At 55.2% G+C, this 450,483-nt stretch carries 406 protein-coding genes, 4 pseudogenes, 2 riboswitches and 1 other annotated feature; of the genes and pseudogenes, 92 read left to right on the top strand and 318 right to left on the bottom strand.

The window, feature by feature from the left end:
- Window positions 1–62: 62 nt before the first annotated feature.
- From KVT34_RS13765 to KVT34_RS13775, 3 genes and pseudogenes are all read right to left on the bottom strand, one after another.
- Window positions 63–437 (bottom strand): annotated as a pseudogene (locus KVT34_RS13765) (manganese catalase family protein); the annotation flags it as partial.
- Between the two features lie 77 nt (window positions 438–514).
- On the bottom strand, window positions 515–781 hold the full coding sequence (locus KVT34_RS13770) for a spore coat protein CotJB (RefSeq protein ID WP_217559319.1): 267 nt from the start codon (window positions 779–781) through the stop codon (window positions 515–517).
- Between the two features lie 38 nt (window positions 782–819).
- Window positions 820–1,005, bottom strand: coding sequence for a spore coat associated protein CotJA (locus KVT34_RS13775; protein ID WP_170318682.1), 186 nt, complete (start codon window positions 1,003–1,005; stop codon window positions 820–822).
- A gap of 224 nt (window positions 1,006–1,229) precedes the next feature.
- On the opposite strand from KVT34_RS13775, the gene KVT34_RS13780 reads away from it, so the two are divergent.
- A complete protein-coding gene (locus KVT34_RS13780; RefSeq protein WP_217559321.1) occupies window positions 1,230–3,815 on the top strand; it encodes a glycoside hydrolase family 84 protein in 2,586 nt (861 codons plus the stop codon).
- Between the two features lie 254 nt (window positions 3,816–4,069).
- Here KVT34_RS13780 and ytvI read toward each other — a convergent pair whose 3' ends face one another.
- The 7 genes from ytvI to KVT34_RS13815 form a co-directional block, all read right to left on the bottom strand.
- A complete protein-coding gene (gene ytvI / locus KVT34_RS13785; protein ID WP_217559323.1) occupies window positions 4,070–5,116 on the bottom strand; it encodes a sporulation integral membrane protein YtvI in 1,047 nt (348 codons plus the stop codon).
- A 17-nt stretch (window positions 5,117–5,133) separates the two neighbouring features.
- Window positions 5,134–6,447 carry a hemolysin family protein gene (locus tag KVT34_RS13790; RefSeq protein ID WP_217559747.1) on the bottom strand — a complete coding sequence of 438 codons (1,314 nt, stop codon included), beginning with the start codon at window positions 6,445–6,447 and terminating at the stop codon, window positions 5,134–5,136.
- Window positions 6,448–6,510: 63 nt separating this feature from the next.
- Entirely contained in the window at window positions 6,511–7,641 is a 1,131-nt protein-coding gene (gene yfkAB, locus KVT34_RS13795) for a radical SAM/CxCxxxxC motif protein YfkAB (RefSeq protein WP_254634859.1), read from the bottom strand.
- 123 nt (window positions 7,642–7,764) lie between these two features.
- Window positions 7,765–10,020 (bottom strand): MMPL family transporter, encoded by a 2,256-nt coding sequence (locus KVT34_RS13800; RefSeq protein WP_254634860.1) that lies wholly within the window; start codon window positions 10,018–10,020, stop codon window positions 7,765–7,767.
- Between the two features lie 221 nt (window positions 10,021–10,241).
- Complete coding sequence (locus KVT34_RS13805; protein ID WP_217559325.1) at window positions 10,242–11,330, bottom strand: HD-GYP domain-containing protein; 1,089 nt, start codon at window positions 11,328–11,330, stop codon at window positions 10,242–10,244.
- Between the two features lie 190 nt (window positions 11,331–11,520).
- Window positions 11,521–12,351, bottom strand: coding sequence for an undecaprenyl-diphosphate phosphatase (locus KVT34_RS13810; RefSeq protein ID WP_217559326.1), 831 nt, complete (start codon window positions 12,349–12,351; stop codon window positions 11,521–11,523).
- Between the two features lie 113 nt (window positions 12,352–12,464).
- Complete coding sequence (locus KVT34_RS13815) at window positions 12,465–13,916, bottom strand: bifunctional metallophosphatase/5'-nucleotidase (protein WP_217559327.1); 1,452 nt, start codon at window positions 13,914–13,916, stop codon at window positions 12,465–12,467.
- A gap of 156 nt (window positions 13,917–14,072) precedes the next feature.
- Here KVT34_RS13815 and KVT34_RS13820 point away from each other — a divergent pair, with 156 nt between their 5' ends.
- The 4 genes from KVT34_RS13820 to KVT34_RS31805 all read left to right on the top strand — a co-directional run bounded on the left by KVT34_RS13820 (window position 14,073) and on the right by KVT34_RS31805 (window position 18,352).
- The gene (locus KVT34_RS13820; RefSeq protein WP_217559328.1) at window positions 14,073–14,837 is read left to right on the top strand and encodes a molybdenum cofactor biosynthesis protein; all 765 of its coding nucleotides are present in this window, start codon (window positions 14,073–14,075) and stop codon (window positions 14,835–14,837) included.
- Window positions 14,838–15,244: 407 nt separating this feature from the next.
- Window positions 15,245–16,273, top strand: coding sequence for a ThiF family adenylyltransferase (locus KVT34_RS13825; protein WP_217559749.1), 1,029 nt, complete (start codon window positions 15,245–15,247; stop codon window positions 16,271–16,273).
- A 262-nt stretch (window positions 16,274–16,535) separates the two neighbouring features.
- The gene (locus tag KVT34_RS13830; RefSeq protein WP_217559329.1) at window positions 16,536–17,594 is read left to right on the top strand and encodes an HD-GYP domain-containing protein; all 1,059 of its coding nucleotides are present in this window, start codon (window positions 16,536–16,538) and stop codon (window positions 17,592–17,594) included.
- 170 nt (window positions 17,595–17,764) lie between these two features.
- Window positions 17,765–18,352, top strand: coding sequence for a DUF308 domain-containing protein (locus KVT34_RS31805; protein WP_254634861.1), 588 nt, complete (start codon window positions 17,765–17,767; stop codon window positions 18,350–18,352).
- A gap of 221 nt (window positions 18,353–18,573) precedes the next feature.
- Here the strand turns inward: KVT34_RS31805 and KVT34_RS13840 are convergent, their stop codons facing one another.
- The 8 genes from KVT34_RS13840 to KVT34_RS13875 all read right to left on the bottom strand — a co-directional run bounded on the left by KVT34_RS13840 (window position 18,574) and on the right by KVT34_RS13875 (window position 26,255).
- Complete coding sequence (locus KVT34_RS13840; RefSeq protein ID WP_217559330.1) at window positions 18,574–18,909, bottom strand: DUF2512 family protein; 336 nt, start codon at window positions 18,907–18,909, stop codon at window positions 18,574–18,576.
- Window positions 18,910–19,397: 488 nt separating this feature from the next.
- A complete protein-coding gene (gene sufB / locus KVT34_RS13845; protein WP_217559331.1) occupies window positions 19,398–20,795 on the bottom strand; it encodes a Fe-S cluster assembly protein SufB in 1,398 nt (465 codons plus the stop codon).
- 28 nt (window positions 20,796–20,823) lie between these two features.
- The gene (gene sufU, locus KVT34_RS13850) at window positions 20,824–21,252 is read right to left on the bottom strand and encodes a Fe-S cluster assembly sulfur transfer protein SufU (protein WP_217559333.1); all 429 of its coding nucleotides are present in this window, start codon (window positions 21,250–21,252) and stop codon (window positions 20,824–20,826) included.
- Window positions 21,239–22,465, bottom strand: a complete 1,227-nt coding sequence (locus KVT34_RS13855; protein ID WP_217559334.1) for a cysteine desulfurase — start codon at window positions 22,463–22,465, stop codon at window positions 21,239–21,241. The genes sufU and KVT34_RS13855 overlap by 14 nt, the downstream gene beginning before the upstream one ends.
- A complete protein-coding gene (gene sufD, locus KVT34_RS13860) occupies window positions 22,462–23,757 on the bottom strand; it encodes a Fe-S cluster assembly protein SufD (RefSeq protein ID WP_217559335.1) in 1,296 nt (431 codons plus the stop codon). Before sufD ends, KVT34_RS13855 begins: the two co-directional genes overlap by 4 nt.
- Before the next feature lie 32 nt (window positions 23,758–23,789).
- The gene (sufC, locus tag KVT34_RS13865) at window positions 23,790–24,626 is read right to left on the bottom strand and encodes a Fe-S cluster assembly ATPase SufC (protein WP_009671509.1); all 837 of its coding nucleotides are present in this window, start codon (window positions 24,624–24,626) and stop codon (window positions 23,790–23,792) included.
- Between the two features lie 341 nt (window positions 24,627–24,967).
- The gene (locus tag KVT34_RS13870; RefSeq protein WP_309244091.1) at window positions 24,968–25,561 is read right to left on the bottom strand and encodes a DUF1802 family protein; all 594 of its coding nucleotides are present in this window, start codon (window positions 25,559–25,561) and stop codon (window positions 24,968–24,970) included.
- Window positions 25,562–25,805: 244 nt separating this feature from the next.
- Window positions 25,806–26,255, bottom strand: a complete 450-nt coding sequence (locus tag KVT34_RS13875) for a Dps family protein (protein ID WP_217559336.1) — start codon at window positions 26,253–26,255, stop codon at window positions 25,806–25,808.
- Window positions 26,256–26,456: 201 nt separating this feature from the next.
- Here KVT34_RS13875 and mtnK point away from each other — a divergent pair, with 201 nt between their 5' ends.
- Together mtnK and mtnA are read left to right on the top strand one after the other, a co-directional pair.
- The gene (mtnK, locus tag KVT34_RS13880; protein ID WP_217559337.1) at window positions 26,457–27,683 is read left to right on the top strand and encodes an S-methyl-5-thioribose kinase; all 1,227 of its coding nucleotides are present in this window, start codon (window positions 26,457–26,459) and stop codon (window positions 27,681–27,683) included.
- Window positions 27,683–28,792, top strand: coding sequence for an S-methyl-5-thioribose-1-phosphate isomerase (mtnA, locus tag KVT34_RS13885; protein ID WP_217559338.1), 1,110 nt, complete (start codon window positions 27,683–27,685; stop codon window positions 28,790–28,792). Before mtnK ends, mtnA begins: the two co-directional genes overlap by 1 nt.
- 250 nt (window positions 28,793–29,042) lie before the next feature.
- Here mtnA and KVT34_RS13890 read toward each other — a convergent pair whose 3' ends face one another.
- Complete coding sequence (locus KVT34_RS13890; protein ID WP_217559339.1) at window positions 29,043–29,744, bottom strand: TetR/AcrR family transcriptional regulator; 702 nt, start codon at window positions 29,742–29,744, stop codon at window positions 29,043–29,045.
- A gap of 160 nt (window positions 29,745–29,904) precedes the next feature.
- On the opposite strand from KVT34_RS13890, the gene KVT34_RS13895 reads away from it, so the two are divergent.
- Complete coding sequence (locus tag KVT34_RS13895; RefSeq protein WP_217559341.1) at window positions 29,905–31,605, top strand: DHA2 family efflux MFS transporter permease subunit; 1,701 nt, start codon at window positions 29,905–29,907, stop codon at window positions 31,603–31,605.
- 80 nt (window positions 31,606–31,685) lie between these two features.
- Here KVT34_RS13895 and KVT34_RS13900 read toward each other — a convergent pair whose 3' ends face one another.
- On the bottom strand, window positions 31,686–32,645 hold the full coding sequence (locus tag KVT34_RS13900; RefSeq protein WP_217559342.1) for an aldo/keto reductase family protein: 960 nt from the start codon (window positions 32,643–32,645) through the stop codon (window positions 31,686–31,688).
- Between the two features lie 196 nt (window positions 32,646–32,841).
- On the opposite strand from KVT34_RS13900, the gene KVT34_RS13905 reads away from it, so the two are divergent.
- Window positions 32,842–33,207: a winged helix-turn-helix transcriptional regulator gene (locus KVT34_RS13905; RefSeq protein ID WP_217559343.1), complete on the top strand. Its 366-nt coding sequence runs from the start codon at window positions 32,842–32,844 to the stop codon at window positions 33,205–33,207.
- A gap of 78 nt (window positions 33,208–33,285) precedes the next feature.
- The gene (locus KVT34_RS13910; RefSeq protein ID WP_217559344.1) at window positions 33,286–33,756 is read left to right on the top strand and encodes an ester cyclase; all 471 of its coding nucleotides are present in this window, start codon (window positions 33,286–33,288) and stop codon (window positions 33,754–33,756) included.
- A gap of 446 nt (window positions 33,757–34,202) precedes the next feature.
- Here KVT34_RS13910 and KVT34_RS13915 read toward each other — a convergent pair whose 3' ends face one another.
- Window positions 34,203–35,198, bottom strand: a complete 996-nt coding sequence (locus tag KVT34_RS13915; RefSeq protein ID WP_217559345.1) for a Gfo/Idh/MocA family protein — start codon at window positions 35,196–35,198, stop codon at window positions 34,203–34,205.
- Between the two features lie 292 nt (window positions 35,199–35,490).
- On the opposite strand from KVT34_RS13915, the gene KVT34_RS13920 reads away from it, so the two are divergent.
- Window positions 35,491–36,111, top strand: coding sequence for a pyridoxamine 5'-phosphate oxidase family protein (locus KVT34_RS13920; RefSeq protein WP_217559346.1), 621 nt, complete (start codon window positions 35,491–35,493; stop codon window positions 36,109–36,111).
- A gap of 467 nt (window positions 36,112–36,578) precedes the next feature.
- On the opposite strand, the gene ptsP is transcribed toward KVT34_RS13920, so the two are convergent.
- The 14 genes from ptsP to KVT34_RS13990 all read right to left on the bottom strand — a co-directional run bounded on the left by ptsP (window position 36,579) and on the right by KVT34_RS13990 (window position 49,747).
- Window positions 36,579–38,336 carry a phosphoenolpyruvate--protein phosphotransferase gene (gene ptsP / locus KVT34_RS13925; protein ID WP_217559347.1) on the bottom strand — a complete coding sequence of 586 codons (1,758 nt, stop codon included), beginning with the start codon at window positions 38,334–38,336 and terminating at the stop codon, window positions 36,579–36,581.
- Window positions 38,336–38,605 (bottom strand): HPr family phosphocarrier protein, encoded by a 270-nt coding sequence (locus KVT34_RS13930; protein WP_217559349.1) that lies wholly within the window; start codon window positions 38,603–38,605, stop codon window positions 38,336–38,338. The genes ptsP and KVT34_RS13930 overlap by 1 nt, the downstream gene beginning before the upstream one ends.
- A 260-nt stretch (window positions 38,606–38,865) precedes the next feature.
- Window positions 38,866–39,600, bottom strand: coding sequence for an SIS domain-containing protein (locus tag KVT34_RS13935; RefSeq protein WP_217559751.1), 735 nt, complete (start codon window positions 39,598–39,600; stop codon window positions 38,866–38,868).
- Between the two features lie 19 nt (window positions 39,601–39,619).
- Window positions 39,620–40,378: a creatininase family protein gene (locus KVT34_RS13940; protein ID WP_217559350.1), complete on the bottom strand. Its 759-nt coding sequence runs from the start codon at window positions 40,376–40,378 to the stop codon at window positions 39,620–39,622.
- Between the two features lie 13 nt (window positions 40,379–40,391).
- Window positions 40,392–41,384, bottom strand: a complete 993-nt coding sequence (locus KVT34_RS13945) for a phosphotriesterase family protein (RefSeq protein WP_217559351.1) — start codon at window positions 41,382–41,384, stop codon at window positions 40,392–40,394.
- A gap of 99 nt (window positions 41,385–41,483) precedes the next feature.
- Window positions 41,484–42,779, bottom strand: coding sequence for a PTS ascorbate transporter subunit IIC (locus KVT34_RS13950; RefSeq protein WP_217559352.1), 1,296 nt, complete (start codon window positions 42,777–42,779; stop codon window positions 41,484–41,486).
- Window positions 42,780–42,799: 20 nt separating this feature from the next.
- Window positions 42,800–43,063, bottom strand: coding sequence for a PTS sugar transporter subunit IIB (locus KVT34_RS13955; protein WP_217559353.1), 264 nt, complete (start codon window positions 43,061–43,063; stop codon window positions 42,800–42,802).
- Entirely contained in the window at window positions 43,060–43,503 is a 444-nt protein-coding gene (locus tag KVT34_RS13960; RefSeq protein ID WP_217559354.1) for a PTS sugar transporter subunit IIA, read from the bottom strand. Before KVT34_RS13960 ends, KVT34_RS13955 begins: the two co-directional genes overlap by 4 nt.
- 26 nt (window positions 43,504–43,529) lie before the next feature.
- Window positions 43,530–45,653 (bottom strand): BglG family transcription antiterminator, encoded by a 2,124-nt coding sequence (locus KVT34_RS13965; protein WP_309244098.1) that lies wholly within the window; start codon window positions 45,651–45,653, stop codon window positions 43,530–43,532.
- 320 nt (window positions 45,654–45,973) lie between these two features.
- Window positions 45,974–46,831 carry an SDR family oxidoreductase gene (locus KVT34_RS13970; protein ID WP_217559356.1) on the bottom strand — a complete coding sequence of 286 codons (858 nt, stop codon included), beginning with the start codon at window positions 46,829–46,831 and terminating at the stop codon, window positions 45,974–45,976.
- A gap of 75 nt (window positions 46,832–46,906) precedes the next feature.
- Window positions 46,907–47,704, bottom strand: coding sequence for an inositol monophosphatase family protein (locus KVT34_RS13975; RefSeq protein WP_217559358.1), 798 nt, complete (start codon window positions 47,702–47,704; stop codon window positions 46,907–46,909).
- Window positions 47,705–47,779: 75 nt separating this feature from the next.
- Complete coding sequence (locus KVT34_RS13980; RefSeq protein WP_217559359.1) at window positions 47,780–48,316, bottom strand: GNAT family N-acetyltransferase; 537 nt, start codon at window positions 48,314–48,316, stop codon at window positions 47,780–47,782.
- 6 nt (window positions 48,317–48,322) lie between these two features.
- The gene (locus KVT34_RS31810; protein WP_254634863.1) at window positions 48,323–48,640 is read right to left on the bottom strand and encodes a hypothetical protein; all 318 of its coding nucleotides are present in this window, start codon (window positions 48,638–48,640) and stop codon (window positions 48,323–48,325) included.
- A gap of 618 nt (window positions 48,641–49,258) precedes the next feature.
- The gene (locus tag KVT34_RS13990) at window positions 49,259–49,747 is read right to left on the bottom strand and encodes a DinB family protein (protein WP_217559361.1); all 489 of its coding nucleotides are present in this window, start codon (window positions 49,745–49,747) and stop codon (window positions 49,259–49,261) included.
- A gap of 255 nt (window positions 49,748–50,002) precedes the next feature.
- Here KVT34_RS13990 and KVT34_RS13995 point away from each other — a divergent pair, with 255 nt between their 5' ends.
- Complete coding sequence (locus tag KVT34_RS13995; RefSeq protein ID WP_217559362.1) at window positions 50,003–50,980, top strand: aldo/keto reductase; 978 nt, start codon at window positions 50,003–50,005, stop codon at window positions 50,978–50,980.
- Between the two features lie 116 nt (window positions 50,981–51,096).
- Here KVT34_RS13995 and KVT34_RS14000 read toward each other — a convergent pair whose 3' ends face one another.
- Both KVT34_RS14000 and KVT34_RS14005 read right to left on the bottom strand, forming a co-directional pair.
- The gene (locus KVT34_RS14000; RefSeq protein WP_217559363.1) at window positions 51,097–51,387 is read right to left on the bottom strand and encodes an HAD family hydrolase; all 291 of its coding nucleotides are present in this window, start codon (window positions 51,385–51,387) and stop codon (window positions 51,097–51,099) included.
- A gap of 26 nt (window positions 51,388–51,413) precedes the next feature.
- Window positions 51,414–51,644 (bottom strand): hypothetical protein, encoded by a 231-nt coding sequence (locus tag KVT34_RS14005; RefSeq protein WP_254634864.1) that lies wholly within the window; start codon window positions 51,642–51,644, stop codon window positions 51,414–51,416.
- Between the two features lie 290 nt (window positions 51,645–51,934).
- Between KVT34_RS14005 and KVT34_RS14010 the strand changes: the two genes are divergently transcribed.
- Entirely contained in the window at window positions 51,935–53,617 is a 1,683-nt protein-coding gene (locus tag KVT34_RS14010; RefSeq protein ID WP_217559364.1) for a fibronectin type III domain-containing protein, read from the top strand.
- A gap of 175 nt (window positions 53,618–53,792) precedes the next feature.
- On the opposite strand, the gene KVT34_RS14015 is transcribed toward KVT34_RS14010, so the two are convergent.
- The 4 genes from KVT34_RS14015 to KVT34_RS14030 form a co-directional block, all read right to left on the bottom strand.
- Window positions 53,793–53,993: a hypothetical protein gene (locus KVT34_RS14015; RefSeq protein WP_217559366.1), complete on the bottom strand. Its 201-nt coding sequence runs from the start codon at window positions 53,991–53,993 to the stop codon at window positions 53,793–53,795.
- A gap of 12 nt (window positions 53,994–54,005) precedes the next feature.
- Entirely contained in the window at window positions 54,006–54,230 is a 225-nt protein-coding gene (locus KVT34_RS14020; protein WP_217559367.1) for an aspartyl-phosphate phosphatase Spo0E family protein, read from the bottom strand.
- 330 nt (window positions 54,231–54,560) lie between these two features.
- A complete protein-coding gene (locus KVT34_RS14025) occupies window positions 54,561–55,922 on the bottom strand; it encodes a helix-turn-helix domain-containing protein (protein ID WP_483311440.1) in 1,362 nt (453 codons plus the stop codon).
- Between the two features lie 238 nt (window positions 55,923–56,160).
- The gene (locus KVT34_RS14030) at window positions 56,161–56,463 is read right to left on the bottom strand and encodes a YunC family protein (RefSeq protein ID WP_217559368.1); all 303 of its coding nucleotides are present in this window, start codon (window positions 56,461–56,463) and stop codon (window positions 56,161–56,163) included.
- Window positions 56,464–56,600: 137 nt separating this feature from the next.
- Here KVT34_RS14030 and KVT34_RS14035 point away from each other — a divergent pair, with 137 nt between their 5' ends.
- Window positions 56,601–57,140, top strand: a complete 540-nt coding sequence (locus KVT34_RS14035; RefSeq protein ID WP_254634865.1) for a hypothetical protein — start codon at window positions 56,601–56,603, stop codon at window positions 57,138–57,140.
- Window positions 57,141–57,484: 344 nt separating this feature from the next.
- On the opposite strand, the gene KVT34_RS14040 is transcribed toward KVT34_RS14035, so the two are convergent.
- From KVT34_RS14040 to KVT34_RS14095, 12 genes and pseudogenes are all read right to left on the bottom strand, one after another.
- Window positions 57,485–59,380 (bottom strand): putative bifunctional diguanylate cyclase/phosphodiesterase, encoded by a 1,896-nt coding sequence (locus tag KVT34_RS14040; RefSeq protein ID WP_217559369.1) that lies wholly within the window; start codon window positions 59,378–59,380, stop codon window positions 57,485–57,487.
- Window positions 59,377–60,867: a PAS domain-containing sensor histidine kinase gene (locus KVT34_RS14045; RefSeq protein WP_217559370.1), complete on the bottom strand. Its 1,491-nt coding sequence runs from the start codon at window positions 60,865–60,867 to the stop codon at window positions 59,377–59,379. The genes KVT34_RS14040 and KVT34_RS14045 overlap by 4 nt, the downstream gene beginning before the upstream one ends.
- Before the next feature lie 216 nt (window positions 60,868–61,083).
- A complete protein-coding gene (locus KVT34_RS14050; RefSeq protein ID WP_217559371.1) occupies window positions 61,084–61,455 on the bottom strand; it encodes a DUF423 domain-containing protein in 372 nt (123 codons plus the stop codon).
- Window positions 61,456–61,573: 118 nt separating this feature from the next.
- Window positions 61,574–61,879, bottom strand: a complete 306-nt coding sequence (locus KVT34_RS14055) for a hypothetical protein (RefSeq protein WP_217559372.1) — start codon at window positions 61,877–61,879, stop codon at window positions 61,574–61,576.
- Between the two features lie 151 nt (window positions 61,880–62,030).
- A complete protein-coding gene (locus KVT34_RS14060) occupies window positions 62,031–63,542 on the bottom strand; it encodes a DHA2 family efflux MFS transporter permease subunit (RefSeq protein WP_254634866.1) in 1,512 nt (503 codons plus the stop codon).
- Window positions 63,535–63,987, bottom strand: a complete 453-nt coding sequence (locus tag KVT34_RS14065) for a MarR family winged helix-turn-helix transcriptional regulator (protein WP_217559374.1) — start codon at window positions 63,985–63,987, stop codon at window positions 63,535–63,537. The genes KVT34_RS14060 and KVT34_RS14065 overlap by 8 nt, the downstream gene beginning before the upstream one ends.
- Before the next feature lie 291 nt (window positions 63,988–64,278).
- Window positions 64,279–65,034, bottom strand: coding sequence for a 2-dehydro-3-deoxy-D-gluconate 5-dehydrogenase KduD (kduD, locus tag KVT34_RS14070; protein ID WP_217559376.1), 756 nt, complete (start codon window positions 65,032–65,034; stop codon window positions 64,279–64,281).
- A gap of 29 nt (window positions 65,035–65,063) precedes the next feature.
- Entirely contained in the window at window positions 65,064–65,813 is a 750-nt protein-coding gene (locus KVT34_RS14075) for a DeoR/GlpR family DNA-binding transcription regulator (protein ID WP_042229150.1), read from the bottom strand.
- 38 nt (window positions 65,814–65,851) lie between these two features.
- Window positions 65,852–66,682, bottom strand: coding sequence for a 5-dehydro-4-deoxy-D-glucuronate isomerase (kduI, locus tag KVT34_RS14080; protein ID WP_217559377.1), 831 nt, complete (start codon window positions 66,680–66,682; stop codon window positions 65,852–65,854).
- Window positions 66,683–67,092: 410 nt separating this feature from the next.
- Entirely contained in the window at window positions 67,093–67,557 is a 465-nt protein-coding gene (locus tag KVT34_RS14085; protein WP_217559378.1) for a phage tail protein, read from the bottom strand.
- Between the two features lie 119 nt (window positions 67,558–67,676).
- Window positions 67,677–68,102 (bottom strand): DoxX family protein, encoded by a 426-nt coding sequence (locus tag KVT34_RS14090; protein WP_217559379.1) that lies wholly within the window; start codon window positions 68,100–68,102, stop codon window positions 67,677–67,679.
- Window positions 68,103–68,437: 335 nt separating this feature from the next.
- Window positions 68,438–70,234: pseudogene (locus tag KVT34_RS14095) on the bottom strand (response regulator).
- Between the two features lie 293 nt (window positions 70,235–70,527).
- Here KVT34_RS14095 and KVT34_RS14100 point away from each other — a divergent pair.
- A complete protein-coding gene (locus KVT34_RS14100; protein ID WP_217559380.1) occupies window positions 70,528–72,675 on the top strand; it encodes a serine hydrolase domain-containing protein in 2,148 nt (715 codons plus the stop codon).
- A gap of 137 nt (window positions 72,676–72,812) precedes the next feature.
- Here the strand turns inward: KVT34_RS14100 and KVT34_RS14105 are convergent, their stop codons facing one another.
- Window positions 72,813–73,418 carry a zinc dependent phospholipase C family protein gene (locus tag KVT34_RS14105; protein WP_217559381.1) on the bottom strand — a complete coding sequence of 202 codons (606 nt, stop codon included), beginning with the start codon at window positions 73,416–73,418 and terminating at the stop codon, window positions 72,813–72,815.
- A gap of 535 nt (window positions 73,419–73,953) precedes the next feature.
- Between KVT34_RS14105 and KVT34_RS14110 the strand changes: the two genes are divergently transcribed.
- On the top strand, window positions 73,954–74,835 hold the full coding sequence (locus tag KVT34_RS14110) for an AraC family transcriptional regulator (RefSeq protein ID WP_217559382.1): 882 nt from the start codon (window positions 73,954–73,956) through the stop codon (window positions 74,833–74,835).
- 98 nt (window positions 74,836–74,933) lie between these two features.
- Here KVT34_RS14110 and KVT34_RS14115 read toward each other — a convergent pair whose 3' ends face one another.
- From KVT34_RS14115 to KVT34_RS14170, 12 genes are all read right to left on the bottom strand, one after another.
- Window positions 74,934–75,560, bottom strand: coding sequence for a hypothetical protein (locus KVT34_RS14115; RefSeq protein ID WP_217559383.1), 627 nt, complete (start codon window positions 75,558–75,560; stop codon window positions 74,934–74,936).
- A gap of 81 nt (window positions 75,561–75,641) precedes the next feature.
- Window positions 75,642–76,013 (bottom strand): YybH family protein, encoded by a 372-nt coding sequence (locus KVT34_RS14120; protein WP_217559385.1) that lies wholly within the window; start codon window positions 76,011–76,013, stop codon window positions 75,642–75,644.
- Between the two features lie 26 nt (window positions 76,014–76,039).
- A complete protein-coding gene (locus KVT34_RS14125; protein WP_217559386.1) occupies window positions 76,040–76,705 on the bottom strand; it encodes an HAD family hydrolase in 666 nt (221 codons plus the stop codon).
- 37 nt (window positions 76,706–76,742) lie between these two features.
- Window positions 76,743–77,162 (bottom strand): hypothetical protein, encoded by a 420-nt coding sequence (locus tag KVT34_RS14130; RefSeq protein WP_217559387.1) that lies wholly within the window; start codon window positions 77,160–77,162, stop codon window positions 76,743–76,745.
- 32 nt (window positions 77,163–77,194) lie between these two features.
- Window positions 77,195–77,374, bottom strand: coding sequence for a DUF6199 family natural product biosynthesis protein (locus KVT34_RS14135; protein WP_217559388.1), 180 nt, complete (start codon window positions 77,372–77,374; stop codon window positions 77,195–77,197).
- Window positions 77,375–77,495: 121 nt separating this feature from the next.
- On the bottom strand, window positions 77,496–79,397 hold the full coding sequence (locus tag KVT34_RS14140) for a lamin tail domain-containing protein (RefSeq protein ID WP_217559389.1): 1,902 nt from the start codon (window positions 79,395–79,397) through the stop codon (window positions 77,496–77,498).
- 216 nt (window positions 79,398–79,613) lie between these two features.
- Window positions 79,614–80,216 (bottom strand): glycerol-3-phosphate responsive antiterminator, encoded by a 603-nt coding sequence (locus tag KVT34_RS14145; protein ID WP_016423882.1) that lies wholly within the window; start codon window positions 80,214–80,216, stop codon window positions 79,614–79,616.
- A 194-nt stretch (window positions 80,217–80,410) separates the two neighbouring features.
- Window positions 80,411–81,202: an HAD-IIA family hydrolase gene (locus KVT34_RS14150; protein WP_217559754.1), complete on the bottom strand. Its 792-nt coding sequence runs from the start codon at window positions 81,200–81,202 to the stop codon at window positions 80,411–80,413.
- Window positions 81,203–81,269: 67 nt separating this feature from the next.
- Entirely contained in the window at window positions 81,270–82,040 is a 771-nt protein-coding gene (locus KVT34_RS14155) for an MBL fold metallo-hydrolase (RefSeq protein WP_217559390.1), read from the bottom strand.
- Between the two features lie 14 nt (window positions 82,041–82,054).
- The gene (locus KVT34_RS14160; protein WP_042229173.1) at window positions 82,055–82,867 is read right to left on the bottom strand and encodes a carbohydrate ABC transporter permease; all 813 of its coding nucleotides are present in this window, start codon (window positions 82,865–82,867) and stop codon (window positions 82,055–82,057) included.
- 20 nt (window positions 82,868–82,887) lie between these two features.
- The gene (locus KVT34_RS14165) at window positions 82,888–83,784 is read right to left on the bottom strand and encodes a carbohydrate ABC transporter permease (protein ID WP_217559391.1); all 897 of its coding nucleotides are present in this window, start codon (window positions 83,782–83,784) and stop codon (window positions 82,888–82,890) included.
- 162 nt (window positions 83,785–83,946) lie between these two features.
- Entirely contained in the window at window positions 83,947–85,260 is a 1,314-nt protein-coding gene (locus KVT34_RS14170; RefSeq protein ID WP_254634867.1) for an ABC transporter substrate-binding protein, read from the bottom strand.
- A gap of 377 nt (window positions 85,261–85,637) precedes the next feature.
- Between KVT34_RS14170 and bluB the strand changes: the two genes are divergently transcribed.
- Window positions 85,638–86,285, top strand: a complete 648-nt coding sequence (bluB, locus tag KVT34_RS14175) for a 5,6-dimethylbenzimidazole synthase (protein ID WP_217559393.1) — start codon at window positions 85,638–85,640, stop codon at window positions 86,283–86,285.
- Window positions 86,286–86,388: 103 nt separating this feature from the next.
- On the opposite strand, the gene KVT34_RS14180 is transcribed toward bluB, so the two are convergent.
- The 15 genes from KVT34_RS14180 to KVT34_RS14250 all read right to left on the bottom strand — a co-directional run bounded on the left by KVT34_RS14180 (window position 86,389) and on the right by KVT34_RS14250 (window position 104,914).
- Entirely contained in the window at window positions 86,389–87,186 is a 798-nt protein-coding gene (locus tag KVT34_RS14180) for an NUDIX hydrolase N-terminal domain-containing protein (protein WP_217559394.1), read from the bottom strand.
- Between the two features lie 14 nt (window positions 87,187–87,200).
- Window positions 87,201–88,202, bottom strand: a complete 1,002-nt coding sequence (locus KVT34_RS14185) for an MBL fold metallo-hydrolase (RefSeq protein WP_217559395.1) — start codon at window positions 88,200–88,202, stop codon at window positions 87,201–87,203.
- A gap of 40 nt (window positions 88,203–88,242) precedes the next feature.
- Complete coding sequence (locus KVT34_RS14190) at window positions 88,243–89,688, bottom strand: CoA-acylating methylmalonate-semialdehyde dehydrogenase (RefSeq protein WP_217559396.1); 1,446 nt, start codon at window positions 89,686–89,688, stop codon at window positions 88,243–88,245.
- A gap of 9 nt (window positions 89,689–89,697) precedes the next feature.
- Window positions 89,698–91,671 (bottom strand): sialidase/neuraminidase family protein, encoded by a 1,974-nt coding sequence (locus tag KVT34_RS14195; RefSeq protein WP_217559397.1) that lies wholly within the window; start codon window positions 91,669–91,671, stop codon window positions 89,698–89,700.
- A 27-nt stretch (window positions 91,672–91,698) separates the two neighbouring features.
- Complete coding sequence (locus KVT34_RS14200) at window positions 91,699–92,700, bottom strand: BtrH N-terminal domain-containing protein (RefSeq protein WP_217559398.1); 1,002 nt, start codon at window positions 92,698–92,700, stop codon at window positions 91,699–91,701.
- Between the two features lie 33 nt (window positions 92,701–92,733).
- On the bottom strand, window positions 92,734–93,747 hold the full coding sequence (locus tag KVT34_RS14205) for a hypothetical protein (RefSeq protein WP_217559399.1): 1,014 nt from the start codon (window positions 93,745–93,747) through the stop codon (window positions 92,734–92,736).
- Between the two features lie 67 nt (window positions 93,748–93,814).
- Window positions 93,815–95,059: an LL-diaminopimelate aminotransferase gene (locus tag KVT34_RS14210; protein WP_217559401.1), complete on the bottom strand. Its 1,245-nt coding sequence runs from the start codon at window positions 95,057–95,059 to the stop codon at window positions 93,815–93,817.
- A 70-nt stretch (window positions 95,060–95,129) separates the two neighbouring features.
- Window positions 95,130–98,018, bottom strand: a complete 2,889-nt coding sequence (locus KVT34_RS14215) for an AMP-binding protein (RefSeq protein ID WP_217559402.1) — start codon at window positions 98,016–98,018, stop codon at window positions 95,130–95,132.
- A gap of 1 nt (window position 98,019) precedes the next feature.
- Window positions 98,020–98,739: a class II aldolase/adducin family protein gene (locus KVT34_RS14220; RefSeq protein ID WP_042229195.1), complete on the bottom strand. Its 720-nt coding sequence runs from the start codon at window positions 98,737–98,739 to the stop codon at window positions 98,020–98,022.
- A 41-nt stretch (window positions 98,740–98,780) separates the two neighbouring features.
- Entirely contained in the window at window positions 98,781–99,041 is a 261-nt protein-coding gene (locus KVT34_RS14225) for an acyl carrier protein (RefSeq protein ID WP_254634868.1), read from the bottom strand.
- Window positions 99,042–99,068: 27 nt separating this feature from the next.
- Entirely contained in the window at window positions 99,069–100,343 is a 1,275-nt protein-coding gene (locus KVT34_RS14230) for a cation:proton antiporter (protein WP_217559403.1), read from the bottom strand.
- Window positions 100,344–100,364: 21 nt separating this feature from the next.
- Window positions 100,365–102,059 carry an NAD(P)/FAD-dependent oxidoreductase gene (locus KVT34_RS14235; RefSeq protein ID WP_217559404.1) on the bottom strand — a complete coding sequence of 565 codons (1,695 nt, stop codon included), beginning with the start codon at window positions 102,057–102,059 and terminating at the stop codon, window positions 100,365–100,367.
- A 44-nt stretch (window positions 102,060–102,103) separates the two neighbouring features.
- Window positions 102,104–102,355: an acyl carrier protein gene (locus KVT34_RS14240; protein WP_217559405.1), complete on the bottom strand. Its 252-nt coding sequence runs from the start codon at window positions 102,353–102,355 to the stop codon at window positions 102,104–102,106.
- Window positions 102,356–102,370: 15 nt separating this feature from the next.
- Entirely contained in the window at window positions 102,371–103,330 is a 960-nt protein-coding gene (locus tag KVT34_RS14245) for a hypothetical protein (RefSeq protein WP_217559406.1), read from the bottom strand.
- A gap of 258 nt (window positions 103,331–103,588) precedes the next feature.
- Window positions 103,589–104,914, bottom strand: coding sequence for an MFS transporter (locus KVT34_RS14250; protein WP_217559407.1), 1,326 nt, complete (start codon window positions 104,912–104,914; stop codon window positions 103,589–103,591).
- Between the two features lie 142 nt (window positions 104,915–105,056).
- On the opposite strand from KVT34_RS14250, the gene KVT34_RS14255 reads away from it, so the two are divergent.
- Both KVT34_RS14255 and KVT34_RS14260 read left to right on the top strand, forming a co-directional pair.
- Window positions 105,057–106,520: an aminotransferase-like domain-containing protein gene (locus KVT34_RS14255; RefSeq protein ID WP_217559409.1), complete on the top strand. Its 1,464-nt coding sequence runs from the start codon at window positions 105,057–105,059 to the stop codon at window positions 106,518–106,520.
- Between the two features lie 99 nt (window positions 106,521–106,619).
- On the top strand, window positions 106,620–107,657 hold the full coding sequence (locus tag KVT34_RS14260; RefSeq protein WP_217559410.1) for a metallophosphoesterase family protein: 1,038 nt from the start codon (window positions 106,620–106,622) through the stop codon (window positions 107,655–107,657).
- Window positions 107,658–108,067: 410 nt separating this feature from the next.
- Here the strand turns inward: KVT34_RS14260 and KVT34_RS14265 are convergent, their stop codons facing one another.
- A complete protein-coding gene (locus KVT34_RS14265) occupies window positions 108,068–108,976 on the bottom strand; it encodes an aldo/keto reductase (protein ID WP_217559411.1) in 909 nt (302 codons plus the stop codon).
- A 120-nt stretch (window positions 108,977–109,096) separates the two neighbouring features.
- Entirely contained in the window at window positions 109,097–109,390 is a 294-nt protein-coding gene (locus KVT34_RS14270) for a Dabb family protein (protein WP_217559412.1), read from the bottom strand.
- Window positions 109,391–109,550: 160 nt separating this feature from the next.
- Between KVT34_RS14270 and KVT34_RS14275 the strand changes: the two genes are divergently transcribed.
- From KVT34_RS14275 to KVT34_RS14310, 8 genes are all read left to right on the top strand, one after another.
- Window positions 109,551–111,296 (top strand): sensor histidine kinase, encoded by a 1,746-nt coding sequence (locus tag KVT34_RS14275; protein ID WP_217559413.1) that lies wholly within the window; start codon window positions 109,551–109,553, stop codon window positions 111,294–111,296.
- Between the two features lie 17 nt (window positions 111,297–111,313).
- A complete protein-coding gene (locus tag KVT34_RS14280; protein WP_217559414.1) occupies window positions 111,314–112,120 on the top strand; it encodes a LytR/AlgR family response regulator transcription factor in 807 nt (268 codons plus the stop codon).
- Between the two features lie 395 nt (window positions 112,121–112,515).
- Window positions 112,516–113,034 (top strand): MauE/DoxX family redox-associated membrane protein, encoded by a 519-nt coding sequence (locus tag KVT34_RS14285; RefSeq protein ID WP_217559415.1) that lies wholly within the window; start codon window positions 112,516–112,518, stop codon window positions 113,032–113,034.
- Window positions 113,035–113,050: 16 nt separating this feature from the next.
- Window positions 113,051–113,620 (top strand): TlpA family protein disulfide reductase, encoded by a 570-nt coding sequence (locus tag KVT34_RS14290; RefSeq protein WP_217559416.1) that lies wholly within the window; start codon window positions 113,051–113,053, stop codon window positions 113,618–113,620.
- 18 nt (window positions 113,621–113,638) lie between these two features.
- Window positions 113,639–115,453 (top strand): ABC transporter ATP-binding protein, encoded by a 1,815-nt coding sequence (locus KVT34_RS14295; RefSeq protein WP_217559418.1) that lies wholly within the window; start codon window positions 113,639–113,641, stop codon window positions 115,451–115,453.
- Between the two features lie 216 nt (window positions 115,454–115,669).
- Window positions 115,670–116,830 (top strand): sporulation protein YhbH, encoded by a 1,161-nt coding sequence (yhbH, locus tag KVT34_RS14300; protein ID WP_217559419.1) that lies wholly within the window; start codon window positions 115,670–115,672, stop codon window positions 116,828–116,830.
- Window positions 116,827–118,263, top strand: coding sequence for a SpoVR family protein (locus tag KVT34_RS14305; RefSeq protein WP_217559420.1), 1,437 nt, complete (start codon window positions 116,827–116,829; stop codon window positions 118,261–118,263). The genes yhbH and KVT34_RS14305 overlap by 4 nt, the downstream gene beginning before the upstream one ends.
- 247 nt (window positions 118,264–118,510) lie before the next feature.
- The gene (locus KVT34_RS14310) at window positions 118,511–119,161 is read left to right on the top strand and encodes a hypothetical protein (protein ID WP_217559421.1); all 651 of its coding nucleotides are present in this window, start codon (window positions 118,511–118,513) and stop codon (window positions 119,159–119,161) included.
- Window positions 119,162–119,336: 175 nt separating this feature from the next.
- Here the strand turns inward: KVT34_RS14310 and KVT34_RS14315 are convergent, their stop codons facing one another.
- The 5 genes from KVT34_RS14315 to KVT34_RS14335 form a co-directional block, all read right to left on the bottom strand.
- Window positions 119,337–120,158, bottom strand: a complete 822-nt coding sequence (locus KVT34_RS14315; protein WP_217559422.1) for an alkaline phosphatase family protein — start codon at window positions 120,156–120,158, stop codon at window positions 119,337–119,339.
- Between the two features lie 53 nt (window positions 120,159–120,211).
- Entirely contained in the window at window positions 120,212–121,273 is a 1,062-nt protein-coding gene (locus tag KVT34_RS14320; protein WP_217559423.1) for a glycoside hydrolase family 18 protein, read from the bottom strand.
- A gap of 15 nt (window positions 121,274–121,288) precedes the next feature.
- Complete coding sequence (locus KVT34_RS14325) at window positions 121,289–124,087, bottom strand: transglutaminase domain-containing protein (protein WP_254634869.1); 2,799 nt, start codon at window positions 124,085–124,087, stop codon at window positions 121,289–121,291.
- 7 nt (window positions 124,088–124,094) lie between these two features.
- Window positions 124,095–125,117: a carbohydrate-binding family 9-like protein gene (locus KVT34_RS14330; protein ID WP_217559424.1), complete on the bottom strand. Its 1,023-nt coding sequence runs from the start codon at window positions 125,115–125,117 to the stop codon at window positions 124,095–124,097.
- 61 nt (window positions 125,118–125,178) lie between these two features.
- Window positions 125,179–126,576, bottom strand: a complete 1,398-nt coding sequence (locus tag KVT34_RS14335) for an alpha-L-fucosidase (protein ID WP_254634870.1) — start codon at window positions 126,574–126,576, stop codon at window positions 125,179–125,181.
- A 155-nt stretch (window positions 126,577–126,731) separates the two neighbouring features.
- Between KVT34_RS14335 and KVT34_RS14340 the strand changes: the two genes are divergently transcribed.
- Complete coding sequence (locus tag KVT34_RS14340) at window positions 126,732–128,987, top strand: helix-turn-helix domain-containing protein (protein WP_217559426.1); 2,256 nt, start codon at window positions 126,732–126,734, stop codon at window positions 128,985–128,987.
- Window positions 128,988–129,406: 419 nt separating this feature from the next.
- Here the strand turns inward: KVT34_RS14340 and KVT34_RS14345 are convergent, their stop codons facing one another.
- The 3 genes from KVT34_RS14345 to KVT34_RS14355 are packed head-to-tail and all read right to left on the bottom strand — an operon-like array spanning window position 129,407 to window position 132,947.
- Window positions 129,407–131,017, bottom strand: a complete 1,611-nt coding sequence (locus KVT34_RS14345; RefSeq protein ID WP_217559428.1) for an extracellular solute-binding protein — start codon at window positions 131,015–131,017, stop codon at window positions 129,407–129,409.
- Window positions 131,018–131,060: 43 nt separating this feature from the next.
- The gene (locus tag KVT34_RS14350; protein ID WP_217559429.1) at window positions 131,061–131,969 is read right to left on the bottom strand and encodes a carbohydrate ABC transporter permease; all 909 of its coding nucleotides are present in this window, start codon (window positions 131,967–131,969) and stop codon (window positions 131,061–131,063) included.
- A gap of 18 nt (window positions 131,970–131,987) precedes the next feature.
- Complete coding sequence (locus tag KVT34_RS14355; RefSeq protein WP_217559430.1) at window positions 131,988–132,947, bottom strand: ABC transporter permease; 960 nt, start codon at window positions 132,945–132,947, stop codon at window positions 131,988–131,990.
- Window positions 132,948–133,291: 344 nt separating this feature from the next.
- On the opposite strand from KVT34_RS14355, the gene KVT34_RS14360 reads away from it, so the two are divergent.
- Complete coding sequence (locus KVT34_RS14360) at window positions 133,292–134,581, top strand: alpha-L-fucosidase (protein ID WP_217559431.1); 1,290 nt, start codon at window positions 133,292–133,294, stop codon at window positions 134,579–134,581.
- A gap of 304 nt (window positions 134,582–134,885) precedes the next feature.
- On the opposite strand, the gene KVT34_RS32395 is transcribed toward KVT34_RS14360, so the two are convergent.
- The 6 genes from KVT34_RS32395 to KVT34_RS14390 form a co-directional block, all read right to left on the bottom strand.
- Window positions 134,886–135,509 carry an HAD-IA family hydrolase gene (locus KVT34_RS32395; protein ID WP_217559432.1) on the bottom strand — a complete coding sequence of 208 codons (624 nt, stop codon included), beginning with the start codon at window positions 135,507–135,509 and terminating at the stop codon, window positions 134,886–134,888.
- 159 nt (window positions 135,510–135,668) lie between these two features.
- On the bottom strand, window positions 135,669–136,943 hold the full coding sequence (locus tag KVT34_RS14370; RefSeq protein ID WP_217559433.1) for a Gfo/Idh/MocA family protein: 1,275 nt from the start codon (window positions 136,941–136,943) through the stop codon (window positions 135,669–135,671).
- 14 nt (window positions 136,944–136,957) lie between these two features.
- Window positions 136,958–138,577 (bottom strand): extracellular solute-binding protein, encoded by a 1,620-nt coding sequence (locus KVT34_RS14375; RefSeq protein ID WP_217559434.1) that lies wholly within the window; start codon window positions 138,575–138,577, stop codon window positions 136,958–136,960.
- Between the two features lie 64 nt (window positions 138,578–138,641).
- Window positions 138,642–139,523: a carbohydrate ABC transporter permease gene (locus KVT34_RS14380; protein WP_042229245.1), complete on the bottom strand. Its 882-nt coding sequence runs from the start codon at window positions 139,521–139,523 to the stop codon at window positions 138,642–138,644.
- 15 nt (window positions 139,524–139,538) lie between these two features.
- The gene (locus tag KVT34_RS14385) at window positions 139,539–140,510 is read right to left on the bottom strand and encodes an ABC transporter permease (RefSeq protein WP_217559435.1); all 972 of its coding nucleotides are present in this window, start codon (window positions 140,508–140,510) and stop codon (window positions 139,539–139,541) included.
- Between the two features lie 354 nt (window positions 140,511–140,864).
- Window positions 140,865–141,893, bottom strand: a complete 1,029-nt coding sequence (locus KVT34_RS14390; protein WP_217559437.1) for a LacI family DNA-binding transcriptional regulator — start codon at window positions 141,891–141,893, stop codon at window positions 140,865–140,867.
- A gap of 184 nt (window positions 141,894–142,077) precedes the next feature.
- On the opposite strand from KVT34_RS14390, the gene KVT34_RS14395 reads away from it, so the two are divergent.
- The 3 genes from KVT34_RS14395 (at window position 142,078) to KVT34_RS14405 (ending at window position 145,103) form a co-directional block, all read left to right on the top strand.
- Complete coding sequence (locus tag KVT34_RS14395; RefSeq protein WP_217559438.1) at window positions 142,078–142,632, top strand: helix-turn-helix domain-containing protein; 555 nt, start codon at window positions 142,078–142,080, stop codon at window positions 142,630–142,632.
- Window positions 142,633–142,859: 227 nt separating this feature from the next.
- Window positions 142,860–143,906 carry an L-threonine 3-dehydrogenase gene (gene tdh, locus KVT34_RS14400; RefSeq protein ID WP_217559439.1) on the top strand — a complete coding sequence of 349 codons (1,047 nt, stop codon included), beginning with the start codon at window positions 142,860–142,862 and terminating at the stop codon, window positions 143,904–143,906.
- An 18-nt stretch (window positions 143,907–143,924) separates the two neighbouring features.
- Window positions 143,925–145,103 carry a glycine C-acetyltransferase gene (locus KVT34_RS14405; RefSeq protein ID WP_217559440.1) on the top strand — a complete coding sequence of 393 codons (1,179 nt, stop codon included), beginning with the start codon at window positions 143,925–143,927 and terminating at the stop codon, window positions 145,101–145,103.
- 171 nt (window positions 145,104–145,274) lie between these two features.
- Here KVT34_RS14405 and KVT34_RS14410 read toward each other — a convergent pair whose 3' ends face one another.
- The 7 genes from KVT34_RS14410 to KVT34_RS14440 form a co-directional block, all read right to left on the bottom strand.
- Window positions 145,275–146,225, bottom strand: a complete 951-nt coding sequence (locus KVT34_RS14410; RefSeq protein WP_217559441.1) for a helix-turn-helix transcriptional regulator — start codon at window positions 146,223–146,225, stop codon at window positions 145,275–145,277.
- A 67-nt stretch (window positions 146,226–146,292) separates the two neighbouring features.
- Window positions 146,293–146,727, bottom strand: a complete 435-nt coding sequence (locus KVT34_RS14415; RefSeq protein WP_254634871.1) for a hypothetical protein — start codon at window positions 146,725–146,727, stop codon at window positions 146,293–146,295.
- 234 nt (window positions 146,728–146,961) lie between these two features.
- Window positions 146,962–148,119: a M20 family metallopeptidase gene (locus tag KVT34_RS14420; protein ID WP_217559442.1), complete on the bottom strand. Its 1,158-nt coding sequence runs from the start codon at window positions 148,117–148,119 to the stop codon at window positions 146,962–146,964.
- 138 nt (window positions 148,120–148,257) lie between these two features.
- On the bottom strand, window positions 148,258–149,061 hold the full coding sequence (locus KVT34_RS14425; protein WP_084706577.1) for an ABC transporter permease: 804 nt from the start codon (window positions 149,059–149,061) through the stop codon (window positions 148,258–148,260).
- Entirely contained in the window at window positions 149,058–149,924 is an 867-nt protein-coding gene (locus tag KVT34_RS14430; RefSeq protein ID WP_217559443.1) for an ABC transporter permease, read from the bottom strand. Before KVT34_RS14430 ends, KVT34_RS14425 begins: the two co-directional genes overlap by 4 nt.
- A gap of 3 nt (window positions 149,925–149,927) precedes the next feature.
- Window positions 149,928–151,022 (bottom strand): ABC transporter ATP-binding protein, encoded by a 1,095-nt coding sequence (locus KVT34_RS14435; RefSeq protein ID WP_217559445.1) that lies wholly within the window; start codon window positions 151,020–151,022, stop codon window positions 149,928–149,930.
- A 22-nt stretch (window positions 151,023–151,044) separates the two neighbouring features.
- A complete protein-coding gene (locus KVT34_RS14440) occupies window positions 151,045–152,154 on the bottom strand; it encodes an ABC transporter substrate-binding protein (protein ID WP_217559446.1) in 1,110 nt (369 codons plus the stop codon).
- 262 nt (window positions 152,155–152,416) lie between these two features.
- On the opposite strand from KVT34_RS14440, the gene KVT34_RS14445 reads away from it, so the two are divergent.
- Complete coding sequence (locus tag KVT34_RS14445; RefSeq protein ID WP_217559447.1) at window positions 152,417–153,169, top strand: IclR family transcriptional regulator; 753 nt, start codon at window positions 152,417–152,419, stop codon at window positions 153,167–153,169.
- A gap of 128 nt (window positions 153,170–153,297) precedes the next feature.
- Here the strand turns inward: KVT34_RS14445 and KVT34_RS14450 are convergent, their stop codons facing one another.
- Together KVT34_RS14450 and KVT34_RS32400 are read right to left on the bottom strand one after the other, a co-directional pair.
- Window positions 153,298–153,498, bottom strand: a complete 201-nt coding sequence (locus tag KVT34_RS14450) for a copper ion binding protein (protein ID WP_042229261.1) — start codon at window positions 153,496–153,498, stop codon at window positions 153,298–153,300.
- A 33-nt stretch (window positions 153,499–153,531) separates the two neighbouring features.
- Window positions 153,532–153,927, bottom strand: coding sequence for a metal-sensitive transcriptional regulator (locus tag KVT34_RS32400; RefSeq protein WP_302695287.1), 396 nt, complete (start codon window positions 153,925–153,927; stop codon window positions 153,532–153,534).
- A 303-nt stretch (window positions 153,928–154,230) separates the two neighbouring features.
- Between KVT34_RS32400 and KVT34_RS14460 the strand changes: the two genes are divergently transcribed.
- The gene (locus tag KVT34_RS14460; protein ID WP_217559448.1) at window positions 154,231–155,223 is read left to right on the top strand and encodes a cation diffusion facilitator family transporter; all 993 of its coding nucleotides are present in this window, start codon (window positions 154,231–154,233) and stop codon (window positions 155,221–155,223) included.
- 117 nt (window positions 155,224–155,340) lie between these two features.
- Here KVT34_RS14460 and KVT34_RS31825 read toward each other — a convergent pair whose 3' ends face one another.
- The gene (locus tag KVT34_RS31825) at window positions 155,341–155,466 is read right to left on the bottom strand and encodes a DUF6254 family protein (RefSeq protein WP_241688812.1); all 126 of its coding nucleotides are present in this window, start codon (window positions 155,464–155,466) and stop codon (window positions 155,341–155,343) included.
- 301 nt (window positions 155,467–155,767) lie between these two features.
- Between KVT34_RS31825 and KVT34_RS14465 the strand changes: the two genes are divergently transcribed.
- From KVT34_RS14465 to KVT34_RS14475, 3 genes are all read left to right on the top strand, one after another.
- On the top strand, window positions 155,768–156,559 hold the full coding sequence (locus KVT34_RS14465; RefSeq protein WP_217559449.1) for a MerR family transcriptional regulator: 792 nt from the start codon (window positions 155,768–155,770) through the stop codon (window positions 156,557–156,559).
- 142 nt (window positions 156,560–156,701) lie between these two features.
- Complete coding sequence (locus KVT34_RS14470; protein WP_309244092.1) at window positions 156,702–157,721, top strand: glycine-rich domain-containing protein; 1,020 nt, start codon at window positions 156,702–156,704, stop codon at window positions 157,719–157,721.
- Window positions 157,722–157,809: 88 nt separating this feature from the next.
- Window positions 157,810–158,544, top strand: coding sequence for a hypothetical protein (locus KVT34_RS14475; RefSeq protein WP_217559451.1), 735 nt, complete (start codon window positions 157,810–157,812; stop codon window positions 158,542–158,544).
- On the opposite strand, the gene KVT34_RS14480 is transcribed toward KVT34_RS14475, so the two are convergent.
- The 3 genes from KVT34_RS14480 to KVT34_RS14490 form a co-directional block, all read right to left on the bottom strand.
- On the bottom strand, window positions 158,534–159,229 hold the full coding sequence (locus KVT34_RS14480) for a lysoplasmalogenase family protein (protein WP_217559452.1): 696 nt from the start codon (window positions 159,227–159,229) through the stop codon (window positions 158,534–158,536). The two genes, KVT34_RS14475 and KVT34_RS14480, sit on opposite strands and share 11 nt — an antisense overlap.
- Window positions 159,230–159,488: 259 nt before the next feature.
- The gene (locus KVT34_RS14485; protein ID WP_217559454.1) at window positions 159,489–160,832 is read right to left on the bottom strand and encodes an MATE family efflux transporter; all 1,344 of its coding nucleotides are present in this window, start codon (window positions 160,830–160,832) and stop codon (window positions 159,489–159,491) included.
- Window positions 160,833–160,835: 3 nt separating this feature from the next.
- Window positions 160,836–161,672, bottom strand: coding sequence for a DUF817 domain-containing protein (locus tag KVT34_RS14490; protein ID WP_217559455.1), 837 nt, complete (start codon window positions 161,670–161,672; stop codon window positions 160,836–160,838).
- A gap of 192 nt (window positions 161,673–161,864) precedes the next feature.
- Between KVT34_RS14490 and KVT34_RS14495 the strand changes: the two genes are divergently transcribed.
- Complete coding sequence (locus KVT34_RS14495) at window positions 161,865–162,938, top strand: LacI family DNA-binding transcriptional regulator (protein WP_217559456.1); 1,074 nt, start codon at window positions 161,865–161,867, stop codon at window positions 162,936–162,938.
- Window positions 162,939–163,184: 246 nt separating this feature from the next.
- On the opposite strand, the gene KVT34_RS14500 is transcribed toward KVT34_RS14495, so the two are convergent.
- The 7 genes and pseudogenes from KVT34_RS14500 to KVT34_RS14525 all read right to left on the bottom strand — a co-directional run bounded on the left by KVT34_RS14500 (window position 163,185) and on the right by KVT34_RS14525 (window position 169,595).
- Window positions 163,185–163,961: a class I SAM-dependent methyltransferase gene (locus tag KVT34_RS14500; RefSeq protein ID WP_217559457.1), complete on the bottom strand. Its 777-nt coding sequence runs from the start codon at window positions 163,959–163,961 to the stop codon at window positions 163,185–163,187.
- A 159-nt stretch (window positions 163,962–164,120) separates the two neighbouring features.
- A complete protein-coding gene (locus tag KVT34_RS14505) occupies window positions 164,121–164,387 on the bottom strand; it encodes a hypothetical protein (protein WP_217559458.1) in 267 nt (88 codons plus the stop codon).
- A gap of 171 nt (window positions 164,388–164,558) precedes the next feature.
- A complete protein-coding gene (locus KVT34_RS14510; protein ID WP_217559459.1) occupies window positions 164,559–164,939 on the bottom strand; it encodes a hypothetical protein in 381 nt (126 codons plus the stop codon).
- A 542-nt stretch (window positions 164,940–165,481) separates the two neighbouring features.
- The gene (locus KVT34_RS14515) at window positions 165,482–165,850 is read right to left on the bottom strand and encodes a VOC family protein (protein ID WP_254634896.1); all 369 of its coding nucleotides are present in this window, start codon (window positions 165,848–165,850) and stop codon (window positions 165,482–165,484) included.
- Between the two features lie 46 nt (window positions 165,851–165,896).
- A pseudogene (locus KVT34_RS32970) lies at window positions 165,897–166,072 on the bottom strand (transposase); the annotation flags it as partial.
- Between the two features lie 32 nt (window positions 166,073–166,104).
- Entirely contained in the window at window positions 166,105–167,493 is a 1,389-nt protein-coding gene (locus tag KVT34_RS14520; protein WP_217559462.1) for an MATE family efflux transporter, read from the bottom strand.
- A gap of 206 nt (window positions 167,494–167,699) precedes the next feature.
- A complete protein-coding gene (locus KVT34_RS14525) occupies window positions 167,700–169,595 on the bottom strand; it encodes a PrkA family serine protein kinase (RefSeq protein WP_217559464.1) in 1,896 nt (631 codons plus the stop codon).
- Window positions 169,596–169,848: 253 nt separating this feature from the next.
- On the opposite strand from KVT34_RS14525, the gene KVT34_RS14530 reads away from it, so the two are divergent.
- A complete protein-coding gene (locus tag KVT34_RS14530; protein WP_217559466.1) occupies window positions 169,849–170,805 on the top strand; it encodes a DUF2161 family putative PD-(D/E)XK-type phosphodiesterase in 957 nt (318 codons plus the stop codon).
- Window positions 170,806–170,840: 35 nt separating this feature from the next.
- On the opposite strand, the gene KVT34_RS14535 is transcribed toward KVT34_RS14530, so the two are convergent.
- From KVT34_RS14535 to KVT34_RS31830, 7 genes are all read right to left on the bottom strand, one after another.
- Complete coding sequence (locus KVT34_RS14535; RefSeq protein ID WP_217559468.1) at window positions 170,841–172,358, bottom strand: WG repeat-containing protein; 1,518 nt, start codon at window positions 172,356–172,358, stop codon at window positions 170,841–170,843.
- Between the two features lie 161 nt (window positions 172,359–172,519).
- A complete protein-coding gene (locus tag KVT34_RS14540; protein ID WP_217559469.1) occupies window positions 172,520–172,672 on the bottom strand; it encodes a hypothetical protein in 153 nt (50 codons plus the stop codon).
- Between the two features lie 403 nt (window positions 172,673–173,075).
- Complete coding sequence (locus KVT34_RS14545) at window positions 173,076–173,234, bottom strand: hypothetical protein (protein WP_217559470.1); 159 nt, start codon at window positions 173,232–173,234, stop codon at window positions 173,076–173,078.
- Window positions 173,235–173,437: 203 nt separating this feature from the next.
- Window positions 173,438–174,082 (bottom strand): hypothetical protein, encoded by a 645-nt coding sequence (locus KVT34_RS14550; protein ID WP_217559471.1) that lies wholly within the window; start codon window positions 174,080–174,082, stop codon window positions 173,438–173,440.
- Window positions 174,083–174,405: 323 nt separating this feature from the next.
- Window positions 174,406–175,401: an NAD(P)/FAD-dependent oxidoreductase gene (locus KVT34_RS14555; RefSeq protein ID WP_217559472.1), complete on the bottom strand. Its 996-nt coding sequence runs from the start codon at window positions 175,399–175,401 to the stop codon at window positions 174,406–174,408.
- A gap of 226 nt (window positions 175,402–175,627) precedes the next feature.
- On the bottom strand, window positions 175,628–176,209 hold the full coding sequence (locus tag KVT34_RS14560) for a TetR/AcrR family transcriptional regulator (protein ID WP_217559473.1): 582 nt from the start codon (window positions 176,207–176,209) through the stop codon (window positions 175,628–175,630).
- A 391-nt stretch (window positions 176,210–176,600) separates the two neighbouring features.
- Entirely contained in the window at window positions 176,601–176,837 is a 237-nt protein-coding gene (locus tag KVT34_RS31830) for a hypothetical protein (protein WP_254634924.1), read from the bottom strand.
- Between KVT34_RS31830 and KVT34_RS14565 the strand changes: the two genes are divergently transcribed.
- Window positions 176,779–177,939 carry an MFS transporter gene (locus KVT34_RS14565; protein WP_254634898.1) on the top strand — a complete coding sequence of 387 codons (1,161 nt, stop codon included), beginning with the start codon at window positions 176,779–176,781 and terminating at the stop codon, window positions 177,937–177,939. The genes KVT34_RS31830 and KVT34_RS14565 overlap by 59 nt on opposite strands.
- Before the next feature lie 162 nt (window positions 177,940–178,101).
- Here the strand turns inward: KVT34_RS14565 and KVT34_RS14570 are convergent, their stop codons facing one another.
- The 3 genes from KVT34_RS14570 to KVT34_RS14580 form a co-directional block, all read right to left on the bottom strand.
- Window positions 178,102–179,403, bottom strand: coding sequence for an ABC transporter substrate-binding protein (locus tag KVT34_RS14570; protein ID WP_217559475.1), 1,302 nt, complete (start codon window positions 179,401–179,403; stop codon window positions 178,102–178,104).
- A 138-nt stretch (window positions 179,404–179,541) separates the two neighbouring features.
- The gene (locus KVT34_RS14575) at window positions 179,542–180,378 is read right to left on the bottom strand and encodes a carbohydrate ABC transporter permease (RefSeq protein ID WP_217559476.1); all 837 of its coding nucleotides are present in this window, start codon (window positions 180,376–180,378) and stop codon (window positions 179,542–179,544) included.
- The gene (locus tag KVT34_RS14580; RefSeq protein WP_217559477.1) at window positions 180,379–181,257 is read right to left on the bottom strand and encodes a carbohydrate ABC transporter permease; all 879 of its coding nucleotides are present in this window, start codon (window positions 181,255–181,257) and stop codon (window positions 180,379–180,381) included.
- Between the two features lie 119 nt (window positions 181,258–181,376).
- On the opposite strand from KVT34_RS14580, the gene KVT34_RS14585 reads away from it, so the two are divergent.
- Together KVT34_RS14585 and KVT34_RS14590 are read left to right on the top strand one after the other, a co-directional pair.
- Window positions 181,377–183,344, top strand: a complete 1,968-nt coding sequence (locus KVT34_RS14585) for a cache domain-containing sensor histidine kinase (protein ID WP_217559478.1) — start codon at window positions 181,377–181,379, stop codon at window positions 183,342–183,344.
- Window positions 183,341–184,972, top strand: coding sequence for a response regulator (locus KVT34_RS14590; protein WP_217559479.1), 1,632 nt, complete (start codon window positions 183,341–183,343; stop codon window positions 184,970–184,972). The genes KVT34_RS14585 and KVT34_RS14590 overlap by 4 nt, the downstream gene beginning before the upstream one ends.
- Before the next feature lie 483 nt (window positions 184,973–185,455).
- Here the strand turns inward: KVT34_RS14590 and KVT34_RS14595 are convergent, their stop codons facing one another.
- The 3 genes from KVT34_RS14595 to KVT34_RS14605 all read right to left on the bottom strand — a co-directional run bounded on the left by KVT34_RS14595 (window position 185,456) and on the right by KVT34_RS14605 (window position 186,800).
- On the bottom strand, window positions 185,456–185,830 hold the full coding sequence (locus KVT34_RS14595) for a DUF3139 domain-containing protein (RefSeq protein WP_217559480.1): 375 nt from the start codon (window positions 185,828–185,830) through the stop codon (window positions 185,456–185,458).
- Between the two features lie 120 nt (window positions 185,831–185,950).
- A complete protein-coding gene (locus KVT34_RS14600) occupies window positions 185,951–186,367 on the bottom strand; it encodes a DUF2500 domain-containing protein (protein ID WP_217559481.1) in 417 nt (138 codons plus the stop codon).
- Between the two features lie 175 nt (window positions 186,368–186,542).
- Window positions 186,543–186,800: an AbrB/MazE/SpoVT family DNA-binding domain-containing protein gene (locus KVT34_RS14605; protein WP_170318711.1), complete on the bottom strand. Its 258-nt coding sequence runs from the start codon at window positions 186,798–186,800 to the stop codon at window positions 186,543–186,545.
- Between the two features lie 677 nt (window positions 186,801–187,477).
- Between KVT34_RS14605 and KVT34_RS14610 the strand changes: the two genes are divergently transcribed.
- Complete coding sequence (locus tag KVT34_RS14610) at window positions 187,478–187,840, top strand: hypothetical protein (RefSeq protein WP_217559482.1); 363 nt, start codon at window positions 187,478–187,480, stop codon at window positions 187,838–187,840.
- 404 nt (window positions 187,841–188,244) lie between these two features.
- Here KVT34_RS14610 and KVT34_RS14615 read toward each other — a convergent pair whose 3' ends face one another.
- The 3 genes from KVT34_RS14615 to trmL form a co-directional block, all read right to left on the bottom strand.
- Window positions 188,245–188,502, bottom strand: coding sequence for a hypothetical protein (locus tag KVT34_RS14615; RefSeq protein ID WP_217559483.1), 258 nt, complete (start codon window positions 188,500–188,502; stop codon window positions 188,245–188,247).
- Between the two features lie 83 nt (window positions 188,503–188,585).
- On the bottom strand, window positions 188,586–189,095 hold the full coding sequence (locus tag KVT34_RS14620; RefSeq protein WP_217559484.1) for a DUF6060 domain-containing protein: 510 nt from the start codon (window positions 189,093–189,095) through the stop codon (window positions 188,586–188,588).
- 495 nt (window positions 189,096–189,590) lie between these two features.
- Window positions 189,591–190,055: a tRNA (uridine(34)/cytosine(34)/5-carboxymethylaminomethyluridine(34)-2'-O)-methyltransferase TrmL gene (gene trmL, locus KVT34_RS14625; protein WP_217559485.1), complete on the bottom strand. Its 465-nt coding sequence runs from the start codon at window positions 190,053–190,055 to the stop codon at window positions 189,591–189,593.
- 141 nt (window positions 190,056–190,196) lie between these two features.
- Here trmL and KVT34_RS14630 point away from each other — a divergent pair, with 141 nt between their 5' ends.
- The gene (locus tag KVT34_RS14630; protein ID WP_217559486.1) at window positions 190,197–190,910 is read left to right on the top strand and encodes a response regulator transcription factor; all 714 of its coding nucleotides are present in this window, start codon (window positions 190,197–190,199) and stop codon (window positions 190,908–190,910) included.
- A 280-nt stretch (window positions 190,911–191,190) separates the two neighbouring features.
- Here KVT34_RS14630 and serC read toward each other — a convergent pair whose 3' ends face one another.
- A complete protein-coding gene (gene serC, locus KVT34_RS14635) occupies window positions 191,191–192,279 on the bottom strand; it encodes a 3-phosphoserine/phosphohydroxythreonine transaminase (protein ID WP_217559488.1) in 1,089 nt (362 codons plus the stop codon).
- A gap of 139 nt (window positions 192,280–192,418) precedes the next feature.
- Between serC and thpR the strand changes: the two genes are divergently transcribed.
- From thpR to KVT34_RS14690, 11 genes are all read left to right on the top strand, one after another.
- Window positions 192,419–192,991: an RNA 2',3'-cyclic phosphodiesterase gene (gene thpR, locus KVT34_RS14640; protein WP_217559490.1), complete on the top strand. Its 573-nt coding sequence runs from the start codon at window positions 192,419–192,421 to the stop codon at window positions 192,989–192,991.
- Window positions 192,992–193,263: 272 nt separating this feature from the next.
- Window positions 193,264–194,361, top strand: a complete 1,098-nt coding sequence (locus KVT34_RS14645) for a nitric oxide synthase oxygenase (RefSeq protein WP_217559492.1) — start codon at window positions 193,264–193,266, stop codon at window positions 194,359–194,361.
- A 377-nt stretch (window positions 194,362–194,738) separates the two neighbouring features.
- Entirely contained in the window at window positions 194,739–195,887 is a 1,149-nt protein-coding gene (locus tag KVT34_RS14650) for a hypothetical protein (RefSeq protein ID WP_254634873.1), read from the top strand.
- A gap of 193 nt (window positions 195,888–196,080) precedes the next feature.
- Window positions 196,081–197,730: a spore germination protein gene (locus KVT34_RS14655; protein WP_217559494.1), complete on the top strand. Its 1,650-nt coding sequence runs from the start codon at window positions 196,081–196,083 to the stop codon at window positions 197,728–197,730.
- Window positions 197,723–198,829 carry a GerAB/ArcD/ProY family transporter gene (locus KVT34_RS14660; RefSeq protein WP_217559496.1) on the top strand — a complete coding sequence of 369 codons (1,107 nt, stop codon included), beginning with the start codon at window positions 197,723–197,725 and terminating at the stop codon, window positions 198,827–198,829. Before KVT34_RS14655 ends, KVT34_RS14660 begins: the two co-directional genes overlap by 8 nt.
- The gene (locus KVT34_RS14665; RefSeq protein WP_217559498.1) at window positions 198,810–200,042 is read left to right on the top strand and encodes a Ger(x)C family spore germination protein; all 1,233 of its coding nucleotides are present in this window, start codon (window positions 198,810–198,812) and stop codon (window positions 200,040–200,042) included. Before KVT34_RS14660 ends, KVT34_RS14665 begins: the two co-directional genes overlap by 20 nt.
- Window positions 200,043–200,072: 30 nt before the next feature.
- Window positions 200,073–200,258 carry a CLC_0170 family protein gene (locus KVT34_RS14670; protein ID WP_217559500.1) on the top strand — a complete coding sequence of 62 codons (186 nt, stop codon included), beginning with the start codon at window positions 200,073–200,075 and terminating at the stop codon, window positions 200,256–200,258.
- 83 nt (window positions 200,259–200,341) lie between these two features.
- Window positions 200,342–201,691 carry a YheC/YheD family endospore coat-associated protein gene (locus KVT34_RS14675; protein WP_217559501.1) on the top strand — a complete coding sequence of 450 codons (1,350 nt, stop codon included), beginning with the start codon at window positions 200,342–200,344 and terminating at the stop codon, window positions 201,689–201,691.
- A gap of 220 nt (window positions 201,692–201,911) precedes the next feature.
- Window positions 201,912–202,436, top strand: coding sequence for a C40 family peptidase (locus KVT34_RS14680; protein ID WP_217559502.1), 525 nt, complete (start codon window positions 201,912–201,914; stop codon window positions 202,434–202,436).
- Between the two features lie 46 nt (window positions 202,437–202,482).
- Window positions 202,483–203,259 (top strand): C40 family peptidase, encoded by a 777-nt coding sequence (locus KVT34_RS14685; protein WP_217559503.1) that lies wholly within the window; start codon window positions 202,483–202,485, stop codon window positions 203,257–203,259.
- A gap of 215 nt (window positions 203,260–203,474) precedes the next feature.
- Complete coding sequence (locus KVT34_RS14690; protein ID WP_217559504.1) at window positions 203,475–204,596, top strand: YheC/YheD family endospore coat-associated protein; 1,122 nt, start codon at window positions 203,475–203,477, stop codon at window positions 204,594–204,596.
- Between the two features lie 147 nt (window positions 204,597–204,743).
- Here KVT34_RS14690 and KVT34_RS14695 read toward each other — a convergent pair whose 3' ends face one another.
- Window positions 204,744–205,550, bottom strand: coding sequence for a YheC/YheD family protein (locus KVT34_RS14695; protein WP_217559505.1), 807 nt, complete (start codon window positions 205,548–205,550; stop codon window positions 204,744–204,746).
- Between the two features lie 226 nt (window positions 205,551–205,776).
- On the opposite strand from KVT34_RS14695, the gene KVT34_RS14700 reads away from it, so the two are divergent.
- Window positions 205,777–205,872, top strand: coding sequence for a YjcZ family sporulation protein (locus KVT34_RS14700; protein WP_217559506.1), 96 nt, complete (start codon window positions 205,777–205,779; stop codon window positions 205,870–205,872).
- Window positions 205,873–205,982: 110 nt separating this feature from the next.
- Here KVT34_RS14700 and KVT34_RS14705 read toward each other — a convergent pair whose 3' ends face one another.
- From KVT34_RS14705 to KVT34_RS14770, 14 genes are all read right to left on the bottom strand, one after another.
- The gene (locus tag KVT34_RS14705; RefSeq protein ID WP_217559508.1) at window positions 205,983–207,212 is read right to left on the bottom strand and encodes a DUF1501 domain-containing protein; all 1,230 of its coding nucleotides are present in this window, start codon (window positions 207,210–207,212) and stop codon (window positions 205,983–205,985) included.
- Between the two features lie 16 nt (window positions 207,213–207,228).
- On the bottom strand, window positions 207,229–208,539 hold the full coding sequence (locus tag KVT34_RS14710; protein WP_217559509.1) for a DUF1800 domain-containing protein: 1,311 nt from the start codon (window positions 208,537–208,539) through the stop codon (window positions 207,229–207,231).
- A gap of 164 nt (window positions 208,540–208,703) precedes the next feature.
- Window positions 208,704–210,128: a type I glutamate--ammonia ligase gene (gene glnA, locus KVT34_RS14715; RefSeq protein WP_217559510.1), complete on the bottom strand. Its 1,425-nt coding sequence runs from the start codon at window positions 210,126–210,128 to the stop codon at window positions 208,704–208,706.
- Window positions 210,129–210,361: 233 nt separating this feature from the next.
- Window positions 210,362–211,405 (bottom strand): 3-deoxy-7-phosphoheptulonate synthase, encoded by a 1,044-nt coding sequence (gene aroF, locus KVT34_RS14720; RefSeq protein ID WP_009676080.1) that lies wholly within the window; start codon window positions 211,403–211,405, stop codon window positions 210,362–210,364.
- Between the two features lie 199 nt (window positions 211,406–211,604).
- Window positions 211,605–212,156, bottom strand: coding sequence for a DUF2062 domain-containing protein (locus KVT34_RS14725; protein ID WP_217559511.1), 552 nt, complete (start codon window positions 212,154–212,156; stop codon window positions 211,605–211,607).
- Window positions 212,157–212,188: 32 nt separating this feature from the next.
- Window positions 212,189–213,142 carry a 4-hydroxy-3-methylbut-2-enyl diphosphate reductase gene (locus KVT34_RS14730; protein WP_217559512.1) on the bottom strand — a complete coding sequence of 318 codons (954 nt, stop codon included), beginning with the start codon at window positions 213,140–213,142 and terminating at the stop codon, window positions 212,189–212,191.
- Between the two features lie 45 nt (window positions 213,143–213,187).
- On the bottom strand, window positions 213,188–214,708 hold the full coding sequence (locus KVT34_RS14735; RefSeq protein WP_042229336.1) for a sensor histidine kinase: 1,521 nt from the start codon (window positions 214,706–214,708) through the stop codon (window positions 213,188–213,190).
- Entirely contained in the window at window positions 214,709–215,398 is a 690-nt protein-coding gene (locus KVT34_RS14740) for a response regulator transcription factor (protein ID WP_217559513.1), read from the bottom strand.
- A 198-nt stretch (window positions 215,399–215,596) separates the two neighbouring features.
- Entirely contained in the window at window positions 215,597–217,207 is a 1,611-nt protein-coding gene (locus tag KVT34_RS14745) for a S1C family serine protease (protein WP_217559514.1), read from the bottom strand.
- 232 nt (window positions 217,208–217,439) lie between these two features.
- Window positions 217,440–217,853 carry a YugN family protein gene (locus KVT34_RS14750; RefSeq protein ID WP_217559515.1) on the bottom strand — a complete coding sequence of 138 codons (414 nt, stop codon included), beginning with the start codon at window positions 217,851–217,853 and terminating at the stop codon, window positions 217,440–217,442.
- Window positions 217,854–217,968: 115 nt separating this feature from the next.
- Window positions 217,969–218,631 carry a response regulator gene (locus KVT34_RS14755; protein ID WP_217559516.1) on the bottom strand — a complete coding sequence of 221 codons (663 nt, stop codon included), beginning with the start codon at window positions 218,629–218,631 and terminating at the stop codon, window positions 217,969–217,971.
- Entirely contained in the window at window positions 218,628–219,665 is a 1,038-nt protein-coding gene (locus KVT34_RS14760) for a HAMP domain-containing sensor histidine kinase (RefSeq protein WP_217559518.1), read from the bottom strand. Before KVT34_RS14760 ends, KVT34_RS14755 begins: the two co-directional genes overlap by 4 nt.
- Window positions 219,666–219,677: 12 nt before the next feature.
- Window positions 219,678–220,718, bottom strand: a complete 1,041-nt coding sequence (gene liaF / locus KVT34_RS14765) for a cell wall-active antibiotics response protein LiaF (RefSeq protein ID WP_217559520.1) — start codon at window positions 220,716–220,718, stop codon at window positions 219,678–219,680.
- Between the two features lie 158 nt (window positions 220,719–220,876).
- Window positions 220,877–221,578, bottom strand: coding sequence for a 3D domain-containing protein (locus KVT34_RS14770; protein WP_217559522.1), 702 nt, complete (start codon window positions 221,576–221,578; stop codon window positions 220,877–220,879).
- 213 nt (window positions 221,579–221,791) lie between these two features.
- On the opposite strand from KVT34_RS14770, the gene KVT34_RS14775 reads away from it, so the two are divergent.
- A complete protein-coding gene (locus KVT34_RS14775) occupies window positions 221,792–223,288 on the top strand; it encodes a mechanosensitive ion channel (RefSeq protein ID WP_217559523.1) in 1,497 nt (498 codons plus the stop codon).
- A gap of 183 nt (window positions 223,289–223,471) precedes the next feature.
- Here the strand turns inward: KVT34_RS14775 and KVT34_RS14780 are convergent, their stop codons facing one another.
- The 4 genes from KVT34_RS14780 to ytxC all read right to left on the bottom strand — a co-directional run bounded on the left by KVT34_RS14780 (window position 223,472) and on the right by ytxC (window position 230,055).
- Window positions 223,472–225,217 (bottom strand): methyl-accepting chemotaxis protein, encoded by a 1,746-nt coding sequence (locus tag KVT34_RS14780; protein WP_217559524.1) that lies wholly within the window; start codon window positions 225,215–225,217, stop codon window positions 223,472–223,474.
- 466 nt (window positions 225,218–225,683) lie between these two features.
- Entirely contained in the window at window positions 225,684–226,544 is an 861-nt protein-coding gene (locus tag KVT34_RS14785) for a VOC family protein (protein ID WP_217559761.1), read from the bottom strand.
- Window positions 226,545–226,782: 238 nt separating this feature from the next.
- Complete coding sequence (gene thrS / locus KVT34_RS14790; protein ID WP_217559525.1) at window positions 226,783–228,717, bottom strand: threonine--tRNA ligase; 1,935 nt, start codon at window positions 228,715–228,717, stop codon at window positions 226,783–226,785.
- Window positions 228,718–229,080: 363 nt separating this feature from the next.
- Window positions 229,081–230,055 (bottom strand): putative sporulation protein YtxC, encoded by a 975-nt coding sequence (ytxC, locus tag KVT34_RS14795; RefSeq protein ID WP_217559526.1) that lies wholly within the window; start codon window positions 230,053–230,055, stop codon window positions 229,081–229,083.
- A gap of 348 nt (window positions 230,056–230,403) precedes the next feature.
- Here ytxC and KVT34_RS14800 point away from each other — a divergent pair, with 348 nt between their 5' ends.
- Together KVT34_RS14800 and KVT34_RS14805 are read left to right on the top strand one after the other, a co-directional pair.
- Entirely contained in the window at window positions 230,404–231,105 is a 702-nt protein-coding gene (locus tag KVT34_RS14800; RefSeq protein ID WP_042229355.1) for a response regulator transcription factor, read from the top strand.
- Window positions 231,095–232,936 (top strand): ATP-binding protein, encoded by a 1,842-nt coding sequence (locus KVT34_RS14805; RefSeq protein ID WP_217559527.1) that lies wholly within the window; start codon window positions 231,095–231,097, stop codon window positions 232,934–232,936. The genes KVT34_RS14800 and KVT34_RS14805 overlap by 11 nt, the downstream gene beginning before the upstream one ends.
- 135 nt (window positions 232,937–233,071) lie before the next feature.
- Here KVT34_RS14805 and mqnC read toward each other — a convergent pair whose 3' ends face one another.
- The 4 genes from mqnC to metA all read right to left on the bottom strand — a co-directional run bounded on the left by mqnC (window position 233,072) and on the right by metA (window position 237,755).
- Window positions 233,072–234,205, bottom strand: a complete 1,134-nt coding sequence (mqnC, locus tag KVT34_RS14810) for a cyclic dehypoxanthinyl futalosine synthase (protein WP_217559528.1) — start codon at window positions 234,203–234,205, stop codon at window positions 233,072–233,074.
- A gap of 243 nt (window positions 234,206–234,448) precedes the next feature.
- A complete protein-coding gene (locus KVT34_RS14815) occupies window positions 234,449–235,606 on the bottom strand; it encodes a trans-sulfuration enzyme family protein (protein WP_217559530.1) in 1,158 nt (385 codons plus the stop codon).
- Window positions 235,603–236,772, bottom strand: coding sequence for an aminotransferase class I/II-fold pyridoxal phosphate-dependent enzyme (locus KVT34_RS14820; RefSeq protein WP_217559531.1), 1,170 nt, complete (start codon window positions 236,770–236,772; stop codon window positions 235,603–235,605). The genes KVT34_RS14815 and KVT34_RS14820 overlap by 4 nt, the downstream gene beginning before the upstream one ends.
- 38 nt (window positions 236,773–236,810) lie before the next feature.
- Window positions 236,811–237,755: a homoserine O-acetyltransferase MetA gene (gene metA, locus KVT34_RS14825; RefSeq protein ID WP_217559532.1), complete on the bottom strand. Its 945-nt coding sequence runs from the start codon at window positions 237,753–237,755 to the stop codon at window positions 236,811–236,813.
- An 85-nt stretch (window positions 237,756–237,840) separates the two neighbouring features.
- Window positions 237,841–237,970: riboswitch (SAM riboswitch) on the bottom strand.
- 514 nt (window positions 237,971–238,484) lie between these two features.
- On the opposite strand from metA, the gene corA reads away from it, so the two are divergent.
- The gene (gene corA, locus KVT34_RS14830; RefSeq protein WP_042229365.1) at window positions 238,485–239,423 is read left to right on the top strand and encodes a magnesium/cobalt transporter CorA; all 939 of its coding nucleotides are present in this window, start codon (window positions 238,485–238,487) and stop codon (window positions 239,421–239,423) included.
- 95 nt (window positions 239,424–239,518) lie between these two features.
- On the opposite strand, the gene KVT34_RS14835 is transcribed toward corA, so the two are convergent.
- The 3 genes from KVT34_RS14835 to KVT34_RS14845 form a co-directional block, all read right to left on the bottom strand.
- Entirely contained in the window at window positions 239,519–241,519 is a 2,001-nt protein-coding gene (locus KVT34_RS14835; protein ID WP_217559533.1) for a peptidoglycan D,D-transpeptidase FtsI family protein, read from the bottom strand.
- Between the two features lie 219 nt (window positions 241,520–241,738).
- Entirely contained in the window at window positions 241,739–242,767 is a 1,029-nt protein-coding gene (locus KVT34_RS14840; RefSeq protein ID WP_217559534.1) for an HRDC domain-containing protein, read from the bottom strand.
- Window positions 242,768–242,950: 183 nt separating this feature from the next.
- Window positions 242,951–243,811, bottom strand: a complete 861-nt coding sequence (locus tag KVT34_RS14845; RefSeq protein WP_217559535.1) for a protein phosphatase 2C domain-containing protein — start codon at window positions 243,809–243,811, stop codon at window positions 242,951–242,953.
- 606 nt (window positions 243,812–244,417) lie between these two features.
- Here KVT34_RS14845 and KVT34_RS14850 point away from each other — a divergent pair.
- Both KVT34_RS14850 and KVT34_RS14855 read left to right on the top strand, forming a co-directional pair.
- The gene (locus KVT34_RS14850) at window positions 244,418–244,711 is read left to right on the top strand and encodes a DUF3055 domain-containing protein (protein WP_042229373.1); all 294 of its coding nucleotides are present in this window, start codon (window positions 244,418–244,420) and stop codon (window positions 244,709–244,711) included.
- 72 nt (window positions 244,712–244,783) lie between these two features.
- Complete coding sequence (locus KVT34_RS14855) at window positions 244,784–245,047, top strand: hypothetical protein (RefSeq protein ID WP_042229375.1); 264 nt, start codon at window positions 244,784–244,786, stop codon at window positions 245,045–245,047.
- 137 nt (window positions 245,048–245,184) lie between these two features.
- On the opposite strand, the gene KVT34_RS14860 is transcribed toward KVT34_RS14855, so the two are convergent.
- The 34 genes from KVT34_RS14860 to KVT34_RS15025 form a co-directional block, all read right to left on the bottom strand.
- A complete protein-coding gene (locus tag KVT34_RS14860; RefSeq protein WP_217559536.1) occupies window positions 245,185–245,574 on the bottom strand; it encodes a DUF350 domain-containing protein in 390 nt (129 codons plus the stop codon).
- Window positions 245,571–246,248: a hypothetical protein gene (locus KVT34_RS14865; RefSeq protein ID WP_217559538.1), complete on the bottom strand. Its 678-nt coding sequence runs from the start codon at window positions 246,246–246,248 to the stop codon at window positions 245,571–245,573. Before KVT34_RS14865 ends, KVT34_RS14860 begins: the two co-directional genes overlap by 4 nt.
- A complete protein-coding gene (locus KVT34_RS14870; RefSeq protein WP_217559540.1) occupies window positions 246,245–247,450 on the bottom strand; it encodes a glutathionylspermidine synthase family protein in 1,206 nt (401 codons plus the stop codon). The genes KVT34_RS14865 and KVT34_RS14870 overlap by 4 nt, the downstream gene beginning before the upstream one ends.
- On the bottom strand, window positions 247,450–248,406 hold the full coding sequence (locus KVT34_RS14875; protein ID WP_217559542.1) for a hypothetical protein: 957 nt from the start codon (window positions 248,404–248,406) through the stop codon (window positions 247,450–247,452). Before KVT34_RS14875 ends, KVT34_RS14870 begins: the two co-directional genes overlap by 1 nt.
- A gap of 25 nt (window positions 248,407–248,431) precedes the next feature.
- A complete protein-coding gene (locus KVT34_RS14880) occupies window positions 248,432–248,650 on the bottom strand; it encodes a hypothetical protein (protein ID WP_042229387.1) in 219 nt (72 codons plus the stop codon).
- A gap of 290 nt (window positions 248,651–248,940) precedes the next feature.
- Window positions 248,941–249,846, bottom strand: a complete 906-nt coding sequence (locus KVT34_RS14885; protein WP_217559544.1) for a 5'-3' exonuclease — start codon at window positions 249,844–249,846, stop codon at window positions 248,941–248,943.
- Window positions 249,847–249,943: 97 nt separating this feature from the next.
- Window positions 249,944–253,222 carry a glycosyltransferase family 39 protein gene (locus KVT34_RS14890; protein ID WP_217559546.1) on the bottom strand — a complete coding sequence of 1,093 codons (3,279 nt, stop codon included), beginning with the start codon at window positions 253,220–253,222 and terminating at the stop codon, window positions 249,944–249,946.
- A 227-nt stretch (window positions 253,223–253,449) separates the two neighbouring features.
- Entirely contained in the window at window positions 253,450–254,622 is a 1,173-nt protein-coding gene (locus KVT34_RS14895; RefSeq protein WP_217559547.1) for a DNA sulfur modification protein DndB, read from the bottom strand.
- On the bottom strand, window positions 254,622–255,758 hold the full coding sequence (locus KVT34_RS14900) for a DNA sulfur modification protein DndB (protein ID WP_042229398.1): 1,137 nt from the start codon (window positions 255,756–255,758) through the stop codon (window positions 254,622–254,624). Before KVT34_RS14900 ends, KVT34_RS14895 begins: the two co-directional genes overlap by 1 nt.
- Before the next feature lie 96 nt (window positions 255,759–255,854).
- Window positions 255,855–257,048: an aminotransferase class I/II-fold pyridoxal phosphate-dependent enzyme gene (locus KVT34_RS14905; RefSeq protein WP_217559548.1), complete on the bottom strand. Its 1,194-nt coding sequence runs from the start codon at window positions 257,046–257,048 to the stop codon at window positions 255,855–255,857.
- 29 nt (window positions 257,049–257,077) lie between these two features.
- A complete protein-coding gene (locus tag KVT34_RS14910) occupies window positions 257,078–258,151 on the bottom strand; it encodes a site-2 protease family protein (RefSeq protein ID WP_217559549.1) in 1,074 nt (357 codons plus the stop codon).
- Between the two features lie 48 nt (window positions 258,152–258,199).
- Window positions 258,200–258,556 (bottom strand): arsenate reductase family protein, encoded by a 357-nt coding sequence (locus KVT34_RS14915; RefSeq protein ID WP_217559550.1) that lies wholly within the window; start codon window positions 258,554–258,556, stop codon window positions 258,200–258,202.
- A gap of 355 nt (window positions 258,557–258,911) precedes the next feature.
- Window positions 258,912–260,054 (bottom strand): RluA family pseudouridine synthase, encoded by a 1,143-nt coding sequence (locus tag KVT34_RS14920; RefSeq protein WP_254634874.1) that lies wholly within the window; start codon window positions 260,052–260,054, stop codon window positions 258,912–258,914.
- Window positions 260,051–260,620: a cob(I)yrinic acid a,c-diamide adenosyltransferase gene (locus tag KVT34_RS14925; RefSeq protein WP_217559551.1), complete on the bottom strand. Its 570-nt coding sequence runs from the start codon at window positions 260,618–260,620 to the stop codon at window positions 260,051–260,053. Before KVT34_RS14925 ends, KVT34_RS14920 begins: the two co-directional genes overlap by 4 nt.
- Before the next feature lie 176 nt (window positions 260,621–260,796).
- Complete coding sequence (locus KVT34_RS14930) at window positions 260,797–262,479, bottom strand: cobyric acid synthase (protein WP_217559764.1); 1,683 nt, start codon at window positions 262,477–262,479, stop codon at window positions 260,797–260,799.
- A gap of 2 nt (window positions 262,480–262,481) precedes the next feature.
- Window positions 262,482–263,597: a threonine-phosphate decarboxylase CobD gene (gene cobD / locus KVT34_RS14935; RefSeq protein WP_217559552.1), complete on the bottom strand. Its 1,116-nt coding sequence runs from the start codon at window positions 263,595–263,597 to the stop codon at window positions 262,482–262,484.
- A gap of 174 nt (window positions 263,598–263,771) precedes the next feature.
- A complete protein-coding gene (cobS, locus tag KVT34_RS14940) occupies window positions 263,772–264,629 on the bottom strand; it encodes an adenosylcobinamide-GDP ribazoletransferase (protein ID WP_217559553.1) in 858 nt (285 codons plus the stop codon).
- Entirely contained in the window at window positions 264,605–265,720 is a 1,116-nt protein-coding gene (gene cbiB / locus KVT34_RS14945) for an adenosylcobinamide-phosphate synthase CbiB (protein WP_217559554.1), read from the bottom strand. The genes cobS and cbiB overlap by 25 nt, the downstream gene beginning before the upstream one ends.
- 9 nt (window positions 265,721–265,729) lie before the next feature.
- Window positions 265,730–266,317, bottom strand: a complete 588-nt coding sequence (gene cobU, locus KVT34_RS14950) for a bifunctional adenosylcobinamide kinase/adenosylcobinamide-phosphate guanylyltransferase (protein WP_217559555.1) — start codon at window positions 266,315–266,317, stop codon at window positions 265,730–265,732.
- On the bottom strand, window positions 266,317–267,366 hold the full coding sequence (gene cobT, locus KVT34_RS14955) for a nicotinate-nucleotide--dimethylbenzimidazole phosphoribosyltransferase (protein ID WP_217559556.1): 1,050 nt from the start codon (window positions 267,364–267,366) through the stop codon (window positions 266,317–266,319). The genes cobU and cobT overlap by 1 nt, the downstream gene beginning before the upstream one ends.
- Before the next feature lie 80 nt (window positions 267,367–267,446).
- Window positions 267,447–268,232, bottom strand: a complete 786-nt coding sequence (locus tag KVT34_RS14960; RefSeq protein WP_217559557.1) for an ABC transporter ATP-binding protein — start codon at window positions 268,230–268,232, stop codon at window positions 267,447–267,449.
- Window positions 268,232–269,269: a FecCD family ABC transporter permease gene (locus tag KVT34_RS14965; protein ID WP_217559558.1), complete on the bottom strand. Its 1,038-nt coding sequence runs from the start codon at window positions 269,267–269,269 to the stop codon at window positions 268,232–268,234. The genes KVT34_RS14960 and KVT34_RS14965 overlap by 1 nt, the downstream gene beginning before the upstream one ends.
- Window positions 269,270–270,277 carry an ABC transporter substrate-binding protein gene (locus KVT34_RS14970; protein ID WP_217559559.1) on the bottom strand — a complete coding sequence of 336 codons (1,008 nt, stop codon included), beginning with the start codon at window positions 270,275–270,277 and terminating at the stop codon, window positions 269,270–269,272.
- Window positions 270,278–270,455: 178 nt separating this feature from the next.
- A riboswitch (cobalamin riboswitch) is annotated at window positions 270,456–270,662 on the bottom strand.
- A 128-nt stretch (window positions 270,663–270,790) separates the two neighbouring features.
- Window positions 270,791–271,366, bottom strand: a complete 576-nt coding sequence (locus KVT34_RS14975; RefSeq protein ID WP_254634875.1) for a hypothetical protein — start codon at window positions 271,364–271,366, stop codon at window positions 270,791–270,793.
- Between the two features lie 54 nt (window positions 271,367–271,420).
- Window positions 271,421–271,681, bottom strand: coding sequence for an aspartyl-phosphate phosphatase Spo0E family protein (locus tag KVT34_RS14980; RefSeq protein WP_009676194.1), 261 nt, complete (start codon window positions 271,679–271,681; stop codon window positions 271,421–271,423).
- 70 nt (window positions 271,682–271,751) lie between these two features.
- The gene (locus tag KVT34_RS14985; RefSeq protein WP_217559563.1) at window positions 271,752–272,948 is read right to left on the bottom strand and encodes an aminotransferase class I/II-fold pyridoxal phosphate-dependent enzyme; all 1,197 of its coding nucleotides are present in this window, start codon (window positions 272,946–272,948) and stop codon (window positions 271,752–271,754) included.
- A 12-nt stretch (window positions 272,949–272,960) separates the two neighbouring features.
- Window positions 272,961–273,452: an Lrp/AsnC family transcriptional regulator gene (locus tag KVT34_RS14990; protein WP_042229418.1), complete on the bottom strand. Its 492-nt coding sequence runs from the start codon at window positions 273,450–273,452 to the stop codon at window positions 272,961–272,963.
- 440 nt (window positions 273,453–273,892) lie between these two features.
- Window positions 273,893–274,201, bottom strand: a complete 309-nt coding sequence (locus KVT34_RS14995; protein WP_009676083.1) for a GNAT family N-acetyltransferase — start codon at window positions 274,199–274,201, stop codon at window positions 273,893–273,895.
- Between the two features lie 544 nt (window positions 274,202–274,745).
- Window positions 274,746–275,672, bottom strand: coding sequence for a cysteine synthase A (cysK, locus tag KVT34_RS15000; RefSeq protein ID WP_217559565.1), 927 nt, complete (start codon window positions 275,670–275,672; stop codon window positions 274,746–274,748).
- Between the two features lie 94 nt (window positions 275,673–275,766).
- On the bottom strand, window positions 275,767–277,098 hold the full coding sequence (locus KVT34_RS15005; RefSeq protein ID WP_217559567.1) for an MFS transporter: 1,332 nt from the start codon (window positions 277,096–277,098) through the stop codon (window positions 275,767–275,769).
- 274 nt (window positions 277,099–277,372) lie between these two features.
- The gene (locus tag KVT34_RS15010; protein WP_217559569.1) at window positions 277,373–277,897 is read right to left on the bottom strand and encodes a hypothetical protein; all 525 of its coding nucleotides are present in this window, start codon (window positions 277,895–277,897) and stop codon (window positions 277,373–277,375) included.
- A 157-nt stretch (window positions 277,898–278,054) separates the two neighbouring features.
- Entirely contained in the window at window positions 278,055–278,474 is a 420-nt protein-coding gene (locus tag KVT34_RS15015; protein WP_009676216.1) for a DUF350 domain-containing protein, read from the bottom strand.
- Window positions 278,475–278,569: 95 nt separating this feature from the next.
- On the bottom strand, window positions 278,570–279,244 hold the full coding sequence (locus KVT34_RS15020) for a PspA/IM30 family protein (RefSeq protein ID WP_217559571.1): 675 nt from the start codon (window positions 279,242–279,244) through the stop codon (window positions 278,570–278,572).
- A 122-nt stretch (window positions 279,245–279,366) separates the two neighbouring features.
- Window positions 279,367–281,727 (bottom strand): endonuclease MutS2, encoded by a 2,361-nt coding sequence (locus KVT34_RS15025; protein WP_369016291.1) that lies wholly within the window; start codon window positions 281,725–281,727, stop codon window positions 279,367–279,369.
- Between the two features lie 273 nt (window positions 281,728–282,000).
- Between KVT34_RS15025 and KVT34_RS15030 the strand changes: the two genes are divergently transcribed.
- A complete protein-coding gene (locus KVT34_RS15030) occupies window positions 282,001–282,366 on the top strand; it encodes a phage holin family protein (RefSeq protein WP_217559573.1) in 366 nt (121 codons plus the stop codon).
- Window positions 282,367–282,534: 168 nt separating this feature from the next.
- Entirely contained in the window at window positions 282,535–282,903 is a 369-nt protein-coding gene (locus tag KVT34_RS15035) for a cupredoxin domain-containing protein (RefSeq protein ID WP_009676126.1), read from the top strand.
- A gap of 204 nt (window positions 282,904–283,107) precedes the next feature.
- Here KVT34_RS15035 and KVT34_RS15040 read toward each other — a convergent pair whose 3' ends face one another.
- From KVT34_RS15040 to KVT34_RS15075, 8 genes are all read right to left on the bottom strand, one after another.
- Window positions 283,108–283,683: a hypothetical protein gene (locus tag KVT34_RS15040; protein WP_217559574.1), complete on the bottom strand. Its 576-nt coding sequence runs from the start codon at window positions 283,681–283,683 to the stop codon at window positions 283,108–283,110.
- 215 nt (window positions 283,684–283,898) lie between these two features.
- On the bottom strand, window positions 283,899–284,447 hold the full coding sequence (locus KVT34_RS15045) for a CvpA family protein (protein ID WP_254634876.1): 549 nt from the start codon (window positions 284,445–284,447) through the stop codon (window positions 283,899–283,901).
- Window positions 284,447–289,669, bottom strand: a complete 5,223-nt coding sequence (locus KVT34_RS15050; RefSeq protein ID WP_217559576.1) for a hypothetical protein — start codon at window positions 289,667–289,669, stop codon at window positions 284,447–284,449. Before KVT34_RS15050 ends, KVT34_RS15045 begins: the two co-directional genes overlap by 1 nt.
- A 179-nt stretch (window positions 289,670–289,848) precedes the next feature.
- On the bottom strand, window positions 289,849–292,299 hold the full coding sequence (gene pheT / locus KVT34_RS15055; protein WP_217559577.1) for a phenylalanine--tRNA ligase subunit beta: 2,451 nt from the start codon (window positions 292,297–292,299) through the stop codon (window positions 289,849–289,851).
- Between the two features lie 25 nt (window positions 292,300–292,324).
- Window positions 292,325–293,359, bottom strand: a complete 1,035-nt coding sequence (gene pheS, locus KVT34_RS15060) for a phenylalanine--tRNA ligase subunit alpha (protein ID WP_042229445.1) — start codon at window positions 293,357–293,359, stop codon at window positions 292,325–292,327.
- A gap of 448 nt (window positions 293,360–293,807) precedes the next feature.
- Entirely contained in the window at window positions 293,808–294,122 is a 315-nt protein-coding gene (locus tag KVT34_RS15065; protein ID WP_302695296.1) for a DMT family transporter, read from the bottom strand.
- Window positions 294,122–294,469 (bottom strand): DMT family transporter, encoded by a 348-nt coding sequence (locus tag KVT34_RS15070; protein ID WP_217559578.1) that lies wholly within the window; start codon window positions 294,467–294,469, stop codon window positions 294,122–294,124. The genes KVT34_RS15065 and KVT34_RS15070 overlap by 1 nt, the downstream gene beginning before the upstream one ends.
- A gap of 43 nt (window positions 294,470–294,512) precedes the next feature.
- Window positions 294,513–295,082: a TetR/AcrR family transcriptional regulator gene (locus tag KVT34_RS15075; RefSeq protein ID WP_217559579.1), complete on the bottom strand. Its 570-nt coding sequence runs from the start codon at window positions 295,080–295,082 to the stop codon at window positions 294,513–294,515.
- Window positions 295,083–295,249: 167 nt separating this feature from the next.
- On the opposite strand from KVT34_RS15075, the gene KVT34_RS15080 reads away from it, so the two are divergent.
- Window positions 295,250–296,191 (top strand): aldo/keto reductase, encoded by a 942-nt coding sequence (locus tag KVT34_RS15080; protein WP_217559580.1) that lies wholly within the window; start codon window positions 295,250–295,252, stop codon window positions 296,189–296,191.
- A 417-nt stretch (window positions 296,192–296,608) separates the two neighbouring features.
- Here KVT34_RS15080 and trpS read toward each other — a convergent pair whose 3' ends face one another.
- The gene (trpS, locus tag KVT34_RS15085; RefSeq protein WP_217559581.1) at window positions 296,609–297,598 is read right to left on the bottom strand and encodes a tryptophan--tRNA ligase; all 990 of its coding nucleotides are present in this window, start codon (window positions 297,596–297,598) and stop codon (window positions 296,609–296,611) included.
- Window positions 297,599–297,787: 189 nt separating this feature from the next.
- Window positions 297,788–298,053, bottom strand: a binding site (T-box leader).
- Between the two features lie 136 nt (window positions 298,054–298,189).
- On the opposite strand from trpS, the gene KVT34_RS15090 reads away from it, so the two are divergent.
- The gene (locus KVT34_RS15090; protein ID WP_217559582.1) at window positions 298,190–298,732 is read left to right on the top strand and encodes a DUF4352 domain-containing protein; all 543 of its coding nucleotides are present in this window, start codon (window positions 298,190–298,192) and stop codon (window positions 298,730–298,732) included.
- Between the two features lie 205 nt (window positions 298,733–298,937).
- On the opposite strand, the gene KVT34_RS15095 is transcribed toward KVT34_RS15090, so the two are convergent.
- From KVT34_RS15095 to KVT34_RS15115, 5 genes are all read right to left on the bottom strand, one after another.
- Complete coding sequence (locus KVT34_RS15095; protein WP_217559583.1) at window positions 298,938–300,896, bottom strand: FAD-dependent oxidoreductase; 1,959 nt, start codon at window positions 300,894–300,896, stop codon at window positions 298,938–298,940.
- A gap of 70 nt (window positions 300,897–300,966) precedes the next feature.
- Window positions 300,967–302,190 carry an ArnT family glycosyltransferase gene (locus tag KVT34_RS15100; protein WP_217559584.1) on the bottom strand — a complete coding sequence of 408 codons (1,224 nt, stop codon included), beginning with the start codon at window positions 302,188–302,190 and terminating at the stop codon, window positions 300,967–300,969.
- Window positions 302,191–302,348: 158 nt separating this feature from the next.
- Complete coding sequence (locus KVT34_RS15105) at window positions 302,349–303,461, bottom strand: sensor histidine kinase (protein WP_217559585.1); 1,113 nt, start codon at window positions 303,459–303,461, stop codon at window positions 302,349–302,351.
- A 35-nt stretch (window positions 303,462–303,496) separates the two neighbouring features.
- Window positions 303,497–304,189 (bottom strand): response regulator transcription factor, encoded by a 693-nt coding sequence (locus KVT34_RS15110; protein ID WP_217559586.1) that lies wholly within the window; start codon window positions 304,187–304,189, stop codon window positions 303,497–303,499.
- A 193-nt stretch (window positions 304,190–304,382) separates the two neighbouring features.
- Complete coding sequence (locus tag KVT34_RS15115) at window positions 304,383–305,363, bottom strand: ABC transporter substrate-binding protein (protein ID WP_217559588.1); 981 nt, start codon at window positions 305,361–305,363, stop codon at window positions 304,383–304,385.
- A gap of 372 nt (window positions 305,364–305,735) precedes the next feature.
- On the opposite strand from KVT34_RS15115, the gene KVT34_RS15120 reads away from it, so the two are divergent.
- From KVT34_RS15120 to KVT34_RS15130, 3 genes are read left to right on the top strand one after another with little or no spacing between them, the layout of a single operon-like run.
- Window positions 305,736–306,530: a lipid II flippase Amj family protein gene (locus KVT34_RS15120; protein WP_217559589.1), complete on the top strand. Its 795-nt coding sequence runs from the start codon at window positions 305,736–305,738 to the stop codon at window positions 306,528–306,530.
- Window positions 306,531–306,534: 4 nt separating this feature from the next.
- Window positions 306,535–306,840: a hypothetical protein gene (locus KVT34_RS15125; protein ID WP_217559590.1), complete on the top strand. Its 306-nt coding sequence runs from the start codon at window positions 306,535–306,537 to the stop codon at window positions 306,838–306,840.
- Window positions 306,837–308,030, top strand: coding sequence for a DUF418 domain-containing protein (locus KVT34_RS15130; protein ID WP_217559591.1), 1,194 nt, complete (start codon window positions 306,837–306,839; stop codon window positions 308,028–308,030). Before KVT34_RS15125 ends, KVT34_RS15130 begins: the two co-directional genes overlap by 4 nt.
- 237 nt (window positions 308,031–308,267) lie before the next feature.
- Here KVT34_RS15130 and KVT34_RS15135 read toward each other — a convergent pair whose 3' ends face one another.
- Window positions 308,268–309,929, bottom strand: a complete 1,662-nt coding sequence (locus KVT34_RS15135) for a copper resistance CopC/CopD family protein (protein WP_217559592.1) — start codon at window positions 309,927–309,929, stop codon at window positions 308,268–308,270.
- Window positions 309,930–309,977: 48 nt separating this feature from the next.
- On the bottom strand, window positions 309,978–310,385 hold the full coding sequence (locus tag KVT34_RS15140) for a DUF2203 domain-containing protein (RefSeq protein ID WP_217559593.1): 408 nt from the start codon (window positions 310,383–310,385) through the stop codon (window positions 309,978–309,980).
- A 231-nt stretch (window positions 310,386–310,616) separates the two neighbouring features.
- On the opposite strand from KVT34_RS15140, the pseudogene KVT34_RS15145 reads away from it, so the two are divergent.
- Window positions 310,617–311,207: pseudogene (locus KVT34_RS15145) on the top strand (PhzF family phenazine biosynthesis protein); the annotation flags it as partial.
- A 121-nt stretch (window positions 311,208–311,328) separates the two neighbouring features.
- Here KVT34_RS15145 and KVT34_RS15150 read toward each other — a convergent pair.
- From KVT34_RS15150 to KVT34_RS15180, 7 genes are all read right to left on the bottom strand, one after another.
- Entirely contained in the window at window positions 311,329–313,062 is a 1,734-nt protein-coding gene (locus KVT34_RS15150; RefSeq protein WP_217559594.1) for a response regulator, read from the bottom strand.
- A 38-nt stretch (window positions 313,063–313,100) separates the two neighbouring features.
- The gene (locus tag KVT34_RS15155; protein WP_053228701.1) at window positions 313,101–313,478 is read right to left on the bottom strand and encodes a response regulator; all 378 of its coding nucleotides are present in this window, start codon (window positions 313,476–313,478) and stop codon (window positions 313,101–313,103) included.
- Window positions 313,479–313,679: 201 nt separating this feature from the next.
- On the bottom strand, window positions 313,680–313,976 hold the full coding sequence (locus tag KVT34_RS15160; RefSeq protein WP_217559595.1) for a CD3324 family protein: 297 nt from the start codon (window positions 313,974–313,976) through the stop codon (window positions 313,680–313,682).
- 699 nt (window positions 313,977–314,675) lie between these two features.
- Window positions 314,676–315,443 (bottom strand): LamB/YcsF family protein, encoded by a 768-nt coding sequence (locus KVT34_RS15165; RefSeq protein WP_217559597.1) that lies wholly within the window; start codon window positions 315,441–315,443, stop codon window positions 314,676–314,678.
- Window positions 315,444–315,446: 3 nt separating this feature from the next.
- Window positions 315,447–316,463: a 5-oxoprolinase subunit C family protein gene (locus tag KVT34_RS15170; protein WP_217559598.1), complete on the bottom strand. Its 1,017-nt coding sequence runs from the start codon at window positions 316,461–316,463 to the stop codon at window positions 315,447–315,449.
- On the bottom strand, window positions 316,460–317,281 hold the full coding sequence (gene pxpB / locus KVT34_RS15175; RefSeq protein WP_217559599.1) for a 5-oxoprolinase subunit PxpB: 822 nt from the start codon (window positions 317,279–317,281) through the stop codon (window positions 316,460–316,462). Before pxpB ends, KVT34_RS15170 begins: the two co-directional genes overlap by 4 nt.
- Before the next feature lie 214 nt (window positions 317,282–317,495).
- The gene (locus KVT34_RS15180) at window positions 317,496–318,110 is read right to left on the bottom strand and encodes a type II toxin-antitoxin system PemK/MazF family toxin (protein WP_254634877.1); all 615 of its coding nucleotides are present in this window, start codon (window positions 318,108–318,110) and stop codon (window positions 317,496–317,498) included.
- A 213-nt stretch (window positions 318,111–318,323) separates the two neighbouring features.
- Here KVT34_RS15180 and KVT34_RS15185 point away from each other — a divergent pair, with 213 nt between their 5' ends.
- Window positions 318,324–318,917 carry a TVP38/TMEM64 family protein gene (locus KVT34_RS15185; protein ID WP_217559600.1) on the top strand — a complete coding sequence of 198 codons (594 nt, stop codon included), beginning with the start codon at window positions 318,324–318,326 and terminating at the stop codon, window positions 318,915–318,917.
- A 284-nt stretch (window positions 318,918–319,201) separates the two neighbouring features.
- On the opposite strand, the gene KVT34_RS15190 is transcribed toward KVT34_RS15185, so the two are convergent.
- Entirely contained in the window at window positions 319,202–320,542 is a 1,341-nt protein-coding gene (locus KVT34_RS15190) for a helix-turn-helix domain-containing protein (RefSeq protein WP_217559601.1), read from the bottom strand.
- Between the two features lie 230 nt (window positions 320,543–320,772).
- On the opposite strand from KVT34_RS15190, the gene KVT34_RS15195 reads away from it, so the two are divergent.
- From KVT34_RS15195 to KVT34_RS15210, 4 genes are all read left to right on the top strand, one after another.
- Complete coding sequence (locus KVT34_RS15195) at window positions 320,773–321,018, top strand: hypothetical protein (RefSeq protein ID WP_217559602.1); 246 nt, start codon at window positions 320,773–320,775, stop codon at window positions 321,016–321,018.
- Between the two features lie 225 nt (window positions 321,019–321,243).
- Window positions 321,244–322,080 carry a sensor histidine kinase gene (locus tag KVT34_RS15200; RefSeq protein ID WP_217559603.1) on the top strand — a complete coding sequence of 279 codons (837 nt, stop codon included), beginning with the start codon at window positions 321,244–321,246 and terminating at the stop codon, window positions 322,078–322,080.
- Window positions 322,043–322,711: a response regulator gene (locus KVT34_RS15205; protein WP_217559604.1), complete on the top strand. Its 669-nt coding sequence runs from the start codon at window positions 322,043–322,045 to the stop codon at window positions 322,709–322,711. The genes KVT34_RS15200 and KVT34_RS15205 overlap by 38 nt, the downstream gene beginning before the upstream one ends.
- Window positions 322,712–322,805: 94 nt before the next feature.
- Window positions 322,806–323,450 (top strand): YcnI family copper-binding membrane protein, encoded by a 645-nt coding sequence (locus KVT34_RS15210; RefSeq protein ID WP_217559606.1) that lies wholly within the window; start codon window positions 322,806–322,808, stop codon window positions 323,448–323,450.
- A 364-nt stretch (window positions 323,451–323,814) separates the two neighbouring features.
- Here the strand turns inward: KVT34_RS15210 and KVT34_RS15215 are convergent, their stop codons facing one another.
- The gene (locus KVT34_RS15215; protein ID WP_217559608.1) at window positions 323,815–324,723 is read right to left on the bottom strand and encodes a Gfo/Idh/MocA family oxidoreductase; all 909 of its coding nucleotides are present in this window, start codon (window positions 324,721–324,723) and stop codon (window positions 323,815–323,817) included.
- Here KVT34_RS15215 and KVT34_RS15220 point away from each other — a divergent pair.
- The gene (locus KVT34_RS15220) at window positions 324,647–324,832 is read left to right on the top strand and encodes a hypothetical protein (RefSeq protein ID WP_217559773.1); all 186 of its coding nucleotides are present in this window, start codon (window positions 324,647–324,649) and stop codon (window positions 324,830–324,832) included. The genes KVT34_RS15215 and KVT34_RS15220 overlap by 77 nt on opposite strands.
- 145 nt (window positions 324,833–324,977) lie before the next feature.
- On the opposite strand, the gene KVT34_RS15225 is transcribed toward KVT34_RS15220, so the two are convergent.
- From KVT34_RS15225 to KVT34_RS15235, 3 genes are all read right to left on the bottom strand, one after another.
- Window positions 324,978–325,463, bottom strand: a complete 486-nt coding sequence (locus tag KVT34_RS15225) for a dihydrofolate reductase (RefSeq protein WP_217559610.1) — start codon at window positions 325,461–325,463, stop codon at window positions 324,978–324,980.
- Window positions 325,464–325,573: 110 nt separating this feature from the next.
- Entirely contained in the window at window positions 325,574–326,368 is a 795-nt protein-coding gene (gene thyA / locus KVT34_RS15230) for a thymidylate synthase (RefSeq protein ID WP_217559612.1), read from the bottom strand.
- Between the two features lie 224 nt (window positions 326,369–326,592).
- A complete protein-coding gene (locus KVT34_RS15235) occupies window positions 326,593–327,450 on the bottom strand; it encodes a sugar phosphate isomerase/epimerase family protein (RefSeq protein ID WP_217559614.1) in 858 nt (285 codons plus the stop codon).
- A gap of 296 nt (window positions 327,451–327,746) precedes the next feature.
- Here KVT34_RS15235 and KVT34_RS15240 point away from each other — a divergent pair, with 296 nt between their 5' ends.
- Window positions 327,747–328,088 (top strand): hypothetical protein, encoded by a 342-nt coding sequence (locus tag KVT34_RS15240; RefSeq protein ID WP_217559616.1) that lies wholly within the window; start codon window positions 327,747–327,749, stop codon window positions 328,086–328,088.
- Between the two features lie 134 nt (window positions 328,089–328,222).
- On the opposite strand, the gene KVT34_RS15245 is transcribed toward KVT34_RS15240, so the two are convergent.
- Complete coding sequence (locus KVT34_RS15245) at window positions 328,223–329,293, bottom strand: hypothetical protein (RefSeq protein WP_217559618.1); 1,071 nt, start codon at window positions 329,291–329,293, stop codon at window positions 328,223–328,225.
- Window positions 329,294–330,113: 820 nt separating this feature from the next.
- Here KVT34_RS15245 and KVT34_RS15250 point away from each other — a divergent pair.
- The gene (locus KVT34_RS15250) at window positions 330,114–330,962 is read left to right on the top strand and encodes a M15 family metallopeptidase (protein ID WP_217559619.1); all 849 of its coding nucleotides are present in this window, start codon (window positions 330,114–330,116) and stop codon (window positions 330,960–330,962) included.
- Between the two features lie 282 nt (window positions 330,963–331,244).
- Here the strand turns inward: KVT34_RS15250 and KVT34_RS15255 are convergent, their stop codons facing one another.
- From KVT34_RS15255 to KVT34_RS15300, 10 genes are all read right to left on the bottom strand, one after another.
- Window positions 331,245–331,997, bottom strand: a complete 753-nt coding sequence (locus KVT34_RS15255) for a LutC/YkgG family protein (RefSeq protein ID WP_217559620.1) — start codon at window positions 331,995–331,997, stop codon at window positions 331,245–331,247.
- A complete protein-coding gene (locus KVT34_RS15260) occupies window positions 331,990–333,501 on the bottom strand; it encodes a LutB/LldF family L-lactate oxidation iron-sulfur protein (protein ID WP_217559621.1) in 1,512 nt (503 codons plus the stop codon). The genes KVT34_RS15255 and KVT34_RS15260 overlap by 8 nt, the downstream gene beginning before the upstream one ends.
- Entirely contained in the window at window positions 333,488–334,231 is a 744-nt protein-coding gene (locus tag KVT34_RS15265) for a (Fe-S)-binding protein (RefSeq protein WP_217559622.1), read from the bottom strand. Before KVT34_RS15265 ends, KVT34_RS15260 begins: the two co-directional genes overlap by 14 nt.
- 133 nt (window positions 334,232–334,364) lie before the next feature.
- Window positions 334,365–335,126 carry a DeoR/GlpR family DNA-binding transcription regulator gene (locus tag KVT34_RS15270; RefSeq protein WP_217559623.1) on the bottom strand — a complete coding sequence of 254 codons (762 nt, stop codon included), beginning with the start codon at window positions 335,124–335,126 and terminating at the stop codon, window positions 334,365–334,367.
- 163 nt (window positions 335,127–335,289) lie between these two features.
- Window positions 335,290–337,359 (bottom strand): bifunctional aldolase/short-chain dehydrogenase, encoded by a 2,070-nt coding sequence (locus tag KVT34_RS15275; protein ID WP_217559624.1) that lies wholly within the window; start codon window positions 337,357–337,359, stop codon window positions 335,290–335,292.
- A gap of 224 nt (window positions 337,360–337,583) precedes the next feature.
- Entirely contained in the window at window positions 337,584–337,916 is a 333-nt protein-coding gene (locus KVT34_RS15280) for a hypothetical protein (RefSeq protein ID WP_217559626.1), read from the bottom strand.
- A gap of 39 nt (window positions 337,917–337,955) precedes the next feature.
- Entirely contained in the window at window positions 337,956–338,804 is an 849-nt protein-coding gene (locus KVT34_RS15285) for an RnfABCDGE type electron transport complex subunit D (RefSeq protein WP_217559628.1), read from the bottom strand.
- A gap of 12 nt (window positions 338,805–338,816) precedes the next feature.
- Window positions 338,817–339,713: a YqaJ viral recombinase family nuclease gene (locus KVT34_RS15290; protein ID WP_217559630.1), complete on the bottom strand. Its 897-nt coding sequence runs from the start codon at window positions 339,711–339,713 to the stop codon at window positions 338,817–338,819.
- Window positions 339,714–339,756: 43 nt separating this feature from the next.
- A complete protein-coding gene (locus KVT34_RS15295; protein WP_217559632.1) occupies window positions 339,757–340,761 on the bottom strand; it encodes a DUF1702 family protein in 1,005 nt (334 codons plus the stop codon).
- Window positions 340,762–340,857: 96 nt separating this feature from the next.
- Window positions 340,858–341,496, bottom strand: coding sequence for a helix-turn-helix transcriptional regulator (locus KVT34_RS15300; protein ID WP_042229947.1), 639 nt, complete (start codon window positions 341,494–341,496; stop codon window positions 340,858–340,860).
- A gap of 390 nt (window positions 341,497–341,886) precedes the next feature.
- Here KVT34_RS15300 and lexA point away from each other — a divergent pair, with 390 nt between their 5' ends.
- Both lexA and KVT34_RS15310 read left to right on the top strand, forming a co-directional pair.
- Window positions 341,887–342,726: a transcriptional repressor LexA gene (gene lexA, locus KVT34_RS15305; protein ID WP_217559634.1), complete on the top strand. Its 840-nt coding sequence runs from the start codon at window positions 341,887–341,889 to the stop codon at window positions 342,724–342,726.
- Between the two features lie 107 nt (window positions 342,727–342,833).
- On the top strand, window positions 342,834–343,034 hold the full coding sequence (locus KVT34_RS15310; RefSeq protein ID WP_042229541.1) for a hypothetical protein: 201 nt from the start codon (window positions 342,834–342,836) through the stop codon (window positions 343,032–343,034).
- Window positions 343,035–343,178: 144 nt separating this feature from the next.
- On the opposite strand, the gene KVT34_RS15315 is transcribed toward KVT34_RS15310, so the two are convergent.
- From KVT34_RS15315 to KVT34_RS15495, 37 genes are all read right to left on the bottom strand, one after another.
- Window positions 343,179–343,967, bottom strand: a complete 789-nt coding sequence (locus KVT34_RS15315) for an RnfABCDGE type electron transport complex subunit D (protein ID WP_217559635.1) — start codon at window positions 343,965–343,967, stop codon at window positions 343,179–343,181.
- On the bottom strand, window positions 343,968–345,698 hold the full coding sequence (locus tag KVT34_RS15320) for a CRTAC1 family protein (RefSeq protein ID WP_217559636.1): 1,731 nt from the start codon (window positions 345,696–345,698) through the stop codon (window positions 343,968–343,970).
- 40 nt (window positions 345,699–345,738) lie between these two features.
- Window positions 345,739–346,002 (bottom strand): acyl carrier protein, encoded by a 264-nt coding sequence (locus KVT34_RS15325; protein WP_217559637.1) that lies wholly within the window; start codon window positions 346,000–346,002, stop codon window positions 345,739–345,741.
- A gap of 14 nt (window positions 346,003–346,016) precedes the next feature.
- Window positions 346,017–346,766 carry an SDR family oxidoreductase gene (locus KVT34_RS15330; RefSeq protein WP_217559638.1) on the bottom strand — a complete coding sequence of 250 codons (750 nt, stop codon included), beginning with the start codon at window positions 346,764–346,766 and terminating at the stop codon, window positions 346,017–346,019.
- A gap of 8 nt (window positions 346,767–346,774) precedes the next feature.
- Complete coding sequence (locus KVT34_RS15335) at window positions 346,775–348,043, bottom strand: beta-ketoacyl synthase N-terminal-like domain-containing protein (protein ID WP_217559640.1); 1,269 nt, start codon at window positions 348,041–348,043, stop codon at window positions 346,775–346,777.
- A gap of 37 nt (window positions 348,044–348,080) precedes the next feature.
- Complete coding sequence (locus tag KVT34_RS15340) at window positions 348,081–348,941, bottom strand: beta-ketoacyl synthase N-terminal-like domain-containing protein (protein ID WP_217559642.1); 861 nt, start codon at window positions 348,939–348,941, stop codon at window positions 348,081–348,083.
- Between the two features lie 13 nt (window positions 348,942–348,954).
- Entirely contained in the window at window positions 348,955–350,202 is a 1,248-nt protein-coding gene (locus tag KVT34_RS15345) for a beta-ketoacyl-[acyl-carrier-protein] synthase family protein (protein ID WP_217559644.1), read from the bottom strand.
- Complete coding sequence (locus KVT34_RS15350) at window positions 350,199–351,050, bottom strand: hypothetical protein (protein ID WP_217559646.1); 852 nt, start codon at window positions 351,048–351,050, stop codon at window positions 350,199–350,201. The genes KVT34_RS15345 and KVT34_RS15350 overlap by 4 nt, the downstream gene beginning before the upstream one ends.
- Before the next feature lie 45 nt (window positions 351,051–351,095).
- Window positions 351,096–351,785 (bottom strand): helix-turn-helix transcriptional regulator, encoded by a 690-nt coding sequence (locus KVT34_RS15355; RefSeq protein ID WP_217559647.1) that lies wholly within the window; start codon window positions 351,783–351,785, stop codon window positions 351,096–351,098.
- Window positions 351,786–351,788: 3 nt separating this feature from the next.
- Window positions 351,789–352,880: a class I SAM-dependent methyltransferase gene (locus KVT34_RS15360; RefSeq protein WP_217559648.1), complete on the bottom strand. Its 1,092-nt coding sequence runs from the start codon at window positions 352,878–352,880 to the stop codon at window positions 351,789–351,791.
- A 17-nt stretch (window positions 352,881–352,897) separates the two neighbouring features.
- Complete coding sequence (locus KVT34_RS15365; protein ID WP_217559649.1) at window positions 352,898–353,260, bottom strand: cupin domain-containing protein; 363 nt, start codon at window positions 353,258–353,260, stop codon at window positions 352,898–352,900.
- A 17-nt stretch (window positions 353,261–353,277) separates the two neighbouring features.
- Window positions 353,278–354,030, bottom strand: coding sequence for a class I SAM-dependent methyltransferase (locus KVT34_RS15370; RefSeq protein ID WP_217559650.1), 753 nt, complete (start codon window positions 354,028–354,030; stop codon window positions 353,278–353,280).
- Window positions 354,031–354,036: 6 nt separating this feature from the next.
- On the bottom strand, window positions 354,037–355,362 hold the full coding sequence (locus tag KVT34_RS15375) for an aminotransferase family protein (RefSeq protein WP_217559651.1): 1,326 nt from the start codon (window positions 355,360–355,362) through the stop codon (window positions 354,037–354,039).
- A 4-nt stretch (window positions 355,363–355,366) separates the two neighbouring features.
- Window positions 355,367–356,809 (bottom strand): class I adenylate-forming enzyme family protein, encoded by a 1,443-nt coding sequence (locus KVT34_RS15380; RefSeq protein ID WP_217559653.1) that lies wholly within the window; start codon window positions 356,807–356,809, stop codon window positions 355,367–355,369.
- A 16-nt stretch (window positions 356,810–356,825) separates the two neighbouring features.
- Window positions 356,826–357,617, bottom strand: coding sequence for a phytanoyl-CoA dioxygenase family protein (locus tag KVT34_RS15385; protein WP_217559655.1), 792 nt, complete (start codon window positions 357,615–357,617; stop codon window positions 356,826–356,828).
- Window positions 357,618–357,714: 97 nt separating this feature from the next.
- Entirely contained in the window at window positions 357,715–357,948 is a 234-nt protein-coding gene (locus KVT34_RS15390; protein ID WP_217559657.1) for a phosphopantetheine-binding protein, read from the bottom strand.
- A gap of 12 nt (window positions 357,949–357,960) precedes the next feature.
- Window positions 357,961–359,127, bottom strand: coding sequence for a glycosyltransferase (locus KVT34_RS15395; RefSeq protein WP_217559659.1), 1,167 nt, complete (start codon window positions 359,125–359,127; stop codon window positions 357,961–357,963).
- A gap of 15 nt (window positions 359,128–359,142) precedes the next feature.
- Window positions 359,143–360,240, bottom strand: a complete 1,098-nt coding sequence (locus tag KVT34_RS15400; protein WP_217559660.1) for an aminopeptidase — start codon at window positions 360,238–360,240, stop codon at window positions 359,143–359,145.
- A gap of 8 nt (window positions 360,241–360,248) precedes the next feature.
- On the bottom strand, window positions 360,249–361,217 hold the full coding sequence (locus KVT34_RS15405) for a hypothetical protein (RefSeq protein WP_217559661.1): 969 nt from the start codon (window positions 361,215–361,217) through the stop codon (window positions 360,249–360,251).
- Between the two features lie 5 nt (window positions 361,218–361,222).
- Window positions 361,223–362,083, bottom strand: a complete 861-nt coding sequence (locus KVT34_RS15410; protein WP_217559662.1) for an alpha/beta fold hydrolase — start codon at window positions 362,081–362,083, stop codon at window positions 361,223–361,225.
- A 9-nt stretch (window positions 362,084–362,092) separates the two neighbouring features.
- Window positions 362,093–362,896: an alpha/beta hydrolase gene (locus tag KVT34_RS15415; RefSeq protein WP_217559663.1), complete on the bottom strand. Its 804-nt coding sequence runs from the start codon at window positions 362,894–362,896 to the stop codon at window positions 362,093–362,095.
- Complete coding sequence (locus KVT34_RS15420) at window positions 362,883–363,302, bottom strand: 3-hydroxyacyl-ACP dehydratase FabZ family protein (RefSeq protein WP_217559664.1); 420 nt, start codon at window positions 363,300–363,302, stop codon at window positions 362,883–362,885. Before KVT34_RS15420 ends, KVT34_RS15415 begins: the two co-directional genes overlap by 14 nt.
- Before the next feature lie 17 nt (window positions 363,303–363,319).
- Window positions 363,320–363,760, bottom strand: coding sequence for a 3-hydroxyacyl-ACP dehydratase FabZ family protein (locus KVT34_RS15425; protein ID WP_217559665.1), 441 nt, complete (start codon window positions 363,758–363,760; stop codon window positions 363,320–363,322).
- Window positions 363,757–364,008: an acyl carrier protein gene (locus tag KVT34_RS15430; protein WP_309244094.1), complete on the bottom strand. Its 252-nt coding sequence runs from the start codon at window positions 364,006–364,008 to the stop codon at window positions 363,757–363,759. Before KVT34_RS15430 ends, KVT34_RS15425 begins: the two co-directional genes overlap by 4 nt.
- A 103-nt stretch (window positions 364,009–364,111) precedes the next feature.
- Window positions 364,112–364,945, bottom strand: coding sequence for a phytanoyl-CoA dioxygenase family protein (locus KVT34_RS15435; protein ID WP_309244095.1), 834 nt, complete (start codon window positions 364,943–364,945; stop codon window positions 364,112–364,114).
- Window positions 364,946–364,959: 14 nt separating this feature from the next.
- Window positions 364,960–365,757: a phytanoyl-CoA dioxygenase family protein gene (locus KVT34_RS15440; RefSeq protein ID WP_217559667.1), complete on the bottom strand. Its 798-nt coding sequence runs from the start codon at window positions 365,755–365,757 to the stop codon at window positions 364,960–364,962.
- Entirely contained in the window at window positions 365,754–366,578 is an 825-nt protein-coding gene (locus KVT34_RS15445; RefSeq protein WP_217559668.1) for a phytanoyl-CoA dioxygenase family protein, read from the bottom strand. Before KVT34_RS15445 ends, KVT34_RS15440 begins: the two co-directional genes overlap by 4 nt.
- Window position 366,579: 1 nt before the next feature.
- Complete coding sequence (locus KVT34_RS15450; RefSeq protein ID WP_217559669.1) at window positions 366,580–367,431, bottom strand: phytanoyl-CoA dioxygenase family protein; 852 nt, start codon at window positions 367,429–367,431, stop codon at window positions 366,580–366,582.
- 21 nt (window positions 367,432–367,452) lie between these two features.
- Window positions 367,453–368,391 carry a PDZ domain-containing protein gene (locus KVT34_RS15455; protein WP_217559670.1) on the bottom strand — a complete coding sequence of 313 codons (939 nt, stop codon included), beginning with the start codon at window positions 368,389–368,391 and terminating at the stop codon, window positions 367,453–367,455.
- Window positions 368,384–369,562, bottom strand: coding sequence for an NAD(P)/FAD-dependent oxidoreductase (locus KVT34_RS15460; protein ID WP_217559671.1), 1,179 nt, complete (start codon window positions 369,560–369,562; stop codon window positions 368,384–368,386). The genes KVT34_RS15455 and KVT34_RS15460 overlap by 8 nt, the downstream gene beginning before the upstream one ends.
- Window positions 369,563–369,639: 77 nt before the next feature.
- Window positions 369,640–370,173, bottom strand: coding sequence for a hypothetical protein (locus KVT34_RS15465; protein ID WP_217559672.1), 534 nt, complete (start codon window positions 370,171–370,173; stop codon window positions 369,640–369,642).
- A 128-nt stretch (window positions 370,174–370,301) separates the two neighbouring features.
- Complete coding sequence (locus KVT34_RS15470; RefSeq protein WP_217559673.1) at window positions 370,302–370,553, bottom strand: acyl carrier protein; 252 nt, start codon at window positions 370,551–370,553, stop codon at window positions 370,302–370,304.
- A gap of 25 nt (window positions 370,554–370,578) precedes the next feature.
- The gene (locus KVT34_RS15475; RefSeq protein WP_217559674.1) at window positions 370,579–371,604 is read right to left on the bottom strand and encodes a hypothetical protein; all 1,026 of its coding nucleotides are present in this window, start codon (window positions 371,602–371,604) and stop codon (window positions 370,579–370,581) included.
- Between the two features lies 1 nt (window position 371,605).
- Window positions 371,606–372,928 carry a class-II aminoacyl-tRNA synthetase family protein gene (locus KVT34_RS15480; RefSeq protein ID WP_309244096.1) on the bottom strand — a complete coding sequence of 441 codons (1,323 nt, stop codon included), beginning with the start codon at window positions 372,926–372,928 and terminating at the stop codon, window positions 371,606–371,608.
- A gap of 8 nt (window positions 372,929–372,936) precedes the next feature.
- Window positions 372,937–373,770, bottom strand: a complete 834-nt coding sequence (locus KVT34_RS15485) for a phytanoyl-CoA dioxygenase family protein (RefSeq protein WP_217559675.1) — start codon at window positions 373,768–373,770, stop codon at window positions 372,937–372,939.
- A 3-nt stretch (window positions 373,771–373,773) separates the two neighbouring features.
- Window positions 373,774–374,565, bottom strand: coding sequence for a phytanoyl-CoA dioxygenase family protein (locus KVT34_RS15490; RefSeq protein ID WP_217559676.1), 792 nt, complete (start codon window positions 374,563–374,565; stop codon window positions 373,774–373,776).
- Between the two features lie 30 nt (window positions 374,566–374,595).
- Window positions 374,596–376,572, bottom strand: a complete 1,977-nt coding sequence (locus tag KVT34_RS15495; protein WP_254634878.1) for a carbamoyltransferase C-terminal domain-containing protein — start codon at window positions 376,570–376,572, stop codon at window positions 374,596–374,598.
- Between the two features lie 177 nt (window positions 376,573–376,749).
- On the opposite strand from KVT34_RS15495, the gene KVT34_RS15500 reads away from it, so the two are divergent.
- Entirely contained in the window at window positions 376,750–377,556 is an 807-nt protein-coding gene (locus tag KVT34_RS15500; RefSeq protein WP_217559677.1) for a phytanoyl-CoA dioxygenase family protein, read from the top strand.
- Between the two features lie 201 nt (window positions 377,557–377,757).
- Here KVT34_RS15500 and KVT34_RS15505 read toward each other — a convergent pair whose 3' ends face one another.
- The 32 genes from KVT34_RS15505 to KVT34_RS15660 form a co-directional block, all read right to left on the bottom strand.
- Window positions 377,758–378,693 (bottom strand): NAD-dependent epimerase/dehydratase family protein, encoded by a 936-nt coding sequence (locus KVT34_RS15505; RefSeq protein ID WP_217559678.1) that lies wholly within the window; start codon window positions 378,691–378,693, stop codon window positions 377,758–377,760.
- Window positions 378,690–379,793, bottom strand: a complete 1,104-nt coding sequence (locus KVT34_RS15510; protein ID WP_217559679.1) for a hypothetical protein — start codon at window positions 379,791–379,793, stop codon at window positions 378,690–378,692. The genes KVT34_RS15505 and KVT34_RS15510 overlap by 4 nt, the downstream gene beginning before the upstream one ends.
- Window positions 379,790–381,514, bottom strand: coding sequence for a carbamoyltransferase C-terminal domain-containing protein (locus KVT34_RS15515; RefSeq protein WP_217559681.1), 1,725 nt, complete (start codon window positions 381,512–381,514; stop codon window positions 379,790–379,792). The genes KVT34_RS15510 and KVT34_RS15515 overlap by 4 nt, the downstream gene beginning before the upstream one ends.
- Window positions 381,515–381,538: 24 nt before the next feature.
- Window positions 381,539–383,476 carry a carbamoyltransferase C-terminal domain-containing protein gene (locus KVT34_RS15520; RefSeq protein ID WP_217559683.1) on the bottom strand — a complete coding sequence of 646 codons (1,938 nt, stop codon included), beginning with the start codon at window positions 383,474–383,476 and terminating at the stop codon, window positions 381,539–381,541.
- Window position 383,477: 1 nt separating this feature from the next.
- Window positions 383,478–384,164: a D-sedoheptulose-7-phosphate isomerase gene (locus tag KVT34_RS15525; protein WP_217559684.1), complete on the bottom strand. Its 687-nt coding sequence runs from the start codon at window positions 384,162–384,164 to the stop codon at window positions 383,478–383,480.
- A complete protein-coding gene (locus tag KVT34_RS15530; protein WP_217559685.1) occupies window positions 384,106–385,827 on the bottom strand; it encodes a carbamoyltransferase family protein in 1,722 nt (573 codons plus the stop codon). The genes KVT34_RS15525 and KVT34_RS15530 overlap by 59 nt, the downstream gene beginning before the upstream one ends.
- A complete protein-coding gene (locus KVT34_RS15535; RefSeq protein ID WP_217559686.1) occupies window positions 385,824–386,309 on the bottom strand; it encodes an adenylyltransferase/cytidyltransferase family protein in 486 nt (161 codons plus the stop codon). Before KVT34_RS15535 ends, KVT34_RS15530 begins: the two co-directional genes overlap by 4 nt.
- Before the next feature lie 15 nt (window positions 386,310–386,324).
- On the bottom strand, window positions 386,325–386,765 hold the full coding sequence (locus KVT34_RS15540) for a hypothetical protein (RefSeq protein ID WP_217559687.1): 441 nt from the start codon (window positions 386,763–386,765) through the stop codon (window positions 386,325–386,327).
- Window positions 386,762–388,258, bottom strand: coding sequence for a glycosyltransferase family 9 protein (locus tag KVT34_RS15545; protein WP_217559688.1), 1,497 nt, complete (start codon window positions 388,256–388,258; stop codon window positions 386,762–386,764). Before KVT34_RS15545 ends, KVT34_RS15540 begins: the two co-directional genes overlap by 4 nt.
- Window positions 388,259–388,270: 12 nt before the next feature.
- A complete protein-coding gene (locus KVT34_RS15550) occupies window positions 388,271–389,272 on the bottom strand; it encodes a bifunctional heptose 7-phosphate kinase/heptose 1-phosphate adenyltransferase (protein WP_217559689.1) in 1,002 nt (333 codons plus the stop codon).
- Window positions 389,273–389,380: 108 nt separating this feature from the next.
- Window positions 389,381–391,153, bottom strand: a complete 1,773-nt coding sequence (locus tag KVT34_RS15555; protein WP_217559691.1) for an ATP-binding cassette domain-containing protein — start codon at window positions 391,151–391,153, stop codon at window positions 389,381–389,383.
- Window positions 391,150–392,922, bottom strand: coding sequence for an ABC transporter ATP-binding protein (locus KVT34_RS15560; RefSeq protein WP_217559693.1), 1,773 nt, complete (start codon window positions 392,920–392,922; stop codon window positions 391,150–391,152). The genes KVT34_RS15555 and KVT34_RS15560 overlap by 4 nt, the downstream gene beginning before the upstream one ends.
- A 40-nt stretch (window positions 392,923–392,962) precedes the next feature.
- Complete coding sequence (locus KVT34_RS15565) at window positions 392,963–394,708, bottom strand: ABC transporter ATP-binding protein (RefSeq protein ID WP_217559695.1); 1,746 nt, start codon at window positions 394,706–394,708, stop codon at window positions 392,963–392,965.
- The gene (locus KVT34_RS15570; protein ID WP_217559696.1) at window positions 394,705–396,453 is read right to left on the bottom strand and encodes an ABC transporter ATP-binding protein; all 1,749 of its coding nucleotides are present in this window, start codon (window positions 396,451–396,453) and stop codon (window positions 394,705–394,707) included. Before KVT34_RS15570 ends, KVT34_RS15565 begins: the two co-directional genes overlap by 4 nt.
- Window positions 396,443–397,306, bottom strand: a complete 864-nt coding sequence (locus KVT34_RS15575) for a sugar phosphate isomerase/epimerase family protein (protein WP_217559697.1) — start codon at window positions 397,304–397,306, stop codon at window positions 396,443–396,445. Before KVT34_RS15575 ends, KVT34_RS15570 begins: the two co-directional genes overlap by 11 nt.
- 196 nt (window positions 397,307–397,502) lie before the next feature.
- Window positions 397,503–397,880, bottom strand: coding sequence for a VOC family protein (locus KVT34_RS15580; RefSeq protein WP_103994478.1), 378 nt, complete (start codon window positions 397,878–397,880; stop codon window positions 397,503–397,505).
- 173 nt (window positions 397,881–398,053) lie between these two features.
- Window positions 398,054–398,431, bottom strand: a complete 378-nt coding sequence (gene acpS, locus KVT34_RS15585) for a holo-ACP synthase (protein WP_217559698.1) — start codon at window positions 398,429–398,431, stop codon at window positions 398,054–398,056.
- Window positions 398,428–399,636 (bottom strand): glycosyltransferase, encoded by a 1,209-nt coding sequence (locus KVT34_RS15590; RefSeq protein ID WP_217559699.1) that lies wholly within the window; start codon window positions 399,634–399,636, stop codon window positions 398,428–398,430. The genes acpS and KVT34_RS15590 overlap by 4 nt, the downstream gene beginning before the upstream one ends.
- Window positions 399,633–400,376 (bottom strand): glycosyltransferase family 2 protein, encoded by a 744-nt coding sequence (locus KVT34_RS15595; RefSeq protein WP_217559700.1) that lies wholly within the window; start codon window positions 400,374–400,376, stop codon window positions 399,633–399,635. The genes KVT34_RS15590 and KVT34_RS15595 overlap by 4 nt, the downstream gene beginning before the upstream one ends.
- On the bottom strand, window positions 400,373–400,720 hold the full coding sequence (locus tag KVT34_RS32405) for a 5' nucleotidase, NT5C type (RefSeq protein WP_103994474.1): 348 nt from the start codon (window positions 400,718–400,720) through the stop codon (window positions 400,373–400,375). Before KVT34_RS32405 ends, KVT34_RS15595 begins: the two co-directional genes overlap by 4 nt.
- A gap of 75 nt (window positions 400,721–400,795) precedes the next feature.
- A complete protein-coding gene (locus tag KVT34_RS15605; protein WP_217559701.1) occupies window positions 400,796–401,830 on the bottom strand; it encodes a BtrH N-terminal domain-containing protein in 1,035 nt (344 codons plus the stop codon).
- 216 nt (window positions 401,831–402,046) lie between these two features.
- Window positions 402,047–402,319, bottom strand: coding sequence for a hypothetical protein (locus tag KVT34_RS15610; RefSeq protein WP_217559702.1), 273 nt, complete (start codon window positions 402,317–402,319; stop codon window positions 402,047–402,049).
- A gap of 101 nt (window positions 402,320–402,420) precedes the next feature.
- A complete protein-coding gene (locus KVT34_RS15615; RefSeq protein WP_217559704.1) occupies window positions 402,421–402,993 on the bottom strand; it encodes a hypothetical protein in 573 nt (190 codons plus the stop codon).
- 83 nt (window positions 402,994–403,076) lie between these two features.
- The gene (locus KVT34_RS15620) at window positions 403,077–403,352 is read right to left on the bottom strand and encodes a hypothetical protein (protein ID WP_217559706.1); all 276 of its coding nucleotides are present in this window, start codon (window positions 403,350–403,352) and stop codon (window positions 403,077–403,079) included.
- Window positions 403,353–403,533: 181 nt separating this feature from the next.
- The gene (locus KVT34_RS15625; protein WP_217559707.1) at window positions 403,534–403,809 is read right to left on the bottom strand and encodes a hypothetical protein; all 276 of its coding nucleotides are present in this window, start codon (window positions 403,807–403,809) and stop codon (window positions 403,534–403,536) included.
- A gap of 183 nt (window positions 403,810–403,992) precedes the next feature.
- Window positions 403,993–404,262, bottom strand: a complete 270-nt coding sequence (locus KVT34_RS15630) for a hypothetical protein (RefSeq protein WP_217559708.1) — start codon at window positions 404,260–404,262, stop codon at window positions 403,993–403,995.
- Between the two features lie 80 nt (window positions 404,263–404,342).
- A complete protein-coding gene (locus KVT34_RS15635; RefSeq protein WP_217559709.1) occupies window positions 404,343–405,284 on the bottom strand; it encodes a hypothetical protein in 942 nt (313 codons plus the stop codon).
- 20 nt (window positions 405,285–405,304) lie between these two features.
- A complete protein-coding gene (locus KVT34_RS32605) occupies window positions 405,305–405,976 on the bottom strand; it encodes a helix-turn-helix transcriptional regulator (RefSeq protein ID WP_309244097.1) in 672 nt (223 codons plus the stop codon).
- Window positions 405,977–406,110: 134 nt separating this feature from the next.
- Window positions 406,111–406,398 carry a hypothetical protein gene (locus tag KVT34_RS15645; protein WP_217559711.1) on the bottom strand — a complete coding sequence of 96 codons (288 nt, stop codon included), beginning with the start codon at window positions 406,396–406,398 and terminating at the stop codon, window positions 406,111–406,113.
- Window positions 406,304–406,555, bottom strand: coding sequence for a hypothetical protein (locus tag KVT34_RS15650; RefSeq protein WP_254634879.1), 252 nt, complete (start codon window positions 406,553–406,555; stop codon window positions 406,304–406,306). Before KVT34_RS15650 ends, KVT34_RS15645 begins: the two co-directional genes overlap by 95 nt.
- 69 nt (window positions 406,556–406,624) lie before the next feature.
- Window positions 406,625–408,199 (bottom strand): M2 family metallopeptidase, encoded by a 1,575-nt coding sequence (locus KVT34_RS15655; RefSeq protein ID WP_254634880.1) that lies wholly within the window; start codon window positions 408,197–408,199, stop codon window positions 406,625–406,627.
- 26 nt (window positions 408,200–408,225) lie between these two features.
- Window positions 408,226–409,125 carry a glycosyltransferase family 2 protein gene (locus KVT34_RS15660; protein ID WP_217559715.1) on the bottom strand — a complete coding sequence of 300 codons (900 nt, stop codon included), beginning with the start codon at window positions 409,123–409,125 and terminating at the stop codon, window positions 408,226–408,228.
- Window positions 409,126–409,312: 187 nt separating this feature from the next.
- Between KVT34_RS15660 and KVT34_RS15665 the strand changes: the two genes are divergently transcribed.
- A complete protein-coding gene (locus tag KVT34_RS15665; RefSeq protein ID WP_217559716.1) occupies window positions 409,313–410,185 on the top strand; it encodes a PDZ domain-containing protein in 873 nt (290 codons plus the stop codon).
- 204 nt (window positions 410,186–410,389) lie between these two features.
- Complete coding sequence (locus KVT34_RS15670) at window positions 410,390–412,651, top strand: AraC family transcriptional regulator (RefSeq protein WP_254634881.1); 2,262 nt, start codon at window positions 410,390–410,392, stop codon at window positions 412,649–412,651.
- Between the two features lie 308 nt (window positions 412,652–412,959).
- Here the strand turns inward: KVT34_RS15670 and KVT34_RS15675 are convergent, their stop codons facing one another.
- The gene (locus tag KVT34_RS15675) at window positions 412,960–413,568 is read right to left on the bottom strand and encodes a GbsR/MarR family transcriptional regulator (protein ID WP_217559717.1); all 609 of its coding nucleotides are present in this window, start codon (window positions 413,566–413,568) and stop codon (window positions 412,960–412,962) included.
- Window positions 413,569–413,821: 253 nt separating this feature from the next.
- On the opposite strand from KVT34_RS15675, the gene KVT34_RS15680 reads away from it, so the two are divergent.
- The 6 genes from KVT34_RS15680 to KVT34_RS15705 all read left to right on the top strand — a co-directional run bounded on the left by KVT34_RS15680 (window position 413,822) and on the right by KVT34_RS15705 (window position 418,947).
- A complete protein-coding gene (locus KVT34_RS15680) occupies window positions 413,822–415,021 on the top strand; it encodes a quaternary amine ABC transporter ATP-binding protein (protein WP_217559718.1) in 1,200 nt (399 codons plus the stop codon).
- Window positions 415,018–415,854 (top strand): ABC transporter permease, encoded by an 837-nt coding sequence (locus KVT34_RS15685; RefSeq protein WP_217559719.1) that lies wholly within the window; start codon window positions 415,018–415,020, stop codon window positions 415,852–415,854. Before KVT34_RS15680 ends, KVT34_RS15685 begins: the two co-directional genes overlap by 4 nt.
- Before the next feature lie 38 nt (window positions 415,855–415,892).
- Window positions 415,893–416,741: a glycine betaine ABC transporter substrate-binding protein gene (locus tag KVT34_RS15690; protein ID WP_254634882.1), complete on the top strand. Its 849-nt coding sequence runs from the start codon at window positions 415,893–415,895 to the stop codon at window positions 416,739–416,741.
- 27 nt (window positions 416,742–416,768) lie between these two features.
- Window positions 416,769–417,203 (top strand): TIR domain-containing protein, encoded by a 435-nt coding sequence (locus tag KVT34_RS15695; protein WP_217559722.1) that lies wholly within the window; start codon window positions 416,769–416,771, stop codon window positions 417,201–417,203.
- Window positions 417,204–417,301: 98 nt separating this feature from the next.
- Complete coding sequence (locus KVT34_RS15700; protein WP_217559724.1) at window positions 417,302–417,796, top strand: sigma-70 family RNA polymerase sigma factor; 495 nt, start codon at window positions 417,302–417,304, stop codon at window positions 417,794–417,796.
- 2 nt (window positions 417,797–417,798) lie between these two features.
- Window positions 417,799–418,947, top strand: coding sequence for an anti-sigma factor (locus KVT34_RS15705; RefSeq protein WP_217559726.1), 1,149 nt, complete (start codon window positions 417,799–417,801; stop codon window positions 418,945–418,947).
- A 172-nt stretch (window positions 418,948–419,119) separates the two neighbouring features.
- On the opposite strand, the gene KVT34_RS15710 is transcribed toward KVT34_RS15705, so the two are convergent.
- The 7 genes from KVT34_RS15710 to KVT34_RS15740 all read right to left on the bottom strand — a co-directional run bounded on the left by KVT34_RS15710 (window position 419,120) and on the right by KVT34_RS15740 (window position 433,388).
- Window positions 419,120–422,017 carry a GAP1-N2 domain-containing protein gene (locus KVT34_RS15710; RefSeq protein ID WP_217559770.1) on the bottom strand — a complete coding sequence of 966 codons (2,898 nt, stop codon included), beginning with the start codon at window positions 422,015–422,017 and terminating at the stop codon, window positions 419,120–419,122.
- Entirely contained in the window at window positions 422,017–423,282 is a 1,266-nt protein-coding gene (locus tag KVT34_RS15715; protein WP_217559728.1) for a TRAFAC clade GTPase domain-containing protein, read from the bottom strand. The genes KVT34_RS15710 and KVT34_RS15715 overlap by 1 nt, the downstream gene beginning before the upstream one ends.
- Window positions 423,283–423,294: 12 nt before the next feature.
- The gene (locus KVT34_RS15720) at window positions 423,295–423,930 is read right to left on the bottom strand and encodes a hypothetical protein (protein WP_217559729.1); all 636 of its coding nucleotides are present in this window, start codon (window positions 423,928–423,930) and stop codon (window positions 423,295–423,297) included.
- Window positions 423,931–424,122: 192 nt separating this feature from the next.
- Window positions 424,123–425,406 carry a vWA domain-containing protein gene (locus tag KVT34_RS15725; RefSeq protein ID WP_217559730.1) on the bottom strand — a complete coding sequence of 428 codons (1,284 nt, stop codon included), beginning with the start codon at window positions 425,404–425,406 and terminating at the stop codon, window positions 424,123–424,125.
- 58 nt (window positions 425,407–425,464) lie between these two features.
- Window positions 425,465–428,026, bottom strand: a complete 2,562-nt coding sequence (locus tag KVT34_RS15730) for a hypothetical protein (protein WP_217559731.1) — start codon at window positions 428,024–428,026, stop codon at window positions 425,465–425,467.
- 152 nt (window positions 428,027–428,178) lie between these two features.
- On the bottom strand, window positions 428,179–431,568 hold the full coding sequence (locus KVT34_RS15735; RefSeq protein ID WP_217559732.1) for a tubulin-like doman-containing protein: 3,390 nt from the start codon (window positions 431,566–431,568) through the stop codon (window positions 428,179–428,181).
- A gap of 62 nt (window positions 431,569–431,630) precedes the next feature.
- A complete protein-coding gene (locus KVT34_RS15740) occupies window positions 431,631–433,388 on the bottom strand; it encodes a vWA domain-containing protein (RefSeq protein WP_217559733.1) in 1,758 nt (585 codons plus the stop codon).
- 211 nt (window positions 433,389–433,599) lie between these two features.
- Between KVT34_RS15740 and KVT34_RS15745 the strand changes: the two genes are divergently transcribed.
- The 3 genes from KVT34_RS15745 to KVT34_RS15755 are packed head-to-tail and all read left to right on the top strand — an operon-like array spanning window position 433,600 to window position 436,471.
- A complete protein-coding gene (locus tag KVT34_RS15745; RefSeq protein ID WP_164977109.1) occupies window positions 433,600–433,746 on the top strand; it encodes a hypothetical protein in 147 nt (48 codons plus the stop codon).
- Entirely contained in the window at window positions 433,743–434,681 is a 939-nt protein-coding gene (locus tag KVT34_RS15750; RefSeq protein ID WP_217559734.1) for a hypothetical protein, read from the top strand. The genes KVT34_RS15745 and KVT34_RS15750 overlap by 4 nt, the downstream gene beginning before the upstream one ends.
- Window positions 434,678–436,471, top strand: a complete 1,794-nt coding sequence (locus tag KVT34_RS15755; RefSeq protein WP_217559735.1) for a hypothetical protein — start codon at window positions 434,678–434,680, stop codon at window positions 436,469–436,471. The genes KVT34_RS15750 and KVT34_RS15755 overlap by 4 nt, the downstream gene beginning before the upstream one ends.
- Before the next feature lie 133 nt (window positions 436,472–436,604).
- Here the strand turns inward: KVT34_RS15755 and KVT34_RS15760 are convergent, their stop codons facing one another.
- The 8 genes from KVT34_RS15760 to KVT34_RS15795 all read right to left on the bottom strand — a co-directional run.
- A complete protein-coding gene (locus tag KVT34_RS15760) occupies window positions 436,605–437,603 on the bottom strand; it encodes an S-layer homology domain-containing protein (protein WP_217559737.1) in 999 nt (332 codons plus the stop codon).
- Between the two features lie 209 nt (window positions 437,604–437,812).
- Complete coding sequence (locus KVT34_RS15765; RefSeq protein WP_217559739.1) at window positions 437,813–439,072, bottom strand: ArnT family glycosyltransferase; 1,260 nt, start codon at window positions 439,070–439,072, stop codon at window positions 437,813–437,815.
- 88 nt (window positions 439,073–439,160) lie between these two features.
- Complete coding sequence (locus KVT34_RS15770) at window positions 439,161–439,856, bottom strand: ABC transporter permease (RefSeq protein ID WP_217559741.1); 696 nt, start codon at window positions 439,854–439,856, stop codon at window positions 439,161–439,163.
- Window positions 439,849–440,772, bottom strand: a complete 924-nt coding sequence (locus tag KVT34_RS15775) for an ABC transporter ATP-binding protein (RefSeq protein WP_217559743.1) — start codon at window positions 440,770–440,772, stop codon at window positions 439,849–439,851. Before KVT34_RS15775 ends, KVT34_RS15770 begins: the two co-directional genes overlap by 8 nt.
- 89 nt (window positions 440,773–440,861) lie before the next feature.
- On the bottom strand, window positions 440,862–441,818 hold the full coding sequence (locus KVT34_RS15780; protein WP_217559744.1) for a sensor histidine kinase: 957 nt from the start codon (window positions 441,816–441,818) through the stop codon (window positions 440,862–440,864).
- The gene (locus KVT34_RS15785) at window positions 441,815–442,537 is read right to left on the bottom strand and encodes a response regulator transcription factor (RefSeq protein ID WP_483311441.1); all 723 of its coding nucleotides are present in this window, start codon (window positions 442,535–442,537) and stop codon (window positions 441,815–441,817) included. The genes KVT34_RS15780 and KVT34_RS15785 overlap by 4 nt, the downstream gene beginning before the upstream one ends.
- 415 nt (window positions 442,538–442,952) lie before the next feature.
- Entirely contained in the window at window positions 442,953–449,063 is a 6,111-nt protein-coding gene (locus tag KVT34_RS15790; RefSeq protein WP_217559745.1) for a phosphodiester glycosidase family protein, read from the bottom strand.
- 426 nt (window positions 449,064–449,489) lie between these two features.
- A partial coding sequence (locus KVT34_RS15795; RefSeq protein WP_217559746.1) for an erythromycin esterase family protein occupies window positions 449,490–450,483 on the bottom strand: 994 nt, incomplete at its 5' end.

Consider the following 450,483-nt stretch of genomic DNA (forward strand, 5'->3'; position numbering starts at 1 on the left):
ACCGTGACTGAAGGTGAATTGGTGAGTATTGTGTGGAAGCCATTTGTTTTGCCTCAATAAATAATAGGATCGCCTTTGGCTTGAATGTAAGCTGCCGTCCACGGTACGCCGGCCGCATTTTGGTAAAACAAAGCCGAATCGTGGTTGACGTAATATTCGCCCAGGCCCGCGGCTTTCAGCTGGTCGGGGGTAGCGTCTTTTGTGAGCTTATAAACCATTGTGGCAATCATCTCAAGGTGAGCGAATTCCTCGGTCCCGATGTCATTTAATACCCCGATCACTTTGTCCGGAATGGTGTACCGCTGGTTCAAGTAACGCAGCGCGGCAGCAAGTTCCCCGTCCGCACCCCCGTACTGCTCGATCAGAAGTTTGGCCATGTGCGGATCGCATTTGCTTACACGAACCGGATACTGCAATTTTTTCTCGTAAATCCACATCGGAATCCCCCGTCTCCTTAAGCACAGCTGTGCTTGTTTTTCCGTCCAGTCCGTTCATACAGTTTCCTCTACACATGTCACACCTGCCAAGGCCAAGGAGCTTCGGCCCATTCCCAAGTCTGCTGCGGCAGCGCATTTTGCCCGTATTGCAGAAGCGGTCCGTACAAACACTCGTATTCCAGCGCGATTTGCCTCCGTTTTTGGGAAAATTCGTTGAACTGCTGCAGAGCATGGACATCTTCGGGATGGGTGTCCAGATACAAGGTCAGTTCGACCAGTACGAAATCGGCCGCCTGCAGGTCGTGCAGAAGCCGGTAATAATTTTCATCCAGTTGTTTATGCATACGGTTGTCGTTCCCCTCTCTTTCGCTTACAGACCGGACTAACACTTGGGTTCGTAGCTGCTGTACAGCTCCGGCCAAAGGGTACCCAGCCTCAAAGCCTCGTAAGGGCTAAACTGCGGCAGGCACATGGGCTGGAACTTGATGAACAGGTTCGGCGGAGTTACATACGTTTTGACGAGCTTCGGCGGGCAGGGATCGAACGGTCCCACGAAAGGATGGTACATGCGAACTTCAGGATTCAATGCGCTTCCTCCTTGTAACCGGTAATGGTGTGGCTCTGCAATACCATATGGCATCCGCCCAGGAGCGGTATGGGCACCCGCCCAGATTTACAAAATAAAAGCGGAATAATCCGCAAGATTGTCATCTCTACCGTCTCTATGAATATCCTATGATAGAAAGAGAGACGATCCGGGGAAGCTTTTTCCCCTTAAAGGAGTGAGATGGCATGACACATCATCTGAAAGCTCCCCTTCTGACCCCGCCTCCGCAGGAGGTGGAATACAGCGGATACACCGTCCCTTTGCATCCAACTGCCGGGATATTGGCAGGCACGGGTACGTCCCCCGAAGCTCTGCTGGAGCTGAGGAGTCTGCTTATCGGAGCCGGCGTCAAGCGCGTCGTTCCGTGCAAGGACTGGCATTCCGCCGCCAAAATGCCTCTGGCCGTCTATATCGGCAAGCTGCCGGCCGATCCCGCCGTACAGCAGGAATTCCGGTGCCGGCGCGGCGGCGACCCCCTCGGAATTCCCGAGGAAGGCTACACCCTTGCGGCGCGGCGCAGCAAACACGGCGGCAGCATGATCGTGCTGGCGGGCGCGGATCATACCGGCACCCTCTATGCCGTCCGCACGCTCAAGCAGCTCATTCATAAAGGCCCGATGACGGCTAACGTGCCGGCAGTCACGATCCGGGACTTCCCCGCGTTCCCCGTAAGGGGCGTTGTGGAGGGGTTCTACGGCGGTCCGTGGTCTCCGGACGACCGGGTCAATCTGATCGCTTTCCTCGGCGATCATAAAATGAACACGTACCTATACGCCCCCAAAGACGATCCGTACCTGCGCGGGCGCTGGCGGGAACCTTACCCGGAGGAAGAGCTCCGCCATATCCGCAGGTATGTGGATGCGGCCGAAAAAGCCGGTGTCCGCTTCGTTTACGCGCTCTCGCCCGGGCTCGATATTTGTTTCTCGTCGAACGAGGAATTTCAAAAGCTGGCTGCCAAAGCGAGCCAGATGTGGACGCTCGGAGTCCGCCATTTCTCTCTGCTTATGGATGATATTTTCCAGAACCCGAATTGCGCGGACGATGTACAGAAGTTCGGCGGGGACGAGAGCCCTGCTGCGGCCGCGCAGGCTTATTTGCTGAACCGGTTCAACCGCGAGTTCGTGCAAGCGCATCCCGGTGCCTCCAGGCTCATTACGGCGCCGACGGAATATTACCAGGACGGCTCCAGTCCGTACCGGAAACGTTTCGCCGAATTGGTAGATCCGGGCATTCTCGTCTGCTGGACGGGGATCGGCATCGCTCCGGCGGTTATCACCTCCGGGGAAGCCGAGCGGATTCACAAGGTGTTCAATCACGATATGCTCTTGTGGGATAACTATCCGGTAACGGATTATGTGCGGGAAAAGCTGTTTCTCGGGCCTCTTGAGGGCCGCGACCCCGATCTGCACAAACACGGCCAATTCGGTTACTTGTCCAATCCGATGGAGCATTTGCAAGCTTCTTTGATCGCGTTGTTCACGGCGGCCGAGTATGCCTGGAAGCCGGAAGCTTACCGGCCTTGGGAATCGTGGGAGAGATCGCTTAAGAAATTCGGAGGCCCCTTGCATAAGGAGCTGCGGATTTTGGCGGAGAACCATTTGTCTTCCGCTGTCCATACCGGTGAATCTCCGAAACTCACAGATCTTTTTGCGGCTTTTTGGGAAGATTTCGAGAAGGGCGCACCGGAGAAAGCCGCCGCTCGTTTGACCGCTTACTTAGGCTCTATGCGCAGAGCAGCCTCACGATTGGCTCAAAAGCACAATCCCGATTTCGTGAGGGAAACGGCGGACTGGCTGAAAAAAATCGGCTTTTACGGAAAAGCCGGAGAATTCGCCGTCTCCCTGCTCCTGGCGATGATGCGGGATAGCGGTGAAGAGGCCGATGCCCGGTACTCCGCCTACGCCGCCGTTCTCACGCAGGATACCGTCGACATCGAGGTGGCGGAACCGAGAACTGGCTCGCGCCGTATCGACGGCGAAAATCGCGAGCGGGGTGAATCCGAGCTAATCCGGTATACACCGGTGTATGGGGCAAGGACCGGGACAAACGAGTGGGGCTACGAGGTGACGGTCGTGAACGGGCGCATCGTCCGGGAAGGCGGCAACAATTCGATCATTCCCGCCGACGGCTATGTACTCAGCCTTCATTCGGGCCAAGACAGAGAATGGCTGAAAAGCATGACGATAGTCGGCGCTAAAGTGGACATCCGTGACGGGCGTGTAACCATTTCAGTCGAAAAAGGAACCTACCCGGTTCCCAACAAAAAAGTTTCGGCCGACGGAGTTATGGAGCCTTTCCTGCAGCGGGTCTCGTCAGCCTACGAGATGTATGTCCGGTGGCGTGAGGACCGCGGGTTCACCGATCCGATCAGCACACTTCCGGCCTGGGAGAGCAACGTGCTTGCGAACATGACCGACGGCAGGGCGGATACGTATTTCTGGAGCGGAAGAGCTCCGCAATCCGGGGATTACGTGGGCGTAAATCTCGGGCAGACGGCACAAGTGCGCCGCATCCGCATCAGCCTGGGCCATCCCGATCCGGCAGCTCCGCAGGCAGGCGACGTTATCCGCAGCGCTTCTCTGGAAGCTTCGCTGAACGGCCTCAGTTGGACGAAGCTTACGGAATTCACGGAGCAGCGGGAGATTGATTTCACTCCCGCCGCCCCCTTCCGCGCTCACTTTGTCCGGCTGAAAAGCAACGCGGTCCAGACCGAGTGGGTCATGGTCCGTGAGTTCGACGTCACGGCGGAACGCGATCAGGCGCCGGACTGATCATAGGTGGTTTCCGTATTTCGTCAAAGCTTCGCCAGGGATGGTTCGGTTGGTTCAGATGGTTCAGATGGTTCAGATGGTTCGGGGGTTCGGATGGTTCGGATGCTTCAGACGGTACGGATACTTCAGAAGGTACGGATGCTTCAGACGCTTCGGATGGTTCGTTGATCTCTACGAACCGTCATCCCCCAAAAAAGCCTGTCGACCGGAGCGCAAGCTCGGGGCGACAGGCTTTTGTACACCAAATAGACCTTCTAATCCAGGTTAATCTTAAATTGCAGCAGTCCGACCTGCCGCATCGTTTGAAAGAGAATGACAAGCAGCGGTCCCAGGAACATGCCGGCCACGCCCATCAGCTCGAAGCCGATGTATAAGGAAACCATGGCCGCAAGCGCGCTAATCCCGACCGAGTTGCTAAGGATTTTCGGCTCGATGACACGGCGGGCCAGCGTGATGACGATAAACAGCAGCATGATCTGCATAGCCATGCCCGGATCGCCAAGCAGCAGCCTGTAAATCGCCCACGGCAGAAAGACAAGTCCCGTTCCGATTACCGGCACGAATTCCATAAACATGACAAGCAGGGCAATCGCAAGCGGATAGTCCGTCCGGATAAACAAAAGGCCAATCAAGGTAAGCACATAAGTGAGCATCGACATCATCACTTGGGCATACATAAATCCGAACAAAGCCTGACGGAGGGAAAGGATCAGTTTTTCGACTTTTTCACGGGAACGGTCATCGAACATATTCAGGAAGGATTGCTTCAATACGGGCAGCGAGTAGGAGAAGAGATAGAGGGAGAATAAGTAGACGATGAACAAAATCAGAAGATTCGGGATGGCCGCGGCCGCTCCCAGAAACGAGTCGGACAAAAGCAGGATAAAACGTTCCAGCGCTTGGGCGGCGGAAGCCAGTCCGTTCTGCAGCCAGACTTGCATTTGGGAGTTATCGCCCGGGAAAAGGGACTCGTACATAAGTCTCGCCTTTGCGGCCGCATCCTCCACATAAATGCCGGTTTCCTCCAGATAAACGGGGATTTTGCCCCAGAAATTCATAAATTCCGTTACGACTTTGACCCCGATCATGGAAAAAAGGCCCAGGGTAAGCAGCGTAAACAGGGTGCTGACAAGAGAAACGGCTGCAAACCTGCGCAGTTTAAGCAGCCGCATTCCCGTTGTCACCACGGGCTCCAGCAGCATTGCGGTCACGATCGCCAGCAGAAACGGCATTCCCACGGTGAAGAGACCGTACAGCAGCAGAAGCCCGAAAGCCAGTATAAGCAGGGTTTTCCACGACACGTGAAAGAATTCCCCCTTTATTCCTCCAGTCCGGCTGCAGGATCTTTGGGCATTTCGCTTTCGTTCTTCGTGATGTTGACACGGGTAATACGAAGCCGGTCCACCTCGGCGACTTCAAACGTGTGTCCGCCGAAGACCACTTTTTTCCCTTTAATCGGGGAGCCTTCAAGCGTCTTGAATACCCAGCCGCCGATCGTGTCGACTTCCTCATCCTCAATTTCGAGATGAAGCAGCACGTTTAAATCTTCAATCAGTGTCCGTCCTTCGACGGAAGTGATATTTCCTTTAACTTCGATGCTCGGTCTCTCATCCTCATCGAATTCGTCATGAAGCTCGCCGACGATTTCCTCCATGATGTCTTCGAGCGCCAGCATCCCCGCCGTTCCGCCGTACTCGTCCACTACGATGGCAAGCTGGGAATGCTTTTTTTGCATAAGCTTGAGCACCTGGCTGATCTCCATGGATTCCGGTACGCTGAGAATCGGCCGCACGAACTGCTGCAGCTCGACCTGAACCGTTGCGTCCGCGGTCAGCAGATCGGTAATGTGGACAAAGCCGATAATCTGGTCCTTGTCCCCCAAGGCTACCGGGTAGCGCGTGTGCTTGGTCTCGTAGATATGCTGCAAAATTTCGTCGTAAGGCTGGTCGATGAACAGGCAGTCCATGTCCGTGCGGGGCAGCATTACCTCGCGGGCGATACGATCGGAGAATTCGAAAATATTATCGAACAGAAGCATTTCGTCGCGGTCGATGTGTCCGCTTTTGGCGCTCTGATTCATCAATATGCGGATTTCTTCCTCCGTATGCGCGGCATCGTGTTCATTGGCCGGCTTGACGCCGAACATTTTAAGAAGCAGCCGTGCCGCTCCGTTGAGAACCCAGATAGCGGGAAGAAAAATTTTATAGAAATACATCAGCGGGGCCGAGGTCCACAAAGAAATCGCATCGGGTTTCTGGATCGCCAGCGATTTGGGCGCAAGTTCCCCCAGCACGATGTGAAGAAACGTCACAATAGAGAAAGATAAAACCAGCGAAATCGTCCCCGACAGGAAAGTCGAATGCCAGTTGAGAACTTGGAAAAGCGGTTCGATAATGAGTTTCGCAATCGCGCTTTCCCCGACCCAACCGAGTCCGAGGGACGCCAGCGTAATCCCGAGCTGGGTGGCGGACAAGTAAGCGTCCAGTTTCTTCGTGACGGCAAAAGCGAATTTCGCTTTCTTGTTCCCTTCATTCACGAGCTGCTGCAGTTTCGATTGACGCACTTTCACGAGCGCGAACTCGGCGGCGACGAAGAACCCGTTGAGCAGTACCAGCAATAAGACCAGTGACATATTCAGAAAAATTTTATCCCATTCAAAACTCCCCAATGGTTCTCAGTCTCCTTTGCTGCTAAATTACGTCAGAATGGCCTGACGCCGTGTGAAATCCTCACCGGAGTAATAAGAATTCGCCACCAGCAGGTTGGGACCGCAGCAGGAAACGGCGGGACAATGGCAATCGACCGTGCGGCTCAGCGGATGGTTCAGCCACCGATCAAAAACGGTCTCCAGCTTATCCTCGTGCAGATTGCCCAAAGCCGGGACGTCGGCAAAATCGGTTACGTAAACGTCGCCAGTAAACATGTTGACGTTGAGACGGTTGCGCCCGTCCGGATCGTTGCGGACCGTCAAGTTCGGTTCGCTGCGCAGCCGGCTCAGCAGCTTCCGGTCTTCCTCTGAGCTGTTGCACGCGTAGAAAGGAAGTGTTCCGAGCAGCATCCACATCTCCGGATTGCGTCCGTCGAGCAGGCGGTGAATCGTATCCCTCAGCTGATCCAAAGTAAGGATCGGCAGATTGGATGCAAAAGAACTCGGATACATGGGATGAACCTCATGCCTCTGGCATCCGATTTCTTCAATGATTTTATGTATAGGAACTATTTTCTCGCTCGTCCGGGTGTTCAGCATGGATTCCGCCGAAATAAACATCCCGCCCTTGCTGAGCGCCACGGAATTATCCAGCATGCGGTCGTACATTTTGGAAGCGGCTTGCATTCCGACAGGCCGTCCCGAACGGACAAAACCTACTTCGTGAAAATCTTCCGCGCACGTGTAATTAAAGGAAATGTGCATCACATCCAGATAAGGGGCAATCCACTCGTACCTTTCCAGCTCCATAGTAAGATTGGAGTTGATTTGCGAACGGACTCCTCTTTCGCGTGCGTACCGCAGCAGAGGGACAATATATTCCTTTACGGTTTTCTCGGAGAACATGGGCTCTCCGCCCGTAATGCTGATCGTTTCCAGGTGCTGGATTTCTTCCAGCCTGCGTAGCGCATGATCCAGGGCAAGCTTCGGCCCTTCTTTCATGACAAGCGTATCGCCCACCGCACAATGCTCGCAGCGCATGTTACACAAATTCGAGACCGTGAATTCCACGCTGGTTAACGTGTGACGGCCGTACTGCTGGAGCGAACGTATCGGATCCCACGGGTCGTAGGAGGGCGAAAGTTTCATTAAAGCCGGGACAGCTGTTCGTTCATTCATTTCTTCTTCACATCCGGTACCTAAATTGGGGTGATTTCCCGATCCCCCTGGAATATACGCCTCTTTGCGCAAACGTATGCCCTCTATTGTACCCGATGCCAATGAAAAATGAAATAATCTCCGTTACAGTAACGGATCGCTTCCCTCCCTCGGTCCGTGGGGACGCAGCCAGCCCGGCGCCCACCAGTTCAGCCTGCCCAGCAGCTTCATCAAAGCCGGAACGAGCAGGAGGCGGACGACAGTCGCATCAATGAGGACAGCGAGCGCAAGTCCCAGGCCGAGTGCCTTCATAATCTCGATATCGGTAAAAATAAACGTGCCGACCACGACGATAAGAATGAAAGCGGCGCTTGTGATAAGCGAGCCGGTTTTCATCATCCCTTCGGCCGTACTGCGCTCGTTGTCTCCGGTCCGGTCGTACTCTTCCGCGATCCGCGAAATGAGAAACACCTCATAGTCCATCGAAATGCCGAATACAACGCAGAAAATAACGATGGGCACAGTAGCGCTCACGTAACCGGTCGAGGTTACCCTCATCAGTTCGGCCAGGAAACCATGCTGAAAAACGAGCACCACGGCTCCGATACTTGCCCCTAGGCTTAATACGTTCATCAAGACCGCTTTAAGCGGGAGAAGCAGCGAGCGGAACGCCAGCAGGAGGACGATAAAAGTCACTCCCAAGACAAACATAATTACCACCGGCAGCTTGTCTTGAATCCGGTCCAGCATATCCAGCCGGTACGCGGGGCCGCCCGTCATATGAACGTCCAGCCCCTGCCGGTCCAGCCCGCGGAGGCTCCGCACCAGAGCGTCGGTCGCCCGGTCGTCGGGGTCGCTTTCCGGGACGACGCGGATCAGCACGCTGTCCTGAGCCTTCCCTGTCTTCCCAGCGCCCGGAGAAGACAGGGAAGGCTCGCTCAGCACCGAAGCCGCCTGCTCGTCGCTGAGGCCCGGGAAGCCGTCCAGCACGCTGCGGACGCCTTTCACTCCCCCGGTTGCCTTCACCGAGGCGATGTAGGCCCTCAGACGGCCGACGGATGCGGCGCCCCACGTGCCCTCCGGGGCCGTGGCAAGGACCTGCAGCGGGTTCAACTCCCGCTCGTCGAACGCCTCCCCGGCCAAGTCACCGGCTTGCCGCGCGCCATACTGCGGCGGCAGGACGTCTCCGCTCGGCGTGCTGAGCTGCATGCCGCGTATGGGCAGCATCATGGCCGTCAGCGCCGCCGTCAGCACGAGGGCCAGAACGACGGGATGGCGCATGACAAAGTAGGCGGTCCGCTCCCAGAAGCGCCGTGTCGTCCCTCTCTCCGACCACGCTTTCGGCAGGACCCGCAAGGAATTCACGTGTCTGCCGAGCATCCCCAGCAGCGCCGGCAGGAGAGTGTTGGCAGCCAGGACCGAGATCGTCACCACGAGAATGCCTCCCAGACAAAGGGAGCGGAAGAACGAAAGATCCACGAACAGCATGCCGCACAACCCGATGAGTACGGCTATTCCCGAGAAGAAGATGCTTCGTCCCGCCATCCTGCAGGTCACCGCAACGGCGTCCGGAATCTCCCTGCCGGCTCTCAGCTCTTCCCGGAACCGGCTGACCATAAACAAAGCGTAGTCGATTCCAACCGCGAGCCCGAGCATCGTCACCATATTCGGTAGGAAGTTGGACAGCGCGACCTGTCGCGCAATAAAGTAGGTAATCCCCAGTGTCGCAGTCAAGCTGGCCACACCGACGATAAGGGGCAGCAGAGCTGCCGTTAATGTGCCGAAAATGATCAGGAGCACGATCAGCGCAATCGGCAGGCCGATCATTTCCGCTTTGGCGATATCGTTCTTGCTCGCTTTCTGCATATCGGCCAGCAGAGCCGGCGCTCCGCCCATGTACACGTTCATCCCCGGAGGCGGAGTCAGACGAGCCTGAATCTCGCCGTATTTTTCCAGTACTTTCTCCACTTCCAGCTTGAGTGCCACGTTAACCGCCTGGATTTCGGCTGCCCGGGCCGATTCTTTTCTAGGGCTTTCGACAAACGCCCACGTATCTACATAAGGCAAGGACTTCAAAGGCTCCAGCGATTTTGCAATGGAAGCCTTGACTTTTTCCGTCGTCAAATCTTTGCCGTCCCCGTCATACACGAGCTGCAGCGAAGAAGGCGGAACGCCCAGCTTCTCCTGCAGCAAGTGAAACCCCTTATCGGATTCACTGCCTTTCGGCGTAAACCCGTCGTCTTTCAGAAGCGCCGGTACTTGACCCGCCAAAATCGCGGCCCCGGCAAATAATACGATCCAGACCGCCAGTACTCGCTTGCGGTACCGGTACATGGCGTATCCCCACTGCATGAATAGTTCCGACTTCGCACTTGGCTGCATACCGTTCATTCCGTTCATTCCGATTCCTCCCGGACCTCTTGCGGCAACCGGAATTCTTCCGTATAAGCGGAATTTCCGTAATCGCTTCTTTTAGTATGGTTCGGGGATTTCCATTTTATATCAGCCTTTGAGAAAGAAACGCAAAAAAAGCCGAACGGAACCCTCCGTCGACTTTCGGCTTACAACGGGCTATTTTAAAAACAGAACGGCACTTTGTCACGCTCTCTTGACAGCATCGCTTACAGGGGATGGACTTCCGTAATCATGATCGTCAATTTTTTGGACAAATCGATCTCATACGGGGAGGCGATCAACTCGCGCGCTTCGTTCTTGATCACACGGACAACGGGCCGCTGGGGAGCGGAAGCATTGAGGTCGACCACGACAGCGATTTCGCCGGTATTGAGCGCTACGGTGACGCCGAGCGGGTAAATGGCCACTTTATCCCGGAACAAGTTTAGCATTTCCTTATCGTACAAGGTGCCCGCTCCGCCCATAATGACTTCCAGCGCCTCGTGGGGAAGCATCGCCTTGCGGTAAACCCTCTGTGTCGTCATCGCATCGTAGGAGTCGACCATCGCGATCCATTTCGCATAGGGATGAATCTCCTCGTCTTTAATGCCTCGCGGGTACCCGCTGCCGTTGATCCGTTCATGATGCTGAAACGCGCAGTGAGCGGAAAGCAAAGGGATGTTCGGCTCATTCTTGAGCATTTGATATCCGTACACCGTATGTTTCTCCATCTCGGACCATTCCGGTTCGGACAGCTTGGAGGGCTTCGACAGAATCTCTTCCGGGATTTGCGTTTTGCCGATATCGTGAAGAAGAGCCCCGAGGCCCAGCGTCATTAATTCATCCCTTTCGTACCCATGGCTCATGCCAAGCATGGTGGTGTATAAACAGACGTTAAGCGAGTGCTGATATAAGTAGTGGTCTTTAATCTGAATATCGCCCAGCATAATCATGGCGTCTTTATGACGGGATAAATCATCGATCACGTGGTCCATCTGCTGCCTGAACGATTTGCCGAAATGTTGGTAATTCGCCAGTGTTCTCCGTCCCGGTTCGTTCATCAGCTTGCGAAAGGTGGAACGGATTTCCGTGAACAGCCTGAGCTTGGTCTCCTCCGAGACCAGATCGTCCGGAACGATATCCTCCGTCAGCGCATCCTGGATATATAAATAATCGATTCCGTATGTTTTCAACCGCTCCAGCAGCGATTGCGTTAATTCGACATTTTCCGCAAGCAATACCGCTCCCTGCTCGTTGTAAATATGTCTGCCCAGTCTCATGCCCGGCTGGCATTGGCTGATGGGTAAAAGCCGCATATTCTCCAAACCCCGCGATCTGTATATTCCTCTCTTTATACCCTTACTGTATAAGATATTTTTGGAAAGAGCAATACAAAAACCGCGTTTTTTCGACGCGGTTCCAGGAGGTTTATTTACATGTTCCATCCAATTTTGTAAAAACTATCTCTCCGGTTGTCCAAACGTATGGGCGAAAACCCGGAAAAGCCTAAGTTAGCCACAGATAAACGATGAAAATAGCGGCCAGTGCAAAGCGGTAGTAAGAGAAATAAGTCAGTTTCATGCGCTGTACGAAACGGATAAACGTCACAATGGCCAGCAGCGCGACAATAAAGGAAACGATAAAGCCCACTGCGAAAAACAGGATGTCGTCCGACGTAAAGTTTTTGTAGCTCTTGAGCAGGGAATATCCGCTGGCGGCAAACATGATCGGAACCGCCATAATGAACGTAAAATCGGCACCCGCTTTACGGGTCACACCGTGAAGCATACCGCCGGCCATCGTCGCTCCGGAGCGCGAAAATCCCGGAATCAGGACGGATAGACACTGGTAGAGGCCGATGGTAAAAGCCTGACGATACGAAATACCGTCCATGTCCTCAACGACCGGCCCTCTTGTCCGGTCCATCTTCTTCTCGGCGATGATCATCAGAATCCCGCCCAGGATCAGGGACACGACTACGGTTTTCGGAGAAAACAAATACGTCTCGATCAAATCGTCGAACAGAAACGCGATCCCCATCGCCGGGACTATTCCCAGCAGAATGTGAAGGACATTTAACCGGGAAGCTCCCGCTTTAACCGCTACCGGCTCCCGGTTGATTCCGAGAATACGCAGGATCCGCTTCCAATACACGATCACGACGGCAAGAATGGCTCCAAGCTGGATCACGATCGTGAACGTCTTCATGAGCGGTTCATCGTCGCTGATTCCAAGCAGAGATTGTGTCAAAATCATGTGTCCGGTTGAGGAAACCGGCAAAAACTCGGTTAATCCTTCCACAATCCCGATAATCGCGGCAATCCATAAACTGAACATGGTCTCTCTCCTAATAATAACAGCTGGGGACCTGTGCCGGGCACGGACAGATCCCCGCAACTATACATTTTACCCGGATGAAAGGGTCAAGACAAGTTAACCTTCGGTAACGGTCAAATGCCTTCCAACTGCCAGCGGGACTCGAAAGCCTCTTGAAAACGCTCGGGATGCTGAAGCTCCTCGCCCAGAATATCCCTCAGCAGCTCGGGAAGCAGGTACTCCACATCCGTTGCTTCGTGCAAGGATAAGTAGCCGACTCCGAACGTAAACATGTCGATCATACCGACCGTATACGACCGCTCCGGGTCCAGCGCTTCGCCGTTCACGAGCACTTCCCGGATTTTGCGCAAAGGCTTCCCTTCCGGATCGTAACGGACGGTCAAGCCGTCCAGGCACAGGATGCCCAGCACTTCTCCCCGGAAGCCGAAACCCCGGATCGGCTTGCTCTGGAATTCCGGCAGGAGGGATTCCTCCAGCGCCTGCAGCAGCCGGCCGCCGGTCAGCTTGACCCGGCACGGGTTGATCGGGCCGGGACAGACGGCCAAGAGGCGTCCGAGCGTGACGGGCCCTCTCGCAAGCCCGCGCAGCAGCTGGCCGGCGTTGACGAGCCCGATCTCCGCGTTCATCCAGCGGCGCAGACCCGACGCGAGCAGGTTGCCAAGCGGAGACTCGCCGTACCAGTCAAGCTCCAGCGGCTCCGCGAGATCCGTTACCGGGATATCGAGGGAGCGCCGGCCCAGCTCCGCATTGCGGGCGAGAATTTCCGCGATCTCCGCGTCGTCCTCGCAGCCGGATACGTCGTGAACGCGGCCCGCAAGCCGCTCGATGCGCCGCTCCCGCACATTGTAGGCGATCTCCACCTCTCCCGCATACTGGCCGTATTTGCCTGCGGCGCAGACCAGCGTGCTGCGGATGTGCAGCGGCGTTTCCAGCAGATGGTGAGTGTGGGCGCCGAGGATGACGTCAATGCCTTCGATTTCCGCCGCCATCCGTTCATCGTAACGGAGTCCGAGGTGGGACAGGACGACCACGATGTCGACCTGCGGCCGCAGCTTCTCCACCCAGTAGGCAGCAGCTTTAACCGGCTCCTGCACATCCCAGCCGAGCAGCTCGTAATAATCCGTAAAAGCCGCCGTCAGCCCGATTAAACCTACGGTGATGTCCCCTTTGCGTACGATATGGTACGGAACCATCCAAGCCGGAACCTTCCCCGTGTCCGCATCAAGAATGTTGCTTCCGATAACGGGAAATTCCGCTTTCGTTTCAAAAAGACTCCGAAGCGCATCCGGAGCGTATGTCAAGCCTTCGTTATTGCCCGGAACCATCGCCTCGTATCCCGTTGCATTCATGATTTCGATATTGGCGGCGCCGCCCGTCCCTTCGGTTTCGAGCCTCATCCGGTCCAGATGATCGCCGATATCCAGCGTCAGGATCTCATCCCCTTCATGGCGGCGCCGGAGCTCTTTGAAGCAGGTCGCAATTTTGGGCATCTGTTCGAAATGACTGTGCAAGTCATTCGTATGAAGAATCACTAACGTCTGGTGCTTCTGCTGCTTTTCGGGCATGATTTCACCTCCGCTGTAAAGCCTGTCTCTATTACGTATGCCATACTTGGCTTCATTATGTAAGAAGCCCGGTTGCCCGGACAGCCTCATTATATCATTTTCGTTTTAGGATATGATATGCTAGTTGAAAACGCAACTTTCAGGAGAGAAGTCCTCATGACGTTCCATATCCGGCTTTTTGCGGGCTTGGCCGATGAGCTCGGCCGCCCTTCCATCGATATCGCGCTGTCCCCGGACGCGTCCGGGCATTCCGCGACGGTTCAGGACCTGCTGAACGAAATTGCCGAGCGGTTCCCTGCCGCAAGGTCTCTTCTGGCCCACTGCTTTCTGGCCAAAAATCACGCGTATGCCGCGCCGCACGAACTTGTCTGCGAGACCGACGAGCTTGCGCTCATTCCTCCCGTCTCGGGCGGAAGCGGCGAAGCGCCGGATGCCGGAGACGAAGCGGCCGAACCCGTACGCTACGTGCTTACGCGGGAACCGATCGAGCCCGCCGAGGTCCTACATAAGGTTACCCATCCCGACTGCGGAGCGACACTCGCGTTTATCGGCACGACCCGCGAGCACACGCACGGAGTGCGCACCGTCCTGCTCGAATACGAAGCCTACGAGCCAATGGCCGTCTCCGTCATGGAAACCATCGGCGCAGAGCTGGAAGCACGCTGGCCCGGATGCCGCTGCGCGATGACGCATCGGCTGGGGCCCGTCGGAATCGGCGAAAGCAGTCTGGTCATCGCCGTCTCCACGCCGCACCGGGCAGACTGTTACGAGGCAAGCCGTTACGCCATCGAACGCGTGAAGCAGATCCTGCCCGTCTGGAAAAAAGAAATCGGCGAAGACGGCTCCGAGTGGAAAGGCTACGTTTCGCCGGAAGGCGCAGCCGGCTGGAATCCGCTGGCCCCGCCCCCCGGCCGGGAATAGTGCAGCGTGCGCAGCCGCGAACGCTTTCGGATCGAAGCATCGAAACGTTAGGCGATGTTAAACGTCAGGAAGAAGAAGCCAGGTACGTCGGCGAGCGTAAGAGACAGCCGCCCGATTCCGTAACCGGAATCCGCTACCGCATAAAGCACACGAGAACACCGGACCCACCGGAATTATTGTCCTAATTGTCATTCCCATTCTATCCGGAAGGAGCAACTCCTATGAGCAGCCCTCATCCTTATCCGCCGCCGGACGATCGGTCGTCCGCGGCTTTCTCCTCTTCCTCCGCAGGGGGGACCGAAGCGGCCGCCGAATCCGCGGCGCAGCCTGAGACGGTCCAAGCCGGAGCAGCGAGCGCAGCGGCGGCTCAGGCCCCGCAGGCACGGGCCGCGGACGGCGCGGCCGAAGTGCCGGCGCGCTACTCCCGGCACGTGCTTTTCAAGCCCGTCGGCGAGAACGGCCAGCGGGCGCTCGGCCACGCGCGGGTCGCCATCGTCGGCCTCGGCGCGCTCGGCACCGTCCTCGCGAACCACATGGTTCGCGCCGGCGTCGGCTTCGTGCGCCTGATCGACCGCGACTTCGTCGAAGAGAGCAATCTGCAAAGGCAGATGCTCTATGACGAAGAAGACGCCCGCCAGGCGCAGCCGAAAGCTTCAGCCGCGGCCGCGAAGCTGCGGCTGGTGAACTCTCTCGTCGGCATCGAAGCACACGTTGCCGACTTGAATCCCTTGAATGCCGAAGAGCTGCTGACCGGGGTTGATCTGATCCTCGACGGAACGGATAACTTTTCCGTCCGGTTTCTGATCAACGACGTCAGCGTTAAGCACGGCATTCCGTGGCTGTACGGCGGCGCCGTCGCTTCGCGCGGCGTTTCGCTGGCGATTCTGCCCGGCGAAACGCCGTGTCTGCGCTGCCTGTTCGGCTCCGCGCCGGCGCACGGCACCGCGGACACGTGCGACACCGCCGGCGTGATCGGCCCGATCATTCATATGGTCGCCTCGTATCAGGCCACAGAGGCGATGAAAATCCTGATCGGGGACAGGCAGCATCTCAACCGCCGCATGCAGCAGTGGGACCTGTGGTACAACCACTACACGTCGGTGGACGTCTCGGGCGCCCGCAAAGCCGACTGCCCGGCCTGCGCGCATCGCTCGTTCGAATATTTGGACGCCGAGATCGACGGGGAAACGATTCAGACGTTGTGCGGGCGGGATTCCGTTCAAATTCATCCCGTCCGTCCGGCCGACTTCTCGCTGGAACAGTGGGAACAGCGCCTTGCTCCGCTCGGCCGCGTAAGCCGCAACAAATTTCTCCTTCGTTTCCGCCCGTCGGATGACATCACACTCGCCGTGTTTCCCGACGGACGGGTGCTCGTACAGGGCGTCACCGACCCTGTCGCCGCCAAAACATTGTACAGCCGTTACATCGGCATGTAATCGGATTATTAGCAAGAGCCTTATTCCTGTAAGGCTCTTTTTGCACTTCCGCTTCGTTTGGCTTCTCGGCGGTCGAGCGATTTGTATCGGGCTTGCACCGGACTTTTTTCCGCTTTTTCCCCGTTCACATTTCTTTATCAATAATTGATCAAATCCGACAAGTATATTCCGATAGTTGGAAAATGTTACATTGCAACTCTCTTTATTCTCCTGCTAATATGAAGGTGATTGAGAAAAACTGGGAAAAGGTGAATGAATTCAGATGAGAATTCATATATCAGATTTGCAAGTGGGGGACCGTCTTACCCGCGATACGTTCAACTCCAACGGATTGAACATTTTATCGGCCGATACGAAAGTGGACGAGTTCGATATTTTAAAACTGAACAAGCACCAGATTGAATATGTGGACATCGAAGAACGACTGCGGCCCGGCCTCGAAGCCCAAACGGAAACGGCCGTTTCCGCGGAGCTTTCGAAGCAGGAGGAATCGTTTCACACCGCAATCGGCGGCATCAAGGATCTCTTCGAAAGCGCGGTCAGGACGGGCAAGCTTTCCGACTCGGTTGTCGAGCAGTATTACACTCCTCTCATTTCCAACGTGCGGGAAGAAAAAGACGTCGTGAATTTGCTGCTGTGCTTGGACAGCCGCGATGACTATACGTACCAGCACAGCGTTCAGGTCGGGCTTATCTCTTATTTTATTTCGACCTGGCTGGGCAAAAGCGAAGAAGAAGCCAAACAGATCGGCAAGGCCGGCTATCTTCACGATATCGGAAAGTGCCGAATCAGCTTCGACATCCTTCAAAAACCCGGCAAGCTTACGAACGAAGAATATGCCGAGATGCAAAAGCACACCGTCTACGGATATGAAATTATCCGGAATTCGATTGGCGACGATCTGTCCGCCTTGGTCGCCCTCCAGCACCACGAGCGGCTCAACGGGAGGGGATATCCGCTGGGCAAAACCGGCGAAGCGATTCATCCCGCGGCCAAAATCGTTGCGGTAGCCGACGTGTACAGCGCCATGATTAACAACCGTTCGTACCAGTCCAAACGGGATCTGCTCTACGTCTTGAAGGAGCTTCACAAAATGAGCTTCGGCGAGCTTGACCCTCAAGCGGTTCATGTGTTTATCGCCAACATGATTCCGAACTTTATCGGCAAAAAAGCCACCTTATCCAACGGAAAGTCCGGCACGATCGTCATGACCTTCCCGAACGATTACTTCCGGCCCCTTATCCAAGTCGATGAGGCCGAAGACACGTTTATCGATCTTACTCAGCGCACCGACCTCGAGATTCAATCCATCACCGTTTAGTAAGCGCTTTAAAAGATACTCCTACAAAAAAGCGGCAGCCGCCTTTTCCCTCCGGGAATTTAGCGGCTGTTTTGTGCTACAATAATGGTATCCAATTGAAATTAACACGGAACTTGGCCGGCAGTGCAGTGTAGCCGGCTTCATTTTTTTATGAAGGAGGCGCGTTTGCAATGGCCGACGAACGGAACAAGAGCACCCATCCAAGCAATGAACAGCCCCTCGTGACGATAAAACGCAAGTCCGATCCGGTCGAGGAGACCGCTTCATTCGGAACGGACAGAGCCGAATCCCGGCGCGGGCCCGAACCGCCCTCTCCCGATTCGGAGGGCGTGCGTTCCCTCGCCCCATCCGCTTCGGAGCTTGAGCCTGTTACATCCCGGACGGCTGAAGAATTCTCCGTGCACCGGGGACACTCGGGGCATCCGGATTCGGGTTCGGATTCGGTTCGCCGCTCCGAAAGCTTTTTCCCTCCTGATGGAATGCCCCCCACGATACGGAAGAAAAGAACCTCCGTCGTCTTGTCGATTGTCTGCGGCATTTTGGCGATCCTCTTAAATCTGCCGGTTGTGACGCTGTCCTTGGGCTTGATCCTGGGAGTTGTCGCATTTGGCGCAGGGCTTGCCGCACGGCGTGCTCACCGGCGTTCCGCGGGATTGGTCCTCTCCCTGTTCTCATTTCTTATCGCGGCCGTCTGGCTCGCCAGCGCCTTGGTGCCCCTGGCTGTCGATCCCACGATAAGAGTGGGACTGCTGCCTTAATCTTTAGGTTGCGAACGAGTGCTGTCTATATTTTTATACCCGTTGTTTTTGAACGAAAAATGCCTATGTGACTTGAACGATAAGCGTGCAAGTTTACCTAGGCATTTTTTAAAATTTAATTATTTCAGCATCAAATTTCCTCAAAGCGGTTGTAATCATGGGGTAGTTTCCGGACGTTTGCTCGATGGTAATTATACACAGGTAAATGCACACCTCAAGTTTTATCTGGCCGGCAGCTCCCGCAGCATCCGGTGATACATGGCCTCGATCAAACCGAGCACAAGGACAATGGTCAACAGCTCGCCCGTGGAAAGCGACCAGTCTGCCACATAAGCCGCCAGCCATAAGAATACGAAAGCCAATGCGGCGTCGCAAATCGTCGCAATCAAATTATTGGAAACCCTCAGGATAAGCTGGTCCCCGATTATAAAAGCCACGAGAGATAACAAAACCGCTGTCAGAAGAGCCGATGCAAAGCTCGCCTCCGTAAAAGTGATCAGCAGAGGGATGACAACAACCCCGTTTAGAATCAATTTAATGATCAGCTTGCCTGCCACTTATGTTATCCTCCTTGTGTTCGATATCCTGGAAGTCCTGAATCCAGTCGATGTAGAACTAGGTTTTGACCGAAACCCTTTTTTTATACAAAAAAACCTTCGCATATGCGAAGACTTCTTAAATATATCTGACCTGGGCAATAAGCAAAACTGGCTTGTATCCTCGAAGAATGCAAAAAACGCGTCCCAAAAGGACACGTTTGGAATCGAATGAATGACTCGCGCAAAGTCGTGTTTTCTCCTCGCCTCTCCTCCGGCCTGGGATTACCGGTTCCCGTCCACTACTTATTTCTCTTCTGCTTTTTCAAAATAAACGATTTCACATCTCATGCCGTCCATCTTCTAGAAGCTGGCGCAATCATAAAAAACGTGTCCGAGCGATTAAGACACATTAGCGTCAAAGTCACTGCAGACACGTTTTTATACATAGCTCAAAAAATTAAAGAGGAGCGTTGTCCCTCTATGAGCGATACCTTGCGGGACAAGGATTAGCCAATAGAACCTTCCATCTCGAACTTGATGAGGCGGTTCATTTCAACCGCGTACTCCATCGGAAGTTCTTTCGTGAACGGCTCGATGAAGCCCATAACGATCATTTGCGTCGCTTCGCCTTCCGACAGTCCGCGGCTCATCAGGTAGAAGAGTTGATCTTCGGATACTTTCGAAACGGTCGCTTCGTGCTCCAACGTGATGTTGTCGTTCATGATTTCGTTGTACGGAATCGTGTCGGACGTGGATTGTTTATCCATAATCAGCGTGTCGCACTTGATGTTGGATTTCGCGCCTGCGGAGTTGCGGCCGAAGGAAGCGAGTCCGCGGTACGTTACTTTACCGCCGTGCTTGGAGATCGACTTCGAAATGATCGTCGAAGTGGTGTCCGGAGCAAGGTGGATCATTTTCGCACCGGCATCCTGATGCTGGCCTTTGCCTGCAACGGCAATGGACAGAACGGAGCCTTTGGCGCCGCGGCCTTTAAGCACGACAGCCGGGTATTTCATCGTCAGCTTGGAGCCGATGTTGCCATCCACCCATTCCATGTTCGCGCCTTCTTCGGCGACGGCACGCTTGGTTACGAGGTTGTAGATGTTCGGCGCCCAGTTCTGGATCGTGGTATAACGGGCACGGGAGTTTTTGCGGCATACGATTTCAACGACCGCGCTGTGAAGCGAGTTCGTGCTGTAAACCGGAGCGGTACAACCTTCTACATAGTGAACGAAGCTGTCCTCGTCCGTGATGATCAGGGTACGCTCGAACTGACCCATATTTTCCGAGTTGATACGGAAATACGCTTGAAGCGGAACTTCGCATTTTACGCCTTTCGGAACGTAAATGAAGCTGCCGCCGGACCATACGGCGCTGTTCAGCGCGGCGAATTTGTTGTCGCTCGGAGGAATAACGGTTCCGAAATATTCACGGAACAGCTCCGGGTATTCACGCAGCGCGCTGTCGGTGTCCATGAAGATCACGCCTTGATCTTCAAGTTCTTTCTGCATGCTGTGGTAGACGACTTCGGACTCGTACTGAGCGGATACGCCGGCAAGGAACTTCTGTTCCGCTTCCGGAATACCGAGCTTGTCGAACGTTTCCTTAATCTCGGTCGGAACCTCTTCCCACGTCTTGCCCTGCTTCTCGGACGGCTTGACGTAGTACTGGATGTCGTTGAAATCGAGATCATCCAGGTTACCGCCCCAACGCGGCATCGGCATGCTGAAAAACTGTTCCAGCGATTTCAGACGGAACTCGAGCATCCACTCGGGCTCGCCTTTCATTCTGGAAATTTCAGTCACGATCTCAGCGTTCAGTCCTTTTCCCGATTGGAAAATAGACTTGTGCTCGTCCCGAAAGCCGTATTTGTACTCTTCCATATCTGGCATTTGCTTAGCCATCGTACCAACCTCCTTTAATTCTTGTTCATTACGATTGCTTCGTTTGTTCGATTCCCTTGCGCAGCGCGTTCCACGGGAGTGTAGCGCATTTGATACGGGCCGGGAACTTGTTCACGCCGGACAAAGCCTCTATATCTTCGTATTCGAATTCAACGTCTTCGCCCTTCATCAGCTTGGAGAAATTCTCTGCCATTTCGAGCGCTTCTTCGAGCGTTTTGCCTTTGACGGCATCCGTCATCATCGAAGCTGAGGACATCGAAATCGAGCATCCCTCGCCCACATACTTAGCGGCTTTGACTTTTCCGTCTTCTACCTGCATCTGCAAAGTGATTCGGTCCCCGCAAGTAGGGTTGTTCAGGTTGATTGAAACCGATTCGTTATCTTCGAACGACCCGCGGTTTCTTGGCGTTTTATAATGATCCATGATGACTCTGCGGTATAAATCATCCAATTGCATGACCGAAATACTCCTTTGTTTTTAGTAAGCCCTGGACGAGTCGGTCGATGTCATCTTCAGTATTGTATAAATAAAAGCTGGCGCGTGCCGTAGCCGATTGTTCCAGCCAGCGCATCAGCGGCTGGCAGCAGTGGTGACCGGCACGAACGGCGATACCTTCGGCATCCAGCACCGTAGCCACGTCGTGCGGATGAACGTCACCGAGGTTAAAGGTGACAAGCCCGACGCGGTTGTTCCTCGGACCGTAAACATTCAGACCTTCAATCTCAAGCATACGCTCCAGCGCATAGGCAGTCAAGCTGGCATCGTGGTCGGCGATGGCGTCAAGGCCGATCTCCTCCAGGAAGTCGATAGCCGCTCCAAGACCGACGGCACCGGCGATGATCGGCGTTCCCCCCTCGAATTTCCAGGGGAGCTCCTTCCATGTGGAATCGTAAAGATCCACATGGTCGATCATTTCGCCGCCGAATTCGATCGGCTCCATCGCTTCAAGCAGCTCCTTCTTCCCATACAATACCCCGATTCCGGTCGGTCCACACATTTTGTGGCCGGAGAAGGCGAAGAAGTCGCAATCCAGATCCTGCACATCCACCTTCAGGTGAGGAGCGCTCTGCGCGCCGTCCACCATCATCTTGGCGCCGTGACGGTGAGCGATCTCGGCGATGGCTTTCACCGGGTTCAGGACGCCCAGGACGTTGGAAAGATGAACGACCGATACGAATTTCGTGCGGTCCGTAATGGTAGTTTCCACATCTTCAAGGGCGATGGAACCGTCCGGTTGAAGCGGGATATATTTAAGCGTAGCGCCGGTCGCCTTCGCGACCTGCTGCCATGGAATGAGATTACTGTGGTGTTCCATCGGCGTGATGACGATTTCGTCGCCTTCCCCGCAGATGGAGCGGGCATACGAGCTGGCAACCAGATTGATCGCCGTCGTCGTGCCGCGCGTAAAGATGATTTCCTGCTCGGAGCGGGCGTTGATAAAACGGACGACCTTCGCGCGCGCTCCTTCGTAAGCGTCTGTGGCACGGGACCCCAGGGTGTGGACGCCTCGGTGTACGTTCGAATTGTCCCATTCGTAATACTTTTTCAGGGCCTCGATGACTTGGACCGGCTTCTGGGAAGTCGCGGAGCTGTCCAGATAAACGAGCGGATGCCCGTTCACTTCCTGATTCAAAATGGGAAACAGTTCGCGTATCTCCGAAGGTTTCATTGCCCCAGCTTCCTCTCTACCATAGTCTGCAGCTGCTCTTCCAGCTTGGCGATCGGAATCTCCGATACGACCGGAGCCAGGAAGCCGTAAATCAGGAGACGAGTGGCTTCCTCACGGGAGATCCCGCGGGACATCATGTAGTAAACCTGGTCCTGGTTTACTTGGCCCACGCTCGCCGCGTGACCGGCTTTTACGTCATCTTCGTCGATCAGAAGGATCGGATTGGCGTCGCCGCGTGCTTTCGGGCTGAGCATGAGCACACGCTCCGTCTGCTGGCCGTTGGCGCCCGTTGCGCCTTTCTCGATCTTCGTGATGCCATTGATGATGGCAGTAGCCTGGTCTCTCATAACGGCACGCGTAATCATGTCGCTGTTGGAGTTCAGACCGAAGTGAACCGCGCGTGTCGTCAGGTTCAGCTTCTGATCGTTCGTTCCCACGCAGATGACTTTCGCATCCGAGTAAGAGCCGTTACCCTTCAGGATCGAAGTCGTGTCGGACATGGAATTGCCCTGGTTCATCTCACCGACGATCCAGTTCACGCGTCCGTCGTTCTCCACAACGGCGCGGCGGTAAGTCAGATCCGTAACGCCTTCCGTAAGGTTGTGAACCGAAGCGAAATGAACGTTCGCGCCAGGTTTCACGAATACTTCGGTTACCCCGTTTTGTACGAGCGAAGCGCCGGTACCGATAGAAGTAAAGTTCTCCACGTAGGTGACGGAGCTGTTCGTGTCCGCTACGATCAGAATGTGCGGCGAGAAGCTCGCTGCCGAATCATCGGACAGGAACAAGGCTTGCAGCGGAATTTCCACGTTTACGTTCTTCGGAACGTAGAGGAATACGCCGCCGCTCCACGTTGCCGCATGCACGGCCGTCAGCAGGTTTTCGCCCGCTTCGACCGCTTTGCCGAGGTATGGACGGACCAGATCGGCGTGTTCGCGAACCGCGGTTTCAAGATCCGTAAAGATAACGCCGCGGCCGGCAAGTTCTTCGGACAGAGCCCGGTATACGGCGCCGGAGTTCCGTTGAACGATGATGTTCGTATCTCCGACGAGTGTTTTAACCTGCTCCGGCAGCTCGCTGACGGAAGCAAGGGCTTGAGGCTCGCGGTACGTACCGAAAGAGCTCAGGTCCCAACGGTCCAATCTCGTTTTTTCCAATTTAGGCAGTTCCAAAGATCCCGCCAGATTTGCCGCCTGCACGCGCAGATCGGTCAACCACTCCGGCTCCTGTCTGGCTTTCGACGCTTGGGCGACGGCTTGGGAATCAACGGGAAGAATGGTTTGTGTCGTCATATCTATTTCCTCCTAATATATAGCCCAGGCCATTAGTTATATTTCGGTGCGGTTGTGTTCATAGGAACTTGGAATTCTTGCTCGTCGTCATTGCCGACTGTTTCGTCGACGATGCCCAGTTCTTCTTTAATCCAGTCGTAGCCGTCTTTCTCCAGACGCTGTGCCAGCTCAGGGCCGCCGGATTTAACGATTCTACCCTGCATCATCACGTGTACGAAGTCAGGTGTTACATAATCCAGCAGGCGCTGGTAGTGGGTAATGATCAGGAAGCCGCGGTCTTCGCTGCGCATAGCGTTCACGCCGGTAGCGACGATGCGAAGGGCGTCGATATCTAGACCGGAGTCGATCTCGTCAAGAATGACGATACGCGGATCGAGCATCAGCATTTGCAGAATCTCGTTGCGCTTCTTCTCTCCGCCCGAGAAACCTTCGTTCAGGTAACGGTGCATGAACTCCGGATTCATTTCGAGTTCTTTCATTTTGCTTTCCATCTGGCGGATAAATTTGATCAGGGAAATTTCGCTGCCTTCTTCACGGCGCGCGTTGATCGCGCTGCGGAGGAAGTCTGCATTCGTTACGCCGGCGATTTCGCTCGGGTACTGCATGGCGAGGAACAGGCCTGCGCGCGCTCTTTCGTCGACGGCCATTTCCAGCACGTCTTCGCCGTCCAGGCTGATGGAGCCTTCGGTCACTTCATATTTAGGGTGGCCCATGATCGTGGAAGCCAGCGTACTTTTACCGGTACCGTTAGGTCCCATGATGGCGTGGATTTCTCCGCCTTTAACTTCTAGGCTTAAGCCTTTCAGGATCTCTTTGCCTTCGATTTGTGCCTTAAGACCCTCTATTGTGAATACGGGTGCGTTTGCCATAGTGAATTAACCCTCCAACTTTTCAATGAATTTCACTTTATAATCATTCTAATATGATTATCAATGATTCTCAATAGCTTCATCATAGTCTATGCCGCCTGCATAAATCAAGAAAGGGCATTTTCCCCGGTCTATCGTCTTTAAACGCCGTCATATGAGCTTTTTCATTGTGCGGCGAATAAAATTATGTAATTGTTCCCAGAACGCCCGGCTTGCCTCAAAAAGAACTCCGACTGAACAGCACCTGTTCATTCCAAGCTAAACTTATCCCGTCCTCGCCGCGGAAGCCTGTATGGGGCTGCGGCAGTCGATGGAAAGCGACACGGCCGGCTGTATCGAAACTAAGCCCCGTTGACCTGCCCACCGTCCGCCAAAGCTTTCTCCACCCTGTCCACCGCGGCCCGGAACTCTTCGTCGCTCAGCACCGGTGTTCTGCGGGCGGACTCCAGCTCCCCTTGAAGCTCGATCCAGGACTTGCAGCCTTCATAGGAAGGATCGACGTCCAGGGTAACCGGCTTGTCCAGCTTATAGACGCGGAGCAGCATGACATGAAGGGGCTGCTTGCGCTTCCATTTCAATCTTTCCTCCGCAAAGGTCTCGGTCCAGATATGAAAAGGCTGCAGCTTCTCCAGCGTCTCCCCGTCGCTTATTTCGATGTCGCGGACCAATTCGGCCCAGGAGGAAATCGTCACCTGCCTGTCGTCCGGATTCCAGCCGTCCAGCGTTTCTTGAAGCCTCGGCTGCGCGGAATCTTTGATGAGATGCGGCTTCTGATGCTCGTAGGTAGGATACAGGTAAAAAGCATCGGAAACGACGCGGAAATCCCGCGTTTCTTCGCGAATGCCTCCTTTGCGCATGATGAGAATCTGCTCGCCCTGCTCCAAGGCCTGTACGGCCGAAGCCCATTCTTTCAACGCCATGTGGGAATGTGTCACTGTTTACACCTCTCTTGCCCGTTATTCGGCTCACTCCCTCCTATTATAGTAGGCGTTTTCCCAAAAAGCCAAACCCGGCCGGCAAAAATCGCTTTAAAACGACGGTAAATTTTTCGCAAAGGCAACCGCAAAAAGCCGGCGCGCCTCGTTAGAGGCCGCCGGCCGGCTCCGTAACCGGTATTTTGCCCGGACCGCAGGGCATGTGACGCGGCTGCGGTCGGCAAGTTCACACCGCCCGCTTTCGTCAGCCGTTCAGGAAAGAACCGAGCATCCAGCGGTGCTTCTCCAGGGACTGCGTAATGCCAAGCAGCATATCGGCGGTTCCTTCGTCACCGGCTTCCTCCGCTTCTTTCATGCCCGTTTTGCATTCGTTTATGATCGTTTCAAAATCGGCCAGCAGGGCGCGCACCATCGCATCCGAATTCTCGCTGCCCGCGGCTTCCCCGATGCCGGACAATTCCAGGCACTCTTTGAGCGTGGCCACGGGCTTGCCTCCGATCGCGAGCAGACGTTCGGCCAGTTCATCGACATAGCCTGCCGCTTCGTTGTACAGCTCTTCGAACTTCACGTGCAGCGTGAAGAATTGATTTCCTTTTACATACCAATGATAATTGTGGAGCTTGACGTAAAGCACGGTCCAGTTGGCTACCTGTTTGTTCAATACTTTGTGGGCGGAACGGATCGCAATCGACATGACGTACCTCCTGATGTGGGATATCTTCCGGTAGTGTAGGCCGAACGAAGTCGTTTTATGTAAGCCGTGTCCAGGGACCGGAGTCCTAAAAATTGTGTTTCATGCAGGGGTGTTTTCCTTTATACTAGTATTTAAGTCGGAATTAACGGACAACCCGGTACAAGCCGCCACTTATTAATTCTTTCTCAGGAGGAACGCCAAATGACTACGACTTACCATGCGCTGACGGAAGCGGAAGCGATTGCATATGCCCAAGGACTGCCGAACATTTTCGCGCCGGACGCGGTGCTGACAAGCCGTGAGATCGGGGACGGCAATCTTAATCTTGTTTTTCACATCTCGGATGAAAAGTCCGGACGCAGCCTGATTCTGAAGCAGGCGCTGCCTTACGCCAAAGTCGTAGGAGAGTCGTGGCCGCTTACGCTGGACCGCGCGCGGATCGAAAGCGAAGCCCTGCAGCTCCAGGGCTCCCTGTGCCCGGACCTCGTTCCTCACGTATTCGCGTATGAGAAGGAACTTGCGCTGACGGTTATGGAAGATTTGAGCGACCACGTCATTATGCGCAAGGGCTTGATCGAGAAAAACAAATACCCGCTCTTCGCAAAACATATCGGCCGGTTTATGGCACGTACGCTGTTTTTCTCGTCGGATCTCGGTATGAACCAGCAGGAGAAAAAATTGCGGGTCGGCCAGTTCATTAATCCGGAGTTGTGCAAAATCACGGAGGATCTTATTTTCGACGATCCTTACCGCGATTCGGAAAATAACAACATCGAAGATCATTTGAAAGATGCCGTTCAGGCTATCTGGCAGGACCGCGAGCTTCATCTGGAAGTGGCCATTCTGCGCAATACGTTCCTGACGCGCGCCGATGCTCTGCTTCACGGCGATCTGCATACGGGCAGTATTTTCATCAAAGAAGATTCCACGAAAGTAATCGACCCCGAATTCGCCTACTACGGGCCGATGGGCTTTGATATCGGCGCGGTTCTGGCCAATCTGCTGCTGAATTACGCAGGCCAGGAAGGCTGGAGCGCGGGCGAGGCCGAGCGTACGTACTACCGGGAGTACCTGCTGGAAACCGCAAAAGAAGTGTGGACGGTATTCGAGCGTGAATTCCGCGCCCTGTGGGACAATGAAACCGTCGATCCGATGTCCGAAACGCCCGCCTATCAGGACTGGTACATGAACCGCGTTCTTCAGGAGACGTTCGGATTCGCCGGATGCAAAATGGTCCGCCGGATCTACGGCCTCTCGCACGTGGCGGACATTGACGGAATCGAAGACGCCGCGGCACGCGAACGGGCGCAGCGGCTTGCGCTTGCGATCGGCACGACCCTGATTAAACGGGGCCGTCAGGCAAGCTCGATCGACGAACTGATTGCGGCAGCCCGCGAGGCTTCCGTCGCTAAGGAGGGAGTACGCTAATGACTGCAAACGAAAACGGAGTACAAAGCGAAGGCCAGCGCGGCTGGGTCCAGTCCGTCCGCTGGAACGGAGAGCGGCTCGATCTTCTCGATCAGCGGCTGCTTCCCGAGGAAATCGTCTACCTGCCGCTGGAAACGCCCCACGAGGTGTGGGAGGCCATCCGCCACCTGAAAGTCCGCGGGGCGCCCGCAATCGGCATCGCGGCGGCCTACGGGGTCTTCCTCGGCATCCGCGACGCGCAGGAAGACGAGTCGATCTCGCGCGAAGCGAACCGGCGCCGCCTGGCGGGAGAAGTCGCCAAGCAGGCGGACTATCTCGCCACCTCGCGCCCGACGGCCGTCAATCTGTTCTGGGCGCTCGACCGGCTCAAGCGGCTGACGCAGAAGCTTGTCGAGATGGACATTTCGCACGGCGAAATGAAGCAGGCGGTTCTCACCGAGGCCATCTCGATCCAGGCCGAGGATGAAGAAACGAACCGCCGTATCGGCGAGTTCGCCCTGGAGCTGTTCAAGGACGGCATGGGCGTCCTCACGCACTGCAACGCCGGCGGGCTCGCGACGGCGAAGTACGGCACTGCGCTGGCGCCGTTCTACCTCGCGCAGGAGAAAGGCGTCTCGCTGAAGGTGTACGCCGACGAGACGCGTCCGGTCCTGCAAGGCGCGCGCCTGACGGCGTTCGAGCTTCAGCAGGCAGGCGTCGACGTGACGCTGATCTGCGACAATATGGCCGGCGCCGTCATGAAGAAGGACTGGGTGCAGGCCGTCATCGTCGGCACCGACCGCGTGGCCGCCAACGGCGATGTGGCCAACAAAATCGGCACGTACAGCGTGGCCGTGCTCGCCAAAGCCCACGGCATCCCGTTCTATGTGGCGTGTCCGATGTCCACGATCGACCTCAGCACGCCGACAGGGGAAGATATTCCGATCGAGGAGCGCGGCGAGGAGGAAATTACGCAGGGCTTCGGCAAGCGTACCGCCCCGCAAGGCGTCAAGGTGTACAATCCGGCGTTCGACGTGACGCCGAACGAATACGTGACGGCGATCATCACGGAAAAAGGGATCGTACGAGAGCCTTTCGCGGAAAATCTCGCCAAATTATTCGAAGAATAATCCACCGGTTGTTCCGGTGAACAAAAAGCCAGCCCGGTATAATTCCGGGCTGGCTTTTCGCGCTGCGTATTGCGTGGCAATGCTTACGGCTGAGATGATTCGGGCTGTTCAGGCCGTTTATGCCGAGCGAGATACCCTGATGTTCATGAGGTTCATGCTGTCCATGATGTCCATGGAACACGGGACGCTTCCTCCAAAGATCAGAGCATTTGCCGCGTTTGATCGCGTGTACTTCTCTTTCGGGTCGGGATTAAGACGGGGAGCTTTCCCCCCGCGATGCTTTTTCGGCTTTAAGCGCCTTCTGGATGATGACGGGCATATCCGGAAGGTCCTTCCAGATATCGAGCGAATCTTTCTCCGCTCCGAGCAGCTTTTCCAAAATTCCACCGATGGCTTGAAGCTTCGTCACCACCTCTTCCACCGTCCAGGCGAAAATACCCGGATCGTAGAGGAAGAACAAACCGACCATAAAAAACTCAACCACTTCCCGGGGATGGCTCGTATGGAAGCTCCCCTCCCCGATCCCCTGCTCGATAATGCCCGTAATGAAAGGCGTGTATGCCTTGACGGATTCCACGAGCATTTTTTGATGAAGAAGCGCGTTGTTCTCATGGTGCATGTAATCCAGATTTTCCAGATTTTCTCCCCGTTTCACGAAATCTTCTTTCATGACCTTGACGATTTTCTCCTGCCCGGACAGCTCCGGGTCTTCCGCAATGGACTCAATAAGCCCCATGTGCTCGTCCAGCATACGCCGGATCATCGCGTCCGCCAGCTCGTCCTTCGACTTAAAATAATAATAAAAGGTCCCTTGGGCGACCCCGACTTGTTTAACGATATCGCTAACCGCCGTGCGTTCGTATCCCTTCACCCGGAACAGCGACTCCGCAGCGGATAAAAGCTCCTGTTTGCGTTCCTCCGGACTTTTCGTTACACGTGCCAACTTCTCCACCGCCTTTATGCCCGCCTGCCCGATTCCGGTTGAAAAATAATCGGAGAGCGAGGCTCTTTCTTTTAAATTTAACTATTGACTGTCAGTCAGTCAATGTTATATAGTTTTTTCATCGACTGATTGACAGTCAGTCAATTATATCTACGGAGGTTTCCCATCCATGCAAAAATCACGCAAGATTCCCGCCATCCTTACTCTTCTGCTCGGTTTTTTTATGGCGATTCTCGACACTAGCATCGTCAATGTCGCGCTTCCCCGGATGAGCGAGTTTTACGGCGCCGACACCGCCGGCATTTCCTGGGTCGTGAACGGCTACAGCCTGTCGTTCGCCGTTTTTCTGCTCGCCGCTTCCCGCCTCGCCGACCAGTTCGGCCGTAAAAAAGCGTTTATGACCGGCTTATTCCTTTTTACCTTGAGTTCCCTTCTGTGCGGCCTGGCCGGCTCAATCACGTCCCTCATCCTTTTCCGTGTTCTGCAAGGGATCGGCGCGGCATTGATCACCCCTCTGGTTGCCCCCTTGCTGCTGGCCCTGTTTCCTCCCGAAAAGAAAGCCGTCATGATGGGCATTACCGGCGCTTTGGCCGGCCTTGCGGCCGCAAGCGGACCCGCCCTGGGCGGCGTGCTCTCGTATCAGCTCGACTGGCAGTGGATTTTCTACATTAATATCCCGATCGGCGCCCTGGCTCTCGTGCTGGCTGCCTCCTCCCTGGCGGAATCTTACGATCCGACGGCTACGCGAAAGCTCGACTGGGGCGGTATGCTGACGGTATCGGCCGCTTCGCTGACCTTGACGCTCGCTTTTATGCAGGCGAACGAGAAAGGCTGGGCTTCTCCTTATATTTTGTCCCTTTTCGCGGCGGCTCTGGTTTCGCTCCTCCTGTTCCTATGGATCGAGTCCCGTGTAAAAGAACCGATGCTTCCGCTGTCTCTTTTCAGGATCAAACGGTTTCCGTCCGGCAATCTCGGCCTGTTCCTGCTCGGCATCGGCATGACTGGCCCGACCTTCATCCTCGCGTTCTTCCTCACGCAGGTAATCGGCATGACGGAGCTGCGCGCGGGACTCATTATAAGCGTCCTTGCCGTCGCTTCCATGATCTGCTCCGTGCTTGCCGCCAAAGGCGCCGCCAAGCTGGGCCCGCGTATATTCTCGGTTACCGGAATGATCCTGCTTGCCCTCGGAACTTACCTGCTGGCGGGACTCACGACCGAGTCCTCGACGATGGATTACATCTGGCGCCTGGTCATAGCCGGAATGGGAACCGGCATGGCGATCGCGAATTTGACGGCAACTACCGTCCTGCTTCCTCCGCCGGAAAAAACGACCATCGCCATGGGCATCGGCACCATGGCCAGAACGATCGGGAGCGCGCTCGGCATCGCCGTTCTCGTTACTCTGCTGTCCCAATCCATGCAGACCGAGATGGCCTCCGCCAAAACAGAGCTGGCGGAACGGATCGCAAGCAGCTCTCTGTCCGGGGAGAGCAAGGCGGGACTCGCCGAAGCACTGCAGCAGCAGGCCGGAAGCCGCAGGGCCGCTTCGGGAAGCGCCTCAGGGGCGATGCAGGGTCTGCTCGACCAATTGGACCGCAAGGAGCGGGAACAGCTTCAAGCCGCGTCCCCCGATGCGGCCGGGCGGGTGAAAGAAACATTCGCCAAAGATAAAGCGGAGCTTCAAGGCCTGCTCCCTCAGCTTCAGGCGACGTTGAATACCCATACGACGGGCGCGTTCGGCCTCGTGTTTAAAATCAGCTGCCTGGCTCTGCTTCTCGGCGCCGTCTGCGCTTTCGTGAACGGACGAAGGGCGGCGGAACCCGCACAGGAAGCGGAACGTGTGGAAAATGCCCTCCGTTCCCCGCAGTAGGCGGACGGCAAAACAAAATCACCGGTTCCAGGAACCGGTGATTTTTTGTGTGTCTGTTCGTTTATGGCGTCCCGAACCGGTTACTTCCCGGCCGCTCCGCTCCCCGAGAGAACCGCCTCGATCCGCTCCAGCACGTCCGCCGCCAGCTTCACGCCTTCGGCCTTCACGTTCTGCTCCACCTGCTCCGGACGGCTCGCGCCTACGAGGGCGCTCGCTACGTTCGGCTGGCGCAGAATCCAGGCAAGGGCGAGCTGTCCCACGGTAAGATCCAGCTCCGCCGCGATGCCTTCGAGCTGATTCACCTTGGCGATGTTCTCCGCCGTAACGGCGCCGCGCATCGTTTCGACTTTGGCGGCGCGGCTGTCCGCCGGAATGTCGTCCGCCGACTTGTATTTGCCGGTCAGGAGCCCCTGCGCCAGCGGCGAGAAAACGACCTGACCGATTCCTTTTTCCTCGCCCAGGGAGATGATATCTTTCTCGATATAGCGGTTGAACATGTTGTAAACCGGCTGGTTGACGACGATTTTATCCAGCAGATATCTTTCGGCCAGACCAAGCGCATCCGCCATTTGAGCCGCCGTCCATTCGCTTACCCCTATGTAAAGCACTTTGCCCTGGGTAACGAGATCGTCGAGGGCGCGGAGCGTTTCCTCCAGCGGCGTCTCGGGATCGTACCGGTGGCAGTAATAAATGTCGACGTAATCGGTTCCCAGTCTTTTCAGGCTGGCATGCGCCTGCTCCATGATATGCTTGCGGGAAAGGCCTCTGTCGTTCGGTCCTTCACCCATCGGCCAGAAAGCTTTCGTCGCCAGCACGTAAGATTCGCGCGGATATTCCTTCAAAGTGTCGCCGACCACCTTCTCGGCTTCCCCCTGCTTGTAAACGTTTGCGGTATCAAAAAAGTTAACGCCCAAATCGTAAGCTTTACGGATCGATTGAACCGCATTGTCACGTTCGACGTAGCCTCCATAAGTAAGCCAGCTTCCGAGGCTAATCTCACTGACCTTCAAGCCCGACCGTCCGAGTCTGCGATAGTGCATGTTCCATAAACCTCCCCAATCTGTTTTCACGAAGCGGACAAGCCGCCTCCCATTGCCATCATAAAATACTTTCTATATGATGAACAGTAGTGATCTTTTTTTGATCATACCCATAAAATTGTAGCTGCTACACTTTTGTTTAGTAAGACTCAGGCCTTGCGGCGGACTTATTCTTTTAAAAGGGGGAAGCGCCTTCATGACAGCCCGATCCGGGAAAACACCGGCGGAACCGGCGGCAAGCAGCTATATTCCGAAGGAGCCCTGCGTCATTGAATGCTCCATTGAAAAAACGCTCGATGTCATCGGCGGAAAATGGGCGTTTCTGGTGATCCGGGAGCTTTTCGACGGAACGAGACGCTTCGGAGAGCTTCAGCGCAGCATTGCTTCGATCAGCCCTACCGCACTGACGAATATTCTCCGCCATCTGGAGAAACAGGGCGTGCTCGAACGGAAAGCCTTTGCGACCGTACCGGTTACGGTGGAATACACGCTGACGCCGAAAGGCCGCGATTTACACAAAATTTTAAAAGAAATGAAGCTCTGGGCCGCAAAATGGACCTGACGGACACAGGGACGAATTATTCGGTCCACGGCAGCTGAGACATAACATGCCGATACATAAGAACGGGGGAAAAGAATCATGACAGCTTTAAGACCGGAAGAAGTGGTCAAACGTTTTTTTGATGAAGTGCGGTCGGGGAAAAAACTGGCGGCCGCTCCCGAACTGATGGCCGGTAAAATATTCGCCCACCAGGTCCAATCGGAGCAAGAAGTGACGGTCGAGCGCACGCCCGAAGTTTATGCGGAGCACGTGCAGGAAATGCTCGATGCCTACGGCCCCTTCACCCTGGAAGTGCAGGAGCTGCTGGGCTCCGGCGACCGAGTGTACGTACGCTGGAAGCAGACGGGAACGCACATCGGCGAAGTCGACGGCTATCCGCCGACCGGCCTGCCCGTTATCGAGCTGGCGAGTGCGGTGTACCGGGTGGAGAACGGCAAAATCGCCGAGTACTGGATCCAGATCGACCGGGCCGGTATCGAACGTCAGCTGAAACGCAATGCGGCGGAAGCAGAGGCGGCAATAGTCACGGCTGACGGTGCGGCGAACTAGCGGGCAGACACCGGAGCTTGCGGGGTCGGGGTATGGAGCGGGGAAGCTGCGGATATCTACGCTTATTGGTTGAAGAGATACGTGATACGTGATACGTGATACGTGATACGTGATACGTGATACGTGATACGTGATACGTGATACGTGATACGTGATACGGCAAATGGTAGATGAATGTCCCGGAAAGTACAAGAAAAGAAGCCGGTTAACCGGCTTCTTTTTCTGTCTTTAAGGGGCGCGATGCCTGAAGAAAATGATCCGACAACGAGATGAATCCGGAAGCCCCGGCTGATTTCTGCCGAGGCCATGCGCAGGCGCTGTCAAAACGTCTCCGTCGGCTGCTGTGCCCCATTTCCGCAACGTACGCAGCATCCCACCGCATGTCGCAACACAAGCTGCTGTCAAGCGTATAATGTGACGTCGCAGGACGGCGGGTTCTCTTTCCTCTACAGCTTAACGGCGCAGCCGCTCGCCGCCGAGGCGTTGGACGCTTCCATCAAGCGGGTGAGGTCCGCAGCCAGAAGCAGGTTCTCCTCCGCCCGGGTGCCGGACTGGATATGCGCCACCCACTGCTCGAAAGCGGAAGGCTTCGCCTGCGGGAGTTCCGTGACCGTCTGCCACTCCTCCCCTTCCTGCACCCGCGTACGAAGCAGGAGCTTGTCGTCGTGCTGGGAGTACAGCAGCGTGCCCTGCGTGCCGTGAATCTCGATCACGAACGGGGAATGGCTGTTCACAAAGCCCGCTTCCACGATGCCCAGAGCGCCGTTCGGATAACGCAGTACGCTCACCGCGTTATCTTCTGCGGAGCGTCCCGTCACGCTGCCGTAATTCGCCGTTAGGCTTTCCGGCATCCCGAGGAACAAGCGGGTCAGGTACATCGGATGGCAGCCCAGATCAATCATGGCGCCTCCCTGCGCAGCGGATTCGTCGAAGAAACGCTCGGGAAGCCAGCCGCCCCCTTCTTCCCGGCTCAATCCGCCGTTATGGGATAGTCTTGTACGGACCAGCGTCAGTTTTCCGAGGACTCCCTGTTCGAGAATGTCCCGAATCGCCAGCGTGTACGGAGCGTTCAATCTCGGCAGCGAAACCGTCATGACCACTCCCGCTTCGCGGACCGCGCCCATAATCTCGTCGCATTCTCTCGTCGTGGCGGCGACGACTTTTTCCGTGAAGATATGCTTGCCCGCTTTAGCCGCCGCCACCATTACGTCCCGGTGAAGATGGGTCGGGGTTGTCACGATAATGCCGTCGATCTCATCGTCGGCAAGCAGTTCAGTCAGGTTTTCGTAAAATGGAATTCCGCGGTTTTCCGCTTCTTTGCGGCCTCTGGCCGGGTCTTCATCCCAGATCGCGGCAACCTGAGTGTCCGGATGCTGGTTGGCGTCTTTCTCGTAATCCAGGGCGTGGACGTGCCAGAAACTGAGCAGAGCGACTTTTAACATAAGAAAATACCTCCATTATGTCTGGTTGGTTTCGGTTAGCCGATGGAGCGAAGCCCCGGTCCGGCGCATGCCTTTTGTATGGGAAGTTGGCATTGAAGAGCAGCGGCTTCATTGTTTTGCACGAATTTGAACGCGCGTACATTAAGCAATGAACCTTCACCCGCCCCTTTTGCCTGTGACCGACAGCAACTGGTCCACTAAAAATAGCGTAAAGTGGCTCTTCAGAAAAGTCAACCGTCCCGCTAAGATGAAAAAAACAGCCGCAAGCAGGCAAATTACAGGGGTGGAGACTTTGAGAAGAAAAGAATTCGGTGTGGAAGACTGGCAGGAAATCGAGCAGTTTATGAGCGAAATGACATTCGGAATTCTGGGAACGATCGGCGAGGACGGGTACCCGAATTTAAAAGCTCTTAATTTTGTATACGCGGACGGCGCGATTTATGCCCACGGAAGCAAAGTCGGCGAAAAAATTTCGGACCTGGGCCGGAATCCTCTCGTCACTTTCTCCATAGCCAAAGAGTATGCGCTCATTCCTTCCTATTTTACGGAGCCCGTGTACGCCTGTCCGGCGACAGCCTTCTTTAAGTCCGTCGTGATAAAAGGCAAGGCTGTCCTCGTGGAAGATTTGGAGGAAAAAGCGAAGGCGTTCGGCGTCTTCATGGAAAAGCTTCAACCCGAGGGAGGCTATGAGCCTTTCTCCCTGGAGAATCCGGGCTACGTCAGCCAAATCCGCGGTGTCGCCGTGATCCGTATCGACGTGGAAGACCTGTCCGCCAAGTTCAAGTTCGGCCAGAACATGAAAGGCGCCAAGCGCGAAGCCGTTGTGAACGGACTCGAAAACCGCGGGAAAGAACTGGACGAGGAAACTGTCCGTCTGATGAAGCTGTATTGTCCGGCGCACCGGGAGGGATAACGGACGGACAAGGGCTCCCCTCCAGGTAAGGAACGCTCCCGTGTCGTCCGTTTGGACAGCGGGCTTACCTGCTGCCCCCGACAGCCACCATGCGACGCCCGCCGCAAAGGGGAGACGCAAGCGCGATGTGTAAGGTAGCAGCCTCCCCCGCTGATCGAACGGCCGTACAGGGCAGGAGGTAGACGCAAACTGCGCCCCCCTTGCCGGAAGGCAGACAAATCCGAACAACCCGGTTCCGCTCTACACGGAACCGGGTTGTTTTGGATTTGCCGACTATCGGAGAGCGCCTGCATCCGAATCGCGATCAAGGGTTTAATTTGACCCCAAAGATGGAACAACCGGGTTCTTCCGAAGTGGGAATCCCCCTTCACGGGTGACACAAGCAAGCGGCCGCTCCCGCACTAAACCTAACATCTGTTTCAATCTTCGCGTCAGCGTAAGTGTTCCGACCACTTCGCCGGCGGGATTTAAACAGATTTAGACTCGCGGAACTCCTCAAGCGCATGACGCACCGCCTGAGGCGTGTCAAGAAGCAGCACCCGCTCCGCAAGCTCGCGGCACTCTTGACGATCCAGCCCGGCCAGCACTTCTTTCAGCGGGCTGAGACGCCCCGCCTCCATGCTCCACTCGTCCAGTCCGAGACCGAGCAGAAGCGGCGCGGCCAACGGATCGCCCGCCATGCCGCCGCACATGCCGGTCCACTTGCCGGCCGAGTGCGAAGCTTCGATCACGGTGCGGATCAGCTGGAGAACGGCCGGATGGAAATAGTCGTACAAGTACGCCACGTGCTCGTTCATCCGGTCCACGGCCAGCGTATACTGGACCAGGTCGTTCGTCCCGATGCTGAAGAAGTCGACTTCCCGGGCAAACTGGCCCGCCATCACGGCCGTGGAAGGAATCTCGACCATGATGCCGACTTCCATGTTCTCGTCGAACGGCACGCCTTCCTGTCTCAGCTCCGCCTGCGCTTCCGCCAGGATTTCTTTGGCCTGCCGCCATTCCTGCAGGCCGGAGATCATCGGGAACATCACCTTCACCTTGCTGAAGGCGCTGGCCCGCAGAACCGCCCGCAGCTGCGTGAGCAGCAGCTCCTTGCGGCTGAGGCCGATCCGTATCGCCCGGTAACCGAGGAAGGGGTTCACTTCCTTCGGCAGCTGCAGATACGGAAGCTCCTTATCCCCGCCGATATCCATCGTGCGGATGATGACGGGGCGGCCCTCCATAAGCTGGGCCGCTTCCAGGTAGGCACGGTACTGTTCTTCCTCCCCCGGCATAGACGGGGAATTCATGAACAGGAACTCCGTGCGGTACAGCCCCACGCCGTCCGCTCCCTGTGCGGCGGCGGCTCCGGCTTCCGCGGCGGTTCCGATGTTCGCCGCGAGCTCCACGCGCGTACCGTCCGCGGTTACCGCGGGACGGGCCGCGTACGCCTCGAGCGACTTGCGGCGCTCGAGATCCTGCCCCATGCGGAGCCGGTACTGCCCCGCTTCGGCTTCTCCCGGCCGGGCGATGCACAGCCCGGCGGCTCCGTCGACGACGAGGGTGTCCCCGTCGTCAATGCCGTCCACGGCATCGCCTGCGCCGACGATGGCGGCGATGCCGAGCGACCGCGCCAGAATGGCGGTGTGGGAGGTCGCCCCGCCCGTGCGGGTGATAAAGCCGACAACCTTGGCCGGGTCGAGCTGCACCGTGTCGGACGGCGTAAGATCGTCGGCCACGAGGATCACCTCGCCGGTGATTCCCTCAAGACCGGCTCTCTCTTCGGGCGACAGGCAGGCCAAGAGGCGGCTTCCGATATCGCGGATATCAGCGGCGCGCTCTTTCATGTAGTCGTTGGTCATCCCTTCGAACCAGGAGGCGACCTGGCTTACGATTTCGGAGACGGCCTGCGGAGACGGCTCCAGCTTTTCCCGGACCCGGGCTTCCATCTTCGGATAGAAAGCCGGATCGTCCAGCAGCTTCCGCTGGCCCGCCAAAATACCGGCCTGCTCTTCACCGACGGTTTCCTTCGCCTTCTCCGTGAGCCGTTCCAATTCGTCCGCGCAGAGGGCTCTGGCTTCTTTAAGCTTAGCAAGCTCAGCCTCGATAACGGCCGGATCAGCCGCAATAGGCTTCCATTCGGCAGACGCTTCGCCCGCATTCCCTTGCGCTGCGCGGTAAACGAATGCCTGCGCGATGCGGATTCCTTCCGAAACGCCGATTCCCTGAATATGCAGCCCCTTCATTAGGCTTCACCGAACTTGCTTTCGACAAGCTGCGCCAGCGCTTCAACGGCTTCCTTCTCTCCGTCGCCGCTGGCTTCAATCGTCACGACAGCTCCCTTTTCAATGCCGAGCGTCATCAGCTCCAGCATGCTTTTGCAATCCGCCGTGCGTCCGTCTTCGGTCTTCAGGTGCACCTCTGCTCCAAACTGGCCGGCTGTTTCAGCAAAAAGCTGAGCCGGACGGACATGAAAACCTTGCGCGTTCTGTATGGTTACTGTTTGTGCGAACATGTCGTTCCTCCTCACCCGTTCACCGCCGGATCAAGACCGCAAATAAAAGGATAGGGATGTATGGTTTCTCCCGACAGCTATCCGCTTATGTTTTGCAAGTCGTCTTTCGGCGATTGTTCCCGGTTAACGTTTTTTGGGGTTGATTGTACAAATTCCGTTCTCTGGTCTGCTTATCTCTCTATTACTCCACACATTTACCGGATCTGAGCCGGATACAACCTTCTGTTTGATTTGCGGTTGTTTTTCTCTGTTAAGTCAGGTTACGCCAGCAGGGCGATCCGCTCTTTGTACGTTTGGATCAGCGCCTGGTTGTGCGCATCGGAACCGTCGATGTTGCCGCTCAGGAACACCGGCGGGTTAAAGCCGTTTTCGATCATGATTTCAATGGACTCGGCAAAAATGGCGTTCAGGATCGCGGCTCCGATCACGGTCGAGCTCGGTGTGAAAGGGACTTGCAAGCCCGGATGATTCAGCACGGCGTCTCCTTTGACCGAGAAGTTGTCGATCACGAGATCCACCGCTTCGGACAGATGCTTGCCGCTGGTATGCCGCGACGGCTGGCTCATGGAATATTCCAGGGAAGTAATCCCGACGGTAACGGCGCCTTTCTCCTTCGCCATCAGGGCGACATCGACCGGAACCGGATTGCGGCCCGAAGTGGACAGGACAAAGACGACTTCACCCTTGCGGATGTCCTGCTCCTTCATGAAATCGACCGCCAGATCGTTCTGTCTCTCCAGCTCCGACGAGCGTACCGCGCCTTCATGCAGCATCAGCTTTTCGACGAAGATCGGACGAATCGGGACAAGCCCGCCTGCCCGGTAGAATACTTCCTCCGTCAAAATGTGCGAATGGCCGCAGCCGAACAAATGAATAATGCCGCCGTCCTGAATGCAGGCCGCCACTTTCTCGGCCGCTTCACGAATCGGTCCGGCCTGTTCGGTCCGGACTTTGTTCAGCAGCTCGCCGATCACATCAAAATACGTATTCATCATCATAGCTCTCACCCCGTTGTCAGTCTGTTGAATCTTGGTGATCTCCGTCTTCCAAAGCCCGCTTGGCCCGCAACAGCATTTCGGCCATCACGTCCAGGCTGCGTTCGATAATCTTCTCGCCCTTCTCCCGGGTAGCCAGCGTGGCGTCGCCGAGAACGGCGGAGGACGTGATTTCCTCCCATGGCGTCGGCGTACAGTCCGCTTCCGCGTTTATGCGGGGAGCGCCGTCTATGGCTTTGCTCATGTCCACGAACTCGCCGGCCAGATAAAGCATGTAGGACGTCTCGATTTCGTCGGCATGCATATAGGTGCCGTGGGCCGCCGAAGACTCCCTGACCTGAGCGGTGATTTCTTTCGTGCCCGGATAAAAGAAATAGAACACTTTCAGCTCAGGCACCCGCTCATAGAGAACCCTAGCGGCTTCCTTAAGCGCGACCGCATTGCCCAAATGGCCGTTGACCATCGTGAAAATACGGAAGCCCTGCTGGTACAGGCTCTCGCCGATATCGGCCAGCAGCCGGATCAGCGCCTCGTTGGAGACGTTGATGCTGCCCGGAAAATTCCGCAGGCTCCACACCTGGCCGTAAGGCAGGACCGGAAGCACGAAGCTGTCCGTGCGGGCCGCCAGTTTGTCCGCCAGCCGTTCGGCAAGCAGATTGTCGGTGCCGAGCGGCAGGTGAGGACCGTGTGCTTCCACGGCTCCGATAGGCAGGATCGCCGCCCGGAATTGTCGGATTTTGTCCTGCACCTCGTACGAGTTTTCGTGCTCGAATTTCATCGTGCGCGCCTCCTTACTTTTTGAATGAGAAGCAGTTGGCCGGGTTGCTTACGAAAAATTTCTCGATCAGCTTCTGCCCGTCGAATCCGTTGCGGTTCGCTTCGTCCACAAAGCGCGGCACCCACTTCGCAATGATGTACTCCAGGCCGAGGCCGTGGTCGTAATGCTTGTAATAGGTTTTGCGGGCGGTATCCCCGCTGATCAGAATCTGATCCTCATAGCCCTTGCTCACGAGATTGAGAATCAGTGCGATCCGCGTGCTTTCGGGGGCGTACTTGATTTTGCCGATGCCGTCAAAGCTCATGTAAGCGCCGGTTGCGGCGATCTGCTCGTGATAGTAAGGGTCCGGGTTGCGGTCCATATGGCCCAGGCTGAGGTACGACAGGTTCACGCCCTCGCTTTTCAGAAGCTCGATTTGCTCCAGCGCCATGGTGCCGACTTCCGTATGGGAATGCACGGGAGCTTTCGTTTCGTGGTGGGCGCGCGCTACCGCACGGAGTGTTTTCTCTTCCAAGGGCGTAATGCGGTTATAACCCGTCCCGAATTTGACCTGGCCCGCTTTGAAAGGAGTTCCTTCAAGGCCCTCTTCCACTTCGCGGATGACGAAATCGGCCAGCTCGTTGATGCTTTTCGCTTCGATCCATTGGGTATAGGTTTCATAATCACCGGTGAGCGGCTTCAGTTCTTCTTTGATTTTGGCATCCCAGAGGAAGCTTTTGTTGAAGCCCGCCGTGCCTACGATCTTAATGCCCGTTTCCAAGGCAATTTCCTGCACCGCCTGGACGTCCCGGCCGTAATCGACCGCCGTCGCATCCACAATCGCGTGTCCGCCGTGCTTTTTAAAATCAAGAACGTCTTGCTTGGATTTCTCTTTATCGTCCAGCAGCAGATCGTCCTCTCCCCGTTCCTGCCAGAAGGCCGGACGGCATACAATATGTTCGTGGGAATACGTAAAGCCCAGATCCTCTTTGGCGATGTCTCCATGTAAGGTACGGATATAGCTCATAACGTGTCTCCTCCACTCTTTTTTTCTGAAAAGAAGACGGCGGAGCTTAGCGCTGTCACCGTCTTGTTGTCTTTGGGCTTTCGGCCCGCACTGCTTTAGTTAAAAGAACAATTTAGCCAGGAAGTTCAAAATCGGACCGATGATGAACATATCGGAATCCGCCGCCCACATGGCCGTATCCGGCACCGTGGAAGAGATAAAGAAGCGGACCATGAGGAATTGTCCCCAGGCTACGATCGTGGCCGTAATGAATCCGCCGATCACTGCCCCGCGGACGCCGCCCGTCGAGTTCCCGAACACGCCGGCCGTAGCCCCGTGGAAGAACAAGACGATCATCGTCGGAACGAAGATGTAGGAAACGGTGTTACCGAGCACGAGCAGCCAGATAATGGCGCCCGCGAAAGCTCCCAGGAAGCCGAGTACGACCGCATTCGGCGCGTACGGATACACAACCGGCGCGTCCAGTGCCGGCTTGGCTCCGGGTACGAGTTTTGTAGCGATCCCGTTGAAGGCCGGAACCAGTTCGCCGACAAACATCCGGACCCCCATCAGAACGATGGCGATACCGCCCGCGAACGTAAACGATTGGATGATCGAATAGATAATGAAGTTCTGATCGCCCGATTTCGCCATCAGTTCGGCGGCGGCAGGCGTTCCTTTCGTCGAAAGGATAATGGCCCCGATCAGGAACAGAATCCCCATGCTGAGCGCTGTAATGACGTTGGAATCACGGAGGAATTCGAAGCCTTTCGGCACTTTGATTTTCTCCGAGTCGTTGTTTTTGTTGCCGAGCAGTTTACCGAACAGGGCTGCCAGCAGGGCAACCGAGGCCGATGTGTGACCGAGGGCGATGTTATCGTTGCCCGTTACTTTGCGCAGGAACGGCTGAACGAGAGCCGGCTGGAATGTCCAGTACAGACCGAGCACGACGGCAATCATCAGCACAAGCTTCCAAATGGCGATACCGCTTGCGGCATGCACGATCACACCCGCGAAGATCGTGGAAGTCCAGAACATCATGTGACCGGTCAGATAAATGAATTTAAACCGGGTAAAACGGGCCAGCGCAACGTTGATCAGGAAGCCGACGAGCATCGCCAGCGTGACGGCGCTTCCGTATTTGCCGTTAAACGCCTCCTGCCCCATAAACGACCCGAGCGAGCCGGCCTCCAGACCGAAGACCTCTTTCCACATCGGCTCGAAGACGTTCAATGCTTTGACGATAACATCGGAACCGGCGCCGATTACAAGGAAACCGATAATAGCTTTAAAGGTACCGCTTACGAGCTGGCTCGTCGATTTCTTCTGGAGCAGAAGGCCGACCAGAACGATGAACCCGAGCAGAATGGCCGGTGTTCCGAAAATATTGGTGGCGATCCAAAAAAGTACGTCCATAAAGACCCCTCCTTAATGGGTTACAGTACTGCTTCCAGTTTTTGTTTAATTTCGTCATTGTCAAAATAGTTATTGACGATCACGATTTTGGCCGCGTGCCCTTGCAGGCTCTGTGCCAATTCATTGCTCGTAATGATGTACTCCGCCGCCGTGCCGGAGGCCGTGGATACGTCGGTATGCTCCACATCGGCGCTTACGCCCATGCCGCTCAGCACGTTCTCCACGTTCATTCTCAGAATCAGGCTGGTTCCTTGTCCAAGACCGCATACGCATAAAATTTTCATTGTTCGTTCCCCCTAATAAGTTGTTGAATAGTATCTACATCGGCTGCCTGCTTGAACGCTTCCACGTTGTCCGGGTTGCTAAGCAACATCGTCAGCTTGCGCAGCATGGCGATATGCTCGGAGCTGGTGGACCCGCCCAGTGCGAATACGAGCTGAACGGGATCGTTGGCCGCGTGGCCGAATACGACCGGTTTCTTCAGTCGAAGCAGCGAGACGGACGCTTCTTTCACTCCGTCTTCCGCACGGGCGTGCGGCAGAGCGATATGCGGCGCCAGAACGAAGTACGGGCCTTTTTCCCGGTAGGAGTCCACCATGGCTTCGGCATAGCGCGCTTCCGCGGCTCCCGCGTCGGCCAGCAGTCCTCCCGCCAGGCGGATCGCTTCTTCCGCCGTCTCGGCTTCGACATCAAGTGCAATTAACGATGGTTCTAAAAATTTCATCTCTCATCTCTCCCAAATCCGGTAGTCTAACTGCGGGGACCTTCTTTTATCTGCTGTAATATCTGTTCTTTGGTCCCGGCGTCCTTCAGCCGGGTCAGGCTGTCTTGTTCTCTGAGCAGGAGCGTCAGCTCCGACAGCGCTTTGAGATGCGATTCTCCGTCGATCGCCGCCAGTACCAGGATCACCTGTACCTGATGGCGTGCTTCTTCGGAGAAGGCTACGGGCTTCGCAAGCCGCAGCAGGCTGATTCCCAGCCGCTTCACTCCGTCCTGCGGCTTGCCGTGCGCGATGGCGATGCCCGGAGCCACGACGATGTAGGGGCCCAGCGCCTCCACCTTGGCGATCATCGCCCCGATGTAGGCCTCTTCGATGCGCCCGTCCTCGAGAAGAGGCAGGGCCGCCTCGCGGATGGCGGAGCGCCAGTCGGCGGCCTCCTTCTCCACCCGGACCATCGGTCCGGTGAGCAGGTCGGCCAGCGACGGCTTGCGTGCTTCGCTCAGCCACGTTTTCCCCACGGACATGTAGCGGTTCAGTTCCTCCGTGAGTCCAGCTTCATCCGTCACCTTCGCGTATTTGCGGACAATGTCGAGCAGAGCCTGAACCGAGCTGGCCTGGGCCCGCGATTTGCGGCCGACGACCGAGTTGATCTGGTTCAGCAGATGCTCCTTGTCCTTGTCGCTCAGGATCGGATTCACGACGAACACGGGGACGGCGCTGTCCGGAAGCGGGACCGTCGAGAAAATAAAATCGACGCTCTCCTCTTCGAAAGCTTCGTAATCCCGCAGCGAGAGAACGGCCGTAATGTCCACCGCCGAAAATAAATGCTCGAGCTGGGACTTCAGCATCCGCGAAGCGGATATGCCGTTGACGCAGACGATGGCGGCCCGGCGCCTCTCTACCGGCTCCGTGTTTTCCCTGCGCAGCCAGCCGCCGAAATGCATGGCGAGGTAACCGATCTCGTTATCGTCGAGCCTGCGTCCGACAAGCTGCTCGAACGGTGCCGCGGAGCGCCGCGTCAGCTCGAACACTTCCCCGTACTTGGAGCGGATGTTGCCGAGGAGCGGGTTATCGAGCCCCAGCCCGTACAGAATCCGGTAATACGCCGGCTTCAGATGAACGAGCAGGTTCTCTTCCATCGCTTCCCGGTTCGGCAGAAACACGCAGGCGTGACGCTGGAAGGCGTCGGTCATTCCCCTGGCCGCCTCGCGGAGCTTGTCGATCACTTCCTCGGAGCCGGTCATCTGCTCCATGCGGTTGACGCGCGCCCCGAGCAGGTGCATCGTAAAATACGCGATTTCCTCGTCCGGTATGGCGGTGTCGAACAAAGAGCCAAGACCCTCCGCTATACGGGCCGCTGCCTCGTATTCCGGCATGTGCGCGAGCACGCTCCGCTCGTCTTCGTCGATCAAGATGAGCTGCTTGTTCTGGATTCGGCGTGTATAGAGCAGGAAGCGTGTGGTCAAGTTAAACACCATCTCGTCCGTTAGTTCCACGCCGAGTGTGCGTTCACTGTCCGCGATGAGCCGGTAGACCCGCTTAAGGTGATCCGGTTTCATCGGAGGGAATAAGTTCAGCACCTGGTCAAAACTGCCGGGGTCTTCGCTCCGGCTGAGCGCCTGCTCCCAGCCCACGCTTCCGAAAATCTGCCCGAAGTAGTACGTGAGAGCCTTCCTCTTGTCGCTCTCTTCCCCCCGTACCCGGTAGCCCTGCTTGCGATCGTAAGTGAGCTTAAGCTTCAGGGCTTCCAGTTCCGGCCGGACGATGTTCAAATCCTTCAGCACGGTTCCCCGGCTGACTTGCAGGAGATCCGTCAAGTGATGGACGAAAAGCGATCCGCCCGCCGGGGATAACAGATGGACGACCAACCAGGCCAGCCGCTCCCGCGGAGACAAGTAGTACTGCTGGACCGGAAGCTGTCCGGCAAGCTCGGGAAGGCCCTTGCGGCTTTCGTCCGGCAAATAGTAGCCGGCCGCCCGGACATATTCGACCGGCGGAAGATCGATCGTTTTCAGCCAGTCGTTGATTTTTTCCATATCGTAATAAACGGTTCGTCTGGAGATGCCGAGCTTCTGCATCAGTTCTTCCAGAGATACATAATCGGCTGCCTGCTGCAGCAGCGTCAAAATCCGGGTACTGCGTTCGTCCAGAATACGGCATCAACTCCTTTGCCGTTTAGTTTGGTTCTTTGTTCGATTTGATTATACCCATGGACAATAAACGAAAGACAGTTCAATTCGTGGAGGCTCCTTTGTGCAAAAATGAATTCTAATCACGAAAGTCCATGAAGACGGTGCCCGGCTTCGGCTTTCGCCCACGCAAAAAAACGGCTCCGGAAGCATCCGCTCCTGGCCGCTTTATCAAGCCGGTTCTATCGAACAGGACCCGCCACCGCTTTACCGCCGCTAACTTGCTTTAACTTGCTTTAACTTGCTTTAACCCGTTTAATCCGATTAATCCGTTTGTGTCCGCATCACTCCGTTTCCGAAGGCTGGAGCCCCACTTCCCCCGCGCTCCAATCCCAGAACTTCGCGGCGAGCTCCTTGTCTTTAGCCCGTGCGGACACCGGCGCAATCTTCTTCCGGTAAAAATATTCGCCCGTGGCGCACGACACGTTACCGCTGACAGCCAGATAAACCGCCGTTTCCGCCCCCTGGGCGGGTGTCAGGAAGAACGGCCGCAGCATAGCGAGCACCGATTTGCCGAAGCCCGTATTCCGGTCCACGCCGATCTGGGTGCCGACGGCTCCCGGGTGCAGGGCGTTCACCGTAACGGCAGTCCCTTTCAACCGGGCGGCGAGCTCCTTGATGAACAAAATGTTCGCCAGCTTGGACTGCGCGTATCCGGTCCAGACCGTGTACCTCTTCGTCAGATGCGGGTCTTCCCAACGGATTTTGCCGATTTTGTGCGCACCGGAGGAGACGACGACGATCCGGCCCTGCTCCGCCCGCTTCAGCGGCCCCAGCAGCAGATTCGTCAGCAGAAAATGGCCCAGATGGTTGACGCCCATCATAACTTCGAATCCGTCGGAAGTAGTCTCTCTCTTGAGCGATACGACGCCGGCATTGTTGATCAGCACGTCCAGATGATCGTAGCGGCTTTTGAAATCCGCGGCAAAAGACCGGATGCTCCGAAGTGAACCGAGGTCGCACTGCATCAGCTCGATCTCTCCGGAGCCGCTGGCCGCGATCGCTTCCCGCAGAGCGCTCTGCCCCCGCTCTTCGCTGCGGCACACCATAATGACCTTCGCCCCCTGCCGGGCCAAGGCAATCGTTGTGGCGAGACCCATGCCGGAGTTGGCCCCGGTTACCATCATGATTTTATGCTCCATCTGCAGCCCGCCTTTCTTTGGTTTTTGGGGAGAATCGTGTACAGCCGGATCGCCGGCTGCTGATGTTTGAAGCGGTCAGCCCATCCCTTCGGCCACCGTTTTCAAAAAATGCTCCTTATGAGCCGGGTGGCAGGCAATGAGATAAGGCTCCGGGCTCATTCCGCTGAACGGCTTGCCTTCATAATCCATAACGAGTCCGCCCGCTTCTTGTACCATCAAAATACCCGAATACAGATCGGTCCCCTCCGAATTGTAGAGAACGATGCCGTCCAGGTCTCCCTTGGCGAGCATGCACCACTGGAGAGTCGGCGCCCACACCCTCATCATCCGCTTGAAACGGACGTCCAGATGATGGCGGAGCTTAACGGCACGCGCCTCGTTCTGGACCTTGTGCCCCTGTATCCAGCCGATCGTGCCGCGCTGAATAGACGGGCACGGTTTGGTCTGAACGCGGATATTGTTGCAGAAGGCCCCCTTGTCCGCCGCGCTGACGAACAGCCTGTCCACCATCGGTTCGTAGATTACGGCCAGCACGGGATTTCCCCGGTGCATGAGCGTGATGGACGTGGCGAAAAGCGGAAGGCCTATCGCGTAATTGTTCGTCCCGTCCAGCGGGTCCACGATCCACATCCAGTCGCTCTGCCTGCCGTTGTGCCCGATCTCCTCGCTGTCCACACAGTGATCGGGAAAGCTTTTCGCGATGTGGGTCAAAATAATTTCCTCCGCGAGGTGATCCACCTCCGTTACCACGTCGCCGAAATCGTCCTTCTCCAAAATGCTGTTGATATTCTCAAACCGGTTCTTCGCTTCTTGCCCGGCTTGCAAAGCGGCTTGGATGGCCACCTTCTTCGCTGCGCGCAGGATGTCTTCCACTGCCTTCTCCCCCTCTACTCTATCTGTCCGCCTATCTGACTAGGCTTGTATGCCGGCATCTGTAGACCGGTGTTTTTACCGGCTGCTTCCGTGCCATTCGCTCTCCAAAATACCCATTTCAATCAAATTCCAGTAGGTGTCTCCCATTCGTTTGGAGTCCCGAATGAGGCCTTCTCTCACGAAGCCTTCCTTCTCGTAGCAGCGGATTGCCGCTTCGTTGAAGTCGAAAACGCCGAGCGTCATTTTATGCAGGCGGAGTTCTTCAAATCCGATCCGGAGCGCCTCGCGGATCATCGCTTGTCCGGTTCCCCGGCCTCGCCGGGCCGTATGGCCCACAAGGACCTTGCCAATCCTTGCTGAGCGGTTATGCCGGTCGATATTTCCGATCGAAAGATGCCCTATCGTCAGGTCGGTCTCCGAATCGATAACCTTATAAACGAGCCGGCCGGATTGTTCGGGATCGTTGGCCCCTTCCAAGTAAGCCTCCAGCTGCGAAGCGGTTAGAGGGTACTTAAACTGGGGCCCCGCCCATTGAAGCAGAAAAGCCTCGTCTCCGCTCCATTCGATAAGCTGGTCGAAATCCTCTTCTCCGAAATACGCAAACCGAATCATTTCAGATCACATTCCTTCCCATCTGATGATGGCTAGATATAAACCGGCGGTCAGAAGAGCGCACGGCACGATAAACATAGGCTGTCTGTTCTCCAGACACGTCAGCAGACCGAAAACAAAGGTAAATATCGCCAGCAGCACACTAAAAGCAAACATGGCCATCATGATCAGAAAGCCCGTCAGTTCATCGCCGAACGGCAGATGCACCGAGACGAGAGCCCCGTATTCCAATCCGACCGTAAGCAGCAGAAACAGGCTGTAATAGCGCCAGGTAAGCAGCCGTCTCCCTCCGTTCACGGGTTCCGTCACCTTTTGACTTCGCATGGCAAGCTCCTCTTCCCATGATTTGTAAGTCGATCCTTCTGTTAGAGTAGCATCCCTGGTCTCATTTGAAAATGCTTTTTGCAAAAGAAAATTTTCGTTAAAAGAAGGTAAACAGAAAAAGTCGTTTGCCGATTTCAGCCGTATTTCCCGGCGAAACGAACGGTTCTTGAACCGCTCCTTAGCGGATCGATACGGCGCGGAGACGCAAAAGAACGCGTGCACGTGATGCACACGTTCTTTGTATTTTGCCCCGGGCATCTCCCGGCGTGCAATGTGGGATCGCATGCAAGGAGCAGCCCCGCGATATAAACGGACGGGCCCTTCTGGTGCCGACCCTCGTGACGACCGGAAATCGGCAGCCTGCGGCTCATGATTCCGTACGTTCTCCACTATGCGGCCAGCCTTATATCCAACCCGGCAGGATACTCGCAGCCTAGCGTGTTTCCGGCTCCTGATCGTTGGCCAGATATCCTCTCCCTTTTTGCGGTTAGCTCCGGTATAAAAAGAAAACACCAAGCGAAATTCACTTGATGTTCTCATATAGTAGCTATGTACGCCGCCTCCGGCAAAACTCTGCAGGTCCCGCTCGGGGCTTGCTCATGGCTAGTTTAGGTTCGATTATTTGCCGATCTGTTCGCGTTCTTCCTTGCTCGGGCCGTAAACGCCCGGCACAACCAAGCCGGCCTGGCGCATAAGGACCGTCATTTGGCCCCGGTGATGAGCCTGGTGCTGAATAACGAAGCGCATGATACCATGAATCGTGGTTTCCTGGCCGAACACCGTAATACTTTGCTTCAGCGACTCGTCCGTCCACTGCTCGCCCGCCGCCTGAAGCAGGTTCGAGCTTGTCTGCTCGTAAACATCGGCGATTTCTTTGGCGGACTCGGGAACTCCCGCGCCTCGCTCAGGTCCCTCGAACTTCAGGCCTGCCGCCGAAAAAAGGCCGTAAATGGCTTGAGACAGATGCCATCCAAGCTCTCCGAGGGAGAAGTGGTCCAACGCGATGCTCTGGTCGAGCGACTCGTCCGTCAACGTATTTAAAATTTTTCCCGTCAACGAAGCCTCTCGCTTCCATTCCTGTTGAAACTCGTTCAGACTTACGAACATACTTGTCAGCCTCCTTAAGGAACTAATTTCTTTACCAGTATAATACAAAAGATCCCCCTTCACCAATGACACCGCTCCGTACGCCGACGTGCTGTGCGAGGCATGAAAGGAAAAGAAAAGAAGAGAAAGGAACCTTCCGGTAAATTCCCCCGATTTTCCTTTCGGTTTTTTTGGCACTCTCCGCCGGATTCGGTATAATGAACAACGTACATACGTCTAGTCTGCCGCATAGCGCCTACAACAGGAGGAATGATGATGAACATACTACCGTTAAAAAAACGCGGCCTGAACGCGAGCCGTCTCGTACTGGGCTGCATGCCTTTCGGCGGAGGCTGGAATTCCGATCCGGTGACCAAAGAAGATGAAACGCAGGCGCAGAAAGCCGTCGAAGCCGCTCTTTCCATCGGAATCTCCATGTTCGACCATGCCGATATCTATACAAGAGGAAAAGCGGAAGAAACCTTCGGCCGCATTCTCAAAAACAAGCCGGGTCTGCGCGAAGAGATGGTGATCCAGTCCAAATGCGGCATCCGCTTCGCCGAGGGGGATGTACCCGGGCGTTACGACTTCTCCAAAGCCTATATCGGCGAAGCCGTCGACGGAATTCTCCGCCGTCTGGGCACCGACTATCTCGACGTCCTCCTGCTGCACAGACCCGATCCGCTGATGGAGCCGGAAGAAGTCGCGGAAGCGTTCGGCCGTCTTAAAGCCGCCGGAAAAGTCCGCTATTTCGGGGTGTCCAACATGAGCGCCGCCCAAATCCGTTTCCTTCAGCATGCGCTGCCCGATCAGCTTGCCGTCAACCAGCTGGAGATGAGTCTGGCTCGCCACGACTGGCTCGACCAGGGAGTTCACGTGAACCAGAAGGCCGGCACTTCGGTGAACTTCTCCGAGGGGCTGCTGGAATACTGCCAGATGGAGAACATCCAGATCCAGGCATGGGGCCCGCTGGCCCAGGGAAAATTCTCCGGCAACCTCGGAGAATCGGAGCCGGAGCACATCCGCAAGACGGCGGAGCTCGTCGGCAAGCTTGCGGATGAGAAAGAGACCACGCGCGAGGCCATCGTACTCGGCTGGCTCATGCGGCATCCGGCGATGATCCAACCGGTGATCGGTACGGCCAACGCGGAGCGCATCGCCGCCTGCAAGGACGCCGAGCGCCAGGCGGAACTCATGACCCGCGAAGAGTGGTATTCGCTTTACGTCAGCGCCAGAGGCAGCTTCCTGCCTTAAGCGCTTCCGCAACCTCCGGTCTGCTTCGGCAGGTCCGGAGGTTTTTTTATGCAAAAAGAAGGGGCTCCAGTTCGGCCAAGCTGACAATACGGTGCAGGGGAGCCTCCTTTAGGCTGTCATCCCAGGGCTGGTTCCTCTGCAGCCAGATCCCCCGGATGCCCGCCCATCAGGTCACCGATGCCGGGTTTTGTCCGCCATTCCAGCTTCTCCAGCAGCTCCCCGAACAAGTCGGGCTTATGTCTGTATCCGTCTTCGTCAGCCTCGATCATCTGCCGGATATAAGCTTTCCTCTCGCTCGGATCGAGATGGCCGAAATAGCTATCCATAAGTTTTCCCGAAAAATCAGCGAAAGTCCGGGTTCGATCCAGCAGCGTATTATCCAGGTCAAACAAAATACCTTTGATCATTCTTTTTCCCCCTGAAAGCTTATTGGTTAAAACATCCCCCGTTTTTTGAGATACGTCTGGAGTCCCTGAAGGATGCCGATCGCCGCGCACACGAGCAAACACACAAGCAGTATGATCCATACAACCTGAGCAGCCTGCCAATCCGAAAGGCCCACGGACCGCACCAAATAAACGCTCATGTAGACCCTAACCAAATAGAACAAACCCGCAAGAAGGAGAAGTTCCGTCATCCGGTAAATGATTTTCCCTCTAGTCATTTTATCCGCCCCCGTCTCTCTCTTCGATAATGCGAATGATACCGGCCTTCATACCGGCACAAACTTCGCTGCTGACCGCCCCTTAATCCGGCCTTTCATGGGAATATTTTACCATCAAACAGACTTTATCGAAATTCCCCCCTGCATGATAGGTTTTTATCCTTATTCGGGACGAGTCGACATGGGATAATAAAAGTGTGATTGAAACCGCTTACACAAAGAGGAGGCCTATCCAACCGCTTACCGGCAGAACCCGCACTTATCTCAATCTAAAAGGAGCGTATCGATTGATGACTTCTTCCACAACTCCCCGAAAAAAAATGAAAATGATTCACCTTGCCCTCGCCTTCACGCTTGGCCTCGGCGTAGTGCCTGCTCTGGCTTCCAGCCAGGCTAATGCGGCCGGTACGGCTGCGGCGGCATGCCAAGACCCCGCTTGGAACTCTACAACCGCCTACACGGCCGGCAAAAGGGTCTCCTACTCCGGCAAGACCTTCGAAGCCAAATGGTGGACGCAGGGAGAACAGCCCAACACGGCGAACACCTGGGGCGCCTGGAAGTATGTGAGCGACTGCGGCTCAACCGGCGGCGGAACGACGGACACGCAGGCGCCATCCGTTCCTTCCGGGCTGAAGGCAACCGCTTCCACGAGCACAAGCGTCTCCCTGTCATGGGTAGCCTCGACGGACAACGTCGGCGTCTCCGGCTATGACGTCTACCAGGGAACGGCTCTTGCCGCCAGCGTCACGGGAACGACAGCCCTCGTCACCGGCCTTACCGCCTCGACGGCCTACAGCTTCACCGTGAAGGCCAAGGACGAGGCCGGCAACGTTTCGGCCGCAAGCGCTCCGGTTAGCGTGACGACACCGGCAGGCGGAACCACGCCTTCCCCGGACCGCAGGTACGTCGCCTACGCCAGTACCTGGAACACCAGCATCTACGATTTGAAGCTGGAGAACATCCCGAATTACATCACGGATATCAACCTGTCTTTCGCCAGACCGGATACGAAGTATGTCAAAGGTTCCTACGCCTTCGATCAGGAAGTTGCGGGCTTTGAGTTTGTCGAGGGCGCTTCTACGGGCCGCGGCCAGCTGAAGTTCACGCCGCAGCAGTCCCAGGATCTGCGCAGCAACATCGCCGCACTGAACGCGCGCGGAACGGATACGTGGCTCTCCGTGGGCGGCTGGTCTTACAGCCAAGGCAGCCAGTGGGGGAATTTCAACGCGCCGCATGTCGTCGACCTGGCGCTGGATCTCGGCGCTTCCGGCGTGGATATCGACTGGGAGTCGAGCGGCAGCAACTGCAACAAAGCCGCAGCCGAATCGTTCAGTTGTTCCAAAGACGCCGAAATCGCAAACATCATCAACAGCCTGTACAACGAAATCAAGGCTCGGGGCGCGAAGCTGAAAATCTCTATCGCCGGCTGGTCCACGGGAGCCTACTACGTGAAAGGCTCGCCGTTCGAAGAAGGCAAAGTCCAGTACGGCTCGCCGTTCGGCGGCACGATGTACCGCGTCGTGAAAGATCACGGCAGCAAAATCGACATGATCAACCTCATGTCCTACGACGGCGGCGTCTATTACGATCCTCGCGAAGGCTACGAATCGTACCGCGCCATCTACGGCGGGACCATCAACATGGGCCTGCAGATTGCGCCCGAAGGCTCCGGCGGTGCCGTGCTGAAGCTGAATGCCGCACCGGGAACCGTCTACGACGCCGAGATGCTGAACGGCCAGAACAACGTCGCCTCCGCTTACTACAATGTGGAGACGCTCGTCAAATACGTCAAAAACAAAGGCAAATCGTTCGACGGCTTCATGCTCTGGCAGTTGTGGAAGCAGCGCGTTCATCTGCCGGCCCCTTCGGACGGCGCCACCGAGAACAGCGCGGGCCAGTATGTGTGCCGCAACCTGCCTCTGGCAGGCGACTGCAGCCAGACCATTCCGACGCTGCCGAAGTTGACTCCGTAAACAAAAGCGGCCTAACGGCACCTTGCAAGAAGCGGTTACCCTTGCGTCTTTCACGCAGCGGTAACCGCTTTTTTCGGAAGACTGCGATCTAACGCAAATAAGCGCTCGAACAAGATCGAAGCGCACACAAAATCTTCTAAGTTATCCGAGCTGCTTTTGAACGGTTTTCTAACCGTTAAAGCCGTCCTCGTTCATTTTTACGATGCTCGTGTTCAGACAGTTCTTCCCGATTCGGGTCAACTTCATCACGTGTTCGCTTGCTTTTTTTACCGTCCAGATGTAACACCATAAACATGGCACTTATGAGCACCCACATCAAAAACATCACAATGAGGAGCTGATCGGAATTGAACAATTGAATGATCGAATTAGGCATAGAGGTATTCTCCTAATTTATGAATTCAGCGGATGCGGTTACGGAAGAAAGGCTTAGATGAATAATACCCGGATACCTTTGCTCCTTGAGCTTACATTTCTCCCGCTGATAGGTATTCAAAACACGGTCTAATTCTTGAGATTTAGTTAGAACCCTGGAATCGGAAAATCCATATTCTCCCGCCAGGCGCATCATTTCTCTACGGATTTCTTCAATATGCTGATGAATTTCGTCCATCCTCATACTCTCCTATAGGTCATATGTAAAACCTGTACTTTACCTCTCTTCTTGTCATATTTTACATCCTTCTGTTAAATTATAGCATTTCGTCCGAATGACATTACTCTTAGACGCCCTCTCCCCCGAATAAAAAAAGACACTCCCGGAAAAACCGGGAATGTCCTTACTGCCGCTATCCTGTTCATTCGGCGGGTTAATTGCCCCAGCCATGCCCCAATTGTACGACCTTATGTACTTGCGTCTGCGGTTGAGCTGAAAATCCCGTACTTGGCGCCAAAACAGCAATTGCCACACTCGACAGCACAAGCAAAACCGATAGTTTTCTTTTCATCCTAATCGCACCTCATTCACTAAATGTTTGAATTCATTCTTTTCTTCAACGCCCGCCAAATGCCTAAATCTTTCAAAAAGCGCCATGCATTGAATAATATTTCTCTCACTATTTATTCTAACAGAAAATTCCAATCCGTGCAGTACAAACTTTATACCTTTTCTACGATTTTGACTCAAATGATAGGCCGCCAAATCGCTCAAAAACTGGGCGTACCGTTCCTTCATAACGGGCTTGTTGTATTCGCCGAATTCAGATTGATAGGTTTGATAGGGAAGATGAGAAGAAAAGCGCTCCAGAATGTCGTCGATCTCATATCCGTACCGGTTGGCTATTTGTACGATTTTGCAGAGTGCCGTGAAAATATCGTCCTTGCGGGACGCGATGCAGTTGATATATTCGGGCAGAACCACCAGGTCTCCCGACATGATGCGGTACAAATAAGTATTCGCTACCGCCCATTCTCTAAACTGTTCGACGATACGCCTCTCTTCATCCGATTGTTCCCGTACCCAGTCCGGTTTCGCGTACAAGGAAACGTAATGCAGCGCCTGATCGAATTGGCCGCGTTCCTCACATACGACCGAACGGATCAGCAGGGCCTGGAGGATATAATAGCAAAGCGGACGTTGGGGCTGCTTGATAGTCTCCCTGCCGGGTTCCGAAGCCGGCTCCAGTCGGTACTGAATCGTCGCAATCCGGTGCAGCTCTTTGGCTAGCGTATCGACTTTCTCCCATTCGTGCAGAGTCCCGAATACATAAGCCAATTGATTAAGCGCATCCAACTGATCCGATACGTCTAACCGGGGCACATAGCTTTCGAATAAGGTCGCCGCCCGTAAATTAGCTTTTAAATCGTCTCCTATGGCAAGGGTAAACAACCGGTACTGACAAAGGGCCAGTCTTTCGGAATGCTGATATTTTTCACTCTCCGCAATGCACTCATACAAAAGCACGGCGGCCTCTTTTCTTCCTTCCGAATGAAATTGTTCGGCCGTCTCAAATAACAAAGGAAGATACGAGAGATTTTCCAGCATCAGCCGTACCACGCGCAGCAGGAGGTCCAGTTTGCCCAGCTCCGCACATCGGTGTATGAGCGGCCCCAATCTGCGCCAATCCGGGTTCGAATGAAAAAAACATTCCTCAATGTACACGTCATAGAAATGGCCTTCGTGAAGCCCCATTCCGGCGGTCATTCGATCGAGCTGCTGCATGGCGATCGGACGGTTCCCGTGCAAAATAATACTTAACGTTCCGGAGTTGATTCCGGATATTTCCGCAAATTGGTTAATCGTCATCTGCCGGCGATCTAGATAGCTCTTCAATTGTGTGCGAATCGAAGTTATTTTAGGCCCCAAACCATCACCACTTTCTGAAAACCACCGAATCCTGCAGGTTTCCCTCTCACAAAATAAATCTATTAGGACATCGGTCAATAAAAGAATTGGAGAGAACGCATTTTCCATTACATGGGAATTATACCTCAAATGATCTTTTGGGACAATTAGATGAAGAATAACGTCACGTTTTTCCGCGTAAAAAAAAGGCGGGCGTCTGCACAGCGGCAGCACCCGCATCCGAGGCTTTCCGATTTTCCTACATCATTTTACGTACGGCGTCACGGCCGGTCATGCCCGCGAAGATCCCTATCTCCTCGGCCGTATGCGTAACGGATTCCAGCGGAGCGTCGAGCAGCTCGCCGATGGTTTTCACACCGGTGGCACGGGCGGCGATAATCTGGCGGTCACTCAGCCGTTCGTTCAGCAGAGCGACGTCAAGTGCTCCGCACATGATATAGCCTTTGTCCGTCGTCACGACAAGCAGCGTCGTTTTGGGCAGCTTTACTTCTATCGCAATGGCCGTATTTCCATCCAGTTCGATGGGTTCCACTTTCATCATGATGACACATCTCCTCGCTTCAAAATCATACGCAGTATATGCCCGGTAAAGAGTTTTGGTTCGCGAAAAACAGGGTGTATCTAAAGACCCATTTCATGCTATAGTAAAAGAACCAGATTTAGCGAGACGGAGGTCTTATGACTACTAACAAGAATCAAACATCCAAACAAGGCCATTTGTTTACCGTTAAAATTTTGATGGAAGAAGAGACGAATGGCCTTGCGCTTCAAAAGCTGCTGCAGGTCTTGAATAACGCTAATTTCAAGGATTTTACGATCGAGCAGGGGATTGAGCTCGGCAAGCTGATCGCATTAAATACGCCTTCCTCCGGCACATCTCCGACCGGTCCTTCTTCACATGCTGCCGGATCGGACGGTACCCCGGCTTCATCCGGGAACCAGGCGGCTTCCGCATCCAAAACCGGCTCGTCCGCGCCTTCCGCTGCATCCGCTTCCAACCAACCCCGGCCTCAGGTCGAGGACCAGCTCCGGAAGATGATCAAGGACAACACCCTGATCCGCCTTTCCGTCGTAAAAGGGGCCGGCATCCGCCTCAATCTTCCCTGCCGGGTTCTGAATTTCGATGAAGAATCGGGCAACGTTACCGTCTATCATGTTGACGAAAAGAAAGTCTATCAATTTAAGCTCAACGAGATTGACAATATGTCCTTGCATTAAAAAAAGGCCCGGCGCATACGCGCTCGGGCCTTTCTTCAATATGGCGGCGAGGTTGACTAGCGTCCAAGCCGTATCGAGCACCTGAACCGCATCCCGGTGCCGTTTTCTCTCAATCGCGAATCTGGCGAGCACCCATCCTCTGAATCTTCCGAACTCTGCTGCTCATTTTGTCTTACGGGCGGCTAATCGCTCTTGCTTATTGTCGTATCCGGCGCACCCGGAACTTTTGTTTTTGCCTTGCCATGCTTCTAAAAACTGAGGCCAAAGCTTTTACCGCTTTAACTTTCGCGGTTTCTTCCGCATGCCTGCGGCCTTATCGACTGATCCGCACCGTCTCGGCCCGCCTAGGCTTCCTTGAGTCTCCCGGCGCTGCAGGTGATCCGGCGCAGCATGGAGCCCATCTTATCCGCCGTCAGAGGCGGGCTGAACCAGTAACCCTGAACCTCGTGGCACTGATTGCGGTGCAGGAAGGAAAGCTGCTCCTCCGTCTCCACGCCCTCGGCGATCACTTTCAAGTTCAAGTGCCGCGTCATGGAAATAATCGTGGCGACGATAGCGGCGTCGCTCGGGTCCTCCATGATGTCCCGGACAAAGGAACGGTCGATTTTCAGCCGGTCGACCGGAAACCTTTTCAAGTACGACAAGGAGCTGTATCCCGTGCCGAAATCGTCGATGCTCACCTGGACACCGAGCTGCTTCAGCTCCAGAAGCGAAGCGATGGCATGCTCCACGTCCATGGTCATGCTCTCGGTAATCTCCAGCTCCAGAAACCGGGGAGCCAGCCCCGTATGCTGCAGCACCTGATCGACTTTTGCCTTCAGATTGTGCTGGAGAAACTGCCGGGAGGACAAGTTCACCGATACCGGAACTTTCGGAAGGCCGGCATCCTGCCAGGCCTGGTTCTGCTGGCACGCCTCGTGCAGCACCCACTCCGAGATCGGCACGATCAGTCCCGATTGCTCCGCAAACGGGATGAAATCACCCGGCGGAATAAAGCCCTTCTGGGGATGGTTCCAGCGGATAAGCGCCTCCATCCCTACGATTTGACCGCTTTCGATCTCGACCTGCGGCTGATAATGCAGCACGAATTCGTTGTTTGTAATGGCCCGTCTCAGGTCGTTTTCCAATTGGAGTTTCTGAAGAGAGACGGATCTCATTTCGGAGTTGAAAATCTGGATGTCGCTTTTTCCGTTCTCCTTGGCCCGGGTGACGGCCATATTCGCATGCTTCATCAGCGTATCCGCATCCTCGCGTTCGCGCGAGAGCAGCGAAATGCCTATGCTTGCCGTAACGTGCAGCTCGTACTGCTCCAGCATGAAAGGCTCCTCGAGCACGGACAGCAGCCTGGAGGCGAGCTGCAGGGCCTGTTCCCGCCCCTGAATGCCCGTGTAGAAGAAGGCGAATTCGTCGCCTTCCGTTCTGGCGATGAAGTCGTTATCCGAGACGCAGCGGGTGAACCGTTCCGCCACCTGAAGCAGCAGCATGTCTCCGTAGTCGTAACCGAAGCAGTCGTTAAACAACTTGAACCCGTCGATGTCCACGTACATGACCGCTACCCGCTGATGGTGGCTTTCCGCCAGATGCAGCGTCTCCGTAAGCTGTTCCTTGAACAGCCGCCGGTTCGGAAGGCCCGTCATATCGTCGTAATAGGCCATATGCCGGAACTGCTCGTCGGCTCTGCGCCGTTCCGTGATATCCTGGAACATAAACAGGAACCGCCGGCTCGCCCCCTCCGTCTCAAGCGGCACGCCCGTAGCCGACAAGTCGATCCGGTATCCGCTCCGGTGGAGCACCGGGATATCGAACAACTGAGGCGTCCCCGTGCGCAGATCTCCATAGCGCTGCTTGAGCGGATCCTTGTGCTCGTCGGACACGTAGGCTCCGAAAGAATTGCCGACCAACTGCTCGTTCGTCGCTCCGAGGAGCCGTTCCATGGTCCGGCTTACCCGGGTTAATTTGCCGTGCTCATCCGTTACGCTGATCGCGTTCGGGCTGTAATCGAATAAAGTGTCCAGCAATCGGGAGGTTTCATCCGCAATTGGCGGATCCGCCGGCTTGTTGTCCAATGCCGGAAGTCCTTCTTGCCCGGAAGCAGCCTGGTTGCCTCGCTTGTTAAGGGTATACAGCGCCCCCGCCAGTACGGCCGAGGCTCCCAGGCAGATCCAGACTGCATAGGCTCTCAGCAGCACACTTCCGATCACGATAACTGCTGCATACCCGCCTAAGAGAACCGGTATCATTTCCGCTTTTCCTCCATTTCGCCGCTTTCTCTGTTTATGGGCAGCCGAACGTAAACGATCGTCCCTTCCCCCATGACGCTTTCAATCCGAAGGGTGCCTTTGTGCTCCTCCACAATTTTGCGGCTGACCATCATGCCCAGTCCGCTGCCCTGGTCTTTGGTCGTATAGAAGGGCACGCCGATCTTGTCGATCAAATCCTGCGGGATTCCGCTTCCCTGATCCGCAATGGCGAAACAAATCCGCTTGTCCGCCTGCTCCTGCAGCCGGATCGTGATAAGCCCTCCGTCCGGCATGGCCTCGATCGCATTTTTCAATAAATTCACGAACAACTGCTTGAGCTGATTCTCGGCCCCCATCATGCCGGACAGGCTGCCGTCCACATTCGTCAAGAATTGGACGTTCTTGAGAATGGCCTGCGCTTCAAGGAGCGCAAGTACATGCCGGATCACAAGCTCCGGGTTTAACCAGGCGAATTCGGACGCTTTGGGCTTGGCTAGCATAAGCAGCTCCGATAGGATGAGATCAATCCGGTTAAGCTCGGACATCATGATTTCGTAGTATTCCTGCTTCCCTTCCGCCCCGGACTGCAGAAACTGGGTAAAACCTTTCAGCGCTGTCAGCGGATTCCGGATTTCATGGGCGACACCCGCCGCAAGCTGCCCCACGGCCGACAGCTTCTCGGACGTTCTCAGCCGCTCTTCCGTTTCCCTGCGCCTCGTTACGTCTTTGGCTATCGCATAAATCCCTTCCACGCGGCTGCCTACCTGAATCGGAAGCGTGTTGACCTCCACGGTGATCCAGCTTCCGTCCTTGCGCGAGACATTGAATTCGCCGGTCCGGGCTCTGCCGCCTTTCGCAGCCTCGAAAAGTTCCGCCGCCGCCACCAGGTCTCCCGGGAAAATGAGGCTCTTGCAGGGATACCCTGCCAATTCGCCCGTCTCATACCCCGTGACCTGCCTCATCGTGGAATTAATGCTGACAATGTGCCCCTTCATATCCACTATGCAGACGATATCCGGATTATACTCAAAAAGGGGCCCAAGCTCCTGACGGCTCCGCTCCAGCTTTTCTTCCATGGCTTTCCGGCCCGTCAAGTCCTGCAGCTGCGCATAATAGACGAAGGAACCGTCCGTACCGGGGAGAAGAGACACGTCCAGCATCGCCCAGACCCAGTGTCCGTCTTTATGCCGGAACCTTTTCTCCATTCGCAGCTTTTTGGTCGCGAACAGTTCCTTCCACCGGCTCATCCAGTCCTCCGTACCGACCGCTGCGCAAACGATATCGTCCTTGTTCATCCCGAGAAGCTCCCGGCGCGTATAGCCCAGCATCCCGCAGAGCACTTCGTTCACTTCAAGAATATCACCCTGCTGATTCACGACCGCCATCCCGATCAAGGCCTCTTTGAACGCATAGGCAAACACGGGAATCATAGCGGGTGCGATAAAGCCCGATTCACTATCCTCATCTGGATTGAATGTCTTATACATCCGGTATTCCTTTCAACCAAAAGGATTTTGGGGTTGTTGGCTTTATACGAGGGGGCATCCTGCAAATCCGCCCTCAATCGACATTAACGTCTTCCGTCAAACACCTGAATCGACAGACAACCGTGCAAATGGTAACAACTTCTACGCACTAGGTAAATTTTCCTGCTATTATTTAAGTCCCTTACAAAAAAGAAAAGAGCCGGTTACATCCGGCTCTTATTTCATTGCGGCAATCGCCAGCATAACCCAGCCTGCCAGGAAGGCAACCCCGCCGAAAGGCGTAATGGCCCCTAACACTTTAATACCGGACAAGCTCAGGACATAGAGACTCCCGGAAAATAAAATAATTCCGATCACGATCGCCCAGCCCGAGGCATTGACCAGGGGTTGGTTCTGTGTCAGACGATCCGCGGCAAGGCCGATCGCGATAAGACCGACCGCATGAATCATATGATACTGCACGCCGGTCTGGTAGACGGCAAGCATATCCGCACTGATTTTCGTTTTCAGCATATGAGCCCCGAAAGCCCCCAGCGCCACCGCCAAAAACATATTGACGCTTCCCAGCATCATGAATAAACGCATCATGTCTCCATTCTCCTTTGTAAGCAAAGTCGTCTCTCCCCATGATAGCCGATTATCCGCGAAGAATCCAATCGGGATACGGTTTCAGCCGCCTTTTCAGCCCTGCCGGGAGCCTCCCGGATTACTCCGTTTCACCCACGTCGTGCTGGCCGATAATAAGCACCTGGGGCTCTAGGTAGGCACGAGTCGTAAAGGGGTGCTGGAGCATGTCCACTTCGATGTCGACCACTTTAAAACGGGCCGTTTCGATGCCCTCTCTCTTGTCGTAAACGACTTCGAATTTCTTGAGGCCGAGCGAATGTGTAACGACCGAAGCGCCCACCGTCAGTGCCGCCCCTTCGATCTCCCCGTGTACAAAGAGCTGCTCCGTCAGAGCTTCGTTGTTCATATCGACGATTTTAACCCATTGGCAAATACTGCATTTCATTGTATAAGTCCCCTCTCTCTGCAAAGCTTGCATGGTTCCAAAATTCGACAACTCCTCGACGGATTCCTTCCTGGAGCATGCTGTTCCGGAGCAAAAAAAATCGTCCGGAAGCAGCCGCGGGGGCTGCGTTCGGGACGACGTTCGCTTCACCTTATTTCGACGAAACCGTGGCGGCTTCGGCGTCTTTGTTTTCGATCACGACACTCTCGTGCTTGATCTCGACGTGAGGCTTCACTTTACGGATAAAGAAGGCCATAACGAGAGCGGCCACCGTCATCCATGTCGCCACGACGAAGGAATGGTTGATGCCGTAGATGGCCGACTGCTGGGCAATCTCCGCCATTTTGACCTTATCGGCGGGGTTGATGCCGCCCGCGGCAACGAGCTCCGCTCCATGGGACTTGGCCGCATTGGTCATAAGGGACACGAGCAGAGCGGTTCCGATGGCGCCGGCCACGTTCCGGAGCGTCTGCGACATGGCCGACCCGTGCGCGTTCAAACGCTGGGGAAGCTGATTCATCCCTGCGGTCTGGATCGGCATCATCAGCATCGACATCCCGAAGCTGCGGATCGTGTAGATCAGAATGAGTGTCGTGTACGTCGTATCCACGGTAAGCTTACTGAATTCGTAAGTCGTCACGGCCGTGATCAAGAGACCGACAACGGAAAGCCAGCGGGCTCCGACTTTATCGAAAATAATACCGGTAATCGGGGACATGATCCCCATCAGGATCGCGCCCGGCAGAAGAAGAAGTCCGGATTCGAACGGCGTAAATCCGCGGATGTTTTGCAGATAGAGCGGGAGAAGAATCATCCCGGAGAACATGGCCATCGTCACAATGACGTTAATGACGGTCGTAAGGGAATACATGTTGAATTTGAACACTCGGAATTCCAGAATCGGCTTCTCGGTCACCAGCTCGCGCCAGATGAACAGGATGAGCGAAACCGCGCCGACCGCCAGACAAGTCACGACAATCGTGCTGTCCCATCCGTCTTTACCCGCGTCACTGAAGCCGTAGAGCAGTCCCCCGAAACCGAGGGTGGAGAGAATAACGCCAAGAACGTCAAGGCGCGGCTTGGAAGTGCGCGTCACGTTTTTAAGCGATACGGCTCCGAAAATCAGGGCAAAAGCGGAAAGCGGGATAATGATGTAGAACAGGGCGCGCCAGCTGTAATGCTCCATGATCCAGCCGGACAGCGTAGGACCGATGGCAGGGGCGAAAATCATGGCGACACCCATCATGCCCATCGCTTTGCCGCGCTCTTCCACAGGGAAGATCGTCAGGAAGACGATCGACATCAGCGGCATCAGCACGCCTGCGCCTGCCGCCTGGACAAGACGGCCGGTCAGCAGCAGCTCGAACCCGGGGGCCAATCCGCTTATGATCGTGCCCAGCGTAAACAAGCCCACCGCGGCGATAAACAGCTTCCGCGTCGTAAAACGTTCGATCAGAAAGGCGCTGATCGGGACGAGAACGCCGCTGACCAGCATATAGCCGTTGGACAGCCACTGGATGGTGTTCTCGCTTACTTTGAGGTCCTTCATCATGCCCGGCAGGGCGACGTTGAGGAAGGTTTGGCTGAGCAGGGCGACGAACGCTCCGATCAGCAGGGAGGCCACAATGGGCCCCCGTTTAAATTGGGGTGCTTCTTTACTCATGGGTTTCTTCATCTCTCACTTTCTGTAAAATCTCTATGATTTGTGTATTGATACGCTCCAGCTGCCGCTGATCCTCTTCGGATACCGAAGCGAGAATATACAAGCGGTCCATGTGGTCCCGTTCGACCAGGTTCCATTGTTCCAGTCCTTGCTCCGTCAGCTTGAGCGTAACGGACCGGCGGTCTGTCTCCGAACGCTCCCGGGAAACGAGGCCCGCTTTGACCAGACGGTCCACAATCCCGCTCGTCGTGCTGGTCCCGAGCAGAATATACTCGCTTAGTTCCCCCAATCCGATAAGCGGATGTTCCTTCAGATTTTTCAGGGTAAGCAGTTGGACCGGCGTCAGGCCGTACAGTTGGGCCGCCTTCATCAAGACTTGGAAAAAAGCCTGATTGACCTCACGGTAGGATTGAAAAATCCGGTGTATGCGCTCCTGTTCCTCCAATACGGATTCCTTCCTTTCTTTACTATTCGCCTCCAAATATTTTGCATACGAAATATTATAGGACTTAAAGAGTTTCTAGTCAATCATATTCCTATAAACTTAATAAGTCTTTTATGCGTCCCTTTTTCCGCCCCTTTTCCGTCCCCATTGATTAAACTTTTTGTCCAACGCAAAAAAGCCCTTGCCGGGTTAAACGAGAAGGATGTTCTCATTGTAACCCGGAAGGGCATGGCTTTATGCAGGGGAGTTCAGCCCTGTTCCGATGAAGCGGAAAAAGCGGGGCGGGACGGATTAGCGGACCATCCAGCCCCCGTCGACGCACAGAATGTGTCCGTTCATGTAATCCGAAGCCCGGGATGCGAGCAGCACCGCCGGTCCGACCAGATCCTCGGACGTGCCCCAGCGTGCCGCCGGAATGCGCTCGAGAATCTGCTTGCTGCGGACCGGATCGTCGCGCAGCGCCTCGGTGTTGTCCGTGCTCATGTAGCCCGGCGCGATGGCGTTGACTTGAATGCCTTTGGAGGCCCATTCGTTCGCCAAAGCTTTGGTCAAGCCGGCAACGGCATGCTTGCTGGACGTGTAGCCGGGCACGTTGATGCCTCCTTGGAACGACAGCATGGAGGCCACATTGATGATCTTGCCGGAACCCTGCGCGATCATATGGCGGCCGGCAAGCTGGCAGAGCGTGAACACGGAGTTCAGGTTCACGTCCAGCACATCCTGCCAGTCCTGGTAGTCATGCTCGGCGGCCGGCGTGCGCCGGATGATGCCCGCGTTGTTGACCAGGATGTCGAGTCCGCCCAGGCCTTCGAGGGCCTGGCCGATAACGCCGGACAGCAGACTGCGGTCGGACACGTCCGCCTGGATAGTAACCGCGCGGCGGCCAAGGCTCTCGATCCGTGCCTTGACGTCGTCCGCCGGCGTCCGGTTCGTCACCAGCGCCACGTCCGCTCCCGCCTCGGCCAGACCGATCGCGATAGCGGCGCCCAGGCCGCGGCCCGCCCCGGTTACGACGGCTTTTTTGCCGGACAAATCAAATAAATTCATTCCGTACACCTTCCTTAGCCTAACGGTTATTAGAGGGGAGCCTGCAAAATGTTGACGGCTTCCCCGTATTTGCTCAGCGTCTCGGAACCGATGCCGCTGTCGGTGATCAAGTAGTCGATCTCGTCAAGCCCGGCAAACGTGATCAAGGCCCCTTTGCCGAACTTCTTGTGGTCGGCGACGCAGTAAATTGTTTTGGCGCATTCCATGTACACGCGCTTGAGCCTTGTCAGCTCCTCCGTGAAAATAGTCAGTCCGTAATCCGGATGAATGCCGGTCGCGGACAGAAACAGCTTGTGTACGTTGAGTTTCTTCACCCAATCCGGATCGGTGCCGACGAGCAGGTTATGATGCCGGTACCCGCCCGGCACGACAAGCCGGATCTGGTCCTTGGCCGTCAGCTCCCGGATTATGAGCAGATCGTTGGTCAGGACCGTGAGCGGCATGTTCTTCACCTTGCGGGCGATCTCCAGCGTCGTACTCCCGGCGTCGAGTGCAATGATATCGTGCGGTTCGATGAACGTCAACGCGTATTCGGCGATGGCGGATTTTTCGCGGACATGCTTGATATTCGGAATCTGCGGCAGCAGGCTCTCTTCGTCGGGCAAAGGGACAGCTCCCCCGTGGGTCCGCTTCAGAAGCCCCTTCTCCTCCAGCTTCTCGAGATCCTCGCGGATCGTCTTTTCCGTGACCTGAAATTTATCGCTAAGCTCGGAAACTTTGACGCTTTTCCGGCCTTCCAGTTCTTCCAGAATGGTACGATGGCGTTCAGCAGCCAGCATGAATAATTCCTCCTTGCCTGTCAAACAGGTTCATGCTTCTACTTTAACTCGTTCATAGGTACCATATCCATATCTTTAAAGGTATAATTTTCACCGGCCATAGCCCAGATGAACGAATAGTTGCTGGTTCCCGCTCCGGAATGGATGGACCAGCTCGGCGAAATGACGCCTTGTTCGTTGGAGACCACGAGGTGACGCGTTTCCGAAGGCTCGCCCATCATATGGAAGACGCGCGCGTCTTCCTTCAAATCGAAGTACAGGTAAGCTTCCATTCTGCGGTCGTGGATATGAGCCGGCATCGTATTCCATACGCTTCCCGTTTTGAGCTGGGTAACGCCCATCATGAGCTGGCAGCTCTGGATGCCGTCGGCATGAATGTACTGGTTCAGAATCCGCTCGTTGGATGTTTCCAGAGAGCCGAGGTGGTTCGGATTCGCTTCCTTGATGGAAATTTTTCTCGACGGGATTTCCTTGTGAGCGAGAGCCGAACAGAAGTAAACGCGGGCCGGATTCGAAGAATCCTTGCTTGCGATCGTCACTTTCTTAATCCCTTTGCCCACGTACAGCGCATCCAGACGGCCCAGTTCGAAGCTCTCTCCGTCCGCCGTAATGACGGCGTCTCCGCCGATGTTCAGGAAGCCAACTTCGCGGCGCTCCAGGAAGTATTCCGTTTTGAGCGTCTCGGCCGCTTCAAGTTCCAGCGTTTCCTTGACGGGAACCGCGCCTCCGATGACCATGCGGTCATAATGGGTGTAAACCATCGAAATGCGCTCTTCCTGAAACAGATTTTCGATCAAAAAGTCGTTTCTCATGCGTTCGGTTGTAAACGTTTTAAAATCAGCAGGGTTGGTCGTGTGACGGATTTCCATATGGGGTAAACCTCCTATAAGGTACGTTTATGTTCATTTAAGTTCGTTTTAAGTGTATCATAACCATTGCGAACATAAAAGTACTTTTTTCACACCGGACCGATAAACCTTTTTTTCATAGATTCGGGCGGCCGCCGCCATCTTTCTATTAATCTCGCATACGATAATCTCAGAAAGGAGGAAAGAGTCCCCAACCCGCACAACGGACCTGCCGGCCCTGCCCCTCCTCTTCCCATATAAAAAGCGGCCGCCCTCCCGAGATGAAGGCGGCCGCTTTTCCTGTGAGCGGACTGGTGAGACAGGCTCAACGTCTCCAATCCGGGGAAAGCGTTCCAAAATGTTTTCGCTCAGCAGCCTGTAAGTCTTGTCGTGTTCGGACAACGATTTCTCCACTTACATGTTGGCTAAGTTTAATAGTCTCCTTTGATTACAAAAAACGATCCCCGAATGGTTCCGGCTAGTTTGGACTTCTGCCTGGCGAACTTAAACTTCTCTTCCAACTCCTGCGGTACCTCCATTCCCTCGGAAAGCTTAAAACCAACGGCCCGCTTCTTAGGGTCATCCACCGTATACATGACATTGAGCGCAAGTCCGTCCTCATAAAAAACGTAGGTAAATTGAATATTTTCCACTTGAAAACGCGACGTTTCCAAAGGCTTGGCCGCAAACTCGATACCACGTTCTTCTTTCAAAATCCGGTTCACATAATCAAGGTTCTCCTGACTTTCGCCGGCGGGTACAACCGTAAATTCATGCTTGTATTTGTTCATAAAATAACGGGCTTCATTGGCACGCAATCCGGCAAGCGCTTCCGCTACTGGTGAGGACTCTAAACCAACCGTGGACACATTTTTAAAATCAACGATATATGACATTTAAATCTCTCCTTTTATCTTTGGGTTTTCAAAAACAAGAGGGTTCCGAATGCGGCCTCTCCAAATTAATAGTTTACTAGTAGGAATCTATGGGTTGCACGAAGGTGCAGCTGATAATTTCACCGCATTTTCCGGCTCCCCGGACGCAGCGCCCACGAAGCGATATTCAGCACGGCATAGAAAAGCGGAAGGATAAGATTAAACCCATAATCCCCATAATCGCCGGCAAACGCATGGGATAAAGCCGCTCCCGTCATTAAGAAGAAAATACCGGCGTAAGCCCATTCTTTAAGCCGGGGAAAACCCGGCATGATGATAGCGATGACTCCGAGTAATTTCCAAGTTCCGAGCATGTACGTGACGTATAAAGGGAACCCGATATTTTTCACTAAGTCCACATTCCCCCCCAATCGCATGAGCTGCCCGATCCCGCTTAACGTAATGGATATCGCGAGCACCAATGTGACGGTCCAATAAGCAATCGTTTTTCCGCGGTGCCGGGTTTCTGCATTGACGATTGTTTCCGCACCTATGATTGTACTCATTTTGTTTCCTCCTCATTGTTTTAAGTGAAACTTATGCTGGTCCAAATCTTGTTAATTGGCTGCCTCCTAATTGGACACCATTTGGTGTCACTTTGAATTATAGGACACCATTCGGTGTCGTGTCAACCCTATTTTTTAACGCCTTATGCAAACTGCCTGCCGGCTATGTGTGTCAACATTTCATGCCATCTGGATCTTTGATTGAATGCAAAAAAGCTCCGGCGCGTTAATGCCGGAGTTTTTTGATCATGAGTCCGTTTTGGCGGGCGTTTGGAGCGCACTTTGCTCATGCCTCGTAGAGACGGAGTAATGGGACGTCTTTTCCCTCCTGCCGCTTATCCCAAAATACTCTCTGTTTGCGCCAAACCTACTGCTTCTTCACGGTTGCCGACGCCGAGCTTCGAGTAGAGAATCGAGCAATAATTGCGGATCGTCCCCTCCGATAAACACATTTTGGCGGCAATCGACTTGTAGCGCAGCCCGTTCGAGAGATGCTGCAAAATCTCCATCTCGCGTTTCGTAAGCCCATACGGATAGTGCATTTGACTGGAACCGTACTTCTCCAACTGCTCACGTTGACGCTTCATTTCTTCGAATAATCGCGTGGCGATCGATTGATCGATCCATGTACCTCCATTATAGATAAGCTTCAAGGCTTCCTTCATCTCACGCGGATGAATCGACTTGAGCATATAGCCCTCTGCCCCGTGCTCCAGTGCAGTCGCTGCCGGTATGGAGTCCTCAAACGTTGTCATGAGCACAACTTTCATGGCGGGCCAGCGGTGCTTGATTTCAATTAAAGCTTCAAGCCCGTTCATGCCCTGCATCCGAATATCCATTAGCACGATATCCGGCTCGGATTGCTCGCAGCACTGTAATGCCGCATGACCGTCTCCGGCCGTGCCGACGACAAGAAAATCGGCGTGCCGGTCAAAAATTTGCTTCAAGCCGTTTGCCACGATCTCCTGGTCGTCGACAATCAGCAGGCGGATCATCCCCTGAACAGGCTCTGTCTGCAGAGGAATGTTACATATAATCACGGTTCCTTGTTCTTTTTGAGAATGAACGGTCAGTGTTCCATGAAGCAGATCAAGCCGTTCCTTGATACCGTTCAAGCCAAATCCGAAGCGGATGTCTTCCGCTCCAACACCGTTATCTTCGATCTGCAACCGGAGCTGCCGACTATCGACATGCAGTTGAACGGATATCGCGCTCGCTTTACCGTGACGAACCGCATTGGTAAGAGACTCCTGCAGACAGCGATATAAACAAAAGTTTATTTTTTACATCAGAAGAGTTTCACTGCCAATTACGCGGAAACTGACCGCCACTCCGGTTGATTTCATAAATTCATCGGATAATTGCCGGAGCGACTCACCTGACGAATGGCTCGGCGAAATAGGAGAAAGCTGGTGCAAATGCTTACGAATATCATCCAAACTGCACTGCGCGACACGGATAAGCGAGTCGATTCTCTCCACCTCCGAATCCGGTACGGACGCTCTCAACGATTCTACACCGATGATCATCGAGGTTAACGTATGGCCGATCGTGTCATGAAGCTCGTGTGACAACCGGCTGCGCTCCTCCATCAGGGTAAGCTCCTCGATCCGTGTAATATGCTGCTCCAGTAATTGTTTCTGCTCTTGAATAATTCGGGCCTGCTTGTTCGACTGAATTAAGACATTAAACGCGAAGCCGATGGCAAAACCAAAGCTGCAGCTAAAAATAAACTCAAACGGGGAGCGATCGGCTATCCAGCCGTTTATGACAGGAAAAATGATTCCAACCGGGATGCCCGCCCACACGTACGTTCTCCGGTTGCTGCCTAAGCCGATAATCATGACGAGCAGTACGAAAGTCCAGAGCAACCCCGGCGCCGCGAAGGCTAAATACAGATGGAAGCAGCCTGCCGTTATGACTTCGGCTCCAAGATACCAGCTTTCTTTTCGATATTGGATGATCAGTGGAAGAAGATAAACTAAAAAGGCAAGGATGACTACAGTCCAGAACGGCATAACGATCAATGACGGGTGGATGAATCCGGCGCTTAAGATAATGACCAGCCAGAATGTACGTATCGCAAAAATGATCCAATCGTACCAGAACCACTTTTTTATGATGGACAACACAGATTATATGCACCTGCTTTTGTTTTTTTGTGGGAAACCATTCCAAGAATAATTCAAATTTATCATGCCTTATGATTTCCCGATTCGTCAAGAAAAGGAAAGTCGGTACGATCGATGCGGCTGCACGAGCCTGTCACATCGAACATCTGACATTTTGTCACATGAAATAGGTGACACGGCTGAATACGATGTCATCAAAAATCGAGCGGTTTTGCTGCTATCCGTTTTTACAACGCTCCGGGTAAGGTGAAAACGAACCAACACACCATTCCAAATAACGGGAGCGATGCGAGATGAAATTATTCACGATTCAAAAAGTAACTTTAGCGGCGATAGTGGCGGGGGCGCTCATATACCCCAGTTATGGGAGTGTCCAAGCGGCGGGTCCAACACCGACCCAGCAAGCTATCGACAAAGCTGCCCATACGGACAATATTCCCGGCGTTATTGTTACCGTAAAAAAGGGCGATGCAAGCTGGTCGTATGCTTCCGGGGAAGCGAATGTCGCGAGAAATCATAAGGTGGATGCCGATTCCGCTTTCCGGATCGGAAGCACAACGAAGACGTTTGTCGCCACGGTTGCCTTGCAGCTTGCCGGCGAGAAGAAAATCAGCCTCGATGATACGGTGGAGAAATGGCTGCCGGGTGTCGTACAGGGCAATGGGTTTGACGGCAATAAAGTGACGATTCGCCAGTTACTGAATCACACGAGCGGAATTCCGGACTACTTGGACGAATCGCTCAAGAATAGTTTACTTGCGAATCCGAATCAAAACTTTACAGCCGAACAACTAATAGCCCGCGCTTTAGCGATGAAGCCGGTAACAGGCTTCCAGTATTCAAACACGAATACGGCCCTCATGGGGCTTATTATCCAGAAGGTCACCGGAGATACATATGCCGAGCAGATCAAGAAACGAATTATTGAGCCGCTTAAGCTTAAAGAAACATTTTTGCCCGGCAGCTCCGCAGATATTCCGAAAAAAAATGCCCGGGGCTACCTGAACACCGGAGACAAATTAGTCGATATTACTTGGCTTAATCCATCGTTCACCAATGCCGCCGGGGAAATGATCTCGACCGGAGAAGATATGACGACGTTTTTCCGTGCATTATTGAGTGGAAAGCTGTTGACGCCGGAGATGCAGAAAGAAATGATGACCACGGTCGATAGCCCGCTTGGAAATTACGGACTTGGCGTGATTGAAACAAAGCTGCCGAATGGCGTCAGCGTATGGGGACATGGCGGCGGTATTCCGGGATTCACTAATTTCGCAGGCGGAACAGCGGACGGCCAACATGTCATCTCGATCAATTTCAATGTGCTGGGCGGTGCGGAAACCTATATAAACGATATTTTGACACCTGAATTCGCGGTAGAAACCAAGCAAGACCTGACGGAGGAAGAGAAGAAAAAAAAGCATCGCGATGAAGTCAAACTTGTCATGGATCAAGTGGTGACCAACAAGAAAATTCCGAGTGTAGCGGCAGGAGGACTAAAAGATGGAGAACGCTGGTCCTACGCCAAAGGGACAGCCAGCTACGAGATCCCCCGCCCGGTTCAGCCCGGCTTTTCATTCCGCATCGGAAGTATCACGAAGACGTTCACCGCTTCGGTTGTTCTGCAGTTGGCCGAAGAGGGGCAATTGAACCTGGATGACTCGGTTGAAAAATGGCTGCCGGGTGTCGTTCAAGGTAACGGATATGACGGCAATAAAATTACGATCCGTCAGTTATTGAATCATACCAGCGGGCTTGCGAGCTACACAGACTTGGATATGCGGGACATCGTTCTGCCTCAAAATCCGTTCCGCTACTACAGCGTCGATGAACTTATAAGCAAGTCACTTGCGAAGCCGCCCGTATTTGCACCGGGAGAGGGCTGGAACTATTCCAATACAAATTCCGTGCTGGCCGGACAAATTATTTTGAAGGTAACGGGGGATACGTATGCGGAGCAGATTCGGAAACGGTTCATCGAACCGCTTGGACTGAAGGGGACATTCGTTACTGAGGCCAATCCCCATATTCCCGGTGACCATGCCAGCGGATACAACATGGACAGATCCGGTCATTTGTATGATATGACAGAAGTGAATCAATCGTGGGCAAATGCAGCCGGAGATATGGTTTCGACAATCGACGATCTGACCACCTTTTTCAGCGCCCTTCTAGGCGGAAAGCTCCTTAATCAGGAGATGATGGATCAGATGCTCACAACAGTAGACAGCCCTATCGGTAAAGTCGGACTGGGCATATATGAAGAAAAAACACCCGACGGGCAATCTTACTGGGGACATGCCGGCGGCACGTTCGGATTTGAGTCGAGAGTCGGCGGGCCTCTGGGCGGGAAGCATATTCTGGTAACGGTTATCAACGCGGTAGGTCCGGAAGTTATCACGGGCAGGGATAAAATATTCAACAAGGAATTCGGGCGTTAATTTAAAACCCGGCATCGTCCCCTTTGTTCGAGGGCGATGCCGGGGTTTTGCCGTAATTGGCCGTTGTTTCATGCAACTGTGACACACTTTCTTCCACAATCACGGCATTGCCATAATTTATGGACTCTCCCATATTTCTAAGTAAGCATAGGTTTTATATTGAATAACCCCAATTCAACTGATGTTTCAATATAACCAATTATCTGACTGAACGTAAATACATTAAGTTTTTCATCCATAATTTCCTTATCGTATTCCATATCGCTTAATACATAAGGAATGAGTTTTTCAACGTCTTTGGACGTAACTTCTTGCAAATCAAAGATGGCTGGGAGATACCTGATGTTTTTCAATTCATCCTTAAAGCCATAGTATTCTAGTAATTGTCCGTTAAGCAATCGGAAATCATTATGGTATAGGCTATGTAGTTCTACATTTGCTTCCATTCTGTTTCTCAACCAAGGAAGATAGAAACCCTTCATCCATATTTCATCCGCAATTAAATGTGTATAATATCCCAATATGTAATGACAATCCGCTTGCGAACTATATTTATGCAGAAATCCTTCATAGTCAACGCTTCTAGAATAGTCTTGATGTTTTCCTATAAAGAAATGAGATTCGTCTTTAGTTGATACGGCATCTGGAGCAATGCTTCCTAGTAAAAATAGTGTTCTATCTTCTATCGAAAGACTTTTTGCAATTTTATAGCCAATAATTAAGTGCATTATCCTTGAACCCATGGTTTCTCTCACCTACAAAAATAAAAGATTTTTGAATTTTCACCGTGTAGTAACCGTAAAGACATGCTTCCGAGTCCGCCGGCTAATCTACGGCTTGTTCCGGACTCATAATCCAACCATAGGACCAATACATTTGTGCCCACCTACCTTGTTGGTTTACCGTGCCTAGCAATGATCATGTCTGAGCTTATAGCTTATCAAACTCCACTTCATATTTATTGAAGAGGGTCTTATACTTATTTTCGAATATGGTCCACCGGTTTTCTGCTCCGTATTTTTCATGTAAAGCCTTCAAAGCTAATATAGTACCCATTAAGCCACACATCTTCAATCGACTTATCAAACAACATCTGTATATGTTCTAATTCTCCTTCTATATATAAAGGTTTTTGCAGCCAAAAACAATCTCCTTTAACATACAGACCTATATATAGGATTTTATTAAAACAATATCGAACATGATATTTCTGTGCAAGAATTGCAAGGTTCCATTTCCCATCGTCCCCTATAATCAAACTTGAAAGGAGAATCCTGAATGGATTGGCTGGACCGCATGAATAGCGCAATGGATTATATCGAAATACACTTGTCTGAAGAAATTGATTACGATCAAATAGCTAGAATCGCTTGTTGTTCTACTTACCATTTCCAGCGGATGTTTTCGTTTATAGCCAGTGTGTCGCTTTCAGAATACATCCGGCGCAGGCGGCTGACCCTTGCCGCATTTGAACTACAACAAAGCGGAGCAAAGGTGATCGACACCGCTTTGAAGTATGGTTACGAATCACCCGAGGCATTTTCCAGAGCGTTCAAAAAAATGCAGGGTGTGATGCCAACATCTGCGCGCGACAAAGGCGTTTCACTTAAGGCCTATCCTAGGTTATCCTTTCATATTTCGATTAGAGGAGATGTGGAAATGAACTACAGAATCGAGGAAAAACAGGCTTTTGAAATGTTCGGCGTTTCGACTGTAATTAATGCCTCTGGAGATCCATTTGAGCAACCGTTTGTTGAAATACCTGCTTTTTGGACCAAGTGTGTTTCCAATGGAACCGTTGATCAAATTCGTGCCGCTGCGGGATTGGGGGAAATTGGACAGGTTCATGCGGTATTGTATAACCACCAAGGCGAGAAATTTTCCTACATGATCGGTTACTTTTCACCCCAAAGTGACTTGCCAGGAGGGTTTGAAAAGCTTCAAATCCCCCCTCAGACTTACGCTATTTTCTCAACCGGTCTCTACCCTGACGGACAGAGCGGTATTCATGAATTGTGGAGACGTATATGGGGGGAATGGTTTCCAAGCTCTAATTACGAATTCGCAAACGGTCCCGAGTTTGAAATGACTTACGATCGGGGTAATGGCATGTACGAAATGGAAGTTTGGATCCCTGTCGTTCAGATGTCTGCATCTTAGAACGATGAGAGCAACATGAGTGGCTACCACTACATGTTGCTCTCTTCATGTGCATTAAAGATGAAAAAACTTGCCGTTACTTATAGTAAGGTTCAGCTTTACGAGTCTATCGGCGAAAGATCATATTTCTCAAAACGAATTCTAAGATTTTCTTCGTGCGGCAACCACTCCGAATCGCTCCATAAAGACATGCTTAAGAATTCCGACAGTTGATCTACGGCTTGTTCCGGACTCGTAATCTTTATGAATTCGTCAAAATCTTCCTTACGGATATCCAACACTTCCCGCAGGCGGTCATCATGAAGGCGCTCCTCTTGGAGCTCATAGTCCTCTCTCGTCCACGGCCCACAGAAGATTCTTTCCGCCCCGATATCCCCATTCTCGAAAATCGACAGCTCGAATATTTCATCATTTATAAACCCGATCGTCACCACCGGCTCCTCGATAAGCCGGGACAACGCTTTGCCGACCTTCTTCACCGTACCCCATACAAAATAATCGTGGAGCACACTGACCCAGTTCTCGTTGCTTTTGCTTACATAAAAGACAAATGTGTTGTCCTGAGCTTCATTCTCCGTCTTTTCAGCATCCGAGACCGCTCGGTTTTGAACGGACGATTTCTTACCCAATACTTCGGGGGAATCTTCGCTAAGCTCTCTTAATGCTTTAAGAGCCTTCTCCAGGTTATTCGTCTTGATATGCAAATTCGCTAAATTTCTTCCCACAGGTCGGCCTCCTCATATTGTATTTCCTACTACGTGTCCTATAAGGTTCGCCTCGAACAAACTCTCTCTCGGTCTCTCCCGTTATTGAACGGCACCGCTGAGATGCTCGTGCACAAGCTTCCACTCACCCGCAGCATCCTTGACGAACACATTCGTTCCGCGCCCGCTGCCCGAAACGAACTTTCCTTCGTGGTAGCCTTCCCAGCAGTACGTGTAGATGCATGCGGCCGACTGCGGCCCTTCCGCAATCCACTGCACGTCACGGACCGAATACACTTCCTCCCGGATAAGGTTCCATGTGTTCTCAAAGTACGCCCGGATCTGATCCGGCGTCGTGCAGCTCTTGTCCGTGAACCAGTAGACCGCCTGCGGGTGAAGAATTTTTCTTACTTCATTGAAGTCGTGCGTGTTCGTAGCGATTATGTAAGCTTCCAATGCGTTTTGGTATGTCATGCTGCATTTGTCCCTTCTTTTTGTTCTTAGCGTTCTATCGTAGCACGCGATTCTCTTACCAGATCCGTCAGATCCCCGGCGCTCTTTAATACACGGTCCGGCTCCGGATCAAACCGTGCAGTTTGAACGGTCTCGAACCAGTGAGCTCCAATCGTCATCAATCCGGCCGATTTTCCGGCTGTAATATCCGCGCTGCTGTCTCCGACGAAGATCGCTTCTTCCTTGGACAACCCAAGCAGCTTCAGCGCCGCAAAAATCCCCTCGGGATCCGGTTTCGGCCGTTCCACCTCATCGCCGGATACAGAGAAGCAGAAATACTTCTCAATGCCCAGTTTGTTCAAGCTTACATCGAGGGATCTTCTACTCTTGCCCGTTATGATGACCATCCGGACCCCTTGTCCGTTTAAATCCTCCAGCATATGGGCAATGTCCCGGGGCATGCTCACTCTTTCATGAAAATGATTTTCATAGAAAACATAGTAATCCACTATGGCCGCTTCCGCTTTGGACACATCGCTCACATTCCGCCGGATGATGTCATCCTCCGTGGGTCCGAATTTGGCCGTGATCTGCTCGTTGGTCAGCGTCTCATTTTCATACGTTTCAAAAACGCAGCGGAAAGCGTCGAAAGAAAGCGGCAGCGTATCCGCCAGCGTGCCGTCGAAATCGAAAAGTACCGCCTGAATCGGCATAGGTGGGTCCTCCTTTTTTATACAACAACAGAGTAGATCACGAATTCAGCATATGCCTGCTGTGCAGCATCAGGTTGGTCAAGCCTCCGAGAAGTGTGCCGAGCACAACGCTCACAAGATTGATCCCCGTCGTAATGAACCAAAGTATTCCGGCTCCCAAGTCACCTTCCGCGGTCGAAAAAAACAGTCTTCCGATGGAAAGAAACAACAAGGAGCCCAGCGGGCTGAGCACAAGAAGAAAAGCCAACGCGGTCCAATATTTCGTCCGGAACCATGCAAGAACCGGAAGCGCGTACAAAATCGTCAGGACAGCTACGGCGAGATCTGGGCTCGCCACTACCGCAGAGTACTTATAGGCACTCACAAAAAGCAGCTCTCCGCCCGCTCCGTGAAGGACACTCAAAAGCAGGGTCAACAAGAGCGTACCGAAAAACGTGCCGTTCCACTTTTTTATCATGGTCTCATCCCTCGTTTAAACGAATTCACAGCTCACAGCAGACTGACTGCACTACCGGCTATTCCGATAAGCAGAAAAATTCCTCCGCCGATCCTTGTGGAGAACAGATACAGATCCGACGGCTCCGTTCCGTCGTTCGATTTCCAGCTTTCCTTGACGGCCCAGACGGCACCCGGCGCGAGCAGCATCAAGAGACCGACCGCAATCAGCACGATATAGATGAAGATAGCGTTCTCACCCTTTCCACCTCATTTCCTTTATCTTACATCCCTTCGCCTTTTCCCGCAAAATAAAAAAACCGCCCGCTTCCCGAGAAGCGGACGGTCCGGCTGTTTACATTTGGTCCCACTGGTTCCAGTTGATTTTGAGAACGCGGTCCATGATGTACGTCGTCGTGTACCGGTATTTGTTCGCGCCGGATTCGAACAGGACGAACAGGTCGCCGCCCACCGGCACGATGCCCTCGGTCATCGGAACGGCGGTCAGCTTGCTGTTCGTAGCCTTGGCGGACTGCCCGTCGAGGAACCAGACGGGCACGCTTGTCCCGCCCACGGTTCCCGAGGCGTGGGCCGGTTCCTGCAGCGGGTTGTTGTAGCGGTACAGCGTGCTGTCATTGCCGCGTCCGTAGGACTGGCTGAGCACGACGGAATTCTGCATAAACGCGATGCCTTGGACTTTCTCCGTGATGGACAGGAGATAGTCCGGCACGGCCGGGGTGCCGGCGCTGCCGTTCCACTTGTCCGAACGGATCGTATCCGTGACCGGATCGAGCCGATATCCCGCGGTCCAGGCGTAGTGCTGCGCGCCGTCGCGGGCCACGAGTTTGTGGCTCGGGTCGGTCGGATAGCTCTTCGCTTCGTAGAACTCGCCTACCCAAAGAACGCCGTCGGCGAATGTATTGAACGCCGCATCCACCGGCACCGGCACGGAGCCGATGAAGGAGACTTCGCCGTTGTTCTGGGCGCCAGTCACATCGCTAAGCCGGAGCTGGTGCAGCGCCCCTTCGGAGGCGATCCACACATGATCCCGGCTGACCGCCACGCCGCCGGCATGCCCGGTGTACGGAGTGCCGTCGCTGTTATACAGTACGATGGATTTGACGTACTGATTCGTCGAAGCGTCCGTGACCGTGAGAGTCGCGGGGCGTCCGTCCTCCAGGTACGCCACGGTGAGCAGCCAGTTGTTGGCCCCGTAATACGCCATTCCCTGCGGAACGAGATCCTGTTTCAGTCCCGGAACGACCGGACCGTCGGAGCTGATGTTCCACAGGCTCTGGTACTTGCTGTCTTTCGGATTGACGGCTCTTTCTTCCTGCGTGATCAACTGGTGGGAAGGTGTGACGGTAACGGACGTTTTGGCCGACTCGTTCTCGGACAGATCCACGGCGCTGATCTGGAACGTATACGGCTTGTTTCCGATCAGGGAGTAAGCCGTGAACTCGCGCTGCGAAGCGGGCACCGTATAGAGCAGCGCTCCGTTCTGGTAGACGTTGTACTGGAACACGTCTGCTTCCGGGTTCGCCGACCACGCCAGCTTCGCGCTGCCGCCGCCCGCCACGGCCGTAACGCCCGCCGGCGCCTGAGGCGCCTGATTGTCCTGCTTCGGACGGGCCGGGGCTTGTCCGGCAAGGAGTCTGCCGGGCGTCGGCGCCTGCAGTCCGGCGATCTTCTGCATTGCCGTACCGCCTGCCGCCGGATAGCGGTAGGTGATCGTCTTGCCTTCGGCCACATCGTCGGCCGTGTACGAAGCCTTGACCGCTTCCGCGCCCGCCGGGTCCAGAATCGTGACGGTCTGCGTTCCGCTGTTTGTCAGACCGCCGACATTTTCAATGATGTGAAGCTTGTTGTCCGGCACGTACTTGCTTGCGTAGGAAAGGGAATAATAGCTGTTGAACGCCTCTTTGCCAAGCGGAGCGATTTCGGCTCTCCGGGTCCAGACCACGCCGGTCTCCCAAGGTCCCAGCTTGTAAGACTGGGAGATTTGAGCATTCCAGCTGCCCGCTTTGAACCGGTAGCCCTGCAGGTCGACCTGTACGGCGCTGTTGTTGTACACCTCGATGTACTCGAAAGCGTCGTAGCTCGCGAAATTGGTCGTATCCGGCACCAATTCCGTAATGAGCAGCTTCGGCACGGCCGCAGCCTGAACGGACTGAGCCGGCGAAACCGGAAGAAACGGAGCCGCCGCCAGGGCCAGAGTCAAGACACCGGCCATCTTGTTGCGTAAACTTTTGCGCATTCTTCATCCTCCTAGGCGTATCGATTATATGAAAAACGGCCGAATAAAAGCGGATCGTGTTTTCAAAGCCATCCACAAGTATTCAACCGTTATTTCCCAAAGGAGCCGCGTACGCTTACTTTCCGCAGAAACGATACAAAACCATCTATAGAAATCCCTTGAATATCCTAACGCATCCGGCGCCGCACATCTAATGAAGAAATTGTTAAGGCGGCTCTAACGGTTTTCATCCTGCCAGCGCCACAATTCCTTGCTGGACGTCGAGATGCCGATAACCCCGCTGCCGAGAGCGGCGTTAAAGTCTTCCAGATCGGTCATCAGACCCCCTGCAATGACCGGTACATCCACTTCGGCCCGGATCCGCTTCATAATCCGCGAGCAGACCATTCCCGGAAGAACCTCGATCGCGTCAGGCTGGGAGCTTTTTGTCATTTTGATGCCGTTATCCAGCGATACCGAGTCGAAAACGAACAGCCGCTGCACGGTAATCAGGCCGTATTTTTTCCCTTCGGCAATAATGTTGTTCTTCGTCGTGACGATCCCGTCGATGCCGATTTTCTCCGCCATATAGGCGACTCCCGCTTTGTCTTTGCCGATTCCTTCGATCAGGTCGAAATGGACAAAGGACAGCTTCCCGGCTTCGCGGATTTTTTCCACAATGCCTTCGATCATAAAAATATCCGATTTCAATATAAAGACGATATTGGAGGAGGTCTGCAAAATGCCCGGCAGCTCCTCCGCATTCATCAGGCTTGTAATCACGGGTTTCTTTTTCAGGCAATAAGCCACTCGCTGCGCACGTTCTGTCGTCTCTTTCATCCTTATCACCTCATCGTTGATTAAACATTCTCCAGGTCTCCGGTCCAATCAAACGTTCAGCACCTTCAGTCCCTTTAGGCAAGCGACATGCCGGTTGCTCCGGCTGCCTCTAAGCTGTATCTCATGTGATCACCGTCATGTGACTCCGAACAGCGGGCTTGGAGCTTCATGCGGTGCGGCCTCCCGGCGGCGGGTTACTGGGAAGAACAGCCCTGCTTCACAATAGCGTGAACGGAAGGCAGCACGTAAGTCGGCTTAAACTCGGCCGATGCGACATCCGCTTCGCTCGTAATGCCCGTGAGGACAAGCGCCGTGCTCATTCCCGCCTCGGCCCCCATCCGGATATCCGTCTCCAGACGGTCTCCGGTCATCAGGCAGTCCTTCGCTTCCACCTGCAAAATTTCGAGCGCGGTCAGCGCCGTCATGACGGAAGGCTTGCCCATAATTATCGTGACCTTCTTGCCGGTCGTGCCTTCGATGGCACCGATCATTCCCCCGCAGTCCGGAACGTCTCCGCCCGGCATCGGGCACGTTCTGTCGGGATGGGTCGCGATCGCCTCGGCCCCGTGCTTGATCGCCTGGTAAGCGAAATCCAGATGGTTGTAATGAAAGTCGCGGTCCCAGGATATGACGACGACACCGGTTTCCTGCGGCGTATCCGCGAAGGAGATGCCGTTTTCCAGAAACTCTTCCTTTAAAATCGGCTCTCCGATGACGTATACCTTTTGGCCCGGATAGTGATTCTGCAAATAACGGATCGTGACCAGCGCGGGATTCAGCATCTGTTCCATGCCTATTTTCACGCCGAATTTATGGAGCTTTTTAACGTAGTTTTCACGGGATTCGATCGTCTTGTTCGTCAAGAACAGAAGTTTCTTCCCTTTGGACTGCAGATGATGGATCGTTTCCACCGCTCCTTCGATCGCATGATCGCCCAAGTAAATCGTTCCGTCCAAATCAAATATATACCCTGCATAATGATCCATCTGTTCACTCCCTTTCATCCACAATAAACCCTCGTATCCTGCCGGATACGGCTGATTCCCGGGCGCATTACCCATTCGAATTTTCACCTGGCAAAAAAATTCTTTCCAGTTCCCGGCCCAAAGATATTTTGGAAGAAACCGGCTCCGACATTTCCTTCAGCAGATCCTCATAAGGCTCGTCGTCCGTTAGGTGCACGAGTATGCCCCGGCCGATTTTGCTCCAGTCGTAGTAGCCGGCAATGTCGCGCAAGGTGCTGTGCATCGCCAGACTTCTCTCCGCCGTCGTCGATTCGTGGATAAGCAGGTCGATCCGGTCCATGTCCCGTATGAGCGGGTTCGGCATCGTGTCCGTCGAATAAACGAATACCGTCCCGCCGCATTCCACCCGGATGCCGACGGCCGCAACGCCGTGCCTGCTCGGAAAAACCGACAGAGCCGTTTCGCCTTCTTTCCATAGAAGCGCAGGCTTCTCCCACTGGAACGCCCGGACCGAAATCTCGAAAGCAATGGGCCATTTCGTCAATTTCATCAGGTCCAGCCAGTTTTGCAACCATTCTTTCTCCGACTCGTCACAGTAAATTTCCAGCGGGTCTTCACGTCCGTCGATCCACATCCCCCAGAGCAGGGAGGGCAGACCGTAAATATGGTCGATATGAACATGTGTAAACATCACCCGCTTGACTTCGTGCGTCGTAAGTCCGAGTGTTTTCAGCTTCCCGAGCGGGTTGCCACCGATGTCAATAAGCGTGCTCCCGGACGCATCGCGCAAAAGCAGATACGTATTGTCTCTATCCCTGCCCGAAGAAGCACACGCCGTTCCCATTAAAATCAGTTCCATGTCTGCGCGTCCCCCTACTTGATGCCGGAGTGCATAAAGCTGTCGACGAATTGTCTCTGGAACACGAAGAACGCGATGAGCAGAGGCAGGATCACCATCAGCGTCGCCGCCGTGACCGTTCCCCATTGGGCGCCGGTTTCAAACGACTGGGCGAAAATCGCGATCCCTACGGTAAGCGGACGGGATTCGACGGAGTTCGTAACGACGAGCGGCCACATGAAATTGCTCCAATGAGTACTCACGGAAATAAGGCCGAACGCGATGTAAGTCGGTTTGGCGGCGGGCAGGTACACGTACCAGAGCGTCTGCCACCATTTGCAGCCGTCCACCCGTGCCGCTTCGTCCAGATCGAGCGGAATCTGCTTGAACGTCTGACGCAGCTGGAACACCCCGAACGAGGAAGCCCAGTACGGCAGCATGATCGCCAGCTTCGTATCGACGAGATTCAGCTCCTTCATGATCGTGTAGTTCGGATAGATCAGAATGTCCGGCGGAATCATGATCTGCGTCAGGAAGATGATGAACAGAATGCCGGAGCCGACAAAATTCAACCGCGCAAACGCATAGGCGGCCAGCGTGATCGTAACGAGCTGAACGGCCAGGATGCCCACAACGATGACGATCGTATTCCAGTAATACTGGAGGAACGGAATCGTTTTCCAAGCGTTGATGTAGTTCACGAAAGTCGGATTTTCGATCGCAAACGGATTGGCTCTTGTAATGATTTCTTCCGAAGGCGTGAAGGAAGTGAACACCGTCCATACCAGAGGGATCAGGAAGGCGATGGCAAGCAGAATAATAACCGTCCGGTTGATGACTTGATGCATAAGGTTGCCTCTCCTTTCTTCTAGTAGTGGATTTTTTTATCGAGATAAGCGTAGTTGAAAATAGATACGGCAAGCAGAATGACGAGCAGGATAACCGTCAGCACGGATGCTTTGCCCATATCCCAGAAGCTGAACGCCGTTTCGTAAATGTGATAGAGCAGCAGATTGCTCGCGTTGTCCGGACCGCCCTTGGTCATAATGTACAGGTGATCCACCAGCTTGAAGGAATTCGTGACCGCGATAATAAAAACGAACGTCGTGGTAGGCATCAGCAGCGGAAACGTGATTTTGCGAAATACTTGAAAAGGGCTCGCGCCTTCCAGCTTGGCGGCTTCATACACTTCCTTGGGCAGACTTTGCAATCCCGCCAGGTAGAAAATCATGAAATACCCGGCTTCCTTCCAGATGACCATAAACATCATGGCGTACATAACCCACTCGGGACTGCCGAGCCAGTTGGGGCTATCGATACCGAATACACCGAGGAATTTGTCCAAAAGCCCGTAATCCGGCGTATAAATGAACAGCCAGACGTTCGCGATGGCAATCATCGGGATAATCGTCGGGTAGAAAAAGGCGGCTCGGAGCAGTCCGTTGCCCTTCAGCTTGTTATTCACCCAGATGGCCATGTAGATGGCGAGAAAAATACTCGTCGGAACCGTGCCGATCGCCAGGAGAAGGTTGTTCTTGATGACTTTGCGGAACACATCATCCTGCAGGACGGATTTATACTGATCGAGCCCGACAAACGTGCTGCTTTCGAAATTGGAGCTGTAGAAGCTGAGATAGATGGACTTGAGCGTCGGGTAGAACGTGAACAAGGCCAGGAAAATTAGAGAAGGCAGAAGGAGCGCATAAGCGAACGCGTTCTCTTTCCAGTTGAATTTATTCTTGATGGTTGCGGTTCGTTGAGCCAATAAAATCACCCGTTTCTTCACATGGAGAGGTTGGTCGAAAATGACAGAAAGCCGCAGATCACATTAAGCGATCCCATAGAGAAAGAAGGATTCCTTAATGCAACTGCGGCTTCTCATCGTCTCTAGCCGAACATGTTTTAAGTTAGTTAAAGTTAGGTAAGGTTATTTAAAATTTTTCAGAATGCCGTCCGCCGCTTCCTGCGATTTCTGCAAAGCTTCTTTCGCCGTCATCTTGCCGAGCAGCGCCGCCTGAATATTGTCGTTAAACAGCTTGGTTACCTGTCCGTTCTGGTACGTCGAAAGCTCGCTGTCCGCGTATTCCAGCTGATCTCTCGCTACTTTGGCCTGCGGGAACGATTCGATGTACTTTTTCAGCTGATCGGTTTCGTAAGCGGCTTTCGTCGTGCCGACATATCCCGTGTCGATCGACCACTGGGCCACGCGCTCCGGCTTCGTCAGGAATTCGATGAATTTGACGGCCGCTTTTTTGCGCTCTTCCGGGATATTTTTGAACACATACAGGTTGCCGCCCCCGGTCGGGGAACCGAATTGTTTGTTGGCCGGCAAGAATGCGACGCCGAAGTTGAATTTCGCATCGGTTTTCACTTTCGTCAGGTTGCCGGTCGTATGGAACATCATGGCCGTTTTGCCGCTGATGAAATCGGAAGGCACCGTCGCCCATTCGATCGCCCCGTTTGGCATGACCTTATCCTTCTGTCCCAGGTCCATATAGAACTGGAGGGCTTCTTCTACGTGCGGCTTGTTGAAAAAGACCTGCTTGCCGTCGCCCGACATAATGTTGTCGCCGGATTGCAATGAGAGCGCTTGCAGCATCCAGTATTGATAGCCGGTGCTCGGGATTTCGATCCCCCACTGCGACACTTTGCCGGATGCGTCCGTTTTGGTCAGCTTGGCCGCAGCCTCCCGGAGTTCGTTCCAGTTTTTCGGCGCTTTTTCCGGGTCCAGCCCCGCTTCCTTGAACATGTCCTTGTTGTAGTAAAGCACGATCGTGCTGCGCTGGAACGGAACGCTCCAAACGGTGTCGCCGGACTTCGTGTTGCCGAGGAACGCTTCATAGAAGTTGCCGAAATAGTCCTTCGAGAACCGCGGAGTGAGATCCTCAATGGCTTTCATCGAAAGCAGCGTGTACAGATCCGTGGACAGAAGAACCGCCATATCCGGGGAGTTGTTGCCCTGAACCGCCGTAGCGACCTTCGTCATCGTATCCTGGTAACTGCCGCCGTAAACCGGTTTGATCTTAATGTTCGGGTTTTCCTTCTCAAAATCTTGGGCAAGCCCATCGATGATTTTCGTTATCGGTCCGCCTACCGCAACCGGGAAGTAAAACTGAAGCTCGACGGGTTTGCCATTGTCTCCGCCGGAACCTTTATTGTCTGTAGACGCCGTACTTCCGCCTCCTCCACAAGCTGAAAGGAGCATGGCAAGCGCGATCATAAGGACCATTAGTTTTTTCAAGAACGTTCCCCCCTGAAATTCGTTAAAGTGTGTAAGTCTGTGCTGGTTTGAGTGAACTTTCATCTCGTTTGAAAACGCATTCATTTCTTCGCGGTATCCTGACGCAATCTCTCCTTTCTATAAATAGGCATAAGAAAAAGAAGCCCCCAGCATAAAAACACCTCCGAAAAGGAGTATGCATGAAGGCTTCTCATTTTCTCTAGCCATCGTTGAATCAGGTATGATATTTGACTCCATATTACACGGAAGCGGTTTCATTGGCAAGAGGTTTTTGTCAAAAAAAATTCATAATAGGAAGGAGATTTACGCCTTTCCTCTTTTTTAACCAAACCGTTCTCACCCAAAAAAGCATATAATGGAAATGGAGGTGAACACACATGTTCAGCAGTGAAGAAAGAGAAGCGCTTTATAAGATTATGTATACCCGGCGGGACGTCCGTACTTTCCGCAGCGATCCGATCCCGGATGAAACCGTTCTCAGGCTGCTGGAAGCCGCTCATCATGCTCCTTCCGTAGGATTTATGCAGCCGTGGAATTTTATCCTGGTGGAGTCGGATGAAATCAAAGAACGACTCGCCTGGGCGGCCGACAAAGAAAGAAGGGCGCTGGCCATTCATTACGAAGGGGAGCGCCAGGATCAATTTCTGAATTTAAAAATCGAGGGCCTGAAGCAGGCGCCGCTGACCGTGTGCATCACCTGCGACCCGACGCGCGGAGGTTCTCACGTGCTGGGACGCAACTCCATCCCGGAGACGGACATGATGTCCGTCGCATGCGCGATCCAGAACCTGTGGCTCGCAGCCTGTGCGGAAGGTCTGGCAGCCGGCTGGGTCAGCTTCTACAAGAAGAACGATATCCGCGATATTTTGGCGATTCCGCCGCATATCGATCCGCTCGCTCTAATCTCCATCGGCTACACGGATCATTATCCCGTCCAGCCGATTCTCGAAACGGCAAAGTGGGAGAAGCGCCGGGCGCTGGATGGCCTGATCTACCGCGAAACGTGGGGACAGCGCGAAAACTGAACAAGGGAGTATTCCGTCCGGAATGCTCCCTTGTTTTTTTGCAGCGGCGCGGTATTCGGTTTTAAGGCACGCGGGTTCTGCAGCTGCAGCACTGGGCCGTGTGTTACCGGACCGTTTCCGCCGCTGTGCGCCCATGTTCATTCCGGCTATGCTCCAGGTAGTCCGCGGCAAAATGAAAGCCGCGCTCGAGCAGCAGAGGAATGACTTTCTCTAACGTGCGGACGGTTTCTTCCCGGTTTCCTCCGCCGTCATGAAGCAGAATCATGCTGCCGGACTCTGTCTTTTCCTCAATGAGACGGACCATGTTGTCCACCCCGGGGAAAGACCAATCATACATTTCGAGTTCCTCGGACCACATCATTATTTCATAGCCCCGAGCCCGGAGCAAATCGATAGTCCCCTGTTTCAGCAAACCGTACGGAGGGCGGAAAAGAACGGGCGCAAAACCGACGGCATCCCGTATGGCTTCATCCGTCAGAGACAGCTCCTCGTTCAACTCTTTCTCATTAAGGAGGACCATGAAAGGATGGGTGTAGGTATGATTGCCGATCGCATGCCCTTCGTCCACTATCCGCTTAACGATGTGCGGGTGCTGCCGTACCCTTTCTCCCATTAGAAAGAACGTACCGGTGACGCCGTATTTCTTTAAAAGATCCAGAATTTGCGGGGTATAAACCGGATCGGGGCCGTCGTCAAACGTTAAATAAATTTTGTTTTCTCCGTTCGGAACGCTGCGAGGGAGATCCTCATGCGGCTCTGTGTAAAGAGAAAGCATCTCTTCCGCCACTCCCTTAATAACCGCGTATCTTTTCAGATCACAGCTGTCCGAGGCATAAGTAAGGCCCGCTTTTGCGCTTACGAAGATATAATGTGCCCAGTCCACTATTTTGTTTGCTTCCAATGCTCCTCATCCTCTCATGGGTTCCGATTAGCATGTACGGGTGCACGTCTGTAATAAAGCCGCCCGTCCGCTCCCGCTTCCGCTGGTTCAATCAAATTCAGGCTCTGCAAATAATTCAGGCAAGCCAGCATTTCAAACAGCTTAAAGCGGAGCTGCTCCGCGTTTACCGGCACAAAGAACACGAGACAGCACAATTCAAAGGCGGTCATCGGCTTGTCCAGGCGGGCCAGTATGTCGTCGATGCGCTGCCGGTACTGGGCCGCAATGTCGGCCGCACGGGCGTTGTACTTGCGGAAAGGAATCATATGCCCGGGATAAGCCTTTCGGACAGGCAGTTCGGCATGCTCCTTCAGCGAGCTGAAATAGGAGCCGAGCGGATTCTCGTCAAATCCGAGCGTGAAATTAAGGTTCGGCAGCATTTTCGGAATCACATGATCCCCGCAAAAAACGAGCTGCTCTTGTTTGTCGTACAGACAGAGATGTCCTTCCGCGTGGCCGGATACCAGCTCGGCTTCGAAGATGGACTTACCGAGCGCAAGTTTATCGCCTGCCCGTATAAATTCCGCATCCGGATGAACATTCACAGACTTCACGTAATGTTTCAGTTCCGGTGCGGTCACTTCCAGCAGATGCCGTGGAGCTCCGTGCCGGGCAAAAAGCTCCAATACCTCTTCATCGTAAACGGAATCCGCCGACCAGATCCGCGAGGCCTGAAGGAAACAGGACTCCGTCATTCGGACCGAGGCTCCCGTCACTTCCTGAAGCCTCGCTGCCAGCCCGTAATGATCCACATGATGATGCGTGATAATAATGGAGGTGATATCGCGCGGAGAAATCCCCAGATGTCTCCAGGCTTGCTGCCACAAGCCGAATGTTTCTTCATCGGGCATTCCCGCATCAAGCAGCGTGTAGCCGTCTTCCCCGCGGATAAGATAAGCGTTCAGCCACTGCAGGACACTGCCGACAGGCAGCTTCACACTGACAATCTCCTCGGTTTCCCGCTTGAGCAGCTCCATTCGTCACACTCCTTTCCATATGCACCGCTTCAGGCTGTACTCAGGCTTTCACCGTCATTACCTTCTTGCGCGTATAAAATTCTAGTCCGTCTTTCCCATTCACATGCAGATCGCCGTAAAAAGAGTTTTTGTAGCCTGAGAAAGGGAAAAGCGCCGTCGGGGCAGGTACACCGATGTTCACTCCCAGCATTCCGGCGTCTATTTCCTCGCGGAACTGGCGGACAGCCGCGAGTTGTCCGGTGTAAATGCAGGCACCGTTGGCAAAAGAAGAACGGTTGGCTATCGCAATCGCCTCTTCCAGACTGTCCGCCTGCATAATGGACAACACGGGCGCGAAAATTTCATCCTGCCAGATCTTCATTGCCGGCGTAACTTCGTCAAAAACAGTCGGGCCGAGGAAATAGCCCGCTCCGGATGCGGCCCCGTCTTTTCTGCCGTCCCGCAGCAGGACGGCGCCTTCCTGTTCGCCGGAACTCAAATAATCCAGGGTCCTGTCTTTGTGGCTTTGGCGGATAAGGGGACCTAGCTCCGTTTCCTTATCTTCGCCGTTGCCGATTTGCAACCGATTCGCCGCGTCAATCAGCTTCTGCTTCAAGCCGTCGCGGTCTCCACCGACCAGTACGACAACGGAACATGCCATGCACCGTTCGCCTGCAGATCCGAAAGCCGACTCGATAATGCTTTTAACCGTGAGCTCCTCATCCGCATCCGGCATAACAATGGAATGGTTCTTGGCTCCTGCCAGCGCCTGGACCCTTTTTCCGTGCTGTGCCGCCGTTTTGTACACATATTCCGCAACCGGCTGCGAGCCGACGAAGGATACGGCTTTGATCTCGGGATGCTCCAGAATGCCGTTTACCACTTCGCGCGCCCCGTGTACGATATTGAACACGCCGTCGGGAAGCCCCGCTTCCGTGAACAGCTCGGCAAGCCGGTTAGCAAGCAGAGGCGTGCGTTCGGACGGCTTCAGAATGAACGTATTGCCGCAGGCAATCGCCATAGGAAACATCCAGCACGGGACCATCATGGGGAAGTTAAACGGTGTGATGCCCCCTACCACCCCAATCGGGTAGCGCAGCATAGTCGTCTCCACACCGGTGCCCACGTCCGGAGTAATCTGTCCCATCATAAGGGACGGAATACCCGCCGCAAATTCGACGCATTCGACACCGCGCTGGACTTCCATATACGCATCTTGCTGAGACTTTCCGTTCTCCCTCGTAATCAGAGCGGCAAGCTCGTCCCAAGCCTCGACGAGAAGCTGCTGGTATTTGAAAAGAATCCTCGCCCTTTTCTGGACCGGTGTGTTTTTCCAAGGCAGAAAGGCGGCCTTCGCCGCTTGAACCGCCTGATCCAGATCCTTGCGGGTTGACAGCGGAACCTGAGCGAGAACCCCGTCGTTCGCCGGATTGTAGACCGTTTCGGTCACGGACGAAGAAGATTCCTGCCAGCTGCCGGATATATAGTTTTTTAATAAAATGCTCACAGAAGCACGTCATCTCCTTTCGGCTTGCACACGATTTGAATAACGCGAACTTTGAAACTTCACATAGCGGATACAGTAGGAGGAGGGAAGGAGCGGCTCGTCCGGAATGCCGAGGTCCCCGCCGTCCAAGGGCGTATCCAGGGAGACACGGAAAGGCCTCTCGCCTACTTTGAACGCGACGGTTCCCGCCTTCGCTGCATGATACTCAAAAAGCTTTCCTGCCGGCGTCCCGTCTACGGAAAGGCTTAAGCGGCCGTTTTCCGGATCGATGGACAGCACGCACTCATACTCGGCGCCCTCTACGTAGGTTTGTAAGAATACGCCGCTTTCTTCTTGCAGGACCGAGATACGTCCGTCCGTACTCCAATGGAGCCCGACGGCCGTTTCGCCCCGTCCATCGGTCAGTTCGATCGTAAGCGGTACCGTTCCGACGGCAAGGGGCCGGATACCGATTGTCACATCCGTTTGATGGCCGGCCCTGAAAGCGAAAGCTTTCTCCACCTTGACGTAGTCATAGGGGTCACGGCTGCTCAAGATCAGGCCGGAATCTCCACTTAAGCGGATCTCCGACCATTTGGGCCGGTAGATGCTCCAGCGGTCGAAATCTTCCAGGCCGGAGCTTGAAAGAGCGGGCATTTCGCAGGGCTGCCCGGCTGCGGATACGGGACCGGATCCACCTTTGTCCGGCACGGGGGCCGCTGCTTTTGCCGTTTCAATGGGAGAACCGGACAAGCCGTACACGCTTCCCCCAAGGGTCGAGGCCCCCGTACCGGTATCGGTATCGATGTCTGCCGTAGGAGCTGCCGCATCTCCATCATCGTGGAAATCCGGCACCAAGGGCACCGGAATGCGGGCTACCCAAATATCCTCCTTGTTCATGCTGTAAGCGACCCAGATTGCGTCCTCTTCCGGTGTGCCGTTTCCGGGCGATATTCCACGGACATAATTCAATCCGTAAAATTTGTAAAAGCCTGTATAGCGGCGCGGGGGAACCTCCCCTCCAATTAACCGGAGCTTGTCGAAGTGAAGCCCGTCCTCGCTTACGGCGGCGGCCAGCGGCCACCGGTACGCGTTGTTAGGGCTGGGATTGTACAGCAGCGCATATTTGCCGTCCGGCGTTTGCTGCCCCCACAGTTTGCTGCCCGCTGTGACCAGACCGTCAATTTCCCCCGTCTCTGTCCAGCTTTCCCCATCGTCCTCGCTTAAGGCATATTTGCCGTTCTTGCCGATACCGGCTACCTTGTTTCCGGGCAGGGGATAGCAGCTCAGCGCTTTGTAACCCGTAAGCGGATAAAAACCATCCTCGCTCTGATCTTCTTCCCACCACTGAATCGTCGCCAGCCTGTCTTGCAGTAACAGCCGGCATGCCTCGACAAACCCCTCATCCGGCGATTCCGTATACATAGGATAACTCGTGTTACCGGCATTCCATCCCGCATGGGCGTTCAGCCGGATGAAATAAATGGGGCCCATGGACCCGTCCGGGTAGATCTCACGAACGACCCGGCCGATTCCGCGGCCGTCATTGGGCATTACGGAAGGAACCGGACAGATGCCGTAGAAGCCCAGCGTCAGCAGTCTTCCGTCGGCTGCCGTGTAAAATCCCATACGCTGATGCATGACGGCAAGGCTGCCTTTCGGCAGGTCGGCTCCGTCCGGACCGCTATATACCCCCTCCGGTATTTCGTAGGAAGGAAACGCAATCATCGGTTCGGTCCATTCCTTGCCGTCAGCCGAGCTTGTGATCATCGTCCGGGCGGGAGGATTATTCTCTTCCACGAGACATGTAATATACTGCAAATAAAACCGCTGCCTCCAGAAAGCCAGCATAGGTGCATTATGAAAGGTCCAGCCGGCTCCCCCTTCCAAATCAGGCTTAAGCCTGCAAGCCCGGACCGCCTGGTAATGCCGGACGCCCGGAACAGGCTGGAGCCTTCCGTGGTGCCGGGAAGCCTCTGTTTGTTCCGTACCGATATATTTCATATCTTAATGCCCTCCTTGGCTGCCTTTCTAAGATTCCTTGGAGAGTGCTGCCGCAGCATCGGTAGTTTCGAGAAGCGCCGCCCAAAAACTTCTCTCCCGTGAAAGAAGCGGTACGGCCAGGGTCAGGAGTTGATCCCGGTTAAATCTTCTTTTGAGCGAAAACTTCGCCTTGATAAATACATTTTTGGCTTTGAACCAGCCTAGTGCCAAATCCTCAAGTTCCTTGTCGAGCGTCTGAAAATCAGCTTCCCGGATACACCCTGCATCCAGTAAATAGCGCAGCATAAGCCGGTTTCCCGTCTGTCTGCTTTCGATAATATTGACGCCGACCAGTCCGTTGGTCATGCTCTCTTCAAACTTGTCCGGTTCCGGCGTTCCCTCCCACAAATGCTCCGTCTGCAGGTTGTCCAGCTCTCCGATCAGCCTTTCCGCATGACGGCTCAAATCGGAAAGCTTGAATTCGTAAGGCGGAATCTGATCCTTGAGCCGGATCAGAGAACAAGGAGGCTCCTGATAGGCCGGATTATTCTCCGTCTGCGAGCTGAGAAAAGCCTCCTGGAGACGTTCGGGCGGAACTTCAAAATCCCGGAAGCCGTTGATATCGTCATCCAGCACCCGGTATACCGAACGCTCCGCATCGTAACCGGTGATCAGGGAGTAGTGGTACCAGTGGTACTGTTTCCAGGCAAGCGAGTTCGGAATCCAGTGAAATAAATCCACGTGAACGACCGGGAGCTGGCCGCTGGCCAGCAGTTCGCCGATTTCTTCCCCGATTGCCTGCGGATTCCGGAAATAGTAAGGCTCCCACTCTCGGATAAAATCATTGAAGACTTCATTCTGATACTTGAGCGGGTGGTCCATCGTTAAATAAGTGAATGAAGGATCAGCTGCGACCTGATACGTGTAATGATTCAGATAAGCAGCCGTCCGGTAGCTGGAATCGTTTGAGACGGCAATGGAATAGACCGTGTTCGACACGCAGTTCATCCAGAAATCGTTAAACGGGCGGAGAGATTGGTTATACGTCAACGCAGCGCGCTCCCTTCTTAATCGAGATGAAATTCAGCCCGGTATCATAGCCAGTCTTTCCAGCCAAAGCTCCAGAACCTGCTTTTCTTTCAGCGCTATCGCATCGAGGCTCTGTATGATCTGTTCGATCAGACGCGCGCTTTGAGTGAGCTCGTATTTGAGCAATTTGTTTCTCAAGTTGAACAATTCCTGTTCCATTTGCCGGTATGCTTCCTGCACGATGTCCAGACCGGAATGTACGGCTATCCCATGCTCCAGCATGTATTGAAGCCGGACTCCCATGACCTTCTTGTGCTCCCAAAGGATATGGAGGTACGCGATATTCGTAACGACAGCACCTTCCCTGTCCAAAATGCACCTCAAAGACTCCGCAGCGCTTTTGTATACGTCGAGTCCGAACACCAGTTGAGAACGCTCGGGGAGTTCAAGACCGGTATGCTTATCCGCCGAGTCTACGTACTGGGTCAGAAGCGGGATCACCTTGTCCAGTTGGAATTCCGGATTGAAATCTTCTTTCGGCTTCAACAGGAAAACATCCGTAACGGGAGAGTGGACGATCCCTTTGGCAATGTCGGCAAAAGGGACGGTCGAAGAAGCGAACAGTCTGCTTTTGTTAAAACCCAGAATCTGAAAAGTTTGCGCCTCCAGATCGTATCCATAGATCAGCGCTTCTTGGATAACGTGTTTTTTACCGTGGAAAGGGTTGTCCGCCACATAATATTTATCTACATAGGCATACACGTATTGATCCCGGTCAATGGCTTCCACCGCCTGCCGGTGAATGTCCGGCTCTTTTCCCGCCGCTTCCGGCACAATCGTCAGCACTTCACTGAAACAGCCGGGCTCGTCCGCGTTATAGAAACGGATTTCCGCGACTTGCTCTTCCCGCGTCCTGGTCAGCGAATAAGCCTGCAGCTGTATAAAATTGTTGAGCATCCAGGGCATATAAGAACCGGCCGGACCGAGTATGCTCAAAGGAAACGCGTAATACATGCGTCCATGGATGGGAGGTATCTCCACAGGCAGCACTTTAGTTCCGGTTTTCACGCGCCTTCACTCCTTCTTCTAATTGAGGGCAGCCTTCTGTCCTGTCCATGCTGCCTCTGCGCCGGGATTACCAGATGTACCGGAGTCCGTGCAGCCTCGATTTCAACTCGTCGATCAATGCTCTCTCTTCCTCTTCGCCATCCGCTTCGAACGTGACGGAGAAACGCACGTAAGCGCCTGCGTCGTCCCATGGCACGGTGGAGATGAGCTTTTCGGTAATGAGATATTGGGAGAAGTCCTCCGCACTGTCAAAACGGGGGCCGTCTTCTATCCCCTTGGGAGCCTGCGCGTACAAATAGAAGGTCGCTTTGGGCTTCTGCACTTTAAAACCGACCGAGCCTAAAGCTTCAGCCAGCAGACCATGACGTCTGGAATATTTGGCGGCGGTAGCCTCCGTAATTTCCGGGTGATTCAGGCAGTAGACGCCTGCCTTTTGGATCGCGAGAAACTGCCCCGAATCGTGATTGTCTTTCGCATAAGAAAAGGCCTTAAGAACAAGCTCGTTCCCGGCTACGAAACCAAGTCTCCAGCCTGTCATGTTAAACGCCTTCGACAAGGACTGGATGGCAACGCCCACGTCTTTGGCCCCCGGGACGGACAGGAACGACAGCGGAGGTTCTCCGTCGAACGTCAAGGCGGCGTAAGCTTCATCGGAGACGACGATAATTTCGTTTTCTTTGGCGAAGCGGACGACTTCTTCATAAAACGCCCGGGTAGCCACGGCACCGGTCGGATTGTTCGGGTAATTCAAATAGAGCAGCTTCGCTCTTTTCTTCACCTCGTCGGACAAGGCATGGAGATCAGGCAGATAGCCGTTCTCCTCCAGCAGCGGCATCTTGACCACTTCACCGCCAAGCCACTGGGTGTGAGTGCCTATAACAGGATAGCCCGGCACCGTCATCAGCGTAATATCTCCCGGATTGATGAAAACGGCCGGAATCTGGGCCAGGGCAGGCTTAGAGCCGATACAGTGATTGATTTCGGTCGCCGGATCAAGCCCCTTTACACCGTAAATCCGCTCCATATAAGCGGCAGCCGCCTCCTTGAATTCGAATGACCCGTTATCCGAGTAGAACCGGTTTTCCCGTTTAGCCGCTTCCCTGGAGAGAACGTTAACGACTTCCTTGTCCGCCATCCAGTCCGGCTCCCCTAATCCCATGTCGATAATAGGAATGCCCGGTTTTTCCTTTAATGCTTGAGCCTTCGCGCGCTTAATTTTCTCGAATTTATAAACCTCGTTTCCTTTGCCGAACTTATCCCCACCGATGCGGTCCGCAAAGGACTTTTGAATGTAATCTTGTAGAACGAGCATGTTTATCCCTCATTTATGTGTTTTATGGAGCGCCGGCGGTGTGTCCCGCCGGCGTATGAGTTTGCTTTGTTTATGACAGTGAATCCGCTAATTCCTTGCGTTTGATTTTGCCGACTCCGCTGCGCGGAATGCTGTCTACCGTAACAAATTTTTGCGGAAGCTTGAACGGAGCCAGATACTGCTGGCAGTGTGCGATAAGATCGTCGATCGTCACACCCGGATCATGTACGACAAAGGCTACCGGATACTCGGTGGTCTTCCGCTCATTCATGACGCCGACAACGGCGACATCCTGAACGCCCGACAGCTTCAGCAGAACATTCTCCACTTCAAGCGGGTCCATCTTCTTGCCGGCGACGTTGATCATGTCCGAGGAACGGCCGTTAATGTGCAAGTGATTGCTTTCGATAAACCCTCTGTCCGTCGTCTGATAATAGCCGTCCGGCGATATGACGAACGGGAAGGAGGCTTTGTAGTAGCCTTTGGCCATCGAAGAGGAACGGACCTGGATAATGCCCGATTCACCGTCCGCAACGGCAAAGCCCTCTTCGTTCACGATCCGGATATCGACGCCGGGAACCGGCGTACCGAGTGAAGCTTCCTTGCTGCCGTTATTGAACGTGCAGGGCCCCGCCTCGACGATTCCGTAATAATCGCAGATTTCCATACCCGTCTTGTCCAGGAACGACTGCTTCACGGCATAGTGCAGTGGAGCGGCAGAGGACAAGCACAAGCGGAGATTGTGTCCCAGTTTGCAATATTTCGAGTTGTTAAGCAAATCATAGACGACAGGGAAGGCGACCAGAATCGAGATGTTCTCCTTCATCACTGTCTCCCAGATCGATTTCGGTGTAATCTGCTTTGCGATAAACAGGCAGGCGCCCGACACGAATACGGCAAGCAGAGAAGTATTAAAGGCGAGCCCGTTATGGAACAGCGCGGTTACCTGCACGTTATCGGCGGAAGTGATCCCCGAAGCCTTCGCCCAGTTCACTCCGGCATTGATCACCGCATCATGGGTAAACATCAGGCATTTGGGCCGGCCTGTCGTTCCCGAAGAGAAGCGGCACGTCGCCACATTCGCGAATTCGTCTTCGTCGAACGAGTCGAAGTTTTCATCCCGCAGCTGAACCTGAATCCCGCCTTCCCCGTCAAGCGTAAGAAGGGAGCCAATGTTGTAATAGGAGCAGAGATTGTCCACCTCATCCTGGGTAAAGGTATGGTCGATCAGCATCGGAATATACCCTTCCAGAAGAAGTCCGTAGTAGGCGAACAAATAGTTCGGGCAGTTCTTCATGGAAATCCCCACGGGATACTGTTTCGGAATCTGCTGCTTGATCCAGGCGCCCGTTTTCTCCACCTGGTTCCAGAACTGGTGATACGTATAGCTTTCATCCGCGTAGCGGATCGCTTCTTTCGGTCCGTATTTCTGCACCGCTTCATACAGCTTGTCGATGATGCGGCCGTTTTGAGCGGACGAATCACCCTTTACCTCTTCGCTGTCTTTCGGTTTGTTGAGATAGTAACGGTCCATTTTAACCTTGAAGGCGGAGTTAACGTCGTCTTTGCCCAGCGTGCCGGAGTATAGCAGGTCCATGTTTTCGCCGAGGTTAAACAATTCCTTCGCTTCTTCGTCGTAATAGCCGCCGATCGCCGAGTAACCCAGCTTCAATTCTCCCGATTTGAGATAAATCATTTGAGCGAGAATTCCCATGTCCACCAGTCTTTGCTGATACGTGTAAAAGTTTTTGTCGTTCACTTGAGACTTATCGATTGCAAAGAAGAACAAGACCGAAGAATCATGGACGAACTCCTGATCGAAGCAAAGCTGTGTGGAACGGGCTCTGAAATCGCCGGCTTTGATCATTTTCAGCTCGCTGCCGTTGAATTCATAGGTGCCCGGAATCATTCCCTCCACGGCATGAACAACGCAGAATATGCGGATTGGCATACCGAGGCTGTTTACAAATTCCAGCAGACGGATGAAATCGTGACGAGGAATTTCAACCGGCAGATAGGAGGAGCTGGAGCGGCGTTCGATGATCAGACGCAGCATCTCATTGTAATCGTTCCACTCCGCCGGGATATGGTGGCGTACCGTCCAGTCTTCGGACGGCTGCTGGTGCTGGAGAGACTGGCGCACCTTTTCCTGGTACAACCGGATCGGTTCCCAGTCGAATGCGGACAGACCGCTGTCGAACGTAGTGATGCAGCGGCTTTGATAGTTTCCGCGATAGGCCTGCTGCACGGCCAGAGGTTTGGTTTCGTGCTGCTTAACGGCGATAATGCCGACCGGTTCCTCGTGGCTGTCCAGATGAAGCAGCGTTTTGATATGCTGATCTTTGCAGGCGGTATACGTGGTAAAATTTACGCCGAGCGAATGGAAGATCGTCTGGAAATTTGCCAGGACATGACCCGCGTCGATGAAACTGAAACGGTAACCGCGATGGGAGTATTTCCAGCAGCTGCGCCAAGGGACGGCCGAAACCATGATGTAATAATCCGCGTCCTGGTCCTGTGGAAGAATCGCCTCATCCAGCAGGAAAAGAGAATCCGCGCAGGCGATTTTATGAAGAGAAGTATTGAGAGGCGAGTAATAATAAATGCCCGGCTCCACTCCGTCCAGCGAACGGACAATCACATACACATCGACCGGATAGCAGCCTCCGGCAGACGGGAACGACCACAGCATTTCGGACTGGTAGCCGTAAAATTTAACCGACGTGACACTGAAAGAGCTGAGCAGCACCTGCTCCAGAATGCTTAATCCCGTCTTGGGCAGCATTTCCTCGTTCGTTTTGTTAAAAACGGACGTTTTTAGGCGGGTATAAGGACCTTCGAAGTTTTTATGTCTTTCCGGACGGGGAGATTTGGAAAATTTGCTTCCCACATATTCCCGGCCTTTTAAATTGTAGAAAATGGACAGTGCATCCTCTTGAGTTAACAGTTGATTGGTCATGTTACACTCCTACCAGATGATTTTTGGAATCGGGATTAAAATGCCGGTCTGCCTTCCTGCACCAGTAGGCCCAGTATTCCCGGATCGCTGTCGCGCCGAAGATGATTTTGCTTTTCATTTTGATCTCATGACCTTCTGTCCACGTGTAGGGAACACCTGTCGATTCGGCGATCAGCTGAAGTTTGCAGGCATTCTCCAGAACGGCCGCCCAGCAGACGGTTTCCGGAATCGTTTTGCCGGCTGCGACTAGTCCGTGGTTTTTGAGCAGCAGCGTGTTGCTTTTGCCCAGGGACTCGGCTACTTGTGCCGCAATATTCGGGTTTGTTACCGTATTTGTAGTGAGCGTAAACCGCTGTGTATTCATAATCGGCGTAGCATCGTGCGTGACCGGACGAAGGTCCAAATCCGTGGCACTGAAGATCATGGAATACGGGGGATGCGAATGGATAATGCAGTTCACGTCCGCCCTTGCTTTGTAGGTTTCTGTGTGAAGCGGCCATTCCGAGGGGATATGCCCCTCTCCCTTCAAACGGTTGCCTTCGGAATCGATAAGGATAAAATCATCCGGCGTCGTTTCTTCCCAGCCCAGGAACCCTTTCCGGATCCAGATATTTCCCGATTCAGGATCACGGTAGGAAATTTGCCCGTTGTTAATGTCGTTATGTCCCTCCAGGTATAAAATTTGAGAGGCATACACCATCTCTTCAATAAACTGGCTCACTGATTTTAGTCCCCTTCCGGTTGAAGAATGATTAAAGAGCGTTATACGGAAACTTTCTGAACTTCCTCCTCAATGAATTCCGCCAGACGGGAAATGGAATTGAGCACTTCCGGACTGATTTCTTCCACTTCGGTTTCGATATCGTAAGCTTCTTCCAGCAGAACGACGATTTTGATCTTCGCCAGGGAATCCAGTCCCAACCGTCCGATGTCGTCGCCCACTCTTTCCAGATCCTCCGGCGTCACATTGCCGTCCGAAGCCTCCATAATAAATTGTTTGATTTTGTCTTGAATATTCATCATTTTCCCACCTTCTTCAGAATGATGTTCCTAGCCCCCGTCCTCCGTACCGTACCGGACTTTGGGAGGGAATACCGGTGCAGCCGCACGAGGCTTGGTTCCCATCGAGAATGAATAAATCGGCATGGCCAGGGCAGTGGTCACAAGCGCCATCAGCACGAGCATCGCGTACAGCTTGGGCGTGATGATTCCGTAAGTCATCCCTATGTTGATGACGACCAGCTCCATCAAACCTCTGGCATTCATCAAGCCGCCGACTGCGGATGCTTCCCTCCAGCTGAATCCGATCTTTCTCATATAAAGCGTGCATCCGCCATACTTGCCGACGATGGAGCAAAACAGCAGGATAAGGAACGGAACCAGCATATCGGCGCTGAAGAGATCCAGCAAATTCGTCTTCATGCCCGAATAGGCGAAATAAAGCGGGAGAAAAAAGACGACGGTAATATCCCTGATTTTGATGTTCATTTCACTGAGGAACACTTCGCTGCGCGGCATGGCCAGTCCCAAAATAAAACAGCCGAAGACGGCATAAATGCCGATGTATTCCGTGACGAAACTCGCGCCCATAGTCATTAACAGCACTAAGGCCAGCCCTCCGTGAGATAAAAAACCTGCTTTCTGAACCTTCGCGCCAAAGCGTTCCATAAGCGGTTTGACGACAAATAGCACAATCAGAACGAACAGCACGGTATACAACAGAGTCGATACTCCCGAAAACATGTTTTTCGCCTGCACCATTACGATGACGACAGCCAAGATGCACCACGAGACGACGTCGTCTATACTTCCCGCCAACAGAGTAAGCGAGGCGAAACGGGACTGAAGCAGCCCCTGCTCCTCCAGGATTCTCGCCAGCATGGGTATCGAGGTAATGGATAAGGCGACGCCCATGTACAGGAAAAATTCGAGCTGGGTAATCTGCTGCTGCGCAAGGGATGCATACAGGAAGAGGGAGATTCCCCCTCCAAGCAGGAAGGGAGGAATGATTCCCGATGAAGCGAGCATACCGGCCTGCCGGAACGATTTCCGGTCGATGCCTTTCATCTCCATCCCTACGAGCAGCATGTACAGGCACAAGCCGAAATTGCTTAAAATATAGATCACATTGCCGACATCCGCATTGAATACCGTTTTACTAATCTCGGGAAAGAAATACATGAAGCAAGTGGGTCCCAGAAGAATCCCCGCCACCATTTCCCCGATTACAGAAGGAAACCTCAGCAGAATCGCCACTCTTCCCATAATCCGCGCGGATGTAAGAATGAGGATCAGAGCGATCATTACATTGAGAAGAAGATGCATGATTTACAGCCCCCCGACAAGTTATACCGTCGCAACGGGAACCTCATTGGAAGCGGGCTCCTTCGTTCCCTTCAGGAAAGATTCGTCGATATCGAAATACAGCTTACGGATCGTTTCCGGCGCCTGCTGCGCGCCCCACATGACGACTTCATAGAGGGAAAGCATATCCATTTTGGAAATAAAGCGTCTGTCCGGGTTCAAAAACTCGTACTGGTCCGGAATGAAGCTCTGCACTTCTTCGTAAAAACCGTAAATCCGCTTGGTCGCTTCCTCCGGGGAAAGACCGTGATCACGGACCGCTTCCACCGTCGAGGCCACCTTTTCGAATAGAGGCTGGAATTCCTCAAAATCCACGCACAAGGAGCCGATGTAAGGAGCTTTCTCGATATCAAGCAAAATTTGCATGTCTCTTTCTTTGTAGAATTTGGAGAGAACTTGAGTCAGACGAAGAGAGGTAAAAGCTTGTCCGAGCGCCCATACGCGGTACCAGGCATTCCAGAGGTTAAAATCACGGAAAGCGGTGTACGAGCAGGAAACGAGGCGATCGTTCGTGTCGTAGGACTGTTGAATGACACGGGAAACCGGTTCGAAGCGCTCTTCGTTGAAGTCGTCTTCTCTTACGGCGTCGATTAACCGCTGGGCGAGCGAGTTGATCGTTTCCGTCGTGATGGCAAGTCCTCTGGAGAACAGCGGGTCGATAAACGCGGAAGCGTGTGCCAGCAGACAGAAACGCTTGCCGATAACCTTGCTTGCGGAATATTGAAGCCGGCCTCCGCTGGAAATCCACTCTCTAACCGGTTTGGCGTTTTCGAATTGTTTTTTGACATCGGGATAGGCTTCGAGGAAGTCGGCAAATTCTTCCTCCGGCTTTTTGGTCGGAACGTTGTCCGGATTGCGGTTCAGGTCGTATTGAAGACCTACGCTGCAAAGAATACTCGTCGATTTCGCGTTGTTGTCGAACGGGATAACCCACAGCCAGCCGCCGTCAAAAATATGATGCAGCGTACCGTTATGAATCCGGTTGGGGAGCTTGTGCTCATCCTTATTTGTAATTTCGTCGAACGGTTTCACACCTACCATGTGGGTGAAAATGGAACGGGATTTCGTTTTCATCCGCGACGGCTCTTCGCGCAGACCGAGACGCTTCGCCAATACGGAGTTGAAGCCGCTGGCGTCCACGATATACTTGGCGCTGAACTCTTCGTTCGCCGTCGTTTTGATGTTTACGCCGTCCTCGTGAATGTCGATATCGGAGATCATCGTCTTCTGCTTCACTTTGGCACCGTATTTAATCGCTACCGCCATCATGTAGGCATCGGTGTCCTGTCTGAACAAGTGGGCCTCGGGCCCGTAAGGGATATTAGGCACCGGCAGCTGCGTGCTTTCTTTCGGATTCTGGGCCTCTCCCTCGCGGTGATAGAAGAAGGAGAAATTGCGTTTTGTCCCCGAATTCGATGTGATATGATTTTGAACGAACGGCAGTGTGCTGCAGTGCATGATTTCGGGCACATCGTAACGCTCGGCCATGATCCGCATCATAAAAGATGTGGCGGGAATCATCGATTCCCCGATAACGAAACGCGGATGAGTGGCCGCATCGATAACGAGTACGCTGAGCTGTTGTCGAGCCAATATGGCGGACAGGATCGTTCCCGCGATTCCCGCCCCGATTACGATAACATCATAGTGTGCTGCCGTTCCTGTTGTGTTTTCCATTAAAATAATGCCCCTTCCCTGTTTAAGGTTGTCCTCTTTGTGGGTTAAGCGTTCGCCTTCTCGGCCACATTCGCGGATACGAAATCCACCATGTTCTGAATCGTTTTGATGTTGTAGAACTCCACGCTTTCTTCGTCAATTTCAAGACCGTAAAATTTAATGATCTCCAGCATCGATTTAATCAAGGTTAATGAGTTCAACCCCATTGTGGTCATATCGTCATTGCTTCCGATTTGGTCGACGGCAATGTCCGCCTGTGTGAGAATTTCTCTGATTTTGTGTTCGATTGGGTTCATAAAATTTGACTCCTCCTATATTTTTTGTGTCAGCAGCTCTTCTTTAAGAGTCTGGATCATTTTAGGCTCGATCTCGTAGAGTTTGCCGCATGCTTCCGTAATTTTGGGAACACTGATTTTCCCTAGGATTTTGTAGTTGGTAATCAGCTTGCGGATTCGATCGGTCAGTTGGATGCTTTCATTTAAAGATTCGCGGATGGAGGTTTCAACATTCATGACATCGAGGAATCGGCTGAACAGCAGCCGGGAGCTGTAAAGGAAGAAAAACGCATTCTGGTACGCCTCCAGTTCTTCTTCTACCTTGGAGATGTCATCACGGTTGGCCTCCAGAAAGTCGATAGTCTGCTGGTAAAGTTTAAAATCGTCGCGGCATTCGTGGACCCAGAGTTCGAATTTCGCTTGGATTTGATCCAGTTCAGGATTGGCCGCCCGTTCGCGGTCGATGTCGAAAATCATGATTTCTTTGACAAATTGTTCTGTGGGGTTATCGTCATAGGCTTTTTCAACCGTTTCATGGGGGTAGTAGTCGAAGAAATCCGGCTGGGAGTGATCTTGAATAAACCATTTCTTTCCGCCTTCGTGGCTGAGCTGGGAAATCATCATGCAGTGGGGTTCATGCTTTTGGAGATAAGTAAAGGTGCGGTGTTTGAAATAGTACCCGTCGATGAAGAAAAACACGATTTTCCCCTCATCCAGCGCTTCAATAATTTTCGGTTCCGCTTCTTGGAACGTTTCGATTCTCTCCTGGCGTAATGTCAGGCCGAAATGATGAATATCGTCAATAACGCGTTTTTTATCGTGGAAAAGCCAGCGGTTGTCCCTTTTTGCGATAAAATGCTCATAAACGTGACTGGTATCTTCCAAAGCGCCGTAAAACATATATTCAACCGGGATACCTTCTGCTTTCCAATAGCTGACGTAATGACTTTCCACACAGTTAAAAAAATCTTCATCATATCTTGGTATTATTTTCATATTTTAATATCAACTCCTTGGTTTTCTATTAATATCCATTTTGCGCTTAAAAAAAAGGGCTGCCTATGCCGACACCTCACTTTCTTCATCTTCTCTGTGTTGTCTCATAGACTATATATCTCCAGTGCACACCGTGAAAAACACCGACGGCACAGAAATATCGAAGCAACTCAAAAGGAAGGAAAACGTCAAGCCGGACTTAGACTGCCAGTCAAGCAGAGGCGGGAGCAGTCTCCCGCCTCTCTTGAAAGTTTCCTATCAGGCGCCGACTTCACCGGTAAGAACAGAAGCTTTCTTGGTCCCGATTCCTTTGCGGTAAAGAACAAAATATCCCGCGGAAGCGATTAAGCTGAAAACGACGTTGACCGCGATCAGGAACTGATAGTCATTCGCAAGGTCGAAATTGAGGCCGCCGGCAATGGCCGCCACAACTCCGCCGAGCTGATGAATGAGCAGGAGAATACCCGTCTGCAGGCCGATTTGTTTCTTCCCTTCATTCAGTGCTTCTCCTGCAACGAGAATACCGCCAGGCACGGCGCCTAGGTATGTCGCTCCGAAAATCAGCGAGAAGAGAATAGGGGAATAATCGAAATGGAAGAACAGGACCGCGAAACCGATGATTCGGAAGAAATATAAGTAAGCAAGTGCTTTGACACGCGGCATGTAATCCAGAAGAAAGGAGAATGTGACTCCTCCCACCAGTTCCAGAAGTCCAAGCAGACTAAGGGACGAGGACATCATCCCATCCGACACGTGGGCCAACTGGTGAATGGCCATCAGGTTCATCTCGACGGTGCCCATGCTGATTCCGCAGGTCAGGAGCGCGAACATAATGACCAGCATAACCGGGCGGGTCAGGTAAACCAGGAAAGCCTTGAAGCCTTCCGACATTTTCTTCAGAGAAAAGACAGGTTCTGCGGGAGCCGGCGGCTGTTCTTCACCGGGTTCCTTATTTGTAGGTGACGATGAGTGCTGCGCGGATGCTGCCGGCGCCTCTTCTTCGGACGCCTCTTTGTTGGAACGGACAATCAATAAAATCAAGGGAATAAACGCGAGCGAGATAATAAACAGCACGGTGTATACCGTTGTCCAGTTCAACCAGCCCTTGTTGCTGACAAGGACGGGAGTAAGCACGGCCAATCCGAGCGAACCCGCGCTGCCAATGATCATTAACGCTTTGGCGCGGTGATGTTTGAACCAGTTTGCGACCAGCACATAGCTGGCCGAAGCCCCTATGCCCGCTATGCCTGTAATTAATCCGAACCCTAGGAAGTAACCGATGGGATTCCGGAAAAGCAGGACGATAGCCAGCGAAAGAAGGTTGGCGATCGCCGAATAAATCATGACTTTCTTGTAGCCGATTTTGTCGATCAGCCAGCCGCCGAGCGGAGCGCTGATTGCGCCGATAAAAATGGCCGTTGACCAGGTGGCGCCCAGAAAGCTTCGTCCAACGCCTAGCGTTTCCGAAATGTCCTTCTGATAATAAGCCATGACGAACCTGCCCAAAGATCCGACAAAACCGAATACCCATAAGAATGCCAGCAGAAACCAGGCATATTTTTTCTCTTTGAACAGCAAACGCATCTAACTCCTTTCACCCTCGTCATGTAGTAGCGAGTAAGTTCAGTATATCGCCTAAATTATGTAGACACACCAGCCAATCCCAGTTTTTTTCCCCATCCAATCCCCTCTTGCGGTATAATAAACGAAACAAGGAGGGTTAGCCATGAATATGCGTTGGAAACCGCGGCCCTATGATCATACCCCTATATTTCGTCAAATTTGTACGTATTTCAAGGAACAGATCTTAAAAGGAGAGCTCTCGCCAGGCACCCGGCTTCCGACCGAAAGAGAGCTTGCGCTCCAATTGTCCGTCAACCGGAGCACCGTGTCGGCCGCATACGAAGAACTCCGGGCCACCGGACTTGTTTATTCGGTACAGGGCAGCGGAACCCGGGTCAGCGAAAGCCTCTGGGAAACGACCGTCCAGACCGCGCCGAATTGGGATCATTATCTGGGACGGCGCTTCTTCAATCCCAACGCGGCGATAACCGACAAGATCAGCGAAGCCGCATCGATACCCGATATCGTAAACATGATCAAAGGGGAACTGTCCCCGGATCTGATGCCGCTCGATCTGCTCGGCGAACTCGCTGCTCAAATCGACTATACGCAGGCCTACAGCTATTTTTCGGATAACCGGGGTGAACCGGCCTTGCGCGCCGCCCTGTCCGATTTTATGAAAACGCGGTCCGGCATCTCCGCTTCTCCCGAAAGCATCCTGGTCACATCAGGAGTAAAACATTCGCTCCAGCTCATTTCCAACACTCTGCTCCAGCCCGGAGACGCAGTCGCTCTAGAAGGACCTTCCTACATCTATGCGATGCAAGTATTCTCATCATCCGGTATCCGCATGTTCCCGCTTCCCGTAGACGAACACGGCCTGATCCCGGACGAACTGCCGCGTCTGGTTCACAAGCACAACATCCGCATGGTTTTTACAAACCCCACCTATCAGAACCCGACAGGAACAACGCTCAGTCCGGCCCGCCGCGCCAAACTCATCGATCTGTGCGAACAGCTCCGGCTCCCGCTCGTGGAAGACGATCCGTACGGCCAGCTTCATCTGTCCGGCTCGCCGCCCGTTCCTCCTTTAAAAGCTTCTCCCGAAGGGGATAAGATCGTCATCTACCTCGGAACGTTGTCCAAAATATCAACACCCGGCATGCGTACCGGCTGGATTGTGGCTCCCCCTCCGGTGATCGCCAAACTCGCCGAGACCAAAAACCGGATGGGTTACAGCTCCAGCCATTCGGGAGAACGGCTCGCGCAGCTCTACATGACCTCCCCATCGTCCGTTCAATCCCTGATCTCCATCCGCGAAGCTTTGACGGCAAGAAGAAACGCCATGCTAAGCGCACTGCAAAGCGAGCTTTATCCGTACGCATCCGTTTTCGGCGGAAACCATAACGCACCGGGGGGATATTACGTCTGGCTCAAGCTCAATCTGCCTTTGGAAGACAAACAATTGGTCGATTTAGCTGTAAAGGAAGGCGTCATGTTGTGGCCCGGAAGCATTTACGGCATGAAAAAAGGATTTTTCAGACTGACATACGCCTCGATCCGGGAACACGAAATCGTCGAAGGAGTCCGCAGAATAAGGCGTGCTTTCGAAAAAGCGGTTCTGTAGCCCGATTTTCCTCGCCCGGGTGTAACCGATTTGCCCGTAATTCGTATGATCAGGGAGACAACGTGCTCCGGCACAACTATCTCCGAACGGAAGTGAGACATGAACAGACGGCAATTTCTCCGCTCCCTTGCGGGGGCTATTGCGGCGGCCTCTCTAGGTGCCGCCGCTTTCTACACTTTTTTTACCCGCGGCGCTTCCAAGGAACTGGGCTCGGGGCTGAAAGCCGCTTCCCCCGGACCATCCGGGACGCCGGCTCCGGTGCCTGCCGGCCCGGGAAAGCTGCTCGCGTCCTTCTGGCTGCTGAGCGACCTGCACGTCACCCCTTACGATTCCGGGACCTCCGATAAGCTGAAGAAAGCGCTGGCCGATCTCGTAAAGCCCGAGCATCCCGGGGATGCGCTAATTTTGGGAGGAGATTTGACCGAGTACGGCTCGGATAACGATTATAAGCGGCTCAAAGACGTGCTCAGCGGCTTCAAGCTGCCTCCTTTATACGCCAACATGGGCAATCACGACTATTACGACATTTGGATCGACGGCAAAGGAAGCTTCGCCACAGAGACGCAGCCCAACGGTAAAACGGATGCGCAGTCGAGGCAGCGGTTTCAGGCTTTTATGAAAACCGAGCGCCCTTACGGCAAGTTTGAAGCCGGCAAAATTCCGGTTTTCCTGCTGTCTCAGGAAGCTTACGTGCAGGAAAAACCGGAGGTTGGCGAAGGTGCGTGGTACTCGGATACCCAACTGGACTGGTTGAAAGCCGAGCTGGCGAAACTGGAGAAACATCTCCCTGTTCTCGTCATGATTCACCAGCCTCTTCCGCAAGAAGGCTCCGACGGAGGCACCCACCGGGTGATCCGGGCCAACGAGCTGCGCGCTATTCTTGCCCCTTATCCCAACGTGTTCGTATTCTCGGGCCACACGCACCGCGATTTTACGGCCAACCATTATACCCGCCACGCCACCTTTCACTGGTTCAGCAACTCCACCGTAGGGCGCAGCCGCTCCAAAGTGTTGTCTCAGGGAATGTACATCCAGGTTTACGAGCATGAGGTTCGCGTACGCGGCCGGGAGTTCAGCAATGCAAGCTGGATCGGTGCGGCGGACTGGACCGTTCCGCTCAAAAAAGAGGCGGACTAAACCCGTTCCGCCGGACATGCCCCGCCGCAGGCGCAAACAGGCCGGAACCGTCGTAAACCCCGGTGTCCGGCTGTTGCTCGGCGTTATTGCGCTCCCCCTCGCACCTGATTCCCAGCCAAACAAAAAGCCGTCCAGGAATGACATTCCCGTTCGGCTGCCGGTGGGTCCCTCTGTGTGCACCAGGGGGATTTTTTATGCAAGGAAATTAAAATGTATTGTGCCCGTTATCGCACTCTTCTCCCGTCGCTTGTAAAAGTAGTGCTGCTTGTAACGGCCGACTAAGGGCTGATTCGGATCGGCGGACAGCCGCCCGGCGGCCAGAAAACCACAGGCTGAAACTTGGACGGCCACGAGCTTTCATCGCTGATGGGCCCAAATAAGCGAATAGAATTCGTTCGGCGGCGCTGTTTCTAACGGTGCTGCGCGTAGCGGGAAGCCTTGGAGATCCGGCGAATCTCCTCCAGTTCTTCCGCGGACAACGAGTCCGCCGTTGCCGCCTCCGCGTTGTGCGCGAGCTGCTCCAAGGAGCTGGCCCCGGGGATGACGGCGGCTACCGCCGGATGCGACAGCGCGTAGCGGATCGCCGTATGGCCGGGGTCCCTGCCCGTTCCGGCCGCCTCAAGCAGCTGTCTGCGTACCTGCGACAGCTCTTCCGGGCTGTAATCGAGATAGCCCTGAGCGGCTTTCTCTTCTCCGCTTGCGGTAAGAATGCCCCGGGCTACCGGACCGCGGGCAATCAGGCTGATGCCCTTGCCCTCCAGCAGGGGCAGCACCTCTTCTTCCGGCCGCCGGTCCAGGATGCTGTACTGGCTCATCACGCTGACGATACCGGAGCGCTTCACATATTCGCGGATAACGTTCGGCCGGATCGAAGAGATCCCGTAATGACGGATGAGCCCTTCCTCCTTGAGTTCCTCGAAAGCCTCGATCGTTTCGTCGATGGGGTCCTCCAGCGTCCCGCCGTGAAGCTGGTACAAATCGATATAATCGGTCCGGAGCCTCTTCAGGCTGTCTTTCACTGCCGATTTGATATAAGCTTTGGACGGGTCCCACGTCCATCCCTCCCGGCCCGGTACTCTGCGGTTGCCCACTTTCGTCGCCAGCACCACTTCGGATCTGCGTCCGCGGATGGCTTTGCCTACCAGCTCCTCATTGCGGCCTTCGTCGTACAGATCGGCCGTATCGAGGAACGTGACGCCCAGATCCAGGGCCCGGCGGACGAGTTCGACCGCCTTTTTCTCCTCCGTCCCGAGAGACATGCAGCCGAGCCCCACTTCACTTATAAACAGATCGGATTGTCCCAGTCGATTTTTTTTCATAAACGGATTCTTCCTTCCTCTGTTCGTATTCGGAACGCCTTCCTATCCTATAAAAGGAAGCCGGTACCCATCCGGCACACGGCTTCGTATGTACGTTTATATCTTCGGTCCGCTCCCCGATCAGATGCGGATGTCAACCACGATGCTGTTCACACGGCCGACTTCGCGGATATAAGCGGCAACCGCCTGATGCTCCGGATGGGGCCCGTAAGCTTCCAGCGCTTCCTGGTTCTCGAAACGGACGGACAGAACCAGCTGATATCCCTGGCTGTTAGGGGAGAAATTCAGCCCCGCCTGCAGGTCAATGACGCCGGACAGGTGGTTCTTCAACGCTTTAAACCGGGCGATAACGTCCTGAAGCTCCTCCTCCGTCGTGGATTCGCCGAATTTTACAAGCACGATATGATCGATCAATGGATTCCCTCTTTTCCAATCGTAATGCTTTCAGTATACCATATCAAACCAGTTTACTTAAAATTAATAATATCTAGTAAGTTTACCATATTTATCAAATATGCTATTATTCGGGTATATTGGTTTTTAATAATTTTACCCCATTTCTGGAGAGGAAATTATGCTTTTCAAGAGGGCTCTTTTACATTTCCGCAAGTCCAGACAGCATGTCAGAAAAAGCTTACTTATCTTTACCGTCTTGGCTGTCCTTATGTCTGCCGCGATCCTTATTTCGCAATTGCTCTCTCAAGAATTTGCATCTCCCGACGAATTCGATTATCTGGACAATGAAAACAAAACGGTACGATCCGCCTACAGGGAAACCGTGCTTGCTTTGGAAATGTATCAGGAAGGTGTCGCTTATTCCTCCAGGATCTTGGGAAATTCCCTGGTAACCGCGGCCCCTACCGCACAGTCTCGTCTGCTCCCTAACGCTAGTCAGATCACCAATTATGATTTAATTGACTTAAGCACCCGTTTGAACGGCATCCATGTGTCACTGATACAAAAAACCGACCGCAGGTTCGTTATCATTAAATCTTCTAATTACGATCTGATAGGAACCGCCTTCGAAGATACGGATACCGAGTACAAGGAACTCGCCTCTATTCTGGATAATAAAACGTATCTAAGCTGGGACGGAAGCCCTTCTGTAAATAACTGGACGAAGCCATTCTATATAACAGGGTCCGGAACGGGAACGAATATCTTTTTTGCAAGATGTTATTATGAAGGTAAAACCGATTACATAGTCATGACATCCGTAAGCGTTTCCTCACCAATGGAATCGAACAAAATCTACGATATCCTGCAAAAATCCCAGGCAAACCACCCTTCTCTCAGGGAAATCGCTTTAATAGACCCCAAATATCTAGAACCGGACCCTATCATAGAAAAGGGAGACAATAAAGTGATAACCCGGGGAGTTCTTTTCGGAACTTATGTAAACCGCGGTGCCCGGGATAAAGAAATGCTGGACTATGTCCGCATACACCGTAAGACAGTTGGATACAACGATCTGGTGCAGGATAAATTGGTTCGCAGAACCTTTGTGCCGATCAACATCCCCTCCGAAAAATATATTTTGGCGCTTGTAACCGATTATCATGTGGCTTTTGAATCAAAGTTCGTTCAAATACTTTTATCCGCTGCCGGTTCTGAACTTGTATGGATCGCATGGCTGTTGGTCAAGCACTTTGTTGGTAAGGCTTACAGATGGTTATCGGCTATTTGGAGGCATACCTCCCAAGATAAAGCCGATGAATTTATTACCCAGGTCCGTGCCCAGTGGCACGACTGGAATCACCATGTCCAGGCTCTCTACTCACTTCTTAAATCCGGGGGAAAAGAAGAGCAGGAAAAATATCTGGACGAATTAATCGGGGATATTTCTTCCACCGGAAACGTTCTGCAAATCAGCCATCCGGCCATTGCCGCCGTTGTCCGGGCCAAATGCGCGCTTGCGCAGCGAAAAGGAATTAACATTCACTGTGAGTTCCATTTGAGCCAGAAAGATTTTTCCGGCATCAAATCTGTCGATCTTGTCCGTATTATCGGAAATCTGCTGGACAATGCAATGGATGAAGTGGAAAACTTACCGGAGGAGGAAAAGTGGATCGAACTAAGCGGGCGCATTCTTCAAAATAGCCTCGAATTTTCCATGACCAATCCCATAAGTTCACAACCTGCTGTAAATCCACGCAAAATGTTTAAAAAGGGCTACACGACTAGAAGCATCGGCTCCGTTAACCGAGGGCTCGGTATGTACATCATTAAACGCATTGTTGAATCTTATCGCGGCACAATCGCGGTTGAAACTAAAACTTATGAAGTTTCTTTTCTTGTCTCCATTCCGTTAGTTCAATAAGGAGGTTACCCGGGGCTGTGGAAATTTTAAAGCGGGATGATTTCACTTTATCCGTAATGATAGCCGAAGACGACGAAGCCACACGCAATTTTCTTGCAGAAGCCGCAAAATCACATAATCTTGACCTCCTCGACGCTGTATCGTCCGGAAGCCGCCTTGTCCGCTCCGCTCTGGAAACTCGGCCCGATTTGATTATTATGGATATCGGCTTGGAAAGAATGGACGGCATTTCCGCTTGTACCCGACTTGTGGAAGCAGGCATTCATCCCTGCATCATATTCGTCACCGGCTCCATTCAACCGGAACATTACGGCAAAAGTTACGAGCTGGAGTCGGTAGATTATGTAACCAAACCGTTCACGAAAGCTCGTTTGGACCGTGCTCTGCAGCGGGCGAAGGATAAAGTACATCTAGAGCGCCTAAGCGCAAGAGAACCTAAAGGCGACAGCCGGCTGGTGTCAGTGCCCCACCGGAACCGCCTTGTTCATTTTGCTGCCTCGGAATTGCTGTACGCCGAGAAAGTATCCCGCCACTGCACAAGGATCGTTCTGACCTGCGGTAAAGTGATCGAATCGGATACGAATCTAAGCCGCTTGGCGGCTCAGTGCCCCGATATCTTCCTGGCACCGCACCGGAGTTATCTCCTCAACGGCTGTCATGTTAAAAAAGTGCTTCCCGATCCCCTGCTTCCCGGTAATTATCTGGTTGAAATGAAAGACTCCGCGGAACCGATTCCTTTGTCGAGAAAAAAGTATCGCGAATTTATCGCGGCTTTTCAGGCGCCTCCTTTTTATCCCGCCATTATTCGTGAGTACAGCGGCTGAAACGCGAAACTGTCTGTATGCGTCCTGAGTCATTAAAGTTTGTAAGCCCCGAAAAAGCTGATCCTGTTTAACGGATCAGCTTTTTTGGTCGTTCGCCGACGCATTTCAGGACGGAAATTCAGCCCTTCGGGCAAATCCAGACCCCTTACGATTCGCAGAGTATATGATTCAATTAACAAAACGAAAGGAGGTGCGCATGATGCCAGGTTGCACACAATGGATCAAAAACGATTGTAGATACGGAAACAATTGCAGTTCTACAAGCAAATGGACTCGTTGGATGATTTATAGATGTGATGATTTTACGGAAGAAGCCCGGAAAGAAGGGGGCTGCTGTTAAACAGCGAAAGGGTGATTCGTCACCCTTTTTTATTCATTTAAGGAGGTTGTTTGAAATGAATGGGATCGCGTGGATTCAAATGTTCCTTGCCCTCATACTTGTCACGTCCGCTTTGCCTAAACTTACCGGACTGACAGCCTTCAAAAAAACATTGAAACGCCTGGGGGTTACTGACAAACTCGTTATGCTTGCTATAGGCATCCCTTTACTTGAACTTGCCGCTGCGGTTCTGATTCTCGTTAGTCCCCTACGATTCGCCGGTGAAGTCGCTATTCTTGCTCTGCTGGGCTGCTTTCTCTGGGCTACCTATAAAGGGATGACCGGTAAAGCCCCGGTAGAATGCTCCTGCTTCGGAAGTCTGACTTCGGAAACGTTCGGGTGGACTACACTGGCACGAATTGCCGTCATGCTGGCGCTGGATCTTATCCTGGTGTTTATACCGGACGCCGCCGGATTGGCAGATGCTTCTCTAGCCGAAACTCTTCTGTACTTCACTTTATCTATAAGTGCGCTTTTGTTTTATATCCTTTATCAAACGATTCAAACCTACTTAAATCTCCTGGTGAAGAAATAGAAAGGGGGCAAACGGGATGAACGAAAGTCTGCTGCTTACAGCGTATTCAATCCTCTGGCTGTTTATTACGCTTTTTGCAATTTTGTACGTAAAGGTTGTGCGCGAGCAAACCAAAAGACTGCGGGGAACAAGACAAGGCCTGCACGGTACCGACAAAGGAATCGAGTATGGGGCTGAATTCCCTCTGGCCGATTTCGCTGCAATTAACCAACTGGAGCTGAATCTAGGAAAAGGACAAGACGGTTATATTGTACTGTTTACTGCAGCGGGCTGCGATGTATGCAAAAACATTTATCCTCATATCGGTACCTATCAGAAGGATAACCCCCAGTTGAAAGTGGTCGTCCTAAATCTTAGTGAAGACAATACCGACCGTGAAGCTTGGGACTTGATTCAGGAGTATGATCTCGAGGTTCCCGTTGCAAAAATTGTGGAAGAAGATGTCTTCCGGCTTTCCACCACTGTGTTCCCGTTCGGGTATGCTCTCGGTCCGGACAAACATGTAATCGCCAAAGGAGTGATCGCTCTCCCTGAAGATCTTGAAGCTCTCACCCTGAATTACGAGACCTACAGGAAAGCCGGCTGACGGAAAGGAGAGAATAACATGCCGAATCCGTCTGAGACGTTTCGCACTATCGGATTGACCGTTAAAACTTTCTTACGGCTGCTGCCCATGATTTGGCGCATTTCTCCGGGCAAATTTACCATGCTGCTCGTCATTCAGCTTCTCCTTGCCGGTATTCCCGTGTATCAGGTAGTGCTAACCCAGAAATTTCTCGATGCCGTCGGACAAGCCTTCCAATTGGGATGGAATCACGGGCAGGACGCCTATCTGATCCTTGCTCTGCAGCTTGGCGTTCTAATTCTAAACGGATACTTGCTCACGGCTCAAACCTACTTGGAAACAGCGATCGGCACCCTTGGAGCCGCATTCTTCCAGGAAAGGGTTGCCGAGAAGGCAATTCGTATTCCACTGATCGAGTTTGAAAATCCCGCCTATCACGACCGGATTCAACGTGCGACCAACGGGATTGAAACGAGGGCAATCCGGGTTTTATTTAATAGCATCAAAATCGCTCTTGGCTTATTTACGGTAACGGCTTACATTGCTCTGCTTTACAAGTTCCACTGGCTTCTAAGCCTCGGACTTCTTCTGTTTATCATCCCCTCTTTATATATCTATATTTGGCAGGGAAAAAGCCGGTTCAAGCAGCTTGTTCAGCAGACGGAGGAAAGCAGGAAAGCGGGTTACTGCCACCATCTTCTGGTTGGCCGGGATTCCGCCAAAGAAATACGTGTATTCGGTATGTTCGGGTCCCTTCTTCATAACTGGCGTACGCTCTACATGCGCCTTGCGAAAGACCGCCTTAAGCTCGAAGGAAAGATTTCTTTTCTCCAGGCTCAGTCCGATGCTCTGCTCTATGTACTGATAAGCGCAGTTACGGGACTGTTGATATGGATCGGCATAAACGGCAAGCTGACCCTGGGTCTTTTCGTGGCCCTCGGCCAGACGGTAACAAACTCTCAATCGAAGCTCCAGAACATTTCCATGTACATTGCTACCATGTATGAGGATGTCCTGCATGTTTTGGATCTGTTCGGCTTTCTGGATCAAGAAGAGGAGGAACAGGAAGACAAGGCACAGATCGGATTTCCTTCCGTTTTGACTCAGGGTATCACTGTGGAGAATTTAACCTTCCGGTATCCCGGGCAAAACCACGACATTCTTAATAAGATTAGCTTTCAAATAAAGGCGGGTGAAAAGATCGCCATTGTCGGAGACAACGGGGCAGGTAAGAGCACTTTGGTGAAGTGCCTGTTGGGTCTGTATAAACCTACATCAGGCGTAATCCGCTATGATGGAATTCCGATTGAGAGTTACGATTACTCCGGCTTCCGTAAACAGGTGACGGCCGTTTTCCAAGATTTCATGCATTATTATTTAAGCTTGCGCGATAATATCACTCTCGGTGATATGGAGCAGAAGCAAAACAACGCCAAAATCAGGACGGCTTTGGATAAATCCGGCTCTACGGATTGGGTGGACGAACTTCCGAGCGGCCTGGATACGGAGCTCGGTCCCGTTTTCTTGGGCGGGAGCGAACTCTCTCTGGGACAGTGGCAGAGAATTGCCGTCGCTCGGGCTTTTTTCCGGGACTTTCAAGTCGTTTTTCTCGACGAGCCTACGGCCTCCCTGGATCCGATGGCCGAAGCGGCCATATTTGACCGTTTCACGGAGCTGACGGAAGGCAAGACGGCCATTTACATTTCCCACCGGTTAGGAAGCTGCCGGAGTGCGGATCGCATTTTTGTGTTAAAAAACGGCTGTCTTATTGAAAGCGGATCTCATAAAGATCTGATCAGTCTGGGAGGCAGCTATGCCGCCATGTTCAAAACTCAGGCAAAATCATACGCCTAAAAGGAGAGGCAAACGCTTCTTCTTTTGTTTCGTTTATTCCGTAATCCAGAGCCGGCAAACACCCTCTTTTCCTCTTGGTTTAATTATTCTCCTCGCTGTGACCCCGTTTCCTCACATTTTATCTCGCTCCCGATCACATATCGTCCCTTCCCGTGAATATACTTACTTAACAACAGGCCAAACTGTGCCCCATATTCCACAAGGAAGGTGCCCATCATGACAGACTCTTCGTTTATCGTCTCCCGAGAGGACTGGTCACTTCACCGCAAAGGCTTCCAGGACCAGACGAGACACCAGGAAAAAGTCCGCGATGCGATCAAACAGAATCTGCCCGACATCGTGTCCGATGAGAGCATCATTCTGTCCAACGGCAAGCAGGTTGTCAAAGTCCCGATCCGCTCTCTCGACGAGTACCGGTTCCGATATAACTACCAGAAAAGCAAGCATGTCGGACAGGGCGACGGCGACAGTCAAGTCGGCGACGTTCTCGGCGTAGACCCCCAGCCTTCCTCCAAAGGAGGCAAGGGCGAAGGAGCCGGCGATAAGCCGGGCGAGGATTATTACGAAGCCGAGGTTTCGTTCGAGGAGCTTCAGACGCTCCTTTTCGAAGAGCTGGAACTGCCGTTCATGCAGCGCAAAGACAAGAAAAATTTCTCGGTGAAGGAAGTGCTTTTCAACGATATCCGCAAGAAAGGCATCATGTCCAACATCGACAAGAAGAAGACGATACTCGAAAATTTAAGGCGCAACGCCACGCAGGGCGATCCCGGCATCCACGGCATTTCGCCGGACGATCTGCGTTTCAAGACGTGGAACGAAGTGGAAAAACCCCATTCCAACGCCCTCATCATCGCTATGATGGATACGTCGGGGTCCATGGGATCGTTCGAAAAGTTTATCGCCCGCAGCTTTTTCTTCTGGATGACGCGTTTCTTAAGAACGAAGTATGAGCATGTCGAAATCGTGTTCATCGCCCATCATACGGAAGCGAGAGAAGTGACGGAGGAGGAGTTTTTTACAAAAGGCGAAAGCGGCGGTACGATCTGTTCTTCCGCATACCAGACCGCGCTGGACATCATCGACTCCCGGTATCCGCCGGAGCAATATAACATTTATCCGTTTCATTTCTCGGACGGCGACAATCTTACCTCGGACAACGAGCGCTGTGTGAAGCTGATCGGACAGCTTATGGAGCGTTCCAACATGTTCGGCTACGGCGAAGTCAACCAGTATAACCGCAGTTCCACGCTCATGTCCGCTTACCGCAATATTCATCATCCGAAATTCATGCATTACATCATCCGTGAAAAATCCGAAGTGTACAAGGCGCTCCGATCCTTCTTCACACCCCGCACCGAGGGAGGCGAACTTATTTGACACCGGACGAAATACGCCAGCTTGAACATGCGATTGCGGAAATTACGGAAGTGGCCGAAGGCTTCGGCCTCGACTTCTATCCGATGCGCTATGAAATATGCCCCGCCGATATCATTTATACGTTCGGGGCTTACGGAATGCCGACCCGCTTTTCGCACTGGAGCTTCGGCAAAACCTTCCACAAGATGAAGACCCAGTACGATTTCGGGCTTAGCAAAATTTACGAGCTGGTCATCAATTCCGATCCCTGCTACGCGTTCCTGCTCGACGGCAACTCGCTGATCCAGAACAAGCTGATCGTGGCGCACGTTCTCGCTCACTGCGATTTTTTCAAAAACAACGCGCGTTTCTCCCGCACCAACCGCAATATGGTGGAAAGCATGTCGGCTACCGCCGAGCGCGTGCGCCAATACGAGATCGAATACGGGGCCCGGCGGGTCGAGGAATTTCTGGACTGCGTGCTGGCCGTGCAGGAGCATGTCGATCCGAGCCTGACGACGCCGGGACGCAGAAAGCCGGAGGAACAGGACGGCAAGGACAGCGACAAGCTCGGCAGGAACGGCAGACCGAAAACCGGCTACGAGGACCTGTGGGATCTGGAGCGGCAGGACCCGGACCCTGAACCCGAGGAAGAAGAAAGCCGGACGGTCCGTTTTCCGCCCAAACCGGAGAAGGACATTCTCCTGTTCATTGAAGAAAACGCCCCCCACCTGGAGGACTGGCAGCGCGATATTATGACCATGATGCGCGACGAAATGCTCTACTTCTGGCCGCAGATGGAGACCAAAATCATGAACGAAGGCTGGGCTTCGTACTGGCATCAGCGCATTCTGCGCGAACTTGATCTGACCGAGGAGGAGACGATCGAGTACTCCAAGCTGAATTCGGGCGTAGTCCAGCCGTCCAGGCATTCGCTTAACCCCTACTACCTCGGGCTCAAAATCTTCGAGGATATCGAGAAGCGCTGGGACAATCCGAATGAGGAAGAACGGGAAAAGTACGGGCGGCGGGACGGCGGAGGCCGTAGCAAACTTTTCGAGGTCCGGGAGTTCGATTCGGACACCTCTTTTATCCGCAATTACATGACCAAAGAGCTGGTCGAAGACCTGGATCTGTATGTGTTCGAGAAAAAAGGGCCGGAATGGAAAATCACCGATAAGACCTGGAAAAACATCCGGGACCAACTGGTATATTCCCGGGTTAACGGCGGCTTTCCTTATCTGGAAGTGTACGACGGAGATTACCAGCGCAACGGAGAGCTGTATCTGCGGCACTCGTACGAAGGCGTCGAGCTCGACCTGAAATACGTGGAAAAAACATTGCCGTACTTGTACCGGCTGTGGGGCAAACCCGTCTACCTGCAAAGCGTAGTGGAAGATAAAGCGGTGCTGTTTTCGTACGACGGAAAGAAAAGTCACCGGAAGTTTATGTAAAAGAGATTGGACGGCGAGGGAACAAGTCGTTTGTCCAATCGATAAAAGCCTGTTTGACCAGCGGCATAAGAGCCTCAGTCAAGCAGGCTTTTTTAGTTTGTTGTCAGTTAATAATGCAGGATAAAGGGGGCCTTAAGGCCCTTTTAAGGGCCTATTAAAAATAGAACTACTCCCCTCCTATTACATAGGTTATCGTGGAGTTAACAATTCCTTGATTTCAAATTTTTTCATAAGGCGGTTATATTTTATGAAGAAATTCACTTCCCTTTTTTTAATTCTAGTGGGAGTTATGGTGATTTTAGCTACTAGCAAACCTTTATATTTAATGTATAAAGAGAAACAAATTCAATCCTATTTGAATACAACTTTTACGTTAAGTCAACAAGATATTAGTGAGAACGTTTTGGATATAAACAACAATACTATAGAAGTTATAAATACACCAAAGGACGACCTTATACGGCTAGAGATCATGTTAAACGGAGGAAAACTTCCTGGATCAGCAGAAGTTTCACCTGCAAAAGACGGAAATTATACCCGCGGGGTTTGGGTGAATGTATTCACTATCCACAAAAATGAGGAGTCCGGCAATAAAAATGATTTGGTTGCAATTGTGCAAACAACAAAGGATCAAGCCAGTTGGAATATATATTATATTGATAATCATAAAAAAATGACTGCAAACCATGTGACGAATGAGAATCGCTCTAACGATCCTTTAGATACTTATTTAATAAAGAATAGCGGTGCCCCTATGATAGAATATTATACTGATATCAACTATGCTTCGGGCAACCCTCTTGCCACAGTTATCCCAATAGCCGTCGCGATTACTGGCGGTATTCTATTATTAATTGGATTGCTTATCTTCACACGTAGCAAAAAAAAGATATGCTAAATATGGAAACTACCCAGCTTATGCCACATAGCCCATGGTAGACTTAAAAACTGCTGTGTTTCAAGCTGTCAATCGGCCTGGCCCCGAGCCAGCCAAACAAAAACCTGCCTGAACCGGTTTATAACCGGAACAGGCAGGTTTTTGTTTGCGGCCCCCAGGCGCGGGAAATTCCCGCCTACTTGCGGAAGCCGGTCACCGGAATGTCCGACATATGGGCGGACACCGGAATATCGAGCAGGGAGCAGATCAAAGGAGCAATCGCCAGTTGGGGCAGATAACTGTCCGTGTACACGCCCGGCGTGAACCGGTCCCCGATCGCCACCAGCCCCACATCCCGCTCCGCGTCGCCCGTCCCGCCGTGATGTCCGTCTTCATTCATGCCGTGGTCGGATGTAACGAGGATCTGGTAGCCCTGCTCCATCCAAACGGGCAGGAGAACGGCAAGCAGTCCGTCCATATGCAGAGCCTGCCCCCGGTACCTGGCGGAATCGGACGTAAATTTGTGGCCCGCATCGTCGATGTTCATCGGATGAACGTACAGAAAGTCCGGGTCGTGCGTCCTGCGCAAATACTCGGCATCCCCGATCAGATGGGAATCCGGGTAAGAGTCCTCATAGTAGAACATGCCATGCTGGATCGGCTTGCTCTCGTCGTGCTGAATGCGGTCGGCCACGAAATCGAACGGAGCCGAATTGTACAGCTCGCTCACCCAGTGATAAGCCGCCGCTGCCGTTCTCAAGCCCTGCTGCCGGGCCAGATGAAACACGCTCGGAAAACGGGACAGCCTGACGACATGGTTGGCCGTAATCCCGTTTATGTAACTGGGCGTCCCTGTCAGGAGCACCTCGTAAAGCGGCCTCGAGAGACTCGGAAGCTCCGATTTCACCTTGTACAAGGCCGCTTGCGACTTTTCGACAAGATGATTCAAATACCCCATGGATGAGAGCATGACGTCGTAGCGCAGTCCGTCCAATACAAGGACAATCGTTTTTGCCATACGTGTACCGCCTTCTTTTATGTGGCTTTATGTGAATTCATGTTGTTTTGATCTTAAAAGGTTTTTGAAGCGCTGTCAATCGGTTTATTCAAACCGCGGTACAGGCTGTCCAGCAGACGGCGGGTTTTATCGCAGCCGTACTCCCAAAACATGATGCCGGCCAAGTTTTTTTCCTCGACATACCGGCACTTATGCTCAAGGGATTCCTCGTCGTCGTAAGTAATAAACGTGCTGCCGTTGAACAGGTAAGGCGCTTTCGCTTCCGCGTCCCAATACCGGACATAGCCGTTTTTATTGATGTAGTCGTTTGCAAGCGTCGTATAATCCGGACCGTATCCGCCCGAACCTCCGGCGATCTGGTGAAGCCCGTTTGCCGCATCCGGCACCTTCTCCCATTGGCGGGAATAAAAAGCGGCGCCGACCACGATTTTATCCCGGGGCACGCCTGCAGCGAGGTACAGGTTAATGGACGTATCCGTGCTGATACGGAACAGATCCCCCGTAGAATTGTAAAGATTCGTATGGTGCCCCGTGAGAACCTGGAAGCCGCCCCGCATGTCGTATGTCATCACCTGAAGAAAATCGAGATACCGGTGCACTTGGTCCATCTCCGTACCGTCCAGATAATATTGGTCGGCCCCCACCGCTATCGTCAGCAGGTAACGGCGTCCGTCCTTGCGCCCCTGTTCGTCTATCGCTTCTCTGATCGTTTGCAGAAGCAGCGTGAAATTCCGTTTGTCCTCGGGGCTAGACTGGATGCCTGCAGTGGAGTAGCAGGGATATTCCCAGTCCAGATCAATCCCGTCGAACGGATGCGCCAGGAGGATATTCACGGCCGACTGCGCCATCCGTCTACGGCCTTCCTCGGTGGAGGCCGCTTCGGAGAATCCGCCCGCTCCCCATCCGCCGACAGACAGGAGCAGAACGAGATCCGGATTGACGGTTTTAAAACGTGTCAGCTCATCCAGACGGGCAAGATGATCAATCCGGATTTCATCTTCCCGGACATGGCCGAAAGCCACATTCAGATGGGTCAGCTTGCCGAGATCTTCCCCGGTTACGTCCGGGAGTCCGGCATCGGCGACATAGCCCGCTACTACATAAGGTTTGCTCATTGCGGTGTTTTCCTCCTAATCGTTCTCACACAAATTTTCGAAAATTTGCAAAGCTTCTCTGGCGGACCCCACTTTGTACCCGGACTGGGTGTAACGGATTTGTCCCTTCCGGTCTACAACGAAAACATGCGGAAAACCGGCATCGGGCAGCGGACGCTTCGCGTTAAATTCATCCAGGGAGACGTAATCTTCATCCCGGACAAAATGAGTTCCCTCAGGCAATTCGCCATAACGGGCGGGATCGAATGAAACCGTTCTCCGGTCGCCGCCTACCACCATTATAACGGCTGCTTCCGCTTTAGCATACAAATTGGAAAGCTCTGTAAGCTCACGGATCAGGTGCTTGGAAGGCTCCCGTTCCGGTTCGATCCAGGCCGCCAGCACGGCACGTCCGCCCGCCAAATCTTCAAGCACGCGGGTTTCTCCGTTGTCCTCCAGGCTGCCGAAAACGGTGCGCCCGTCTACGGCACCGAGCACGGGAACATCGGAAGGAGCCGCGCGGAAGGTTGGCGTCAGCTCCGTCTGCCGGCCGGGAAGAACGGCGAAATGGCGGAAACGGACTCGTACCGTCCCATCCTTAAGCCGCGTCCCGGTCGTCAGCCGGTAGCTGCCGGCTTCCAGTTCCAGCGGCTCCGCGTACAAGTCGCTCTTACCGTGCGGGAACACGATCGTCCGGTAAAGACCGTCCTCAAGCCGGGCCACGGTGAGGTTCTGGAAGTAGGAAGCCTCCGGTGCGGGCGCTGCGGCAGACTCTTCAGACGCCGCGGAGTCTGAATGCCCGCCGGTCGGGCGGAGCAGCAGCGTCCCTCTCTGCGCTTTGCTTTCTTCCTGCCAACCGGCATTGTTCCATTCTCCGTCCAGCCTGAACTGGGGCTTCTGATTATTCGGATGAAGCCGGGCCGGAATGCCGAGGCTGCGGCAGACGGCGACCAGCATAATATCGAGGGAAAGGCGGTCGCCTTTCTTCAGCGCGAAGCTGCCTGCGGCGGAAGCTCGGCCCGGAAGATTCGTCAAATCGTCCCGCACCTCGTATTCGGCGGCAAGGCGGCGCACAAGCCCGGACGGGTCTTTCCGGTATGCGGCAGCCTCCTCTGCCGTGAACGCTTCTTCGAACAGCCGCCGGTACGGTCCGATCATTTCGAAGTGCACCCTCGGGCAAAGAATATACGGGACGAACACGTCCTCCTCCCAGACATTCGCCCATTTCAAGGCGTGCAGGAGATGATCGTCCAAAGTCGGACGGAACGTGTCCAGCATGTCTTTGTCCCTCATGCTTTCCAACAGCCGCAGCGGCCACTCTCCGTTAGCAGGGGTCCGCTCCAGGAGAAAATCGCGGATTTCCCGGCTGTTCCCCCTAGCCTTGCGCAGCACGTTCCACACCCGCTGAGGAGGAAGACCGAGTTCTCCGGCCAGCTTTACCGCGTTCTGTTCACCGAGGAACGTATCCTCGAAGCTTTTACGGACAGCGGCCCCCTCCCGCTCACGTTCCTGATGGAGCCTCAGCATCTCCTCGGTGACCGCGGACAGGGCTTCGCCTTCCCGCTCGGGAGGCGGCACCATGTCGACGTCCAGCGTTCCCGGCGGCTCCTCGGCGTTCCGGATCGTCAGTACCAAGGTGGAGCTGCCCGCAGCCGAGAGCTTCTCTTCTGCCCATAGGCCGTCTTTGACGGCACGGACGAGGAGATCTCCCCATCCCGTCCTGAACGCGGCAAGCCCCTCCGAATCGGTCGCAATGACGGCAATCGGGTACATCTCCGCCATGTTATACAGCTGGAAATGGACCCGCGCGCCCTCAACCGGCCGGCCTTCTTCGTCCTTTACGGCAACGGTCACCGCCCGTACGGGCGCGTACGTTTCCAGCAGGTTGATTTCCGTCAGCCACTCCTTGGCCAGCGTAACGGGTTCCGGTCCCGGGTAGTTGGCGTGAACCCGCGTGTTAACCAGCATGGCCCGCCGGGCGGGGGCGCCGAACCAGCCCCGGTCCAGCACCGGTTCGGGCTCGCAGGCGCCGATATAATGCCACTGTCCGTCGGCCCACGCCTCCACCCAGGCATGATTATCGTCGCAGTGGGCCCAGCGCGGCGTGTAGCACTGTCTGGCGGGAATGCCGATGCTCCGCAGTGCGGATACCGCGAGCGTCGACTCTTCCCCGCAGCGTCCCTGCGCGCTTCGCAGCATGGTCAGCGGCGAGATCGTCCGCAGATCGCTTCCGACGTAGGTGGCTTTCTCGTGACACCAATAGTTGGTCTCCAGGATCGCCTTTTCCATCGGCAAATGCTTGGTCCGCTCCGCCAATTCCTCGTAAAGAATGCCCCGGCAGTCTTCCAGATTTTCGCTGTTCACCCGAAGAGGCAGCACGAAGTGAAGAAACAGATGATCCGGCACCCGCCGGCCCCAAGGCACTTTGGCACGGATTTCAAGTGTCGTGCGGACATGATTCAGAAACAAGGCTCCGTCGTAATCCGCCAAATCGTTTAAAGGCATATACGCGTAAAGGAATTTGAGAGCCCACGTTTCTTCCTCGGTCAGCTTCTGCCGGAACACGCCGAAAAGCTCCTCTTCTTTGGCCCGGGCAAGCTCCCGCTTGATGTCGAATTTCCTCTGCACTTCCGCCAGCGCTTCGGCATCCATAGAAAAAACAGCCAAATCCGGCTGGAGAACCCCGTTCCGGTCAACCTCGGAATCCTCGTTCAAATTCGCTTTCATAAAATCCTTTTCAAGGAGATCGACGCCCGGCTTCTCAGCCCCATTCCGGTTCTTAACCGGCTTATTGTTCCGATTCGGATTTTCATTCGTGTTCGTGTTCGCGTTCATCCGTCTTTCACTCCTTCCACAGTTTTCCGTCCTCGCGGATCACATAGACGGCTTTGCCGTCGGCGGAGGCGGCGCAAATTTGAAAGCTTCTTGCCGTCGTTTCAACCTGCGGAACGATGGTCCATGGCTCACTGCCAAGAAGTTCGCTGACATTTCTTATAAAAACACCCGACCGTTCATAATGATTGCGCTGCCGGTAATACAGCTTCCGCAGCTCCCACTTTACGCGTTCATCGTCCGGCAGCGCGAAGCTCTCCGGCCCGTCCCCGTCCGCAAACACCACATAGCCCCACAGCTCGGGATAATGCATGTTGACGATCCCCATCGGAGACCAGACCCAGTTATCCTCGGGATAAGGGTTGCCGCTTTGAGGATCGATCATTTTCCGGTAGGAGCCGTCCGCCGTCTCCGTCCGCCACTGCACGCGGGAGAAATTCACACGCCAGAATTCCCCTTGGACCGGCGGGCGGTTCTCAGGCGCGCACTCCCGCAGAGCGGACCACGGCATCGCTACCTCCAGCGTCCATTTCCGGTTGTCCGCGTCCGGATTGTTCAGCTCCCCGTCTATGTGGACGGCCGTTTTCAGCCCGCCGATATCCCAGCCGTTGACGGGCGGCCCTCCGTCCCGGTAAGGTTTGACGAGCAGCAGATCCCAGACCGTGTTCAAGGCGTTCATCTCAAATTCGTAATATTCGTGGGTATCGCCGTCGGGATCGATAAAAATCTCAAAATCGTTGTCGTAAAAAATGACGGAATCCCGCTCCGTAAGCGTCGCCCAAATCTGGTCCTCCGTCAGCTCCGCAGCAAAATAGAAATACCCGTCGTCCCAGAGCATTTTGACCCGGGTCCGTTTGGACGGCTGCGGCTTGGCGTCTCCTTCAATATCCGTAAAATCCTCCGTCCATTCGGCTGCTTCCCAGAACGGTTTGTCGATCCGTCCGTCCAGCTCCAGCGGCCCGGACGCCCGCCTGCACAAGTAATGCTTGGGCGCAAAAACAATGCGCGGTTCCGGCACTCCGCTTAACGCCATGCCGATCACCCCTTTCTCTAAATGGATAAAACTGTTCCGGATTGGACCGGGCAGGATCGCCCTACTTCCCGGACAGCCGGAACACGATGGCCTCGGGCGCTTCCTTCTCCCGGACAGACTCCGGCAGGCGGACGGTAACCCCTTTTTCGGTCAGCCGGTAATTCAGCGGCATGTCACTGCCCAGCAGCTCGACCCGGGCAAAGGAATCCCTGAGGGGGATGCACATCTCCGCTTCCATCGGCGGCTGTTCCCGCTCGACCAGACAGAAGGCGTAGACAGTCTCCCCCTTCCGCGTGAAACGCCAGCTTCCTTCGGAATAAGGCTCGCAGATGCGCGTTCCGTAAATGGCTTCGCCGTTTACCTTCAGCCACGCCCCGAGTCCTTTCATCCGCTCCACAGCCGTCTCCGGCAGCCTTCCGTCCGGCTGAGGCCCGACGTTGAGGGCGAGGTTGCCGCCCTTCGCCACGATCTCGACGAGGAGATGGACGAGCTGGCGGACGGTTTTGTACGTGTCCTCGTACCGGAACGAGAACGACGTCCCCATCGTGATGCAGCTCTCCCACGGGACGAGCAGGGGGCGCTCCGGGAGAGTTTGCTCGGGGGTGATCAGGTTTTCGTACGGTCCCCCGACGGTCCGGTCCGCACAGAGCAGCCAAGGCTGCAGCTCGCGTGCCTTTTCCACGGCTTCGCCGAGCCGGATGTCCTGGTTGTTGGCCGCGTTCACCCAGCCCGCGTCCAGCCACAGCACGTCGATGCGCCCGTAGCGGGTCATAAGCTCTTCGATCTGCTCGTGCGTGAACTTCACGAACTGCTCCCACAGCCAAGGGTGTTCCCGCGTGTCGTAGGAGGTTCCCCGAGACGTTCGGCCGCTCCGCTCCATGCCCGGAGCCCAGTAATAGGGCGAGCGCCAGTCCGCCTTCGAGAAGTAGGCGGATATCGCCAGTCCCTTCGCCCGGAAAGCGTCGAACAGCCTGCCGCAAATATCCGCATGCCGGTGGGCATGGAACGGGCAGTCGGGATGCGTCACGCGGTAATCCGTCGTGCGGGTATCCCACATGCAGAAGCCGTCATGGTGCTTCGTCGTAAAGTTCAAGTACTTGAAGCCGCTGTCTGCGGCGAGTCCGGCCCATAGCTCGGGCTGAAAGCGGAGCGGGTTAAACGTGCGGTTCAGCCCGAAGTATTCGCGTTTAAGGTCTTCCGCGCTCACGTCCCAATCGATTCCGTCCCGGGACCAGTCCGCATCCGCGTCGCTTAGCGCCCACGACTCCACGACACCAAGTTGGGAGTACGGTCCCCAGTGCATCATGAGCCCCAGCTTCTGGTCTTGAAACCACTCCAACCGCTCCAGCAGCGCGGGATCGTCCGGTTTAACCCAGTCTTCCTCCCGGCTGTAATTGTGCACGCCTTCCACGACGGCCTGAGCCGCCCCTTCTTGTGTCTCCGCGTTCATCTCACTCATCACGTAACCTCCAAGCAAGCCGATTTTTTTGTAATCCCTTTCATAAATCCTACGAACTGCCCTATGAATCCGCTGTTTTTTTGGTATGATTATGGATATTCCTTTCAAAACATCATGTAGAGGTTAGATCATTCCGAAACAGGAGGGAGCAATAAATGAAATCCGATTACTTTAAATCGAAACTTTTTATGCGATATATTTGGTCGTATTTGTTCATCCTGCTTATTCCGCTGGCGTTCGCGACGATCTTTATTTACCGCAGCGCCGTGAGCAACCTACAGTCCGAAATCGAGCAGTCTCACCTCAACCAGCTCAATCAGACGAAGACCATTATCGACGGCCGGGTCAAAGAATTGATCGAAATCGCGTCCCGGATTTCTTACGACGAACGGCTGACGCTTTACAAGGTCCACGACCCCTATTACAGCCGGGAAGCGATCAGCGCGTTGGACAACTACAAAGCGACCAGCTCCATTATCGGAGATCTGTTCCTGTACTATCACGACGACGATAAAATTTATTCATCCTTCGGCATGTCCGGACTGGATGTGTTTTCGGGCAAATACAGCTTCCACAACTGGACCCAGGACGGGCTGCAGCAGGATTTGAATACGCTTAAATTTCCAAAAATGCGCCCGGCGGACCTCGTCAGCCAGCCCACATCCCTGCAGCAGTCGATTCTCGCTTACCTGGTGCCGATTACGCCCAACAGTCCGGCCCCTCACGGGACCGTGATGTACTTTATTCCGGAGTCTGAACTCACCAGCCTGATCGACTCCATTCTAGGCAGCTACCGCGGGCTGACGTACATTTTTGACAACAACGGGCAGGTTCTGACCAACAACGGAGACGAGGAATCGCTGACGTCCGGCGACCTAGGCGCTTTGTTCAAGCTGCCTCCCGGCATTCACAATCAGACGTTAAACGGGCAGTCCCACTCCGTCGTATCCGTGAAATCCGATAAAAACGGCTGGACTTACGTCACACTGATGCCGAGCGCCCAGTTTTTCAGCAGCGTGCTGCATGTGCGCAGCTTTATTATTCTGCTGGTGTCCATCGTCGTGATCGTCGGCGCCGCCCTGGCGCTGCTGCTTGCCCGGATGCAGTACCTGCCTATCTCGAACCTGGTCCACTTCGCCAGCTCCAAATCAAGAAGCAGCCGGACTTCCGGCAATGAACTCGAGCGAATCCGGATTTCCTTGCAGGAGCACAGCACCCGTGCGGATCTTCAGGAACCTTATGCCCGCAATCACGCTCTGCTCATGCTGCTTAAATACGGGCAGACCAAGAGCCTGTCGGCCGATCTTCTCGAAGCTTTCGATCTCAAATTCGACCATGACCTTCACTTCGCGGTGGTAATCGGTTTTGACAAGCGCTCTCATCTGCACGACAGCAAGGATGACTGGCAGACGATGATTCAGCTTTTTGCCGAGGTCGATTTTCCCGGACTTGCCGCCAGAGCTTACAGCGTGGAGCTTCCCCAGCCGAATCAGCTTGCCCTTGTCGTCGGGTTCGATCCCTCCGGCCAGACGCCGCCTTTCGGTCAGATGCAGCAGATCGCGGAAGGCATCCGGACCCACCTGCTGGAGCTGTTCGACGTCTCGCCGGTCATCGGGGTCGGCACGGCTTATACGAGCCACGCGCATTTGAACCAGTCGTACATCGAAGCGTGTTCCGCGTTTGAATCGAACATTTTGACCGTTCATGGAAGCGTTACCTTTTTCGAAATGCTGTCCAATGCGCCGGAGCGCAGCACCTTCTGGATTCCCGGCAACGTGCTTCTGAAGCTGTCCCAAAGTCTGAAACAGGGCAGCTATGACGTATCGGAGCAAACCCTTCAGGAAGCGCTGAAAAACTTGCCGGCAGCCGGACTGAGCGCCCCCCATCTGCGGCTGATCCATTACGACATCCTGACGACCCTGCTGAAAACCGCGTCCGAGCTCGGTATTCATGGTTTGACGCAGGAGATGCTGTCCAAGCTCAACTTCAATTCATCCGAGGAGTTTGAAGCCATCTGCCTGAACCTAGCCGGACGGATCTGCTCGCAGGTCGAACGGGACCGGACGAAAGAAGAGCATTCCCTCATGGACGGGATCGTCGGATACATTGACAAGCATTTCATGGAGCATACGCTCAGTCTGGAAGTCGTATCCGCCGAATACGGGATCTCGCCTTCTTATCTCAGCCGGACGTTCAAGGAGAAGACCGGCATCAATTTTATCCAGTACATCTGGCAAAAAAGGATGAACGAAGTCATGCATCAGCTAAAAACGACGAACGATCCGCTCAAAGAGATCATCGTCCGCGTCGGGTATCTGGATACTCCCAACTTCATCCGCAAATTCAAAAAGGAAACGGGCTATACGCCGGGTCAGTACCGGACGCTGAACACGTCGGGCGAGCATGCTTAACCCGAACGCACGGCTGGACGGCGGCGCGGTGAACGGCGTCACATGAAGGCGTTCACCCACATGGCGGGTCCGTCGGCCAACCGCTGTACAGGGCCGGAACACGAGGCAGAAGATCCTCGAATGGGGTTCCGCTGCACGTGAGGCCGAATGTCGGGCCCGCGCTCCGGCAGGCGGTATATCCGCACCCCTTAGCCGATGTGGCAGCCTGAAGATGCCCGATGAATACGGCCTCTCCCCGCCGCCTGGCCCGCAGGCCCGCTCCCCGATTAACCGGGGGCGGGCCTGCTTATTGTGGCGCGCAAGGACAGCCGGCGTGAGGCGGCGATTGCCCGTCTGCCGAAGGAAGCGAAGCCCCGTGAAACGCCCGGTGAAGGGCTGCCGCTCCGCATGAAGCGGCTTCCGGGGGCATCAGGCAGGCCCTACTTCTTCCCGCTGCCCTCGTTCCAGCGGTCGTACGCCGCCTGATAGATGCCCGCAATCTTGTCGCTGCCCATTTTCTTCAGTTGACCCGTATAGGCATCCCAGTTCGCCAGCGGTTCCTGGCCGGTTACGAACTTCGCTTCCATCTGCTTGACGTACGTATCCAGATCGGACTTAAGCCGGGTGACTTCCGCCTGCTCTTCTTCCGTCAGGAAGACGCTCGGGAACGGGATTTTGGCGATCGGCGTCAGCTTCTCCTCGTTTTCCTTGTCGATCCATTTATCGAAATCGGTTTTCAACCCTTTGGACAGCTCGCTGCTGGCCGCTCCCGGCACGAGAATGCCGTAATTCGGCGTCAGCGTGCCCCGGTATTCTTCGCGGTCGCCGCCGCCCGGAACGGGCTTCCACTCCTTCACGTGCTTCTCCTTGTCCGTGTATTTCCAAAGCACATCCTCCGGACCTTGGGCGAACAGCGTGCCGCCTTCGTATCCGTACATATAATCGACCCAGCGCATGGCCGCTTCAGGACTCGGGTTGCTCTTCGTGATGGCGAACGTTCCGTTAGAGGAAATGCCCGGGTGTTTGCCGTAAACGGGTGAATCCGGCACTTCGCTCTTGACCGGCTTCATCATCGGGTTGCTCTCGTCCGGCTCCGTGCCCAGCGTGAAGTAAGGGTAGTAATCGCTGAACAGCGCGACGCGGTTGTTTTTGCCTTTCGCTTTCTTCTGTTCGTCGGTTTGGGAGAACGTCTCGTGATCGAGCAGGTTGTCTTTCCACAAGCGGTTCAGGAACGTCAAATACCCTTTGTAGCCTTCCTCCTGAGGGGTATAATGAACCTTGCCCGCTTTGTCGGCATAAATAACCTCGTCGTAGATGCCCCAGAATCCGAGGAAAAACATCCGCAGGTCGTCGAGTTTAACGGAAGTCAGCGGAACCTCGTCTTTCTTGCCGTTGCCGTTCGGGTCCTCGTCCTGCACGCGTTTGAGGTATGCGTAGAGCTCTTCCGTCGTCTCCGGCAGCTTCGTCATGCCCAGAGCCTTCAGGAATTTGCCGTTGTACCACATCGGACCACGGTACCAGACCGCCGATAGGTCAATCGTGCGGAGCGCGTAAATATGACCCGACGGCGTCGTCATGTTTTTGCGGATCTCCGGATGCTCGTCAAGAATTTTCTTCAAGTTCGGCGCATAGTTATCGATCAGGTTTTCCAGGGGAAGGAGCACGCCCTGGCTGCCGTACGTTACCTGCTCCGCCGGCTTGATGTCAGCCCCGAAGAACACGTCCGGCAGACTGTCGCTGGCGAACACGAGGTTTTTCTTCGATTCGAAACTGTCGATCGGCGCGTTCTGGTACTGCATCTTGATGCCGGTCAGTTTCTCCATCTCCTGCATCACCTGCATTTTGTTCCAGTCCTGCACCCCGACATCGGGAGCCATCAGCGTCATCGTCATCGGTTTATCGACAATCGGGAACCCGTCCTTTTTCACATCGGAGGCGTTTTTGCCGGTTCCCGCTTCCCCGGCTTTATCGGCGGAGCCGCAGGCGGACAGACCTGCTATCACAAGCGTAAGACCGAGCATAAGCGAGCCTGACTTCAACACTTTTTTCATAAATAAAATCCTCCCCTTGTATGGTGTATGGTGTATGGCAAGATCAGCCCTTGACGGAACCGATCATGACGCCTTGCACGAAATAGCGCTGCAGAAACGGATAGATCGCAATAATCGGCAGCGTGGACACGATGATGACGGCATATTTGACAAGCGCCGCAATCTCGGCTTTATTGTTGAGCGCGGATGCCGTCGAGGCATCCAGCGAACCGCCCGTCTGGGCCGACATCTCCTGAAGCACGAGAATCTGGCGCAAAATCAACTGAAGCGGATACTTGGATTCTTCATGCAGGTAAATAAGCGCCGAGAAGTAGCTGTTCCAGTTGCCGACTCCGTAAAATAGCGCCATGACAGCCACGATGGGCATCGAAAGCGGCAGGATGATTTTCAGAAACATCCGCATATTCGTGCAGCCGTCGATCTGGGCCGCTTCCTGCAGTTCCTTCGGAATAGAAGTTTGAAAAAACGTCCTCGATACGATGATGTTCCAGATGGACGCCGCAGAAGGCAAAATGATCGCCCACATGCTGTTCATGAGCCCGAGGCCCTTGACGAGCAGGTACGTGGGCACAAGGCCGCCACCGAAAAACATCGTCACCATAAACATGCCCATAAAAAAGTTGCGGCCCACGAAATCTTTGCGGCTGAGCGCATACGCAGCAGGAATCGTCACGAGCAAGTTAACGGCCGTCCCGATTACCGTATACAAAATCGTATTGGCGTACCCCATCCAGATTTTCGTGTTGGCAAAAACGATCTGGTACCCTTCGAACGTAAGCCCTTTCGGGAACAGCCACATCTCGCCCGAGCCGACATACTTCGGATTACTGATCGAAGCGCTCAAAATATAAATCAGGGGATAAGCCACCAGAATCAGAGCAATCGCGACATAGACATACGTGCTGATCAGGAACAGTTTATCCCGCGCCGTATCTTTAACCGTCGAGCTCATCCGGTTCCCTCCTTTCTTTTACCATAAGCTGTTCTCGCTGGTACGGCGGACAATCTGGTTCACGGTCACCAGCAGCACGGCGCTTACAACGGAGTTGAACAATCCGACCGCCGCCGAGAAGCTGTACTGGGCGTTGACCAGGCCCGAACGGTAGACGAAGGTGGAAATGACATCCGACGCCTCCATGTTAAGCGGATTTTGCAGCAGCAGGATTTTCTCGAACCCGACTCCAAAGAGGCTTCCCATATTCAGAATGAGCAAAATGGTCATCGTCGGTACGATCGTCGGGATATTAATGTGCCGGATGCGCTGAAATCTCGAAGCGCCGTCGATGATAGCCGCCTCGTGCAGCTGCGGGTCAACCCCGGACAAAGCCGCCAAGTAAATAATCGTTCCCCAGCCGGCGCTCTGCCACACCCCCGAGAACACATACATCGTTTTGAACCAGTTCGGGTCCGTCAAAACCTGCGGGGCCTCGAAGCCCAGCTTCTCGATCAAATGCACCAGAATTCCCGTGGACGGCGACAGGAACGTAATGATCATGCCGGCCATGACGACAACGGATATAAAATGAGGGGCGTACGTCACGGTCTGCACCATCCGTTTGAAAAATCCGTCCCGCACTTCATTGAAAGCGAGCGCCAGAAGAATCGGAATCGGAAACCCGACGGCAAGATCGTACAAGCTGATGCTCAGTGTGTTCCACAAGAGATCCCAGAAATAATACGACTCGAAAAAATGGACGAAATGATCGAAGCCGACCCAGGGGCTCCCCCATATTCCTTTGGTAGGAATAAAATTTTTGAAGGCGATCAGGATGCCGTACATGGGCCCGTAATGAAAAATAAGAAAGTAAAGAAACGCCGGGGCGATAAACACATACAGTTCCCAGTTTAAAACCATCCGTTTCCAGACCGGCTTCTTCTCTGTGCCCGCTACCGGGCGCCCTGTCGTGCGGATACTTGCTTTTGCCTGCATCGTATCACTCCTTTCCGCTTGATTTTGATAGCGTTTTCAAAAGTGTATCCCCACGGGCGGAAGTCCGTAAATATGTCATTTTCAATCCCTACACCATTCGTGGCGGACTGCTCCGTTAGGGAGTAAATTCGCGTTTTCCGGGATTTGGATAACAAAAAAAACATATTCTTGGCGGGATTCGTCCGCTTCGGACTCTCCTCACGCAAAGATAACCAACCCTCCCCAAACAGGCGGTTGGTTATTCTTGTTCTCCGCAAACGCACGTCAAAAACCACATCAATCCATCGCCTGCGGAATGTGAGATACTGCTTAAGAATCGTTACGTGAAAAGGAGAGGATAACAGATGGTACAGCAATGGTTCGAGGACGCGAAACTGGGAATTTTCATTCATTACGGGATTTATGCGGTTAACGGAATCGCCGAGTCATGGTCTTTCTACAACGGGCGCATTTCGTACGAGGATTATATGAAGCAGCTCGGCGGCTTTACCGCCCGGAACTTTGATGCGGACAAGTGGGCGGATCTGATCGAGAAGTCCGGCGCCAAATATGCCGTCCTCACAACGAAGCATCACGACGGCGTCGCTTTGTGGGATACGCGGGCCAGCGATCTCAACGTGGTCAAAAGCACGCCGGCCGGCAGGGACATCATCCGGGAGTACGCCGATGCGGTAACCCGAAGGGGAATCCGGCTGGGCCTGTACTTCTCCCTGATCGACTGGTCCCATCCCGATTACCCCAGCGTCTACGAGGGCGGCAAAGTTCCCGAGGAGCCCAGCCGGGCCAATCCCTTCTCAAGCCCTGCAGACGGCGTTCAGGACGAAGAGAAATGGCAGCGCTTTCTGACGTTTAACAATGAACAACTGGGGGAGCTCCTGACGAATTACGGGAAAGTGGATCTGCTCTGGTTCGACGGGGACTGGGAGCGCAGCGCCGAGCAGTGGAACCTTCCCGCTTTTAAAAACTATCTGCTCTCCTTCAATCCAGAGATCATGATCAATTCCCGTCTGCAGGGGCACGGGGACTATAAAACCCCCGAACAGGGGCTGCCGATTACGAGACCCGAGGGCCCCTGGGAGTTTTGCACGACGATCAACAGCTCCTGGGGCTACGTTCCGGACGACAATCATTACAAATCTCTGCATCAGATCATCCGGATGTTCTGCGACTGCATCTCCATGGGCGGAAATATGCTGCTCGATATCGGGCCCAAGGAAGACGGCACCGTCGATCCCCGGCAGGAACAGATCTTGCTGGGACTCGGAAGCTGGATCCGGACGCATGAAGAAGCCGTTTACGGAACGCGGGAGGGCATTCTGACCCGTTATTATCTGGGGGGCAGCACGTTGTCCAAAGATAAAAAAACGCTGTATCTGTTCGTGTACGACGATCCGAAAGAATCGGTCTGCCTCAAAGGGCTTTCCAGCAAGATCCGCAAAATTACCGTTCTGCATTCGGGCAAAGAGCTTACGTACGACATCCACGGGGGCGTGCCTTGGTTCCAGATACCCGGAACCACCTGGATTCATCTGACACAGGAAGATACCCACGACTATGTAACCGTGCTGAAAATCGAACTGGAGGACGAGCTGGACATGTACGGCGGTTCCGGGGCCGTGGTTACGCATAACTAGGCCGTCACAGCGGATTAACCCCATCGCGAACGGTAAAAGAAAACGCCCGATCTGCCAATACCGGCAGATCGGGCGTTTTTATTCGGGCGTGCGTATCGAGTTTCGCTTCAAACCCGGTCTTCATCCGCTTCCTTGCGGTCACCGTTTGCGTCGGCGCTTCCGCTGCAACGGCTTCGTGTGCCCCGGCCCCAGCCGTCTCCGCCGATGCGGCGGAAGCATCCGACCGTGCGGATATCGCCGCCTCAGCCCCGGGGCCGGGGCTTTGCCCGGATATGCTTCCCCGCTTCTCCCGGTATGCTCCGCCTTACCGCAAAACAGCCGCGAGCTGTTCCGCCGTACGGCACACATAATCGGGCCCCGCGCCGGCCAGCAGCTCTTCGGAATCGAAGCCCCAAGTGACGGCGGCCGCCTTTACCCCGGCCCTCCGGCATGCTTCGACGTCTCTCAGCTCGTCCCCCACGTAAACAATCCGGTCTGCCGGAAGCGAACGGGCACGGAGCATGCTGCGGATCGCCTTGTCCTTGCCGAACAGATTCGTTGCCGAATGAACGAAATCGAACACATCCAGCCCGTGCAGGTCAAGGAAATGCCGGATATTTTCGGCCGTATTGGAAGACAGGATGCCCATCGTCCGGCCCTCTTCTTTTAGCGCCAGAAGCAGCTCCTTCATGCCGTCTGCCGGCTGCAGGCTTACCGCCGCTTGTTTGTAGTTTCGTTTGGCTTCCAACAGAAGGACGGGCAGTTTAAAAAGCGGCACATGCAGCGCCTTCAGACGATCCGGTACGGACAGACCCGAAAGCCTGCCGATTTCGGCCTCTTCGATTCGCCTGCCCCCGAATTTGACCGCCAGCTCATTAAAAAGCTGCACCGCGACCCCTTTGGAATCCGCAATCGTTCCGTCAAAATCAAAAATGAGAATCGGTTTCACGCCTTCGCACCTGCTTTCACGATTCGGATTTGCCTAGCCGACAGCAAAAAAGCGCCACAGCCGCCGGAGCAGCTATGGCGCTTATGTTCTTTTACCAGCATACACGTCCTTCGCACCGAAACGCAATGCCAAGCGGCCGTAAAACCAGCGAGCCGCGGCTTAACCGCTCAGCCCGCCCGCATTTTGCGCGAGCGTCCGGGCGTATTCCGTCAATTCGATCGGCGCTCCGCCGTTCAGACGGGATTCTTCGGCGGCGAAAGCCATCAGATGGCTGCGGACGGAAGCGGCCGCCGAAGTGAGACTTTCCTGGCCGCTGTAACTCCGCACTTCCTGGAGGAAGCTGCGGACGATGCCGCTGTCCCCGCCTCCGTGTCCGGCCGTCTGGGCGGGAATCGTAATCTCCGTTTTCTGATGCGTCAGGAAATCGTAGACGATGATCGAGTCGCCCTCCGCCCGCAGTTCACCCCGCGTGCCCATGATCTGAATGCGGCGCTCCTGTTCGAACGTAAAGCCGCACATGCTGAACATGGCCGTGGCGCCTCCTTCGAACTCCATGTTCACCACCTGGTGATCGACGACGTTGTTGTCGCTGCGGTACACGCAGCGTCCGTAGTCCGTCTCACGCAGCCCTTTTACGATGCTCTCCTTGGACAGATCGCTCGTGAAGTGCCCGGCCCAGCCTCTGAATTCCCGGCTGAGATAGAAGCGCGTGGCGGAATAAGGACACGTCGGCTCCACCGCGCAGTCCAGGCAGCGGTCCGCGGAGCCTTCGGGCGCGTGCGCCCCGTTGAAGTGCATGAGCGAGCCGAACGAGCTTACCCGGCTGCACGGTTTATCCATCAGCCACGACAGGACGTCCATGTCGTGACAAGATTTGGCCAGGATCATCGGACTGGCTTTGTGCGAGTTGTTCCAGTTTCCCCTCACGAAGCTGTGGGCGATATGCCAGTAGCCCACGTTCTCGTTGAGCTGGATGGATACCACCTCGCCGATTCTCCCCTCCGTGATGGCCGTCTTGACCGCCGTCCAGAACGGCGTGTAGCGCAGCACGTGGCAGATCGTGAGGAGCCGGTCATTGTCCCGGGCGGCCTGCTCCATGTCCAGGCACTCGCGCGGGTCAGGGGACATCGGCTTCTCCAGCAGCACGTGATACTTGGCGGCAAGAGCCCGCATCGTCGGCTCGTAGTGCATCCGGTCTTGGGTGCAGATGACGGCAATATCCGCCATTTTGGGCAGGTTCAGCAGCTCTTCCCACGTATCGTAGCGGCGCTCTGCCGGAATGCCGTGCTTCTCCGCCATTTTCTCCCTGCGCCCGGCATCCGTCTCCGCAACGGCCACGAACTGCAGCTCATGCGGGTAATCCAGGGCATAAGGGGCGTAGCCGCCCGCTCCCCGGGCGCCCGCGCCGATTAGTATTGCGGTCAATTCGCTCATGTTCTCTCTCTCCCTTAACTGCTCTTGGAGTAGCGGTCCAGCGCAGCCTGATAAATTTGCTTGTAGCGGTCCAGTCCCATTTTGTTCAGGGTCGCCACATAGTCGTCCCACTGGGACAAAGGCGCATCTCCGACGATAAATTTGTCTCTCATTTCCGTGACATACGTTTCGATGTCATTGGCCAGCGTCGTCAATTCCTGCTGCTCTTCGGAAGTAAAGTTGAAAGCCGGCCAGATCTGATCGGGCTTCAGCACATGCGGATCGGCTTTCTTCGAATTGGCTACAGAGGTAGGAAGCCCTTCCGCTCCTTTGAAGTACGCCTGCTTGACGAATCCCGGGTAATACCCGCCCGGCCAGATCAGGTATTGGCTGACCGCCTGGTCGAGGCTGAGACCGTCCTTGTTGTTTTTGATGGCGTCCACATAATCGACCGTTCCGTCGCTCTCTTCCTTGTAGGTGTCGTCTTTCCAGCCCATGAAGAACATCTTGATGCCTTCCTCGCCGTAAAAATAGTCCATCCACCGGACCATAGCGGCCGGATTCTTCGCTTTATCGGTCAGAATAAACATCCCGATGTTGCCGAGCGGGGAGCCGATATACGTATAGAGCTGATCGCCGTGCGGTCCTTTCAGTACAGGCAGGCCGGCGTATCCTTTCTGGTTATAGATCGCCGCAGGGTCTACGTTATCCACGATGCCCAGCAGCCCGGCGGTTCCCTTCGCGTCGATTTCCTCGCTTTTCACGGAAGCGATGTCCTGCTCCAGGAGGCCGTCTTTATACAGCTTGTGGATATATTCCAGCATTTCCTTGTAACGCGGATCGGCGGGGATAAACCGGATTTTGTCCGAGCCCGGCTCCGTATCGACATACTGGTTGGCATTGCCGTGGTTGCCTAGTCCATAGGCCCCTCGCAAGTAACCGACAAGTCCCGTAGTCCCGACTCCGCCCCAGGCGATTTCGTCCGGCTTGCCGTTCCCGTTCGGATCTCCCTTCTTAAAGGCCTTCAGCATCGCCGCAAATTCGTCGAGGTTCTCCGGTTCCTTCAGACCCAGCTTAGTCAGCCATTCCGTCTTAACCCAAGGGGTATTGAAGAAAACGGACCGGAATTCCGGGTCGTACAAGGTCGGCAGGCTGTAAATTTTGCCGTCCGGCATGGTGATGCCCTTTTTAATGACCGGGTATTTCTCCATCAGAGCCTTGAGGTTCGGCGCATATTGATCGATATACTCGTTCAGGGGCAGGAAGACTCCCTGCTTGCCGTATTTAAACAAGTCGGATTTCGAGAAAGCGGAGGCGTAAAACAGATCGGGATATCCGCTGCTCGCCATGAGCAGATTTCGTTTTTCTTTCAGGGCGTCCTTCTGGACGGTTTCCCAGTTGATGTGGATGTTGGTTTTCTTCTCGTATTCCTGCCACAGCTTCAATTTGTTCCAGTCGGCATTGGCGAAAAACTTGGCGGCAAAAGCGTTGACCGTGACCGGCTCCTGGACGATCGGGAATCCCGTCGCATTCACGCCTTTCGCTTCCGCGCCTTCCCCGGCGCCCTTCCCGCCGCCGCTGCTGCAGCCGGACAGCACCGCCGTCGTCAGTGCGCAAGCCAACACGAGTTTCATCGTCGCTCTCTTTCTCTTCATCTCGTTAACCTCCCTTGTTTAATCGTAAAGATCGTGACTCGTGAATCGTGTATAGGATGAACGATCAGCCCTTGATGGCGCCGATCATAATTCCTTTGACGAAGTACCGCTGAAGGAACGGATAGAGCAGGAACATCGGGAGATTGGCCAGGACGAGAACGGCGTATTTGATGCCTTCCACCGCCCGCTGCTGCTTGATCGCCGATTCCGTCGACATTTTGACCAGGCTGTCCGTCTGCCCTTGAATCAGAATTTCGCGCAGGACGAGCTGAAGCGGAAACTTGCTTTTGTCGGACAAGTACAGCAGGGCGTTGAAGAACGAGTTCCAGTGCCCGACCGCGTAGAAGAGAATGGTGACGGCGATGATCGGCATGGACAGCGGCAGGACGATCCGCGTCAGAATCTGCATATTGGTGCAGCCGTCGATGGTCGCCGCTTCTTCAAGCTCTCCGGGAATCGTCTGCTGAAAAAAGGTCCGCATGATGATGATGTTCCAGATGGACACGGCGCCGGGCAAAATCATGACCCAGAAAGAGTTCAGCAGGCCAAGATTTTTGATGAGGATGTAGGTCGGAATGAGCCCGCCGCTGAAAAACATCGTGAACACGAACAGGCCCATGAACAGGTTGCGGCCCACGAAATCTTTGCGGGAAAGGGGATATGCCGCCAGAATCGTCATGATTACGTTGAGAAGGGTCCCGGTAGTCGTATACAGGAGCGTATTGCCGAAGCCCCTCATAATTTGGCCGTCCTCGAAAATTTTGGTGTACGAGTCCAGCGTCAGCCCCTTGGGCCAGAGCAGCACTTCCCCGTTCATAATGTATTGGGGTTCGCTGAACGAAGCGCTGAGCACGAATACCAGCGGGTACAGGACGATCAGCAGCACCAGCCCGAGAACCAGGTAAATGACGGTGTTGAACAAGCGGTCTTCACGGGTATTTTCCATCTCTTCTCCCCCTCCCTACCATAGGCTCGATCCGCTGAAGCGTTTGGATATCCAGTTCACGCTGATCAGCAGAATGAAGTTGATTACCGTACTGAATAGGCCGACGGCAGCGGAAAAACTGTAATCCGCGTCGAGAATCCCGCTGCGGTATACGTAGGTATCGATAATGTCGGAACTTTGCATGTTGAGGGTGTTCTGCATAAGGAGTACTTTTTCGAATCCGATGGACATGACGCTCCCCAGATTCAGGATAAGCAGGATGACTATCGTCGGGCGGATGCCGGGAAGGTTAATGTGCCAGATGCGCTGGAGCCGGGTCGCCCCGTCCACGCGCGCCGCCTCGTGAAGCTGATTGTCTACGCCGGCGAGAGCCGCCAAATAAATAATGGAGCTCCACCCCATCGTCTGCCACACATCGGAGAGCACATAGAGCGTTTTGAACCAGGAAGGATCGGCCAGAAAGTTGACGGGCTTGACGCCGAACATCCCGAGAAAGGTGTTGACGAGGCCGTATCTGGGATTCAGGAACATCATCATCATGCCTACAACGACGACCGTGGAAAGAAAATGGGGCGCGTAGGTGACGGTTTGAACAAATTTCTTAAACTTCTGGGATTGGACTTCGTTCATGAGGAGGGCAAGAATAATCGGGATCGGGAATCCGAGCGCCAGTGTGTAAAGACCGAGACCGATCGTATTCGTAATCAGACGCTGAAAAAAGTAACTGTTGAAAAAACGCTGGAAATGGTCAAATCCGACCCAGGCGCTGCCCCAGATTCCCTTGTTCGCCACAAAATCCTTGAAAGCGATTTGCAGGCCGTACATCGGCACATAGTGAAACACGATGTAATAAAGCACCACGGGTGAAATCAGCAGATAAAGCTGCCAATTGCGGAGAATCCGCCTGCCCAGCGTCAGTTTGCGCGGAACCGGACGAGGATGCGCCCCCGTTTCCGGGCCGCCGCGTTCGAGAATAGTTTCAGCCACGTTAATTCTCCTTCCGGGAATGAAATGCGTTCGATTCGTTTTCAGCCCCGCAAAATAACTTTAGGACTGAAAAGAGCTTATCCAAAACTGTTATTATATTTGGATAATTTTTGGAATCATTTTCGGCGGAAATTAGGGTGATTCAACGGTTTTGTGAGACAGGCAGAACGTTATTTCGTTTAGAAAACGCTTACAAGAAACTTGTTGACCCTAATTTACCAAATCACTCTGAGGAATGCAACAACTTTTTGGCTAAAATACATCCAAACTTTTTGGATAAAAAGGCGCAGCTAAAAAAGCCTGACATCGTTCTGTCAGACTCTTGCTTGTGCGCACGCCCTCTTTGCTCCCCGTCTAAGGCCGGATATCGTGAACCGACGATTCCCGGACGATCAGGGAGCACGGCAGCAAAATCCTCGGCGGGATCCGGTAGTCCTCCTCTACGTAGTCGCAGAGGAATTTGGCGGCCAGCTTGCCGATTTCCTGACGCGGCACGTCAATCGAGGTGAGCGGCGGACTCGTATACTGCGAAAACCCGATATTGTCCATGCCGACGAAGGCGATGTCCTCGGGGATGCGGCACTGCTGTTCGAGCGCCGCCCTCATCGCCGGAATCGCCAGCATATCGCTGGCGCAGAACATGGCGGTCGGCCAGTCCGCCCGGGGCAGCTCCTGCAGCATGCCGGTCACGAGCCGGTAGCTCAGGTCCACGTCCCAGTTCGTATTGACGACCCACTCCCGGCGGATCGGCAGGTTGCCCTGGAGCATCGCGAACTGGAATCCGATGAACCGTTCGTCATTCTCCAGCTTTTTGAAAAAAGCGGGACCGCCCACATATCCGATCTTCGTATGGCCCTGATCAAGCAGATGCCCCACCGCCATCCGGGCGGCCGACACCCGGTCGCAGTCCACGATGGGCATTTTTAGGGAATCGTCGTTCAAGCTGACGCCGAGAATGGGAATGCCCTGTTTGTCCAGCAGCTCGTGAAGCTCTTTGTCGTACCAGCCCAGAGCGAGCACTCCCCGTGCCCCCGACTCCGTCAGCATAGCCTGGAAACGTTCCGCGTCGTTCACTTCCTCGAAAGTCCGGACGATGGCGGCGGGCTGCCCCATCTCGGCCATCTTCCCGTGGAACCCTTGGAGCACCTCCGAGAAATACGGATGATTGCCCAGCAGCTTGCCGGGAATGACGCAGGCGATCTGGGTCCGGCTCGCGGCCGCGGCCGGGGTATCGTCCAGCGGATAACCGAGCTTCAAGGCGGCTTCCCTTATTTTCCGTTTCGTTTCTTCGCTCACCGGCCGGCTCGTATCGTTACTGATCGCCCTGGACACGGTGGAGATGGAGACACCGATCACATCCGCAATATCTTTAAGCCTGGTCAAAGACTCTCCGCTCCTTCCTGTTCCTTCTCATCCCTCCCATCTTATCACACACAAGCCTCCGGCAGGCAACCGTTATAGGCAATTGGGCCCGGACGATCAAACTGTCCCGCACGGCGTTTTCCGAAAAGCCCGATGATGGTATGATGGAGGGAAAGCGCAGAACGTTTACTACGGAGGTACACAGATGGATAACATGGTAGAACGGGTGGCGGGCAATCTCAAAAAAATCCGCCGTTCGCGCGGGCTCAGCCTGGATAAACTCGCGGAACTGACGGGCGTCAGCAAAACGATGCTGGCCCAGATCGAACGGGCGGAATCGAATCCCACCATCACGATTTTGTGGAAAATCGCCCACGGCCTGCATATCTCGGTTTCGGCGCTCATCGAGGATGAGAAGCCGTCGGTTACGCTGGTGAAGAAATCCGAGCTGTTTCCGATGTCGTCGGAAGAGGGAAAATATACGGCTTATCCGCTCTTTCCGTACGACGGAAGCTCCCGCTTCGAGATTTATTCCGTGGAGCTGCAGCCCGGCTGCGAATACGAATCCGACCCTCATCACGAGGGAGTGGAGGAATACGTATCGGTCACCCGCGGCACCCTTGAGATGCAGATCGGCGAGCAGGTGATCATCGCGGAAAACGGCGACGCCATCCGGTTTCACGCCGACCAAAGTCATATTTACCGGAACAGCACGGACGAAGTGGTTCATATTCAGAGCGTCATTTTGTACCCGTTCTAGTCCGGTTTACGTTGTAGAGCTCGTACTAGTTCGGTTCCGTGCTAGTCCGGCTCGGTTCTAATCCGATGCTTCCGGTTTTATCCTTTCCCGTAGGAATGTTTTGGGTCCTGCGGGAATTTTTTTATTTACAGGCTAATATAGTTTGGGTTACTATAGCAGCATTCAGGTACTTCATAACGCACATAAGTACTTTATAACGATCATTTCTCAAAAGGAGAATGCTGGTCATGACCCAAACCATGGTTGGACTTGTCAAAGCGCACCGCAGAGCCGGAGCCGTTCTGATGGAGGTGCCCGTCCCCGAATGCGGGCCGGATGAAGTGCTGATCCGGGTGAAAGCGAGCTCGATCTGCGGCACGGATATGCATATTTATCAGTGGGACGACTGGGCCGAACAGCACGTCGTGACCCCCAATGTGTTCGGCCACGAATTTGCGGGTGTCGTGCATGAGGTCGGCTCGCAGGTGAGCCACGTCCGCGTCGGGGATTACGTGTCCGCCGAGGGCCATATCGTCTGCGGGATGTGCAAACAGTGCCGCTCGGGCAACGCCCACGTCTGCCCTCATACGCGGAGCTTCGGCATTACCGCGCCGGGCTGCTTTGCCGACTATGCGGTGACCAAGGCGGTCAACATCATCCCGAACGACAAGTCGCTGCCCTTCGAGCTGGCCTGCCTGCAGGACCCGCTGGGCAATGCGGTCCAATCCGTGCTGTCGGGCGACATCGTGGGCAAGTCCGTCGTCGTCATGGGAGTAGGCCCGATCGGCCTCATGGCCGTCCAGGTAGCGAAGGCCGCGGGCGCAGGCAAAATCATCGCCGTCGACCTTAACGCGTACCGGCTGGATATGGCCCGAAAGCTGGGCGCCGACGCGACGATCCAGTCGTCACCCGCGGTTTCGGCCCCGGAGATGATCCGGGAGATGACAGGCGGTGAAGGAGCCGAAGTCGGCCTCGAAATGTCCGGCAATGCCCGCGCCATCAACGACCTGCTGGAAGCGATGTCACCCGGAGGCCGCGTCTCGCTGCTGGGCATTCCGGCTCATTCCGTGCCGATCGACCTGTCCCGGCATGTGATTTTCAAGGGCCTTCAGGTCCACGGGATAACCGGACGGCGCATGTACAACACCTGGCACCAGATCAAGGGGCTATTGGACCAGAACCGCATCGATCTTCAGCCGCTCGTCCAGCATACGTTTACACTCGACCGGTACGAGGAAGCTTTTGACTTGATGGCTTCGGGCCAATGCGCCAAAGTCGTCTTTACTCATATTTAGAAAACGGAGGATGAACATATGAGCGGATTGGATTATTTGGCGGAAGAACTGGAGCAGCTCAAACGGGAAGGCCGGTACCGGCTGCCCGCCGTATGGGAAAGCGGCTCGGATGTCTGGATGGAACTGAACGGCCGGCGGGTGCTTCAGCTTTCCTCGAACAACTATCTCGGATTTGCCAATCATCCCGACCTCAAGCGGGCCGCCGCGGATGCCGTATACCGATATGGCGCGGGCAGCGGTTCCGTACGGACAATAGCCGGAACGCTGAAGATTCACGACGAGCTGGAACGGGAGCTTGCCGCTTTCAAAGGAACGGAAGCCGCACTCGTCTTTCAGTCGGGTTTTACGACGAACCTCGGCGTGTTCTCCACACTGCTGCAGGACGGCGATGTCGTGATCAGCGACGAGCTTAACCATGCGAGCATTATCGACGGAATCCGCCTGTCCAAAGCGGCGCGCAAAATCTACCGGCACAAGGACATGAACGCGCTGGAAGACGTTCTCCGCGCCAGCGGCCAGTACCGGAAGCGCTTTATCGTGACCGACGGCGTGTTCAGCATGGACGGGGACATCGCGCCCCTGCCGGCCATCGTCGAGCTGGCCGAACGCTACGACGCCATCGTCTGCGTCGACGATGCCCATGCCAGCGGCGTACTCGGCCGCAACGGCAAAGGCTCCACCGACCACTTCAACCTGCACGGACGGGTGCATATCCAGATCGGCACCCTCTCCAAAGCGATCGGCGTGGTCGGTGGTTACGCGGCCGGAAGCCAGGCGCTGAAGGAAGTGCTGATTCACAAGGCAAGGCCGTTTCTGTTCAGCACGTCCCATCCGCCTTCCGTTGCGGCAAGCTGTCTGGAGGCGATCCGCGTTCTCCGCGGCAGCTCGGAGCTGGTGGAACGGATGTGGTCTCATGCCCACGGTTTCCGCAAGGCGCTGATTCAAGCCGGCTTCGATACCGGAGCCAGCGAGACGCCCATTATCCCCATTATTATCGGGGACGCTGCGGCCACCATGCATTTCTCCAGCCGCCTGCTGGAGGAAGGCGTCTTCGCCCAGGGAATCATCTTCCCGACCGTTGCCGCCGACAAAGGCCGTATCCGGCTGATCATTACGGCCGCCCACTCGCAGGACGATTTGGACTTTGCCCTGGAAGCGCTCAAAAAAGTCGGGCGCGAAACCGGTCTTATTTCATAAGCAAAAACCTGCCCCGGCTGTTTGGCAATAGGCCGCGGGGCAGGTTTTTTATGTTAGGGCGGGAGACTCTGGACGAAAATGTCCAGGCGTTGAAGTCTAGTCCGTCCGCCTTATACCATAGCCGGCAGCCATAGCCGGCAACCGTGCGGCACCATACAAGTGCCGCTTCCTTCATTTGTATAGCTCCACCCATTGATGCAGCTGCTGCTTGAGCTTCTCCCGCACGGCCTTAGGCTCCAAAATTTCCGCCGCCGGACCGTACTGCATCACCCAATTGAGAAACTCGCGCTCATTGTTGACCGTCACCTCGAAAATGAGGCTTCCGTCCTTGCGGTCGCGCATACGGGGATGAACGAACAGTTCCTCTTCCTTAACGTACCGCGCAATTTCGGCGTTGAACTTCACCTTGAATGTCATGTTTTTGTCCCCGCGCTCGATGGACCAGGTGTTTTTAAGATACTGACGGATGTTAAAATCCCCTTTTTCAAACGTCTGTCCGGTCACCTCCACCTGCTGAAAACGGCTCATCCTGAACGTGCGGACCTCCCGCTTCAAATGACAGTAGCCGATAAGATAAAAGCGCTGCTCACGCGGAACGAGATAATACGGATCAATGTTCCTCTCCGCCGTTTTGTTGCGGGACATCGTATGATAAACGGTAGAAATGGTTTTCTGGTCCAGAACGGCCCGGATAATCGGTTCCAAAAAATTCGGATGCTCCTGCCGGTAAGCGGGCGCTCCCATCTGGATAATGTCCGTAATATTTTGCACGATGTCGCGGTGGTGGCTCTTTTCCTTCCCGTGAGTGGCCATTACTTTATGATAAGCCTGGTCAAACCCAGGCGGCAGCTCTTCCGTATTGAGGACCGAAGGGAGCATCGAGAAAACGAGCGCCTCCTGCTCGGTAAAGTTCAACGGGTACAAGAAAAACTTCCCCATAAACCGGTACCCGGTCCCCCTGCCGTCGTTGGTGATCGGCGCTATCAGGCTCAATGTAGCGAGATCCCGGTAAACCGTCCGGGGGTTAATTCCGCATTTGCGGGCGATGTCCGAAGCCGAGATTCCGGGATTGGCTTGAATGGCCAGAATAATATGAAACAATCGGATGACTTTGTCCATCATAAGGCTCTTGTATCACTCCATTCCTTTAGGTCTATGTGCCTATAGAAATGAATTCGACACCGGCCCCTTAACTTCCTACACCTTCCATAAAAACAGAAAACCGGAAAAGGTTCCGCGAGGGCAGTCCCTCGTTATCGGACAAGGCCGAAAAATCCGTTTGACCATGCTCCGTTCGCTGCTCCGGCCCTTGCTCCTCACTTTCTTCCAGCCCTTTCACTAGCCCTTGCTCCCGGCCTTCCTTGAGCCCTAACTCCAGCCGTTCCTCCTCTCCCAACTTCTTATCTGTTTCCTTTTCTTTTCGCTTGTCCGCGTCCTTCCTGTCCTTGTCTTCTTCGTCTTTCTCTCCATCTTTCTCCCCGTCTCCCTGTTCGTCTTCCGCTTCCCGCGCCCCCGGTTTCATACCTCCGTTCTTCTTCACGACATTCTCTATGTAGTCCTTTCTCAGCCCTAATTCTTCGCAAATGACACCGACATCCAGCATAAGTTTTCTCCCCGTGTTCATTTCTCCGTGCAGTCTCCTTCCCCAAATCATGATATCAATTCCATTATTTAGGTTATCACTTCGATGCGACACCTGTTTGTCTCGAATGGGTGTTTGCTTTTTTTTACTTTTGCCCGACAAAAATAAACCCGTCCGCCAGAACAAGGTCTGTCGAACGGGTTATATACATATTAAGCCGTGCGGAAAAGGTTGTTTTACTCCCCGGCCTGCGGCAGCCTAACCCCTCACGCCCGCTTACCGTCTCTCCCCCGCCGCGACCGTCTCGATCAGCCGCGCGAGCAGAGCCGTGCGCGGCGCGATTTCGTCCAGCCGCACATACTCGTCCGGCGAGTGCGCGAAATCCCCCCGCGCGCCGAGGCCGTCCAGCGTCGGGACTCCGCACGCGGCGGTGAAGTTCCCGTCGCTGACGCCGCCGGTCGCCGTCTCGCCGAGCTCGAAGCCCAGCTCGTCCGCGGCGATTCTCCGCGCGATGCCGTACAGCCGCGCGATCGCGTCCGTGCGCTCCATCGGCGGGCGCATCATACCGCCCTCGACGCGGAGCCGGGCTCCCGGCAGGTGCGGCCGGATGCCCGCGATCAGCGCGTGCACCCGCTCGGCCTCGGCCGACGTCTTCACGCGCACGTCAATCTCGGCTTCGGCGCGGTCCGCGACCACGTTTGTGCCGATGCCTCCGTGCACGATGCCGACGTTCACCGTCGTGCCGATGCCGTAATCGGTGAGGCCGTGCAGATGCTGGATCTGGTACGCCAGCTCCTCGATGGCCGAGACGCCCTTGGAAGGGTCCACGCCCGCATGGGCGGCGATCCCTTCCACGATGAGCTTGTAGCGGCCGCTTCCTTTGCGGCCGGTTTTGAGCGCGCCCTCCGGCTCCATCGGAGGCTCCAGCACGAAGACCGCCTCGCAGCCCCGGGCGGTCTGCTCGATAAGCCCGCGCGAGCTGGGGCTGGAAATCTCTTCGTCGCTGTTGATCAACAGCACGACGGTAACATCTTCCGCGGGACCGCGTCCCTCGTCACCGAGCAGCTTCAGCGCGAACATCGCCTGAAGCAGCCCCAGCTTCATGTCGTACACGCCGGGTCCCAAGGCTCTGCCGTCGCGGACGCCGTAGGGCCGCCGCGATGCTTCGCCTTCGGGCCATACGGTATCGTAATGGCCCAGCAGCAAAATGCGCCGGCTGCCGGTACCCCACTCGCAAAGCAGCCGGTCGCCCGAGACCTCATGGGGAAGGCGCGTTACCGTTCCCCCGGTCAAACGCCGGAACTGGATCTCGTACCAGTCCGCCATCCGGTCGCAAAGCGCCTTGTTGCGCGAAGGCGAGTCCATATTTACGCTTTCTTCCAAGAGCCGGAGCAGCTCCGGCATATAGTTTTCCACAAGAGTTACGTCTGACATACGAAATAAACCTTTCTTTGCGCAAAATAAACGGGTACATCCGTACGAACGCGCTGCGGAAGAAACGGACGGCATGCAACCCGCATGCCGCCCCTCTTTTTTATGGAGTGAATCCAAACTTGCCTGAATAAAGAAATCTTAATGAGAATGCGAATTCGTGCCGAAGAGCTTATCGAGCCCGTACACCCGCTCCAGAATGTAAATAAACACCAGACTGAGCAGAATGACGACGGACGAAACCGAAGCGACAAGCGGATTGAGCGTTTCCTGCATATAGCTGAAAATCGCCATCGGCAGAGTTGTCGTCTCCGGGGAGACCAGGAACAGGGAAACCGTCACGTTATCGAACGAAGTCAGGAACGAGAAGATCATCCCGGACAAAATCGCCGGACGAAGCAGCGGCAGCGTGATGTCGCGGAAAACCTGAAACGGGCTGGCTCCCAGAATGTAAGCCGCACGCTCTAAGGTGTAATCGTATGCGCTCAGCCCCGTCATCGTCAGCCGGACCACATACGGGATCGAAATGAGCATGTGGGTGATCAGCAGTCCCGTGAAGGTTCCCGCCAGGCCGATCCGGGTGAAGAAGAGCAGCGCAGCCATCCCTATTATAATAGAAGGAACGGTTAGCGGAGACAGCAGCAGCGCATTGACGAAGCCGCTCCCCGGGAACTTGTATTTGTGAATCGCCATGGCGGCCAGCGTGCCGATGATTGTAGATAAAACGGCCGACAAAGCCGCCAGCTCCAAACTGAAAATAAACGACTCGATAAATTCCGGCCGGTCCAAAATTTTCTCATACCATTTCAGCGAAAAACCTTCCGGCGGGAAAGACAAATAGTTGGCCGACGTAAGCGAGGTCGGAATAATGACCAGCAGCGGTGAAATGACGAAAAGCAGCACGATAAACGTAACGATGCCGAGCCACGGGATGCGTCTGATCACGAGAACACCTCCCGGTAGCGCTTCGTTTCCACGATTTTCGTAAATACCGTCACGAGCGCATAGGTGGAAGCCAGCATCAGAAAGGCGAGCGCCGAGCCGAGCGGCCAGTCGAGCGTAGCCATAATTTTCTCGTACGTGATGACCGGCATGACTTTAACCGAGCTTCCGCCCATCAGGGCAGGGGTGACGAAAGCGCTCATGGATAAGCTGAACACCAAGGTCGTCCCGGCAAAAATGCCCGGCAGACTGAGCGGCAGCGTGATGGAGAAAAACGAACGGGCCTTCGAGGCGCCCAGAATTCCCGCCGCTTTGTACAGGGACTGGTCGACGGCATACAAGCTTGTCGCCAGCGCAAGTACCATGTACACGATAAAGGAATCCGTGAGTCCGATAACCACGCCAAGCTCGTTGTACAGAAGCTTAAGCGGCTTGTCGATCAGGCCGAGCTTGATCAGAGAGCTGTTGACCCAGCCTTTGTCGCCCAGAATGACGACCCAGCCGAAGTTGCGGATGACCACGGAGATCAGATGCGGTGAAATGATCAGAAACGTGACGAGTCCGCGCATTTTGCCCGACGCCTTGGACATGAAGAGCGCGACCGGGTATCCGAGAACGAGCGTCAGCAGGACGGTATACAAGCTGAGCTTGATCGTCCGCCACAAGATGCCCGCATAATACGGGTCCTGTACGAAAAGCAGGTAATTGTGCAGCGAGAACTGCTGCTCGGTGTCCTGCAAACTCTGGAGCAGGATGTAGATCATCGGGATGAGAAACGCGCCGAGCAGAACGATCAGACCGGGGGCCAGAAGAAACAGCCCCGTCCAGGACGACAGGCGGCGGAAGCGGGAGGATTTCGCCTGCATGGCCTACTGCTCCTTCCGCGGGAATACGAAGACGTCCTTCGGATTCCACGTCAATCCCACCTGCCGGCCCGCCGTGTAGTCCGCCAGCCCGTCCTGCATCTGCATCCTGACGGTAACGAGCGCGGAGCCGACCTCCACCTCGCATTCCACGAAGGAACCGAGGAAAGCGAGCTGCCGGATCGTTCCCGCGGCCCGTACGGTATCCGCGAGCGCGCCGGACTCCGTCAGGCGGATTTTCTCCGGACGCACGTAGGCGACCACGGATTCCCCTGTCGTAAACGTGCGTCCGTCCGCGGACGCCTCCAGCACGAATCCGGCGTCGGTCTGCACGGCCATCCCGCCGTTAGCCGATCCCCGTACCGTGCCTGGCAGGCGGTTGGATTTGCCGATGAAGGTGTGCACGAATTCGGAGGCGGGACGGTTGTAAATGTCCCAAGGCGTGCCGATTTGTTCGACCTTGCCGTGATCCAGCACGACGATCCGGTCGGACAAATACAGGGCTTCCTCCTGGTCGTGCGTTACGAAAATCGTCGTGACGCCCGTCTCTTTGTGCAGGCGCTTCAGCTCGTCGCGAAGCTCTTCCCGCAGCTTTGCGTCCAGGTTGCTGAGCGGCTCGTCGAGAAGAAGCAGGGACGGCTCGATCACGAGCGCCCGGGCGATCGCGATCCGCTGGCGCTGCCCTCCGGAAAGCTGCTTCGGATAGCGGTCGGCCACATGGGGCAGCTTGACAAGCTCCAGCACCTTCCGCACCTTGTCTTTGATTTCCGCCTTCGGCATTTTGCGCAGCTTGAGCCCGTAGGCCACATTCTCGGCAACCGTCATATGCGGGAACAGCGAATAAGTTTGAAACACCATGCCCAGGTCCCGCTTATTCGAAGGAACGCCGTTCATACGCTTGCCTTTGATCGAAATTTCGCCGCCGTCCGGGTCCAGGAACCCGGCAATCATGTTCAGCGTCGTCGTCTTGCCGCACCCCGAAGGGCCGAGAAAGGAGATGCACTCTCCTTGCTCGATCTTCAGGTCAAAGTTGTCGACGACCACGTTGGAACCGAATGTTTTACGGACGGCATTAAGTTCGACATCTATCTTCTTTTCCAACTGAATCACCTGTTTTCCGAATCTATTTGCCTACCAAAGGTGCGATTTCCTTGTTGAAACGGTCGATCCATCCGGCGGTGCTGCCGCCTACGGTTTCGTAATCGAATTTCACGATTTTGGAGCGGTCGAATTCGATTTTTTTGGATATATCTTCCGGAAGCTTTACGGATGTGGCCGGGTTATAATACAGCTTTGAAGCGTACAAGGTCTGAACTTCGTCCGTTAAAAGGAAGTCGATGAAAAGCTTCGCGGCGTTCGGATGCTTCGCGTTCTTGGTCATCGTGGCCACGTTCGGCACCAGGTTGGCGCCTTCCTTCGGCACGACGAACTTCAGCTCGATCCCCTGGTCCTTCTGCACAATGCTGCGGGCCATCGTCCAGGACGTGTACGCCGCCGATTTGTTCTGCAGGTTCTGCTGGAGCTGCGCGGCGCTTTTCGCAAAGGTCGGCATGTATCCTGCAATCGTTTTCAGTTTTTCAAAGCCGGGATCCATATTTTTCTCCGACCCGCCGTTCGCATAAGCCAGCATGATCAGAGCCGAACGGCCGAAGTTGCTGGAAATCTCGGTCAGGGTCAGGTTGCCTTTCATCTCGGGACGGGCCAGATCGTTCCAGGACTCGGGAATCGGAAGATTTTTTTCTTTCACAATCGCTTCGTTATAGGAGATGCCCATCGGTGTGAAGTTAACGGCGACCCCGCTGTCTTCGGCCACTTTCAGATCGGCGATCACGTTTTTCATGTTCGGGATATCGGCTTCTTTCAACGGTTCGAAAAGACCCTCTTTGCGTCCGATTTCCTGCTCGCCGCCTTCAATGATGGCAACGTCCGTCTGCGGATCGTTTTTAACCGCTTTCGCTTTGGCGACGATTTCGGTCGATACGCCGGATACATACGTCAGTTTGATGTCGGGGTATTTCGCTTTGAAACGTTTGAAAATTTCGTCTTTCATCAGCTCTTCTACCGTAGCTCCGTTACCCGCAACAACAAGTTCTTTCTCCGGCTGCAGCGCTGAAGTCGATGCGCCCGGCGAAGCGGCGGCATCCTTTACCGGCTCTTTTGAAGATCCGCATCCCGCAAGAAGTGATCCGCACAGAGCGGCAACTGAAACCAAGACCCCGATTTTCTTTTTCATGGATGGACATCCCTTCTATTTGGTTTTCTCTGATCGTTCACTATATGTGAACAATGTTTCCTATAAGGAAATCTTAAAGTGATTCTATCACGCTCTTTCCAGCCTAGCAATACATATGTCAGGTTTAAAAAAAGATTATTTTTCCGAAGTGCAGCCCCTCCGAAGCACCTCTAGGAAACCCAAAATAAGTATGCTACAATAGCAATAATTTGCTTGCATGTCGGGATATTCCGACGATATGACCGCCTGGGGGAGTCTGTTCATGGAACATCATTTGTCTTCCGTTAAAAACAGCAGCCGCCTGCTCAAAGAGTTTCTGGACGGTCCGAAAGAGCTCGGAGTCACCGAACTGAGCCGCCGGCTTCAGTTGTCTAAAGGCGCCGTTCATAAGCTGCTCGCTACGCTAGAAAGCGACGGGTTTATTTCGCAAAATCCGAGTACGAAGCAGTACTCGCTCGGTTTTACTCTGCTCGAACTCGGCACGAAAGTGCTTCGTGATCATAATCTCGTCGACTTCGCCAAACCTTACCTGCAGCAGCTTGCCGAGAAAACGAAAGAGCTGGCCTGTCTGTGCGTCGTCGACGGGAAAGACGCCATATATGTAGATAAAATCGATTCCCAGCATCCCATCCGCTTTAATGTGGACGCGTTCCGCCGCTTCCCGCTGTATGCCACCTCCGCGTCCCGCGTGTTGCTGGCTTTCCGGCCGGAGGCGTTTATCGACAGCGTGCTTGCGGACGGAATCCGCACGTATACCCCGCATTCCATGCAGGCGCCCGACGAAATCAAAGAACGGCTCACGGTTATCCGCAGCCGCGGCTACGAGATTTCGACGAATCTGCGCAACGTCGGCGTGACGGGGATGGCGGCTCCGATCCGCGATGCGACGGGCGAGATTGTCGCGTCCGTCAGCCTCATCGGGCCGTCGGACCGGGTCGTTCCGCAGCAGGACGCTTTCCTGCAGCAGGTTCTTCTGACGACGCGCAACATTTCGTTCGGCCTGGGCTACCGGTAGAACAAAAAAAACCACCCGGAATCTAAATTCCGGGTGGTTTTTTGTGCGGGTATTGCCCGCGGAAAGCTCCGCTGCCAGTGAGGCCGGTCAGCCGCGGCACTTCTCGCGGGTTTGCGGCTTGGCCCGCCTTATACGACGTCGTAGCCCTGCTCTTCGATCGCTTCTTTGATCTGCTCGGGCTTTACGGCTCCCGCCTCGTATTCCACTTCGACACGGCCCTCGGCCAGATGTACCTGAGCCTTCGCTCCCAGCTCTCCGACCGCTTTTTCTACCGAATTCACACAATGCTGGCAGGACATGCCCTCCACTTTCAACGTCAGTTTTTCCATTTTCCTTACCCCTTTCTACCGATTAGTTTGGGTTTATTTCATAAGCTTGTTGACGGTAACGAGCAGTTCGTCGATCACATCCGTATCGCCTTCCTGAATCCGCTCGATCACACAGCTTTTCATATGCCCTTCCAGCAGCAGTTTGCCCACGCTGTTCAAGGCGGACTGCACAGCGGCAATCTGGTTGAGCACATCGTCGCAGTACGTGTCTTTCTCGATCATGCCTTTGACGCCGCGGATCTGACCTTCGATCCGGTTGAGCCTGGATACCAAGTTATTCTTCACCTTGTCGCTGTGATGGCTTCTTCTTTCCGTATCTTCGTCGCGCGTATGTGTATGGCAGGAAGTCCCGGCATCCGCCGAAGCAAGCGGAGCGCTGCCCGTTTCGCCCTCAGGTCTGCCGTTATCCTTTTCGGAATGGAGTACCATCTTGTTCAACCTCCCTTATCATCAGCATAACATACCCCATAGGGGTATTTCAACAACCTTTTGACCGAAATTTTTTCCCCGTCATTCATAAAAATTTGGGCTTGTTAAAATCTTCTGGATTGGGTATTATAAAAATATCATATGAACACTTGCTCATATATTTGTTTAAAATCTTTAAAGCAACCCGATACGATCTCATTTTTCCTTACTTACTCAGGTTAAGAAAGCCGAATAAATCGAGAGCGGTTGGGAAGGACATCCTGGTTTTTATCAAACTTGCATCACGCAAAGGAGGAATAGGGTATGAACGACTCAAAAAAACGGAAAGCAGCCGGTGCCGCAGGCGGCCAAATTCATCGGCACGATCACGGGCATTCCCACGATCATTCACATGATCACGAACATGGCGGAATCGGGCACCATCACGGTCCCAGCAGCAAAAAGGGACTGTTTATCGCTTTTCTCATCACAACGGTCATTATGGTGCTGGAATTCGCCGGAGGTCTGCTGACGAACAGTCTGGCCCTGCTGTCGGATTCCGGGCATATGTTGAGCGATGCGGCGTCTCTGCTGCTCAGTCTGGTCGCCATGTGGTTTGCGGCCCGTCCCGCCTCTCCCAGAAGAACGTACGGCTTCTACCGCGTAGAGATTTTAACAGCCATGCTGAACGGCATCACCCTTGTCGTCCTCTCCATCCTGATCATCCGGGAGGCCGTTGAACGCTTCGCGCACCCGCCGGCAATCGCGAGCGGCACGATGACGCTTATCGCCGTCATCGGCCTGGTCGCCAACCTCGTCAGCGCCTGGTTTCTGACCCGGATGGGCGGAGCCAAAGACAACCTCAACGTCAGAAGCGCTTATCTGCACGTGCTTGGGGATGCGCTCGGCTCCGTAGGGGCTATAATCGCCGGTCTTCTGATGCAGGCGTTCCAGTGGTATCAGGCGGACCCGATTATCTCCATCCTGGTCTCGCTGCTCATTCTGCGCAGTGCCTGGGGCGTGCTGAAATCCGCCACGCATATTCTGCTCGAAGGCGTTCCGTCGCGCCTGGACGCCGATGACGTCCGCAGCGCCCTGCTGCGTATTCCCGGCGTCCGCGAGGTCCATGATCTTCACATCTGGACGATCACGTCCGGCATGGATTCTTTTAGCTGTCATCTGCTCATCGACGATGAAGCCGACAGCCAGGAGGTTCTCCAGCAGGCCGTTGCCTGTATGGAGAACGAGTATAAGATCCGGCATGCCACCATCCAGGTAGAAACCCGGCATTTGAAGCATGCTGAGTTCAGTATATGACCAGCATACCGGTCTCTAAATGAAAAGCCCGCGGCATAATGCGCGGGCTTTTCGTTTTCCGCCGGTAGGCCGGATTGCCCGGGAAATGCCACGTAAGCCCGGGCAATCCCATTTCCTCTACTCCTCTATTCCCTGATGAGTTTCGGCGGCAATTTCTTTCAGCGAGCGGATTTTCCCGTGGGGATTCTGTCTTTGCTTGCGGCTTTTGGCCAAGCCTTCCTTCCGGTTTTTCGATTGGGTCATGAAACGACACTCCTTTTCGTGAAGGGGTACGGTTCGTCGACGAGTCGATTCTCCGCTCTGCTCTCCTAGTTTTCGCCCGGGTAAGGCCCTCTATTCGGCCGCTTTACTTTCTCTTCCTTTTTCGGGTCCGCCGCTTATGAACTTCGGTTCCAAGTTTAACGGGCATCCGTCGGCTTCCCTTACTTCTTTTTCCGTCCCCGGCCCCCGGTCCCCCATAAAAAACAACTTGAAGCCCGAACTGGAACGTTTTAGGATATAAGAATAGGAAAAGAACCCTATCGGGAAAGGAAATCCGGATGACATGTATTCCGTCGGCGAACTTGCGCGTAAAGCGAACATTACGGTACGCACCCTGCACCATTACGATCAGATCGGGCTTCTGAAGCCCTCCGGCTCCACGGAAGGCGGCCACCGGCTATACTCCGACGAGGATGTTATGCGGCTGGAACAGATTTCGATTCTCAAAAAAATGGGACTCGGGTTAAAAGCCGTCCATGAAATGCTCGACAGCTACGGAACCGACTGGCTCTCCTGCCTGGAAGATCAGCTTCAAATGGTTCAGCGCGAGAAAGAGAAACTCGAAGAACTGGAAAGCATGCTCCGCGTTACGATCCATTCCGTTCAAATAGAAGGCACCCTGAACTGGAACGCGATGTTCCAATTGATCCGGCTCAGTCAAAAAAATCCCGCGGCCAAACGGCGCTTCATCCGCGAGCATTTCACGGCCGAGGAGCGGAAGCTGCTTCACAAGCTGCCTAATCTGAACAAAGACGACCCTCTCACCGTACGCTGGGCGGAAGAGGTTGCACAGGCAAAGGCCGTCATGCACGAAGATCCGGCTTCTCCGGCCGCGCAGGAAGTCGCTGCACGGATCACGATGCTGGCCCTGGAGGCTTTTGACGGCAATCATATCCTGATGAACAAGTACTGGGAGCTGCACGGCGCGGAAGATAATCCGATGAACCTGTACCCGTTCGAACCCGAACTGCTGGAGTTTCTTAACGCGGCGTTTGAGCACTACGACCGCACTCAGACGGCGCACGAAGCTGCAGTTCCTCCGAAGCCCTCCGTGGGCAAGAATCGCCCGAAGTGAAGAAGCAAGAAACCGTGCGAACGGTCTTGAGCCACGATCCTAACAACTAACGAAGCAACGAACTAACCAGGTATCGGCCTGATGATGGAGGTTTCGCGTGTCTTTTTTTAAACGGTTTTTTAATAGCATGAAATCACAGCCTGTGCAAAAACAGCCAAAAACTCCGCCCGTCCAGTTGTTTTCCTCTTTCGCTCCGTATGGGCTGGGTGTTCTGGAGAACGACAGCCTCAAACCGGTAGAAGCCCGGTTCAATGAGGTTTTCGGCAAATACGCCCAATATTGGGAGCATGTAAAAGCACGCGTACTGAAGGAGAATCCGGATATTTCCGAAACCGAGTATTCATGGATTTTCCTGGAGTTCAAACGCTTTCTGGCACTCAATATTTACTTGAATCAGGTGGGCATGTACAGCACGTCCGTCGATGAAATTTGGCACGAAGCTTTGATGTTCACCCGCGATTATCAGGATTTTTGCCGGGATCTTCTAGGGGAAATGATTCACCATTTGCCGCATGTCGGCGATACGGCGCAGCCGGGCGAGCACGAGCGAGCTCTGTTCGAGCTGGTCTACTCCCTTGTGTTCCGCTTCTACCCTGAAAACGAACAGCTGCTTGGCAAATTCGGACAGCGCAGGCTTCATCCGGAATTCGTCGCGTATGCCCGAGATTTTGACTGGAACCGGATCCGGCAGGATTATTTCAAGCCGAATACGATCGGCATTTATGAAGATGCCGTTCAGGAGCTGGTGCATCACCTTTTCAACGGGATCCAGAATGCCCCGCTGGCCGCAGCAGCCCGAAATTCCGGCAGGATGTCTTCGGCCGGAAGAACGCCGGCCTCTTCGTTTAACGCCAATGACGTCTCCAGCGCCGGTTACGGCGCCCTCAGCGCCCTGCTGTTCTACTCCATCCTGAACGGGAACGACGATCGTGAGGGAGGCGGCGGGAACGGATCCGGCGATTCGGACTGCAGCAGTTCTTCCTGCAGCTCCTCGGACTGCGGCAGCTCGTCGGACAACAATTCGTCCGGCAGCGGTTCTTCTTGCAGCAGTTCGTCATGCAGCGGCTCGTCCGACAGCGGTTCTTCCTGCAGCAGTTCGTCCTGCAGCAGTTCCTCGTGCAGCAGCTCGTCATGCAGTAGTTCGTCGTGCAGCAGCTCCTAACCCGGCCGGACAGTCCGGCTGTTTGCGGCAAACGTTTGTAAGGAGGGCGAATTCAAACGGCACTTTTTTAAAGCGGGAGGTAGGGGAATTGAAAACGATTGAGGACAGTTACGTGGCGTTCCTGGACATTCTCGGCTTTAAAGATCTGGTGGATAAGAACAGTCACCTCGATCTGCAAACTATCTTTTCCAACGACATTATGCACAATATCAACCGGACGAAAAAAATGATGGACGATGTAAACTCCGAGCTCGGCATGCCCAGCGCCATTCAAGTGCTTTCGGTATCCGACAGCATTATTATGTGGACGGAAGGGACCTCGCCCGTCCAGTTCGTGAACATCGTGAACGCGGCTTTCAGCGCCCTGCTGTTTTTTATGCAGCGGGGCGCTCCGCTCAGAGGCGCGATTTCCAAAGGCCCGGTCAGCGTTCACGAATCGGAGAACCAGAAAAACATTTTCGGCAAAGGAATCACAAACGCGTACAACCTGGAAAATATCCAGCAATGGTCCGGAGCCGTTATAGATGAGATTTGTCTGACGAAAGAAATCATCGCAAGCAGCGAGTATGAAATTCTGAGGCGCAAACATATCCTGGTGGAATACCTCGTTCCGTTCAAGACCGGACCGGTCGAATACCGGCATGCCATTAATTGGGCCGGTCTGGACGGCAAAGTTTTTTACGGCGATTACGAAGCCATCGAGAAACAGTTCGCCCGCCACAACAAGAGCATCGACGACTGGTCCGTCAAACAGAAAATCGACCATACCGCCGCTTTTGCGCGGTTCGTGCAGACGCTGCCTAAAGACGGGATCACAGGGTAAACGCGTAAACGATGCACATCTGGGCCGCCACGTAGGTCAGCCATACCCAGTATCCCTGATGCCGGAGAGACCGGCCTCCGATAGCTACGGCCCCGATGATCGTGTCCGAAACGACGAAGAGCAGCCCGCCGACAGCCGTCAACCAGAGCGCCCCGCCTAGGGACCAGGCCATAGCAGCCGCAGCCGACGCCATAGCCCCGATCCACAAGCCGTAGACGAGCGAGCCGGTGTTGAACAGGCGCGGAGCGTCGGGATTGCGGATCAGGAGCAGCCATGCTGCGATCAGCACCAGGCCGTAGAACACGGCGGCGACAGCCAGGCCCGCGTTCATAAGGCCAAGGCCTTCATGGTGCAGGGCTGCCGCAAACGCCGCAATATAGAAGACGTGCGCCACGGCGAACGTCAGCATTCCGCCGATCATCGGATGCCTCCAGGGAATGATCCCGGCCATGGACAAATCGCCGATAAACGACCAGGCCATTCCCCAGAAGATCCACTCTTTGGAGGAGGAAGCCGGATCGTCCCGCCACAAAGCAAAAGCAGCTGCGGTAAGTGTCAGACTGATCAGCATCCGCACCCATAACGGAAGCCGGACCTCCGTGCTTTTACGCCGGGCATCCGACATTCCAAGACCGGTACCGGCGGCAAACAAGATTACTTGAACGGCCCAAAGCCATCCCATCATCGTCTCCCCCTCCTCCCGTGCATACCCATGCACGCCTAAGCTGTTACCTATTCTTACCCCGCGTGTCCCGCGAGCAATCCGGCGCTTTTTAATCCGCGCATAAATGAACGCGTTTCACCCGCCAAACTCCATCGAAAGCCGGCCAAGTCCGCACGTTTATACACGTTATGCGCGTTCCTCGTTTCTTATCCTGCCTTTTCCTTTGTCACGTGGTGCGCATTTCCCCATAAAAAAAGGACGGCCGAATCCGGCCATCCATTCAGCGGCCTTCGGCCTCTTTAATCCGCACCGCAGCCCAGTCCGTCCGGTAGAACCGGTACATGACTGCAAGGCCGAAGGCGGCGATAAACGAATACAGTGAAATCCAGGCGCCCGCCGAACCGAATCCCCACACAAAGGTGAGCAAATACGCGAGCGGCACGAAAAAGACCCAACTGAGCACAAGCGAAGTTCCCAGCAGGAAGGTCGTATCCCCGATTCCCCGCAGACCACCCGCGTAGAAATTCAGGAGACCGTCAAACAATTGCAAAAACGCGGAAATCCGGATGAGGTCGGCGGCAAGCGCGTAAACCTCCGGGTCCTGGGAATACAGCCTCGCGATCGGAACCGCGAAAACGAACTCCACCGCGCCCAGGACCAGCAGGCAGATGCTGCCGAGCACCGCCGTGTCGGTGCCGTACCGGCGGGCCAGGTCGGGCCTGTGCTTGCCGACCTCGCGCCCGACGAGGATCGTCGCCGTGGATGCGAAGGCGAAAGCCGGCATGAAGCCGAGCGCCATCACATTCAGGGCAATCTCGTTGGCGGCCAGCGCCTCCGTCCCCAGGCGGGTCACGAACATCGTGAACACGAACATGGCCAGGCTCATCGCGAATTCCTGCATGCCGAGCTTTCCGCTTTCGCCGGCGATCAGGCGCGCTTCCCTGCGGTCCAGTTTGACCCGGGTGCGGGTCCGATATTTGTCATGGAGCCGGAAAAACACGATGTACACGGAGCCGATACTGCAGATGGCTTCCCCGATCAGAACGGCCAGCCCGGCGCCCGGAAGCCCCAGCTCGGGAAATCCTAGATGCCCGTACGTTAACCCGTAAGTGAACACAATCATCGCCGCATTCCCCAAAATCGTAAGTGCCATAGGAGACCGGGTATCCCCGATTCCCCTCAGAAATCCGAAAAGGACGAAATTCAGCACGGAAAACGCCATCGCATAAAACCGGAGCTCCAGGTATTCCTTCCCTGCGGCGACCAGTTCTTCGGAGCTTCCCATCAGCCGCAGAATCCCTTCGCTTCCGAACCACCCCGCAGCCAGGATGACGGCAATGAGAGCCAGGCAAAGGTAAAGCGCGATGTACGTGCGCTCCACGCCTTTCTTCATATCTCCGGCCCCGAAATTTTGAGCCACAAGATAATTCACCGTGTGACCGATCCCCGAGCAGGCCGCCCAGGCGTTGTACATAATAATGTTGCAGATTCCTACCGCAGCGATGACGAGAGCGCCCATCGGGCCCACCATCATCAAATTAATCGTACCGGTCAGCGTCGCCGCCGCGAACGACACGATCGACGGAACCGCAAGCCGCAAAATCATTCCCCAATTTGTAAACATAGACTACTCCTCCGGCACCGCCGCCGGAACTATCCTCCCGTCAGACTTGTTCTCCGATTGTTTGACCCGCTTAAGCTGCGCGACAATCAGGAAGCTCACGATGACCAGCAGGAACCACGAGCTCATTTTGCCGAAAGAAACGAGCTGCCAGTTTTCCCTCTGGTTCGGATACTGCCAAGCTCCCAGGAAGGTTGCGATATTTTCCGCCAGCCAAATAAAAAAGCCGATAAGAAAAAAAGAAAGGACGAGCGGCATCCGGTACGTTTGCCTGCCGACGGTAAACAGGACCGCAGTCCGGAAAAACAGCACGAACAGCAGAGCGGTGAGCACCCAGCGCAAATCCCAGATATAATGGTGGGTCATAAAGTTCAGATAGATCGCGGCTCCGAGCGGGACTGTAAACCAAGGCGAAGGCCAGCGCGTCAGCTCCACATGCAATCTCCGCCAGGCCTGGCACAAATAACTCGCCACGCTCGCATACATAAATCCGCTGTAAAGCGGAACTCCCCATACTTTCGTCCAAGCTTCCTCCGGATACGACCAGGAGCCCATATTCACCTTATAAATCTCCAGCGCCAGCCCGATCAGATGGAACAGGCAGATCACTTTCACTTCATCCCGGGTTTCAAGCCCCGTCCGGACCATCGCCCACTGGATCAGCAGACAGATGACCAGCATAAGGTCATACATGTGAGGGACGTTTGCCGTTTTCAGAACAGCCAGACTGAGAAAAATAAGAACGGGAAACAGACACGAAAGAGCTTCCAGCCAGCCGAAAAGCAGCAGCTGCCGAATCCCGTGACGTACAGATCGAATGATGGGAAACCCTCCCTTCAGCATATAGAGGTTCCAAGCGTTCCCGCTCGGAATCCATTCCTCTGCTAGTTTAGCACAAGTTTTCCAAGCAGAGAGAAAATAAAGCCGGAAAAAATCCCGCAATTATTTACGCCGCGGGTATTGACAGAACCTTTTTTTGAAGGAAAAATGAGGGGGCAGTGCTGTCAATCCGAACTCATTCAAAGGCGGTGCACGATGAGTAAACACGTCTCCATGCAAAACATTGCCGACCGGCTTGGCATTTCAAAATACACCGTTTCACAAGCGCTTTCAGGCAAAGACGGCGTCAGCGACGAAACGCGGCTGAAAATCATGGAAACCGCCCGGACCATGGGCTACCGCAAAAAAATAAACAAAAGCCCGGCCGCGGCCGGACTTTTCCAGGAGAGGGATGGCAGAAGAAGAGAGCTGGCCTTTTCCTCTTCTTCCTCCGATCCTTATATGCTCGTATGGATACACAGCGCCAAGCAGCAGGACCCGTTCTTCTGGCCGAAGGTCATCGACGGCCTCGCTCAGACGTGCCGCGACCTCCAGGCAGACTACATGCTGATTTCCGTCCCGCCCCACCGGGAAGACGAGCTGGCCGTGCCGGGATTTTTGGACCCGGCACGGTGTATGGGCCACATTCTGCTCGGCACCTTTTCGACGAGGGCGGTCATCTCTCTGCAGCAAACCGGACTGCCGCTCGTGCTTGTGGACCATGAGGAGCCGCTCGTGAACGTGGACTGCGTCGTCAACAGCAACGTCGACGCCGCAGTGGCCGCGTCCAAGCAGCTTTTCCGGGAAGGCTGCGACTCGCTCGTTTTCGTCGGGAGCGACTCCTTCTCCGTCAGCTTCAGGGAACGCGCGCTGGGCTGCCGGATCGCAGCCGAGGAAGCGGCCGAATCGGGCCGTCCCGTCTGCCTGAGCAAGTGGAACGTGCCTTACGCGAGCCCGACGTGGCCCCACGATCTGGCGGTCCGCGTAGGCTCCGTGTCCACGAGCGAGCTGCCGGACGGCTTCATCTGCGCGAACGATCACATCGCGCTGCGGCTGATGGCGCTGCTCAAGCAGCGGGGCTTCGACATCCCCGGACAGTGCCGCGTGATCGGTTTCGACAACATCGAAGCGGCGGCCGCTTCGTCGCCTACGCTCAGCACGGTCGAGCTGAGCAAGGAGCTCCTCGGCATCCGGGCGGTAGAGACGCTCCTGTACCGCAAGCGCCATCCCGGCCGCGCTCACGAGAAGATCGTCCTCGCGCCGGAATTCATCGCGCGGGCGTCGGGCTAGCGCAGGCGGTATGCCGCGAATACAGCGCGATATGCCGCTGGCGCGAGCAGAGCCGCGGCGAACCTTGCGGCGTGAAACCGGCGGGGTCTCACGCCGTGAGCGCGGCCCTGCCGTACGCGGCCCCTGCGCGCCTTACGCCGAGAGCGCGACTCTGCCGCCTGCGGGCCCCTGCGCGGCTCTGCCGTCTGCGGACCCTGCGCGACTCACGCCGCATGCAGTCCCTGCCGCCTGCGTTCCCTGCGCGACTCAGTCCAGCGGCTTCCGGGCCAGCACCCGGATCCGGCAGTAATCGCCGGTCCAAGCGCCGTCCCGGAACAGCGCTGGACGCAGGCGCTCCTCCACGCCCTGCGTGATGCGCTCCTGCGTCGCCGCGTCGATTCCGGCGAGGAAGCTGCCGGCAAAAGCGTGCAGCCAGTGCCGGATGGCCTGCTCTCCTCCCGGCAGCGGCGTCGGCCGGTCAAAGATCTCCGCGAAGCGGACATCGAGCCCGGCCCTCTCCAGCACGCCCGTATATTCCCCGATAGTCGGGAAATACCAAGGGTTCCGCGGCTCGGGGTCGATCCCCGCTTCGCGCACGGCTTCGTGAATCGCCCGCTCGATCCGGGCCACGTTGCCGAAGCCGCCGAATTCGGCCGCGAACCGCCCTCCCGGCCGCAGCGCTTCCGCTACCGTCCGCGCGGCTTCATCGGCCTGCGGGACCCAGTGCAGCGCGGCGTTGGAGAACACCGCGTCGAACGTTCGGCCGCTCCGGTATGTTCTCGCGTCCCCCACCTCAAAAGCAAGCTCGGGATAGTTCTGCCTCGCCTGCTCTATCATGGCCTCCGAGAAATCCACCCCGGTCACCTGCGCGCCGAGAAGGGATATTTCGTGTGCAAGGGTGCCCGTTCCGCACCCCAGATCGAGAACCGACTCTCCCGGAACCGGACTCAGAAGGTCCATCACCCCTTGGCCGAGCCTGGATACAAAATGCATCTGCGTGTCATAATGCCCCGCGTCCCACTTGCCTTGTCTCGCTTCCTTCATTCCGAACGCCTCCCGTTCCCGTCTGTGCGGGTAGTACATTCAGTATGATGAATCAGACTTATAATGTCTAATATATAAAAACTACGTTCATTATAGTTTTTGTCTATAAACAAAGCCGGACAAGCGTATTTCTACGCCTGCGGATTTGTTTTTCTTCTTTTACACATACCGCTCCAAATAAGATAAAACGACCGACACCAAAGCAAACACGAGCGCCGTCAGCGTAATTTTGGAACGAATGAATCCGGCCATCCCTTTGTTCTGCTTTTCGAGCTGTTTTTGCTTGTTGGGGACCTCGATTTGACTCGGGTCATTGTCTTTTCTTCTCATCGTGAAAGCCTGGAAACCGATGCCGCTCACGATTGCCGACACAACGAGCAGAATTAAAGCCAGTAAAAATAAGGTATCCGAAATTGATCTAAGCACAAGCGACCATCCTTATCTCGTTCGATTACGGGTTATTTCCCTATTATACTTCATTTGCCCAATAGAATCTCCCTCTTCCGTCCTTTCCCGCCGTTATCCGTCTGAAAAAAAGGAAGGCCGCCCGCTTCTGCGGACAGCCGTCTGCGGCCTTAAGCCGATATATCCTTTTCGTTATCTTTTATAAGGATACGGATAGTAGGGTGGATAGTTGTAGTGAGGCGGATAGTGCGGGTAGTAGTGCTGCGGGTAATAGTGATGTGGGTAGTAGTGATGATGATGATAAGGATAATAAGGATGGCCGCCGTGGTAACCTCCATGGTATCCGCCATGATAACCCCCGTCATGATAACCGCCATGGTAACCGCCTTGGCCCCCGTGGTAGCCGACCTGACCGCCGTGATAACCCCCGTATTCTCCCTGCTTCCGCGCTTCTTCGTCCGCTTCCGTATTAACGACCCATTCGCTTTGGTTCCATTCCTGCTGCAGACCGTATGTGCCTTGACCGTATATGTCCTGGCCGTACGTGCCCTGACCCTGAGTTTCGAATGTCATAAGCAATCCCTCACCCTCTGTATGTTGTGCCCAAAGGCATTTTGCATCTAACACATCGTATGAACAGATGCCCAGAACGTGAGAAAAGCGCCCAAACTTGGGCGCCTGCCTAGATAAATCCGGATAAACGGATGTCCGCTGTAATATGAAATGTCATTAATGGGCTTTTTGTATGAACGAAATGTCATCTACAGCATCATCAAATGTCAATTTGTATAAATGTTGTATGGTCAAATGTCAAAAACGGTAGGTTGTATCTGTTACTCGGTTAAAGTGGCGAAAATATCCTTGAATTGATCCGCGCAAAGATTCTCAAGTTTCGCAAAGTCGTCAACCCTGTGTTTAAGTCCGAATGTTCAGATTTTACTATTCTGTTTATCGTAAGGTAGGGGTGGGAAGCTAGGATATGTAATAGATGAGAATATCAGTGTAATAAATGCACACCCTATGTAGTTAACGAATATATATTTCCCAATAAAGTAAGAAAGAGACCCGATGTTTCCCATAATTCAACTTTAGTATATCAGATTGATTCCATTTTTCTAATTTTTTGAAGTAATTCTTATATAATAACCGTCAGGATCTACTATTCTAAAGTCAGTCGCCCCCCACGGTCTAACAGTTACTCCGGTTTCTATAGGGTAATTGCTATTTTGTATTTTATTTACATACGTTTTAATGTCATCTACTTCAAAAACTATTTCAACACAAACTCCTTTACGTTCTGACTCTGACCCCGGTTTTAGATAATGGTTGTCATCAAGCAGGGACAAAACACCAAGACCAATGACAGCATCACCATTTCTCATTGAAATGTATTTATCAGACTCTTTTCCCTTCGTAAAGCCCAACACATCAGTATAAAATTTCGCAGAATCATTCAAGTTCTTAACAAACAATTCAATTCTCATGATCAAGTCGTTATACCCCCTATTTCAATAACATAATATTTACCGTCAACAGCCTTAATAATCTGGTGAAAGGTGGTGAGAACACCAGTTCAAGACGATCCTTGTTTTCTTGCAGGAAACTGAAAGTATCTTTGCGTGATGAATTCGAGCATTGTCCGATACCATAACGATCTTCCCGGTTGGATAGGCAGCTAAGACTTGTTCGAGAAATGCCAAGAAGGATTAGCTCGAAAAGGATACGATAGAAGCGGCCGCTACGCTTTTTGAACGCCGCCGGCGAGCATACTTGCTTTTTTCCAATTGCCCCAGAAGTAGTAGGCGACCGAAAGGAGGGAACCCAGCGTAAAGCCAACCGGAAAACTCCACCATACGGCATCCAGACCGTAGGAATCGGCCAGATAATACGAGAGCGGGATGCGCACGCACCAAAGCGCCAGGAACGTGATCAGAAGCGGGAACATAACGGCCCCCGTCGAACGCACGACACCCGAGACCACGAAGGTAATGCCGAAAATGATAAAACTCCAAAGCGTCAGCAGGTTGATCCGCATACCGATTTCGATGGCCTGGCCTTCCGGCAGGAACAGGCTCAGGGCACTGCGGTTGAACAAATAGATCAGGCAGACGAGTACGCCCGTCATCAGGACATTGTACATGACCCCGACGCCGGTTACGCGGTGCACCCGGTCCCACCTGCCCGCGCCCACGTTCTGGGCCGCAAACGACGAAACGGCTCCGCCGATCGCCATAGCCGGCATCTGAATGTAAGAAGACAGCTGGATCGCCGCCCCATAGGCCGCCGTCGCCTCCGATCCGAACCGGTTTACGAGGTTGATCATAGCCAGCGAGCTTGTAGAAACCACGATCATTTGAAGCCCCATGGGAACGCCTTTCTTCACCAGCGATCCGATAATCTCCCCGTCGAAGCGCAGCAGATGCCGGTCTTCGCGCGTAATGCGGAGAAAATATTTTTTCCGATACAGCGACCCTAATATAGCGACGAGGGCGACAAACTGCGAGATGCCCGTAGCCAGTGCGGAACCCGAAATGCCGAGTGCGGGGATCGGACCCCAGCCGAAAATCAGCAGCGGATTCAGCGCGATGTCCAAAATGATGGACAGCACGAGAAACCGGAAGGGCGTTTTGGAATCCCCCGCGCCGCGCAGGATCGTCATAATCATGTTATAGCAGAACATAAACGGCATGCTCATAAAAATAATTCTCAGATAAGCGTTGGCCATGTCCATCGCATCCGCGGGAGTGTGCATCCACTGCAGAATCTGTGGGGATAAAAGCACGCCCAGTATACCCACAACCAGCGAAAGGGTGAAGAAAAACAGGGCGCTCGCTCCTACCACCCGCTTCGCCTGGGCGGTATCGCCCGCTCCGATGCTCTGTCCGATCATAATCGTGGATGCCATTCCTATGCCGAAGATGGAACTGAGCATAAGAAACATCACATTGTTCGCATTGGATGTAGCCGCAAAAGCGCTTTCACCCAAAAATTTACCGACCCAGATGCTGTTAACCGTCCCGTTCAGTGATTGCAGCACATTCCCATACAAGACGGGCAGGGAAAACAGGAGCAATTTTCTCGCAATCGGGCCTTGGGTCAAATCCATTTGTGCTTCGTTTTTCGCCATGGCGGGGTGCTTCCTCCTAATAAAATGAGCCGCGCTTGTATGATTCCCTCTCGGGAACCATACCAACCGCAGCAAACCGATATCCTAATGTTACCATAGCGTAAACCCGGTTAGCGAAGTTCTTGTGCGGACAACAGAAACCGCCTATCTCGTCATTTCACGATTGTTAGGCGGTATTCTTCGGTTATCTTGGTTTAAGAAAAAAATTACCGGTTCAAGAGACTGCCGACATACCGCAGCAGCTCGTTCGCGCAAACCGGGCAGTAGCCGTGCCCGTCAATCAGCTGCCGGGTCACTTCGTTGATTTTCTTTAACTGCCTTTCATCCGGTGTCTTGGTGGAAGTCGTAATTTTGACGATATCCTTCAGATCGGCGAACAGCTTCTTCTCAATCGCTTCGCGCAGCCGTTCATGCGTACTGTAATCGAACTTCTTCCCTTTGCGGGAGTAAGACGAAATCCGGATCTGAATTTCTTCGCGGAACGCCTTCTTCGCATTTTCGGAAATGCCGATCTGCTCCTCGATCGAACGCATGAGACGCTCGTCGGGGTCCATCTCTTCCCCGGTCAGAGGGTCTTTGATTTTGCCCCAGTTGGAGTAAGCTTCGATATTATCGAGATAGTTGTCGAACAGCGTTTTGGCCGACTCGTCGAACGAGTACACGAACGCTTTCTGCACTTCCTTCTTCGCGATATCGTCGTATTCTTTGCGGGCGACCGAAATAAAGTTGAGGTACCGCTCCCGTTCGTCCCGGGTGATGGACGGATGCTGGTCCAGTCCTTCCTTCAGCGCCCGCAGCACATCGAGTCCGTTGATGCACTGAAGATCGTGGCGGATAAGCGCGCTGGAAATCCGGTTGATGACATAGCGGGGATCGATGCCGCTCATTCCTTCTTCCAGATACTCGTTCTGCATTTCTTTCAGGTCCGCATCCTTGTAACCTTCCACGGCTTCGCCGTCGTACATCCGCATTTTTTTCACGAGATCCATGCCCTGTTTCTTCGTTTCCTTAAGCCGGGTCAGAATGGAGAAAATAGCGGCGGCCCGCAGCGCGTGCGGCGCAATATGAATATGCGACATATCGCTCTGTTTGATAAGCTTCGTGTAAATTTTCTCTTCGTCCGTTACCTTCAGATTATAAGGAATCGGCATGACAATCATCCGCGACTGGAGGGCCTCGTTCTTTTTGTTCGCGATAAACGCCTTGTACTCGGATTCGTTCGTATGCGCCACAATCAGCTCATCCGCCGAGATAAGCGCGAAGCGGCCCGCTTTGAAATTGCCCTCCTGCGTCAGAGACAGCAGATTCCAGAGAAATTTCTCGTCGCATTTCAGCATTTCCTGAAACTCCATTAGTCCGCGGTTCGCCTTGTTCAGCTCTCCGTCGAAACGGTAGGCGCGCGGGTCCGATTCGGAGCCGTACTCCGTGATCGTGGAAAAATCGATGCTGCCGGTCAAGTCGGCAATGTCCTGGGACTTCGGATCGGACGGACTGAACGTGCCTATCCCCACCCGGTCGTCCTCGGAGATCAGCACCCGCTCGACCAGCACGTTCTCGATGTTGCCGCCGTATTCGGTTTTCAGCCTGAGCTGGCAGGACGGGCACAAGTTCCCTTCGATGCGGATACCCAGCTCGGCCTCTATTTCCGGCCTCAATTCATTCGGAATGAGGTGAAACGGATCTTCGTGCATCGGGCAGCCTTTAATCGCATAAACGGCTCCCTTGTCTGTTTTGGAAAACTGCTCCAAACCCCTTTTCAGCAGCGTGACGATCGTCGATTTGCCTCCACTTACCGGTCCCATCAGCAGCAAAATCCGTTTGCGGACATCCAGACGCCGTGCGGCGGAGTGAAAATATTCCTCCACCAGTTTTTCGACTGCGCGGTCAAGCCCAAAGATCTCCTTGTCGAAAAAATTGTACCGGGTGTGCCCGTCGTTTTGTTCAATGCCGTGAGAAGCGATCATTTCGTACACACGCGCATGGGCTGTCATCGCCAGACCCGGATTTTGCCGCACGAGCTCGAGATACTCCCGGAGTGTGCCCGACCATGCAAGCTGCTCCTTCTCGGTCCGGTGCTCCGTGATGCGTTTGAAAATATCCATGGGTACCTCCTCTCACTGCCATTGCCTCAAAAGAGCGGATAGCTCGTGATAGTGATTTTAGGGTACTACAATCCTATGCGGTCCAAGGACGATTCTTGCCACTAAATTTGTACAGGAACAAAGGAAAAACAAGCCTTACAACCGGTGGCAGATCGGTGGAAGTCTTTGCCGCGGGTAGCCGACCGGACGTCTTTTTCATGCTATAATCAAGAAACCGGAAAACCGTTTTAGAAGGAAAGGGGCGTATAACACAGTGGCGATTCGGAGCGAAACGGAGCTGTACGGCCCGGTTAAAGCCTACTGGGAGAAGCTCGGCTACGACGTCCGGGGAGAAGTGCGGCACTGCGATCTCGTCGCCGTTCTGGAGGGCGAGCCGCCCGTCGTCGTCGAGCTCAAGCGCAGCTTGACCGTCCCCCTGCTGCTTCAGGGACTCCGGCGGCAGGACGTGACGCACCGCGTCTATATCGCGATCGAGCTTCCCGCCAAAGGACGCGTCCCCCACCGGATGACCTGGGCGGACATCCGCAAGCTGTGCGGACGGCTCGGTCTCGGGCTCATCACGGTGCAGTTTTACAAAACGCGGAAGCCCGCCGTCGAGGTCGTATGCGAGCCGCCGGGCTCCGGCGAAGCCGCTCCCGCGCGGAAGACGCGCAAACGCGCCGCCGAGCGGGTGCTTGGCGAGTTCCGCGAGCGCAGCGCCGACTACAACGTGGGCGGCAGCCGGGGGCTCAAGCTCGTCACGGCTTACCGCGAGAAGGCGCTGCACTGCGCCCTGCTGATTCGCGAGCAGGGGCCGCTCTCTCCCCGCCGCCTGCGCGAGCTTACGGGCAACGCCAAGACGCCGGCCCTGCTCCAGCGCAACGTGTACGGCTGGTTCGTCCGCGTCAGGCGGGGACTGTACGGGCTGACGCGCCCCGGCGAAGAAGCGCTGGACACGTTCGCCCACGTGGCGGCCCGCTTCATGCCTCGCGAGGCGGGGGCGGCCGCTACGGCTGAGCTGCCGGGCGGCGCGTCGGAGCCTGCGGACGCGCGTGACGCACAGGATGTGTCGGAGCCTGCCGACTCGCCGGACTTGCGGGACGCATCGGGTCAGCGGGACATTAACGCTCAGACGGACAAGCGGGATAAGCCGGACGCATCCGGTTTGCAGCAGGCCCCGTCTACGCGGAGAAGGAAATCAGCCAAAGCAAAGAAAGGAGGCTCGACGTGAGCCTCCTTTCTTGTTGAATCTGTTTCTATGTCATCTTACTCAGGCTTGTAGCCGGATTTTGTATCGATCGTTAAAGCGTTTGAGGCAGCATCCCACGAAACGTTAAAATCAAGCGCTTGAGCAAGATCCCGAAGTTTGAAATAATTGTTGCCATCGAGCGTGTAGGCTGTGAAGCGGGCTTCCTCCGAGTTTACAAGCAGCTTTGCCGCAGCCGGGGCCGCCCGCTTGACGGTATGCTGACCGGTTGCGGCAAGTTCTCCCCCCACTTCGGTGTAAGCTTTTGACGTGATGAGGCGAATAACCTTGGCATCTTGATCCCAGCCGACTTCAAACCCTTTGTCCGTCCCGTTCAAAAGCATGGCCAAATCGCGCAGCTTGAAAAAATTGTTCCCGCCGATGTTATAAGCCTCCGGGGAAACTTCCCGCCCGTTTATCGTTACTTTGGACGCGGAAGGCAAAGCGGATTGAGTTTGCGGCTCCTGAGTTTGGACATTCAGCGGATTCGGCATAAAATAAAAACTTCCTTGTCCGCCGTCCGCAACGGTAGCAAGACCACCGCTAAAAGAGGAACCCATCAAATCGTAGCTATAGGGCACAACGGCTTTTCCCGTTTGATCAATGTAGCCTAACATTTCATTTTCATCTTCGTTTTCGATGGACACCAAGGCAAGTCCCTCAGAAAAAACAGTATATACATCAATGAATTGCGGCCGGATGATCATCGTATCCTCTTTATTTACATACCCCCATTTGCCGTCGACTTGAACGGGCGCCAGATCACCTTCTTGGAAGGGACGGGCTTCATCATAGTGTGCTTGGATGACTTCTCTACCCGACAAATCGATGTATCCCCACTTTCCTTCATGTTTGACAGCTGCCAGGCCGCGGCTGTACGGAAAAGCTTCCTCATACTTTGGCTTTTCGATTTCTGCGCCGTTTTGGTCGATAACGCCCCATTTGTCCTTGATCTTAACCATAGCCCTTCCCTCACTAAAAACCGAAGCGGCTTCGTATTGAAACGGAACGACCTCTTTACCCTCTTTATTTATGTACCCGTATTTTTCATTTTTTTTCACGGGAGCAAGCCCGTTATTAAACGGGTTAGTATCCTCATAATCAAACGCAATCACTTCTTTTCCGGTTTTATCCACATACCCCCATTTATCGTCTTTTACTACTTGGGCAAACCCCTCTTCAAATACTCTTCCCACTCCCGTATAAATAGGTGGCACAGCAAACTGTCCGGTTTTATCGACATATCCCCATAATCCGTCGATTCGGACGGGAGCCAGACCATCATGAAATATTCCCGCAGCTTCAAACCGGGCCTTGATCACGATTTTCCCGGATGTATCGATGAATCCGAAGGAATCGGTCTCTTCCCCGGCTTCCATATAAAAGGCCAGTCCTTCCGATAGAACGCCTACCTCTACATATGGCAGATAGTCAGGTTGTGGAACACTCCCGCTGCCTGAAGCCTCGTTTGCATTTGTAACGGCCATCATACTGAAAACTAAGGTAAAAACAAGTATAAAACCGACAAGCTTTCTCATTCGAAAAATTCCCCCATAGACATTTTACAAGCAGAAAATTTTACGACCACTCTAGCAATTGGGTAAAATTTACTATCCCAGCATATACGAATCTACATTTTTTGAACAGAGGGTAATTCATTACATAAAAAAAAGGACCTCTCTCCGAGAAGCCCAATTCCCTATATGTTGATTCCAAGTAGGGTGACAAGCCATAAGCCCACATAAAGCGCAATACCCAATATAACCAGTATCAGCAAAATATTGAGCAGCCGGATCGTCAGGCTCCATGGGTTTTTCTCCCTCTTCAGGTTCAGGTTCGAGCGTTCCGTCACAACATTCACCTCATTTAAATAATCGTATTTATAGAAATATCATTACGTATAATCTGTAGGAAGCTTACTGAATTTGATAGAGCGCACTGCAGCTTCTTCATTAGCCCTCCAATAATTTTCGTCGCCCCCGGCATCATTTCCGGTTGTGTAAATAAAGATCCCTTAACTGTGTCAGAGGACATTTCCCAAGTCGCTTGAGGATTCATGAAAAGCTGCCAGTCGTCCATATGCACTGCTAGTACAGCGATAGTTTTATTTTTTATGTGATTTCATTATTAAAAATAAAACTGCAATTATTGTTATAACGATAATCGTTAAAAATATGATTCCGACTGGCGTTATCAAATACCCCATAAGTAGCACCTTCTCTCGTTGAGGTTACAGAAGCAGCAGCGCAAGCTTTTTACCCCTTTGCATTCATTCCATAAATACCTACAAACCATAAGCCTACAAAAACGACTATGCCCAATATAACCAGTATCAGCAAAATATTGAGCAGCCGGATCGTCAGGCTCCATGGGTTTTTCTCCCTCTTCAGATTCAGATTCGAGCGTTCGGTCACAACATTCACCTCATTAAATTAATTGTATTTATAGAAATATCATACATCTTTTCTAGATATTGCGCACGATGTGTTTTCATATCTCCCCGCATCATTGCCCAGGCACGGCTTCCCGCTTATTTCCCTGCAGCCTGTTCCGCCATCCCGGCTGCAAAAAAGAGCCTTCACCCGGCTTAGAAAACCGGGGAAGACTCTTTTTCGTTTTAACGTTTGAGTGAAGCAATCAACTGGCCGGTGGACACGACCTTGGTGTAATCCGCCGGTGTTCCCGTGTGGGTGTAGCCGTCCGGCCAAAACGTGGTCGAAGAAGGCGGCGTCGAATTCGCGGAGGAAAGCACCGTCCACGCACCCGCGCTGTTTCGGAAGCTGATGCCGCTGCACACCACCTGATTATGGAGCGTATTCCAGTTCGGCAGGGGATTCGGAACCGTCGTAAACGACCGGTCGCAGGCCGCCACTACCAGCCGCGCACTCGTAAGCGAACCGAAAGTGCCCGTCGCGCCCGAAAAAGTTTTCACCACGGTGCCGTTTACCTTAAAGTCCAGCTTGTTCGAACTGTTGACGGACAGCTCGATGGGCACGGTGCTTCCGGCCGCAAGATTGAAGGCCCCGCCGTCGTTGGCGGCTCCCGTGTTCCAGAACCAGTGCCATTTGCCGTTTAGCGCTTCCGTATAGTTCGTGGACAGGCCGCACTCGTAATTCGTATTGGACCCGTAAACGCCCAAATAAAAGTTAATAAAACCGCCGGTCGTTCCGACCGATGCGCTGGAAGGCAGCTGGATATTCGTTTTCAGCCCGTAAACCGCATCGCTTTTGGTCCACCGTAAAATTTTCGCATACTCCGCCATAGATTTGTTCCTCCTCAGGTTCATTCAAAGGTAGGAGCTGATCCCGACGTTTCCCGCAGGACGGTCTGAGCCTTGAAAAAAGGCACGGCCTTGCTCCTTCACTTAATAAGGCGAACAGAGTCCGGCTTTTACAACCTGCTTTTAAAACTTTTTTATCGAAAAAGGAATCGGCAGGATCTTTATGTACGTCAAGTCAGGCCACCTCGCCTCGCGCCACGTCGAGCTCTCACGTAATCTCAGCAGCCTTCCACGCCGCAGCACTAAAAAAAAAGGCGGAGGACCGGTCACCTCTCGACAGGTGCCGTCCTCCGCCTTTCGTGCGGTCAGTTGTTCTTCTTGCGGATCGCTTTGTTCATCCAGATAGCCGCCATGGCACCTTCGCCCATCGCGACGGTGAGCTGCTCCGCATGCACACCGATATCCCCGGCCACATAGACGCCGGGAATGTTCGTTTCCTTGCTGCGCGGATCGGCCAGCAGATGGCCGTTCTCCATCCGTTCCACGCCGAGCTGCGCGGCCAGCCCGGAGTGGACGGCATTGCCGCCGAAGCCGAGGAACCCTCTCTCGGCTTCCAGCGTCTCGCCGCCGGCCAGTTCCACGCCGCCGATCCTGCCGCCATCCTCCAGGATGGCGGCAATCGGACCGGCGACGGTGTCGATGCCGGCGCGCTCCAGCTTCTCCTGCAGGTCCGCGTTAACGGGTCTCCGTTCGTGATTCACGAACGTGAGCTTATCCGTCCGCGGACGCAGGGTCAAAGCCATGCCGGCGCCGGGATTTCCGGCACCCAGCACGAGCGTGCGGCGGCCCGCCACTTCGTGGCCGTCGCAGTCCGGACATACGTACACCGTATGTCCGAGGCATTCCCGCAGCCCCGGCAGCTCCGGGAAGCGGTCCATCACACCGGTAGCCAGCAGCAGCGTGGCACCGGTGTATTCGGTGTCCGGCCCGGCCCCGGACTCATCGGGCAGTCCCCGCCCGCCGGGCTCGTGCGCCGCCAGCGGATGGCGGCCGCCGCGTTCATCCGGCAGGAGCTTCCGCACGCCGACTCGGAAGCCGGTCTCCAGCGAGCCCGCCAGCCGGACGGCCAGCCCTTCGGCGAACGCGACGCCGACCGCCTCGGCCTGGCCCCGGCCCGTGCGCCGCAGCTCTTCGCCGGATATCCCGTCGGGGTAGCCGAGCACGTTATGGTAGCTGGCGCACAGAGTGGAGCGGCCGTATCCCGCGTCGATAACCAAGACGCGATGACCGTAGCGCCCAAGCTGGATGGCCGCCTGCAGGCCTGCAATTCCTCCGCCGACAATAATCGAATCGTATGTCATAAGTCACCTTCTTTTATAATAGAGAGACAAGCGAAACAACGTCAAACCTTCTCTTTACTATACCCTTCGCTTACAAAATGTAATCGGTTCGATTACACTCTTATCGGGTTCAGGTGATCTTTTCCGACGCCGCGACGCCCCCATGCCTAGTGCCAGAGTGCCGTGCGCTACACGCCTTGCACCGAACGCCGCGCTCCCTTGAAACGTCCAGTTTCTTTCCAGCCGGTCAGCGAAGCAAAGTTAGCACCGTCTTTACCGTGTTATCGGCGAACTGCCTGTCCGGACGAGATTTAAGCATGACGGTAAGCCCGATCAGCGAAACCAGCAGAGCCTGGGCTGTTCCTCTTGCTTCCAGCGCCGCATCCAGCTCCCCCGTGCGTATTCCCCGTTCAATCGTTTCCTGAAAAATTACCGATAGGTACAATTGATGTTCCCTAGTAAGAATCTCGAATTTCTCATCGTGGGGTGCCAGCTCCACCATCGTATTAATACTGAAGCATCCCCGGTTCAAGCTTCCCTCATATTCATCCGCTACGATTCCTTCGAACAAAGCCCGGAAAGCGTCTTTTACGGAAGTGCGGCTTTGCAATTTGGCCCGGATACGGGCGGCGTGAGCCTGTGTATAACTTCGCAGAGCGGCCTCGAACAGCTCTTTCTTGCTTCCGAAAGCGGCATACATGCTTGGCCGCTGGATGCCCATTCTGGCCGTCAATTCAGTTAATGAAGCGGCTTCATATCCTTTTTCCCAAAACAACCGCATGGCCGCATCCAAAGCAGCGTCCTCATCGAATTCTCTTTGCCGGACCATAGGAACACCCCTTATTATATCGTTCAGTATGTTATCATTTTAGTTTTCATTCTACTTCTTGTCAATAAATCAATGGCTTCTGTTGGAGGATATCCCCACTGCAAATTTAAAAATACTGGTTCTGTACTCTTTTTTAATTGGTGGCGCTTTTACAAATGTCCCTTGACAGATGTGTCTTTTGCTGGTAATTTAACAATCATTATGTACCATTCGGTATATTATAAATTTTAAAATTCATCCAAAGGAGTGGAAGTAACATGGTTACCCCCTGCAAAATCGGCTCTCGTGCCGGACAAACGAATGGTGCATCCGGTCCGGAAACGGCGTCAGGCGCCGCCGCGGCAGAAGTTTCTGTCCCGATCCCGCCAGAGACTGAGACTCTCGTGCAAGATCAGACATCGGCGCCGGTTTTGGAACCGTCACCGGCAGCAGCCTTGCCTACGGCGTTAATACCTGCACCGGCATCGACCGGGGCATCCATCGGAGCCTTGATCGCGGATTCGCAACCTCGCTCCACATCGCTTTCGGCACCAGCCTCGCTTCCCGTACCGCCTACGGGTCCATCTTCCTTGTCCGCTTCGAAGGCGCTGCTTTTCTCCGCCGCTTGCGGGCTCGCCGTGGCCAACATTTACTACGCGCAGCCACTGCTCGATGCTCTCGCGTCGGAATTCGGAGTAGCTCCCGCTGCCGTGGGCCTTGTCGTTACCGTAACTCAGATTTGTTACGCTCTGGGCCTGCTGCTGCTCGTGCCCCTCGGGGATCTGCTGAACCGGCGGCGGCTGATCACCGTTCAAATGCTGCTCTCGGCCGGCGCTCTCCTGATCGCCGGCACTGCCCCGTCCGCACCGGTACTGCTGGCCGGACTTGCCGCTGTCGGGCTGCTCGCCGTCGTGACTCAAGTGCTTGTCGCTTACGCGTCCACCCTCGCCTCCTCCGATGAACGCGGACGCGTCGTAGGCGTGGTTCAGAGCGGCATCGTGAGCGGCATCCTGCTGGCACGAACCTTCGCCGGCACTCTGACGGACTTGGCCGGCTGGAGATCGGTTTATCTCACCTCGGCGCTGCTGATGTTTGTGACGGGGGCCGCCCTGTACCGGATTTTGCCGAATGTTCCTCACACAAAAACGGAACTCTCTTATCCTCGGCTGCTCCGTTCGGTTTTCGCTTTGTTTATAGAAGAACGACTGCTGCGGATACGCGCCGTCCTGGCTTTCCTGATCTTTACCGTGTTCAGCACCTTGTGGACCGCCCTTGTCCTTCCTCTCAGCGCGCCTCCGCTGTCGCTTTCCCATACGGCTGTCGGCGCATTCGGTCTTGCCGGAGCAGCCGGAGCTTTAGCCGCCGCCAGAGCGGGCAGGCTGGCCGACCGGGGCCTGGGACAGCGAACCACCGGATTGGCGCTGGTTCTGCTGCTGGCGTCCTGGGGCTTTATCGGATTCACGCCCCATTCGCTGGCAGCCGCGGTCATCGGCGTCATCCTGCTCGACCTTGCCGTCCAGGCCGTCCATGTGACGAATCAGAGCCTGATCTTCACCGTACGCCCCGAGGCACGGAGTCGGCTGACCGCCGGGTACATGATCTTTTACTCGCTCGGCAGCGCCACTGGAGCGATTGCATCGACAAGCTTGTACGCCATCGGCGGCTGGAACGGAGTATGCCTTTTCGGCGCTGCCGTCAGCGGGCTGGCCCTTCTCTTCTGGGTTATTACACGAGGGCATGGTCCCGAATAAACAAAAGCGGTTCCTTTACGGATAAGGGACCGCTTTTCCTCCGTTTACCGGTGCTTCCTTCCCTCACTTAGAGCCGCCCCCTGCCATACATCCGGCAAGCTTTCCCACACACACAAAAAAACGCCTGCGATTCACATCGCAAGCGTTTCTTTAACTTTTTTCTTACTGCGCGGTTTTCCCCTTAAGGTTGTCCCACGTTTTCTGGAAGTCGTCCAACATTTGATCTTTCGTTTTCTTCCCGGCTACATAAGCCTGCATCGTGGCTCCGAATTCCTGCATGGCGCCTTCCGGATACTTGGAGGAGTTCCAGCCCAGAACTTTGTTCTCTTTGCTGTACGTCATAATATCCGCGGCCAGGTCTCCGAGATCTTCGGGTTTGGCTTCGATGTTCGTAAAGGCCGGAATGAATTTGAAGTCATGGGTGATAAAAGCTTTGCCCGCATCGGAAGAGACGAGCCAGTTCAAAAATTCTTTGGCTTCGGCTTTAACCTTGGAGTTCTTGTTGATGACCCAGTTGTTCGGAACGCCCACATAAAGCTTGTCCGTTTGAGCCGCGTCATCGTTGATCGGCATCGGCAGAATACCGATGTTCAGATCTTTGTTGATGCCGTCGATCTGAACTTGCGTCCAGTTGCCCTGCTGCATCATAGCGGCCTGGCCGTTCGCGAACATCGTGACCTGCGTGTTGTAGTCGGTCGTCAGCGGATTTTTATTGCTGTATTTCAGGGTTAGATCCACCATTCTGGTCCACTGCTCGAAGACCGGGTTGCCCTTGAATTTCTCGGTTCCGGCGTTCAGGCCGGCGATAAATTTGTTGGAGTCCGGCTGGTTGGCGAACGCGACGTTAAGCGTATGGTTGCCCAGCACCCACCACTCCTGGTACCCGTTTGCGAACGGGGTGATGCCGGCCGCCTGAAGCTTCTTCGAAGCTTCGTCGAGCTGAGTCAGCGTTTTCGGAAGCTCGGTGATGCCGGCTTTCTTGAACAAGTCCTTGTTGTAAATAAAGCCGTAGCCTTCCAATCCCATCGGCTGTCCGTAGATTTTGCCGTCCTTGGTCATCGGTTCTTTCGCAACCGGAACCAGGTCTTTTACCCAGGGCTGATCGGAGAGATCTTCAAGATGCTCCATCCATGTGTTCATTTCCTGGAAGCCGCCGTTGTTGAAAATGTCGGGCGTATCGCCGCCGGCAAACTTGGCTTTGAGCGCCGCGCCGTAATCCGCGCCCCCGCCTACGGTCTGGATGTCCAGCTTCACGCCGGGATGCGTTTTCTCGTATTCGGCTTTGACTTTGTTCAGCGCTTCCGCGATTTCTACTTTAAATTGAAAGATTTTAATCGTTTTCGTTCCGCCTTCGGCCGCATTGCCGCCTTCTGCGGTTTTACCGGAATCTCCGCTTCCGCATCCTGCGAGCACGGTGGACATCGCAAATACGGAAACGAGTGCGAGTGTAGAAAGCTTTTTCATGGTGAAACCTCCCTTTATGGTCTTGCCTCTTTCTGGATGACTTCTTCATTATATAAACCGGAGAGAGCCGTTAACACGTAAGCTGTTGATCTGTTGAGTGGAACAAATTGACCTTACACGTTTTGTCAGATCCGTAAGTCATCCCTTAACCGATCCAGCCGTAATGCCTTCGATAATATAGCGCTGCATGGCAAGGAAGAAAATGATAATCGGCGTAATGCCGAGCACGAGTGCCGGCAGAGCCAAATCCCACTGCTTCATATACTGGCCGAAGAACGAGAACGTGGCCAGCGGAATGGTACGCAGGGACTGATTTTGCAGGACGAGCGACGGCAGCAAATAATCGTTCCACGTCCAGAGGGCGTTGAGAATGATGACGGTTACGAACATCGGCTTAAGCAGCGGCAGCACGATGCGCCAGAACACGCCGTAAGGGGACGTTCCGTCTACGACAGCCGACTCTTCGATCTCCAAAGGAATCGATTTCACGAATCCGTGGAAGAGGAAGATCGCCATCGGCGCCCCGAATCCCAGGTAGCAGATGATCAGGCCCCACAGGCTGTCCATCAAGCCTACGCCGGAGAGAACCTTCACGAGAGGAATCATGATCGACTGGAACGGAATGACCATCGCAGCCACGAACATGCCGAACAGAACTTGATTGATGCGGCTTTTATACCGCACCAGCCGGTAAGCCGCCATGGCGCTGATGAGCGCGATGCCGATGTTGCTGATCACGGTAACGATCAGAGAGTTCCAGAAGACGACCGGGAAATTGGTGATGCTCCAGGCCCGCTTGTAATTTTCGAAGTGAAACGATTCCGGCCAGCTGGCGGCATTGGAAAGCAGGTCGCCGAAGCTTTTCACGGAGTTCACGAGAAGGAAGTAAAACGGGACAAGGAACAGAAGAGCGATGACAAACGTTACGATTTCGGCGATAAACACACGCCCGGAGTAACGGTTTTGTGCTTCCATTTACGCTTCGACCTCCTTGCTTTTCGTGAATCGGACCTGCAGCCACGTGATGACCGCGACGACGATGAAGAACACCAGCGCCTTGGCCGTTCCGAGACCGTACCGGTTGTTCTGGAACGCTTCGCTGTAAATATTCATCGCGACGGATTCCGTCGAACGGAAGGGGCCGCCTTTCGTCAGCGACAAATTGAGATCGAACATTTTGAACGTCCACGAGATGGCGAGGAACAGGCAGACGGTAACGGCCGACATGATAAGCGGAATCATAATGGAGCGCAGAACTTGTCCCTGCGTAGCTCCGTCGATCTGTGCCGCTTCGATCACGTCTTTGGGCACGTTGCTGAAAGCCGCGATGTAAATGACCATCAAATACCCGGCTGTCTGCCAGACGAACACGATGACAATGCCCCAGAAGGCGGTGGTCGAATCGCCGAGCCACGGAAGATTGAAGAAGCCGATTCCCGTCATTTCACCGATAGCGGAGAACCCTTTTACGAAAATAAACTGCCAAATAAATCCGAGAAGAAGTCCGCCGATTACATTCGGCATAAAGAAAACGGTTCTTAGGAAATTCCGGGTTTTAAGCGGTCTCGTCAGCAGATACGCCAGAACGAATCCGACCAGATTGGACAGCACGACGCCCACGAGCGTAAACCGGACGGTAAACCAGAACGCACTCCAGAAATCTTGATCCTGGGTAAAGATTCTTTTAAAATTATCAAAGCCTACCCAACTGACCTCGCCGGATACCCCGTTCCAGTTCGTGAACGAGTAGTACATGCCGAGCAGGAAAGGGATGATAATAATCAAGGTAAAGAAAAGGACCGCAGGTCCGAGAAAAAATAATTGCTGACCCCATTGCGATGAACGCTTATGCATCTGTCTTCCTCCTTTGTCTATGGAAGGTTGTGTATTTAGTATAGGGCGCTCCACCCGCTCCCCACTACCGCACGAGGTGAACCGTTAGGTGGAATATATTGATCTGAGGAGTCTGCCCGATGAACAACAGCAGCATTCGTACACGCCTCATCCTGCTCATGCTGGCCGCAACTGTCATTCCGATCGTCATCTCCATGATCGTCACGTATTTCTACACCACCCGTTCGGTGGGAACGAAGCTGATTCAGGAGAACGCGAACCTGATTTACCAGGGCAAAACAAATGTACAAGCGTACATGGACACGCTTAACCGCAACTCGCTCTCCCTCTATAACGATCCGGCCATCCTGCTGATGCTCCGGCGGAATGTGCAGGATTACACGAACGAAGCCCAGACCTATACCCTGCTGCAAAATATGACTCACTCCGTGGACGGCATTTACCAGATCTATTTGTATATGGCAAAAACCCGCAGGTCTACGCTGCTCATCGGGGATATCCCGAAGCGCGGCTACGATACGGATAATTTCAGCGAGCCTTATACGACCGGCAACCTCTCTTCCGTCGTGGAGCCCACGCATATGAGTTCCATTTACGGCCTGGGTCAGAGTCCACCTTATTATGACCCCCGCCCCGTCATTACATTACACCGGGCCATCTACAACGTCCCGACGACGGAATGGCTGGGGACTTTGTCGATCGATATCAAGCTGGAGGCGATTCAGGACATTGCCGACCAGCTTTTTAACAAGCAGCATGAACGTCTTTACCTGCTCGACCAGTCGGGCATGGTCGTTTATTCAGGAGACGGCTCCCTGATCGGCAAGCCTCTCTCCGACGCCTGGACGGGCCCGGTTCTGGAGTCCAAGGAAACGCGCGGACAACTGGAGATGAACAAGTCGGTTTATTTGTACGAAAAAATGGATACCCCTTACATGAAGTGGACGCTGGTGAAGGAAATCCCGCACAGCTATCTGTATGAAGGGGCGCGGAGCCTGACCCAGATCAATATCATCATCGCGGCGGTTTCCCTGCTGCTCGTCATTGCGGCCACTCTGTTCGTGACGATCCGGATTACCGCTCCGATCAAAAAACTGATCGGGACGATCAACCAGATCCAGGCCGGTAATCTGACGGCCCGCGTAGACGGCGAAGGGCAGGATGAACTCGGCATTCTGGTCCGCCGGTTCCGCACGATGATGGAGACGATCAACAACCTCATTCTGCGGGAGTACAGGCTGAACATCGCCAATAAAACGAATCAGTTGAAGGCGCTGCAAGCCCAGATCAACCCGCATTTCATGAACAATGCGCTGCAGTCCATCGGTACGCTGGCTCTCCAGCATAACGTCCCCCGCATCTACTCGCTGATCAACTCGCTGGCGAAAATGATGCGCTACAGCATGAACACGAACCAGGAAGCGGTCCCGCTCTCCATGGAAATCGGCCATGTGAAAGCGTATCTGGAACTCCAGACGGAGCGGTTCGAGGGCAAATTCCGCACGGACTTCGAACTGGACGAAGCCGCTCTAGGCATCGAGGTTCCGAAGATGATCATTCAGCCCTTGGTCGAAAATTACTTCAAGCACGGCTTCGATCCGAAGCTCGGACCCGGTCATCTGATCATCCGTGCCCGGCTCGAACCCGGCGGCGGGACGGGACCCGGCGAGGATACTCTCAAACCGGATGGAGAAGCGGGGCCAGACGGGGCCGGCGCAGAGAGCGGACCCGCAGCCGCCGTCCCGAGAAACGCGCCGGAATCCCGGCCGGACGAAGATTCCGCAGCAGCGGGCGCGTCGCCCGATTCCGGCGGCTGCGGGACTTCCGCAAGCCCCGTCCTCTTCGTGGAAGTCGAAGACAACGGACGCGGCATCCCGGAAGACAAGCTCACGGAGCTGCAAGCCGGACTTGCCGTTATGCGCGAGGAGACCGGGATAGACGAAGAAGGCGGAATCGGGATCGGCAACGTGAGGACGAGACTGCGCCTTTACTTCGATCCGCAAGCTTCGCTGACACTTGAAAATACGGACCCGCATGGCGTCCGGATTACGATGCGCATTCCGCTCGGGGAGGATACAACAACATGATCGCATTACTCGTAGATGATGAGAAACACGTCCGCAGCGCCCTGCGGATGCTGATCAAATGGGAAGAACACGGCATTTCGCAAATATTCGAGGCGGAAAACGGAGAAGAAGCCATGGAGGTAATCCGGCGGGAAAAGCCCCAGATCATCATTACGGATATGATGATGCCGGTAAAGGGCGGCGTGGAGCTGCTCCAATGGCTGCAGACCGACGACCCTTCCGCCAAATCAATCGTAATCAGCGGCCACGATGATTTTTCTCTCGTCCGCCATACGATTCAATACGGCGGAACCGACTATATCCTGAAACCGATCGATCCGGATCAGGTCAACGAAGCGCTGGCCAAAGCGGTCGCCAGTTGGAACAAGGAAGAGCATGAACGGTCCCGGAGCGTGGAGCGGAACATCGAGATGAACCGCATCAAGCCGGTCTACTGGGACCGGCAGTTGTCCGGGCTGCTCGACGAGCCCGCGCAGAATACGGGCGCCGTCCGGGAATTGCAGGCCGACTGGGGCCTTCCGGCGGGAACGGCCTCGTGCCGCATCGCCATCCTCAGCATGGTCACGATGGAGACGAAGCTGAAGAACAAATTCGGCCGCAACACGGACCTGCTCTTCTTCTCGCTGATCAACATCTGCAACGAGTTTCTGCATCGCCGCAGCCGCGGGGCCGCCTTCCGCTACTGGAGCTCTAACGAAATCTTGCTCCTGGTATGGGATGAGCCGGACAAGGTCCCCGCCCTTCTCGGGGACATCAACGAAGGCATCCTGACCGCCCTGCACAGCCGGCTCGATTTCGGGCTCAGCCGGGCGCACGCCTTCCCCGACGGCCTCCCGGCGGCTTACCGCGAAGCCCGCGACGCGCTGCGCCAGCGCAATCTGCTCAGCCGCGGCGGCTGGATTCACGAGGCTGTCCGGCCCGAAGGCCTCCAGCCCCGGCGGCTGCGCTTCAGCGATTTCGAGGAGGCGATCCGGACGGCGATCCGCAGCGGCAGCGCCGAAGAGATCTCCTCCGCCGTGCAGGCGTGGTTCGACGGCGTGCGGAGCCTAAGCGCCATTACGCTCGAGCAGATCGAGCAGTGGCGCCACGAAGCGGACACCATGCGGGGCCGATGGATCGAAGATTTCTTCCCGGACGGTCCCGAAGAGCTGCTCGCGGAGGTGCGCTCGGAATCCGGGAGCGGGCAGACCATTGTTCCGCTGAACGAACAGGGCACGCTCTCGCTGGCCGACTGGCAGCAGGAGCTGACGCATTCGTTCGTCCAGCTTTCGAAGCAGCTGCTCAAAAGACAGCACCGCGAGAAGAACGTCATCTACGACATTGCGAAATATTTGCAGACGCACTATCACGAGGAAATTTCGCTTCAGGATATCGCCGGCCGTTTTTTCCTCTCCCGTGAATACATTTCGCGCAAGTTCAAACAAGAGTTCGGCACGAATCTGTCCGACTATCTGGGCGCCATTCGCATCGACAAAGCCAAGCTGCTCATGATGAATCCCAACCTGCGGATTTCCCAGGTCAGCGAAATGGTCGGCTATAGCGACGAGAAATATTTCAGCAAAGTGTTCAAAAAAGTGACCGGCTGCTCGCCGAATGAATACCGGAAAGCCAACCAGCCGATCCTGTGAAGGGCTTGTTCACATTTTTGTCATTTTCTTTTGAACGGCGATTGGGTATAATTAGGCTAACGTATGTTTACTTGGAGGTGCGCTTGGATGTCTCATGCTTTCTGGATCATTATTGTAGTGCTGACCATGTTTATCGTGGCCATCTTCACATCTTCGTACAACGAGGATAAAACCAAAGGCCTGTAAGGTTCATCGGTTATGTGGAAGTAAACGAAAGCCCTGGATATGAAATGATCCCCACCTTAGCAAGCAGAATGAATCTTTTGTTCTGTCCGGCTGCGATGGGGATTTTTTTATGGAAACAAAGAGGCACGGGGAAGTTATCGTTCCATGTGCAAGAACGGAGGAAGCGCATGAAGGAAATCATCAGCGAGTCTATGCAAGCTCTTAAAGAGGAAACCGGGTTTTCCGGTACAGCTCTAGCGGGGAACTAAATGCTTAATATTTTCAACGACCGGCTCTTAGTTAAACCTCCCCACTAGTTCATCGAAGTTGTTCCTTAACATTAGGTTCGATGTGCTTATACTCGTAGTTTTGACCAATGAAACGAGTAACACTTAATTGGAATACTTTATCTTCTCCTTCTGAAGGAAGAATGGAGTAATACTTTTTTGACCCATAGTAGTAAGTTACATTCGGTTCATCCGCAAATATAACGACAACTTGATATACAGGCTGAATTGTTATCTTGCTATCCATTTTTTGGATTTGATGTTCTTCGTATCCTTTGGATGTTAGATAACTTCGTACTTCATTTTCTAATTTTTCAGCTCTCAAATTCATAAAGACAATAATAGACCCTATGAATAAAAATAATAAGCTAATTCCTAGTAGAATAGTTCTTTTTATAATCCTCATGATAATCCCCCCAAGTATTGAAATCATTTCCGCTATCGAAAAAGAAATCATCCAGCAAAAAGGGGCTGATAAAACAGCCCCTTTAATTATTCGCTCTTCCCGGAGGGCGATCGCCAAGGCTTACGGATAACTGACCACCCGGTGCCGCGCAAAACCGAGATACCGCGTACCCTGAAAATTCAGCTTTCCCATATCCCCTTCCACAAGCTGGCCGTACTCCGACCCGCTTATCCGGAACTCGATCCGGTCGCCGCTCTCTACCTCGAACGTGACGAAGTAGGACGTGTCCGTGGAATGGCTGTGCATCGATTCGTTCGAAGCCGAATGGTGGTGGGACACTGCCGTACGCTTCGTCGCGACTCGCGCTTCTACCGTCAGTATCGTCTGCTTGTTATTATGGTTCCACTGCAGGATGCTTTTCACGAGGGTAAATGCGATAAACGCCAGAATGGCGATGAAAACGAGCGGAAACAACGCCGACACAAGACCGAACATCCCGGGGCCGTCTCCGAACCCTATACCGTTTATGTTTATCACGGCTCTCTCTCCTCTCTATTCCGCCGAAAGATCTACCCTGATTTTACCATATCCCCTTGCTTTTAGGGGGTGAAAAAAAGGCGGAGCCACGAAAAAACGCCGTCTCCCGAAGGAAACGGCGCTTTTTCGTCTGGTGTGTTCGATCGTCTCGGTAAAAATAGGAAATAAGCCCTAACTAGACTCTCGGTTGTTTCATTGCGTTCATTTCACCCAGACAATTGGAACAGATGTGACGCTCTTTAAATTCGTTAACATGATCCATCTCACCGCAGAACACGCATTTCGGGCGGTATCTCTCTAGGATGATATGGTCCCCTTGTACTAAAATTTCGACCGGATCGCCTTCGTTCATTTGATATCTTTTACGCAGCGACTTAGGTAATACGATACGTCCAAGCTGATCCACTTTACGGACAACTCCAGCTGGTTTCATCATTGTGCCACTCACCTCATTTCACCGAAGTATAATCGGCTTTACAAACTTTACCCAATTTTTATTCGCCAAATTTCTGCTAATTCCTTCTAACTTCGTTATATTCTTTTTATTTGGGGATACAAAACGGAAAAGATTACAAGATTCCAAAGCACCAGAGCAAAAGAACCCTTGTCCTGCACGCAAACGATCCCAAATATGCCTATACGCCTAGAAAATTTTCCCGGAAAAATCGCCCGGACTCTTTACGCGAATATCGCCCTGCTGCTTTAGGCTCATACAATCCCGTAACGAATCCCGGTGCTCTCCGTTTTTCCCGAATCCGAAATGAACCTTCCGGCCTACTTCCGCCTGTAAGGAGACCGCGTTTATCCCGCGGCATCATCCGGTTTTTTATGTATCAAGGTAAGGCATCTGCCCCTTCAAACCATTTGTCAAGGAAAGGGAATCGTTGAAACCAGCGAAATTGGATAAAGCTTAGTTCCTGCCATCTTCCATAAACATAACATACATTACAACTAAATATAACAGACAAGTGTAAAGGAGGAAAAACTAGGGAGGCAATTTTCCGTTCGGCCCGCTCTCTTCAAGTGACGATCAATATCATTCCGGTAGGCTCTGTTAAAGCCTTATTCATAGTATAATCTTACTAAAAAAAGAATGTGAGGCTCTTATTAATGAAGACTGTTGACCAAGAAATCCAAGACTTGTCTATTAAATCTTTGGAGTCGACTTTTAACAAGCTTTCAAATGCTTATAAAAGCATGACAGAAAAAGGTTCAAACACCACCCTCGTCAAAAAAAGGCAAAACGCCGTAAAAATCGGTTTAGAAAGCCTCAAAGGCAGCTGGAATGGGGAAGATTTTTCTTATGACGAAGAAATCATATTGACATCTAAAGAAGTTCTCCAAAGTATCCTTCCATCTGTCGAACAACAGATAGCAAAAGCAAAAGAAGGCAGTTCTCAAAAAACTTTAAATACGCATCGCTTAACTGCGCTTAAACTGGCAATCGAATCCTTGGAGAACCGTCTTATATAAGACGGTTCCTCGACTTTTAACCAAAGAAAAAAACGATCTTCTAACCGAAGCCGTTCAGGTACAAGGAATGCTTTCTATAATCTATGTCAAAAAAGCGTTTGAGTTCAGATCTATTCAGGAGGATCCTGAGAAGAGGGCTGTCTCCTTAGGTTTTTTATCCTGACATGACTTAAATCTGCATATGCGATAAAAGACTATTGTAATTTTTCATCATGATAATTTGTCTATATATTGATCAGATGAGTGTTATTTAGTAAAGTGTTTCTGTTGTTACAATTAGCAACTCCATTGAATAATTCAAGCAAAGTAAAGATGTACTCAAAAATCATCATAGAATACAATTATATAGACTTACTTCAACAAAAAATCCTTTATTATATTTTACCTATAAAGTAGGCATGGATTTATAATTTGGTATCTCCTTGTTTGTTTCTGGATATTAGTAAAAAAATAATTCCCATAACGACTAATATTGCCCCTGTAGATAAAGTATAATTGGTGATATTCCAAATATAGGCTGGCGTCAAACCTATTACAGAGTTAATATCAAGTGCTGCTCTATTACTAACTATCATAAAAATAAGAATTTTTTCTAACCCACCTAATCCTAACAATGTAATTCCAAAACAACATTGAATGCAACCTAATATAAAAGATCTCAATAACTACATCTCCTTTTCTAACAAAACTAATTGAAATTAGTCTACGCCCTAATTTATTAGGACGTAGACCAAGAAATATCATCTTAATATTTTACAACTGAAAAAACGCCATCTGTGAATCCGTTAGGTAACTTTTTGGGAGCGTTAGCAAACTTCATGTCACTTTTACCTAAATAATGATATCCAGTTTGGTCTGAGTATGCATAATGAATATAACCTCTTGTGTAGTTTATCCATGGTGCAAATGTTATATAACCTCGGTCCCCTTGAGGAATTTGATAGGTTGCACCTACTTGCGATTGGGAAGAAGTAGACCAACTAAAACCTGCATTTCCACGAATATAATTTTTATCTCCCGCATCAACGTTTACAGAAAAAGATTCAGTTGTTTGTATAGCATATTGAACTTGTACTTGACAAGCGGCTGGTTGCCATGACGGGCAATCAACTGAAGGGGTCACTTTTTCTGGAGTACCGGTAGCGGCCCAAGACAAATCATTTTCATAGTAATTCATAACTAATATATTTAAGGGGTTAATTGTATTAATAATATTCTTTCTGGATTGATTTAGTTCACTGTTTGAAAAATTCAAGGACGCATCATTTCTTGCTCTTTCGGAGTTTTCTAATATGATTTTATACTCTGTTAAGCTTAACTTTTTTCCATCCGCTGTCCATGCACTTTATTAGCATTGTCATAGAGGGCCTCTTTACCATCTTTTTTGGCAAATGTATATTTTTCGTCTGTTTTCGCTGCAAAGGTTGTATTTACACTAGAACTAAATAACTTACTATCTATTTCCAATCTACCTCAAAAGGTATTTTTTTACAATTATTTTTAACCAAAAAATGTCCGTTCATTTCAATTGTAAGAATCACATTTAGATCAATATTCCAAATCTTATGTACTAACATTATTTTCTTTTTGTTACTCAATTAAATAAAGACTTCATTAAAAATAATAAAGAGAAGCAGATCCCCTTGTATTTTAGGGTTTCTGCTTCTTTCTGGTTAAATCAAATTACTATAATCTGTCGCACATAATGACATATAGTTATAACAAACTAGATAACCCATATCACTTATCCTTACCGGAGTCCCGGAAAATCGTTCTGGCGGAGCGCCTCGAACAGGACGATGGCCGCCGAATTCGACAAGTTCAACGAGCGGACCGCATCCGACATCGGCATTCTCATGGTCTGTCCGGGATGAGCCTTCAAAATTTCAGGCGGGAGCCCTTTCGTCTCTCGGCCGAACACGAAAAAATCTCCGTCGCGGAACTCGAAATCCGTATACCGCTTATCGGTTTTCGTGGTGGCAAAAAAGAACCGGTTTCCGGCATATTTCTCTTTGACCTCTTCAAAAGAATCGTGATATTCGAGTTTGACGGAATGCCAGTAGTCGAGCCCCGCCCGTTTCAGTGTTTTGTCATCCGTTGAAAATCCGAGCGGCCGCACCAGATGCAGGTAAGTCCCCGTCGCTGCGCAGGTCCGAGAAATATTGCCCGTATTCGCGGGAATTTCGGGTTCAACCAATACGATGTGAAAAGCCATGCTGCACGTTCACCTCTTTCCTCAACTAGTATACCACTTTCCGCTCCGCAATTTTAACACTCGTTTTACGTGTTCTTAATATGACCGTGATACATAGGAGCGATAATAGAGCTAATAACCGAACCCAAAGGAGACCGATTCATGAAGAAAAAAGTGCTAGTCGTAGACGACGAACCTTCGATCTCCATGCTCATCGAGTTCAATCTGAAGCTCGTAGGCTTCGAAGTCCAGTGCGTGTATGACGGTGAGGCCGTATTCGACGTCATCGGCCAGTTCCGTCCCGACATTATCGTTCTCGACCTGATGCTGCCCAAAATGGACGGCCTGCAGGTCTGCCGCAAGCTGCGCAGCCAGAACAATCTCGTTCCCATCATTATGCTCACCGCCATGCAGGATTTATCGGATAAAATCGCGGGGCTGGATAACGGTGCCGACGATTATATGACCAAGCCTTTCAGTCCGCAGGAGCTGATTTCCCGCATTCAGGCGATCATCCGGCGCATTCAGACCCTCCCGGCCTCGGGCGAAGAAGCTCCGATCACGATCGGCCAGCTCAGCATCCGTCCCGATCAGCGCGAGGTGACCTGTGCGGGCAAGCCGGTTGATCTGACCCCCAAAGAATTCGAGCTGCTTGTGTTCCTCTGCAAGCACAGAGGCAAAGTATTGAGCCGCCAGCAGTTGCTGCACGGCGTCTGGGACTACCACTTCCTCGGCGATTCCCGGATCGTCGATGTCCACATCTCTCATCTCAGGGATAAAATCGAGGCCAACGCCCGGACACCCGAATATATCATGACCATTCGCAACGTCGGCTACAAATTGACCGAGCCCGCCATTAAAGAGAGTTTTGCCTGAGGACCGCCCGGAATACAGGCATGCACAGAGAGTTTTATAAGAGAGTTTTAAAAAGGTAGGGCGAAATCATTCGCCGTACCTTTTTTTATGGTTATACAGCTTGTGTTCATACTTCGTGGACTGTCCGGGATAGAAGCACGCATGACTTTCGGGCATCCGGGATAGGCCTCAGCCTCCCTCAATGTCCTCATTCACGCAGCAAAAACGGGACCCAGTGAAGGGTCCCGTTTTTCCGATTCGAATAAAAAAGATGCCTGTCCGTGTACCGTATACCGGAGGTTTATCCGTTGCGCTTGCTGAAATCGTTCATAAACTGGGCGAGCGCCTGGCACGACTCGTAAGGAACCGCGTTGTAAGTCGAGGCTCTCAGTCCGCCGACGCTGCGGTGCCCTTTCAGACCGACAAACCCGTTCGCCTGGGACTCCTTGACGAAAAGCTTTTCCAGCTCTTCCGATTGCAGACGGAACGTAATGTTCATTCTGGAACGGCTGTCCGCATCGACACAGCCTTGATAGAAGCCGCCGCTGGCGTCAATGGCGTTGTAAATCAGGTCGGTTTTGTCGCGGTTGATCTTCTCCAGTGCGGCAAGTCCGCCCTGGCGTTTGATCCAGTGCAGCACCAGATTGATCATGTACACCGAATAAGAAGGCGGTGTGTTGTAAAGCGAATCGTTCTTCACGTGGGTGTCATAGCGGAACATGGTCGGAAGGTTCGCATTCGCGCGCTCCAGCATGTCTTCCCGCAAAATAACGACCGTTACGCCCGAAGGTCCGAGGTTCTTCTGAGCGCCCGCGTAAATCAGGCCGAACTTCGAGACGTCGACCGGACGGCTGAGAATATCGCTGGACATATCCGCGATGAGCGGAATGCTGCCGGTGTCCGGGTAGCTTTGAACCTGCGAGCCTTCGATGGTTTCGTTCGACGTGACATGCAGATAAGCCGTCTGATCGGACAGGTTAAGCGCACCGAGGTCCGGCATGCGCATGAACTTCTGATCTTTCGAGCTCGCCGCAATGGCGGTTTCCCCGAAAAGTTTCGCTTCCTTGATCGCTTTGTCCGCCCACGCGCCGCTTTGAACATAGGCCGCGGTTTGTCCGGCTTGCAGAAAATTCATGGGAATCATGGTGAATTGTGTGCTTGCTCCGCCTTGGAGGAAAAGCACTTTGTAGCCGTCCGGAATGCTGAACAATTCTTTAAGCAGGTTTTGCGTTTCGTTGTTCACCGCTTCGTACTCTGCGCTGCGGTGCGAAATTTCCATAATCGACATGCCGATGCCGCGGAAGTCGACAAATTCCTTCTGCGCCTGTTCCAGCACTTCCAGCGGCAGAGCCGCCGGACCGGCGTTAAAATTGTAAGCACGGTTTCCCATTTTTCTCTCCACACCCTCTGCTTCATTTGATTTATCGCTATGATAGCAGTATTCGCCAGTACCAGCAAGAAAAAATTGCATGGATACGGGCCTTTCCGCCAAAATTAAAAGAAGCTTACACAAAAGGAGCAGATTCGACATGACCGACTCGTTAGAACGCCTGTTCATCGCCGTTCCGCTGTCCGGACCCGTTAGAGAGAACCTGAGCGGCTGGACCGGCAGGCTGAGAGAATCGGGAACCCCCTTCCACAAATGGGTTCATCCCGAGGACTTCCATATCACGCTGAAGTTTATAGGCGACACGCCCCGGTCTACCCTGCCCGCTCTCTCCCCTCTGCTCGAACAAGCGGCAGCGGCTCATTCTCCGCTGGAGCTTACCGCCGCGGGAGCGGGAACCTTCGGCCCGAAGGATGCCCCGCGCATCCTCTGGGCCGGTCTGCAGGGCGATCTCGACGCCCTGCACAGGCTCCAGCGTGATGTGGAGGCGGCCTGCTCGTCCCTCGGCTTCGAGCCGGAGGACCGGCCTTACCGGCCCCACATCACGCTCGCCCGCCGCTATACGGGCGGGCGCAAATGGGCGCGTGAACGGCTGGACGCGCCGGGCGAGCCTCCTTCCGCCTCTTGGACGGCGGAAGAGATCGTGGTGTACCGGACCCATATGGGCCGGTCACCGATGTATGAACGCGCAGGAGCGTTTGCTCTGCGCGGGTGAAGGAAGCGCCGCCGAAGACGTTACGGCGGCCTTTTTGCCGCGGCTGAGCGTCCATGCGCTCGACGTCGCGGTCCGGCTCCTTCGCCCGCTTCCCTATGCACAGCATCCCGCTCTCTTCCGTCCCGTTTGAAAAGCGCCGCCGGGAGATATCCCACGGCGGCGCGCGTTCCCAAAACTGTCGATTTTGTGCCTCCGAATTTATGTTACGCTCATTACATAGCAAGGACTAACGGACTACCCCGTGCCGATCCTTGAACCAAGGAGGCATTCGAATGAACTCAACTAACGACATTGCGGACAAAGCCCGCGCCTTCCTCTATACCTGTTACAGCGAATGGGGCCGCAGCGAACAGGAAGCCGAAGAGCGGTGGCTGGACGTTTGCGCCCAAATCGAAGAAACCGGCACTTACGTACATAGGCCCCAAGAACTGGAGTATGGCGCCAAATTAGCTTGGCGCAACAGCAACCGCTGCATCGGCCGTTTGTTCTGGAACACGCTAAGCGTATTTGACGGCCGTCATACCGGCACCTTCGAAGAAATTCGCGACGCTCTGCTTACGCATATTCGTTTTGCCACGAATGACGGAAAAATCCGTCCGGCCATCACCGTTCTCCCTCCCGCCGGGAAGGACGGAAGTTGTCCCGTACGCATCTGGAACCATCAGCTCATCCGTTACGCCGGTTACGAGACGGAGAACGGACCGGTCGGCGATCCGAACTCCATCCCTTTCACGCAGATTTGCCGGGAGCTGGGCTGGGAAGGCGAAGGCACGCACTTCGATTTGCTTCCGCTTGTTATCCAGATCGGCGACGATGCTCCCCGGTGGTTCGAACTTCCACGCGACCTCGTGCTGGAGGTTCCCCTCCGTCATCCCGAGCTGCCGGGTTTCGAGGAATTACAGTTGAAATGGTACGCCGTACCCATTATCGCCGACATGCGGCTGGAAATCGGCGGCATTTCTTATCCCGCCGCCCCTTTTAACGGCTGGTACATGGAAACCGAAATCGGAGCCCGCAATCTGGCTGACGAACAAAGATACAACCTGCTTCCGCGGACGGCCTCCCTCATGGGGCTGGATACCGGTTCGAACGCGACCTTCTGGAAAGACCGCGCATTGATCGAACTGAATGCCGCCGTCTACCATTCCTACCGCAATGCCGGCGTATCCATTGTCGACCATCATACGGCAGCCCAGCAGTTTCAACTGTTCGAGCAGCAGGAAGCCCAGGCGGGAAGGGAAGTAACGGGAGACTGGACGTGGCTCATTCCTCCGGTATCTCCGGCGACCACGCATCTTTTTCACAGCAAGTATGAGAACACCTGGAAAACCCCGAACTTTTATCACCAGGACAAGCCTTACGAGAAATAATCCTAATGAACCGGACGATGCATTTATAACACCGGTCAGACATCAATAAACATCCCGATTTCTTTGAAACCATGCTTCCCGCAACCTATTGAGTCTCTTTACGCAAAAAGCCTGCGCTTCATGCACAGGCTTTTTTTTGCTTGGCTTGGCCTAAGGCATCCATAGCAAGACCATGACAATTTTTGGTAATTCAATGACTTTAACCATTCATTATATTGTAATTGGGAATATTTTCAAACTAAGATACGGATGTATGAAATTCATTCAAAAGGAAGGAGGTTCGTTTAGTCGATTAAAAAACGCTGCCACAGATGACAGGACAAACTATTATCTACATAAGCAAGCCAAATAAACCGACACGGTTAGGAGTGTATAGGATGAGACAACGCTTGATGAACACGGCCAGTCTATTCATGATGATCTGTGCAATTCTATTAGTACCAAGTAACGCCTTTGCCGCTTACACCCTAGGTACGGAAACACCTTTTCCAACTCCATCAGTCAAGGAATCTTATACCTCGGGCGATGTTACTTTTTACAAAACGGGGCATCCCGTATTCGTTTCAAACGCGCCGGAATCCATCTACGATCATCAAGTAAACAAGACGTTATACCGGGACACCGTGAATGGCACGTTTAGATTTTGGTCCTCCCACCGAAATATGACGACCGGAAACATCAAATTTTTTCTGTACGTCAAAAATCCGTCTGCCACGAACTCCGTTAAATTGTACTTAATAAAGGAGGGTTATGGAGATTCCAATGCGGGCGGGGATGTTACGAAAGCGGCTTCTACGGCCACTACGGGCTTTATGAGCAATAATGCCGGCGGAACCTATCTGGCAACTATTGCGCCGGGTCAAGGATACGCTTATGAATACTCCGCGGCGGGAGGAATTTCAAGTCAGAAAGCGATTGTACATATCGCGGATTTCAGAGCAGTGGATGTGACTACGGGCAGCGACGCCGATGTGAAAATTTCAGATCTATCCACAAATACGGGAACGACGAATTTAGCCGCCTACGCCAATACGGCAACCATTGCCTCGACCAACTACAATGCCAAAACAAAGGACGATTATCGGGGTTTGCTGCAATACTCGGGAAGAACTGCGGATATCAATCTTACCTTAACGAGCGCCGCACCTGCCAAATTTATTACGCAAAGCGACGATGGCGGGTATACGAATGAACAAGATATTCTCCTGTCCAGATGGGATGTCGACGGAAACCCGCAAGATCAAGCCCCCGCATCCTTCAACGGTAAAATCAGGGGCGCTTACTGGTGTACGGATTATACGTACCGCATTAACATTACCAATTACAGCGGCCTTCCGAATGTGTATACCTTGTATGGCAGCAGAACCAGCGGCGCGTTTGTCAATTATAAAATCAGTACAGTGACTAATCGCCATGTAGATAAGGGGAATGGCATTGTCATTAACGATACGCCGACTTATACGCTTCATACGATCGTTCAACCTTCCAACAACCTGCCTTTATCCCTGGACTTTGTTGCCCAGTAAATCATAAAGATTAACGAAGAAAAAGCGGAAAATTTCCGCTTTTTTCTTATTTTGTTGAACGGCTTGCCCGCCTCCCTATGAATGAAAGCGGCTGGAATGATCAATATTAAGCCCCATATATAAGTGATTTTTCCTGGTTGAGGAACGAACGTCCGGTTCGGTCCCTTAACCCGCCCAAGAAAGGAGGAGACCGATGATGTGGAATTGGATGAAAAACCGCAAAACCGGCAGCCCCGTGACCGAGCCGCGAATACTGGTGCCGAGCCTTTATATAGAAGATATATTAAGCGGCAAGCAGCTTTCCACGGGAATCGAGGAAAATCTGAAGCTTCTTCAGGATGTTCTTCAGTACAACGATGATTTGACCGTTCGCCGTTTTCAATTGTTCGAAGGGACTTCCGCCGCTCTTGTGTTCTTCTCCTCTTTTGTGGACCAGGAGATGATCCGTTCTTATTTGATTAAGCCCCTTATGACGCATACGGAGCAGGAAGATTTGATTGTCGATGCCGAATCGCTGGCCTCCTACCTGACGGAGAAGGTCATTCAGGTAAGCCGGATCACGGAGGAACAAGCCCTTGATCGGATCATCGACGAATTGACCATGGGAGTAACCGTGCTGCTTGTGGACGGAATCGCGGCGGCCTTCCTTGCGGATACAAGGAAGATCGAAAAACGCTCGATTGAGCAGCCGCAGACCGAGCAGGTAATCCGCGGTCCCCGGGAAGGTTTCATCGAGCATTTACAGACCAATCTCGCCCTGATCCGCTATAGGCTGCAAACCGCTGATTTCCGGGTACATACCATGCACATCGGGCGTGTGACGAAGTCGAAAGTGGCGCTCTGCTACATTCAGGGAATTACCCGTCCGGCACTGGTCCATGAAGCCAAGAAGCGCCTGGCCGCCATCGATACGGATTCCATCCTGGATGCCGGGTATATCGAGCAGTTCATCGAGGATCATCCGCTCTCGCCTTTTCCTCAGATTCAGAATACGGAGCGCCCCGACAAGACCGTCGCCGCGCTTTTGGAAGGCAAGTTCGTCATTATGGTCGACGGGTCCCCCTTTGCGCTTATCGCGCCGACTGTGTTCAGCCAGTTTTACCAGACTGTAGACGATTACACGGAGCGGTTCCTGATCGGCAGTATGATCCGGTTCATCCGGCTGATTGCGCTGCTTTTTTCCCTGGTGTTCCCCTCGCTTTACGTGGCGGTAATTTCCTTTAATCCCGAAGTCATCCCGACGGACTTTGCCGTGGCGGTAGCCGGCTCCAGAGCGGGGGTTCCTTACCCGGCCATGATCGAAGTCCTCCTGATGGAAATCTCTATGGAAGTGCTGCGCGAGGCCACCATCCGCCTGCCCCAGCTTATCGGCGGGGCGCTTTCCATCGTTGGCGTCCTGGTTATCGGCCAGGCGGCCGTATCCGCAGGTTTCTCCAGCCCGATTACGGTCGTCATCATCGCCATGACCACCGTCGGCTCTTTCGCCACGCCGGCTTACAACGCCGCCATCGCTCTGCGGATGCTCCGGTTTCCGCTTGTTGTGCTTGCCGGCTCCTTCGGGCTGTACGGCATCATGTTCGGGATGATTCTGATTACCAATCATCTGCTCAGTATCCGCTCGTTCGGCGTTCCCTATATGACTCCGATCACCCCTTTTAACGCGCAGGAATGGAAAGATACGCTGCTGCGCGGACCGATTTGGTGGATGAGCGACAGGCCGGGGCATCTAAAATCGCTTCGGACTAAAAGGCGCAAGCATACTGACCGGTATTACCGGTCGCCGTCCTATTCCTGGGACAAGGTTCCCGAAGACCCGGACCAAGGGGGTGCGCCGGATGAATGACCAGCGCTTAACGAACTGGCAGGCCATGTGCATACTCATCAGCACAATAGCCGGGGTCGGCGTGCTTCCCCTGCCGAGACTGGCCGTTACCGCAGGCGAATCGGCCGCGCCGCTCGTCACGGTCGGGGGCATCCTGCTGGGCGCCCTGCTTGTCATGCTCTGGTCCTTGCTCGGGATGCGGTTTCCGGATCTGTCTCCCGTAGCTTACAGCAAGCTGATACTCGGCAAATGGGCGTCCGGCGTGCTGTTATTCGTCATCGCGCTGTTCTATCTCGTCGCGACGGCCTTTTCCTTCCGGGAATTCAGCGAAGTAACCGGAACCTTCGTTCTGCGGCGCACACCGCTTGAAGTGATCCTGTTCATGATGCTGCTGCTCGTTGTGATATCCGCGCGCAAGGATATTTACTCGTTTACGCTGATCCACGCTTTCTATACTCCCTTCGTGATAGGTCCCGTCGTGTTTATGATGATACTCTCGTTCAGTGAAGTGGAGCTGCTGAATTTGCGGCCCTTCACGACAAATCCGGACTTCACGTTCTGGGTCGGCTCTCTGGGCATCACCACCCTGTTCCGGAACGTGGTGATCTACACTTTTATCGTACCGCGCATGAGAAACCCGCAGAAAGCGCTCAAGGTCGGGTTAACCGGAACGGCGATTTCCGGAGGACTATATCTGGTGATCGTAATCACTACGGTCGGCGTTTTCGGGACGGAGGAGATCAAACGGCTCGTCTGGCCCACTCTGGAGCTTGGACGGGCGACGATCGTTCCCGGAGAATTTCTGGAGAGAATGGACGCCCTCTTCCTCGTCACATGGATTATTTCGGTCTTTAATTCTCTCCTGAGCGGGTACTACCTGATTCTTCTCATTATAAAAGAAAAATTAGGGCTCAAAGATCACCGTATGCTGGCGACTTTCCTGATGCCGTTTATGTTTCTGGCGGCCATGATGCCGCAGAATGTGATTCAGCTGTACAGGTTGAGTACTCATATTCTCCCGTGGGGACTGATCGCCATGATCATCATTCCGTCTGCTCTGCTGGTGGTAGCGGGCATACGCGGCAAAGGAGGCGTCGCCCATGCACCCGATAAGGGCTAGGCTGCCGCTTCTTCTGCTGACCGTACCGCTGTTGTCTTTACTCCTTGCCGGATGCTGGGATCAGCAGGAAGTCGAAGACCGGGCCCTCATTCTCGGCATGGCCATAGACCGGACGGAAAATCCGGCCAATATGGAGAGCAAAGACCGGGTTAATCATCTGGAGCGCAATCCGATCCCGGCCGACAAAATGATCCGCGTGACCGCTTCTATTGCCGTGCCCGGCCGCATCCCGCTGGGCCCCGGCGAAGGCGGAGGAGGCAGCGGCGGACAAGGCACAACCAAGCCGGTCTGGGTCGTGTCCGTGTACGGTCATACAGTCAACGACGCCTTGAACAACCTGCAGCAGCAGATTGCCGACCCCAAATTTCTGATCCATCTGCGGGTGATAGTCGTCAGCGAAGAAGTTGCCTACGATACCCTTGAACACATCAACGATTATTTCCGCCGCGATTCCGAGGTGCGGAGAAGAACATGGCTCCTTATTTCCAAAGGCGAGGCCGCCCGCTTCCTTAACGTGGCCCCTCCCCTGGAAAGAGTCCCGACGCTCTATGTTCTGGCCATGCTCGATAAATCGGTCCACCTCGGCAAGTTTCCACGGGATTATATCGGGACGTTCTGGAGCACCCAGTCCAAGCAGGGGCAGGAAGGTTATCTTCCTTATGTCGATATACGCCGGAACGAGAACATCCTGATCGGGGGCATGGCGCTTTTCCGCAACAATAAAATGGTTGGAACTTCCGAACCTCTGGAAATCGGAGCCTTTATGGCCGTACAAGCGATGAATCCGGGAGGCTATTCCCCGCTTGTGGATGTGCCCGGAATAGGTCCGGTTATGGCAACGACTACACTAAGAAAATCGAGGCTTGATCTGGAGATGAAGAACGGTTCTCCCCGTTTCAAAGTGATGATCTATCTGGAGCAGGATCTGGAAGAGAAGTACTTTGAAGACAGCGTAATCGACGAAAAGGCCATCTCCAAAATCGAAGAAACGATAAGTAAAGAAGCGAACCAAATCATCCTAAACTTTATCCGGAAAACACAGCGGATGAAATCGGATATCTTCGGCTTCGGGGAGCACATCCGGGCGAAAGAGCACGCCTACTGGTCCGCCCGCATCGGTTCGAAAGAAAAATGGGAAACCCATTATGCCGATCTCCCCGTCGAGGTTCAGACCACGGTCCGTATCAACCGGACCGGCATGCAGTTCAGATAGGAGGCGGTTTTCATCCTAAAAATCAACTTTTTGCATTATCTCGGAGGTTTTTTTGCGGTATCGGGACTGATGCTCCTCTGGATCGACAAGCGGATATATGCCGTAAGCGGCTGGCACAAGGAAAAGACGTTTACGCTGTGGCTGGGGATCGTGCAGTTGGCGCTTGGCCTCCTATCGCTGGCCGTTCATTATTTTCTCCGGTATTCCGTCTGGTAAATCCGCGGCATCGTACAGGCACACCAATCCTCCCCTTCTAATAAAATGCTTGCAGGAGATTCGTTTGGAGAAGGGGATTATATATGGCCAAACAGGTTCCGTCCCGCAAAAGGCGGCAAGCTTCACCACTTCCGGCGGGACTGCTCCGGGTGGATCCGCGATCCTCCGGAAGCAAAACCCCGCCCCCCGGCGGCTCAACGGGACCGGAGGAAGCAATCTCCACCGCCCCGGATACCGCCGAAAGCCAGCTGCACCATTTCGAAGAGACCGGCCGTATCGACGGGTTGACCGAAGATGAACTTCGTGAGGCACAAATCCATGCGAAAACGGGCCTTTCCAACCCGCTGATCGGCGTACTCGTTAAAACGCTTCAACCCTCCTCACCCAACCTGTTTGGAGGAATCACCGCTTTTTGCAAAGAGCTGGACGAAGCGAGCAAGGAGCAGGGAGCCCGCGTGTTTTTCTTCTCCGTTGACGGCATCAAGCCCGGAAGCTCGCGAATAAACGGCTGGCACTATGACTTCGGGAGCTGGAGAAAAGAAACTTTCCCGATGCCTTCCGTGATTTATAACCGGCTCACCTCGCGCGTTCTGGAAAATCGGCCGAAGGTCCAGCAATTTTTCCGGGATGCCAAAGCAAACTACGGCGCCAAAGTGTTTAACGAGAAATATTTGAACAAAACGGAAGTGTTTCAAGCATTAAAAGACGAAGCGGCGTGCAAAAGCTTTCTTCCCGAATCGCATCTCTTCAAAAACTATGCCATGCTGCAGTCTATGTGCAAAAAGTACAACACCGTCTTCCTCAAGCCCGTGCTAGGAAGTCTCGGCAAAGGCATCCTGCGCATCTCTGCGCTGGAAGGAGGGTCATACAGTTGTGAAATCCCTACACTGAACGGCACGAGCCGCAAAGTGTACCCGAGTCTGCTGAATCTGTTCAACGCCCAGGCCGGGAAGCTGAAAACGAGCCGCTACCAGATCCAGCAGGGGCTTCAGCTCGTGCAGGTCGGCGGTCGTCCCGTCGATTTCCGCGCCCTGGTCCAGAAGGACCAGTCGGGAGAATGGGCAATCACGTCCGTCGTTGCCCGGATTGCGGGGGCTAATCACTTCGTCTCCAACCTGGCCCGCGGCGGATCGCTCAGCACGGTGAAGGAAGCGCTCGCCCGCACCTCTCTGCCGGCCGCGGACCACAAGAAGATTTCGGCGCAGATCCGCAAAGCGGCCCTTGCCGTAGCCGAAGGCATTCAGACGAATATTCCCGCTCTGTTCGGCGAGCTCGGGGTCGATCTGGCTGTCGATACCGGTGGGAGGGTGTGGCTGCTGGAAGTCAACTCGAAGCCGTCGAAGAACGACAATACCTCGCTGGACGGGGGCAATAAAATCAGGCCGTCCGTCCGCAGGGTCATCCGCTATTCCAAGTATTTGGCGAATCATTAACGCAAACGCTAGAAAACCCGAGACAAATCGAGCATAATGGAGAGAAAAAAGAATGAAAGGTTTCTCATCCGCCCAGCAGTTCCTTTCTGGCTATTTCTAATAGTTTTCTAATTAAACGGCGCAAACCCAGACGAGGTCTGGGTTTGCGCTTTTTTATCCAATTAACCCCATCTTTGTGTGTGCTATACTGAGACACATCACGAGATGGAGGTACAAGACATTGAAAAAACAACTAGGAAAGAAACTCATCATCGCAAGTCTGAGCGCCGCAATCGCCCTCTCGGGAGGACTTACTGCTCTTCCTCAGCAATCGCACGCCGCCGTTTCTTCTTCCGCCTTTAAATCCAAAGCGGACAAGATTATCAAACTCGGCAACAAATACCTCGGCAGACCTTACAAATTCGGAGCCAAGACAGGCAACACCAGCTCCTTCGACTGCTCTTCTTTCGTTCAATATGTATATCAGCAAAACGGCATTAAACTTGCCCGCGGCGCACGCGATCAGTCCAAAAACGGGACAAAGATCAAACGCAGCGAACTGAAACCCGGAGATCTTGTTTTCTTCTCTACCAGAGCAACAACGAAATACTCCGCCAGCTCCGTTAAACGCATCGGTCACGTCGGGATTTATGCCGGCAATAATAAAGTCCTGCACACTTACGGAGAAGGAGGCGTCAAATACAGCAACATGGGTTCCGGCTGGTGGGACGACCACTACGTGACTGCAGTAAGAGTGATTAAATAACTTGCACCACTTACACAATCTTTTCTACTAGCGGAGGATTCTTTCTATGAAAAAAATAGCCAAGCTTGTGCTGGGACTAAGTCTTCTTGCAGGAAGCAGTCTTAGCGCCGGTGCCGCCTTTGCAGCGACGGCACCCGCAATAACATCATCTACTATTATTACCACAGGCAGTCCATATCTGAAACAACTTCCTTATACCAACCAAGGAAAAATTTATGGCAGCGTGCCTAAAGGCACCAAATTGACTGTGCTTGAAAATACAAACAAGTATTTCGTCAAGGTGAACTATAACGGTCAAACCGGCTATATCTCCACCTTGTTCATTAAGGCGGCCGGCGGCGGAACTTCTACGGCTCCGGCTCCAACTCCGGCTCCTTCTAAACCCGGAACTTCCGGCTCAAGCAGCGCAACCTGGAGCAAGCAGGCGGACGGCATTCTCTCCTTTGCCAAGTCTCTTCAGGGTAAAGTGCAGTACGCTTACGCCAAGAACGATACGAAGAACCTTATCTTCGACTGCTCTTCGTTCACGAAGTATGTGTTTAACAAAGAAGGCGTCCATCTGCCTTGGGGCGCAAGAGCGCAGTACAAGCTCGGCACACCTGTCAGCAAGAGCGAGCTGCGCAAAGGCGATCTCGTCTTCTTCTCCACGACGGCTACAGCGGGCAACAAAGACACCGTCAACAAAATCGGCCACGTGGGCATCTACATCGGCAACAACAAATTCATCCACAACGTGAATCCAAAGGATGACGTCGTCATCGGCGATCTTAACAACACTTGGCAGAAAAATCACTACGTCGCATCGGCCCGCATTCTCAAATAATGCGTTACGGCCTTCAAGACCGGGAGCTCGCCTCCCGGTTTATTTGCGTATGCGAAAGTTCCAATCCCTACTCGTACATTCATTGTATGACAAACGGCTCCGGACCGTTCCCCTGCCAGGGAAGGATAGGCGCCGCGCACCCCGTTTCCAACTCACAAACCGCTCCCGCCGGCCATATGATAATACAGTTTAACAAGAAGGGACTGGGAATCGTAATGGCAAAGCCCGTAATCGGCATCCTCACCTGGCGGGAGGGGCATTCCTTCAAGGAACCCGGCTATTTTCGCTCGCTGGTGAGGGAAGGTCAGAAATTAGGCGCCACCGTATTTATTTTCTCTCACAAAGATGCGTTCCCGGATAAAAAACAGGTCCGCGGCTATGTGCCGGAAGGTAACACCTGGACCAGCCGTATCTTCCCCTGGCCGGACGTCGTGATCGACCGCTGCCGAACGGCCCAGGAAGGCTACAGCGAATTCCGCAAACAAAAGCATTTTGTGTACGCCAATCATACGTTTACGAACAAAATGAGCGCGACCCGGCTTTTTTCGAACGAGGAAGAACTCAAAAAATGGATTCCGGCTACCGCCGATTACAATGCCCAAAACCTCGTCCGCATGTTCAAAAACCACCGGATTCTTTACATCAAACCCGGCAACGGAACCGGCGGCAAAAGCATCGTGAAAATTTCACGGGTGAAGGACGGCTACAGACTGCTCGGGCGGACGAAAGGGTACGCGAAACGCAACGTCCTCTTCCGCAACCTCACCTCGCTCACGAACTGGCTGAACAATTGGGTCCGGCAGGAGAGGATACGCAAAGGCACCTTTATGATCCAGCAGGGACTGGATCTGGAGCTTCTGCCTGGCCACGTGTCCGACATGCGGCTGCTTATCCAGAAAAACGAACAGGGCAAGTGGGAAGTTACCGGTGAAGGCATGCGCATAGGCGGCGTCAACAATCCCACTTCGAACCTGCACGGAGGCGGCCGCGCGTCCTCTACGGAAGCCGTGCTTCACAAATGTTTTACGCCCGAGAAGACACGCGAGATCATCGCCGAGTGCCACAAGCTGGCCCACGGGGTCGTCACCGTCATCGAGAAGCATTTCGGCAGAATGCTGGAATACGGGCTCGATATCGGAATCGATAAGCAAGGCAGCGTATGGCTGATCGAAGTAAATCCGAAGCCGGGGCGCGAACTGTTCAGGAAGATGGGCCGTAAAGATCTGTACCAGCAATCCATCCGCCGGCCGCTGCAGTACGCTATCTATTTGAGCGAACAAGAGCAAAAACAGGAGCAAAAGCAGGAACAGAAGCAGGAGCAGAAGCAGGAAAAATAACCGCCGGCCGCCCCGGTCACGGATCGCAAATCCGACGGGGCGGCATTCCCTCATGAGCGGTCTTCGGCTAAAGCGTAAAAAAGGGGTGCAGGAGATTCTCCTGCACCCTTTTTATACGTTTTTTCCGAGCGCCTCCGGTCCTACTGTCTATACCCGGGTAAGAGGCAGGAATGTAGAGGTGTTGACGAGTTTTCTTCTGCGGACGATGATCCGGTTTGCTTTTTTGTACTTCCATATTTTCCGGTAGATGCTCTTGTCGTCCAGTTTTTTGAAAATAGAAGCGTCCGGCTTGGTGTTCACTTCGAGTATCCAGGGCTTCAGCACACTGTCCAACGCGATATCCACGCCGATCGCCGTTACTTTGGGATAGCCGGTCTCCATATATTGGGCGACTTCAAGACCAAGCCGGTTCAGCTTTGCCACGTAATCCGGCACCTGCTCCTTTTTCATATACTCTTTCAAAAGCTTCGAAATTTCCGTCGGGGTTCCGCCTCGGTGATAATTGGTCACAATCTTATCCGGGTGGGCTACACGGCCGATAATGCCGGTGTTTTCCCAATCGCCCCGCAAATTTTTCTGTACCATGATCCGGATGTCGAAAGGTCTGCCCTTGTTCGTCAGAAGATGAATACCCCTCTGTACGAGATGCTTCGAGTCCCCGAAAAGTTTGGACATCGTGCGGTACAGCTCATCGTATGTTTCGAATTTCTTTTTCGTCTCGTTGATCTGATACCGGTAACCGCCCTTCGGGCTGTATTCCACCTTAAAAATGCCCTTGCCGCCAGTCCCGTTGTTCGGCTTGACGTACACCATCCGGTACCGTTTAAGAAAGTCGTACAGATGATCTTTCGTTGCCTGTGCCGTATCCGGCTGAAACTTTTTCAGCTCCGAGTGCCGATTCAAAAATTGGTTTTTACCCAGTTTGGTATTGGGCAGAACGTTTTGTGAATCCATGGCCAGCCTCCCGTATTCTCCATATGCAAGTTGACGTGTAAACGAAAACCGGCAAGTAAACCGGCGATTTTGTTAGATCTATTCATCTGATTTCTATCATACGGCCGCAGAAGCCAAAACGTGCGGATTTCGGGCCGCCCGCATACTTGGGCACTGCCCACCCATACCCTGCGGTTTCACCGCGCATACGATATCACGTACTCCATTAAGAAGGAGGTCATGCGAAATGTCAGGAGGATACGGCGGCGGTTTTACAAGCACAGGTGCCATTCTGGTTCTCTTCATTCTATTGGTTATCATCAGCAGATCGTTCCTTTACTAATTCAACTCAAGCCTGCTGATGCTTGAACGACAAGAAAGACCGTTCTCCCCCTTGGGAAAACGGTCTTTCTTTCATTAGCTGGGCCTGACAGGCATTATGGAGCAAAGAGTCTAAACGAACGAGAGCTTCTCGTACAAGCGCCCGACCGCGCTGCGGGCGTCTCCGTTCAGCCAGTTCTCCACGACGGTATAATACACCGATCTGAAGTCGAGCTCCGCCTTCAAATCTCCCTTGTCCAGCTTCGTGAGGCTCGGATAGGCCCCGTAAAGCCCGCCGCTCACTCCGCCTCCCAGCAGAAAAACGGGCCCCGCGGTACCATGATCTGTCCCGCCGCTGCCGTTCTCCTTCATTCTCCGGCCGAATTCGGAAAACGCCATGACCATGACCTGATCCTGAAGGCCGTGAGCTTCCAGATCGCGGTAGAACGCGCCGAGCCCTTCGTCCAGCGTGGTCAGCATGGAAGCATGATGCGCCTTCTCGTTGGCATGATCGTCAAACGGACCCAACTGCGTATAGAAGACCCGGGTGCCGGAGCCGGACGCCATAAGCTGCGCGGCAAGCTGCAAGTCCTTGGCGAACGAGGTGTCCGGATAAGGCGCGCCCGCCGTGTAACCCGGCTGCAGAGAGCCGATCGCTTCCACGCTGCGGTAAGCTTCGATCCCGCTGGAGCAGGCTACCCGCAGAGGAGCGGTCTGCTTGTTCAGGTTGTACATATCCAGGAAAGCCTTGTTCAGACGGCCGCGGTCCGGATCGGGAGGCTTGTTGGTAAAGATTTTGTAGGAATCCAGCGCCGACACCACGGGAAGCGAGATGGAATCGTGCCGGAGAGCACGCGTCTCCGTCTTCCCAAGCTGGACGGCCCGGAGCGGATTCGCCGTATCCAGGGACGAAAAAGCGTAGCGCCCCAGCCAGCCGTCGCTGATCCGCTTCTCGGGCTCCCCGGTGTGCCAGATCTCCATGGAACGGAAATGGGAATGGTCGGGCTTCGGGTAGCCGACGCCCTGCACAATCGCGACCTTTCCGCGCTGGTACAGCCCGTGAAGCTGGGCGAGACTAGGGTGCAGGCCAAGCTGACCGTTGATATCCAGCACCTCATGCTGCTGGAGACGAAGGCGCGGCCTCGCGTCGTGGTACGCTCCGATTCCATACGGAATGAGCGTATTGAGGCCGTCGTTGCCGCCGGAAAGCTGGACCACGACAAGAACCCGGTCTTTTGCCCCCGCCGGCGGTCCGAGCTTGAGTATATTTTTACTGTCCGCATATAGCAGGGGGCCTCCGATGCCGATTGCCGCTATCAGCGCCGTTCCCTTGATCAGAAATTCTCTTCTCGTTAAATTCATATCCGTAGTCCTCCGCTCACTTCATCTGCGCTTCCGGGCTGATGAGCAGAAGCTGCAGCAGGCTCCGTTTGCCTCCGGCCGGTTTTTTCGAATTCACGATCGTCTCCGCAGCGTACTGCGTCAGCACATTCATCGTGTTCTTGCCGAGCGGAGCCAGCCCCATGCCGCGTCTCCACCCTTCCACATACGCTTCCGGACCGGTTTCCGTCCCTTGCGGGACCAAAGACTGGAGCTGGTCATCCGTGACGCGTTTGGCTACCTTCTCGGCGAACTGGTAACGTGCGATCAGGCGGCTTGTCGCCAGCCAAGAAGCCCCTCCCTTCCAGCCGGAGACATCCGGCGGCGCGTAAAGATCCATGCCCATAAGCCCCATACTCGCACGGAAAGTCGCCGTTAGAGGGAGCTCCAGGGTCCTCATCGCGCCCGCCACGTACTCCGCCGGATTTTTGATAAGAGACATCCGGTAGGCTTCCTCGTAAAATTCGTCGGAAACAAACAACTCGTACAGCACGTTCCCGATCGTCGGCATCTTCGCAATATTGCCAGCGACACGGTCTATCCAGGCTTCTGACGGGTTTTCCGTCGCAAAGTACTGGAGCAGCTTCGTCGCCAGAAACTTCGGGAGCGCCGCCTGCTTGAAGACGACACGCACCACATCGGCGGAATCGAAATATCCCGCTTCGCCCAGAAAAACCTTATGTCCGGCATCATGCCGCGATTCCTGATACTGGACGATATCGGTTTTCCGGTTGTAGCTCCATCCGGTTAAGGACCTCGCGGCTTCCTTCACGTCCTGTTCGGTGTAATTGCCTATGCCAAGCGTGAACAGCTCCATCATCTCGCGGGCGTAGTTCTCGTTGGGACTTCCCTTCTGATTCGCGTAAGAATCGAGATACAGCATCATGGCCGGGTCTTGGCCGATTTCTTCGGTCAGCTTGCGGAAACTGCCCAGGGCGTGCTGCCGGAACAGGTCGTTCTGCCGCACCATGAGCTTGATGTCGCTCACTTTGTACTGGGACGAAGCAAAATGTCCGTGCCAAAACAGCGTCATTTTCTCCACCAGCGGAGCCGATGACGCGACCATCCGGTACAGCCAGTACGTTTGCTGGTCGCCCATCCCCGTCACAATCAGCGGCTTCTCGTCCGCTTTTACCTCCGAGAATACAAGGGCGGAGGCGGCTCCGTCGGCCAGAGGCTGGCCCGAGGTGAGCCTGCGGACCGTCTCTTCCCGGCCTAACTTCAGACATCTATCCACTTCTCCCGGCGTAGCGGAAAAAGAAGCTCTCCCCAGCAGATGGAGGACTTCCTTTTCGGTCCAGGGTTTCATGCTGCACACCACCTAATTCTTTTACTTCCTACTTACTATACAACCAAAATATGACATGCGATTTAGGAACATGCTAAGAGAATGTTAGGAAAACAAAAACTCCCGAAACATTTGGGAAATGTCCGGGAGTTTTGCCTGCCTGAATGAGGAGGAAAGTGGAGGTATTAGCAGCCGAAGTACAGGGAGTACTCGTGCGGGTGGATACGGATCGCAACATCTTTCGCTTCGCCGCGTTTGATGTCGACATAGTTGTTGATGAAATCTTGCGTGAACACGTCGCCTTCGAGCAGGAATTCGTGATCGGCTTCCAGAGCGTCGAGAGCTTCGTCCAGGGTACCCGGCACGCTGCGGATTTCGGATTTGTCTTCGTCGGACAGCTCGTAGATATTTTTATCCAGCGGACCGTAGCCGAGCGCACGCGGATCGATTTTCTTCTTGATGCCGTCCAGACCGGCCATCAGCATGGCCGCGAAAGCCAGGTAAGGGTTAGCCGTGGAATCCGGCGTACGGAATTCGATGCGGCAGCCTTTCGGCGTTACGGCCGCAACCGGAATACGGACCGCTGCGGAACGGTTTCCTTTGGAGAACACCAGGTTGACCGGAGCTTCGTAACCCGGAACGAGACGTTTGAACGAGTTCGTGGACGGGTTCGTCAGAGCGAGCAGAGCCGGTGCATGGTACAGGATACCGCCGATGTAGTGCAGAGCCATTTCGCTCATGTTGGCGTATCCGTTTTTGTCGTAGAACAGAGGCGTGTCGCCGTCAAAAATGCTTTGATGAACGTGCATACCCGATCCGTTGTCGCCAAAGAGCGGCTTCGGCATGAAGGTTGCGACTTTTCCGTACTGTCTTGCCGTGTTGTGAATGATATATTTGTATTTCATAAGATTGTCGGCCGTTTTGGTCAGCGTATCGAAACGGAAGTTGATTTCCGCTTGACCGGCTGTCGCCACTTCGTGGTGATGACGCTCGATGCGAAGGCCCGATTCTTGAAGCAGACGGCACATTTCGCTGCGGATGTCCTGCTGGGTATCGACCGGCTGAACCGGCACGTAGCCGCCTTTAACGCCGATTTTGAAGCCCAGGTTGCCGCCTTCTTCTTTGCGTCCGGTATTCCATGCGCCTTCTTCGGAATCAACGGAGTAGTAAGAGGTGTTCATGCCGCTTTCGTAACGGACATCGTCGAAAATGAAAAACTCGGACTCGGGGGCAAAGTTTGCCGTCGTGCCTACGCCGGCTGTTTGCAGGAATTCTTCCGCCTTCTGTGCGATGCTGCGCGGATCGCGCTCGTAACGCTCGCCGTCCGGCGTGTGGATGTTACACATGACGATCAGCGTCGGGTGAGCGGTGAAAGGGTCGACATAAACCGACTCCGTATCAGGCATCATGACCATATCCGACTCTTCAATGCCGCGGAAACCATGAATGGAGGAACCGTCAAAAGCAACTCCGTTCTCGAAAGTTTCTTCCTCGACTTCGCAAGCCGGGAGAGAAATGTGGTGCGCCTTACCTAAAAGATCCACAAAACGAAAATCGATCCACTCAATGTTTTTTTCCTTGATAATGTTCAATACGTCCTGAACTGACATGTGTAAACCCTCCTAATTCCGTACATTAACACCGTTTCCCCTGTGTAATGTTCCAGTTTTCATTCGATCTTTTTTCATATTATATAGCGGCCGGAGAAATGTCGTCAATACTCATGTCAGGTATTTTTTTAACGAATGTCAGGTAATGTTACATGAAAAACAAAAAAACCGGATTTCTCCGGTTTTTAAGCTGTTCTGGGGGACTTTCGGGGATTCTCGGACAACCTGTCGAATCAGACAAGTACAGGGGTTTTGGCGGTGTCGAATCTTTTGCCGCAAAGCGGAGCCAGCTTTTCCAGATCTTGAAGAAGCTTGGCGAATTGGTCCGGGAACAGGGACTGAACGCCGTCTCCGGTCATCGAATTGTCCGGGTCCGTATGCATTTCGATGATCAGGCCGTTCGCTCCGGCGGCCACGGACGCCTTCGTCATCGGCTCGACCAGCTCGCGGCGCCCCGTTCCGTGACTCGGATCGGAGATGACCGGCAGATGGCTCAGGCTCTGAAGCACCGGAATCGCCGAAAGGTCGAGCGTGTTGCGGGTGTACGTCTCGAATGTTCGGATTCCGCGTTCGCAGAGCATCACATTCGGATTGCCTCCCGCAAGGATGTACTCCGCCGCATTAAGGAATTCGTCGTACGTCGAGCTGAAGCCGCGCTTGAGCAGCACCGGCGTCTGGATCGAGCCCAGCTTACGCAGCAGGTCGAAGTTCTGCATGTTGCGGGTGCCCACCTGCAGTATATCCGCGTATTCCGCGCAGACATCCACATATTCCGGCGTCATGACCTCCGTAATCGTAAGCAAGCCGTGCTTGCGTCCGGCTTCCGCCATCATGACAAGCCCTTCCACGCCGACGCCCTGGAAGCTGTAAGGGCCCGTGCGCGGCTTGAAAGCGCCGCCCCGGAGCACTTGTCCGCCCGCCGCCTTGACCAGGCGGGCGATTTCGTCGATCTGCTCGGGAGTCTCGACGGCGCACGGGCCGCCCATGACCACGAGCTGATCGCCGCCGATCTCCACATCCTTGATGCGGATCACCGTATCCGCCGGATGGAAGTCGCGGCTTGCCAGCTTGTAGGACTTCGAAATTTTGACCACCTGCTCGACTCCCTTCAGCTGGCGCAGCTGCTCGGCCAATACCGGATCGGCCTGCCCGATAATGCCGATAACCGTACGGTCTTCTCCGTGCGATACGTGCGCTTTTACTTCATGCTTCTCGATGATGTGTACGATTTCCTGAATACGGGCTTCTTCAACCTTATTTGAAAGAATGACGATCATTCCGCTCACGCTCCTGAATGTAGAATAATGGGTTACCTTCGTACTTCAACGCTTGTTTGCTTTTAAGCTTTTTAGCTTCTACGCTTTTATCCATTAAAGTGATTCGCTAAACTAATAATAACAGGCTTGACGATTATCCGTCAAGCCTGCATCTGTCTGTTTATTCTATTAAGCCGCGAGGCCTGTGCATCTGTCCACGTCAATCCGCGTCGCCCGGTAGCCCGGAAGCCATAGCGTGCTGATGTTCCTTGCGCAGTCTGCGCCTGTCCTTGCGCCGGTTGGCATGGAGCCTCAGCAGAAGCATGATCGGGAAGTACATGATCAGGCCGAGAATGCCCCCGACGATCATTCCGCCGACGATCAGCTCCAGGCTTCCTTTCAGGACATTCGCAAGAAAAGCGGGGACGTGGTGAATCAGGTACTCCTTGAAGCCCGGAGGAACGACAAGCGAACCCACCGGTTTGTTAAACAGGATCGCCATCGGCACGTAAATGATTTTACCGAACACGAATCCGATCAGCGCACCCGCAAAATTGCCCCGCAGCAGCCATACGAGGGGAAAAATAAGAAAAAAAGCCAGCCCGACCGTCGGAAGAGTGAACATTTCAACGGCCAGTCCGATGGAAAATCCGGTGGCGACCATCGAAGGCCCGCCCTTGGCGCGAAGCAGCAGAAAATATTTGTATTTAAACCAGCGACCCATCTGTTTAAGATCAAACTTTTTACGGAGTGCCCCTTCACTAACCTGCATGGTGCCTCATCCTATCCTGTAAATTAGGCCGGTTATTCAGCGGCAGCCTTTGTTTTGGCCATCGGAATCAATTTCTTCATATTCACGGTCCGTGTAATGCCCCATGTAGCCGGATCGGCCGGATCGAACTGCTCCAGATAAGCGATCGCTTCCTTCGTAATCGGTGTCGGTGTGGAAGCGCCGGAAGTCACGCCGACCGTACGGACGCCCATCAGCCAGCTCTTGTCGATTTCGGAAACGTCCGAAACCCGGTACGCTTTGACGCCGGAGATCTCTTCAGACACCTGGGCCAGCCGGTTCGAATTGTTGCTTTTGGGATCGCCGACCACGATGACCAGATCCGTCTCCTTCGCCTGCTCCGCAACCGCTTCTTGACGGACCTGCGTCGCCAGACAAATCTCGTTATGGATTTCAGCCGTCGGGAAACTCTCCAGCAGCTTCTTCATAATATGTTTGATGTCCCACTGGCTCATCGTCGTCTGATTGGTGATCAGAATTTTGGAAGAAGCGATATTCAGCTCCTCCGCGTCCGCCAGCGTCTCAATCAGATGGACGTGCTCGGGAGCGATGCCGACGGCGCCTTCCGGCTCGGGATGGCCTTTCTTGCCGATATAAATAATCTCGTATCCTTCCGCCGTTTTCTCGCGGATCAGATCGTGTGTTTTCGTTACATCCGGACAAGTTGCGTCAACAACCGTCAAGCCTTTCTCGCGTGCCTTGCGGCGGACTTCAGGCGAAACGCCGTGTGCCGTAAAAATAACGGTACCGCTCGTTACCTGCTCCAAAATTTCGAGCCGGTTAGGACCGTCCAGCGTGATAACCCCCTCGTCTTCGAAGAAACGGGTTACGTGCGAGTTATGAACAATCATACCGAGTATATAAATCGGCCGCGGCAGATCCAGATTCTTGGCGGTTTGCATTGCAAGCGCCATTGCATCCACCACGCCGTAACAATAGCCCCTTGGGGAAATTTTGACGACTTTCAACGATAGCACCACCTTTTTTGTCGTTCGTACTTTCATTATAGCCGATCAGGACACGGGAAGAAAGACAACGGGCAGCCAAATGATAAAGGTCGAGCCCTCTCCCTGGCGGGTTTTTACTTCAATGGAGCCCTTATGCTCGTCGATAATCCATTTCGCGATCGATAAGCCGAGTCCGGTGCCCGCCGTCCTTCCCCTGGAAACGTCCGCCCGGTAAAACCTGTCGAAAATGTGCGGAACCTCTTCCTTGTCCATCCCGATCCCCGTGTCCGCGATACGCAGGCCGACCTGGTCACCGGAGCGAAGGGCATCCAGCCGGACGCTGCCTTCCTCGGTGTATTTAAAGGCATTTTCGATAAAAATGAACAAAAGTTGCTGGACATAGTCTTTGTTGCCGACTACGACCACATCCGTCAGCGGCTCCAGGTCTCCCACTTCCCACTGCACTTGGCGTGGCAGAAACTGGGCGCGCCGGGCGACTTCTTCGACCAGCGGCCGCAGCTCAAGAGGCTGCCGCTGCATCTCGAAGCCGGCATCCGCCCGCGCCAGCGACAGCATATCGTTGACGAGCCGGCTCATCCGATGGGCTTCTCCGGCGATATCCTGCATCGCCTCGATGGACATCTCCATCTGCTCTTTGTCCTGGCCGCCGGCCTGTCCGCTTGTCAGCGTGCGGCTCCACATCTTCTCGAGCAGCTCCACGTTGCCGCGAATCGTCGTCAGCGGCGTCCTCAGCTCGTGGGAAGCATCCGAGACGAACCGGCGCTGAGCGCGGTAAGCTTCCTCCAGCTCGCTGTATACGAGCTGGAGCCGGCCGAGCATGCCGTTGATCGTGACGGTGAGCCGCCCGATCTCGTCTTCGGGCCCGTCGTACAAGATCCGCTTGTCGAGGTCCGTGCCCTTCTCAATCTGTTGCGTAGCCACGATGACCTGCTCAATCGGCCGCAGAGCCTTCCTCGCGAGGAACCAGCCGAGCGTTCCGGCGATCAGCACCGTCAGCATAGCGAGAATCGCCAGCGTATACTGGAGCAGGTTGAAGAAGTTCTCGTAGTAGTTGATGGTCGCCCCGACCTGAAGCACGCCCCGGGTCAACTTATTCCCGGTTACCGGATCGGTAATGTCAAACCCCCGGCTGACCAGAATAATCGGATACGATTTGTCCATCACCTTCAAGTTCAGCCGCTCGACCACAAGCGAATCTTTGCCCCGCAGCTTCTGCGCCGCATTGTTTGTAATGGGCAGCGTCAGCTCCAGATTTTTAAGAACGGAAGACCGGTCGTGAATAACGGGGCCTTCCGTATCGTTCAAACTGGCAAGCTGCAGGAGCGTGTTTTCCGAAAACATATCCACGTTGTCGAGCTCCAGCTTGATCGGAACCCTTCCCCGGATCGAAGGGGCGGCAAGCGGCTTGATCCGCTCGTACGTCTCCGTCCAAGTGCGGCCCAGTTGTTTTTCCAGATCGTTGTAGATGTAAAAGGAAAGAAATAAATAGAGGCCGAAGCCGAACAGCAGCAGCGTGACCGACAAAATGCCGGAATACCACAGCGTCAGCCGGAGGCGGATAGACATCTAGTTCTCTCCTCTCAGCACATAACCGGCCCCGCGCACGGTTTGAATAATGCGCTTATGGCCGTACTCCTCCGTTTTTTGCCGGAGCAGGGCAATGTACACTTCGAGTACGTTCGATTCCCCGCTGTAATCGTATCCCCATATTTTTTCCATGATGATGTCCCGGGAGAGAACCCGCTTCGGATTCTGCATAAACAGGTGCAGCAGGTCGAATTCCTTCGTCGTAAGCTCGATAAGCTGGCTCTCGCGGAACACCTCGCGCGTATCCATATCCAGCGTGATGTTGTCGTAGTGCAGCCGGTTCGTCGGCTGCTCGGCGCGTTCGCTCCGTCTGCGCAGCAGCACCCGCACGCGGGCCAGCAGCTCTTCCAGCGCGAATGGCTTGATGAGGTAGTCGTCCGCTCCGAGATCAAGCCCCTTCACCCGGTCGGTGACTTCGTCTTTGGCGGTCAGCATGAGAATCGGCACGCTGCTTCCGCTTTCGCGGATTCGCCGGCAGACCTCCCACCCGTCCACGACGGGCATCATCACGTCCAGAATGACCAGGTGGGGCTCCTGCTCCAGCATTTTTTTCAAGCCGTCGTTGCCGTTGTTGGCCGTTACGATCGTATAGCCCTCGAAGGCAAGGCTGCGCCGCAGCATGGACGTAATTTTCTCGTCGTCATCTATAACCAGTATCGTTTCACGCATGAATGATTTCACCCTTCTGTTGATGGATTCAGGCTGCAGACAGCCTCGCGGGATGCTTTTACCCTCTATTGTATCAAATTCGGCGTTGGAGCAAAATCTCGGACACGCTCCGCTCTTAAAGCACGGCTAGCTGCCGAAAAAAAGCAGAGAACGGCATCCCTGCCGTTCTCTGCTCCGCATGGCGCGGCAGTCCGACCGTTATTTCTTCCCGGTCGTATCCGCTGCGTTTTTGTCTCCGACGGTGACGTTAATTTCGACACGTTTGCCGTCACGCATCACGCCGATTTTGGCTTTGTCCCCCACTTTCAGGGCCTGGATCTTGGTCGTCACATCCTGTGAATTCGTCACTTTCTGATCGTTCACGTCGACGATGACGTCATAAGGGCGCATACCTGCCTGGAAGGCCGGGCTCTTGCGCGTAACCTCGGCTACAATCGCGCCTTCGGTGTTCGGCAGCTTCAGCTCGCTGACCCATTCCTTATCCACGTTCTGAAGGCTCACGCCGATATACGGAGCTTTCTCCTTCGGAATCGTCACGTTGTTCTTCAGGTTATCCAGAACGGTCGAGAAGGTGCTTTCCGAAATAGCGAACCCGATCCCCTGCGCCTGCGAGCTTACGGCCGTATTGATCCCGATGACTTCGCCGTTCATGTTGAGCAGCGGGCCGCCGGAGTTGCCGGGGTTAATGGACGCGTCCGTCTGCAGCAGGTGCTTGTAGTTGCGCGTTCCCTGCTCATCCTGAATCGTGATCGGACGCTCCTTGGCGCTGAGCACGCCGACCGTTACCGTATGGTCGAATCCGTACGGGTTGCCGATCGCGACCACCCAGTCTCCTACGTTCAGGCTGTCCGCTTTGCCGATCGGCAGAATCGGGAAGTCCTTGTCGCCTTCGATTTTCATCGCGGCCAAGTCAAGGTCGTAACTGTTGCCCAGAAGCTTGGCGACGAACGGCTTGTCGTAACCCTGAACGGTTACGCGGATTTCATCGGCTCCGTCGATTACGTGCTCATTCGTCAGAATGTAGCCGCTTTTCTCGAAAATAAAGCCGGTTCCGCTGCCCGCCAGTTGAAGGGTGCCGTCGCTTTTGCCCGAACCGTTGTCCTGCTTCCCGGAGTCTCCCTGGTCGCCGAAGAAGAACCGGTAGAAAGGATCGTTCATCTGGCTCTTCTGGGAGCTGCTTTTCGTCTTGACGTAAGATTCGATCTTAACGGTTGCCGGACTTGCCTGGGCGAAAATCTGGGCGATGTTGTCCGGACGGGCCGAGTCCAGCGAAACTTTGCTTGCGCTGCCCGCCGCTACCGTCTGAGAAGAATTAGGCTGCGCGCCCGGCAGGGTCATCGGCTGTTTGCCGGTGAACAGGTTCGTCTTGTCGGCCGCAAACATGAGCGTGCTCACGACGACCGCACCGGCCAGGAAAGCGGCGAATCCGCTGCGAAGAGACGAGCGCTTCTTGGCGGGTCCGCTGCCGTTCCAGCCTCCGCCCTGCTTAGGGGCACCGTCTCCGCTGAAGGAGAAGGGTCTTACCGGCTTCGGAGGCGTCACTTCCACAGGCGCTGAGCCTTCACGGTTCGAGTAGGCGGTCGTATCCGATTCCGGGTTAGGCGTCTCCTCGGTCATGCCCGTCTTGTGGGGGCCGTAAGAATAGTAGTAGGAAGGCTTCTCCTGCGCCGCCGCTTCTTCGCGCCGAGAGTCGTATCCGGGTTCGTAGCCGGCCTCCCGTCTTTCCAGTTCACGCTCGCGGTCGCGGTCGCGGTTCAAATCCGAATCGTTGCTGCGGTCAGGGCCGAATTCTTTTTTATAATCATCCATGGCAAATTCCTCCATTTATAAAAGTTAGGAAAAAGAGTATAAAAAACGAAGGACGGTTGACATGAAGGCTTTTTTTGTAATCCGTGTTGTTCACCGTCTCTGTACTTTTATAATGGACTTCCTTCCTTAAGCAAACCTTAAAATTCAATAAAATGGAGGTAAAAAAGCCGGCTCACCGGCCGGCATCTGTCGATCTGGGTCCTTTTTACTAAAAAGCATGCGGCAGGGACGCCTAGTGCAGCCATTTCCGCTCGACATCCCTCATCAGTTGCTCCGCTTTTCCGATCCACTCGCTTTCGATCTCGGCGTCCGGATCGAGCGGGGTCTGAAACTGGTTCACCAGCGCGGAAACCGTCATCATATGGGCTTCGGGATCGTTGCCTTCATTGTAAACGTGCTTCAGCACGTAAGGCGTCCCGATTTTTACCATCGCATCGGTTTCGTCCGTATCGCCGTCCAGAGTCCCTTCCGTCACTTCAAAAGGGATGCGCAGCCACACTTTGTGCGCCTCATCCAGATAGCGGTCGAACGAGCCGTGATCGTACTCCCAGTTCCCGCCTAATGTAAACTCGAACGTGTGCAAATAGTCCCGGACATTATCAAACGCTTCTACCGTTTCCTGGAGTGAGGAATTCAAAGCTTTCACAAGGCAACCTCCTCTTCATCGCGCCGTTGAAAATGAACCCGCGCAGCAATAGGTTGCGTAATTCTGCCTTCTTTTATGAGCGGCTGGAAAAAGCGGAGCGGCGCGGAGGCCCGCGTCAGGCTCCGGTGCCGGCCCAGCCCTTGCGGTGAGCATAAATAGCCAGCTGGGTGCGGTCGTCCAGTTCGCACTTCATGAGCAAGTTGCTCACGTGTGTCTTCACGGTCTTGATGCTGATATGCAGCGCCTCGGCGATTTCCTTGTTCGATTTGCCGTCGGAAATGAGGGAAAGCACCTCGCGCTCGCGCGCCGTAAGCCCCTCGTCTTCCGTCTGCGACGACCGCTGCCTAAGCCCGCGGGTCAGCGCAAGTGAAACCTCGGGGTTAAGTACCGGCATGCCGGTGGCGGCTCCCTTGACCGCATGAGCGAGCTGCTCCGAGGAGATGGTTTTGAGCACATAAGAGATCGCGCCCGCTTCAACCGCTTGAACGACCTTGTCTTCTTCCAGGAAACTGGTCAGCATGATGACTTTAATAGAAGGAAAACGCTGCGTAATTTCCCGGGTGGCCTCAATTCCGTTCATAACCGGCATGGTCAGATCCATGAGAATCACATCGGGAATGCGTTCAGCGTCCAGCGCTCCGAGCTTGCGCAGCGCTTCTTCCCCGTTCGACGCTTCCTCCACGACGCTAAGTTCCTCATCGAGCATAATATACGTGCGCAGACCGACCCTCACCATATCGTGGTCGTCCACCACCATCACTTTTATTTGTTCTTTCACAGCGAAGCTTCCCCTTTCGGCTCTTTCACAAATTTCGGTATCCGTACACGGACTGTCGTCCCGCTTCCCGATCCGCTGAGGACCTCGGCATCTCCGCCCAGCTTCTGCGCGCGTTCACGCATCGTGGACAAGCCGTGGGAGGCGGACGAGATCGCGCTCCGCTCGAAGCCTTTGCCGTTGTCCGCCAGTTGGAGCACATACTGGCGCCCGGAGTCATGCAGCTGCAGCTCGATTTCCGTAGCGGAAGCATGCTTGACGACGTTGGCCATCCCCTCCTGGATGATCAGGAACAGCTGATGCTCGATCGCCTCGGAGATCGGCTGCTCGGTCTCTACATCCAGGCGGCCCTGAAGCTCATGGGCCCGGCAGTATTCCGGGAACCATTTCTCCAGCGCCTGCTCCAGCGTGCTGCCGTCCAGCTCGATCGGCCGCAGCTGGGAAATGAGCCCCCGCATCTGCTTCTGGGCATGATGCGACATCTGGATCAGCTGCTCCATCAGCTGACCGGCGACGTCGGGATTGTGCCCGATCACCTTCGGCAGTGAAGAAGCCGACATGTGAATCGCGAAGAGCTCCTGGCTGACGGTATCGTGCAGATCCCGGGCCAGCCTCCGGCGCTCCTCGACCACCGCTGTCTCGACGGAGCCGCGCTCCATCACGGAGCGTTCCTCCCCCATTTCCTGCAGCAGCCGCGTCCGCTCTTCAAGCGCCCCCGCCATCTCGTTGAACGATTTGTAGACGGGATGGAAAGAATCGATGGGATCGATCTGTATCCGATCCTTCAAGTTGCCTTTCGCCAGCTGAAGCATGGCGATGTGCAGCACATCCACCTTGCGCTGGAAGGTGCGGGAGGCCACAAAACCGACCGCCTGCCCCAACAGCACGGCAAAAACGGCCAGGCCGAACTTCCACCCGCCGCCTGCCGTGTCCCAAGGCATATAGATTTGCGCAAAGCCCAAGATGCCGAGGGTCAGAAGGCTGGAGGCCAGGAAATACAGCATGAGCTGCCATTTCATGCTCCACAGCTTTATCATGCGTCCAGCCTCCTAACCCATCTTCTTCACGACGATATCTCCGATGAACATCGATACGTGAAGATTGATTTTTTTGGCGCCTTCCTGGTAATAAGGCGTCCGGTAATTCATCGAGCGCATGATTCCGTCCTCGCGCCGCTCCAGCACATTCATATCGCCGACAAAAGAAGATGCGGTTACGCTGATCTCCACATCGAGATCGCTCGGGATGAAAACCTTCACATCACCGATAAATGCCGAGATGTTGATCCGCGTTTCTCCCATCGGGATGCTCGCTTTTGTCAGATCCAGCGAGGTGTCGCCGATAAAGTGCGAGATGTTAAGCGGCGTCAGCTCCCAGTAATCCTGTCCCATATACACATCGCCGATAAAACCGGATTTGTTCTGCGGAGGGGCGTAGGAATTCACATAGTGGTAGTCCGGCCCGGGTTTATAAGAACCTCCCGCCGATGGCGGTGGCGGTGGAGGCGGTGCATAACCGGATCCCCCGTTTGCCTCACCGGCTTCGGGATAACCGCCGTCGTTCTTCCAGTCGGCTTTCCTGGCGCGTCTAGCCTCGCGTCTGGATATTTTCTCCTGCCATTTCCGCGCCTTTTCCTCCCACTTGTCCTCCATTTTACGTTCCCAATCGCTTCCCCAATGCCCATTTCCATGTCCATGCCCATGTCTGTGCTCGTCTCGGCTTCCGCCGTATTCCGAATCGTGACGGCGGGAGCTTTTCCGGCCGAAAATCATTTTGATTCCGAAAATGATCAGGACGACAGGAATGAGAAACTGAAACATTTCTCCAAGAGAGTAAGGAGCCCATCCGAGATTACGGAGCTGGAAAATACCTCCGATCAGGATCAGGATAAGCCCCCAGGCTCCGTCCTGCCTCCCCCTGTTAAAGAGCACGCTCATCAGTCCCGCGTATATCAGAAACAGCGGCCAAAAGGTCGAAATGAGCTCTCCGATGCTCAAGGAGATAAAGCCGAGCTGTTTCAGGAAAAACAGCAGGCCGATCGCAATCAGGAGAAAGCCTCCCGCCAATCTTCCCCACATAGAACCGTTCATGATTTATTCCCCCGTTGAATTTCGTTTTCCTGAATTAAGTGTACCTCTGTCCATCTTTTCTGAAAAGAGACAAAGGGTTGATTCCTTACTCGGTCCCGAGACCGAGAAAAAGCGCCTGCGGAAATCGCAGACGCTTCTTGTGCGGTGTATGTGAATGTTTAGGCTTCCGGTGTATCGACAGGATTGTTTTTGAAAATTTCCTGTACGAGCTGGTTCCAGATCATCTGGGTCACTTTGCCTGTACCTTCTTTGACGACAAAGACATTGACAGTTTTCTTACCCCATTCTTTGTAGATCTGGTCTTTCGTTTCATAATAAAGGTCAATTTTTTTGCCTTTAATGGCCCCGCCCGTATCGGCTACGATTCCGTATCCGTAACCCGGTATATAAAGGACGGTTCCGATCGGGAACACTCTCGGGTCCGCCGCGATCGTCGACAGCGAATGCTCGTCCCGTTTGACCTTAATGCCGGATTTGGTGATGCCGTAATCCGGATGCCCCGGATTTTTGCCCGTGGATTCGATTCCCGAGTAATAGCCGGTCGCTACCACTTCTACCGCCTTGTATTGGGATAGATCCTGACTGGAATCGGGCATCAGCTTATAGCTGACTTTGCGTGACTGGCCGGAAGCGGCTTGAGCGTCGGCGCTTCCATTCTGAGATTGGACCGGCTTCTCGGATGCTTCGGATGTTTGGCGGGATGCTAATCCCGAAATCGCGGGAGCGATTTTTTTCTCGAGTGCCGCTGTATCTGTTAATCCTGTCAGACTTGTTTGATCTTGACCGCACAAGACAAGAGCGATGTTCAACATCATAACCATACTGAACCATTTGGTCGGATTGCTTGAATCAGGCAACATTTGTTCGATACCTCCCCCTACTATAAGAGTTTGTCCAATTTTAAAAGAGTTTAAACATTCTCCAATCTTTGCAAAGTAAGGTTTTCCTTGGAATACGGATTTTATGCACGCTATGATTCCTAGTTTTTTACAGGGTTTAACTTGCGGGCGGCCGGGTAAATAGGGTGGGAAATCAACTCCCATCACAACCTAAAAGGAAAGGCGGATGATCGAATGGACGTAAGGAATTGGGGCGAATGGAACTTTCTCATGATGAACGGAAATTCCATTTGGAGGCTCATTGGGGCCGTTCTTGTTCTGATCATTGGTTTATGGATAGCAGGCGCCGCTTCGAAAGCCGTCTATAAAGGACTTCTAAAAGCGAACGTGGATGCCCGCGGAAGAAAATTTTTCCCTCCGGACAGCTCCGTCAGCCGGATTGTGTCCAAGGTAGTCAAGTATTTCATTATTCTCGTCACCCTTCTCGTCGTGCTTGAACTTCTGAATTTCACGAATGTGCTGAATCCGTTCGTCGGTTTCATCGCCATCATCACTTCTTACATACCTCACCTGCTGGCTGCGGCGCTGCTTGCGGCAGTCGCTCATATTCTCGGCTCTATGCTCAAAAGCGTCGTGTCCGGATTCTTCGGCTCCCATACGATTAAAAGCAAAATGCCGAGTCTGGTGCATTACCGCGAGGTGGCCGGCAACATCGCCTATGCCATCGTGATTCTGCTCTTCGCGCCGAGCATTCTGGCTTCGCTTCAGATTCCGGCCATTTCCGTGCCGATCAGCGCGGTCATCAATATGGTCATCGGCTATCTGCCTCTTCTCGCAGGTGCGATTCTGCTTATCGTACTGGGTCATTATGTGGCCAAGTTCGTGGCCAAACTGGCTTCCACCCTCACGTCCTCGCTGAATCTTCAGCGCTGGATCGGAGCCGGCATGAACGTATCCCAGTTCGTTTACAGCATCGTGTATTTCCTGATTCTGTTCCCGATCGCGGTACAAGCGCTTAACCTGCTGCAAATCGAATCCATCCGGGTTCCGGCTCAAGGCATCCTGAATCTTGTCATGGCCTGGATTCCGAAGATTCTCATCGCGGCGTTCCTGCTCTACATCGGCTACATTCTGGCCAAAATCGTCCGCAATCTCATCATTACGCTGCTTTCGCCGATGGATATCGACAGCAAGCTGAACAGCCTGATGCCGATGTTCCGCCGCAAAGCAGCCGGTGCCGGTGCCGAAATGGGCGTGCCGGGCAGCGTAAATCCGGCCGCATCCGTCTCCGTTCTGCCTATCACGAAATGGATCGCGACTCTGATTGCCGTCTTCGTATTCGGCTTCTTCCTCGTCGAATCGACGAACGTTCTGGATCTGGAATTTATCTCTGCAACATTCGCCGCTCTGATGGTGATGCTGCCTAAATTTATTCTGATCGTCATCATCGTTCTGATCGGCATTATCCTGGCCGGCTTCGCTGAGCGCATGATTCGTCCGGGCAATCCGCTTAAAGGGTTTGTCCAGCCGGTTATCATCGTTCTGGCCGTCGTCATCGGTCTGACGGAAATCGGACTGGGCTCGGTCATTATCACATCCGGTTACATGGTGGTCATGGTCGCTCTCGGCGCCGCCTTTATTATCTCCGTCGGGATCGGCAGCATTCCGGCCGTCAAACGCTTCTGGGATAAGAAACAGGACAGCAAGGACCACGACAACATTTCAATGTAAGGCGTACAGCAAAAAGCACCCTCCGGAATCAATTCCGAAGGGTGCTTTTTTTTGCGGTTGCGGGACGGCCGCCCGGTGTCTCATGATGAGTGTGCGCTGCTGGCTACAGTCCCGCAGATAAGCGGCGGCACAGGCGCGCCCGTGCAAGAGAGCCGGTTTCGCGAACCGCCCCCGACAATCCTGTTACAACTTAAACTGCGTTGTTTTCTCTTGGAGCTCTTCTGCCATACTGGACAGTACATTTGCAGATGACGTAATCTCCTCCATAGAAGCTAACTGCTGCTCCGTCGAGGCCGCAATATTCTGCGTTCCGCCTACCACCTCATTGGTGACGTCCAAAATTCGATTCATCGAGGTTAGAACCTCGGAAACACGAGACGTCATTTCTTCCAGCGCGGTAGAAACAACTTCGATATTCAGCGACACCTCGTCAACCGCATTCCGAATTTCATTAAACGATGATCCCGCTTGGTTCACCAAATTCAGTCCCTCATTAACCTCTTTTGTACCTTGCTCCATAGACTGGACAGCGTTTTGAATTCCATCTTGGATACTCTCCACGTAGGACGTAATCTGTTGGGCCGAGTTAGATGACTGTTCGGCTAACTTTCTCACTTCCCCTGCAACCACAGCAAATCCACGTCCATGTTCTCCGGCGCGGGATGCTTCTATAGAAGCATTTAAGGCTAGCATATTCGTTTGATTCGCGATTGTATTAATCACTTCTACAATTCTTCCTATGTGAAGAGCGTTATCTACTAAGTATTTCATAGACTCAGCGGATTGGTTCACTGTAGAACTGATAGAATTCATCTGTCTGACAACCATAGCAATCGCTTGATTTCCTTCCGTTGCACGGTTTGTCGCGATAATCACCTTATCCATGACCACCCGGGAATTGGATTCGATTTGTCCTACTCTTGTCGATATATCGTTTATAGCACGATTGGTTTGATCAATATTTCCCGCCTGTATTTCCGTTCCGGTCGCCAGCTCTTGGACGATAGCAGCTGTTTGCGTAGACGACTTTGTTGAATCCTCTGCGCTAACCGATAATTGTTCCGAGGAGCTCGCCACTTGTTCGACAGTGACTTGTACTTGCTCCAAGGTACTATGTAACGATTGGACCATCTCATTGAAACTCTCAGATAATTGTCCCAGTTCATCATTTGAGTGGACAACCACTTTTTGTGTAAGGTCACCTTTGCTGATCTTTCCGACGCCACTAATTAATTCTTGGATAGGACGTAGTAACTTTTTCAGACCAAAAATTTGTATGGTAACCCCAACAACCAAAAACAACAGGGAAGCGATCACTAAAGACCAAATCAATTTATACTGTTGTTCTGAAATTACCGATGCATTCACGTCAATCCCAAATACGGCGACAAGTTGCTGCTGTTCATCCAGGACCGGGACTAATACAGTGAGCCATGATCCGATATCATCCTTGTAAATAGGCGGAATGACCGGCGATTTCGTTTGCTTTAATGTTTGGAAGGCCTTAACCATCTCAGGCGGCTGATCAAACAATTCTCCGGGTTTAATTCCCGCTTCTAATAAATGAGTAGGGTTAGATATGACCCTCGTTTTTGCACCGTCCACGACATCCGGCTCGAATATGAACCCTTGCGCTACATTAGCATTTCCTTTTGACAATTCATCCAGTAAGGACACAAGCTTTTTCTGAACGGTTGAATCTAAAGATGGAGTTGCCTTCCCTTTTTTCAAGTCTTCCACTTCAAATCTGTTCTTCCATAATGTCGCGATTCCTTTCGCCTGTTCCTCCAAGCTGCCGGTAAGCGCACGACTCATCACAACGTAACTAATCACTGACATGATCATACACGCTAGAACGATTCCTGAAATAGAAAAAATCAAAGTTTTCGAAAAAAAAGTTAATCCTGTTTTCTTTTTACCTTCCCCCATCGTCTCGGCTCCCTTTCCATGTTGGGTAATGGTCTACTAAACAAAGTGTAGTATTCTAGGATATGACATAAGAATCCTTTATTCGACAATCCTATGCTTCATTGGTTTATTTTTTAGCTTGTAATCACCTATTTTTCCTCTTTATATTGATTTAAAATACTCGCAAATAAAGCCAACCTTCGGGTACAACGGGGCTCCTCTCGCGCCTGTACTCTCCAGCCATTGTGGTTATTCCCCTGCCGCTTTCAGTCCATTAAAACAAAAGACCACACCTGATTTAGTGATAGGTGTGGTCTGCCTCAACGGCTTTAGAAACCTTTTTTAGTTCATGATCCCAATCAAACTGTCGTAAAGCGGCAAATGTTTGGAGCAAAAGGCACGGATATAGGAATAGCCTTATCTGGCCGGTTCAGACCGGTCGGCTGTAGGCTTCGTACCGCGCACAGTGCGCCGCGTGCAGCTCCCGCTAATCCCGTACCGTCAGCAGTACGCCGATTCCCGAAGGATCGGTCACGAGCCATCCGTCTTCCCGGGATACGGCATCCACGCTTCCTTCCCGGAGGCGCGCCAGAATCCGCTCCAGCTCGCCGTTATCGGGAAGCACGACGGTAAACCAGCGGATTCCGGCGGCATTGGCGGGTGCGGGCGGTGCGCCTGCGCCTGCCCACGTGTTCAGCCCGATGTGGTGGTGATAGCCTCCCGCCGCCACGAATAGAGCCGCCGGTCCGAAGCGGAGCGTGATCTCGAAGCCCAGAAGGCCGCAGTAGAACGCCTCCGCCGCCCGCAAATCGGTCACATGGAAATGAACATGACCGATTTGCGTTCCCGCAGGCATTCCGCTCCACGGCTCCTCGCCGGCAAGTTCCAGCAGGCTTTCCCAGTCCACCGGATCGGTCGCCATCACGTAGTGGCCGTTCGCATCCTTCCGCCACATCTCGCGGGGGCGGTCGGCATAAATTTCAATGCCGTTGCCGTCCGGATCGTCGAGATAGAGCGCTTCGCTCACGAGATGATCCCCTTGGCCGACCTCAATTCCGCTGCGGATCAAGCTGCGCAGCGCGAATCCCAGCTCTTTGCGGTCGGGCAGAAGAATCGCAAAGTGATACAGACCGGCATAACCGCGTTTCGGTGCTTTAGCGGCACCGGGCAGCTCTTCCAGAATAACTAGAGGCTTCTTGCCGTCCGCCGTCAGTTCGGCGAAAGCTCCGTCCCGTTTTAGCAGGTTAAGTCCGATCACGTCCTGGTAAAACGGAAGAGACCGGGCGAGGCTGCCGACTTTAATGTGCACATAACCGATTTCAGTCCGGGGGTCGATAACAGGCGTCATTGTCATAAGAGTCACCCTTTCTTTCAAGTTTATTTATGCCGCGCATAGAGCAAGACAAAATATATTTAGTTACTTTTTGTAAGTAATTATAGTTTAATTACTCGGTAATGTCCAATGACAAAAAAACAGGGAGCGCCTCTTATTGAGGTTCCCCCTGTTTTGGCGGTTTTATAGAAGCTGTTTGCAGAAAACCGGCGCTTCGGCCGACTGGCTCCACAGCGCTATAGCTGCCGCCTGCTTATCTGGACTTGTTGGCGATATCCTCTTGAATGAGGCCGACCACATGCGCCAGGCTGTGAACGCCCAGGTCGCCTTCGCCGCGTTTGCGGACGGACAAGGTGCCGGAGTTCATTTCGTTCTCCCCTACAACGAGCATATACGGCGTCTTCTCCAGCTGCGCTTCGCGGATCTTGTAGCCGAGCTTCTCGTTGCGGTTGTCCGCTTCCGCCCGGATTCCGGCCGCAAGCAGCTTCTCCGTCACGTCATTGGCATACGCCTCGTAAGACGGCGATACCGGAATGACTTTGGCTTGTACCGGCATCAGCCAGGTCGGCAGCGCTCCGGCGTAGTTTTCCAGAAGGAATGCCGTCATCCGTTCCATCGTGGAAATAATGCCGCGGTGGATAACGACCGGACGGTGCTTCTGGCCGTCTTCGCCGATGTATTCAAGCTCGAAACGCTCCGGCAGCAGGAAGTCCAGCTGAACGGTAGAGAGCGTTTCTTCTTTCTTCAGCGCCGTGCGGATCTGAACGTCCAGCTTCGGACCGTAGAAAGCCGCTTCCCCTTCCGCTTCGTAGAACGGCAGGTTCATTTCTTCCACAACCTCGCGGAGCATGCGCTGGGACATTTCCCACATCTCGTCGTTCGGGAAATATTTCTCCGTATCCTTCGGGTCCCGGTAGGACAGACGGAAACGGTAATCCTTAATGCCGAAATCCTCGTACACATGACGGATCAGGTTGATAACGCGGGCGAACTCTTCCTTGATCTGATCGGGACGGCAGAAAATATGGGCGTCGTTCAGCGTCATCGCGCGTACGCGGTGCAGGCCGGTCAAGGCGCCGGACATCTCGTAGCGGTGCATCATCCCCAGCTCCGCAATACGGACCGGCAGCTCGCGGTAGCTGCGCATGTCGCTCTTGTACACCATCATGTGATGCGGGCAGTTCATCGGACGAAGAACGAGTTCCTCGTTGTCCATGACCATTTTCGGGAACATGTCCTCGTGGTAGTGATCCCAGTGTCCGCTTGTTTTGTACAGCTCCACGTTAGCCAGTACCGGCGTATAGACGTGCTGATAGCCCAGGCGTTCTTCCAGATCGACAATGTAGCGCTCCATAATGCGGCGTACTTTGGCTCCGGCAGGAAGCCAGATCGGCAGTCCTTGGCCGACTTCTTTGGAGAACGTGAACATTTTGAGCTCGCGGCCCAGCTTGCGGTGGTCGCGCTTTTTCGCTTCTTCAAGCAGATGGAGATGCTCGTCCAATTCCGCTTTCTTAGGGAATGCCGTTCCGTAGATGCGCTGAAGCATCTTGTTCTTGGAATCCCCGCGCCAGTATGCGCCTGCAACGCTCAGCAGCTTGAAGGCCTTGATTTTGCCTGTGGAAGGCAGATGCGGTCCGCGGCAGAGGTCGAAAAACTCGCCCTGATCGTAAATGGTCAGCACGGAGTCTTCCGGCAGGTCGCGGATCAGCTCCAGCTTAAGCGGATCGCCGAGCTCTTCGAAAATCGCGATGGCTTCTTCGCGGCTGACCACACGGCGGACGATCGGCAGGTTCTCCTGAACGATCTTGGCCATTTCTTTCTCGATCTTCGTCAGATCTTCCGGCGTCAGCGGATTTTCGATATCGATATCGTAGTAGAACCCGTCTTCAATGACAGGTCCGATGCCGAGCTTCACGGCACGCTCTCCGTACAGACGCTTGATGGCCTGGGCCATCAAGTGGGCGGTGCTGTGGCGCAGCACTTCGACTCCCTCTTCGGAATCCAGCGTTACGATTTTAAGCTCGGCATCCTCTTCGATCGGAGCGTTCAAATCGACCTGACGGCCGTTCACTACGCCGATCACCGCATTTTTTTTGAGGCCCGTGGAAATGGATTCCGCTACCTGCTCAACCGTTGTACCCGGGGCGTATTCTTTCACGGAACCGTCCGGAAAAGTTAATTTAATCATGATTCGTCAGCTCCTTAGCTCTATAAATTTCAAAAAAAGAGCGCAAAAAAGCACACACATCCCGAAAGGGACGAGTGCGCTCGACTCGTGGTTCCACCCTCATTCGATTCACCGCCTGGATTTATGCGGACGAATCCTCATTCAGCATCCGGTAACGGGAATGACTCGGCCAAGCTTACTTCCGGACCGGACGTCCTGCGTCCGCTCTTGTTCGGTTTCCGCTTTGCGGCTCACGAAGGGGTAAACATACCGTACATCTGCAGGGGATTTCAGCCGGGGCCCCATTCTCTGGCAGCAGTGTTACAAGCGGTTCGTGTCTTCGGTCAAAGCCTTTGATTCCCTCATTATAAGCCTGCCGCGGAATCAGGTCAAGGGGGATGGGGACCCGCTGTCCGAGTTCCCCGCCCGCTTCGTCCGGCATATGCCGCAGTAAGAGCAGATGGTGGCGCGGGACTCGAAAATCTGCATAATCGTGCGGATAACGGGCAGATCCGGTTCCCGCGTGTGAATATAGATTGTCGCCGGCGATACCGAAATCAGCGTCGAGACGATCATATCTTCGAAGCTGATATCCTTCTCGATCATCTCCAGCGTAAAGGACGCTTCCATTTTACTGGTGTCGATCGGCTGCATATGTTCATCCAGAATTGTAAATTCGGCGCCTTCCTTATGTATCAAATGAGCTGCTGCCGTCTTCGTTTCCTGGATATAGACGAAATACTGGAGCAGAGAAATAAATTCCTGATACTGCTGGTCCATTACATATTCGTCGATGGCGTATTCGACGACCTCTTTCAGCTCGTCCATGTATTCCTGCAGCCGGAACGTGATGAAACCCGGCAAGTTTACGGACTGCCCTTCCTGCAGCAGAGCTTTCAAAGGCTCGCTGATCTTGCCCGCCCGGAGCTTCATTCCGTCGATCGGCCCCCAGTCCAAGTAATCGTCCAAGCCGTATTCGCCCGCGGCGCTTCTCCCGTCTTCCTCGCCGTTCAGGAATTGGCGGCAGTAACGGCCGATTTTAGCCGCTTCATCAAGATCTTTATAATGAAAGGTATTCACCAGCAGCTTCCGGATCAGCCTCTCTTCTTCACCCTCCACGATTTGCTCGGCGGCTGCGGCTGCGGCTGCTTCGATAACGGACTCGGACTTCGGCTGATGCTTTTTGCCGCCTATTGTTCCTTCTATCCGCAGCATCGTGTACTGCTCCAACGTGTTACGGACGACCCGGAGCGGGTTTCCTTCCTGATTCAGAGGCGCTAGGCGGCTTTCTATCCGGCTTTGCAGCGCAGAAATATCAAACACGGCGGAATTGTTGAATACAAACTGTACGATAGACATGGGCTCACTCCTTCCTGACGCTGAATTCCTTCTAAAAGTATATGGTCGGCCGGAGGCGGATATACAACCAACTCTTGACATGTCCAAAGACCGTTCAAATCGGAAAAATAAGGCCGATCTTAAACATTCCTTAAGAAATTCAGCGCGGTTTTGTTAAGAACAACCTTCTATAATAATCGCTATGAAAGCTTGTTGATGAAGATGCCGCTCCCCGAATAACGGAATTGCCAATCCCTTCTTCCTGTGCTAACGTCGCAATAGCTTGTTTTATACGAATGGAATAAAGGGAAAGCAGGATCCGGTAACGCGGCGGCATCCGTTTTCCGGCACATAAAGGAGCGCATAGTTATGGGAAAAGAGACCATTCTGGTCGTGGACAATGAAAAAGAGATCGTGGAACTCATCCGTATTTATTTAACCAATGAGGGGTATGAAACGGTTTCGGCCGGGGACGGTCTGGAAGCCTTGGATGTGCTGAAAAGCCGGGAGGTCGATCTGATTATCCTCGACATTATGATGCCCCGTATGGATGGCGTCCAGGCGTGCCTGGAAATCCGCAAGGAGAAAAACATGCCCATCCTGATGCTCTCCGCAAAAAGCGAGGATATGGACAAAATTCTCGGATTAACCGCCGGGGCGGACGATTATTTAACGAAACCGTTTAATCCGCTTGAGCTGATGGCACGGGTGAAATCCCAACTGCGCCGGTATAAAAGATTAAACGCCCCCATGCCATCCGAAACGCTTTCAAACCGTATCGAACTGGACGATCTGATCATTGATACGGCTACGCACGAAGTTCATGTGGAGGGACGGCCGGTCAAACTGACTCCCCGGGAATTTTCAATCCTGGAGCTGTTGGGGCGCAATCGGGGAATCGTGTTCAGCACGGAGCGCATTTATGAGACGGTCTGGAACACCCCGTACTTCGAATCGGACAACACCGTCATGGTGCACATCCGCAAAATCCGGGAAAAAGTGGAGAGCAATCCGAGGCAGCCGAAATACATCAAAACCGTTTGGGGGGTAGGCTACAAAATTGAAACCTAATCGAAGCCGGAGATTCGGGAAGATATGGGGACTGCTGGTGCGCGGCATCGTTCGTCCCGTTATTTTGTGCAAGCAGAATGTGATGCGCAGCCTGCGAATGCAGCTTATTCTGGCGTTCGCTCTATGCATTGGGGTCGCGGCCGCGGCCGGGGGCCTGGTGTCCGAGCTTACTAAATCTTGGCGGACGGCAAGCAGCATCTCGTACATTCAGGACAAAGAGATTACGGCAAACCAGGTTCGCCGCCTTGTGGAACGCCTCGAACAGATTCAAAAGTACGGAGGCGATGTCGACAAGTATCCTGCCGCTAAAGAGGAATCAGCCCTGAAGCACTTGCCAAGCACCGATCAGGAGCTCCAAAACCGGAAGGAGGCCGAAGATACCGGTACCGGTATAGGCTCCGGACCGGATCGGCAGGCGGACTCCGGAAGCTCTGCCTCTTCCACCGCGCCGAAATCGGCTGCCCCGTCTCCAATGCCGGAATCCGCCGTCCCGGATGGAACGGGCACGAACGGCCAAGCGGCTCCGGATCCTGCCGGTCCAGGCGCTGCGGAAGCGGACAGCAAGAAAACGCAGACACCCGGCAAGGCCAGCGAGCAGCCGGCGCCCTCTTTCTTTCCGGTAAATCCGGCGGATATTCAGTCTCTTCTGAACGATGAAGCCGACAGGCCCGGAAGAAAATCGCTCTATATTATCGACGCAGCCGGCAAGGTACAGTACCGAACAAAAGGAAGCGGAGAAAGCCGGTTCGATATCCCGCAGCTGGTCGGCAGCGCCATGGATTCGGAAGACACATTCCGGGAGAGTCACGAAAACCGCGAGTTCACGTTCATGTACCCGCTTCTTCTAAACGGCACACAATCGTATCTCGTAGCCAAGGCGGTTCCCGAAGCTCAGATCTCTTATTACGAGCAGGATACCTCTCTTCCCCTGATCGCCGGAATAGCTACCTTCCTGGGACTCTTCTACTGGATTACCCGGCGGAAAATGCAGCTTATCGAAGAAATGGCGCAGGGACTTGTCCAAATGTCCCAAGGCAATCTCGCTCATCGGGTTCCCGAAAGAAGCCATGACGAGCTCGGTGTACTCGCCGGACATATGAACTCCATGGCTTGCGATCTTCAGCATTCTCTGGAAGAAGAGCGCAAATCTCAGCGGCTGAAAAACGAATTGATCACTAATGTTTCCCACGATCTCCGCACGCCGCTTACGCTTATCATCGGTTACCTCCGGCTTTTGAAGGACAAGGACTACAAAGACGAGGAGCAGGCGGCGAATTATATGCAAATCGCTTACGGGCGCGCGGAAAAACTTAAAATTCTCATTGACGAGCTGTTCGAATTCAGCCGGATGACAAACGAGGGCGTGCCGCTCGCCAAACAATCGGTCTGCGTAAACGACCTGATTTATCAGCTTTCGGAGGAATATATCACAATCGCGGAACAGAACGGTCTCACCCTCCGCCTCGTTCTCCCTCCTATGCGGCTGTTCGTCTCCATGGACCCGGATCAAATGATCCGCGTCTTCGAAAACCTGCTCACGAATGCGGTCAAATACAGCCCCAAACCGAGCACCATCGAGGTCATCGTCCAAGAGGAAGACCGCGACGTCAAAGTGACGGTGATCAACGAAGGGGATCTTTCGGAAACGGCGGAGCTCGATCGCCTGTTTGACCGGTTTTACCGGATGGATGCCGCACGTTCCTCGGATACAGGCGGCTCCGGGCTGGGCCTCGCCATCGCCCGCAGCATCGTCGAAGCTCATGACGGCCGCATTTGGGCGGAGAGCCGCGGCAAATCGATTATGTTCCATGTGAAACTTCGCCGGTATTAATGACCGCCTGTTTCTGAAGGATCGACTTCATGGCTAGGCTCTACGGAAACAAAAAGAAACCCGGAAGACCGTTTGTAGACGGCTTCCGGGTTTCTTTGCTTTTTATGGGAAAAGGGAAATCTATGTCAGATCCGATTAGTTCTGCATAATGAAGTCTTTTTCAACGACCGAATTCTCGTCGTACACGCGGAGAATCTCATACTTCGTATTGCGCTGGGCAGGAATTTTGCCTGCGGCGCGGATCATTTCCAGCGTGGAAGAAATGTTCACTTTATGGGTAGTCCCCGCAGCCGATACGACATTCTCTTCGATCATGGTGCTTCCGAAGTCATTGCAGCCGTAATGCAGCGACTGGCGGCCGATTTCGGGGCCCATCGTTACCCAAGAAGACTGGAAGTTCGGAATATTGTCGAGCATAATGCGGGAAATGGCCAGCATTTTCAGGTATTCTTCCGGTTTCGTCTTCTCCACGCGCAGATTCGTATTGTCCGGTTGTACCGGCCATAAGATGAAGGCCAAGAAGCCCAGCGAATCGTAGCCGTTCTGGATGCACTTATCCTGCGCTTCTCTCACGCGAAGCAGATGCATGGCGCGCTCTTCCATCGTCTCGCCGAAACCGTAAACCATCGTCGCCGATGTGTTCATGCCCAGACGGTGAGCCGTTTCCATGGCATCCATCCAGTCGCGCCAGGAGCCTTTTTTCTTGGAAATTTTCATCCGGATGCGATCGTCCAAAATTTCCGCGCCTCCGCCAGGCAGAGAGTCCAGTCCGGCGTCCCGCAGCTGACGGATCACTTCTTCCAGCGATAGGCCGTTCGACACATCTTTCATCTTCCAAATTTCCGCCGGAGAGAAAGAATGCATCGTAATATCGAAGCGCTGCTTGATCTCGCGCAGCAGATCCGTATAGTAGCTGAACGGCAAATCCGGATTCGTGCCGCCCTGCATCAGAATCTCGGTTCCGCCTACATCTAGCGTCTCCTGGATTTTACGGAAAATATCTTCATTGGTAAGTACGTATCCTTCCGTAGAACCGGGAGCTCTATAGAATGCACAAAATCTGCAATAAACGTCACAAACGTTCGTGTAGTTGATGTTGCGGCCTACTACAAACGTGGTGATCGGTTCAGGATGGTGCTTCAGCATAATTTGGTTAGCGACATGACCCATTTTCTCGATCTGGTCGGATTCGAGCAGTGTGACACACTCCTCCAGCTCAATTCGTCCGCCTGCAAGGGATTTATCCAGAATGCGGTCGATCGGATTCATGGCATTCACTCCTTTCTGACTTCCGCACACGAATTTAGGTATGAATTCGCGGCTCACGATATACTATGTGAAAAAAGTTACATGTATAAAAAAACATTATCACCATTGTAACATAACGCCCCAAATCCGGCTACGGGAAAAATAGGCCTTTCGGGCAAAAGAAAAAGCAAGCGAAACGGCATCCGTTCATGTGAACGGAATTTACCGCTTGCGCTTGCTTCCTACGGGGCCCTGAGAAGCCGCTTATCCCTGCAGATGAGATAAAGCCGCGTCCAGGTCCGATATGATATCGTCGATGTCTTCCAGACCGACGGAATACCGCACGAGCCCGTCCGTAATTCCCCGCTCCAGCCGAACCTCGCGCGACATCGCGGCATGAGACATCATCGCCGGGTAAGACAAGATGCTCTCGACCGCGCCCAGAGAGACGGCAACCAGCGGGATCTTGACCTCGCTCAGGAGCTTCCTCGCGCGCTCGCCCCCGTTCACGTCGAACGAGACGACGGCGCCGTAGCCGCTCGACTGCTTCTCGTGAATCTCGCGGCCCGGATGGCCCGGCAGCCCCGGATAGTACACGGCCTCGACCGCCGGGTGACTGTCCAGCCATTCGGCCAGACGACGGGCGTTCTGCTCGGAGCCTTCCATGCGCACCTTGAGCGTCTTCATGCCGCGCATAAGCAGCCAGCTGTCCTGCGGGCCGAGCACGTTGCCCAGGCCGTTCTGGATCTGCTTCATGCGGCGTCCGAGACTCTCGTTAGCCACCACGGCCAGGCCGGCCAGCACGTCGCTGTGACCGCTCAGGAACTTCGTGGCGCTGTGCAGCACAATGTCGACACCTTGCTCGATCGGACGCTGATGATACGGCGTCATGAACGAGTTGTCGAGCATCGTGAGCAGCCCGTTTTCTTTCGCCCACGCGCAGATGACCGAGATATCGGTAATCTTCAGCGTCGGGTTGGACGGCGTCTCCAGGAAGACCGCCTTCGTGTTCGGCTTCAGCGCCGCTTTGACCTTCTCCGGATCCGTCATATCGACGAACGTCGTTTCGATATTCATCCGGGTCAGAATCGCGGTGAGCAGCCGGTACGTTCCGCCGTACACATCTTCCGTACAAATTACATGGTCGCCGCTCGAAAGCAGGAAGAAAGCCGATGAGATGGCCGCCATCCCCGAAGCGAACGCAAATCCCCGCGCTCCGCCTTCCAGCAGAGCGATATAGTCTTCCAGCGCCTGACGGGTCGGATTGCCCGAACGGGAATAATCGAACTCCGGCGGATTATCCAGCGAGAAATGGTGAAAGGTAGATGCTTGATAGATCGGAACGCTGGAAGCGCCCGTCGTTTTATCGATTTCTCCACCGAAGTGGATAATTTTCGTTCCTAGTTTTTTGTCGGTACTCACGCCTGATTGTCTCCTTCCACCTCAGCCTGTGCTTGTTCCAGCGCCTGCGCCAGGTCGGTAATAAGATCGTCCACATGCTCGATGCCGACCGAAAAACGCAGCAGCCGGTCGTCGACGCCTACTTTTTCCCGGATTTCCAGAGGAATGTCGGCGTGCGTCTGAACGGCCGGGTACGTCATAAGCGACTCCACTCCGCCGAGGCTTTCCGCGAATGCAATAAGCTTAACGTGCCTCAGAATCGGCTCCACTAAACGCGCATCCGCTACCTTAAAGGAGAAAATTCCCGTGTTGCCGGACGACTGCCTGTTCTGGATCGCATAACCCGGATGGGATTCTAGCGCCGGATAGTATACATCGGTTACAAGGGGATGCCACTGCAGATAACGGGCGATCGTCGTCGCGTTATGTTCGTGCCTCTCCATGCGCAGAGCGAGCGTTTTCATCCCTCTCATAAGCAGCCAGCTGTCCTGCGGACCGAGCACGGCGCCGATGGAATTGTGCAGGAACGCCACTTTCTCCGAAAGCTCCTGTCCTTTGGTCACGATCAGACCGGCCAGCACATCGTTGTGGCCGCCCAAATATTTGCTCGCGCTGTGGATGACGATATCCGCGCCAAGCTCGATGGGACGCTGCAGATAAGGTGTGAGCAGCGTGTTGTCAACGATGGAGAGAATCTCTTTGCTCTTGGCCCAGCCGCAGACGAGTTTCAAGTCCGTCACCATCATGAGCGGATTCGTCGGCGTTTCGATCAGAATCGCCTTCGTGTTCGGGCGGTAAGCTTCTTCCAGCGCTTCGACGTCGTTCGTGTCCACATAGGAAGCGCTCACGCCGAAGCGGGACATGATCTGCTCCAGCAGACGGTATGTACCGCCGTAAAGGTCCAGAGACACGATAAGATGGTCTCCCTGGCTGAACAGCGTGAAAACGGTCTGCAGCGCCGCCATGCCCGAAGAACAGGCAAAACCGGCGTCTCCGGATTCCAGATCGGCAATCGCATCCTCCAGCACACTGCGGGTCGGGCTTTTCGTGCGGGCATAATCGAATCCGGTGCTTTCTCCAAGACGCGGATGACGGAACGCGGTTGCCTGGTACACAGGGAAGCTGAGCGCTCCGGTCGTTGGTTCGGAAACCGAACCGATTTGGGCCAATCGACTTTCGATGTTCATGCGTGGAATCTCTCCTTTAAGGTATCATTCGTTCTATATTATAGACAGGCACTAAGCGCGCTGAGTTCACGACCCGCATTAAGATCATACGGCGTTTCCTGGTAAACGTAATAGTTCAGCCAGTTGGAGAACAGGAGATTCGCATGCGCTCTCCACGTGATCATCGGCTTCTTGCTCGGATCATCGTTCGGGTAATAATTTTTCGGGATCTCCACATCCATGCCTTTATTGACGTCGCGGTCGTACTCCCATTTCAGGGTCAGCGGATCATACTCGGAATGCCCCGTTACGAAAATTTGCTTGCCGTCCTTCGTCGCCACGATATAGATGCCGGCTTCTTCCGATTCCGATAAAATCACGAGCCGCTCATCCTTCTCGATGTCTTCACGGCGCACTTCCGTATGTCTCGACTGGGGAACGAAGAAGAACTCGTCGAACCCGCGGAGCAGCTTCACGTTTTCTTCCGTAATCATGTGCGGGAAAACACCGAACACTTTTTTGTCGACCGTGTACTTCGGCACATCGAAATGATGATAAAGTCCGGCCTGGGAAGCCCAACATATATGAAGCGTCGAAGTTACGTTGTCTACGCTCCAGTCCATGATGTTCTTCAGCTCATCCCAGTAATGAACATCCTCGAAATCCATTTGCTCAACGGGTGCCCCGGTAATGATCATTCCGTCGAATCTTTCGTCTTTGATATCTTCAAACGTTTTATAAAACATCTCCAAGTGCTCGAGAGAAGTGTTTTTAGAGGTGTGGGTTTTAGGATGCAGCAGGACAAATTCGACCTGAAGAGCCGTATTGGACAGGAGACGCAGCAGCTGGGTTTCCGTCGTTTCCTTCGTCGGCATCAGATTCAGAATCGCAATCCGCAGAGGGCGGATATCTTGATGGTAAGCAACCGTCTCATCCATCGCAAAAATATTTTCTTGGTTCAGCACTTCTTTAGCCGGAAGATTATCAGGTATTTTAATCGGCATCGGTCATTCCTCCTCGAAAGAAATTAAAACAGGCCTCTCTCAAAAAGTTGAGAAAGGCCTGTTCATCCCTATGCAACATGCTCCTCTCTCATCTCCCAGAAGCCGCTAATCATACGGCTCCCGCAAGAATTAGCACCGTGCATTGCCCCTCGGGGGTTACAATGTCGGTTGCCGGGTATCATCGGGCCAGTCCCTCCACCTACTCTTGATAAGAAAGTTTATTCAGTTATCTCCTATCTTAAAGGTTACCGGGCAAATGTCAAGTGCTTTTTGAAAAGTTGCACATAATAAACTTGCTAAGCAAAAAATGAATGTCTTCCCTAACGTTCGCAGCTTTTGGCGCATGTGTGGCGTCTCATGACGGTTGCCTCCTTGGCGCAGTCCGTATTCCGTATAAACCCTCCAAGCTGTTTGTCCGATCGTTCGCCCGAACCTCATCCCCTTCTCCGGCATAGGATAAAAAATCCCCATACTACGGGGATTAGCAGGAGAAAAGTACCAGAGTTTGATGCTTGAATCGTGGAAAATGTAGGTATATACTAGACAAGTATTCGACACGGAATGATAAAGGGGGGAACATACGGATGGACGGGGACCGACCGAGAAGTAGACGCTTTACCCGGTACGATCAAAATCGAATAGCAGCGAACCGGGGCCGGCACTCCAGCGTCCGTAGTTTCCCTACGGGCCGGAGTGCTGTGCGCCGTTTCGCATAAAGAGGTGAAACGGATGAAAACACGCCTGGTACACAAGGGCGCTTTTACGCTGGTTGATGACATTCACGAAGCGCTGACACCACCCGAATCCGGTTTTTACTGGATCGATGCGGATGTGGACGATCTGGAGCAGCTGCAGCCGCTCTTCCATCTTCACGATCTGGCCGTAGAGGATTGTCTCAGCGAAGAAGAACAGCGGCCCAAAATCGAAATTTACGACACGCACTATTTTATTGTAATCAACAGCATCCGGTTTGATGATGAAGAAATCTTTCTTCGCGCGCTCAATATTTTTCTGGGCAGGCATTTCATCATTACCGTTACGAGACAGAAAATCCAGGAGCTTCGTGCCATCAAACCCTTTCTCTGGGATGAAGAAGTTAACAGCCCGGACCGCTTCCTGTATCATCTGGTTGACCTCGTCGTTGACAACTACGTCATTGTCGGGGACCGGATCGAAGATAAGATCGAGAAGCTTGAAGAAGATATCCTGATGCACACGAAAAAATCCCATTTGAACGAAATCGTCGGACTCCGCGGGGAAATCTTGTGGCTGAAAAAAATGCTTGTGCCGCAGCGTGACGTAGTGGCGACATTAAACCGCAAAGAACTGAAGCTGATCGATAACCAGTTGCAAAAATATTTCGGCGACATTCACGAAAATGCCGTCAAAATCGTCGACACCTTCGATACGCTCCGCGATCTCATGGGCAACTTACGAGAAGCTTATCAGTCCAGCGTAGCGAACCGCGCGAACGAAATCATGCGTATTTTTACCGCACTGACCACAATCTTTATGCCACTGACCTTTATCACCGGTATTTTCGGAATGAACTTCACCGATATTCTCGGACTGCTGACTGTTCCATATGCGGATTTATTCATTTTCGGATTTATGGGTGTACTCGGGCTGTGCATGTTCCTACTCTTCCGTAAAAAAGGGTGGATTTGACTATGCAGAATGACGACGTTGACCTAACAAAGCATCGGCTTCCATTGTTCTTGACCAAGAACGAAATGGAAGCCGATGCTATTTTTGTGCCTTTTTTATTTTTTGGGTGTGCTGAGACCGCCGACATACTGGTCGTAGGCTTCGTAAATCTTGGCCGCGATCGGTGACGCCCCGTAACGGCCGTAACCGCCTTCCGGCACGATAACGGCAACGGCCAGCTTAGGATTTTGAGCGGGCGCGAAAGAAATGAACACCGCGTTATCGACAGTTCCGCCAGAAACCTGCTGCGTCGAAGTACCGGTTTTACGGGCAACGGTATACGGCAGTTTGTCGATGCCTTCCGCTCCGCTTTTCATCCCGTTGATGACCGTATCCCAATAGACTTTGGGAAGATCGACTTGATTCAGAATCTCAGGTTCATAGCCTTTGACGACCTTGCCGTCGGAATCGAGGACCTCTTCCACGAACTGCGGTTTCACCCGCTTACCTCGGCTACCAAGAGTAGCCGCAAATTGGGTAAGCTGAAGTGTGGTATATTTGCCGTTCTGACCCCAGGATGCGAAAACCATCGCTGATTGATAACTGCTCGTTTTTGCGGCCGCATCGATTTCCGACATACCGTCATACTCCCATGGGAGGCCGCTTCCGGTTGTTACTCCAAGTCCAAATTCAGCAAGCTGTTTTTCCCAGGCTTCGCCCGATTTGCGCTGATATTTATTATAAAACGGAATTCCAATTTTAGCAGACATGTATGTGTTCGATGAAACTTCTATCGCTCTTGTCGGGGAAATCATACCTGGATAATGATTATCCGAGTTGCGCACCGTACTGTTATCCTTCCCGTAAACAAAAGGAGCGTTATCATTGTAATAACTTCCCGGGGTGATTAACCCCTCCTTTAAACCGATCAAAATACTGAGCGGCTTAATGGTTGATCCCAAATATAGAATTGAAGAAGGGTGACGCTTCTGCTGGTCATCCGGAAAGTTCGGCGGTGAGTTTCGAATAGTGCCGTTGTTGACGAAATATTTAACTTGCTGATAAATTTTCGCATCCATTCCACCGGTCCACAAATTGGTGTCGTAGTCCGGCATGGAGGCCATAGCGACAACTTTACCCGTATCGACTTCCATCGCTACGGCGTAACCGGAACGGGCGTAAGGGGCTGCAAACCTTGCATAGCCGGATGGAGGGTTATGCAGCCATTTCAGCTGATCCATGATCGCCTGCTGGGCCGCAAGCTGCACGTTGGCATCGATCGTTAGCCGGAGATTCTTCCCCTTCTCCGGTTTTTCCAAGGTCCCGTTGCCGACAATTTTACCGGCCGCGTTGACCGGATAACTCTTTTTGCCCGGCTTTCCGCGCAGTTCATCTTGATACATCATTTCAAGCCCGTCAAAGCCAACCGTTTCCCGAAGCAAATAACCGTCTTCCGCTCTGCTCTTATAAAAATTAAGATTTGCGGTATCATCGTATTTTTTCAGGTAGCCTACAAGCTGGGCGGCGACTCTCCGCTGGTCATAGACTCGGATGCTCTCCTCCACAACCTCTACTCCGTGAAGTTCGTCCCGATGGGAAAGAAGATAAGCAACCTCTTCCTTGTTTAAGTTGGCTTTTATTCTTCTGGGCTCTTTATAAGGCGTTTTAGGTTTGAGTTTTTGTTTGTTGATGTCAAAATCCAGATCCATCGCTTTCATGATATCTTCCGTAGTCATCTTGGGCAGATTCTTGTCGCCAAGCTCACCCAAAATCTTTTCAAGCTTCTTGGCCGTCTCTATGATCGGATCTTGATTTTTGGTACCGCCTTCGACACGGAAATACAGGGATTCCGTGGAATTGGAAGTCGCAATCGGCATACCGTCTCTGCTCAATATATTGCCGCGTATGGGGGGAATGGCGGTATCCGTATTCATCCCATTCGTTTTTGCGACCTGAAGTTCGGGACCTTTAACGAATTGAAGGTAGGAAAGTTTAACGATAAGCACACAAAACAGGGCGAAAGTAGCGAAGAAAAAAATATTGATCCGGAGCGTAAAATGAATGCGTTTGTCCGCTTCTCTTTTGGCGGGGTCCTGCTCGGTATAAGGCGATTTCATAAGCCAGCCCTCTCTCACAATCTATACGTTCAAGTGTAGCAAAACCGCCCTTTATTTACAATTGAACGGAGCCTCCAGACTGGTTACAAAAAGGTTAAGATTTAGGGAGAGGATCGGGGACAGGCAAATCGAAATCGCCTTCTTTCCGTTAATGCAATGAACTTTCCGGATCACGGGTCAAAACTGCCTGTTTATCGCTGTCTGTTTGCCGTGTCGCGGCTACCCGGCTCTTTGCCCGCTATCCCGGTCCCTCGCCGCTTCCTCCTTCATTTTCCGCGTTTTGAATCTCAGGAGCCGCAGCCATTCATAGACGCCGTCTGCCGTCTGGGCATCAGGCAGCTGCTCCCCATACAAGCCCTGGAGGATGGGCTTCAGGTAGCGGTCTCCCATCTCGGCGAACAGACGCTCCGCTTCGGCCAGCTGCTCGGAAGGCACTTTGGCAAGCTCGCTCTCAATGCCTCCAAGCACCTCGTAGCCCTCCCGCTCCAGCTCTTCCAACAAGACAACCAGCTCCCGGGAAGTAAAAGAGAGCTCCGTCCGGATCTGTGCCAGACTGCCGCCGCCTGCCATCGCTTCCAGAAGTCTGCGCTTCCCCGACTGGCGGGCCGCTTCTTTCTGCACCCGGCGTTCCAACTGCCGGTTCATCCAGGCTTCGAACTGCGGACGGTCTGTCGCGCCCGCGACCCAATCCAGCGGAAAATCCGTCTGGCGCTGCTTGTCCCTTGTGATGCGCAGTACATCGCCGCCGTACTTCGAAGCCCGGTTCTGCCCGAAACCCGGAATATGAAGCAATTCCTCCAACGATTGCGGGCAAAAAGCGGCAATCATCTGAAGCATCCGGTTGGATGCCAAAATAAACGGAGAACGGCCTTCTTTGAAGGATTGTTCGCGTCTCCAGGCTCTTAGCTCGTCATAGACGGCTTCATCAGCGTTAAGCTCGCCGTAATATTGAAGCAGCTGCGTCATCTCCGCTTTGGCGGACAATCCCGTCTGCTCTTCCCCGATTCCCCGGAGCAGGGGTTTGTAACCTTCCGCAAGCTTAAGTTGAAGCCCCTTCCTGATGGCATGAACAAGTTCCTCCCATGAGATGCCTTCATACCAGATATCCTGGACCGGCTTGCCGTTGTCGTTCACTTCATTCCACATCGCCTGCCAGATTCCCGTCTTCTCGCCGGCAAAAAATTGAGCCTGCCTGACTTTCCCTTCATCCATTTGTTTCTCCAAAGTCGTCAAATAAATCACGTTCATACTTTTCCTCCTCTATTTTCACGTTGAATAAGGCCCGGGAACGCAAAAAGCACCTCTCCTTGTGCGTAATAAAACGCAGGTAGAGAGGTGCTTCCTCTGTGTACTGAGCTATATTCCATATTCTACCATACACGAACTGATTTTACAAGAGTCTCTCTTTCAACGAACAGTATTGCTATCCGATCAACTTTCTTTGGAAAAGGAAAGTAAAATCCCGGTCTTATCGTCCGAACGTTTGAAACGCTGCACGCTGCGGCATTCTGGATCGTCTTCCTCGAATGCATCCAGCTCGTCCACATAAGCTTCCAGCCCCGCCCCGATTACCGCGCGGACCCACTCCTCCGTGCTGCGCCGGTGCTCTTCCCGCCACGGATAAATCCCGTCCGTGACGAGCAGCAGGTGCGCCAGCCCCGAGCGGGCGATATTCCCGCTCTCCAGGTGCCGGGCCAGCGCGTCATCGCCGTTGATGACGCTGTAGCCGCCGGGCCGGTTGGCGCGCCTGCGGTTCGCCCGCAGCGCTTCCGTCACTTCCGGCGGCTGGACCCTGCGCTCCCACTCGCCGGGATATTCCCGGCGCCAGAGCGCCAGTGCGCGTTCGTCGTGGGGCTCCACGGAGTCCCGCGTCACCGCGCGCACCACGCCGTCTTCGTAGACGGCGTAAACCATGCAGTCGCCTGATTGCACCCAGGCGACGCGATCCTCGTCCACGCGCACGACGGCGTGGACGGCGCCCCACCGGCTGCCGGTGTCTTCGGAGCGCCCCTGCCCCTGCAGGCGCTCCATTTCCCCGTGCAGCCGCGCATTCGCCTCGAGCGTCGTACGCTCGAGATCGGCCTTGCCGGCGCCGGCGAAGCAGGCCGCCACAAGCGTCGACGCGATATGGCCGGCGGTGCGGCCTCGCGCGTCCCGGTACGCCGTCAGGCCCGAGACGCCGTCGATCACGCCGAACAAGCCTTCTTCGGGCGCCAGAAGCAGCGCATCCTCGTTGCACACGCCTTGCCCCTGCCGGATAACACTCTCGACCTTACATTGAAGCTGTGGCATTCCGCTTCTCCCCTTTTTTAAACATGCTTCATGCTGCGTTCGTTCACGGAAGCCTGGACCTTTGTCGGGGTCCCGACTCGTCCCGGGGTCCGTTTCGCCGGTCCGGTGTCCGATGTACAATTGGTTTATAAAGAAGGTCTCTTACGCGACCCATATTTTCATCAGTAAAAGGAGGCAGCCCGCCATGACCAAAACCACACAAGACCACCGCGTTCAGAAAAGCGTACGCATCGTTCTTTCTATCCTTCTTCTGGGCTCCAAATCCGCCCATTTTCCCGAGAAATTATAGAGATGCACCCCAGTTTTAGAGCACTCTGCCATTCATATATAACAACGCGCAACTTCCGGGTACGGGTATATAGCGCGCACCCGCTGCCCGATTTTACGGCCGGCTCGAATCTATCCCGCTTGTTTCGTTCCGTTTTTCGAAAATGTATCGCTTGCCCCTATCATACCGCAAAACGTCCGAACCGGACAAAATTCTTTCCTTCAGACAACATTCAAAAGCGGAATCATCTTTTTTCACCGCTTTCGGAACCGTTCTTGGACGCCGCGCCCCACTTCCTATATAATCGGGAGTATTAACCGGTAAATGGAGTGAACGTGATGTCCGAATTCGATTTTCTATATGACCATACCGAAGATACCTCGACCCGTTTTGTCTGCTTTGTAGGCTCGTCCCTGCACCGCTTCGATCTGGCGGTCACGAATACGAATCGTTTTTACGGCAAAAAAATGATCACCGATCTGCAATCCGGCAAAACCGCCATCATCGGTCCAGACGATTTGAATGAAGAAGGCTATCTCGAACATGTGTATAAAATCTCCGAGGAAGAAGCCGAAGAGCTCCGCTCTTTTCTTTTCCAGATCGTGGGCACTGTCAATTTCACGGATATTTGAGGCCTCCGGGGGAGAAAATGGGAAAAGACCACCGGCAGCGCTTAAACAGGCCGCCCGATCAGGAGGATTCCCATGGGTGATGAATTTTTAAAAGAAGAAAGCCGGGGCGCCGACCTGTCTACCGTCGAGTCCCAGCGGAACGATACGATCCCCGAAGAATTTCCGGAAGGTCCTTACGGCTCGTCCGTTCTAAGCGAATCTCTCGGCAAAAGCACTCCGTGGCGGGATGACCAGCGTCCAACGAACCGGTTCCGCTACGAAAACCGCGAGCTTCATTACGGAATCGAGCGGGATTACCCCGGCGACGACCAGTCGGAAGAGACACCCGGACCTTAAGGGCACTCGCACCTTACGAGGTCCTAGCGCGGTGCGCTTGGTATGACGGTTGTCGATCGTGGTCCGTTCAAAGCAAAAATCCCCGCACCGGCCTCTAAGGCTTCCGGTTGCGGGGATTTTTTTTCCAACGGGTGATCCTAAATAATCAAACTGCTCATGGAGAACGCAACGCCCACATAGATCGCGCACAGCATAATACCTACTGCCACGTTGCCTTCCTTAAGCTGCTCGGACAGTTTAATGCCCGGCGTCAGCAAGTCGAAAACGAAGTAAGTGAGAAGCAGGCAGGCGTAACCGATCGCAAACCACATCGCCATATGAAGGATCGAAGAATTCGTGTAAGCCGCGACGCCCAGAATAATGGCCGTTCCGAAAAATTTCCCGCCCAGGACCAGACCTACCGCCTTATTGCCTTTGCGGAGCTCCTCCATGTCGTTAAACGGCGTAATCCAGTTAAAAATGACCATGCCGATAACCTGTAAAGCCACAATGACGATAAAGCTGACTAAAATATTCAAGGCGATCATTCCGCCCACCCCCTGAACTTGGACATGGCCAAATCATAATTCGAGAAATCGTGCACTTCCTCAAGGACGATTTTCACGCGTTTCTTGTCTTTAATCGCCGTATAGCGCTCATCGGAAATCGGCTGTTTCACTTTATGACCCGATGGCATAGAGACAACGGCGAAGTCCCGGTGTTTATCCCCGTACTGCGTCTTGTAGACGCCGATAAGATCGACCTCGGTTTGAATTTCGGTTTTGAGCTGGCTCATGTCCGTCTTTGCCGCACTTTCGGTTTTAAATGTTTTCAGCGGTGTCCAACCCGAAAGCTTGACATCGTTCTTCCCGTCGTCTCCGGTTTTCATTTCCGCGGTCATAAAACTCAGCACCCAAACCTGATCTCCCGTTGCGAAATTGCCGTCGTTCGGCAGCATATCGTTGTTCGGCAGCAGCGTCATGTCGCCCCCGATGAGATCCCCTACTTTAGCCTGCTCGATTTTATAATCCCACGGAACTACGCTGGATTCGGTTGTAGCCCCGCCGGATGCGGTTGCGCCGCCGCTCGTGTTTTTCTTATCGGAGCATGCCCCGATTAGTCCGAAAACGAGGAGAAGGGCAAGCGCCGAGAAAATGCCGATCATGACCCGGCTCCGCTTCTTGCCTGATCCGTATCTGCTGTTCATCGCAGGTCTGCTCATTTCTGTTCAACTCCTATCGCCACAAAATGACTCGCATTGCCGGTAATCAAACCTCCGGCACGGCCCAGCAGACCGCACGGCTGTCCGTTGATGACAAACATTCCGGTAAGCAGCCGGTATTCACCATGGATGAGTGAGATTTGCGGCAAGTCCGCCCGGGCCTGATACACGTTCGTAAAAAGAGTGCTTGTATCGAAGCCGTCCTCATCCTGGATATCCATTTCGCCCGAAGCGCCGTACATCCGCACGGAGCCTCCTTCGCGGCCGAACATCGACTTGGACACGTAACTGCTTTCCAAAACCGGCTGATTGTAAGTCGGCAGCATATAACGCTCGATGGTCCGGTGCTCTTCCGGCGTAAACAACGGGGCCATCATCTCATGGAGGCCCCAGATAACGGCCTGTAATCCCTTGGATTGCAAAATTATCGCGTGTAGAGGATTAAACAGCCGCAAATGACCGTTCTCAATGGAGTACGCGAGAGCTTCCCCTCCGTCGTCCACACCCATCCACTCTTTCGGATAGAGAGCGAACATGCTTCGGATTTCCCGGTTCTCCCCGTCTTTAAGAATGCCTTCGTCCACCCACAGATCCAGACAATCCACCGGCCGGACTTGGAGTCCGCTGTGACGGATCAGCATATCGATCGTGCCCGAATCTTCCAAGTGTTTGCCGTAATCTATGCATGCGGCAGCCTCCGGCATCTCTTCCGACCAGGCTTGGCGGACGAGATCCGGCATTGCCGTATTGAGACTGTGACCGCCGTACCGGCTGCACATCCATGGAGTGACAACGGATGCCTCCACGTATCCGGTCGGGGTATCGGCATTCAGCTCCAGAAGCTTGATATCCCCTTCCTGAGATATGCTGAAGTCAAACCGCGCATAGCGGCTGAGAAGCCCCTTCGGCCCCGGTTCCAGTCCATCCAGACCGTCCCAAAGCACCTCCGGGATGCTCAGCATGTCGTACAAATCCCGGCGGCCGATAACAAACCGTGCCCCTTTATCGAAAATGTCCCACAAGAGTCTCGAAGCTTGGTTCAGCTCTTCGTAAACGCCGCGGTTCATAAGAACAAGCTGGTCGATCCAGTACTGCTCCTGCTCCAGATCGGCCCATGTAAAACCCATCCGGCCCAGCTCGGCTACATAAGCCTCGCGGTCCTTATGCGGCTGTCCGAGTACCCTGAATGTCCGGCTGTCCATCAGCTTCCGCTGGAAGAGCTGCCCGACGAGCTGAATCCGCCCGACTTGCCGCCGATGCTGCCGGACGACGAGGACGAGGATTTACTCGATGAACCGGAGGATACGGAGCCTGAAGAGCTGGATGTTCCGGATTTCGTGCTTGTGGAGCCGCTGCTCGTCGAACTCTTGCCGGTCGAAGAAGATCCTGTTGTGGACGAGCTCTTGCTCGAATTGTTCCGCGAATTAATCGTCGATTTGCTGTTAAAAGCTCCCGTTGTTTTCGAAGTTTTCGGCTTAACCGTCGAATTCGCCGTTTGTTTGTTCTGAAACTTCGTCGAATCGTACGTCGGCACCGAATAAGGCTTCTTCGTCCGATAATCGTAAGACGGCCGTGAGCTGGACCAGCCGCTCGACGAGTAGGAGCCGCCGCTGTTGAAGATCAGATGATACAGCATCAGGTCGGTCCAGTCGAGTCCGTTGTTGTACACGATCGGAGCGGTTGCTCCGGCTCCCGCCCCCGTACCGCCCGTACCTACGCCCGCGGAAGGAGTCGGTGTCGGGGTCGCTCCCGGTTTATCCAGCTGTTCCGGGAGCGGAATGTTCCAGTCCGCGCTCGGATCGAAATAAGTTTTGACATCCTCGTTGGACCATTCGATGATTTTCGGCTCGGCTGCTTGGCTCTCGGCGTAAACCGCCGGAACCAGCAGCAGGTTGGCCGCCAGCACGACGCCGAGCGACGTGTTCAGCACACGAAGCGGCTTCGGGGTACGCGTCCTGCGGGAGGCACGCGCCTGCGCCGCTTTCTCCGCGTCAACCGCACGTGCGGCAAGCACCGCTTCGGGTGAGCCTGCTTCTGGCGCACCCGCCGCTTCCGCTGCAACCGCTTCCGAAGCATTCTCGCCCGCTGTAGCGTTGAAGTTTGCATTCTCTTCCGTATCGTTAAGCCCGCCTGCGCTGTTGTTCAGATTGTCGTTCATTGCAAGTCCCTCCAATTCTGACTTCTTACTCACTCGCTTGCTTATTAATTGGCAGTACCAGCACTTCCAGTTTCTGATTTTCTACATCGAGCCTACCTTCGATCATTTCGTACTCTTTGCCCCCGACATACAGAAAATTGGCATGCTCCATCATCGCCAACATCGTCGCATTCCAATTACGCTCATCAATCGTCTTCAATTCGCCGTTTTCCAATTTTTCAATAATCAATACGTTAGCTTCCATCGTTTTCATCCTTTCAAAATGCAGTTAGGAAATTATCATGCTATTTCTAACGTTTGAGCGGCGATTTTGTTTCATTTTTTTCCGAAATGCTGTAAACAGCTCACTCCCTAACATACCAAAAACATGAAATGGTGGGAACCCTTTTGCGACATTTTAATAAGAAGAAAGGGCGGATTAACAAGCAAAAAGCGATCCGCCGGCCGCAGCCGAACGAATCGCCTTCCAATTCCAAAAGGGCCGGCAAGCCGGACTGCAGGTGATGTACCGTTACACGTTCCCTTTCATTTCTCTTACAAAAAAGCCGGCTGGCCGACCAGTTTGGCCAATCCCTTGAACTCCAGCTCCTCGAACTTCGTGAGCACCCGTTCGTGATCGATGGCCCAGCAGCACTCCTCCAGCGCACAGGCGACGGGAACCTTGAGGAAAATCGTCGCCAGCTCCCTGGACAGATGCAGCATATCGAGCTGCGCCTCGATCTTCGCCCGGACTCCTTTCGGCAGCTCGGACAGATTCTCGAGAATGCCTTCGATGGTGCCGTACTGCTGAATAAGCTTCAGCGCCGTTTTCTCTCCGATGCCTTTTACGCCCGGATAGTTATCGCTGGTGTCGCCCATCAATCCTTTCAGATCAATGATCTGGGCGGCTGACAGATTCCGCTCCTCCAACAGCAGGTCCGGCGTATAAACGGCGTAGTTGCCGTGGCCTTTTTTCATAATAATGACGCTTACGCTGTCGTCCACGAGCTGAAGCAGATCGTGGTCCCCGGTCAGGATGAACACATCCGCCGAATCTTTGTACGCTTGCGCCAACGTTCCGATGCAGTCGTCCGCTTCATAGCCGCTCATCCCCACATTCGGCACTCCGAAGCTGTCCACCACTTCTTTGACAAGGTCAAATTGGGGAATTAAGTCCTCGGGCGCAGCGGCCCGGTTAGCCTTGTAATCCGTGAACTGCTCGGTACGGAACGTTTTGGCGCCCATGTCCCAGCATACGATGACGTGCGACGGCGAAAAGGTCTGGACGGCGTCCCAGAAATACCGCACGAAGCCGTACACGGCATTCGTCGGCACTCCCGCGCTCGTCCGTTTAATATATCCGGTCACAGCCGATGCGTAGTAAGCCCGGAAAAGCAGCGCCATTCCGTCCACCAGCAGGACTGCAGGTCTGGTTTGTGTCACAAATATCTCTCCCATCATGGGCCGAACCCTGATTCTTCCCCTCTATTATATCACACGGGGGCAAGCCTTCCTTTACAAGAAACGGTTGATAGAGGGGACAATTGTTTCCATGTTTTCAGAAAAAGTTCCAACCCGGCAGCCAGCGCAGCCATCCGGTGTACGAATCATCCACGACCAGACCCGAAAGCAGCGGATAAAAGACCGCGAACAGCACGGCTGCGCCGGCCAGATACACGTAAATCCATCGCTTCAGCTTCGGCCTGGTCTCAATAAGGTGCCGGAGGAAGAAGGTAATCATCAGAATCATAAACGGGACCATGGCAAAATAATGGTAAATAAATGTCAGCCTCGGCACAAGCATCCAGGGCAGGTACTGGGATGCGTACGCAATCAGCAAGAACCGGAGCGGCTTGTTTTTCGTTTTAACGGCGGCCCATAGGGCAAGCAGGACGCAGATAAGCCCCGGCCACCAGACGAGAGGATTGCCGAACGATACGATGCTCGACATACTGCCCGGCGGAACGAACTCCCCTTTGTAGTACCAGATCGGCCTGAGCATCAGAGGCCATTCCCACCAGCTTGAAGAGAACGGATGGGTCGCGACCAACCCGCTGTGATAACTGTACATATGCTGCTGGTACGTGATCACATCGGCAAATCCGTGCCCCGGACCCGGCACCAGCATAAACGGAATATAGGACGCGGCATAAATGGCGGCCGGAATAAGTACATAGAAGACCACGCAGAAAAGCAGCGTGTACACCGTATTCCGCGGAAATTTACGAACGATGCTCCGCCACTTTTCCCGGTCGTCGTCGCTGCTCTCCGAGGTATGAAAACGCTCGAATACGCCCGGAATACGCGGCTGCCCGGTCTCACCGGAAACGGCGGATACGCCTGACCCTGACGCATCGGCCGTTTCCGCCGGTCCTCCCCCGCTCGATACCCTACCCGGCCCCTCCGCCGTGGATGCCTCACGGCTCCACTCGGCAAGACTGCGGCGCGCCTGCCTATACTCGCCGAACCGCTCCCAGAGCGACAGGGCGAGCATCACGGCAAGACCCGCTCCGCCGTAGATCACAATCCACTTGGAGGCGGCGCCGATGCCGAACGTGACGCCCGCAAGCCCGAGCGGAAGCAGCGTTTTGCGAAGCGGTACGTCATAAAAGCTCAGCGTCGTATAGCGGTACATGAAGGCAAACATCAGCATGATAAAAAATACGCCGTACACGTCGATGGTAGAAATCCGCGTCTGGGCAAAGTGCATAAAATCGACGGCGAATAGGAACGTCGCCATTGCCGCATACTCCGTCCGGCCGAACAAACGCTTCGCCATCACGTACATGAGCGGCAGCATCGCGACGCCGAACAGCGTGCCGACAATGCGCCAGCCGAACGGGTTCATTCCGAACAGGGCGATACCCGCCGAGATCAGAATTTTGCCCAGAGGCGGATGCGTGCTCTCATAAGGCTCGATCCGGTGCAGATGCTCGTAAGCCGTCCGGGCGTGATAGATTTCGTCGAAATAAGTCCCGTCTTTATAGCCGGGTGCGGACGGTACAATCGCCTGCTCGTCGAATACTTTCCGGTGTTCCCCGGAATTTTGCGGATCGTCTCCCGGCAGAACGCTGACCGGCAGAGGCGTGTCAGACATTCCGTCGAAGAAGGCCGCCTCATGCAGAGCGAACCCGGTAGCGAGCGGCGTGATCTTCACATACCGGGCATTCCGGTCCGTCTTCACGACGTTCCAGGTAAACACCTTGGTATAATCCGATTTCACGTCGATCGGATCATTCCAGGTGATACCGTCCAAGGAGAATTCATACCGGAATTCGCCTTCTCCGGCGCCGGCAAAATCATGGATGCGCGTCAGTTGCTTCGTCGCGCCGAGATCGGCGACGACCGTATCCGTCTGACTCGCAGGCTTCCAGAACGTCTGGGGCGCGTCGAACGACCCCAGGTTGACCAGCGCGATCACCGCGTAGACTGCGGTGATTCCGCCCATCAGCCAGCCGTCCTTCTTCGTCAGAAGCGGCTGTCTGGCGGCCACGGCTCCGTCCCGGTCCCACACGACGGAACCGCGGTTCATTAAGCCGGCGAAGAGCCCCTTCCCGGCGTCGGCACCGGCTTGAGGCCGGGTATCCGCACCGGCGGATTTGTTTGCCCATGTGCGTGCAGCCTGCCACGCCATCACGAACAGAATCACGTTCAGCAGGGACACCAGCATGAGAACCGGATCGTGTTTGGGGATATGGAACACCCCCTTCGTGCTTTTCCAGAGCACATAGCCCACATTGGCGAAATGCGTCACGGAAAAACCGGCGAACAGCACGAGCAGCCTCCGGTCCTTCGACCGCAAATAAGCGGCCAGCAGCAGGAGCAGCCCGTAGAACAAATACCGTTCGTGCATTTTGGTCATCAGCATAAACGCGCTTGCGGCGAACAAGAAACCCGCGTACAAGCCTGCTCCCTTTCTGCCCATGTTTTTGGCGAAGAAGGCCAGAACGAACAGGAGCGACAGCACAAACAACAGCGTCCCCCAGGCCCCGTAGGTCAAAGAGAAGAGGCGGCCGTCAACAGACTCGAAATTGCCGCCGAGCAGCGCCAGCAAGTTGAAGGCATTCAGCGAAGCGTACGGATATGAAGCCAGCGTGCCGAAATACAGCTTGGGCAGCCAAAGCGGCTCCATCTTCCAGGCGAAAGGCAGGGCCGGCAGCAGAAAGGCGGCCGCTCCGGCGGCTGCGCTGACCGCAAGCTCCCGTCCGAACCCCTTATGCCGGACCCGCCAGAGCAGAGCCAGCAGGAAGAACGGGCCGAACAGCAGGCCCTGCGGTTTAAGCAGAACCGCCAGCCCTAGGTAAACCGCCGCTGCCGGGAACTTTTTGTCCTCCACGCGCAGCAGGGACAGAAGAACGAAAAGCATAAACAGCGAATCCACCTGGCCCCAGGCCGCCGAATTGACCCACACGGCCGGATTCAGCATATACAGCGAAGCCAGCACGGCGGCCTGCCGTACATTTACGGACCGCAGAGCCAGCCGGTACAGAAGAACCGAAGCCAGCAGATCCGCCAGCATTGGAGGTGTTTTCAGCAGGACCAGAGACAGTCCCGTTCCCCATCCGATCCCGAACAGATGATGGGCGGCGCCGATAAGGTACAGGATATACATATACCCCGGCGGGTAATCCAGAAAATAGCCCGGATCGGTATAAAGATTTCCGAATCCGACCGTAAACGCCCGGTCCGCCCACGCCATAAACGTGCGAACATCGGCGTCGTAGCCAAAAACATTCGGAGCCACGAGAAAGCGGATGAGAACGGCTGCCGCCAGCGCCAAAGCGAAAATAGCGTGCCGAACATTCGCCTCCTTGGGCATCGTTTCCCCGATTTGCATGCGTTCACTCCCTTACATCTTTGTAAAATCCAGCGTATTTCTTCCTATTATGGAGGAACGGTCCCTTGGTTGGCAAACACATTTACCTCCGGTGCCTTCGCGCCCCCTGACGACTCCGCACCTCCCCTACCGGTTTCCGTCCGCAAGCACACCAAAAAACCGGATCTCGGAACATCGCCCGCAGGCAGACGTCTTCCGATCCGGTTGTTCGTTTACTCGTTGTCCCTCTAAGCCAGCTCGGCCGATTTCAACCCGTCCGGCTCGATGCCTTCCAGGAAAAAGCTTACGAGCTTGCCGTGCTTGCGCAGAGACTTTTCATGAATAAGATTTAATTTGCCGTTATCCAGCGAGCCGAAAATATAAACCAGCTCTTCATTGCCGTGCGACCAGTCGAAGCCTTCGAGAATCCGCAGGCACGACGTCCATTCCGGATTGTACACTCCGTCACGGAACAGAAACTGGTTCGCATACAGCGCGATGCTTTCCTGCATAACCCGGTTGGCGGAAGTGACCTGGACAAGCCCGGGCTGCTCCGGCATCATCGGCAGAATCGTGTTATAGAACTGGTGCAAAATTTCCACGTACGTGGCCGTTTCCTTGCGGATTTTGCGCTGCAGCTCGTAAGACGACTGCATTTTGCCCGAAAAGAGCATGACCGCCGTCGAATACATCCACGACAGGCACGTGAAATTCCGGTTGAAGGCCGTCAAATTGCTGCGCTTCTCCACGCCAGCCTCTTTCAACAGCATGTTATGGTCGACAACCTGCTGGATCACGAGATTGAGCGGATCGACAGAGTCGAACGAATGCCCGAGCTCCTTGCTCACGAGCTGCACCTTCGAGTTGATGTCCCCGAAAAGCTGCTGCTCTTCCACCTCGTTAAGCCCGATGTAAATTTGTACGGCCAGCTCGCTTTCCATCAGCCCCAGCCGCCGGGCTTCCATCTGCTCCAGCAGTCCGTTTACTTGAGCGATTTCGTCGGCCAGCTCCCGGTTGTCCGTTTCTTTGCGGTGCCGCACTCGCAGGGAAGCCAGTTTGCGCTCGGTGCGCTTCACTTCCTTCTGCATCTGTTCATTGACGAATCCCAGAGCCAGAATCCGGTGCTGTCCGTCGATAATACTTAGCTTGGACCCGTGCCGCAGATACAGCTCCTCGCTCGTGCGGGTAAGCTGGCTCACATCGCGAAGCGATAGCGTGACCGGACCGAAAAAGACCTGATCGAGCTCGCGCTCCTGGAGATAGTTCGAGATTTTACGGCGCTGCATCTTGCTCAGCTTGCGCTGTACAATCGCATCAATCATCGTATAGTTGAGCAGATCCTGCACCTTAAGGGCTACAGTCGCGAGACCGAAACGTTCGCAGAACGGGTGAATCGTCATTCGCAGGCATAATCCATCCATCAGCCGACATCCTCCTTATCGCTGATCAGGAACAGATGCTGCTCCTGGTAGAACGAGCGGATATATTGATAGGCCTTCATAATCCGCGAACGGCGCGGAAGCCGGTCTTTCTCGTCTCCGCTGAAAATGGCGTTCCAGTCGATATGAGGCAGGATTTTCGTGGCGTATTCCAGCGCGTAGCGGTTGAACTTCGCGCTTTTGGTCGCCTCCTCGTGGAAAAAGAGCGCAAGCGCGATTTGAATGTTCTCCGACCAGGCGGGCTCGCCCTTTACCGGCTCCGGCAAATATTTCAGCAGCTGCTGGAAGTAAAAGGAACTGATCGACAGATGATCCGTTACTTCTTCTTCCTCATAATGGTAGCCGTTATTGCGAGCGCCGGACTTCATCCGTCCTTCGAACAGGGCAACCAGAATTTCGATCAGAAGGTGATACGTGAACAGGAATTCCGGCGCTTTTCCCCGCTCGGAAAACATATCGACCGGGATGTGCTGCATCACCGGAGCCTTCTCAACGAGCTGCGAGGCGGTCACGTGGTAGAAACGACGCTGGTCCCGGAGAACGGCCAGATTTCCGCCGATTTTGCGCGGAAGCTTGTTAATGTCCGAGAACAACTGGCGTTCCTGGCGCGCGTCGATGTCCAGATAGATCATCGTCGAAACCGGGAATGCGTACAGACGGCTCAGTTTTTCCGTGATTACTTCCATCCGGTCGTATTCCCTGCGGTCTTTGGCGCGCGCCATCTGGCTTTGAAGCGTTTCCATCAAACGCTGGAAGGCCGCCAGCCTATGCTGTCCGTCGACGACATACAGCTTTTCAATCGGCTGAAGTTGGAACACGTGCTGCTCGGAATCGTAGCTGCCGGCTCCCCTTGCCGAGAAAATAACACCCGGGAAATAAATCGGCTGATGATTATCCAGATACAGCGAAACATAATCCATCAGCTTGCTGAGATTGCGCGGAATGATAGCACGCTGAACTTCCAGATCCACCTCGTAAATAGAAAAAAGCTTGCTAATAGGCAAAGTTGTCGAAAGCGTCGCTTGTCCAAAAGTTTGGCCGAGCACACCCGGAATTTCCACAAGGGAAGAAGGCTTCTGTTGGGACAGCAGCTCGGACAGTGAAAAGATAGAATCCATAATTAACTCCTTTCAACCCTGTTTCGTAGAGGAACCTCTATTACTTTACTCATTCTTGGCAGAATTTCCTTCTTTAAAACGGGTTGTTTGGAAAATTTATGTATTTCTTTCTCTTTCGCTAATCGACTGCCATATTTCGCCGATTCTAGACACGGCTTCCCGAAGGCGTTCTTCCGGCTGGACAAGCGCTATGCGCACATAGCCTTCACCCTCCGCCCCGAAAGCGTCTCCGGGGATCATCGCTACTCCCGCACGCTCTAATATTTCCCGAGAAATATGTCGGGAAGTCCATCCCTGCGGAATTTTCGCCCAGACGAACATCGTCGCTTTAGGCCGCGGGACATGCCAGCCGATCCGGTGCAGGCCGTCCACGAGCACATCCCGTCTCCGTTCGTATACCGCCGAAATGGAGGACGGAAACGACGTCTCCTCCTCCAGTGCTACGACGGCAGCCTGCTGAACAGGCAGGAAAACGCCGTAGTCGATATTGGACTTCAACCGGCGCAGAGCGCCCACCGCTTCCGCATTACCGGCCAGAAAGGCGATCCGGCAGCCGGCCATATTGAAGCTTTTGGACAAGGAATGAAATTCCACCGCCCTCTTCTTCGCACCTTCCAGCTCAAGAATACTCATCGGTTTGTAGCCGTCATACGCAAGCTCCGAATAGGCTAGGTCGTGCACGATCAGAAGGTCGTAACGCTCCGCAAAGGCCAGCGCTTTCTCGTAAAAAGCCCGGTCCGCCGCCTCGGGGATCGGATTGCCGGGATAGCTCAGCAGCAGGAAAGAAGCTTTCTCCGCCGTTTCCGGCGGGATGCTCTCCAGATGCGGAAGAAACCCGTTCGATTCCCTCAACGGCATCAGAACGGGTTGAACGCCGGCCAGAACGAGGCTGGCCGCATAAATAGGATAGCCGGGATCGGGCACGAGCGCCGTATCCCCGGGATCGCACAGGGCCATCGCCAGATGGGCCAATCCGTCCTGCGAGCCCATCAAAGCCAGCACCTCGCGCTGCGGATCGAGCGTGACCCCGAACCGGCGGTGCATCCAGCCCGCGGCCGCCCTGCGGAATTCGGGCGTACCCTCCGAGCCCGGATAGCCGTAGGCCTGAGGGTTTCTCACGGCATCCGCCAGGGCCTCGATCACACGCGGAGAAGGAGGAAGGTCGGGACTGCCGATTCCAAGGTCGATGACATCGACGCCGCGTTCCTCCGCCTCCCTTCTCCACTGGGCGACCTCGGCGAAAATCGCCGATCCCAGACTGTCTAATCTTGTCGAGCCGTATGCTTTCATCCGGAACGTTTCCCCCTATAATCGACTTTTTAATAAGCGGCCGCGGGCAGTACCCGGTGGACCCAATTCATCATGGCCAGCAGATACACGGCGAGCGCGAAATAAGCCGCGCCGAACTTCCAGCGTGAAGCCGTTGGCACCTCGTAATAGGCATCGTTCTCGAACGGCTCCAGTTCGACATCGAAGTGCAGAACCAGGTGCAGGCCGTCTTCACGCGTAACCCGTTCGATTTTAACCACCTGGACACGGTGAACCACAGCCTGCCGGGGCAGGGCGAATTTCGTTTCGAATTCGATCGCGTCCCAGGAGGTATGCACCATTTGCACGCCTGCTTCATCCCCGCTCAGCTCGGAGCAGGTCGTAAAAGCAAGATCGCGCCGGTGATCCTCTCCCGGAATCATATACCCGTGCGCCAGCAAATGGTGGGCCGTCATGTCAAAACGCGGCTGAAAATGCATAATCTGAGGTTTATCGCGGAATTTGACGAATTTTTTGTATAAATCCCAGGCAAACAAAGCCCAAATGATCAGGAACAGGAAGCTTCGCAAGTAAAGGATAACGGCCAGTCCGCCGATCAGGCCGACCAGCCACAGCCAGCGGGTCACAGCGGTCGAGATACGCCCCCCGTCCAGCGGATGGATCGGAAGGAGGTTGAGCAGGTTCAGAAAAAATCCGGTATACGCGATCGAGATCAGCAGATTGGAATCGATGTACACACCCAGGGCAAATGCCGCCGTAGCCCCGATCGTTCCGAGCAGCGGCCCGCCGTAGGCGATATAAGCTTCCGTAACGGCATCCCTCGGATTGCGCTTCATGCTGATCAACGCGCCCAGAAACGGAATGAAAAGAGGCGCCGTGACCGGAAGCCCTTTCTTCTTGGCCGCGAGCACGTGGCCGATTTCATGGATAAAAATCATCGCTACCAGCCCGATAGCGAACGGCAGAGGAGCAATGATCGCATAACTGGCGATCGTAATCGCGATCGAAATGATCGTCGCCCCGAACTTTCCGAACTTTCCGAATTTCAGCAAAAAAGCCCCGATGGCTCCAAGAACCCAGAGCGGATTTTTTTTAGATGATTTGGACGGTTGATTTTCAGGCAATTCAGTCACCCCTTTCCGGAAACGGACAGTTCCTGAGGAACTTCTCCGTTACCCCCACGCCTTCTCGAAGTCGGCTTCCTTAAAACCTACGGTAACCTTGCTACCGTCCGTTACGATCGGCCGCTTGAGCAGTTTGCCGTTGGATGCAAGCAGAGCCAGCTGCTCGTCTTCCGTCATGCTCCCGAGCTTGTCTTTCAGTCCCAGTTCCCTGTATACTTCTCCGCCGGTATTGAAAAACTTTTTGAGCTCCAACCCGCTGTTGCGGACAAGTACGCGGATTTCCTCCGCGGTCGGCGGCTGTTCCATGATCGGAACGGTTACCGGATCAAGCCCTTTGGCGCGCAGCCATTTCAGGGCGCTTCGGCACGTGCTGCATTTGCTGTATTCATAAATCGTTACGGACATAAAAATGACTTCCTTTCATGGGACAATGGTAGTTAACGGTCTGCGGTTCGCGAATCCGAAAAAAACCTCCGCTGCCGATGCGGCGGGGAGGCTGGTTTAAAAAAATCGCGGCCTGCTTGCCGTATGCTCTTATACGCAGGACTGCCGGAAAAGTTCCACCGGGCGGCCCCACAGGCAGACGGCGCATGGTTGGCTGCCGGCAAAGCCGGGGGTGATAAGCGGCTGAGCGCCTGTTTCCGTGCGTCGTAACCGGCAGCCTATTCCTCCCGGCATCCGCTGGGTGCAGGCAAGTTAGGCTGCGGTCCCCGCGGCAGCTTACGGCACCACGCAGCAAAGCCCGCGTGGCGCGGAGAGCCTATTCGCAGGCGTCGAGCACCGCCTGCATGTCCGCCGGCAGCGGAGCGGTGAACTCCACCCGCTCCCGCGTGCCCGGGTGGACGAAGCCCAGCCGGTACGCGTGCAGCGCCTGCCTGGCGAGCTCCGGGCCCGCCGCGTCGTCTGCCGCCGAAGACGGCGCGGCAGCGGGCGCTCCCGGCACTCCGCCGGAGACGTCCGCCGTCGGGGCCTCACCCGCGGCGAAGCCCGCTGCGGACGGACGTGCAAGCCCTCCGGCAGCGCTGTCCGCCTCGTGAGCACCGCGTACGCCTTCTCCGGCGGCACAACCCTCCGCCGCATCGCGCGCCTCCCCGGCAGGGCTACCGTCACTCTTACGGACCGGAACGTCCGCTTCCGGGCCGTACATCTTGTCACCGAGGAGAGGGTGCCCGAGGTGCTTCATATGGACGCGGATTTGATGCGTCCGCCCGGTTTCCAGCATCAGCCGCACAAGGGTGATGCCGTCGTAGCGCCGCACCGTCTCGTAATGCGTGACGGCGCGATAACCGGACGGCGTCACGATGCGGATGTGCGGCTGCTCCGGATCGCGGTCGATCGGAGCGTCGATCGTCCCCCGGTCCTCCGCTACCGTGCCGTGCACAATGGCCAGGTATTCCTTCGTTATGCTGTGAGCGATCATCTGCTCCGAAATCTGCTGGTGCACATACGGATTTTTCGCAATCGCAAGCACGCCCGAGGTTTCCTGGTCCAGCCGGTGAACGGGCCGGAAGCGGACGTTTTCACCCCGCTCTTTCCAGTGATGCACGGCGGCGTTGGCCACCGTATTCAAATAATGCCCGTGGGTCGGATGCACGATCATCCCGGACTCTTTATTGACGATGAGCAGGTGCTCGTCCTCGTACAAAATTTCCAGCGGAAGGTCTTGAGGCAAAATATCCTCCGACTCTTCCTCCTGCATCCGGATCTCGATCACGTCTCCGACGTTCACTTTGATGCTGATATATTCGCGCTTGCCGTTGACGGTAATCCCCTGCTCCGTCAGCTTGAGCCTGGAGAGCAGTTTCCGCGAGAGACCCATCCGGTTCTGCAAAATCGTTTTCAGATAAAAACCCTCCTCGTCGGGAGGGACCACATACCTTAAAGGACTGTAATAATTCATCATTTTTTCCGGCGGAACACCTCGGCGCTGCGGACGTACTCCACGTCCGTCTGACCTTCCCGGAAGTTGGCCGTGCGGGCAATCGTGAAGAAGAGATCCGACAGGCGGTTCAGGTAACGGCGTACCTCCACGTTGATCTCCTGGGTGCGGGCCAGCGTCACGACGCGTCTTTCGGCACGGCGGCATACCGTCCTGCAGATGTGCAGCGCAGCGGAACTCCGGCTTCCCCCCGGCAGAATGAACCGGGTAATATCGGGCGTCTCGGCATCGTATTTATCGATCCACGTCTCCAGATTGTCCACCATCTCCGCCGTCACTTTAAAAGGCCTCAGCTCCTGCTTGAGTAGAGCGAGATCCGACCCGCAGTCAAACAGCTCATGCTGGACCGTAAGCAGATCCTCCAGCAGATCGCCAAACTTCTCCGGGTCCATAAAGCTCATGGCCTGCCCCAGATAACAGTTCAGCTCGTCTACCGTTCCGTATGCTTCCACCCGTTCGTCGTCTTTATCGACACGTCCGCCGATGACACCCGTTTTGCCGGCGTCCCCTGTTCTCGTATAAATTTTCACCTGTATTCCTCCCGCTCACGCCAAGTATCTTTCTTATAATCAGGGTAAAAATCAACATCGCCCGTTCGCTTCATCAGCTCCGAAAGGCTCTTTTTCTTATCATAGCTTCCCCGGACAGGCAGTGCAAATGGATTCGGTCCGATATTCGCTCTCTCCGGAAACTTGTCCGGACGCTTCTACTCAGCGGTTAATCCCGCAATCTCGTACAAAAGATCCATGTCAATATGGTTGCGGACGTGATCCGCGAGCCGGTCGAACGCTTCCTCCCGTTTTTCGCGAAAACGAAGTTCGGCGGAAAGAGGCTCCCAGCCTTTGCTTTGACGAGCCTCGTTCAGCCAGCATCTGCGGAAATCGTCGTTATGAAGAATGCCGTGCAGATACGTTCCCCAGACCCGTCCTTCGAAAGCCGAAGCTCCCTCCGGATGCAAACCGTCCGCCGTACCGGCTTTATCTCCGGCACCCGTCAAGGATGCGCGAAGGCGAAACGGCCGCTCCGACGTTTCGTCCGTCATCCTTGTCACGCCCATATGAATTTCATAGCCGTCGACCGGCAGATCCGGCTTTTGTCGGAAAAGTCCGCATCTGCCTTCGGCACGCACCGTTCTTTTCTCCGGCGTGAATTCGGTCGCCACCGGCAGAAGGCCGAGTCCTTCCCGGTCCCCCCTATAATCGGATTCCGTTCCGAGCGGGTCCGAAAGTGTCTTGCCGAGCATCTGGTAGCCTCCGCATATCCCGGCAACCCTGCCTTCAGAACCCGCGTGACGGACGATTTTGTCGGCCAAGCCGCTTTCCCGCAGGAAAAGAAGGTCGCTCATCGTGTTTTTGCTCCCCGGCACAAGCACGATATCCGGATTCCCCCATTCGGCAGCGCTGCCGACGTAACGCACGGACACATCCGGCTCTTCGTGCAGCGGATCGATATCGGTGAAGTTGGAAATCCGGGGCAGCCGGACGACCGCGATATCGAGCACATCCGGCCGTAGACCGTCCTGTTGTGCGGCCGGAGCCGGTTCAAGTCTTCTTTTGGAATCCAGCGAAGCGGAATCCTCGTCTTCAATCCCCAGCTTCGGATAGTAAGGAACGACGCCGAGAACGGGTTTTCCCGTCCGTTCCTCCAGCCAGTCCAATCCCGGCTTCAACAGGCTGACGTCTCCCCGGAATTTGTTGATGACAAATCCCTTCACTCGCTCCCGCTCCTCCGGCTCCAGAAGCTCCAGCGTCCCGACGATCGACGCAAACACCCCGCCCCGGTCGATATCCGCCACAAGAATTACAGGGGCGTCGGCCCATTTCGCCATCCGCATGTTCACGATATCCCGGTCTTTCAGATTGATCTCCGCCGGACTTCCGGCCCCTTCAAGCACAACGAGGTCAACCGTCCGACGCAGCCGTTCGAGCGCCTCACACACGACTTTCTCCGCCAGAGGCAGGTAAGATTCGCGGTAAGCTCTCGCGTCCATATCCCGATAAGGCTTGCCGTGAACAACGACCTGGGAACGCATATCCTGGGACGGTTTCAGCAGAATCGGGTTCATATCGGTCGTGGCCGGTATGCGGCACGCATCGGCTTGTACGCCCTGTGCCCGCCCGATTTCTTTGCCGTCCGGCGTCACGTAAGAGTTCAGCGACATGTTCTGCGACTTAAACGGCGCCACGCGGTGGCCGTCCTGCACGAAAATGCGGCACAGAGCCGCGGTCAAAATGCTTTTGCCGACATCCGAAGCCGTCCCCTGTACCATAAGAGTCCTGGCCCGCGTTCCGTCCGTCCCTCTCCCTCTGTCCTCCGGTTGATCCGCTTTATGGTCACGGTGAGTCGGGAACGCGCCTTTGTTTCCTTCTGTATGAGTGGAATTCCTCATGTTCATCGGCTGCCCCTTTCAAAGGAAATTTCACCGGCTTGAGCCGCTTTCAGCACATCTGACAATACGGCAAGCATGCGCTCGTTATCGCCGCGGAGTTTGACCGCCGTACGGAAATAACGCGTGCCGAGCCCTTCGAAAAGCGAAGCATCCCGGATGAGAACCCCGCGTCTGCCCATTTCTTCTTGAAGGATGCGGACATTGATTGGGCTCTGCTCCGGAAGCGCGCACAACAAATAGTTGGTGTCGCTCGGCGTTACCTCAAGCCCGAGACCCGCAAGCCTGGCGGCAAGCCAGGGACTCTCCTTCTGCAGCCAGGAGATGGTTTTCGTGTGAAAAGCCTCGTCGTCCAGGACGGCGCATCCGATAAGCTGGGCGAAATAATTGACGCTCCACGGCACCTGCAGGCGGGACATCCGGCCGATGACATCCGGATGAGCGACAATGAAGCCGAGCCGGGCCCCCGGGATCGCGTAAAACTTCGTCATGGAACGGATCACGGCGACATGCCTGGATTCGGCAGCAAGCCGCAGAAGCGTCACGTTTTTTTCATCGGGTACGAAATCTAGAAACGCCTCATCCAGAATGAGCGGATGCCCGCTGCCGGCCAAATCGTTCAGCAGTTCCTGCGGGATGAGCCTCCCCGTCGGATTGTTAGGCTGTCCCAGGAACAGCAGACCCGATCGCTTAAGCGCTTCTTCGGCATCCGCCTTCTGCAGCCGGAAGCAATGTTCCGCACGCAGCGGAATCCCGTGGATACGGCCACCCGTTTTAAGCACCGCATCCTCGTATTCGCTGAAAGAAGGACGCGCAAGCGCCGTCACCTCCGGCTGCAGAACGCGCACGATAAGATCAATCAGTTCGGCAGCTCCGTTGCCCACCAGCACGGATTCCGCGGGAACTCCGTATTTGGCGGCAATTTTTCCTCTAAGCTCCCTGACGGCCGGGTCCGGATACCGGACAATATTTTTCCAGCCTGACCGCAGCACTTCCTCCACCGCATCAGGCGGACCGAACGGATTCATATTCGAACTGAAATCGAGAAATTGTTCCCGGCCGCGCCCGAACTTTTCCTCCGCCGTCCACACATCCCCGCCGTGTCCGTATCGCTCCAGCATAGTGATTCCCCCACTTTTTTGTTATTTCCTGTCCGTTTATATGCAAAAAGGCCGGGAGTCCGGCTAACGAATCCATCCCGCCTCTTTTTGGGTTCCTTTCGGGGAGCCTGCCTGCTCCGCACGCTCCTTTTACCCTTAGGCAAAAAGCCTTTCGAAGGTGTCCGCGCATCTAAACTAGGTCAAATGCAGCACGAAAGCGGCGGCAAGCAGTAGCAAAACTTCCAGCAGCTCATTTAAAGCCCCGTAGGTGTCCCCCGTCAGCCCGCCAAGCTTTTTAGCCATCCAGGCCGCCAAGACTACTCCAAGCGCAAACGTGACCATGAGGAGCATAATTCCCCACAATACAGGCCCCGCCCCTTCCAAAACATGCAAAGAAGGCTTGAGCGGAAGCGTTCCGCCCGAGAGACGGAAAAACGCGACTGCTACGGCGCTCAGAAATAAAGCGATTCCCGCGCCCAGAAGCGCGAAGGGCTTTTTTTCTCCTTCAAAAAAACCGCCCAGACCGCCTCCGCTCCGCGCATACGGCCATAAAGCCACGGCTGCGGCCATGAAGGTCCGGCTCCAGACCGGAACAAGCAGCAAAATCCAGCTCCCGGTGAGAGCGCCGCCCGTCAGCAGCGGCACCATTACGCTCCACTTGAGAAGCATGACCGCGACACATACAATGACGCCCATGGCTCCGACGCGGCTGTCTTTCATAATTTCCAGCATGCGCTCCCTGGAACGGTGGCTGAGCAGCCCGTCGGCCGTATCCATCAGTCCGTCCAGATGCAGCGCTCCCGTCAGCCCTATCCATAGGCACAGAAGAAGCGCGGCAGCGGGCAGAGGGGGAAGCGCCTTCTCCAGCGCCCAGCCGGAGCCGGTAAGGAGGAGGCCCAAGATCATCCCGACCACCGGATAAAAAACGAGGCTCCGCCGCAGAACGGCCGGTGTCCACTCGATCCTTACCGGAAGCGGCAGCCGGGTAAGAAACTGGATGGCCGTGACCAGTCCAAACAGCCAGAGCTTTAACTCAGCAGCCAAATTGCGCATAGAACCCCTCCTGCCAGCCAGCCCGTCGCCCCGTAGAGCAGCCGGACCGTGCCGTCGATGTCTCCGCGGTTCCGCGGCCGCAGCGGCCAGCCCATGCGCGCCCGCTCGCTGACCACGGTTCCGTATGTATTGCGTCCGCCCAGCTCGATGCCGAGCGCGCCCGCAACCGCCGACTCCGGAATCCCGCTGTTCGGGCTTGGATGAAGCCGGGCGAAACGGCCTACCGAGCGGGCCGCCCGGAAAGCGCTCATCCGCGGCTGCGCCGCCGCGGCCAGAATCAACAGGATTCCGGTCAGTCTGGCCGGAATCCAGTTCATCACGTCGTCCCACCGCGCGGAGGCCCAGCCGAAATGCACATACCGGTCGTTCTTGTAGCCGACCATGGAGTCCAGCGTGTTCGCCGCCCGGTACAGCATCGCCAGAGGCGCTCCGCCGATGAGGGCGTAGAACAGCGGCGAAACGACACCATCGACGGTGTTCTCGGCGACCGTTTCCACGACGGCGCGCGTCAGCTCGCCTTCGTCGAGGTTTTTCGTGTCGCGGCCGACGATATAGCCCGTATATTTGCGGGCGGCGGCCCAATCTCCCGCGGCCAAGGGTACAGCTACCAGCCGTGCGGCATCTTTTAAGCCTTTGACGGCTATCGTCGTCGAAATAAACCACGTCGTCACCGCGTAACCCAGCCACGGATGTACCGCCGCGGCTATGGCCGTTACGGCCGTCATGGCGGCAAATGCGGCCAGCATGACGGCTGCGGCCAGGACAATCCCACGCCGCTTCAAGGAGCGCGGTGACAGAACGGCCGCTTGTCCGGCCGTGTCGGGGGACGCTCCGGCCTCTAGGGGCACGCCTTCAGCAGCCTTGGTCTCGGCCCCGGTCTCGGCTCCCGCCTCGGCCTGGGCCCCTCCGGCGCATTCCGGCGCGCTCTTCCGCGGTGCCGGCTCTTTCCTCAGCTTCCGTTCCAGAAAGCTGATCAGACTCCCGATGCGGATCACCGGGTGCGTCGGCCACTTCGGATCGCCGATCACAAGGTCGACGGCAATTGCCGCCAGTATCATCCACAAGATTTCTTTCAGCGAATAAAAAATCATGAGTTCCCTCTATTCAAACCGGTAAGCCCGGCTTTTCAGCTCGACGGGTATCCCGGCGGTCACCAGAAAAACCCGGCCGCAAACTTGTGCCAGCCGCTGGTTCATCCGGCCGGCCAGATCGCGGTACAACCGCCCGAGAGGATATTCGGGCACAATGCCGCTCCCGACTTCGTTGGTAACGAGAACGAGCGGTCCCTCGTAGGCTTCAACCGTCCGGACAAGCTCGTCCACAGCGGCGTTCACTTGTTCAGCCGCATCCGGCGAACACTCCGCCTTCAGGAGACGATTGGAAAGCCACAGCGTCAGACAGTCCACCAGGACGACGCCCCGGCCTCTTTCGCCGCTCCAAGCTTTCAGCGCAGGAGACAGCTCCATCGGCTCTTCCGCCGTAATCCAGGGGAAGCCGGACTGCTCGCGCTGCGTGCGGTGCAGAGCGATCCGCTGCCGCATTTCCTCGTCCCAGATCTGGGCCGTAGCGAGATAAGTCCCGTGTGCGGCAAGCCGCGAAGACAACTGCTCGGCAAACGAGCTTTTGCCGCTTCTGGCGCCGCCCGTCACGAGGACAGCTCCCGCTGTATGTTCTTGCGCCAGATTCATCAGCCCCGCGACACTCCGGCGCTTTCGAAGGAAGCCATCTCGCGCATGATTTTGCCCGCCGCATCCATGAGCGTGAAGCAGAGCGCAGCCCCGGTCCCTTCTCCCAGTCTCATATCCATATGAAGCATGGGGCCGAGCCCGACCGCTTCCAGCATCCGTGCGTGACCCTGCTCGTGAGATTGATGGGAAGCGATCATATACGGCTGGGACTCCGGAGCAAGCCGTGAAGCAACCAGCGCGGCGGCCGAGGAGATGAAACCGTCGATCACGACCGGACAAGAGTTCTTGGCCGCACCGAGGATGACTCCGGTCAGGCCCGCGATTTCGAGGCCGCCGACTTTCGCCAGCACATCGAGCGCGTCTTCCGCATCCGGCTTGTTAACCTCGATTGCTCTGCGGACAACTTCCTGCTTGTGCAGCCAGCGGGCATCGTCGATGCCCGTTCCGCGTCCTACCGCGTCTTCTACGGCTATGCCCCCGAGCACGCTCAGGAGCGCGGAACTGGCCGTGGTGTTGCCGATCCCCATCTCCCCGGTCGCCAGAACCCGCACGCCGCGTCCGGCGAGCCCATCTGCGACTTCAATTCCGGCGCGGATGGCCTGGAGAGCCTCTTCGCGGGTCATCGCGGCTTCGCGGGCCATATTGGCCGTGCCTTTCCGGACTTTGCGGGAGAGGAGGTCCGGGTGTTCCAGATCTGCGTTGACTCCGATATCGACGCATACGACTTCCGCTCCCGCGTGCCGGGCCAGCACATTGACGGCTGCGCCGCCCTGCAGGAAGTTCATCACCATCTGGCGGGTCACTTCCTGCGGAAACGCGCTGACGCCTTCTTCGCAGACGCCGTGGTCGGCCGCCATGACGACGATAGCCTTGCGGCTCATATCGGGCATAATCTCTCCGGTAATCCCCGCGAGCTGTCGTGCCATATCTTCCAGCTTGCCGAGGCTTCCCGGCGGTTTAGTCAGATTATCGAGATGGACGGATGCCGCATCCTTCGCTTCCTGACGGAGCGGACGAATGGCGCCGATTACATCCTGAAGTTCGTTCATGTTTGTTCCTCCTCTGGTGTGTTAGTCGGTATGTCGGTATGTAGGTAAACCGCCCTGCGGGCGGTTCGGATTCACTCTATTCAATCTCCCCGGCGAAGCAGGATTTGAGGAATGCCGTGATCGGGATGCTCCAGGACGATCGGTTCCGTCCCATAGACATCCAGTATCAGCTCGCTTCTCATAATTTCCTCCGGCGTGCCGATAGATATGCCTTCTCCCCCATGAACGACGAGAAGCCGTTCACAGTAGAGGGCGGCCAGGTTCAGGTCGTGAAGGACGGCGACCACCGTCAGCCCTTCTTCCCGCTGCCACTGCCGCACGTAGTCCATCAGCTGCATCTGGTAGCCGATGTCGAGATAAGTCGTAGGCTCGTCGAGCAGCAGCAGGCGGGGCTGCTGTGCCATCACCTTCGCCAGCGCCACGCGCTGTTTCTGCCCTCCGCTCAGGTTCTCGACCGTCCGGTCGGCGAGCGGCTCCAGATCGAGCCGCCGCATAATCCGGTCGATCAGCGCAGCAGCGTCCTCCCGGTCTTCCCCGAGCCAGTTCTGGAAAGGGAACCGGCCCATTTCCACCACCTCACGGACGGTGAAACCGAGCGGAGGCAGTGCATCCTGCTGAAGCACGGCAAGCCAGCGCGCCAGCTCCTTGCGGGCGTAGCCCGCGACTTCCCTCCCCTGGAGAAGAATACGGCCTTCCGTAAGGGGGTCTACGCCTGAGATAAGTCTCAGCAAAGTCGATTTACCGCTCCCGTTAGGCCCGATGACGCCAAAAAATTCGCCGGGCTTCACCTCGAAACGGATATCTTTGAGCACGCGGATTCCACCGAAGCTTTTTCCCGCACCCTGCACTTCGATGATCGGTTCCATCAGCTTCTCCCCCATTTCTTCTGTTTGCGCAGCAGGTAAGCGAAGAACGGCGCGCCCAGAAACGCGGTGATGACGCCGAGCGGAATCTCCGTCGGGCTTAGAAGCGTCCGGGCCAGCGTATCGGCCCAAAGGACGTAGATGGCTCCGCCTACGGCGGAAAGCGGCACGATCAGCCGGTAATCCGGTCCCGCGATCAATCGGATCAGATGAGGCACGATCAGCCCGACAAACCCGATCACGCCGGATACGGAAACGGCCGCAGCCGTCACCAGAGTCGCAGTGATCAGCACGATCAATTTCGTCCGCTCGACATGGATGCCCAGATGGGCGGCCTGACGTTCCCCGAGCGCCAGCAGGTTGAGTGTCCGCGCATAGCTGTAAAGCACAACGAAAGTTACGAGAAAATACGGAAGGAGAACGGTTGTGTACGACCAGCCTTTCATCGCGAGACTGCCCATCAGCCAGAAAATGATTTCATTGACGACCTGTTTGGACATCGACACGAGAAAAGAAACGACGGAGCCGAGAAACGCCTGCATCACGACACCGGAAAGCAGCAGCGTCTCCATACGGATTTTGCCGTCGGTCCGGGCCAGACGCAAGACGATCCAAAGTGAAACGGCTCCTGTGGCAAAACCGACGACCGGTATCGTCCACGTACCGAAAAACATAGTCTGCAGACCGAAGTAAATGACGAAAGCCGCGCCGACGCTCGTTCCGCTGCTTACCCCAAGCGTATACGGGTCCGCAAGCGGATTGCGCAGGACGCCTTGAAAAGCGGCTCCCGCTACCGAAAGGGAGGCCCCGACCAGGATGGCCAGCATCACGCGCGGCAGCCTTACCTTCATAATAATCTGCTCCGAGGATACGGGCCAGTCCGGCGTGATCCGGTCACCGATCCAAGGCAGCTTGCTCCCCAGAATCGAAGCGATCTGACTCACCGGCAGATGGGCCGAGCCCAGCGATAGACTCAGCACAATAGAAAGAAGAAGGAGTAAAACTCCTACTCCTCCCCAAAGTCCCCATTTAGGTTTCATTTATTTCACCAAGTCCGGATAGATGGCTTTAGCCATTTGCAGGAGTCCCTCCGTCAAACGCGGTCCCGGACGGGTCAGCGTATTCTGGTCGAGACCGATCACCTGGTTGTTTTTAACGGCATTGATTTCGTTCCACCCGCTGCGTCCGCGAATGAGTTCTTCAAGACTTTTCTTCGTTTTGTCATCCACTACGCCTTTGGCGAATAAAATAACGTCCGGGTTCTGCTGGATGATTTTTTCCTCGCTGATCTGCTTCCAGCCCGTAATGTCGGAAGCGACGTTGACACCGCCCGCCAGCGTGATCAGCTCATCCATAAATTCACCCTTACCGACTGTCCAGCCCGGGGAGAATTCGATATAGACTTTTTTCTTCTTTTCCGCCGCTACGGTTTTTACAGCATCCGTAACTTTTTGACGGTCTTCTTTCATTTTTGCGACGACTTTTTCCGCCTGTTCCTGATGGTCGGTAATCTGGCCGTAAAGCTGAATATTTTTCATGACGTCGTCAAGCGTCTTCGGCTCCACCTTGAACACGTTGATGCCCATAGCGCGCAGCTTTTCGACCGATTCTTTTTTCATCGAAACGCCTGTGAAAACAATGTCGGCTCCCGACGCGATAACCGATTCCTGGTTAGGCTGCGTAATTCCGCCCATTTTCGGCTTATTTTTCGCTTCCTCCGGGTAATCGTCAAAATCGGACACGCCGACGATATTATCGCCCAGACCGATCGCAAAAAGAGCTTCCGTTTCCGCCGGCGAAACCGATACGATTTTTCCCGGCGCTTTCTCGAACGTAAATTCCTTGCCCGTCGCATCGGTTACTTTCAAAGGATACTGCGTTTTCTTCGCGCTCGATTGCGGAGCGGTGCTTGCCGCCGGAGAGGCCGAACCCGCCGTTCCGTTATCCGCGCTTTGCTTGCCGCAGGCTGCCAGGCCGACGGCCATCGTCAAAACAAGCAGCAGCAGGGCGTATTTAAAACCCCCGGTGGTTTTTCGTTCGTTGTTCATGTTCTCTACTCCCTTGCAGATTTAGTTTGACTTGAGGTTGTCCCACGATGTTCGCGCATGTCAACAAAAAATCCCCCCTATCCGGAGATAGAGGGGATAACTTTCAGAATCACGAGGTGGAACGGCCGTCAATCGGACGTCCTTTCCGGTTTCGCGCGATCCTCTCCTCGAAGGATATTGTGCTGCAAACCGGCAGGCAGGTCTCCTGACTTACGGATGTTTGACCGTCTTGCCTTCCCATCCGCGAGCGGACAGTGGCATCGTAAGACGATCTCCGTATTACAGTGGCGGGACCGTGCCGGATTTGCACCGGCTTCCCTTTTCACCCTGGGCTTTGGCTCCGCTGAGAGACGCCGCTTTCGGGACCTGACGGTAAACGTATGAGGTTGGGCCTTCAAGTTCATCCCCCATTATAGGCCAAGCGGCTGCGGAAAGACAAGGACTTTAGTCATCGCACCACATGCAGTTACCGGCGTCCGCTTTGGAGTCGCGGCGGCGGCAAGGTCGTCCGCTTCACGATTTGGCGGCGATCTTTTTGAGTACCTCGAACGACTGCTCGGGATTGCGGCTGTTCACCGCCATAAAAGCGACGAGCCCCTTGCCTTCCACGCCGTTGTCCTTCATCCACTTGGAATACTGGAGCGGAATGCCGTACAGATGCGTCTCCTTCTTAGGCGCTTCGGGCGGATTCTTTTTCTTGCCGGCAGGTTCAATCGTCGCCTCGAGTACGCCCTCCGGATAGTCTTCCTGCTTGAAATGCTCGTCCAGCGGCAAAAATGCCCCTTCGGCCGCATAAATCTTAAACTGTTCTTCGGGGATGATCAGGATACCGTGATTGCCGTATCCCATTTCGACGATCATCTTTTCGTTGGAAAAAAGCGGGGACGTATTCAAATAGATGGACGGCTTGTCCCCCACAAGCGCTTTCAACGAATTTTCAAGCTTAAAAGCGGCATCGACCGGTATGCCGTCACGGGCCATCATAAAGATGGAAACATCCGCTTTGGGCTGGGCCTTCCCGCACCCGGAAACCAAGACGGTGAATAATAAAAGCAGTACTGCAGCCGGAAACCAGCGTTTCTGTGTCATTGTAATCCCTCCGTTGCCCGATAGCCTATGCAAACGCTGCAAAAAAGCCGGCATTTACCGGCTCTTCTGGACTAGATTCATATATTCGTTAATCTTATGATCAAGAAGCGTACTCATTTCAATTACGGACTCGGAAGTCATAGCCTCACCGGACTGAACCATCTGTTCCAGTCTGTGCCGCATAAACTGAATTTCTTCTTCCAGGTGAAAGAGGGAGGCTAATTTGGCAGGTCGTTTGGATAACCAGCGTTGATCGGAAACGTCATGGCTGTACCAACCCGAGTTGTCGGCCAGACGATATTCTAAATAAGCCATACATATCCCTCCTTTACCCTAAAGATATCAGTTTTTTCCGATTCTGAAAACTATTTTTTGGGACAAGTCTTTACAATTTTTTCACAAAAGACCCAATACGGTCCAAAGCCTCGTTCAGTTGTGAAACGGAAGTCGCATAGGAGCAGCGGACGAAGCCTTCGCCGCCGTTGCCGAACACTTGTCCCGGAACGGCCGCCACCTTCGCTTCGGTCAGGAGCCGCTGAGCGAACTCTTCCGAGCTGAGGCCCGTCGAAGCGATGGAAGGGAACGCGTAGAACGCTCCCTGAGGCTCGTGGCAGTCGAGACCGATCTGCCGGAAGCCTTGAACGACCAGGCGTCTGCGCTGGTTATAGGACTCGATCATCCGGTCCTTCTCCTCCAGCCCGTTGCGGAGCGCCTCAAGAGCGGCGATCTGGCCCATGATCGGAGCACACATGACCGTGTACTGATGGATCTTCAGCATCGCGGAGATCAGGTCCGGATGCCCGCACATGTAGCCGACTCTCCAGCCCGTCATGGCAAAAGCTTTCGCGAAGCCGCTGACGAGAATAGTGCGGTCCCGCATGCCGGGCAGCGACGCGAAGCTCACGTGCTTGCTTCCGTAAGTGAGCTCCGCATAAATTTCATCGGCGATGACGATCAGATCGTTCTCTTCCACGATCCGGGCGATCGGCTCCCAGTCCTCGTACGTCATGATGCCGCCCGTCGGGTTGCTCGGATAGCTCAGAACGAGAACCTTGGATTTCGGCGTCAAACTGGCGCGGAGCGCTTCGGGCTTCAGCTTGAAGCTGTCCTTCGCGAAGGTCTCGATGCCGACCGGAACTCCTCCGCCGATCGTGACGATCGGACTGTAAGCGATGTAGCAGGGCTCCGGAATGAGAATTTCATCGCCCGGCGTAATCAGCGCGCGCAGCGCAAGGTCAATTGCCTCGCTGCCGCCGACCGTTACGACGACTTCATTCGAAGGCTCGTATTTTACGGCAAAATTCGTGTACAAATACTCGGCGATCGCTTCGCGCAGCTCAGGGAGGCCCGCATTCGGCGTATAGTTCGTCCGGCCTCTTTCCAGGGAATACACGCACGCCTCGCGGACATGCCACGGCGTCACGAAATCCGGTTCCCCGACGCCCAGCGAAATAATATCCTTGCTCCCGCTTACCAAATCAAAAAAACGCCGGATGCCCGAAGGAGGAATATCCCGGACCAGCGGTGACAAATAGCCCTGCATGGATTTCGGTTTGCTTCCGATTTCTTCCTGGTTTATCATCGTCATCGTCCTTTATGGTGAGACCAGCATCCGATGATCATCCTCACGGTCATCAAAAATGATCCCATCCTGTTTGTATTTTTTCAGAATAAAATGAGTTTTCGTTGACAATACCCGGTCCAGTGTCGACAGCTTGCTGGAAACGAAAGAAGACACTTCCCGCAGCGTACGGCCCTCGATCTCCACAAGCAGATCGTAAGCTCCGGACATCAGATAGACCGACTTCACTTCTGGATATAAATAAATGCGTTCCGCAATCGCGTCGAATCCGGTTCCCCGTTCAGGCGTGATCTGCACTTCGATCAGCGCGTTCACCTTGTCGCTGTCCACTTTGCTCCAGTTGAGCACGGTGGCGTACTTCACGATGATGTGCTCGTCTTCCATCTGGCGGATGGCCGCCGTCGCCTCATCTTCCGTAATTCCCAGCATGGTCGCGATAAGCGCCGGAGAGCGGCGGGAATCCTCTTTCAGAATATCCAGAATCTTGTGCTTCAAATCGTCCATCGTCAAGCCTCCTACTAAGAATCGTCATGAATAAGGTCCAATGAAATCAAGCATCGGATAGGGAAAATCGTTATCTTCCATATTACACGCAGCCCCCGCCGAATTCAATAAAAAACGGAAGCGCAAAAAAGCCGCAAGCACGCGCTCCTTGCAGCTTCATCTCCCTGCCCCGGCAAGCGGTTCGGCATCGCCCGACGGCGCAAAACCGCAAGGCCGCTCCCCTAGCCTGCCGGGGCTTTCGGTTCCCCGGACTTCTGCCCGGAGGGCCCTTCCCCGTACAGGCATCTCCCTATGCCCGGTTTCCGGGGCAGCCGGACGTGCTTTTACGGATCGGGGCCTGCGACTGCTGCATTCCGCTCTAGCCTACTGTGCGGCTGTAAGCCCACTGCTGCATTCCGCTTTAGCCCACTGTGCGGCTGTAAGCCCACTGCTGCATTCGCTTAGCCTACTGTGCGGCTGTAAGCCGACTGCTTGCCGCGGAGCAGACGCAGCATGGCCGATTCGATCCCTCTTTTGCGGTAGGAAGGCAGAATAAGGACCGAAAGGGATACTTCGTTCTCCCACTCCACGTCTCCGGTACAAAAGGCGATTCCGACCAGTTTCTGATCTTCGTAAGCGGAAATAAAACGGCCGTTACCGATTTGCTTCAAACTTTTGCGATCGACCTTCTGGGAAGTTAATTCTGTATAGGATTGTATAAAGGGGTTCAGGACCCATGGTTTAGGCATCTCACCGGACAATGAAATCATTCTTGCAGGCCACCTTTCTACGAACAAGTGAATCTGTGATAATTATACATGATACTGTATTTTTATTCAACGACTTCCTTTCATATTCCACGCCTTTACAAAAAAATCCTATTTCTCCTCCGGCAGCAATGTCCGGAATATACGCAGGACAAATTACTCCTCCCCTTCCGCTTTCACACGCGCACAGTTATCGGCAGTGGCGGTGTGTCGTCGCCGGATGACGGTAACTTCCTGCCCCAGGCGCCGGAGACGAAACTCTCCGTTCCATATGTATGAACCCCCCACAAAATCGGTGAAGTATTCCGCAGTGAGACATTCCGGGCCGCATAAAAAAAGAGCTTTCCCCGGATTCAGGAAAAGCTCTCTTATTTATAGGGACACCGATTACGCATCGCACCGCACCCTACCCGGCACGCTTTGCATGAAAGCGCCCCGCCCTGACGTTAGCCGTATTCAAGCGTACGTCCACGCTCAGCCCGGCATATGGGAATTCATCCTTCCGCGATGCTGCTGCGTTATGGCCGCATCCGTCGCCTCCGGCGCTTTATTCGCCGAAGATGCCCATGCTGAGGTACCGCTCGCCCGTATCGGGCGCGATGCACAGGACGCGCTTGCCGGGCCCCAGCTTGCGGGCCACCTGGATGGCCGTCCACACGGTCGCGCCCGCGGACGGACCGACGAGAATGCCCTCCTTGACCGCGAGCTCGCGGGTCGTGCGCAGCGCATCCTCGTCCTCTACCCGGACGATCTCGTCGTAGACGTCCGTGTTCAAAATCTTCGGCACGAAGCCCGGCGACGTGCCGACCAGCTTGTGCGGGCCGGGCTCTCCGCCCGACAGCACGGGCGATCCGGCCGGCTCGACGACGTAGATCTCGATGCCGGGGATCCGCTCGCGCAGCACCTCGCCCGTGCCCGTGATCGTCCCGCCGGTGCCGGACGAAGCGACGAACGCGTCGAGCCTGCCGTCCGTCTGCTCGAGAATCTCCAAGGCGGTGGTCACCCGGTGAATGTCCGGGTTCGCCTTGTTCTCGAACTGCTGCGGGATGAAGCTGCCGGGAATGCCGCGCTGAAGCTCCAACGCTTTGGCAATCGCACCCGGCATGCGCTCCGCCGCAGGCGTCAGTACCACATCCGCTCCGTAGGCCTTGAGCAGATTGATCCGCTCCTTGGTCATGTTATCCGGCATGACCAGAATCGCTTTATACCCTTTCGCGGCCGCGTTCATGGCCAGTCCGATGCCGGTGTTGCCGCTCGTCGGCTCGATGATCGTCGCGCCGGGCTTCAGCAGGCCGTCTTTCTCGGCCTGCACTATCAAATTATAGGCCGCGCGGTCTTTTACGCTCCCGCTCGGATTGAAATATTCCAGCTTAACATAGACTTCCGCATGCTCTTCGCTTGTCAGGCGGTTAAGCCGCACGGCAGGCGTGTCTCCAATCAGTTCCGCGATGCTGTTTACCAGTTTCCCGCTCATTTCCGGTCTCCTCCCCGAAGCACGATTGTTCCTCTTTCCAACGCATTGGGTTCCAAACATATACCCACTATTTTTATAGGAATGGACAGCTCTGTCAAGAGTTTTCTGGATGCAGAACTTTCCTCATAAAGAGCCAACTTAGGAATGGCGCGCTTCCGATCACAAGCAGCAGGGTATTAATCACCGGCGCAGAGGTGCTTTGGGATACAACGGCAATAAACAGCAGCGTGCCCAGCATCCGCCCCGCGTTCAGCGCCAGCTCCCTCAGAATGACGAACTCCTCCCGGTGCCTCACGCTTTCCTCGTCTCTTCCGATCAGATCAAATACGGACGACGTCATCGGAATCGTAAACAGCGGCAGGAAAAGGGACGTCCCGATACCGAACGCAAGCAGGGTCATATAATTCACTTTCCAGAAAAACGGGAGTATCGCCGCGATGACCATCAGCACCCCGAGGAGCATCCCTCTGCTTCTGTATTTGGGTTTGAGCACACGGCCGACCAGCCAGAAGCTGACGAAGGAAACGCCCGAAGTCACCAATGCGTAGCTTCCGAGCTTCTGCTCGCTCGTGGTCGCGATATATACCAGCAGCGAAATCATAAACCCGAATACGCCTTCGCGAAAACCTTGAGCCATCAAAGCGGCACAAACCGGCCTCCACGGAGTATCGCCCTGCCGCAAATGACGGAAACCGTACGTCCAGCCGTAGGTGCCTTCGATCTTCCGCTTTTTCAGGAAAAAGCTCACGGCCACGCCGAGAACAAAAATACCCAGCGAGATCGAGAAGATCACCCGGTAACCGCTCGTTCCCGCCATATGAACGATGATGAGTCCGGAAATCCACGGCGCCAGCATGCCGACGCCCGCTCCCAGCAAGCCTGCCCAGCCGTTGAATTTGTCGCGTGTCTCCCTGCTCGTAACCTCAAAGTAGACGATGTTGAACGCCAGCCAGAAAAAACCCGAAGCCATTCCCTGAACCGCACCGAGCAGGAAAATGTAATTTACGCTGGACAGACCCAGCATCAAAACGAGCAGATAAAAAACCGCCGACATGACAACACCCGCACGGAGACAGTTCATTTTGTTATGCTCTTTCACCCACTTGCCCGCCACCCAGAAGGTGAGCGCCATCGCAAGCTGATGCGTGAGCGTAAACCATCCGATCATGGCAAAATCGCTTTTGGCTTTCCATAAATAGATACTGACGAACGTTCCGGATAAGGCGTTAGCGGCCGCAAAAAGCATATTTTCTATAAGCAGCAGGGCGGACTGGGCATCCAGTCTTCCAATGGTAGGTTTCTTCTTCTCCCCGGCGGAAGCCGCGGCATCCGCTTCATTCTCCCAAGACTCCGCCGTCAGCGTTTCCTTTGCCGTTCCGAGCCAGCCTGCCAGCCGGGAGCGACCCCGCTCTTTGTCCTGCTGCATCCTCAAATCCCTTCCTTTCGAAGCCTGATCTTCCTTATCCTGTCCAAAAGAAGGTCTCTTCAAAGAAGCGGCTAAGTTCCGCTTTTTTCCTGTTTTCAGTGGCCGGGACGACTTCGTTTTTGCGTGAACGCCGCAGGCCGCACCTATCCAGTTCAACCCGCGTCATCGCGGCTGACCGTTGTTATGTGACGCCGAACTTCGTCCCGCAAGCCTCACCCTATACAACAAAAACGCTGCCATTCTCGGGACGGCAGCGTTTTTACACGGATCTGTTTTAGTTGTCGGTTTCGGTTTGCTCTTTGGACGGATTCAATACGGCCAGAAGCTTCTCCCGGTCTTCTTCCGCCAAAAAAGTCTCGACCTTGAAACAAGACGGACACACAAATACATTCAATTTGTAGCCGGGATTCAGGAAAGCCTTGCCGACCGTTCCCGGTATGACGGGAGCATAGCCCGTACCCTCGGTAACCTGAGTGCCCCCGTGGAGCATAAGTTCCCGGCAGGCGGAGCATTCCGGTGCTTCCTCTTGGGTATCCAGCACATTCCGGACAGCTTCGGCGTACTCGTTGGTATAGCCATCCTCTTCTTCCCAGTCCAGGAAATCATCCGAACCGGCCGCCGGTACAGCATCTTCATCCGGCTCGTCCGCATCTTCTTCATCCGCTCCGATCCGGATGCTGCGGTAATCGCTCAGTTCGTTATAGCAGTGCGGACATTCTTCTTCCGGTCCGATCTCCGGGTCCCATACGATTTCCGTCTGGCACCACGGGCATACGGTTTTCTGTTCTTCCTCGTTCACGCCAGTTCACCTCCGACAGGTCAATGATTCATCAAATACCAGACGCCCAGCCCCATAAACAGCACGGCCAGAGCAAATAAGATTCCCCATAAATATTTCATCGTTCGCGTTCCTTTCCGCCATCGCCAAGCGGCCGAAGAGCCGGATCAAGGTGCCTTTAAGGCACGCAAGCTCCGACGACATACGAAATGGAGACGGATATCATCAGCGACAGCAGTCCCACCGCGCGATTGTCTTTCTGGATTTCTTCGTCGATTTTAAAATACGGCGTCAAAAATTCAAAAATAAAATAAGCGGCCATCAATAGAAGGAAGCCGTATCCCGCCCAAATGAGAGAGCGGATAAGCGAATCGTTGTTTTCGATAGCAAACCGGAACAGATTGCAGATTCCGAATATTTTACCGCCCGTAGCCATAGCCACAGAAACATTCCCGCGCTTGATCTCTTCCCAGTCGTTATACTTCGTTACAATCTCGAAAATGGTAAGAAATACGATAACGGCCACGACCGCCACAGAGAAGTACGCTAGCGCTCCAAGGTAAGGATTGCTGACCAACTGATTCACCTCTTCGTACAAATGTATGCCTCCTCCGTCGCAAGGAATGGTAAACAAGGGAAGAGACTGAGAATATTCTCAGTCTCCGCGTTAGGCATACCGCCATTATATCATGCTTATTGTTTTTTTTCAGCCAGCTTCGCTTTCATGGCCGCAAGCTCGTCGTCGACTCCGTCGCTCTTGCCGAGCTGGTCGAGTTCGTCGTCCAAGCTCTTGCCTTTGGAGCGGAGCTCGCCGCTCGCTTGCGCTTCGGCTTCAAGCTGAAGCACCTTCTCGGACATACGGTCGAAGCCTTTCGCCGCGTTGTCGGTTCCGAAACCGGACATCGCCTGGTTGATGTGCTTCTGGGCTTTCGCCGCTTCGGCACGGGCGATCAGAAGGTCTTTCTTGTTTTTCATTTTCGAAAATTCGTCTTTCATGTCGGAGAGCTGATTGCGGAGCTGATCCGCATTCGTTTTGGCGATGTCGTACTGGCGCTTCATTTCGTCGAAACGAGTCTGGTGCTCCTTCTTGTCTTCCAGCGCGCGGCGGGCGAGATCTTCATTGCCCTGCTCCAGAGCTTTCATGGCCTGTTCCGTACGCTTGCCTACCATTTCTTCCGCTTCTTCGTACTGCTGCTTGAATTTCTTCTCGATCGCGATCTGCTTGGCTACCGCCACTTCCGCTTCCTGAATGTCCTGCTCCATGTCTCTGAGGAACTGGTTCAGCATTTTTACCGGATCTTCCGCTTTATCGAGTAAATCGTTCATCGAAGCCATCGTCAAGTCTCTAAGTCTTTTAAAAATTCCCATTTGGAATTCCCTCCCGCTTTCGTTTGAATTGTGCTTTTATAACTTTCATACTTTTTCATACGGGGGACCTTCAAGAACGTTTCAACCATTTCCAAATATTTTTTACGGATGTTTCTGTCCGGTTACTTTAGTTCAACCACCGTCACACCGTGGCCGCCCTCGTTATAAGCTCCGATCCGGAAACTTTTGACGTGCTTGTGCCTGCGCAGATAGTCCTGGATGCCCGTCCGCAGCACACCCGTTCCTTTGCCGTGGATGACATATACTTGGGCGAAGTTGTTCAAGAACGATTCGTCCAGGAACCGGTCGAGCTCCATAATGCCTTCTTCCACGTTGGTTCCGCGAAGGTCGACCTCCATGCGGATGTTGTCGTCCCGGGTTCTTTTAACCGTGGCGGCCACCTGCTGGACCGGCTTCTTCTGAGGCGAAGCCTTGATCACTTCGAGGTCGGTCTTGTTCACCTTCATCTTCATAATACCCAACTGCACGGTCACTTCAGACGAATTCACGATTTCCACGACGTGGCCTTTCTGACCGAGGCTCACCACGCGCACCTCGTCGCCCGGCTCGACCTCCGCCTTGCTCCGCTCGGGGCGCTTGGCTCCCGGCTTGCGGAGCTTCGGCTCGGCCTCGTCGAGACGGCGGCGGGCCGCGATCAGCTTGTGATCCTTGATCGCGCCGGCCTCTTCCTTCGCCAGACGCCGCAGGTCGGCGATGATTTCTTCCGCTTCGCGGCGGGCTTTGGCGATCGCGTCCTGCGCTTCGCGCTCGGCTTTAAGCAGCACCTTGTCGCGCTGCTCATCCAGCTTGGCGCGCTCCGCGGATAGCGCCGCCCGCAGCTCTTCGTTCTCGCGCCGGATTTGCTCGGCGCTGTGGCGTTCCGCTTCGGCGGTCAGCCGGTTCTCCTCCAGCGAGGCGATCATCGTCTCGACGCGCTGGTCCTCGTCGCTGACCTGTCCGCGCGCTTTGTCGATAATCGCGCGCGGAAGACCGAGACGCTCCGCGATGGCGAACGCGTTGCTGCGGCCGGGAACCCCGACGAGCAGACGATACGTCGGGCTCAGCGTCTGCACGTCGAACTCCATGCTCGCGTTGATCACGCCGCGGCGCTCGAAGGCGTACGCCTTCAGCTCGCTGTAGTGAGTCGTCGCGATCATGCGGCAGCCCATCCGGTGGATGTTCTCCAGCAACGAGATGGCGAGCGCGGAGCCTTCCGCCGGATCGGTGCCGGCCCCCAGCTCATCGAGGAGCACAAGGCTCTTCGGCGTCATATCGCGGAGGATGCCGATAATATTCGTCATATGGCTGGAGAAGGTGCTGAGGCTCTGTTCGATGCTCTGCTCGTCTCCGATATCGGCGAAGATGCCGTCGAAGACGCACAGCTCGCTGCCTTCCTCCGCCGGGACGAAGAGGCCGGACATCGCCATCAGGCTGAGCAGGCCGACGGTTTTCAGAGACACCGTCTTACCGCCGGTATTCGGTCCCGTCACGATAATCGTCGTGAAGCTCCCGCCGAGTTCCAGATCGATCGGAACGACCTTATCGAGCGGAATCAGCGGATGACGCGCCTTTTTCAGCTTCAGAAAGCCCCGGTCGTTAAGCTTCGGCAGCGTCGCCTTCATTTCACGGGCAAGTCCCGCCTTGGCGAACGTAAAATCTAGTTGCGCGAGCAGTTCGACGTCCGACAGAAGGTCTTCCTCGATTTCGGCAACCCCTGCCGTCAGCATCCGGAGAATTTTCTCCACTTCGGCTTCTTCCTTGAATTTCAGCTCGCGCAGCCGGTTGTTTAGGGTAACGACGGCTTCCGGTTCAATGAAAAGAGTCGCGCCCGACGCGGACTGATCATGAATCATGCCCCCGAACGAAGAACGGTATTCCTGCTTGACGGGGATAACATAACGGTCTCCGCGCATCGTCACCAGCGCGTCCTGCAGCATTTTCTGCACGGACGGGTTGCGGATCATCTGCTCCAGCTTCTCGCGGACCCGCGCTTCGCCGGTCCGCAGCTCGCTGCGCACCCGGGAAAGCTCGCTGCTCGCGCTGTCCATCACCGCCGCGTTGTCGTCGATACAGCTCTTGATCCGGTCCTCGGTCTCCTTGTTGTCGCTCAGCAGTTCGGCCCAGCTCAGCAGCATCGGAACAGGATGCTGTTCATCCATCGTCTCCAGAAACTTGCGGAGCCTCCGGCCCCCGTAGATCGTAGTCGCGATATCGAGCAGCTCGCTCGGATTGAGCATGCCGCCCACTCTGGCACGGTGCACGGCCGCACGGATATCTCGAATTCCCCCGAAAGGCGCCCCGCCTTTAAGACGGTCGACGGCGAAAGCTTCATCCGTCGCCTGCAGGCGCAGCTTCACTTCCTCAAAATCCCCGGAAGGCTTTACCTCCGCCGCTTTTGCCGTTCCCAAGGAGGTGGCCGCGTGGCTGCTCAGTTTATGTGTGATTTTATGAAATTCCATTGTGTTAAACGTTTTGGTATTCAAAGCATTCTCCCTCATCACATCTAGTATGATCTCTTTATTATATCCAATCCGGGACGGCGAAGCTATGGAGAGTTCTTTTATAACCTTCGGTTCATGCGAAAACGCCAAGACGGGCATGCTAATGACGCGCATCCTGCCATGACTGCGGCGGGCGTGCTTTACGTCTTTCGGTCCCCGGACCGCAAAAGCGAGGAACCCGGTTCAAGCGGGGGAATTAAGCGCAAACCGCTGCTTTGCGCCGTTCCGTCAACAAATCAAGGAGGTGCCTTTCCGATGCGATTTCTCGGTCATGTGATCAGATTTATCGTTTCCGCACTGGTTTTGATGGTTGTCAGCTGGATCGTTCCCGGTTTTTCAGTGGGCGGGTTCGTAAGCGCCCTGCTGCTGGCCATCGTCATCGCTGTGCTGGCCTGGATTATCGAAAGCATCTTCGGCAGGCAGATTACGCCGTTCGGACGGGGAATCGTGGGCTTCCTGACAAGCGCGCTTGTCATCTGGCTGTCCCAGTTCATCGTTACGGGCGTACGCGTCTCCATCATCGGTGCGATCCTTGCCGCTCTTGTCGTCGGGATTGTCGATCTGTTTATTCCGGTCTCACCGTTTGACAGAAAAAACAGCCGGCACAAAAGCACGCACTGACCGGCGGGATGCCGCGGCCGGATTCACGCTCTCCGGGGCGGGATCCGGTCTTCTTCATTTTTCACAGCTTATTCGATGATTTGTCATAAAGGGTTCACTTGTTAGCCGCTGACTTCCCCGCCTTCCGGGTGTATGATGAGGGTGTATGAATCAAAGGGAGGGAAATTTATGAAAAAAACAGCGGCACTGCTGATGGCTCTTGTCCTTGTATTCGCTCTGGCTGCCTGCGGCAAAAAAACGGATACGGCGGCAACGGACGCGAACGCGACGGCAAGCCAGGAAATTACGCTTCAAGCGTCCAACTGGAAATTCGACCAGGCTGAATATAAAGTCAAAAAAGGCGAACCGCTTAAAATTAACCTGGACATCAAGGAAGGCGTTCACGGCGTATCGATTCCGGATTTGAAAGTCAGTCTCGACAACAACAGCAAGAGCAAAGTCGTCACTCCGGAGAAAGCCGGCACTTACAACATTCTCTGCAGCATTCCTTGCGGAAGCGGCCACTCCACGATGACAGCCAAGCTCGTTGTAGAATAAGGTTAAACCCGTCGGCAATTTCCGGCGAATTTAAAAAAAGGCTTGCGGTCACGTATCGTCGATACGTCCGCAAGCCTTTTTTGTTCTGCAAAGCAGCCATCCCCGGAGAAGCTTCCAAATTGACCGCCGTCATGCGGGACGGCAGTGCGTGAACGCTTTTCCAGCAAGAGACACACCTGTCGCCGTCTGTTATGCATCTTCGTCCTACGCTCCCGGAGGGTTTTCTCTTCTTCTGCGCAGCAGGGTAAAAATACCGAATGCGGCCAGAGGCGGCAGGATTGACACATAATAGAGCCCGCTTTCGGTCAGAGCGACCGAAGTGAGGCGCCACTCTCTGGCGGCCATATAGCCGAGCGCGAAAGTCAGCATCGTCAGGCTGAGCTGCAGCGGAACGAGCGGCATCCCGATTTTTTTACGGAATTCCCCAAGCCCTTTCAAAGCCCCGAGCCTAAGCAGCAGTCTTACCGGTATGCTCAGCAGCGTCTGGGCGAAAATTAGCAGCAGAGCCAGGCTTAGCAAATCCTCCGACTGCTGGAACCAGATACTGTCGGGCAGGAACGTCCCCGCACTGAGAAGGGCCGCATAGACGCACACGAACATAATCAGCAGCGGCAGCAGGAAAAAGAACGTCACGGCCAAAGCCGTTATGACCGACTGCAGGAGAGCGGCACCCTCCGCTTTTTGTTTTCTACGAATCCATACATAAAACCAACCCAGACATGCTGCAGCCAGGATACAAGCTGTGGTCACAACGCTGCCGGCGGCTAACGTTTGTTCCATACGGTTTCTCCCTCCCTTGCTCCACAATCGCATCGTCGTCGCTCGCCGGGACGGAAGCAGGCTTAGGCGGGAGTGCCGCGTGCATCTGCATAGTCTTGCTTGTACGAGGAGTACCGGTGCAAATTCCAACCTCCGCGCTTCACGCCGACCGGATCGCTGGAGAGCCGATTAAAATGAATAAAAAACCTCCCTTACGGGAGGAGATATCCTTGAACTTACATGCTCCGCTGCCACAATTTCCGGCCCCATTCCATTACGTCATTGAGAATATAAGGAGCAAACCGGGACTCGCCGAGCCTGTCTTGAACATAGTCGGACGGCAGAATCGTCATGATATGAACCGCAACCGCGGCAATCACAAACGCTTCTATCGCTCCGAGCAGCGCCCCCGTCACCCGGTTAACGGTATGCAAACCAGGCAGCCGGGCAATCAGGTTGAGCATTCTCCCTCCGATTCCAAGGGCAAGCTTAACCAGAAAGAACAGCAAGGCGAAAGAGAGGGCATTCGCGATATAACGCTCCAAATTCAGCCCTTTTACCAAAAACTCATATTTATCATAACCGGAAAAAGAAGAAAGGGAAAGCCATTGCAATAAATACGTGGCAACGGGATCGTAAAAACGGACGGCGACGTACAGGGCGATAAACAATCCGGCAATTGAAACCAGCTGGGAGATCAATCCCCGCGCGTAGCCGAGAACAAGTCCTCCGGCGATAAGCACGAGGATAGACCAGTCCAGTACATTCCAAGGAGGAAGAGTCATTATCCTTTCGGTTCTTCCATCACAAGCTGAATCCATTCGTTATACTCCGTTTGAAGCTTCGCATACTCGTCCTGCAGTTTGCGGTGTTCTTCCTGCAGCTCGTCCCATCGCCCGCTCGTCTGTTCATGCAGACGGCTCATTTCTTTGAGGCCCTGCTCCGCCTGAAGATGGGCCTGCTCCAATTCCTCCAGCTGATGCCGGAGCAGTCCGCTCCGTTTTGCTTCCGTTTCCAGTTCTTCGGTAATCCGGGCCACCTCCTGGCGGAGCTGTTCGGTTTCTCCGCGCAGGCCGCCGAGTTCACCAAGGCTGGCGCGCTCCTGATCGGCCTGCTCGTCCATAAGCTGGCGGTACGCGTCCAGCTCTTCCTGCAACGATCGGCGCTCCTGCATGGAGCTCTCCAGCTCCCGGCGGATGGACTGCTCCTGCAGCACCTGCTCGTGAGCCATCTGCTGAGTCGCGGCAACTTCGCGGAGGGCGGCCGTCAGCTCGGCATTCAACGCCTCACCGGACGCTTTCGCCTGGTTCAGCTCCTCGCGCAGCTTCGCTTCTCTTGCGGCCGCTTCGTCCCGGCCGGAAACCGCCGCATGGAGCTGTTCGGCGAGCTCTTCCGCTTTCCGCCGCTCTTCGGCGGACTTGTCGCGCTCGGCCGCCAGCTCGCGTACCGCGGCTTCGCGTGCGGCCTCCAATACGGCGGCCGTTTCCTGCAGCTTAGCCGCCGCCGCGCCCTGGCCTTTCTCCAGATCTTCGAGGAGCGCTTCCGCGTCCTGACGCGCCTGGTTCAGCTCGGCCCGAAGTGTTTCTTCACGCTTAAGGGCTCCCTCCAACTGGGCGGCAAGTTCAGCCGCCGCGAGTCGCTCTTGGGCCGAACGGCCGCGTTCCGACGCAAGTTCCTTGTCGGCCTTCTCGCGGGCGGCGGCCACCTGGGTAAGCATGAGTTCGCCCTGCTTGAGCGTTTCGGTCAGCTCTTCCTTAAGAGAAGCTTCCAGCTTGGCGCGGTCTTCACGGGCGCGCTCCACTTCCAAGCGCGCTTCTTCCAGCGCCTTCTCCGCTTCACGCAGCCGCTCGTCCGCGGTGTTCTGCCCCTGCTCCATGTCTTCCAGCAGCGCCTCGGCATCCCGGCGCGCCTGTTCCAGCTCGGCACGCAGCGCTTCTTCGCGCACCTCGGAGGCTTTCAAGCGGACCGCCATTTCCTCCCGCAAGGAGGCTGCGCGGGCTTCCGCTTCCCGCTCCGCGGCTTTCGCGGCGTTGGCGGCACTCGCGGCTGCTGCCGCTTCCTCTTGTGCGGCGAGCAGAGCTTCCGACACTTTCCGCAGCTCCTCGTCCGCTGCGGTTTTATCCTGCTCGAGATCTTCGAGCAGGGCTTCGGCATCCTGCCGCGCGCCCATCAGCTCCGCACGGAGCGTTTCGACAAGCTTCGCGGCCGATTCGCGCGTCTGCACCGCTTCCTGCCGAGCCGCCTCAAGCGCTTCTGAGGTTTCGCGCAGCTTGGCCTCTAAAGCGGCCTTCTCCATTTCGGCAGCTTCCCGCGCAGCTCTGTCCCGCTCCGCCGCTCCCGCCGTCTCCATCAGCTCCCGTTCGGCACGTTCGCGTTCCGCGGCAAGTTCCCGCCGGCCGGCGGCTTCGGCTTCCCGCTGTGCGGAAGCCAGCTTCTCGGCCGCTTCCCTCTGAGCCTCCTGCAGCTTCTCCGCCGCCACAAGCTCCGCAAACTCGAGCTGTTCGGCGAAATCTCTCCGGGCGGCCGCCAATTCCTCCGCCGCTTCGCTGCGGGAAGCCGCCAGCTCCCCGGCTTCCTGCCGGACAGCCGCAAGCGCCTGCTCCGTCTCGCGAAGTCGCGCTTCCGCGGATTCCTTCTCGCGCTGGAGCTCCAGACGCGCCTCTGACTCCCGTTCGGCCGCTTCCATCGCCTCCAGCTCTGCCAGCTCCGCTCTTTCTCGCTCTTCGGCAAGCTCCCGGCGGAGCGCTTCCTGTGCGGCTTCCGCCTCGCGGCGTGCCGCTTCCAGTCTGTCCGCCGTCTCCTTGCGGGCGGACTCCAGCTCTTCCGCCTTGCGCTCCGCCGCTTGAAGCCTCTCCGCGGCTTCGCTCTCGGCGGCTTCCCGTTCGGCTGCCGCTTCCTTGCGCAGGGCTTCCAGGCGCTCTTCCGCCTCCAGCTCTGCCAGCTCCGCTCTCGCGCGCTCTTCGGCAAGCTCCCGGCGGAGCGCCTCCTGTGCGGCTTCCGCCTCGCGGCGTGCCGCTTCCAGCTTGTCCGCCGTCTCCTTGCGGGCGGCTTCCAGCTCTTCCGCTTTGCGCTCCGCCGCTTGAAGCTTCTCCGCGGCAGCGGTTTCCGCGGCTTTCAGTTCGGCCGCCGCTTCCTTGCGCAGGGCTTCCAGGCGCTCTTCCGCCTCCAACTGAGCCAACTCCAGCTCATCCGCGCTTTCCCGCTTCAAAACTTCCAGCTGCGCCGCAGCGGTTTCCCTCAGCGCTTCCAGCTCGGCCGCTTTACGCTCCGCGGCTTGCAGCGCTTCGGACGCTTCGCGCAGCTTGGCCTCGGCGTCGTCTTTCTCGCGCTGGACCGCAACACGCGCCTCGGTTTCCCGCTCGGCCGCTTCCATCGCTTCCAGCAGCTCCTGCTCGGCCTTTTCGCGCTCGGCCGCCAATTCCTGCCGGAACGCTTCACGCGCGGCCTCGGCTTCATGCTGCGCTTTCGCCAGCTTATCCGCCGCTTCCTTGCGGGCAGCCTCCAGCACCTGCGCTTCGCTCGCAGCAGCTTGCAGTTGGGCGGCGGCTTCGCGCCGCGCTTCCTCCAGCTCCGCTGCCGCCTCCCTTCTCGCGGCGTCGAGCTGTTCTTCGGCTTCCAGTTGAGCCAGCTCCAGTTCTTCCGCTCCTTGGCGTTTCAAAGCTTCAAACCGCTCGGCGGTTTCGCGTTCCAGCGCTTCCAGACGTGCGGCAGCTCCTTGCTTCTCCGCTTCCAGCCCGGACGCTTTCAGCTCCAATGCCTGTATAGCCTCGGAAGCTTCACGCAGCTTGGCTTCGGCGGCCTCTCGGCCCCGCTGGGCCTCCTTGCGCGCCTCGCCTTCCTGTTCCGCCGCTTCCATCGCTTCCAGGAGCTCTTGCTCGGCCTGTTCACGCGCCGATTCCAGCTCCTGCCGGAACGCCTCGCGAGCGGATGCCGCTTCACGCTGCGCTTCTTGGAGCTTGACTTCCGCTTCCTTGCGGGCGGCCTCTATCCTTTCGGCCTCGCGTACGGCCGCCAGAAGCTTGTCTGCCGCTTCGTTCTCGGCTGCCGCCAGCTTCTCCGCAGCTTCCCTTCGTGCGGCCTCCAGCTTTTCCGCGGCTTCCATCTGAGCCAGCTCCAGCTCTTCGGCGCTTTGCCGTTTCAGAGCTTCCAGCTGCGCATCAGCCGCCTTCCGGGCCGTTTCCAGTTCGGCGGCTTCCCTGCGCAAGGCCTCAAGCTGCTCTTCGGCTTCAAGCTGCGCCAGTTCCAACCGCTCGGCCGCTTCTTTCTGCAGAACTTCAAGCTTCTCCGCCGCTTCCAGACGGGCTGCGGCCAAGCTTTCCTCCGCATCCCGCCGAGCCGTTACCAGCGCTTCTTCGGCATTCCGCAGCCTCGTTTCCGCTGCCGCTTTCTCAGTCTCCGCCGCTTCCCGCACCGCTTTGGATTCCAGGCGCGCCGCTTTGAGCGCTTCCGTAGATTCGCGGAGTTCTTCTTCCGCCGAAGCCTTGTTCGCTTCCAGCTCTTCCAGAAGCGCTTCCGCATCTTTACGGGACTTTTCCAGTTCTTCGCGGATTTCTTCCAGTTGATCGGCCGTTTCCCGGAGCTTTTGCTCACGGCTGGCAGCCAATTCTTTACCCTGGGCCAGCTCGCGCTGCATATGCTCCCCGCGCTGTTTCATAAGCGCAAGTTCGGTGCGCTGCGTCTGCTCGCGTTCCCCGGCTTCGCGGAGCTGTTCCTTCAAGCTGTCCGCAGCGGCTTTTTCCCGCTCGGCTTCCTCCAGAAGCGCTTCGGCGTCTTTCTGGGCCTGCTGGAGCTCGCTGCGCAGCATTTCTTCGCGTTCGGCGGCCTGCTGAGCGTCCGCATTCAGCCGCTCTTCTCTTTCACGGCTTTCGTCCGCCTCCAGCTTCGCCAGCTCGAGTTCGTCCTTCAACTGGCGGAGCTGTTCTTCCGTGTGCTTCTGCTCACGCGCCAGCTTTTCCAGCTCGGATGCCGCCTGCTGCCGATTCTCTTCGGCTGCGGCTTTTTCAAGCTCCAGCTCCTCCAGGAGCGCTTCGGCATCCTGCTTCGCCTGATCCGCTTCCTTCCGGACCGCGGCTTCTCTTTGAGCCGCTTCCGCAAGCTCCCGCCGCAATTGCTCCATCTGTCCGCTCTGCTGCTGCTCACGCTGTTTGGACGCCTGCAGATCGCGCTGGACTTGCTCGCTGCGCTGTTTGACCAGCTGAAGCTCGGCCCGCAAGGTCTGTTCCTTCTCTGCGGCTTCCTGGATTTGTAGAAGAGCGGCCGCCGATTCCTCTCTTGCCTGACCGGCCGCCGTTTTTTCCTGTTCCAACTGCTCAAGCAGTGATTCGGCATGGCGCTCCGCCTGCCCGATTTTGCTTTCGAGCGTCTTGATTTGCCCCGCCGCCTGCTCCAGCTCCTTTTTCCACTGATCGGCCTGGCGAGCGTCTTTTTCCATCTGCTGCTTAAGAGACGCCTGTTCCCGCTGGAGTTTCTCCGTGTTTTGTCGGGCCTGCTGAAGCTCGGACTTAAGCTGTTCTTCCCGCTTCGCCCCCTGCTGGGCCTTTTCCTTAGCCGCGTTCAACTCCCGCAGATTCTGTTCCGCCCGCTGTTTCGTCTGCTCCAGGGATGCCGTAAGCTCCTGCTGGCGCTTGGACGCCTTGGCTCCCTGCTCCCGGGCTTCCGCCAGCTCGGCTTTGCGCAGCTGCTCCTCCTGCTGGGCTCTTTCGAGCTGCCCGCGAGCCGTTTCCACGGCGGCGTCGGCCTTGGAAAGCGCCCGCTGCAAATCGTTCAGCCGGCTTTCCGTCTCGCTGAATCTCTGTTCGACTTTGGCTTTCTCATCCGTCAAATTGACGGCCGCGAGCACCGCGATTTTGTAGGTATCGAGCCGCGGATAGCTTTCCGCGATCTGAACCATCTGATCATTGACTTCCGCCGCCACTTTGCGCACGTAGCCGGGGCTGTTATTGGCTTTCAATTTATATTCATTTCCATATATATCAACGATGATTTTCGTTTTTTCTTCCGAATTCATGAGATATCCTCCTTCGGTTTAAACACTCGAAATCCGGCCGCCTGCATGACGGTTCCGGTTGAAGACATCGGCCTTTTCCATTTGTTTCCTTGTTTTATGGAAAAAAGCCGGTCCATCGAAAAAGAATTCGATGCGACCGGCCCTATTTCCTTCCGTAGCCTTGATATTTCAACGAAAGATCACTTGCGGAGCTCGGCTCCGAAAGCCGATTCCAATGCCGCCACGACACGCGCATGCGTTTCTGTGACTTCTTCGTCCTGAAGCGTGCGCTCGGGATGACGATATACCAGCGCCAGAGCGACGCTCTTTTTGCCTTCGCCCAGACGTTCTCCCGTATAAACATCGAAAACGCGGATCGATTCCAGCAGTTCCGACGCCGTTTCCGCCGCCAGACGTTCCAGATCCCCGACCGGCACAGCCGTATCGACAACGAGCGCCATATCGCGCCCTACCGACGGATAGCGGGGAAGTATGCGGTAGTCCACTTCGAAATCGGCATGCTGGAGCAGCGGATCAAGCTCGGCTTCCAGCACGTAGGTGTCTTCAAGGTCCCGTTTCTTCTGAAGCGTCGGGTGCAGCTGCCCCATGTAACCGATGGACCGGCGCTCTCCATCCGGAGTGAGCAGGAACAGTTCCGCCGTGCGTCCCGGGTGGAAGCCTTCCTTCTGTGCGGACCTGAATTCGATCGTTACGCCCAGGTAAGAAATCACCCGTTCCAGCACGCCCTTCAAGTCGTAGAAGTCGGCTTTGCGGGCCTTCTGTCCCCAGTGGGCGCCACTCCAGTTACCGGTCATCGCGATACTCAGCAGACGCTTTTCCTGCGGTTGTGCGGTCAAGGCCGTCTCCTTGGACAGGAATACCGTGCCCGTTTCGAAAATCGCGACATCATCGTTATTCCGGTTGCGGTTATAGCTCACAACCTCAAGCAGATGAGGCACTAGCGACGTCCTCAGGGCGCTGCGGTCTTCGCTCATCGGCATCGCAAGCGGAATCGGCGCGTATTCCGGATAAAGACCCGGATAATCGGCGGCATTTTCCCGCTGTCCCAGCGTGTACGTGATCACTTCGTGCAGACCGCTTCCCGTAAGCAGACGGCGGATAGTCCGGCGCAGGGACTGTTCGCGCGTCAAGGAACCGGGGGTCGTTACGCCGGTCATCAGCGTCGTCGGGATGTTATCGTACCCGTACAGACGCGCAACCTCTTCAATGAGATCAACATCCCGGGTGATATCTCCGCGACGGCCAGGCACGTGAACGATGAGAGAATCTTCTTCGAGCAATCCGTATTCGAGACCGAGACGGTCGAAAATTTCTTTGACCTGCTGCAGCGAAAGTTCCGTGCCGAGGTACGTATTCACACGTTCCAGCTTCAATGGAATCTTGACGCCGGAATAGGCTTGAACGGTCTCCTGCACGATCCCCTGGGCTACCTGGCCTCCGGCGCAAAGCACGAGGAGAGCCGCCGCACGGTCAAGAGCGGGAATGACCGCTTCCGGATTGACTTCTTTCTCGAAACGGAGGCTCGCCTCCGAACGCAGACCGAGCTGACGGGACGTTTTACGGACGGACGGGCCGGCAAACCGAGCCGATTCCAGCAAAATCGAAGTCGTGCCCTCCGTCACTTCGGAGTTGGCTCCGCCCATAACGCCGGCAATCGCGATAGGTTTGAAGGCGTCGGTGATGAGCAGCATGTGCGGCTCCAGCGTACGCTCCACATCGTCGAGCGTCACCAGCTTCTCTCCTTCCGTCGCCAGGCGGACTTCGATTTTACCGCCCGAGACCTGATCCGCGTCAAACGCGTGAAGAGGCTGGCCGTATTCCAGCATCACGTAATTCGTAACGTCTACGATGTTATTGATAGGACGGATGCCCGCCGCCATCAGTCTGTTCTGCAGCCACAGCGGAGACGTGCCGACGCGGACGCCCTCAATGAGACGTGCCGCATAATGCGCGCACTGCTCGGGTGCGGCGATCGAAACGGAAATTTTATCCTCCGCTTTGACGGTGCTGAAATCGACGTTGATGTTGCGTTCTTCTTCCGGCAGCTTCACCGGACGGCCGAGAATGGCGCCGATTTCATAAGCGGTGCCGATCATGCTCAGGCAGTCCGAACGGTTCGGCGTCAGCTCGAGTTCCAGAACACTGTCACTTAGCCCCAGCACGTCCACGATCGGCTTTCCGATTTCGGTATTTTCCGGAAGAACCAGGATTCCTTCCTGAATTTCCTTCGGCAGCAGTTTATCGTTCATGCCCAGCTCTTTGGCGGAGCAGATCATGCCCTGGGATTCAACGCCGCGAAGCTTGGCGCGCTTGATTTTGAAATCTCCGGGAAGTACGGCGCCGATAACGGCAACCGGGACCTTTTGTCCGGCATCCACATTTTTCGCTCCGCAGACGATCTGCAGGTCCTCGCCCGTTCCCACATCGACCGTACACACGTTGAGTTTGTCCGCATCGGGATGTTTCGTCTTCGATTTGACATAGCCGACGACAACGCCCGACACGCCTTTGTTCAGCGATTCGACAATGTCGACTTCGATGCCGCTCCGTGTCATTTTATCTGCAAGGTCTTCAGCCGTGAAGCCCTGTACGTCTACATAATCCGACAGCCATTGATAAGATACTTTCATCGCCTTTTTCCTCCTTCTTTCCCGCTTATAGGTGGACGAACTGCTTCAGGAAGCGCAGATCGTTCGTATAGAAATTACGGATATCCTCAACCCCGTATTTAAGCATCGCTACGCGCTCGGGCCCCATGCCGAAAGCGAATCCGCTGTATTCGTTCGGATCGTATCCGGACATTTCGAGCACCTTCGGGTGAACCATGCCGGAGCCCAAAATTTCGATCCAGCCGGTCTGTTTGCAGGTCCGGCAGCCTTCGCCGCCGCACATCATGCAGGACACGTCGACTTCCGCGCTCGGCTCGGTGAACGGGAAGAAGCTCGGACGCAGGCGGATTTGAGTCTGCGGGCCGTACAGCTCGCGCACGAACTGCAGAAGCGTTCCTTTCAGATCGCTCATGCGGATGTTCTTGTCGATGACAAGCCCCTCGATTTGCGTGAACTGGTGGGAGTGCGTCGCGTCGTCGTCGTCGCGCCGGTACACTTTACCCGGGGAGATGATTTTGACCGGCACGGCTCCTTTGCGGCCTTCCATCGTCCGGACCTGGACAGGGGACGTATGCGTGCGGAGCAGGAGCTCCTCGGTGATGTAGAATGAGTCCTGCATATCCCGCGCCGGGTGATCCTTCGGCAGGTTCAGCGCTTCGAAGTTATAGTAATCGCGCTCCACTTCCGGCCCTTCCACGACGGTGAATCCCATCCCGATAAAAATATCCTCGATCTCTTCGACGATCTTGTTCAGCGGATGAACGGCTCCCTGCACGGACGGACGGCCCGGCAGCGAAACGTCGATCGTTTCGGCGCGGAGGCGGTTTTCCGTCTCCTGACGATCGTACTCTTCCTGCTTTGCCGCGATTACTTCCTCAATCGCACCGCGGACGTCATTGGCCACCTGGCCGATAACCGGGCGCTCTTCCGCGCTTAACGCGCCCATGCCGCGCAAAATTTCAGTCAGCGGCCCTTTTTTGCCCAAATACTTGACTCTGAGATCATTCAGCTCCTGCTGGCTGCCGACAGCGGCCAATTCCTGCAGCGCTTGTACTTTTAACGCTTCCAAACGTTCTCTCATGTGTAATCCCTCCTTTAGATCTGGCAACCCTTGACGGTTTCCGGACAACAAAAAAAGCTTCTCCGCCCGGTAAGGGACGAAAAAGCCGTGGTACCACCCTTGTTAGACCGCCTGCTGCGCAAAATGCCTTCCCGGAAGGTCATCCGCCTCTGACGTGTCTCACTCTTCGAAATAACGGTTCGTAGCCGGTACTCTCTACTGACTGGCCCAGGCCACTGTTCAAGAAACTGCTCGGGAGCGAACTTCGGCAGCCTGGTTCCACGGGGACGCTCTCAATCTCCGGCGTCTCCTCCCTGTCAGGAAGCACTGCGTACTTGTCTCCTTCATTGCATTTGGTATGGAATTGGTTACTGCATTTAACTATGCCACCTATTATATGAAAATCGGCGCAGTGTTGCAAGCCCGTTCATAGCCCGCTTCCCTTGCAAAAAAAAGAACATGCGGCGTTTTACGTAAGAAGCTTAAGTCCCACGGCCGCCGAAATAATCATGGCGATAAACAGAATGCGGCGCCAGTCTTTGGACTCGCCGAACATAAACATGCCCAGCAGTGTGCCCCCGCATGTGCCGATTCCGGTCCACACGGCGTAAGCCGTGCCCATCGGGATGGATTCCATGGCATAGGACAGCAGCGAGAAGCTGAGGCCGAAGCCGAAGAAAAGCAGCGCGTAAGCCCAGATCGTCTTCTTCTGCGCGATTTTGTTCATGGCGAGTACGCCGAAAATTTCCGAACATCCCGCCAATATCAGTGCGGCCCATGCCATCAGGAATTCGCTCCTTTCGCCGGTTCTCCCGGTTCTTTCGTCGTCATTTTAAGCCCGATCACGCCGCCGAGCAGAATCAGGATAAAAACGATCTTCAGCCAGCTGATCGGCTCTCCGAACACGATCGTTTCCGTAAGGACCGTGCCCGCCGTTCCGATCCCCGTAAATACCGCGTACACCGTTCCTACCGGTAGACGGCTTGTCGCCATCAGCAGCACCCAGAAGCTGAGCAGAATCGCGGCTCCGGTCAATATCCAGGTAAACGCGTCATGCGCATGTTTCAGACCCGAAACCCAGCCGATTTCCAGCAATCCCGCCGCCAGTACATAAAACCAATTCCGATTCATAATCGAATCGTGCCTCCTTCTTTCCCCGTATGCTCATGAAGACTCATGAATGGGAGATTCCCCGCCAGTAGACGTCCCATGAAGCCTCCAGCCTTTTATCGTAGCTTTCGGCCGTACCGTACAACAGTTCCACAATGATCCCGTCCATCAAACAAAGAAAAGCCGCCGCAGCTTTATCCGGATCGACGCCGATAGCCGAGCGGTCCTCGGTAAACACGGACGTAAGCAGCTCCTCCATCCGGGACAAGTACGTATAAGAGAGATCTATCGTTTCCCGATACACCGAAGCCGGCGGAAAGTACATCATCCGGATCCAAAACTTCGCCGAACCGTTGTGCTCGTACTTGCCGCGCGTATGGGACAACAGCTTATACAGCTTGCGGTCAAGCGCCTCGCCGCCTGCTTCCAGATGCGAGGTGGCAAATTCCAGCTCGCCGCGCGACGCGTCCTGCAGCACGCTGAGAAACAATTCCTCTTTGCCTTTAAAGTGTGCGTAGATGGAAGGCGTTTTTATCCCAACAGCTTCGGCGATATTCGCCATGGAAGTGCCTTCGTAGCCTTGTGACGCAAACAAATCGAGTGCGGCCGCTTTGATCCGGTCGGGGGTGTTCATGAGCCTCATTCTCCTAACTAACATTAGTTAGGTACAGTATGTCACATTTCCGCTTCGGGATCAAACGGCATTTTGACTTTGTCTTCATTTTCCCGTTAAATGAAAGAGAATATACCGTACGGATTCCGGGTCCACACGGTCAAAAACGCACGCGGGAGGCTGAAACGATGAAATATCGCACACTCGGCAAAACAGGATTAAAAGTGTCCGTAATCGGCGTCGGCACATGGCAGTTCGGCGGCGAATGGGGACAGGACTTTACGCAAGATGAAGTGGACGCTGTCCTGGACAAAGCAAAGGAGCTCGGGATCAACCTCATCGATACGGCGGAATGCTACGGCGATCATTTGTCGGAATCGTTTATCGGCAATTATTTGAGCCGCCGGGGCCGTGAAGACTGGGTCGTGGCGACCAAGTTCGGCCATCATTACCATGACCGGTTTAAACGGGACGAGCGTTTTTCGGCGGAAGATATGATCGGGCAGCTCGACGCCTCTCTGAAAGCGCTGGGAGTCGATTATGTCGACTTGTACCAGTTTCATTCGGGAACGGATTCCGTGTTCGACAACGACGCCCTCTGGACCGCACTGGACAAGCAGAAGCAGGCGGGCAAAATTCTTCACATCGGCACTTCGATCGCGAAGAACGACAACCTGCATCAGGTAGCCGCTTCCACGCAGGTCGGCTCGGAAGCGATCCAAGTCGTGTACAACCGGCTCGACCGCGCTCCCGAAGAGAGCGTGTTCCAGTCGTGCCTGCAGCAGAACCTCGGCGTGCTGGCCCGCGTTCCCCTCGCCAGCGGCTATCTCAGCGGCAAGTACAAGCCGGGCGCCACTTTCGCCGCCACGGATACGCGCCACCGGCACGACCCCGCCGAGACGCAGCGCAAGCTCGAGGAGGTGCAGCGCATCCGCGAACACGAAGTGCCGGAAGCGATGGACATGGCGACGTGGGCCCTCGCGTGGTGCTTGAAGCATGACGCGGTCAGCGCCGTCATTCCGGGCTGCAAAAACGTCGCTCAAGTCGAAAGCAACGCGAAAGCGGCGTCGTATTTGAGCGACAACCACCCGCAAGCATGGACGGAAGAAGCGGAAGCTTCCGGCGCATGATTGCGCACGCGAAAAAGCCTATCCGGTTTTAACGGATAGGCTTTTTTGTGCTGCCGTGCGGCAGGTGCGCTGCCGTGGGCACGGATGCGTTGCGGCTGAGGGGACGGCTTTGCGGCACCGGGGCGCTTAGCACGAGTGCGTCCCGGCCGCCGGCTGCCCTTGCGCCATCGCCGGTGCCCTACGGAGCCTTGCGATACAGCGCGGGCACACCGCCGCATGGCGAAGCAGGGGGAATCCCTGCCCCGCCGCACGAGGCTTGCCCGGCTCCCGCCTAGGCGCATGCGCATCCGGCTCCGCAAGGCCGTGGCCGCTCCGATGTCCGGAGCTCCCGTAGCTCCCGCTGACGCGGAAAAGGTCCGACGACCGGGGCCTGCCCCGTACTAAGGCAGCAAAGCACGGTACTCCCTCACCCGCCCGTCAACGTCCGAAATAATCAATCCCCATCGCCTCCCGCACTTCCCGCATCGTTTCGCGGCCGATGCCACGTGCTCTGGCTGTGCCGGATTGAAGAATTTCGTCCACTTCGGCAGGCTTCGCCTCGTAATAAGCCCTGCGCTCCCTCATCGGTTCCAGCAGGGCGTTCAGCCCTTCCGCCAGCTTCTCCTTGCAGGCTGTGCAGCCTATGCTCCCCCGTTCGCAGCGCTCCCTTATTTCCGGGGCCTCTTCGGCCAGAAACGCTTCATGGTAGGTGAAGACCGGACAAATCCCGGGATGGCCCGGATCGTCTTTGCGGATTCTGGAAGGGTCCGTCTTGGCCTTCTTCAGCTTATCTTTTATCTCTTCCGCAGAGGCATCAAGCTCAATGCCGTTGCCCAGACTCTTGCTCATTTTGCCGTTCCCGTCCAGACCGATCAGGCGCGATGTATCGCCGACCAGCGCCCGGGGCTCCTCGAACACCGGCCGGTAGAGCGAGTTGAATCTGCGGACGATTTTGCGGGTCTGCTCGATATGAGGAATCTGGTCGTCGCCTACCGGGACGAGCGTTGCCTTGCAGAACGTGATGTCCGCCGCCTGGCTGACCGGATAACCGAGGAAGCCGTAGTATAAATCGTCGTACCCCCGCTGCTCCGCCTCGCTTTTGGTCGTCGGGTTATGCCTCAGCGAGCTGACTGTGACGAACATCGAGTAAAACACCGTCAACTCGGCGATTTCCGGTATGAGCGACTGCACGCAGAGCACAGCCTTCTCCGGGTCGATTCCGGCCGCCAAGTAGTCCAGCGCGACAAGCCGCAGATGCTTTCTTACCAGATCCGGGTTCTGAAAATGTGTCGTCAGCGCCTGCACATCCGCCAGCAGCAGAAACGTCTCCATCTGATGCTGCAGCTCCACCCGCTTTTTCAAACTTCCGGCGTAATGGCCGAGGTGCAGTTTCCCGGTGACGCGGTCTCCCGTTAATATCCGTTCCATATTCATTTCTCCTTTGAATGATGCTGGTTTCAACCTCTTTTCGCAAAACTGTCAAACCTCCGCGCGTCCTGCTTTCCAGACGCCACCACCAACCGTCTTCCACGGCCATCACCCCCTTTATGTAAAATAAAATGTTTTCGAAGATTAAGGTCCGGAGCGTAAACCGGACAACAAAAAAACTCCGTCCTTAAAAAGGACGAAGTTTCTCTTCGCGGTACCACCTTTGTTCGTTTGCCTATGACAAACGCGCTCTAACGTACGGAAAGCGGTCCGCTTTCGATACGGGGTCCAAGGATAACGGCCGGACCGGGTGCCGCCGGTTCCTACTGCCCGCAAAAAGGGGTTCGGACCGGCACTCGGAAGCCCATTCGGCGTCTGCCTGACACTGATTCTCACCTGCCATCAGCTCTCTGAAGTCCTGCCTGACGCTTACTCTTCTTCTTCATCGTGACGGATATGCTTTCGGCTTGCTTTTCACCAGTTTATCAGGCTGCGGTGTGGAAGGCAATCGTTCGTGCCGGAATTGTTTACCGGGTTTCGTTTGCGGGTTATAAGACTTAACGAACCATATTCAGATTGGGGGAGAGTCTTTTGAAAATAAAACTCGGGCTGCTTGCCGCCGTTTCGTGTCTGGCCTTGACCGCATGCGGAGATTATAAGGAGCAAGCATCCCCGCTCAAACAGGGCGGCGCCGCAGACCGTTCTTCCGCCGCCAAAGCGCCGCGTTTTGCCGCGTCCCTCGCTCAAGAATACTCCAAAGAAGACACCGTGCAAATCGGCGATGCGAAAATAAAAGTAAGCAAAGTGGAAAAATTTACGGAGCAGGGTCCGGAAACGCCCAACCTGCCGGACGGCGAATTTGTCGTGGTGACGCTGGATATCGAAAATTCGGGGGCCCAAGAGCTCGCGTACAACCCGTACAGCTTTGAAATGGCCAACAGCCGCGGGATGACCAGCGACAAAGTGCTCGCTTCCTTTTCCGGCGAAACCGGCCTGAAATACGGCGAGCTGGCACCGGGAGCCAAAGTTTCGGGTACGCTGGTGTTCGAGCAGCCTAAGGGCGATCCCAAGCTCCAGCTTCTTCACAAAGAAGACACGGGGTCGGACAAGGCCGTTAAAATCAATCTGCAATAAACGGGCGGGATAAGCCCGGACAATGAAAAAGCCCTGTTCCGACGACGGAACAGGGCTTTTCATTTTTTTCATCACCGGCTTCGTTTCTGTAAGCCTGTCCTGAGCAAGCACCTCTTGCGCAGGGGACTTTTAGGACACTCAGGTACAGCTTTTAAACGAACCGGATCTTGCATCGTTTAGTTCCGCATGTATAGTCTGCGGTTTTCTAAAACTTCGCTCCCGCCTGCTTTTCTGCCGCGTCTTTGAGCATCATGTAGACGTCGCCGTCGCTTAACTTCTCTTTATTGGCGATGATGCCAAGGGTCGCTTTGCTGAGCAGCCCGCCGCTTTCCAGCGCGGCCTGCGCCTCCCCGGCTTCCACCTTCAGCCCCGCGGCCAGCGCGATCGTGTAGCTTGCCTGCTGCAGAGTCAGCGTTTTCTTCGCGGGCTCCTCCATTCCTTTCACGGCTGCGGAAGGGTCTCCCGGGAAAGAAGCGAAGTACATCCGTCTTACGCTGTTCATCTGGTTTACCATCCGCTGCGCGTTCGACGGATTATCCAGCTCCTTAAAGCCTACGTTGGCATAAGATCCGTAAGCGATGCCCATAGACACAGCCGCCTTCAGGCCGGGATACGCCTTATGTTTCATAAACGCCGCTTCGTCCAGCTTGTAAGGCTTGAGGTCCATCCCCTGATCGTTCAGCCGCTTCTGCAGCTCTTCGATCAGGGATTTGGATTCCGCCATGGCGCGGAAAGTCGTGCCCTTCTCTCCGGCCAGCTTGGCCGCCGCTCCGGCCGCTTCGCCCTCGGCCATGCCGACGGGAATAACGCGGGCGCTGCCGTGCGCCAGCGTGTCGTAGCTGGCGCTCCGGCCGACGACGAGAAGACCGTCTACGTTCTGCGGCACGATGCTGCGGAACGGAACCGCGTACTTCGTCGGATGAACGACGATCGCGCCATTATCGTTAGGCGACGTTCTTTGGATATCCGCGGGATAAGAGCCGAAGGCAATCCGGTCCCACTGATCGCGGTTTTCCAGCAGATCCACGACGCTGAGCCTGTACAACCCCTTCATGTGACGGGTTTCGCGCACATACAGCTCGGGAGCGATGCTGTCCAGCTCAACGTTCTTGAATTCATCGAACGTCTTCAAATACTTGACGACGTTCGGAATTTCCTTGGCGGCGATCTCCAGCCCTTCCTGCTGGGATTTCGCGTTCAGACCGTCGATATTGAAAATATGCAGCGCATTGATCAGCACCGTGCCGTCAAGCTGTCGGCCGATATTGAGTCCGCGCATCTTCGTCCGTTCTTTATTCAGCGGCACATATCCCGCCATCTCTTTGCCGTAGCCCCAGGCGGACATTTTGTCCAAGCCCGTATCCTTATCATTGTCGCCGTTCAGCCTTTTGGCCACCTTGCTCCACACTTCATCCGTGACATTTTTGAGCCGGAATACGGCCGTAACGGCCATCCGGGCTTTTTTATCCCCGATATCTTCCCGGCCGATCGTAAAAGGCACTCCCGCAGCCGCGGCGAAATCCGCATCCTGCGTCGCGTCGATAACGGTTTTGGTGCCGATGGTCTGTTTCGTCCCATCCTGTTTGGTTACGGTAATGCCGGTTACGGTTTGAGCCGTTCCTTCTTGTTTGAGAACCGGTTCCACACGGTATCCGTCCATCGAGACATCCAAGTTTTTCTCGTCGGTAACGAGTTTGTTGAACGCGTTGGCCGCCGTCGTTACGTCAAAAGAATGACCTTCGATTTTCTCGTACCATTCTTTGAAAATGCCCTGATTGAAATACTCAGGCTCATTGCCGGGCAGAGTCGACACGGTTTTGTCCCAGTTCATGTCGATGCTGTTCAGCCAGCCTTCCGTCATAAGACCGCCCAGAACCGTACGTTTGCGGGGTTCGATCAAAAGGGTCTTCAGCCCGTTGCGGGAAGCGGACACGGCCGCGCTGACGCCTTCGGGATCCGTGCCGACTACAATAACGTCGTAGTTATCTTTCAGCTTGTCGGCCGATACGACTTTGGTCAGCTCCTGTTTGGCCGGAAGCGGCCCACCGACAGCGGCTTTCCATTTAGAAGAATAATAATACCAGCCCCCTCCGGCACCCGCCAGAAGGACTAGAACCAGAACGAGCAATAAACCTTTTTTACCTGTAAAAAAAGAACCGGACATGTTCGCACCTCGTAACTTTCATTTTCATTTTCATTCATTTCAATGTTAATTCGTTGCATGCTTCATTTCGTTATTTAGTCGGGTTCAAAGCGGCAGCTTTCAATGCCCGCCTGCCCTTCCACCACATAACCGCACGCCAGCCCAGGACACAATCCAGAATGATGATCAGAGGCATCATCGTGACGTTGTAGCGGTAATCCGCCACGAAGCCGAGACGGATAAGGCTCATCACAATGACCACGAGAGCCAGCAGCGTGACGGGCTCCCTCCAGCGCCTCAGTGCGGCCAGAACGGCTATCGCGCCGGACAATACGAGCGTGCGGTGAAGCAGGTTCGCGTTGAACGGGATCACCGGATAATACGGCTGATGACCGCCGCCGCGGTAGACGCTCTGGTACACGTACTGCATTTTCCCGATCGTGTACCACTTGATAAACAGCCCCGGTTGGGTCGTGAAACCCGCTTTCAACCGGGCTATGGCCAGCTCCTTTTCGGTTTTGCCCGAGGGGTCTACCAGGCTCTCATCGTTAAACGTATTGTACGGATACGTTCCCGCCCGGAACGGGTTTTCCTGGGTCGCCGTCACGACCCACTGATGCAGCGTGACGGCATTGCGAATCCACCAGGGCGCAAGCAGCAGCACAACGGCCGCGGCGGAGCAGGCAAACAGCCGGAGCGTCCGCTTCCTCGCTTCTTTGTCCCGCAGCCACTGAAGCGCGAAGGCCACGGCAATCAGCGGCAGAAATTCCGGCCGAACCAGCACGGTCAAACCGAGCCAGATTCCGGCGGCGGCAGCCCGTCCGTAAGAAGGCGTTTCGAAAACCCGGATCTGAGCAAGCAGATATCCCAGCAAGAGGAAAATGGCCAGCACCTCGGTCAGAATGGCCCCGTTGGCCCAGACGAACGGCGGATATACGGCCGCGATCAGAAGCGCAATGAGGGCCGGCAGCTCACCGGAAAACCTCCTCGCAATCCGGTAGACGAACCCTAAGGCGGCCAAACTCAGCAGCGCTTGTATATACCGGACCCAGGGAAGCGGGTCGTGCTCCTTATAATCCGCGATCTCATAGACCGCCGCCAAAAAAAGCGGATAACCGGGCGTCACGAGCGCATTCGGGGTCTCGCCGTTGTAGGCGTATACTCCCGTCTCCAGCAGCTGTCTGACCATCTTATCGTAATTCAGCGAGTCATGGGGCATCTCGTGATCGACCGAACGGAGGAAATCGATTCTCACATAGGCCGCCAGCAGCAAAACTACCGCCAATGCGGCCCATACCCGTTTTTTACGGTTCATAATTCTGCTCCTTTCGGCGTTCCCGTGATTTCTAGTATACAAGAGAGAGTTTAAGACCCGGTTTAGGACCGCTTACCGCCCGCTTAAAGCATTCTTAAGAAAACTTAAGAATTTCCCTGCCGATAGAAAAAAAGAAGGCCGCTGACGATCGGCCTTCCTTAGCTGTCTGTTCCGGGTTGTCGTGAAGGCTGCAGAGGCAGCCGCGTTTCGAAAACCGTCTGTTTCCGCTGGCTGCGAGCGCCTATTTTCCCGCCGTGCATCTCGATGATGCTCTTGGCGATAGCGAGTCCCAGACCGGTTCCGCCCGTACTGGACGATCTTGACTTCTCCGCCCGGTAAAACCGTTCGAAGATATACGGCAGATCCGATTCCGGAATAGGCTCTCCGTAATTGACAATCTCCACGACAGCCTCTTGTCCGCTGCGGCTGATTTTGATATCGACAACCTTACCTTCGCTGCCGTAACGGATCGCGTTGGAGATCAGATTCTCGTAGGCCCGGACCAGCTGCCTGCCGTCCGCCATGATATAAAGCGTGTCGTCCTCCGCAGTCACCCGGCACGTCATGCCCGCTTTCGTTAAAATCGGGACGAATTCCTCCGCCAACTGCTTCAGAAAGCCGTAGATGTTCACTTTCTTCATTTCAAGCTCGATGCCTTCGCCAGGCAGCGACGTGTATTCGAACAAGTAGTCGATAAGCTTGTTCAAATTTTTCGTTTTCTCAAAAGCGATGCGCGTATAATACCGGAGTTCGACCTCATCCTTGTACCGGTCCGTCTCAATCAGTTCCAGATAGCCCAAAATCGACGTCAGAGGGGTACGGAGATCGTGCGAAACGCCCGTGATCAGCTCGTTTTTCGTCCGTTCCGCTTTCCTTTCCTCTTCGATGGACTTTTTCAGCTTCCGGGACATCACGTTGATTGTTTGCGCAACCTCGCTCAGCTCATCGGAAGAACGGGCCACGATTTCATAGTCGAGATTGCCTTTCGCGATTTCCTGCACGCCTTGTGTGATCTCTTCCAAATACCCGATAATCTTGCGGCTGAAAATAAAAAAATAAACCAGAAACAGCACGCCCCCGACCACGACCATCACGGGCGTAGAGCCGATGTTGTTGACGACCCAGCGAAGGGGTCCCGAGTAATAGCTGAGGCCGACGATCGATTTCACTATCCGGTAGGCGAGAAGCACGGTTCCCGCAGCGAACACAATGCTGAGAATAAAAATAAAAATAAACTGCCAGCGCACGGTGTGGATAAATTTGTTTTTCAAGTTGCTCACTCCAGTCTTGCCCCTCCGAGCCGAACTTATTCGATGGTGTAGCCGATTCCCCAGACCGTCTTGATCATTTGCGGACGGCTCGGGTCCTTTTCGATTTTTTCGCGGATTTTGCGGATATGAACCATGACGGTATTGTTCGATTCAAAAAAAGGCTCGTCCCATACGGCTTCGTAAATCTGCTCCATGCTCAGCACCTGCCCTCTGTTGCGTGCCAGAACCTGAAGAATCGCAAACTCTCTGGGGGTCAGTCTGACCTCGCTGCCCTCCACATATACTTTATGGGTTCCCAAATTAATGAGCAGGTCTTCGATGAGAATTTCATTCTCGTTTTTGGCGGGATGGCTGTTGAGCTGCCGGTACCTGCGGAGCTGCGATTTGACCCGTGCCAGCATCTCCAGCGGGCTGAACGGCTTGATCACGTAATCGTCCGCCCCTATGCTCAGCCCCGTGATTTTGTCGATCTCCTGGCTTTTGGCCGACAGCATGATGATCGGCATATGCTTTTCTTCCCGTATTTTCATGCACGCTTCGATACCGTCCATTCGGGGCATCATGACGTCCAGAATGATCAGATCGACTTCGTTTTCATTCAAAAGCTCGAGAGCCTCGGCGCCGTCGGATGCTTTCAACAGCTTGTAGCCTTCGTTTTTCAAGTAGATCTCCAGAAGATTGGTGATCTCGGTCTCGTCGTCGACGAGTAGAATCGTTCCCCCGTACATAACTGTACCTCCAACACGGCTAACGGTTTGCTTGGACAACCGCCCGTTTTCTGTCTTTGTCCTTAATGATACCATATCCTATTTTGTGGGATTTCTTAAACTATTTTAAGATAAGCGCCCGTAACATAATAAAAAACCCCGCCCGGAGGACGGAGTTTTCGCTTGGCGCCGCCGAAGCTTCGCCGGTTTATGTTTACTTGATGTCGTAGAACTTGTACAGGTCGTCCAGAAGCAGGTTAGCCGCTCTAACGCCGCCTGCGGTGTTCCAGGTTACGTCGTTCACTTTCTGAGCCTTGCCGTTCTTCACCACGTTCAGGTTCTGCCAGAGCGGATCCTTGGTAATCGCTTCTTCCTGTTTCGTACCGTTGCCGTCGCCCGTTTCATACGTGAAGTAGAACAGACGGTCGGAATCCACTTCCGGCACGCGCTCTTTCGTAATTTCCTCCACGAACGTATCCTTGGCTTTTACAGGCGTACGGGCAATGCCGATCTGTTTGAAAATAATACCGGTAAACGTATCGTCAAGGTAGATGCGGGTTTTGCCGGCCATAAACCGTACGACGGACACTTTCTCTTTGAGCTTGTCGCCCGCTTTGGATTTGAAGTCTTCGATGCGCTTATCGAAATCGGCGATGATTTTCTCGCCGTCCGCTTTTTTGTTTACCGCTTCGGCGTAAAGGCTGAAGTTGTTCTTCCACTCGCCGCGCAGCGTTTCGGAGAATACGGTCGGCGCAATCGCGCTGAGCTGAGCGTAAACTTTCTCCTGACGCATTTTGTTGCCGATGATCAGATCCGGTTTCAGGCTGATGATCGCTTCCATGTTCGGCTGATGCTCGTCGCCCACGACGGTTACGCCTTCCATATCGGCTTTGATATGGTCGTACCATGGGTTTCCGGTGAACGATTTAACCGCACCGACCGGCTTGATGCCCAGAGCCAGCAAGGCTTCCGTTCCTTCATTCGTCAGAATGACGACGCGTTTCGGCGCAGCCGGCACTTCGGTCTCGCCCATGGCATGTTTAACCTTGATCGTTTGTTTCGCTGTATCTCCGGGCGCGGGCGACGCCGCTCCCCCATCCGAAGCCTGGTTGCCTTTGCCGCAGCCTGCCAGAGCAAGCGCCATCGCAAGGACGATCAGACATAATACGTAAGATTTGCGTGCTGCTGATTTCATTCGTTCTATTCTCCCCTGTCCGTTCTTGGTGATAATGATTATCATTCACAAGGAATGATACCTTTTTATAGAGAGGTTGTCAACCTGACATCGCTCGTTTTTCCGCCCTAACGATCCCGTTGACCGTGTAAAATCTTCCTTTGCCAGCCGGGTTCTCTCGCTAATAGGAAAGGTTCCTTGTATAATTCCACTAGAAAGACCGTACGGCAAAATGAACACGGCGGCAATAGCGCGCAAAAATAAACGAACGGTGCGGCAATGCCGCGCGGCATATCGCGCCGTCTTCCCTAGGACCCTTACCAAGGTACGAGTCCTCCAAGAACCGGACCCGGCGGCGCGATTCCATCCCTTCGAAAGGAGAGTCGATTTCTCTTGACCGTGCTCCTCCTCGCCTGTCTGTTCACCCTGATTATTCACGCGGCCGAAACGTCCGCCTACGCCTTCCGGCTCGCCGGAATCCGGACCGCCAAACTGGCAGTCGCCCTTTCGCTGGCGGGAATGATCGTTCTGATTTCCCGGACTTCGAACATGGTGCAGGGCCTGATGATCTCCGGCATTGCCGATAAGGCCGGACAAACGGACCCCCATCTGGCGCTGGCCCCGTTCCGCTTCGTCCTGATGTCGGCATCGGTCGGAACGGCAATCGCGATCGTGCTGTTTCCGACGCTCGTCTCCTTGTCGGCGAGGTTGATCGCCCATTTCGAAGTCACGGGGTCTATTCCGTCCCTGCTAAAGGCTACCGCCAACGTGCACGGCATCAAGCAGGCCAGCAAGCACCTGCGCCCGCCCCGCCTGCAAATGCTCTCCCGCCTGAGGATCGGCGGGGTGCCCAAACGCCTCGTGCTGCTCAATGTCGTCGTCACGGCTATCTACACGGTCGGCGTCCTGGCAGCCCTCTACGCGTCGGCCTACAGCCCGGACAACAAGTCGCAGGCCACCATGTCCTCCGCCCTCATCAACGGCATCGCCACCATTATTATGACGCTGCTGATCGACCCGAAAGTCGGGCTGCTGACGGACCGGGCCATGCACGGCAAAGCCAGCCAGGAGGCCGTAAACAAAATGTTCGGCCTCCTCATGCTGTCCCGTCTCGCCGGAACGATTCTGGCCCAGGCACTGCTCGTCCCCGCCACCTCGTTCATTCTTTGGGCGCTCACGCTGTTCTGAGCGGATGACCGGGCGCGCGGGCGCCGAACTGAAGCCGACTGCCGGAAAGGGACGGCCAGGCAAGCTGTCAGCCGTGTCCGGGAAGCACGGCCGTGTGCGGAGGAACGAACCCGCCCGCCGACCGCGCAACACGGCCGACCGCGAAACCGGGCCGACCGGACCGCAGCGGCTTCCGCTAAGAGCTTCGGGACTTGCCCGTATCGCCTCTCTTCCGTCTGAAGGCCCCCGATTTGCTACCGGGGGCTCTTTCCCGTATGATGAGGAAAAAATCGCCTTTCTGGGCTATGACGGGACGGTGCTACTCCTATGATCGGACCCTCCACAGGGAATGAACGCATCATCGCACTCGATATCATCCGCGGCTTCGCTCTGCTCGGTATTTTCCTGGTCAATATGCCGACCTTCAGCGGAAGCGAATTTGCGGTCTACCACGGCGCGGACAGGTGGCTCCGGCTGCTGTTCGATTTGTTCGTCCAAGGAAAATTTTATCTGATTTTCTCCTTCTTGTTCGGTCTCGGATTTTACATCTTCATGTCGCGAGCCGAACTGAAGGGATACGGGCCCGGTCTGTTCCGCAGGCGCCTAATCGCGCTGCTGCTCATCGGTTTCCTGCATTTGGCGTTCTTCTGGAGAGGAGATATTCTGACTCTATATGCCATCACAGGTTTCCTGCTTCCCGTTTTTTACCGGATGAAAACGGAAACCGTTCGCAAGTGGGGACTCCTCCTCGCACTCAGTTACCTGCTGCTGATTCTCGGCCTGCCCGCCTTGATCGTGGCGCTGGTCGCTTACGCGAAGGGAGGGATCGATCCCTCCCTGGGCGGCCCTTTATACACGGAAGCCGAAGCCGCCGCAAGCCTTCACGCGTTCCGGACGCTCTCCTGGCCCGACTGGCTGGCCTGGCACTGGCGCAGCGAGGTGTGGGACTCGCTGTCCAGCCAGCTTTCCATGCTGCCCGTCGTCCTGGGCATGTTCTTGCTGGGGCTGGCGGCGGGAAGAAGCGGCCTGCTCCATGACGTAAGCGCCCACCGGGAACGGTGGCGTAAGATCCGCAGCCGGGGCCTTGCGCTTAGCCTGCCGCTTTTGGCGGCCATCGCCGCCATTTACGCCATCGGGGCGGAAACCGATCTCAGCCTCGTGACGTTCTTCCTCGTCTACATGAGCGGATTCACGCTGGCGTTTGTCTACATCGCCTGCCTTGCCCTGCTTCTCGAAAATCCGCTCTGGCAGCGGCGGCTCCGGTTTCTCCAGCCTTACGGACGGATGGCGCTGACCAATTATTTGTCGCAGACAGTCCTCTGCGTCGTTCTGTTTCTCGGCTTCCGCTTATACGGTCAAGTCAGCCTGTGGCAGGGCACCCTGCTCTGCCTCGTCATATACCCGCTGCAGATCGCTTTTTCGGCATTCTGGCTAAAAAGATTCCGCTACGGGCCCGTCGAGTGGCTCTGGCGAAAATGGACGTACGGCCGCCTCTCGCCGGGACGCGGGCAAAGCCGGTAAGCAAATCTCCGGAATCGCGCAGGGACCACACTGCTGCTGCGGCTAAATGCTGCGGCCCCCGGTCCAACGGGAGCCAAAGACGGCCGGAGCGTTGCAGACGTCAACGGCGCGCAGCTTTCATCATCCTGCCGATATTCCCGTCCAAATCACGCACTCCGGCCACTCTTCCCGGAATTCCGCGGCCGCACAAAAAAACAGCCCCCTGTGCTTTCAAGCACAAGGGGCTGTTTTCGCTATCTAATAAAGCCGGAATTCTTTCTTGTAAACCGCCTCGTCGTCGTTGGAGTCCATGATCCGGACTTCCAGCGTACACTTGCCGGGAAGTGGCAGGTAAGGCCCCTGGGTGTAATAGGTGTACATGTTGTACCCCTCCAGCCAGTTCTCTTCCTGATTCTCCTGAAGCTCCAGCGGAATCTGGATGGGAGCCAGCGTAGCCTCCTCTTCTTCTTTCGGCTCGTACTGGGCGTTCATCTGAACATGCTTAGGCGGTCCCAACGTATCCAGCACCCAGACCGTCACCTTGAACGTGTTGGTGCCCGGCGCTTTCGGAGACACTTCGGCCGTCATATGCACGGTTTTGCCCATCTCGTGCCAGTTCAGCGGCTCGTTCGGGGGAGCGGGGGACAAGTAAGTCAGGACGCCGACTACCGCAAGGATAATCAGCATAAGGCTGAAATCCACTTTGTAGAGCTTTGCTGTCGCCTTATCCCGCTTGTTCTTCATCGTATAGCGCAAGAAGGCGGCCGTTCCTACGACAAGCACGACGACGCCGACCTTAATGAGCATAAGAATACCCCACTGGGTATAAATAATCATATCCAGGCTGGGCAGGAATAACAGCGTCAGCACGACGCCGCTCACGGTAAGCGCGATAATCGACCCTAGCGCCGCGCCTGAGAAACGACCCAGGAAGGAGGTAAACTCCTCCCTTCTGTTCCGGTACACCGCGGCTGCCGTCGTCAAGCCGCCTACCCAGACAGCCGCCGCCGCCAGATGGATAAAGTCGGCGGCTACGCTCGCCGAGACGGGCGGGAACGTTACCGCATGGCCGGACAGGGCTTTAACCGCCAGCAGCGCGACTGCCCAGGCATAGTCCAACCAGGTGGCTCGTCCGAGCAGTACGAAGCCCGCGAGAGACAAGCCAAGCGATACGAGCCAGGAAATACCGATTCCCGTACCCGTCAGCAGACTGCCGAGCTGGGAAAGTCCTCCGTCGCCGAGGAGAGCCTCCACATGTGTAAGAATAACAAAAAGCAAAGCAACCAAGTAAAACCGCTGCAAATTCAGCGTCCATCTCGCGGAAACTTCCTGCGGCAGCCCCCGGCCGGATTTCGAGCGCCTCCAGAGCAGCCATCCGGTCAGCGCGAGCATCGCCGCGTACCACAGACCGCGCGCGACATACTGGATCAGCCCGTCTACGCCCGAGCTGCCGAGATTATGGTTGTGTCCGGCGGACGCACCGCCCGTACCGCCCGTAACGCCGCTTCCGACAGCGGGCGCCGCTTTGCCGATCGTGAGCGGGTAACTTCCGCCCACCGGGTGACCGTCACCGGAGATGACGTGGTAGGACACCACGTACAGCCCGTCGTCCAGCTTCGGCAGCTGCAGAACGATCCCCGTCCGGTCTTTCGTCATCACGGCCGCATTGTCCGTAACCTTCGCGCCCGACTGGTCAAGAACACGTATATAGTAGACGCCTTCTTCCAGCGGCTCGTTAAACGTCAGTTTGATCTGTTCCGGCGCCTGCGCCAGCGTACTGTTCGGAGCGGGGTCCGTCCCGGTCAGAATCGCATGTGCAAACGCCTCCCGGGGAAACAATCCTCCCAGGATGACGAGCAGGCACAGCAGACCGGCCGCTATAAAGGCCCGCCTAGCCGGCTTCACTACCTTTTCCTTCATGTTCAGTCCATCCGCCTTCCGCTTTTGTAAGTCACACTTCCCGGACCTTTAATCTCCGGGGAGCGGTTTGCGGCCCGTGTATCCGTCATGCCGGCTATGATAATAACCGATGCGTTCCTCTCCGCTGCGCCAGCAGAGCAGAACTTCCTCGCCACCTAAAATGGACGGAAAATCCACAAGGCCGGAATCAATGTCCTTCAGCTCAATTCCTTGATGATAAAAGTGCTGAATCATTCCGCGTGCTTCGATTTGCAGAAATTCAAGATCGCATTCCAGCTCGAAGAGCGGATCGTTCGGTTCAGTTCCGCCCAACTTGCGGACCGCCTGTCTTTTTTCACGCAGCTCCGCATACTTGTCCTCAAACTTCTTCTTGATTTCCTTGAGACTGGAGATCTGATCCTGCACCGATGGCAGCAGGGCGTTGGCTTCCGCTACCGTAAAATACCGTTTGGCCATTTACTCCACCCCCTAAGATGAGTGTACCAGAAACAGGTTCCCCGAATCGAATGTCTTGAGCTGTCGGCCTTCTCCAGTATACGCGATGAAAAAGACGTAAAAAGAAAGCTCAGATGACAATTCCATGAAAGAAGGGAGAAGTCCTGCTTCGGTTTCTGTGCTGTACTTTCATAAAAAATCTCATTAAAATCTCATTTCAAATCCTATTTTCCGAAAAAAGGCGGTTCCCCCATGAGCTTGTCCAAGCACGATTTTTATATCGTCGATGTATTCGCCGAAAGGAAATATGCGGGAAATCCTCTCGCCGTCGTCATTTGTCCCGGGCCGCTGCCCGCTCCGGATATGCAGAGCATTGCCCGCGAAATGAATTATTCCGAGACCACGTTCCTCCAGCCGCAACCGGATGCGGACGGGAGCTACCAGGTCCGTATCTTTACGCCGAACAGCGAGCTGCCGTTCGCCGGTCACCCTTGTCTGGGGACCGCTTGGATCATCCGTCACCTTTACAGCCCCGATGCACAAGAAATTACCCTGAAAGTTCCCGCCGGAAACATTCCGGTCACTTTCGCCAGCGACGGGGTTCTCTGGATGGAGCAGCTTCAGCCTACGTTCGGAAGTCTTGTTTCCGCTTCCGCCGCCGCAGCGGTAATCGGACTGGAAACGGAGGAAATCGACGAACGCTACCCTGCTCAAGTGGTATCGACCGGCATCCCTATCCTCCTCATTCCCGTGAAAACCCTCGCTTCCGTGCGCAGCGCGGTTTACCGGTCCGAAGCGGCGGCAGCGCTTCCTGCCGAGGCCGCCGTCCCCGTTATGCCGTTCTGCCCGGAAACTTACGACAAGGCGAAGTCATGTCCCGGCTTATCTTCCATTAAAAAAACCATTTCCGGCCTGCTGCAGGCTGAAATGGTTTTTTTAATGGGATGTAGCGGACGACCGCCGCTTAATCCAGGAGCCGCTTCACGTTCATCTCCAGCTCGACCATCGAGAACGGCTTCGTCATGTACTCGTGAACGCCGAGCTTTTGAAGCGAATCCATGCTTTCTTCTTTTTTCCGGCCGGAAAGCATGATCACCTTGCACATGGTTCCCGACACGGGAGGCTCGGCGTTAAGACGCTCCAGCAGCTCGATACCGCTCATTTTGGGCATAATGCCGTCCAAAATGCACAAATCTATGCCGCCTTCGCGGATACGCTCGTACGCGGCCTCTCCGTCCGCCGCCTCTTCGATGTCAAGAGACAGGTGCTGAAGACCCGAAACCACAATGGCGCGCAAAATTTTATCGTCGTCCACGACGAGCAGCTTGGGACGATGCCGGAGGCTTCCCTCGGAACCGGCCGGGGCGGCTTCCGTCTCCTCCTCGATATAGATCCGGTCTTTGCCGTCCTGCTTCGCCCGGTACATCGCCTGGTCGGCTCTCAGAATCCACTCGTCTATGGACAGATCCGGGTGCCACTCCGACACGCCCGCTGAGAACGTAATCCAGTAGTCTTCCCCATCGGCGGACACGATCGGTTGAAGATGCGTCATCCCGAGCAGCCCGCGCAGCGACTCCGCCGCCGCTTCAGCCCCCGTCCCCGGCATGACCACGACAAACTCTTCTCCTCCGAAGCGGAACACAAGGTCCGTCGAGCGCGTGCGGGTCTGCAGCAAATGCGCAAGACCCTGGAGAACCAGATCTCCCGTATGGTGGCCGTGCCGGTCGTTGATCCGTTTGAAATTATCGATATCGATAAAAGCGAGCGAGATGGCGGACGGATACCGCTGCACTCTCTCAAGCTCCAGCTGAATCTGGTGATCGAAATATCTGCGGTTGAACACCGCCGTCAAGGGATCGCGGAAGGCCAGCTCTTCGAAGTTTTTGGTTCTTTTCACAATTCCGTAAATGCGTGCGGCCAGCTCTTCATATTGAAAAGGCTTCGTCACATAATCATCCGCGCCCAGATGAAAACAGCGCACTTTATCGCTTAAATCGTCACGGCCGGACAGCACGATCAGAGGCACCCATTTCAAAGTCGGATCTTCCTTGAGAAAATCGAAAAGTTCATAGCCTGACTGCGGGTACATCATAAGATCCAGCGTAATCAAATCGTAGGCCTGCTGCCGCAAAAGCAGCTTGGCGGACGGAACGTCGCTCGCTTCGTCCACTTTGTAGCCGTCCAGTTCGAGCCGCCGAACCAGATACGTGCGCAGCACATCGTCATCGTCTATGATCAACAGGCGCCTTTTGCCGCCCATTGTCTGGACGATCCCGTTCTCCTTCTGCTCGTCCACCTCTAGCTCGATCACCGAAACCTCGTGTTCCATCAGCAGATGACGGATATATTGGCTTGTATGCGTGACGCTCTCGTTAACCAGGGGGGTAAAATCCGCCGTTAACGCCGCAGACGGATGAAGGGACTGCGTCCATTCCCACACGCGGACGAGTTCCTCGGCGATTTTGCCGATCCTCCCGAACTGGAACATGGGGGCGCTTCCTTTCAACATGTGAACGATCCGGTACATATCCTGAAGATCCTTCGCCTCGGGTGAGGAAGCTATGATCACCAGCAGATCGTCCATCTGTGCGATTTGATGGGCCAATTCCTTTATGAACAGCCTGCGCCCCTGCTTCAGCAGCCGTTTGTCTCTTCCCTCGGCATCTGCGCCATGCCCTCGGGAGCTCGGTTGATTCATCGTTGAGATTCACTCCGTTCGTAATCGCGTAATCGCTGTCATGCGCCGCTTATAAGAGCCTCCACGGTATCGACCAGCTGAAGAGGGCTAAACGGCTTGACAATATAAGTGCTGACACCGGCCGCAGTCGCTTTCTCGCGGTCCTTGTCCAGAGCCTTGGCGGTCAGCAGGATAACGGGCACTTCGCGGTTGATTCCGCCTTCCGAACGCAGCCATTCGCACACCTCGACCCCGGTTTTCTCCGGCATCATGTAATCCAGAATAACCAGATCGTAACGCTCTCTAACGAGCTCGGCAACCGCCTCTTTACCGTCCATAACCTCCGTGATGGCGTATCCTTCGTCCGAAAGCGTCTCGGTCAATAAAAACCGGAGCGCGGCTTCGTCGTCTGCGAGCAAAATGCGGTATGGATTCAAGTCCATTCCTCCTGTTCGTCTGCGGTCTGTCTCTACACCGAATAGGGTTCGATTAAAAATTTCCGAAATCCTTCCATAAACCATCCACCGCAACTTTTTATCTATGATAGCACACGGGCCCGGCCCGGGTAAAAAAATGTCCAGCCTCCGGGGGAGATTGCCCGAAGACATAGAAAAACGGCGGCCTTAGAGGTCGCCGTTTTATGGTGTCGCGGCAGCTTCTTTCAGCTGCTCGCGTGTTTTTCCAATGATTTTGCGTATGCTGTCTTCCGATAGATGAAACGTCTGAATCAGCTCCAGCACGGTTGAACCGTTTTGGTATAACCGGAATATTTCGCGGTTGCGCCGTTCTATGATGAGGCGGGTTCCGTTATTTTCTCCCCAGCCTGCGCGTTTCTTCTCTTTCTTCGGAACGTATATGATCTCTCCCTGGATGTAATTCTGCAGCTCTTTAAGCAAGCTGGCCGGAAGAATATCCTTGCCGTTCTTATAACTCATCGGATGAAAACCTCCTCGAATTGGTCGTGTATGATCCGTACCGCATCGTCAAACGTAGAGGGTCTTCATCTTCCGCACCTGCCATCATTCATAAGGAAAGATATACACGATAGGTATCGTGCCGCAGCTTGTATGTATATACAAACAGGTGAACGGTACTTCCATGATGATAGCAGTTAGAAAATGAGCACCTCTACGGTGACTTTCACTCTTACTGTTTGAACAAATTTCATGGAAAACATCTCCTTTCACCTAGTTTTTTTGGGGTTACTATTTCCAATTATATGGAGTCGGCCTGTTTTTGTCACGCATATTTAGCATAATTTCAGGAAAATAAAAACCGGGGGCGCTGCCGCCCCCGGTTCGACACGGGCTTCCGCTTACGCAGAAGCCACCTCCATTGTCGTGTTCATTGTTCCGAATCACTCCTTTCCTCATAGAGTGGAGCCGGCCGGCTGCATCTCTATTAACGCATATTTGCGGACCCATTCTCAAGGGGGAGATTCGTTATAGTCGTTCTTTCCAAAAATTCCTGGTAAACGGAGCAGACCCGCAGGCCCGGGCCGGATTCGGCTCTCGCCGCGAGCCGTGCTGCGGCGCTCTGAAACGCGCCGTGAAAGCATCGCGCGCGGGCTGCGCGCCCGGCTCCGGTGGCCGCCGTCCCGAGGCGCCACACCGCCCCAGCCCGCGCGAGGCCCCTCACGCTCCGCACGGCGGGCGAACCGCTATGCCCGCCTCGTCCAGCGCCGCCCGGACCGAGCGGGCGATGGCCGCCGCGTGCGGGCCGTCCCCGTGCACGCAGACCGTCTCCGCGGTCAGCGGCACAGTCTCGCCGCGCGCACCGGTCACGGCGCCTTCGCGCACGAGGCGCAGCACCTGCGCGGCCGCCTTTGCCGGGTCGCTCAGCAGCGCTCCCGGCTCCGTTCGGGGCGTCAGGGTGCCGTCCGGCCGGTACGTCCGGTCGGCGAACGCCTCGGACGCCACGCGCAGCCCGAGCGCCTTCCCGGCGCGGAGCAGCTCGCTGCCCGGCGGTCCGAGCAGCACGAGGGCGCCTCCGCTGACGCGCAGCGCCGCCCGGGCGACCGCATCGGCGAGATCGCCGCGTGCGGTCGCCATGTGGTACAGAGCGCCATGGGGCTTCACATGGCGGAGAGTGCCGCCTTCGGCCTGTACGAAGGCTTGAAGGGCTCCGAGCTGATACAAGGTCAGCTCGTAGACTTCTTCGGCGCCGACCGCCATCTCCCGGCGGCCGAAGCCGGCCAGGTCGGGCAGCCCGGGATGCGCGCCTACGGCGACGCCTTTCTCCAGGCAGAGCGCCACTGTCCGGCGCATGACGCCGGGATCTCCCGCGTGGAACCCGCAGGCGATATTCGCCGATGAAATGCTCTCCAGCAGCTCCTCGTCCCGGCCGAACCGGTAAGCGCCGTAGCTTTCGCCCATATCGCAGTTCAGATCGATCGATGCCATGTCTTATCTCCCCATCCTTGCGCGTACTCCGGTCTGGAGCAGCCTCAGGTTCATTTCCTGGCGCATCAGCTCCGCCTGCGCCTCGTGCAGCGTCACTTCCGCGAAACGCACGGACGCCCCGGGAGCAAGCTGGCCGAGAACCGGCAGATCCGCGCTGATGACATGCCCGATTCGCGGATACCCGCCGGTCGTCTGGCTGTCGGCGGCCAGCACGATCGGCTGTCCGTCCGGGGGAACCTGGATCGTCCCGGGCGCCGTGCTTTCCGATACGAGTTCGCCCGGAACGGACAGCTCCAGGGCGGGGCCTTGCAGCCGGCAGCCCATGCGGTCCGATTGGGGCCGCACTCGGTAAACACCCCCGGTCAAGGCTTCCAGACCATCCTTGAACCGGCCGGTCTCACTGCCGCGGACGACACGAAGTACCGCGGGATTACCCGTCGTCCCGCCAGGTCTGACGGCCCAGGATGCCTCCCACGCGGCCGCCCGGACATCGTTGTCTTCATCCGAAGCCTGAAGCCGCAGCTCTGCCATCATCCGCTCGGCGGCCGGAGACGGCCTGCCCGGCAGCAGCTCGTCGTCAGCCTGAAGCGGCCGTCCTTCCAACCCGCCCAGCCCGGCGCGGGTATAAGTGCTCCGGCTGCCGAGCGCAAGCGGGACGTCGAAGCCGCCCGCGAGGGCAAGATAGCCCCGGCATCCGTTACGCCCGCTTCCGAGCGCGAGCGTCGTCCCCGCCCGGATAAATACGGGGCGCCAGCCGGGTACGGGTGTCCCTCCGGCGTATACCGCAAGCTCCGGGCCGCACCATGCGGCCAGCGTGTCTTGACGCAGCAGCAGCCGCGGACCCTGCAGCGTCCATTCCAGCACGGCCGCATGCCGGGGATTGCCCGCGAGGATGTTGGCCGCCTGCATCGACAGGGTGTCCATCGCCCCTCCGGAAACAAATCCGAAGCGGCGGAAGCCGTAGCGCCCCGTATCCTGCACGGTCGTGTACAACCCCGCATTTTCGACAAGCAGGCTCATCGGCGGTTCCCCTCCTTAGCCATCCCTGTTTCTTCACGGCAGAGCCGCTCGTAATCCCCTTCGTCTACGGGCACGAAGCGGACCGTATCCCCCGCTTGCAGCAGAACAGGAGGATTTTCGCTCGTCCGCAGCAGATCAAGCGGCGTACGGCCGATAATATGCCAGCCTCCCGGCGAAGTAAGGGGATAGATGCCTGTCTGGCTGCCTCCGATTCCCACCGATCCGGCAGGAATCGCGACCCTGGGGTTCGATCTCCGCGCAAGAGCGAGAGAAGAAGGAAGTCCTCCCAAATAAGGGAAGCCGGGCACAAAGCCGATCATATAGACCCGGTATACGCCTTCGCTGTGAAGCCGTACAACTTGCTGCGGACTCATCCCGAGCGCGCGCGCGGCGTCCTCCAAATCCGGACCGAAGGAGCCTCCATAACATACCGGAATAAAAATTTCCCGCGACGGAGAAGCTGGAAGAACCGGATGCTCCGCAGTACCCGTTTCAAGAACACGTTCCAGATGCCGGCGGACCCAGGTGTAAACGACAGGCTCCCCGCCTGCCAGCATGGCCTCGGTTTCTTCCAGCTCCGAAGGAGTGAAATGCCTGCCGGCGGCCACCGCCGCCTCTACGACGGAGTACCAGACCGTGACCGTTGTATAGGTAGGTACGATCTCGACCAGTCCCGGAAACGGGCTGCGGCTGATCGCCTCCGCCGCCTCCAGAACACGCCGGTGAACTTCCTCGGATATGCCTTCACCCAGACGAAGCACGACGGCCTGGTCTCCAAGCGGCTCGAAAACGATTGCAGAACTGGATTTAGGCTCCACTTTTTACGTCTCCCCGTTTCAAAATATCCCCTGCCGTGTATTATTTAGTAGACATGAAAAAAAGACCTCTGGCGGGAGATCTTTTTTCTAAAGACGAAGGAATCAACGGACTCCTTATATTTGAATTGTAATGGACCTTTGGATACGATTTGATCAACCGATCAAACATATTTGTAAGTCGCTAAAACAATTAAACCACACCAAATAAGCTTTGTCAACCATGTATTTCCGAGGCGCTGTCGGGACGCTCATACAAATCCAGTTTCTCTTTGAGCGCGTAATTTTCCTGCAGCAGGCGTTTGATAAACGCTTTGTCCCTCTCTTTTTTGTCGAGAAGATCTTTATATTTTTTGAACATGCCCAGAGAGACCATCACTTTTTCTTCGATCTCGTCCATCTCTCCGCGGATGTTCGCCAGGCAGCTCCCCGTAATGCGCGACTTGCTGACAGTCATAATATTGGCCAGCAGTACGTAACCGGTAAGCTGCTTTTCTTTGCCCGCTTCCAAATACGTATAGTTGCCCTTGAGTTCTACGGATACGCTAGGAATACCCGCCGTATGCGTAATAGGCGCGATGATCGTGTTCCCGGAATGTTTGTTGCCGACGTCGTTTTGTAAAACGATGCACGGACGCTCTTTCTCTTCTTCGCTTCCGATGCCTTTTCCCAAATTGCATTTGTAGACTTCACCGCGGCGCAGGGCACGCGTTTTCGCTTTATCGGACAGGGAGTCCAGATAGATTTTCGTTTTAAGCCACTCCAAGTAATCCTGAATGCGGGTAAGATCCGTTTTCAAAGGGCCACCTCCGTTGTGATTGCGGTTTGCCATGAACAAAATTCCCCTTTCGTGCTGTGTAAGAAATATTCTGTTTTAAGGTAAAACTGGGTAACGGATCAATCTGCCGGATATGGGTGCCGCCTGGGCCCGAGAAACCATTCCGGGATTTCATTCGTTATACTCATGTATAAACCCTTTTTTACTAAACATTAAAACAGTCCAGTTGATCTTTCACTACCCGAAAAAGGAGCTATTGAAACCGCCGTGACTTGGGAATCTATAAAAAATGTGCTGACCGAAGAAAATATTGCCCAGCTGTTGTCTCATTATAACTCTCTCGGTCCTTTGCCCGGTATTTTGCTGACGTTTATCGAAGCTTTCATCCCTGTTCTTCCGCTGTTCGTGATTGTCATGGGAAACGCCGCGTCCTACGGGCTCGGTTTCGGCTTCCTGTACTCCTGGCTCGGCACGAGTCTGGGGGCGATCTGCCTGTTCCTGCTTTTCCGCAGACTGTCCAATACCGCGTTTATGCAAAAGCTGACCCGCTCGCCCAAATTGCGCAACGGGATGAATTGGATTCATAACCATGGGTTCGGCACAATCTTCCTGCTGAGCTGCTTCCCGTTCACGCCTTCTTCGCTGGTTGTGGTGGCGGCGGCTTTGTCCCGGGTCGAGAAAATGATTTTTCTGCCGGCTATCGTAGCCGGGAAGGCGGTTATGGTGTTTACCATGGCGTTCGTCGGGTACGACCTCATGTCTTTTATCCGCCAGCCTTGGAAGTTCCTGATCGTCCTGGTCGTGATCGGCCTGCTTTGGCTGCTCGGCAAAAAATTCGAGACCCGCATGCACCGGGCTTAATAAAACTCCGCTGTGGAATAAACCCGTTCCCCAGCCGCTGCGCTGCTTGAAAGCTCCTTGCCGAGGGGCTTTTTTTATTTGCGTACCGCGCTGCCCGGGTACGGCTGCCAAAAAGCGCGAGGCGGATTGGAAGCGGGCGGGCATGGAGTAAATCATTGACAGTTTGCTCCGCCTGTCCGGTCTTTATTCCCGCTGCCGTGAAACGAGAGGTCCGGTCCGCCCAATCCGCGAGTGTCCGGCAGGACCTCCCGTCATAGTCACTAGTCACCGATCACGGGTTACCGTCACGAACGGATTCTCTCCTGTAGAAAAGCCAGGCGGAATATTTGCTTGGGGCGTCCCTTGGAAACGCCTCGTTCTTCGCCGATAACGTCCACTAGCCCGGCATCCTGCCAAGCCAGCAGGAAGCGGTGGGTGCTGCGCACCGTCACATCAAGGACCCCCGCAAGCTCTTGCGCCGTGTAATCCAGCTTCCCGAAGCGGGTTACGTACGCGACCAGCCGGCTCAGGTAAGCGGGCGTCATGCCCGCCCTCCCCGCTTCCTTGATCAGCTCGGCATCGAGCAGGGACAGGTCGAACCGGTTCGGCTCCGTCATCTCCAGCGGACCGATGACACTGCGGTCCTCGCGCACGATGAACGTGATGTTGCCGCCCGCATCTTTGGAGCGCCGCAGGGCAAGGCGGGCATGCGTACCCGCTTCGTTGGCGGAACGGCCGAAGCCGATACCGATACTCAGCGTGAGGTCGTGCATGAGCGACAAATCTTTGGCCAGCGGAATCGATTTGTAGCCGCCTGTCTCCCGCTCGAATATCCCTCTCGTCGTCATGAACAGAAACTCGTCCCCGCCGAGCGTGTTCAGATACCCGTCGAGATGTTCGACGTAATCGAGCACCATCCGGTGAAGGTCCAGCTTCATCCGCTGCACTTCGTGCTCGGAGCCAGACCTCGCGGCCAGCCGTTCGAATCCGTCGATGTTGATGAATCCGATGACGATCTGGCCCTCTTTGCTCCGGCGCGTCTCCGTGGAGAGCAGCGCGCGCTGCAGCGAAATCGTCATATCGTGCTCGGTCGGGGCGATCCACTCGCTGCGCAGTCCTTCCTTAGTCAGAGCCTCGGCAACCGCTTTCACTCCCGTTAGGGCGACTGTGTCCCCAGATGCACCCGCCCGGTGGAAGTCGATCAGCTCCTTCAGGCTGCCGTCGCTTTGTCCGCCGTAACAGACCACGTCCATGCCGTTCACCCCGAGTTCCCTCAGCGCCTTGGCTACGACAGGCTCCGTCAGTCCGTCCACGGTCAGTTTCCCCGGGGAGCCGGTATGGCCGGCCAGATAGAGCGCACGGTATAAGCCGGTGCCCGTCAGCGGCACATAATGCGCCGGAATCCCGAACGTGACGCTCTGTTTAGCCAGGCGGAATGTGTCCGGGTCCGTAAAGAGCAGCACCTCGGCCTGCTCGCCGAGTCGCTGAACGTCCGGAAGCCGGTGCGGCTCCCCTTCCCATTTTAAAGACAAAGGATGAAAAGTGGGAAAAGCTTTGATCGTCTCCTCCGCTTTATCGAGAAGCTCTTCCGGACCGATCAGCCCGATTACAATTTCGTCCCGGCTGGGGGGTCGTTTTATTTCCATGCTGCCCATCCTCCTTATCCCTGGCCGGATTTCCGCCGCGATAAGCACGCACCTCGGCAATCCGTGTGTTGTAGGCGTTTACATTCTTCCTCTATTTTAAAGAAAGGCTTTATTTAAAGACAAATCTTTAAATTGTCTTTAAATAAATTTAATGTTTTTTCTTTTTAAAAAATGGTGTGACGAATATCACAGATGACTTGTCATATCTTAGTAGAGAGGTGAGTTTATTTATGTTTGATATACTCATATACCAGAAGCAGAAAGTTAAAGTCAGCTGCGGCAAAGATACCATTACCGGTGTCATTTCCAATCACTACGAACAGTTTGGTCTGATTAAGATGGATAACGTCCTTCTGCCGATCGAACACATTCTCATGATTGAAGTTGTGGAGGAAGAGGGCGATCCGTTCTGTTATGCGGACCTGCCCGCTCAACCGATTAATAAAGGAGCTTCCTTACGGGAAATGCTCTATTGAGTGATCCGCAGCCGGCCCTTTGACCCGAGGGGCCGGTTTTGCTATGCCCGAAGGCTTTTTTTCGTCCGGAAAAGGCCGCTAAATCCATTAGACGAAAGTTTCTCCAAAAAGTCGCGGTCTGCGAAGAGGAAAATTTCTCTCGCCTTGTTGCTCCGGACGCGTTACGGTATATTGGGTACATCCGTTAAGACAAGAATGATTAATTTATGCAAAGGACGGGCTGTTATGTCGCTTAAAACCCTCAAATGGCTGGCCGCTCTGACCCCTGCCCTGTTTATCGGAGGATTCGAGTTTATCCGGCATGAGTTCATGCTGAGCTATATGTCCATGGAAACCGGAAACTGGTACATTACGTTCCTCACTCTCCTCGTCTCCTACATATTCGCCACCTGGATGTTCCGCAGTATTGAACGCACCAATAACCGGCTCGCCCGCGAAACGTCCAAACGCGCCGTCTATGAAGAACGCGAGCGGCTGGCCAGGGAGCTGCACGACAATCTCGCCCAGACGCTGTTTTTTATCAACGTGAAACTGAAGCAGGGGAAGACCGAGGAAGCCAAAGCCGCCGTTTCCGAAATCGACCATCATCTCCGTCAGGCGATTTTCAATCTCCGGTCCCTGCCCGAGGAAGGGACCTCTTTCACCCTGCGCATCGGCAAGTGGCTGCAGGACTGGGAAGTGCTGACCGGCATTGAAACCGTCCAAAATCTGCGGGCAACCGACAAAGTTCTCACGGCTGCCGAAGAAGTGCAGATTTTCGCCATCATCCAGGAAGCTTTCACCAATATCCGCAAACATTCCCGTGCGACCCAGGCTTCTATCGACCTGGAAACGAGCGGCCCGGAATGGTCGCTCAGAATCGCCGACAACGGAGTCGGCTTCGCAGAGGACGAATCCCAGCGGCACCGCTACGGCCTGACCATGATGCGCAAGCGGGCGGCCGAACTCGGAGCCTCGTGGGAACTTCAGTCTTCGCCCGGAAACGGTACGGAGCTGTCCGTCACTTCATCAAGGAGGAAACCTCATGTCAGAGACCTGCTATCGCGTTCTCATCGCGGATGATCATCCCCTTGCCCGCCAGGCAATCCAGAGCTTGCTGGAAGACGATTCTTCATTCAACGTCGTCGGCGAAGCCTATAACGGCGAGGAGGCGATCGCCCTCTGCGGCAATCTGCAGCCGGATGTGGTGCTCATGGATATCCATATGAGCCCCGTGAACGGCCTGGAGGCGACCCGCCAGATCAAACAGCGCTACCCGCACATCCGCATCGTAATCCTGACCGTGTCGGACGATGTGGCCGATCTGTTCACGGCCGTTCAGTTCGGAGCACAAGGCTATCTGCTCAAAAATATGGACCCCGACGAGTGGCTGAGCTACCTGCACGCCCTGCTCGACGACAATTCCCAGGTGGCCCGCCAGATGGCGGACCGGCTTATGCGGCGCTTCCGCCCGTCCGGGGCACCGGCCGCCTCCGGTCAGCCCCTGCCCCAGCTTACCGCACGTGAACATGAAATTGTCCTCTATGTCGCCGAAGGATATAACAACCGGCAAATCGCGGAAAAGCTGCTCATTTCGGAAAACACCGTTAAAAACCATATGAAAAACATTTTCGAAAAGCTCGGCATGGATAACCGCGTCCAGCTTACCGCCTATGCCGTGAAACACGGAATGTCACGAAAAGATCATAACTAGGGGGCAAAAATGGCCCAGTTGAGTCATACTTTCTTCCGCCCGCTTTGGGTACAGTAGAAATTACTACAAGATTGCGAGAGAAGGGGAGTTACTCATGAACAAACTTAAAATACAAGCGGCCGCCGTTGTAGCCGGTTTGATGCTCTTTGCCGGCGTGGCCAGCGCCCACGTTACCGTTAATCCTGCCGATGCGACGGCGGGTTCCTATCAGAAATTTACGGTTCGCGTACCGACGGAAAAAGATGTGCCGACTACCAAAATCGAAGTGAAATTCCCGGTAGAAGCCGTATCCATCTCGCGATTCGAACCGAAACCGGGCTGGAAATACGAAATTGCCAAAGACGGAGCGGATAAAATCACGGGTGTGACCTGGACCGCGGAAAACGGCGGTCTGACCAAAACCGAATTCGGCGAATTCAATATGCAGGGCAAAGTCGCCGACAACGCCACTTCCATCGTCTGGAAGGCTTATCAGACTTACCAGGACGGCAGCGTAGTGGAGTGGACCGGCGCCGAAGGCTCGGACAAGCCCGCTTCCGTAACGAAGGTTGCCGCTAAACCGGCCGGCGCAGGCACGGACAGCCACGGCAACACAAGCACGGCACCGGGCAGCGCCACTGCGGCTCCGGCTCAGCAGGCAGGCGCTTCCGCGAGCAATACGCCGCTGTACCTGTCGATTGCCGCTGTGGTACTGAGCGCGGCTTCCCTGCTGCTCAGCCTGTTCAGAAAACGCGCCTAAGCGAAGGTATGTACCGTTTCCGCCCTGCCGGAGCAGCGGGACGGAAACGGAAAAAGCTGCGGGAATACGGATTCCGCAGCTTTTTTTGTTCATTTGAAAAGACCTGAACCGCTTGTTACAGCGGTTCAGGTCTTTTTTTGCGAGGCGTGCCGGTGCCCCGTGGAGCCGCGGCCAGAGGCGAGCCTGCGCGAGCCGGTGCGAGCCGGTGCGGGCAGCCTGAGGCGAGACGGCCCGAAGCGATGCAAGTCGGCGATAGCGGCCTAAGGCGAACCGAGACGCCCCGAGGCGATGCAGGCGGAGCGAAACGACTCCGGGCGCGACGGCAAAACGCCGGGGCGCCGCACGAGGCGAACCGAGACGTCGCCTAAAGATGCACCCGTCGCCCCGTCTCGCGGCTCTCGTTCGCCGCTTCGATGAAGCGGATCACTTCGAGCGTCTCCCGCATATCGACGGCCGGTTCGCCGCCGCGAAACAGCTCCATGACGCGCTCAAGCAGGCTCGCGTAGAAGGGCTTCGCGTCTGCGGAGATATCGACCGTGCGGCTCCCTCCTTCGCGGTGCACCACCGCGCCGAACGCGGGACTGCCCGCGCGGCTGCCGCGCACGGTCCCGATGCGGCCGTCGGCCCAGACGCCGACCACCACCTCGTGCGACTCCCCGGCTGACGCCGTGACGTGCACGCAACCCGGACCAAGCGCGGCGTACAGCATCTCCACCATGTGGATGCCGTACCAGAACAGGCCGGGCTGCGTCGGTTCCAGCGCCAGCGGGCCGAAACAGTCGGCTCCGGTGACCGCTCCCTTCTCCGAGCCGCTAAGCGCTTGCGTTAAGCCTTCGGCGAAGCGGAGAGATGAGCTGCTCAGGAGCGCAGCGCCGTGCCGTGCGGCCAGAGCGGCGATCTCGCCGGCGTCCCGCGAGCTGACGGCCAGCGGCTTGTCGACGAACACCGGCTTGCCATAGGCGGCAATCTGCCGGAACTGTTCGGTGTGTACCCGGCCGTCCGCCGATTCAAGCAGGATGGCGTCGCATGCCGCCGCAACGGCCGCCGGAGAATCGGCGATTGCCACGCCGTATTCGCCGCGGAGTTTCTCGGTGAACCCCCGCACGCGGGAACGGCTTAGCTCGAAGTCTTCCGATCCGCCCGGATAGGCGATCACGACCCGTCCCCCCGGCACATGCCAAGGATGTTCCGGATCGTTGAGCAGTTTCGTAAATTCAACGGCATGGGAAGTGTCCAATCCGATCATGCCGATCCGTAAGCTTGATGACTGCACCTTAACGCCCCCGTTCAGCTTTCCCGGCTTATGTAAGCCGCCGGGTCAGTCGTGCTGCGGTTTTCAGAAGGAATGCCGTGTAGAGGAACGGGCGGCCGGAGGAAGCTGAGAAGGCAGCAGTTGAACGCTCGTTTACCGTCCTTCGTAATCCCCTGCGCACCCGGGAACCCCCGTTACCGTGCCGGACTCCCAACCCTATTCTGACGCATACGTATCCGCTTGTGATTTCGGTTCGGGCACCGGCATTTTCGGCGTCACTGCGCCCGCTCGTACACCCGGAACGTGTAATCATACGGATTTTTCTCATCCCGGATACCCGGCTCGTCGGAAACAAGCGTCCATTCGCCGGGATCAATCTCCGGAAAGAACGTATCGGCTTCAAAAGTATCGTCGATAAACGTCACGTACAGCTTGTCAACGTGAGGCCAGAACAGCAGGAACACTTCCGTTCCGCCGATTACGAAAACCTCCCCTTCCGTGTAACGTTCCAGCACTTCTTCCACGGTATGCACGACCGTGCAGCCTTCGGCTTCAAAGCCGCTTTGCCGGGTCAGAACAATATTGTCCCGATTCGGCAGCGGACGTCCGATTGAATCGTATGTTTTCCGCCCCATCAGGATCGGATGACCGGTCGTCATTTTCTTGAAATATTTCAAATCCGCCGGCAGATGCCACGGCAGCTTGTTGTCGATCCCGATCGCATTGTTGCGGTCCATCGCAAAAATAAACGAAATACTCACCTGGCCAACACCTCTTCCTGCGATCCATGCGGACCTTGCGGCCGTTCATGGATCATCCTATTTTCCGTTCGAATCCGGCCCGAAACCGTCTTCGCGGGCATCTCCCGCAATCAGATCGCGATCGGGGCTTTTATGCCGGGATGCGACTGGTACCCGACAAACTCGAAATCTTCATAAACGTAGTCGAAGATAGAATCCGGCTTGCGCTTGATTTCAAGCTTGGGCAGCGGAAACGGCTCTCTCGCAAGCTGTTTCTCCACCTGCTCCAGATGGTTCAGGTAAATATGCACGTCCCCGCCGGTCCATACCAGGTCCCCGACTTCGAGATCGCACTGCTGCGCGACCATGTGCGTGAGAAGCGCGTATGAGGCCAGATTGAACGGCAGACCGAGGAACGTATCGACCGAACGCATCTGGAACATGCACGACAGCTTGCCGTCCGCCACATAGAACTGGAATGCGTAATGGCAGGGCGGCAGCGCCATCTGATCGACCTCTGCGACGTTCCAAGCACTAACCAAATGCCTGCGAGAATCGGGGTTGGTTTTAATCTGGTCGATCACTTGGGTAATCTGGTCGATTGCCCGTCCGTCCGGCGCCTGCCAAGTGCGCCACTGGGCGCCGTACACACGGCCCAAATTACCGTCCTCGTCGGCCCACTCGTCCCAAATGGTGACGCCATTGTCGTGTAAATAGTGAATATTGGTTTCACCTTTCAGAAACCACAAAAGCTCGTGGATAATCGAGCGCATATGAAGTTTTTTAGTCGTCAAAAGCGGAAAGCCTTCCGCCAGATTCATCCGCATCTGACGCCCGAACACGGAAATCGTGCCGGTCCCCGTGCGGTCTTCTTTGCGGGTTCCGTTTTCCTTAATATCCTTAAGCAGTTCCAAATATTTATTCATTTCCAAGCGCACCTCAAATCATCGGTTTTCCTTTTTAGCCGGACAAAGTCTGTCCTTAGTATATCAGTTTCCACCTTCCCGGAAAATGAAAAAGAACTTCTCCTTATTCAGAAAAAGTTCCCTGTTCCCCGTTCCCTTCCGGTAACCGGAAAGAAGCGTCCCCTTTCTTATAAGCAGAACGCTTCTTCTATAGAGCCTGAAAGGCTCTGCAAAGACAGAATCGTCTAAACTTCGGCCCAGATTCGTTTCACGTTATCCATGGCGATTTTGGAGCCTTGTTTGCACTCTTCCATGCCTTCGAATTCGATGGACAGATAGCCGTCGAAACCGGAACGCTTCACCAGACGCAGCACTTCCCACATGTCGATGTCGCCCTGCCCGGCAATAGCACCCCGGAGGTAGTTGCCCGCCGTCGTCTTGAACCAGCCTTCACCCGGATTCCGGTAAGAAGGGCGGAGATAGAAATCCTTAATATGTACGATAGAAGCAAACGGCAGATTTTTCTGCACGGACGCGACCGGATTTTCATCCGCACACATAAAGTTGCCGATATCCAGCGTCGTCTTGAAGTTCGGGCGGTCCACGCCTTGAACAACGGTAAGCACCCGGTCGCTCGCCTGCACCAGATAGCCGTGATTTTCGATGCTGGTCGTAATCCCGTACTGAGCGGCGTAATCCGCAATCGTCCGGCACGCTTCGATCATGCGGTCCAGATTCGCATTGAACGTACGGATGGAAACGTCTTCATGGCGGGCCACATCATGACGCATCAGTTTAACGCCCAGCTCGGCCGCTACATCGACTTCCCGCTTCACCCGGGAAATTTCTTCCTCGTAAGCGCCCTCATTTTGGGTCAAGAAATTGGCTCCGACCGCATAATTGGAAAGCTCGATGCCTACGGACTTCGCTTTTTCCTTAATGTTTTGCACAAGCTGGGGTTCCCGGGTAAAATCAATTTCCAGCGGAACGACTTCCATGTGTTCGCCGCCGTTAGCCGCAATCCAATCCAACGCACTGACGTAGTCCAATTCCCCGGCTTTAATGGCACGGTACAAACTGTAAGAGCTTAATCCGATTTTCAAAAGAGGCCGCCTCGTTTCTCTGTAAGGGTTATAAGTACACCTGTATCATAGAAAACCGTTCCGCAAGAAGCAAGCTCTCTTCTACTTGATATAGGAGCGTAAACGGCACCCAGCCCCCCTTTTTCGTAAAAATAGCGCCCTATAATCCCTCTTCCTCTTAAAAGCGGCTCCGTACGGCCCCCTTGTGACTGATTTCGCTGTTTTCTTTAAAAGAGACGGAGGTAATAATACAGGATACGGCAAAAGTCGTCCGCACTCTGCGTAAATCCGGCAGTCAGGCGAAGGAGGAAGACACGATGATGAATAAGGAGCCCCGAAAAGACTTCCCTTCCTGTTCCGGACCGGGTTCGAGCGGCAAAGCGGAAGAAGAAACCGTTGGAGGACTTCCCATGCAATATGACTGGTCTTCCATTTCCCGGACAGTCGGCTTTTACCGGAGGCATCAGGTCATTCCGTCGATCGAAGAGATCGAAGTCACCTGGCAGAGAGCCCGGGACGGCAGCCGCGAGGACGCCATCCGCTTCCTGGACTGGAGACGCCACTGCCTGCTGGCCAGAACGGACGAGCAGCGCGCCGCCATGATCCTCGTGATGAACTATTCGTATAAGCTGTTTAATCGCGGCTCCACATCCGAATAATAAAACCGGCCGATAGCGGCCCCCTTCCGTCCCGCCGATTTCTGCATGAAGTTAACGGCGGCGGACAACGGCAAAAATCCCCGGCTTCCATCAAGGAAACCGGGGATTTGTCTTACACGCTACCGGAGCGGGTCTTACATGCCGGAAGCTTGCATTTTTTGCGAGAATTGTTCAATCGTCAGCGTATCGGTAGGCAGAGGCTGCAGGTTAGCCTTCTTGTTGATATTGCTGTACTCGGTTTTGATTTTCGTACCGACCTTGATCGTACCCTGCTTTTCATCGGTGATGTCCAGGTTGGCGTTAATTTCTTGATAAGCCGGGAATTTATCTTTGTTAATGGCCGTCAAAATGTTGAATTCATTGATCTTCAGCACTTTTTTCAGCTCGTCGATCGCCTTCTGGGTATCTTCCTTGCTCGAACCGGCGGCAAGTTCTTTCTTTGCCTTCTCGATTTCGGCCGGATCGACTTGAAGCATGTCTTTATACTTGTCGCTGGATACGAGATCCAGAAGCTGCGGAGCTACTTTCTCGACAATCGTTTTGATCGCGGGTTCCAGGTTTTCATTGGTAATCTGGAATTTCACGACCTGATTCGCGTCTACGCTCTCGGGCAGTCCCGCGTTTTTCTTGTCGACATCGACAAAGTATGTTTTTTCGTCAAAGTTGGTCGTAAAGATTTTCATCGCTTCTTGGCCGAACTCCTGCTGTTTCTTCACGTCGATGGCATTTACGTTCACTTTGCCTTCCGTCGTCTGATTCAGCTCGTTGACATCCACGACGATGTATTTACCCACAGCATCTTTAGGAATAGGCAGAAGCGGAATGTTCGGAACTTTCACATACATCTTGTCTTTGGTCATGACCATAGGAAGGGAAATTTTCATCGGCATGTCGCCTTTGAGGTTAGCTTCCAGCGTCATTTCCAGCTGCATAGGATCAGCCTGGTAAACACCTTTAGCCGTCACATCCAGGTTTTTCAGGAAGTTGGCTCCCATCGCCAAGTTCGGATCCGCTTTAACCGCGGCTTCCGGGAAATCCAGGTTCAAGGTCATATTCATGTTGAAATCCGCACTGTTCATCGTTGAAGCAGCGGTATAGGATTCCTCCAAAGCCGTCTTCGGTGATTCTTTCTTGCCACAACCCGCCAATACCATAGTAAAAGTCAGCAATAATACGAGTACAGACATCCAAATTTTCTTGTTCACACGATTTCTCCTCTCTCTATCCCTCACGATAATTAAGAACATGAACGATTATAATACAGCTTTCAAAGGAAGCAAAGACAAAAATTTGTATAAAGGAGGAAATTGAAGAAATCCTGCCCTATTTGGAGTTAACCCGAAATGGAAAGGTGTGAAACGCCAAGAACGGTTTATTTTGGAAAATAGAGCCTCATTCGGCGGGTAGAACCGGATGAATGTCCGGGTCAGAAGGTTTTTTCACGGGATATGCACATACAGGCACGGAATAAATCGAACCTTTTCCGCAAAAAGCGCGAATATATAGCAGAACGCTTTATGAAGGAGGTAAAACCGGGGGTTGCAAAATGGAATGGAATGAATTGAAAAGAGCAAAGAAGGCGTCCGCTCCGTCTCCTGCGGTTTATCTCCGGCAATGCTGCTGCCTTCTCTCTCTTACGGTTAACGCATGAAACGAAAAATGCCCTTCTCCCGGACGGCGGAGTCGGGCCCCGGGCAGGAACCGTCGGGTATCCCGGATTCAATCTTCGTCGGGATTTTCCCATTTTCTGGAGTACGCCTTATTGGTGATCCAAATCGTTGCCCATAAAATCAGACCCGCCAAAGCCAGGCCGATAATCAGAGATGCGATCATCATAGCTGCTGCCTCCCTTCTCGTTACCCCCATTGTAGCGAATGAAATGGCAAGATGATAGTGTTTTCACCGCTTAGTCACAATTGCCCAGCATTGGGTTTTTCGATCCGCTTAAGGTATAATAAAATAGGTTGTATTCCGGGCCCGTCCCGAATAAGGATGCGCCTTTTTTTAATTCAAGGAGGAACTACCATGACCCCGAAAAAAAGAATCACCCGGCTTCTGATCCTGGCTTCCGCCGTCGCACTCTTCGCCGGCTGCGAGAGCAGCAAGGAAGCGGGCGGGAACTCCCCGTCCGCCACGTCGAATCCGGGTATGTCAGCGGTAACTTCGCCTTCCGCAAATCCGTCCTCGACACCGGGAAGCACGAGCAAGCCGACGACTTCGCCGACACCGACTCCATCTTCCAAGGGAACCGGAGCCGGCAAAGGAACGGATGGCTCGGAGCAGGTGGCCGCCAAGCCGGAAAGCATGACCGTGCTGGTTAACAAACAATTCAAGCTTCCGGACTCGTACAAGCCTTCCGATCTGGTGTATCCGGATGTGAATTTCGTATTCGCCGAAAAAATCGAAAAGCGCATGATGCGCCAAGAAGCCGCCGGCGCGCTGGAAAAGATGTTCGCCGCGGCCAAGCAAGACGGAACACCGCTGGCCGGCGTGTCCGCTTACCGCTCCCATTCCACGCAGACGACCCTGTTCAACCGTTACGTACAAAAGGACGGCGAGGCCGCGGCCAAGAAATACAGCGCCGTACCGGGACACAGCGAGCATGAAACGGGACTGGCCATAGACGTTTCGGGAAGCACAGGCAAATGTGCGGCCGAAGACTGCTTCGGCGGAACGCCAGAAGCCAAGTGGCTGGAAGACCACGCCCACGAATACGGGTTTATCATCCGTTATCCGAAGGGCAAGGAATCCGTCACCGGCTATCAGTACGAACCGTGGCACCTGCGCTATGTAGGCACCCAAATGGCCAAAGATATCAAGTCGAAAAACACGACGATGGAAGAGTATCTGAACGCCGTACCGGTAGCGAAGTAACATCGGATTCATCGAACGGACCATAGAGCCTGCCGAATCCTAACGAGAAAATGCCGTCCCTTTTTGAGGGGCGGCATTTTTTTTGCGCTCAGGCGGGCTGCTGCGGCATGACGAAGCTAGAATTTGCGGGAGGTTGCATCGTCTCCGGCCTTTAACGCGTACCGGCATGGAAAGTAAGAGTCGTTCAGGAACTGCGTCCCGGAAACGGCAATTGATTGACATACAATTCTCGCTTGCTCCCGCAGGCAAGCCGCCGAACCCGCCCGGCGGGGACGAATGACGCTAACAGTCTCCCACCACAAGCGCATAGACAATGCCGGGACCGTGCACGCCGATGGTGAGGTCGTTCTCAATATCCGCCGAGCGGCTCGGGCCCGATACGAAGTGGATCCCGGCCGGCCTCGCTCCGGCCGCCAGTCCGTCAAGCGGACGGAGCACCTCGCCGAGGCGCATTTTCAGCCGGCTGGCGGGAACCACCGCGACGAGGACGGCCGGGAGCAGGCTGACGCTCCGGCCTTTGCGGGGCGAGGACATCAGCACGACCGTCCCGGTATGAGCCGCGGCGCAGTCGGCCGCCACAAGCCCGATGTCGGCTCCGGCCGCGTCTGCCAGCATGGCCTCCTTCTCCGCGTCCGAGGCATGCTCCGCGTTCCAGACGGTGAGGCGGTCGAGTCCCTCCGTCGTCTCCAGCACGGCCGCTATCGCCTCCAGCTCGGGCTGGTCTTGGCGGATGACCTGCCTCGCCTCCAGGTCGCGGATCAACTGCCGCACGAAAGCGGCCGCTTCCTCCATGGAGCCCAGCTTCTCGGCATGGCCGCCCGCCTTGCGCCAGTTGTCCATAAAGAGGCGGATACGCGCCTCTTCGTCCAAATCTACGGCGTTCCAGAAGTCCGGCGCTCCCCGGAACGGTCTTGCCGGGGGCTCCGTTATCCGGGAACGCCCCAGCCGGGAGGCGATGCCGCCCAAGAACGCCTCCTGCTTCCGCCTGGACTCGGCTTCCAGCCTCTTCAGGAAATCGGATGCGGATTTACTCATGGCGGCCGCCCCCTTTCCGGCGGGCGTCCAAAATCCGCTCCATGCGGCGCTTCACGTCCGCGTCCATCTCCGGCAGGCTTCCGGCGGCTTCTTCGGCAAGGCTTTTCCAGTCCTCGCGGAATGTTTTCGGCGGAAGCGCCGGGGCGTAGCGGTGCGCGTTCCAGCCCTTGAGCGGACCGATTCTCGCTTTGATCACGCCGCCGCGGGCCACGAACCGCTGGCCGAATCTGCCCAGCGCCGCAACCCGCCTCAAGCGCTTGGCATCGGCCATGACATAACCGAAAGCGGACATTCCCGCCTTCTCCACCGCATCCCCGTGGCCCTTCTCGACCTTGCGGCCGCGTAAATAGACCAGCATGTCGTGCAGCGGGATTTTGACCGGACAAGCCTCGTAGCAGGCGCCGCACAAGGTCGAAGCGCCGGCGATATCGTCCCACTCGGCCGTGTTCCGGTTAAGCGCCGGGGTGAGGACGGCCCCGATCGGACCGCTGTAAGTGCCGCCGTACGCATGCCCGCCGATGTGCCGGTAGACCGGGCAGGCATTCAGACAGGCGCCGCAGCGGATGCAGTTCAGCAGCTCCTGGAAATCCGGGTCTCCGAGCTGAAGCGAGCGCCCGTTGTCCAGGATGATAACGTGCATTTCCTCCGGACCGTCCCCGTCCGGCTCTCTTCTCGGCCCGGAGATGACCGACATGTACACGGTCAGCTTCTGTCCGGTGGCCGAGCGCGGCAGCAGCGTCGCCATGACCTCCAGATCGTCCAGCGTGGGAATGATCCGCTCCATTCCCATGAAGGTGATCTGCGTCTTGGGGACGGTGCTGACCATCCGGCCGTTGCCTTCGTTCTCGAAGAGAACGATCGAACCGGTCTCGGCGACGGCGAAATTGCAGCCGGTCATGCCGATGTCCGCCTCCAGGAACTTCTCCCGCAGCTTCCGGCGCACAAAGCCGGCGAGCACGGCCGTATCGGGCGGGAGCGTTTCGCCCGCTTCTTCCGACAGCAGCTCCGCAATCTGGTAGCGGTTTTTGTGGATCGCGGGAATGATGATATGAGACGGCGCTTCCCCCGCAAGCTGGATGATGTATTCGCCGAGGTCCGTCTCCACGGCTTCAATGCCGAGCTCTTCGAGCGCGCGATTGATGTGAATCTCTTCGGATACCATGGATTTGGATTTCACGACGCTCTTCGCTTTTCGGTGACGGGCGATCTCCATCGTAATCGAGACCGCCTCCTCCGCCGTCTCGGCGAAATGGACATGGACGCCCTGCGCCCGCGCATTTTCAACGAAGGCGCCAAGATAATAATCGAGATGAGCAATCGTATGCAGACGGATCTGCCGTCCCCGCTCCCGCCATTCTTCCCAGTTTCCCTGCTCGGCGGCCGCGTTCAACTTGCCGGTTTTCAGGCGCTCGGTCGTGAATTTGACGGCTTTCCGCAGGAAATCGTTGTTAAGCGCGATTTTCGCCCGGTTTTTCACACTGTTCCTACCGTTAGACATGCTCATCGGCCCGTCTCACTCCTTCCTCCAAAAGTTCCGCCAGATGCATGACCTTAACCGGTCTGCCTCTGTATAGCAGGTTCCCGGATATATTCATGAGGCAGCCCATATCGAGACCGACGAGCACCTCCGCTTCCGTTTCCAGGACATGATCGGATTTCTCCGCGACCATCGCGCCCGATATGTCGCTCATTTTGACGGCAAACGTGCCTCCGAACCCGCAGCAGTCCTCCGCATGCGGCAGCGGAACAAGTTCAAGGCCGCGCACATGCTCCAGCAGGGAGGCCGGTTCGTCCTTAATGCCAAGCAGCCGCGTGCCGTGGCAGGACGGATGATAGGTGACTCTGTGGGGAAACACCGCGCCGAGATCCGTAACGCCCAGCACGCCGACGAGAAATTGCGTAAACTCGTACGTTTTTTGCCGGAGGGCTTCCGCCTTTGCAAGCATCTCCGGATCATCCTCAAACAGCTTCGGATAATAATGCTGAACCATGCCCGTGCACGAGCCCGAAGGCGACAAGACAAAGTCGCTGTCGTCAAACGCTTCCAGCAGAGTCCGGGCCGACTTGCGCGCATCGTCCCAGTAGCCGCTGTTAAAAGCCGGCTGTCCGCAGCAGGTCTGCACCTCCGGAAAATAAACCCGGATGCCGTACCGGGCGAGCAGCCGCACCATTGCCTGCCCGACCCGGGGATACACGAGATCGCTCAAACAGGTGATAAATAAGGAAACCTTCAAGATGAATCGCCCCTTTCGATTGAAAGCGCTCTCTTTTATATAGAAGAAATACGTTTCGATGATTGAAAAAAAAGCCCGTTCCGCTCCGCGAACAAAATGGGGGAACGGGCAGGGCAAGACGCGGCTCGGCGGTTCAGGTGAGCCGAGTAACCTTTACGCCTTTCTCGCGCAGGGCTTCCAGGCTGTCCGCACTCGTCGACGAATCGGTGATGACATGCCCGATCCGCTCCCATGAAGCGACGTGGGCAAACGACTGCAGGCCGAACTTGCTGTGGTCCGCCAGCAAAAAAACTTCGTCGGAGATGGCGACCATTTTGGCTTTGACCAGCGCCTGCAGCTCGCTCGATTCGGAAATGCCGCGTGCCGTATGCACGCCTTTGCACGACAGGAACGCTTTATCCACATGGTACGTATCCAGGGAGCGTTCGGCCAGCGGACCGGCGTAGGAAAGCGACTGGGGGAGAAGACGGCCTCCGGTGGAAACGACCTGTATTTTTTCCTTGGAGCTGAGCTCCACGGCGACTTGGATCGAGTTGGTCAGCACCGTGAGCGGTTCGTCCGGCAAAATTTGCGCCATATACCACGCCGTCGTGCTAGCATCGAGTATGATCCGGTCGTTCTCCCGGATATGCTTGACGGCTTCCCGGGCGATGCTCCGCTTGAGGTCCGCGTGCACCGTTTCCCGTTCCTTGAACGGAATCTCGGGCTGGGATTCTCCCACGCGGACCGCCCCGCCGTGACTGCGCATCAGCCGGCCTTCGCTCTCCAGCTTGTCCAGATCGCGCCGGATCGTTTCCTCGGTGACTCCGCACAGCTCGCTGAGCTCCGTCACCCGTATGCTGCCTCTTTCATTGACCAGCGCGAGTATTTTCTGCCATCTTTCCGCTACAAGCATCGTGCATCCTCATTTCATGGTTCCATTCTTGCCGAGGCGGACCTGTCTTCTGCCGTACGCACGGGTGCAGGCAGTCCGGGCTTCGCCTCTGTTTCTTTTATTGTACAATATCGGGCGGGAAGGGACTAGACGAAAGGCCTGGCAAACCCGCCGCCCCCTCCGGCTATCGCGTAAACGCCGCCGGAACGCCGCCGTCTACGGTCAGCATGCAGCCGGTCGTCTTCTCCGATTTCGACGAGGCGAAGTAAGCGATCGCTTCCGCGATATCGCGCGGATAGACGTTGACGAGCAGCGTCGTACGCCGGCGGTAATACTCCTCCAGCTGATCCGGCTCGATGCCGTAAGCCGCGGCGCGTTCGCTGCGCCAGCCGGAATTCCAGATGGCCGAGCCCTGGAGGACGGCATCCGGCAGCACCGAATTGACGCGGATGCCGTAAGCGCCTCCCTCGGCGGCAATACAGCGCGCCAGGTGAATTTCGGCGGCTTTGGCGGTGCTGTAGGCGGAAGCGTTTTTGCCCGCGTAGACGGAGTTTTTCGAGCCGACGAATACCATGCTGCCGCCGGTTCCCTGAACCTTCATGATCTTGAACGCTTCCCTCGCTACGAGGAAATAGCCCGTTCCCAGCACATTCATGTTCAGGTTCCATTCTTTCAGTGTCGTATCTTCAAACGGGCTCGATGTCGCCAGACCGGCGTTGTTCACGATGATGTCCACCCCGCCGAAGGCAAGGACGGTTTCCTTGTATGCTTCCGCGACCTGTTCTTCGCTTGTAACGTCCATTGCGGCGGCTATGACGCGTCCTTGCCCGTACTGCCGGTTAAGCTCCGCGGCCAGCGTCTGCGCCCCCTCTAAATTCAGGTCGGCCAGCACGACATGGGCGCCGCCCTTCAGCAGCTCGCGCGCGGCCGCGCCGCCAATACCCCCCGCTCCGCCGGTAATGAACGCCACTTTCCGGGAGAATTCGGCTTCTGCCGGGGCGAGTGTCAGCTTGTATAGCTCCAGCGGCCAATATTCAACGTTATAGGACTCGTTTTCACTCAGCGAAACGAAGTTTCCGAGCGCCGTCGCCCCCCTCATCACGGCGATGGCACGATGGTAGAGGGCGCCGCTCACTTGGGCCATTGCCCGGCTTTTGCCCGTATTCACCATCCCGAGGCCCGGAATCAGAATCACTCTCGGCGCCGCCTCGAACATCACGTCACCCTCGCTCCTGTTGCGGTCGAAGTAGGCCCCGTACGCTTCCTTGTAAGCGGCGATGCCGGACTTCAAAGCTTCGATAAGTGCCGGAATATCCGCCTCGGCGGGATTCCAATCCACATAGAGCGGCTTCATCTTCGTATGAACGAGATGGTCCGGACAGGCGGCCCCCACCTGGGAAAGCGCCTGCGCCTCGCGGCTGTTCACGAAAGCCAGCACATCTTCCCCGGCATCGGCCGTCAGCAGCATCTTCCGTTCTCCGCCGACAGCTCCGCGGATGACCGGCAGCACCTGCGCGAGGATCTCTCTGCGTGCGGAAACCGCCAGCGTTTCGTACTTCGCGCCGCCGAACAGCTCAGCGCGGTTCACGCGCGATTCGATGAAATTTTCCGCCTCCGAGATAATCTCGATCGTCTTCTTGTAGCAGGCCGCCGATGTCTCACCCCAGGTGACCAGTCCGTGCTTTTCCATCAGGACAAGCTCGGCGGCCGGGTTGCCGCGTACGCCTTCGGCGATCATTTTCGAAAGGGTAAAACCCGGACGCACATACGGCACCCAGACAAACCGGTCGCCGTATATTTCGCGCGCCAGCTCTTTGCCGTTATCCGCGCAGCAGAGGGCGATGATGGCATCGGGATGGGTATGGTCCACATGTTTAAAAGGAAGAAATGCATGCAGCAGCGTTTCGATCGAAGCCCGCGGATGCCGGCCGTCTATCATACAATGTCCCAGATAGGCGACCATTTCTTCGTCGGTCATCTCCTCACGCTCCATAAGCGGACGAATATCGTCCAGGCGCAGGCCCGTGAAATTTTCCGCTTTCATGGTTGCAAGGTCCGAGCCGCTGCCTTTTACCCACATGACCTCGATTTCCCGCCCGCGAAAATCGGTGACCGCCGTTTTGGCCGAGGTGTTGCCACCGCCCCAGTTGGCGACCGTACGGTCAAACCCGAGCAGGTTCGACCGGTACACCAGTTCGTCCAACCCTTTCTTAACGCCTACCGCGATTTCCGCATCCCATAAATTTGCCGTCATTTTGTGCTCCTCCTCAGGAATTGAACGAATATTGTTTTGCTTTATTTTCGTTTGTTTCCTTTTATTTAATCGTATCATATCTTTATTTATTTTTGAATATTTATTTTTATGTTTGTTTTCTTTGAATAAATAAAAAAAGACAAAAACGGGGGCTCGTCCTGTCTTTGTCTTTATTTTATGGAGTTGTCTGTATACGTAGCGAGTTACGGGTTACGGCTTGCGGGTTAGCGGAAATGGTCCCAGAAGTCCCAGTATTTAAAATACTTCGTGCGCAGGAAATATCTCGACGGCAAATGGTCGGCCGGCAGACGGTCGCGCTTCCCCTGTTTCTGTTCGTCGCTTCGCTCCCTGTGCCCCGGCTGAGTTTCCGTACGGCTTGGCATCCGATTTTCCGGCTGCTTTTCGACCTGGTTTGCGTGCCGGCTTCCCGGTTTTGCTTGTGTACCATCCGTTCCTTCATTAGAATAGGCTTCCGTCCGGAGGTCAGCGCAGTGTCTGCCGCAGCCTGTCCCCTCTCCGCCGTTGAAAGCCCCCCTGCATGTCCCGTTCCGGCACATGGCGTTCACCTCTTTTGTCGAATTAATCGCCCCGTCAGTTTAAGAGTTTGCCGTCAGTTCCGGCTTCGACTCCGTTTTGCGGGAAGCCCACAACCGGTAAGGAATGATCAGGGCCAGACAGACCAGAAACAGCGCGTAGAACTGCGGATTCGGAAACCGGTTGATCCGGAAGACCGCGTCCAGCAGGGCGACGAAAAAGGCAAACGCGATACGGGCGCTTCTTGTCGCAGGCGTGGACTTGGGGTCCGTGATCATGAAGAAGGCAAACAGTTGAAGGGAGGCGCCCATGAGGGGCCCAAGGGCCGCAAACAAAGGCGCTCCGAAGAAGAAATGCCGCACGAACGCAAACAGCGTAAAGCTCCCGAGGAAAGCCAGCACCGCGTCGAGCCGGTTGGCGATGTAGCACACCACGATGCCCAGGCACAAGATCAGAATCATGACGCCGATCCCGTTCGTCCACTGCTTGGGGGTACTCACCGCATACTGGGGCAGGGAGTAGAGCATGATGACCATCGCCACGTTGTTGGGGTTGAAAATATGCCCGCCCTTAAAGCGGATGGCATATTTCAGCGAGATCGCGATGACGGCGGTGAGCGCGTAAGGCCACAGCTGATTGGAGCTGAGCAGCAGAGAGATGCCGATTCCCGTGATCAGGGCGCTGAGCGGAAACATCCACGTTTTATTTTTTAACCGGTTCAAAATGATTTCCGTCCCCGTGCAACAAACGACGGCCGCAAGAACCGCGTCCCATTTCTGAAAAAAGCCCAAGTACACTTGCCCGGCTATCGCAAAGCTGCTGAGGAACACCAGAATAAAGTATCTCGGGTCAATCCGGTAATCCCGCCAGGATACGACCGAACGCAAATGCGTATTCATTTCGTTGCGCATGCAATTCCTCCGTTATTTCGTAATGGTAGAAATCTGAAACCGTCTGTAAGGGGCGAAACGGGCCGACTTCCGGTTGATGCTTTTCCATTCCACTTTGTAGTTCCCTACCGTGCCCTGCTCGTGGTCGCCCAGAAGTCCCTTGAGCTTGTTTTCCGCCTCCGTCTTGCGCAGCGCCGCCGCCCTTTCTTCCTCCGCCCCCTGCCGGTACTGTCCGATCCACCGCTCCGCCTCTTCCGTCAAGGGCACGGAGGAGTTCCGGCTCGTCGCCGGGGGATACAGCCGGTTCAGCAGATCGGACGAAGCGTCCGTTCCGTCGAAGGCCGGCGGTCTTCTTCGCAGGACATGCTCGTTCCAAAATACGGCTTCCCGGTCGATAAGCCGCCTGATCCGCTCTTCGCTGCGCTCCAGACGCACCGTACGGAACTTGTTGCCGCCGATCAGAACGGCTACCCACCAGTGGTCCGCGCCCGTAACGGCCATATAGTGCTGGCACTGAAAATCAATTTTCGCGGGAACCCGGCCGTCCTCCCATTCTTCCTTACTGAATTCGCCGGTTGATTTGCATAGGAGGCCAGCTTGAGAGCCGATCACCCAGCGGTCCAGGCCGGCCAGCATAAAAGAGTGCTCCGGGTGCTGAAAAATCCAGTTTCTTCTCATCACCCGGTGTCCGGTCCGATCCGTAAATTCCCGTGCGATAAAATCTTTGAGCTTACTGCCGAGCTTCATCGCTTCTTTCTCTTCCGCAGGAGGCAGTTCTCCGGTTTTGTCCAGGTAAACTTCCAGCGCCGTTTTCCATTTGTCCGCTCCGCAGACGGCTCCCGCATCACTGCCGCCGATTCCTTGCCTCCGCCAGGCCAGCCATTCCTCATCAGACACAGCCCGGGTATTCACAAGCTTCTTCGCACGCATACCCTCACTCCTTTACACCGGCAGCTCCCGCTGCGGTTACGAGCTATTTTTCCTTAAGCAGACTCCGCACCGTATCCATCCATCTCAAGTAATAATCCGCTTCCGTATCGTCCTGCCCCAACAACTGCACGGCCTCGTGGACACGGTCCACAAATCCGGTGACTTTGAGAATGACGGGATAGGTGTATCTCTCCAGTTGTTCGTCCCAGTAAACGGGGTCCTGCAAACGGCGCGCCTCCCAGCCGAAGGCAAGCCCCTGCCGGAAAGCAGGCCGGTATTGCTCCGGAATCTGTTTATCCGCATGGGCCGCAAACGCAAGCTGATCGAAAAAACTGTAAGCTGCGGCTAGCCCTACTCCACTATATGCATCGCGTCTGAATTCAGCAGGCAAATTTTCCAGTTCGGCAGCGGTTTTTTGTAAATCGAATTCCGTCAAAAACCATAAACAACGGCCGAAGCCTTGGTAACAGACGCGCTGGTAGGAGAAAGGAAAACGTTGAAATTTCTGAATTATCTGTTTATTTTTCTTGTAGTGAAACAATGCCGTTTTAAATCCCGCTCCGTCGAACACAATGGGCGCGTATCTGGGATGGAGCTGCTTGATCCAGCGCTTGTATCCCCCGTACCGGAAGCCGTGCCGGATCGCGAGATACCATCCGAGTCCCACGTAATACTGATACAGATACCCCGGCGAGAGCCTATGAATGTAAGCTTCGAAACGCCTGCCCCCGGACGGGAATAATGCGGATTTCACGCCGAGTCCCATGCCGGCCCCTTCGTAAGCGAAGCCTCTGTAGAACGGTTCAAAACGGTTGTCCAGCTTCGCACGCAGCCCCGACATCGGCAGTACCGGTTTCAAAGCCCAGTTGCTGCCGGACAAGAACGCTCTTAAAATCTGCGGAAATTTTCGGTCGTAATGGACATTGTGCGTGAGCGGGAATTTGGCAACCATCTTCGGGATGCTGCGGTGAAAAGCTTTTAAATAAATAAAGGGAGCAAGAACGGCCAGGAACGCCCCGATTGCCGATGCGACTAAAATAACCTGCATGGATCCATCTCCTCCGCTTTCCTTGTGGCTGAAACGGTTGACGCGTTTTAGAAGACAGTGACCTGCTTATTTTCTTCATTTCCCTCCTTTTTCTGCTTATTGCGAAGCGGCTTTGTTCAATCGGTAGACAGACGGGTTAACCCCCACCTTCCTTTTGAAAATTCTGCCGAAATGAGTCAAGTCGTTGTAACCTACCGAGAAGCAGACATCGGTCACAGGCTCTCCCCTTTGCAGAAGAAGTTTTGCTTTCTGAATACGCTTATTCATCACATATTCTTTGAAGCCCGTGCCCACATACTTCTGGAACATCCGGGAATAATGGCACCGGCTGACGTAAATTTGCGAAGCGACTTTCTCCAGATTCAGATCGTTCTCGCATATGTTTTCGTCGATGTAGGCCAGCGATTCCGCGAAAAGCCGGTTATCATGGGAAACTTCTTCATTCTGGGCCACCATATCGATCAGAGATATTAAGGAAGATAAGCTGATTTTATCGGCTCCGGCTAACGCGAGCAGAGGGCTGTTGATTCGCAGCTCGTTCACGTTCCAGGTTCTCGGAAAGGCCGGCTCGAAAGTAAGAAATACGATCAGTTTGTAGTGCGCCTGCTTGACCAGTTGGAGAGCGGAGTTAAAATCGACAAACTCGGTCAACTTCACTTTTTTGGAAAGAAGCAGCAAATCCGCCAGGTAATCTTTACATTTCTCGGCTTTATGTACAAAGACCAGCAAATCCACTTCGTTCATCCCCCTCTTGGTATTGGCTTTTATTTCATAAAATAGCGATAAATAATAAAAAGATTTATTAAATGCTTCTGTAATAAATTTTACCAATAATCATTTGTCGGTGATCTGCTTGAATTGTTGCCTATCCGTCTTTTTTTGTCATGAAGTTTCACATCCTAGGAAAAAGGTAGGTATATTCATTCAAATTTCATTTGGAGGAAACTGGTAAAGAAAATTATAAACGCTTATGCGTGTGAAAACAAGGATAAAATTCGAAAATGCGTATTTTTGACTATTTGTAAGCTAGGAAGAAATAGCTATTTTCTGAAACTAATGTTTGATATACTATTAGAACATATGTTTGTTGGTTGTTCTGGAATATGCCGAATTGGGGGCTTGAAAATGAATGAAATTAACCAACGCATCAAAGAGCTGCGGTTAAAGCACAACTTAACCATGGCCAAGATGGCCGCTATGATCGGAGTTTCTCCGGGAAACATCAGTGATTGGGAAAATGGCAAAAAAAAATCGACCCCTACTGCTAGAGCATTGATCTCCATTTCCAAACAATTCAACGTCTCCCTTGATTGGCTGATGACAGGTACGATTCCCGATTTTCCATCTAACTTTATCCCCTTCCCTCCTACCGAGAAAAGCCATCCACACATAGATGCGTTGTATGATGTCGCCGGGCAGCTTGAGGAGGAAGATTTTGTTCTCCTGCAGACGATGGCCGCTCATCTTGCAAACAAGAACCGGGCTCAGATGCCGGGTGATCCAGATCTATACCGGTCCGGGAAGGTGCGGGCCGCTTCCATCCAATCGGGCAGCGAATTCCGTGAAACTTCGCTCTCCGCGGAGTATTACGTCCGGCTTCCTCTGATCGGTAAGGTTACGGCAGGCAGTCCGATCCTGGCTGCGGAGAATATCGAGGAGTATTTCAGCGTCCCCAAAAATCTGGTGGGCCAGGGAAAACATTTCATCCTGCGGATTCAAGGGGAAAGCATGATCAATAAAGGAATCGAGAACGGCGATCTGGTGCTCGTCCGTCAACAGTTATCGGCGGACAACGGGGAAGTGATCGTCGCTTTGATCGACGGCGAAGAAGCGACGGTGAAAACCTTCTTCAAGGAATCCAACCGCGTCAGGCTTCAGCCTGCCAACGACCGCTTTCAGCCTCTCTATCCGGCCAACGTAAGCATACTGGGCAAAGTCGTGAGCGTGCTGCGGGACGCCGAATAAACCGGCCGGGACGTCAACAAACGCCGTACAGCCGGCAACAAACGAGGAGTCCCGCCGACCTCCGTCATCGTATGCTAGTTTCATAACGGATGAATGGAGGGCTCGACTTGCCGTCGTTGGATCGATTTGATGCCGGACTGCCGGACCGTCAGGCAGAGGAACCCAGTCAAGTTACGGAATGCGCATTCGACAGATGCCGCAGCCCGATTTACGCCGGAGAGAAGAATTGGGACTTCGACCGGGACTGGTTTTGCAGCGCAGCCTGCATCGCCAGGCATTTGGGCGCCGAGAAGCGCTATGTGGAATAGCCGCCCGCCAAAAAGTCCGGGGGAACGGAAACTCCAAACGGAGCCGTCTTCCCCGGACTTTTTGGCGTGTAAACAACCGGCCATACAGCGGCTCTCCTCTTCCGGAGAAAAGTCCTCTACCCTGCCGCTGCGTCTTTAGACGGTTTAGGCGGGAATGCCCGTTTCCCCCGCTTTTTTGGCCAGCAGCAGCCTGTAAGGCACCCCGAGCAGGAGCGTGACCAGAAATGAAGCGTAAAACTGCGAATTCGTTATTTGATTCACACGCAGCCAAGCATCCGTAAAGGCGATCAGAAAGGCGAACAGAATCCTCGCTTTCCGGGTGGGCGGCGTCGTTTTGGGATCCGTGATCATGAAGAAGGAAAAAAGCTGAAAGGATGCCCCCATCATCGGACCGAAGGCGTAAAAGACCGGTTCTCCGAAAAGTCCGACTCGTATAGCAGCAAAGAAGGAAAAACCCCCGATAAAAGCCAGGACGGAGTCCAGCCGTTTCGCTTTATAGGCCGCGAAGAGGCCAAGAATCATAATGAGGCTCATGACCTCGATCCCGTTGGTCCATTGCTTGGGAGTACTCACGGCATAGGCGGGCAGAGCGATCAGCATGATCACCATCGCGACATTGTTCGGGTTAAAAATGTGGGCGCCCCGCAGCCTTACGAACTGCTTGATCGTTACAGCCAGAACGGCTGTCAGGACATAAGGCCATACGGCATAAGAGCTAAGCAGCAGAGAAATGCCGATTCCCGTAATGAGGGCGCTCAGGGGGAACGCCCACTTTTTCTTCAGCCAGCCGACCAGAACAAACTCTAGCGCGACCGCTGTAAGCACAGACGCGAAGAAGGAGTCCCATCTCTGAAAAAAACCGAGAAACAGCTGGCCTGCGGCAACAAAGGACAACAAAAACGCCAAAATGTACAATCTCGGATCTTTGCTCATCTAGTCCTTCTTTTCGGTCAGCCGCAAAATCTGGTTTTTGGGAACGTCCCGAAACTGCTCCACTCTTCCGCTGGGCCAGTGCACCGTGATCTTGTCCGCTTTGTCCGCCTTACCGAGGCCGAAGTGCAGACGCGGATCGCTCTGGCCGCCGAAGCTGTTGGCTCCGTCTTTTTCCATGACCGTTTCGACTCCGTTCACTTCAAAAGTCACCCTCGCCCCTATCGCGTCCCGGCTGCTCGGCGCCGTGCCGATCAGATCCAGCTTGATCCAATTGTTCTGATTGGTGACGGTATTCTCGTACACTCTGGCCGGTCCGCCCTGATTGGCGAACACAAGGTCGAGCTTGCCTTGGTTGCGGATGTCTATCGCCGAGATGCCGCGTCCGTCCTCTACGAAATCAAGCCCGACCTGCTCCGCTATATCCGTAAATTTATTTCCCTGCGGGTAAAAAAGAAACTTGTTCTCATAGCCGGAAAGACTCTTGTCGGCGAAAGCCGGCCAATTCTTCGTATCTTCGACGATATTGCCCGGTGTCGTTGCGAGTGTCCCGAGGTCGAACCAGTAATCTTTCTTCTTGCTGGCGGAAACAAACCCCGTCTGTACGACCAGACTCGAATTGCCGCTGTTGTCCAGATCCATAAAACGGGCCCCCCAGGAGAAGCCGGCCAAATTCACGCCCATTTCTTTGCCGCGGTCGATAAACTGTCCGTCCTTCTCGTGCCACAACTGATTGCCTTCCAGAATATACTGGGATTTGCTGACGTTGCTCACGTACATGGCCGGCTTGCCGTCATGGAAAATATCCGCGAAATCGACGTTCATTCCTTTGAAGGTATCATCTCCGATTCCCCTCGGTTGAACCACGGCCGTAAACTTCTTGCCCTGCTCATTCAAATACAGGGTATCGGGTCCGAAATCGTTGGCATTGTAAATATCCGGCCAGCCGTCGTTGTTCACGTCCCATGTCCCGGAAGCGAGGGTCCAGCCCGTATCGCCCACCCCGAGTTCCGCGGTGACGTCCGTGAATGTACCGTCCCCGTTATTCCGGTACATCACGTTCCGTCCGCCGTTGCGCGCCCTCTCGAAATCGTTATGCATAATCTTCGTCGTCGTCAAATTCCACAAGTCGTTCTTTTCGTGAAAATAACAAGACAGGTACAGATCCAGATTGCCGTCTTTGTTGTAATCGAGGACGATCGCCTTGTTAACGTAGCCTTTATATCCGACACCCGCCTGGTCCGTGACTTCCGTAAAAGTCCCGTTCCCGTTATTGTGAAACAGGCGGCTTTTGCCCCAGGAACCGACGAACAGGCTCGGATAACCGCTGTTATCGTAATCGAACCAGACGGCCGCTTCCGAGATTCCGTCCGTGTTCACATCCGCAAGCCCGGCGGATTCGGCCGTTTCGGTAAAGGTCCCGTCTCCGTTGTTGTGGAACAGGGCGTTCTTGGAGCCTTTGGCGGAGTTTATGAAGTAGAGGTCCATAAAACCGTCCCCGTCATAGTCCGCCGTAAACACGCCCGCTCCGGTCGAAGCCATCCAAGGCATAATGTTCGCCACTTTGGAGTCGAACGTCGGCTTGCTGTGGATGAATTTGACACCGGAAGCCTGTGTGGTCTCCTTCAACGAAAAGCCGAAATCCGTCCGGCTCTGCCCGGCGCCGCAGCCGGTGGCCGTTAAAAGCAGCGCCGTCGCGGCAAGCAGCATTTTGCTCAAAGGTTTAACCTGCATGTATTCTCCATCTCCCCATCCGTTCATAATGAGATCCGGCTCAGTTTTGTCCCGCCCTGCCTGTAATAAAGGTCAGAATATCCTCCAGGGTCCCGATGCCGCCGAGATCGTCTTCCGTCATTCTCACGCCGAATTCTCTTTCCAGGGTAACCACGAGTTCCAGGACAGCCAGAGAATCAATTCCGATTTCGGGCAGGGGTTTCCGCAGGAAAGCGTCGGCGTCCAGTTCTTCCACCGGCTCCGTAGAATCCAGAAGACTCACCGTTACTTCGATAATGCGGGATTTCACAGCTTTAACGTTCATGACAGTTCTCCTTTTCAATATAATCCTCCGTCCACAACCAGCACGGCGCCGTTAATATATGAAGCCTCCTCCGAGAGAAGGAAAAGGACGGCGGAGGCCGCCTCTTCAGGCGTTCCCAGTCTTCTCAGCGGGATGTCCTTTTCCAGGTCCCGCTTGCGGCGGGCAGTAATGGTCTCCAGCATGTCGGTGCCGATAAACCCGGGAGCAACGGCGTTCACCCGTATGCCCAGAGGCCCCGCTTCCTTGGCAAGCGCTTTGGTCAGTCCGATGACGCCCGCCTTGGATGCGGCATAATTGGTTTGTCCGGCCGCTCCGGCAATTCCGGTCACGGAGGAGACGTTCACCACGCTTCCCCGTGAAGCGGCAAGGGGACGGATGAGGTTTTTCAAAATGATATGCAGGGAGGTAAGGTTCACCTGAAGGACGGTGTCCCACTGCTCGTCGGCCATCCGGTACATCGGCGTATCCCGCAAAATGCCGGCGTTGTTGACGACACCGTGCACAGGCCCCTCTTCGAGCAGGTTTGCGACCATCTTTGCGACCGCAAGCTTGTCTGTAAAGTCCGCCTGCACGCAAGAGACACGCGATGAGTCATTTCCCGTCTCATCCAGGAGCGTTTCCGCCGCCTCCCGGTCCTTCGAGTAGGTGAACACTACGCGTGCGCCTGCCGAAACCAGCTGTTTAACGACGGCCCTGCCGATCCCCCGGGAACCTCCGGTCACCAAAATCGTTTTTCCTGCAAAACTGTAAGTCGTCGTTGCCATAGTCCCTCCTACTCCGGCTTGTTGAACAGCACGGCCGCGTGGAATCCGCCGTAAGCGGGTACCGATTTTAAGGCGGAAACCGTCTTTTTGCGCGCGGATTGCATCTGAACGGGAAGCTGCACCCTCGGATCGGCTTGTTCGTAATTCAGCGTACGAAGCAGAATTTCTCTTTTCATGCAGTGCAGGAGCAGTACGGTTTCGATCATGGCGCTCGCTCCCAGCAAATGCCCGAAATATCCCTTGAAGGAGGTCACGGCCGGAACCGGCCGGTTCAGACGGCCGAATGCGCGATGAATTTCGTTCGCCTCGTACCGGTCCCACAGGGTACTGCCCGATCCGTGCGGAACGATAACGTCAATTACCGTAGCCGTTCCGTGTCCGGCGGCCTCTGTGATGACCGACGCGTAGGAGTGCCTCGAAACGTCCGGCAGCGTCATATGCCAATGTTCCTGGAGAAATGCCCCTCCGCGGTAAACCGCCAGCGGCTCCGCCGGCCTTCCCGCCGCATGCTCGGCCGATTCGAGAATGATCGTGCCCGCACCGTCCCCAAGAATAGAACCGTCCCTATGCAGGTCAAACGGTCTGATTTTCATCTGTCCGGAAACGAACCCCTTCTCCTGCAGCCACAAATACTCCGATGCGTGCGCGTAATCCGAACAGGCGACGATAACGAGATCGGCGCTTCCGCTCGCAATGAGCATCCTCCCCAGCTCCAGGGCATACAAACCCGAGGCGCACGCGTTGTTTACGACATAGCCCGGGCCGTTCACCCCCAGCAGCTGAGCCAGGTAAAACAGGTAGGGAAAGGTCTGGATATTAAAAAATTCACGCCGGAACTCGTTAAAAAGCGGCATTTTTTCCGCTTGGTCCGTCTGTGGGGCAGTATCCTGATAGTGGATGAATTTATCCGTCAGCTTTACGGCGCCCAAATTCTCGTGACCGATAACGAGCCCGATTCTGCTGTCTCCGGTTATCCGGAAAGAGGCATCTTCGAGCGCCTGCCGGATGGACAGAAGCAGCATGCAGAAGTCCCGGTCGTCCAGCAGGTGATTTTCCGCGAGCCACCGCACGCTCTTCTCTTCCAGCCAATCCGACAGGTCGAAATCCGGCAGAGAAAAGACCGGATACTCCAGGCGGGTGCCGTCCGGAAAAGGATAGGAGCGGCGGGACGGCTCCGGCACAGAACCGGACAGCGCGGCTTGCCATACCTCGTGATTGGTCATGCCCAAGGAACACAACATGTTCGTTCCCGTAACCAGAACGCTAGTATTCTTCACGGTTATCTCCTCTTAACGATGCGGATTTGCACGGTCTTTAAAACTCGACGGCAAGCAGCCCCTCCGGGCCGGCATCCGCATAAATCACGGACGTTCCGGACGGAAGCTCCCCGTTCCTGAGCTTACCGGCCAGAACCGCCGGAAGCTGTTCGTCCGTCACGCGGGTTGCGGCCGCGTCCGGCAGGTCCGTCACGCTTTCTAAGCGCAGCTTGAGGCCGCTCCCGCTCCCCCCGGATGGCTGCCGGGACAGCACCAAAGCGATGACGGACTCCCGGTCCGCCCGGTACCGGATGCTTCCCTCGAAGACGGCGGGCGGCTGCAGCCTTACGATGCAGACCGCCACATGGGAAGCACTGCCCGACTCCAGCATGTCGGCCGCGTACTGCAGCGACTTCACCGAGGAGAAGTCCCCGCCCGATATCGTGACATTGGGGCCGCCGAGCCCGAAGTAAATGGATGCCTGGCCGGCTATTACATTCAAGACGGTCTCCGGAAACAGACCCGGGTTCGTGTTGTTCACCCCGTACGTTTCCGCCTCCTGCTGCAACCGGTCGATGGCCTCCAGATTCGCGTCGTTGGTTCCGACAACCACGCCGATGTCGTTTCTCTTCCCGCCCGGGGCGTGCCCCGGAATAGAGGCCGATTGCAGCGCCTCCCGGATGGCCAGACAGGCCAGCCGGACGGCTCTGGAATGCCTTTTCAGCCCTTTAAGGCCCCCTGCCGCCGCCTCCTCCGGTTCATCTTCGATCCGGGAAGACAAAGCCCCGTCGCCCGAATCCTCGTCCGAATCTTCAGCCGAATCTCCAGCCGAAGGCCGGCTGTCCGGACGTTCGACAATCGCCGCAAAGCTGGGGGCCATGTAATAACCGCACCCGTTTAAATAAATGAACTGAGGCACCGCTATCCCCCCCTTATTCCAAGTTTTCCGGCCGCTCCGGGTGAACGGCGGACAGAACGATCGAGGAGTTTACTCCTCCGAACGCGTAGGAATTCGACAAAACGATACGGTATCTGCCGGGCGCGGGTTCCTTCATTAGAACGGGGACCGGGCACGCCGGATCGGGCTGCTCCAGATTCAGCGTCGGCGGAGCCGCCCCTTCTTCCAGGCATTTCACACTCATCACCGCTTCAATCGCGCTCGCCGCGCCCAACGTATGGCCGATATGGCCCTTTATCGAGCTGGCAGCCGGAAGACGCGTCTCCTTGAAGACGGCCGACAGAGCGGCCGCTTCCATCTTGTCGTTCGCCTGGGTGCCCGTTCCGTGCAGGCTCACATAATCGACGGCGTACGCCGGAACTCCCGCCATCTTCAAGGCGGCGCGCATGGCCCGCACGGCGCCTTCCCCCTGCGGATCGGGCTGGGTAATGTGATGAGCGTCGCAGCTCATCCCGTACCCGAGCAGCCCGGCCCGCGGACGTATCCGGCGCGCCTGCGCATGAGCTTGCGACTCGATGACGAGCACGCCCGCCCCCTCCCCGAGGATGAGCCCTTTCCGGCGGACGTCGAAGGGCCGGCAGCGGTCGGGCGCCATGGCGCGCAGGCTGCTGAATCCCGTAAAAGCGACCCAGGACAGCGAATCCGCTCCGCAGGCGATCATCACGTCCGCTCGGCCGGACGCAATCTCGTCCATGGCTCTGGCGATGGCGAAATTACCCGCCGCGCAGGCGTTGGTGAACGTCCATACGGGCCCACTCAATCCAAGCAGCCGCCCGATCTGCTCCGTTATGACATGCGGCCCTCCGAATGCCTCGCTCCGCTTTCCTTGAATGGCGCCTTCGAGCGGGTCGATATCCCCCATTGTGGTGCCCACGCAAAGCCCGACCCGGCAGCGGGAAAGCGCAGGCTGATCGAGCCTCGCATTCCGCAGCGCCTGCTCGATGGCGGGCATCAGAATCCGGGTCGCCCTTCCTGATTTCAAGAGCGCATCCGGAGCGTACTCGGAAAGAGGAATATCGTCGATCTGGCAGCCCATCCGGTTCGTATGCTTCTCCACGTCAAACACCGTGATCGGTTTGACGCCCGTCTCCCCCTGCAGCAAATTTCTCCAGAAGGATACTTCGTCCGTGCCGATCGAAGTTACGACTCCGAGGCCCGTTACCACTGCCCTTTGCCCTTCCTCGCGGGATCGTTCGCCGGATGCAAAGCCTGCGTGGTTCATTGGCCCTTCCCTTCTTTCGCGGGATTCCAGATGGGGCTGAGGTCGCTGATTCCCGGTTCCGGCCGCTGAAACTGATCCATGCCCCGCTCGCGCACGACAATCTCGACCGCCTGATCCTTGGAGGCCTGAGCCCTCTCCTTCAAGGCGGCGTCATCGGGATGAGCTTGATGTCCTTCTTTCCAGATCTTTATGCCGTCGCTGATCTCGCCCTTTTTAACCAATGCATCCCCAAGTGCCGTGTACGCCAGAGTCCACATGTAGAAAGGATGGTCCCCTTCGAATTTCTTCGTGACGGCCAGGCAGAAGGAGAGGTCCTGAATGGACTTGTCGATCCGCTGCAGGCCCACCGGCCAGTACAAATTGTTGATCCCCCGGGCATAATGAGCCAGCCAGTCGTAAGGGTCCTTCTCCAGCACCTCATTCATCAATTCAATGGAATGAACGGATATTTGTCCGAGAGAGGCGGTTCCCAGAGATTCGTTCTGCATCTGGTCCACGTAAGCGAGCGCAAGCTGAAGCTTGGCTCTTGCCGGGGGCTGCTCCAGCGATTTCATAAACGCGACGAAGGCGTCGATCCGGCCTTCTTTGCCCATCGTTATCCGGAGCGCATTGCCGTAGGCCAGATTGTCCGGCTCGGCGGAGACCTTTTTCTTCAATTCTTCCGCGCTTCCCCGAGCCAGTCCGCCGACTGCGGCTTTTTCCTTCTCGAACGCAAGATTGTATTCCTCAAGCCGCATACCGTCGGATACCGGAGGAAGCTTATACGGCCGGTTCCAGTAATAGTAAAATTCCGTTAATAGTCCTGCCACAATCAGAACGGCAAGCAAGAACTGCCATCTTTTTCTCATACGGTTACCCCTCGCTTTGACTTGTTTGGGATCTCCCTTCGGCTTTCATAAAATAAACTGGCTGTAATAATGCTTGCGGTAATCGGAAGGGCTCACACCGACCTTCTTGCGGAAAATTCTTCCGAAATGGGTCATATCCCCGTATCCCACGGCGTAACAAGCATCCGTAACGGAGTGTCCTTTTACGAGCAGCTTCTTGGCCTCCCCGATCCGCTGTTCGATCAGATAGTCCCGGAAGGTGATGCCGAATCGTTTTTTAAACACTTTCGAAAACTGCCATTTGCATACGTAACATTCTTTGGCCACGCTCTCCAGAGAGAGCTCCCCCGTGCCCAGGTTGTCCTGGATGTGCTTCAGCACGCGCTCCCAATCCATTTCCGTATCGGATCCGGTGCCCGCGAATGTCTTCCTCGAGAAGACATGGCTCTGGATCGACGCCAGATAGTGAAACAGAAGCTGGATCACAAACCGCGACTGCTTGTCCGCTTTCGTAAAAACGTACACCGGCACGGAAACGTCCGCGAGCAGTCCGCCGTCCTCCATCCGCTCGTTCTCCGTGAGAACGACCAGTGCCTCGCAGTCTCCGTTTGCAGCCTGGCTGCGGGCATCCTCCGCCGTACCGACGTGCAAAATCAATCCGTCGGCCACATAAGCCGCAGCGGGCGTATCGCGGGAATCAAGCGGATCGCTGTCTCCCGCCTCCCTGCCGGCTTCCCTGTCCCAGAACACGATCATAGGCTAGCCCTCCCGGCTTCCGGTTATAATCGCGCCGCGGACCGGCCCCTCGTTCATCTTGACGCGGATGTCCCGGAAGCCCGCGGCTTGCATGACCTCCCACCAGTCCTCCGGGCGGAGAAACCCGAAACAGGACGCGTCCCCGTCCGCTTCGCCGACCGGCTTAAAATCGGGCAGCAGCGAGAAAATAAACTCCTGGTGAAGCCTGGACCGGTAATGCTCCCTCACACACTCGGACAACACGATCGTTCCCCCCGGTTTCAGCAGCCGGCGCAGCGCGTCCAGGGAAAGAGCGAGATCCTCCGCGCAGTGCATCACATTGACGGCATAAATAAAGTCGTACGTCTCCCCGCCGCTCTTCACCTCGTTGATATCCAGTGTCAGCTGGCGGAGCTTGTGCGGAGGGAGCTCTCCTTCGAGCATCCGGCCGGCTTTCGCGGCGAGAAGTTTGCTGGCGTCCGAGACGGTGTACTCCTCAACGAACTTCGACCGGAGGCGGATTTCCGTCAGCAGAGCGCGTGTCGCCGAACCGAAACCCGTACCGAGCTCCAGGATTGTGCAGGATTCCGCGGGAATCAGTTCCGCCAGTTCCTCCGCCGCCCACTGGTTGTGTACCGCGTACAAGTCATGGGCATTGTGGAAATACACTTCCCACAGGGCGATGCCTTCGCGGTTAAACAGCCTGTGCTGAGGCTGAACCTCTCCCCGGATGGCCCGAAGCCAGAATGTACCCGCGTATTCGATTAGCTTAAGGGAGGGGGCCACGTGTACGGCCGGGAACGGGTTCCCCGAGTTCGTCCAGTCTCTGCCTTTGGCGGTCAACGCCAGAACCGCTGCGCCCCCGGGCCCGGTCGTCTTCCGGACGAACTCCTGCTGCTCCAAAAAATGAAGGGCCCAGTTCAACAGCGGCCTATTCTCCTCCGAACAGGCGATCTGAGAAAGCAGCCTGCTTTCCCTCACCGGGCCGTTCAGGTCGATGCCTTCCGCCTTCATCGCGTTCAAAAGGGTAAAGGCCGTAAAATCCGATACATATTCATAGGCCGCATGATAAGTTTCGTTAAACAAAGCCGTCTTAACGGTCGTAACACCACTCACCCTTGTTCCTCCCAGCCTTACGATGTGGTCTCGATCTCAACGATCCGCTGCCGGATCACATGATAGTCGATGAAGACGTATAACAGCGCGCCGTTCTCGGTGCGGACGTCATGGGATTCCGCGAGGCCCGCCGTAAGGAAATCGCCTTCCTTCATCACTTCGTCCTCGTTTAAAATAAGATCGCCTTTGATCAGATAGGCGAATTCTCTTCTCGGATGGTCGTGCATCGGAATGAAGCTTCCGGGATGAAGTTTAACCAGAAAGCACAATCGGCCCTGTTCGTCTTCGTACAGGTAACTCATTTCGGTGTTTTCATAGATGCCCGGCTCCCAGTTCATTTCTTCCCATTTAATGAGCTTGTGTTTATTTTCGGTTTCCATCTAGAACCCTCCCGAAATTAATCCGTTTTTTTCTCCAGATGAAGCAGCATCCGCGGACTTGAGGTTGTAAGCGGAGACAGATCGAATCCTCCGTATATTCCCTTGACGTCCAGTCCCGCTTTACCGTGCAGCCTCAGCAGCTCGGCGGCCGTGTACAGACGCAGGTTCAGCCGGGATGACTTGAGCTCGCCATTGTCAAACCACGTCATCTCTTCGTTCCATCTGCCGGTTACGCTGTCGAACTCCCGCTGCGACCATACGGGACAGCCGTTCATCATGTCCCATGTTTTTTTCGCGCTGTAAAGAAGCTTGAAGTCCCGGTTTTCCGTTTCCTGAATCAACTGTCCCCCCGGTTTTAGAGCGCGGTAGACACGATGCAGAATATCCTGATTCTCTTCTTCGTTTTCCAGATAGCCGAATGCCGTGCCGAGATTAAGAACCACATCGAATTCGTCCGCGAAATCAAGCTCTCTCATATCCAGAGACTTGAATACCGCATCGGCTCCGGACGCCTGAGCCCGGCGCCGCGCCTCGTCCAGCAGCGTATCCGACGCGTCGATACCGGTCACTTGGTACCCTCTCAGAGCGAGAGGGACGCCGATCCGGCCTTGGCCGCAGCCCAGGTCGAGAACGGACGCGCCTACCGGCAAATTCAGCAGGGACAGAAGCTGTCCCGTTTCGAAACGGGTACGCTCTTCATTCAGAATCACTTCCGAGAAAAGGAGATAGTCCTTCCCGAAAAAGTCGTGCCAGTGCTCTCTTGCCGCCACTGTTCTTCACCCCATTCGCCGTAATGCTCTCGTCACCCCGTGAACGAGAAAATCGCATTCTTCCCCGCTGACATTCAGGGGAGGGTACATAAGAAGAATGCCGTTAAAATAATTGCCCAATATGCCTTCGTCATGGAGATGCCCGGACAACCGGCGTCCCCATTCGAAATCGACCGGCTCTTTGGTCGCCTTGTCCTTCACGAATTCAAGCGCAAGCATAAGGCCCATTCCCCGGATATCGCCCACATGCGGATGATCGGCCAGCGCGTTCGAAAAATCATCCAGAAGCCCCTGTCCGCGCACGGCCGCATGGTCCGGCAGCCCATCCCGCTCGATGATTTCCAGCACCTCCAAAGCCGCCGCGCAGCCGATCGGATGCCCGCACTGCGTCGAGCCGTGGAGCAGGATGCCGCCGTTTCCGAACAAACTGTCGTCCAGCTCGGCCGACATCAGTACGGCCCCCATCGGGAAATAACCGCCGGTCAAACCTTTGGATACGGCAAGAACATCCGGCTCCAGCCCGTATTTTTCACTCAAGGACCAGTGTCCCGTTCTGCCGAGGCCCGTGGTAACTTCATCCGATATCACCACAATGCCGTATTGCCGCGTCAAAGCCCTGACTTGTGAAAAAAACGACTCCGGCATAAGAACCACTCCGTTCACGGCCTGAATCGGCTCCACAAGAACGGCGGCGATCGTCTCGGGCCCCGCTTCCCCAATCAGGCGCTCCAGCTCCCTCAAACAGAAGTCGGCCGCACCTTCGGGAGAAGAGACGCCCCCCGGAGGCCTGTACAAATTAGGGGCGGGAGCGCACAAGCAATCCTCCAGGCCTCTTCCGAACATTTCCCGGATGCCCAGATGGGTAACCGAGCCGGAGCCGTAGGTCGTTCCGTGAAAGTTTCCGTCGAATGAAATAAACTTGTCCCGCTTCGCCTCCCCGCGGGAGATGAAATGCTGCCGGATGAGACGCATGGCCGTTTCCACGGCCCCCGATCCGTCGTTGGTAAAAAACACCTTGGCATACCGGCTTCCGCAGAGACGGAGCAGTTTGTCCGCCAGCGGCTCGACCAGGCCGTGCGTCTGGGCGCAGGTCGAAGCGAAGCTTAGTCGTTCCATCTGTTCCTTCATCGCCTGGATGACCCGCCAGTTGGAGAGCCCTACCGTGGGAACCGCCGTAGTCGTATACAGATAGGCTTTGCCCTGCGTGTCGTACACCCAGGAACCGTCTCCCCGCTCCAGACAGGTTACCTGCCCGAGCCAGGTGTCCGTCGTTAGTGTGCCGCTGGGAGGCATCCATGTAAACGGATGGACGACCGGATAGCTTTTGTGCATGAACTCACCTCAAAGATTGGATTGGACGGATCAGCTTTCCGCTGGCCGTCTTCGGAAGCTCCTCTTTCATTTCGATCACGTCCGGCCACAAGCGGGAATCTTTGATCTCGTGAACGATCGTCGAACGGATTTGCGTCATCAGGACCCCTTTCTCGCAAGTAATCCAGGCATGAACTCTCGTCCTGTCCTCGGAATGATCCGCAAAAACGAGCGCTTCCTTGATTCCCGGGAGCTTCATCAGCTCGCTTTCGATCTCGCTCGGGTCCATATTGACTCCCCCTCGGATGATCAGGGAATCGGCTCTTCCGAGAATATAGATGTCGCCTTCCCGGATTACGGCCCGGTCGCCTGTCCTCAGCCAGCCGTCCTTGATTTTCAGCGAGGTCGCGGCCCGATCGCCGTAGTAGCCCTTCATGACGTTCGGTCCCCGCACGTACAGGACGCCTTCCTCGCCTTCCTCGGCTTCCGCGGCAGGCCTTCCCTCCGCTTCTTCCGCCAGCACCTTCACCTCGACGCCTGCGAGAGGCTTGCCGACGCAGCCTTTCCGGTTCAGGAAAGCGCCCGCCTCGGTCAGACAGCTGATCCGGGGCGAAGCCTCGGTAAGTCCGTAAGCGTTCCAGACAGCCGCGCCCGGAAACGCTTCGGCAATAAGCTCCGCCTGTCTGACGGTCAGGCACTCCCCGCTCAGCATGAGGCAGCGGAGGCTGCCGAAATCGAACCGTTTCCGGAAACGGGCGAAGGTGGCGGCGACGGTAGGCGTTGTGCCGAGAATCGTAATGCCGTCCCGCTGGATGCTCTTCATCGTGCTCAGCGGATTCGTGTCCGGGGGCCGGAAGTAGACGGCCGCTCCCCGGAATAAGGACGGCAGCAGCTCGCCTGTAAAAGCCGAAGCGTAAGTAAGCGGCCGGAACAGATAGAGTCTGTCCTCCGGAGCCGGCTTGAAGTAGCCCAGGATGCTGCCGACGTTCGACCAAATGTTGCCGTAGGTCAACATGACGCCTTTGGGACGGCCGGTCGTCCCCGAGGTGTACAGGACGACCGCAACGTCCCGCAGCTCTTCTCTGGGAGAGGCCGTTACCGGCTTAAGCCCGGTGAGGAGCTCGCCGTCTTCGTTTAGAAGCACAGGTGTGATATACAAGTCCGGCTTAATCCAGCTCAGTACATTTTCGGTCAAGCCGGGATTTTTCGCGGGATCGACCGGAACGAGGGTGACTTTCTGCCTCAGAGCCGCCAGGAACAGCGGGATGGCTCTCCAGCCGACGGAAACGTCGATGGCGACGGTCCGCTGTCCGCAGTTTGGACCGGCCGCGAGTCCGGTTATTTCCAGCATCCTCGCATGACTCTGCGCAAGCTCCGTTATCCGGCCGTAGGAGACTTCATGAGTTCCATCCACTGCGCATAGGCCAGAATGGTCAAGTAGCTGACGGAAAAATAACTTTGCATCCATCCCCGCTCCTCCCCGTTTAGTTGGAATCCGTGTTCAGAAACAACCTTTTCACGCTGTGAGATTTGTTGACGGGTCTGAATATGTTATCGCCGGCCGAATTGAGAAGTTCCCTGTTCTGCACGAAAAGACTTCTGACGCTTTCGCCGACGAAATGCATCACGAGAGAATTCCTGAACCCGTACCGGGTCCGGTTCGCATGGGAGCCGTGGACGGTGTAGCCGTTAAACACCACCACGTCTCCGGGCTTGGTGGTCAGATCGACCTCCGTGTGACGGTCGGGAACCGGAACCGACTGTCCGTAGGTGGAACGGCTGCCCGGAGCCCGGGGTTTCAGCAGACCGAGGCGGTGACTGCCCGGAACCATCCGGAGCCCGCCGTTTTCCGGGGACGCCTCGTCGAGGGACACCCAGAACGCGCAGCCCGCGGCAGGCTCGGCCCCGATATCGTAATTGTCCTGGTGCAGGGGCAGCTGCTTGGCCCCCGGACATTTATAAAACCCCGTCGTTCCGACAAGCAGCGCATTCTCGCCGAGCAGCCGGGCAGCCGTCCCGAAGGCTCTGGAATCGAGCGAGAACCGTCTGAGAGCCTCATGGCTTCCATGCACATTCCTTAAGGGCGGGAATAAGCTTTCCAGCGGAAATACCAGGCTTTGCAGGATCGTGCGGCTGCGGATGCCCCGCGTCCACACTTCTTTCAAGGCCCGCTTGACCTCTTCCGCCTCGTCCGGCGAAAACACCCCGGGAATGACCGCGAATCCTTTTTCCCTGTAGTGCTCCATCATTTCGCCCGTCATGATTTCCTTGCTCAATGTACCCCTCCTTCCGTTTAGCGGGGAACATTCCCCCTTCTCTCTAAGCATAGAGGGTCGAAGGGTGGAGTTACTCGGCTTTCCTGGCGACTCTGCGCTACTTGGCGATAATTCCGTTTACGTAGTCCTGTATGTGTTTGGGAGTCGACAGTTCGTCCAGGTTCAGCTGATCGTCCAGAACGTCGATATTGAACATCATTTCGAACTCAATCAGAATTTCAACGATCTTAACGGAATCTATTCCTTTTTCCAGAAAATTGGTATCTATAGCTACGCTATCGAGCCCGCCGATTTTCTGAATGACTTCCAGTGCCGCTTCTCCGGTCAACATGCGCTTCATCCTTTACGAGTTATTTTGCAGAACTTGTTCGATGGCGCGGACAGCCGCTTCGTTCGGGTTGTCCCGCCCCACAATCGCCGCCAGTTCCTTGGCCCGCGGCGTATAAGAGTTTCCCTCCGCCAGCAGCCTGTCCAGCGCCTGTCCGATCCGCTCGCGTCCCGCTTCCTCCGGACCGACGGTCAGGGCGATTCCGAGACGTTCGCATGTCCGGGCCAGAAGATGCTGGTCGGACGCGAGTGGAATCACAACCATCGGAACGCCGTACCTCATGACGGACTGTACGGTGCCGCAGCCTCCATGCGTAATGACAGCGTCCGCACGGGGCAGCAGGAGATCGTGATTGGGATAAGCCGTTATCCAGCGGACATGGGGAGGCAGAGGCCGCTTCCCTTCGTACGGCTTATGTTCCGCAACGATCAGATTAAATGAATTCTCCTCCGATAGATTCACGGCCGCGCCGATATAGCGGTTCATAACTTCCCGGGAATCATGCCGTTCCGTCGAAGAAGCACAGACGAGAACAACGGGACGGCCGGGGTACGCTTCCGGCTCTAACCGGGACGCCTCGTTTACGCGGTCACGGTCTCCGGACTCGAGCGTGCAGCTCCCGGTAAACACGGACTGTTCCGGAATGCCGCCTTCTTCCGGGTACAGCGCGGCATGAACGTTGACCAGATGAAGCCGAGGGGACAGCCCCGCCAGATCTCCCCGCGTTCTCCTGTCATCGGTGAGCGGCGGCAGCCCCAGTCTCATCCTGACCCCGTGCAGCTCCCGGGCGTAGCTCTGCCTCAGCCGGTTAAAGACTGTCCGGCTGCCGGGAAGCGCTTCTTCGGGATAAGGAACCGTCGTTTGCAGGCTGATCCAAGGGATTCCTCTTCTCTCCGCCGCATAAGCCGGGGCCGCCTGGGAAGAATCGCAAATCATCCAGTCGACTTCCCTTCCGGCAAGCAGCGCATCCATTTCCAGCGCCTGTTCATAAATAAACTTCTCCGGAAACTTCCCCCATTCCGCCGGAAGGAAATCCAGTCCCGCACGGACCACCAGTTCCTTATTGGCGGGGTGAGTAGCCAGCGTGACTTCATGTCCCTTCTTCTTAAGCTGCTGTCCGATGGCCAAGGCGGGAACTACATGTCCCAGAACCCTCTGGACCGCGATAAACAGATGAGCCATCCGCTTCCCTCCCGCTCAAGGATTTAACGGTTCCAATTCCGGCACAACGAAATAACCGTTCTTACGGATCAGGATGTCGTCAAAATAAAGTTCGCCGCCTCCATAGGCTTCGAGCTGGCATAAAACGAGATCCCAATGTATACCCGAGGTGTTCCCGTTATCGGCCATCTCGTAGGCTTGTCCCAAGGCAAGATGAATGCTTCCCGCCATCTTTTCGTCGAACAGCAGGCTGCGCATGGGCTGCCGGATGTGGGGATTCAGCCCGATGCCGAATTCGCCCGGACGCGAAGCTCCCTCGTCCGTCTTTAAAATTCCGCCCAGCGCTTCGGTATCGTCCGCCGACCATTCGGTCACTTTGCCCTGCCGGAACGTGAGCGCGACGGAATCGAACGTTTTGCCCATGCAGCTTGTCGGCACATTGAACGTGATCCGGCCTTCCGCCGAGCCCGCCACCGGCGCCGTAAACAGCTCTCCGTCGGGAAGGTTGTAGCGGCCGTCGCACAGAAAAGAGGGCATGCCTTGCACGGAGAAAGATAAATCCGTCCCCGGCGAGACGATACGGATACGGCTTATCCGCCCGAGCAGCTTCCGAAGCGGCTCCGCCTTTTCTTGGAGTCCCTTGTAATCCATCAGGCAGGACGAGACATAAATTTGCCGGAGCTTCGAGGTTCCGATGCCCGCCAGCTGCGCCATTCCCGGGGTGGGATAGCGGAGCAGCACCCATTTGGGCTTGGACGCCATTGTCATTGTCAGCGGCTGAAGATAATGCTTCACGTAATAGCCGTAGCGTGTCGGGTCCGCATCCTCCATTTCAAAGGTATTCGCTTCCGAGTGAATCCCGATGTACGCGTCCATGGCTTCGACAAGACCCAGGTCATGCTCCGCCCACTGGCGGATCTGTTCCTCGGAGGCCCCCGCCAGCAGCCATTTAAGCTCCTCAACGTCCGTTGTCTGCAAAAAAGGCACCGCTCCGGCCTCGTAGATGCGCGCAATCAGGCTTTCCGTCAACTCCGCTGCATCTCCGCGGACCTTGACCACTACCTTTTCCCCCGGACGGAGCCTCAAAGAATGGCTGACGACCGTGTCCGCAATCCGCTTGAACTCTTCTTTCATGATTCACCTCATACCAGATGTCGTAGCTCCCGGTAAAACCCCTTTTCGCTTTCCAGGGCTTGCCCGAGGTAATCGGTTAGCTTGGCCGAATAGTCCTTATCCGGCTGCCTTTTCCACTTGGCCAGAACGCCCATAACCAGGGACCATGATTTGCACACGTAAACGAGCTCCTCCACCCAGCCGGGGGCTTTGTACCGGTCCGGTACGGTGCCGTTCTCCACGGCCGCTTTCCACAGCTCCCTCAACCGGCGGAAATAGTGGACGTCGAACTCCAGCGTTTCCAGCATGGGAATCAAGGCTTCCGCCCGGCTTTCCGCAACCGCCTTTACGAAGTTCTCCAGATTCTTAAGTCCCTGCTGATCGACCATATTGTGTACCGAGGCACGGACCAGCGAGAGGAATTCTTCCTCCCAAGTCTTCGCATACCCCGGCCGGCGTCCAAGGATGGCGACACCGCCCTTCTCCGAGCTCGCATGGGCGCTCATCAGCGTTTCCCAGGGGACTTTGCCGATATAACCGTTAAAAAAAGCCGGGGCCCCTTCGTCATCGACCAGTGTCACCCCCGACTCGTCATAATCGACCAGCAGCGACCAATGAACGATATCGTGCTTCCCGTGATACGAGGAGAACACGGCTTCCTTCGCATTGTAAAACAGCAGGCAATAGCCTTCATGATCGAAGACGGAATCAATCAGGGGATACAGCCCATCCGTATTCAAAGGGGAATATTTCGTCAGCCTCCAGCCTCTCCCCGGCTCGGGCTCGCTGCGCCTCAGCATAAGTCCGTTCGACTCGCAGTCGAAGGCATTCAGGAACACGGGCGTAAGCTGCCGCTCTCCTTTCCATTTAAGCACCTCCATCATGCAGAGCTGTCTGCAGTCAAGCGTACGCTGGGATAATCCTTCGCCGTCCGGGAACCGCCAGTCGGTTTTTTGGGACAGGATGGTTTGCGCTATTGTTTTCCGGGTTTCTTCCATTAAATTTACTCCCTCTCCCCGTTATCGCTTCGTACAATGGAGGCCGCCTCGGTTATCCATTGGTCCATTGCCGCAGGATGCTGGTAAAAATACCGGTACCCCCGCATTCTATGAAGAATGACGCGGTCTATTTCCTCCGCCGTCGTCCGGGCGTCTTCATCTTCACTGCCGCATAGGATATGCAGAGGCCCGCCGTATTCTCTGACGAGACGGGCCGTATCCAGCTCAAGAAGCTCGTCCAGCATGCCGGCGGAAATACACTGACCGTGCAAATAAAGCATATGCGCACCCCAGGCCATAAAAAAGTCGTACGGCTCCCGGTTAAAGTCGCTCAGCGTGTAATAGTCGAAGCCCGGCACAAGAAGTTGGGCGTCGAGCTTTCCTTCGCGTTCCAGAGCCTGAAGCGTCTCCCGCGCGAACAAAGCTTCCTTCTCCGGGAACGCCCGGAAGGGCGGCGCCAGCAGCACGGGAATGCAAACGGGAGGGGATTCCCCCTTCTCCGTCAGCTCGGCTGCCGTCTGGAGGGCTATAACCCCGCCGAGGGCATTGCCGATCAGGAAAATCCTCTCCGCCGGGCGCTCTTCCAGAACCTCGGCAAGCACTTCGAGCGCGTCCCGCTTCATGCCGGACACCGTCGTGTCCCCCAGTTCACCGAAGCTGTCTCCGTGGCCGCGGTAGTCGAATTGAACGACCCTTACTCCGCTCCGGGCCAAATATTTGCGCAGGTTGGAGAAGAAATAATTTTTTTCGCTCATCGCCTGGCCAAGTCCCGCGAACATCACAACGAGATCGTTCCCGGGGCCGTCAGGTTCTTCCACGAGTCCGTAGATGCCGCGGTCACGGCCGAATCTTCTTTGCTTCCACATGATTCATCCTCACCCTCCCCTAACCAGACGCTCCGCGCGGAGCCAGGAAGTTGTATGCTCCATCAGCGTTTCCTCCAGTGGCCTGGATGTAAATAGATGGCCCGCATCCGGAACCCGGACCACCCGATTCTGCTCGGAATGCCTGTAAATCGCCGACCGACGGGACTCAGACAGCTCCATTTCCTCCAGGATCAGAGGATCGTTGTCTCCGTAGATGAGGACGGAAGAGCCTTTATAAAATTCCAGGGCGGCTTCGGTGTCCATGCTCTGCAAATCCCGGTAAAAATCCATCCCGACCCATAGGCCCGCCCAAGGCATAACCAGCTTGCCCGCTTCGGGATGGCGGATAAACCGGGGATGCTTCCCGCTCGGATAGTTCCCGCCGAATTCGAAAAACAGCGGGCTCCACAGGACGAGCCTCTCTATCCCGCTGCCCTGCGCGGCCATCAGGGCGATCCTGGCCCCATCGCTGAATCCCAGAAAGACGGCCTCCCGTTCCCGCAGATCCGGATGACCGCAGACAAACTCATAGGCTTTCAGCACATTCGATATTTTGCCGGAGGTCGTCATATCGAAATAATGCCCGTCGCTCAGGCCGATTCCGTAATAATCGAAACGCAGGAAAGCGATTCCCCGCTCTGCCAATCTGCGGGCGTATTTCACGGCAAGCCGGTGTACCTCGTATCTTTCTCCGTTTTTGCCCGGACAGTAGATAATAACCGGACAAGGCCGGAGGTGTTCGGGAGGCAGGTGCAGAACTCCCGCCAGCTTCCCCCGGTCGTAAAGTTCCACCAGCCTTTCATCTCCGTTCATCCTTCTCTCCCTCCTCCCGCAGCAGTTTCATTTTGCAGTGAATCACGGTGCGGCCGCCGACTTTGCCGACGGCCGCCAGTTCGCTTCCTCCGGCCGTAAAGCCCACGTCAAACCTTACGGAGTCCCCCGGCACGACCGGACTGAGGAAACGCGAAGCGATTTCGCCGAACCGGCAGTCTCCCGGTTTCCCGGACGATTGCCGCCGCAGCAGAAGCTCGGCCGACTGCAGGATGCATTCCACCATCAGCATACCGGGGTACACACTGTATGAAGGGAAATGACCAATTAAATAAAAATCACTGCTGGAAATATTCTTCAATGTTGAGATGGCCCTATCGCTTTCTCCGATAATCCGGTCCACCATGGTCCAAGGTTTTGTTTCATGCAAATAAGCCTCTGCCGGCATACGAGGGTCCCCGCCTATTATGAATTTGATGTCGCGGCAACAGCTACGCTTAGTTCGGCCGATACCGCCATTGTTCCGTCCGACCGGTACAAAGTGCCGGTAAAGATCGCTTTTTTGCTTAAAATACGGACGGGTTCTACCTTGTAAGTAATGGGCCCCTGCCAGGATACGGGCATCAGCAGCTTGGCCTTGATCGCTCCGAGCAGGGGAACTTCATCTTCCCCCAGTGGCGCCGTCTCCAATTGGGTCAGGATGACGCACGCTTGGGCCAGCCCCTCAATGAGCAGGGTAGGCGGAATGGTACCCGTATTGCCGAAGTAAATCTTCAGCGGCAGCGGGCTGCATCCGGCTACGAGAAATTTTCCGGGCGAATAATCCTTTACCTCGTCCAGCACCCGGAGGGGAAACTGATGGGGCAGCATCGTCAGCAAATGACCGTAGTCCGGGGGGCGGCTCATAGACAGCCTTCAAGCGCCTGAACGATATCCCCGACCTGCGTACTGCCGCTGATTTCCAGCGCTTCGTCCGGCCACTGGATTCCGAAATGCTCCTCGATAAGCACGACAAGCTCCATAAACCTCAGCGAATCGAATCCCACATCGAAAAGCCGTTTTTCTTCGCTAATCTCTTCGACCGGCAGCATACCGCAGCCTTGGTCGCTTAAAAACAGGCGTACTTGATCTTTCGCAGACTCTTTCGCAGACACGTTGCTCCCCCCTCAAACTTTCCGTTGTTTTCATTGTAAAGGTCCCGCCGCCGCTTCTCTCTGCTTCGATTGCAAACAATTCTTGCTTTGTTGAGCCGCGGATTCAGACGCAGACCGGGCTGTTCCCGCCCCTGCTGTACAGAACCGGATTGAGAGGACTATCCGCGCGTTCTCCCGGTTTCAACCCCGGAAAGTACGTCTCCAGATGATTCCGCCGCGCCTCGTTATCCTCCGGGTCGGCTATAACCGCATCCTCCGCTATATACGTGATCGTCAGAACCTCCCGCATGGAGTCCGTCGGATTCGCCAGCGCGCTGTGAGGCGTCCAACCCGAATGAAACGTCGCATGCCCCGCCTTCATTCCCTTGTACCCGGTCTCCGGCAGCCCTCTGCGGACCGCATCCAGCAAAATATTGCCGGAGCTTTTCATCCGCTCGATCTCATGCGCGCCGGAAATGAACCGCAGCGAGCCCATTTCGTCCGGAATATCGGTCAGAGGCAGCCAGAGGGTAATGAGCTTATCGGGTTTAAAGCGGAGCATATACGAGCCGTCCTGATGCCAAGGCGTAGGTCCGCCTCCCGGCTCCTTGTAAAAAATCTGATCCAGGTACAGCCGCACCCCGTCCACTTCCAGCAGGTCGGCGGCCATCCGGGCGAATTTGCGGGCAAAGACGAATTGCTTCACCGCCTCGTCTCTCTGCCATAAATTAATCAGTTGAAGAAAAGCTTTGCCGAAATCGTCCCGCTCCGCCAGCGGCCGCTCTTCCTTCACGCAGGTCCGGACCAGCTCCCTCACCAGGGGACGCAGGGCTGCCACGTCTTCTTCCGAGGCAACCCGTCCGGCATAAACATGACCCTTGCTGCGGTATTCTTCTATTTGTCCGGGAGACAGTACGATCTCCTCGTGTAAATTTGCCGTAAAAAGAGAATTTTCCACCCGGTTTCCTCCTCTTAAAAAAGCCTGCGGTAAAGCAGAGGCGTCAGCGGCCCTTCGGCCGTCCGCCCCGCCCCGGTTCCGGCGAAGAGGCGCCTTAGGTGCGGGGCTCTGCCGGACTTGTCCTCGGGGTCCAGGATTCTCGCGCCGTCCGCAAAATACGTCACCGTCATCACCTCGCGGGTGAAAGCCCCGCCGTTCCCCGGAGCGCTGTGCAGCAGACGCCCCGCATGAAACGTGGCGTCGCCGGTCCTCAGCGGGCCGTAGTTCTCTTCGGGGAGTCCCGCTCTTTTCGCTTCCAGCAGAGGATTCTTAGATGCGCCTCCCGGAAGCAGATGCGAGCCGGACAAATAGGTCACCGGCCCGCCAGGCTCCGGCAGATCCACCAGAGGCATCCACATGGTGATAATCTGCGCGGGGTCCAGCTCCAGCATATAAGCCTCGGTCTGATGCCAAGGCGTTACGCTCGCCCCCGGCTCGATGAAGTTCGCCTGGTCGAGGTACAGCCTGACGCCCGTGACGCCCATCAGATCCGCCGCCAGTTTGGCGAACCGGCGCGCAAATACGAACTGTCGGACACGCGTGTCCTCCTCCCAGAGATTCATATACAGCTGCTTATGCGGCCGGACGCTCCGGTCTCCCGTGTAGCCCTCCACCGCCGTGATGATATGCGGCCGATAGGCGCTGATTTCATGGATGAAGGCCGCCTGCCTAATGCAGACGTGTCCCTTCGCCCGGAACTGTGCGATCAGGCCCTCCGGCAGTGAGTAGCTGTCGCTCAGGGGCGGCAAGTCATCGTGAACGGCTCCGTTCATTCCGTATCCTCCTCCGCTTGATGGACCAGCTGGACCACATCCCGGTAGGGCCGGTAAAACAGCAGCGGAAGCCGCCGTCCCTGCGCCTTGCCGCCCGGCTCCAGGCCCCGGAAAAGGCTCTGAAGCTGCGGGTTTCTGCCGGCACTGTCCGCGGGGTCCTTAATCCGGGCGTCTTCGGCAAACCAGGTAATAATGAGCATCTCCCTCGTTGTTTCCGTATCGTTGCCGTAAGCGCCGTGGAGCGTCCAGCCCGTATGGAAGGAAGCATCCCCCGCTTGCATCGGGCCGCACGGTTTCTCCGAGAGGCCCAGTCTCATGGCCGCGAGGAGAGGATTTTTGGCGCTCCGGAGCTTCTCGTGAAGATGCGAACCGGCAACGTAAGAGAGCGGCCCCCGCTCTCCCGGAATATCGGTGAGCGGCATCCACATCGAAAGGACGGAATCGGGGTCCAGTTCAAGCATGAACTGATTGGCCTGATGCAGAGGCATTGCGCCCGCCCCCGGCTTTTTGAAAAAGACTTGGTCGAAATACAGCCTGACTCCGTCCACACCGAGAAGATCCGCGGCAATCCGGGAAAATTTCCGGGCGAAAACAAACGCCTTCACGGCGGCATCCTTCTCCCAGACGTTCATCACCTGCAGCCTGAGCCTGTCGTCCAGCCGGGCGATCTCGCGCCGGCACGCTTCCCGGATCCGGCCGATATCTTCCTCCGAGGCCAACTGCTTCAGGAGCAGATGCCCGTCTCTGCGGAATCCGTCGATATCCTCCTGCGACACGCTCCATTCCTGCTCCAGCGCATCAAAACCGTGCGTGTTCTCCATCTTATCCCTTCCTTTCCGTCCGGCTGCCGGACTCTGCGAACCGGTCGAACACAAGCGGGGTCCAAGGGCTGACGGCTGTATCCCCGGGCTTCATGCCGGGAAAAATCCGTCTCAGGTGATACGCCCTCGCCTCGGTATCCGGTTCGACGATTTGCAGGTTATCCGCTACGTAAATAATCGTAGCGACTTCCCTTACGATGGAGGTCCGGTTGGCCGCCGCATAATGCAGAGTCAAGCCCGAATGGAAGGTCGCGTCTCCGGCGGGCATCGCCCCGTAATGAACCTCGGCCAGTCCTTTCCGGTAAGCCTGCAGAAGCAGATTCGTATGCTTGTCCGCAGGCAGCTCGTGCGAGCCGGACATAAAGCGCATGGAGCCGAGCTCCTCCGGCAGATCGACGAGCGGCATCCACATGGTCATCGTCATGTCCGGGTCCATCTGCAGCATGTAGGGGCTGTCCTGGTGCCAGGGAATCGCTCCGCCTCCCGGTTCCAGAAAAATCGCCGAATCGTGGTACAGGCGCAGCCTGTCCACGCCCATCAAGTCGGCGGCGATTTGGGCAAAACGGCGGGCGAAGGTGAAGGTTCTCACCTTGGAACTTCGCTCCCACATGTTCATCACGGTCGGAAAGGCCCGTTCCACTCCGTAAAACTCCCGTTCGTCCGGCGGATAGGAATCGGCCGTGAACGAAGGGTAAACTTCCGTCACCGCCTGACGGTAAGCTTTTACTTCCTCGGCCGAGCAGACTTTTTCCAGGTATGCATGCCCGTCCCTGCGGTAACGGCTAATCTGCTCGCCGGTAAGGCTGTACTCTCTGTCCAGCCCGGCTGTCGCACTGCGGTCTTCCCCGGTCATTCCCTTCACGCTCCTTTCGTTTCATTGGGCTCCCGCTGCCCCGTCTTCTCCGCTCTCCGCCGCAGTCTTCATGCCGTTCTCCGTGCCGGTCCAGATCGCTCCGGATGCCGAGCGGCTTTTCGCAATAAGCTCGCGCCTCTGTTTAATTTCCTCCAAGGAGAGGCTCTCCTTATTCAAGCCGGTAAACTGCTCTTCGACAGACAGCAGAACTGTCGTTTCGTGCCGCTTGCCGCTGCGGCTGAACGTTACCGATACGGGCCCCTTTTTACCCGAAAAAGACGAAATGACTCGGACGAAATCGCCGTAGACGGCCGTTTTCCGTCCCCCGATGCCGAGAATGACATCGCGTGCCCGGAGCCCCGCTTTCTGAGCGGGACTGTTCGGATATACTTCCAGCAAATAATTTCCGCCCCCCACGGAAACTCCCGTCTCCCGGCTCTGTTCCGCGTTTACCGTGCAGTTGGTTACGCCGAGCCTGGGATAACTGAATAATTCCGTCCGCAGATCGAGGCCCAATTCGAGCACCGACTTCAAATTCATCAGAGAGCGCCGCCAGCCCATTTCCAGGCACTCGCGCAGCCACTGCCCGTACGTGTCTTCGGCGAATCCCTGCACCTGCAAACTTAATTTGACAAACCCGTCCGATTCCTCCAGGGTAAAGGCCGTGTTTACGTAGAAGATTTCCGCTTTGCCGTCGGGTGCCAGGGATTGATAAGCGTCCGAGAGGACGAAACGGCGGTTAGGCACGCTTTCCACAACGACAGACTGATTCTCGATGTCGCCGTAATTGAGCGTGTAGACATCCCCCGCCTTCGGCAGGGAGGGATCGCCTGTCGTAGAGGAAGAGTAAGTGAGATACGTATTCGTTCCTTCCGTCGTGGCGATCGACCACCAGACTTGCTCCGGGGCGGCTTCGAGATAAGTGACATTGCGTGTACGATCCGTTGGACATTCAATCATGATTTTGACCTCCAGATAAAAATGAAATGACGGCTTCCGCCTGCAGGCCGATTTTCTTGACCAGACTCGGGAAAGTCGCCAGCATCTTCAGGGCGCCGGCCGACGTTTCCGTAAAGGGGTCGCCGGCCGTTTCCAGCGTGGCCAGCAAATGCCGGTACTGCGGGTAAATCCGGTTGTTGCGCTGCTCTTCGTAGCTCCGCATCGCTTCTTCCCATTCCTTCGCGCCCGTGAAAAAAGCATGCAGCTCGTCCGCCAGGACTTCGGCCGTACATACGGCGTTGTCGATTCCGACGCCGGCCACCGGGTGCAAAAAGGCTCCGGCATCCCCCGCCAGCGCCCATCCGCAGCCGTAAGCTTTACGGATAAAGCTTTTACCGGGGGGAATTCCCCGGACGGCTCCTTCCAATCCGCTCTCCGCCAGTCTCGGCGCCAGCGTGCGGATTTCCAGCAGCCTTTCCATGAATTCCCTCCGTCCGAGGCGGACCATCCGCTCCTGCTCCTCGGGGGAGTACATGATGGCTGCGCAGTGCATCAGCCCGTCGATCGGATTGCACAGGACGACGGACGAACCTTTCCAGTACCATTCGACCGCCGGGACGGGCAGCCGGTGCACACCGGACAAATACGCGTAAGCAACCCCGTGAAGCGGCCGCTCCGTCTCGGTCTCCAGAGGGGCCCGCACCCCTTTGGCCACCGCCGAATACCGGCCGTCCGCACCGATCACGGCTTTTCCGGCGAAACGCTGAAGCTGCCCGTCCTTCCTCCGGCATTCGATGCCTGCGGCTCGTCCGTTCTCCAGTAAAATCTTCGTCACTCTGGTGTTAAGCCGCACTTCAACGTTCCGATGACGGGCCGCGCTTTGCAGAAGCAGAGGGTCCAGCAGTTCTCTGCGGAGTCCCAGGGCCCTTTTCGTCACCGTAATATCCGATTCGAAAACAGTCCCTTCCAAATCCACCCGCATCCGCGTCAAAAAAGGCGCTCCGGCGGACTCCATTTTCCCGAGAATGCCGAGCCTCTCGTACACGTCGCTCTCGCCCAGGATGTGGGTTGACGTCGTCGCGTTCGGGTATGGAAATTGATCGACCAGCAGAACCGAGTGTCCGCGCCGCCCCAGAAAGGAAGCCAGCGAAGCTCCGGCGCATCTCGCGCCCACGATAATCACGTCGTACATCGAATTCTCCTTCTCGTACGGCAATTTTCAAGTAAGAAAGAGGGGCCCGTGTGGATGACCCCTCCTTGACCGTTCGATTAGTTAGATTGCAGGCATCCGTATACGGTTCCCACTTGATTGTCTTCGCTGTCAAACAGCGGAGTGACGCTGTCCGAATAGAATGTGGCGTTTTTCGGAGGCAGGCCTTTCAAGGTCCCTTTCATGTGAATAGCCTGCTTGTTGTGGAATTCGCCTTCCGGAGTCTCAATCACCCAGTACAGCCAGGACTCGCCTTGAACGCCGTCCGCCATTTTTTTGTTGAACGGGATTGTGGCTTGGGCCTTCATGGCCGCGCCTTGACCGTGCAGACCACCGCGGACGCGGATCGTTTGTCCAGGCCAGATCACGCTCGAAGTCGCGACAAGATCGACGTTCTTGATGCCCAGTTCCACATTGATGCCGGATTTCAGGCTGAATTCGGAATCGTTAACGGTGAACTCGGTCGGCGCTACTTGAGTGAATTGAAGCTCTTCGGAACGTCCGTCCAGCAGCTCCAGATAAGTTTTGCTGTTGGAGTTTTCCAGTGTCATGGTCACTTGCTTGGCATTCTTTTTGGACGATACGGTTTTCATGGTATGGCCTCCTTGAGTGGCTGTTTTTTGTTTCCCCGGGGTACTTTTACTATCTCATATCCCCCAGCCGGTTACTCTGCTTTTGACCATGACCTCTTCGTCTTCTGTTGGCGTACGTACCGTCCGGTTCACCCTTTGCTGTCCAGGCATTTCCGAATCAGGTTCCGGATTGTTTCCACACTGGTAAAATTCTCAAGAAGAATCTCCTCGTCCTCGATCACGATGTTAAAAGCTTCCTCCAGCAAAACCACAAGCCGGATAAAACTCATGGAGTCGATTCCCGTTTCGAGAAGCTTGGTGGTCGGCTCAATCTCGATCTGTTGGGGCAAAATCTGTTTGACATGTTCAATAATCACAGCTTCCATGGCTGTTTGGTCCATGCTTACACCTCGACGATTCAGATTTTCATTTCAAATGCGACAGCGTGAGGAACTCCATCAGCATGGCGGAAGCCCGTTTTTCAAGCTCGTACAGGGTCTGGAAATTATCCGCAAGCTGATGCAGGTACGCGGATGCTTTCGTCCGCTGATATTTGATGCTCGTCCACTTGACCCGGTCCATCTCCGTTTTGGCTTTGATATACAAATTTTTCAGCAGGTCGAGCTGACTGGAATCCGTCCCGGTCTGCAAATAAACAATTCTTTGCAGCATCAAGCTTTTGTGGAGAATCATTTTATGAACGATAATGTTCCAGTAAATGAATTCCTTGGCCTGAAGAGGTCTTCCCTCCGCAAGCTGCCGGAAATAGACGGACAGAACCTCGTTGACGTAATGGCCCATCGCAAACGTCTCATCCGGCGAGCCGTTCCCCCGGACCCTGCCCCTTTCCAGGGCAAAATACATGTTCCGGGTATCGGGACGGGACGCCAGCCCGTCTTTGAGCCGGATAACCGATGCGGGAAACCCGTAGAAAGCAAACCAGCGCTGGGCATGCAAATCTTCATCGGCCAGTCTGGTCATCTCCCGGCCGAACAGGCCGTAAGGGACCTCCGAGCTTCCGTATCCTTTGCCGTTCACGTCGAAAGCGAGAAAGTGAAAAACCCCGCGTTCATCGTCGAAGCCGTACACGAGCGCTTCGTGAAACATATCCTGTTTGTTGTAATAACGGGAGCAGGGGATGTTTCTCCAGTTAAAATACACGATCATATAGCGGCCTTCGCCCAGGTTCTTCCGTACCGTCTCCACCCAATCCTCACAGCGGACAAGAGGCGTTTCCTCGAGAACTTCCGAATAGACGTCGAGATGTTCTTCAAAGCGGATGACCGGAAACAGATCGGCCCCCGTCGATTTGAGGGTCAGATTCATAAAATGGCTGTGGTACCAAGGCAGCGTCCGGGCATGCGCAAGCAGAAGACTCAACCGGATGTTGTGGTAGCATTCGGTCTCGAAACCCGGCGATTCCACGACAGGAAGCAGGTGTCTCGTCCCCATCTTACAGATGCTCCCTGATGAGCTGCGGCCAGCTTCCGGCCTCGTACCCGTGCGTTTCGGCCAAGGCCTGCACCCAGCGGTCCACTCCGAAGGCCGTGCAGCCCGAATGAAGGGGAACGCCCTTGCCGGTCTCACCAGTCTCGCCGGCCTCCCCCGCTTCACCGGAGTCTCCGCATTCCGCTGCTTCTCCGGTTATGCCGAATGCTTTGCACAACACGTCGCCGCATACGTTGAAAGACGTGACCGCATAATCGCTCGCGCTCTCTCCGCCGGGTGCGAACCGCAGCTCGAATTTGGACTCCGCAGCGAGCTGGAACAGCCGGCGGTCCGTGTCTTCCGGCAGGAAGAAGGGGTCCGACGCCGTCTCCACGTACCCCTCCAGCCCCAATTGCCCGAAGAGGCGCCACGTGTCCTCCAGCAGCTTCAGCCGCATATCCCTTACCTCCTGCGCCCCGCCGATGTACACGATCTCGAACATCCCGAACTCGCGCAGCCGGGATTCGTCTATCCGGCTGGCGTGCTCGTGCCTGAAGCACGGTCCGTAAGCGGAGTAGAGCGCGAGCTGCGGGCCGGACGAAACCGCCTCCGCAGCCCCGGAGCCGTTCCCGCTCCCGTTCCCCGCAGGGCTGCCGCTTCTTGTCCCGCTCCGTTCCTCGTACACGTGGTAGCAGACGCAGGGCTGCAGATACATGCCGCTCGGCTGCAGCAGCTCGTGCAGCGGCGCGTTGTCCTCGAGCCGGGTACGGATCTCCTGCATCGTGTCGAATTGATGCCGGAATTCCCCTACGGCGTAAACATTTTGCGGGAAATTCCGGATATACCCGCTCTTCTGCAGAACGGATTCCGGCATCATCGCCGGGTATCTGCGGAGCGCCGCCCCGTACGCATGCGCGCGGCTTCGCAGAAGCCTCACAAGCGCCTGCTCCAGCAGCACATGAGCCTCCTTGGCGCTTTCACTGGGTTCGGTCCGTTCGGTCCCTCCGCTGCCTTCACCGCGTTCGCTGTCCGGCTCCCGTGACGATGACGCTCCGGTTTGCGCTTGGGCGCGTCCGGCCGCCTTCCCATCCCTGCGGTTATCCTTCACCTTCCGGTACGGAAGCTTCCGGCGCCCGGCCAGGGACGCGCATAAGGCATCCAGACGGCGGACGACCTCTTCTTCGTCCGATCCCCCATACTCAATCGTCAAAGCCGCCTCATCCCGGCGGACGATCGTAATGCGATCGGACAGATAATAGATTTTTTCCATGAGCTGAATCAGATCTCCGGCCTGCCCCACCTTATCGAGCGGTACTCGAATGAGCATCCTGTCACCCGCTTTCTCCACGCCTCTTTCTACCTCCACCCGGCAAAATAATCCGCTTTCTGAATCGAAAACACCGAGTCCTGACCTTCGGTAATTTTCGTATCCGTATTGAGCCTTCTGCGCACTCTGGCGCCCGTTTTGTCCATCAGATTGTTAAAATTAAGCGCAAGCTTCTCCACGCTCACCCCGGTAAAATGAATGAGCAGCGACCTGCGGAAGCGGTGTCTGGACAAGTTGTCCGAAGAGCCGTGGACAATATTCCCGTTGAAAAAAATAACATCGCCCGGATTCGTGGCAACCTTCACCGTCTCCGCCGTTTCGTAATCCTTCAGCCACTGGCCTTCGTCGGAAAAATACCGGCGGACGTCGGAAGTGTCGCCTTCGGGTACCTGCAGGTCCAAGGAGTGGGTACCGGGCACGAAAGTCATGCCCCCGTTGCCCTCGTCCGAACTGTCCAGCGATATCCATGCGGCATAAGTCGTTCCCGGCAACACGCCGAAAGCGTAATTATCCTGATGCAGGGGAAGACCTCTCGTCGAAGGAGACTTGAAATAATAGCTGGTCGAAATAATAAGCGCCTCTTCGCCGATGAGCTGCTCCAGATAAGCGAACAGCTGCGGTTTGAGGGATAACCGCTTAATTTTTTCATTTTTCCGGTGGTAATCCCGGAGGCGGGGGTACAAACTTTCGAGCGGACGGTTCCCGTTCTGGATAATCTGCCCGGAAGCGGTGAGCTGCACCCAATGCAGATCAAACTGGCGGATTAACTCGCTGACTTCCTCCCGTGTGTACACGTCGTTCAGGACGAGATACCCCTCGCGGGCGAACGCGGCAAGCTTGTCGTCCGGAAGCTTCTCATTCATCGGTCACTCCCCCTTTCTGCCCAAGTTGGCGCCCGCATTCATCCGCTTGCGCACGCGCTGGCCTTCTTTGTCCATCAGATAATTAAAATTAAGCGTCGTTTTCTCGGCGCTCGTCCCGGCGAAATGACTGATAATCGAATGGCGGAAAAGAACCTCGCTCACATTGTCCGCCGAATCGTGGATCAAATTTCCGTGATAAATCACGACATCGCCCGGGTCTGTCCGAAGCTCGATAAGCTCGTGTTCCTCCGGAACCGCCAATGTCTGAACATAGCCGCCGAAGGTATCCTCCGCCGTTGTGTACACTTTCTCGGGAACCTGAAGGTCCTGCGTATGGGTCTTCCGCACAATCCGCATGCCGCCGTTGGACACATCCGCCGGATCTAGGCCCACCCATATCGCATAACAGGTTCCCGGAAGGACGCCGATTCCGTAGTTGTCCTGATGAAACGGCATGCCCGTCGAACCCGGAGGCTTGAAATAAAAGTTGGTCGATACCAGAAGCGCTTCCTCTCCGGCCAATTCTTCCAGGGCAGCTACCGCCTTCTCTTTAAAAACAAATTCGCGCACAAGAGCATGGTCTTTGTGCAAATCTTTCATGCGCGGAAAGAGACTCGTTAACGGCTTCTCCGGGTCCTGTACGATTTTCTTGTCGAGAATACAATCCAGCCAAGCCTTGTGGTACTCCTCCTTCAAAGCGTTCACTTCTTCCGGCGAATACACGCCTTTCAGCACCAGATAGCCTTCCTCGGCAAAAAATTGTTTCTCCTGCACGCTTAATGAATACGCCGTCATAAACAGCCTCCTTCGAATGATATAGAATGACTAGGCTTCAGGATCGCGAGCTTCCCGTTCTCCAGGCCTCGACCGGTGCAGCTCGACTTCCCGGATCAGCCGGCGGGCCTGCTTCCGATCGGTCAGGTCGTAGCGCTTGATGCCCCCTCTTTCGATTCGTTCCATATAAAATTTCAGGATCTCCGGGGGAATCCGGTGAGGATTGTGCAGCAGCATCGCAGCCTCTCTCTCTTCGGGACTCATCGGGCTGAATTCGATTCTTCGCGGAAAAGCGGCGGTCCCCGCCCGGTCCCGGTAGCTGTCGTGGTTGACCAACTGGACGCGCACGCCGTTGATATACGCCACTTCGATGCCCTTCACCAGGGCGAAATGCAGCGCTTCCCCGATATCCTGAATGATCGGCTCTCCTTTGCCGTTCAGGGAAGTGTTGCACAGAACGGGAACGCCCGTCGCTTCCTTAAAGGCCAGGAGCAGCCTGTACAGATTCCGGGTAGGCGGGGCGTCCTCCACCGTCTGTACCCTTGCCGTGCCGTCCAGATGAAGGACGGCCGGAATAAGCTCCCGCTTCTCCGCCTTTACGCGGAAAGTGTGGAGCATATAGGGCGACGGGCAGCCTTCCTCGAACCACTCCCCCACCTCGCCGGCAAGAATGACGGGCGCGACCGGGCGCCACCATTCTCTTTGCTTGACGGCATTCAGCGCATCCTTCGCCGCCGGCGACCTTGGGTCTCCGAGAAGAGAACGGGCGCCGAGCGCTCTGGGCCCCATTTCCGCCGGTCCGTCGAACCAAACGACAGGCGCATGGCACAGATCTTCGGCCGCCCGGCTTTCTTCGAGCGGTGTCACGTTCCCGATGCAGCCGGCGAAAGTTCCGGACCGGAGGACTTCCTCCAGCGGGCCCCCGGCTGCGCCATGGTAGGCATGGCCGAGACGGAACCGGATGCGCGCCGGGGACATTTTGCGGTAAAACGCGTACAGCCCCATGCCGAGCGACAGACCCGAATCGTTTACGCAGGGCGGCGCGATCATACCTTTAAACCCGTACTTGCGCATGAGGTGGCTGTTCGTCGGGCAATTGAGCGCGTACCCGCCGGCCAGAGCGAGATAGGTCTCCTCCGGCTTGACGCCGTATGTGTCGAGAATGGCTTCCACATTCCGCTCCATCAGGGCGATGGATGTCTCCTGCACCTGCTTCATCACGGCGGAAATCTTGTTCTCCCTCTCCGTGAAGCGGGGATCGAAGCCCGTACAATCGGGGTTTTCGCGCGTATCCTCCTCGCAAAGCCCATCCGCAGCTTCGATGAGAGGCCGTAAATAATCGTGCTCCCAGATATTGAAATTCCGGTCGTAGGCCTGCGGAAGCTCCAGAGGAACAGGATTTACGGCGCATTCGGAAGCATACGCAAGCGCCATCAGCGTGCCTTCTCTCAGGTTATAATACGTGCTGGACCAATCCCACAGCGGACCGGGGGACTGCACCGGAAACAGCTCCAGCTTCCCCCTGCGCACCAGGCAGCCGGCAAAAAACGGCTTACTTCCCGCTTCCCTGTCCACCACGTCGTCCGGGATACCGTCCACGGCAAGCCCGAGCACATTCCCCTCATAGAACAGCCTGCTGTCCGCCATTACGGCCGAGAACAGATGAGAAATGCTGTGGTAGGACAAGTCCGGGTAATCGTCCAGAGAGTGATAATCCGAACACGTAGCCAGGCCGGGCGTCCCCCATACCTCCGTCATGTCTTCCAGGGACAGGCCGAGCGGGCCTAGTAATTCGTTGACGACGCCTGCGGCATGCTCACGGCTGTAGAAAGACTGCCTGTGCTGCTTGTACCCCGTAAATCTCTCCAGCTCCCAATAACGGATAAGCCGGATATCATCTCCCTCCTTGCGGAACAGGGCCATATTGGGATCGTGCCGGATACAGGTCCCCGTCAAATAATCCAGGGAGCCGATATGAAAATAGGTGGAAAGATAGTAACCGTCCTGCATGCTTTCACCTCGCCACATGAACTTATTTCCATTCTAACAACGCCGTGGAACGGACAATCTGAACTTCTTGCTCGTTTATCGGACATTCTTTCCCGCTTCATTTTTAAGGCGTCAACCGGACAAGAAAACCTGAGGCCCGGAACGGACCGGATTCTATAATAGAAAAAAAGTAAACGCGCACAAGGAGGTATTCAGTTGGAATCCGAATCCGCAAGCAAAGTCCTGCCGGATTTATCGTCGGGCTACACGCTGACGCAGGAACAGATCCGTTATTTCAGAGACAACGGGCATATCTGTTTGAAACAGGTTCTCACCCCAGCGGAAATTACGGCCTACCGGCCCCGTATTCTGGAAGCCATCCGCGATTACATGACCAATACGATCCCCTCAGCGGGTCCGGACGATTCCGGCACGGTCAATTTGCGTCTCCGCCACCCGGATGTCGGGCGCTTCACCGCTTCCCGCCGGATTGCCAAGATCGCCGCCGACCTGATGGGCGTGGAAGGCGTCCGGATTTACCGGGACTCCGCCTTCTTCAAACAGCCCGGTGCGGCCGCAACGCCCATGCATCAGGACAACAACTACATGCTTCTCGACACGGACCACTCCATTACAGCCTGGATTCCTCTACGGGAGGTTACCGCTTCCATGGGCTCGCTTCACTTTATTTCGCGGTCCCATACGCTCGATAATCGCGGAAAAACCGCCAAGCAGAACCTGAAAACGGCGTACAGACTCGGGCTGGAGGAGATGACTTACGGCGGTATCGGACTGGGAGACGTGACCTTTCATGCGGGCTGGACGCTTCACAATGCCCCGCCCAACGAAACGAAGGATACCCGTGAAGCCATGACGATGATGTATTACGAGGACGGAGCCTCTATCGTCAATCCTTTCGAGACTGATCCCACGGGGCACCTTAACCAATACTTCGGGGGACAGAAGACGGGCGAGACGGCGGACACCCCTTTTAACCCGCTCGTATATAAAAAAGGCAGCTAAGGAGGGTCCCCGCAGTCAATCTGCGGTCCTTCTCGGCGGATGCCTTTAACCCGGATTCGGAACCTGAAAGAAGCTTCCCGACCCGCTGTGCGATGCGGGTCAGGAAGCTTCTTTGTTCCGGTTTCGGGACTTCCCCTTCGAGGCTGCCACGTAGGGAGAAGCTCCGAAGCAAACGCCCCTTGATGAAGGAGAACGGGCGTTTCAGACGAGACCCCTGGCCAGTTTTCCGTACAGCTCTTCAATCCCTTCTTTCAGCGAATGCGATGCTGTCCAGCCCAGCAACGCGCCGATCTTATCCGCATTGATCCGGTAAGACCTCGGATCGGCGGATCCCTCCCGTCGGATCTCGACGGGAATCGGCAGGACGGCCGCAACGAGCTCCGCCAGATCCCGGATGCGGATGTTCTGCCCGCCGGAGCCGATGTTGAATATCTCGGCGGACACCTTCTCCGCAGGAGCTTCCAGCAGACAGCAGACGGCCTCGACGGCATCCTTCAGATGGACGAACGGCCTCCACTGTCCGCCCCCGCCCTGGAGAGTGATCGTGCCGGTCTGCCACGCCGCCCGGACCATCGCGTTAACGGCGAGATCGAATCTCATTCTTGGAGAATATCCGTAAAGGATGGCCGGACGCGCCACCGTGACGTCAAACCCTTCCCTGCCGAGAAGAAGAATATCCCGCTCCGACCGGGAGGCGGCTCTGGCGTAAGTCGTCAGCGGGTTCGGTACCGCTTTCTCATCCGCTCCGCCCGGATCGTCCCGGAATCCGTACACGCCGCAGGTGGACATCAAAATATACCGCCCCGCTCCCGCTTCCCTGGATCTCTTCGCAGTCCGGTAGCGCGCAAACTGATTGATGTCCAGCGTCTCGTGCGGAGTGATTTCCCCCCGGCGGTCATGGGAAATGGCGGCCAGATCGATAACGGCGTCTATGCCTTCAAGCCCTTCGCCGCTCCATGTTCTCGTATCCGCATAAATCCGGCTTACGCCCGAGTGAACAAAATGCCTGTCCTGGCCCCGGGTATACTTGTCCAGAGCCCGGACTTCATACCCCCGCCTGGCCAGTTCGGGCACAAGGCTGCATCCGATGTACCCGCCCGCTCCGGTAACAAGGACTTTGCGTACGGCTTCCCTCATAGCGGGTCCCCGCAGATGCGTTCGGCCGCTTCCCGGCTCATGCCCTGACCGGTCAGCTTTTGTAAAGCTGCTTCCTTCACATGTGCGGAAGATATGCCCAGCCGTTTGATATCCCGTTCCAGCATTCTGCGGTAAACGGAGTAAGCTTTGGGCAGACGCCCTTCGAATTGGTTGACTATGGTATAGTCCAGCAGCAGCACTCTTTCATAGATTTCATTGTACCGGGCCCGTTCATCCTTGCTTACCACCTCATAGCCGGGGTCCGCAAAAGAACGGTAATAAGAGACGGAACCGATATGCACGACTTCGTCCGACAAAGCAGTCTCGTCTTCATCCAGACATCGTACGCGATGAATGGGATATCCCCGTGAATGTGCTAGGAGCTGATACAGAACCAGAGTGTCCAGATGGCGGGTCACGACTCCGTCCTTCTTCATGATCTGGGCGGGAAATACCGGCGTTCCGGCGCCGTTTTCCGGGAGGATTCGGGCCAGTGTACGTTTATGCGCATCGTCCAGCACGTGGAACGTATCGTACCTTTTAAAAGAGGACGAGACCGGCGCCGCATCGAGAAGAAACGGCCGGGGCGACCACGGCAGATTCCCGCCGTCCAGTTCCCGGATAACATCCCGGTTAATGAACAAGAAGAACGTCCGAAGGACGCGAAAATCAAAATGCGCCAGGGGGACCGTTCTTTTTCCGTACTCATACGACCACACGCAGTTCATGGAGGCCGAGCGCGGTACGCGGGCCATTTCATCAAACAGCCGCTCGTTCAAAACGAAACAGTCGATATCCAGCCACCCGAAGTCCTCCCTGTTTACGGCCGTCAGATAATGCCAGACGATTCCCTCGTCCACCTTTTCCCCGAAACAAAAGAAAGGGCGCCGGATCTCTTGCCGGACCCAGATTTGCTCTTCTTCGGTAAGCCCCGCTCCGATTAGGACCACCGGAACCGTCCCCGGTACGAATTGAAGCGATTTGGCCGCCCAGTGAAGAAGTCCCGTCGTGAAGAACAAATAATACACGCCGTTCTTTTCGGGAATGCTTTCGTAAAAGCAGCGGAAATCTTGCAGCAGCTTGTCGTCCAGATGCTTCACGTCTGTACCTCCCCTTCTGTTTTTTTCCGTCGATACAGTTTGTTCCCCATCAGGAGAACATCCAGCTCGGCTTTCAGGAAGCAGCGGACGGCCTCCGCCGGAGTCTCCACCATCGGCTCTCCGTCCAGATTAAACGAAGTGTTAAGGAGCAGCGGGCAGCCGGTTATGCGCTTGTAGTTTTCCAAAAGAGCGGCCATCTCCGCATTTAATCCGGGAGAGATGGCATGCATTTGCGCCGTCCCCTCCGCCGTCAGGCTTGCCGGGTTTGCCGGGGTTACCGGGATTGCCGGGGTTGCCGGGTCTGTCTGGTATGCCGGGTCTGTCCGGTATGCCTGGCCTGCCCCGACACACTTCGCATCCTCGAGCCTGCCGGACACGTACGCCCCGGCTGCATGAGCCTGAAACCGGCGTTCTCCCTGCAGCGGAACCCCCTTACCGGCATCCTCTTCCAGCAGAATGTAATCGAAGGGGCGGAAAGCTTCCCGCTTTTTGGCCGAGTTTAGCCGCGAAATGTTTCCGGGAAACCCCGCATCCGCAAGGATGCTCCGGTTCCCCAGCGCCTTCGGCCCGAACTCCGCGCCTCCCCGGAAGACCGCGACCAGGTTTCCTTCCGAAAGCAGCCGTGCCGCTTGTCCGTTGACATCCTCGGCCTTCACTTCCTCCAGGAAATTCCCGGCCTTGCGCACGGCTTCTTCCATGGCTTCCACCGGATACGGTTTCCCCAGGTATGGAGTGGCCGGGAGAAGCGCTCCTCTGTGGTGCCCGCCCAGCACATAATGTCCGTACAGCGCGCTCCCAACCGCGGCTCCGGCATCGCCTGCGGCAGGCGGCAAATACAGCCGCTTGAAGGGAGTTTCCCGCAGCAGCCTGTTTACGGCCGCATAATTCAGAAATACGCTGCCGGCCAGGCACAGGTTGTCCGAGCCCGTCCGCTTATGCAAATACCGGCAGGCATGGATCAGTATCCGCTCCAAGTGAACCTGCACGGCATAGGCCGCATCCGCCTTCGTCCGGAACAGCTCGCCGCCGCTTTCCGAGCGGCCGAGCTCCGCGCGGATAAGACTCCGGAGTTCGTTCATCTGCCCGAGAGTCTGGCTGAACCCCCCCTCGTCGTCCAGGGAATAGAAGGCGCGGAACGGCTCTACCAGCCGGTCGGTTCCATACGCGGAGACGGCCAGCGTCTTCTCGTCGTACATCGGCCCGAATCCGATCTCCTCCGTCACGGCCAAGTAGAAGAGGCCGGCGGAGTTGGACACGTTGCGGAAATCGTCACTCTCCCGGCCCGCAACTTTGCGGATTTCGCGGATTTCTCCGCCTCCGGCCGCATAGTAAGTAACGGTTTCCACGATCTTGTTCTCCCGGTCCAGGTAACTGCCCCGGCCATCGGCCACGAGTACCGCCGCTTCGGTGAAGGGTGACGGATAGAACGCACTCGCCGCATGAGCGAGATGATGGTTCATCAGCCGGATTCCCGGGACATACCTGGCGTAATACCGGCTTTCGATATTGTCCGCCCCGATGATAAGATCGACGTCTTTTTCGGTCACGCCCGCGTAATCCAGACAATACCGGGCCGCTTTGCAGCGAAAGGTCGAGGCATCGACGAAAGCCTGCTTGGAGCGGGACAACCTCTCTTCCTCGATCGCGCATACGATTTTTCCTTTATGCAGCAGACAAGCGGAAAAATCGTGGATAGAACCTCCCAATCCCAGTATGAGCATCGTTATTCACGCCTTTACGTCAGTTTAGATCGTGCGGAACAATTTCCTATGCCGCTGCACAAGCCGGACATCCCTGCACAGCCGCTCGGCATCTTCCCGGCTGCGGATGTCGTAAACACCCGCCGGTTCCTGCTCGTTGGGGTCCCGGTAATGGTAGAGTAAGTCGCGGGGAATGTCCCACGGGTTCAGCTCTTTCCACGCCGCCTCCTTTTCCCGGTCGCTCAGGGCATTCATGCCGATCCGGCGGGGATACGGGCCTTCATGCGCCTGGGCATAATCGGCATGATTCCGCAGCCGGATGCGCATCCCGTTGATATACGCCACCGGAATTCCTTTGCGGAGAGCGAAATTGAGCGCCTCATGGATCGTGTTGACGATCGGCTCACCCCGGTCGTTCAGCGACGTATTGCAAATGACGGGGACGCCGGTCTGCTTCCGGAATTCGTCAATGACCCCGTACAGGCGGGGATTCTCCAGACGCCCGATGCTCTGCACACGGGCGCTGCCGTCCAGATGCAGCACTCCCGGAATGAGGGGAGCCTTGTCCGGTCTAGCCTTGAACGTATGCAGCATAAACCGAGACGGATAATCCGTCTCGAACCATTCCGCCGTCTCCTCTTCCAGAATGATCGGCGCTACCGGCCTCCACCACTCCCGCTGCTTGACCTCGTTCACCATGCGCTTCGATTCTTCCGTCCGCGGATCTCCCAGGAGAGAGCGGTGTCCCAGCGCGCGCGGGCCGATTTCCGACTCGCCGTCGAACCACAGGACGAGGCCCCGCTGAATATCCCGCGCCGCTTGCCGTTCGGTCATCGGCTCGGCCCGCTCGATAAACGGGACATAGGCTTCACTCGACAGGATGTCCGGGAGGGAAGAGTCCGGCTCCCCGAAATAGGCGTGAGCCAGCTTAAACTCGAAGTGTTCCTCCCGGAGCTTTTTGTGGAAAGCATAGAGCCCCATCCCGAGCGAAAGCCCCGAATCTCCGACGCAAGGAGGCGCGATAAATCCGGCGAACCCGTATTTATTCATCAAATGCCTGTTCGTCGGGCAGTTCAGCGCAAAACCGCCGGCCAGCGCCAGATAAGTTTCCGACGGATCGATGGAGTACGCCGCCAGGCTGCGTTCGATATTGGCGTCCATGACTTTCATGGAGACCTGCTGGACGATTTTCATAATCATGCTGATCTTGTTCTCCCGCCGGGAGAAACGGGGATCGAATCCGTTGAACAACCGCCCGGCATCCTCGTCGGTCAACTGCTCGACCCGGTTGACGAGGTCGCGGATGCAGTCCGATTCCCACATGTCGTGCCGTCCGTCCAGCACGGGAAAGCCGGCCGCCCTTTCCCCGTAGATCTCGCTCGTGCTTGCCGAAGCAAGCGCCATGAGCGTGCCCTCCCGCATCCGGAAATAAAACTTGGCCCAGCCCCAGAGCATACCCGGCGATTCCGCCGGAAACAGGTTAACCCTGCCCTCGTTTATATAGCCTCCGGTGAAGAAATATTTCTCCGTCCGTTCCCTCGTGTCCACAACCCCGTCGGGACCGCCGTCAACGGCAAAACCGAGAATACGCTTGTTGTAAAACACATCCGAATCCGCCATAACCGCAGAAAACAGATGGGAAATGCTGTGATAAGAAAGATCACGGTATTCCTGAACGCTGTGATAATCATCCCCCGTTTGCAAGCCGGGGGTCCCCCATATTTCCACCATATCCCGGAGCGACAAGCCGAGCGGCCGCAAAAGCTCGTTCAGCACGCGCTTCGCCTGCTCCGCGCTGTGGAAGGAGACGTAGTGCTCCTTAATCCCCGTCACACGCTCCAGCTCCCACAGCCGGATCAGCTTCACCGTCCTCCCGCTCTTCTGAAACAAAGCCGCATTCTGGTCGTGGCGGATAATCGTTCCCAGCAAATGATCCAGAGGATCGATGTGCAAATAAGCGGACAAATAATAGCCGTCTTGCATGCTATCCCTCCGTTTCCGATTCCGGTCCGAAAAACTCCTCTTCCAGCATGAGGCAGAGGGTATGGTACATCTTCACATGGTCCTCCTGGATTTCATCCGTTACGGAAGACGGGGAGGCGAGCACCACATCGCTCCAGGCGCGTATCCGGCCCTCGCCCGCTCCCGTCAGCGCAACGGTGGCGAGTCCCAGCGTCCGGGCGACCTCCATAGCCCGCGTTACGTTGGCCGCCTGTCCGGAAGTGCTGATGCCCAGCAGCACATCGCCCGGATTCCCGTAGCCCAGAACCTGCTGGGCGAAAACGGCATCCGCCGCCAGATCATTCAGAACGGCCGTGACGAGAGCGGTCTGGCTGACAAGCGAGATGGCGGGCAACCCGAGCTGAAGCCCGTCCAGACAAGGCGGCACCGGCTCGCCCGGATGGCCTGCCGGGTCCGGCAGCCGCCCTTTCAGCCGTCTGAGGGACGCGGCTTCCGGCGGGCGCTTCAAGCGGAAGCCCTTCATCAGCTCGCCGACAATATGCTCGGCATCCGAGGCGCTGCCTCCGTTTCCGCATACGAGAAGCTTGCCCCCGCTCCGGAAGCTGCCCTCCATCACGGCAAACGCTTGCTCCAGCGCAGTCCGGCTGCCTTCAAGACGGCCATGCTTCCGAACCAGCGTGTTCAGATGGCGGTTCACCGCTTTTTTCACGGCCGGCACCTCCTTCCTTGCGCTTCTTATAAATCGTCCCGTTCAGGACCAGGTAATCCAGATCAATCCGCAGGAAGCAGGAGACGGCGTCATGCGGCGTCTCGACGATCGGCTCTCCATTGTCGTTGAACGAAGTGTTTAACAGTACGGGTGTGCCGGTCAGACTCTCAAAATGCACGAGCAGCTCATGGAAGCGGGGATTCAGCTTGCGCGAGACGGTTTGGACCCTGCCGGTCCGGTCCTCATGGCACACCGCCGCCGTCTTTTCTCCTTTGCCCGGCAGGAAAGGAGGAACCAGCAGCATATAATAGGAAGGACAGCCGAGGTCAAAAAAATCGGCCTGCCTCTCCTCCAGAACGGCAGGCGCGAACGGACGGAAATGCTCCCGGTGCTTGATGCGGGCATTGATCGTATCCTTCATGGCCGACTGACGGGGGTCCGCCAGAATGCTCCGGTTGCCGAGCGCTCTCGGACCGATTTCCGAGCGGCCCTGAAACCAGCCGACAATATGGCCTTCGGCTAGCAGCTCGGCGGTTTTCATGGAGACGTCGGCGGCTTCCACTCGTTCGATGCGGTCCGCAAATGCCCCGGCCGCTTTTGCGCACTCGTCAGGCCCGTAGCTTTTGCCTTGATAGGGCGAGAAAGGAATGTTCACTGCCGTGCGCGGCCGGCCGCCGAGTACGTGGCAGCCGTACAGCGCGCTCCCGATAGCGGTACCCGCGTCCCCGGCCGCCGGCTGGACGAAAATATGCTCGAACGGCGTCTGCCGCAAAATTTCGTAGTTGGCGACGCTGTTGAGGAACACCCCTCCGGCCAGACACAGATTCCGGCTGCCCGTTACGTTGTACAAATACCGGCAGGCCTTCACAAGGATGCGCTCCATATGATGCTGGACCGCATAAGCCAAATCCGCCTTGGCCTGAAACTTCTCCGGGTCTTCCGCAGCTTCCAGCGTCCGGCGGATATACATCCGGAGTTCTTTTACCTGATCGAGAGTCTGGCGGAAATTACCTTCGTCATCCATCGAATAGAAGCTTCCGAAAGCGTCGGTATGCCGTGCGGTTCCGTAAGGCGACAGCCCCATCGTTTTGCCTTCCTGCAGCAGCCCGAAGCCGATCTCCGTCGTGACCCGTTCATAGAACCCCCCGACCGAGTTGGACATGTCCGCATCCGTCAGACCGGATTCAGAATCGTGGGCGGCACCGAAATCCAGCGTGTCCGTTCCCGACACTTTTTTGATCTCGCTAAGCTCCGAGCCGTTTCCAAAATAGTAAGTGACCGTCTCCCGTTCAGACGGAACACCCGTGAAACTGCCTCTTCCGTCCGCCACCAGCACGGCCGCGCTTGGATACGGGGACGGATAAAACCCGCTGGCCGCATGGGCCAAATGATGATTGATCAATTGAATGCTATCCGCGTACTTCATATAGTAGACGGGGTCGATCAGATCGTTTCCCACCACCAGATCGAGCGCCCCGGCATCCAGCCCCTCCGCCTGCAAACAGTAATCGGCGGCTCTGCACCGGAATACTTTTCCCCCGAGACCCAGACAATGCTTGACCCGCGCAAGCCTTTCTTCTTCCATCATACAGCGGACTTCGCCGTCGCGGACCAGACAGGCCGAATAATCGTGAATAGAGCCACCCAAGCCCAGTATGTTCATAAAAACCTCCTTTCGCCCAGTAAAATAGAGCGCAGCCGGGAGGAAGAAGATTTCTTGTCCTCGCCGGCAATCTTGATTTCACAGCCGATTTCGCGGGCGGCCGCCATTTCGGGAAACGTTTTGTCCTTGTAATCCCAGCCTTTGACAAAAAAATCGGGGCGGATGGCTCTCAGCGATTCGCAGCAATCGTTCTCCCCGAAAATAAACACATGGTCCACAGCCTCAAGAGCGGCTACGATACCCGCCCTCTGCTCCGCTTCGAAAACCGGCGGACGGCTTTTGATTCTGCGGACGGAAGCATCCGAATTGACGGCCACGACGAGAATATCCCCCATGCCGCGGGCGGCCTGCAAATAATCCAGATGCCCGATATGAAAAATATCAAAGCAGCCCCCGGCCATGACGACGGACTTAGTCCTCTCCCCGTTTTTTCCGGTCCGCACCCGCGCAAGCTCCGCTTTCAATTCCGGCAAATCCGCCATCTTGTTCCTCATCGTTCACCGGACCTTTCTGCCGGATTTATGTATCCAATACGAGACGAGCCGGTGATACGACAAGGAACGGGACGGAACGTGCACGAGGCACATGGGAGAGTAGGAAAAGCCCGTAAACCGGTGGGCAAACCCGCGAATCTCGCCAAGCAGCACGATCCCTCCGACGTCGAAAGGCGTCTGCCAGATCTCCTCCGCGCTCCGGTAACAAACCGAATCGGACAAAACCTCCTCATCATCAGTCACGATCAGGACGGATTTATTCTCCGCGTTCCCTTCCGTCGTCTCCGCCTCGGACAGGAGCAGAAAATCGGCCAGCCCTTCGTTATCGGAAGCTGCGGAAACGGAATAGCCGTACTCCCGGATCGTCCGGGCCAGTTCCGCCCGCAAATGTTCGAGGTCCGCTCCGTCCCTCGTCCGGTCCCAAATATACACGATTGTGCTCATCGCCCGCTCACCCACTCTATCCCCTGTCCTTTCAGCGTGTCCTCCGCCGTATGAAGCTCCTTGCGGGGCGAAAGTCTTCCCTCCAAAATATCCGTGAGCCTGGCAAAAGCCAGCTCCGCAGGGATATCCGCGATATCCGCGCTCTGCGGCACGAGGCTGTAATTGGCTCTCAGCGTCCGGAAGCTGACGTGGGACTCGTCGGACGTGTAAGGAAACTGCAGATGGGGGAAGCTTCTGCCCCAGAGCGTGATATGAGGCACGCCGAGAAAGCCCGCCATATGCCCGCAGACGCTGTCGATACCGACCACCGCGTCGAGCCCTTCAATTGCGGCAAACAACCCCTCCACCGGCAGCATACTCCAGTCGCCGCACCCTTCCGCCGGATAAGGAAGCGGCGTCAAATTGACCGGCGCGAGTCCCCGTTCCCGGCACAGTGTGATAAACTCCCTGGCTCTCGCTTCGGGCCAGGAGCGCTTCGCGTCCCCGGTTTGGAACTGGATGCCCACGACCTTGCAGCCTGCCGCCCGCAGCACCGCCAGCTCTTCTGCCTGTTCGGCAGGAAGAGGCGGGTAAAAGGCGGGAACCGGTTCCGGAAGCGCGTAGGGCCGCTTAAAGCCGAGCGCCGCGCCGAACAGCCCGCTTATGTGCCGCATAGGAGGCGAAGAAACGGAAACCGGCAGAAGAATGGCTTTGCGGTACAGGGAGGACCGCAGCACCGCCTCGTACACGGCCGGGCTTTCCGGACTCCGGTAAATGCGGCAGCCTTGCAGGAAAGTCCCGAAAAACGACGCCAGCTTCTCCTTGGCTATGAGATGCACCTCGTGCCCGAGACGGGCTTCCCTGTCTATAAATTTCCGCAGCAGGGGAAGCAGGATGACGCCGTCCCCATATCCGAGAAACCAGTCGGCTATAACGGCCTTCGGTTTGGGCCTGCCCCGAACCGCGATACCGACGTCCGGCTTCTCGGCCGGTTCGGCCGCCCGGAAGTAGAACGGGAAGCAGAACCGTTCCCTGTAGACGTACAGCTCCGCAGGCTCATACGGCTTCGGAATGTCCCCGATCAGGTGGGCGTAATCCGCGGCTTCCGATCCGGTTTCGATGCGGGTTCCGGTTCCGTTACCGGTGACGCTTTCTGTCCTCGGCTCATGAAAAACGAACGCCGTCACCATCCGGCCGGAGTCCTTCGCTGCGGAAAGGTTTGCGCCCGGGTCGGATTCGATCTCTGCGCGGCCGCGCTCTCCTTGCAAATACCGCGCCAGGGCCTCCAGCCCGTTCCGGTCACTGACGGGGAGCACCGTAAATCCTCCCGCCCGGAACAAGGCGAGATCCGGCATACGCAGACGGATAGCCGCCAGGTCGAGCGTTTTTTCCGACAGGAGCCTCATAACGTCTTCCTCACGTTCCGCCGCCGTCCATACGAGAATTTTGCCGCGGGACGACCGGAGGTAGTCCCTTCTGTTTTTCACCTGCTGCCGAAAAGCTTCGTCCGCCATAACTCTGCCTCCTCACGGGCGCCTCTCATCCCTTTGTTTCAATTGTCCGATAAATGCGGTCAATTCCCGGGTGCTCACCGTCGAGGTGTACGCCTTGGAAACCGAAACGGCCGCCGACGCATTGCTCAGCATAAAGCTTTCTTCCAGCGGCAGGCCGTGGGCAAGTCCGACGGCAAAAGCCGCGAGGAAAGAGTCCCCCGCGCCCACCTCGCAAACCGGCTCCTTGCAATAGGCAGGAACATGGCGGATTTCTTCTGCGGTAATCAGATAGCTGCCCTCCTCCGCCGCCTTAAGAACGAGAGCGCCGATCTCCCATTCGGCCAGCTTTCCTTGGGCGTACCGCGCCGCCTCGGCCGGATTGTCACAACTGCGCGAAGTCAGCTTGTTGAACTCGGCGAGGTTCGGGAACAGCACGGAGGCGTGCGCGTAGCGCCGTATGTTCTCCCCGGCCGGATCGACGAGAACCGGGATGCCTTTATCCGCCGCACGGCGGATATAACCGGCGACCAGAGAATCCGGCAGTACGCCTTTGCCCAGGTCGGACAGCACGGCGCAGCTGACGGAGGGCAAGCTGTCCGCATGCTTCAGCAGAAACCCCGCAACCGTTGCGGACAACGGCGTATTGTCCTCCCTGTCCACACGAAGCAGCAGACCGTCTCCGTCCGACAACCGGGTTTTCAGCGTCGTTTGTCTGCCGGTCTCGCCGATCAGGCCGCCCGAATCAATCCGGTCTCCTGCCAGGCTGCGCAGCCTGTCCGCCTCGGTATCGGTGCCGAGCGCGCCAAGAATGGCCGCGTTCCCGTTCAATGCCGCGATATTCAAGGAAACGTTGAGGGCATTGCCCGGAAAAAACAGGCTCGGTCCTTTACGCAGGACGACACAGTGTTCGTTGGCAGAATAATCCCGGGTACAGGCCGTGTATTCATCAAGCAGAATATCGCCGAGAACGGTCACGGTCCCCGGCGGCTTGCGCCCCAGGCGGTTCAGCAGCTTCTCTTTGCAGCTTCGTTCCAATCCATCACCTTCTCTTCTGTTCGGAAAAAGCCGCTTGCTCTAGCCAAAGCCAAATCGGTTCTTCCCTACGTCCAGTGTAAGAAGCACGGAGTCGGAGCACTCGGCTTTTTAAGGACGATTCCCCGGCAAAGTACCGCCGGTTTCATCCAGCAGCGCTCTGAATTCCTCCGAAGAGAGGGTCAGCTCCCGGAAGGTTCCCTGGGCTTCGATTTCCCCGTCCTTCATAACGATAATATGGTCGGCCCGACGCAGTGCCTCTCTCCGGTGAGAAACGACAAGGCAGGTCGCATCCTCGCGGGCATTCAGACGCTCCCATAGTCTGCTTTCCGTCTCGGTGTCCAGGGCGCTCGACATGTCGTCGACGACCAGAACCTCGCTGCCGCGGACAAACATCCGGGCGGCGGCGGAACGCTGGATTTGACCGTTCGACAATTTCACGCCGCGGACTCCGACCGCCGTATCGAGCCCGTTTTCCAGCAGGCGCACATCTTCTTCCAGCACGGCGTCATAAACGGCTTGCTCCAAGCCCTCTTCAGGCAGGCCGAGCAAAATATTCTCCTTCAACGTTCCGTTGTACAGCTTAGGCACTTGAGGCGTATAAGCGATGCGCGGAGGGACAAAAAATTCTCCCGGATTCGCGATCCGCCGGTTATTCCAGCGGACTTCTCCGGCCGCCGCCGGCAGCAGACCCAGTATCGTTCTGAGCAGCGTCGTTTTGCCCGAGCCGACTCGTCCTATGATGACGACAAAAGAGCCGCGCGAGATCTGAAGATCGATCCGTTTGATTCCTTTGGCGGTGCCGGGATAAAAATAGGTCAGAGATTTCGTCTGAAGCTGTTTGAACTGTCTGGATTCCGAAACGGCAGGCGGCGGGGCATCCGGGGGCGATTCCGCCAGATCCAGGGGCTTGAGGTCGATCATCCTGTCCAAGGACGAGCCCTGCAGCAGCCAGTTCAGGCGCCTTAAATACCCTTTTACCTGTTTGATCTGTGTGATGCTGGTTCCGCTGTACTCAATAAACTTGCTCATATGCAGCAGCAGATGAACGAACAAGGCGTAATCTCCGACGGTAAACCCGCCCGGTCCAAGCAGGCGCGCTCCGGCGAGCAGAAGGATGCCCGAGCCGATCTGGACCAGATTCGGAAGCAGTGCGTACATAAGCTGGCTCATGACTCTTTCGCGGGAAACTTGCTGCCGCCGGTCATCAGAAAGACGCGAGAATTCTTCCACCACACTGTCCTCGGCTCCGGCTACTTTGACCGCCAGCACCGATTGGAAAACCTCGCTCATAAAGCCGGATAATTCCCGCCGTCCGTTGCCCTTCGGCCGGAGCCGGACGCTCATCCGGATGATGCGGGTCTGCACGAGAGCGAATACGGCAATCAGCGGAAGAATGACGCCCAGCGTTACCGGAACGTTTATAGCGAATAACACGGCCAGCGCCGTAAGGAAAAAGACCGTTTTGACAACGAGAAGGTTCACGTTCCGTATCGTATCGGCCAGTTGATCGACATCGTCCCGGAACTGGCTGACGGCCTCGCCCGGCGACCCCGGAATAGCTCTAGCTCCCGGCTGGCCGAGTATGTGATTCAGCAGATTTTGGCGGATAAGTCCCTTAATGCGGAAATTAAGCGCGGTTTCGGTGCGGGATGCAAACCGGATCGAGCCCAGCGTTGCGGCCGCATTGACAGCCAGCAGAGCCACGACGAACCAGGTGACGCCGGACGATGCCGAATGACCCGTGAGCTGGTCGAAAAACATTTTCATTAGAAGGCCGGCGGCAACCGGAGCCAGATTAAAGGGAAGCCATTGAAAGATGCCCTTCCAAAACAATCCGGGATGGTAAGCGGCCATCCTCCATAAAAACTGCTTCGTGTTCATATAGTCTCCTTTCCGGATGTTTGTCTTAGCAGCCGGGAATAGCGGGAACCCGGCCGTTCCGTTAATGCTTGACGGCTCCCCTGTTCCGCGATCCGGCCTCCGTCCATCACGAGAATGCGGTCCACGCCGCGCAGCGTGTTCAGTCGGTGCGCAATGACGATGGCCGTTCTGCCTTGCAGGAGTCGGTTAGTAGCCTGCTGTACTTTTTCCTCGGTAGAAGGGTCCAGCCTGGAAGAAGCTTCGTCCAGAATGACCAGCGAAGGATTCCGCAGAAAAATGCGGGCAAGAGCAAGCAGCTGGGCCTCGCCTGCGGATAATCCTTCTCCCTGCGCCCGGATTTCCGTATCCAGTCCAGAGGGCAGCGCGCGATACCAGTCCCCGAGCCCCAATTGATCCAATACTTCCACAATCCGTTCGTCCGGGATGTGCGGGGCGAAGAAAGTGAGGTTATCCCGGACACTTCCGCTTAAAATCCGCACTTCCTGCGTTACGAGACCGACACGCTCGCGAAGCTGCTCCAGCCGGACCCGGCGTATATCCGTTCCTCCGAGCAGAACAGTGCCCTCCGCGGGATCATACAGCCGCAGGAGCAGGCGGATCACGGAAGTTTTGCCGCTGCCCGTCCTGCCGACGATGCCGAGCGACTGGCCCGCTTGCAGGCTGAACGTAAGGTCCGAAAGGACGCTGCCGGATTCGCCCCCGTAGCCGAAACTCACTCCCCGGAAGTCCACGGAGAGCGGACCTTCCCCGAGCGGCGCTTCCTCCCCCGGCTCAGGGTCCCGGATAACCGGAACCTCGGCCAGCAGTCCGCCGATCCTTTCCAGATGGGCCTCGGCCCGCTGCAAATTTCCGATCAGATCCCGGATCTGATCAATCGGACCCGCAAGAAGGCCCATATAAAACAGCATCATGTACAAGGTCCCCACGGTGATCAACTGGCCGGCCCATAAATACGTGCCCAGCGCCAGGACAAGAACGGTTCCCAGCCCCAGAATCACGACGGAAGCCGCCCACATCAGGGAAAAACCGAATCCGGCCTCCATATGCCTCGGAAACCACTGCCGGAGCATCCGCCTGAACTTGTAGAGAGCATAGGCCTCGGCTCCGCTGGAGCGCGTATCTTCGGTATGAGACAACTGGTCCCCGAGACAGGCGTAAAAATCCGCGCCCGCTTCCCCCACCCGTACCCAGAACGGAAGCGTCCATTCCCTGATCCGGCCGAACGTAAGCAAAGCAGCCCCGACAAATAACGTCATAGCGGCTCCCATCCAGCTATTTTCGTAAAAAAGGACGGCAAGCACCCCGCCGATAAGACCGAGATTGCCGCCCAACGAAACCGTCAGCATGGCGAAAAAGCCGGACAGTCCTCTCACGTCGCCGTCTATGCGTTCGATCAGCTCGCCGGCCGGATGCGCCCCAAAAAAAGATCCGTCCTGCCTCAAACAGTGCTCCAGCAGGTCCGCCCTGAGCCGGTTCGCCGCCGTCCAGCCGATCCATTCCCCCGCGTAGTCGGCGGAGATCGTGGCGAGAAGCTGGACCAAAGCCAGCCCGGCAAACAACACCGCCGGCCCTGCTATGTCCGCGGCGGAAGAGGACAGTCCCGTATCGATCAGCACGCGCAGCACCTGAGGACTGATGAGCTGCAGGCCGATGTTCAGGGCGACCAGGGCACAAAGGGCCAGAACGGGCCCGCGCAGCGCAGCCAGATAGGTTCTAAGCAGCTTGTAATAACGGAGCACCGGAACCTTGGGTAACGATAAAAAGGCCACTCGGCTTTTCCTCCTTGCAGGATCAGATTTCACGGCGGGTTTACGGCCGGTCCCATAAGCGCCGCATTTCACCGGAGGATCGCAGAAGTTCATCCAGGGTGCCCTGCTCCGCGATAACGCCGTCTTTCAAGACGACGATATGATCCGCTCTCTCGAAAGCGGCCCTGCGGTGAGACACGACCAGGAAGGTCGTATTCCGGAGCCGGTCCAGCCGCTTCCACAGCTCGCTTTCGGTACGGGCGTCCAGAGCGCTGGACAAGTCGTCCAGGACAAGGAGGCAGCTCCTGCGGGCAAACATCCGGGCCGCCGCCGTCCGCTGAATCTGTCCTCCGGACAGCTTGACCCCCTTCACGCCGACAATCGTCTCGAGGCCTTTTTCCAGCTGACTGACGTCCTTGTCCAGCACAGCTTGATAGACTGCTTCCCCGAGCCGTTCTTCGGCCAAGCCGAGCAGAATGTTTTCCTTCAGGGAACCGTCGAAAAGACCCGGCACCTGCGGGGTATAAGCGGCCCGTGGCGGCGTGAAAAAGCGGTCCGGCTCATCCACTTTCTCCAGGTTCCAGCGTATTTCTCCCGCATCCGCAGGCAGCAAGCCGAGCAGCGTCCGCAGCAGCGTCGTTTTGCCCGAGCCGTTACGCCCCGTAACGACCACAAACGATCCTCCGGGAATGTGCAGGTCAATGTTCCGGATTCCCCTGTTCGTGCCGCTGTGAAGGTAAGTCAGCCCTCTGATCTCCAGCAGATGCAGCCGGCTTGGGGAAGCGGGAAGACCCGGAGACGGCGCCGGAGCTTCTTCCTTCAGCTCCAGCGTCCTACGCGTGAGCAGCGAATCGGGCGATGCTTCCTGTAGGAGATAGAGAAGCCTGTTTACGGACACACTCGCCTGCCGGTATGTTTTCAAAAGATAGCCGGCGTACTGGACAACCCCCGTCAACACTCCGATATAGGCGACAAATAGGGCGAAGTTCCCCACGGTCAGCTCCCCTTTCCCCGAAAGAAAAGCGGCAGCCAGCAGAATGAAACCCGTTCCGGTCTGTGTGGTGTTCGTCAAAAAAGCGGAGACGGTCCGGTCCAGCAGCCTTTCTTTCAGAACGGCCCTCATGCGCACCTCTCCGAGAGACCGGAAGCGCCGGCTTACGAACGTTTCCGCATTCTGCAGCCGGATCGCCTGGGCCGCGCCGCAAATCTCCCCGATAAAGCCCGATATCCCGCTTTCGGCTTTCCGGGAAGCTTCCCGTCTTTTTTGCAGTGAAGCCGCCGCCAATTGACCGAGACTTAACATGAACACTAGCGGTAAAAAAACAAGCAGCGTGATGCCAGGGGAAGCCGACCATAAAATTCCGCCCGCCACCCCCGCAAACAAGACTTTGACGGGCAGCAGATTGTACAAACGCAGCAGATCCGCGAGCTCTTCCACATCGTCCCGGAACGTCGAGACAGCCTCGCCCGTCGTGTATGGGAGGGACCTCGCCCCCGGCCGCTTGAGAATATGCTCCAGCAGATTTTGCCGGATCAGGCTCTTGACGCGGAAGTTCAGCTCCGTCTCCGTCCGGGTCCCCCACACGATGGACCCCGCCGAAACCAGCGCATTCACGGCCAGCAGCGCGATGACAAACCACACCCCGCCGGCCTCCTCCCCGGTGCCTGCCAGCTTGTCGAAGACCAGCTTGACCAGCAGCCCCGCGATTAGAGGCGACAAATTGAACGGCAGCCAGATCGCGGCCCCCTTCCAGAAAAGCCGGGGATGGCAGACGGACAATCTCCACATCAGCCGAAGCGGGCTCATACCGTCCGGTTGCGCAGGCTTTGACGCAGCAGCCGCGAATAGCGCGAATCCGGATCTTCCAGCAGCGCCCCCTGCAGATCGTTCTCCGCAATCCGTCCGCCGTCCATGACCAAAATCCGGTCCACATGCCGGAGCGTACTCAGCCTGTGGGCGATAAGGATAGCCGTTCTTCCCCGGAGCAGCTTCCTTACGGCGCGGTCGAGCTTTTCTTCCGTTGCCGGGTCGAGACGGGAAGAAGCTTCATCCAGGATAATCAGCCCCGGGTCCTTGAGAAAAACGCGCGCGAACGCCAGCAGCTGCGCCTCGCCTGCGGACAATCCGCCGCCGCCGGCTTCGAGCTGCGTATCCAAGCCTTGCGGAAGCGCCTCGAACCAGCTGTCCAGGCTTAATTCGGTAAGCAAGCTGATAATTTTCCCGTCCGGGACGCTTGGATCAAAGAAGGTCAAGTTGTCCCGGACCGTGCCTTTAAAAATCTGCACGTCCTGCGTGACGATGCCCACCCGCTCCCTCAGCCCGGACAGCTTTACGCGGCTGATGTCGGTTCCGCCCAGAGAAACTGTGCCCGATTGGGGATCGTAAAGGCGCAAAAGCAGCCTCGCGATCGAGGTTTTGCCGCTCCCCGTGCGGCCCACTATACCGAGCGATTCGCCCGCTTCCAGCCTGAATCCGATCCCGTGCAGCACAGGTTCGCCGGACGTGTAGCCGAATTCGACGCCGCTGAATTCGACGGAAAGCGCACCGCCCGGCAGGGTGTCTCCTCCTTCCGCCGGGTCGCCCACCGACGGCCGGATTTCGAACAGCTGCCGGATGCGTTCGATATTGGCCGAAGCGCGCTGCAGCGCGCCCAGCTCCAGCCGGATGGTATCGATAGGCCCGACCAGCATAACCGTGTACATCATGATCATGTAGATGGAGCCGGGGCCTGCCAAACCGGCATGCCACAACCATGAGCTGACGCCGAATGTGAGGATCGTGCTTACACCCAGCAGCAGCATGGAACTCATCCACATCACGGAGAACGCCCGGCCGGCCTCCATATGAACAGGCAGCCATTGATTCAGAAGCGCTTTAAACTTCCGCATCACGTACCCCGAAGCCCCGCTCGAACGGGTATCTTCCGTATTCGTAAGCTGTTCGCCGATAAAACCGAAGAAGGCGGAGGCCGTTTCACCGACGCGGACCCAATGCGGAAGCGCGTAATCGCGAAGAAGGTAATACACAAGTGCCGAGCCGGCCACAAACAAAGTCATTACGGCTCCGATACTCCAGTGGATGTTGTAAAGAACGATGAGGGTGACGCCCAGAAGCACCAGGTTGTTCGTGAACCGGACGACAAATTTATAAAAAAACTCAGCCAGTCCGTTGACCGCTCCGTCTACGCGATCCAGCAGTTCTCCCGGGCTGTAACGGTGGAAGAAAGCGATGTCCTGCCCCAGACAATGCCGCATCAGCCGGCTGCGGAGCTTGTTGGCGGCCGACCAGCCGACATGTTCTCCGACATAGTCGGAAGCCAGTGAAAGGATCTGATAACACACGCCCAGCAGGATGAAAAGAAAAATGAACCTTTCCGCGGGCTTCGGAGAATTCAGTGAATCGAAGTACTTCATTAACAGCCAGGGCATGGTAAGCTGTACGGCAATATTGGCGGCCAGCAGCAGCGTTAACAGCGCGAATCGGCTCTTGTGCTGCTTCAGATAAGGGCCGACCAGGCGAAAATAAGGGAGGATCGGTAGCTTAGTCCACATGTCCGTCTATTTTCTTCCTTTCTTGACTGAATTTCGAACTCTCACTCTTCAGAACGTCCAGAGACAGACGTACGGCTTCACCCGGAGAAAAGGAGACCTCGTCCATTTCCAGGGTCAGAAAACCCGAGAAGTCATGTCCGGCCAGGTCCCGCAGGAGAGAAGCAAGATCCAGCATCCCGCCTCCCAGCTCCGTAAAAACGGTTGTCCGGCTACCCGGCCGAGCACTCTCCGTATCGCACACTACAGGACGGACGTCCTTCACATGCAAAGCCGATATTCTCGAGCCGTACCGCTCCAGCAGATCCCGCAATGCGATACCGGCTTCATGGAGATGTCCCACATCCGGGACCAGCCCGAGATCGCCGGGCGTCCGCTCCATGACGTAATCGATTTCCTCCCGTGTGTAAATACAGTGGGAAATGTGCGGATGAATGGCGGCGGCTACCCCGTAAAAGCTGTACCGCTTATGAATTTCGGCCGCCATGGCCACCATGCGGTGCCGGTCTTCTCCGGTCCAGCCCCGTTTCAGCCGGATGCCGGGGCCCAGAATGACCCGGCCGATTCCGGCCGACTCCAGCATTCTCGCCAGCCGTTCATGGTGAAGATAGATTTCCCGGCGCCGGTTCCAGCCCGCGAAATGCCCGAATTCGAACACACCGGACACACTGTGGCCCGTTTCGTCCAGCAGCTCACGCCATCGGTTGATTTCCCGTTCAAACGGCAATATCAGCCTGCTGCCGATTTCTATATAGGCCACATCCAGCGCGGCCAGCTCTTTAAGACCGTCCCGGTAGGCCTCTCCCCATGGAGTGAGCTGGCATGAAACTTTCGAACGATGAAAAACTTGTGTCATTTTCCCGCACCTTCAATGTCTTTGTGAGCCTCGCCGGATAGTTTGCTATCCAGGTTCGCCGTATACGTTTATTGTAGGTTTCCTCCGTTCTGTCTTCTCGGGTTTCCATGCGTAATGCTGCGGGTTAAAGCTGCACGTCCGTCAGAAAACGCAAAAAAACCGGCCCCTTCCGGGTACCGGTTGCCTGGCGCGCCTTTTAAGCCTCCGCCAGTTGTAAAACGCCGATGAAGTTATCGTTAATATCGTAAAATTTCAGAAATTTGGCGAAGCCGCCGTCATCGAAGCTGACGATTCTGACCTGCTCTTCTTCCAGCCTGCGGGCAAGGAGATCAATCTCATTGCTTCTAAAGAAAATGACCGGCATGGTCTCCCCGTCTTTGTCAAAATGTGCGGAAGAATAATCGTTAGACTGCCACAGCATTAAATTGGGGCCGTTCTCCAGTTTCAGCATCGCACATTCCCCGTAGTTGTCGAGCAGGGTGCAGCCGAACATTTTCCCATACCACTCGATGGACTGCTCCAGGTTTGAAACAGGCAGTTGAACATGATCGATTCCGGTCAAAGTTTGGGTCACGGGATCAGCTCCTTGACGTATTTAGGAACACGCTTCCATAATTGGATGAAACATATTTACATCTTACCGTCCTGACTGTCTGAGCGTCAAGCGATAATGAACCCGCGTTCTACGGCAAAAAAGCCTGTCGGCTGCCTCCTGCGGAGACATTTCAACAGACTGTGCAGCATGGTTTATGCCTTGCAGAGAACTACCTGACCGAGGGCATATTCGCCCGAATGGGAGATGCTTATGTAGACGTGAAGTCCGAGCCGTATGCGGTCCTCCTCCGCGTTCCCGCGCAGGACAAGTTCCGGCTGGCCGGAGGATCGGTTGACCACTTCGAGATCTTTAAACATGTACTTCCCGCCCAGCCCGGAGCCCATTGCCTTCATAAACGCTTCTTTGACGGCCCACCTTGCCGCCAGATGCTTGGCGGGACAGGCATACCGGCTGCAGTAAGCCCGCTCGCGGTCCGTGAACACTTTCCGGAGGAAGTTTTCCCCCTGTCTCTTCATCACTTGTTCAAGCTGGGAGATAGTTTGCAAATCCACGCCGATTCCGTAAATCATAACTCCTCCAGGGCTAGCGCCCGCCGTTCCAAAAGCGACATGCACCGCTTGTAGATTTCCTTGGCTCCCCCGTAATTGCGGCTCCGGATCAGCGAGGCGAGTTCTCCGGCCCGTTCTTTGTAACCGTCCTCGCTCACATACATGGAAAGCTTATATAGATGATCGGCCGCAAACGTTCCCGGCAGCATATACTCCCCCGCTCCCATTTCCTGCACCTTGCGTGCGTTGAACTCCCGCTCCGTGTGCGTAGGCAGAATAAGCGAGGGAACTCCCCTCATGATGGCCGACAGACAGCTCCCGTGCCCCCCGTGGTGGATAAACAACCGGCAGTTCTTCAGCATAGGCGAAGTAAAATACGGGATGATCCTGATATTCCGGGGAAGCCCCTCTTTCAGACGGTCCGGGAGCCCGTCGCTGCCGGCTATCAGGACCGGTTCCTTTTTCCCCCCGAATGCCTCCACGACATGGTTCAGCAGCCCCAAGCCCGTAGCGCCCGCGGTATCCTGGAGCCTGCCCGGATAGACGAGGACAAACGGGTCTTCCGGAAGACGGGTGCCGGCAGGACCGGCAGCCGGATATTCGATGGGGCCCACATAACGGACTCCGTTTGTGCGGACAGGGTCCATTTCCGGTATTCCCGGAATAAAGTTGAGCGTCCCCGCATTAAGCTGTTCCATGCCGCGGATGTCCGGCAGGCCCAGCCTGTTCAGTATCCGGTTGACGACCGGCGTCACTCTCGGCAGATTACGGGGAGTCCGTCCCCAGTAATGCATGGGCTGGCCGTCCGGATGGAAGCAGGACTGGGTGATCGAGGCAACCGGGATACCCAGATAGCGGGCCGCGATTGCCGTATGGGGGCTCATGTCGGTAATAACCAGATCGGCGTTAAATTTCTCCAGCAACCGGATCCGGTGTTGAATCCAAGCCCCGGTGAAATCCGGATCGAGCAGGCCCGCTCCCGCATAATAATGGTCCAGGTTATAGAAAACCGGACCTCCGGTTATCATTTTCTCGGGAGACGGAACGGCCGGGTCGTCATCCGGCAGATGTTTGAAGCCTCTGCCTTCAATAAAAGCCGCACTGCTCTCCCCGTATATGCTGAAAGCGGCAGTGTGCCCGGAACGTCGGAAGTGCTCGGCCACCGGCAGACACCGGAGCACGGGGCCGAGCCCGCCGCTTAAACCGAAAAAGATCCGTTTCGTCATGTCCCATCACTCTCCCGCTTTCTGTAGTTTCTTGTGAAATGAGCAATCTCGTCCGGCGTTCCCAGCGGAAAGCATCGGTCCGCCTGATCCGCAACGACGGTAAGCCCCCGCCCGATCAGCCGGTTATACAGCGGAGCCACGTAGACTTCGCCTTCCTCCGTTCCCTGGCGTACGGCTTCCTCCGCCGACTCCAGAAACAGACCGGCTTTCCGGAAATAATAGAGTCCCGTCGTCGCCCGGTTTGAAATCACCCGCTTTTCCCTGACCTCCACAACCCGGCCACGCCCGTCTGTCCGCACATAGCTGTATGCGGGATTCGCGGAAGCAAACACGGAGATAATCCCGTCCGCCTCGTTTCCTCTGGTGCGGATCGTTTCGCCTATGGAAGATTCCGTGTACGTATCGCAGTTGTAGATGAGCAGGGGCAGCTCCGGATCGAGGCACGCTTCCGCGCTTAACACTGTCTCCGCCTGTCCCCCCGTAACTTCGGGCAGAGAGAGGATACCGGCATTCTCGCAGCAGCTCCCGATGACCCTCTCCAATTCTCCCTGCTTCAGATGATCTTCCAGACAGACGAACAAAATTTTATTCCCTGGAAAATGCGGCATTAAACTTTCCAGCGCCCACTGAAGCATCGGCTTTCCCGCGACGGGAATGAGCATCTTCGGAACGGATATGCCCGCATTGCGGAAGCGCTGTCCTCGTCCCGCCATCGGAATTACGATCTGAACAGGCTTCATCCGACCTTCAGCCGCTCCAGAACCTCGTCCCAGCTCCGGTAGGTCAGGGCCAGGTCATCCACGTACACGTCACCGTAAGGCTTGCCGAAAACGATTTCGTCGTAGGGGATTTCATACCGTTCCAGCCAGTCCAGCGTCAGGCCGCCGACCCGGGCAAGAACTTCCCCGACATTGCCTTGGCACGTTTTCATATGACGGGCCGTGTGAATGATGATCCGGTGCCCTGCTTCTTTCAGCCTGCGCAAAGCTTCGACGGAGCCCGGTAAAGGCGTAACATCCGCATACGACTCCCCTTCTTTTTTCAAGGTGCAAATAGTTCCGTCCAAATCCAGTACGATCCGCATCGTACACCTCCATTCTTTGCCTGCTATAATCGTACCAGAGAGGGCCGGACAAGAATCAGACTCCTTTGCGGGATATTAGGCGGTTGTTGATTTATCCTTGCGGATGTGAGCTGCCGGACCGGTCTCCCGCCGGTGCAGCCACTGCTGCAGCAGAGCGGTATTTTCGGCTTCCTTCTGTTTCACCCGCTCCATCCGGCTCAATATCCGTTCTTCGAAGGCTTGGAACTGATTTCCCGTCGCCGCACGCATAAGCAAATTAGCCGCCACCATCCAGCTTTGGTCGGCCTCCAGATACGATTCGGCGAGCGCGTCCTCTCCGATAGCTCTCAGTAAATTGTGATGATGATACCGGGAATTGGCGATCTCCCTGAATCCGTCATACAAATAACTGGCCGCCTTAAACTTGACGGAGTCTTCTTCGATCGTTTTCAGGCTTTTTATTTTCACGCAAATAGGTTCGAAAGCGGCGAGTCCCGGATAGCTGCCGGGCGGACAATCGTAGGTGACGGCTCCCTGCATATTCGCCTGATTGTCTTTAATCACGCTTTCGCAAAATGCCGGCGTAATTTCTCCGGGAGCGGCTCCGTCCGTTTTTTGCAGAGACCAGACATACAACCGTTTATAAAATACGCTGTCCAGCGAAGCGTCGAATATGGCCTGAAGTTCGGACTCTTCGAGAATTCCGTGATATTCGTAATAATGATCGCAGATCTCGAACTTGCCTTCCTTATGACGGGTAACCTCCAAAGCGTGCGGAAAATGGGTTCTTTTATAAAAGCCGCTGTACGGCAAATAAAAAATATCGGACTCGATGATCGCGCTCCTTCCGCTGGCAAGAGCCTCTTTCAAAGTCCGCATATACTCGCTTCCCGCAGAAGATCCTTTCTTATGCAGCCGCGCTCCGAACAGCCCGTACACAAAATCGTCCAGCTGCCGGTAATAAGGGCTGATTTGAAACTCATCCTCGTCCTCCGTATCGCAGTAAAATAAGCCCGCCTGATTGAACAAATAAACCAGATGGGCATCTTCAACGGGAAGCCGCTTCAACAGAGCGGCGATATTGACGTAGAAACAATTCAACCGGAATTCTTTATATAAGGTAAACGTCATCCGTCTTTCCACCTCCGTTAAGCTGTAACAAGATCGGTTCCATCGCTTCGCACATGAGAGAAAGAGATAAGCCCGGTTAAGGCTTATCTCTTCCGGTCATTGGAGCCTGCTGTCACGCTCCCTTAACATTTCAGAACAAAGCCTGCACAAACCGGTCTTCACCTAAAAACGGGAGACTGCCCGTGCGGGATCGTCTCACCAGGGTTTTCGGGCATTCTAGGACAAGCATTTCGCGCACATCGGCGATACGCCCGAAACCGTATATTCTCCCGGTTCCCGCAAGCTCGGATCGGACGCTTTCTTCGCTGTCTGCAACCTTGAATACGTGTCTTCGGACGCGGATACCGTCCGGTTCTGCTGAACGTCCGCGAATGCCGTTTGCGCCTGGATTAACGCGGGCTGCCCGGCGCTGACGTCCAGGGCCGTTCCCATGGCGGGAGACACCAGCACAGCGGTCGCAATAAGAAACTTAGCGGTCGTTTCCTTCATTCCATCCATCCTCCTTTCTTCTGGGACTGCCGGCTCTCCTTCAGTATAAGAGGTATGCCGGCGGAGTCCTCGGCGGTATCCCTCCCATTATTAGGAAAAAATTACCTATCCTCCGGTGTCTCAACACTTTCAAGCGTCATGCCGAACACATGCATGCAGGGATTGTCCTCAAACGTAATTCGGTTAATCTCCACCGGGCGGTCTAATGTAATCCCGTCATACCAGAGCTTGGGGGATCTGTGAGTAAGAGGGCCATCCAACGTATGTAGGCAGGACGCTTGGATTACACATTCGTTACGAGGGAAAGGAACCTCCGAAATAAAATGGGATAACAGGATCTTCTCCTTCGAGACCTCCTTCTCATCCAGCATCAAATACACATAATCCGCCATATTGGCGTCGCTTGAGGCGCCGAGAAGATGAATCCGGGTCACCCGCTGCCGGGGGAATTGGATGGACTGTCCTTCCGTGACGATATTATCGAAAGAATGCCTCTTAAAGAGAACGAACGGTATTTCTTTAAATTCGAAAGGGTCGTCAAATTGAAAAGCTTCTTCCGGAAAAGAAGCCCTGGCGGAGCTTAAATAACCTTCGTGATAGTTATGGCTGCCTGTCGTTCCGCAGTTATTCAAGCAGGATCTCAGATCCAGACAAGTAAACATCCGTTGATTCATGTACTCCCTCCACATCTTCATAGTGTGCAAAAGAAAGAAGAGAGATAAGCTTCTTCCCGCTTATCTCCCTCCATCAGGTCCGCTTATCTTTTCATAGCCAGATTAAACACAAAAGATGGTGCCGCCCCGGCGAATTCTTCCATGCCGGCGGCAGCGGGCGAATGAGTCCGGGACGCTGTATCCGCTGCGGCAGGTTCGAACTGCGGGGAAGCCGCCGCAGGCGCGCTTGCGCTTTCAGCGCTTACTGAAGGCTGACTCGCGGCGGCCGCAGCGTGCGCGCTCACGTTCACAGCGGTTCCGGCGGCGGGTGCCGTAAGAATAGCGGTGGCGATTATAAATTTGGACGTCATCTCTTTCATCCGTTTCACCTCCTTTGCCCCGATAACTCCTCTTAAGTATAGAGAAATGAAGCCCCGCCCTCTCGGCTTTACCGGCTGACTTCAACCTGCTAAAATTTCGTAACCCACGGTTCTCTGGGGGTCTTAACCAAATGCTGAAAACGCAAAAGAGATAAGCGTCGTACGCTTATCTCTTTGCCGTTTACATAGGAGTTTTCTTCACAACGGACGGGGATACAAAGTTGCCTCCGCCAAACTCCAGCAACGTTTCCCGGGACTCGGCAGCGCCGGAAATTCCGGTGTGGGTTAATGTGCCGGATGGTGCAGGCTGTACAGCCTGCACACCCTCAACAGCCGGTTGAACCGCCGGTTGGGCCTGAGCCGCCACGGTCTGGGCGCTTGCCTGCAGGGCGGTGCCTGCCGCAGGAGCCGCCAGAATAGCGGTGGCGATTATAAATTTAGACGTCATCTCTTTCATTCGTTTCACCTCCCTTTGCCTGGATAACTACCTCTTAAGTATAAAAAAATAAAGCCCCGCTCTCTCGGCTTTACCGGCTGACTTCAATCTGCGAAAATTTCGTTAACCCCGGTTCTCTCCGGTCATAGCCCTGCCTGAAAACGCAAAAGAGATAAGCGTCGGGCGCTTATCTCTTTTGACCGGTCATGCTGGAGTTTTGCCTATAACGGACGGGGTAAAATAGTTGGATCCGCCGAACTCCTGCAGTTTATCCCCGGAATTCGTCTTCACGCGGGAAATTTCGGCTTGGGACAACGTGCCGGACGGTGCCGCCTGTACAGCCTCGCCGGACGGTTGAACCGCCTGCTGCGCCGAAGCCGCAACGGTTTGAGCGCTTGCCTCCAGAGCTGTTCCTGCCGCCGGTGAAACGAGAATCGCCGTTGCGATCACAAATTTTGCTGCTGTCTGATTCATTCTTGTCACTCTCCTTTTCTGTGGGTTCCTTTTCAGTATAGAAGAATACGCGCCGGAACCCTCGGCTTAACAAGGGACTCTTAATCAGCAAAAATTTCATACAGCAGACGGGTTGCCACGGCGTACAAAGCCATTTGCCGCTCGGGACTCTCCCTGTGAAGAGGCAGCATCGAAAGGAACAGAAGCGCCTCAATCTTGGCGACATCAGGCAGACGTCCGCCCAGATACCGGTCCCAGTCGCGGAGAAGCCCGAGCTGCCCGTCCGTAAACGGGATTTCCAGCCGGATGTCATTGCCCTCCGCTTGCAGCGAATAACGGCCGTGAACAATATGCTCGTATCCGTTCAGGCTGTGTCTGATCTTCGCCAGGTCGTACCGCCCGTCGCCGTAGATCCCCGGTCTGCCGAAGCTGCCCCGGGGATCTATCAGCTTCACGGTCTGTTTATCCGGTTCATACAGCACATTCGAGAAACAGAGATCGCCATGCAGAACAGCGATAGCCGGATTAGCGAGCAGGGACCGGAAATCCCCGAGGTGGCTTTCGAAAATCCGGAAGGGGCAGAGCATCATCTTTCCGTTCAGCCGGTAATAGCCCTGGTTGTAAAACCGTCTGGCCCGCTCGCTGCCGTTCAAAAAAGCCGCCATGCGGGTTTGGGTCTTGCCGATGTACATCTCGTGCAAACAGGCCGGAGCCAGCTCGGCGGAGAAGGAGGCAAACCGGCCGAAGAGCCGGTCCAGCCGGGCGAAAACGCCCGCCCAGCCTTCCTGATCCAGCCGCCCGCTCATATACAGATCCGATAAAGTCGGGGCCTGAATATACTCCAGGCACAGATATACTTGATCTTGCAGCGAGTAGCTCAGAACACCCGGGATATACGTCTGCAATTCCTCCGGCAGATTCAGGTACCAACTGATCTCGTCGCGGAGTTTCTTGTCGTGACGGCTCGTTTTGCGGACGGACCGCCCGTCCGGCCCGATCGTGAGCCGGTTGAAATAACGGGAGCGAATCGGCTCCGTTTCCATAGCTCCTTCCCCCTTTCCCGTTATCCGCAGGACGGCGCTTCCCGCCTTTGTCCCCGATAAACCGAAGGGTTGATCCCGACCAGCCTTTTGAAGACCCGGCCGAAATGCGTTAAATCCCCGTAGCCGACGGCATAGCATACATCCGTGACCGGCACTCCTTTTTGCAGCATGGCCTTTGCCTTCTGAATGCGCTTGTTCATCACGTATTCTTTAAAGCCGAAGCCGAAATATTCTTTAAACATCCTGGAGTAATGACACCGGCTGACGAAAATGCTCGAAGCCACTTTCTCCAAGGACAGGTCGTTTTCGCACAAATTTTGTTCGATATATTCAAGAGACTGATACAGCATCGGCGAAATTTCCGGCTTGGCCGACACATCGGCGGACGGCTTGGACAAAAGCCCCACCGAATCGAGAAAAGAATAAAACACGAAAAGATCACGTTTGTTCACTTTAAGCAGCACCATAATCGGGCTTTGCAGCTGAAGTTCCTCGATCTTCCATTCCTCGGGGAGCGATTCGTCGAAGGACAGGAAAACGAATAGCTTGTGAGCTTTTTCCTGTTGGCGGAGCGACCTCTCGACCGCTTTAAAATCCGATTCGGCAATGATCGACATATGGGAAAACAACCGCTGTACTCGTTCGAACTCGTCTTCCTTAAGCTGATGGCTGATAATAAGTAGCACGTCCACTGGCACCCATTCCCCCTACACGTAATGGTTTCGGTGCCGTCATGGTATCAAACCGCAAGAAAGAAAGATCAGGTTCCCTTGCATGGCATTAGGATTTTTTTGTCTATTCTAGAATTATAGGTAAATATTACTTTTTAAACGGATTGATAATCTCGCAAAATATCGTAGATCTCGTCCAGCCCGTGACGAAGAAAACCGGCGATAGCCGGCAAAGGCCGTTCTTCCTCCCGCATGCGGCGGAAGTGGCGGAGTATCCGCTGATTATACGGAAACGGCAAACGAGAGGCGTTTCTGCACGCCTCCGGCGCCTCCAGACGGAACCATTCGTCAAGCCCCTCCAGCTTCTCCGGCGTGAGCGTCCCCCTTAGTTCCTCCGACAAGCGGTCCAGGTGCCGGATCAGGTTCTCGGCTGCCGTCGCCATCTCCTTCCCTCCGTTCCATCGCCATCACTTTAAGTCCCGGCTTGAATGCCTTGTCCGCAGCGGACAGGGGCAGCTTGCGGTAATAGTCCAGCTCCTCGGGCGTGAGCGTATACGTCTTGACCCGGCTGTTAACCGGTTCGGACGATTCCCGTTCCATACGGGAAACGATCGTCCTTTTCTGGATATGAATCGTTGCCATTCCGACATCCTCCTTAAGATACGAAATTCAGCCTTGCAGTTGACGGATCAGGAAAAGCGGGTTCAGCTCCTGCGAAGTGCCCGCCGCTAACAACTCCCGCCAGCTTGCCGAAGCTCCCGGACGGAACACTTCCTTCCGCAGGTGCCCCAGCGCTTCTTTCCCGTGCCATACCTTGAAGCGGACCTGAAGCGTGTGCTGAAACTGGGAGGCGGCCGCCTCGCCGAGCAGGTAATTGTAGTAATAGACCGGGAGCGTGGACAGATGCGCCTTGGCGGCCCAGTACGGATAATCCCACTCGGCCGGCCGGGGTATGCCCTGCACCTCTTCCACGAGATCCCACCATAGACCGTTTAACGGCTGGTCGGGATTTGCGTATAATTGCTTCTCGAATTCCACAAGAGTCAGCGTCCAATACAGCCTGACCAGCGTTTCTTTCCGCAGCCGTTCTTGATCGGACCGGGCATCGCCCTCCGGCTGCCCGCCGAACAGGGCCTCTCTCCACTCCGCATCCCACGCCAATCTTTCCAGCAGCAGGGCGACGCCCTCGCTCAAGAAGGGATGGGCCGGCTGACGCAGCAGAAACGGAAGCGAAGGGTCCAGCTCTTTTTCGAAAAGAGCATGTCCCGTTTCGTGGAGCAGCACCGCCAGTCCCTTCGTGTCCGGGGACAAGTTGCAGGACATGCGGATATCCCGGCCCCGGTCCAGGTTCAGGCAGCAGTTCGCCTGCCCCTTGCCCGGACGCTCGGCCAGATCCGCCTTGCGGATGACGGCGCTCAGATCGAATCCGCGTTCCAGCAGCCACCCGGACACCTTGTCCGCCATTTCATCCGCGCCCGCTCCAAGCGGCTCCTCCATCGCATCATGCATCTGGAAAAACGGATGCGCATAATGCCAGGAGCGGACCTCGCTTCGCGCGATGCGAAACCGGTCGGCCAGTTCCAGGTCGATCCCGCATTTCACCTCCCGGTAGGCGAAATCCAGACCGCCGCGGATTTGCCGGATCAGCTCCGTCAGCGTATCCGAACCGACCCCGGCGATCTCCAGCTTCATCGCGAAGTAATCGGCGTAGCCGAGCCGCCGGGCAGCGCGGTTGCGGAGCTTGACCAGCTCCAGGAGCTTGGGCGCGACAAGGCCGCCAAGCCGCATTTCCGCCTGCCAGATCTGCTTGCGCTGAGGCCCGTCTTTGAGCCTGCGCATCAGAACCCGCGCCGCATGCTCCGACAACAGCGCGCCGTCCGCTTCCGCCCGGAACGTGCCGATCGTGTAATGCAGATCGTTCCACAAGGAAGCGGCGGTCTGTCGTTCGTCCGCTTCCATCCGGTATTCCGCCATCTCAGCCTTCAACACTTGCAGCTGGCGTTCTTGGTCTGCGGACAGGCCCGGACGGTTCAGCCAATATTCCGTCTGCCTGCGCAGAACCGGAGAAGCAAGCGCCTCCCGATAATCCTTCTCGTCTTGTTCGCACTGCTTGACGTAACGGAATTCGCCCGTCGTGATCACTTTCCAGAGCGAATTCATCATCGGGACGTACAAACCGGCCAGCTCGCGGTTCGCTTTTCCCAAAAAAGAATCGGCCTTGGTCTGCAAACGTTGTTGTGCCAATCGTTCTTCCCCCGTTTCGGTTAAATTCATGCCTTGAAATTGAGAATCTTGACGTATTCGTCGGGAGTGTTTCTCCCCGCGCTGCCGAGCATGCCCGTAGAGGCCAGGTTCTCAAGCTGAATCCGGCTGATTCTGCCCATCATAAAATCATAGAAAGCCCCTATCACCGGATGCGGGTGCTTGCGGAAAAACGTGTCGTGGCTCCGCCGGATAAAATCCGCATAAGTGACGCCCGTCCGCGGATGCGCCAGATGCACATTCACCGCTTCCCGGCAGTACGCGAAGGGAATCTGCCGGCGGTGGGCGCGGTAGCCCAGCTCCAGGTGCTCGAAGCCCCACTCGCGGAATGTATCGTCGAAGCCCCCCAGATCCCGGAACAGGTCCAAAGGGAGAGACATATTCCCGCTCAAGGCGGCTATCCACGGAACGGGAGAGACCGTCGATCCGCTTTCGTTAAACAGCCGGTAAACGAGCCGGCAGTACTGCGGAATGCGGTCATATTTCTGCGCCTCGTAGCGGGCCAGCACCAGATCCCGGTTCTGCTCCGCATCCGGGACATAGAGCTCCCGGACCTGCCCTACCGCAAAGTGGCCTCCGTGCTTCCGCCAAGCTTGTTCATGCGCTTCGATGAATCTCGGCCTCGGTATCCGGTCCGCATCGCAGAACAGGACGCAGCCTTCGTCCAGAAGCCTCGCTCCGGCATTACGGGCGGCCGCCCTGCCGCTGCGGGGAATGCGCACGTAGGTGAGATTCAGCCGTCCCCTGTAAGCTTCCGCAACCGCGTGGACCGGCTCTTCGGACCCGTCGTCTACGACGATAACCGGGCAGCGGTTATAAGGGGCCGCCTGCCTGGTTAACCCGTGCAAAGTCAGGGATAAGGCGTAGGCCTGATTGTAAACCGGGATAACCACATTCATTTTTGTCATAAAACACCACCACCTCCGGACCTGGCGGCCCAACTAAAACATGCGCTTTGCCGCATTATAGAACGCTTTCCTTGCCGGCCGCTCGGCTTTTTATTCCGACGGAATGCCGATAAAAACCGATCGTTTGTTCGCAAAAAGGGATAAAATAAGGGCATCAGTCGATAGACGGAGGAGGACTGCTTTCGGGATGAATGCGGATAGAGGAAGAACGGTCAATTCGGTTTATATCGACGCGTCTGCGGACGAAATCTGGTGGTATGTGGCGACAGCGGAAGGCTGGAAACATTTCTTGAGCGACATCGCGACCTATTCGGGGGCACAGCCCGAAATCGCCCAAGGCGACGAGCTCACTCTCGTAATCGGTGAATTAACGAATCGCGCCGTCTGCACCGAATCCGTTAAACCGGAGCTTATCCGGTTCGACGAGATCTACACGTCCATTTTGCCGGACGGTTCGCTCTGGGAATATAACTTAAGGACCTCGTTCGCTTTCGAGCCGATCGGCTGCGGCACTTGTACCAAGGTGACCGTCACCGTTGAAGGCTATACGGAAGATGAAACGATGCAGTGGGTCAGGGAATGCGGAGAAACGGGCTGGAGACAATCTCTATTTCATCTGAAAAATACAATCGAGCTCGGCCTGGATCTGCGCAACTCGATTTTTAATTATCCCCGCCTTGGGGTCATGAATTATACGGCAACCGCCGCCCAACTGGAAGAGCAGGGGCTTGCCTGCGCGGGCATACGGGGGAACTTCATCGCGACCGTGTACCCGAACAGTCCGGCCAGCCGGGCCGGTTTGCGCGACGGGGTTATCGTGACCAGCATCGGTGGAATGCCGGTTCCGACGTATCACGATTTTGTAAAAGCGCTCTCCCGCTTTTACGGAACGAACGCGCCCGCCGACCTTGTTTTCTACGAATGGGGAGAACGGCACGCCGTAACGGCGGATCTAACCTACGACGACCAGTTTACGGGCATGATCGATCCCAACCAAGTTTCATTGGATGAAATCAGCGTAAGGCGGCGCAAGCTTGCTGCCGCAAAGGAACAGGAATAAGCAAAGGGCGGCATACGGCGGCGACCGTGTACTGCCTTTTTTTGTGCGGGTGGTTCCGTTATGGCTTGGCTTCACGGCTTGACTTCACACAAAGGCTTCAAGGGTGCGGCAAATTGTTCCGTGCGTATACACTCCCCTAACATTCGGCTCGTACAATGGAAAGAGACCGGCCGCTTTTCCACCAAGCGAATAAGGAGCTACCGCATGATGCCGTTCAACAAAACCAGACCAACCTCCCTGTTCCTTGCGACGCTGATCAGTTTTCTCGTCATTATAGGATTGTTTGCCGCGTTCGACCTGGCGGCCTTCGCTTATTTCAAGACCAAATATCACGGCGAAATTATCGCTCATAACCAGTCCATGCTTAAAAATACGGCCGAAAAATACAGCACGCATTTTTCCCGGATCAAAACGCTTCTGTTCAATACATACAACGATCCCGGCGTGATCGCTTTCAACCGGCATCTGCAGGGCGCGACGGATGAAGAACTCCGTTATCTGGAGGCCAGAAGCATCGTTGCCCGGCTTCGTTCGGATACCTCGAACCCGCACCTGTTTCTCGACAACCTCGAGGTGTATTTCCTGCCGCACGGCGTCACGCTCGACAAAGACGGCAGCAGCGGTGCGGAAGACCAGTACAACCGGCTGTACAAAAGCGCCGCTTATCCGCTGCCCTTCTGGGAAAACCGCCTAAAATCGGCGGATGCGTTCTCCCTGCTGCCCGCAGCGGATTTCAAGACGGTCTGGAATTCGCCCGCCGAGAAGAAGCTGCTTCCCGTCAGTTTTCATCTGAGCGGCAGCAGCTATCTCGTTACGGCGTATCTCGACGTGGACAAGACGCAGCGCGACTTTCTCGGGGAAGGCGGCGACGGGCGCCTCTTTTACGTGCTGAACGGTGATGGAAGCGTTCTTTTCGAGGCGGGCGAAAGCGGGGCTCCGGCAGGGCTTCCCGCTTTCGATGAAAACAGCGGAACCGCCGTTGCGGGCGGAATGGTTTATTTCCGCTATACAGGCGACGACGGTCTGACGTACATCACCGGCGTTCCCAACGCCAGCGTGGCCTCCCAGCTCAGGAAGCTGAACTGGACGCTGCTGGCGATTTTCCTCCTGTCGCTCGGCATCGCCCTTGCCGTCTCCCTGCTGAGCAGCCGCCGGATCAACCGGCCCGTCAAACAGATGGTTTCGGCAGTTATGAGCGGCAGTGGGGGCGGCGAGCCCAGCGCGATCCGGGAATTCGCGTTCATCCAGGAGAAAATCGCCGATCTTCTTAAGGAAAAGGCCGAAATCCGCAGCGAGCTGCGAAGCCGGCAGTCGCTTCTTACGAAGTACAGCTACATTAACAAGCTGAGAAGCATTCATACGGATATTCACGAATGGCAGGATTTTATCGCGAGTGACGAAAGCTTCCAGATTATCGTCTATGAACTCCGGTTCCGGCAGACGAAACCGGGCGAGGAACCCGTCCCGCATGAGCGGCTCGCCTCCTATTACCGCGAGCATCTCGACGTGCTTCTGAGGGAACACAGCCCCGGTTCGCATACGTTCCAGATGGAGAAGAACCAGATCCTTACGGTCATCAGCGGCGCAGTCGCTGCCGGCACGCTTCAGGCCATGCTCGGGGACATCCGGCATCTGTTCGATTCTCACCGGGAGCAGTGCCTGGCGGCCGTGGCGGTCAGCTCGCGGTTCGAGCACGCTTCCCAGTTCAACGACGCCTACCGGCAGGCGCTGGAAAGAGCGGGCCAGGCTACCCTAGCGGAGGAAACGCAGGTCATCCTGGAAACGCGCTCCGGCCTGCAGGCTTGCGCGCTAAGCCCCGCCCGGGAGCAGGAGCTGAACGCCTGCCTTCAGGCCGGGGACGACAAGGGCGCCCTGGAGCTGATCGGCCGCCAGCTTGCCGAAATGCGCGAGGCCGGGGCCGGCGTCGTCCAGTACAGGCAGCTTGCGGAGTCCATGGCGGGCAAGGTATGGAAGCTCATGGACATCTGCAAAATCGCGCAGGACGCCGCCTGGTCCGTCAAACCGCTTATCCGGCGGCTCAAGGAGTGCTGCACCTTCGAAGACTATATCGAAGGCTACCGGGAGCTGTTCTTCTCCGCGGCCGCGCTTATCTACGAGAAGAAAGATACGGAAGATCCCGTGATCCGCTTCGTCATGGACGCTCTCCGGGACGGCTACGGGGACGAGCTGACCCTCGAAAATCTTGCGGACCGCCTCCAGATGTCGAGCGCCTATTTATCGGTCTATATCAAAGAAAAAACCGGAGCGAATTTCAGCGACCACCTGAATGCCATTCGGGTTTCCAAAGCGCAGGAACTGCTGACGGGAACTCAGCTCAACATTGTGGAAGTCGGTCTGCGCATCGGCTACCGGAACATCACCTCATTCAACCGCATGTTCAAAAAGTGGACGGGACAGACGCCCGGCGAATACCGCAGAGCCGCCAAGCTGACGCCAGCGGAATAAAAAAAGCGCCCCTTAAGGGCGTTTTTGCGATTACGGACAATATTTTTACAAAACATTACCTACAGAAAAGGAGGAACTCCATGAATAACTTGGCAAAAATACTTCCATTAGTGGTTGCCCTATGTATTGTTTTAATATTCCTATACCGGCTCTCAACGAGAACGATGAAGACCCGCAAACGAGAAAATAGTGGTCTTCTCCTATTCTTAATGCTTATGTTGTGGTTGTTTATTTCATATAAATAACCTTTCATGGGATCGAACGCTTCTCTCCAAATAAAAAAGGACAAGCCGGGCTTGTCCCTTTTCTTATTCTTTCCCGTCGCGCTCCGGCCGGCCGGCTTCGTCTGAAGCGGGTTCCCGGGGTTCTTTCGGAATCAGCTCGAAAATCTTGCCGGTTTCCATCGCCTCGATCAGCCTCAGCAGCCACTTGTAATAATCCATGGCGTGCGCGATTTTCGCTTCGTCCGCATCAAGCACGGCCAGGAGCTCCGGACTCTCTTCGTATTCCTTCTTCATATGCCGCAGTTCGACGAGCGATTTGTTGAGGGCGTTCATATTCCCTTCCACCGCTTTACGCCATTTAATGGAGAAATAATCGCTGAAATTCTGGTACCAGTCCGGTTCCACCTCGTACAGGTCTTTGCGTGTGCCTTTTCCCCATACCTTGTCGATCATTTTCAAATCCATTAGCGTCCTGACACCGGTGCTCATGGAAGTCTTGCTCATCCCCATCGTTTTGCTCAGTTCATCCAGTGTGACGGGGCCGTTATTGAAGTACATGTAACCATATAAGTGCCCGATCGACAAGGTAATGCCGTATAAATCCATATTTTTGCCGATGGAATCAATAACTCGTTCACGGTTTTTTTGAATTTTCTGGCTCTGCTCTGTCGTAAAGCCGCTGAGATCGTTCATGGTTTCCCTCCTGAGGAACAAGCTGCTGCTTCTCAACCTCTAAATTGTATTGTAATCAAAGTCCCCTCGATAAGTAAAGAAAACACGAAAGAAGGAATACGGCGTTATACGGAGTATACTTAACGTATCGTACGTAAAGTTAAAACTGTACAAACATTTATAAGCTTATACGGACTTTGACGGTCAAAAAAGAATGCCGTTACACTAAAACAAGTCAGCAAGCCAGTCAAAAGACCCAGGAAAGGAGGTCCACATGCCTATCATTGAGGTAAAACAACTTACCAAAGTATTCGGATCGGACCCCAAGAGAGCTTTGACCCTGCTGGATCAAGGCCGCACCAAAGAACAGATTTTGAAAGAACACAGACTGACCGTGGGGGTCAATAAAGCGGAATTTTCGATTGAGCAAGGCGAAATTTTCGTCATTATGGGACTGTCGGGAAGCGGCAAATCGACGCTCGTCCGTCTGTTAAACCGGCTCATCGAGCCGACGGGAGGCCAGGTTCTTTTTAACGGAACCGATGTGCTTAAAATGAACCCCGAGCAGCTCCGTCAATTCAGACGGAAAAATATCGGGATGGTTTTTCAGAAATTCGCTCTTTTCCCGCACCGGACCGTACTTGAAAATGCGGAATACGGACTTGAAATTCAGGGTGTCGAACGTAAAAAAAGAACAGAGATGGCAACTGCCGCTTTGAAGTCGGTCGGCTTGGGAGGCTGGGAAAACAGCCTGCCCGACCAGCTCAGCGGCGGTATGCAGCAGCGCGTCGGCCTTGCCCGCGTGCTGGCCAACGATCCCGAAATCCTGCTTATGGATGAGGCGTTCAGCGCGCTGGACCCGCTCATCCGCAAGGATATGCAGCTTGAGCTGCTGGAACTTCAGTCCAAGCTCAAGAAAACGATTGTCTTCATTACACATGATCTGGATGAAGCGCTGCGCATCGGAGACCGGATCGCCCTTATGAAAGACGGCTCCATCGTGCAGATCGGCACGCCGGAGGAAATTCTGATTCAGCCGGCCAACAAGTACGTGGAACGCTTCGTCGAAGACGTGGATTTGTCCAAAGTCCTCACGGCGGCCCATGTCATGAAAAAGCCGGAAACGATCTCCCTCGAAAGAGGGCCGCGGGTAGCCCTTCAGCTTATGCGCGACAGCGGCGTGTCCAGCTTGTACCTGACGAGCAAAGGGATGAAGCTGCTCGGTATCGTAACCGCCGAGGATGCCCTCCAGGCTCTCAAAGAAGGCAAGTCGCTGGAACAGGTCATGCAGCGCGAGGTTCCTACGGTTTCACCCGGAACACTTCTGAACGACCTGTTCGAAATGATGGCCGAAACCCGGCTTCCCGTTGCCGTCGTCGACGAGGAGGACCGGCTGAAAGGCATCGTCATTAAAGGAGCGGTGCTTTCGGCCTTGGCCGGAAATGCGGAACCGGAAGCGGGTGCTGTGCGATGAATCTTCCTAAAATTCCGCTCGGCCGCTGGATCGAATTCCTCGAAAGCTGGCTCACCGATCATTTCGGGCCGTTCTTCGGCGCGATCAAAGCGGTTATCGCCGCTATGGTCGGCTCCATCGAGACGGCTCTGACCGCGCTTCCCGCGCTCGTTCTGATCCTTCTGATCACGGCGCTTGCCTACTGGATCGGCCGCTGGCGGATTGCGCTGTTCGCGTTTATCGGCCTGCTGCTGATCGACAACCTGGGCTTCTGGGAGCTGTCCATGCAGTCGCTCGCGCTCGTTCTGACGGCGTCCATCCTGTCCATCGTGATCGGGGTGCCGATCGGTATTCTCTGCGCGCGGCATACGCTGCTGCAAAATATCGTGACGCCGGTGCTCGACTTCATGCAGACGATGCCCGCCTTCGTCTATCTGCTTCCCGCCGTGTCGTTCTTCTCTCTCGGCGTCGTGCCGGGCGTAATCGCTTCGATCATCTTCGCGATTCCGCCTACGATCCGCCTGACCAACCTCGGCATCCGGCAGGTGCCGGAAGAGCTGGTGGAGGCGGCCGACGCTTTCGGCTCGACACCGGCGCAGAAGCTGGTCAAGCTGCAGCTGCCCATCGCGATGCCGACCATCATGGCCGGCGTGAATCAGACCATCATGCTGTCCCTGTCCATGGTCGTCATCTCCTCGATGATCGGCGCGCAGGGGGTCGGCGCATACGTGTACCGGGCCGTCACGCAGGCCAAGACGGGCGTCGGCTTCGAAGCCGGTATCGCCATCGTCATTATGGCTATCCTGCTGGACCGTTTGACCCAGAATGTGTTTAAAAAGAAAAAATCGAACTAAGGGGTGTCATCGTTATTTTTAAAAAATGGAGTTTGTTGTTGTCCGTCGTTCTCGCCGTTGCACTAGTCGCCGGTTGTTCCACCGGAGGCGGAGCCAAAGGCAAATCCGTCAAGCTGGCGTATGTAGCCTGGGATTCGGAGATTGCCAGCACGAACGTCGCCAAATATGTACTGGAGAGCAAGCTGGGCTACAAAGTCGAAATGCTCCAGGTTGACGCCGGGCCGATGTGGGCCGGTATCGCGGACGGAAGCGCGGATGCCATGGTAGCCGCCTGGCTGCCCGGCACTCACGCCTCCTATCTGGAGAAATATAAATCCAACGTGGAGGATCTCGGTGCGAACTTGAAAGGCACGAAGACGGGACTGGCTGTTCCCGCTTATATGAAGATCGACTCGATCGAGGATCTCAAGAAAGCCGATGTCAGCGCGTCGCTGAACAACCAGATCATCGGGATCGAACCCGGAGCGGGCATTATGATGTCCACGGAAAAAGCGGTCGCCGACTACGGCCTCTCCGGCTACAAGCTGGTCGAAAGCTCTTCGGCCGCCATGGCTCAGGAGCTGCAAAAGGCTTATAAAGAACAGAAGCCGATCGTCGTCACCGGCTGGACACCGCACTGGATGTTCGCCAAGATGGAGCTGAAATATCTGGCCGATCCCAAAGGCGTCTACGGCGGCGAAGAAGAAATTCACACACTCGCCCGCAAAGGCCTGAAAGAAGACCAGCCGAACGCCTACAAGTTCCTGGACCAGTTCGAATGGACCCCGGACGACATGGCTAAGGTGATGGTCGCGATCCAGGAAGGCAAATCGCCGGAAGATGCGGCCAAAGAATGGGCCGACGCGAATGCCGACAAGGTGAACGCCTGGATTAAGGGCATCGAATAAAACTGTGGTTCCAAGGAGGCGAACGATGTGCTGCCCCCGGCAAAACCTTATAAAACCAGTCTGTATCTGAGCTGTGCCTGGAATGACAGGTCGGCCTTCCGCGAGCTGGTTGCGCTGCTGCAAACCTGTCATGACCGGGGCTTCCGCTTCGATACGTTTCTGCTGCCGGAAGATCATCCGGCGGCCGGATCGGATAACGAGCGGTCCCTTTACGAAGCCGTGCGCGGCAAGATGAAGTACTGTCAGGCCGTGCTTATTCCGGCGGACGCACCTTCCGCCTACAGCAGATGGATCAACAAAGAAATCATCGCGGCCACAAGCGAAATGAACAAGCCGCTTATAGCCGTGCGGCCCCCGGATTCGGGAGAGCCTTCCCTGATCGTGAAGCAGAATGCCGACCGGATTGTCGGCTGGGATGCGGAAGCGATCGTGCAGGCGATCCTGGAACTGTCCACGCCATAAGGGCGCGAGCCGAACACCACTGTCCATTCGGGACAGTGGTGTTTTTTTGTGTGTAACTTTTTCGGACGCGATGCGTGTATACAGTAAGGAGGGAGAACATGGACAGGTATTCGTTAGACCGTATTTATCAAGCTTATTTTAAGGATGTGTATCGTTATTTGTTCTCCCTCTGCCTTAACCATCATACAACTCAGGATTTAGCTCAAGAAACGTTTTACAGGGCTTATCTGCACTTGGAAATCTGCAAGGACGAGAAAGTAAAGCCCTGGTTGTTCCGTGTGGCTTATAACGTCTTTATCGATTGGAAACGTAAAGATAATCGCTCTCTTGTATTGGACAACAGTTTTTTCCACCATCTTTCAGATTCTCATACTCCCGAAGAACAAATGCTCCGATTAGAACAAATAAATGAGATGCGGAGCATTATTTCCTCATTGCCCGTTCATCAAAAGCAGGCAATTCTGCTTCACGATTTCGGCGGACTAACGTATCAAGAATCAGCGGATATAATGGACGTCCGTTTATCTCAATTTAAAATTTTACTGTTCAGAGCCAGACAAAAACTCAGACGTCACAATGAAAGGACGGAATAGAGATGAGTGAGGATTTTAAAAATAAATTAAAGGCGTATCAGGAAGGGCGTCTTTCGTCCGAGGAGCAAACCGCGGTAGAGCAGGAAATGGAGAAAATGGAAGCTTATCAAGCTTATCTGGAAGAACTCATCCAAAACGATAGCGATCGGAATATATCGACACCCGATTTGAAGCAGGAAGCAAAAATCATTCGTAAAGGCAAATGGAAAGCGCGCTTTACGACCGCCCTGACACTTCTGGGATTCGGGCTGTTGGCTACTATCCTCTCGGGTATAATGACAAGTCTTTTTTATGGATGGGGTGAGAATGACCGAATGACCATGTATAAAGATGCCGTATCCTCCGCTATCGCCATTTCCCAGCCTAATGTCGAAGCTCGGCTGAGTGCAGACTCCCACTTCTTCTTTAACATGGACCTGCACGGTAATTTGATCAAACAAATCGGAGGCAAGAAAAATGCCGTCGGTGAATTCAGCCAACATTTTCTGCTTGCGCAGCCGGGCCTGGAAACGAAAACATGGTTTGAGGGAGATATGGAAATGGGTCGGTTTCTATATCCCGGTGAGCTCGGTGCAGACAGCACCAGAGAATGGAACCGCCTGGAGAAGCTCCCTGAAGGAACCGTTGCGGAGGCATTTATTTCGTTTAATCGGCTATTTACAACCGATGAATTGCTCGCCCTGTTTAAAGATAAGAATCTGGTTCCCGCCTGGTTTGCAGTCGATACGGGAGTGGAACAAAAAAAGGACTACGTTCTTTATCCGATAGGTTTTCCCTATTCACCTTTGTGGCATGCTGACGATATGGAGACCACAAGTTTTTCCGAAACGAAACAAGGGTTACTCGGCGGCTCCACTGTATCTAAAACAAGCAGTTCACCTTCTATAAAAGCTTACGGCAGTGGCGATGTCCGGGATGCTAATTTTATGAAAACCTTGCACTTGCTGCAAACTTACGAACCCATCGCTAAAAAAATCGTTCCCTTTCTAAAACTGGACGAATCCATAGCCTACCTTGAAAAAAATGGCGTTAAAATTTACGGAGTCGTTGTTACCGGTCCGACCAAAGAGGTTTTAAAGCTTAGACAGGAATCTTGGATTTCCAGTGCGCAAGTTGGCAAGGTCCAGTTGTGGAACTGGGAAGACAGATAACGGCGTCCATTCATCTTTATGCTGCCATGGTCGATTCTGAAGAAACGGACGACCCCCTTTAATGGGGTAAAAAAGCGGCCTCTCCAAACCGGATGAGGCCGCCTTTTGGCGATGAGCGCTTGCTCGTTTTTTATTCGTATCGGCTTAAAATAGCAGGCTTATTCTCTTAAGCTTACCTTGCCCCCGCAGGAGGCCCTACGGTTACAGGATTCGATTTCACGGTATAACGTACGGGCTCGCTAAGGCGGCCCAGCTTGTTCTTCGCTGTAATCTCGATCGGATTGTCGCCCGGAATGAGCTGAACCTGCTGGGATACGCTGCCGGTCCCGGCAAGCTGCCCGTTAATATAAATCTCCGGACTCGGATCGTTGCCGTCCTCCGCTTTAACCGTCACGGTGACCTTGGCGGCTTTCACCGTCAACGGCGGCTGCTCCGCTTTCACCAGGGGCCGCGGCACCAGGGTCACCTTTTTGCTAACGGTTTCGGAGGTTTTGCCGGACTTGCTCACCGCCTTGAAAACAAGAGGATTCTCCCCTTCGTTCAGTTTCAAGTCGATGCTCCCGTTCTCGATAACCTTGTCGTTGACATACAGCTTTGTATTTTTATCGGGCTCCTTAAGCGAGGCTTTGACCGTCACCGTCTCGCTGCCGGTTTTCTCCTGCAGGTCTCCCACGATAACGACCGGAGTCGGGGCCATCCAATCCGATACCGGCTTCCATAGCACGGCGATAATGGCAATAAACAGAATCAGGAAAATGGAGCCTCTCAGTACGATTTTCCGTTTGTTTTTGGCCCAGATACGGGCCCATTTGCCGGACTGCCGCAATCTGACGGTTTCGAACAATGCCGCGAATGAAGGATTGCCCGTCTCCAGCAGCTTACGGGATAAGGCCTTGTTGCGGAAAGCCTGCGGAGCGTGAACATCGAACGCGCGGCTGAGTGCCGCCTTGTAATACGGATGAATGGCGCCTTTCCCGTCCTGGAAACGGATATCCTCCGCGGACCAGGCGGCAAAATCCGTAAACGTGTCCGTGCCTTGCCCGGCCGAGGCCACAAAGTTCAGCAGCCGTTCGTAATCGTAGCCGGGCTGCCGATCCGGACTTCCGCCGGTTCCCGGTTTGTGGAAAGCCGTCACCAGCTGTCCGAAACGGGCCGGGGTGACCTCGTTTTGCATCAGCTTCTGAAGAAGGAGCTGCGCCCGGTCCAAATCGACGGGGTCCAGACGGGCCATCACATCTTCCGCTTCGGATTGCTTCTTCCCGTCAAGCGTCAGCACTTTGTACGCCGCTTGCAAGACGCGGAGAACCCCTTCCTGATCGCGCGACGCCTGACCTTTCAGGTCCGGATTGATCGGATCGAGCAGGAACCCCAGCCCTTGGATATCTTCGATGCCGAGGCCGCTCGGCTTCAAGTCATCCGCCAGCTCCAGATGCACGGCAAGTTTCATCCATCGGCTGAATTGCCTTACGCCTTGCCGTTTCTCTCCGGCCGAATTTTGTCTCAACTGTTCGAAATAATCGGTTAACGTCCGGGCCAGAGCGACTTTCTTCCTGAGATCCGTCCGCATAAGCTTGCGCAGCGGATCGTAAGCTTCCCGGGAGAACAGCTCTTCTCCCATCAGCTCTTCGCTGTGCGACTGCCAGAAGCCGATCTCGCCGGTAAAAGCCTGCACCGACTTGACCCGCTTCATCCGGTAGCGGATGTAGCCCTCGCCCAAGGCAGGGCGGCTCGTCATCAGCCCGCCGAATACTCCGGCGAAAACGGCCGGGTAAGCGGCCAGCAGGTCCAGCAGCGGAGCGGCGCCCTGGGTCCCGTCTCCCGCGTCCGCATCGGCGGCCCGCGAGACGAAGATGCCGAGGCAGCGGGCGATCAGCGCCTTCAGCTGCGGTTCGGCAAACTTCTCGTAGCGCATGACGGCTTCCGCATAGTCCGCCGCTACCGCACGGCCCTTATCCGACGCTTCGCGGGTGAGAAGACCGACGAACAGCTCCTTCAGGCGCGGTTTACGCGGGTAAGATTCGGTCGTGAAGAACGACAGAATCCCGTTCATAACAGCGGCCCGGTCCTGTTCGTACAGCTCCGTGCGGCCGCGTTCGATCTCATACAGGACGCACAGCCGGGAATAGGCCGCGGCGCTCAGCACGGTCTGGGCATCCAGCCCGGAGACCGCTTCGTCGCAGAAGTCGAAGTACTTCTGCAGCTCAGCCGGATTGTTCCGGTTAGACCAGACGTAATCCAGGTACGCGTGGTCCTGGGCGGGCAGCTCCGTGTTCAGGAAGCGGCCGCCGGCGAAATCGAAAATGAAATCTTTTTCGATTTTGCGGTCGGGCAAGCGGATGCTCCCTTTTTCGGTGAACACGACGTGCAGATGCTGCTTCGCTTCCGGCTCGCTGTTGAAGGTCATGAAGCCGAGCTGCCGGCGTACCGCGTAAGGAAGGCAGCGGTACAGGAGCTCCAGCAGGCGCTTGGCGTAGATGGCACTCTCGGAGATATCCGTGTTCAGGGAAATGAACACTTTCTTCTTGTTCGCCACGGAGGCAAGCACCGCGAAGACGAGCTGGCGGAACAGCTCCCGGTCGATCCCGAGCTTCTCCAGCAGCTTGTCCCCTTCGCCCGCGTGGATTTCCGGTTCGAACGGGATATCCTCCAGCTCGGGGATCTCCTTGCCGCCCTGGATGTCGTAGCGGCTCTGGAAGCCGCGGATGCCAAAAATGCGGCGGGGTTCGCGGATGTACGCTTCCTTGCGTTCCTTCGGAATCACGTACTGGTGCGTGAAGGAAGCGCTGCGCTGTCCCGTGAAGTCCGTCGCCACGTAGACGCTGCGCCCGATTACGAAATCCCCGTTCTCCGCGTGGTAAGCGACGACCGACTCCGGGTACAGCCCGGAGTTTTCCTCCCCGCGTTCCAGAAGCTCCTGCGGCGCCTTATAGACGCAGTAGGGGTGCAGCGCGGATTTGATAAAGGAAGGGTCCAGCCCCGGCGACTTGGCGACCGTATCGAACCCTTCGCTTGTGCGGAAGACCCCCTCGCGGTCCCGCGTAAACAGGTGCTGTTGAATGTGTTTAGCCATCACGTCGCATCTCTCCTTGCGATATAGCCCAGCTTGTGCAGCAGCCAGATGAACGGCTCGTCGACCCGGGTCGGATTAATGACGCCCGAAATCTGCTTGTTCACGGGATTGGTGCCGAGCGCGGAAACCGCGAAGTAAGCCGTATTCGAAAAATAAACGTCTACCGCGTCCTTGAACGGACGGTCCACTTTTTCAATAAAACGGCCGATTTCGCCGTTAATGTTTTGAAACTCCGATTCGTCGAGATAGCCCTGATGGACGACATTTCGGAATACGTTGCTGTTCGGCTGGATGTACTCGCTGTCTTCTTCCTTCAAATACTGGAGCATATCGCTCTTCGTCAAGACGATCGCCGTCGGAATCTCCGTCTTGGAGTTGCTCTGGTGGGCGATAAAATTTTCGAACAGCGAAATAACCACCTCGCGCGGCTCGTCGTACCGGTTGGCGAATTCGCCCTGCTCTCCGCCGACATTGATCTGGATTTTGTCCCGGATGCTCCGGATTTGTAGAGGGTCGACCAGAAACAGGATGCCCGATGAATTTTTGATATGAGACGCATAAATATCGAGATATTCCCTCTGAACCATCCCCTCGCCCGCCACGTCGAAAAAGACGATCGTCAGCGGAGCCTCACGCTCATCCTTAAACACGAACTGAAAAATAAACGGTTCCTGCTGTTCGTTCGGGTTGGTCGATTGCAGCATGCTGCCCCGTTCGAAGATCGGCTCGTGATAGTGCTGCCGGAATTTGCGGGAAATTTCCGCGCTCAACGGCATACAGGCCGCGTTAAAATTCGAAGCCGTCGTATGCTGGAGCGTATGGATCAGCGAGGTCATATAGACAGACTTACCGACCTGCGAAGCGCCCACGATGGAGATGATATTGCTCGGCACTTTACCGGCCGAAATCGGCAGCTCGTTATGGCAGTACGGGCACAAGCGCCGCCGGGTCGTTTCCCCGTAACGGTCGGTTACCGCGACGAGCACGTTCTGCACGTACGTCTTGTACGAGTCGGGAATGGTCGAAGGCAGAATAACGGCCTCCATGTCCACTTCGGACAAATTGAACTTGCGCCTCCAACTGTTCAGACGCTCGTCCTCCTGAAGCATAAAATCATCGTCGTTGTCCTTGATATGAGTGGCCCGGAACACAACATCGTCGGGCTCGAACTTATTGAAGCAGTACGGGCAGACGATGCTGTAATAAGGCGGCCGCTCTTTCTCGGGCGGCTTTTTTTCGAAAAGACTTTTCAGATACCCTAGCATGTGCGCCTCTCCTCATTCCTGGATTAGTTCATAAACATCCCCGTAACGGGAATCGGTAAAAAAAAGCCGCAGAAAATCGTGCTTGCCGATTTCGATCTCCGGCAGGATCTGCGTGCCCGCCTCGAAATCCCGGCGGAAAGGATAAGCGGTGCCGTCCTGCCGTCCCGCCGGATGGCCGCCTTCCTTCTTCACGTAACAGAGCGCTTCCTGCGGCACCGGAATCTCGCAAAACAATTGAATTTTCGCGGACTTGTATTTGCCGAACAACCGGCCTCCGTATTTAATCGAATACCGGATCCGGGCTTTGCCTGCGCTGACCCGAATGGTGTTATCCGTGCCGGTCTGGCGGTAAGGAGCCACGCGGCCGTCCTTCATGACGCACGGGAAAATGCGGTACCCCCGCATTCCGATGTACTCCATGCGCTCGCGGTAACCGCCGGCCGCCTTGTACTCTTCCCGCGTAAAAAGCTTGAGCTGATGCGGGGCAAGCTGCTCGGGCGGCTCCTCGCTTCCGCTCTCGAAGCTGTACACATAGACCGCGCCGACTTCCTTGGGCCACTGCCATGTCAGCAGGCACTCCCCTTCACGGGCCGGCTGCGAAGCCAGCTTCGTGATCCGGTTCTCTTCGTTGATTTCTTCCCATTGCATGCGAATCGCCTCACTTGATCACTAGCCTACTTGTTAAACCTCGTTGCGCCGGCGCTGTGGACTCCCTGTTTTTCCGCACCGCGCGAAGCTCCCAGCGCGCGGTGCTCGGCGTCACATGACGGTGGTCAACCACATGCCTCCGGAGCCCCGAACGCTGATTCATGTTTCTCCCCTGCTTGCAGACAGCCCGGTTCAGCGGAACTTCTTGCCGACCGGCGCGCTGTCTTTTCTGCCGTAACGCCCCTCTTCGAGCCGGGCCCGCTGGTAATTTTTACGCAGACCCGAATGGGAATCGTTCGTGCTGACCGGGATGATCAGGGCCCCCAGCGTTAAGACGAAGGCAAGCACGATGTCCGCCACCGCCCGGTAGAAGAACGGAATGTTCGTTCCGGGCATGCCGGTTTCCAGCACAAGTCCGGCCAGGAGGCCCGCAAGCGTACCGCCGATGGCAAAGCTGAGCGCGAGATGGCGATTGTCGAAGATGATGCCCAGCGAAAGGCCGATCAGCGTACCGATCAGCAGAATAAACGCCACCCGCAGGAATGCGTGGAACCCGTCCGAAGCGGCGGCTCCCAGGCGTTCGCCCGCAAGATGCCACGGCTGCTGGGCCGTGTAAATCTGCTCGAACGCTTCCGTAATGCGGTCCGCGCTCTTCACGTCATGGAAGGAGCCGCTCGTCTGCTCGGCGATGCGCTGGAGCAGCTGGATGCCTTCCATCTGGGAATCGTCGATGCCGACCGTATGGACGCTGATCCCCGCCTTAACGAACGGAGACAGCACCTCGGTCGTATTCACATCGCTGTAGCCGTCCGAGATCAGGATAACGGAAGAAGAGCTGTCCGCCGCCCCGTCCTTCTTCAACTGATCCATGACCGTCGTCAAAGCCCTGCCGATATCCGTCTGGCCCGTCGGCTCGCCGATCTTGTCCAGCCTGCCGCGGAGTTCTTCCCGGCCGGAGCCGGCAAGCTTCGTGAGCGGGGCGATAAGCTGTGTTTCCTCATTAAACGTAAACACCGCCGCACTGTTTTTGCCGTCCATCCGGCCGATCAGAGACTTGGCCGCTTGGAGGCTCTGTTTCTGCGGATCGTTCTGCGACATGCTTTCCGATTTGTCGATGACCAGTACATAGTTTTGCGGCGCCTTCTTCGTGCCGAGCACCTGGAAGCCGTACAAAACCTGGAACAGCGCTCCCGCTATAAACAGCATTACGAGCGTAGCCGGGACGAGAAACTTCCAGCCGTCGCCCGCATAACGCAGACGCCAATTTTTTCCGTTCAGCTGCGGCGAAATCATCTCCGCCACAAGGCAGAACAGACCGACAAACAAGGCCAACTGCCCGAAATAGACCCCCATCAGCACCATTTCATGCCAGCTTCCTTCCCAGCGGTTCAAAATAAATTCGCCGACGATAAACCCGACGAACCCTCCGATTACGCTGAATAAGGTCAGCAGCGGATTCCATTTTCTCTGTTTCACAGGTCTCCCCCTCTTTTCTTTATTGTCCTACGAGCAGAGTGCCGTCACCTGGCCATACTTATGAAAGCTTCGTGCTGTCCGTTCCCGTTTCGGGCAGTTCCATGCTGTGAAAGCGATAGCCGTTCTCCGTATACGTCTCGTAATAGCGCCTGCTGTTCCGGTACACCATCAGATCCTCCAGCCTGAAGCCGCCCATGAGCCGGAGCTTTTCGATTCCGCCCGGTTTCTTCTCATGCACGCAGCCGAGCTTGTACGTCCGGCTTCCGCCGTCAACCGCAAACGCATATTGGATAAACTCACTCCGCGAGTCGCCGAAAAAGTATTTTTCTTCATGACGGTTGCGGTGGGTGGAATGATACACATCGATCCGGACCGCGGCTTCGTTCTCAAGCGTCGTATAAAGATCTCGGAAAAGGTCTTCCTTCGAAAGCACATCCCGGTTATCGTAACTGGCGGCCACATTGGCCCGCTCCAGCAGTTCCGCTTCGAACGTCTGATGGAAAAGAGGATGAACGAGCACGTCCCGGCGGGCCGCGGCCATCAATTTCCGAAGCCACTGAGCGGCATCCCGGTCGATTTCAACGGAAACGTTCCCCAGGAAACGTTCGTCGAAATAAAACCGGCTCTCTCTGCGTCCTTCCATCTCCGTCAAAATCTGCTTCACCACGTGCTCGTAGTACTCGTTGATATTGCGGCCCAGATAGTCGCTCGCCGCCGTAATTCCGCTGCGGCTCGTATCCCGCAGAAGCTTCTCCAGGCTGTCCATCTGCCGGACGGCCGCAGCCGCCCGCTCTCTCAGCTCCTCCAGCTTGTCCAGGTATGCCGTCATCAGCTTCTGCTTCAGTTCCAGAACGAGCAGATCGCGTCTTAGGCCGTAGGCTTCATCCAACAGGTGACGGATCAGGTTCTTTACGGAGGCCTTGTCGGATTTCCAGCCGAACAACGAGCCTTTGCCTATCGGCTGCCGGTCCACGCGTTCGCCGTAAAAATTGTCCAGCTCATCCCGGAGCTGATCGGCCCGGTTCCCCGCGTCCTTCAGCTGCTGCCTCAGTTCGCCCGGCAGGCTCCGGTTTCCGGCGCCGCTTTCCTCCGCAAGCCAGCGGTTCAGAGCGTAGTACCCGTAAGCCGGGTCGTCTACGACGCGCTCCTTCAGGGAGCGCTCCAACCGTTTGGCGAAGCCGCGTTCCGCGAAGGCCGCCTCCGCTCTCTGCCGGACGTTCATGTCGAAAAACCGGCGGGCGCTGTCCTGAAACAACGCAAGCTCCGCCTCTTTCAAGGACATGGACTTCAGCTCCCCGTAAGAAACCGGGTCGTGCATAAGCCCGTACATCTCCTCCACGGCCTGCTCCCGTCCCGGCACGACCGATTCGACCTCACGGTCCCACAACTGGGGCTCCATGGAGATCAGATCGGGCAGCAGCCGGGCGCCGCCCTGGACGTTCTCCTCCATCTTCTCCCGCACATGCCGGTAAAGATGATACAGGACGGTCAGGGCGATCGCCGAATTCGGACGGCTGACCCTGGAATACCCGGCCGATACGTAGCCGACGCCTTCTTCTCCCGGCGGCGCTATGTTTTGTTTGAAATGCTGGTGATTGTACGTCCCCGCCTTGGACGAATCGCCTTCGTTTTCGGCTTTGATATGCCGGTATTTCAGCAGATTCAGCGAGCTGATCGTTTCGTAGCTGCCTTTCATTCCGCTCTCGGTAAAAATGCCCCGCTCATCCTTGTCGCTCAAGAGATAGACCGTGTCGAAAAGCGGGGAAGGGCCGTGCTGAGCGGGAAGCGTAATGCCTTCACCCGTCACTTGAAGCGGGCTTGAGAAGGTATAGTCCCGGCTCTGCAACATTTCCAGCTCCCGGAGGAAGCTAAAGCTCATGGAAGCGCGGAGAGCGAATTCCTCTCCGACCCGCTTCTCTTCGAGCAGCCCGTACAGATCCACGATCACGGAGCGGAAATGCTCGCCGAAGATCGTCTCCATCAAGGCGGTCAGCTCTGGCAGCAGCACGTTGCAGGGATCGTCGAGCCGTGTGACGACCGCGATGTTCAGCCGCTGGAGATTCGAGTACAGCCTGCCGAATTCGGAAATCCGGCTGTTCATTCTGCGCAGCAGAACGTTCAGCTCCAGCAGCTTTTCCCGGTTGGACCGGAAGCTGTCGTGGAGGTCCGGTCTTGCCGTGCGCGCGTTATTTCCCGGAACCGGCAGCGTCCAGGTGTAGATATTGCCGGCTTCGGGGCCGCCGACGGGATCACTCCGGTGCGTCCCGCCGCTGCGGGGCAGGTCCCTGTAATCCGGGGCGGCCTGCCCGGAACGCTTCTCCGCCTCCGGCGGATCAGCCTGCGGCCAATCCTGACGGACTGCGGCCTCATGCTCCGCATGCCGCCCGCCGGATTCTTCGCGGGACCGCTCCGTTCCGACATGGAGATAAACGACCCCCGTGCTGTTGTTCCACCTGCGGTCGTTGATTTCCGCCATCGTCTGCAGGGCTTCCGCCGATGTATCGCCCAGGAACAGAAAAACGAGCGGATGGTGAATGCTGCGCTGCTCATCTCCGTCCAAACCCGTGCTGTCCGTTTCCGCGGCATATTCGTTTGCGAACGCCACCAATTTCTCCCGCATGGTTTCCTCACTCCTATCCTTTGGGCGTCAGGGCAGAGAAGGACGGTTCGTGTGAACACGCCGTCCCGCCTGCATCCTTTTATCCGCGGAATACCCGCGTAATTTCTGCGTTTCCGCCGTTTTGTCTCCGCTTGGTTCTAATCTTCACGGAGCTATTTCAAGCTCTTGACCATATCGTTTACTTTGCCGGCCACCAGCTTGTAGAACTGGTACATGTCTTCCCCGGCCGCATATTCGGAACGGTCGTAATCGAGCGCCGATTTGGCTTCCTGATAAGAGGCCGCCATACCGCGCAGCGTTTCCACCAGTCCCGAGATATCTTCGGAAGCGGTCATCTCCTGGCTGCGTCTGGACGATTTGCGCTGCAGCAGGCTGAGCCGCTTGGCGTCGAGGGCGCGCATCTTGCTGTAAATCTCGTATTCGACGAACTTGTTCGTCTGCATGAGATTTACGAACGGCTCCCACGGATCTTCGTCCGCATCGTGGTCGTAGACATACAGCGCGCCTTTCTTGGCGATCGTCGACGTGTACATCGCTTCGATATACTGCGCGACGAATTTTTCCTCGTCCTGGTGGGCGCTGAGGGCCTGCTCCAGCTCACCGATTTTGCGCACGATACTGTCGTACTTGCGCACCTCTTCCCTTACCTGCTTGAGCAGTTCGGGAGAGCGGATGAGATTTTCCTTCGCCAGCTCTTCGTTGACACTGCCGAAGATATCCTTGCTGCGGTCCGTCTCCAAACCCGTCTGAAGAAGGGCCTTCAGATCGTTGACGCAGCGCTGCAGCTCGCCGAAGTTCGGACGCTGCGAATTCAGTTGGAGGTTATAAGCGGAAATAAACGCTTCGACATCGAACGGCTTCGTCAGCACGCATTCGTAACGGTTGATCGTTCCGCTGTCTTCGCCTTTCAGGCGGACGGAGCGGTACTCCGCGGCGCGTTCGAACAAGCTGCGGACACTCGCGTTGTAGGACTTAACGCGTCCGTTCTCATACGTCTCGCCCCAGGATTTCTCGGGAATCGGAGACGGCAGATAGGTCCAGTTCACGCGGTCCGTCTGCACGAGATGGCGGCCGATGCCTTCGGGCTCGAGAATCGTTCTCTCGTAGCTTTCTTCATATACTTTAAGCGGCGTATACAGGAAAAGCGGAATTCCGTTCTGGGTATTGAGCCAGAAAATCCGGTTCTTCACTTCGCTCTCCTTAATCGTAAAGCGCGAGTTCGCGATCGCGTTGTCCTGGAAGTTGCGGATGCCCTTGAAAATGTTCGGAGCCTGAACCGGAACCGAAACGAATCCCCAGGACGGGAAGTTGAAATGGCCCGAGCTGTTCGTCAGGTGGAACACCGGCTTCGCTTCCTCGTACAAGCGGCTTGCGATGCGGCCTTCCACCAGCTTCTCGATGGAATCTTCGTGGCCGTACTTGATGACGAGATACTCTTCCATCGATTTCGTAATCAGCTCGCCGAAGTGATCCGTCAGGAACTCGGAAACGGAGCCGATAACATCGACTTCCTGTTCCTTGATCCACTGGTTGGACTTTTCCAGCAGTTCGTTCGTGAAATCGCGGATCAGCTCGTCCGCGTTGCGGTCTTCCGTCACCTGGCCGATCAGCTTCGCGATATCGGGAACGCTGACGACGTTCCAGTAGTACGTGCGATTGCCTTTGTGGTCGATTTCCTCGTCGCCTCTTGTGAGGATGTCGCCGTTTTTCTCGAAAATTTTGTTGAGTTCGGATAAAAGCTCCGTAAACACGAGATAAATGCGGGAGTTTTCCTGATTGATCAGATTGTACAAATCTTCGTAAAACTCGATCATCTGCTCCATCCGCTCACGGTCGGCATGCAGCAGGTATTCCTGGATTTTCGCTTCGATATAAGCGTCTTTCTTCCGGTCCTTGGAAATGAACGCGCTGCGCGCTTCGGTCATTTTCTGCTCGGAATTTTCCTCGGCCGCCTGGATGTCCCGCGGAATGCGGTACAAGCTTTCCTTAAGCGATTCGATATAGGAAGAAATGAGCTTCAGCAGGCAGAAGCCTTTGTCCTGCAAAATAATCCGGGACACGTAAAACGGCCCCTGCTCCGGATTGCGGAATATTTTCGTCACCTGCTCGGAGAAGGCTTCCTTCACCTGTCCCGGCAGCTGCTTGCGGGATTTGATGTATTCTTCGCGCGCCCGGGACAAGAAGCTCTGCTCCAGCTCGGTGTCGATGTTGACGACCTGCTGCTTGATCACGTTGGTATAGCTGAGCCGCTCGCTGTTCTGGTAGCCCGGAATCGGCTCCGGCACCCGTTTGTCGAACTCGCGGTGCAGCGAATCGGGATCAAGGCCCAGCTTGTGCGCGAGCTTCTCGACCTCTTCCTGAGACGGGCCGGCGTCGAACATTTTTTCCATCCGCTTGAAGACTTTGTACGCCAGGTAGGTGGTCATTTCCTCGATCGGCAGTACGGCCGAGGAAGCTCCCAAAATGTTGTACTGGTAGTTGGCGGCGTACGCCTTCGGCATCTGGTTGATGTTCGTGCGGATGTTGCTGATATAGTCGTGAATGGCAAATTCTTCGCCGGACTGCTTGTCCTCGCTTGCCATGAAGTTGGTGATATTCTCCGCCGTTACGTTCATACAGTAGTCGTAGGCGTTTTCCAGCAGCTTGCCTTCCAGATTGGTCGCCGAAATGAGGTGCGCCAGGTTGAAAGGCGGCATCGGCGAATTGACCGTCAGGATATTCGCGTACTGCTGCTTGAAGCGTTCCGTGCGCTCGTCGACGTTCATCCAGTAGTCGAGCTCCTTTAGCGCCGCGTAGCCGTTCTTCTTGATATACTCGCGCGAATGCTCCGTCAGGCTCTTGTTCGCCAGGTTCACGTCCGGCGTGAACAGATAACCGAGCAGGCTGACCTTGTCCACGCCGGCGGAGCCGTAATCGCGCTCGAGAATGCCCCGGACAATGTACGAAATGTCGAGGAAGCAGCCGCTTCCCGTACCGCCGGACAGGCCGGTCAGAATGAACACCATCAGCTTTTTGTTCGTGCCGATGGACAAGGTTTTGATCTTGCGCTCCAGCGTCTGCACGACCTGCACGATCTTCGTGAACAGAAGCAGACGGCCCGCCTGACGGACGCCCGAAGCGCCGTTGATGCCGTCGGTGATCGTCAGCTCCGGTGACAGCCACTCCTTGATGTACGGCTCCAGAATGCTGCGGTTCTGCAGCACGCTGCCGATCTCGGCATTGGACAGGAGCACGAATTCCGTCAGCGGATCAAGCCCGATGCCCTTGTATTTCTTGTTGCGGTCGTGCTCGTTCGTTTCGATCGCGAGAAATTCGACGTTGTTCGGCTTTTCTTTCTTTTTCTTCGTAAAAGGATCTTCCGGCAGCTTGAATCTCCGGTTGATCTGGTATTTCAGGCGCAGCAGCGCATCAATGCCCGTACCGCCAAGGCCGATGACAAGCATCGGGTTGTCGATCGTATCGACGCGGATTTTATCGCTGATAATTCCGCCGCCGAGAGAGACGTCGAGCTGCTGGATATGTTCCCTGACTGTTGCTTTCATAGCTAAAGGCCCCCCATGTGTGCATGTTTTTATTGATTTTCAAGCATTGGCTTATTAGTTTCTTATTTCAGATATTCCAGCGAAACGGACTTCTGGAGATTCGGAACCGTCACGCGGATGCGGTCGTTTTTCTTGAGCTCTTTGCCTTTCGCGGCATCGAACACCCGGCCGCCTTTCTCGATGGTGCAGGCGGACTCGTTAAACAGAAGAAGCGTGTCGTTCGGGCCCGGCTTGAAGACGATACCTTTGGTCTCCGCAAATTCCGGCGCGAGCGAGAGCAGCTGGTGCAGCTGAACCTTGCCTTTGAAGCCGCTAAGCTTCTTGTACTGCGGGTTCGTCCGCTCGCCGGTCTCTTCGTCCTTGATCTCTATGACCAGCTGGCCGAAAAAGCCTTTGTTCGCTTTCTTCCAGAAAGCGAGTCCGAACAAGGCGGCCGCCAGCAGGACAACCAGCCCGGCGATCCACGAGCCGATCTTCACCCAGTTGACGCCTTGATCGCCGGATGCCTCTCCCGAAGAGGAGGCGCCGCCGCTTTGGGCGGAAACGGAGACGGGTGCGGATTCACGCGTGAAGTTGGCACTTTCCACCTTCACCTTCACCTCGTAAGCGTGGGAATCGGCAACCTTCCAGCTGCCTTCGATGCCTTTGTCGGTAAGCGTCAAAGGCGCTTCGGACGATTGCTTCGTGTCCAGGTCGGTGACGACCAGCGAAGCCTTGGCATTCTTGTACAGCCCGGCGTCGGCAGCCTTCTGGCCTCCCGATTCCAGGTGGGCCTTGATGGCGATGCTGTCGCCTGCTTTGGCCGTTTTGGGGAGCTGCGCGTCCAGCACGACCTGCACATCGTAGTTGTACACGAGGTTGATGTCGATTTTTTCCTGCGGAACCCCTTTGATCTTAAGCGTCCAGTCGCCCTGCGCGGGGTTCAATATTTTGATCAGCGAATAGGCGTTTGACGAAGTATAGACGATTTTATCGGACGGAATGTTTTGCTCCTTGCCTTTGGGATCGAGCAGTTTGGCCTCCACCGGTTTGCCCGACATAATGGAGATGTTCGCTTCCAGGACACTTCCGTTGGGGATTGTCACTTTGACGTCCTGAAACTGGCCGTTTGCCGTAAAGCCGTTCAGAGGAACGACTTTCAGCTTCAAATGACTCGCATAAATTTCGCTCAAAATTTTCGGCAGATCTTCCGCCGAGCTGGTGACGAACAGCTTGCCTCCCGTTTCCTTGGAAACGGACTCCAGCTTATCCTTGTTCAGCTTGCCGTCCGCGTTCAGCCCGATGGTGTAAACCGGGATGCCCTTGTCCTTGGCTTTCTGCACGGCTTCGCCGAGCACTTTGTCCGAATCCGCCTGCGATTTGCCGGGGTTCAGGGAGTTGTTGCCGTCCGTCAGCAGCACAATGAGGGGCACATGGCCCTGTTCCGCGCCGGATTCCAGCACCTTCACCGCTTCGCTCAGTCCAACCGCCACGTCCGTGTACGGTCCGCGCGTCAGCTGGTCGATAAAGGTTTTCAAATCTTTCTTGTCGCCGGCATTGTTGATCTTCAGCAGCGCCTTCTCTCTCAGAATCTGGTCCGTATAAGCGACCACGCCGATTTTGTCCCCCTGTACGGAAGCCATGTCCACAAACATTTTCATCGCTTCGTAGCTGACTTTATTGACGTCGCTTTCGTTCATAGAAGTGCTGACGTCCGCAGCGAGAACGGCATCGATCTTCGTATCGGTGGCGGCATCCGCCGCAAAGACTCCGCCCGGCACCGCCATGACAAGCAGCAGCAATGCCAGAGCCATATAAGCGTATCGTTGTAATTTCTTCACGGGATGTTTTCCTCCAAAGCTTGTAAGTTTACGCACGGCGGCAAGCGTTAAGAGCCGTCCGCGCTTCTTTTGTAGTAAAATGTAAAAGGTGGTAGAATGTTTGAACATCTCATTCACATCTTAACTTTTTCAAGAAGCTAATTCCACTTTTACGGGGGTCCGGAACCTAAAAATCCGGCAAATTTATGAAATTGTCCGATAGGAGAATGTTATGCTGACGATGATTGTTCTTGCCCTCCTGGTCCTCTTCGTCCTGATCCGCTGGCTGACGTGGAACTCCGCGAAACGCGCGGCCTTGACTTCCGAGAGCATCGACCGGGAATTTATGACCGAGCTGAACGAAGGTGATCCCTCATGAGCGGCAAAATTCCGGTAGAGCTGCGCAAAGCCCGTCACACGGCCCATACTTATGAACGATTGAAACAGTGCACGCGTTGCGGCACTTACTCCGTGCTCTGGCACGATAACTGCCTCTCATGCGGAGCCGAGCGGAAATTCCTGTCTATCCGGGACATCGTCTCTTCCGTGCTCAGACGCAATATTCAGAGGGATGCTCTCATCCTGGCCGCGATCGCCTGCGCCGCCTTCTATCTCGCCCGTACTTTCCAGGAGATGGCCCTGTCGGCCGGAGCGGGAGTTCTACTCATCGCCGTCTACGCTTTCCTTCGCAGAAGATATGCCGAGGCGCTGATGAACGACGTTCTGCGCAAGCTGCTGCTCGGCGAAAACGGGGCGATCCGCAGGGGCATCCTGCTGGACGTCGACGACGCCGCTTCCGATATGGAGGACGGGGATTTCAAGTCCGCCTACGAGAAGCTGAGGGAAATCGGAGCCCTCATTACCGGCAGCCATATCCGCAACCTCAAGGTGTACTGCCTGAACCGGTTTATTCTGCGCAGCGATATGGAGCTGGAGCTGGGCACGCTCATTCCGGATGAGTTCGAGCCCGGCTTCATCACTTACCTGTACGAAGCGGCCAAAGTCAATCCGGGCCTGGTGCAGCGCGACACCCTCGATTATGTGCAGAAATACCGCGTCCAGATCGGCGGCATGGTGGAAGGGCGGGCGACGCTCGCCCTGGTTGCCGCAGCCGCGCTGCGCGTGAAGGAATACGCATTCGAGTACGCTTCCCTCCTTTACGATTTCGTGGACGAGCTGCCCCGCGAGCGGTTCCTGCGGCTGTGCCGGCTGGTGAAAGACAACCCGGACCGGGCTCCCGAGCTGCGGCAGAAAGTACTGGAAACGGCCACCCGCAAATACGGAAACGATCCCGAATTTGAGGGCTTCCTATGAAAGGACTGCACGTTATGCTAGGTTCTACGTACCACCGGTCCATTCGTTACAGAAACGGAGCCATTCTTTTGCTGGTCCTCATGCTGGGCCTGGCGGGATACAAAGGTTACAGCGTCTGGCACAAGGCCGACCTGTACGCCCGGGCCGCCGCCGAACAAGCCGCAGGCCGCGATGTCGAAGCGGAGGTCCTCTATATGCGGGCCCGGGATATTTCTTCCTTCGATTATAAAAATGACGAAATCAGCGCCGCCCTGTCCGCCCTGCGTCCCGTCACCGAATTGAAGCGTCTGTTCGCCTCGCTCGCTTCCGAAATCGCCGTATCCAACGGGGGCTCGCAGGAACAGGCCCGGCTGCTGCAGGCTTACGCGGCCTATGAGGCCAAGAAAGCGGAAGTGGCCGCCGCAGACGAATCCGCCAAAAAACGCTTCGGCGAGCTGAAGGACGCCTACAAGCTGGACGAACAGTTTGCCGCCGCCTTGGCGGGAGCGAAGAAGTCGCTTACGGCCTTGCTCCAGCAAGGAAACGGCGCCTCGGCGCAGGAAGGCGAATCCGCCATGTCTTTGCTGCTTCAGCTTCCGGCTTCCGTCTATAAAGACGAGAAAACGAAGCGAAAAGATTTAAACACGCTTTTCCAAAAATACGATACGACCCGGCTCCAGACGATTTTCAATCAGAAATCTTTCGAAGAAGCGCTCGGGGAAATCGTCCGGATCCGCCAGTTCTACTCGGAACGCAAAGTGGAAGCGGCGTGGGTGCTCCCTAAAGCGGAAACCTATGTGCAGGGCACGCTGACCCGGCTGCTGGAAACGAACGACGTACCCGGATTTCTGACTCATGCGAAAACGTTCCAGAATCTGAAAGAGCTCTCCGGCTCTTCCTCCAAAGTGAATGCCTTTATTCAATCGTCCTTACGCAAGCAAACGGCCAAAGCGGAGCAGCTTGCTTCCGCAGGCAAGTATGCGGACGCGATCGCGCTGTACAAAGTGCTCGGGGACTACAAGGATACGGGCAAAGAAATCCGCCAAACCGAGATCCGGTGGATGGCGGCCGAGCCCGGCGTCCTTCTCTCGAAGGCGAAGGACAACGTCCGGTTCGTGCAGACCGCCGGAGCCAAAGGCCTCTGGGGCTCCGAAGCGATCGCCGCCGGCGTAACCGACCGCGGGACGCTTGTGACGGCGCGCCTGCAGGCCGACGGTTCGGTCGTCTCGACGGAAGGCGAGATCGGCGGCGGGCTGGCCGTCAAGGCCGTCTCTTTCGCCGACGGGCTCGGAGCGGGCAAACTCCCCGTCGTGATGCTGGAGAGCCAGTCCCGCACCCGCAATGCCCGGTATACCGCTTACGAAGTGGACGCCTCCGGCCTGAACGCGCTGCTCGACGTGGAAGCCGACGGCTACAAGCTGCAGAGCGCGGGCGTGCTTCTCGTCCGCAATCCCGCCGGAGCGGGCAGCGGACAAGAAGCGGTCTACAAGCTCCAGGGAGGGCAGTACGCGCTGGCGGAAGTTCCCCAGCGGGTGCCGGACCCTTCCCCCGAAGCGAAGGACATCCAGCCGTCCGAGCTCCCGCAGCAGCAGGCGGAAACGGTTGTCCGCCTGCCTCTGACGATTACCCGGACCGGCAGCGGCATGGCCGTCGCGGAGATGGACGGCCTGAATGTCCTGCTGACCGGCAAGTTCTCCTGGAAGCCCGGCAATGCGGTCGTTACGGGCACCTATACCGGCGAAACGAAGATTCTTCAGGGCGACCGCTCCGTGCAAGCGTACAAAATCAATGTGAGCCATATCGAACAGTGATTCCGGGCGTATGCTGAAAACATGGCGGCTCGGAACCGACCGGATTCATATCCGTTGAACTTCTTTATCCATGTTAAAACAACGGCAAAGGACATTCCCCCGTCTAAAGGCGGGGAAATGTCCTTTTGTTTGTTTAATGAGTCGAAAGTGCGGAATCCCGCCACTGGAAGGTCGGCTTCAAGCTCTTGATCCCGTCGGACAGATCTTGATACTCCGCGCTCGACTTAGCGTCTTCCAGACTGTACTGCACATCGGACGGGTAGCAGATATATACGTGCCGATCCCCTTTCGCGCCCAGATAGACGGTGCGGATCAGTTCGCTGGTCTGCTCGTACTCCTCTTCGGAGCCCACGTTTATCGAAAAGAGAAGGCCCCCGGCGGCTTTGCTCGCACGATGAATGAACCGGACGGAGTCCCCGTCCTCTTCGATGTCGATTTTGCCTGCCCACTCCGCCGGAAGTTTGAACGAATATCCGTACGTCTTGTTGGCATAAGCCACCGTATTCAGCTTGCTCAAATCATAGACCTCCAGACTGCCGGGGCTGGGCCGCAGACGGCTCTCGTTCGCCCTCAGCCGCTGCACGAACGTAACGGCCTCGGCCCGGCTCAGCGTATCGTTTTTGCCGAAGCCTTCCGGGGTCCGCTCTTCCTTGCCTTCGGCCAGCCCCACATCCAGCAGATACCGGATGGAATCGTCCACGCTGTAATGTCGGCCAGATGCGCTCGCGAGAAGCTGGGCCGCCCTGCCTCTGGTCAGCGCTTTCCGCGCGGAAGCGTTCCGGTCGACGGCGGAGGTTTGAACGACGGGCCACCCCAGCCGGCTCGCATAATCCACGTAAGGCGAAGCCCAGTCGGAGCTGTCTGGGGCCGGCTTGAAATCTCCCGGCTGGTAGGCCCGGATCAGCATGGCCAGAAACTCGTTCTGCACAACCGCCTGGGCAGGCTTAAAGGTTCCGTCCGGATAACCGTCCACAAGTTTATTGCCGACGGCCCACTCGATAACGTCCCTGCCCCAGAAATCGCCGGGAACGTCTTTGAACGCGCTCCCTTCACCGTAAGTCGCGGAAGCGTTGACACCCGATAAACTGAAAGCCAACAGCACGGCCGTGGCCGCTTTAGCCCCTTTTTTCATAGCACCGGTCACTCTCCAGTCCCTTTAATGGAAATCACATAAAAAAGACCGGACTCCCTTTCAGAAGTCCGGCCGCTTTCGCCTGATTCGGTTGAAATGGAAGACTATTCCATGCTACCAAATTCAGGCGGTCTTTTAAAGTTACAACATTCTCCGCTTTCGTAACCATTGCGGATACCTTCCGGCCATGATAAGACTGCAGGGCGTTATTACGGAAAGTGCCGGCTGACGGAGGAAGACCTCCGAAACGACAGCGATCCGAACGGCACCGCGATCAGGTAGGCGGCAAAAATCGTAAAGATGAATATAATTGGATACATGTATCTCGAAAACTGGACGAACGGAATATGAACCGCGATCACGTACGCGACTGTCAGCGCCGCCACGAGAATATCTCCCCTGCGCTTGATCAAGGCCGCTATAAAACCCGCGACTCCCAGCACGCACAAAATGATATGGAGAGCCAGAACAAATTTGTAAGACATACCCCAGAAGTCCAGCCAGTAGAACGTCTGCTCGAAAGCCAGAATCGTTTTGTCGAACAAATACCATTTGATCGTTTCGAACGGTTTCGTTTTCAGGCTGTATAAAATAATGTGGCCGACTTTCTCCGTAGAGTCGTCGTAGACGTCAGGCGAATATTGCGGATATTCCTTAAAAAATTCCGGAGAAGGCTCGCCCGGAAGCACTCCCATCAGCATCGGATTGCCCGACGAGTCCGTAAACGGGATAAACTTGCCGAAATGGGCATAGTTCCTTACCCACCAGGGGCTTAACAGCAGGCAGGCGGTCAGAACGATTGTCGCCGTGTACAGAACCATTTTCTTAAAAGGGACCCGCCGGATCAGCCACGTGACGCCGATAATAAGCGGAAATATAATAAATTGAGGCTTAAAATAAGCGCAAAGGGCCAGAAGAACCCCAATTGCTATGTATTTGCCGACAGTCGGCTTCTGAAGCGCGTACAGGGTCATACATACGAGCAGCAGGAAGATGATTTGGAAAATCCCTTCCGACAAGATTACACCGCTGGTGTAGTAGTTCGGCGGATAAAGAGCGGCGATGATACAAGCGATGAGCGCCACCCGCGAATTGAACATGTGCCGGGCGATAACGAACAGCAGATAAACGGAAGCCGCCTGCAGAACACATTGAAAGAGTCTGACGGCGATCGCCGTATTTTCGTAATCCCCGAATATCCACATAAAAAAAGCCAGCATCACGGGAAAGCCCGGCATAATGAACAAGGTCGGATTCGGATAACTTTTGTAAACGAGCGTCCCTTCTTCCAGAAGCACCTTGGCCGCATACATATATTTGACGTCGTCATTATCCATTTTCTCGTAGGTGCCCAATAAAAAAGCGTCCCCGTAATAAAGCGCCGTAAAGGCGGAAACGGCCAATACAATTGCCATTAGCGCAAATAAAATTTGTTTGGTTCTTAGGTTCTCTTCCTTTAAAGTAAACATTTCCCTATTCCCCCTTCCTCACCGGATCATCATACACTATCTTGGAGGAAGGGTTCAATACATTTCCTTTATTCCCAGACGGGCCCATCTAAAGAACGTCGGACGTTTCTACTTTACGGATGGACCAGAACGCGATCAGCACACCGGCGGCCGCAAAAACAAGCGGAAAGATGTATCCGGCACTCAGCGAGAACCCCATGTTGTTCGAATCGGTGATGGTCACCAGGATGACGGCGGAAACAATCATTGCGGGAACCGATTTCTTCATCATGCCGAACAGAAGCGGTATCAGGCAAGTCCCTGCCGCCGAGACGGCGTTCAGCAGCATACGCAGAACGTGATCCGCGACCATCGGGGCGGTTAACGTTTCGGGTACCATATTCAGCGAAGCGTCCGCCAGCAGAAAAACGCCGGTTAAAAACAAGCCCGAGAAGAACACCGTAACGAAGGTCCAGAGACTGACCAGCAGCAGCTTGGCTGCCATGATCTTTTTCCGGCGGACCGGGTAGGTGAACAGAATGTTGACCGTTTTGGCATTATACTCCCCGATCACAAGTTTGGCCAGAATGACGGAGGCAAAAATAACGAAGGTGATCTTGACGAGCCCGATGATGACACTGAACGCCATCTTATAATCCTGATACGCATCCATGACGTTGTCTATCTTTTCCGCCATATGAATACCGCCGATAAGCAGCAGAATCACGAAGTTGGCGATCAGAATGCCCGGCAGGTATCTGCCGATTTTATATTTTTTAAGCTCGAGTTTCATCAATTTAAGCATGGACGCCGCCTCCGTGAATGGATTGCAGGAAATAGTCTTCGAGCGAGCTCACCTTCTTGTTCAAGGCCTCGATTTCAACTCCGTTCAGAAGTAAACCTTTGGAAATTTCCGCCTGCGAAACTCCCCGTTCGTAAATGCGCAGCGTTGTATCGCCGACGACTTTGTAATTGCGCATACCCAGTTTGCTTTCCAGCACATAGACCGCTTTGTTGAGATCCGGCGTAACCACCTCGATATATTCGGTATGTCTGCCTCTTACCTCGTCCATCGGCACCTGCTCGATCAGCTTGCCTTCGCTGATGACGCCGACCGTGTCGGCGATTTGTTCGATCTCGCCCAGAATGTGACTGGAGATCAGCAGGGTGATGCCGTATTCCTTGCTCAGCATCTTGAAAAGGCTTCTCAGTTCCTTGATGCCGACGGGATCGAGTCCGTTAATCGGCTCATCGAGCAGCAGCAGTTCCGGACGGGTCGTGATGGCCCGCGCGATACCGAGCCGCTGCCTCATGCCCAGCGAGAAGTCTTTGACCGGCTTACGGTCGATATTTTTCAGCTGAACCAGGTCCAGAGCCTCCCCGATGGCGGCTTTATTATGGAAGCCCATGTATTCGCAATGAAGCTCCAGATTTTCCAGCGCGGTCAGCCTGTCGTAAAACACCGGATACTCGATAATGCTGCCCATCCGTTTCAGAATCTCGTAAGAGTTTTCCGTTAATTTTTCACCGAAAATTTCAATTTCGCCGCCGGTCGGTTTAATCAGGTTTGTCATCATTTTCATCACGGTCGTTTTGCCCGCTCCGTTCAATCCGAGAAACCCGTAAATTTCCCCTTGCCGGATCGTCATATTGACGTCCGAAATCACTTCTTTGCCGTCAAACACTTTCGTCAGCCGCGTCGTTTTCAGCAGTGTGCCCATTCCCTTGGCCCCTTTCGTATCTCCTCTTTCTTGATTCTTAGTTTAGCTTCCGATTTTCTCTTTTTTATTACTCGATTCTTACAAAAATCTTACGTCCTTCCGTAAGTTGTTTTTTTGAGTTTTACGGTGAACGACGTTTTCACGTAAGGCTTGCTGGTCAGCGTAATGACGCCGCCGAGCTTCTCCACCAGCCGTTTCGTGATCGTAAGCCCGAGGCCGCTTCCCTGATAAAGAGGGTTCCGGGAATCCTCCAGCGTATACATGCGCTCGAAGACCCGGTCCTGATGAAACTCGCTGATCCCCTTGCCCCGGTCCCACACCTCGACATAGGCATGCTCCTCGTCCTCGCGCAGAGTGAGGCCCAGCATATTCCCGTCGCTGCCGTATTGGGAGGCGTTGGAGATCAGGTTGTTCAAAATGCGCACCAGCGCCTCTTCGTTCCCCAGTACGTAAACCGGAGTCTCCGGCATCGCTATTACAACCTCCACCCCTTTGGAGGTCAGCGGTTCATAGAAAGCGAGGATCGTCTGCGAGCACACTTCGTTAAGAAGGATACGGTTCAGGGGGATATCCCGGTCACCGGACTCCAGGCGGGCAAGATCAAAAAATTGATTGATCAGAGCGAGGACTTCCCGGGCCTTCGCATGCACTTTGTCCAGGAGCCGTTCCCGTTCCTCCGCCGGTGTGGACGGATTTTGGATGAGCGTTTCCATATAGCCGAGCACGACCGTGAGGGGCGTTTTGAGATCGTGGGAAATGTTAGCGAGCATTTTGCGCATCGAATCTTCGGTTTTATTGTACGTTGCCGTCATCCGTTGATTGGTCTCCACAAGCCCGTTTAGCCCGTTCAGCAAGGCGATCAGCTGCTTGTCGTCCGTCACGTGCAGCAATTTCCCCCGGGCGGCGCCTCCGTTTAAAATTCCGTCTAACCGGGCCGTTATGTAGGCGAGGCTTTCGTCCCGCTTTTTTTTGCTTCTGTATTGAACGAAGTGAAGCGAGAGAGAGACGGCAAGCAGGGCGAGCAGCAATCCCGTCCAACCGCTCATTCGCCGAATTCCCCCAGTTTATAACCGATTCCCCACAGCGTCTTGATGTAAGCCGGATTCGACGGATCGTCTTCGATTTTTTCCCTCAACCGGCGCATATGGACGTTGATGACATTTTCATCCCCGTAATAGTCGTCTTCCCATACCGAGCTGTAAATTTGCGCTTTCGTAAAAACCCGTTTGGGATGAACGGCAAACAGTTTCAATAGATGAAACTCCTTGGACGTCAGCTTCAGCTCCGCCCCGTTTTTGCTTACCGAGAAGTTTTCGAGGTCGATGACCAGCTCGCCAACGCGCAGCACTTCGGGCGGGGCCGGTGCCCGTTCCGCGGGTGCGGCCGCCGCATACTGCGTCGCCCTGCGGATTGCCGCCTTGATCCGGGCGGCCAGCTCGATCATGGAGAACGGCTTGGCGATATAATCGTCCGCGCCGAAACCGAGACCGAGCGCCTTATCGACGTCGCCGTCCTTGGCGGACGTAATCAGGACGGGCACGAGGCTCGTCTGCCGCACCTTCTGGAGAAAGTCCATGCCGCTCAGTTTCGGCAGCATCAGATCCAGCAGAATCAGGTCGAATGGCTGGCCGGCAAACTTGCGGACCGCTTCTTCCCCGTCGTAGGCGCGCACGACTACGAACCCTTCCTTCGTCAAATAATCGCTGACCATATCGCTGATTTCCGTATCGTCTTCCACAAGCAGCAGTGTATTTTGCATATTCATCCCGTCCATTCCTGCAATCTGTTTCGGTTGAATCATATCATGTTTCGGAAAAGCTCGATAGAAAGTTCCATAAGTTTTACGTCAAAATAAAACCTGCCTCGTCGTCCTGAGACGCCGGGCAGGTTGTTAAAATGAGGCTGTATTCGACGGGGGAGCTGTCCTCCCACGGTCCTCCCCTCCGGCACTCGCCGGAACGCGGAGCATGAAAGCATATACTAAATCCGCAGCGTGATCGGCGCTTCTCTCATTAGCTCAGTTCCGCACCTTATAAAATTTCGCGAGGCAGGAGGGGTTACTCTTGGTACTCGTGTTACTCGTGGTACTCAGGTTACTCGGGCTACGCGTTATCCCGCCTATTTACACACCTCCCGCACTCCCGGCGCGTGTGTGGCGCCGCATGGCGATGGTCCCCCTATCAACGGGTGACGCCTCCCAGCTTTTTCAGCAGGTTAGCGGTCACCTGCACACTTTCGGCGCGAGTGGCGGTGCCTTCCGGCTCGAATCCGCCGGCCGTGCGTCCGTTCACGAGCCCCAGGCTCGAGGCGGCGTCGACGGCTTCCCGCACCCATACGGGAGAAGCCTCCACATCGGCGAAACGGACGGGTTCGCCGGCGGCTGCCTTCTTCCCGGCCGCAACCTCGTACGCCCGCACGATCATCGCCGCCATTTCCTGGCGCTTGATGACCGCTTCCGGCGCAAATTCGGAGGCGTTCACGCCATTGACGAGTCCGGCCTTGGAAGCTGCGGCAACGGCGCCCGCGTACCAATCCTGTCCGGACACGTCGGAGAAGGACGGCACTCCCTCCGCCTTCAGGTTCAGCAGACGGACGAGCATGGCGGTGAACTCCGCCCGCGTCACTTTCCGCTCGGGAGCAAACGTGTTCCCGGTCATCCCGTCAATCAGGTGCCGGGCCGTCAGCTCCTCGATGACTCCGGCGGCCCAGTGATCTGCGGGCACATCGGCATAGGCTTTGCCGTATTCCAGCACGGCATACGTACCCAAATGATTTACATCGGCTGTGAGCTTGCCCAAGCGCCAAGTACCCCCGGCATATTCAAGGGCGCCGCTTCCGGCGATTCCATAAATGCCGGCAAGCCTTGCATCCACGCCCGAACCGGCCGGAAGCTCAATCGTGACCGGCTTCGCAAACCTCGTCAGCTCGCTCGTTTTGCCGTCCTTCGTCGTGACGGTCAGACGCAGCTCCAGCAGGTCGCTTCCGGCCGCAAGCCGAGCCCCGGAAGCCGCCGATGCGCTGGCGAGCAGCCTGCGGGCGTCCTCGCCGGCGATCCGGACTGCGCCCAGCTTCAGCGTGCTGCCTTCCCGCTCGGCGGCCGGCATCAGCTCGCCCAGCTCGCGCAGCACGGCTGCGGGAAGCGTCACCGCCACGTTGCCCGCCTCCACGCGGACGGCGGCATCGCCCAGCAGCTCGCCGGCATTCCCCGGCAGCGCCAGCTCTTCAAATGGCGCGGACGTCACGAACGTGACCGCGCCGGCCGCTTTCATCGCCGCCAGCTCTGCGGCGGTGGCGGCAAGCTTGCCGGCGGAGCCCGGCTGCGGCTTCACAGGCGGCTCTACCGGCGGTATGGTCGGTACGGTCGGAGTTCCGCCGCCGTTATCGCCGCCGGAGCCTCCTCCGCTGCCGCCGTCGCTGCCTCCGCTGCCGGAAGCCTTCACCGTCAGCTCGTACTGCGCGGTGAATCCGCCGTAGACGGCGGACAGGACGGTCGTTCCTTCCGTCAAGGCCTTCACCGCTCCGTGCGTGTCGATCTGCGCCACGGACGGACGGCTGCTGCTGTACGTTACGCCGTCGGTCAGGTCGAACCGGCTGTTATCCGTGTAAACCGCGCGGGTAACCGTCTGATCGGATTCCCCGACTTTAAGCGAACCCTTGCCGGACAGCTCGATGGAAGCAAGCTGACCCGACGGCAGACGGTCCACCGTCACGGTCGTCTCTCCGTACACATCGGGCGCCGTGGCGCTCGTCGCACGGATCACCGCGCTGCCGAGACCCGCCGCTTTGACCGTACCATCGGCCGTCACGGTTACGGCGCCCGACGGAGTCGAGCTGTACACGGACCATGTCACGCTCCGGTCCGTCGCGTCAGCCGGTTTGACGGCGGCGGTCAGCTTCACGCTTTCTCCTACGGCCAGCTTCAGATTCTGCTGTTCAATTTCAACGGATGCCGGAGGCACCTCTTTCTTATATAAGCTGAATTCGTCCACGACCCGGCCGCCGACCGTTTTCGTCACAAATTTCAGCTCGTCGCCGGCAATGTCGATGGAAGCATACATTTGCGTCTGTTCCTCATCGATCACCCGCTGCCAGTCCCGTTTGGTGACCGGGTAAAATTTCGGGCCGCTGGAACCGGCAACCACATAGGTCGTTCCCTGTCCGTCCGTCGCGATTTGGTTATTTTTCATCGGGTACGTTCTCAAATAAATGTGATCATGCCCGTTCAGCACGAGATCCACCTTGTTCTCCTCAAGCGCAGGAGCCCACAAACTCCGGATTTCGGCGGTATCGTAGATACTTCCGTACGGCCCCCGGTGGAAAATGGCGACCTTCCACTTCTTGTTCGTTTTGGCCAGATCCCGCTTCAGCCACTCTTTCTGCTCTTCATACTGATATTCGCTGTTCAGCACCACAAAGTGAACGTCCTTATAGTCATAGGAAAAGCTGCTGCCCTTCAAGCTGTCCAGTCCGGTGCCCGGCTGGTTGAAATGCGCCAGGAAGTCGCTGTTTTCTCTCGTTCCCATCACTTCGTGGTTGCCGATCGTTCCCACGAGCGTCGTATTCAAAAACGCATCCTGGGCCGCACCGAACCACATGTTCCATTCTTTTTCGTTAAAGCCTTTGTCGACCATATCCCCGGCATGAACCATGAATTCCGCGTCCGGGTTGTCGGCGACCGCTTTTTTCACCGTGTTGCCCCACAAATTAAAGCCTGCCTGATCCCCAGCCTGGGAATCCGCGAAATACAGGAATTTCGTACGGTCGCCGGCCAGTTCCGTCGTCTTGAACGTTCCCTGCTTGCTCGTGTGGCCTTTGCCGTCTCCTACACGGTACACGTAAGAGGTTCCAGGCTCCAGACCCTCCGCGACCGCTTTATGAATGCGGATCGTGCCGATATCCAGCGTGCTGTACAGGCTGCTGTCTCCCGTAATCCGTTTCACGCTGCCGGCTTGAAAATCCGTAAATTCCGACTGCTTGACGAGTTCGACCACAGTCGGTTCGGTTCCGGGGTTCGTATGCCAGATAAACGCCCGGGACGAGGCCGGGTCGGAGCCCATGTTCACGCCAATGTTATAAGGCGTCTCGCTTCCTCCGAGAGGTGATACCGCGAACACGGAAACCGCGCTATAAGAGTTCCCTTTCGCCGCCTGCAGCTTATAGCTATTGACGGCGGACGTCAGCGCCTGCGTACGGAGCTTGCCCTGAGCGTCCGTCGTTCCGATGGAGGAACCGTCCGCGAGCACCCCGGCTCCTTCGACAGCGGCTCCGCGCTCGTCTTTCACGACAAACTCGGTCTCGTACCCCTGCACGTTGCCGTAATCGTTCCACTCCAGCTTCAACTGATTCTTGATCTCCGACGAGAGAGGCAGACCGAAGAAGGAAAAGCTCGTATCCCCGGTATTCGCAAACGAAACGGAGCCGGACTTAAAGGCGATGAGATTCGTGCCGGTCGCATCCTTGCGGATATCGTACTGAATTTGGCCGATGATATCCTGATCCGTCAGGGAAGCCGTTTGCAGCTCTTGCATTTTCAGACTTACAAGACCCGCTGCGCCGTCAATGTCCGCTGTCAGCTGCGTATCGCTGAGCTTCGGACCGCGGACAAGCCGGATGTTTTCGACTTTACCGGGATCGAAAGCGAAGTCGATGCGGCCGTTTTTGATGCTTGCGGCTTTGATTCCTTTCACATCGAGGGAATACGTGCCGCCTGCATACACCTCTTTGGGCGTGTCGTACACTATTTTGGCCGAGCCCGTATCGACGTTGAACGTCCATTCCTTGGTCGTCTGGTTGCCCGACAAGTCACGGACCGAAACCTTCGCCTGATGAATTCCGTCCGCCAAAGGCGTACCCGGCGTGTAGTAAATCCGGCCTTCCGGCGGATACAGCGTATGCTGGACCAAGGTTCCGTCGAGATAGAACCGGATTTTATCCGGGTCGATCAGGGTCGTGCCGGGATGCTTGGCAGGGTCGTAGCCGTAGTCCTCTCCGTACACTTTGATCGTCGGCAGATTGCTTTTAATCGTTTCGCCGTCGGCCGGCGAGAAATTTTTCAGCACGGGCGGGTCCATATCGTCCTGCGCGGGCCCATAAAGCGCCCGGATCTGGTCGACGTAGATCGCTCCGGCGTCTTTCTTGGCCGAGGAGGTCTCCATATAGCGGACCGGCATATCCATCGTCAGCGGGAGGGTTCTTCCTTTGGGCACGACGGCCTCCAGGTACTTCCACCCTTTGAAATCGACCCCTACCGTCTGGTCGACAAAATCAAGCGCCACGGCGCCTTTGCCGTCGCGCATTTGCGCGCGAAGCCAGTGCTTGTTCCCGTCCCCGTATACCCACATGCTGATTTTCTCGGGGTACCCCGGAATCTGGATGGGCTGGGCGCCGCTTTTTACTTGCAGATAAGCCCCCGAGGTTCCCGGCATTCCGGTAAAATCGTAGGCCAGCTTCAGCGAGTTTTTACCGAAACGCACGAATTCTTCATCCGTTTCGATACTCACGTTGGTGCTCTTGAACTGGGCGCCCGCACTCGGATTGTAGCGGTCCAGCCCGTTCTCGAAGTCTTCCAGAATAACCGGAGGAACACCGACATGGACATCCAGAGAAGTTTCTACGTTCTTGTATTTGGCATAAATCTTTCCGGTTTTCTCGGTTTCGGCCGTGGCGGTGAACACCCCGGCGGCGTCAATCGAGCCGATCGGCCCCTCGGTGCGCCACTCAATCCGGCTGTTGTCCGCTTGAACGACCTGTCCGTCGCGCAAAGCCGTTATTTTCAGCGTCTCCGAGCTGCCGGACGTGAAGGTTTTGACGGCATCGGCAAATTTAAGTTCGGTCAAATCTTCCACGACTTCCACCTTTCCGGTTCCCGTCAACCCGCCCGAGGCGGCATTGATGACGGCTTCGCCCGCCTTGGAGCCGGCAGTAAACGTACCGTCCGGGGCAAACGTCCCGACCGCCGGATCGGCGCTCCACTGCGGAGTCCCGTTAAAAGGCGCGGGATGCAGATTGGCGTCCACGGCAGCCGCTTTGAACGCAGCGGACGAGCCTGTCAGCACACGCTCCGTTTGCGGCTGGACAACCAGTTTGTCCGCAGCGCCTTCCGGCGCTTTGTTGACGAGCAGCAGACCGTTCGCGGTTTTGCGTTCCCCGCCGTCGGACGGCGTGTTCAGGATTTTCCGCGTCTTCTCGCCGGGCATTCTCGCCACGAAGGTCGAAGAGCCGCCGCCGTCGAGGTTCAGCGCATTGACGGCGCCGAGGTCTTTCATGAGGCGGCCCAGCTCCGTCAAGTCCACGCCTTCGCTGAAGCCCGGCTGACGGCCGTCGATCTCCAGCAGGATGACGGAACCGTCCGCTTTCGTTCCGACGGCCGTCCTCGGATGCGCCGCCGGATCGCTATTCGGCTGTGCGGCCCCGTCCTTGACGAGCAGCCCCGATCCGCCGATGGCCACCCGGACATCTTTCCATTCGCCTTCCAGCGTAAAGCTGGCGGTGACGTCATCCCCCGGCTTCAGAGGGGCCAGCGTATCCCGGAACTTGCCCGAGGCGGACAAAACCACCTGATTGGGAGCTAGCGGAGTATTTCCCTTGTTTTTATGTACTTCGGATACTTTCATCGCGAGCGTCTGGCCGCTCTGCACGGCTCCGCCCGTCACATCGAGCACCACCTCGTCCCCGAGGTCGTTAGTCATCGTGGACGTGTGAAACTCGGGTGTGTAAAGAACGAGCGACTCCGTTCCCCGCAGCCGGTTGATTTCCGTAAGGGGACTGCTCTGCCCGCCGAACGCAAGAGTCCGGGTCAGCTTCGGGCTCCGCCCGTAAAGACTCGTCCCGTCGGCTTTTATGCCGAAGGCGTACCAGTCCGCCGGAGGACTCGCAAGAATTTCGCCCTCTCCCATAAACAGCCCGGACGGAATTCCCGTGGACATATCGTAAAAATCTCCGTTAACGGCCGCAATGACCCGGTTGCCCGTCCGGTCCGCATCCGCAGCCATTTGGCTGACGCCCTGCATCCCGTAAACCTTGCCTCCGGTTTTGCCCGCCTGCAGCTCCAAAGCCGCGTTTTTGGGATCGAACTCTACAAAATGGAGCTTTTCCGGTCCCCGGTCCAGCTTCATATTCATCCATTGGTACGTGGCCCCGGGCCCTATTTCCACCACCCGTTTGTCTACGATTTGCCCTGTCGACGCTGTCGCGCCGGGCACTGCCGCTAATCCCTGTCCTGCCGGCAGCAGGATGGAACACAGCATCATTCCGCTGAGAAAAGATGCCAGTCTCCGTCTGTTTTTCGCCATTATCGTCACATACCTCCCAAGCTGGTTCAAAGTTTGTCGTCATTTCCGCATTCCGGCTGTTGAGCAGTGGGCCGTGCCAGGAAAGTATACGGTTCTCTTGTAAACTCCACCCCCTATCTTTATAAAGATTTTATGAACCGGGAGCACTTTCATTCATGATTTAGAAATACCCCCACCTTTTCTATTATCAGGGAAAGAAAGCGCTTTTTGAAGTATTATTTTATTATTTAATTTAAATATGGCAAAAAGTTTTGTTAATTTTCTCTTTTTTGAGCATAGAAAAAAGACACCGAAACCGTCCTCGCGAACAATTTCGATGCCTTTCCTTTTTTGCTTCCGGATAAATTTCGTCGCATTTCCGCCCGCTTAAAGGGGCCCCCGCATTCCCATCCATACTGCACTTCTTTGAGCCGCATTCTTACAAATTTATGGACGCAGTTGAGATGGACTCACTTTTTGAATTTGAACAAGTATATCAAACGTTTTACCTAACGGTATATCAAACGTTTTCGGTCTATCCGGGGCTTCCTTGATTACTCCAAGGTAAATCGGATGTTTTTCATTTAACCAAGTTTTTGCCGCTTCGTCTGCCTTACGTAAATCGATAAAAAATTGATCTTTTTTGACTTGTCCGAGAACGTGGTTATAACTGTTCGGATCATCTAATTTTAATGTTCCATAGGGGCCGAATTCATCGTTACTGTTGTATACATTATATTGTCCTTCATAAACAGATGTTCCGATAGACACATACCGTTCACCATAATATTCCGCCAAATGCTCCCCGGCTACTTTAGGGTATACAAAAGGAATTATATTTGTTTTCGAAACGTGTCCGTTATGTGCCCATACGATGGTTTTTCCTGCATGTTCTTCCGTCCACCTCGCATTTTCATACATGCCGATATCATGTTTCAAATAAAATTCCGATGGATTATCAGGAGGTGACGCCAACATGGTAGTAAACTGTTCAATAATACGGGCACTTTGTTTTATCCATGCGAACTCTTTGGATTCTCCATTTAGATCACTTTTATTTTCTTCCAATAGAGCACTGATCCGTTTCGCATCCGACACATACTTTTCTTTATCTTCTTGCGTGAGGCTGCTAAAGGTATCCAAATCCTTTGTTACAGGAATAAGGCCTTTTATCTTCTCTTCTACTGCAGGCACAAGATCAGGATGGTTTCTTTTTATATATTCCAGTATTTTATTGTAAACATTTTCTTTTACTGATTGCATATCCATCCCGATGACACGCACTTTGGTTGTATGTTTCGGATCAGCATTGTAATCCCGAATCCAGTCAAGCAGATTTACTATCTCTTGCGTGTTAAATGGGGTTGTCAGATGTTCGCTTGGGTTACCCTCACCAGGAAGAACATACCGATCAAGTTCCAAAGCTCTGGCGCATCCCTCT

Origin of the sequence: Paenibacillus sp. GbtcB18, assembly GCF_019091125.1 — a bacterium.
Taxonomy (GTDB): domain Bacteria; phylum Bacillota; class Bacilli; order Paenibacillales; family NBRC-103111; genus Paenibacillus_F; species Paenibacillus_F chitinolyticus.

Excerpts from the sequence above, each read along its gene's own strand:
- acpS (WP_217559698.1), bottom strand. The coding sequence starts at position 398,431 with ATGATTTACGGAATCGGCGTGGATTTGCAAACTATCTCCCAGCTTGAA.
- KVT34_RS14055 (WP_217559372.1), bottom strand. The coding sequence starts at position 61,879 with ATGAAATGCAGTATTTGCCAATGGGTTAAAATCGTCGATATGAACAAC.
- KVT34_RS15365 (WP_217559649.1), bottom strand. The coding sequence starts at position 353,260 with ATGGAAACCGAAAATAAACACAAGCTCATTAAATGGGAAGAAATGAAC.
- KVT34_RS14415 (WP_254634871.1), bottom strand. The coding sequence starts at position 146,727 with ATGAACACGGGGAGAAAACTTATGCTGGATGTCGGTGTCATTTGCGAA.
- KVT34_RS15180 (WP_254634877.1), bottom strand. The coding sequence starts at position 318,110 with ATGGCAAACCGCAATCACAACGGAGGTGGCCCTTTGAAAACGGATCTT.
- KVT34_RS13830 (WP_217559329.1), top strand. The coding sequence starts at position 16,536 with ATGAGAATTCATATATCAGATTTGCAAGTGGGGGACCGTCTTACCCGC.
- mtnK (WP_217559337.1), top strand. The coding sequence starts at position 26,457 with ATGACTACGACTTACCATGCGCTGACGGAAGCGGAAGCGATTGCATAT.
- KVT34_RS15160 (WP_217559595.1), bottom strand. The coding sequence starts at position 313,976 with ATGAGTTATAAGAACGGCAAGGATATTCTTCCGGCCAGCTTGCTTAAA.
- KVT34_RS14100 (WP_217559380.1), top strand. The coding sequence starts at position 70,528 with ATGAAATTATTCACGATTCAAAAAGTAACTTTAGCGGCGATAGTGGCG.
- KVT34_RS15390 (WP_217559657.1), bottom strand. The coding sequence starts at position 357,948 with ATGTTGACCGGAGAAGCGGCACTGGAAGTCATTCAGAAAATCGGCGGG.
- KVT34_RS13820 (WP_217559328.1), top strand. The coding sequence starts at position 14,073 with ATGACGTTCCATATCCGGCTTTTTGCGGGCTTGGCCGATGAGCTCGGC.
- KVT34_RS13775 (WP_170318682.1), bottom strand. The coding sequence starts at position 1,005 with ATGTACCATCCTTTCGTGGGACCGTTCGATCCCTGCCCGCCGAAGCTC.
- KVT34_RS14900 (WP_042229398.1), bottom strand. The coding sequence starts at position 255,758 with ATGGATTCTATCTTTTCACTGTCCGAGCTGCTGTCCCAACAGAAGCCT.
- KVT34_RS15280 (WP_217559626.1), bottom strand. The coding sequence starts at position 337,916 with ATGTGCCGGAACGGGACATGCAGGGGGGCTTTCAACGGCGGAGAGGGG.
- KVT34_RS14040 (WP_217559369.1), bottom strand. The coding sequence starts at position 59,380 with ATGATACCGGTTCTCTTAGGCGGGTATGCAGCAGTTATCGTGATCGGA.
- KVT34_RS15540 (WP_217559687.1), bottom strand. The coding sequence starts at position 386,765 with ATGAGCACAATCGTGTATATTTGGGACCGGACGAGGGACGGAGCGGAC.
- KVT34_RS14920 (WP_254634874.1), bottom strand. The coding sequence starts at position 260,054 with ATGATGAATTATTACAGTCCTTTAAGGTATGTGGTCCCTCCCGACGAG.
- KVT34_RS15405 (WP_217559661.1), bottom strand. The coding sequence starts at position 361,217 with ATGGAAGAAACCCGGAAAACAATAGCGCAAACCATCCTGTCCCAAAAA.
- KVT34_RS13900 (WP_217559342.1), bottom strand. The coding sequence starts at position 32,645 with ATGCACTATCGCAGACTCGGACGGTCGGGCTTGAAGGTCAGTGAGATT.
- KVT34_RS15030 (WP_217559573.1), top strand. The coding sequence starts at position 282,001 with ATGCGATTTCTCGGTCATGTGATCAGATTTATCGTTTCCGCACTGGTT.
- KVT34_RS14160 (WP_042229173.1), bottom strand. The coding sequence starts at position 82,867 with ATGCATCAAGTCATCAACCGGACGGTTATTATTCTGCTTGCCATCGCC.
- KVT34_RS14915 (WP_217559550.1), bottom strand. The coding sequence starts at position 258,556 with ATGTCCGTAACGATTTATGAATACAGCAAATGCAGCACGTGCCGAAGC.
- KVT34_RS15530 (WP_217559685.1), bottom strand. The coding sequence starts at position 385,827 with ATGAACATACTGGGCTTGGGTGGCTCTATTCACGATTATTCGGCCTGT.
- KVT34_RS15730 (WP_217559731.1), bottom strand. The coding sequence starts at position 428,026 with ATGCGGGAGAAATTGGTGGCGTTCGCAAACGAATATGCCGCGGAAACG.
- KVT34_RS14405 (WP_217559440.1), top strand. The coding sequence starts at position 143,925 with ATGAGCGGATTGGATTATTTGGCGGAAGAACTGGAGCAGCTCAAACGG.
- KVT34_RS15400 (WP_217559660.1), bottom strand. The coding sequence starts at position 360,240 with ATGAAAGAAGAGTTCAAGCGGATTGCGGACACGGTCGTCAGCCATTCT.
- KVT34_RS14705 (WP_217559508.1), bottom strand. The coding sequence starts at position 207,212 with ATGAATTTAACGAGAAGAGAATTTCTGATCAAGGGAACGGCGCTGATA.
- KVT34_RS14210 (WP_217559401.1), bottom strand. The coding sequence starts at position 95,059 with ATGCTCGTTCTACAAGATTACATTCAAAAGTCCTTTGCGGACCGCATC.
- KVT34_RS15770 (WP_217559741.1), bottom strand. The coding sequence starts at position 439,856 with ATGCTTAAATTGATGAAACTCGAGCTTAAAAAATATAAAATCGGCAGA.
- KVT34_RS31825 (WP_241688812.1), bottom strand. The coding sequence starts at position 155,466 with ATGACCCAATCGAAAAACCGGAAGGAAGGCTTGGCCAAAAGCCGCAAG.
- KVT34_RS14260 (WP_217559410.1), top strand. The coding sequence starts at position 106,620 with ATGAACAGACGGCAATTTCTCCGCTCCCTTGCGGGGGCTATTGCGGCG.
- KVT34_RS15760 (WP_217559737.1), bottom strand. The coding sequence starts at position 437,603 with ATGAAAAAAGGGGCTAAAGCGGCCACGGCCGTGCTGTTGGCTTTCAGT.
- KVT34_RS14230 (WP_217559403.1), bottom strand. The coding sequence starts at position 100,343 with ATGCATCTTCTTCTCAATGTAATGATCGCTCTGATCCTCATTCTTACA.
- KVT34_RS14335 (WP_254634870.1), bottom strand. The coding sequence starts at position 126,576 with ATGAGTGAGATGAACGCGGAGACACAAGAAGGGGCGGCTCAGGCCGTC.
- KVT34_RS14445 (WP_217559447.1), top strand. The coding sequence starts at position 152,417 with ATGGAACATCATTTGTCTTCCGTTAAAAACAGCAGCCGCCTGCTCAAA.
- KVT34_RS14485 (WP_217559454.1), bottom strand. The coding sequence starts at position 160,832 with ATGTTTACAAATTGGGGAATGATTTTGCGGCTTGCGGTTCCGTCGATC.
- KVT34_RS14480 (WP_217559452.1), bottom strand. The coding sequence starts at position 159,229 with ATGATGGGATGGCTTTGGGCCGTTCAAGTAATCTTGTTTGCCGCCGGT.
- KVT34_RS14975 (WP_254634875.1), bottom strand. The coding sequence starts at position 271,366 with ATGACACAGAAACGCTGGTTTCCGGCTGCAGTACTGCTTTTATTATTC.
- KVT34_RS15205 (WP_217559604.1), top strand. The coding sequence starts at position 322,043 with ATGTCAGAGACCTGCTATCGCGTTCTCATCGCGGATGATCATCCCCTT.
- KVT34_RS15615 (WP_217559704.1), bottom strand. The coding sequence starts at position 402,993 with ATGAATCAACGGATGTTTACTTGTCTGGATCTGAGATCCTGCTTGAAT.
- KVT34_RS14430 (WP_217559443.1), bottom strand. The coding sequence starts at position 149,924 with ATGCAGGCGAAATCCTCCCGCTTCCGCCGCCTGTCGTCCTGGACGGGG.
- KVT34_RS15020 (WP_217559571.1), bottom strand. The coding sequence starts at position 279,244 with ATGGGAATTTTTAAAAGACTTAGAGACTTGACGATGGCTTCGATGAAC.
- KVT34_RS14770 (WP_217559522.1), bottom strand. The coding sequence starts at position 221,578 with ATGTTGCCTGATTCAAGCAATCCGACCAAATGGTTCAGTATGGTTATG.
- KVT34_RS13790 (WP_217559747.1), bottom strand. The coding sequence starts at position 6,447 with ATGTCACTGGTCTTATTGCTGGTACTGCTCAACGGGTTCTTCGTCGCC.
- KVT34_RS15150 (WP_217559594.1), bottom strand. The coding sequence starts at position 313,062 with ATGAATCAACCGAGCTCCCGAGGGCATGGCGCAGATGCCGAGGGAAGA.
- KVT34_RS15410 (WP_217559662.1), bottom strand. The coding sequence starts at position 362,083 with ATGTGGAAGCAAAGAAGATTCGGCCGTGACCGCGGCATCTACGGACTC.
- KVT34_RS15285 (WP_217559628.1), bottom strand. The coding sequence starts at position 338,804 with ATGCGCAACGAAATGAATACGCATTTGCGTTCGGTCGTATCCTGGCGG.
- KVT34_RS15790 (WP_217559745.1), bottom strand. The coding sequence starts at position 449,063 with ATGGCGAAAAACAGACGGAGACTGGCATCTTTTCTCAGCGGAATGATG.
- KVT34_RS15005 (WP_217559567.1), bottom strand. The coding sequence starts at position 277,098 with ATGCAGCAGGACAAAGAGCGGGGTCGCTCCCGGCTGGCAGGCTGGCTC.
- KVT34_RS14010 (WP_217559364.1), top strand. The coding sequence starts at position 51,935 with ATGACTTCTTCCACAACTCCCCGAAAAAAAATGAAAATGATTCACCTT.
- KVT34_RS14005 (WP_254634864.1), bottom strand. The coding sequence starts at position 51,644 with ATGACTAGAGGGAAAATCATTTACCGGATGACGGAACTTCTCCTTCTT.
- KVT34_RS14845 (WP_217559535.1), bottom strand. The coding sequence starts at position 243,811 with ATGCCACAGCTTCAATGTAAGGTCGAGAGTGTTATCCGGCAGGGGCAA.
- KVT34_RS14120 (WP_217559385.1), bottom strand. The coding sequence starts at position 76,013 with ATGACATACCAAAACGCATTGGAAGCTTACATAATCGCTACGAACACG.
- thpR (WP_217559490.1), top strand. The coding sequence starts at position 192,419 with ATGACCGACTCGTTAGAACGCCTGTTCATCGCCGTTCCGCTGTCCGGA.
- tdh (WP_217559439.1), top strand. The coding sequence starts at position 142,860 with ATGACCCAAACCATGGTTGGACTTGTCAAAGCGCACCGCAGAGCCGGA.
- KVT34_RS14855 (WP_042229375.1), top strand. The coding sequence starts at position 244,784 with ATGGGTGATGAATTTTTAAAAGAAGAAAGCCGGGGCGCCGACCTGTCT.
- KVT34_RS14840 (WP_217559534.1), bottom strand. The coding sequence starts at position 242,767 with ATGAACGTGATTTATTTGACGACTTTGGAGAAACAAATGGATGAAGGG.
- KVT34_RS15295 (WP_217559632.1), bottom strand. The coding sequence starts at position 340,761 with ATGCAGGTTATTTTAGTCGCATCGGCAATCGGGGCGTTCCTGGCCGTT.
- KVT34_RS15050 (WP_217559576.1), bottom strand. The coding sequence starts at position 289,669 with ATGAATTCGGAAGAAAAAACGAAAATCATCGTTGATATATATGGAAAT.
- KVT34_RS15240 (WP_217559616.1), top strand. The coding sequence starts at position 327,747 with ATGATGAATAAGGAGCCCCGAAAAGACTTCCCTTCCTGTTCCGGACCG.
- cbiB (WP_217559554.1), bottom strand. The coding sequence starts at position 265,720 with ATGATTTTTTATTCGCTGAAAGAAATCTTGTGGATGATACTGGCGGCA.
- KVT34_RS14630 (WP_217559486.1), top strand. The coding sequence starts at position 190,197 with ATGAAGAAAAAAGTGCTAGTCGTAGACGACGAACCTTCGATCTCCATG.
- KVT34_RS15620 (WP_217559706.1), bottom strand. The coding sequence starts at position 403,352 with ATGAAAGAGATGACGTCCAAATTTATAATCGCCACCGCTATTCTTACG.
- trmL (WP_217559485.1), bottom strand. The coding sequence starts at position 190,055 with ATGGCTTTTCACATCGTATTGGTTGAACCCGAAATTCCCGCGAATACG.
- KVT34_RS13910 (WP_217559344.1), top strand. The coding sequence starts at position 33,286 with ATGACAGCTTTAAGACCGGAAGAAGTGGTCAAACGTTTTTTTGATGAA.
- KVT34_RS14045 (WP_217559370.1), bottom strand. The coding sequence starts at position 60,867 with ATGTATAAGACATTCAATCCAGATGAGGATAGTGAATCGGGCTTTATC.
- KVT34_RS15715 (WP_217559728.1), bottom strand. The coding sequence starts at position 423,282 with ATGCTAGGGTATCTGAAAAGTCTTTTCGAAAAAAAGCCGCCCGAGAAA.
- KVT34_RS13855 (WP_217559334.1), bottom strand. The coding sequence starts at position 22,465 with ATGAAACCTTCGGAGATACGCGAACTGTTTCCCATTTTGAATCAGGAA.
- KVT34_RS14355 (WP_217559430.1), bottom strand. The coding sequence starts at position 132,947 with ATGCAGGCAAAAGCAAGTATCCGCACGACAGGGCGCCCGGTAGCGGGC.
- yhbH (WP_217559419.1), top strand. The coding sequence starts at position 115,670 with ATGACAGACTCTTCGTTTATCGTCTCCCGAGAGGACTGGTCACTTCAC.
- KVT34_RS14310 (WP_217559421.1), top strand. The coding sequence starts at position 118,511 with ATGAAGAAATTCACTTCCCTTTTTTTAATTCTAGTGGGAGTTATGGTG.
- KVT34_RS14315 (WP_217559422.1), bottom strand. The coding sequence starts at position 120,158 with ATGGCAAAAACGATTGTCCTTGTATTGGACGGACTGCGCTACGACGTC.
- KVT34_RS15570 (WP_217559696.1), bottom strand. The coding sequence starts at position 396,453 with ATGTGGACTAAGCTACCGATCCTCCCTTATTTTCGCCTGGTCGGCCCT.
- KVT34_RS15610 (WP_217559702.1), bottom strand. The coding sequence starts at position 402,319 with ATGAAGGAAACGACCGCTAAGTTTCTTATTGCGACCGCTGTGCTGGTG.
- trpS (WP_217559581.1), bottom strand. The coding sequence starts at position 297,598 with ATGGAACGGATATTAACGGGAGACCGCGTCACCGGGAAACTGCACCTC.
- KVT34_RS14675 (WP_217559501.1), top strand. The coding sequence starts at position 200,342 with ATGGCCAAACAGGTTCCGTCCCGCAAAAGGCGGCAAGCTTCACCACTT.
- KVT34_RS15705 (WP_217559726.1), top strand. The coding sequence starts at position 417,799 with ATGAGTGAGGATTTTAAAAATAAATTAAAGGCGTATCAGGAAGGGCGT.
- KVT34_RS15755 (WP_217559735.1), top strand. The coding sequence starts at position 434,678 with ATGAAAGGACTGCACGTTATGCTAGGTTCTACGTACCACCGGTCCATT.
- KVT34_RS15320 (WP_217559636.1), bottom strand. The coding sequence starts at position 345,698 with ATGCAGGTTAAACCTTTGAGCAAAATGCTGCTTGCCGCGACGGCGCTG.
- KVT34_RS15460 (WP_217559671.1), bottom strand. The coding sequence starts at position 369,562 with ATGTACGACGTGATTATCGTGGGCGCGAGATGCGCCGGAGCTTCGCTG.
- KVT34_RS14380 (WP_042229245.1), bottom strand. The coding sequence starts at position 139,523 with ATGGAAAATACCCGTGAAGACCGCTTGTTCAACACCGTCATTTACCTG.
- KVT34_RS15275 (WP_217559624.1), bottom strand. The coding sequence starts at position 337,359 with ATGACGGCAAATTTATGGGATGCGGAAATCGCGGTAGGCGTTAAGAAA.
- KVT34_RS14990 (WP_042229418.1), bottom strand. The coding sequence starts at position 273,452 with ATGGACGATTTGAAGCACAAGATTCTGGATATTCTGAAAGAGGATTCC.
- KVT34_RS13995 (WP_217559362.1), top strand. The coding sequence starts at position 50,003 with ATGAACATACTACCGTTAAAAAAACGCGGCCTGAACGCGAGCCGTCTC.
- KVT34_RS13950 (WP_217559352.1), bottom strand. The coding sequence starts at position 42,779 with ATGGACGTACTTTTTTGGATCGCCACCAATATTTTCGGAACACCGGCC.
- ptsP (WP_217559347.1), bottom strand. The coding sequence starts at position 38,336 with ATGAAGGGGCTGCATATTCAGGGAATCGGCGTTTCGGAAGGAATCCGC.
- KVT34_RS32405 (WP_103994474.1), bottom strand. The coding sequence starts at position 400,720 with ATGCGGATCGTACTGGATTTGGACGGAACTATTTGCACCTTGAAAAAA.
- KVT34_RS14860 (WP_217559536.1), bottom strand. The coding sequence starts at position 245,574 with ATGATCGCCTTGAATATTTTAGTCAGCTTTATCGTCATTGTGGCTTTA.
- cobU (WP_217559555.1), bottom strand. The coding sequence starts at position 266,317 with ATGAATCTGGCGCAAGAACATACAGCGGGAGCTGTCCTCGTGACGGGC.
- cysK (WP_217559565.1), bottom strand. The coding sequence starts at position 275,672 with ATGAGCGGGAAACTGGTAAACAGCATCGCGGAACTGATTGGAGACACG.
- KVT34_RS14150 (WP_217559754.1), bottom strand. The coding sequence starts at position 81,202 with ATGGATCATTATGCAGGGTATATATTTGATTTGGACGGAACGATTTAC.
- KVT34_RS14050 (WP_217559371.1), bottom strand. The coding sequence starts at position 61,455 with ATGATGCGTTTATTCATGATGCTGGGAAGCGTCAATATGTTTTTGGCG.
- metA (WP_217559532.1), bottom strand. The coding sequence starts at position 237,755 with ATGCCGATTAAAATACCTGATAATCTTCCGGCTAAAGAAGTGCTGAAC.
- thrS (WP_217559525.1), bottom strand. The coding sequence starts at position 228,717 with ATGATTAAATTAACTTTTCCGGACGGTTCCGTGAAAGAATACGCCCCG.
- KVT34_RS14460 (WP_217559448.1), top strand. The coding sequence starts at position 154,231 with ATGAACGACTCAAAAAAACGGAAAGCAGCCGGTGCCGCAGGCGGCCAA.
- KVT34_RS15260 (WP_217559621.1), bottom strand. The coding sequence starts at position 333,501 with ATGAGCATGTCTAACGGTAGGAACAGTGTGAAAAACCGGGCGAAAATC.
- KVT34_RS14560 (WP_217559473.1), bottom strand. The coding sequence starts at position 176,209 with ATGGTCCGGCAAAGAGAATTCGATGAGGACGCTGCTTTGGATGCGGCC.
- KVT34_RS14895 (WP_217559547.1), bottom strand. The coding sequence starts at position 254,622 with ATGGATGGATTATGCCTGCGAATGACGATTCACCCGTTCTGCGAACGT.
- KVT34_RS15420 (WP_217559664.1), bottom strand. The coding sequence starts at position 363,302 with ATGCCGGCAGAGGCTTATTTGCATGAAACAAAACCTTGGACCATGGTG.
- KVT34_RS14360 (WP_217559431.1), top strand. The coding sequence starts at position 133,292 with ATGGTACAGCAATGGTTCGAGGACGCGAAACTGGGAATTTTCATTCAT.
- KVT34_RS13800 (WP_254634860.1), bottom strand. The coding sequence starts at position 10,020 with ATGAACGGAATGAACGGTATGCAGCCAAGTGCGAAGTCGGAACTATTC.
- KVT34_RS14130 (WP_217559387.1), bottom strand. The coding sequence starts at position 77,162 with ATGATAAAAAAGTGGAACGGCACGTTTTTCGGTACGCTCTTGTTGACC.
- KVT34_RS14695 (WP_217559505.1), bottom strand. The coding sequence starts at position 205,550 with ATGGATTCACAAAACGTTCTGCCCAATACCAAACTGGGTAAAAACCAA.
- KVT34_RS14550 (WP_217559471.1), bottom strand. The coding sequence starts at position 174,082 with ATGGCGGAGTATGCGAAAATTTTACGGTGGACCAAAAGCGATGCGGTT.
- KVT34_RS15100 (WP_217559584.1), bottom strand. The coding sequence starts at position 302,190 with ATGAACCGTAAAAAACGGGTATGGGCCGCATTGGCGGTAGTTTTGCTG.
- KVT34_RS14890 (WP_217559546.1), bottom strand. The coding sequence starts at position 253,222 with ATGCAAATCGGGGAAACGATGCCCAAGGAGGCGAATGTTCGGCACGCT.
- KVT34_RS15080 (WP_217559580.1), top strand. The coding sequence starts at position 295,250 with ATGAAATATCGCACACTCGGCAAAACAGGATTAAAAGTGTCCGTAATC.
- KVT34_RS14535 (WP_217559468.1), bottom strand. The coding sequence starts at position 172,358 with ATGAGAAAGCTTGTCGGTTTTATACTTGTTTTTACCTTAGTTTTCAGT.
- KVT34_RS15070 (WP_217559578.1), bottom strand. The coding sequence starts at position 294,469 with ATGAATCGGAATTGGTTTTATGTACTGGCGGCGGGATTGCTGGAAATC.
- KVT34_RS15520 (WP_217559683.1), bottom strand. The coding sequence starts at position 383,476 with ATGCAAGACGGCTATTATTTGTCCGCTTATTTGCACATCGATCCTCTG.
- KVT34_RS15330 (WP_217559638.1), bottom strand. The coding sequence starts at position 346,766 with ATGGCAACGACGACTTACAGTTTTGCAGGAAAAACGATTTTGGTGACC.
- KVT34_RS15170 (WP_217559598.1), bottom strand. The coding sequence starts at position 316,463 with ATGAGCCTGCTTGTCGAAAATGCGGGGTTGTACACGACCGTGCAGGAT.
- mqnC (WP_217559528.1), bottom strand. The coding sequence starts at position 234,205 with ATGAATCCGATCGACCGCATTCTGGATAAATCCCTTGCAGGCGGACGA.
- KVT34_RS14290 (WP_217559416.1), top strand. The coding sequence starts at position 113,051 with ATGAACGAAAGTCTGCTGCTTACAGCGTATTCAATCCTCTGGCTGTTT.
- KVT34_RS15110 (WP_217559586.1), bottom strand. The coding sequence starts at position 304,189 with ATGTACGGGGGAACGATTCTACTCGTCGACGACGAGACCGAGATCACC.
- KVT34_RS13815 (WP_217559327.1), bottom strand. The coding sequence starts at position 13,916 with ATGCCCGAAAAGCAGCAGAAGCACCAGACGTTAGTGATTCTTCATACG.
- KVT34_RS14185 (WP_217559395.1), bottom strand. The coding sequence starts at position 88,202 with ATGGAGCTGCTCAAGCGGGAAACCGAGGAGATTGTCAGTGTGAAGCTG.
- KVT34_RS14245 (WP_217559406.1), bottom strand. The coding sequence starts at position 103,330 with ATGAAAATAATACCAAGATATGATGAAGATTTTTTTAACTGTGTGGAA.
- KVT34_RS14745 (WP_217559514.1), bottom strand. The coding sequence starts at position 217,207 with ATGGATGATTATAAAAAAGAATTCGGCCCTGACCGCAGCAACGATTCG.
- cobT (WP_217559556.1), bottom strand. The coding sequence starts at position 267,366 with ATGAACGAACTTCAGGATGTAATCGGCGCCATTCGTCCGCTCCGTCAG.
- KVT34_RS14275 (WP_217559413.1), top strand. The coding sequence starts at position 109,551 with ATGCTTTTCAAGAGGGCTCTTTTACATTTCCGCAAGTCCAGACAGCAT.
- pheS (WP_042229445.1), bottom strand. The coding sequence starts at position 293,359 with ATGAGAGAACGTTTGGAAGCGTTAAAAGTACAAGCGCTGCAGGAATTG.
- KVT34_RS14395 (WP_217559438.1), top strand. The coding sequence starts at position 142,078 with ATGGATAACATGGTAGAACGGGTGGCGGGCAATCTCAAAAAAATCCGC.
- KVT34_RS14905 (WP_217559548.1), bottom strand. The coding sequence starts at position 257,048 with ATGAAAGCATACGGCTCGACAAGATTAGACAGTCTGGGATCGGCGATT.
- KVT34_RS15750 (WP_217559734.1), top strand. The coding sequence starts at position 433,743 with ATGAGCGGCAAAATTCCGGTAGAGCTGCGCAAAGCCCGTCACACGGCC.
- KVT34_RS14285 (WP_217559415.1), top strand. The coding sequence starts at position 112,516 with ATGAATGGGATCGCGTGGATTCAAATGTTCCTTGCCCTCATACTTGTC.
- KVT34_RS15495 (WP_254634878.1), bottom strand. The coding sequence starts at position 376,572 with ATGTGGCGAGGTGAAAGCATGCAGGACGGTTACTATCTTTCCACCTAT.
- KVT34_RS31810 (WP_254634863.1), bottom strand. The coding sequence starts at position 48,640 with ATGCGAAGTCAAAAGGTGACGGAACCCGTGAACGGAGGGAGACGGCTG.
- KVT34_RS14960 (WP_217559557.1), bottom strand. The coding sequence starts at position 268,232 with ATGGAACCGATCATCGAAGTGCAGGGTGCGGGAAAAAGCTTCGGTGGA.
- KVT34_RS31805 (WP_254634861.1), top strand. The coding sequence starts at position 17,765 with ATGGCCGACGAACGGAACAAGAGCACCCATCCAAGCAATGAACAGCCC.
- KVT34_RS15380 (WP_217559653.1), bottom strand. The coding sequence starts at position 356,809 with ATGGATGCAAAGTTATTTTTCCGTCAGCTACTTGACCATTCTGGCCTA.
- mtnA (WP_217559338.1), top strand. The coding sequence starts at position 27,683 with ATGACTGCAAACGAAAACGGAGTACAAAGCGAAGGCCAGCGCGGCTGG.
- cobD (WP_217559552.1), bottom strand. The coding sequence starts at position 263,597 with ATGCTGGAGCGATACGGACACGGCGGGGATGTGTGGACGGCGGAGGAA.
- KVT34_RS14785 (WP_217559761.1), bottom strand. The coding sequence starts at position 226,544 with ATGACGCCTGTTATCGACCCCCGGACTGAAATCGGTTATGTGCACATT.
- kduI (WP_217559377.1), bottom strand. The coding sequence starts at position 66,682 with ATGGAAATCCGTCACACGACCAACCCTGCTGATTTTAAAACGTTTACA.
- serC (WP_217559488.1), bottom strand. The coding sequence starts at position 192,279 with ATGGGAAACCGTGCTTACAATTTTAACGCCGGTCCGGCGGCTCTGCCG.
- KVT34_RS14450 (WP_042229261.1), bottom strand. The coding sequence starts at position 153,498 with ATGGAAAAACTGACGTTGAAAGTGGAGGGCATGTCCTGCCAGCATTGT.
- KVT34_RS14215 (WP_217559402.1), bottom strand. The coding sequence starts at position 98,018 with ATGACCAATCAACTGTTAACTCAAGAGGATGCACTGTCCATTTTCTAC.
- KVT34_RS14490 (WP_217559455.1), bottom strand. The coding sequence starts at position 161,672 with ATGCTGAAGGGAGGGTTTCCCATCATTCGATCTGTACGTCACGGGATT.
- corA (WP_042229365.1), top strand. The coding sequence starts at position 238,485 with ATGAAAACACGCCTGGTACACAAGGGCGCTTTTACGCTGGTTGATGAC.
- KVT34_RS15680 (WP_217559718.1), top strand. The coding sequence starts at position 413,822 with ATGCCTATCATTGAGGTAAAACAACTTACCAAAGTATTCGGATCGGAC.
- lexA (WP_217559634.1), top strand. The coding sequence starts at position 341,887 with ATGAATGAAATTAACCAACGCATCAAAGAGCTGCGGTTAAAGCACAAC.
- KVT34_RS14265 (WP_217559411.1), bottom strand. The coding sequence starts at position 108,976 with ATGAAAAAAAATCGACTGGGACAATCCGATCTGTTTATAAGTGAAGTG.
- sufU (WP_217559333.1), bottom strand. The coding sequence starts at position 21,252 with ATGCAATTGGATGATTTATACCGCAGAGTCATCATGGATCATTATAAA.
- KVT34_RS14235 (WP_217559404.1), bottom strand. The coding sequence starts at position 102,059 with ATGGAAAACACAACAGGAACGGCAGCACACTATGATGTTATCGTAATC.
- KVT34_RS15735 (WP_217559732.1), bottom strand. The coding sequence starts at position 431,568 with ATGAAAGCAACAGTCAGGGAACATATCCAGCAGCTCGACGTCTCTCTC.
- KVT34_RS14140 (WP_217559389.1), bottom strand. The coding sequence starts at position 79,397 with ATGCGCAAAAGTTTACGCAACAAGATGGCCGGTGTCTTGACTCTGGCC.
- KVT34_RS15575 (WP_217559697.1), bottom strand. The coding sequence starts at position 397,306 with ATGACACAAGTTTTTCATCGTTCGAAAGTTTCATGCCAGCTCACTCCA.
- KVT34_RS14930 (WP_217559764.1), bottom strand. The coding sequence starts at position 262,479 with ATGAGGAATTCCACTCATACAGAAGGAAACAAAGGCGCGTTCCCGACT.
- KVT34_RS15700 (WP_217559724.1), top strand. The coding sequence starts at position 417,302 with ATGGACAGGTATTCGTTAGACCGTATTTATCAAGCTTATTTTAAGGAT.
- KVT34_RS14320 (WP_217559423.1), bottom strand. The coding sequence starts at position 121,273 with ATGAGCAAACCTTATGTAGTAGCGGGCTATGTCGCCGATGCCGGACTC.
- KVT34_RS14570 (WP_217559475.1), bottom strand. The coding sequence starts at position 179,403 with ATGAAAAAGCTTTCTACACTCGCACTCGTTTCCGTATTTGCGATGTCC.
- KVT34_RS14985 (WP_217559563.1), bottom strand. The coding sequence starts at position 272,948 with ATGATAAACCAGGAAGAAATCGGAAGCAAACCGAAATCCATGCAGGGC.
- KVT34_RS15075 (WP_217559579.1), bottom strand. The coding sequence starts at position 295,082 with ATGAACACCCCCGACCGGATCAAAGCGGCCGCACTCGATTTGTTTGCG.
- KVT34_RS14555 (WP_217559472.1), bottom strand. The coding sequence starts at position 175,401 with ATGACATACGATTCGATTATTGTCGGCGGAGGAATTGCAGGCCTGCAG.
- KVT34_RS15625 (WP_217559707.1), bottom strand. The coding sequence starts at position 403,809 with ATGAAAGAGATGACGTCTAAATTTATAATCGCCACCGCTATTCTGGCG.
- KVT34_RS15135 (WP_217559592.1), bottom strand. The coding sequence starts at position 309,929 with ATGAAGGAAAAGGTAGTGAAGCCGGCTAGGCGGGCCTTTATAGCGGCC.
- KVT34_RS14610 (WP_217559482.1), top strand. The coding sequence starts at position 187,478 with ATGAAGACTGTTGACCAAGAAATCCAAGACTTGTCTATTAAATCTTTG.
- KVT34_RS14800 (WP_042229355.1), top strand. The coding sequence starts at position 230,404 with ATGGGAAAAGAGACCATTCTGGTCGTGGACAATGAAAAAGAGATCGTG.
- KVT34_RS15475 (WP_217559674.1), bottom strand. The coding sequence starts at position 371,604 with ATGGGGACGAGACACCTGCTTCCTGTCGTGGAATCGCCGGGTTTCGAG.
- KVT34_RS15450 (WP_217559669.1), bottom strand. The coding sequence starts at position 367,431 with ATGACCGGGGAAGACCGCAGTGCGACAGCCGGGCTGGACAGAGAGTAC.
- KVT34_RS15710 (WP_217559770.1), bottom strand. The coding sequence starts at position 422,017 with ATGGCTAAACACATTCAACAGCACCTGTTTACGCGGGACCGCGAGGGG.
- KVT34_RS13875 (WP_217559336.1), bottom strand. The coding sequence starts at position 26,255 with ATGTCGATTGCGATCCGTTCCGCCCACAAAGTATTGAACAAACAGGTA.
- KVT34_RS15375 (WP_217559651.1), bottom strand. The coding sequence starts at position 355,362 with ATGCACAAAAGCTATCCGGTCGTCCATCCGTTTACATGGATGCCTCCC.
- KVT34_RS15325 (WP_217559637.1), bottom strand. The coding sequence starts at position 346,002 with ATGAACGTTAAAGCTGTGAAATCCCGCATTATCGAAGTAACGGTGAGT.
- KVT34_RS15200 (WP_217559603.1), top strand. The coding sequence starts at position 321,244 with ATGTCGCTTAAAACCCTCAAATGGCTGGCCGCTCTGACCCCTGCCCTG.
- KVT34_RS14465 (WP_217559449.1), top strand. The coding sequence starts at position 155,768 with ATGTATTCCGTCGGCGAACTTGCGCGTAAAGCGAACATTACGGTACGC.
- KVT34_RS15065 (WP_302695296.1), bottom strand. The coding sequence starts at position 294,122 with ATGGCATGGGCCGCACTGATATTGGCGGGATGTTCGGAAATTTTCGGC.
- KVT34_RS15765 (WP_217559739.1), bottom strand. The coding sequence starts at position 439,072 with ATGTTTACTTTAAAGGAAGAGAACCTAAGAACCAAACAAATTTTATTT.
- KVT34_RS14645 (WP_217559492.1), top strand. The coding sequence starts at position 193,264 with ATGAACTCAACTAACGACATTGCGGACAAAGCCCGCGCCTTCCTCTAT.
- KVT34_RS13935 (WP_217559751.1), bottom strand. The coding sequence starts at position 39,600 with ATGATGAATACGTATTTTGATGTGATCGGCGAGCTGCTGAACAAAGTC.
- bluB (WP_217559393.1), top strand. The coding sequence starts at position 85,638 with ATGTTCAGCAGTGAAGAAAGAGAAGCGCTTTATAAGATTATGTATACC.
- KVT34_RS15465 (WP_217559672.1), bottom strand. The coding sequence starts at position 370,173 with ATGAAAACCGTATCGTCCAAAAAGAATGCCAAGCAAGTGACCATGACA.
- KVT34_RS14255 (WP_217559409.1), top strand. The coding sequence starts at position 105,057 with ATGAATATGCGTTGGAAACCGCGGCCCTATGATCATACCCCTATATTT.
- ytxC (WP_217559526.1), bottom strand. The coding sequence starts at position 230,055 with ATGTCTATCGTACAGTTTGTATTCAACAATTCCGCCGTGTTTGATATT.
- KVT34_RS15270 (WP_217559623.1), bottom strand. The coding sequence starts at position 335,126 with ATGCTTGTAGCGGAAAGATGGCAGAAAATACTCGCGCTGGTCAATGAA.
- KVT34_RS14710 (WP_217559509.1), bottom strand. The coding sequence starts at position 208,539 with ATGAAACCCTGGACCGAAAAGGAAGTCCTCCATCTGCTGGGGAGAGCT.
- KVT34_RS14410 (WP_217559441.1), bottom strand. The coding sequence starts at position 146,225 with ATGATGGACAAAGTCATCCGATTGTTTCATATTATTCTGGCCATTCAA.
- KVT34_RS15745 (WP_164977109.1), top strand. The coding sequence starts at position 433,600 with ATGCTGACGATGATTGTTCTTGCCCTCCTGGTCCTCTTCGTCCTGATC.
- KVT34_RS15095 (WP_217559583.1), bottom strand. The coding sequence starts at position 300,896 with ATGTCCGGTTCTTTTTTTACAGGTAAAAAAGGTTTATTGCTCGTTCTG.
- KVT34_RS14595 (WP_217559480.1), bottom strand. The coding sequence starts at position 185,830 with ATGAGGATTATAAAAAGAACTATTCTACTAGGAATTAGCTTATTATTT.
- KVT34_RS15485 (WP_217559675.1), bottom strand. The coding sequence starts at position 373,770 with ATGAATGAGAAGCTTCCGGACGACAAGCTTGCCGCGTTCGCCCGCGAG.
- KVT34_RS14090 (WP_217559379.1), bottom strand. The coding sequence starts at position 68,102 with ATGAGTACAATCATAGGTGCGGAAACAATCGTCAATGCAGAAACCCGG.
- KVT34_RS14240 (WP_217559405.1), bottom strand. The coding sequence starts at position 102,355 with ATGAACCCAATCGAACACAAAATCAGAGAAATTCTCACACAGGCGGAC.
- KVT34_RS14875 (WP_217559542.1), bottom strand. The coding sequence starts at position 248,406 with ATGAACGACAATCTGAACAACAGCGCAGGCGGGCTTAACGATACGGAA.
- KVT34_RS15630 (WP_217559708.1), bottom strand. The coding sequence starts at position 404,262 with ATGAATCAGACAGCAGCAAAATTTGTGATCGCAACGGCGATTCTCGTT.
- KVT34_RS15040 (WP_217559574.1), bottom strand. The coding sequence starts at position 283,683 with ATGGAACAAACGTTAGCCGCCGGCAGCGTTGTGACCACAGCTTGTATC.
- sufC (WP_009671509.1), bottom strand. The coding sequence starts at position 24,626 with ATGGCAAACGCACCCGTATTCACAATAGAGGGTCTTAAGGCACAAATC.
- KVT34_RS14775 (WP_217559523.1), top strand. The coding sequence starts at position 221,792 with ATGGACGTAAGGAATTGGGGCGAATGGAACTTTCTCATGATGAACGGA.
- KVT34_RS14350 (WP_217559429.1), bottom strand. The coding sequence starts at position 131,969 with ATGAGCTCGACGGTTAAAGATACGGCGCGGGATAAACTGTTCCTGATC.
- KVT34_RS15290 (WP_217559630.1), bottom strand. The coding sequence starts at position 339,713 with ATGCGTGCGAAGAAGCTTGTGAATACCCGGGCTGTGTCTGATGAGGAA.
- KVT34_RS15645 (WP_217559711.1), bottom strand. The coding sequence starts at position 406,398 with ATGGCGACGGCAGCCGAGAACCTGATCCGGCACCTGGACCGCTTGTCG.
- KVT34_RS14015 (WP_217559366.1), bottom strand. The coding sequence starts at position 53,993 with ATGCCTAATTCGATCATTCAATTGTTCAATTCCGATCAGCTCCTCATT.
- KVT34_RS14965 (WP_217559558.1), bottom strand. The coding sequence starts at position 269,269 with ATGAAACCTAAATGGGGACTTTGGGGAGGAGTAGGAGTTTTACTCCTT.
- KVT34_RS14995 (WP_009676083.1), bottom strand. The coding sequence starts at position 274,201 with ATGATTTCATTGTCCGGTGAGATGCCTAAACCATGGGTCCTGAACCCC.
- KVT34_RS14850 (WP_042229373.1), top strand. The coding sequence starts at position 244,418 with ATGTCCGAATTCGATTTTCTATATGACCATACCGAAGATACCTCGACC.
- KVT34_RS15775 (WP_217559743.1), bottom strand. The coding sequence starts at position 440,772 with ATGGGCACACTGCTGAAAACGACGCGGCTGACGAAAGTGTTTGACGGC.
- KVT34_RS15635 (WP_217559709.1), bottom strand. The coding sequence starts at position 405,284 with ATGGAAACGGAGCCGATTCGCTCCCGTTATTTCAACCGGCTCACGATC.
- KVT34_RS14515 (WP_254634896.1), bottom strand. The coding sequence starts at position 165,850 with ATGAGAATTGAATTGTTTGTTAAGAACTTGAATGATTCTGCGAAATTT.
- KVT34_RS14145 (WP_016423882.1), bottom strand. The coding sequence starts at position 80,216 with ATGAAAGAGACGACAGAACGTGCGCAGCGAGTGGCTTATTGCCTGAAA.
- KVT34_RS15595 (WP_217559700.1), bottom strand. The coding sequence starts at position 400,376 with ATGAAGCCTGTTCAGATCGTAATTCCGATGGCGGGACGAGGACAGCGC.
- KVT34_RS14195 (WP_217559397.1), bottom strand. The coding sequence starts at position 91,671 with ATGAAATATATCGGTACGGAACAAACAGAGGCTTCCCGGCACCACGGA.
- KVT34_RS15190 (WP_217559601.1), bottom strand. The coding sequence starts at position 320,542 with ATGGAAATAAAACGACCCCCCAGCCGGGACGAAATTGTAATCGGGCTG.
- KVT34_RS14980 (WP_009676194.1), bottom strand. The coding sequence starts at position 271,681 with ATGGCTTATTTAGAATATCGTCTGGCCGACAACTCGGGTTGGTACAGC.
- KVT34_RS14870 (WP_217559540.1), bottom strand. The coding sequence starts at position 247,450 with ATGGACAGCCGGACATTCAGGGTACTCGGACAGCCGCATAAGGACCGC.
- KVT34_RS14375 (WP_217559434.1), bottom strand. The coding sequence starts at position 138,577 with ATGAAGAGAAAGAGAGCGACGATGAAACTCGTGTTGGCTTGCGCACTG.
- KVT34_RS14820 (WP_217559531.1), bottom strand. The coding sequence starts at position 236,772 with ATGAACATCGAAAGTCGATTGGCCCAAATCGGTTCGGTTTCCGAACCA.
- KVT34_RS14020 (WP_217559367.1), bottom strand. The coding sequence starts at position 54,230 with ATGGACGAAATTCATCAGCATATTGAAGAAATCCGTAGAGAAATGATG.
- KVT34_RS15445 (WP_217559668.1), bottom strand. The coding sequence starts at position 366,578 with ATGGAGAACACGCACGGTTTTGATGCGCTGGAGCAGGAATGGAGCGTG.
- KVT34_RS15565 (WP_217559695.1), bottom strand. The coding sequence starts at position 394,708 with ATGAGCCCGCTTCGGCTGATGTGGAGATTGTCCGTCTGCCATCCCCGG.
- KVT34_RS15425 (WP_217559665.1), bottom strand. The coding sequence starts at position 363,760 with ATGAGCCGCCCCCCGGACTACGGTCATTTGCTGACGATGCTGCCCCAT.
- KVT34_RS14605 (WP_170318711.1), bottom strand. The coding sequence starts at position 186,800 with ATGAAACCAGCTGGAGTTGTCCGTAAAGTGGATCAGCTTGGACGTATC.
- KVT34_RS15660 (WP_217559715.1), bottom strand. The coding sequence starts at position 409,125 with ATGACAAAAATGAATGTGGTTATCCCGGTTTACAATCAGGCCTACGCC.
- KVT34_RS15140 (WP_217559593.1), bottom strand. The coding sequence starts at position 310,385 with ATGGCCAAACGGTATTTTACGGTAGCGGAAGCCAACGCCCTGCTGCCA.
- KVT34_RS14725 (WP_217559511.1), bottom strand. The coding sequence starts at position 212,156 with ATGCAGGTTAGTGAAGGGGCACTCCGTAAAAAGTTTGATCTTAAACAG.
- KVT34_RS15545 (WP_217559688.1), bottom strand. The coding sequence starts at position 388,258 with ATGGCGGACGAAGCTTTTCGGCAGCAGGTGAAAAACAGAAGGGACTAC.
- KVT34_RS14325 (WP_254634869.1), bottom strand. The coding sequence starts at position 124,087 with ATGAACGCGAACACGAACACGAATGAAAATCCGAATCGGAACAATAAG.
- KVT34_RS15590 (WP_217559699.1), bottom strand. The coding sequence starts at position 399,636 with ATGACGAAACGGATCTTTTTCGGTTTAAGCGGCGGGCTCGGCCCCGTG.
- KVT34_RS13960 (WP_217559354.1), bottom strand. The coding sequence starts at position 43,503 with ATGAAATTTTTAGAACCATCGTTAATTGCACTTGATGTCGAAGCCGAG.
- KVT34_RS14060 (WP_254634866.1), bottom strand. The coding sequence starts at position 63,542 with ATGAGTAAAGAAGCACCCCAATTTAAACGGGGGCCCATTGTGGCCTCC.
- KVT34_RS13780 (WP_217559321.1), top strand. The coding sequence starts at position 1,230 with ATGACACATCATCTGAAAGCTCCCCTTCTGACCCCGCCTCCGCAGGAG.
- KVT34_RS13915 (WP_217559345.1), bottom strand. The coding sequence starts at position 35,198 with ATGTTAAAAGTCGCTCTGCTCAGTTTCTGGCACGTCCACGCCCTGGAT.
- KVT34_RS15505 (WP_217559678.1), bottom strand. The coding sequence starts at position 378,693 with ATGAGGGAAGCCGTACGCAAAGTCCTTGTTACCGGAGCGGGCGGGTAC.
- KVT34_RS14110 (WP_217559382.1), top strand. The coding sequence starts at position 73,954 with ATGGATTGGCTGGACCGCATGAATAGCGCAATGGATTATATCGAAATA.
- KVT34_RS14865 (WP_217559538.1), bottom strand. The coding sequence starts at position 246,248 with ATGAGCAGACCTGCGATGAACAGCAGATACGGATCAGGCAAGAAGCGG.
- pheT (WP_217559577.1), bottom strand. The coding sequence starts at position 292,299 with ATGAAAGTATCTTATCAATGGCTGTCGGATTATGTAGACGTACAGGGC.
- KVT34_RS15685 (WP_217559719.1), top strand. The coding sequence starts at position 415,018 with ATGAATCTTCCTAAAATTCCGCTCGGCCGCTGGATCGAATTCCTCGAA.
- KVT34_RS15785 (WP_483311441.1), bottom strand. The coding sequence starts at position 442,537 with ATGAATATGCAAAATACACTGCTGCTTGTGGAAGACGATACGGAAATC.
- KVT34_RS15350 (WP_217559646.1), bottom strand. The coding sequence starts at position 351,050 with ATGAGAAAAAGATGGCAGTTCTTGCTTGCCGTTCTGATTGTGGCAGGA.
- KVT34_RS14585 (WP_217559478.1), top strand. The coding sequence starts at position 181,377 with ATGAACAACAGCAGCATTCGTACACGCCTCATCCTGCTCATGCTGGCC.
- KVT34_RS14970 (WP_217559559.1), bottom strand. The coding sequence starts at position 270,277 with ATGAACAACGAACGAAAAACCACCGGGGGTTTTAAATACGCCCTGCTG.
- KVT34_RS14780 (WP_217559524.1), bottom strand. The coding sequence starts at position 225,217 with ATGGGGGAAGGTAAAAAGAAAACAGGATTAACTTTTTTTTCGAAAACT.
- sufB (WP_217559331.1), bottom strand. The coding sequence starts at position 20,795 with ATGGCTAAGCAAATGCCAGATATGGAAGAGTACAAATACGGCTTTCGG.
- KVT34_RS15650 (WP_254634879.1), bottom strand. The coding sequence starts at position 406,555 with ATGGAACGGGAATCGTCCGAACCGGTTAACAGCCGGGTCAAGACGTAT.
- glnA (WP_217559510.1), bottom strand. The coding sequence starts at position 210,128 with ATGTCAGTTCAGGACGTATTGAACATTATCAAGGAAAAAAACATTGAG.
- KVT34_RS15470 (WP_217559673.1), bottom strand. The coding sequence starts at position 370,553 with ATGGACCAAACAGCCATGGAAGCTGTGATTATTGAACATGTCAAACAG.
- KVT34_RS15395 (WP_217559659.1), bottom strand. The coding sequence starts at position 359,127 with ATGGCTCATCTGTTTATCGCGGTCCAGAGGGTTCTGGGACATGTAGTT.
- KVT34_RS14500 (WP_217559457.1), bottom strand. The coding sequence starts at position 163,961 with ATGAAGGAAGCGAGACAAGGCAAGTGGGACGCGGGGCATTATGACACG.
- KVT34_RS13980 (WP_217559359.1), bottom strand. The coding sequence starts at position 48,316 with ATGATTCGGTTTGCGTATTTCGGAGAAGAGGATTTCGACCAGCTTATC.
- aroF (WP_009676080.1), bottom strand. The coding sequence starts at position 211,405 with ATGATCGTCATTCTTTCAAATAAGGTTGAAGAAGCCCGTATTCAGGAA.
- KVT34_RS15250 (WP_217559619.1), top strand. The coding sequence starts at position 330,114 with ATGACCCCGAAAAAAAGAATCACCCGGCTTCTGATCCTGGCTTCCGCC.
- KVT34_RS14125 (WP_217559386.1), bottom strand. The coding sequence starts at position 76,705 with ATGCCGATTCAGGCGGTACTTTTCGATTTCGACGGCACGCTGGCGGAT.
- KVT34_RS14340 (WP_217559426.1), top strand. The coding sequence starts at position 126,732 with ATGAAATCCGATTACTTTAAATCGAAACTTTTTATGCGATATATTTGG.
- KVT34_RS14660 (WP_217559496.1), top strand. The coding sequence starts at position 197,723 with ATGAATGACCAGCGCTTAACGAACTGGCAGGCCATGTGCATACTCATC.
- kduD (WP_217559376.1), bottom strand. The coding sequence starts at position 65,034 with ATGAATTTATTTGATTTGTCCGGCAAAAAAGCCGTCGTAACCGGGGCG.
- KVT34_RS14035 (WP_254634865.1), top strand. The coding sequence starts at position 56,601 with ATGACTACTAACAAGAATCAAACATCCAAACAAGGCCATTTGTTTACC.
- KVT34_RS13905 (WP_217559343.1), top strand. The coding sequence starts at position 32,842 with ATGACAGCCCGATCCGGGAAAACACCGGCGGAACCGGCGGCAAGCAGC.
- KVT34_RS13930 (WP_217559349.1), bottom strand. The coding sequence starts at position 38,605 with ATGTTCGCACAAACAGTAACCATACAGAACGCGCAAGGTTTTCATGTC.
- KVT34_RS14650 (WP_254634873.1), top strand. The coding sequence starts at position 194,739 with ATGAGACAACGCTTGATGAACACGGCCAGTCTATTCATGATGATCTGT.
- KVT34_RS15535 (WP_217559686.1), bottom strand. The coding sequence starts at position 386,309 with ATGGCGGATTTGCCGGAATTGAAAGCGGAGCTTGCGCGGGTGCGGACC.
- KVT34_RS14525 (WP_217559464.1), bottom strand. The coding sequence starts at position 169,595 with ATGGATATTTTCAAACGCATCACGGAGCACCGGACCGAGAAGGAGCAG.
- KVT34_RS32400 (WP_302695287.1), bottom strand. The coding sequence starts at position 153,927 with ATGGTACTCCATTCCGAAAAGGATAACGGCAGACCTGAGGGCGAAACG.
- KVT34_RS15315 (WP_217559635.1), bottom strand. The coding sequence starts at position 343,967 with ATGAGCAAAGATCCGAGATTGTACATTTTGGCGTTTTTGTTGTCCTTT.
- KVT34_RS15345 (WP_217559644.1), bottom strand. The coding sequence starts at position 350,202 with ATGAACCACGCAGGCTTTGCATCCGGCGAACGATCCCGCGAGGAAGGG.
- KVT34_RS14590 (WP_217559479.1), top strand. The coding sequence starts at position 183,341 with ATGATCGCATTACTCGTAGATGATGAGAAACACGTCCGCAGCGCCCTG.
- KVT34_RS14665 (WP_217559498.1), top strand. The coding sequence starts at position 198,810 with ATGCACCCGATAAGGGCTAGGCTGCCGCTTCTTCTGCTGACCGTACCG.
- KVT34_RS14370 (WP_217559433.1), bottom strand. The coding sequence starts at position 136,943 with ATGAGCGAATTGACCGCAATACTAATCGGCGCGGGCGCCCGGGGAGCG.
- KVT34_RS14000 (WP_217559363.1), bottom strand. The coding sequence starts at position 51,387 with ATGATCAAAGGTATTTTGTTTGACCTGGATAATACGCTGCTGGATCGA.
- KVT34_RS15355 (WP_217559647.1), bottom strand. The coding sequence starts at position 351,785 with ATGATCGTGTTCTGGGACAGGGAAGCCGGCAGGGAGGCGGGAGACAGC.
- KVT34_RS14880 (WP_042229387.1), bottom strand. The coding sequence starts at position 248,650 with ATGGAAGCTAACGTATTGATTATTGAAAAATTGGAAAACGGCGAATTG.
- KVT34_RS14735 (WP_042229336.1), bottom strand. The coding sequence starts at position 214,708 with ATGTCTATCCGCCTCCGGCTGACGCTGTGGTATTCCGGCATTTTGTCG.
- sufD (WP_217559335.1), bottom strand. The coding sequence starts at position 23,757 with ATGACGACACAAACCATTCTTCCCGTTGATTCCCAAGCCGTCGCCCAA.
- KVT34_RS14835 (WP_217559533.1), bottom strand. The coding sequence starts at position 241,519 with ATGAAATCGCCTTATACCGAGCAGGACCCCGCCAAAAGAGAAGCGGAC.
- KVT34_RS15665 (WP_217559716.1), top strand. The coding sequence starts at position 409,313 with ATGAATGCGGATAGAGGAAGAACGGTCAATTCGGTTTATATCGACGCG.
- KVT34_RS14075 (WP_042229150.1), bottom strand. The coding sequence starts at position 65,813 with ATGCTGGCTGCTGAACGCCATCGTACCATTCTGGAAGAACTGGAAGGC.
- KVT34_RS15130 (WP_217559591.1), top strand. The coding sequence starts at position 306,837 with ATGATCGGACCCTCCACAGGGAATGAACGCATCATCGCACTCGATATC.
- KVT34_RS15670 (WP_254634881.1), top strand. The coding sequence starts at position 410,390 with ATGATGCCGTTCAACAAAACCAGACCAACCTCCCTGTTCCTTGCGACG.
- KVT34_RS14085 (WP_217559378.1), bottom strand. The coding sequence starts at position 67,557 with ATGTCATATATCGTTGATTTTAAAAATGTGTCCACGGTTGGTTTAGAG.
- KVT34_RS15455 (WP_217559670.1), bottom strand. The coding sequence starts at position 368,391 with ATGATTGAATGTCCAACGGATCGTACACGCAATGTCACTTATCTCGAA.
- KVT34_RS15515 (WP_217559681.1), bottom strand. The coding sequence starts at position 381,514 with ATGCTCATACTGGGATTGGGAGGTTCTATCCACGATTTTTCCGCTTGT.
- KVT34_RS14440 (WP_217559446.1), bottom strand. The coding sequence starts at position 152,154 with ATGAAAAAGAAAATCGGGGTCTTGGTTTCAGTTGCCGCTCTGTGCGGA.
- KVT34_RS15780 (WP_217559744.1), bottom strand. The coding sequence starts at position 441,818 with ATGAGCGGTTGGACGGGATTGCTGCTCGCCCTGCTTGCCGTCTCTCTC.
- KVT34_RS15490 (WP_217559676.1), bottom strand. The coding sequence starts at position 374,565 with ATGACGGCGTATTCATTAAGCGTGCAGGAGAAACAATTTTTTGCCGAG.
- KVT34_RS14330 (WP_217559424.1), bottom strand. The coding sequence starts at position 125,117 with ATGGCGTTAAGCGGAGTGCCGGAACCGCGCATTGTTTTTGCGCCCAAG.
- KVT34_RS13770 (WP_217559319.1), bottom strand. The coding sequence starts at position 781 with ATGCATAAACAACTGGATGAAAATTATTACCGGCTTCTGCACGACCTG.
- KVT34_RS13970 (WP_217559356.1), bottom strand. The coding sequence starts at position 46,831 with ATGGAGCATAAAATCATGATGGTAACCGGGGCCAACTCCGGCATGGGT.
- KVT34_RS14520 (WP_217559462.1), bottom strand. The coding sequence starts at position 167,493 with ATGGCGAAAAACGAAGCACAAATGGATTTGACCCAAGGCCCGATTGCG.
- KVT34_RS15195 (WP_217559602.1), top strand. The coding sequence starts at position 320,773 with ATGTTTGATATACTCATATACCAGAAGCAGAAAGTTAAAGTCAGCTGC.
- KVT34_RS13990 (WP_217559361.1), bottom strand. The coding sequence starts at position 49,747 with ATGTTCGTAAGTCTGAACGAGTTTCAACAGGAATGGAAGCGAGAGGCT.
- thyA (WP_217559612.1), bottom strand. The coding sequence starts at position 326,368 with ATGAATAAATATTTGGAACTGCTTAAGGATATTAAGGAAAACGGAACC.
- KVT34_RS14420 (WP_217559442.1), bottom strand. The coding sequence starts at position 148,119 with ATGTCAGACGTAACTCTTGTGGAAAACTATATGCCGGAGCTGCTCCGG.
- KVT34_RS13895 (WP_217559341.1), top strand. The coding sequence starts at position 29,905 with ATGCAAAAATCACGCAAGATTCCCGCCATCCTTACTCTTCTGCTCGGT.
- KVT34_RS15415 (WP_217559663.1), bottom strand. The coding sequence starts at position 362,896 with ATGAACGGAGATGAAAGGCTGGTGGAACTTTACGACCGGGGGAAGCTG.
- KVT34_RS15035 (WP_009676126.1), top strand. The coding sequence starts at position 282,535 with ATGAAAAAAACAGCGGCACTGCTGATGGCTCTTGTCCTTGTATTCGCT.
- KVT34_RS14295 (WP_217559418.1), top strand. The coding sequence starts at position 113,639 with ATGCCGAATCCGTCTGAGACGTTTCGCACTATCGGATTGACCGTTAAA.
- KVT34_RS31830 (WP_254634924.1), bottom strand. The coding sequence starts at position 176,837 with ATGTTGGCCACGGCGAGCCCGCAAGCGGCGGAGAAAAGCAGCGCCTTC.
- KVT34_RS15125 (WP_217559590.1), top strand. The coding sequence starts at position 306,535 with ATGACCGGGCGCGCGGGCGCCGAACTGAAGCCGACTGCCGGAAAGGGA.
- KVT34_RS15255 (WP_217559620.1), bottom strand. The coding sequence starts at position 331,997 with ATGAGTAAATCCGCATCCGATTTCCTGAAGAGGCTGGAAGCCGAGTCC.
- liaF (WP_217559520.1), bottom strand. The coding sequence starts at position 220,718 with ATGAACGGTTCTATGTGGGGAAGATTGGCGGGAGGCTTTCTCCTGATT.
- KVT34_RS15045 (WP_254634876.1), bottom strand. The coding sequence starts at position 284,447 with ATGACTCTTCCTCCTTGGAATGTACTGGACTGGTCTATCCTCGTGCTT.
- KVT34_RS15675 (WP_217559717.1), bottom strand. The coding sequence starts at position 413,568 with ATGAACGATCTCAGCGGCTTTACGACAGAGCAGAGCCAGAAAATTCAA.
- KVT34_RS15165 (WP_217559597.1), bottom strand. The coding sequence starts at position 315,443 with ATGGCATCGATCGATCTGAACTGCGATATGGGCGAAAGCTACGGCGCT.
- KVT34_RS14740 (WP_217559513.1), bottom strand. The coding sequence starts at position 215,398 with ATGCGTGAAACGATACTGGTTATAGATGACGACGAGAAAATTACGTCC.
- KVT34_RS14885 (WP_217559544.1), bottom strand. The coding sequence starts at position 249,846 with ATGATGGGAGAGATATTTGTGACACAAACCAGACCTGCAGTCCTGCTG.
- yfkAB (WP_254634859.1), bottom strand. The coding sequence starts at position 7,641 with ATGAATGAACGAACAGCTGTCCCGGCTTTAATGAAACTTTCGCCCTCC.
- KVT34_RS14495 (WP_217559456.1), top strand. The coding sequence starts at position 161,865 with ATGAGTAAACACGTCTCCATGCAAAACATTGCCGACCGGCTTGGCATT.
- KVT34_RS14685 (WP_217559503.1), top strand. The coding sequence starts at position 202,483 with ATGAAAAAAATAGCCAAGCTTGTGCTGGGACTAAGTCTTCTTGCAGGA.
- KVT34_RS14510 (WP_217559459.1), bottom strand. The coding sequence starts at position 164,939 with ATGACATTCGAAACTCAGGGTCAGGGCACGTACGGCCAGGACATATAC.
- KVT34_RS15440 (WP_217559667.1), bottom strand. The coding sequence starts at position 365,757 with ATGAACGGAGCCGTTCACGATGACTTGCCGCCCCTGAGCGACAGCTAC.
- KVT34_RS15115 (WP_217559588.1), bottom strand. The coding sequence starts at position 305,363 with ATGAAATCAGCAGCACGCAAATCTTACGTATTATGTCTGATCGTCCTT.
- KVT34_RS14700 (WP_217559506.1), top strand. The coding sequence starts at position 205,777 with ATGTCAGGAGGATACGGCGGCGGTTTTACAAGCACAGGTGCCATTCTG.
- KVT34_RS14655 (WP_217559494.1), top strand. The coding sequence starts at position 196,081 with ATGATGTGGAATTGGATGAAAAACCGCAAAACCGGCAGCCCCGTGACC.
- KVT34_RS14225 (WP_254634868.1), bottom strand. The coding sequence starts at position 99,041 with ATGATGAATATTCAAGACAAAATCAAACAATTTATTATGGAGGCTTCG.
- cobS (WP_217559553.1), bottom strand. The coding sequence starts at position 264,629 with ATGCGCAATTTGGCTGCTGAGTTAAAGCTCTGGCTGTTTGGACTGGTC.
- KVT34_RS13945 (WP_217559351.1), bottom strand. The coding sequence starts at position 41,384 with ATGAGCTATATCCGTACCTTACATGGAGACATCGCCAAAGAGGATCTG.
- KVT34_RS13810 (WP_217559326.1), bottom strand. The coding sequence starts at position 12,351 with ATGTTCAGTTTATGGATTGCCGCGATTATCGGGATTGTGGAAGGATTA.
- KVT34_RS14030 (WP_217559368.1), bottom strand. The coding sequence starts at position 56,463 with ATGATGAAAGTGGAACCCATCGAACTGGATGGAAATACGGCCATTGCG.
- KVT34_RS15210 (WP_217559606.1), top strand. The coding sequence starts at position 322,806 with ATGAACAAACTTAAAATACAAGCGGCCGCCGTTGTAGCCGGTTTGATG.
- KVT34_RS14105 (WP_217559381.1), bottom strand. The coding sequence starts at position 73,418 with ATGGGTTCAAGGATAATGCACTTAATTATTGGCTATAAAATTGCAAAA.
- KVT34_RS15720 (WP_217559729.1), bottom strand. The coding sequence starts at position 423,930 with ATGCAATGGGAAGAAATCAACGAAGAGAACCGGATCACGAAGCTGGCT.
- KVT34_RS13940 (WP_217559350.1), bottom strand. The coding sequence starts at position 40,378 with ATGAAATTCGAGCACGAAAACTCGTACGAGGTGCAGGACAAAATCCGA.
- KVT34_RS14155 (WP_217559390.1), bottom strand. The coding sequence starts at position 82,040 with ATGGAACTGATTTTAATGGGAACGGCGTGTGCTTCTTCGGGCAGGGAT.
- KVT34_RS14760 (WP_217559518.1), bottom strand. The coding sequence starts at position 219,665 with ATGATAAAGCTGTGGAGCATGAAATGGCAGCTCATGCTGTATTTCCTG.
- KVT34_RS14575 (WP_217559476.1), bottom strand. The coding sequence starts at position 180,378 with ATGGAAGCACAAAACCGTTACTCCGGGCGTGTGTTTATCGCCGAAATC.
- KVT34_RS14690 (WP_217559504.1), top strand. The coding sequence starts at position 203,475 with ATGGCAAAGCCCGTAATCGGCATCCTCACCTGGCGGGAGGGGCATTCC.
- KVT34_RS15605 (WP_217559701.1), bottom strand. The coding sequence starts at position 401,830 with ATGACGTTTACCTTATATAAAGAATTCCGGTTGAATTGTTTCTACGTC.
- KVT34_RS13955 (WP_217559353.1), bottom strand. The coding sequence starts at position 43,063 with ATGAAAATTTTATGCGTATGCGGTCTTGGACAAGGAACCAGCCTGATT.
- KVT34_RS13805 (WP_217559325.1), bottom strand. The coding sequence starts at position 11,330 with ATGCGGCTTTTACCCATCAGCCAATGCCAGCCGGGCATGAGACTGGGC.
- KVT34_RS15555 (WP_217559691.1), bottom strand. The coding sequence starts at position 391,153 with ATGAACACGAAGCAGTTTTTATGGAGGATGGCCGCTTACCATCCCGGA.
- KVT34_RS14345 (WP_217559428.1), bottom strand. The coding sequence starts at position 131,017 with ATGAAAAAAGTGTTGAAGTCAGGCTCGCTTATGCTCGGTCTTACGCTT.
- KVT34_RS14580 (WP_217559477.1), bottom strand. The coding sequence starts at position 181,257 with ATGCATAAGCGTTCATCGCAATGGGGTCAGCAATTATTTTTTCTCGGA.
- KVT34_RS14250 (WP_217559407.1), bottom strand. The coding sequence starts at position 104,914 with ATGCGTTTGCTGTTCAAAGAGAAAAAATATGCCTGGTTTCTGCTGGCA.